At 37.6% G+C, this 382,354-nt stretch carries 347 protein-coding genes, 7 tRNA genes and 1 pseudogene (1 of these 355 only partly in view); 129 read left to right on the plus strand and 226 right to left on the minus strand.

The window, feature by feature from the left end:
* The 5 genes from rsmE to BTO11_RS14275 form a co-directional block, all read left to right on the plus strand.
* Window positions 1-207 carry the final stretch of a 16S rRNA (uracil(1498)-N(3))-methyltransferase gene (rsmE, locus tag BTO11_RS14255; protein ID WP_105053223.1) on the plus strand. It extends 525 nt beyond the left edge of the window, so only the last 207 of its 732 coding nucleotides appear in the window; the start codon falls outside the window, past its left edge; its stop codon occupies window positions 205-207.
* 46 nt (window positions 208-253) lie between these two features.
* Window positions 254-1,237 carry a glutathione synthase gene (gene gshB / locus BTO11_RS14260; protein WP_105053224.1) on the plus strand — a complete coding sequence of 328 codons (984 nt, stop codon included), beginning with the start codon at window positions 254-256 and terminating at the stop codon, window positions 1,235-1,237.
* 60 nt (window positions 1,238-1,297) lie between these two features.
* Window positions 1,298-1,870, plus strand: a complete 573-nt coding sequence (locus BTO11_RS14265; RefSeq protein WP_105053782.1) for a YqgE/AlgH family protein — start codon at window positions 1,298-1,300, stop codon at window positions 1,868-1,870.
* 32 nt (window positions 1,871-1,902) lie between these two features.
* On the plus strand, window positions 1,903-2,322 hold the full coding sequence (gene ruvX, locus BTO11_RS14270) for a Holliday junction resolvase RuvX (RefSeq protein ID WP_105053225.1): 420 nt from the start codon (window positions 1,903-1,905) through the stop codon (window positions 2,320-2,322).
* A 181-nt stretch (window positions 2,323-2,503) separates the two neighbouring features.
* On the plus strand, window positions 2,504-3,196 hold the full coding sequence (locus BTO11_RS14275; RefSeq protein ID WP_105053226.1) for an NAD(P)H-binding protein: 693 nt from the start codon (window positions 2,504-2,506) through the stop codon (window positions 3,194-3,196).
* A gap of 2 nt (window positions 3,197-3,198) precedes the next feature.
* On the opposite strand, the gene BTO11_RS14280 is transcribed toward BTO11_RS14275, so the two are convergent.
* On the minus strand, window positions 3,199-3,561 hold the full coding sequence (locus BTO11_RS14280) for a hypothetical protein (RefSeq protein ID WP_105053227.1): 363 nt from the start codon (window positions 3,559-3,561) through the stop codon (window positions 3,199-3,201).
* A gap of 124 nt (window positions 3,562-3,685) precedes the next feature.
* On the minus strand, window positions 3,686-4,147 hold the full coding sequence (locus tag BTO11_RS14285) for a cyclic nucleotide-binding domain-containing protein (protein WP_105053228.1): 462 nt from the start codon (window positions 4,145-4,147) through the stop codon (window positions 3,686-3,688).
* Between the two features lie 178 nt (window positions 4,148-4,325).
* On the opposite strand from BTO11_RS14285, the gene BTO11_RS14290 reads away from it, so the two are divergent.
* A complete protein-coding gene (locus tag BTO11_RS14290; RefSeq protein ID WP_229793282.1) occupies window positions 4,326-6,065 on the plus strand; it encodes an acetolactate synthase 3 large subunit in 1,740 nt (579 codons plus the stop codon).
* Window positions 6,065-6,562 carry an acetolactate synthase small subunit gene (gene ilvN / locus BTO11_RS14295; protein ID WP_105053229.1) on the plus strand — a complete coding sequence of 166 codons (498 nt, stop codon included), beginning with the start codon at window positions 6,065-6,067 and terminating at the stop codon, window positions 6,560-6,562. The genes BTO11_RS14290 and ilvN overlap by 1 nt, the downstream gene beginning before the upstream one ends.
* A gap of 267 nt (window positions 6,563-6,829) precedes the next feature.
* Here ilvN and BTO11_RS14300 read toward each other — a convergent pair whose 3' ends face one another.
* From BTO11_RS14300 to ccmA, 10 genes are all read right to left on the minus strand, one after another.
* The gene (locus BTO11_RS14300) at window positions 6,830-7,609 is read right to left on the minus strand and encodes an MlaA family lipoprotein (protein WP_105053230.1); all 780 of its coding nucleotides are present in this window, start codon (window positions 7,607-7,609) and stop codon (window positions 6,830-6,832) included.
* Window positions 7,609-8,850, minus strand: a complete 1,242-nt coding sequence (gene ccmI, locus BTO11_RS14305; RefSeq protein WP_105053231.1) for a c-type cytochrome biogenesis protein CcmI — start codon at window positions 8,848-8,850, stop codon at window positions 7,609-7,611. Before ccmI ends, BTO11_RS14300 begins: the two co-directional genes overlap by 1 nt.
* Window positions 8,847-9,452 carry a cytochrome c-type biogenesis protein gene (locus tag BTO11_RS14310; protein WP_105053232.1) on the minus strand — a complete coding sequence of 202 codons (606 nt, stop codon included), beginning with the start codon at window positions 9,450-9,452 and terminating at the stop codon, window positions 8,847-8,849. The genes ccmI and BTO11_RS14310 overlap by 4 nt, the downstream gene beginning before the upstream one ends.
* A complete protein-coding gene (locus BTO11_RS14315) occupies window positions 9,449-10,027 on the minus strand; it encodes a DsbE family thiol:disulfide interchange protein (RefSeq protein ID WP_105053233.1) in 579 nt (192 codons plus the stop codon). The genes BTO11_RS14310 and BTO11_RS14315 overlap by 4 nt, the downstream gene beginning before the upstream one ends.
* Window positions 10,028-10,036: 9 nt before the next feature.
* Complete coding sequence (locus tag BTO11_RS14320; RefSeq protein WP_105053234.1) at window positions 10,037-11,971, minus strand: heme lyase CcmF/NrfE family subunit; 1,935 nt, start codon at window positions 11,969-11,971, stop codon at window positions 10,037-10,039.
* A gap of 107 nt (window positions 11,972-12,078) precedes the next feature.
* Window positions 12,079-12,651 carry a cytochrome c maturation protein CcmE gene (gene ccmE / locus BTO11_RS14325; protein WP_105053235.1) on the minus strand — a complete coding sequence of 191 codons (573 nt, stop codon included), beginning with the start codon at window positions 12,649-12,651 and terminating at the stop codon, window positions 12,079-12,081.
* 82 nt (window positions 12,652-12,733) lie between these two features.
* Complete coding sequence (ccmD, locus tag BTO11_RS14330; protein ID WP_105053236.1) at window positions 12,734-12,955, minus strand: heme exporter protein CcmD; 222 nt, start codon at window positions 12,953-12,955, stop codon at window positions 12,734-12,736.
* Window positions 12,945-13,727, minus strand: coding sequence for a heme ABC transporter permease (locus tag BTO11_RS14335; RefSeq protein WP_105053237.1), 783 nt, complete (start codon window positions 13,725-13,727; stop codon window positions 12,945-12,947). The genes ccmD and BTO11_RS14335 overlap by 11 nt, the downstream gene beginning before the upstream one ends.
* A gap of 3 nt (window positions 13,728-13,730) precedes the next feature.
* Complete coding sequence (ccmB, locus tag BTO11_RS14340) at window positions 13,731-14,432, minus strand: heme exporter protein CcmB (RefSeq protein ID WP_105053238.1); 702 nt, start codon at window positions 14,430-14,432, stop codon at window positions 13,731-13,733.
* On the minus strand, window positions 14,429-15,076 hold the full coding sequence (gene ccmA, locus BTO11_RS14345; RefSeq protein ID WP_105053239.1) for a cytochrome c biogenesis heme-transporting ATPase CcmA: 648 nt from the start codon (window positions 15,074-15,076) through the stop codon (window positions 14,429-14,431). The genes ccmB and ccmA overlap by 4 nt, the downstream gene beginning before the upstream one ends.
* 148 nt (window positions 15,077-15,224) lie before the next feature.
* Here ccmA and BTO11_RS14350 point away from each other — a divergent pair, with 148 nt between their 5' ends.
* From BTO11_RS14350 to argA, 7 genes are all read left to right on the plus strand, one after another.
* Window positions 15,225-15,920, plus strand: a complete 696-nt coding sequence (locus tag BTO11_RS14350; RefSeq protein WP_105053240.1) for a hypothetical protein — start codon at window positions 15,225-15,227, stop codon at window positions 15,918-15,920.
* 138 nt (window positions 15,921-16,058) lie between these two features.
* Window positions 16,059-17,123, plus strand: coding sequence for an N-acetyl-gamma-glutamyl-phosphate reductase (gene argC / locus BTO11_RS14355; protein WP_105053241.1), 1,065 nt, complete (start codon window positions 16,059-16,061; stop codon window positions 17,121-17,123).
* A 2-nt stretch (window positions 17,124-17,125) separates the two neighbouring features.
* Window positions 17,126-17,908 (plus strand): acetylglutamate kinase, encoded by a 783-nt coding sequence (gene argB, locus BTO11_RS14360; RefSeq protein WP_105053242.1) that lies wholly within the window; start codon window positions 17,126-17,128, stop codon window positions 17,906-17,908.
* 34 nt (window positions 17,909-17,942) lie between these two features.
* Entirely contained in the window at window positions 17,943-18,863 is a 921-nt protein-coding gene (locus BTO11_RS14365) for an ornithine carbamoyltransferase (RefSeq protein WP_105053243.1), read from the plus strand.
* Between the two features lie 85 nt (window positions 18,864-18,948).
* Complete coding sequence (locus tag BTO11_RS14370) at window positions 18,949-20,172, plus strand: argininosuccinate synthase (protein ID WP_105053244.1); 1,224 nt, start codon at window positions 18,949-18,951, stop codon at window positions 20,170-20,172.
* Between the two features lie 74 nt (window positions 20,173-20,246).
* A complete protein-coding gene (argH, locus tag BTO11_RS14375) occupies window positions 20,247-22,181 on the plus strand; it encodes an argininosuccinate lyase (RefSeq protein WP_105053245.1) in 1,935 nt (644 codons plus the stop codon).
* 20 nt (window positions 22,182-22,201) lie between these two features.
* Entirely contained in the window at window positions 22,202-23,530 is a 1,329-nt protein-coding gene (gene argA / locus BTO11_RS14380) for an amino-acid N-acetyltransferase (RefSeq protein WP_105053246.1), read from the plus strand.
* 102 nt (window positions 23,531-23,632) lie between these two features.
* Here argA and BTO11_RS14385 read toward each other — a convergent pair whose 3' ends face one another.
* The gene (locus tag BTO11_RS14385; RefSeq protein ID WP_105053247.1) at window positions 23,633-23,893 is read right to left on the minus strand and encodes a DUF1289 domain-containing protein; all 261 of its coding nucleotides are present in this window, start codon (window positions 23,891-23,893) and stop codon (window positions 23,633-23,635) included.
* A gap of 133 nt (window positions 23,894-24,026) precedes the next feature.
* Window positions 24,027-24,740 (minus strand): fatty acid metabolism transcriptional regulator FadR, encoded by a 714-nt coding sequence (gene fadR, locus BTO11_RS14390; protein ID WP_105053248.1) that lies wholly within the window; start codon window positions 24,738-24,740, stop codon window positions 24,027-24,029.
* 202 nt (window positions 24,741-24,942) lie between these two features.
* Here fadR and nhaB point away from each other — a divergent pair, with 202 nt between their 5' ends.
* The 4 genes from nhaB to BTO11_RS14410 all read left to right on the plus strand — a co-directional run bounded on the left by nhaB (window position 24,943) and on the right by BTO11_RS14410 (window position 31,960).
* Window positions 24,943-26,526 carry a sodium/proton antiporter NhaB gene (gene nhaB, locus BTO11_RS14395; protein WP_105053249.1) on the plus strand — a complete coding sequence of 528 codons (1,584 nt, stop codon included), beginning with the start codon at window positions 24,943-24,945 and terminating at the stop codon, window positions 26,524-26,526.
* 4 nt (window positions 26,527-26,530) lie between these two features.
* Window positions 26,531-27,061, plus strand: a complete 531-nt coding sequence (gene dsbB / locus BTO11_RS14400; RefSeq protein WP_181135922.1) for a disulfide bond formation protein DsbB — start codon at window positions 26,531-26,533, stop codon at window positions 27,059-27,061.
* 352 nt (window positions 27,062-27,413) lie between these two features.
* Window positions 27,414-27,863, plus strand: coding sequence for a hypothetical protein (locus BTO11_RS14405; RefSeq protein WP_105053251.1), 450 nt, complete (start codon window positions 27,414-27,416; stop codon window positions 27,861-27,863).
* A 182-nt stretch (window positions 27,864-28,045) separates the two neighbouring features.
* Entirely contained in the window at window positions 28,046-31,960 is a 3,915-nt protein-coding gene (locus BTO11_RS14410) for an EAL domain-containing protein (protein WP_105053252.1), read from the plus strand.
* Between the two features lie 163 nt (window positions 31,961-32,123).
* Here the strand turns inward: BTO11_RS14410 and rraB are convergent, their stop codons facing one another.
* The 5 genes from rraB to BTO11_RS14435 all read right to left on the minus strand — a co-directional run bounded on the left by rraB (window position 32,124) and on the right by BTO11_RS14435 (window position 38,485).
* Window positions 32,124-32,471, minus strand: a complete 348-nt coding sequence (rraB, locus tag BTO11_RS14415) for a ribonuclease E inhibitor RraB (RefSeq protein WP_105053253.1) — start codon at window positions 32,469-32,471, stop codon at window positions 32,124-32,126.
* A 24-nt stretch (window positions 32,472-32,495) separates the two neighbouring features.
* Window positions 32,496-33,230, minus strand: coding sequence for a 1-acylglycerol-3-phosphate O-acyltransferase (locus tag BTO11_RS14420; protein ID WP_105053784.1), 735 nt, complete (start codon window positions 33,228-33,230; stop codon window positions 32,496-32,498).
* A 177-nt stretch (window positions 33,231-33,407) separates the two neighbouring features.
* Window positions 33,408-35,723, minus strand: a complete 2,316-nt coding sequence (gene parC, locus BTO11_RS14425) for a DNA topoisomerase IV subunit A (RefSeq protein WP_105053254.1) — start codon at window positions 35,721-35,723, stop codon at window positions 33,408-33,410.
* A 30-nt stretch (window positions 35,724-35,753) separates the two neighbouring features.
* A complete protein-coding gene (locus BTO11_RS14430) occupies window positions 35,754-38,012 on the minus strand; it encodes a GGDEF domain-containing protein (protein ID WP_105053255.1) in 2,259 nt (752 codons plus the stop codon).
* 224 nt (window positions 38,013-38,236) lie between these two features.
* On the minus strand, window positions 38,237-38,485 hold the full coding sequence (locus tag BTO11_RS14435; protein WP_105053256.1) for a GIY-YIG nuclease family protein: 249 nt from the start codon (window positions 38,483-38,485) through the stop codon (window positions 38,237-38,239).
* Window positions 38,486-38,751: 266 nt separating this feature from the next.
* On the opposite strand from BTO11_RS14435, the gene BTO11_RS14440 reads away from it, so the two are divergent.
* From BTO11_RS14440 to galU, 5 genes are all read left to right on the plus strand, one after another.
* Entirely contained in the window at window positions 38,752-40,164 is a 1,413-nt protein-coding gene (locus BTO11_RS14440; RefSeq protein WP_105053257.1) for a DEAD/DEAH box helicase, read from the plus strand.
* 309 nt (window positions 40,165-40,473) lie between these two features.
* Complete coding sequence (locus tag BTO11_RS14445) at window positions 40,474-42,144, plus strand: monovalent cation:proton antiporter-2 (CPA2) family protein (protein WP_105053258.1); 1,671 nt, start codon at window positions 40,474-40,476, stop codon at window positions 42,142-42,144.
* A 248-nt stretch (window positions 42,145-42,392) separates the two neighbouring features.
* Window positions 42,393-44,366: a hypothetical protein gene (locus tag BTO11_RS14450; RefSeq protein WP_105053259.1), complete on the plus strand. Its 1,974-nt coding sequence runs from the start codon at window positions 42,393-42,395 to the stop codon at window positions 44,364-44,366.
* Window positions 44,367-44,412: 46 nt separating this feature from the next.
* Complete coding sequence (locus BTO11_RS14455; RefSeq protein ID WP_105053260.1) at window positions 44,413-45,108, plus strand: lysoplasmalogenase; 696 nt, start codon at window positions 44,413-44,415, stop codon at window positions 45,106-45,108.
* A 175-nt stretch (window positions 45,109-45,283) separates the two neighbouring features.
* Entirely contained in the window at window positions 45,284-46,180 is an 897-nt protein-coding gene (gene galU, locus BTO11_RS14460; RefSeq protein ID WP_105053261.1) for a UTP--glucose-1-phosphate uridylyltransferase GalU, read from the plus strand.
* Window positions 46,181-46,269: 89 nt separating this feature from the next.
* On the opposite strand, the gene BTO11_RS14465 is transcribed toward galU, so the two are convergent.
* From BTO11_RS14465 to BTO11_RS14590, 27 genes and pseudogenes are all read right to left on the minus strand, one after another.
* A complete protein-coding gene (locus BTO11_RS14465; RefSeq protein WP_105053262.1) occupies window positions 46,270-47,439 on the minus strand; it encodes a nucleotide sugar dehydrogenase in 1,170 nt (389 codons plus the stop codon).
* A gap of 98 nt (window positions 47,440-47,537) precedes the next feature.
* Window positions 47,538-48,569 (minus strand): UDP-glucose 4-epimerase GalE, encoded by a 1,032-nt coding sequence (gene galE / locus BTO11_RS14470; RefSeq protein ID WP_105053263.1) that lies wholly within the window; start codon window positions 48,567-48,569, stop codon window positions 47,538-47,540.
* A gap of 93 nt (window positions 48,570-48,662) precedes the next feature.
* Complete coding sequence (locus tag BTO11_RS14475) at window positions 48,663-49,625, minus strand: DHHA1 domain-containing protein (RefSeq protein WP_105053264.1); 963 nt, start codon at window positions 49,623-49,625, stop codon at window positions 48,663-48,665.
* 73 nt (window positions 49,626-49,698) lie between these two features.
* Window positions 49,699-50,310, minus strand: a complete 612-nt coding sequence (gene cysC / locus BTO11_RS14480; protein ID WP_105053265.1) for an adenylyl-sulfate kinase — start codon at window positions 50,308-50,310, stop codon at window positions 49,699-49,701.
* A gap of 102 nt (window positions 50,311-50,412) precedes the next feature.
* Window positions 50,413-50,700 carry a four helix bundle protein gene (locus BTO11_RS14485; RefSeq protein ID WP_105053266.1) on the minus strand — a complete coding sequence of 96 codons (288 nt, stop codon included), beginning with the start codon at window positions 50,698-50,700 and terminating at the stop codon, window positions 50,413-50,415.
* A gap of 152 nt (window positions 50,701-50,852) precedes the next feature.
* Entirely contained in the window at window positions 50,853-52,553 is a 1,701-nt protein-coding gene (locus BTO11_RS14490) for an SLC13 family permease (RefSeq protein ID WP_308428108.1), read from the minus strand.
* 157 nt (window positions 52,554-52,710) lie between these two features.
* Window positions 52,711-54,129, minus strand: a complete 1,419-nt coding sequence (cysN, locus tag BTO11_RS14495; protein WP_373295163.1) for a sulfate adenylyltransferase subunit CysN — start codon at window positions 54,127-54,129, stop codon at window positions 52,711-52,713.
* Window positions 54,130-54,174: 45 nt separating this feature from the next.
* Window positions 54,175-54,504 (minus strand): annotated as a pseudogene (locus tag BTO11_RS16645) (four helix bundle protein); the annotation flags it as partial.
* Window positions 54,505-54,606: 102 nt separating this feature from the next.
* Window positions 54,607-55,515, minus strand: a complete 909-nt coding sequence (gene cysD, locus BTO11_RS14500; protein ID WP_105053268.1) for a sulfate adenylyltransferase subunit CysD — start codon at window positions 55,513-55,515, stop codon at window positions 54,607-54,609.
* A gap of 190 nt (window positions 55,516-55,705) precedes the next feature.
* The gene (gene rfbD / locus BTO11_RS14505; RefSeq protein WP_105053269.1) at window positions 55,706-56,563 is read right to left on the minus strand and encodes a dTDP-4-dehydrorhamnose reductase; all 858 of its coding nucleotides are present in this window, start codon (window positions 56,561-56,563) and stop codon (window positions 55,706-55,708) included.
* Between the two features lies 1 nt (window position 56,564).
* Window positions 56,565-57,629 carry a dTDP-glucose 4,6-dehydratase gene (gene rfbB, locus BTO11_RS14510; RefSeq protein WP_105053270.1) on the minus strand — a complete coding sequence of 355 codons (1,065 nt, stop codon included), beginning with the start codon at window positions 57,627-57,629 and terminating at the stop codon, window positions 56,565-56,567.
* Between the two features lie 15 nt (window positions 57,630-57,644).
* Window positions 57,645-58,190: a dTDP-4-dehydrorhamnose 3,5-epimerase gene (rfbC, locus tag BTO11_RS14515; protein ID WP_105053271.1), complete on the minus strand. Its 546-nt coding sequence runs from the start codon at window positions 58,188-58,190 to the stop codon at window positions 57,645-57,647.
* On the minus strand, window positions 58,190-59,068 hold the full coding sequence (gene rfbA, locus BTO11_RS14520; protein ID WP_105053272.1) for a glucose-1-phosphate thymidylyltransferase RfbA: 879 nt from the start codon (window positions 59,066-59,068) through the stop codon (window positions 58,190-58,192). The genes rfbC and rfbA overlap by 1 nt, the downstream gene beginning before the upstream one ends.
* Window positions 59,069-59,370: 302 nt before the next feature.
* Window positions 59,371-60,555 carry a glycosyltransferase family 4 protein gene (locus BTO11_RS14525; RefSeq protein ID WP_105053273.1) on the minus strand — a complete coding sequence of 395 codons (1,185 nt, stop codon included), beginning with the start codon at window positions 60,553-60,555 and terminating at the stop codon, window positions 59,371-59,373.
* A complete protein-coding gene (wecB, locus tag BTO11_RS14530; protein ID WP_105053274.1) occupies window positions 60,552-61,682 on the minus strand; it encodes a non-hydrolyzing UDP-N-acetylglucosamine 2-epimerase in 1,131 nt (376 codons plus the stop codon). The genes BTO11_RS14525 and wecB overlap by 4 nt, the downstream gene beginning before the upstream one ends.
* A complete protein-coding gene (locus BTO11_RS14535; RefSeq protein ID WP_105053275.1) occupies window positions 61,679-62,557 on the minus strand; it encodes a dTDP-4-dehydrorhamnose reductase family protein in 879 nt (292 codons plus the stop codon). Before BTO11_RS14535 ends, wecB begins: the two co-directional genes overlap by 4 nt.
* Entirely contained in the window at window positions 62,558-63,592 is a 1,035-nt protein-coding gene (locus tag BTO11_RS14540) for a polysaccharide biosynthesis protein (protein WP_105053276.1), read from the minus strand.
* A gap of 6 nt (window positions 63,593-63,598) precedes the next feature.
* Complete coding sequence (locus BTO11_RS14545; RefSeq protein WP_105053277.1) at window positions 63,599-64,771, minus strand: glycosyltransferase family 4 protein; 1,173 nt, start codon at window positions 64,769-64,771, stop codon at window positions 63,599-63,601.
* A gap of 74 nt (window positions 64,772-64,845) precedes the next feature.
* Window positions 64,846-65,772, minus strand: coding sequence for a glycosyltransferase family 2 protein (locus tag BTO11_RS14550; protein ID WP_105053278.1), 927 nt, complete (start codon window positions 65,770-65,772; stop codon window positions 64,846-64,848).
* A complete protein-coding gene (locus BTO11_RS14555; RefSeq protein ID WP_105053279.1) occupies window positions 65,769-66,794 on the minus strand; it encodes an EpsG family protein in 1,026 nt (341 codons plus the stop codon). Before BTO11_RS14555 ends, BTO11_RS14550 begins: the two co-directional genes overlap by 4 nt.
* Window positions 66,794-67,675 carry a GT-D fold domain-containing glycosyltransferase gene (locus BTO11_RS14560; protein WP_105053280.1) on the minus strand — a complete coding sequence of 294 codons (882 nt, stop codon included), beginning with the start codon at window positions 67,673-67,675 and terminating at the stop codon, window positions 66,794-66,796. Before BTO11_RS14560 ends, BTO11_RS14555 begins: the two co-directional genes overlap by 1 nt.
* Before the next feature lie 47 nt (window positions 67,676-67,722).
* Window positions 67,723-69,057 (minus strand): lipopolysaccharide biosynthesis protein, encoded by a 1,335-nt coding sequence (locus tag BTO11_RS14565; protein ID WP_181135924.1) that lies wholly within the window; start codon window positions 69,055-69,057, stop codon window positions 67,723-67,725.
* 410 nt (window positions 69,058-69,467) lie between these two features.
* Window positions 69,468-70,493, minus strand: a complete 1,026-nt coding sequence (locus BTO11_RS14570) for an NAD-dependent epimerase/dehydratase family protein (RefSeq protein ID WP_105053282.1) — start codon at window positions 70,491-70,493, stop codon at window positions 69,468-69,470.
* Between the two features lie 76 nt (window positions 70,494-70,569).
* Entirely contained in the window at window positions 70,570-71,850 is a 1,281-nt protein-coding gene (gene tviB, locus BTO11_RS14575; RefSeq protein ID WP_105053283.1) for a Vi polysaccharide biosynthesis UDP-N-acetylglucosamine C-6 dehydrogenase TviB, read from the minus strand.
* 148 nt (window positions 71,851-71,998) lie between these two features.
* Entirely contained in the window at window positions 71,999-73,060 is a 1,062-nt protein-coding gene (wecA, locus tag BTO11_RS14580) for a UDP-N-acetylglucosamine--undecaprenyl-phosphate N-acetylglucosaminephosphotransferase (protein WP_105053284.1), read from the minus strand.
* 28 nt (window positions 73,061-73,088) lie between these two features.
* On the minus strand, window positions 73,089-74,072 hold the full coding sequence (locus BTO11_RS14585; protein ID WP_105053285.1) for a Wzz/FepE/Etk N-terminal domain-containing protein: 984 nt from the start codon (window positions 74,070-74,072) through the stop codon (window positions 73,089-73,091).
* 38 nt (window positions 74,073-74,110) lie between these two features.
* Window positions 74,111-76,828 carry an SLBB domain-containing protein gene (locus tag BTO11_RS14590; protein WP_181135925.1) on the minus strand — a complete coding sequence of 906 codons (2,718 nt, stop codon included), beginning with the start codon at window positions 76,826-76,828 and terminating at the stop codon, window positions 74,111-74,113.
* 373 nt (window positions 76,829-77,201) lie between these two features.
* On the opposite strand from BTO11_RS14590, the gene BTO11_RS14595 reads away from it, so the two are divergent.
* Complete coding sequence (locus BTO11_RS14595) at window positions 77,202-77,717, plus strand: hypothetical protein (RefSeq protein WP_105053287.1); 516 nt, start codon at window positions 77,202-77,204, stop codon at window positions 77,715-77,717.
* A gap of 78 nt (window positions 77,718-77,795) precedes the next feature.
* On the opposite strand, the gene miaE is transcribed toward BTO11_RS14595, so the two are convergent.
* Window positions 77,796-78,554, minus strand: coding sequence for a tRNA isopentenyl-2-thiomethyl-A-37 hydroxylase MiaE (miaE, locus tag BTO11_RS14600; protein WP_105053288.1), 759 nt, complete (start codon window positions 78,552-78,554; stop codon window positions 77,796-77,798).
* Between the two features lie 144 nt (window positions 78,555-78,698).
* Window positions 78,699-80,213 carry a hypothetical protein gene (locus BTO11_RS14605; protein WP_105053289.1) on the minus strand — a complete coding sequence of 505 codons (1,515 nt, stop codon included), beginning with the start codon at window positions 80,211-80,213 and terminating at the stop codon, window positions 78,699-78,701.
* A gap of 463 nt (window positions 80,214-80,676) precedes the next feature.
* On the opposite strand from BTO11_RS14605, the gene BTO11_RS14610 reads away from it, so the two are divergent.
* Window positions 80,677-81,276 (plus strand): Yip1 family protein, encoded by a 600-nt coding sequence (locus tag BTO11_RS14610; protein ID WP_105053290.1) that lies wholly within the window; start codon window positions 80,677-80,679, stop codon window positions 81,274-81,276.
* Window positions 81,277-81,387: 111 nt separating this feature from the next.
* Here BTO11_RS14610 and cysS read toward each other — a convergent pair whose 3' ends face one another.
* Window positions 81,388-82,767 (minus strand): cysteine--tRNA ligase, encoded by a 1,380-nt coding sequence (cysS, locus tag BTO11_RS14615; protein WP_105053291.1) that lies wholly within the window; start codon window positions 82,765-82,767, stop codon window positions 81,388-81,390.
* A gap of 132 nt (window positions 82,768-82,899) precedes the next feature.
* Window positions 82,900-84,039 carry a phosphoserine phosphatase SerB gene (gene serB, locus BTO11_RS14620; RefSeq protein ID WP_229793281.1) on the minus strand — a complete coding sequence of 380 codons (1,140 nt, stop codon included), beginning with the start codon at window positions 84,037-84,039 and terminating at the stop codon, window positions 82,900-82,902.
* A 139-nt stretch (window positions 84,040-84,178) separates the two neighbouring features.
* Here serB and BTO11_RS14625 point away from each other — a divergent pair, with 139 nt between their 5' ends.
* The gene (locus BTO11_RS14625; protein WP_105053292.1) at window positions 84,179-84,781 is read left to right on the plus strand and encodes an AhpA/YtjB family protein; all 603 of its coding nucleotides are present in this window, start codon (window positions 84,179-84,181) and stop codon (window positions 84,779-84,781) included.
* 96 nt (window positions 84,782-84,877) lie between these two features.
* On the opposite strand, the gene BTO11_RS14630 is transcribed toward BTO11_RS14625, so the two are convergent.
* Together BTO11_RS14630 and pdxH are read right to left on the minus strand one after the other, a co-directional pair.
* Window positions 84,878-85,681, minus strand: a complete 804-nt coding sequence (locus BTO11_RS14630; RefSeq protein WP_105053293.1) for a TatD family hydrolase — start codon at window positions 85,679-85,681, stop codon at window positions 84,878-84,880.
* A 307-nt stretch (window positions 85,682-85,988) separates the two neighbouring features.
* Window positions 85,989-86,633, minus strand: coding sequence for a pyridoxamine 5'-phosphate oxidase (pdxH, locus tag BTO11_RS14640; RefSeq protein WP_105053295.1), 645 nt, complete (start codon window positions 86,631-86,633; stop codon window positions 85,989-85,991).
* A 182-nt stretch (window positions 86,634-86,815) separates the two neighbouring features.
* Between pdxH and BTO11_RS14645 the strand changes: the two genes are divergently transcribed.
* Window positions 86,816-87,340 (plus strand): gamma carbonic anhydrase family protein, encoded by a 525-nt coding sequence (locus BTO11_RS14645; RefSeq protein WP_105053296.1) that lies wholly within the window; start codon window positions 86,816-86,818, stop codon window positions 87,338-87,340.
* A 58-nt stretch (window positions 87,341-87,398) separates the two neighbouring features.
* Here the strand turns inward: BTO11_RS14645 and BTO11_RS14650 are convergent, their stop codons facing one another.
* Window positions 87,399-88,196, minus strand: coding sequence for a thioesterase family protein (locus BTO11_RS14650; RefSeq protein WP_105053297.1), 798 nt, complete (start codon window positions 88,194-88,196; stop codon window positions 87,399-87,401).
* Between the two features lie 212 nt (window positions 88,197-88,408).
* Between BTO11_RS14650 and BTO11_RS14655 the strand changes: the two genes are divergently transcribed.
* A complete protein-coding gene (locus tag BTO11_RS14655; protein ID WP_105053298.1) occupies window positions 88,409-89,491 on the plus strand; it encodes a methyl-accepting chemotaxis protein in 1,083 nt (360 codons plus the stop codon).
* Between the two features lie 99 nt (window positions 89,492-89,590).
* Here the strand turns inward: BTO11_RS14655 and BTO11_RS14660 are convergent, their stop codons facing one another.
* The 3 genes from BTO11_RS14660 to BTO11_RS14670 form a co-directional block, all read right to left on the minus strand.
* Window positions 89,591-90,628, minus strand: coding sequence for an AI-2E family transporter (locus BTO11_RS14660; RefSeq protein ID WP_229793280.1), 1,038 nt, complete (start codon window positions 90,626-90,628; stop codon window positions 89,591-89,593).
* A gap of 619 nt (window positions 90,629-91,247) precedes the next feature.
* Window positions 91,248-91,339, minus strand: a tRNA-Ser gene (locus BTO11_RS14665).
* A 45-nt stretch (window positions 91,340-91,384) separates the two neighbouring features.
* Window positions 91,385-91,476, minus strand: a tRNA-Ser gene (locus BTO11_RS14670).
* A gap of 316 nt (window positions 91,477-91,792) precedes the next feature.
* Here BTO11_RS14670 and BTO11_RS14675 point away from each other — a divergent pair.
* The 6 genes from BTO11_RS14675 (at window position 91,793) to trxC (ending at window position 94,592) form a co-directional block, all read left to right on the plus strand.
* Window positions 91,793-92,458 carry a Bax inhibitor-1/YccA family protein gene (locus BTO11_RS14675; RefSeq protein WP_105053299.1) on the plus strand — a complete coding sequence of 222 codons (666 nt, stop codon included), beginning with the start codon at window positions 91,793-91,795 and terminating at the stop codon, window positions 92,456-92,458.
* A gap of 180 nt (window positions 92,459-92,638) precedes the next feature.
* A complete protein-coding gene (gene tusD, locus BTO11_RS14680) occupies window positions 92,639-92,998 on the plus strand; it encodes a sulfurtransferase complex subunit TusD (RefSeq protein ID WP_105053300.1) in 360 nt (119 codons plus the stop codon).
* Between the two features lie 14 nt (window positions 92,999-93,012).
* The gene (gene tusC / locus BTO11_RS14685) at window positions 93,013-93,369 is read left to right on the plus strand and encodes a sulfurtransferase complex subunit TusC (RefSeq protein WP_181135926.1); all 357 of its coding nucleotides are present in this window, start codon (window positions 93,013-93,015) and stop codon (window positions 93,367-93,369) included.
* 10 nt (window positions 93,370-93,379) lie between these two features.
* Window positions 93,380-93,646 (plus strand): sulfurtransferase complex subunit TusB, encoded by a 267-nt coding sequence (gene tusB, locus BTO11_RS14690; RefSeq protein WP_105053302.1) that lies wholly within the window; start codon window positions 93,380-93,382, stop codon window positions 93,644-93,646.
* A 104-nt stretch (window positions 93,647-93,750) separates the two neighbouring features.
* Window positions 93,751-94,080, plus strand: coding sequence for a TusE/DsrC/DsvC family sulfur relay protein (locus BTO11_RS14695; protein WP_105053303.1), 330 nt, complete (start codon window positions 93,751-93,753; stop codon window positions 94,078-94,080).
* A 77-nt stretch (window positions 94,081-94,157) separates the two neighbouring features.
* Window positions 94,158-94,592, plus strand: a complete 435-nt coding sequence (gene trxC / locus BTO11_RS14700; protein WP_105053304.1) for a thioredoxin TrxC — start codon at window positions 94,158-94,160, stop codon at window positions 94,590-94,592.
* Between the two features lie 98 nt (window positions 94,593-94,690).
* Here the strand turns inward: trxC and BTO11_RS14705 are convergent, their stop codons facing one another.
* A complete protein-coding gene (locus BTO11_RS14705; RefSeq protein ID WP_105053305.1) occupies window positions 94,691-95,044 on the minus strand; it encodes a VOC family protein in 354 nt (117 codons plus the stop codon).
* A 101-nt stretch (window positions 95,045-95,145) separates the two neighbouring features.
* Here BTO11_RS14705 and add point away from each other — a divergent pair, with 101 nt between their 5' ends.
* Complete coding sequence (gene add, locus BTO11_RS14710) at window positions 95,146-96,144, plus strand: adenosine deaminase (protein ID WP_105053306.1); 999 nt, start codon at window positions 95,146-95,148, stop codon at window positions 96,142-96,144.
* Window positions 96,145-96,388: 244 nt separating this feature from the next.
* Here the strand turns inward: add and BTO11_RS14715 are convergent, their stop codons facing one another.
* From BTO11_RS14715 to prmB, 5 genes are all read right to left on the minus strand, one after another.
* Window positions 96,389-96,673, minus strand: a complete 285-nt coding sequence (locus BTO11_RS14715) for a YfcL family protein (protein ID WP_105053307.1) — start codon at window positions 96,671-96,673, stop codon at window positions 96,389-96,391.
* A gap of 67 nt (window positions 96,674-96,740) precedes the next feature.
* On the minus strand, window positions 96,741-97,934 hold the full coding sequence (locus tag BTO11_RS14720) for an ATP-NAD kinase family protein (protein WP_105053308.1): 1,194 nt from the start codon (window positions 97,932-97,934) through the stop codon (window positions 96,741-96,743).
* Window positions 97,925-98,527 carry an elongation factor P hydroxylase gene (locus BTO11_RS14725; protein ID WP_105053309.1) on the minus strand — a complete coding sequence of 201 codons (603 nt, stop codon included), beginning with the start codon at window positions 98,525-98,527 and terminating at the stop codon, window positions 97,925-97,927. Before BTO11_RS14725 ends, BTO11_RS14720 begins: the two co-directional genes overlap by 10 nt.
* 188 nt (window positions 98,528-98,715) lie before the next feature.
* Window positions 98,716-99,813 (minus strand): chorismate synthase, encoded by a 1,098-nt coding sequence (aroC, locus tag BTO11_RS14730; RefSeq protein WP_105053310.1) that lies wholly within the window; start codon window positions 99,811-99,813, stop codon window positions 98,716-98,718.
* A 105-nt stretch (window positions 99,814-99,918) separates the two neighbouring features.
* Entirely contained in the window at window positions 99,919-100,854 is a 936-nt protein-coding gene (prmB, locus tag BTO11_RS14735) for a 50S ribosomal protein L3 N(5)-glutamine methyltransferase (protein ID WP_105053311.1), read from the minus strand.
* A 192-nt stretch (window positions 100,855-101,046) separates the two neighbouring features.
* Here prmB and smrB point away from each other — a divergent pair, with 192 nt between their 5' ends.
* Window positions 101,047-101,637, plus strand: a complete 591-nt coding sequence (smrB, locus tag BTO11_RS14740) for an endonuclease SmrB (protein WP_105053312.1) — start codon at window positions 101,047-101,049, stop codon at window positions 101,635-101,637.
* 17 nt (window positions 101,638-101,654) lie between these two features.
* Here smrB and sixA read toward each other — a convergent pair whose 3' ends face one another.
* On the minus strand, window positions 101,655-102,137 hold the full coding sequence (gene sixA / locus BTO11_RS14745; protein ID WP_105053313.1) for a phosphohistidine phosphatase SixA: 483 nt from the start codon (window positions 102,135-102,137) through the stop codon (window positions 101,655-101,657).
* Window positions 102,138-102,660: 523 nt separating this feature from the next.
* On the opposite strand from sixA, the gene BTO11_RS14750 reads away from it, so the two are divergent.
* Both BTO11_RS14750 and BTO11_RS14755 read left to right on the plus strand, forming a co-directional pair.
* Complete coding sequence (locus tag BTO11_RS14750) at window positions 102,661-105,378, plus strand: insulinase family protein (RefSeq protein ID WP_105053314.1); 2,718 nt, start codon at window positions 102,661-102,663, stop codon at window positions 105,376-105,378.
* 347 nt (window positions 105,379-105,725) lie between these two features.
* Entirely contained in the window at window positions 105,726-107,771 is a 2,046-nt protein-coding gene (locus BTO11_RS14755; RefSeq protein ID WP_105053788.1) for a sensor domain-containing protein, read from the plus strand.
* Window positions 107,772-107,805: 34 nt separating this feature from the next.
* On the opposite strand, the gene BTO11_RS14760 is transcribed toward BTO11_RS14755, so the two are convergent.
* Window positions 107,806-108,009 (minus strand): hypothetical protein, encoded by a 204-nt coding sequence (locus tag BTO11_RS14760; RefSeq protein WP_105053315.1) that lies wholly within the window; start codon window positions 108,007-108,009, stop codon window positions 107,806-107,808.
* 164 nt (window positions 108,010-108,173) lie between these two features.
* Complete coding sequence (locus BTO11_RS14765) at window positions 108,174-108,503, minus strand: hypothetical protein (protein WP_105053316.1); 330 nt, start codon at window positions 108,501-108,503, stop codon at window positions 108,174-108,176.
* Window positions 108,504-108,807: 304 nt separating this feature from the next.
* On the opposite strand from BTO11_RS14765, the gene msrA reads away from it, so the two are divergent.
* From msrA to BTO11_RS14780, 3 genes are all read left to right on the plus strand, one after another.
* Window positions 108,808-109,350 (plus strand): peptide-methionine (S)-S-oxide reductase MsrA, encoded by a 543-nt coding sequence (msrA, locus tag BTO11_RS14770; RefSeq protein WP_105053317.1) that lies wholly within the window; start codon window positions 108,808-108,810, stop codon window positions 109,348-109,350.
* Between the two features lie 61 nt (window positions 109,351-109,411).
* Window positions 109,412-109,792: a VanZ family protein gene (locus BTO11_RS14775; protein WP_105053318.1), complete on the plus strand. Its 381-nt coding sequence runs from the start codon at window positions 109,412-109,414 to the stop codon at window positions 109,790-109,792.
* Window positions 109,789-110,691 carry a ketopantoate reductase family protein gene (locus BTO11_RS14780; RefSeq protein WP_105053319.1) on the plus strand — a complete coding sequence of 301 codons (903 nt, stop codon included), beginning with the start codon at window positions 109,789-109,791 and terminating at the stop codon, window positions 110,689-110,691. Before BTO11_RS14775 ends, BTO11_RS14780 begins: the two co-directional genes overlap by 4 nt.
* Before the next feature lie 62 nt (window positions 110,692-110,753).
* Here the strand turns inward: BTO11_RS14780 and BTO11_RS14785 are convergent, their stop codons facing one another.
* Window positions 110,754-115,763: a PAS domain S-box protein gene (locus tag BTO11_RS14785; RefSeq protein ID WP_105053320.1), complete on the minus strand. Its 5,010-nt coding sequence runs from the start codon at window positions 115,761-115,763 to the stop codon at window positions 110,754-110,756.
* Between the two features lie 183 nt (window positions 115,764-115,946).
* Here BTO11_RS14785 and BTO11_RS14790 point away from each other — a divergent pair, with 183 nt between their 5' ends.
* A complete protein-coding gene (locus BTO11_RS14790) occupies window positions 115,947-116,408 on the plus strand; it encodes a Fur family transcriptional regulator (RefSeq protein ID WP_229793279.1) in 462 nt (153 codons plus the stop codon).
* 116 nt (window positions 116,409-116,524) lie between these two features.
* Here BTO11_RS14790 and fadJ read toward each other — a convergent pair whose 3' ends face one another.
* Both fadJ and fadI read right to left on the minus strand, forming a co-directional pair.
* A complete protein-coding gene (gene fadJ / locus BTO11_RS14795) occupies window positions 116,525-118,696 on the minus strand; it encodes a fatty acid oxidation complex subunit alpha FadJ (protein WP_105053322.1) in 2,172 nt (723 codons plus the stop codon).
* 77 nt (window positions 118,697-118,773) lie between these two features.
* A complete protein-coding gene (gene fadI, locus BTO11_RS14800; RefSeq protein ID WP_105053323.1) occupies window positions 118,774-120,084 on the minus strand; it encodes an acetyl-CoA C-acyltransferase FadI in 1,311 nt (436 codons plus the stop codon).
* Window positions 120,085-120,502: 418 nt separating this feature from the next.
* Here fadI and BTO11_RS14805 point away from each other — a divergent pair, with 418 nt between their 5' ends.
* From BTO11_RS14805 to BTO11_RS14840, 8 genes are all read left to right on the plus strand, one after another.
* Window positions 120,503-121,459, plus strand: a complete 957-nt coding sequence (locus BTO11_RS14805) for an AAA family ATPase (RefSeq protein WP_105053324.1) — start codon at window positions 120,503-120,505, stop codon at window positions 121,457-121,459.
* Between the two features lie 30 nt (window positions 121,460-121,489).
* Complete coding sequence (locus BTO11_RS14810; RefSeq protein WP_229793278.1) at window positions 121,490-122,461, plus strand: DUF58 domain-containing protein; 972 nt, start codon at window positions 121,490-121,492, stop codon at window positions 122,459-122,461.
* A gap of 2 nt (window positions 122,462-122,463) precedes the next feature.
* Window positions 122,464-122,952, plus strand: a complete 489-nt coding sequence (locus BTO11_RS14815) for a DUF4381 domain-containing protein (RefSeq protein WP_105053325.1) — start codon at window positions 122,464-122,466, stop codon at window positions 122,950-122,952.
* A complete protein-coding gene (locus tag BTO11_RS14820; RefSeq protein ID WP_105053326.1) occupies window positions 122,945-123,967 on the plus strand; it encodes a vWA domain-containing protein in 1,023 nt (340 codons plus the stop codon). The genes BTO11_RS14815 and BTO11_RS14820 overlap by 8 nt, the downstream gene beginning before the upstream one ends.
* Window positions 123,968-123,973: 6 nt before the next feature.
* Complete coding sequence (locus BTO11_RS14825; protein ID WP_105053327.1) at window positions 123,974-126,037, plus strand: vWA domain-containing protein; 2,064 nt, start codon at window positions 123,974-123,976, stop codon at window positions 126,035-126,037.
* Window positions 126,038-126,078: 41 nt separating this feature from the next.
* Window positions 126,079-127,836, plus strand: coding sequence for a BatD family protein (locus BTO11_RS14830; protein WP_181135927.1), 1,758 nt, complete (start codon window positions 126,079-126,081; stop codon window positions 127,834-127,836).
* Window positions 127,837-127,857: 21 nt separating this feature from the next.
* Complete coding sequence (locus tag BTO11_RS14835) at window positions 127,858-128,463, plus strand: GNAT family N-acetyltransferase (RefSeq protein ID WP_229793277.1); 606 nt, start codon at window positions 127,858-127,860, stop codon at window positions 128,461-128,463.
* A gap of 288 nt (window positions 128,464-128,751) precedes the next feature.
* Entirely contained in the window at window positions 128,752-129,915 is a 1,164-nt protein-coding gene (locus BTO11_RS14840; RefSeq protein ID WP_105053329.1) for a chorismate mutase, read from the plus strand.
* Between the two features lie 146 nt (window positions 129,916-130,061).
* On the opposite strand, the gene BTO11_RS14845 is transcribed toward BTO11_RS14840, so the two are convergent.
* Together BTO11_RS14845 and BTO11_RS14850 are read right to left on the minus strand one after the other, a co-directional pair.
* The gene (locus BTO11_RS14845; RefSeq protein WP_105053330.1) at window positions 130,062-130,787 is read right to left on the minus strand and encodes a 1-acyl-sn-glycerol-3-phosphate acyltransferase; all 726 of its coding nucleotides are present in this window, start codon (window positions 130,785-130,787) and stop codon (window positions 130,062-130,064) included.
* A gap of 43 nt (window positions 130,788-130,830) precedes the next feature.
* On the minus strand, window positions 130,831-132,666 hold the full coding sequence (locus tag BTO11_RS14850) for a bifunctional lysophospholipid acyltransferase family protein/GNAT family N-acetyltransferase (protein ID WP_105053331.1): 1,836 nt from the start codon (window positions 132,664-132,666) through the stop codon (window positions 130,831-130,833).
* A 97-nt stretch (window positions 132,667-132,763) separates the two neighbouring features.
* On the opposite strand from BTO11_RS14850, the gene BTO11_RS14855 reads away from it, so the two are divergent.
* From BTO11_RS14855 to BTO11_RS14870, 4 genes are all read left to right on the plus strand, one after another.
* The gene (locus BTO11_RS14855; protein ID WP_244904495.1) at window positions 132,764-133,279 is read left to right on the plus strand and encodes a sigma-70 family RNA polymerase sigma factor; all 516 of its coding nucleotides are present in this window, start codon (window positions 132,764-132,766) and stop codon (window positions 133,277-133,279) included.
* Complete coding sequence (locus BTO11_RS14860; RefSeq protein ID WP_105053333.1) at window positions 133,272-133,982, plus strand: DUF3379 family protein; 711 nt, start codon at window positions 133,272-133,274, stop codon at window positions 133,980-133,982. The genes BTO11_RS14855 and BTO11_RS14860 overlap by 8 nt, the downstream gene beginning before the upstream one ends.
* Window positions 133,983-134,132: 150 nt before the next feature.
* On the plus strand, window positions 134,133-134,591 hold the full coding sequence (locus tag BTO11_RS14865; RefSeq protein WP_105053334.1) for an Lrp/AsnC family transcriptional regulator: 459 nt from the start codon (window positions 134,133-134,135) through the stop codon (window positions 134,589-134,591).
* A 153-nt stretch (window positions 134,592-134,744) separates the two neighbouring features.
* Window positions 134,745-136,280 (plus strand): aminotransferase class V-fold PLP-dependent enzyme, encoded by a 1,536-nt coding sequence (locus BTO11_RS14870; RefSeq protein WP_181135928.1) that lies wholly within the window; start codon window positions 134,745-134,747, stop codon window positions 136,278-136,280.
* Between the two features lie 135 nt (window positions 136,281-136,415).
* On the opposite strand, the gene bamJ is transcribed toward BTO11_RS14870, so the two are convergent.
* The 3 genes from bamJ to BTO11_RS14885 form a co-directional block, all read right to left on the minus strand.
* Window positions 136,416-137,030 (minus strand): BamJ family beta-barrel-assembly machinery protein, encoded by a 615-nt coding sequence (bamJ, locus tag BTO11_RS14875; RefSeq protein ID WP_105053336.1) that lies wholly within the window; start codon window positions 137,028-137,030, stop codon window positions 136,416-136,418.
* 148 nt (window positions 137,031-137,178) lie between these two features.
* On the minus strand, window positions 137,179-137,982 hold the full coding sequence (locus BTO11_RS14880) for a response regulator (protein ID WP_105053337.1): 804 nt from the start codon (window positions 137,980-137,982) through the stop codon (window positions 137,179-137,181).
* A 25-nt stretch (window positions 137,983-138,007) separates the two neighbouring features.
* Window positions 138,008-138,352, minus strand: coding sequence for an SUI1 family translation initiation factor (locus BTO11_RS14885; protein WP_105053338.1), 345 nt, complete (start codon window positions 138,350-138,352; stop codon window positions 138,008-138,010).
* A gap of 198 nt (window positions 138,353-138,550) precedes the next feature.
* On the opposite strand from BTO11_RS14885, the gene BTO11_RS14890 reads away from it, so the two are divergent.
* From BTO11_RS14890 to BTO11_RS14905, 4 genes are all read left to right on the plus strand, one after another.
* Window positions 138,551-138,856 (plus strand): STAS domain-containing protein, encoded by a 306-nt coding sequence (locus BTO11_RS14890; RefSeq protein WP_105053339.1) that lies wholly within the window; start codon window positions 138,551-138,553, stop codon window positions 138,854-138,856.
* A gap of 2 nt (window positions 138,857-138,858) precedes the next feature.
* Window positions 138,859-140,529 carry an ATP-binding SpoIIE family protein phosphatase gene (locus tag BTO11_RS14895; RefSeq protein WP_268245071.1) on the plus strand — a complete coding sequence of 557 codons (1,671 nt, stop codon included), beginning with the start codon at window positions 138,859-138,861 and terminating at the stop codon, window positions 140,527-140,529.
* 272 nt (window positions 140,530-140,801) lie between these two features.
* Window positions 140,802-141,440 carry a GAF domain-containing protein gene (locus BTO11_RS14900; protein WP_146105496.1) on the plus strand — a complete coding sequence of 213 codons (639 nt, stop codon included), beginning with the start codon at window positions 140,802-140,804 and terminating at the stop codon, window positions 141,438-141,440.
* A gap of 17 nt (window positions 141,441-141,457) precedes the next feature.
* Window positions 141,458-142,651 (plus strand): amino acid aminotransferase, encoded by a 1,194-nt coding sequence (locus BTO11_RS14905; RefSeq protein WP_105053341.1) that lies wholly within the window; start codon window positions 141,458-141,460, stop codon window positions 142,649-142,651.
* 116 nt (window positions 142,652-142,767) lie between these two features.
* Here BTO11_RS14905 and BTO11_RS14910 read toward each other — a convergent pair whose 3' ends face one another.
* The gene (locus tag BTO11_RS14910) at window positions 142,768-144,132 is read right to left on the minus strand and encodes a Na+/H+ antiporter NhaC family protein (protein ID WP_105053342.1); all 1,365 of its coding nucleotides are present in this window, start codon (window positions 144,130-144,132) and stop codon (window positions 142,768-142,770) included.
* A 105-nt stretch (window positions 144,133-144,237) separates the two neighbouring features.
* Entirely contained in the window at window positions 144,238-145,254 is a 1,017-nt protein-coding gene (hemH, locus tag BTO11_RS14915; RefSeq protein WP_105053343.1) for a ferrochelatase, read from the minus strand.
* A gap of 120 nt (window positions 145,255-145,374) precedes the next feature.
* Here hemH and BTO11_RS14920 point away from each other — a divergent pair, with 120 nt between their 5' ends.
* Entirely contained in the window at window positions 145,375-146,349 is a 975-nt protein-coding gene (locus BTO11_RS14920) for a DUF3530 family protein (protein ID WP_105053344.1), read from the plus strand.
* A gap of 4 nt (window positions 146,350-146,353) precedes the next feature.
* On the opposite strand, the gene djlA is transcribed toward BTO11_RS14920, so the two are convergent.
* The gene (gene djlA / locus BTO11_RS14925; RefSeq protein ID WP_229793276.1) at window positions 146,354-147,247 is read right to left on the minus strand and encodes a co-chaperone DjlA; all 894 of its coding nucleotides are present in this window, start codon (window positions 147,245-147,247) and stop codon (window positions 146,354-146,356) included.
* Window positions 147,248-147,505: 258 nt separating this feature from the next.
* Here djlA and BTO11_RS14930 point away from each other — a divergent pair, with 258 nt between their 5' ends.
* The 7 genes from BTO11_RS14930 to BTO11_RS14960 all read left to right on the plus strand — a co-directional run bounded on the left by BTO11_RS14930 (window position 147,506) and on the right by BTO11_RS14960 (window position 156,342).
* Window positions 147,506-149,764, plus strand: a complete 2,259-nt coding sequence (locus BTO11_RS14930; protein ID WP_146105497.1) for an LPS-assembly protein LptD — start codon at window positions 147,506-147,508, stop codon at window positions 149,762-149,764.
* 19 nt (window positions 149,765-149,783) lie between these two features.
* Window positions 149,784-151,073 carry a peptidylprolyl isomerase SurA gene (gene surA / locus BTO11_RS14935; RefSeq protein WP_105053346.1) on the plus strand — a complete coding sequence of 430 codons (1,290 nt, stop codon included), beginning with the start codon at window positions 149,784-149,786 and terminating at the stop codon, window positions 151,071-151,073.
* Window position 151,074: 1 nt separating this feature from the next.
* On the plus strand, window positions 151,075-152,073 hold the full coding sequence (pdxA, locus tag BTO11_RS14940) for a 4-hydroxythreonine-4-phosphate dehydrogenase PdxA (RefSeq protein WP_105053347.1): 999 nt from the start codon (window positions 151,075-151,077) through the stop codon (window positions 152,071-152,073).
* On the plus strand, window positions 152,070-152,933 hold the full coding sequence (gene rsmA, locus BTO11_RS14945; RefSeq protein ID WP_105053348.1) for a 16S rRNA (adenine(1518)-N(6)/adenine(1519)-N(6))-dimethyltransferase RsmA: 864 nt from the start codon (window positions 152,070-152,072) through the stop codon (window positions 152,931-152,933). The genes pdxA and rsmA overlap by 4 nt, the downstream gene beginning before the upstream one ends.
* Entirely contained in the window at window positions 152,923-153,288 is a 366-nt protein-coding gene (apaG, locus tag BTO11_RS14950) for a Co2+/Mg2+ efflux protein ApaG (protein ID WP_105053349.1), read from the plus strand. The genes rsmA and apaG overlap by 11 nt, the downstream gene beginning before the upstream one ends.
* A gap of 22 nt (window positions 153,289-153,310) precedes the next feature.
* Window positions 153,311-154,129: a symmetrical bis(5'-nucleosyl)-tetraphosphatase gene (locus BTO11_RS14955; RefSeq protein WP_105053350.1), complete on the plus strand. Its 819-nt coding sequence runs from the start codon at window positions 153,311-153,313 to the stop codon at window positions 154,127-154,129.
* A 197-nt stretch (window positions 154,130-154,326) separates the two neighbouring features.
* Entirely contained in the window at window positions 154,327-156,342 is a 2,016-nt protein-coding gene (locus BTO11_RS14960; protein WP_105053351.1) for a methyl-accepting chemotaxis protein, read from the plus strand.
* A 148-nt stretch (window positions 156,343-156,490) separates the two neighbouring features.
* On the opposite strand, the gene BTO11_RS14965 is transcribed toward BTO11_RS14960, so the two are convergent.
* The 3 genes from BTO11_RS14965 to BTO11_RS14975 all read right to left on the minus strand — a co-directional run bounded on the left by BTO11_RS14965 (window position 156,491) and on the right by BTO11_RS14975 (window position 159,697).
* Window positions 156,491-157,150, minus strand: a complete 660-nt coding sequence (locus tag BTO11_RS14965) for an NADPH-dependent FMN reductase (RefSeq protein WP_105053352.1) — start codon at window positions 157,148-157,150, stop codon at window positions 156,491-156,493.
* A 340-nt stretch (window positions 157,151-157,490) separates the two neighbouring features.
* Window positions 157,491-157,970, minus strand: a complete 480-nt coding sequence (locus BTO11_RS14970) for a glutathione peroxidase (RefSeq protein WP_105053353.1) — start codon at window positions 157,968-157,970, stop codon at window positions 157,491-157,493.
* Between the two features lie 191 nt (window positions 157,971-158,161).
* Window positions 158,162-159,697, minus strand: coding sequence for a methyl-accepting chemotaxis protein (locus tag BTO11_RS14975; RefSeq protein ID WP_105053354.1), 1,536 nt, complete (start codon window positions 159,695-159,697; stop codon window positions 158,162-158,164).
* A 322-nt stretch (window positions 159,698-160,019) separates the two neighbouring features.
* On the opposite strand from BTO11_RS14975, the gene BTO11_RS14980 reads away from it, so the two are divergent.
* Window positions 160,020-160,244 (plus strand): DUF2798 domain-containing protein, encoded by a 225-nt coding sequence (locus BTO11_RS14980; protein ID WP_105053355.1) that lies wholly within the window; start codon window positions 160,020-160,022, stop codon window positions 160,242-160,244.
* Between the two features lie 49 nt (window positions 160,245-160,293).
* On the opposite strand, the gene BTO11_RS14985 is transcribed toward BTO11_RS14980, so the two are convergent.
* The 9 genes from BTO11_RS14985 to hisS form a co-directional block, all read right to left on the minus strand.
* On the minus strand, window positions 160,294-160,803 hold the full coding sequence (locus BTO11_RS14985; RefSeq protein ID WP_146105498.1) for a hypothetical protein: 510 nt from the start codon (window positions 160,801-160,803) through the stop codon (window positions 160,294-160,296).
* A gap of 101 nt (window positions 160,804-160,904) precedes the next feature.
* Entirely contained in the window at window positions 160,905-161,606 is a 702-nt protein-coding gene (locus BTO11_RS14990) for a VC0807 family protein (protein WP_105053357.1), read from the minus strand.
* A 123-nt stretch (window positions 161,607-161,729) separates the two neighbouring features.
* Entirely contained in the window at window positions 161,730-162,944 is a 1,215-nt protein-coding gene (locus tag BTO11_RS14995) for a GGDEF domain-containing protein (protein ID WP_229793275.1), read from the minus strand.
* Complete coding sequence (locus BTO11_RS15000) at window positions 162,941-164,161, minus strand: anhydro-N-acetylmuramic acid kinase (protein WP_105053358.1); 1,221 nt, start codon at window positions 164,159-164,161, stop codon at window positions 162,941-162,943. The genes BTO11_RS14995 and BTO11_RS15000 overlap by 4 nt, the downstream gene beginning before the upstream one ends.
* 24 nt (window positions 164,162-164,185) lie before the next feature.
* A complete protein-coding gene (locus tag BTO11_RS15005; protein WP_105053359.1) occupies window positions 164,186-165,502 on the minus strand; it encodes a peptidoglycan DD-metalloendopeptidase family protein in 1,317 nt (438 codons plus the stop codon).
* 164 nt (window positions 165,503-165,666) lie between these two features.
* Window positions 165,667-167,184 (minus strand): ribosome biogenesis GTPase Der, encoded by a 1,518-nt coding sequence (gene der / locus BTO11_RS15010; protein ID WP_105053360.1) that lies wholly within the window; start codon window positions 167,182-167,184, stop codon window positions 165,667-165,669.
* A gap of 179 nt (window positions 167,185-167,363) precedes the next feature.
* Window positions 167,364-168,617 carry an outer membrane protein assembly factor BamB gene (bamB, locus tag BTO11_RS15015; RefSeq protein ID WP_105053361.1) on the minus strand — a complete coding sequence of 418 codons (1,254 nt, stop codon included), beginning with the start codon at window positions 168,615-168,617 and terminating at the stop codon, window positions 167,364-167,366.
* 16 nt (window positions 168,618-168,633) lie between these two features.
* A complete protein-coding gene (locus tag BTO11_RS15020; protein ID WP_105053362.1) occupies window positions 168,634-169,281 on the minus strand; it encodes a YfgM family protein in 648 nt (215 codons plus the stop codon).
* Window positions 169,282-169,338: 57 nt separating this feature from the next.
* Window positions 169,339-170,616 (minus strand): histidine--tRNA ligase, encoded by a 1,278-nt coding sequence (gene hisS, locus BTO11_RS15025; protein ID WP_105053363.1) that lies wholly within the window; start codon window positions 170,614-170,616, stop codon window positions 169,339-169,341.
* 323 nt (window positions 170,617-170,939) lie between these two features.
* On the opposite strand from hisS, the gene BTO11_RS15030 reads away from it, so the two are divergent.
* The 3 genes from BTO11_RS15030 (at window position 170,940) to BTO11_RS15040 (ending at window position 173,729) form a co-directional block, all read left to right on the plus strand.
* The gene (locus BTO11_RS15030; RefSeq protein WP_181135929.1) at window positions 170,940-172,112 is read left to right on the plus strand and encodes an HD-GYP domain-containing protein; all 1,173 of its coding nucleotides are present in this window, start codon (window positions 170,940-170,942) and stop codon (window positions 172,110-172,112) included.
* A gap of 93 nt (window positions 172,113-172,205) precedes the next feature.
* Window positions 172,206-172,832: a TetR/AcrR family transcriptional regulator gene (locus BTO11_RS15035; RefSeq protein WP_105053365.1), complete on the plus strand. Its 627-nt coding sequence runs from the start codon at window positions 172,206-172,208 to the stop codon at window positions 172,830-172,832.
* A gap of 339 nt (window positions 172,833-173,171) precedes the next feature.
* On the plus strand, window positions 173,172-173,729 hold the full coding sequence (locus tag BTO11_RS15040; RefSeq protein ID WP_105053366.1) for a carboxymuconolactone decarboxylase family protein: 558 nt from the start codon (window positions 173,172-173,174) through the stop codon (window positions 173,727-173,729).
* Window positions 173,730-173,831: 102 nt separating this feature from the next.
* Here the strand turns inward: BTO11_RS15040 and BTO11_RS15045 are convergent, their stop codons facing one another.
* Together BTO11_RS15045 and BTO11_RS15050 are read right to left on the minus strand one after the other, a co-directional pair.
* Window positions 173,832-174,737 carry a general secretion pathway protein GspB gene (locus BTO11_RS15045; RefSeq protein ID WP_105053367.1) on the minus strand — a complete coding sequence of 302 codons (906 nt, stop codon included), beginning with the start codon at window positions 174,735-174,737 and terminating at the stop codon, window positions 173,832-173,834.
* Window positions 174,738-174,802: 65 nt separating this feature from the next.
* Window positions 174,803-175,723, minus strand: coding sequence for an ExeA family protein (locus BTO11_RS15050; RefSeq protein ID WP_105053368.1), 921 nt, complete (start codon window positions 175,721-175,723; stop codon window positions 174,803-174,805).
* Between the two features lie 122 nt (window positions 175,724-175,845).
* Here BTO11_RS15050 and BTO11_RS15055 point away from each other — a divergent pair, with 122 nt between their 5' ends.
* Window positions 175,846-177,111: a multifunctional CCA addition/repair protein gene (locus tag BTO11_RS15055; RefSeq protein ID WP_105053369.1), complete on the plus strand. Its 1,266-nt coding sequence runs from the start codon at window positions 175,846-175,848 to the stop codon at window positions 177,109-177,111.
* Window positions 177,112-177,162: 51 nt separating this feature from the next.
* On the opposite strand, the gene BTO11_RS15060 is transcribed toward BTO11_RS15055, so the two are convergent.
* Window positions 177,163-177,957 (minus strand): undecaprenyl-diphosphate phosphatase, encoded by a 795-nt coding sequence (locus BTO11_RS15060; RefSeq protein WP_105053370.1) that lies wholly within the window; start codon window positions 177,955-177,957, stop codon window positions 177,163-177,165.
* A 101-nt stretch (window positions 177,958-178,058) separates the two neighbouring features.
* The gene (folB, locus tag BTO11_RS15065) at window positions 178,059-178,424 is read right to left on the minus strand and encodes a dihydroneopterin aldolase (RefSeq protein ID WP_105053371.1); all 366 of its coding nucleotides are present in this window, start codon (window positions 178,422-178,424) and stop codon (window positions 178,059-178,061) included.
* A 167-nt stretch (window positions 178,425-178,591) separates the two neighbouring features.
* Here folB and plsY point away from each other — a divergent pair, with 167 nt between their 5' ends.
* Entirely contained in the window at window positions 178,592-179,179 is a 588-nt protein-coding gene (gene plsY, locus BTO11_RS15070) for a glycerol-3-phosphate 1-O-acyltransferase PlsY (protein WP_105053372.1), read from the plus strand.
* Between the two features lie 16 nt (window positions 179,180-179,195).
* Here the strand turns inward: plsY and tsaD are convergent, their stop codons facing one another.
* Window positions 179,196-180,257 carry a tRNA (adenosine(37)-N6)-threonylcarbamoyltransferase complex transferase subunit TsaD gene (gene tsaD, locus BTO11_RS15075; protein ID WP_105053373.1) on the minus strand — a complete coding sequence of 354 codons (1,062 nt, stop codon included), beginning with the start codon at window positions 180,255-180,257 and terminating at the stop codon, window positions 179,196-179,198.
* 253 nt (window positions 180,258-180,510) lie between these two features.
* On the opposite strand from tsaD, the gene rpsU reads away from it, so the two are divergent.
* From rpsU to rpoD, 4 genes are all read left to right on the plus strand, one after another.
* Complete coding sequence (rpsU, locus tag BTO11_RS15080) at window positions 180,511-180,726, plus strand: 30S ribosomal protein S21 (protein WP_105053374.1); 216 nt, start codon at window positions 180,511-180,513, stop codon at window positions 180,724-180,726.
* A gap of 30 nt (window positions 180,727-180,756) precedes the next feature.
* Entirely contained in the window at window positions 180,757-181,203 is a 447-nt protein-coding gene (locus BTO11_RS15085; protein WP_105053375.1) for a GatB/YqeY domain-containing protein, read from the plus strand.
* 163 nt (window positions 181,204-181,366) lie between these two features.
* Window positions 181,367-183,118 carry a DNA primase gene (dnaG, locus tag BTO11_RS15090; RefSeq protein ID WP_105053376.1) on the plus strand — a complete coding sequence of 584 codons (1,752 nt, stop codon included), beginning with the start codon at window positions 181,367-181,369 and terminating at the stop codon, window positions 183,116-183,118.
* A gap of 197 nt (window positions 183,119-183,315) precedes the next feature.
* Complete coding sequence (rpoD, locus tag BTO11_RS15095; RefSeq protein WP_105053377.1) at window positions 183,316-185,148, plus strand: RNA polymerase sigma factor RpoD; 1,833 nt, start codon at window positions 183,316-183,318, stop codon at window positions 185,146-185,148.
* A gap of 215 nt (window positions 185,149-185,363) precedes the next feature.
* Here rpoD and BTO11_RS15100 read toward each other — a convergent pair whose 3' ends face one another.
* The 7 genes from BTO11_RS15100 to BTO11_RS15130 form a co-directional block, all read right to left on the minus strand.
* Window positions 185,364-186,929 carry a SulP family inorganic anion transporter gene (locus BTO11_RS15100; RefSeq protein WP_105053378.1) on the minus strand — a complete coding sequence of 522 codons (1,566 nt, stop codon included), beginning with the start codon at window positions 186,927-186,929 and terminating at the stop codon, window positions 185,364-185,366.
* A 214-nt stretch (window positions 186,930-187,143) separates the two neighbouring features.
* Window positions 187,144-188,628 carry a flagellar hook protein FlgE gene (gene flgE, locus BTO11_RS15105; protein WP_105053379.1) on the minus strand — a complete coding sequence of 495 codons (1,485 nt, stop codon included), beginning with the start codon at window positions 188,626-188,628 and terminating at the stop codon, window positions 187,144-187,146.
* Window positions 188,629-188,702: 74 nt separating this feature from the next.
* The gene (locus tag BTO11_RS15110) at window positions 188,703-189,386 is read right to left on the minus strand and encodes a flagellar hook assembly protein FlgD (RefSeq protein WP_105053380.1); all 684 of its coding nucleotides are present in this window, start codon (window positions 189,384-189,386) and stop codon (window positions 188,703-188,705) included.
* Window positions 189,387-189,397: 11 nt separating this feature from the next.
* Window positions 189,398-189,811 (minus strand): flagellar basal body rod protein FlgC, encoded by a 414-nt coding sequence (flgC, locus tag BTO11_RS15115; protein WP_105053381.1) that lies wholly within the window; start codon window positions 189,809-189,811, stop codon window positions 189,398-189,400.
* Between the two features lie 2 nt (window positions 189,812-189,813).
* The gene (gene flgB, locus BTO11_RS15120) at window positions 189,814-190,212 is read right to left on the minus strand and encodes a flagellar basal body rod protein FlgB (RefSeq protein WP_105053382.1); all 399 of its coding nucleotides are present in this window, start codon (window positions 190,210-190,212) and stop codon (window positions 189,814-189,816) included.
* 229 nt (window positions 190,213-190,441) lie between these two features.
* Window positions 190,442-191,269 carry a CheR family methyltransferase gene (locus BTO11_RS15125; protein WP_105053383.1) on the minus strand — a complete coding sequence of 276 codons (828 nt, stop codon included), beginning with the start codon at window positions 191,267-191,269 and terminating at the stop codon, window positions 190,442-190,444.
* A 32-nt stretch (window positions 191,270-191,301) separates the two neighbouring features.
* Complete coding sequence (locus BTO11_RS15130) at window positions 191,302-192,228, minus strand: chemotaxis protein CheV (RefSeq protein WP_105053384.1); 927 nt, start codon at window positions 192,226-192,228, stop codon at window positions 191,302-191,304.
* A 162-nt stretch (window positions 192,229-192,390) separates the two neighbouring features.
* On the opposite strand from BTO11_RS15130, the gene flgA reads away from it, so the two are divergent.
* The 3 genes from flgA (at window position 192,391) to BTO11_RS15145 (ending at window position 193,942) form a co-directional block, all read left to right on the plus strand.
* A complete protein-coding gene (gene flgA / locus BTO11_RS15135) occupies window positions 192,391-193,101 on the plus strand; it encodes a flagellar basal body P-ring formation chaperone FlgA (protein WP_181135930.1) in 711 nt (236 codons plus the stop codon).
* A 71-nt stretch (window positions 193,102-193,172) separates the two neighbouring features.
* Window positions 193,173-193,496, plus strand: coding sequence for a flagellar biosynthesis anti-sigma factor FlgM (flgM, locus tag BTO11_RS15140; RefSeq protein ID WP_181135931.1), 324 nt, complete (start codon window positions 193,173-193,175; stop codon window positions 193,494-193,496).
* 2 nt (window positions 193,497-193,498) lie between these two features.
* Window positions 193,499-193,942, plus strand: coding sequence for a flagellar export chaperone FlgN (locus BTO11_RS15145; protein ID WP_105053387.1), 444 nt, complete (start codon window positions 193,499-193,501; stop codon window positions 193,940-193,942).
* A gap of 95 nt (window positions 193,943-194,037) precedes the next feature.
* Here the strand turns inward: BTO11_RS15145 and zipA are convergent, their stop codons facing one another.
* Both zipA and smc read right to left on the minus strand, forming a co-directional pair.
* The gene (zipA, locus tag BTO11_RS15150; protein WP_219846476.1) at window positions 194,038-195,123 is read right to left on the minus strand and encodes a cell division protein ZipA; all 1,086 of its coding nucleotides are present in this window, start codon (window positions 195,121-195,123) and stop codon (window positions 194,038-194,040) included.
* A 51-nt stretch (window positions 195,124-195,174) separates the two neighbouring features.
* Window positions 195,175-198,642, minus strand: coding sequence for a chromosome segregation protein SMC (smc, locus tag BTO11_RS15155; protein ID WP_105053388.1), 3,468 nt, complete (start codon window positions 198,640-198,642; stop codon window positions 195,175-195,177).
* A 179-nt stretch (window positions 198,643-198,821) separates the two neighbouring features.
* Here smc and cysZ point away from each other — a divergent pair, with 179 nt between their 5' ends.
* Window positions 198,822-199,559, plus strand: coding sequence for a sulfate transporter CysZ (cysZ, locus tag BTO11_RS15160; RefSeq protein WP_105053389.1), 738 nt, complete (start codon window positions 198,822-198,824; stop codon window positions 199,557-199,559).
* A gap of 108 nt (window positions 199,560-199,667) precedes the next feature.
* A complete protein-coding gene (locus BTO11_RS15165) occupies window positions 199,668-201,317 on the plus strand; it encodes a flagellar assembly protein A (RefSeq protein ID WP_105053390.1) in 1,650 nt (549 codons plus the stop codon).
* Window positions 201,318-201,422: 105 nt separating this feature from the next.
* Here BTO11_RS15165 and BTO11_RS15170 read toward each other — a convergent pair whose 3' ends face one another.
* Window positions 201,423-203,552 carry a lipoxygenase family protein gene (locus BTO11_RS15170; protein ID WP_181135932.1) on the minus strand — a complete coding sequence of 710 codons (2,130 nt, stop codon included), beginning with the start codon at window positions 203,550-203,552 and terminating at the stop codon, window positions 201,423-201,425.
* Between the two features lie 300 nt (window positions 203,553-203,852).
* Between BTO11_RS15170 and moeA the strand changes: the two genes are divergently transcribed.
* Both moeA and BTO11_RS15180 read left to right on the plus strand, forming a co-directional pair.
* A complete protein-coding gene (gene moeA / locus BTO11_RS15175; RefSeq protein ID WP_105053392.1) occupies window positions 203,853-205,145 on the plus strand; it encodes a molybdopterin molybdotransferase MoeA in 1,293 nt (430 codons plus the stop codon).
* Window positions 205,146-205,397: 252 nt separating this feature from the next.
* Window positions 205,398-206,285: a patatin-like phospholipase family protein gene (locus BTO11_RS15180; RefSeq protein ID WP_105053393.1), complete on the plus strand. Its 888-nt coding sequence runs from the start codon at window positions 205,398-205,400 to the stop codon at window positions 206,283-206,285.
* 106 nt (window positions 206,286-206,391) lie between these two features.
* Here the strand turns inward: BTO11_RS15180 and pntB are convergent, their stop codons facing one another.
* The 4 genes from pntB to BTO11_RS15200 all read right to left on the minus strand — a co-directional run bounded on the left by pntB (window position 206,392) and on the right by BTO11_RS15200 (window position 212,027).
* A complete protein-coding gene (pntB, locus tag BTO11_RS15185) occupies window positions 206,392-207,789 on the minus strand; it encodes a Re/Si-specific NAD(P)(+) transhydrogenase subunit beta (RefSeq protein ID WP_219846498.1) in 1,398 nt (465 codons plus the stop codon).
* A 10-nt stretch (window positions 207,790-207,799) separates the two neighbouring features.
* Window positions 207,800-209,335, minus strand: coding sequence for a Re/Si-specific NAD(P)(+) transhydrogenase subunit alpha (locus tag BTO11_RS15190; protein WP_105053395.1), 1,536 nt, complete (start codon window positions 209,333-209,335; stop codon window positions 207,800-207,802).
* Window positions 209,336-209,483: 148 nt separating this feature from the next.
* On the minus strand, window positions 209,484-210,503 hold the full coding sequence (adhP, locus tag BTO11_RS15195; RefSeq protein ID WP_219846499.1) for an alcohol dehydrogenase AdhP: 1,020 nt from the start codon (window positions 210,501-210,503) through the stop codon (window positions 209,484-209,486).
* Window positions 210,504-210,635: 132 nt separating this feature from the next.
* Window positions 210,636-212,027, minus strand: coding sequence for an NAD-dependent succinate-semialdehyde dehydrogenase (locus BTO11_RS15200; RefSeq protein ID WP_105053397.1), 1,392 nt, complete (start codon window positions 212,025-212,027; stop codon window positions 210,636-210,638).
* Between the two features lie 708 nt (window positions 212,028-212,735).
* Here BTO11_RS15200 and BTO11_RS15205 point away from each other — a divergent pair.
* The gene (locus BTO11_RS15205; RefSeq protein ID WP_105053794.1) at window positions 212,736-215,039 is read left to right on the plus strand and encodes a PAS domain S-box protein; all 2,304 of its coding nucleotides are present in this window, start codon (window positions 212,736-212,738) and stop codon (window positions 215,037-215,039) included.
* Entirely contained in the window at window positions 215,029-215,643 is a 615-nt protein-coding gene (locus tag BTO11_RS15210) for a response regulator transcription factor (protein ID WP_105053398.1), read from the plus strand. Before BTO11_RS15205 ends, BTO11_RS15210 begins: the two co-directional genes overlap by 11 nt.
* An 86-nt stretch (window positions 215,644-215,729) precedes the next feature.
* Here the strand turns inward: BTO11_RS15210 and BTO11_RS15215 are convergent.
* The 14 genes from BTO11_RS15215 to ruvA form a co-directional block, all read right to left on the minus strand.
* Window positions 215,730-215,819 (minus strand) — tRNA-Ser (locus tag BTO11_RS15215).
* A gap of 172 nt (window positions 215,820-215,991) precedes the next feature.
* On the minus strand, window positions 215,992-217,047 hold the full coding sequence (gene nadA / locus BTO11_RS15220; protein WP_105053399.1) for a quinolinate synthase NadA: 1,056 nt from the start codon (window positions 217,045-217,047) through the stop codon (window positions 215,992-215,994).
* A gap of 122 nt (window positions 217,048-217,169) precedes the next feature.
* Window positions 217,170-217,245: transfer RNA gene (locus BTO11_RS15225), tRNA-Lys, on the minus strand.
* A gap of 38 nt (window positions 217,246-217,283) precedes the next feature.
* Window positions 217,284-217,359 (minus strand) — tRNA-Lys (locus tag BTO11_RS15230).
* A gap of 16 nt (window positions 217,360-217,375) precedes the next feature.
* Window positions 217,376-217,451, minus strand: a tRNA-Lys gene (locus BTO11_RS15235).
* Window positions 217,452-217,611: 160 nt separating this feature from the next.
* A complete protein-coding gene (ybgF, locus tag BTO11_RS15240) occupies window positions 217,612-218,343 on the minus strand; it encodes a tol-pal system protein YbgF (RefSeq protein WP_105053400.1) in 732 nt (243 codons plus the stop codon).
* A 19-nt stretch (window positions 218,344-218,362) separates the two neighbouring features.
* Window positions 218,363-218,929, minus strand: coding sequence for a peptidoglycan-associated lipoprotein Pal (gene pal / locus BTO11_RS15245; protein ID WP_105053401.1), 567 nt, complete (start codon window positions 218,927-218,929; stop codon window positions 218,363-218,365).
* Window positions 218,930-218,954: 25 nt separating this feature from the next.
* Window positions 218,955-220,289: a Tol-Pal system beta propeller repeat protein TolB gene (tolB, locus tag BTO11_RS15250; RefSeq protein WP_373295162.1), complete on the minus strand. Its 1,335-nt coding sequence runs from the start codon at window positions 220,287-220,289 to the stop codon at window positions 218,955-218,957.
* A 19-nt stretch (window positions 220,290-220,308) separates the two neighbouring features.
* A complete protein-coding gene (gene tolA, locus BTO11_RS15255; RefSeq protein ID WP_105053403.1) occupies window positions 220,309-221,325 on the minus strand; it encodes a cell envelope integrity protein TolA in 1,017 nt (338 codons plus the stop codon).
* Entirely contained in the window at window positions 221,325-221,750 is a 426-nt protein-coding gene (tolR, locus tag BTO11_RS15260; RefSeq protein WP_105053404.1) for a protein TolR, read from the minus strand. The genes tolA and tolR overlap by 1 nt, the downstream gene beginning before the upstream one ends.
* 5 nt (window positions 221,751-221,755) lie before the next feature.
* Window positions 221,756-222,439 carry a protein TolQ gene (gene tolQ / locus BTO11_RS15265; RefSeq protein ID WP_105053405.1) on the minus strand — a complete coding sequence of 228 codons (684 nt, stop codon included), beginning with the start codon at window positions 222,437-222,439 and terminating at the stop codon, window positions 221,756-221,758.
* Window positions 222,429-222,830, minus strand: a complete 402-nt coding sequence (ybgC, locus tag BTO11_RS15270) for a tol-pal system-associated acyl-CoA thioesterase (RefSeq protein ID WP_308428107.1) — start codon at window positions 222,828-222,830, stop codon at window positions 222,429-222,431. Before ybgC ends, tolQ begins: the two co-directional genes overlap by 11 nt.
* 473 nt (window positions 222,831-223,303) lie before the next feature.
* Window positions 223,304-224,323, minus strand: coding sequence for a Holliday junction branch migration DNA helicase RuvB (gene ruvB, locus BTO11_RS15275; protein ID WP_105053407.1), 1,020 nt, complete (start codon window positions 224,321-224,323; stop codon window positions 223,304-223,306).
* Between the two features lie 27 nt (window positions 224,324-224,350).
* Entirely contained in the window at window positions 224,351-224,959 is a 609-nt protein-coding gene (ruvA, locus tag BTO11_RS15280; protein ID WP_105053408.1) for a Holliday junction branch migration protein RuvA, read from the minus strand.
* 224 nt (window positions 224,960-225,183) lie between these two features.
* Between ruvA and BTO11_RS15285 the strand changes: the two genes are divergently transcribed.
* On the plus strand, window positions 225,184-225,600 hold the full coding sequence (locus BTO11_RS15285) for a hypothetical protein (protein WP_105053409.1): 417 nt from the start codon (window positions 225,184-225,186) through the stop codon (window positions 225,598-225,600).
* Between the two features lie 89 nt (window positions 225,601-225,689).
* On the opposite strand, the gene BTO11_RS15290 is transcribed toward BTO11_RS15285, so the two are convergent.
* The 3 genes from BTO11_RS15290 to aspS all read right to left on the minus strand — a co-directional run bounded on the left by BTO11_RS15290 (window position 225,690) and on the right by aspS (window position 229,676).
* Entirely contained in the window at window positions 225,690-226,829 is a 1,140-nt protein-coding gene (locus BTO11_RS15290; protein WP_105053410.1) for an NAD/NADP octopine/nopaline dehydrogenase family protein, read from the minus strand.
* 387 nt (window positions 226,830-227,216) lie between these two features.
* A complete protein-coding gene (ruvC, locus tag BTO11_RS15295; RefSeq protein WP_105053411.1) occupies window positions 227,217-227,741 on the minus strand; it encodes a crossover junction endodeoxyribonuclease RuvC in 525 nt (174 codons plus the stop codon).
* A 171-nt stretch (window positions 227,742-227,912) separates the two neighbouring features.
* The gene (gene aspS, locus BTO11_RS15300) at window positions 227,913-229,676 is read right to left on the minus strand and encodes an aspartate--tRNA ligase (RefSeq protein ID WP_105053412.1); all 1,764 of its coding nucleotides are present in this window, start codon (window positions 229,674-229,676) and stop codon (window positions 227,913-227,915) included.
* A gap of 324 nt (window positions 229,677-230,000) precedes the next feature.
* On the opposite strand from aspS, the gene cmoA reads away from it, so the two are divergent.
* From cmoA to BTO11_RS15330, 6 genes are all read left to right on the plus strand, one after another.
* Window positions 230,001-230,729 (plus strand): carboxy-S-adenosyl-L-methionine synthase CmoA, encoded by a 729-nt coding sequence (gene cmoA, locus BTO11_RS15305; RefSeq protein WP_105053413.1) that lies wholly within the window; start codon window positions 230,001-230,003, stop codon window positions 230,727-230,729.
* A gap of 22 nt (window positions 230,730-230,751) precedes the next feature.
* Window positions 230,752-231,720 carry a tRNA 5-methoxyuridine(34)/uridine 5-oxyacetic acid(34) synthase CmoB gene (gene cmoB, locus BTO11_RS15310; protein ID WP_105053414.1) on the plus strand — a complete coding sequence of 323 codons (969 nt, stop codon included), beginning with the start codon at window positions 230,752-230,754 and terminating at the stop codon, window positions 231,718-231,720.
* 2 nt (window positions 231,721-231,722) lie between these two features.
* Entirely contained in the window at window positions 231,723-232,610 is an 888-nt protein-coding gene (locus tag BTO11_RS15315) for a LysR family transcriptional regulator (protein ID WP_105053415.1), read from the plus strand.
* 123 nt (window positions 232,611-232,733) lie between these two features.
* Window positions 232,734-233,777 (plus strand): phosphoribosylformylglycinamidine cyclo-ligase, encoded by a 1,044-nt coding sequence (gene purM / locus BTO11_RS15320; protein ID WP_105053416.1) that lies wholly within the window; start codon window positions 232,734-232,736, stop codon window positions 233,775-233,777.
* Between the two features lie 75 nt (window positions 233,778-233,852).
* Entirely contained in the window at window positions 233,853-234,497 is a 645-nt protein-coding gene (gene purN, locus BTO11_RS15325; protein ID WP_219846500.1) for a phosphoribosylglycinamide formyltransferase, read from the plus strand.
* The gene (locus BTO11_RS15330; RefSeq protein WP_181135934.1) at window positions 234,490-235,221 is read left to right on the plus strand and encodes a DUF3108 domain-containing protein; all 732 of its coding nucleotides are present in this window, start codon (window positions 234,490-234,492) and stop codon (window positions 235,219-235,221) included. The genes purN and BTO11_RS15330 overlap by 8 nt, the downstream gene beginning before the upstream one ends.
* A 42-nt stretch (window positions 235,222-235,263) precedes the next feature.
* On the opposite strand, the gene BTO11_RS15335 is transcribed toward BTO11_RS15330, so the two are convergent.
* Complete coding sequence (locus tag BTO11_RS15335) at window positions 235,264-236,031, minus strand: class II glutamine amidotransferase (protein ID WP_105053419.1); 768 nt, start codon at window positions 236,029-236,031, stop codon at window positions 235,264-235,266.
* 144 nt (window positions 236,032-236,175) lie between these two features.
* Between BTO11_RS15335 and BTO11_RS15340 the strand changes: the two genes are divergently transcribed.
* The 5 genes from BTO11_RS15340 (at window position 236,176) to BTO11_RS15360 (ending at window position 240,470) form a co-directional block, all read left to right on the plus strand.
* Window positions 236,176-236,790: a 5-formyltetrahydrofolate cyclo-ligase gene (locus tag BTO11_RS15340; RefSeq protein WP_229793273.1), complete on the plus strand. Its 615-nt coding sequence runs from the start codon at window positions 236,176-236,178 to the stop codon at window positions 236,788-236,790.
* Window positions 236,791-236,902: 112 nt separating this feature from the next.
* Window positions 236,903-237,559 carry a ribose-5-phosphate isomerase RpiA gene (gene rpiA / locus BTO11_RS15345; protein ID WP_105053420.1) on the plus strand — a complete coding sequence of 219 codons (657 nt, stop codon included), beginning with the start codon at window positions 236,903-236,905 and terminating at the stop codon, window positions 237,557-237,559.
* 265 nt (window positions 237,560-237,824) lie between these two features.
* Window positions 237,825-239,054: a phosphoglycerate dehydrogenase gene (serA, locus tag BTO11_RS15350; RefSeq protein WP_105053421.1), complete on the plus strand. Its 1,230-nt coding sequence runs from the start codon at window positions 237,825-237,827 to the stop codon at window positions 239,052-239,054.
* 182 nt (window positions 239,055-239,236) lie between these two features.
* Window positions 239,237-239,680 (plus strand): YebG family protein, encoded by a 444-nt coding sequence (locus BTO11_RS15355; RefSeq protein WP_105053422.1) that lies wholly within the window; start codon window positions 239,237-239,239, stop codon window positions 239,678-239,680.
* Between the two features lie 79 nt (window positions 239,681-239,759).
* The gene (locus BTO11_RS15360; RefSeq protein ID WP_105053423.1) at window positions 239,760-240,470 is read left to right on the plus strand and encodes a DUF445 domain-containing protein; all 711 of its coding nucleotides are present in this window, start codon (window positions 239,760-239,762) and stop codon (window positions 240,468-240,470) included.
* Window positions 240,471-240,542: 72 nt separating this feature from the next.
* Here BTO11_RS15360 and BTO11_RS15365 read toward each other — a convergent pair whose 3' ends face one another.
* From BTO11_RS15365 to pomA, 5 genes are all read right to left on the minus strand, one after another.
* Window positions 240,543-241,130, minus strand: a complete 588-nt coding sequence (locus tag BTO11_RS15365) for an acyl carrier protein phosphodiesterase (RefSeq protein ID WP_105053424.1) — start codon at window positions 241,128-241,130, stop codon at window positions 240,543-240,545.
* 42 nt (window positions 241,131-241,172) lie between these two features.
* Window positions 241,173-241,484, minus strand: a complete 312-nt coding sequence (locus tag BTO11_RS15370) for a 4a-hydroxytetrahydrobiopterin dehydratase (RefSeq protein ID WP_105053796.1) — start codon at window positions 241,482-241,484, stop codon at window positions 241,173-241,175.
* A 228-nt stretch (window positions 241,485-241,712) separates the two neighbouring features.
* On the minus strand, window positions 241,713-243,167 hold the full coding sequence (thiI, locus tag BTO11_RS15375) for a tRNA uracil 4-sulfurtransferase ThiI (protein WP_105053425.1): 1,455 nt from the start codon (window positions 243,165-243,167) through the stop codon (window positions 241,713-241,715).
* Between the two features lie 152 nt (window positions 243,168-243,319).
* Window positions 243,320-244,264 (minus strand): flagellar motor protein MotB, encoded by a 945-nt coding sequence (locus tag BTO11_RS15380; RefSeq protein ID WP_105053426.1) that lies wholly within the window; start codon window positions 244,262-244,264, stop codon window positions 243,320-243,322.
* Between the two features lie 55 nt (window positions 244,265-244,319).
* Window positions 244,320-245,081: a flagellar motor protein PomA gene (pomA, locus tag BTO11_RS15385; RefSeq protein WP_105053427.1), complete on the minus strand. Its 762-nt coding sequence runs from the start codon at window positions 245,079-245,081 to the stop codon at window positions 244,320-244,322.
* Between the two features lie 263 nt (window positions 245,082-245,344).
* Here pomA and BTO11_RS15390 point away from each other — a divergent pair, with 263 nt between their 5' ends.
* The 3 genes from BTO11_RS15390 to dxs are packed head-to-tail and all read left to right on the plus strand — an operon-like array spanning window position 245,345 to window position 248,471.
* Window positions 245,345-245,596, plus strand: a complete 252-nt coding sequence (locus BTO11_RS15390; protein ID WP_105053428.1) for an exodeoxyribonuclease VII small subunit — start codon at window positions 245,345-245,347, stop codon at window positions 245,594-245,596.
* 2 nt (window positions 245,597-245,598) lie between these two features.
* Window positions 245,599-246,570, plus strand: coding sequence for a polyprenyl synthetase family protein (locus tag BTO11_RS15395; protein WP_105053429.1), 972 nt, complete (start codon window positions 245,599-245,601; stop codon window positions 246,568-246,570).
* 8 nt (window positions 246,571-246,578) lie between these two features.
* Window positions 246,579-248,471, plus strand: a complete 1,893-nt coding sequence (gene dxs / locus BTO11_RS15400; protein ID WP_105053430.1) for a 1-deoxy-D-xylulose-5-phosphate synthase — start codon at window positions 246,579-246,581, stop codon at window positions 248,469-248,471.
* Between the two features lie 200 nt (window positions 248,472-248,671).
* Here the strand turns inward: dxs and BTO11_RS15405 are convergent, their stop codons facing one another.
* From BTO11_RS15405 to ahpC, 6 genes are all read right to left on the minus strand, one after another.
* The gene (locus BTO11_RS15405; RefSeq protein ID WP_105053431.1) at window positions 248,672-250,054 is read right to left on the minus strand and encodes a glycosyl hydrolase family 28 protein; all 1,383 of its coding nucleotides are present in this window, start codon (window positions 250,052-250,054) and stop codon (window positions 248,672-248,674) included.
* A 220-nt stretch (window positions 250,055-250,274) separates the two neighbouring features.
* The gene (gene argS, locus BTO11_RS15410; RefSeq protein WP_105053432.1) at window positions 250,275-252,011 is read right to left on the minus strand and encodes an arginine--tRNA ligase; all 1,737 of its coding nucleotides are present in this window, start codon (window positions 252,009-252,011) and stop codon (window positions 250,275-250,277) included.
* Window positions 252,012-252,361: 350 nt separating this feature from the next.
* Window positions 252,362-253,951 carry a peptide chain release factor 3 gene (gene prfC, locus BTO11_RS15415; protein WP_105053433.1) on the minus strand — a complete coding sequence of 530 codons (1,590 nt, stop codon included), beginning with the start codon at window positions 253,949-253,951 and terminating at the stop codon, window positions 252,362-252,364.
* A gap of 248 nt (window positions 253,952-254,199) precedes the next feature.
* Window positions 254,200-255,039 carry a substrate-binding periplasmic protein gene (locus tag BTO11_RS15420; protein WP_105053434.1) on the minus strand — a complete coding sequence of 280 codons (840 nt, stop codon included), beginning with the start codon at window positions 255,037-255,039 and terminating at the stop codon, window positions 254,200-254,202.
* A gap of 283 nt (window positions 255,040-255,322) precedes the next feature.
* Complete coding sequence (gene ahpF, locus BTO11_RS15425) at window positions 255,323-256,876, minus strand: alkyl hydroperoxide reductase subunit F (RefSeq protein ID WP_105053435.1); 1,554 nt, start codon at window positions 256,874-256,876, stop codon at window positions 255,323-255,325.
* A gap of 147 nt (window positions 256,877-257,023) precedes the next feature.
* Window positions 257,024-257,587, minus strand: a complete 564-nt coding sequence (gene ahpC / locus BTO11_RS15430) for an alkyl hydroperoxide reductase subunit C (RefSeq protein ID WP_219846477.1) — start codon at window positions 257,585-257,587, stop codon at window positions 257,024-257,026.
* A gap of 197 nt (window positions 257,588-257,784) precedes the next feature.
* Between ahpC and BTO11_RS15435 the strand changes: the two genes are divergently transcribed.
* From BTO11_RS15435 to BTO11_RS15440, 3 genes are all read left to right on the plus strand, one after another.
* The gene (locus BTO11_RS15435; protein ID WP_105053437.1) at window positions 257,785-258,714 is read left to right on the plus strand and encodes a hydrogen peroxide-inducible genes activator; all 930 of its coding nucleotides are present in this window, start codon (window positions 257,785-257,787) and stop codon (window positions 258,712-258,714) included.
* A gap of 309 nt (window positions 258,715-259,023) precedes the next feature.
* Complete coding sequence (locus tag BTO11_RS16530; protein ID WP_181135935.1) at window positions 259,024-259,191, plus strand: hypothetical protein; 168 nt, start codon at window positions 259,024-259,026, stop codon at window positions 259,189-259,191.
* A gap of 13 nt (window positions 259,192-259,204) precedes the next feature.
* Complete coding sequence (locus BTO11_RS15440) at window positions 259,205-259,405, plus strand: DUF2061 domain-containing protein (protein WP_105053438.1); 201 nt, start codon at window positions 259,205-259,207, stop codon at window positions 259,403-259,405.
* Between the two features lie 28 nt (window positions 259,406-259,433).
* On the opposite strand, the gene rimI is transcribed toward BTO11_RS15440, so the two are convergent.
* The 14 genes from rimI to BTO11_RS15505 form a co-directional block, all read right to left on the minus strand.
* Window positions 259,434-259,889, minus strand: a complete 456-nt coding sequence (gene rimI, locus BTO11_RS15445; RefSeq protein ID WP_181135936.1) for a ribosomal protein S18-alanine N-acetyltransferase — start codon at window positions 259,887-259,889, stop codon at window positions 259,434-259,436.
* Window positions 259,890-259,893: 4 nt separating this feature from the next.
* Window positions 259,894-260,550, minus strand: coding sequence for a hypothetical protein (locus tag BTO11_RS16535; protein WP_181135937.1), 657 nt, complete (start codon window positions 260,548-260,550; stop codon window positions 259,894-259,896).
* 334 nt (window positions 260,551-260,884) lie between these two features.
* Window positions 260,885-261,349 carry a YHS domain-containing (seleno)protein gene (locus BTO11_RS15450; protein WP_105053440.1) on the minus strand — a complete coding sequence of 155 codons (465 nt, stop codon included), beginning with the start codon at window positions 261,347-261,349 and terminating at the stop codon, window positions 260,885-260,887.
* Window positions 261,350-261,496: 147 nt separating this feature from the next.
* On the minus strand, window positions 261,497-261,670 hold the full coding sequence (locus tag BTO11_RS15455) for a DUF6435 family protein (RefSeq protein ID WP_105053441.1): 174 nt from the start codon (window positions 261,668-261,670) through the stop codon (window positions 261,497-261,499).
* 281 nt (window positions 261,671-261,951) lie between these two features.
* Window positions 261,952-262,143, minus strand: a complete 192-nt coding sequence (locus BTO11_RS15460; RefSeq protein WP_105053442.1) for a DUF3185 family protein — start codon at window positions 262,141-262,143, stop codon at window positions 261,952-261,954.
* A gap of 176 nt (window positions 262,144-262,319) precedes the next feature.
* Window positions 262,320-263,498, minus strand: a complete 1,179-nt coding sequence (locus BTO11_RS15465; RefSeq protein WP_105053443.1) for a pyroglutamyl-peptidase I — start codon at window positions 263,496-263,498, stop codon at window positions 262,320-262,322.
* 211 nt (window positions 263,499-263,709) lie between these two features.
* Window positions 263,710-263,967 carry a type II toxin-antitoxin system RelE/ParE family toxin gene (locus BTO11_RS15470; protein ID WP_219846478.1) on the minus strand — a complete coding sequence of 86 codons (258 nt, stop codon included), beginning with the start codon at window positions 263,965-263,967 and terminating at the stop codon, window positions 263,710-263,712.
* Window positions 263,954-264,211, minus strand: coding sequence for a type II toxin-antitoxin system ParD family antitoxin (locus tag BTO11_RS15475; RefSeq protein ID WP_105053444.1), 258 nt, complete (start codon window positions 264,209-264,211; stop codon window positions 263,954-263,956). Before BTO11_RS15475 ends, BTO11_RS15470 begins: the two co-directional genes overlap by 14 nt.
* A gap of 135 nt (window positions 264,212-264,346) precedes the next feature.
* The gene (locus BTO11_RS15480) at window positions 264,347-264,577 is read right to left on the minus strand and encodes a hypothetical protein (RefSeq protein WP_146105501.1); all 231 of its coding nucleotides are present in this window, start codon (window positions 264,575-264,577) and stop codon (window positions 264,347-264,349) included.
* A gap of 176 nt (window positions 264,578-264,753) precedes the next feature.
* Window positions 264,754-264,987 (minus strand): hypothetical protein, encoded by a 234-nt coding sequence (locus BTO11_RS15485; RefSeq protein ID WP_105053446.1) that lies wholly within the window; start codon window positions 264,985-264,987, stop codon window positions 264,754-264,756.
* Window positions 264,988-265,044: 57 nt separating this feature from the next.
* Window positions 265,045-265,506, minus strand: a complete 462-nt coding sequence (locus tag BTO11_RS15490; RefSeq protein ID WP_146105502.1) for a hypothetical protein — start codon at window positions 265,504-265,506, stop codon at window positions 265,045-265,047.
* A 356-nt stretch (window positions 265,507-265,862) separates the two neighbouring features.
* The gene (locus tag BTO11_RS15495; protein WP_146105503.1) at window positions 265,863-266,258 is read right to left on the minus strand and encodes a hypothetical protein; all 396 of its coding nucleotides are present in this window, start codon (window positions 266,256-266,258) and stop codon (window positions 265,863-265,865) included.
* A gap of 305 nt (window positions 266,259-266,563) precedes the next feature.
* A complete protein-coding gene (locus tag BTO11_RS15500) occupies window positions 266,564-267,571 on the minus strand; it encodes a DUF3800 domain-containing protein (RefSeq protein ID WP_105053449.1) in 1,008 nt (335 codons plus the stop codon).
* Between the two features lie 655 nt (window positions 267,572-268,226).
* Window positions 268,227-268,303: transfer RNA gene (locus BTO11_RS15505), tRNA-Trp, on the minus strand.
* A gap of 166 nt (window positions 268,304-268,469) precedes the next feature.
* On the opposite strand from BTO11_RS15505, the gene BTO11_RS15510 reads away from it, so the two are divergent.
* From BTO11_RS15510 to BTO11_RS15520, 3 genes are all read left to right on the plus strand, one after another.
* Window positions 268,470-269,282, plus strand: coding sequence for a putative RNA methyltransferase (locus BTO11_RS15510; protein WP_105053450.1), 813 nt, complete (start codon window positions 268,470-268,472; stop codon window positions 269,280-269,282).
* Window positions 269,283-269,443: 161 nt separating this feature from the next.
* The gene (locus BTO11_RS15515) at window positions 269,444-269,956 is read left to right on the plus strand and encodes a peroxiredoxin (protein WP_105053797.1); all 513 of its coding nucleotides are present in this window, start codon (window positions 269,444-269,446) and stop codon (window positions 269,954-269,956) included.
* Window positions 269,957-270,061: 105 nt separating this feature from the next.
* A complete protein-coding gene (locus tag BTO11_RS15520; protein WP_146105504.1) occupies window positions 270,062-270,796 on the plus strand; it encodes a hypothetical protein in 735 nt (244 codons plus the stop codon).
* 34 nt (window positions 270,797-270,830) lie between these two features.
* On the opposite strand, the gene BTO11_RS15525 is transcribed toward BTO11_RS15520, so the two are convergent.
* The 14 genes from BTO11_RS15525 to BTO11_RS15590 form a co-directional block, all read right to left on the minus strand.
* On the minus strand, window positions 270,831-271,343 hold the full coding sequence (locus BTO11_RS15525) for a GNAT family N-acetyltransferase (protein ID WP_105053452.1): 513 nt from the start codon (window positions 271,341-271,343) through the stop codon (window positions 270,831-270,833).
* A gap of 55 nt (window positions 271,344-271,398) precedes the next feature.
* Window positions 271,399-271,821, minus strand: coding sequence for a DUF1801 domain-containing protein (locus BTO11_RS15530; protein ID WP_105053453.1), 423 nt, complete (start codon window positions 271,819-271,821; stop codon window positions 271,399-271,401).
* 40 nt (window positions 271,822-271,861) lie between these two features.
* Window positions 271,862-272,335, minus strand: coding sequence for an NYN domain-containing protein (locus BTO11_RS15535; protein ID WP_105053798.1), 474 nt, complete (start codon window positions 272,333-272,335; stop codon window positions 271,862-271,864).
* 117 nt (window positions 272,336-272,452) lie between these two features.
* On the minus strand, window positions 272,453-272,848 hold the full coding sequence (locus BTO11_RS15540; RefSeq protein WP_105053454.1) for a DUF2750 domain-containing protein: 396 nt from the start codon (window positions 272,846-272,848) through the stop codon (window positions 272,453-272,455).
* A gap of 9 nt (window positions 272,849-272,857) precedes the next feature.
* Complete coding sequence (gene fdx / locus BTO11_RS15545) at window positions 272,858-273,196, minus strand: ISC system 2Fe-2S type ferredoxin (RefSeq protein ID WP_105053455.1); 339 nt, start codon at window positions 273,194-273,196, stop codon at window positions 272,858-272,860.
* A gap of 68 nt (window positions 273,197-273,264) precedes the next feature.
* Window positions 273,265-275,139, minus strand: coding sequence for a Fe-S protein assembly chaperone HscA (gene hscA, locus BTO11_RS15550; protein ID WP_105053456.1), 1,875 nt, complete (start codon window positions 275,137-275,139; stop codon window positions 273,265-273,267).
* A gap of 50 nt (window positions 275,140-275,189) precedes the next feature.
* Window positions 275,190-275,708, minus strand: a complete 519-nt coding sequence (gene hscB, locus BTO11_RS15555; protein ID WP_105053457.1) for a co-chaperone HscB — start codon at window positions 275,706-275,708, stop codon at window positions 275,190-275,192.
* Window positions 275,709-275,841: 133 nt separating this feature from the next.
* Window positions 275,842-276,165, minus strand: coding sequence for an iron-sulfur cluster assembly protein IscA (gene iscA, locus BTO11_RS15560; protein WP_105053458.1), 324 nt, complete (start codon window positions 276,163-276,165; stop codon window positions 275,842-275,844).
* 34 nt (window positions 276,166-276,199) lie between these two features.
* Window positions 276,200-276,577 carry a Fe-S cluster assembly scaffold IscU gene (gene iscU / locus BTO11_RS15565; RefSeq protein ID WP_105053459.1) on the minus strand — a complete coding sequence of 126 codons (378 nt, stop codon included), beginning with the start codon at window positions 276,575-276,577 and terminating at the stop codon, window positions 276,200-276,202.
* An 87-nt stretch (window positions 276,578-276,664) separates the two neighbouring features.
* On the minus strand, window positions 276,665-277,879 hold the full coding sequence (locus BTO11_RS15570; protein ID WP_105053460.1) for an IscS subfamily cysteine desulfurase: 1,215 nt from the start codon (window positions 277,877-277,879) through the stop codon (window positions 276,665-276,667).
* A 63-nt stretch (window positions 277,880-277,942) separates the two neighbouring features.
* Window positions 277,943-278,416, minus strand: coding sequence for a Fe-S cluster assembly transcriptional regulator IscR (iscR, locus tag BTO11_RS15575; protein ID WP_105053461.1), 474 nt, complete (start codon window positions 278,414-278,416; stop codon window positions 277,943-277,945).
* A gap of 145 nt (window positions 278,417-278,561) precedes the next feature.
* Window positions 278,562-279,377, minus strand: coding sequence for a serine O-acetyltransferase (cysE, locus tag BTO11_RS15580; protein ID WP_105053462.1), 816 nt, complete (start codon window positions 279,375-279,377; stop codon window positions 278,562-278,564).
* Window positions 279,378-279,388: 11 nt separating this feature from the next.
* Window positions 279,389-280,108 (minus strand): tRNA (cytosine(32)/uridine(32)-2'-O)-methyltransferase TrmJ, encoded by a 720-nt coding sequence (gene trmJ / locus BTO11_RS15585; protein WP_105053463.1) that lies wholly within the window; start codon window positions 280,106-280,108, stop codon window positions 279,389-279,391.
* Window positions 280,109-280,268: 160 nt separating this feature from the next.
* Window positions 280,269-281,759, minus strand: a complete 1,491-nt coding sequence (locus tag BTO11_RS15590) for a serine hydrolase domain-containing protein (RefSeq protein ID WP_105053464.1) — start codon at window positions 281,757-281,759, stop codon at window positions 280,269-280,271.
* Between the two features lie 353 nt (window positions 281,760-282,112).
* On the opposite strand from BTO11_RS15590, the gene BTO11_RS15595 reads away from it, so the two are divergent.
* Together BTO11_RS15595 and BTO11_RS15600 are read left to right on the plus strand one after the other, a co-directional pair.
* A complete protein-coding gene (locus BTO11_RS15595; RefSeq protein WP_105053465.1) occupies window positions 282,113-284,584 on the plus strand; it encodes a M1 family metallopeptidase in 2,472 nt (823 codons plus the stop codon).
* Window positions 284,585-284,684: 100 nt separating this feature from the next.
* Window positions 284,685-285,230 (plus strand): DUF6702 family protein, encoded by a 546-nt coding sequence (locus BTO11_RS15600; RefSeq protein WP_219846479.1) that lies wholly within the window; start codon window positions 284,685-284,687, stop codon window positions 285,228-285,230.
* Between the two features lie 38 nt (window positions 285,231-285,268).
* Here the strand turns inward: BTO11_RS15600 and BTO11_RS15605 are convergent, their stop codons facing one another.
* A complete protein-coding gene (locus tag BTO11_RS15605) occupies window positions 285,269-285,628 on the minus strand; it encodes a MerC domain-containing protein (RefSeq protein WP_105053466.1) in 360 nt (119 codons plus the stop codon).
* Window positions 285,629-285,828: 200 nt separating this feature from the next.
* Between BTO11_RS15605 and BTO11_RS15610 the strand changes: the two genes are divergently transcribed.
* A complete protein-coding gene (locus BTO11_RS15610; protein WP_105053467.1) occupies window positions 285,829-286,635 on the plus strand; it encodes a peroxiredoxin family protein in 807 nt (268 codons plus the stop codon).
* A gap of 115 nt (window positions 286,636-286,750) precedes the next feature.
* On the opposite strand, the gene BTO11_RS15615 is transcribed toward BTO11_RS15610, so the two are convergent.
* The 3 genes from BTO11_RS15615 to BTO11_RS15625 all read right to left on the minus strand — a co-directional run bounded on the left by BTO11_RS15615 (window position 286,751) and on the right by BTO11_RS15625 (window position 291,108).
* Window positions 286,751-287,014 (minus strand): hypothetical protein, encoded by a 264-nt coding sequence (locus BTO11_RS15615; RefSeq protein WP_105053468.1) that lies wholly within the window; start codon window positions 287,012-287,014, stop codon window positions 286,751-286,753.
* A gap of 49 nt (window positions 287,015-287,063) precedes the next feature.
* Window positions 287,064-288,026 (minus strand): zinc transporter ZntB, encoded by a 963-nt coding sequence (locus BTO11_RS15620; protein ID WP_105053469.1) that lies wholly within the window; start codon window positions 288,024-288,026, stop codon window positions 287,064-287,066.
* A 67-nt stretch (window positions 288,027-288,093) separates the two neighbouring features.
* Complete coding sequence (locus tag BTO11_RS15625; RefSeq protein ID WP_105053470.1) at window positions 288,094-291,108, minus strand: DUF748 domain-containing protein; 3,015 nt, start codon at window positions 291,106-291,108, stop codon at window positions 288,094-288,096.
* Window positions 291,109-291,416: 308 nt separating this feature from the next.
* Between BTO11_RS15625 and BTO11_RS15630 the strand changes: the two genes are divergently transcribed.
* Window positions 291,417-292,307 (plus strand): FAD:protein FMN transferase, encoded by an 891-nt coding sequence (locus tag BTO11_RS15630; protein ID WP_105053471.1) that lies wholly within the window; start codon window positions 291,417-291,419, stop codon window positions 292,305-292,307.
* 85 nt (window positions 292,308-292,392) lie between these two features.
* Here BTO11_RS15630 and dnaJ read toward each other — a convergent pair whose 3' ends face one another.
* Window positions 292,393-293,535 (minus strand): molecular chaperone DnaJ, encoded by a 1,143-nt coding sequence (gene dnaJ / locus BTO11_RS15635; protein ID WP_105053472.1) that lies wholly within the window; start codon window positions 293,533-293,535, stop codon window positions 292,393-292,395.
* A 184-nt stretch (window positions 293,536-293,719) separates the two neighbouring features.
* Window positions 293,720-295,648, minus strand: coding sequence for a molecular chaperone DnaK (gene dnaK / locus BTO11_RS15640; RefSeq protein ID WP_105053473.1), 1,929 nt, complete (start codon window positions 295,646-295,648; stop codon window positions 293,720-293,722).
* 386 nt (window positions 295,649-296,034) lie between these two features.
* Here dnaK and BTO11_RS15645 point away from each other — a divergent pair, with 386 nt between their 5' ends.
* Window positions 296,035-297,216, plus strand: coding sequence for a GGDEF domain-containing protein (locus BTO11_RS15645; RefSeq protein WP_146105506.1), 1,182 nt, complete (start codon window positions 296,035-296,037; stop codon window positions 297,214-297,216).
* Here the strand turns inward: BTO11_RS15645 and glnE are convergent.
* Complete coding sequence (glnE, locus tag BTO11_RS15650) at window positions 297,213-300,047, minus strand: bifunctional [glutamate--ammonia ligase]-adenylyl-L-tyrosine phosphorylase/[glutamate--ammonia-ligase] adenylyltransferase (RefSeq protein ID WP_105053475.1); 2,835 nt, start codon at window positions 300,045-300,047, stop codon at window positions 297,213-297,215. The genes BTO11_RS15645 and glnE overlap by 4 nt on opposite strands.
* 40 nt (window positions 300,048-300,087) lie before the next feature.
* Window positions 300,088-301,647, minus strand: coding sequence for a CYTH domain-containing protein (locus BTO11_RS15655; protein ID WP_105053476.1), 1,560 nt, complete (start codon window positions 301,645-301,647; stop codon window positions 300,088-300,090).
* 239 nt (window positions 301,648-301,886) lie between these two features.
* On the opposite strand from BTO11_RS15655, the gene BTO11_RS15660 reads away from it, so the two are divergent.
* Window positions 301,887-302,621: a TIGR04211 family SH3 domain-containing protein gene (locus tag BTO11_RS15660; protein WP_105053477.1), complete on the plus strand. Its 735-nt coding sequence runs from the start codon at window positions 301,887-301,889 to the stop codon at window positions 302,619-302,621.
* A gap of 92 nt (window positions 302,622-302,713) precedes the next feature.
* On the opposite strand, the gene BTO11_RS15665 is transcribed toward BTO11_RS15660, so the two are convergent.
* Entirely contained in the window at window positions 302,714-303,691 is a 978-nt protein-coding gene (locus BTO11_RS15665; protein ID WP_105053478.1) for a sensor domain-containing diguanylate cyclase, read from the minus strand.
* Between the two features lie 2 nt (window positions 303,692-303,693).
* Window positions 303,694-304,698, minus strand: a complete 1,005-nt coding sequence (locus tag BTO11_RS15670; protein ID WP_105053479.1) for a response regulator — start codon at window positions 304,696-304,698, stop codon at window positions 303,694-303,696.
* Between the two features lie 156 nt (window positions 304,699-304,854).
* On the opposite strand from BTO11_RS15670, the gene tpx reads away from it, so the two are divergent.
* Window positions 304,855-305,487, plus strand: a complete 633-nt coding sequence (tpx, locus tag BTO11_RS15675) for a thiol peroxidase (RefSeq protein WP_105053480.1) — start codon at window positions 304,855-304,857, stop codon at window positions 305,485-305,487.
* A 75-nt stretch (window positions 305,488-305,562) separates the two neighbouring features.
* On the opposite strand, the gene BTO11_RS15680 is transcribed toward tpx, so the two are convergent.
* Window positions 305,563-305,901 carry a P-II family nitrogen regulator gene (locus BTO11_RS15680; protein ID WP_105053481.1) on the minus strand — a complete coding sequence of 113 codons (339 nt, stop codon included), beginning with the start codon at window positions 305,899-305,901 and terminating at the stop codon, window positions 305,563-305,565.
* 87 nt (window positions 305,902-305,988) lie between these two features.
* On the opposite strand from BTO11_RS15680, the gene nadE reads away from it, so the two are divergent.
* Window positions 305,989-306,822 carry an ammonia-dependent NAD(+) synthetase gene (nadE, locus tag BTO11_RS15685; protein ID WP_105053482.1) on the plus strand — a complete coding sequence of 278 codons (834 nt, stop codon included), beginning with the start codon at window positions 305,989-305,991 and terminating at the stop codon, window positions 306,820-306,822.
* A gap of 93 nt (window positions 306,823-306,915) precedes the next feature.
* Here nadE and BTO11_RS15690 read toward each other — a convergent pair whose 3' ends face one another.
* From BTO11_RS15690 to BTO11_RS15745, 12 genes are all read right to left on the minus strand, one after another.
* Window positions 306,916-307,758 (minus strand): HDOD domain-containing protein, encoded by an 843-nt coding sequence (locus tag BTO11_RS15690; RefSeq protein WP_105053483.1) that lies wholly within the window; start codon window positions 307,756-307,758, stop codon window positions 306,916-306,918.
* 152 nt (window positions 307,759-307,910) lie between these two features.
* Window positions 307,911-309,029, minus strand: coding sequence for a bifunctional chorismate mutase/prephenate dehydrogenase (tyrA, locus tag BTO11_RS15695; protein WP_105053484.1), 1,119 nt, complete (start codon window positions 309,027-309,029; stop codon window positions 307,911-307,913).
* Window positions 309,030-309,040: 11 nt separating this feature from the next.
* Window positions 309,041-310,126 (minus strand): 3-deoxy-7-phosphoheptulonate synthase, encoded by a 1,086-nt coding sequence (locus BTO11_RS15700; RefSeq protein WP_105053485.1) that lies wholly within the window; start codon window positions 310,124-310,126, stop codon window positions 309,041-309,043.
* 242 nt (window positions 310,127-310,368) lie between these two features.
* Window positions 310,369-310,737 (minus strand): 50S ribosomal protein L19, encoded by a 369-nt coding sequence (gene rplS / locus BTO11_RS15705; RefSeq protein ID WP_105053486.1) that lies wholly within the window; start codon window positions 310,735-310,737, stop codon window positions 310,369-310,371.
* A gap of 47 nt (window positions 310,738-310,784) precedes the next feature.
* Window positions 310,785-311,540 carry a tRNA (guanosine(37)-N1)-methyltransferase TrmD gene (gene trmD / locus BTO11_RS15710; protein ID WP_268245068.1) on the minus strand — a complete coding sequence of 252 codons (756 nt, stop codon included), beginning with the start codon at window positions 311,538-311,540 and terminating at the stop codon, window positions 310,785-310,787.
* Between the two features lie 19 nt (window positions 311,541-311,559).
* Window positions 311,560-312,099: a ribosome maturation factor RimM gene (rimM, locus tag BTO11_RS15715; RefSeq protein ID WP_105053487.1), complete on the minus strand. Its 540-nt coding sequence runs from the start codon at window positions 312,097-312,099 to the stop codon at window positions 311,560-311,562.
* Between the two features lie 26 nt (window positions 312,100-312,125).
* Complete coding sequence (gene rpsP / locus BTO11_RS15720) at window positions 312,126-312,374, minus strand: 30S ribosomal protein S16 (protein WP_105053488.1); 249 nt, start codon at window positions 312,372-312,374, stop codon at window positions 312,126-312,128.
* A 185-nt stretch (window positions 312,375-312,559) separates the two neighbouring features.
* Complete coding sequence (locus BTO11_RS15725) at window positions 312,560-314,041, minus strand: formylglycine-generating enzyme family protein (protein ID WP_181135938.1); 1,482 nt, start codon at window positions 314,039-314,041, stop codon at window positions 312,560-312,562.
* 16 nt (window positions 314,042-314,057) lie between these two features.
* Window positions 314,058-314,633, minus strand: a complete 576-nt coding sequence (locus tag BTO11_RS15730; RefSeq protein WP_219846480.1) for an LPP20 family lipoprotein — start codon at window positions 314,631-314,633, stop codon at window positions 314,058-314,060.
* A 193-nt stretch (window positions 314,634-314,826) separates the two neighbouring features.
* Window positions 314,827-317,427: a bifunctional aconitate hydratase 2/2-methylisocitrate dehydratase gene (gene acnB / locus BTO11_RS15735; protein WP_105053491.1), complete on the minus strand. Its 2,601-nt coding sequence runs from the start codon at window positions 317,425-317,427 to the stop codon at window positions 314,827-314,829.
* A gap of 660 nt (window positions 317,428-318,087) precedes the next feature.
* Complete coding sequence (locus BTO11_RS15740; protein WP_105053492.1) at window positions 318,088-320,892, minus strand: bifunctional aconitate hydratase 2/2-methylisocitrate dehydratase; 2,805 nt, start codon at window positions 320,890-320,892, stop codon at window positions 318,088-318,090.
* A 228-nt stretch (window positions 320,893-321,120) separates the two neighbouring features.
* Entirely contained in the window at window positions 321,121-321,486 is a 366-nt protein-coding gene (locus BTO11_RS15745; protein ID WP_105053493.1) for an HvfA family oxazolone/thioamide-modified RiPP metallophore, read from the minus strand.
* A gap of 253 nt (window positions 321,487-321,739) precedes the next feature.
* Between BTO11_RS15745 and BTO11_RS15750 the strand changes: the two genes are divergently transcribed.
* On the plus strand, window positions 321,740-322,237 hold the full coding sequence (locus BTO11_RS15750; protein WP_105053494.1) for a diguanylate cyclase: 498 nt from the start codon (window positions 321,740-321,742) through the stop codon (window positions 322,235-322,237).
* Window positions 322,238-322,355: 118 nt separating this feature from the next.
* Here BTO11_RS15750 and tyrS read toward each other — a convergent pair whose 3' ends face one another.
* The 3 genes from tyrS to dgt all read right to left on the minus strand — a co-directional run bounded on the left by tyrS (window position 322,356) and on the right by dgt (window position 326,898).
* A complete protein-coding gene (gene tyrS, locus BTO11_RS15755; RefSeq protein ID WP_105053495.1) occupies window positions 322,356-323,555 on the minus strand; it encodes a tyrosine--tRNA ligase in 1,200 nt (399 codons plus the stop codon).
* A gap of 221 nt (window positions 323,556-323,776) precedes the next feature.
* Window positions 323,777-325,294: a S10 family peptidase gene (locus tag BTO11_RS15760; RefSeq protein WP_105053496.1), complete on the minus strand. Its 1,518-nt coding sequence runs from the start codon at window positions 325,292-325,294 to the stop codon at window positions 323,777-323,779.
* Window positions 325,295-325,449: 155 nt separating this feature from the next.
* Complete coding sequence (dgt, locus tag BTO11_RS15765; protein ID WP_105053497.1) at window positions 325,450-326,898, minus strand: dGTPase; 1,449 nt, start codon at window positions 326,896-326,898, stop codon at window positions 325,450-325,452.
* A 159-nt stretch (window positions 326,899-327,057) separates the two neighbouring features.
* Here dgt and BTO11_RS15770 point away from each other — a divergent pair, with 159 nt between their 5' ends.
* The 6 genes from BTO11_RS15770 to arsJ all read left to right on the plus strand — a co-directional run bounded on the left by BTO11_RS15770 (window position 327,058) and on the right by arsJ (window position 333,281).
* Window positions 327,058-327,672, plus strand: coding sequence for a YigZ family protein (locus tag BTO11_RS15770; protein ID WP_105053498.1), 615 nt, complete (start codon window positions 327,058-327,060; stop codon window positions 327,670-327,672).
* 134 nt (window positions 327,673-327,806) lie between these two features.
* Window positions 327,807-328,826 (plus strand): hypothetical protein, encoded by a 1,020-nt coding sequence (locus BTO11_RS15775; RefSeq protein WP_105053499.1) that lies wholly within the window; start codon window positions 327,807-327,809, stop codon window positions 328,824-328,826.
* Between the two features lie 83 nt (window positions 328,827-328,909).
* Complete coding sequence (locus BTO11_RS15780) at window positions 328,910-329,740, plus strand: ion transporter (protein ID WP_105053500.1); 831 nt, start codon at window positions 328,910-328,912, stop codon at window positions 329,738-329,740.
* A 276-nt stretch (window positions 329,741-330,016) separates the two neighbouring features.
* Complete coding sequence (locus tag BTO11_RS15785; protein WP_105053501.1) at window positions 330,017-330,871, plus strand: metalloregulator ArsR/SmtB family transcription factor; 855 nt, start codon at window positions 330,017-330,019, stop codon at window positions 330,869-330,871.
* Window positions 330,872-330,912: 41 nt separating this feature from the next.
* The gene (locus BTO11_RS15790; RefSeq protein ID WP_105053502.1) at window positions 330,913-331,953 is read left to right on the plus strand and encodes an ArsJ-associated glyceraldehyde-3-phosphate dehydrogenase; all 1,041 of its coding nucleotides are present in this window, start codon (window positions 330,913-330,915) and stop codon (window positions 331,951-331,953) included.
* Window positions 331,954-332,000: 47 nt separating this feature from the next.
* Window positions 332,001-333,281 carry an organoarsenical effux MFS transporter ArsJ gene (gene arsJ, locus BTO11_RS15795; protein ID WP_146105508.1) on the plus strand — a complete coding sequence of 427 codons (1,281 nt, stop codon included), beginning with the start codon at window positions 332,001-332,003 and terminating at the stop codon, window positions 333,279-333,281.
* A gap of 402 nt (window positions 333,282-333,683) precedes the next feature.
* Here arsJ and BTO11_RS15800 read toward each other — a convergent pair whose 3' ends face one another.
* Complete coding sequence (locus tag BTO11_RS15800) at window positions 333,684-334,211, minus strand: DUF2058 domain-containing protein (RefSeq protein WP_105053504.1); 528 nt, start codon at window positions 334,209-334,211, stop codon at window positions 333,684-333,686.
* Between the two features lie 151 nt (window positions 334,212-334,362).
* On the opposite strand from BTO11_RS15800, the gene BTO11_RS15805 reads away from it, so the two are divergent.
* Window positions 334,363-336,291: a M14 family metallopeptidase gene (locus BTO11_RS15805; RefSeq protein WP_181135940.1), complete on the plus strand. Its 1,929-nt coding sequence runs from the start codon at window positions 334,363-334,365 to the stop codon at window positions 336,289-336,291.
* 146 nt (window positions 336,292-336,437) lie between these two features.
* Here the strand turns inward: BTO11_RS15805 and BTO11_RS15810 are convergent, their stop codons facing one another.
* From BTO11_RS15810 to BTO11_RS15835, 6 genes are all read right to left on the minus strand, one after another.
* Window positions 336,438-336,722: a type II toxin-antitoxin system RelE/ParE family toxin gene (locus BTO11_RS15810; protein ID WP_105053506.1), complete on the minus strand. Its 285-nt coding sequence runs from the start codon at window positions 336,720-336,722 to the stop codon at window positions 336,438-336,440.
* Window positions 336,719-337,000, minus strand: coding sequence for a type II toxin-antitoxin system Phd/YefM family antitoxin (locus BTO11_RS15815; RefSeq protein ID WP_105053801.1), 282 nt, complete (start codon window positions 336,998-337,000; stop codon window positions 336,719-336,721). The genes BTO11_RS15810 and BTO11_RS15815 overlap by 4 nt, the downstream gene beginning before the upstream one ends.
* A gap of 143 nt (window positions 337,001-337,143) precedes the next feature.
* On the minus strand, window positions 337,144-337,620 hold the full coding sequence (locus tag BTO11_RS15820) for a CreA family protein (protein ID WP_105053507.1): 477 nt from the start codon (window positions 337,618-337,620) through the stop codon (window positions 337,144-337,146).
* 134 nt (window positions 337,621-337,754) lie between these two features.
* Entirely contained in the window at window positions 337,755-338,117 is a 363-nt protein-coding gene (locus BTO11_RS15825; RefSeq protein ID WP_105053508.1) for a hypothetical protein, read from the minus strand.
* A gap of 66 nt (window positions 338,118-338,183) precedes the next feature.
* Window positions 338,184-338,978, minus strand: coding sequence for a hypothetical protein (locus tag BTO11_RS15830; RefSeq protein ID WP_105053509.1), 795 nt, complete (start codon window positions 338,976-338,978; stop codon window positions 338,184-338,186).
* A gap of 765 nt (window positions 338,979-339,743) precedes the next feature.
* On the minus strand, window positions 339,744-340,004 hold the full coding sequence (locus tag BTO11_RS15835) for a type II toxin-antitoxin system PemK/MazF family toxin (protein ID WP_105053510.1): 261 nt from the start codon (window positions 340,002-340,004) through the stop codon (window positions 339,744-339,746).
* Window positions 340,005-340,214: 210 nt separating this feature from the next.
* On the opposite strand from BTO11_RS15835, the gene BTO11_RS15840 reads away from it, so the two are divergent.
* The 4 genes from BTO11_RS15840 (at window position 340,215) to BTO11_RS15855 (ending at window position 344,575) form a co-directional block, all read left to right on the plus strand.
* Entirely contained in the window at window positions 340,215-340,976 is a 762-nt protein-coding gene (locus BTO11_RS15840; protein ID WP_105053511.1) for a hypothetical protein, read from the plus strand.
* Window positions 340,977-341,154: 178 nt separating this feature from the next.
* The gene (locus BTO11_RS15845; RefSeq protein WP_105053512.1) at window positions 341,155-341,895 is read left to right on the plus strand and encodes a hypothetical protein; all 741 of its coding nucleotides are present in this window, start codon (window positions 341,155-341,157) and stop codon (window positions 341,893-341,895) included.
* A gap of 176 nt (window positions 341,896-342,071) precedes the next feature.
* Window positions 342,072-342,803: a hypothetical protein gene (locus BTO11_RS15850; RefSeq protein WP_105053513.1), complete on the plus strand. Its 732-nt coding sequence runs from the start codon at window positions 342,072-342,074 to the stop codon at window positions 342,801-342,803.
* Window positions 342,804-342,967: 164 nt separating this feature from the next.
* Window positions 342,968-344,575, plus strand: a complete 1,608-nt coding sequence (locus tag BTO11_RS15855) for a M28 family metallopeptidase (RefSeq protein ID WP_105053802.1) — start codon at window positions 342,968-342,970, stop codon at window positions 344,573-344,575.
* A 320-nt stretch (window positions 344,576-344,895) separates the two neighbouring features.
* On the opposite strand, the gene paeA is transcribed toward BTO11_RS15855, so the two are convergent.
* The 5 genes from paeA to BTO11_RS15880 form a co-directional block, all read right to left on the minus strand.
* Window positions 344,896-346,215, minus strand: a complete 1,320-nt coding sequence (gene paeA / locus BTO11_RS15860) for a polyamine export protein PaeA (protein WP_105053514.1) — start codon at window positions 346,213-346,215, stop codon at window positions 344,896-344,898.
* 356 nt (window positions 346,216-346,571) lie between these two features.
* The gene (locus tag BTO11_RS15865) at window positions 346,572-348,632 is read right to left on the minus strand and encodes a TonB-dependent receptor plug domain-containing protein (RefSeq protein WP_105053515.1); all 2,061 of its coding nucleotides are present in this window, start codon (window positions 348,630-348,632) and stop codon (window positions 346,572-346,574) included.
* A 131-nt stretch (window positions 348,633-348,763) separates the two neighbouring features.
* Window positions 348,764-349,129: a hypothetical protein gene (locus tag BTO11_RS15870; protein ID WP_146105509.1), complete on the minus strand. Its 366-nt coding sequence runs from the start codon at window positions 349,127-349,129 to the stop codon at window positions 348,764-348,766.
* Between the two features lie 281 nt (window positions 349,130-349,410).
* Window positions 349,411-350,052 (minus strand): hypothetical protein, encoded by a 642-nt coding sequence (locus tag BTO11_RS15875; RefSeq protein ID WP_105053517.1) that lies wholly within the window; start codon window positions 350,050-350,052, stop codon window positions 349,411-349,413.
* A 290-nt stretch (window positions 350,053-350,342) separates the two neighbouring features.
* A complete protein-coding gene (locus BTO11_RS15880; protein WP_105053518.1) occupies window positions 350,343-351,158 on the minus strand; it encodes a DUF5694 domain-containing protein in 816 nt (271 codons plus the stop codon).
* Between the two features lie 614 nt (window positions 351,159-351,772).
* On the opposite strand from BTO11_RS15880, the gene BTO11_RS15885 reads away from it, so the two are divergent.
* Complete coding sequence (locus tag BTO11_RS15885) at window positions 351,773-354,166, plus strand: tetratricopeptide repeat-containing diguanylate cyclase (RefSeq protein WP_244904497.1); 2,394 nt, start codon at window positions 351,773-351,775, stop codon at window positions 354,164-354,166.
* Window positions 354,167-354,237: 71 nt separating this feature from the next.
* On the opposite strand, the gene BTO11_RS15890 is transcribed toward BTO11_RS15885, so the two are convergent.
* From BTO11_RS15890 to BTO11_RS15900, 3 genes are all read right to left on the minus strand, one after another.
* The gene (locus tag BTO11_RS15890; protein ID WP_105053519.1) at window positions 354,238-354,744 is read right to left on the minus strand and encodes a hypothetical protein; all 507 of its coding nucleotides are present in this window, start codon (window positions 354,742-354,744) and stop codon (window positions 354,238-354,240) included.
* 318 nt (window positions 354,745-355,062) lie between these two features.
* The gene (locus BTO11_RS15895; RefSeq protein WP_105053520.1) at window positions 355,063-358,161 is read right to left on the minus strand and encodes an efflux RND transporter permease subunit; all 3,099 of its coding nucleotides are present in this window, start codon (window positions 358,159-358,161) and stop codon (window positions 355,063-355,065) included.
* A 3-nt stretch (window positions 358,162-358,164) separates the two neighbouring features.
* Window positions 358,165-359,235, minus strand: coding sequence for an efflux RND transporter periplasmic adaptor subunit (locus BTO11_RS15900; RefSeq protein ID WP_105053521.1), 1,071 nt, complete (start codon window positions 359,233-359,235; stop codon window positions 358,165-358,167).
* A gap of 238 nt (window positions 359,236-359,473) precedes the next feature.
* On the opposite strand from BTO11_RS15900, the gene BTO11_RS15905 reads away from it, so the two are divergent.
* Complete coding sequence (locus tag BTO11_RS15905) at window positions 359,474-360,373, plus strand: aspartoacylase (protein ID WP_105053522.1); 900 nt, start codon at window positions 359,474-359,476, stop codon at window positions 360,371-360,373.
* Window positions 360,374-360,528: 155 nt separating this feature from the next.
* Here the strand turns inward: BTO11_RS15905 and BTO11_RS15910 are convergent, their stop codons facing one another.
* The 11 genes from BTO11_RS15910 to murJ form a co-directional block, all read right to left on the minus strand.
* Window positions 360,529-361,167, minus strand: coding sequence for a GspH/FimT family pseudopilin (locus tag BTO11_RS15910; protein ID WP_181135941.1), 639 nt, complete (start codon window positions 361,165-361,167; stop codon window positions 360,529-360,531).
* A complete protein-coding gene (locus tag BTO11_RS15915) occupies window positions 361,112-361,579 on the minus strand; it encodes a type IV pilin protein (protein WP_105053524.1) in 468 nt (155 codons plus the stop codon). Before BTO11_RS15915 ends, BTO11_RS15910 begins: the two co-directional genes overlap by 56 nt.
* 12 nt (window positions 361,580-361,591) lie before the next feature.
* Complete coding sequence (locus tag BTO11_RS15920) at window positions 361,592-362,254, minus strand: hypothetical protein (RefSeq protein ID WP_105053525.1); 663 nt, start codon at window positions 362,252-362,254, stop codon at window positions 361,592-361,594.
* Window positions 362,251-363,099 carry a PilW family protein gene (locus BTO11_RS15925; RefSeq protein WP_105053526.1) on the minus strand — a complete coding sequence of 283 codons (849 nt, stop codon included), beginning with the start codon at window positions 363,097-363,099 and terminating at the stop codon, window positions 362,251-362,253. The genes BTO11_RS15920 and BTO11_RS15925 overlap by 4 nt, the downstream gene beginning before the upstream one ends.
* On the minus strand, window positions 363,089-363,814 hold the full coding sequence (gene pilV, locus BTO11_RS15930) for a type IV pilus modification protein PilV (protein WP_105053527.1): 726 nt from the start codon (window positions 363,812-363,814) through the stop codon (window positions 363,089-363,091). Before pilV ends, BTO11_RS15925 begins: the two co-directional genes overlap by 11 nt.
* 80 nt (window positions 363,815-363,894) lie before the next feature.
* Window positions 363,895-364,848, minus strand: a complete 954-nt coding sequence (gene ispH, locus BTO11_RS15935) for a 4-hydroxy-3-methylbut-2-enyl diphosphate reductase (RefSeq protein WP_105053528.1) — start codon at window positions 364,846-364,848, stop codon at window positions 363,895-363,897.
* Between the two features lie 9 nt (window positions 364,849-364,857).
* Window positions 364,858-365,328: an FKBP-type peptidyl-prolyl cis-trans isomerase gene (gene fkpB, locus BTO11_RS15940; RefSeq protein WP_105053529.1), complete on the minus strand. Its 471-nt coding sequence runs from the start codon at window positions 365,326-365,328 to the stop codon at window positions 364,858-364,860.
* A gap of 8 nt (window positions 365,329-365,336) precedes the next feature.
* Window positions 365,337-365,861: a signal peptidase II gene (lspA, locus tag BTO11_RS15945; protein ID WP_105053530.1), complete on the minus strand. Its 525-nt coding sequence runs from the start codon at window positions 365,859-365,861 to the stop codon at window positions 365,337-365,339.
* Complete coding sequence (ileS, locus tag BTO11_RS15950) at window positions 365,861-368,701, minus strand: isoleucine--tRNA ligase (RefSeq protein WP_105053531.1); 2,841 nt, start codon at window positions 368,699-368,701, stop codon at window positions 365,861-365,863. The genes lspA and ileS overlap by 1 nt, the downstream gene beginning before the upstream one ends.
* Before the next feature lie 50 nt (window positions 368,702-368,751).
* The gene (gene ribF, locus BTO11_RS15955) at window positions 368,752-369,675 is read right to left on the minus strand and encodes a bifunctional riboflavin kinase/FAD synthetase (RefSeq protein ID WP_105053532.1); all 924 of its coding nucleotides are present in this window, start codon (window positions 369,673-369,675) and stop codon (window positions 368,752-368,754) included.
* A gap of 150 nt (window positions 369,676-369,825) precedes the next feature.
* Window positions 369,826-371,382: a murein biosynthesis integral membrane protein MurJ gene (murJ, locus tag BTO11_RS15960; RefSeq protein WP_105053533.1), complete on the minus strand. Its 1,557-nt coding sequence runs from the start codon at window positions 371,380-371,382 to the stop codon at window positions 369,826-369,828.
* Between the two features lie 212 nt (window positions 371,383-371,594).
* Here murJ and rpsT point away from each other — a divergent pair, with 212 nt between their 5' ends.
* Complete coding sequence (gene rpsT, locus BTO11_RS15965; RefSeq protein WP_105053534.1) at window positions 371,595-371,855, plus strand: 30S ribosomal protein S20; 261 nt, start codon at window positions 371,595-371,597, stop codon at window positions 371,853-371,855.
* Window positions 371,856-372,210: 355 nt separating this feature from the next.
* Here the strand turns inward: rpsT and BTO11_RS15970 are convergent, their stop codons facing one another.
* From BTO11_RS15970 to BTO11_RS16015, 10 genes are all read right to left on the minus strand, one after another.
* The gene (locus tag BTO11_RS15970; RefSeq protein ID WP_105053535.1) at window positions 372,211-372,597 is read right to left on the minus strand and encodes an MAPEG family protein; all 387 of its coding nucleotides are present in this window, start codon (window positions 372,595-372,597) and stop codon (window positions 372,211-372,213) included.
* A 93-nt stretch (window positions 372,598-372,690) separates the two neighbouring features.
* On the minus strand, window positions 372,691-373,335 hold the full coding sequence (gene adk / locus BTO11_RS15975; protein ID WP_105053536.1) for an adenylate kinase: 645 nt from the start codon (window positions 373,333-373,335) through the stop codon (window positions 372,691-372,693).
* Between the two features lie 180 nt (window positions 373,336-373,515).
* Window positions 373,516-375,444, minus strand: coding sequence for a molecular chaperone HtpG (htpG, locus tag BTO11_RS15980; RefSeq protein ID WP_105053537.1), 1,929 nt, complete (start codon window positions 375,442-375,444; stop codon window positions 373,516-373,518).
* A 176-nt stretch (window positions 375,445-375,620) separates the two neighbouring features.
* Entirely contained in the window at window positions 375,621-376,217 is a 597-nt protein-coding gene (gene recR, locus BTO11_RS15985) for a recombination mediator RecR (protein WP_105053538.1), read from the minus strand.
* A gap of 12 nt (window positions 376,218-376,229) precedes the next feature.
* The gene (locus BTO11_RS15990; protein WP_105053539.1) at window positions 376,230-376,556 is read right to left on the minus strand and encodes a YbaB/EbfC family nucleoid-associated protein; all 327 of its coding nucleotides are present in this window, start codon (window positions 376,554-376,556) and stop codon (window positions 376,230-376,232) included.
* An 81-nt stretch (window positions 376,557-376,637) separates the two neighbouring features.
* On the minus strand, window positions 376,638-378,968 hold the full coding sequence (gene dnaX, locus BTO11_RS15995; protein WP_105053540.1) for a DNA polymerase III subunit gamma/tau: 2,331 nt from the start codon (window positions 378,966-378,968) through the stop codon (window positions 376,638-376,640).
* An 18-nt stretch (window positions 378,969-378,986) separates the two neighbouring features.
* Entirely contained in the window at window positions 378,987-379,520 is a 534-nt protein-coding gene (gene apt, locus BTO11_RS16000) for an adenine phosphoribosyltransferase (RefSeq protein ID WP_105053541.1), read from the minus strand.
* A 99-nt stretch (window positions 379,521-379,619) separates the two neighbouring features.
* On the minus strand, window positions 379,620-380,375 hold the full coding sequence (locus tag BTO11_RS16005; protein WP_105053542.1) for an HvfC family RiPP maturation protein: 756 nt from the start codon (window positions 380,373-380,375) through the stop codon (window positions 379,620-379,622).
* On the minus strand, window positions 380,375-381,223 hold the full coding sequence (locus BTO11_RS16010; protein ID WP_105053543.1) for an HvfB family MNIO-type RiPP peptide maturase: 849 nt from the start codon (window positions 381,221-381,223) through the stop codon (window positions 380,375-380,377). Before BTO11_RS16010 ends, BTO11_RS16005 begins: the two co-directional genes overlap by 1 nt.
* A 273-nt stretch (window positions 381,224-381,496) precedes the next feature.
* The coding region (locus BTO11_RS16015; RefSeq protein ID WP_105053544.1) for an IS3 family transposase at window positions 381,497-382,354 on the minus strand (858 nt) is incomplete at its 5' end.

Consider the following 382,354-nt stretch of genomic DNA (forward strand, 5'->3'; position numbering starts at 1 on the left):
TCCACTACAGTAAAAGGTCTGGTTGTTCCTGATGCAGGAGTCCGATTTATTATTGGTCCTGAAGGCGGATTAAATGACGCTGAGATTGAACAAGCGCTTAACGCAGGTTACCAAGAAATTTTATTAGGCCCACGAATTTTACGCACAGAAACGGCAGCATTAACTTTATTATCAGCCTTGCAGTTACAGTTTGGCGACTTAGCCTAGCTTTAAACTTATATAGATTTAGCATATTACTTATTAGGAATAAATCATGACCATTAAACTTGGTATTGTAATGGACCCAATTGCGGACATTAATATTAAAAAAGACTCTAGTTTTGCCATGTTACTTGAGGCGCAATCTAGAGGTTATGAACTTTATTACCTAGAAATGGGTGATCTATTTTTATTAGGTGGTCGTGCATTTGGTAATGCTAAACCATTGTCAGTAAAAGATGATGCCAATGATTTTTATAAATTGGGCGACGAGCAAACGATGCCATTGTCTGATTTAAACGTTATTTTAATGCGTAAAGATCCTCCATTTGATACTGAGTTTGTTTATTCAACTTATATGTTAGAACGTGCGGAAGACGAAGGTTCATTAATCGTCAACAAACCACAAAGCTTGCGTGATGCTAACGAGAAGCTATTTACTAGCTGGTTCTCAGAGTTTACACCACCAACATTGGTCACACGTTCAGACAAACAAATTAGAGCGTTTTACGCTGAGCATAAAGACATCATACTTAAGCCATTAGATGGTATGGGTGGTTCGTCTATCTTCAGAGTAAAACCACAAGATCCAAACCTAGGCGTTATTATCGAAACCTTAACCAACTTAGGGACCAATTACGCTATGGTTCAAGCTTTTATCCCTGATATTTCAAACGGTGATAAACGCATATTAATTGTAGATGGCGAACCTATGCCATATTGCTTAGCTCGTATTCCAGCCAAAGGCGAAACCCGTGGTAACTTAGCCGCAGGTGGCCGAGGTGAAGCAAGACCATTGAGTGACTCTGACTGGAAAATAGCGCGCGCGATTGGCCCTAAATTAAAAGAAAAAGGTCTTATCTTTGTTGGTTTAGATGTTATTGGTGAAGGCGTTACAGAAATCAATGTTACTAGCCCAACCTGTATTAAAGAGATTGAAGCCGCTTACGACATCAGTATTACTGGTCATTTATTTGATGCCATTGAACGCCGCTTATATGCGAAGCTAGATGCAAAGCTAGATGCAGCCAAAGCATAAGCTCGCTTAAAGCAAAAAAGAACAAACAAAGGAAGTAGTATGCCAAATAAACATTCATCAATGACCAGTTTAGCCAATCAGTTTTTGGTTGCTATGCCAGCATTAGACGACTCATATTTTGGTCGAAGTGTTATTTATATTTGTGAGCATGACGACGAAGGCGCAATGGGCTTAGTGATCAATAAGAGCACAGAGATTGCCGTTAATACCGTTTTGTTGGAGATGCATATTACAGATGAAGATGTTGATACTGAAGCTACCGTTGCATTAGACGACATCAATGTGATGTCTGGCGGCCCAGTACACACAGACCGTGGATTTATACTGCACAACGGTGACAAAAAATGGTCTTCAAGCTTAAAGTTAGATGATCAGATTAATGTTACTACTTCCAAAGATATTCTAGAAAACCTGGCAACTAAAGCCGGCCCAGAAAAATATCTGATGACCTTAGGTTACGCAGGTTGGACAGCGGGACAATTGGAGCAAGAGTTAGCGGATAACACTTGGTTAACCATTGATGCAGACCCTGACCTGATATTTGATACCCCTATTGAAGATCGTTGGGAAAAAGCGGTACAAAAATTAGGTATTAATGTTGAGCAGTTAACCGCTTTTTCTGGTCACGCTTAAGCTTATTTTTCATAACCGGTGGTAAAAATTTAATGGATGTTAAAACGGTAATTGGAGTCGACTTTGGTACAGGCTCCATTGGTTTTGCTATAGGCCAAATGCTAACGGGCACCGCATCTCCTATGAAAGCGTTTAAAGCGAAAGACGGCGTACCTAATTGGGATGACATCGGTAAGTTATTAACTGAATGGCAACCTGACTTAGTGGTGGTTGGTTTACCGTTAAATATGGATGGAACGGATCAAGAGATCACCGTCAGAGCTCGTAAATTTGCTAACCGTTTACATGGTCGTTTTGGTGTTCAAGTCACCACACATGACGAACGCCTAACGACGGTAGACGCCAAAGCCACTTTGTTTGAACGTGGTGGCTACAAAAATTTGAAAAAGGGTAATATTGACGCTCAGTCTGCCGCTGTAATTTTAGAAAGTTGGTTTGAGAGTCAATACTAATCTTAGTCATAAGAGCCGTTTACAAGAGCGGACTAGAGAATCGGCTCACCAAAGCGCTTCACAAAAACTCTTTATAAAATTTCTTTACAAAGATACAGCACAAGAATGACGCAATAAACTGACATATAACAAACATGCGCTAGAATGACATGATAAAAACATTGGTTAAGGATTAATTAAAATGAGTAAAACTGCGTTAATTATTGGAGCCACTGGCTTAGTCGGCCAACAGCTAACGGAACAGTTATTACTTGATGATAATTACCAAGCTGTGCATGTATTTGTGCGTAATTTAATTGCCCTTCCTGACAATGCCGACCCAAAAAATAAACTCACACAACATATTGTTGATTTTAATAATATGAGCAGCTGGCAATCCAAACTTGTTGGTGATGAATTATTCTGCTGTATTGGCACCACATTAAAACAAGCGGGCAGTAAGTTACTACAAACTAAAATCGACTTGAAAATCCCAACTGAAATTGCACGTTATGCTCGTCACAATGACGTAACTAAATTCATATTAATCAGCTCAGCAAACGCGAATCCAGAGTCATCTTCATTTTATTTGCAGCTTAAAGGTAAATTAGAACAAAATCTTATAGAGCAGAATTGGCCACAATTAATTATTGTTCGCCCTTCTTTTTTAGCCGGAAAACGTAATGAATTTAGAGTGGGTGAAAAAGTCGCAATTGGGTTATTTTCGTTTTTACAATTTGTGCCGTTTATCAAACGATATAGACCAATAACCGGGAAACAACTCGCCACAAAGATGCGTTTTCTCGCGGCTGAAGGTAGCCAAACTGATCTACAAAAAACAGCTCAACAACAAATGGATAAAGTAGTCATTAAAGAGTTAGACCAGCTATTTTAGCTTTAATTAATTTGAGCGGGTTTAGTATGCACTTTTTGATAGCCCATTTTTTTCTCTCGGGCAATAAAAATCACCAATGTATGAATGCACTTACCTTCACTATCAATAGTTGATTTAGCATCGTCGGCTAGATTATTTAACATCATGGCTGCACCATAAAGGCAGGTTTCACTTAAGTGAGGACGATAAAGTTTTAACTCCTCGATAGTGGTAGTCACAGCCTTAGGCGCTTTTGACATATCGATAGGGGCGTCTGGGTCTACCTCTTCTTCAAAAAAAGTATCCAACTCTACGGCTTGTAATGCAAACATAGTTGCGCCAATTAGCACTAGCGCACCTGCAACATATAACCACTTTTTCTTCATAACTACTTCAATTCATTGATAATAAGCTCAGGAACTATACATATAACCATTAGACGTGCCAAGTGTTTACTTTTTATACTTTGTTATTCCTCCTCATGGTAAGCCTATGTCTATGAATGATTTTTTATAAAATAAACTTTTCTAGCTTAGAATTTAGCTCTTCTACTCTATGTACCAAGCCGCCAATCAGTTTGTCTTTAATTTTATCTCTGAGTGTGACGGGCATTAATTTTAAGGTTTTATGATCGATTAACATAACCACAACATCTTCACTGGCAACAACTGATGCACTTCGTTTTTCATTCAAAATAAACGCAACTTCACCGAATACTTGTCCTGGTTCTAACTCCGCGACTGTTTTTCCACTAGAGGTTTTAACATCTAACATTCCGGTCATTAACATGAAAAACTCATCACCATGCTCGCCGTACTCAATTAGATATTCGTCTTTACGATAACTTCTTACTTTAATTAACTGCTTTTCAACTAAATTCTCTCTGTCTTTAAGATCTAGACATCGAAAAAAGTCTAAGCGGTTCATCAATTGTTTTAATTTAGCGGCGGATAAATGTTTAATTTCTTTCATCGATTTTACTTTCAATTAGCTATGCTTAATTAATAAGCATTTAGTAAATCATATTTTTTCATTTTGCGTCTAAGTTATTTAGAAAAAATGCTTAATTAGGGGTGTATTTTCATACTAAATTAGAGTAAAAACGTAAGCAGCTACGATCAACAATAAAATAATAAGAGAGTTTGTAAATATGAATAACGAAGAAAGGCCAATGTTAACTGGCGCCCAAATGGTGGTTAAATCTTTAGAAGATCTGGGTGTTAAGTATCTATTTGGTTACCCAGGTGGCGCAGTTTTAGATATTTATGACGCCCTCTTTGAGCACCAATCAATAGAACATATTCTTGTTCGTCATGAACAAGCTGCTGTACACGCGGCAGATGGCTATGCACGATCGACTGGAGATGTCGGTTCTGTACTCGTTACTTCAGGTCCAGGCGCAACCAATACCATTACCGGTATTGCCACCGCTTATATGGACTCAATACCTCTTGTTGTTTTATCTGGTCAAGTACCTACTACGGTTATCGGTGAAGATGCATTTCAAGAAACCGATATGGTTGGTTGTTCACGCCCTATTGTTAAGCACAGCTTTTTAGTTAAACGTGCTGAAGACATTCCAGAAGCAATTGCCAAAGCCTATTACATTGCTCGAACAGGCCGCCCGGGACCCGTTGTTGTCGACTTACCAAAAGACATAGTAAGCCCGCTAATTAAAGCTCCTTATTATTTACCGAAAGACATTAATATTCGCTCTTATAAACCTTCTTCCAAAGGTCATCCACGCCAAATTAAAAAAGCAGTGGAAATATTATGCAAAGCGAAACGCCCAGTTTTATATACTGGCGGCGGCATAATCTCAGCAGAAGCATCTACCGAATTAACTAAGTTAGCTGAAAAGCTAAATGCACCGGTTACTAATACACTTATGGGATTAGGCGGTATATCTGGCGTTCACCCTCAGTTTGTCGGTATGTTAGGTATGCATGGAACTTATGAAGCCAATAAAACCATGCACAATGCCGATGTAATATTTGCTGTGGGCGCTCGCTTTGATGACCGTGTTACCAACAATGTTACAAAATTCTGCCCTAATGCCACGATTGTTCATGTAGACGTTGATCCAACCTCTATCTCAAAAACAATTCAAGCACATGTGCCTGTAGTTGGTGAAGCAAAACGTGTGCTACAGCAAGTTCTAGAGTTGATGGAGCATGAAAATGTAACCAACGACAAAGAGGAAATGGCCAGATGGTGGAATCAAATTGACCAATGGCGCGAAGTAGACAGTTTGGGTTATCAAAAGTCTGCAGATAAAATAATGCCTCAAGAAGTTATCGAATGTTTGTATGAAGTCACTAATGGTGATGCTTATGTAACGTCCGATGTTGGGCAGCATCAAATGTTTGCCGCCATGTATTATCCGTTTAAAAAACCAAGACAATGGATTAACTCTGGTGGTTTAGGCACCATGGGATTTGGTTTACCTGCTGCTATGGGCGTTAAATTAGCGTTCCCTGACAGCTACGTTGCTTGTGTTACTGGCGATGGCTCGATTCAAATGAATATTCAAGAGCTCGCTACCTGTATGCAATATGGCATCCCAGTTAAAATTATAAATATTAACAACAGTTCTTTGGGTATGGTTAAGCAGTGGCAATCAATGTTTTATGATGGCCGTCACTCTCATTCTTATATGGACTCGTTACCTGACTTTGTAAAATTAGCAGAAGCTTATGGACACGTTGGTATGCGAGTGTCTAAACCTTCTGAATTAAAAGAAGTAATGGAAAAAGCATTTGCCATGAAAGATAAGTTAGTTTTCTTAGACATTAATGTTGACCCATCTGCACACGTATATCCTATGCAAGTTAAAGGTGGCACGATTGACGATATGGTATTGGCTTCTAAAGATGGGGAGAACAAATAATGCGTCGTATTTTATCTATCCTATTAGAAAATGAACCGGGTGCTCTATCTAGAATTGTTGGCTTATTTTCGCAACGTGGTTATAACATCGACAGCTTAACCGTCGCTAAAACTGATGATGAGTCTCTGTCTCGTATAACAATTAGCACAAGAGGCGACCAGCGCGTACTAGAGCAAATTACTAAGCAAGTTAATAAGCTAGTTGATGTGTTGAAGGTACGTGAGCTTACTGAGCGTCCTAACGTTGAACGCGAAGTTGTCCTGATGAAGATGCTGGCTGAAAATAATGAGCAACGTGAAGAGATTAAACGTTGTTCTGATATCTTCCGAGGTCAAATCATTGATGTTACCGCTAAAATCTATACCGTGCAGTTACTTGGTACGTCAGAAAAAGTGGAAGCCTTTATTGATGTAATGCGTGAAAACGGCAACATTATAGAAACCGTACGTTCTGGTGTTGTGGGAATTGGCCGTGGTGATAAAGCTCTAAAGCCTTAAAGCTGTAATGCTGTAATGCTGTAAAGTAATAGAAGCAGGAGAGCTGGAATGCTGGAATGCTGGAATGCTGGAAAGTAATAGAAACAGGAGAGCTGTAAAGCTGGAAGCTGGAAAGTAATAGAAGTTGTAACGCTGGGAAGTAATAGAAGCTGCGCTTATCGCCTTATAGCCCTATAGCCTTATCGCCTAAAGCTCATAAAAAAAGCCATTTAATATTAATTAAATGGCTTTTTTGTTGTGTTTAGAAACTTTGAGAGTTAATAGAGATTAATCAATTTCATCTAAAAACGCATCATCAAATTCAACTTCTTTTTTAAGCGGTGGGTTGCCGTCATGAATTTTAAAGTTTTGATTTTGGAAATACACTTCTTTAACAAAAATATAACTGTCGGTTGAGCTATTGATCATACTTTCTTGCTGAAGTAGGTCAGCACGAGTGTAGATAGCTTTCACACCGAGTTTAATTATCGACTCTGGGACGGATAACAAATACAAAGGGAAGATCATGCCATCAACAAAATCACCTGATAAATCACGAGCGGTTGTAGGCCCGTAACCCGGTATCATTGCATAAGGTCCATTGCCAATTCCGGCAACGGCCATTGTTTGACCAAAATCTTCTTTGTGTTGATCTAATCCCATATGTTTGGCCACATCAAAAATACCAAGAATACCGACAGTAGTATTAATTGCAAAACGCCCTACGGCCTTGCCTGATTTTTTAAGCTTACCTTGAAACAAACTATTTAATGCATAACCTGGCTCTTCTAGGTTAGTTACAAAGTTTCTAACACCTGTTTGAGCCGGTCTTGGTAGGTATTCAGAGTAACCAACCGCTAATGGACGTAACAAATATTTATCTAATATATTCCAGTTAAAATCCCATAACTCACGGTTGACGGTTTCAAATGGGTCTCTAGGATCTGAAAAATCTTCGATTACAGCACCATTAGTGGCAGCCGCTTGTTGTTGCTTAGAATTACTAGTACATGCTGTTGTGAGCAGAATTAATAACATTAACAAAACAATTCGATTAAAAGACGACATTATTTATATTCCTCATTGATGATAACTGTATTGATAACGTCTGAATTTGAGGTATCAATATTAATTTGTTTACCTTGCCAATCACCTAGTTCAAACGGTGCATTATCATCGACAGACAAGCGAGCAAAGACACTAACCGTTTTATAATCAGATAGTTTTTGCCCAGGGATCATCATATCAGTGTCTGATAAAGTAACTATAACGGGCATAGTTGAAATAGGAAGTTTTTTAACGGCAATCGGCATCGGCATGCTATCTATTTTAGCGAACAAAAATAAATAATGGAAACCAGCCATTTTATTCTTAAGCTCAGCAGATATATTAACTGAAACCTGAATGAAAGGTGTGGTCACAACAGGCTTAGGTTCCAGATTCTTATTTATAAAATCTAATCTATCTTGAATAGCACCAATTCGAGGGTCGTTTTTGTCTAACATTTGTAATGCAAAATCAAACCCTTTTTTAGCTGCCTCGTAGTGCTCTAACATCAGGTTACCTTCACCAAACAAAATAATAGCAAGTTCGTTATTTGGCTTTAAAGTTAACGCTTCTTGTAATAAAGATAACGAGCGCTTTATTTCAAACTCTTCGCCTTTCATCTGAAGCGCTTGAGCGAAACTCACGGTATTTGATACATTATTGCGCTGCATATTATACGACTTTTCAAACGACGATATAGCGCCGTCTACATCTTGTAACGACATCAACACTCGGCCTAATAACATCCAACCTATGTGATCTTCTTTTGTTGCTAACTTAGTACGTAAACCTAAAGCAAATTCTCTTAACTCAACTTCTGACACTTGTGAGTCTAAGTTCTGAATCACTTTTTTACTGAGTTCAGGCATTTTTGCTAATGTTTGCTGCCAATCATCAACTTGTTGATAAAGGCCTTTGTTAATATAAAACACAGAAACAATGACAAATAAGCCAGCAACGGCGGTAAACAAATATGGTTTATATACAAGGCTATCCACCACCGTATTTGTATTGTCGGTTTGTACTGTTGTCAGCTCGTCTTTTGTCGTTAACTTCAATTCAGTTAACGCTTCTTGATATTCTTGCTCTGTGTATTTTCCAGCAGCGTATTCTTTTGCAAGCTCTTGCTCACGAGCATGAAACCAATTGGAGGTTTGCCCTGCTTTAGATACTTTATTTTTATAAGAAATAAGTGGAACAAATACAAAAATAGAGGCTATTAACAGCATCACTAATGCGGCTAACCAAAAAGAAGTCATCATTGTTTATTGTCCTTGTTACTGTCATCTACGGCGTTGCTGTTTTGAGAGTCGTTATTATTAGAGTTGTTATCTTTAACCGAGGGGCTATTTTTAACCAAGAGGTTATCTTCAACATCCGCTTCTTTCTCTAGCAGTTGCTCAAGTTCACGGTCTAATTTATCTAGTGCCACTTTAGCTTCGGTTAAATCTGGCTCTGGGGTGTCAACATTGTATTTTGGTTTACTACGCTTCACCTGAACAAAAATAGCAAATAAGATAAACCCGATTGGCATTAGCCATAACAAACTAGTTGCCACATTCAACGGCGGTTGGTAATGAGCAAATTGCCCATAACGGTTAACCATATATTGAATAACTTGCTGTTTATCTTGGCCTTGATCTAACAATTCCTTAACTTTAACTCGCATATCTTTTGCGACTACCGCATTTGAGTCTGCGATGTTTTGGTTTTGACACTTAGGGCAGCGTAATTCGGCTGTTACTTCTTGGTAAATCAACTTTTGCTGTTCTGACGTAAAGATTATTTGATCTTCTGTTCCTTGTGCTACACAAGAGAGCAGCAGCACTGTTAATAACCCTAAACTGCTAATGAATATTCTCATTGATTTATCTCATTCCAAATAGGGGCAAGTTTTTCACGCCAGATACGCTCGTTTACATCACCCATGTGATGCATTCTGACAATCCCCTTACCATCAACAATAAAGGTCTCTGGCGCACCGGTTACACCTAAATTAAGTGACAAACTGCGGTCTAAATCTAAAATGTTGTACTGGTATGGATTACCTAACCGAGCCAACATCTCTTTAACTTCAATTCTAATAGCTGGAATATCTGCATACTGACCAAATTCGGGGGCATGATTTTGATCGTAATATAATCCAACAATTTTAACGTCGTACTCTTTTGCTAATTTAGCTAAATACGGCAGTTCATATTTACAAGTAATACACCAAGTCCCCCAAACATTAATGAGTACAGGCTCGTTTACTAAGGTTTGTTCTGTATGTATTTGGCTATCAGAGTTTAAGTCTGGTAGTTGAAATTGTGGGAATGGCTTGCCGATTAAGGCCGAATCCCGTTCGTTAGGGTCGCTGAATAAACCTTTTAATAAAAAGGCCAATAACAATACAAATAAAACTAATGGTAAAAATCTAAAACTTACTTTTTTAGTCATAGTATTAACCTACCCTTGCTTAGCGTTTTTTCTAGTGCGGTAACGACGGTCAAACAAAGTCAATAAACCAGCAAATGCAACGATAATACCGCCTAACCAAATCCAACGGATATAAGGTTTAACATAAATTCTTAATGCCCAAGCGCCATCAGGTAAACGTTCACCTAAAGAAATATAAATATCTCGGAAAAAACCAGCATCAATTGCAGCTTCTGTCATGGTATTACGTTGTACCGCATAAAAACGTTTTTCCGCTAACAATTTAGTAACAAATTCATCTTGTTTTGTAATCGTGATAACTGCAGCCCAGCCATCGTAATTTGGCCCATCAATATTTTCAACGTGGTTGAATTTAAACTCATAGCCTTTCAGCTCAGCTGAGTCGCCCGTATTCATTTTTACATCACGTTCTACTGAATATTGTGAGGTTAATGCAACACCGGCAATTAAAAATGCCACACCTATATGGCCTAACACCATGGAAAAATGACTTAACGGTAATTTGCTAAATGACACTTTACTTAAGGTTTGTTTTAATTCCAGCGCAGTAAATAACATAATCCATATAAATAATGTCACACCTAATAAAGCAAGCGCTTTAATCTCAGGGAATTCAACAACCAACCAAATTAAGCTTAAGGTGATGCTAGTTGCGATAACGATTAACGGTTTGGTTATAAAGTTAGCTAACTTATCTTGCTTCCAACGCACTAAAGGCGCAATACCAAGTAATAAGGCAAACGGAACAATCAAGTAAGTAAACATTTGGTTAAAGAAAGGTTCGCCAATTGAGATAGTACCAAGGCCAATTTGTTTATGTACCAAAGGTAATAAAGTGCCCATCAAAACCACTATGGTTGCGGCTACTAGCAATATATTATTCCCCCACAACATAGACTCGCGCGAGAACATAGAGAACTTACCAAAGCTCTTAATATTGCCCGCTTTTAAGCTGTAAAGTAATAAGCTACCACCAATAACTAAGGCCAATAGTATTAAGATAAAGACCCCTCGTTCAGGATCAGTCGCAAATGCATGTACAGATACAATGACGCCAGAACGGACTAAAAATGTTCCCAGTAAACTTAATGAAAATGCGGCTATGGCTAAGAATACCGTCCAGCTTTTAAAGGCGTTACGCTTTTCTGATACCGCTAATGAATGTAATAATGCTGTTGCCACTAACCAAGGCATAAATGCGGCGTTTTCAACTGGATCCCAAAACCACCAGCCACCCCAGCCAAGTTCTGAATAAGCCCACCAGGAACCGATTGTTAAACCTAATGTTAAGAATGCCCAAGCTGCTGCAGTCCAAGGACGAGACCATTTAGCCCAAGTTGAGTCTAAGTTTCCACTTAATAATGCGGCAATAGCAAAAGCAAAACTAATAGAAAGCCCCACGTATCCCATATATAACAAAGGCGGATGTATGATCATGCCAATGTCTTGCAGCAATGGATTTAAGTCGCGTCCATCAATTGGAAAGTAAGGTAAAGTACGTTCAAACGGATTAGAAGATATGATGATATAAGCGTAAAAACCAACGCTTATCCAGCCTAATACAGTTAATACGCGAGTTCGCATATCAACAGGCAAACCTTTTGAAAACAGAGCAACGGCAAACGACCAACCAGACTGCATTAACAACCAAAGTAAAAATGAACCTTCGTGGCTACCAAAACTGGCAGCAAATTTGTATTGGTCGGGCAGTGCTGAGTTCGAGTTTTGTGCAACATTAACCACAGTAAAGTCGTCGGTTAAAAATGCATAAACCAAACAACCAAAAGAAAATAATGTAAAGACGAACAAACCGATAGACAGGTTTGGCGCCATAGCCATCAAACGCGCATTATTTTGTTTTAATCCTATAGCCGGAAAAATCGACAATAAAATACTTAATGTAAAGGCGATATATAAAGCAAAATTACCAAGTTCTGGGATCATATTATTTTCTTGTTATTTAATTGGTTAACTCTAAAAAGAGAATGGACAGATAAACCTTAATTCACCTGACTTAACATTGTTGTGAATGTTGAGTTTATTTCTCTTATCTAATACTTCGATTCGTTCGTATTGTTATCATAAGACTTGTTATACTTAGCCTTGTTATACTCAGCTTTGTCGCTTTCAGACTTGTCACCCTCAAGCTTTTCGTACTGTGGCTTGACGTGTTTTATACCTTTCATTTTTTCAGCCAGTTCGGATGGCATATATTCTTCATCATGTTTAGCCAAGACTTCACTAGCTTCAATAGTATCAAAGCTCACTAAAACACCTTGAGCAACGATGCCTTGTCCTTCACGGAATAAGTCCGGCAAAATTCCGTTGTATTTTATGGTTACCATAGGTCCAGTGTCAGTTAACTTAAATGACACATCTAAGTTTTCCTCACTACGAACCACACTTCCCTCAACGACCATGCCGCCAATTCTAAGACGTTGGCCTATTTGCGGTTTTGCACCAATTTTTCCATTACCGAGCTCTTTACCTTCTAAGATCTCAGTTGGCGTATAAAATAAATCTATATTTTGTTGTAACGCATATAGCATGGAGCCAATGGCTGCGCCTACCAGAACAACTAAAGAAACAATGATAAATAGTCTTTTTTTTCTACGAGGATTCATTATTTTCAATCTTATTTTATTAATTGGTTTATATTAAATTGGTTTTACTAAGCTAATATTTACTAAGCTATTTTTTATCAAGCTACCTTTTATCAAATAAGGCTTGAGCATTGGCTACTTTAGCTTGAGATATTTTCTCTGCTCGTTCTTGCTCTATACGTAACAAACGCAACGTTCGATTTTTTGCAGTGCAAGAATGTACAATTAACATCAGCAAAACTGCAAACACAATAGCGACCGACGACCAAACGTATGCGCCATAGCCGCCCATGGCTAATACTTCAGAAAAAGAATTAAACTGCATTATGTTTCCCCTTCACTGATGAAGTCGACTCAGTAGACGATTGTTCTACTAGCGCTTTCACCCAAGGTCTGCGGGCATCGTTAATAAGAATTTGATTCGCAAGTCTTAAACAAACAATGGCAGCAAATATAAATAAGAAACCTGCAATATTAAGTAACAGTGGCCACAACATATCAGGTGAGATTGATGGTTTATCAAATTTAGTAATTGATGCACCTTGATGCAGTGTATTCCACCACTCTACCGAGTAATGAATAATAGGCACATTAACAACGCCGACAATCGCCAAAATAGATGCCGCTCTTGCTGCCGTTCGTTTGTCTTCAAACGAGTTATAAAGCGCAATTACGCCTAAGTATAAAAACAATAAGATTAACTCTGATGTTAATCTTGCATCCCATACCCACCATGCGCCCCACATAGGTTTACCCCAAACAGCCCCTGTGACTAAGGCTAGAAACGTAAAGGCTGCGCCAACTGGAGCCATAGCGTATACCGCTAATTCAGCATTTTTTATCTGCCAAACAATACCAATTAGTCCACAAATCGCCATTGAGGTATAAGCCCCCATTGACCAAATAGCCGTAGGCACATGAAAATAAATAATACGAAAACTATCACCTTGCTGATAATCAGAGGGTGCATACAGTAAGCCCCAAATAGAACCGGCTATTAAAGTGATTGCAGCCAACCACGAGAAGTAAGGCAATAAGCGATAACATAAATTATATGCTGTCTCAGCTTTTGCGTATGGATGTAACCATTTCCACATAAATCAATTCACCGTATTCTTTAAAGCGGCTGCGATGGCAACCGGTGCGAAAAAACAACTCACTAATAACATACTAATTAAAATTGCCAATTGTCCTGAATAATCCATATTAAAACTGGCAGCTTCAATTAACGAGGTAGCAAAAATCAATACCGGTATATATAGCGGTAAAACTAATAAACTCAATAGCACGCCTCCTTGATTTAAACTGACCGTTAACGCATTACCTATCGCGCCAACAAACAATAAAATAGGAGTGCCTATTAATAAACTCAACATTAACGCTGGAATAACTTGGCTTTCTACGTTCATCAATAAAGCTAAAACTGGTGATATTAATAGAAGTACCGAGCATGAGATAAACCATGCGGCTAACAATTTAGCACCAACTAACAAAGACATAGGCACAGTAGACAACAACCAAGCTTCAATAGTTCCCTCTTGGTAATCTTGTCTAAATAAACGGTCAACAACTAACATAATCGCTAATAACGCGGCAATCCAAATAACGCCAGGGCCTATCATTTGTAATGTCTTTGGTGCTGGCGAAATGCCAAGTGGGAACAAAGTCACCACGATAAGAAAAAACACCATAGGTTGTATAATTTGCGAAGGCTTTTGCCAAGCAAGTTTTAACTCACGGACAAAAATTGCTTTAAATGCTATCCAGTATGATAACTGAGCTTGCGGTAGGTTGGAATTCATTCCGCATCCCCTACTGTGCTGTGGCCAATCGTGCTATTACCTAATGTTAATTTCGTCAGTTGTTCAAAGTTTTGAGATAAATCTTGATGTGTCGTGATTAATATCATGCCACCGTTTTGTAAGTGCTGGTCAAAACGTTGTTGCAATAACTGAACGCCACTTTTATCAATTGCCGTAAAAGGTTCGTCTAGTATCCAAAGTTTAGTATTTGTTAACCAAAGGCGAGCTAATGCAACACGTCGGTGCTGCCCAGCTGATAATGAATGACATGGAATATGCTCAAGACCAGTTAAACCAACCAATCCCAATGCAGTAGTAAAGTCTAAGTTTGATGTTGGGTTTAGCACAGCCCAAAATTCTAAATTTTGCCAAGGAGTTAAATCAGAATTAATCGCAAACTTATGACCTAAAAAGAAAACTTGCTGTAAAAATAATTCAGCTTGCTGTGTGGTTGACTCGCCATCCCAAAGGATCTTACCTTCATCCGGTCGAAACAAGCCTAAAATAGCTCGTAATAAAGTCGATTTACCTGCGCCATTTGGCCCTTCGATTTGGCAGATTTGGTGATCTGACAAAACAAAATTAAGCTCTGCAAACAAACAGCGATTTTGACGAAAACAGGTTAAACCTTGAACTTCAAGCAAAACAACAACTTACTTTATATGTAAAATTACCAAATTGTAACACAGGGTATTAGTCGCTTTATAGTTCTTAATACGTTAATTTAATGATCTAGAACAATCCTGGTCACTGCTCAATGCAGGTTATTATATTATCTGATGGAAGGTATTCATGTTTAAAAACGCAAACACTGATGACACTAATAAGCACAAGGCTGCTAAGTCTTATTTAACGAGCTCTTCAACTAGCTATTTAGCTGGCTCTTTATATAGCTCCTTAGCTAAGTCCCGTAAGCTCTTACAGTCACTCGTCCTATTATCGTCGATTTTTATGATTACGGCATGTGTCACCCAAGCTGACAAAACAATATTAAAAGTTAGCTCTACCAAAGATATTCCAGATATAAATAAAAGATACGAGACACAATTAGCACAATTAAAAGTCGGCATGACAAAAAGCCAAGTCATTGGATTATTTCCAGGAATGGAAAGAGAGTGCTTTGAGTCAGGTGTTTGTTACTTTACCGTTTTTGATGAACGCTTTGTTCAAATTGATCACCGAGTGGCTGATCTCAATTTACTCACCTCCTCATTAGTCACCTTATTAGGCCTTACTTGTATTTTAAGCACAGATGATTGTAATGAAGCTATCGTTGCCGCAATCAACGTGGCTATCGCATCGGCAGTAAAAAACAAACAAATTCATACAACGTCAGAAGGCGGCAGAGTATTAACGCTACTACAGTGGATTAATATAGAATTTGTCGATAATAGCGTAACTCAGTGGGCGGTTAACGAGCCTTTACCTCAATTTATTCCTAAATCTTTTGAGAATAAACTCCCTAATTTAGAAGATGCGCTAAAGTAATAAAGAGACCAAGTTAATAAAACTGCAACCTATGAATATTAATTCACTTTAATTGCATTTTTATTGTTTACATCTACACTATTATCTGTGATTATTCAGTCAAATATGATTAATAAAAGATTTACAGTAGTAACTTAAATGGTAAACACAAAAAAAATACCTTGCGTTGTTTTTGGAGCAAGCGGCTATGCCGGTGTTGAATTGGCAAAAATGATTGTCAGTCATCCTATATTTACGTTAGAAGCATTATTTGTTTCTGAACATAGTAGTGATGCCAATAAGTTATTATCAGACCTTTATCCTAAGTATAAAGGTCTACTCGATTTCCCCCTTGTTCCTGGTGGAAAGACCAACCTTGAGGCCCTAACATCATCTTTAAGTAGTGTTGACAAGGGGCTTGTTTTTTTAGCCACCCCTCATGAATTCAGCCATGATATTGCCTATTCTTTATCGGCAAAAAACATAACTGTATTGGACCTATCTGGTGGCTTCCGCTTACAAGACCCTGAGCTGTATCCGCAATATTATGGTTTCTCACATAAATATGCAGATAAGTTAAACACTATTCCATATGGGTTACCTGAATGGAATGCTCATAATTTAAAAGACCAAGCTCTTATTTCATTACCAGGCTGTTACCCAACAGCCTCGCAAATGGCCATTAAACCGTTAGTTAAACATAATTTGTTAACTGAAAATTGCGTGCCGGTTATTAATGCAATTAGTGGCGTTAGTGGCGCAGGTAGAAAAGCCGCACTAGGTACTAGCTTTTGCGAATTAAGTTTAAAGCCTTACAATTTATTTGTGCATCGTCATGCACCAGAGATTTGCCAAGAAGTTGGTAGGAAAGTCATATTCACGCCTCATGTGGCCAACTTTGAGCGCGGCATACTTGCCACTATTGTCATGCAAGTAAAAGACGGTGTAACGCTAGAGCAAATTACTACTGCATTTGAGTCACAATACGCAGACAAACCATTTATACGTTTACGTTCTGAGCCACCACATATTAATGATGTAGCTTATACCCCTTTTTGTGATCTTTACTGGCAACTTGATGGCACTGATTTAATCGTGATCAGTGCGATAGACAATGTCCTTAAAGGTGCATCATCACAAGCTATTCAGTGCGCCAATATTATTTGTGATTTACACGAAGGCCTTGGCTTATTACCAAGTGCTCAAACACAAGGGGCTGTATAAACATGAACGGAATAAGCCCTATCGTTTTTAAGCTTGGCGGTGAAGCACTTACCGATAAAGCAGCCTTGTCAGAGTTTTTACAACAAATTGGCAAAATTAGAAAAAATCGTCCCGTTGTGATTGTTCATGGTGGCGGACCTCAAGTTGAAGACATGATGTCGGCTGCAAAATTAACAACAACCAAAGTAGATGGTGTACGTGCAACGCCTCTTAGCCATTTACCATTTGTCGTGGGTGCGTTAGCAGGTGTCGCAAGCCAACAACTTTTAGCTGCTTGTAAAACACAAAAAGTTAATGCGGTAGCGTTAAGCTTATCCGATGCTGACTTATTTAATGCCCACGTTAAATCTGAAGTTTTAGGTGCGGTTGGTCAAATAAGTCCAAATAACCCAACTGCAATTCAAGCCTTATTAGAAAGCGGCTTTGTAGTATTAATTAATTCTATTGGCTGTGATCCACAAGGCCAAACTCTAAATATTAATGCAGACGACGCTGCCGTTGCGACGGCACAACTGTTACGAGCTGACCTATGCTTGTTAAGTAATGTGCCCGGCGTATTGAATGCAAATAAACAATTAATCAATTCCCTCGATAAAGAGTCCATCGAAAGCCTTATCAACTCAGGAGTAATTCGTGACGGTATGGTAGTGAAAGTAAACGCTGCCTTTGAAGCCTCACGATTGTTACGACGACCTGTACATATTGGCAGTTGGCAAGACTCTAGCGCGTTAAACAAGTTGCATTTGTCTGAACAAATTCAGCTTGGCACTCAAATTAACGCGTAAATAATAAAATATAATAAAAATACAGGTTTCAAAAATGACTCAAAATAACCAGTCAGTGTTAGGCGATTTAGATCTTTCTCCTTCACAAGTACAAGACATATTAACATTAGCTATCGACATGAAAGCAACACCAGAAAAATACGCTGATGCATTAAAAGGTAAGTCGATTGCCACACTATATGAGAAACCATCATTAAGAACTCGCGTTAGTTTTGATGTAGGTATTAATAAATTAGGCGGACATGCGGTTTATTTAGACTTACAAAACGGCGCGATGGGCAAACGTGAAGATGTTGCAGATTTTGGCGCTAATTTATCTTGTTGGTGTGACGCCATTGTTGCACGTGTTATGTCGCATTCAACATTAACCACGTTAAAAGGCGCAGCCTCAGTGCCAGTTGTAAACTCATTGTGTGATTTATATCACCCTTGCCAGGCATTGGCTGATTACATGACCTTACAAGAATTGTTTGGCGAGTTAAAAGGATTAACATTAGCTTATATTGGAGATGGCAATAACGTCACTCATTCACTAATGTTAACTGGTGCTCAGTTAGGCGTTAATCTAGTTGTATTAACACCAGAAGGTTATGGCGTTGATGCAGATGTTGTGCAACAAGCAACTAACATTGCCAATGACAACGATTGCACATTAACCATAACTACGGATGTGAACGCTTTAGGACAAGTGGATGCAATTTATGCAGATACTTGGATATCTATGGGTGACGGTAAAAGTTTAGAGCAGATTATAAATACCTTTAAACCGTTCCAAATCACCAAAGATTTAATGCAGTCGGCTAACGCTAAATACTTTATGCATTGCCAACCAGCGCACAGAGATGAAGAAGTGACCGCTGAGGTTTTAGATTCAGAGCAATCTGTCATTCTAAGACAAGCAGAAAATCGAATGTGGGCTCAAAACGCCCTACTTCACACTCTACTAGTTAAATGAAGCAATTAAATGAAACTTATTATAAAGCTAGCGAAATAAAAGTTAGCTAAAACCAATTTAGAATTTAAAGATTAAGAGAACAATAATGGCTATTGCACAAAACAAAGAAATTAAAAAAATCGTTCTAGCGTACTCAGGTGGCTTAGATACTTCTGCAATCATTCCTTGGTTAAAAGAACAATATGGCGAAAGCGTAGAAATAATCGCTTTTGCTGCCAATGTTGGTCAAGGCGACGATGAACTTGAAGGCATTGAAGCAAAAGCTATCGCATCTGGAGCGAGTGAATGTCACGTTTTAGATTTACAAGAAGAGTTTGTAAACGACATCATATTCCCTACATTAAAAACTGGCGCAATTTACGAAAGTGAATACTTGTTAGGTACCTCTTTAGCGCGTCCGGTTATTGCAAAAGCTCAAGTTGAACTTGCATTAAAACTAGGTGCTGACGCGGTATGTCACGGTTGTACTGGTAAAGGTAATGACCAAGTTCGTTTTGAAAGTACCTTTGCTGCATTAGCTCCGCACTTAACGGTTATTGCACCTTGGCGTGAATGGGACATGGAAAGCCGTGAAGACTTATTAGCTTACTTAGCTGAAAAGAATGTGCCTACCACAGCAAGTGCAACAAAAATTTATAGCCGTGATGCCAACCTTTGGCATATCTCTCACGAAGGTGGCGAGTTAGAAGATCCGTGGCAAGAGCCGACAGAGCAAGTTTGGACTTGGACTAAATCTCCTGAACAAGCACCTGATAAAGCTGAATACGTTGAGCTTAGCTTCTTAAACGGAGAATTAACCACAGTAAATGGTAAAAAGCTTTCTGGTGTTGATGCTATCACTACACTAAATAATATTGGTGCAGAGCACGGTATTGGCCGTATTGATATCGTAGAAAACCGTTTAGTAGGTATGAAGTCTCGTGGTTGTTATGAAACCCCAGGTGGCACAATATTATTCAAAGCGTATAAAGGTCTAGAAACATTAATTCTAGATAAAATGACATTAAAATATCGTGAAGAGCTAGGTCATGAGTTCTCACATTTGTTATACGATGGTCGTTGGTTTACGCCTTTATGTGGTGCTATATTGGCTGGTGCAAACGCATTAGCGCAAGACGTTACCGGTGATGTCGTTCTTAAGCTTTATAAAGGTACAGCGTCTGTTGTTAAAAGACGTTCACCAAACAGCTTATATTCAGAAGACTTTGCGACCTTTGGTGCAGATGATGTTTATAATCAAAAACACGCTGAAGGCTTCATTCGTTTATTCAGCTTATCAAGCAGAATCAAAGCGTTAACTAAGAAGTAATTTAAGAATTTAGCAGTTTAATTAAAACAACTCAGGTTCGCCTGAGTTTTCCCATTTTTATGGCGGAGTAATTTATGAGTTTATGGGGCGGTCGTTTTAAAGAAAAAGCGAGCTTACAATTTAAAAAGTTTAATGATTCACTGCCTGTGGATTACCGTATGGCTGTACAAGATATTGTAGGTTCTATTTCTTGGGCTCGAGCTTTAAACACAGTCGGCGTATTGTCCAACGACGAAGTGATTCGACTAACTCAAGCGTTAGAAGAATTAAAAGAGTCAGTAGAAAACAATCCACAACAAATTCTTGAGGCTGACTCAGAAGACATTCATAGTTGGGTTGAAATTCAACTTATTGAAAAAACCGGTGACCTTGGTAAAAAACTTCACACAGGCCGTTCTCGTAACGACCAAGTTGCTACCGACTTAAAACTTTGGTGTAAAGAAAAAGGCGATGAAATATATGTCGCTTTAGTTAACTTACAACAATCAATGTTAGATTTAGCAGAACGTGAACGTAACACTGTATTACCGGGTTACACTCATTTACAACGCGCACAACCTGTGACATTTGGTCATTGGTGTTTAGCTTATGTTGAGATGTTCAATCGTGATATAGGCCGTTTAAAAGACGCATTGTATCGTTTAGATACCTCTCCTTTAGGTTCTGGTGCTTTGGCGGGAACCGCTTACCCGATAGACCGTGAAGATCTTGCGCATCACTTGGGTTTTAGAACGGCAACATTAAACAGTCTAGATGCGGTTTCTGACCGTGATCACGTGATTGAATTATTATCGACAGCCAGTATCTCAATGATCCATTTATCTCGTTTTGCTGAAGATCTTATCTTTTACAATTCGGGTGAAGCGGGTTTTGTAGAAATGAGTGACTTAGTAAGCTCAGGCTCATCATTAATGCCGCAAAAGAAAAACCCGGACGCTTGCGAACTTATTCGTGGTAAATCTGGCCGTGTAACTGGTTCGTTAACCGCTATGTTAATGACCATGAAAGCTTTACCTCTTGCCTACAACAAAGACATGCAAGAAGACAAAGAAGGCTTATTTGACGGTTTAGACACGTGGCAAGAATGTATGGAAATGGCAACCTTAGTTGCTGAGGGGTTAACGGTAAACCGCAAACGTACATTAGCCGCTGCCCAACAAGGTTATGCTAATGCCACAGAATTAGCGGACTATCTAGTAAGTAAAGACATACCATTTAGAGAAGCTCACCATATTGTTGGTGAAGTTGTGTTAGATGCGATTGATAAAGAAGTGCCACTTGAAGAGCTAACACTTGAGCAATTACAAAAATTTAGTGACCGCATTGGTGACGATGTTTATCAACACTTATCAATAGAGTCGACACTAGACAAGCGCGAAGCTTTAGGCGGAACGTCGCGTCAGCAAGTGGAAAAAGCACTAGCAGATGTACAAACGGGTCAAAAGTCGATCCTGAATGCTCAAGTGGTTGGAGCTCCAGGTAAGTCCCGTATTAACAGTGCACTAAAACAAGTTCAACAGCGTTTGAATGCAACAAAAGCGGCAGTGACATCGGTTCGTCGTGCACGTATGTCAGACTCAACGGCTATTTTTGAATTGGTAAATTACTGGGCTAATAAAGGTGAAATACTACCTAGAAGCCAAGATAATATTATTCACGATATTCAAAACTTTGTAGTGGCTGAAGTGGGCGGCAAAGTAGTTGGTTGTGCCTCTTTGTACATATACGAAAAATGCCTAGCAGAAATACGTTCAATTGTTGTTGAGGAAGATGCTCATCAACAAGGACAAGGCGTTGCACTGGTTCAATACCTGTTAGAGTTTGCCCATCAAATGGAACTTAAAGACATTATTGTTTTAACTTACATTCCAACGTATTTTGAAAAACTGGGCTTTGGTATTATTGAGAAAAGCAGCTTAGCTGACAATATTATCGAAGACAGTGAGCCTACTGAGCTAAAAGATCCTAATAGCGAAGTAGCAATGAAATATACCCTCGGTCAGGTTTAATTTGCGATTAATAATGGTTAATAATGGTTAATAATAAAAATTTCGTAAAATGGTTTAGAAACTCAGCGCCTTATATTAATGCGCACAGAGATAAAACTGTCGTATTAATGCTCTCTGGTGAGGCTGTGCAACATCCAAATTTTGCCAATATCATTCACGATATTGCCTTAATGCATAGTTTAGGAATGAAGTTAGTTGTTGTGCATGGCGCTAGACCACAAATTGAAGAGCGTATTGCCCAACGTGGGCTTGAATGTAAGATTGAGAACAATGTTCGGGTCACTGATGCTGAGACTCTAGTTGCAGTAAAAGACGCAACTGGCTCACTGCGTCTGCACATTGAAGCGCTATTAACCATGGGACTGCTGAATTCACCTATGCACGGCTCAAAAATTCGAGTCAGCACAGGCAACTTTATTATTGCCAAACCTATCGGTGTAAAAGATGGAATTGATTTTAAATACACAGGATGTGTGCGCAGGGTTGATGAAGTCGGTATAAATACTCAATTAGGCTTTGGTTCGATTGTCTTACTCTCGCCTATTGGTTATTCGACCACAGGCGAAGTATTTAACCTAGCGCTTGAAGACGTTGCGACACAAACTGCCATTGCTCTTAATGCCGATAAGCTAATTACCTTCAGTAAAGATGAAGGGCTTATTGATTCAACTGGTGAGTTAGTTCGTAGCTGTAGTATCCGTACGGTAAAAGCTCTGGCCAGTGAACAACTGCATGAGCAAGAGAAGCACTTAGATCAATTACTCTTATTAAACGCTATTATTAAAGCCGGCGAAAACGGGGTTGAACGTTGTCATTGTGTTAGTTATCAAAGTGATACTGCATTACTACAAGAGTTATTTACCCCCGATGGTGCAGGTACTTTAATTGCGAAAGATCACCGCGAACAAATGACCACAGCAACGATTGATGATGTGGTTGGTATATTGGAGTTAATCCAACCTTTAGAGCAAGAAGGCATTTTAGTTAAACGTTCTAGAGAGTTGTTAGAAAATGAAATCAATCGTTTTGTTGTGCTAAAAAAAGAAGAAATGATCATCGCCTGCGCGGCTTTGTATTTGTATCCACAAGACAAGTCGGCTGAATTAGCCTGCGTTGTTATTCATCCAGATTACCGAAAAGGCAATAGAGGACAGCGTCTTATCAAAGCGGTTTCTGAAATAGCCAAAGAGCAAAAAATTGAAACGATATTTGTGCTAACAACGGTAAGTGGGATGTGGTTTCAAGAACAAGGCTTTATTGAAAGTACAATAGACGCCCTGCCTGAAGGTAAAAAGCAACTTTACAACTTCCAGCGGAATTCAAAAATACTCGTTAAATCGATTGATTAGCTAAGCTTAGTCAGTCGCTAGACAGATACAAAAATGAGCACTTAATGTGCTCATTTTTATTTTCTGATATTGCTTTATCACGATTAATAATCGTTATAGCGTTTATAAGTCACCAAATAAGTCATCGGTAGGATCATCTTCCACTGGTGTTTGTAATATTTTGATATCGATTTGTTTTTTCATCCAGCGATGTTTTCTGGATTTACACAGTCTTATCACATAACGTTTTTCTTCATCACTAAACTGCATCCATTCAAACCTTTCATCACGACTACGAAAACACCCCTGACAAAAGCCATTGGTACCGTTTAAGCAGATCCCTTTACAGGGACTTGGGATATGAAATAGTTCTAATTGTGGCATATAAGAAGTTTAAGTCAGAGTCTATGTTGTTGCAATTAAACGCGATAACGTACGATTGAGTAGTGTATATAAAAAAACCTGCAACATGCAGGTTTTTTAATTAGTTAAGGACTTTATCTTTGCCAGACCTTATCTATTCAACTAAAGCTACAGGTAAGTCAGCTCTGACTTTTTCCCATATTTTCGCTGAAGCTATACCAAACTTACGAATTAAAATAATAGATTCGTCGTGCTTGCCTGCTTTAGTCAGTTGCTCAAGTTCTTCGTAATATTTACGAGATAACTCACGCGCTTCTTCATGTGAGAAGTAATATTGTGCGATTTTAGACCATAAGCCTTTAAAGCCATTTAGCACTAAAACAAACACTATATTGCCTGAACTATCAGCCAACTCATGGTTTAAATTATAATCAAAGTCCGCAAATTCTTGTGGATCGTTTGATACAGATAACGCCTGTTGAGTTAACTCAATAACACGCTCTGGTGAATTCTTTATTGCCGCTCTAATATAGATAGCACTAAAATTAGTACGAGCAGACAATAGTTGGTCGATTAAATCACCTACACCATCGGCATCTAACTTGGCCAATGTTGGTAAAATATTTAACCCACATGTATCCCAATAATTATTTACCTTAGTTGGCTTGCCATGTTTGATTGTTAACCAACCATCACGCGCTAACCTTTGTAATACTTCACGTAGCGTTGTACGAGTTACCCCGATTAACTCTGACAACTCACGTTCTGCTGGTAAAATTGAACCTGGAGGAAAACGATTATTCCAAATAGAATCCACAATATATTCTTCAGCAAATCCTGCTGGGCTTTGCGCCTTTATTATTTTCATTAATACTGTTTACCTTATTTCATCTGGACTGATTGTACCAGAAGGTGAGTCGAGTACAACAAATGGTTTTTTTACCCTAATTATCTAAAAACTCTAATAAAACGACTCTTTTAAGTAGGATTAAACTAATATCTTTAGTACATTACTAAAGTGTAAAAGTAGGCGTATGCCTAAAAACAATTAAAAGGAAGGTTTTAAACGTATGCAGCAGAATTCTCTGAGCGCTTTTTATAAAAATTTCTTAGGACACTCTCCTGAATGGTACAAGCTCACTATTATTGCTTGTTTGGTTGTCAACCCAATCTTATTTAATATAGACCCGTATATTGCGGGATGGGCACTTGTACTAGAGTTTATTTTCACTTTAGCAATGGCGTTGAAGTGTTATCCACTTTTACCAGGAGGCTTACTTGCCTTTGAAGCTATAATTATTGGCATGACCACCCCTGGGCATGTCGAACATGAAATATCACAAAACTTAAGCGTAATTTTATTATTAGTGTTTATGGTTGCCGGTATTTATTTTATGAAAGATTTACTTATGTACTCTTTCACTAAACTCCTTATTAAAGTTAAGTCTAAAGTTGCTCTATCCGTTGCATTTGCTGCGGCCTCAGCTTTCTTATCTGCTTTTTTAGATGCTTTAACGGTTGTCGCCGTTATCATCACAGTAACAACTGGTTTTTATACTATTTATCACAAAGTTGCGTCAGGTAAACATAACCATGCTACTGATCATGACCATACCGATGATGAACACTTAGATGTACCAACACGTTCAGACTTGGAAGAGTTTAGAGCGTTCATGCGTAATATCATGATGCATGCTGGTGTAGGTACTGCATTAGGTGGTGTTTGTACTTTAGTAGGTGAACCACAAAATCTTGTTATTGCTGAACGTGCAGGTTGGAGTTTTCTTGAATTTGCATTACGTATGTCACCAGTCACCATTCCAGTATTAGTGTTTGGTTTATTAACTACGGTTTTATTAGAGAAATTTAAGATATTTAACTACGGTGCTAAATTACCTGATTCAGTACGTAAAATATTAGTTGATTATGATACAGAAAATGACGGTCGCCGTACAAAACGTGACAAAGTTATTTTATGGGCACAAGCTGGAATTGCTATTTGGCTAATCATTGGTTTAGCATTGCATTTAGCCGCTGTTGGCCTAATTGGTTTATCCGTTATTATCTTAGCAACCTCTATTGCCGGTATTACCGACGAACATTCCATAGGTAAAGCCTTTGAAGAGGCCCTACCGTTTACCGCTTTATTGTGTGTATTCTTTGCTGTTGTTGCGGTAATTATCGACCAAGGTTTATTTGCTCCTGTAATTCAATGGGTATTAACCTTTGAAGGTAAGATGCAATTGGTTATGTTCTTCATTGCCAACGGTCTGCTCTCTATGGTTAGTGACAATGTGTTTGTAGGTACGGTTTATATCAATGAAGTAGCTGCAGCATTACAACGTGGCATCATTACACGTGATGAGTTTGACCTTTTAGCTGTAGCAATTAATACAGGTACTAACTTACCAAGTGTTGCAACGCCAAATGGACAAGCTGCATTCCTATTCTTATTAACATCTGCATTAGCACCGTTAATTAGATTGTCATACGGTAAAATGGTTTACATGGCACTGCCATATACCATTGTATTATCGATTGTAGGTTTACTTGCAACTTACTACGGATTAGCTGATTTAACTCAGTTCTTGTATGACCACAACTTAATTGAGCATCATGCGACAATTGGTCAATCTAATATAACTGGACACTAGTCAAGTGTTTAGCTTACCTGCAATATCGACTTGGCCAGCACTCCGCTGGCCTTGGTTTTTAGTCGCTGCTATCGCCTTAATATTAGAATCTATCGCCTTGTATTTTCAATACGGTATGGGTTTAGAACCTTGTATTATGTGTATCTATCAAAGAGTCGCTGTATTTGGCATAGTGCTAAGTGCCCTGCCTGCTCTGGTGAATCCGCACAATATGATCGTTCGCTTGATAAGTATTAGTGGTTTGTTGGTGTCTTGTATTTGGGGTTTAGTAATCGCGTTAGAACACGTAGAAATGCAGAATCCTGATAACTTTATGCTGGCCTTAAGTTGTGATCTTTATCCTAACTTTCCAGATTGGCTACAACTTCATACATTAATACCAAGCCTATTTGAAGCAAGAGGGACTTGTGGAGATATAGATTGGTCATTATTTGGTTTTAGCATGCCTCAAATTATGGTGTTTATATTCAGTTGTTTTACTATATGTTTAACATCGGTGTTAGCCATACGTTTATTAAAGCTTAAAACAATTTAAGCTTAGCTTTTATGACAGGTATGGCTATGTCATGCCTGTCCTTATGCCCTACTCTTTCATCTTACTGACTTTACCTACAAAGCCTTACTATTAAATCGACTTGAAGTTAGCGTCGACTTACTTATAAGTAATACCTCACTTAAATCAATAGCGGCAACGATTGCCATAGTTATTAAAAAAATCATTTAATAATACCTAAAGAAATACCTCACCTTAATCCATATACGCCATAGAACCATTACATTTAAAGGCTTGTTAAATAAAAAGCTCGGATTAAATTCGTTTAGTTTTATTTGGTATTAAATTTGCTTCGATAAAAGTTCACTAATAATAATAAAATGGACATAGTCAAATGCTTAACAAAATATTCAACCGTACAAAAAAAACGCTTTTATTATCAACTGTTGCTATTTTTACCTTGTTTGCGGTATCTAACATTTATGCTTCACCATCAAATGAAACTACCTATATGTTACAAGGCGCCAGTAAAACAACAATGACTGACCTTGTTGAACAAGTGGGTGGAGAAGTAATACACGACTTTTCAATTATTAATGCAATCTCTGTTTCATTAACAGAGGAGCAAGCTACTGAATTAAATAAGATGAATCCATTGGTTCGTTTATCAAGCAAATCTAAGACAATAGAAACCGCTGGTTTTGTTTGGCCTATTCGTACAAAACAAGGTGGAACTAAAGTTGCTGGTTTTGTTTGGCCTATCCGTACTAAACAAGGTGGGACTAAAGTTGCAGGTTTTGTTTGGCCGATTCGTACTAAGCAAGGCGGAACTAAGTACGCTTAGTTTTTAATGAACAAACTTAATCAAAGCTCTTATTATAAGAGCTTTTTTTATAGCTAAATGTTAAACGAATATTTATCTACCAACACTCGCTCAGCTGCATCATTCAGTGACACTTAATTACCATTATGTTATAAACTTACACAGCGGTTGACCCCAAAATAAAAACAAAAAATGGTTATCTAATGTTGTTGTGTATTTCTTTTATTAAACGCCCAATCAAAGCACTTTTTACTTCTTTATTATTTCTGATTTATTCAACTAATACCTTTGCAAATATCTCGTTAAATGATGCGAATAGCACCATTCATTTTAATAATATTAATGCATTAAACGGTCTCCCCCACCAATCAATTAATTCAATTGTACAAGATAAAATGGGATTTATTTGGGTTGCGACGCAAGATGGGTTAACACGCTATGATGGTAAAAATTTCAAAACTTATTCTCATTCACCAGGAGTAAATAATAGCTTAAGCAACAATTGGATATGGGACTTATTTATAGACTCTGAAGGTCGTTTATGGGTAGCCAGCAGTGGTGGATTTCATCTTTATCTTCCAGAGGTAGACGGGTTCACTAATTTTAGTGTCGATGAAAACATTAACGGTATTGATGGCTCTAGTTATGTATCTATAACTGAAGCGCCTAACGGCAATATATTATTTGCTAGCCAATTCTCAGGATATACCGAATTTGATATAAGTTCTGCGACATTTAAAACACACTTAAATGAACAGTCAGGTCTAATACTTCAATCTAACCCTCTTTCAGATCTTATCTACGATAAAGTTGGAAATTTATGGATAGCCTCGCCAAGAGGTGGACTCAGACTAAAACGAGTTTCCAGTACTAACTTTCAAGTAATAAACGTAAACTCAAAACAGTCTATTCCAAGTGATAAATTAAGAAGATTATTTGTTGATAGTAATAACTTACTTTGGGTTGGCACTGAAGATTCTGGTGTATTCGTATTAAATCAAGCATTAGAGCTAATACATCATTTTCAATTTTCACCAGATAACAACTCTAGCTTTTGTGCTAATTACGTCAATGATATTATGCAAGATCACAAAGGTAATATGTGGTTTGCCACTGAAAATGGCTTGTGCAAATTAAATCCAGACAGTAAAACATTCACCCGAACGTTACATCAAACATCACGCAACACGAGCCTAATTAACAATAGAACATCAAAATTAATGCAAGACAATGGCGGTGTCATTTGGGTAGGTACTCAATCTGGTATAAGTCGTTGGAATGCATCGTTAAACTATTTCCCTCATATCAGTAAAGGCGGAAAATATAGTAGCTTAACAAGTAACTCAATCATGGCGTTTGCGACTGACAGCGAAGATCATTTATATTTAGGAACATGGAATGGTGGAGTTAATATTCTATCAAATCAAAACAATAAAATTTCCACGATAAGATCCAATCAACTACGTACCGATACCTTACAAGAAGACAATATAATGAGTCTTTTGGTTGATAGCGATGATAACTTATGGATAGGGACATTACGTAACGGACTGCACTTTAAAGAAAAAGGTTCTACTACATTTAAAGTCTACTCACACGATGAAAACAATCCAGAATCGATAAGTGATAATGCGATAAGTAAAATCCTTCAATTATCTAATGGACAGTTAGCTATAGCCACTTATGGTGGTGGATTAAACTTATTTAACAAAAAAAACAATAACTTCTCATTAGTCAATTTACCGTCTTCCGTGAAGAATTCCCCTCTTAGTATTTATATTGTTGATTTAGCTGAAGATGAACAAGGTAACGTTTGGTTAGCCACTACAGATGGCGGTTTAATAAAATATAATATGAGTAGTCAAAAGAGCACTCAATTTTTATCTAAATCAAATAGCCCAAAACCATTATTAAGTGACAATATATTTGGTGTATTAAACACTAAAGATTACATTTGGGTTGCTACCAAAGACGCGGGTATTGCTCGACTAAATAAAACGAGCTTAGAGCAAGACGCCCCTATTTTTACACATATAGGTAGTCAACACGGTTTAGCCAGTAATTTCACTTATGGTTTATTGGAAGATAACAAAGGCTTTATTTGGGTAAGCCATGCAAAAGGCTTATCACGTATTGATGCTAAAACATTTGACGTCATTAATTTCAATACTACTCACGGCTTACAAGGTTCAGACTTTAACAGCAGCGCTTTGTACAAAGATAAAACTGGAAAAATGTATTTTGGTGGCGCTAATGGGTTTAATGCTTTTAAGCCAGAAAATGTTCCAATTAATCAGCATCAACCAGTATTAAGGTTAACTCAGTACAGTCAATCAAATGTAGTAATTCCTATCCATCAGCAATTTAGAGAAGATGGCGTATTAGCTCTCGATTACAATCAAACTATTATCGATTTTGAATTTGCGGCTTTAGATTATACAAAACCAGAAAATAATAAATACCAATATAAAATGGAAGGTTTAAGTGATGCTTGGATAAATTTAGGCACCAATAACAAAGTGTCTTTTTCTTATCTCGACGATGGTGATTACACCTTAAAAGTCAGAGGCAGTAACAACGATAACGTATGGAGTGATGAGATTGTCATCCCTATTGAAGTCCACCCTCCTTTTTGGCGCAACCTTTACGCATATTTTATATACTTTTTTCTTATTATTAGTGTTGTTTATGTACTGTTAAAACACAAAAAAGAAAAGTTACAACGTCAGTTAAACCATGAGAAGCGTTTACATCGATTAGCCTATTATGACTCCCTAACGGGTTTACCAAACCGCCAAAGTTTCTATGAAAGCTTGGAGCAATTTTTACAATTAGCTCAACGGGAAAAATATAAAGCCGCGATTCTATTTATCGACCTAGACAGATTTAAGCGCATTAATGATACCTTAGGACATGAATATGGTGATCTTGTATTAAAAGAAGTAGCTAAGCGTTTAACTCGATGCATCCGCACGCCAGATATGATTGCCAGATGCCCAAAACCATCTAACCCCGAAAGTAAAATAGCTCGTTTAGGTGGGGATGAATTTTCGCTCTTTTTAAACCAAGTAAAAGACCAACAAGATATTGCAATTGTTGCTCAAACCGTAATCGATATTATCTCCCAACCTATAAAAATCGACAATTATGAAGTCATGCTCACACCAAGTATTGGTATCGCCATCTATCCTGACAATGGCTTACTTGCAAACCAATTAATGAAACATGCAGACATTGCTATGTATAAAGCAAAAGAGGCTGGCAGACGAACTTATACTTTTTATGCGAACTCGCTAAATGAAAGAAGTTTAGAACGATTAAAGCTCGAAGAATATCTTAGAACGGGCATAGAAAAACAAGAGTTTGAATTACAATTCCAACCTCAAATTGACTTAAAAAATAATTGCGTGAATAAAGCTGAGGCCTTAGTAAGATGGCATCATCCTGAATTAGGGTTGATTTCACCACTTGAATTTATACCATTAGCCGAAGAGTCAGGCTTAATTATTGAGTTGGGTGAATGGATACTTCGCGAAGCTTGTTTGCAGGCTAAACGTTGGTTAGATGACGGTATGAAATGCAGAATATCGGTTAATGTTTCAAGTGTTCAATTTAAACAGTCAGATTTAATTGGCAAAGTAAAACGAGCACTTTCTGATTCACAACTACCGCCAGAACTATTGGAGCTAGAACTTACCGAAAGCGCAATCATGTCAGATGTAGAAGATAATATAATCCGCCTACAAAACTTGAAAGACATGGGGGTTAGTATCGCGGTGGATGACTTTGGTACTGGCTACTCGTCCCTTAGTTACTTAAAGAAATTTCCAATTGATACATTAAAAATAGACCGTTCATTCATTGAAGATATCGCCGACAATGAGAATGACGAAGCTATCGTAAAAGCAATTATGGCGTTGGCAGAGTCGATGAATTTAAACGTTGTTGCCGAAGGCATAGAAAGTATTGAGCAATTAAAAATATTGCACACATTTAACTGCGGATTAATTCAAGGCTTTTATTTTAGTGAACCGTTAACTAACGACGAATTTATTTACTTTGTAAAAACAAAGTTTGATCAATCATTATCGACTTGGGCACTCGACCTTATCGGCTAACCTAATAATTCGCCCTGTAAGTTAATTTACAGGCAATAAAAAAGGCGAGTATCAAATACTCGCCTTTCTCATTTTATTTACTTATGTTGCTCTTAGCTTTCATTTTAGCCGTTTATATCGTTATAAACTGACAACCAATGCTTTGCTCTTCGAAGTGCGTGAATTACTCTTCGAAATGAGTGCCCCAGCCTTCATAGACAAGTTTATTTTTATCAGCAAACTCGACCATTAGTACAACTTCTTCACCAATGATCTCTTCTTCCAATGGACACTCAGTTTCAACGTCAAAACAAAATACGATTTGTCCGTCTTCTTCTTCCATTTGCTCTAGCTCAGAAATATCCCAGCCATTTAAAAAACCTTGCTGCATCGCTAAGTCAGCTTCTTCTGCAGTAGTTGCTACAAAATGATGCTCGATACCATACATAGCTTCTTCATTAGAACCATCGTCTAACAACTGCTCTACGATGTCGTTAGTGAATTCTTGCCAATCTGTTGATGTACTATCCATTATTCTTCCTACGTGATCTTTACACTATTTATTCGTGAAACCATTAACTTCGGCTAATTCTTTATCTAATTCTGCTAGTTTATTTTTCATTAGCTCATGCGCCGCATCAGCAACTTTTCTAACTTCTGCTTTATCGTCACTATCAACCGCCATTTCAGGTAAATACTCAATGATATATTTTCCGTTATTCCAACGGTTAAGCTTAACTTGATTATGCGTGGTACTGATCACAACAGGAACAAGTGGAACACCAGCCATATTCGCCGTATAAAAAGCACCTAACTTAAACTTTAATAAACCACGACCGTTTGAACGAGTACCTTCTGGGAATAACCAAACTGATATTTTTTTCTGTTTAATTTTGGCAGCAGCCTGGCCAATTGTGCCGTGAGCTTTAGTTCGGTTGCCTCTATCAATCAGTATGTTGCCCGACAACCAATATACTTGACCAAAAAATGGTGCCCATTTAAGACTTTTTTTACCCATGCTTACTGTATTTTTACGCACTGCATTTGAAACGGTAAAAATATCGTAAGTATTTTGATGATTACCTATATAAACAACTGGGTGATCTTTAACGTTTTCAAGACCTCTAACTTCATAGCTCAGTCCTAAGAATCGGCAAAACCAACCATATGTATTAGCCACAACTTTTACATTATTACGACGAAATGGTCGAATGATTAAATACGTTAATAAATACACAGTCGACAATATAAAAAATATTGCCATTATAAATAATCTAATTATTCCTAACACAAATGAAGCTCCCAATAATTTAAGGCCGCATTGTAACAAACTCATGCTACAGCGGTAATCTTTATTAGCAATTTAATGTGATTGGCATTAAAAATGGCTAATGAAATTCTAAGTAATAAAAAAGCCCTTATCAAATATAAGAGCTTTAAATAATGTTAATCAAGGTTCATAACTAAACTATTCACTCAAAGGTGGATTAGGTTCGTTAACCACTTCTGTTGACTCAGAAGCTGAATTTTTAAACTCAATTTCAACCAAATCAACGCGCTGTAAGCCTCTAGGCAATTTACTGCCTCGACGTCCACGATCACCTTGGTAATGTTCTAAATCTTTTTGTGTCAGTGTTAACTTACGTTTACCGGCATGTAATACAACCATCCCATCTTCTGGCACAACAATTATCTGTTTTACATACTCTTCACGACTTGCCGCACGAGCAGATGGAACATTAATGATTTTGTTGCCTTTGCCTTTGGCTAACATAGGTAAGTCTTTTAATGGGAAGACCAACATACGCCCTTCGTTGGAAATAGCCAAACATAGGTCTGTATCAATATTTAATACTTTTTGCGGCTCAGCCAGTTTTGCGCCCGTAGGCAATCTAACCAATGCTTTACCCGCTTTTTGACGAGTTAACATGTCTGAGAAAGTACAAATAAAGCCATAACCTGCATCAGAAGCGATTAAGTACTTCTGATCTTCTTTAGACATAATTGTATGTTCTATCGTCTCACCAGCAACAATACTAAAGCGACCACTTAATGGTTCACCTTGGCTTCTGGCAGACGGTAATGTGTGTGCGTCGGTGCTAAAGCTACGCCCTGAACTATCAATGAAGACAACCGGCTGATTACTCTTACCTTTAGCTGAAGACTTATAACCATCGCCAGATTTATAACTTAAGTTGTCTACGTCTATATCATGCCCTTTGGCACAACGAGCCCAACCATTATCAGAAACAACAACCGTTACTGACTCACTTGGAACTAAGTCTTTCGCTGAAATTGCTTTTGCTTCGTTTCTTACCACTAATGGAGAACGTCTATCGTCACCATATTTTTCAGCGTCTGCAGTAATTTCTTTTTTCAACAAGTTGTTCATTTTAACGCGTGAGCCTAACAAGCTCTCTAGCTGTTCACGTTCTTTTTCTAATTCGTCTTGCTCACCACGAATTTTCATTTCTTCTAATTTAGCTAATTGACGTAACTTTAATTCAAGAATAGATTCAGCTTGAACTTCAGTAATGCCAAACCGTTCCATCAATACAGGTTTTGGTTTGTCATTCGCACGAATTATTTCAATCACTTCATCTATGTTTAAGAATGCGACTAATAACCCAGCTAAAATATGTAAGCGTGATAACACTTTTTCTAAACGGAAGTTTAAACGACGTGTTACTACGTCACGACGGTATTCTAACCACTCAGTTAAAATGGTTTTTAACCCTTTCACTTTCGGTAAACCGTCTAAACCAAGCATGTTTAAATTAACACGGTAGTTTTTCTCTAAATCGGTTGATGCAAATAAATGCTGCATAACTGGCGCAATATCAACACGATTTGAACGAGGAATTATCACAATACGCGTTGGATTTTCGTGGTCTGACTCGTCACGTAAATCCGTTACCATAGGTAACTTTTTCGCCGTCATTTGAGCCGCAATTTGTTCTAATACTTTACCGCCAGAAACCTGATGAGGTAAGGCTGTAATAACAATATCGCCATTTTCTTCTACGTAGGTAGCGCGCATTTTAATGCTGCCTTTACCGGTTTCGTAAATTCTAGCGATATCGGCTGATGGCGTAATAATTTCCGCTTCAGTTGGATAATCTGGACCTTTTACATACACCATTAAATCTTCTAACGACGCACTAGGATCTTTTAATAAGTGAATACACGCTTCAGCAACTTCTCTCGTATTATGAGGCGGAACATCCGTTGCCATACCAACCGCAATACCGGTGATACCATTTAATAGTATATGAGGTAAACGTGCTGGAAGGATTTTAGGTTCATCCATAGTGCCATCAAAGTTTGGTACCCAGTCACTGGTGCCTTGATTAATTTCTGATAACAGTAATTCACTAAATTTGGATAAACGAGCTTCGGTATAACGCATGGCAGCAAATGACTTAGGATCATCCGCCGCACCCCAGTTACCTTGACCGTCTACTAAAGGATAACGATATGAAAAAGGCTGAGCCATTAACACCATAGCTTCGTAACAAGCACTATCACCATGCGGATGATACTTACCTAATACGTCACCAACGGTACGAGCTGATTTTTTATACTTAGCATTTGCAGATAAACCTAATTCTGACATTGCATAAATAATTCGGCGTTGAACAGGTTTTAATCCGTCACCTATATGCGGTAACGCTCGGTCCATAATGACGTACATCGAGTAATTTAAATATGCATCCTCGGTGAACTTCCTTAATGGCAGCTGTTCTATTCCATCACTACTTATTGTCGTAGTTGCCTCTGTCATTACCTAAACCTTTTCTTTCTTAAATTATTATTAACAAAAATCCATTGCTTGGGTGATATTACCACCTTTGGCTTTTGCCTTATCTAACGCGTTTTTCACATCATCTTTTATTGCATCTATATTTTTATTACTATAACAATAACTTACACCGAATGATGCGGACAAATTAATACCTAAATTGTCTATGTAAAACTTATTGCTATTTAACTCTTTTCGTAACACTTCTGCCAGTGAAAATGCTTGTTTTAAGCTAAAATCTTTGGCTATTACGATAAACTTATCACCTGATAACCTAACTAAAAACTTATTACTGCCTAAACGAGAGTCTAATCTGGCAACCACTAAAGCTAATAATTTATCGCCTAATTCAAAGCCTAACTTGTCATTTACCTTACGCATATTGTCGATATCAAACATGATAAGACTAAAAGGCGTGTTATTTTGCATCAGCAATTTAACATGTTTAATAAAGTAATTATGATTGTTAGCGCCACTTACCGGGTCTAAAAATATACGTTTTGATTTTCTCGGTCTAAACAATCTTAATATAAGGTAGACGAAAGCAAACAACAGAATAACACTAACGGCCAATAATTCTTTGTTGTTATACAAAGAATTTATAAAGTCTTCTTTTGGTTGACTCAACTTATCATTTTGTTTTTTATATTCAAGTAGTTGCTTTTGAACTTCCGCTAACTCTTCTTTAGCTTGAGCCACATCATACTTATAATTAGCCATGAGAAAATCTAATTTAATCGTCGTGCTGGTTTCTTGTTGTGCCAATTTGCTATCTAACGACTTCTTAAACAACTGGATGCCAGATTGCTTTTTGCCATTTAATACTAACCAATTCGACTTTAGATCCAATAACTTAATAGCTAAATCTTGTTTCGCTTTTTCGTCCTCAATATCGCTCATATCTAGATTGTCTAAAATATTTAACGCTTGTTTATATTGAGAGGTGCCAGCTAATACTTGAGCTTTGGCTAACTGGTAATCGCGTTTGTCTTTCACTGTGGTGAGGAAACGTTCTAAACGTTTTGCCGCTTTCAATAATGGCTTAGCATTATTGAATTTATTTTGTACCGCATAAGTATCAATCAAACGAACAATGGCAACCATTTGCTGTTCTTGATTTCGCGATTTAACCGCTAACTTATAGGCTCTTTCTAATTCTTGTTCCGCGTTTACGTATTGCTCAGCGGTTTTAAAATTCTCACTTAAGCGCAATCGCAGACTGGCTTCGACACTGTAATATTTTTTCTCTGCGACTAAGTCGACCACATTAATAAGTGTTCTTGTTGCATTTAAGTGCTGACCTATATCTTGCTGCTGTTTGGCTAACATAATCGAGGCTTCAATTAACAAGCCTAAGTCATCTTGGGCAGCTAAAAGATCTCGTGCTTCATGTTGCCAATATAGGATTTTATCTTTGTCTGACAAAGTTACATAAATCTCTGACAATTGTAATGCACTGAGTATTGATTGGCGGCTTAAATCGTTAGTCACCGCCAGTTTGTTACCCTCGGTTAAATACCTAACCGCATTAAAGAAATCATTTTTCTGACTTAATATTTGCGCTTTTTTCTCAAGTACCGTGATTTTTTGAACTATGTCCAAGTCCGATAATGGTAACGTTTCTAACTGAGCTAACGCAGTATCTAGCTCAGATAAAGCAAGGTGTACTTCAGATAACGCAAGGCTAAATTGGAATTTTTGCTCAGGGCTAATATTAACGTCGGGAGCAATACTAACGTCAGGCATAACACTAAGGTTAGGAATCGCACTAAGGTCAGGTATAACATCAAGCTTAGGAATAACGGTAACGTCTGGAATAGTATTAATCTGGGGAATAGTATTAAGCTGTGGACCAGAACTATCCTCCTGGCTGTCTTTAGTATCTATATTTAAAGCAAGGGGGTCATTTTTATCAAGCGTATCACGAGCGGTAAGATCTAGATTGATATTAAAATCTGTATTTGGATCTAGCTTGTTAGTTGTTTCGTCATTTGGGCTAGGGAAGTGATTTATTTGAAACTGTTTAAACGCATTAAGTACATCTTCCGGTTCAGTGGCTAAAAATTCATCTTTATAAGCTAGCAACTCATCGAGTGTCGCAAAACGAGGAATTATTCCACCTTCAGATACATTCTCTATAACCTGCTCTTGTTTTTGAGCACTTAACGAGGTGACTTTTACTTTCTTTTTTTCAGCCGATTGACTGTCACATGCCACTGCCAAAGCAGACAAACAAATAACAACAATAGATAACGTTCGTAAATTAACCATCAAATAAATACCGAGGTGAAAACCAAGTCCAATAAAACCAAAGACGTGATAAGTCTAACATAGGAATTATTCTGCAAGTAACTGCTATTTTTTAACTCATTAAAATCTTTCTACCGCAAATCCCCACAGGGCCAATATAGATAAAGTTTGTTACTACAAACTTTTTATTTTGTCATTTAATCTACTTTTCAGATGAAACTAGGATTTGTCTAGCTTCGCTCATCTTATTGATCCGTTTGAATAAGTTGTAGTTTTTTTATTCGGGATAGCTTTTTAATTGCCATTTCGCGCTTAGTGGCTGCACTTCTATCTGGCGAATCTTCGCTGTAAACCATCTCTACCGGGATACGAACCCGAGTGTACTTTGCTGCGGTACCTTTATTATGCTCGGCTAAGCGTCTTGCTTTATCTGTTGTGATCCCAGTATACAAAGTGTCATCTGCACAACGTAACACATATACAAACCAACTCATTTAATCCAATCCATTCAAAGTACCTTAAGATAACGATTGGCTGGGATTAACTTCCACCAGCGTAAAGCTCAACACTGTAATTGATGGATTATAATTTGTCTCAAGAAATTTAAGTTAACATCCTTTTAGCCTAGGTATAGGGGTTGCCCTATTTTTATCCAACTTAGTACTAAAGCTGCCATTGAAAGATTGCCTTTATCGCTTTATTACTGTACCTTTCATCGCCTTTTGGCCTCCCGTCAAATTAATTACAATAGTGAGAATATATGCTTTTTTCTGAATTAGGTCTAAATCCAAAAATCTTAACAGCTGTTAGTGAAAAGGGTTACGACACACCAACACCTATTCAGCAACAAGCGATTCCGGCAGTATTAAGTGGCAAAGACGTTATGGCTGCCGCCCAAACCGGTACAGGTAAAACCGCTGGTTTCACTCTACCTCTATTGCATTTATTGTCTCAAGGCGAGAAAGCCAAACCGAATCACGTAAGAGCTTTAGTGCTAACACCAACACGTGAATTAGCAGCTCAGGTTGCAGAAAGTGTTGAAATGTACGGTAAAGACTTACCTTTACGTTCACATGTAGTTTTTGGTGGTGTGAAAATAAACCCTCAACTTATGGCGCTTAGAAAAGGCGTTGATATTTTGGTGGCAACTCCTGGTCGTTTAATTGATTTGTTTAATCAAAACGCGATTAAATTTAATGACCTAGAAGTACTTATTTTAGATGAAGCTGACCGTATGTTAGATATGGGCTTTATCCATGACATTAAACGTATCTTAAAAGTACTACCTAAAAAACGTCAAAATCTTATGTTCTCTGCGACCTTCTCTGACGATATTCGTGACTTGGCAAAGGGTCTAATTAACGATCCTGTTGAAATTTCAGTAACACCAAGAAACGAAACAGCTAAAACGGTTGAGCAGTGGATAATTCCTGTAGACCAAAGTAAAAAATCTAAATTACTGATCAAACTTATTAAACAAAACGATTGGCAACAAGTGTTAGTTTTCTCAAGAACCAAACATGGTGCGAACCGTTTAACTAAAGTACTAGAAAGTAAGAATATTAGTGCTGCTGCCATTCATGGTAATAAAAGCCAAGGTGCAAGAACTAAAGCATTAGCCGGATTTAAAGATAAATCAGTTAGAGTACTGGTTGCCACTGACATTGCAGCACGTGGTATTGATATTGACCAATTACCTCAAGTTGTGAACTTTGACTTACCTCAAGTGGCTGAAGATTATGTTCACCGTATTGGACGTACAGGTCGAGCTGGCGCAAACGGTAAAGCGGTTTCTTTAGTTTCTCTTGATGAAAGTAAAAACCTAAATGATATTGAGCAATTAATTCAACAACACATTAAACGTGTTGATGATGAAGAATTTGCTCCAAGTAATCCGTTACCTGCATCTAGAGAGATCAGAGCGCCTAAAAAGAAAAGCCCAAGAAGACAAACGTCTAGCAACTCATCTTCTGAGCCATCTAATAATCGTTCTAACAATCGTAACTCTAATAGCCGTGGCGACTCTAGAAATTCAAATTCTAGAAGTTCGAACTCAGGAGCTAGAAACTCAAACTCTAGTTCACGCAGCTCAGATTCTCGTAGCTCGGGTTCTAATACCTCTTCATCGGTTGGCAATCGCAGAAACTCAGCTGCTAGAAGTAATAACGACTAAATCGTCTTATTCTAGTTAGCGTTAGCTAATAATTATATTAAAGCCCGTTAATCTGAATTAGATTAACGGGCTTTTTTGTTTTCCCCATCCGTCTTTCATTCTTTAAATTTCCTCTAACACCTCTTTTACAGCGAGCTTCTGGTCAATGAGCATGTGTATTTTCTGTTTTATTACGAGACACTTATTACAAGACATTAAGGTAGTATTTTACTCTTGTATCAAAACTCTGTTGTTTTACATCAATGCAAATAGTTGTGATTTAACTTATTATCTTTATTCTTACTAAATTTAACGACAACAGGTGTTACTTTGCAATCTGACTTTTTACTAGAGATCATCTTTTTACTATCGGCCGCCGTTATTGCCGTGCCTATTTGTCAGGCGTTAAAACTAGGCGCAGTGCCAGGTTTTTTAATTGCAGGTGTGGTGGTTGGCCCTTTCAGTTTGGGGCTTATTCATGATGTTGAACATATCACTCATATTTCTGAATTTGGCGTTGTGTTACTCCTTTTTGTTATTGGGATGGAATTAAAGCCGTCTTTTCTTTGGCAAATAAGACGTATGGTATTTGGCTTAGGAAGCCTACAGGTTGTTTTATCTGGCGCGGTAATAACGGCTATTTGTTATTACGTGTTTCAATTACCGTTACCTGCGTCCATTATTATTGGCCCTGCACTTGCGTTATCTTCAACTGCCTTCGTATTACAACTACTTACCGACCAAAAAGCATTGAGCACTGAATATGGTCGCTCAAGTGTGGCCATTTTGTTATTGCAAGATTTAGCTGTGGTGCCTTTGTTGGCGTTAGTTCCTTTATTATCAACACAAGCAGCTACTGACACCCATCTTGGCTGGGCGTTTGCTCGTTCAATTTCGATTCTAATTGCCGTGGTTTTAGCAGGCCGTTATTTATTAAACCCTATTTTACATAAAGTGGCGGCCTCGGCTAATTCAGAAGTGTTTACCGCCTCGGCGGTATTAATTGTTATTGGTACCGCTTATCTTGCAGAGCTTGCTGGTTTATCCATGGCCATGGGCGCATTTTTAGCGGGAATGTTAATTTCTGACTCAGCTTACCGCCATCAAATTAGAGCTGAAATACAACCATTTAGAGGCATACTGCTAGGCATGTTTTTTATGTCGATGGGCATGTTATTAAATTTAGAAAAATTAGTTGAACAACCTTTATTGGTGGCCGGCTTAGTTATCGCCCTACTCACCATTAAAATTACTATTTTGTATCCGCTTTCAAGACTCTTTAGTTTAGATTCTACGCGTAGCTTAGCGGTGGCATTTATTTTGGCACAAAGCGGAGAGTTCGCTTTAGTGTTATTCGCCTTGGCAGAAAAAGCTCAGATATTTGATACCCACACATTTGATATTTTATTACTGGTTGTCTTAATAAGCATGTTGGTAACACCTGTGCTTGGCTATTTAGCGGAACGTTTTAATAAGCTTAGTAAAACCGTTAGTAACTCAACTGAGATTCCAGATGAAGTCGGTGTCATTATTGCCGGATATGGCCGTGTAGGCCGTAGAATTGGCGACATACTGACCATTGCCAACCAACCATTCATCGCTATTGATGATAACGCTGCGACTGTCGCTCATTATCATAAATTAGGTGTGCCAATTTATTTTGGTGATGTGACTAAACCAGTTGTCTTAAAATCTGCTGGAATTAAACACGCTAAATACATGATAGTGACGGTTAATGAAGCTGAAACCGCTAAAACCTTAGTAGAGACAATTCACAGTAAATTACCTGACTTAACCATTTATGCTAGAGGACACGACATTCATACTTGTCACGAGTTAATGAATTTAGGCGCAACAGGCACAGTGTCAGAAAACTTAGAAGCGAGCCTAGAGTTATCTAGGTTAGTGTTAAACCACTTTGAAATAGACAAAGACGACATGACACTTGAGCAGCTGGATCTTATTTTAAAAGACTATAAAACTAACTACTACAAACAATAGAAAAGACGTCTAAAAACGCGTGCTGGTTTAACGGTAATGACCGCACGCTATGTTTTATTTTATGATTTTAAAGATATGATTTTTTAAGCCGATAACATTTTATCAAGGCCTGACAAATGAAGGCCTATAATTTACAGGTTTTATTCAGCTATACATCGCAGCCTAAAACCTACCAATAAATGTTATCTACTTCCCTAACGTCGAATGAAGTATTTAACATAAATCATATTTAAAACAGTTGTTACTATATGTTCAAACCTGACTTACACATTGCCAAATTAATCTTATTTATCAGCGTCTTTCTATTGTCATCTTGCTCAAGTGATGATGACGATAGCGATAGTTCTGACCAAACTTTTTCAGTTGCGCTGAGTACTGAGTCATTTGAAGTTGAAGTGGGCGAGCAATTTGAGATTGAGTTAACCATTACCAAAGATTCTGATGTGAATGTTTCTTATCAACTTAACGAGCTTCCAGATTCAGGTATCGTGGTAGTTAACAGCGAGTTAACCCTGGTCATTTATGTTGCAGATGAAACCTTAGGCAACGGTTCATTTGAGATGCTGTTTGAAAGTGACACTATGTCACTCACCAAAACAATTAATTACATTGTTATTGCAAACCAAGACACAACAACGGATATCGACATTCCCACAATCCCAGCACCAACTGGGAGCAGCGATGATTACACCATACGTTTTCCATCCGATTACCTTACTATTTTTGAAAATGAATCCATCACTTTCGACATAAAACGTAACTACGAACAAAATGACAATATTGAAGAGACATTTTACTTTAATGCCTACAATGTAACAGGCCGTGTATCTGCAGATAAAAGCCAAATAACATTAAAAGCCTTAGACGGTAATGAAGACACTTATGGTGAAGTAACCGCAGTCACTAATGCCCTAGGTGAACGCCATGAGTCAAAAATGTATATTATCTATTTCAATAAAAATAGAGACTTAACAACCAATGAATCACCGCTTATTGCATTGTTAGATACTGATATAACCATATCGCCTTACTCTTCAACTAAAAAAGTTTTTGATATTTACGACCCAGACAGTGATCGTATTTCTTACCGAATATTGTCCGCGCCTAATTATATCGGGACCCACATAAATAAAACATCAACAGGTTTTGATTTAACAATTAATACCATAGACGATATCGACGCAACCGATAACGAATTAGTGTTAGAAGTAAGTGATGCCTATAACACAGATACTTATACCTTTAGCTTAGTAGAAACAACCACAACAACGGATACCACTGAGTTATCAACGAATACCCCACCAGACGTATTCATTGAAAAAAATGTTGCGATTAGTTTAATCAAGAAAATGGATGGAACGGAAACCGGCATTGTTGCTGAACTGGCTTTTGCCACGTTAGATGCTGAGGATGACAACCTGGACGTATCGGTGTCGTCTTCCAATGAAGATTATACGTTTAGAGTTGAAGCACCATATATTTATGTCTCAGCCGATGACCTCTCAGATTTACAGCACGACCAAATAACGATTACGGCAAGTGACGAACAATTTGATTCTAAATTAACTTACCATTTATACATAAGCGATAACTATGCTGAGTTTTTAGGTGGCAATCCTAACACGGCACCATTTACTGATTTGCCAACGAGCATTGATTTATTAGAAGGTAAAACCGTTGAAATCGATTTTACAGCTGAAGATTTTGAGTCACATTCTTTTGAACTTGGTGTTTATGATATTAATGGTGAAAGTAGCGCGTCGATTACCGGTACAAGTCCTGATACAAGCTCAAGCCCAATAACCGGTTTATTCACCGACCTAGCACTAACTATCGCAGCCTCTAGTCCGAGCGTTGCTCTAACGACACAAGTAACCGTATGGTTAGAAGATATATTTGAAAGCCGCCGTGAACACGTTATTGACGTTAATATTTATAAAAATTCAGCGCCAACGTTAACACTGGAAAGTGACGACATAACCTTTGACGAAGATGAAAATGTTGACTTAACGTTAACCGTTGACGACTTTGATGAGCCAAATTTGCAACCTACTTTTACTTATGACACCTCTAAATTGAATGTCGTGTATTCAAATGGTGTGTTAACTATTTCATCTGAGGATTTAACGGCTAATTACACAGGTGGAATAGATATTTATGTAGTAGACGAGTTTGGTGAGTCAGACACAGTAACCATTTCTGTATTGGTGAATTTTATCTAGCCTTTTTACCTAAGTAATAACAGATCACTAGAGTAGCTGAGACTCCATGACAAAAAAGACAACATACCTTTACCTTTTATTAGCAACCTTATATTGCTTATTGACGCTACTAAAGCCTTACCCTTTTGCATGGCTTGTTAAAATCTTGCCTATGCTCGTTTTATTATACACAGTGTCGTTAGAGGTGATTGTTAAGTCAACACTGCCAAAAATTGCCAATAACCAAACATCAAATCAAAACGGAAAAACCGTCACTATGTTATTAATGGCGTTGCTATGCTCAACCTGTGGCGATATTTTGTTAGCAATGCAAGGCGAACACTTCTTCATTTCTGGATTAACCAGCTTTCTAATTGCTCATCTATTTTTCCTTATAAGCTTTAAACCACTTATAAAGCAGAACCTAATTTACATACCTATTTATGCTGGCGTCGCAGTAGCAGTTTTCAGTTTAATGGCTAACAAGCTAAATGAATTATTTATCCCAGTATTTGTTTACATCTTGGTATTACTAGCAATGGCCGTAGGTACGTTATTAAGTAGTAAGAGTAATAAATGGATGGTTATTGGCGGAGTCTTTTTTGTCGTTTCAGATTCGTTAATTGGTTTAACTAAGTTTTATATCGAGATACCACAATCGCAATTATGGATAATGATCACATACTACGCAGCCCAGTATTGTTTGGTAAATGGGTTATTAGCTGCGAGTACGCGAGTGGCGAGCTACGAGGGCGGCGAGTAGAAGAGTAAGCGATCGACGAGAATAGATCACAACTCGATTCTCGGTGCTCGTAGCTGTTTCCCTGCCCCCTCGCAACTCTCTTCACCCCATGCTATTCTCAACCTCCGTTGTGAAGAACTGACTTCAGCGGAATAACAAAAAAAACTATTTTCAAGCGGACAAAATTGGAAAATAAATGAAAAAATCAAAAATACTAAAAGCGGTTATCCCTGTAGCTGGACTAGGCACTAGAATGCTACCAGCATCAAAAGCAATCCCAAAAGAAATGTTAGCGGTAGCTGACAAACCTATTATTCAATACGTAGTAAACGAGATTATTGCTGCGGGTATTAAAGAAATAATATTAGTTACGCATTCTTCTAAAAACAGTATTGAAAACCATTTCGATAAAAGTTTTGAACTTGAATCTATTCTTGAACAACGTGTTAAACGTCAGATACTAGATGAAGTTCAGGCTATTTGTCCTAAAGACGTCACCATCATGCATGTTAGACAAGGTACTGCGAAAGGATTAGGGCATGCAATTGCTTGTGCAAGACCCGTAATTGGCAATCATCCATTTGCCGTTGTTTTACCTGATGTGATTATTAACGACTACGACTCAGATTTATCTACCGACAATCTAGCTGAGATGGTTGGCTTATTCAATGAAACCAAAGCAAGCCAGGTTATGGTTGATGCGGTTCCTCAAAAAGATGTTTCAAAATATGGTATTGCGGACATTGGCGGAGATACATTAATCCGAGGCGAATCAAAGGCCATGAAAGGTATGGTTGAAAAACCTAACTTACAAGATGCACCTTCAAATTTAGCGGTTGTAGGACGATATGTATTATCTGCTGAAATCTGGGATATTTTAGAAAAGACCCCAATCGGTGCAGGTGATGAAATTCAATTAACTGATGCTATCGCAACATTAATGAGTTGGGAGCAGGTTAATGCCTATCACATGAAGGGCAGCTATCATGACTGTGGTGATAAACTTGGTTACATGCAAGCCTTCGTTGAATATTCAAAACGCCACCCAATTTTAGGCGATGCTTTTAAAGAATATTTAGACACCAAAGCTTAGTGACTCGAGCTACGAGTTTCGAGTGATGAGCTTCGAGTTAAACTCGCAGCTCATAACTTTCTCTCGAAACTCGCTGCTCGTAGCTGCTCTTAAGCATCCCCACCAAATAAGTCTCTGGTATATACTTTATCAGTAACATCCATTATTTCATCAACCATACGGTTAGCAACAATAACATCTGAGATATTTTTAAATTCTTCAAGGCTTTTTATCACTCTTGAGTTAAAAAACTCAGCCTCTTCTATAACAGGTTCATAAACCACAACTTCGATTCCTTTGGCTTTTATACGTTTCATTATTCCTTGAATAGACGATGCTCTAAAGTTATCGGAACCTGACTTCATAATCAGTCTATGTATACCAACCACCTTTGGGTTTTTAGCTATAATAGAAGCAGCTATAAAATCTTTTCGGGTTGTATTAGAATCGACAATCGCCTTAATTAACGTCTGCGGAACATCTTGATAATTCGCTAATAATTGCTTGGTATCTTTAGGTAAACAATAACCGCCATAACCAAAGGATGGGTTATTATAGTGATTACCAATCCGTGGATCTAAACTTACGCCTTGGATGATTTGTTGTGAATTTAATCCATGAATTTCGGCATAACTGTCTAGTTCATTAAAGTAAGATACACGCATAGCTAAGTAGGTATTTGAGAATAACTTAACCGCTTCAGCTTCTGTGGATTTAGTAAATAAAACTTCGATATTCTGCTTTATTGCACCTTGTTTTAACAAGTTAGCAAATATTTCAGCACGTTCCGAGCACTCACCTACAATGATCCTAGATGGATATAAATTATCGTGTAACGCATTGCCCTCTCGTAAGAACTCAGGGCTAAATATAAGGTTGTCTGTACCTAACTCATTGCTGATTCGAGATGTATAACCTACAGGAACGGTAGACTTTAATATCATAACGGCATTAGGGTTAATTAACAGTACATCTTTAATAACCGACTCTACCGATGAAGTATTAAAATAATTGGTTTCTGGATCATAATCTGTAGGAGTTGCAATAATAACGATATCCGCACCTTTGTAAGCTAGGTTTTTATCAAGAGTAGCTAAGAAGTTTAACGGTTTATTTGCTAGAAAATTTTCTATATCACTATCAACAATTGGTGATATTTTATTATTTAACAGAGTGACTTTTTCTGGGACTATATCTACAGCTATTACTTCATTATATTGAGATAACAACATAGCGTTTGATAAACCTACATAACCAGTTCCTGCAATAGCTATTTTCATTTGGCCTCCTAAATTTTCATTTAGATTGCCAATAAACTATGTCGTTTATATTGAAGTTTTAAGTAAATATGATGACAACTGGAAATTAAGAGATCTAATTATTTTTTATTTGTATATCCGTCGGGATTATTTAACTGCCAATACCAAGTGTCTCTCATCATATCTTCAAGAGATTTATTAGCTGTCCAATTTAATTCTATTTTAGCTTTATCCGCATTAGCCCAAAACGCGGCTAAATCGCCTTCTCGCTTAGGTGCATATTCATAAGGGATATTTACACCTGTGACTTGTGAAAACTTATTTACCATCTCTAACACTGACAACGGATTTCCAGTGCCTAAATTAAAAGCCTCACATATACCACCAGACTGTTTATCTAACCACTCTAGTGCTTTAACATGACCATGAGCTAAGTCAACCACATGCAAATAATCACGTTCACAGGTTCCGTCATTAGTTGGATAATCATTACCAAATATAAATAATTTATCTCTTTTTCCTACAGCAACCTGTGCCACAAATGGCATTAGATTGTTAGGTATACCGTTGGGATCTTCTCCAATCCTGCCACTTTCATGGGCACCTATTGGATTAAAATACCTCAAACAAACAACTTTAAATGACGAGTCACTTTTAACTAAATCTGACAATACTTGCTCAATCATTAGCTTTGATTTGCCATAAGCACTAGAAGGAACACCCGTTTTTAATGTCTCTATATAAGGAGCGGGAGCATCCTCACCATATACGGTTGCTGATGAGCTAAATACAAAATTTGCTATTTTGGCTTTTTGTAGCGCTTCTAAAAGAGTAACCGTACCATGTACATTATTTTGATAGTACTTGAGAGGGATTTGAGTGGACTCGCCGACAGCTTTTAATGCCGCAAAATGCATAGTCGCACTAATATCGGGATGTTTTGCTAGCACGTCACTTATTTTATCACCGTCGCAGATATCAACTTGATAAAATGCAATCGTTTTTTTTGCTAATAACTCTACTCGTTTTAGCGACTCTAGAGAGGAGTTACATAAATTATCAATTACGACAACATCATGGCCTATATTTAATAACTCTAATACAGCGTGTGAGCCTATATATCCGGCTCCGCCAGTTACTAATACTTTCATAATTATCCATAAAAACGTTAAGACAATGAAGTATATAAACTTTATTAAGCAGGCACAAACATAGAGTTAATTAAAATGACAACAACTGCTACTTTAACCGTAAAACTTACCAACTAAGTTAAACAACATATTAAGCTCAGCTTGTGGAAGATTATTAATACCTGCTGCGGCTGCTCGACCACCACCAGTTTCAAACTGGCTGCAAATATCACCAGCACCTTGTTTATTATTAATTGGCGCACGTAAACTGACTCGATAATTACCGTCATTATTTTTAGTCATGATCAATATGGCTTTATTGGGATTATCATTAGCTAATTGATTACCGTAAACGCCACTAATGCGCCTAGCCCAGGGGGCGTCAGCAAGCTCTAAAGCTAACAGTGTGTCGTCATCATTAAGTACAAGGGCGGTTTGAGCTTTATTTAAATCTGATTTATAGGCTTTTTTTAATAAATGAAATGGCGATTGTTGATCGTTAATACAATCAAAAGGTGAAGGATATTCAAGTAACTTGTTAAATAACTGCGCAGGCTCAAAATGAAGGTCGTTTAACGACTCACCGTAACCATTATAATTAACGAGTGTACCTAGCTCTTTAAGCTGTTCAGCTTGTGACTCAGACAAATTAGCGGTTTGTGCAAGCCCATCTGCAACCGATATTAAATTATCACCATACGCTGCGGCTATTGCCCAATCATGCTTAGCACCATTAAGTAGCTTATCAACAATCAAAGCCGTACAGGTATTAGCGTCCAAGTCGATATTAGCGTTTAAATTTACGTGTTCTGGAATATCACCAGAACGATGATGATCCGCATACGTGATTACAGCCCCAGTACTTAATTGAGCTTGTAATGCTTGAGCGTTTTTTTCCATAGACACATCAAGCACTGTGATTGATTTGTCATTGTCATCAACAGGCACCTGTTTTAACAAGTCAATATCACGCTTAACACCTGTGATTAAAACGGATTGTCTAGGTTGAACTTGACGCAATTGAACAAGAGATAAAATCCCATCAGCGTCACCATTAAATACATCGTAAAAAGTCATGTCTTTAGCTCCGAGTAGCGAGAAGCGAGCTGCGAGTTGAGCTTTTAACTCGTTACTCGTAACTCTAAACTCGTTACTTTATAATCCCTTTCTCTTTCAAATACCCAACAACCACATCCACACATTGCTCAATGCTTTGCTCGGCAGTTTTAAGGTGTACTTCTGCTTGTGTTGGTGCTTCGTAAGTTGAGTCTATGCCAGTAAAGTTTTTAATTTCACCTGAACGGGCTTTTTTATATAAGCCTTTTGGATCACGTTGTTCACATACTTCAATTGGGGTATCAACAAACACTTCAATAAATTGATTGTTAGACACTAAGTCTCTGGCCATATCCCGGTCTGATTGGAATGGAGAGATAAAGGCAGTGGAAACTACTAATCCAGCTTCAACAAACAGTTTTGAAACTTCACCAATACGACGAATATTTTCAACTCTGTCTTTATCGGTAAATGTTAAGTCACCATTTAAACCATGACGAACATTGTCACCGTCTAACAAATAAGTATGAACACCTAACTCAAATAATTTTTTATCTACGGCATTAGCAATGGTCGATTTCCCCGAGCCACTAAGTCCTGTATACCAAAGCACACAAGCCTTATGACCTTTATGTTCTTCTCTTTGTTGTGTGGTAACAGCTTGATTATGCCAAACCACATTATCTGTTTTTTGTTTTTGAGACATAGAATTTTCCAGTTTCGAGTTTCGAGTTTCGAGTTTCGAGTTTCGAGTTAATTTTTTAATTTATTTCATCAAATCGCCAAGCATTTTGGAAAATTATTCTGCTTAACCTATCGTAATATCGGTATCACCTTTAGCTAGGTAACCAATTTCTTTTGCCAGCATTAGCTGAGTTTTTAATTCGCCACAAGAGCCTTTAGCTATCGATAAAAATCTAAACTTTTCTTTATCTGAATACCTTTCCCATCCCTCTGCTATATTACTAGGTACGGAAACAGCTGAACGACATATCTGATCTTTAAATCCATAGTCATTATTTATTCTAAAAAGCTTATATACCTTCATAGCTAACTTAAACGAGCGCTGCCAAACAGCTAAGTTTTCATATGTCATATAAAACCCCATAAATAGTAAATCCGATTTTTCTATCCATTCTAATCTCTTGTTTACTAGTTTACTCGCTTCTCGAAACTCGAAGCTGTTGCCCTCGCAACTTAATCTTCTTTTCTTCTGTCACTCGTTTACTCGCATCTCGAAACTCGTCGCTATATCTCTACAACCGGATAAAACAAATAAATGGCGTACAGCACAGATGCTGAAAATGTTATTGATACCGGAACACCAGCTCTTACAAAGTCCATCAACTTATAATGCCCAGCGTTAAACACCATTAAGTTTGTTTGATAGCCATAAGGGCTAATAAAGCTTGAGCTCGCGGCAAAGGCAACGGCCAATATAAATGGCATTGGCTCTATGCCGTAAAACAGCGGAATACTATAAGCAAGCGGGAACATTAATGCGGCAGCGGCGTTATTGGTCACTAATTCGGTTAAGACTAACGTTACTAGATAAAGGCCAACCAAAAACATAAAGGCGTTGTCTAAGGTTAACTCTAAGCTAATAAGTGATGTGACATAAGACAACACACCTGTATTGCCAAGTCCGTGCGATAGCGCGATTGCAGAGCCTACTATTAGCCAAATATTAAATGGCAAGCGCTGTTTAATATCTTGAAAACATAAACAGCCTGTAAACATTAACAAACCAAACAACACCACTAAGGCTTTAAATAAACTTACTACACCAATAGCTGACAATAAAATTGCCGTTAAAAAACCGCCTATCGCAAGGGTTTGTTTTTTGCCTGTAAGTTTATGATTTGGCTCTACCCCACTTAAGGTTATAAAATTCTTTTTCACATTTTGACGTTTGGCAAAATCATGCCCAGTGACAAGTACTAAATAGTCTCCGGCATTTATTTTAATTTCACCTAATTTGCCACTTAACGCTGCACCATCTCGTTTAAACGCGATAACGGCAGCATTAAATTTAGAACGAAAATCTGCTTGTTTTAGCGTTTTATTAAGTAAGTCACTATCTGGCCGCACTACAACTTCTGTCATGTTCTCTATCGAGACTGAGCTTGAATCCACAACAATCTCAACACCATCAAATTGCTTAATTTGCGAAACCTGACGCACATCACCACTGAATACTAACCTGTCATTGGCTTTTACTAATTCGTTAGGAGAAATAGGAGAAATTACTTTATTTTGGCGGCTTATCTCCACCAAAAACAGTGAATCCAAATGTCTTAACCCAGCGTCAGTAACTGACTTTCCTATCAAACTTGAATGTTCCAATACCTTGGCGTTTAACAGATAACATTGAAAGTCTTGTTTAGTGGCTTTTATTGTCGGTAATCTTGTTGATACGAAGTAGATAACAAAGCTAGTAATAACAAACGCAAACAAGCCAACTAAGGTAAAACTAAAGAAATGAAAACCTTGATGCCCCGACTCCGTCAACATACTGTTAACAATCAAGTTTGTGGAAGTACCAATTAAGGTTAACGTACCGCCTAAAATGGCCGCGTATGACAAAGGTAATAATAATTTACTAGCAGGAATAGTAGAGTTGTTACGCACCGGCGAGATCATGGTTGAAACCACAGCGGTATTATTTAAAAATGCAGAGCCAATAGCGGTAGACAAAAACAGTTTTAACCAGGTAATAAAATACGAACGCCCTTCTATTTTACCCGTGATCCAGCGGATTAAAGATGTCTTTTCAATCGCCACTGAGCAGGTCATTAACAATATTAATATCAACAAACCTTGATTAGAAAAACTCTCAACCACTTGTTGATCAGTAATGTTACTTGTTAAATAAGTCGCAACAAAAGCAACACCAAAAATCAAACCCGACTTTTGTTGGTATTTTATTAATGTGAAAATGGTACCCACAAAAATGAGTACCATTATTATCATGTCAAGATTCAAGATTTATCCTAGGTTCGAGTAACGAGGTTCGAGCAACGAGCAACGAGCAACGAGTATCACACCGCTGTTATTTTCTTGCAACTCCTAGCTCATAACTCGCCACTCGTAACTCGCTTCTGTTTTACTTAAACAACCCACTAATATCTTTTGCTTCCCAATGTGGGAAGTGCTTACGAACTAGAGCATTAAACTCAATTTCGAACTCAGATATATTACCACCGGAAACTTTGGCGGCGGTTGCGCCTTTTTTAACTATCATACCAGCACCAACGGTTACGTTAGTTAATCTGTCTATAATAATAAAAGAACCTGTGCCTTTTACTTTTTTATAGTTATCAAACGCAATTTGATTGTTCAAACTTAACTGACAACGAGCAATCTCATTTAATTTTAAATGTACAGCTTCACCGTGTGCCATGGTATTTACGTCAAGCGTATAATCTATATTTGAAAATGCACCAGGTGTAGTTTTACTAGCAAATTTAAAGTCATACTGCTTGTTTGGCGTCATAGCTTGTTCTGCCATCCAAATAACATTAACTTCTAAATCACTCGCCACTTCTGCTTGGTTATTAGAATGAACCAAAACATCACCACGGCTAATATCAATTTCATCTTCAAGTGTTAAAGTAACGGACATTGCAGCATGCGCTTCTGGAATATTTCCATCGTAAGTAACAATCTCTTTTACTTTAGACGATTGGCCTGACGGCAATACCGTTAACTCGTCACCAACACGAACTATGCCTGCAGCAATAGTGCCAGCAAAACCTCTAAAATCTAGATTAGGACGATTCACATACTGAACAGGAAGTCTGAAGTCTTCGTAATTAAATGACTCAGCAATTGGCGTATTTTCCAACATTTCCATTAAGGTTTCACCGTGGTACCAAGGTGATTGTTCACTACGGGTAACAACGTTGTCGCCTTTTAAAGCAGAGATTGGCGCAAACTGAATATTCTTAAGTTCTAAGCTTTCAGCTAACGACATGTATTGCTTTTTAATGTCTTCAAAAACGTCTTCTGAGAAGTCCATTAAATCCATTTTATTAATCGCAACAATAACATTACTTAAACCAAGTAAAGAGGCAATGAAACTGTGACGACGCGTTTGAGTTTGTACTCCATAACGCGCATCAATCAATATAATTGCTAAGTCAGCAGTAGATGCACCGGTTGCCATGTTACGAGTGTATTGCTCATGCCCAGGCGTGTCCGCAATAATAAACTTACGTTTATCGGTAGCAAAATAACGATACGCAACATCAATAGTAATGCCCTGCTCACGTTCCGACTGCAAACCATCAACCAACAAAGCTAAATCAATTTCTCCGTCTGTGGTATTAAAACGTTTTGAGTCATTTTTTATGGCTGCTAACTGATCTTCAAAGATCATTTTAGAGTCATGCAACAAACGTCCAATCAAAGTACTCTTACCGTCATCCACAGATCCACAGGTAATAAAACGCAACAACTCTTTGTTTTCATGCTGCTTCAAATATTCTTCTATATCTGCTTTTAATAATTCGTTTTCAATCATAACATTCCAGTTTCGAGTTTCGAGTTTCGAGTTTCGAGTTTTAACCTTTTTCATTAGTCCACCTAGCATTTTCGATATTTCTTCAGCTTTACTAATAGCTGCTTGCCCAACGCTAGAACCTATATATTCAATTTCAACTGCAATCATCAATTGTGTTTTTAACTCACCGCATGAACCTTTAGCGATACTTAAAAACCTAAACTTCTCTTGTTGTGAATATCTTTCCCAACCTTCAGCTATATTGCTTGGTACAGAAACTGCCGAGCGACACAATTGATCTTTAAAACCATAATCTTTGCAGTACTTGAGGTAACGATAGGAGTCTGTCGCTAGTTTAAATGCCCGTTGCCAAACATCTAGTTGTTCATATTTCATATATAAGTTCCTTTTATTAAAACAAATATAAATATAGAACAATATTAGCTTTTGACTCGACTCTCGTAACTCGTCCCTCGCCGCTGTATTCTTAGGCTCCGCCTAAAAATACCCCTCCATCTTCTTCTTCTCCATACTGCCAGATGAGTCATGATCTATCATGCGGCCTTGGCGTTCTGAGGTCTTAGTAAGGAGCATTTCCTGGATGATTTCAGGTAAAGTTTCAGCAGTAGATTCAACTGCACCGGTTAACGGATAACAACCTAATGTACGGAAACGAACTGATTTCATTTCGATTTTTTCATCTTTACCAATGGGCATACGGTCATCATCAACCATGATCAAGGTGCCATCACGCTCAACAACTGGACGTTTTTCAGCTAAGTACAGAGGTACAATTTCAATATTTTCTAAATAGATATATTGCCAAATATCTAATTCAGTCCAGTTAGACAATGGGAAAACACGGATGCTCTCTCCTTTCTCAACTTTGCTGTTGTAGGTATCCCACAATTCAGGACGTTGTTTCTTTGGATCCCAAGCATGGTTTTTATCACGGAAAGAATAAACACGTTCTTTAGCACGAGACTTTTCTTCATCACGACGCGCGCCACCAAAAGCAGCATCGTAACCGCCAGCATTTAATGCTTGTTTTAAACCTTGAGTTTTCATTATGTCGGTATGTTTAGCACTACCGTGAGTGAACGGGCTAATACCAGCGTCAATGCCTTCTTGGTTTTTATGTACCAAAAGTTCAAAGCCATACTTTTCAGCCATTTGATCACGAAACTCGATCATTTCCTTAAATTTCCAAGTCGTATCGACATGCAATAAAGGAAAAGGGATTTTTGCAGGGTAAAAGGCTTTACGAGCCAAATGAAGCATAACAGCAGAGTCTTTACCAACTGAATACAACATAACAGGATTGTCGAACTCAGCCGCCACTTCACGCATAATGTGAATAGACTCAGCTTCTAGTTTTTTTAAATGAGTAAGATTTTTGTGCGACACAAGCATTCCTAACAAAATGATTTGATTCATTATGACTAAGTTAAGAATGTTGTGAAAGGTAAATTAGAGGATTTAAGTTATAAAAAAATACTAATTAATAACCAATTTGAATAAGTAGGTTTATTTCAGTGCATTTATCTGTAATTTATTAGTACTTAAACTATAAAAATTGCTTTGCCAAAATAATGAATTATCTCAATTCTCTAAGACATTCAATCAAGTTTTTCCCCCAGTGATCACCACACATGATAGATTGAGAGTCTTTGACATCTAACAAACTAAAATGTGGCCTAGTCGCTGGGGTCGGGTACTGCTCTGACTTAATTGGTGTAATTGGAATAGATCTACTTAAAATATCATTATCAATTGCGATTCGTTGTATCTCAACAGCGAAATCATACCAACTTGCCACTCCTAGATCTGTCCAGTTATAAACGTGTTCAACCTTATCTAAACAGCACAATTGCCAAATAAATTCAGCTAACCCTCTGGCATAAGTTGGGCAACCGATTTGATCACCAACAACTGATAGCTCATCTTTCTCAGACATTAAACGAAGCATAGTCTTTACAAAATTGCTACCGTGAGATGAATAAACCCAAGAAGTTCTAACTATCGTTGAATTTTCAGGATAGATATCTTTAATCGCCAACTCGCCGGCGAGTTTAGAAGCACCATAAACACTTACAGGGTTTGTCAGATCATTTACTTTGTATGCCGTATTCTTGGTTCCATCAAAAATAAAGTCTGTCGATATATGAATTAAACGAGCATTTAACTCTTTTGCGACTACTGCAATATTATTCACGGCGTCTCTGTTAATGGTGTAAGCCGCATCAATATCTGACTCTGCTTTATCTACTGCTGTATAAGCCGAAGCATTAATTATTACATTAGGTTGAAAAGCTTCTACTTTAGCTCGTAAATCATTTAGATCAATGATATTTACGTCACTACTTCCAAGAACCAATGCTTCAGTATTAGCTGGTAAGGTATGCTGTAATTCCCAGGCAACTTGGCCATTACGACCGATAACAACCGCTTTCATATTATGAATTACCTAAACGATCGCGCTGATAAGAGCCATCTTGAACATTCTTACACCATTGTGAATTAGCCAAAAACCACTCAACTGTCTTCTTGATACCAGATTCAAAAGTTTCTTCTGGCTTCCATCCAAGTTCTTTGTTTATTTTGCTTGCATCAATTGCATAACGAACATCATGTCCAGGTCTGTCTGTAACATAAGTGATTAACTGATTAAAGTCAGTTATCCCGTCTGGCTTATTAACTACGAGTTCATTTAAGTGATCACAAATGGTATTGACGACTTCAATGTTTTGTTTTTCATTAAATCCACCAATATTATAAGTCTCACCAATAGTCCCCTCTGACACTACTTTATATAGTGCTCTGGCATGATCTTCTACAAACAACCAATCTCTAATTTGTTTTCCGTCACCGTAGATAGGTAAAGCTTTGCCTTCTAATGCATTTAAAATAATTAAAGGGATTAGCTTTTCTGGGAAATGGAATGGACCATAGTTATTTGAGCAATTTGTTACCACTACAGGTAAGCCAAAAGTACGGTACCAAGCTCTAACTAAATGGTCAGATGCCGCTTTACTAGCTGAATAAGGAGAGCTTGGCTCATAAGGAGTGTCTTCGGTAAATAATCCAGTTTCACCTAAATCGCCATAAACTTCATCTGTCGAAATATGGTGGAAGCGAAATAGTGATTTCTTATCTGAAGAAAGAGACTGGTAGTAATTTTTAGCCGCATCTAACAACTCATAGGTACCAACAATATTGGTTTGAATAAACTCACCTGGACCATCAATTGAACGGTCTACATGGCTTTCAGCAGCTAAGTGCATTATGTAATCTGGCTTAAACGTATTAAGGGTATCAACCATTTTAGCTTTGTCACATATATCAGCTTGCACAAAATTATAACGTTCTGAGTCTGCAACTTCTGTTAATGATTCTAAATTACCTGCGTAAGTTAATTTATCAATATTAACAACTGTATGTTGGGTTTCATTAATCAAGTATCGTACTAAAGCTGAGCCTATAAAACCGGCTCCGCCAGTTACTAATATAGTTTTATTCATTTTTGTAATAACCGTTTAAAATTTAGTTGCATTAGCAAACAAAGAGCCTGCTAAATCTTTTGCTGAAAGCTGAGGAAGTTCGTTATTAATTAGAGGCCAAGGGATCATCAATGTAGGGTCATCAAATTTCACCGATACTTCAGACTCTGGGTGATAATAGTCAGTACATTTATAAACAAATTCAGCACTTTCAGAAGTAACATAAAAACCATGAGCAAAACCTGCAGGCACCCATAATTGCTTACCATTGCTCGATGAAAGATATTCGCCAACCCATTGACCTAATGTAGGTGAATCTTCTCTCATATCAACGGCAACATCATAGACTTCGCCTTGTGTTACGCGTACAAGCTTACCTTGGGTCTGCTGTAACTGGTAATGCAATCCGCGTAAAATACCTTGGCTAGATTTTGAGTGATTGTCTTGTACAAAAGTTACATCTGCAACATGTTCAGTAAACCAATCATCTCTGAACGTTTCCATGAAAAAACCACGTTCGTCACCAAATATTTTAGGCTGGATAATTTTAACGTCTGGAATAAGAGTCTGAATAACTTCCATTAATATATTTTCTCTGTAACTAATTTCACTAAATATTCACCATAACCACTTTTAATTAACGGCTTAGCTATCTCTAATAACTTTTCTTCTGATAACCAACCATTTCTATAAGCAACTTCTTCAGGACAATTAACTTTCAAACCTTGGCGCTTGTCAATAGTGGATATGAATTGTGCAGCGGCTAATAAGTCATCGTGAGTGCCGGTATCTAACCAAGCTGTTCCGCGGCCCATAATTTCAACTTGTAAATCCCCAGCATCTAGGTACTGTTCAATCACGTCAGTTATTTCTAATTCACCACGAGGGGAAGGTTTAACATTCTTTGCAAATTCAACCACACGCTCATCGAAAAAGTATAATCCAGGAATAGCATAATTAGACTTTGGTTCAACAGGCTTTTCTTCTATCGAGATAGCTTTGCCTGATTCATTAAATTCAACAACACCATACGCTTTAGGATTAGCGACGTGATAACCAAAAATAGTACCACCGGCTTGTTGCTGATTAGCATTTTTAAGCGATTTGACTAAATCATGACCATAAAACATATTATCGCCAAGTACTAATGCCGCGGCAGCTCCATTAAGGAAATCTTCGGCCAATAAGAAAGCTTGAGCTAAACCATCTGGACTTTCTTGTACTTGATACTGAAGCTTCACCCCAAAATTATCACCATTACCTAATAAATCTTCAAATCGGCCTATTTCTTGAGGTGTAGATATAATTAAAATTTCTTGTATCCCAGCTTGCATTAAAGTAGCAAGTGGATAATAAATCATAGGCTTGTCATAAACAGGCATTAACTGTTTACTAACTACCTTTGTTAAAGGGTATAAACGAGTACCACTGCCACCGGCTAATATAATTCCTTTACGCATTACGTAAACCTCTTATCAATTTCAATAAATATCAAGAACATTCTCCATTCACACCTGAAAATAGCTACATGAAAAGTTACCATTCATACCTCTATTTTATCTAATAAAAATAGAACCTATAAGTATTAATTCTGTAGCTCTTTAATAATACCATCTATAACAACTTATAATGAGCTAGCTCCTATCATTATTTACTTTAATAAATGATAAAGTAAATGAATGAATATCAAAAATTATTTGATTCTAAATCTAGCTACTAAGCAAAAAACATATTTTATATTAGAATAAAACTTATAATGTACTTATCTTATAGAGGCAATTTTTAACGCTGCAGTTCTAACTGAGAACTCATTTTTTAAAATAGCAGATGCATTTTTCACTACTAAGATTCTATTATTAAGCTCTAGTAATTTAATTGCATTTTTCAGTAAAATATCATCATCACCATTTACGGTTAAATAACCACCAGAGTATTTATCAAACAGATCAATAATATCATTACCTTGATTAACACTGCCCAAAACCGCTTTATTTTGTTGTATGTAAGCTAATATTTTACCGGGGAAGTTATGACTAGTATGATTTTGGCTTAAAGTGAACATCCCAATATCACATGCTGATAAAATCTCAAGAAATTCAACTTGATTTACAGATGGAAGTATTAAAGCATTCGTTAGCCCTAATTCATTTATTGAGTTTTGCATCATTAAGACTTCATCGCCAGCCCCAACAAATAAGAAAAATGCATTCTCATACTTTTTCATAGAATGAGCCAGACGAACAAGATTCATCATATCTTGGGCCGTCCCCATATTGCCACCGTAAAAATAAATAATCTTGTCATGCAGATTATAAATGTCACGTATATTATTATTTGATGGTAAGGGTTCAACTAACTCGGCCCAATTATACAAGCACTCAGTTTTATATTTCCCTAAAAAACGGCTGTCAAACATTTCTTTATTCTTGTTTGATTGTAAACCTATAACGCTGGCAGCCTCATAATTTTTAATTTCAAAAAAAGAAAAAAAGCGATGGATTATACTTCCTTCTTTTATATGACCCTGCTCTACCGCCCAACTAGGAAATATATCTCTCAATATAAGATATGAATCACACTGCCAAAGTACTTTTAAGCGTCTAACAAGCTCACCAAAAAAAATTGATGGAGAATAGTAAATGATTAAATCTTGTGGATTAGCTTTGAAAAATACTTTTAAACGAAACCATGCAGTATAAGATAAAGTGAACTCATTAATTGCTCTCTTTATTTTATTCGGATGTTTTACTTCGCCATTTTTAAAAAAAACAACGTTAACTCCATCAATGATAGATTCAACTTTTCCCTGTTTAATTTTAGAGCTCGGTACAAAAACAGTTACGTTATGTCCTTGTACCAAATACTCTCTTGCAAGATCACTGATCATTTTAGCGGCTACTTTTGTACTTTCCGGTAAATAATCATCTACAAATATAGCTATTTTCAAACTGCTTTCCAAACAAATTTATTAACGTAATCAGTGTAACTTGTTATTGTACGAACGACTTTATCAGAAACATTTGGAGCTATATAATCTTTCACTATATTAATATTTCGTTCTGCACCAGTTTTTTGATCTTCCAGAATTTCAATTGCTTGTAAAATACGTTCAATTTCCATCCCTGTAAACATCACTGCACCCTCTTCAAAACCTTCAGGTCTTTCATGTGCTTCTCGAATATTTAATGCTGAAAAATTCATTATAGAAGACTCTTCCGTGATCGTACCACTATCACTTAATACTAGCTTGGCATCACACTGTAAACGAATATAATCAGAAAAGCCCAGAGGGCTCATCAGTTTAACTAATGGATCAAACTGTAAGTTTAGTAACTCAATTTTTTTCCTAGTACGTGGATGTGTTGATACTATGATTGGATAGTCATATTTTTTAGCTAAAGTATTTAAAACATTAACATATTTGTGGATATTCTTATCGGAATCGACATTTTCTTCACGATGAACACTAACAACAAAGTACTTACCGTGAATTAAATCTAATCTAGAAACTATATCTGATGCTTCAATCTTATCACTGTAATAAGTTAACACCTCGTCCATAGGGCTACCTGTTTTAATTATAAATTCGGGTTTTAACCCTTCATTTAGAAGATACTCACGAGCAATGTCTGTGTAAGGCATATTAATATCGGCTATATGATCTATAATTTTTCTATTAATTTCTTCCGGAACTCTTAAATCAAAACAGCGGTTACCAGCTTCCATATGGAAGATAGGGATTTTTCGTCTCTTTGCAGAAATAGCAGATAGTGCGCTATTTGTATCCCCTAAAATTAAAAGAGCATCTGGTTTAACTTCAGAAAACATATCATCAGATTTGGCAATAACTTGAGCAATTGTATCTGCTGAACTTTTTCCTGCACACTCTAAAAATACATCAGGAGAGCGAATACTCAAATCATCAAAAAATATTTGATTTAATTCATAATCATAATTTTGACCAGTATGTACTAAAATATGCTCACAATATTTATCCAATTTTTCAATTGTTCTCGATAAGCGAATAATTTCAGGGCGTGTACCTACTATTGTAACTACTTTTAATTTTTTCATGTGAGTCCTTGGTACCTTTTCTTATAATCGCTATACATATCAATAATAAGCGAATCCCATGTTGGTACTTTTAAATTAATAGTTTTGCGTAAACGGTCAGAGTTAAGAGATCTATCGATTACAAGTTCCATTGATTCTTCTATTACTACTTTATGATCATAAATACTAGCGACCAATTTTAATAAAGAATATTTATCTATTGGATCAACACTTAATTGATATAAACCATTTAAATTCATATTAGGAAGAATACTTTCGGCTAAAATTTTTGCTATAGAACAAGTTGGTAATCCTGAAAATATAGCTTTAGAGAAACCTTTAGTGGTCGATTGTTGTGATAAAAACCAATCGATTAAACTAACACTCGAAGATAGCTCATGCCCGATAATAGATGTCCTTAATGTCAAGTGAGGTGCATAATCTACTTCACCTAAACATTTACTTTTCCCGTATAAATCTTGAGCATCAGGGATATCAGTTTCTAAATACCCACCTTTATTACCAGTAAATACACAATCCGTTGAAAAATGTATCAACTTTGCTCCCATTCGATCACAAATAGATGCTAATTTATGCGGTAAGAGGGAGTTTATAGTAATCGCATCAACATACTGTTTAGACAGGTCATGTTGTTTAATTAACCCAATACAGTTAATAACAACATTAGGCTTTATAGTCTCCATGGCTAACTCAAGCTCATTAGGGTTTGTAACATCAACATCAGTAATTATTTTATCGGTTTTGTTGATATAAAAACTTTCTTTGCCTTTTAAACTTCTTGCCGTTCCGTAGACATCTAGCTGTTCATACTCACTTAAATTACTAAACAAGCTATAACCCAACATTCCTGTCGCGCCAACAATTAAAACTCTCACTTATACACCTTCAGGGACGATTAAGTTACCTTTCTCAATCTCTCTCATAAAATCTAATTTTAATAAAAGAGTTTTCATACTTTCAACGTTCAGCCTTTCAGTATTGTGTGAGTTATAATCAGCTACCTTGGAAAGGTCTTTTTCACCTTCTTCAAAATATTTTGAATAATTTAAATCACGATTGTCAGCAGGTATTCGATAGTAACTGCCTTGATCTTCTGCTACAAACATCTCTTCACGACTGCATAAAACCTCAAATAACTTTTCACCATGACGAGTACCTATAATGTTTACTTGATGCTCAGGTTTATTCATTAAACTAAATATTGCTTTAGTCAGTATATCAATTGTGGCAGCCGGAGCTTTTTGTACAAAAATATCACCGTTGTTACCGTTTTTGAATGCATGAATAACTAAATCTACAGCATCATCCAAAGTCATCATGAATCTAGTCATGCTAGGGTCTGTGATTGTTATAGGGGTATTTTCTATTATTTGACGAACAAACAATGGAATAACGGACCCTCTCGATGCCATTACATTGCCATAGCGAGTAGTCGATATTGTCATTCCTTCAGGGACATTACGTGATTTAGCAACAATAACTTTCTCCATCATTGCTTTAGAAGTACCCATAGCATTAATTGGATACACCGCTTTATCAGTACTCAGACATACAACCTTTTTAACGTTGTGAGCTATTGCGGCCTCAAGTACATTTTCAGTTCCTAATACATTCGTTTTAACCGCTTCAAGAGGATAAAATTCACAAGATGGGACTTGCTTTAATGCTGCCGCATGGAAAATAAAATCGACACCGCGCATAGCATTACTTACACTTTGGTAATCTCTTACATCTCCAATATAAAATTTCAATTTATCGGAATTAAACTTTTTACGCATATCATCTTGTTTTTTTTCATCACGAGAAAATATTCGAACTTCCTTAATATCTGAATTTAAAAAGCGACGTAAAACCGCGTTACCAAAGGAGCCTGTGCCTCCAGTAATCAATAAAGTGTTATTTTTAAACATATGTTTTCATTCTACCTTTGTATTAAAAAGAGTCCGATTCATCTCGACCGCATTATTATCTTGAAATATTTCTTTTGCAAATTTAACAATTGTATTTTTCTGAGTTAAACGCTCATTAGTATCAATACTAGCAAAAGAGTTAATCGCCTCAATGTATGGACTCATACTATCTAAACTTAAATCCCAACCTAAATTCTTACTCATTAAATCTTTCCATGGAGTCTGATCGCTAATTAAGACTGGCAAACCACATGAAAGAGCTTCATATATGACATGTCCATAGTTCTCACCCAGCGTAGGCAAAAAATATAAATCACCATTAGAAAAAATAGTTTGAACTTCATTGTGTGGAACTGGACCACAATATTTAACATTTATATTCATCGGTAAATTTTTTATTAGGTGCTCACACTTAGACCAATAATCTATATCTTCCTTTGTACCGTAAATAGAAAACTCAACATTAACCGTCACTTTATTTAAGACTTCGAGAGCAAAAGTTAAATTTTTCATTGGTGATATTCTAGAAAGGAAAATAATTTTTAATGGTTTATTTTCATCTATTTTATTTACATATTCATCAGTAAATTCTATACCAGAGAAGTAACTCGGTAAATTTGGAGCTACTAATACTTTACTCTTACGGCCCATAACATTAATAATATCTTGAGACTCATACTCACTAGAGGCCTGCCACGTTATATTTTTATATAGGCGCATCATTTTAGCTAAACCAATATAACATTTTTTCCTAAACGATTTTATGGATAATGCACCTACCGAAAACTCGCCTCTGGGGGCTAATATAAAACGACCTTTAGATTTCAGAAAAAGTTGAAATATTAAAATTTGATATATAGAAAAATTTGAACTAAAAAAACTATTCACATACAAAATATCATATTTTGTATGTGATAATAACTCTCTCATTTTAGTAAACGACATATTATCAGGGGATAAGTAAAATACATCGTTACCGTCAATTTTATTCCACTGATTTATACTAATGTCGTCATAACATTCTACAGAGTTGATATCACGGTCTGAAGTAATAATCTTAAAATTAAATTCATCACTTAAATGTGAAACTAAATTACTTATACTACGAATAGGACCTCCGGCCCTATAACCTGGAAGGTAATATGGTAAAAAAACAAGAACTGTACATTTATCATTCATAACTTAAACCTAGATAAAGAAGAAGCGTAATTAAAGAAACTCATGTATTGCTGTAATCTAGATAAACTACTAACTTAGTCATCTTTCTTATAACCTTTACTCTTCACAAAAAAAGCATCGAATAGCCCTTTAAATATTTTTTTACTAATTACTCCTCGTTTTTTTAACAAATGAGAAAGTATACTTTTTGTATATATAAGAACTTGTAAAAATGGAAATATAAATTTATTTATACCGTTTAAGTTTTTGCTATAAGCCATAAAAATATTTCGAGTTCCATAAAACCATATAAGCTGATTTTCAGATATAGGGTCTATTTTCCTTAATATCTTAGCTTGAGGGTTGTGAATTTCACAAACAGTCCACCCTTGACTTATAGCCCTCAAACAAATGTCTTGTTCTTCTGCGTACATAAAAAAACTTTCATCAAACAAACCTATATTATCTAAACAAGTACTTCTAAAAAGCAGAGCACAACCGCATACACTTCTTTTATTTGAATAAGTCGTTGCCCCATCAAAATATATAGGACTAGTGTCAATTTTCAGTAACTTGTTAAGTACCTTATCAATATTGGTTTCTGAAGGTAACAACATCCCAGTATCATAATTATGAATATCAAAACCTAAAACACCGATATTTGGATCAAATTCTAAGACATTGATAGCAGTATCTAGCATTTGATTAAATTTTATAAATTCCAAATCATTATTTAGAATAAAAACATAATCGCAACCGTTGCTTAAAGCTTCTTTAATTCCGAAGTTATTACCATACGTATAGCCACCATTGTAACCTGTATTAAAAAAATTTACTTTATCACCATATTCTTCGAATAGTTTTATACTACTTCCATCGGTAGAGTTATTGTCTATTAAGAATATTTCTAAATTATACTCGGATTCATTTCTTGATGAAATTAACCCTTCAACACACAACTGTGAATCTGAATAATTGTTCCAGTTTAATACAACTACACCTATTTTTTTTTGGTACTTCATAAATATTCACCAACAAGCTCAAAGTTGAGTAACCCGTTAACATAGTTAATTTTATAAGCGACTAACAAATACAAATAAAATATAAACACAAAAAATATTCCTTTTGAATTTGCACTAAACATCCCAATCATTTTTATTACCATGAAGATACTAACAATCCCATATAAGTACAAAATCCGAACACTCAAGGTTGGAAAAAAAGAACAAACCAAAGATATTGCAATTCCAATACCTAATACTTTCAACATTACGACTTCTCGAACCTGAAGTTTCTCAGCTTTAAGTAAAGTCACGAAGAATATAGAGATCAAAATAATCGAAAATGAATTAATTACATTAAATTCGGCATAATCCTTATACACTAAATATTGTTGTAGTTTGGTTTCAATATAAGTTGGTAAAAACACCAAATTATTAACTAATAAGCTAATAAGTCCTGATGAAAAAAATGAAAATATAAACGAAAATATAATAAGTAATAGATAAAACTTTTTGTTTAATGTTTTTGTCGATAAAAAGTAGAGCGGTAATATGAGCACCGCAGAGTAATGAAACATAGTTGCAATTATCGTTTTAAAAAGAAATGATAAAAAACGTTTATCTACAATATCTTTAATTGATAGCCCAAATATCGCACATGCAATACCAAAACGAATTTGAGTCAATGTTAACAATGGGTAAAAAAGAAGAAAGTAAGCCAATAGACTTACAAACTTTGCGTTTGAATACTTATGAATAATCAAGGATATAATTGAAATATTCAATACCGAATAAATTAAAATGGTTATCCGCTCAGGATTACCAGGGGAAATTAAGTAGCTCAACTTTGAAATTAATATAAAAGTTGGCTCAATAGCTAACTTCCCATTTACGGCTAAATTAACTAGAGTAGCATAGCCTAAAGAGTCCTTATCGAATCCAAAAGGTCGAAAGCCAGCAATTAATATTAGTAGGAAAGCTAGGCTATAAAATAAAAAACTATCAATACTTTTATTACTAATTGACTTAGATTGATTGATCATTAACTATTTAATTCTTCTATAAAGGAATTTAAATAATCATTAGTTATTCCTGATTTTTTCACCCATGCCCAAGTATTTCTACCATGAAATAAGTCAATCACACTCCCCATGTCAAATAGAAATACCTTCTTATTTTTATCTAAATGTAATCTCTTTATCAAAGCTTTAGCAGTAGAGCCACATGAGAGTACAACTACATCAAAATCCTTATTACGAATTTCAATTTCCTTGACAATCGCACTTTCGATTCGATCTATGTCTTGATAACTATTCCGATGAGGTGTTTGAATAAATGCCCCAGACCCCAAAACATTGGCTATAACAGATACATCATTTTTTTCACTTCCAACAAAAATAGGATTAGAAGATTTTAAAATACGAAATAATTTTAATGCGAGATCTTTATTATAAACAATCTGATAATGCATCGCTACAGGAGAGAAAATCTGACAACCTATAAAAAACTCGTAACTTTTTAAAGCAAATTTTTCAGCCTCCCAATTAGGCCTCTCATGAATACCAGGCTCCATATGCTCATCCATTCCAAATTTTTCAGAGTGAATAGCTAACGATTTCATAACCCCACTACCACTGAGACTGATTGCTTGCTTTAGCTCTACAGATAAACTTTCATTAAATTTTTGATTACGCGCCTCTCCCATATTTTTTAATATGAATAAATCACCATCGCCAAACCTTAAATAAGCTCCTTTCTTCTTGTTTTCCAAAAGCATAATTAGGGTATTCACAGTCTCTTCAGTGCTAACAATTCTTGTTGATTCATTAAAAGTGTTATAAGCAAACCTATACTTAATATTTAACAATAATCGAACTTTATTAATAAAAGTAATAGATACTATTTTCTTAATAATTTTTTTCATTTTTAAACGTTACCTTAACTATACTGACACAATACAATAAATAATTATTATCTAAGAAACTTGATACTTTTATCATTAATATTTGAATGAACAGAGTTTTTATGTTTTTTGGCTACAAAGAATACTAAACTAATTGTTAGTATAAATTGAATCATACCTGCAAGGCTATAAAACCCAATTGAATATTCAGCCTGATTAAAAAAGAAATAACCTGAAAATAGAGCTATAACTTTTAATAATATACTTACAATCTCGATCATTAAATGTTCTTTTTGTAAGCTTAAAATCGGCATTGCTAGAGAACTTACTCTACTAATAAATGCAAAATAAAAGTAAATTGATAACCACCTAGTATAAACACCAGATTCTACCCAATCAGCACCAAAAACAAAACCAAAAATATACGGAGAAAAAATCATCAACAGCAGGAATGGAACAGCTCCAGTTATCAATAATGTTAATGTAGACTTATATATTAGTGTGTAAGTACATTCACCATTTCTATAAGCTTCAGTAATTCGGGGATATAAGACATCACCAATCCCCTTACCTATTAGTTGAGATGGTATACTAACAACCATTCTGGCAAGCATAAAATACCCGACACTTGCGGGGCCAAAAAGAGGTGCAAGTATAAATATAGGTAAGTTTTGAGCGAAACTACTAAGTAAATCCTTAGGTGACCTGAAAATTGGAAAATCAGAGTATTTTTTAGCAATAAATTTCATTCTACTGAAATCAAATAGTACGTTCTTTAATTCTTTAATTTTTCGATAACTCTTTAAAAGCATCGCGGTATACAAGAAATTACTAAACACACTAATAGCAATAAGAATAACTGCGGATGGGCTTAGCCCCCCCAATCCTACTTTGAGTATATTTAAAATAAAAGCTTGAATTACACCTACTCTAGCAAGCCTAGGAAATGATTTTTTTCTTATTAACCAATGTTGAAGTATTTGAAATAAAGCGAAAGAAAATACTGAGAGAGGCGCTAACATAATATAGGGGGCTATTGTCTCAGCATTCATTAATTCCAGGATGCTTTTAGAAAAAAAGTAGAGTAAGACAAATGTAAGAATTGATGTAATTAGGGATATATAAAAAGATATCCCCATTAATGCCTGAGCATTTTTATCTTGGACTGGTAATATTATAGCAATAGGGTAAGTTAGAGCTGAAATAGGAGTTATGATGGACACTAACCCTATAAATATGCCTAACAGACCAAGTACTTCTGGTCCGTAAATCCTAGTAATAATAGGATAGAAAAGCATATTAATAGCTTGAGCACCTAAAACTCCAGCGCAAACTATCAAAATATTTTTAACTACAGCACTGCTTAGAGCTCGATTTAAAAAAGCATTTACCTTAAAATTCAACCTAATCCTCATTACTACACTTTTACTTAAACGATAATATTATAATAGTTTTAAGCATTACTGTCTAAATGATACTTTCAAATGAGTTATCGTCGTCTGATTTATTACAAAGAAAAACAAATATATAGGTACAAAACACGGGGGATTGTTCCTGACTAAACTAAATACTTACATCAATGTAAGCAAGTTCATGAATAATATATAACAAAGCTCTAATGCCGTTCACTTAAGCGAACATCAATAAATTAAGGGCTACAGCATAATTGTGATAGATCATACTCTAGCCCTTTTTGTATCTACGCTTCGTTTTGATTCTAGGTGTATTTCTGTCTAGCTAAAATCTTGGATAAAAATGAATGATTTTTCAAAACAAGTGACTAACTGATCGGTAGTATAACAAAGTTATGTTTTTATTTTTTCATAAAATTAATATACCAAGGCATCGCTTTATCAATACCTTTTTGAATTTTAAACTCAGGTTCAAAACCTAATAAATCTTTAGCTTTAGAAATATCCGCTTGGGAGTGTAAAACATCCCCTCCCCTAAAGTCTTGATGAATTGCTGATTTATCATAGTTTAAGCCATTTTCTTTTAATGCAACTTTTAAGCTATCGAATAAAGTACTTAAGCTTGTTCTATCGCCTAAAGCTACATTATAAACTTGGTTCTTACCTGCACAATCTGCTGTAGCAGCTAATATATTTGCTTGTACTGCATTTTCAACAAAACAAAAATCACGGCTCGTTTCACCATCACCATTGATATATAAGTCTTGGTTGTTGATCATAGCAGCAGTCCATTTCGGGATCACTGCTGCATATGCTCCATCGGGGTCTTGACGTTTGCCGAATACATTAAAGTAACGTAAACCGGTTGCATTCAAACCATAGGTCTTGTTAAACACGTGAGCATATAGCTCGTTTACATACTTTGTTACTGCGTAGGGTGATAATGGCTTACCTATATTTTCTTCTACTTTAGGTAATGCAGGATGATCACCGTAAGTGGAACTTGAAGCGGCGTAAACAAAAGTACTGACTTGCTCTTCTTTTGCTGCGGTTAACATATTAACAAAGCCCGTAATATTAGCAGAGTTGGTTAATATTGGATCTGCAATTGATCGTGGTACTGAACCTAAAGCTGCTTGATGAAGTATATAGTCAACACCAGAAACAGCTTTTTGACAGTCATCGAAATTACGAATATCACCTTTGATAAAGGTAAAGTTTTCCCATTGCTCAGATGAAACCAGAGACTGAACTTCATCTAAATTATGCTGGTGGCCCGTTGCAAAGTTATCTAAACCAATTATTTTTTGACCCAATGATAATAATTGCTCAAGTAAGTTAGAGCCTATAAATCCCGCGACACCTGTAATTAACCAAGTTTTAGGCTCTAGTTCTAAATTGTTTTTTATTTCTTGATATTTAGTCATCAATTTTTTTAACTCTTTCTGTATATTCAAGGGACATGATATTATTGATTAACCATATGGAAGTAACATTTTCGCACTATAAGCGCATATCGACTTGTTCTTTAGGAAGAATGTACTTTAAGTCATAAATCACATGATTTTCTTTCCCCAGTGCTTTAATTTTCTCAGCTCCTAGCGCTTTAAACTCATCATGCGATACTGCCAAAATAACCGCATCATAATGCGCTTGCTTAGGCTCATCTATCAGCTTTAAATTATATTCTTGTTCAGCTTCAGCACTTGAGCACCAAGGATCCACAATATCTGTATTTATATTATATTCTTTTAGTTCACTTACAATATCTACAATTTTAGTATTGCGAAGATCAGGACAATTTTCTTTAAAAGTAAGCCCCATCAACAATACATTGGCACCATCTACTTGAATACGTTTTTTCAGCATTTTTTTTACTAATTCAGATACAACATGCTTAGCCATTCCATCATTTAAACGACGACCAGCTAATATCATTTCAGGGTGATAGCCGACGGTTTGAGCTTTATGAGTAAGATAATATGGGTCAACACCAATACAATGTCCTCCAACTAGCCCAGGACGAAATGGTAAAAAATTCCATTTAGTACCAGCTGCCTCCAAAACTTCTAAGGTGTCAACCCCTAACTTATTAAATATAATTGAGAGCTCATTAATTAAAGCGATGTTTACATCACGCTGAGTATTCTCAATTACCTTAGCTGCTTCAGCAACTTTGATTGAACTAGCTTTATGGGTTCCTGCAGTTATAACTGACTTGTAAAGCTGATCTATTTTTTCAGCTATTTCAGGTGTAGAACCGGAAGTTACTTTTAAAATATTAGTAACCCGGTGAGTCTTATCACCTGGATTAATTCGTTCAGGTGAATACCCCGCGAAAAAGTCTATATTAAAAATCAAACCTGAAATGCGTTCGACTTCTGGTATACAAACTTCTTCTGTAGCCCCAGGATATACAGTTGATTCATATATAATTATATCACCTTTATTTACGACACTACCCAACATTTGACTTGCTTTCACTAAAGGTGTTAAATCGGGCTGTTTGTGTTTATCGATCGGAGTCGGCACAGTCACAATATAAATATCACAAATTTTTAAATCATCAACTGCACTACTATACTTAAGTTTTTCAGCTAATTTTAATTCGTTTTCTGAGCACTCTAAAGTTGAGTCTTGATAATTACCTAGTTCTTCAATTCGTGATTTGTTTATATCAAAACCAATCGTGTTATATTTTTTACCAAATTCAACAGCTAATGGAAGACCTACATAGCCTAATCCTATAATTCCTATAGTGGGATTATCTAATGTGACATTCATATACTACAACCTTAAAATTATTTTTATTTTAAATACTTTCGACTTTAATTATTACTTAATCGAGGTGCCTTACATCTACTTTAATATATTTTTCTATCTGTTGACTTAGCAAGTATCAAACACCAGACTTGCTAAGTAAAAGTTTTCATTACTTTTTATTAACTTTTAATAACTTTATGAAACGCCAAGCATGCTGGATTACATATTGGTAGCCAATATATGTAACTATAAAAAATAACAAACCAATAAAACTAATCAAGTAAGTATTGATGAAAATACCTATAATTAATAATAATGACGATAAAAGTAATAATATTAGTAAACTCTGCCTAGTAGAGAAACCTGATCGCATTAAAATATGATGCATATGGTCTCTATCTGGTTTAAATGGCGACTGCCCTTTTCTTTTACGTCTGACAATAATTGCAGCCATATCAATTAAAGGGAGACCTACAATAAATAGAGCTAGTACGGCTGAAAAACTCTCTTGCCCATATACTGTCGGTTGAGAACCTATAATTAACATCCAAATAACATAAAGACCAATAAGCATTGAACCTGCATCGCCCATAAAAACTTTATACTTACGATGTTTTTGATTCATCATGTTAAATACTAGATAAGCTAATACAGCGCCTATAATAATCAAGGAGTTAACGGCAAAAATTTCATTACCAGCGTTGTTAAATAAATAAGCTAACCCAATAAACGATATTATTGACATTCCGCCCAGCAAACCATCTATACCATCTATCATGTTATAAGCATTAATTGCTGCAATCACTGCAATGTAAGTAAAAGGAATACCTAGGACTCCAAGTTCAATATCACCGAAAGTAAATAAATCACCTAAGTTTTCAATATACCCACCTAATCCCGAACATAGTAAAGCAGCAACTAGTAACTGCCCTAATATTCTAAACCTTACAGGTAGGTCGTATTTATCATCAAGCATGCCAATAAAAACAATGAATGCACCAGCAAGTAAAACAATTTTTGTTGGTTCATCAATTAAACCAAATAATTGAAATGTAATTGCCGTACCTAAATAAATGGCAATACCACCAATTAAGGGTATATGGCCATCATGGGTTTTTCTTTCATTAGGCTTATCAACAAGATTAAATTTATTAGCTAACGGCCTTAATATTAGTATCAAGATAACTGTAATTATAAATACAGTTATCATAGGTTGTAACATCTCTAACATAAAACAGGTTCCAAATTGATAATTTAAATCAACCTTTATTTTTAAAGTGGCGTATTAAAACAATTAACACCGAGAGTAGACCACCCAACATAAAGCCTAAAACACATATTAATGAACGTTTAGGCCCTGACTTCAATTCAGGAACTAATGCTGGATCTATTGTTTTTAATACATATTCTTCTCTTACATTAGCAAACATGATAGTTTTAGTTTGTTCTTCAATTAACTGGTAAAGGATCTCTTGAAGACCCGATATTCTTGTTGTTTCCAACTGTTCATTTAAATAAGTTATTGAATTATTTGCTTCTAACAAATCTCGACCTTTCATTTCCTCATTAATAGCATAAATTAACCTATTAACCCATTGTTGCGCTACATAAGGTGAATAATGCTCAACAGATATTGTTACCATTGAATTTATTTTATCTTGCTCTACCGTAATTACTTGTTGGAACTGCTTATAAGCTTCTTGTAGTGATGGTTTCGCTTTTAATGGTGCTTTTACTTTACGCAACCATTTATTAGTAACCGAATCATAAACCTTTTCATTATATATTAGTTTATTTGATGCAAGGTCCCAATTCTTTACAGCCATTAAATCCGGTGTAATATCGTACTTTTCAATAAATTTAAATACAAAAGCTCTAGATTTTATAATTTCTAAAGCTAAAGCTGTTTTATCAGTTTCCCCACCACCTAAATTAATGCCGGCTAAACTAGCTAAGCCGCCCAACTGCGAAGCCATTGCATCTAATCCTGCACCTTGTTCTTCTGCAGGTGCCAATAAAGCTTCGGATACATACATATTAGGCAAACGTAGGGCATAAAACACTGAAGAAACAGAAAAAACAAACGTTACTAAAGCAATTAATAACTTTCCTTGCCAAATAGCACGCCATAATTCGAGCAAGTCTATTTCATCACCTTGATCTTTAACTATACTTTCACACTTAACCAACTTAGATTTTAGCTCAGCTAATTCTTGCTTATCACTTTGGTTTTGGTTTTCCATAAATACTATTTACCTATCTACTATTAAGTGTAATTTACTTAAAAACTATTAAGTGCAGCTAAACTAACTGTTAACTGATAGAAAATTGATGTTGCTTTTTCCCATAAGGTTAATTGGTCTACATAACCGGCATCCAGAGGAACTACGATTGTATCTCCAGGACCAATTTTTAATTCACTTCTTGAACTAAACCAACCTGTATCAGGTGCATCAACTAACCCATTTGAGCGAACAATGTATATTCTGTCTTCGTCCGACTGAGCTCCGAGGCCGCCACTAGATTTTATATAGTCGTACATATCCCATTTTTCAGTATATAGGTGAGATGTTGCAACTTGAACTTCGCCCATGACATTAACTTCGTTTCTAACTGACGGTATTATTAACTCATCACCATCTTCTACCACTACGTCAAATGACTTGTCGTTAATGATTTTAGGTAAATCTATAATTAGTCGACCAACGCCTTCAATTATCGTCAGTTGGCTCACTAAGGCTTGTACTTCACCAATATTAACGGAGCTGACTGAACTTGAAGATATTGACTTAAGTGCTAACTCTTTACTTAAAGAACGTGCGGTATCACGCGCTTGTTTCTTTTCTAATTCTCGCAGTGACTCACGAGTAAAAAAGGCTGATTTAACATCTGCTAAACCAGTTATTCCACCAGCTCGGATTAGCACTTCTGATAATTTTTCACCTTGATTTACTGTATATTCACCAGGGTATTTTACTTCACCGGAAATTTTAACTTTACGGTTTTCGTTCCAGTTTGCTTGTCGGAATACATTTATCACGTCTTTTGGTTTAACTATTAAATCTTTACCTTCTACACCAGACAATGCAGCCATCAGATCAAAATTAATATGTCTTACACTCAGTACTTTTCTGTCATCAGCAATAACTCGAGAGATCTCACCTTTCACCATATTGGCAGACTCTTTTAAACCGCCACCAGCTAAGACTATATCGACCAGTGTTGTATTATCAGAGATTGGATATATACCAGGGAAGCGTACTTGTCCGGTTAGGGATATAATTGGCACCATTTGGCCTGAATTAGAACTATTAGATAATAATTTAACTATTGGTTTTATTAACGCGTCTCTACTTAAGAGTTTAGTAGCCAGTAGAGCGCTTTGTTTTTCAAATAAGGTACCATTTTGAATTTTATAAATGTAGTTAAACTCTTTGAGCCCCTCTAAGGATTTTAATTCATCCAAAGCTTTAAGATTATCTTCATCTTTGATTTTTTTGTATTCTCTTAATTCTTCTAATTCTTTTTTCTCTTTATCACTAAGGTCAGAGTCGTTATTGGATGAGAATCTTTGACTATTTTCAGTTCCTTGGTTTTGATCATCATTAGTTGAACCATTTAAAAAAGTTTTATCATCGTATCTGCTTAAGAATACGACTAGGTCTCCTGGGTTAAGTACTTGAGCTTTACCTTTTAAAACATCTTTTGGTTTAAACTGAGTGACCTTATAATTGCCAGTTTTTGCTTGGGATAAAATAAGCCCGTAATTTAGATCTGTTATTTCCATTAGATCATTTTTATTCACAACCAAATCAGATAACGTAATACCTTCTGACCAGCCATAAGTACTCGGGCGAGAAACTGCACCGGCTATATTTACTACTTGCCCTAAACGCTCAGACACAGGCAATACGGTTAAAACATCACCATTTTTTAGTTTTTGATTTGTTATTTTTTTATCGTTTAAATTTATTCTTTGTATATCTCGTTGGTAATTTTCACCAAAGCGAGCAAGTACCGCATATTTAGGATATGCATTTACATTCAACCCACCGGCCATTTCAACAAGTTCTGCAAGTGTTTCATTAGGAAATACCTCATATATTGCAGGTCGACGAATCTCACCATTAATTGAGACTTGTTGGTCAATTGCATTTACAAAAACAACATCCCCCTGCTGAAGCCTTGAATCTTGACTGATATCACCATTAGAAAACATCTTATACAAGTCTAATGTAGCAATATTTTTTCCAGCTCGACGCAGTTGAATATTTCTTAGCGAGCCTACTTCGTTAGGGCCTCCACTAATAAATAAAGCATTGGTTATAGTTGATAGACTAGATAAATAATATGCACCTGGTTTTTTTACATCACCAACAACATATACTTGAATTCCTCTTAAATTTGCTAACGTTACTGCAGACTTAATACCAATCATTTTAGTTTGTACAGTATTGGCTATAAAAAGCTTTAACTCTGAATATTGCAAACCACCGACATTTAATGGGTCTAGGCCTGGAATAATTATCTCACCATCATTATTTATAGTAACTATATGTTCAGAAGATTCTTTGCCGAAAAAAGATACTGTGAATGAATCGCCAGGGCCAACTATATAGTCACTAGGGATTGGAATACTGCCTTCAGGTAAGAAAGCATCTTGCAGACGCTCAAACATTTCATAACCGAATGGTTTTAATACATTTGGATCCGACCAATAGTCAGAACCAGAAAATTCATTAAAGGTGTTTGAGTTGTCAGCATCATTAAAATTATTTGAATTGGGTAAGTATTGTTCTTCAGGTCTTACAGTCTCAAATTCTTGAGTATTAGTACCACCAAAACCGCCCTGGATAGCATCCACATCTATACCAAACTGCTTTGCGAGTGCAGCCTGTTGGGCCTTTGGTAAACTTTGAAATTGTTTAAGCTGAGCAGCAGTTGGTGTAGATGCGACTTGCGCTACACTAAAGAAGCTAATTAAAGAGAGTAGAGTCAAAAATAATACAGTTAAATTAGTATTCTTGCGGCAATTAAACATGGTGATATAAGTCCCTGAATTTTTCATTATCTCAATAGATAAAAAAACGAATCAAGAATTGTAGTCTAATTCCTACTAAGATGGCACCCATTATTTTACTGAAAGATAAATTTACTATTTAACTGACTAAATTATCATCTAAACCGATTATGTAAGCGGTTACATACTTTGTATATAAAAACACTTTCATTCGAATTTACTTATAGTTACCCCTTAAAGCTGTATGGGTCCACGCTATTGCATGTGTAAAAAAATCCACAATAAATTTGCAAATAATAAATACCTTTCTACAATTTCCTTATAACGGTACTTTACTATTCAAGGAGTGAGTATGAACATTCATGAACCAACAGCTACTTCTGCATTATTTAACAAGCGTTTATTGACTGGGTTAACAATACAACCAGATGAATATTACTGGTTTTGTTCAAACATATTTGAGTGTGATAAATCAGAACTTACCTATGATGATGTTAAGGGGTTATCAGCTGATGATATCCCTCCAAATACATTTATCTATTTTCCTATTTCAATATCCAATTACATTTATTGTAATACCATAAGTATTGGTCGCTCACATGAACAATTACACTTTCGTTTTGCGATTTCATTCAATAAAGAAGTATGGGATGAAAATTTAAACTTACGTGGATTTTTTGAATTACTGCACGACGATATTCAACAAAGTAGAGCCTTTAAAGTTTCTGACTGCTATCACGACTATTTTGATTATTTACTTGAAGTAGAGTTTAAAGGCGAGTTAACTAAAAACATTGATGAACAAGTGCAATCTGCACTTAATGAAATAAAACTGTTTCATGACTTCAATGTTAAGAATGTAATTTAGTCGCAACTTTAACTCAAAGGTATGAAGTACCTGGTTTACTAGCTCGACCAAGCACTCTACTTTACAAAGCTATCTAATTTATTTTGGTGTTCCACTATGAAACTTAAAGTCATCATCTAACGCTAAAATGAGTTCAGCCTCTACATTGCCAAAGTAATCTATGCGTTCTTGTATATCTCTACCCGCTATATCTTCAGCTAACGTTAAATAATCTTGATAGTGTCTAGCCTCTGAACGTAATAATGACAAATAAAAATCACCTAAATTCTTATCTACCAGCTTTGCTAATTTAGCAAATCGTTCACAAGAACGAGCTTCTATGTATGCCCCACAAATAAGTTTATCAATTAAGGTTTCAGGTTCATGAGTAGTAACATGTTTTAACATACCCTTTGCGTATCGCCCTGGTGTTATATGTTTATACGCAATGTCATACTTATCCATCATTTCCAGTACTTGGTAAAAATGATGTAGTTCTTCTTTGATCAATAGAACCATTTTATCGATTAATTCTTGCCCATAAGGTGAGTTAGATTTTGGAATAATCGATTTTGATAGTTTATTTTTAGCCGTTAAGTCTTGCCAATTGCCTTCTTTTATATAAATGAATTGCTCAAAAGGCTTTAGCCATTCTAGCAAGGCATCTCCACTTTCTTTGTCTACCGCATATTTACGAATTAAGAACATTGCTGATTGTGCTGCTTTTAATTCGCATACTAAATGATCAATTAATAACACTGGTAAATTGTCTTTTTTGATTGCTTCTGAAATCCACAAGTCAGGTGTTTCACACTTTAAGAAATTTGAAATAGGTTCTAATAGTTTTTCGGTAGGCATAAATTGAAATTGTTCGCAGAGTCAGTCATAAGTATTAAATTGATTTTATCATAGCTTCTTGCATTAATGTCTCAGTATATTGTTCCCTTAAAACAAATAGCAAAAAGGCCTCATTTAGAGGCCTTTTTTTAACTTTTGTTTTTACTAACCTGCTTGATTAGCAAATACCATTTTATAACCCGTGGCAGAGCTATCGTCTTTTTGTAATATCAAGAACTGGTCTTGGCTACTTTCACCTAGGACAAGTTCAGTTGACGACAAAATAACATCACTACTTTCCAATTGCCCAATTACATAGACTTCATAAGTATTATTCAACAATTGAACTGACGCTGGGGTTGCAAATACAGCACCTACAGACTGTCCAGCTGTGGATATAGTTTCATCACTTAATACAAAGTAAACTTTAATATTTGAGAAATCATCGCTAATTTCATCTTCATCAATTAGGTTAATTATATTAACTTGATGACTATAGATGCTTTCACTTTGGCTGTTATTTACCACAAGTGAATTTACAGATATTTCATATTCATCAACAATGCCATCACCATTTTCATCTACATCATTGTCGCCATCTTCATCTACAGCTTCTTCTAAAAGATAGAAAAACACAGTGGTATCAGTATTTTCAGTTAACGATAACAAATGATTCTTAACAATCGTGGTATCAGCAACTGGTGCAACTAAGCTCATGCTAAAATCCCCTGAAGTAGAAACAATTGACTCACTGAACTCACCGAATGCAAGTGAAGATACTTCAGCAGTTGCATCAATACCGTCTAGATAAAAATCGAACACTCCTAGATAGTCTGGTAATAAAACATTTTCAACAATGCCATTGTATACACGATACTCAGCTTCAGCGTTGGTATCTGAGTATTCAGTTGAAGAAGAGGTAGATAAGATATCAAGTATAAATGGTGATGTTCCTGAACCGGTATTCTCTCTCACTACCATTATATATTCAGCTGCATATGAAAATGATATATCTTGAGACTCAAACAAGACGTCATCGCTATCAGCTAAAGTGATATAAAAAATCAAGTCATCTTGTGCAAGCTTTTGATTTTGAGACATTTCAGCATAAGCGGCCTGGTTTACTAAAACCGCTTCATTAAAGCTTTCATCTGACTCTGAATAATAAAGTTGAACACTACCAACATCTTCAGCCATATTTAATAGACGGACATTAAATACTTCATCATCGCTATCGTCTTCTATCTCATCTTCATCTCTAATAGAAAATTCGTAATCAATTACTTCTGGTGTTCTAACATCACCGGTAAGAACAACAAACTTAACAATATCTTCACTAACAACGAGCTGTTCTTCATAGATATTCTCTAAATCACTACTGTTGTATTCATCTTGCCATGCGAGTTCTATATCATAAGTGTCAGACTCATACTCAAGGCGACTGGTTATTCCTGTAAAAGAGATACCCGAATATGTTGTATCGTCATAATCATCGTCATCATATTGATCAACGGTTAGATAAATATCAGGTGCTGTGGATGACAAATTATATAATTGTATATAGCCAGTACCTGAAGATGAGTCACTATCGCAACCAAATAATGTAAGCGATAAACTCGTTACTAGAATGAGAGGTAATCTGCGTTTAATTTTACTAAAAACACCACGACTTAAGTTCATTAATTTTTCCTGTTATTAACATAAGATTAGTACTCTTTAGTTCACTCTGATTCGAATTAGTTCAAAGTATTTAATTAGTACTTAAATTTGCAGTAAGCAAAACTAACAACCAAATGTGCAAATACAATGCATGAAATGTGCAAAGAGTAAGGATGCGGGAGTGAATGAAAAGTTCTAAAACATGGTGCAAAAATATAAATTGAATTAATTTAGATTACGCAAAAATATTGTTAAAAACAAAAATGTTAATATATTAAACACCTACACATCGCATATACCAAGGCATTAGCGTTTTCACTTCTTACATCATAGTTACAAATACGTCATCTAAACCTACCTTCCCATACATATTAAAACAGCTAAATACTTGACGTATGCCAATTTATTGGTCATAACATAACCATATCGTTGAGTTTATAAACAATGCATTCATTGGTACATTTAGCAGTTGAAGGAAATAATTATGATACTAAACCACCTATGGGGCTTATACGCACATCCAGTAGAAGAGTGGCATTCTATTGATAACAGGCACGAAAGTTTTAAATATTCGTTGTCACACATAATGATCATAGCGCTTATTCCAGCCATTAGTGCTTACTTTTCATTAACAGCTATAGGCTGGAGCGTTGGCGTTGGTGAGCGTTTATTTTTATCGGTAGATAACGCCTTGATTCTATCAGTTGGGATGTACTTCGCACTTATTGCCGGTGTATTTATCTTAGGTTATTTAGCACATTGGATGGCGCATACTTTTGGTTCTGAACCAACTTATACACAAACGTTAGAACTTGCGGCTTATACAGCGACGCCATTATTTACTGCTGGTCTAGCGGCCTTCTATCCAGAAATATGGTTTGTTATGTTAGTTGGGTTTGGGGCTTTGGCTTATTCTGTTTACCTACTTTACGCTGGAGTGCCTATTTTAATGCATATTCCAGAGGAACGCGGTTTTATTTATTCGAGCTCTGTTGTCACCTGTGGTCTAATTTTACTCGTGTGTATTATGACGTCATTCGCTATATTTTGGAGCTCTGGTTACGCGCCAGCATTTAATCATTAGCTTTTAACAACAAGCTTCATACATAAAAAAAGAGCATCAACTGATGCTCTTTTTTTTATTGGCTTTATAACTAAATAGCCGAGAGTAAAACGTTAGATTTAACGCCCTGCTCTAAATCTTACGCCAAGTGGTTTTACCTTCACTATCTTCCAAGGTAATTCCCATAGCCGTTAACGCATCACGAGCTTCATCTGCTGCGCCCCAGTTTTTATCTGTACGAGCTTGATTACGCTTTGCAATTAACCCTTCTATCTCTTCTACTTCATCGACTTGACCGCTTTGGAAAAACTGCTCTGCTGGTGTTTGTAATATACCTAACACAGCTCCAAGCTTAACTAATACGCCAGCTAGGTCTGATGCCTTACTTGCATCAATTAACTTTTCTTTATTTAACTCTTTGGCTAATTCAAACATGACCGACAAAGCTTCTGGCGTATTAAAGTCATCGTCCATTGCAGCGTTAAAGCGTTTTACTTGTGCAAAGCTAGCTAATTCAACATCTAAGTTAACATCAACATCGCGTAGTGCCGTGTATAAACGTTCTAAACTAGCTTTAGCTTGTTTTAAATTATCATCTGAATAATTTAGCTGGCTACGGTAATGACCATTGATTAAAAAGTAACGAACTGATTCAGCATCGTATTGCTTTAATACTTCTCTTACAGTGAAAAAATTATCTAATGATTTAGACATTTTTTCATTATCAACTTGAACCATACCTGTGTGTAACCAGTAATTAACGTATGGTGTATCAAATGCACAGCATGACTGGGCAATTTCATTTTCATGATGTGGGAAAGTTAAATCTGAACCACCACCGTGAATATCAAAATGACTGCCTAAGTGTTTATGGTTCATCGCTGAACATTCAATGTGCCAACCTGGACGCCCCTTACCCCAAGGTGAGTCCCAATTAGGTTCTTCTGGTTTAGCTAGTTTCCATAAAACAAAATCCATAGGACTGCGTTTTGCACTGTCAACATCGACTCTGGCACCTGAAATAAGTTGTGATAAATCTTGTTTACCTAACTTACCATAATCAGCATACGAAGAGACTTCAAACATTACGTCGCCGTTAGATGCAACATACGCATGTTCTTTGTCGATTAAGCGTTGAATAATATCGACGATCTCTGGCATATGAGTCGATACTTTTGGTTCAATATCTACGGGTAAGATTTTTAATGCAGCAAAATCTTCATGCATCATCTTGATTGTACGTTCGGTTAACTGCTCAAAAGTCTCATTATTTTGTTGAGCACGTTTAATAATTTTGTCATCTACATCTGTAATATTACGCACATAAGTAACGTCATAACCTAGATATTTAAAATATCTGTGCATAATGTCAAAAGACACATAAGTACGCCCATGTCCCATGTGTAACAAGTCATAAACAGTTATGCCACACACATACATGCCAACCTTACCTGCAACTAACGGCTTAAATTCTTCTTTTTGGCGGCTCAATGTATTGTATATACGTAACATTTATATTCCTGATCTTTTAACAAAGGTTTAACAAAGTAATATTAAATATGGTCGCGCATTCTAACAAAGTTGCGCGTAAATTCATGTGATTTTTATGGTAAATAGCGTAATTAAATTAGCAACACAAAAAAGCTACAATAAATACAGTAACTGATCTAACCCGCCTTTTTTCACGCTAACATCTGCTTGTTTACGAACTAATGGTTTAGCATGAAAGGCAACGCCTAATTGAGCGGCTGCCATCATCACTAAATCATTAGCGCCATCGCCCATAGCAATGGTTTGAGATAGTTCGATATTGTATTGTTTCGCTAACGACACAACCGTTTCAGCTTTCACGTTCGCATCGACAATTCGTCCAAGTACTTTTCCGGTTAACTTACCGTCTTTCATTTCTAACTGATTAGCAACCGTTGCATCTAAATTTAACTGACGTTTTAATACATCCGTCATATAAGTAAAGCCACCAGATGCGATAACCAACTTCCAGCCGAATGACTGTAGGTGTGTTACTAAGTTTTCTAAGCCTGGCATTAAAGGTAAGTTATCAGCCACTTGGTCAATAATTGAAACTGGCGCATCGGTTAACGTGGCAACTCTTGCATGTAAGCTTTCGGCAAAGTCTAATTCACCGCGCATAGCAGCGGCAGTTACTTCTGACACTTGCTCGCCAACACCTGCCAACTTGGCAATTTCATCAATACACTCAATCTCAATGGCGGTTGAGTCCATATCCATTACTAACAGACCAGGCTGATTAATAGTTGGAGCATTATCTAAACAACATAATTCAACATTCTGGTTTTCAGCCCACTCATTTAATAGCAACTTAGTTTGGCTATTAATCGGGGCATTTACGTTAAAGCTTATTGCCCCATCTAAAGGATCAGTTGGTTTAACTAATTGACATAAACCTAAGCTAACCGCATTGGCACGGCAAAACTGCATAAAATCAAACAACACCTTCCAGGTGACGCCATTAAATAAAACCACCTTGGATTTATTGCTAACATTATTAGTCTTAGTATCAGTTGCTTTAGGATCGGTTGTTTTAAGATCAGTTGTTTTAAGATCTGGATTTTCCGAGTCGGAGGCGTCAGTTATGAACGTTACTTGTGTGCAATCATTAAAAGTAGGATCAATTAATTCTGTTAACGAACCATCTGCTTGCCACTCAAGTTTAAAAAGCGGAGTGTTTTTTAATTGCTGCTGAACCTGATAAAAAGAAATATCAGATATTAAAAATACGTTAGATAACTCATTGACAATCATTTTTTTACATTCCGACTTTAGGTTTTTGTCTATTATTTAATCAAATATAGAAATGAGGTTATAGAATATAGTAAAGTACATTGCTTTTTAATCCAGAAATGCGCAATATTTAAAACTATCTCATATAAATAAGAATCTGATGAGTAAAAAACTTACTTATATTAAAACTTCATCGTTAAATCGAAAGTTCACACAATTGGTCACAGCCTTTGTTTTATTAATCGTTACTATTAGTCTTTGGCTAAATGTTAGTAGCTTAGGTAAAGCTATGCTTGAAGAAAATTCAATAGTATTGGCTGAAAACATATTACTGCAAACATCCAACAGCGCTCGTACTTATATTTCGCAAGATGATATTAGCTCATTAGATGACTTAACCGACTCGGCACTTAAGTCTGACTACATCTTAGAAATGGTTATTTATGACGACAAAGGACTTGTGTTAAGTCAAAGCGATAATGCTTTCACCACCAAAGAACGTTTTATTACTGAATTAAATAAAGATGTTGAGATTTTATTGCCAACACCATTTGTTAAAGAAGTTCGTAATGAAGACAATGAGTTACTTGGTTTTGTTCGAATTACCGTTTTAAAGAAAAACTTACAACAAAGTGGCAATTTGTTTATTCATAGAATTAGCCAACAAATTATATTACTCGCGTGTATTGCCGGCTTAATTGGGTATTTGTTCACTATCGGCTTACGTCCATTCTCTTCACACTCATACTTTGTAAAAGAGTAAGCTTTCTTTACTGACAATTAACTTTACCCGGTAGTAGCTTTGCTCGTACTGGGTAGAGTCGACAATCTTTATATATCTAGCCTTTATACATCTAGCCTAAATGCCAAATACCTCTTTGGTATTTGCGCTAGTGATCTCCGCAACCTCTTCAACCGAGCATGAAAATAACTCAGCAACCGCTTCTGCAACCTTAAGAATATTCTGTGGTTCATTGCGCTTACCTTGTTGGCCAAACAAAGGCATATCTGGAGAGTCGGTTTCCAATAAAATATTGGATAATCCCACATTTAAAACACTTGCCCGTGTTTTACTGGCTCTTTCATAGGTGATCCCGCCACCAATTCCTAACTTAAAGCCTAAATCAATATACTTTTGAGCATCATTAACATTGCCAGAAAACGCATGTATAACACCGCCGAATTCTGGTTTTAATTGCTTAAAGCATTGTTGAATTAAATGATGGGTTTTTCTGTGATGAATAATTAATGGCTTATTAAAACGGTTTGCTAACTCTACTTGCGCCATAAAGACTTGTTGCTGTAATGGCATATTGTCAATTGTCGCATCTAATCCACATTCACCAACGGCAATGACAGATTTTGATTGCAACAAACTTTCAAGTTGAGTTAAGTCGATTAATGTCTTTTGATCTGAAACCTTAGAGTCTGAAATATTAGCATCTGATACTTGAGTATCTAGAAACCAAGGATGTATACCAACCGCGCAATAAACATTATCAAAAGCTTGAGCCAGTTTAAGCTGTTTACCCCAACGTTTACTACTTACCCCAGGTATAATAAATGAAGTCACACCTTGGAGCTTAGCGCGATTTATCACAGAACTTAAATCACTTTCAAACTCAGAAAAATCAAGGTGACAATGGCTATCAATCAATTGCATTTTATTCGACTCATTATTTATTGATACCTAAGGCTTTAAGGCGGAAAGGCGATAGGGCTGTAAGGCTGTAAGCTGTAAGCTGAAAGCTGTAAGGTTTTAAAGCTAGTTACTCGTACCTCGAAACTGCTTTTCCCTGCTTTTCCCTGCTTTTCCCTGCCTTTCCTCGCAACTCGAACCTCGTCCCTCGAAACTGCTCTAACCCGCTTTACCCTGCCTTTCCTCGTAACTCGAAGCTCGTCCCTCGAAACTACTTCCCCTGCTTTACTCTGCGTTTCCTCGTAACTCGCCACTCGAAGCTGCTCTTAATTCATGGCGCCAAACGTTGCTTATCCCAAGTTGTGTTATCAAGGTTATTACGGCTATACATAATTCGGTCGTGCAGTCTAAATTCGCCACCTTGCCAAAACTCAACTTTATTTGGTTTTACTCTAAATCCGCCCCAAAAATCAGGAGTTGGCATTTCACCTTGGCTAAACTTATGCTTCATCCGTTCAAATGTTTCCATCAACATGGTACGAGAACTAATTGGGTGAGATTGCTTTGATGCCCAAGCCGCTAACTGGCTCTCTTTTGGACGAGAAATAAAATAAGCCATATTTTTTTTCGTACTTAACGGCTCAACCTCGCCATACACTATCACTTGTCTTTCAAGTGCATGCCAAGGGAAGTGCAAAGATATTTTTTTGTTATGCTTTAATTCTTGTGCTTTACGGCTACCTAAATTGGTAAAAAAAACAAAGCCATCTTCATTACTGTCTTTTAGCAAAACAATACGCTGAGATGGTTGTCCCTCTTCATCTACCGTTGCAACAACCATAGCGGTTGGATCTGGTAGATTGGCATCTATTGCCTGCTTTAACCAAGTGTCAAACTGAGTCATAGGATGAGCAGCAACATCTTGTTCGCTTAATTCACCCTGACAATATTCACGTCTTAAATCCGACAACTTCATTAAATACTCCAAACTTTTATTATCTGTAGTTCTGTTTAAATTATGGCGATTGCGCATAACAAACAATATAAATTGAGTATATGTTAAGTTAATAATTCAAGACAGACGTTTAATACAATTGGTATCAAATTATGCTAATTTACTAGGGGCTGTTTATCTTTAACAACAGGAGATCATCCCCTATGCTTTATCAAATAAACGGGAAAAAGCCAGAGTCTAAAACTGAAAGTTACTTTATTGCTAATAGCGCTGATGTTATTGGTGAGGTTAACCTTGGTGATCAATCCAGTATTTGGTTTCAATGTGTTTTAAGAGCCGATAATGCGGCCATAAATATAGGCGACAACACCAATATTCAAGATGGCTGTGTACTGCACGTAGACGCTGACTTTCCAATAAACATAGGTACGAATGTAACCGTTGGTCATAAGGTTATGTTGCATGGCTGTCGTGTTGGTAATAACAGTTTAATTGGTATGGGTGCCACAATATTAAATGGCGCAGTTATTGGTGACAACTGTATTATTGGGGCTGGAAGTTTAATCACTGAAAATAAAAACATTCCAGATAATTCTTTAGTAATGGGAGTTCCGGGCAAAGTAGTAAAGCAAATAAGTCCAGACCAAGCTAAGTTACTGACTCAGTCTGCACTGCATTATGTCGAAAAGGCCAAGCTCTACGATGAGCAATTACAGCCTTTACGTTAATCCAACTCCAGTGCCATAAACGGCAAAGAGCAATACAACGGCAAGTAAGCCGACCTATTTATGCGAATACGGTGACTACTTGTCTAGATAAAGCTAATAAATTGCCGTCTTGATCCCAAAACTTAGCTTCTTCATGACCATAACCATCTTGGATATGCTGAGCTTCAGTTTCGCTGGCAAACCAGGCTGCTGGGTCTAACGGTAATTTAGGGTTAATAAATTCAATATCCCAAGACATGGTACTGGCAGGCGCTGGCAACCTTAACATTTGTAACATGGTTGGAGGCCACGCATCCATTAATGCAATAAAATAAGCCATACGCATTGTTTTTGGCGCTTTTGAATAACGACTCCAACCATGTAAAGCGGCCTCTTCACTTTTACCTAATCCAAAACTACCTTTGTGTAATGACAAATTATAATGCTGAATAAAAGCAGGAACTAACTTAGGGATATTAGGAATATAGTTGCCTTTTTTAGGCACATCCATTACATGTTTATCTGTGGCTTTACTTAATAACTTAGAATCGCGACTCATCCCAAAACATATTTGAGCCATCACGCCAACTTGGCCATTTTGACAAACCTTAGCTAACAATTGAGTAACATTTCTACCGGTACGAAGTACCTCAGCCGATACCACAACTGGCTCATCCCAATTTAACGGTCCAACAAAGTTACAATGCAAAGATCGTAATGCCCTGTCATCATCAATTAAATTCTCAGCGGCTTGATATGCTAACGCCGTTGTTATTCCGCCAAACAAGGTTCTACCTTGTCCCCACGCTTTTGGAACGTTAATAATGTACTCTGTTTTTACTTCATCAAACGCTTCAAAAATAGAATCGATACTCATAGTCAAATCCCCAATGTTAATTAGTTACTGCCCTGTTTAATTATTATAAATACAGAGTTCTGGTATGACCACGAGTTTACCTAACTTTTAAAATATTAGTAGTCATAAAACGGTACTGTATCGATAAATAATTCCGCCTTAACTTGTGTTTTTGGGATTCTTAAACGATAACTTTAACTACCATTGATCATTAAGAATGAGAATCCGCAAGAATGTTTGTATCACAAAAAAGGTTTGATAGTGTTGCTTCTGAAAACGCTCAATTAAAGTCACAAATAGAGCAACTACTTCAGCAGGTTCAAAATTCCGAACAGTTAATATCTGAACAGCAAGATAACGCAAATAAACAAATTACCGGTAATGATGATTTTAACAATGATATTTTAGAGTGTGCGATTGACTCTATCGAACAAGTCCAGGGCGTAAGAGAAACCGTTTTTGATTCATTTCAACAAATTAAACAAGAAAGTGAATCAATTAGCGATATTAATGAGCTCTTTGAAACATCATCCAATACATTAAAAACTATCGTCAGTGGCATGAATGGATTAAGCACTCAAATGGGCTCTATGACATCAAATATATCAGGCTTATCCGAAATGGCGGATAAGATTAATACGTTTGTTTCAACCATAGCCAAAATTTCCGACCAAACAAACTTACTAGCATTAAATGCAGCAATAGAAGCCGCTAGAGCGGGTGATGCGGGCCGAGGATTTAGTGTTGTTGCCGATGAAGTTCGTGCATTAGCGAGTAATACGAGTGAGTCAGCTAATGAAGTCTCAGAACTTGTAAGTGAAATAATTCGCTCAACCAGTGAAACGGTCACTTCAGTCGACTCTATTCAAAAAACCAACGACGAATTAACATCCGGAGTTAACACTTTAGACTGTGATTACGCTCAGCTTATTCAATATTCCAATACGATGAAAGATACGATCACCGTCGCGAGCATTCAAAGTTTTATTCAAACGGTAAAACTCGATCACGTAGTATGGAAAGGTGATATTTATGCAGTAGCCGCAGGATTTAGCGCTAAGTCAGTAAACGATTTTGCAGATCATAATAGTTGCAGACTTGGTTTATGGTATACCTCTGAAGGCAAAGATATGTTTGTTAACAACCAAGCATTTAATCAATTAAGTGAGCCACACAAACAAGTACATGAGTTTGGCGTAGCAGCACTAAAGTCCTTTAGCTCTGGAGATAAAATCAAAAGTATAGAGCTTTTAAAACAAATGGAAGTGGCTAGTAAAAAAGTGATGAATTTATTAGATGCGTTAGGAAAAAGTTAAACGCTTTACTTTTTGTAATGTAAAACGTGAAGTAATAAACAATACTCCACGTTTTTAATTCTAGCGAGTTACCAAGTTGTAAATGAGCTAACTTTAGCCTTACAGCTCTTTAGAGCTACTATCACCAAGTAATACAGCTAACCATTTACTGTCGTCGTTAGCCTCAAGAGCAATTTTAACTATCATAGTTAAAGGAACCGATAACAACATTCCAACAGTCCCGAGTAACCATCCCCAAAATATTAATGATAAAAATACCACAAGCGTAGATAAGCCTAATCCACGTCCCATATATCTAGGTTCAATTAAGTTACCCATCACCATATTTATCGAGACGTAACCTAAAGCGACTAATCCAGCAATACCAGGACCTTGTAATACTAAGGTTAATAACACAGCAGGTACTGCGGCTATAATAGAACCAATATTAGGAATAAAGTTAAACAGGAATGAAAGAACGGCCCATAACAACACATACTCGACGTCTAATATCCAAAGTAAAATCGCCACACAAATACCCGTGGCTAAACTTACCAAAGTTTTAATTGCCAAGTACTTGTTAACAGAATCTAAAAATCGGTCAACGTGCTGCATTTTCATTGTTGGATCAGCTAACGCTATATGAACTTTTTTAGTCACATCTGGAGCTTCAAACAGCATAAAAATAACCGTTAAAAGAATTAAGAATAGATTTGCCATCACGCCACCAAAACCACTTAACAAGTTGCCAACCATAGACATAGCAACGCCAGGGTTAAAGTATTCAGTGAATTGCTCTTTATTAACATCAATATCAAACAAGGCCAGTTTACTCACCAACCAAACTAGTTGAGCCGATAACTTTTCTTGGTACATAGGCATTGAATTTGAGAAGTCATTAAACGATTGGCCAACGACGCCAGCTAAAGATAAGCCAACAATCACCAGCAAAGAAAGAATAAATAACACAGCGACTGAACGCGGAATTCGATAACTAACAAATTTATTAACGAGTGGGTTAGTAATAATAGCTATTACTAAAGCCAACAAAAACGGTATTAATATTGGAGTCGCTGCTTTAATACCCGCTAACATCACGACTAGACATGCCATAACAAATAAAAATTTTGTCGCGAGGTTCATCTCTAACTTGGCCATTTATATCCCTTTTACCTTAATCTGAATAAACACATGCACACTAAAAGATGCGTGGGCAATACTCAAGTAAAAGTTGGCGGGAGTTGCGAGCTTCGAGTTAACGAGTTTCGAGTTTCGAGTTGCGAGAAAAGCAGGAACAGTTTCGAGAAAAGCAGGGACAGTCATGAGTTGCGAGCTACGAGCCTCGAGTTGCGAGAAAAGCAGGGACAGTTTCGAGCTTCGAGTGGCGAGGAATTCAGTTGCGAGCTACGAGCTTCGAGTAGCGAGTTTCGAGAAAAGCAGGAGCTATTTCGAGAGCTTTTAGCTCGCATCTCGTAGCTCGGCTCTCGTAACTCGTAGCTCGTAGCTCGTATCTCGATTCTGGCTCTTAGAGCCTAAACGAAAAAACCCGATACTCGTGAGAGTATCGGGTTATCCGTGTATGGCGGAAAGCGAGGTGTGATTATGAAATACGTCCTTGTATTTCACCGCTTCGCGGCCGCGCTAAAGCGCGTTCTAATTTGTTCCAGACAAATTTAGTCGAACCCTGCGGGGCTTCTCACCCTCGCTAACTTCTATTTTATTAAGGCTTTAGAACGAAAAAACCCGATACTCGTGAAAGTATCGGGTTATCCGTGTATGGCGGAAAGCGAGGGATTCGAACCCCCGGAAGGTTTAACCCTTCGTCTGATTTCAAATCAGGTGCAATCGACCGAGCTCTGCCAGCTTTCCTATGGTCTTTAAATATCAACAAATACTTGTCGATACTTTTAATAGTGGCGGAGAGCGAGGGATTCGAACCCCCGGAAGGTTTAACCCTTCGTCTGATTTCAAATCAGGTGCATTCGACCGAACTCTGCCAGCTCTCCACTGTGGGGCGCATAATAATGACCTATTAGCCTCCTGTAAAGTCTAAATTCAATATTTTCTAGTTTTTATTGTTTATATGGTCACTTTTAAAACAAAATGGCTTTTTGATAAGCTAATTAGCAAAATAAATGAACAAAACAGCTAATTGATTGTCTTTATAAACTGGACCATATAGTTAAAACGCAATTATTTAGATAGATAATTTAAATAATATGGCTTGAAACAATTAAATTTGACTATATCTATTGACCAAGGCAACCGTTTAATGAAAACTAGCCTTAGATAAAAAAATGTTAAATTAACAGGAGTTCTTAAATGAACAACAGAACAGCATACCAAAGTGAATCTACTTCAGTACTGCAAACAAATAAAGTACTTAGAAGTACTTATACTCTATTAGCAATGACATTAGCATTTGCAGCAGCAGTTGCTGGCGCAGCAATGGCATTTAACTTACCTCACCCAGGTTTAATCATAACCTTAGTGGGTTTTTACGGTTTACTTTTCCTAGTTCATAAAACAGCAAACAGCTCAACTGGTCTACTTTCAGTTTTTGCTTTCACTGGTTTCCTTGGCTATACACTAGGACCTATATTAAATATGGTCATAGGTAATGGCGGTGGCGACATCGTTATGCTTGCACTTGGTGGCACAGCATTAACTTTCTTTGGTGTTTCTGCTTACGCATTAACAACTAAACGTGATTTATCTTTTTTAAACGGCATGATGATGGCTGGTTTTTGGGTATTAATTGTTGCAATAATTGCTAACATGTTTTTACAAATACCTGCGTTGTCATTAGCAATTAGTTCAATATTCATTTTGTTCTCATCTGGCGCTATTTTGTTACAAACAAAATCAATAGTTGATGGTGGCGAAAGAAACTATATTTTAGCAACGGTTACTTTATTCGTTTCTATCTATAATATTTTCTTAAGTCTTATCCACATACTTACAGCTCTAGGTGGTAATGACGATTAATCGTCATTCACTTAGAATAGAAAGGCTTAGTATTTACTAAGCCTTTTTTATTGCCTAAAATTTACCTTCCAAAGTAACCTGCCCTATTCATATATCAATCCAGCACAATAAATAGATTCGCCTAACCGTTAAAATCACATACAATAGCCACAATTTAATTGATTGAATAAACTTTCTGTTATGGCAAATTATTTACTGATGCTGCATGGAACACCTTGGTCAAACCAAACTGTATTAAGCGCTTGTCAATTTGCACAAGCCGCACTTGAATCTGGCCACACAATTAGCGCTATATTTCTGTACCAAGATGCGGTGTTAAATGCCATCAACACCCTTGATATTCCGTCTGACGAACTTAACGGTCAATCGCATTTATTACAGCTCAAGAATGAACACGACATTAAACTTATGTTGTGCGTTACTGCAGCTGAAAAACGTGGGTTAACAGATAAAAACATTCATTCTGAGTTTACTATTTCAGGCCTTGCCGAATTTGCCGAGTTAACAACTCAGGCAGACAAAGTCATTCAATTTAAGTGAGGTGTATTGTGCCTGTGAAAAATATTCTTATCATACACACTCAGTCCAGTTTAAATGACTTACAGGGCAAAGAAGCCCTTGATTTAAGTTTGATTTTTGGTGCTTATGAGCAAGAAGTTTCTGTGTTGTTCTATCAAGATGGCGTGACTCAGACCTTAGCCAAACAAACACCAGAATTGATTGACCAGAAAGATTACTTATCCACCATCAAAGCACTTGGTATTTACGACATTGATCACGTTTTTGCCTGTGATAACAGCTTAAATGATCTCGGTTTATCTCAAAATGAATTGATAGCTGGAATCGAAAAAATATCACTGCCAGACATTCAGCAGTTAAAGTCTAACGCCGATCATATTTTTGTGATTTAAGGGCTATACAATGACAAAAAAAACATTACATTTAATATTCTCCCTTGATGGTTGGCAAAAAGCGAAGCCTTTGCTCGACAGTGACGATAAGGTGTTATTTTTGCAAGATGCGGTTTATCAGTTACAAGCCAACTTAGCGATTGAGACAACGAGCCTATACGCACGTGAAATTGATGTTAGTGCAAGAAATATAAACCCTGCAGATAACATCACCATAATTGATGATGCAACATGGGTTGAATTAACCACCGCGGCACACAATGTAATTAGTTGGTAGTTAGCACTATCATTAACTTAATACTTACCAGGTAAGTAACTGATTAACTAACTAGCTAACTAATTGACAACATAAGCCATACGAGAACCAGCAGAGTAGTAAATATGATTGAATTTAACGGCCAAGAGTTTGCAACAGACAAACATGAATATTTAGTAAACTTGTCTGATTGGAGTGAAGAACTGGCTTTGCATATTGCTGAATTAGAAAATATAACCATGACGGACAATCATTGGGAAGTGGTTAACTTTGTTCGTGATTTTTATAAAGAGTTTAAAACCAGCCCTGCCATTCGTATGCTAGTAAAAGCCATGGCAAAACAGCTTGGAGCTGATAAAGGAAATAGTATTTACTTGTATAAACTTTTCCCTAAAGGGCCAGCCAAGCAGGCTACTCGTATAGCAGGACTGCCGAAACCGGCTAAATGTATTTAATCACGGTTTATATATAACGATATTCTGGTATAAAAGTCCGTGCCATAAAAATAAACAACCGAAGTGAGAGTAAGTAAATGAGTGAACCTGTCCATATAACCTGTAGTCATTGCATGGCAAAAAATCGTTTGCCTGTTGAAAAAATAAATCAGGAACCGACATGTGGTAAATGTAAGAAATCGATTCTGGTTGACGCTCCAATTGCATTGACGGATCAAAATTTTCAGCGTTTCATTCAAAATAACGACTTACCGGTTATTGTCGATTTTTGGGCAACTTGGTGTGGACCATGTCAAATGATGGCACCTTTGTATGCTCAAGTATCTAGCAATATGAAAAGCCAAGCCCGTTTTGCTAAAGTCGACACTGAACAAGCTCAACAAGTGGCGGCTAATTTTAATATAAGAAGCATTCCTACTCTTATCGTTTATAAAGCAGGAAAAGAAGTTGCTCGACAAGCAGGCGCTATGGATAAAACGTCGTTGACTAATTGGGTAATTTCGCAGCTGTAAGAAGCAAGGCTCGAGTAACGAGCGCGGGAGGCACGAGTAACGAGCTTCGAGAAGCGAGCGCGAGTTTCTAACTTATCCTTATCCCAAGTTCATTCTATCTACTTGTCGGACCAAACTGCATATTCGTTACCGGTAGTATCGGTAAAGTGAAAACGACGTCCTCCTGGGAATTCAAAGATAGGTTTAATGATCTTACCTTGATGGCGTTCAATATTGTCCGCTATTTTGGTTAAATCATCACTATAAAACACCACCAATGCAGAGCCATTATCAATAGAACAATGCTGCTCTGATAAATAAAAACCACCGTCTATACCTACATCTTTAGAAAATGAACAATATTCAGGGCCGTAATCTACAAATTCCCAGCCAAACACGTCACTAAAAAATTGCTTGGTTTTGGTTATATTTTTAGATGGTATCTCTAAATAATTTATTTTTTCATTACTCATGCGCTTTCACTCTCTAGTTTTGCTGTTACGATGTTATACTTTTTTAGCAACACCTTTTAACAACGCCTTTTAACAACACCATAGCATAGAGTTTAAATTAGATGATTGACCAATATTTACCACTTGTAGACTTACACCGTCATTTAGACGGCAATATCAACCCAGCAACTATCTGGGACTTGGCGCAAGAGCATAATATTAAACTCCCAGGTAATACTGTTGAAGAATTCACCCCTCATGCTCAAATCCAAGATCAAACTTCTGACTTGTTAGCATTTTTGAAAAAATTAGATTATGGCGTCTCGGTTTTAGCTAACCTTGATGCGGTTTATCGTGTTGCTTATGAAAATGTAAAAGACGCAAAACAACAAGGTTTAGATTACACAGAGTTACGATTTTCGCCATATTATATGGCTGAAGCGTTCAAACTAAACATAGCTGAAGTGGTTAATGTTGTTGCAGATGCAGTATCTACTGCAAGTAAAGAATTTAACGTTAAGACTAATTTAATTGGTATTTTAAGCCGCACTTATGGCGCTGATATTTGTAAACAAGAGCTGCAAGGGATCTTGGCCCATAAAGACAAGATCACAGCACTTGATTTAGCCGGTGACGAATTAAACTACCCTGCCCACATGTTTGTTGATCATTTTAAACAAGCTCGTGATGCCGGTTTAAAAATCACTGTCCATGCGGGTGAAGCAGCTGGTCCTGAGAGTATTTGGAATGCGATTAACTTATTAGGCGCAACACGTATTGGTCACGGTGTGGCAGCGACACAAGATATGAAGCTAATGGATTATTTACGTGATAACAACATTGCCATTGAGTCCTGTCCGACTTCCAACTATCAAACGGCTACAGTACAAGATTTAACAAAACACCCACTTAAAACCTTTTTAGACCATGGCATCATAGTTTGTTTAAATACTGACGATCCTGGTGTATCAAACATAACGCTTGAGCATGAATATAATCTTGCTACGAACACGTTAGGCTTAACACAAGCTGAATTAAAGCAGGTACAAATCAATGGCGTGCATGCAGCCTTTTTATCCGAGCAAGAAAAGCAGGCATTGATGACAATCAAGAAAGGTTAAAGTTGCGAGGACTTTAGTGTCGAGTGTCGAGTGTCGAGTGTCGAGTGTCGAGTTTCGAGTTTCGAGTGTCGAGTGTCGAGTGTCGAGTGTCGAGTGTCGAGTGTCGAGTGTCGAGTGGCGAGTTTCGAGTTGCGAGTTGCGAGTTGCGAGAAACAGTATTGAATTATTGCTGCTTGTGCAACTCGTATTTTCTATTGGATATAGCTAGTAAGTATCTCTAGTTTTAAATAGTTAAAATATAAATTTATTTGGATACATGAACTAACAAAGAATTTAAAACTGTATTTACTGCTTTAATATCGTCTTGTTCTAACTCGCCATTTCTTATTGCTTTGTTAACACTACTAGTGATGTTTTCAACCACTTCATCTAATGTTAATTCTGTATGTTCTAACATAGCAGTACCGACGACTAGGTCTACATGACCTCTTAAATAACCACTTGCGAACAACTCGTCGTCTGTTCCATTTACAACAAACCCATCAAAATATTCTTGAGCTGTGTCACTAAGTTGTTCTAGATTTAACATTCTTTAACCTTATTCATATTCGCTGATTTAAACGAGCTGTTTATCGTTTTGGATTTATAAATTGTTGCTATAACTCTTCGTATCCAACTGGATACAATACTTGGTCGTGATAACCGGTGATCACTTTTATATGGCCTGATAACGATTTATCTAATGCCAAATCACCAGTATCCACTATTAATGGACGACCATTTAATGCTTTTAGTTTTGTTTTAGTGGCAATCACTAATATGTTTTCTTTGCCTATTTTTTTGAGAACTTCTGGGCTTAACTGCTGATTTCCGCGACCAAATATATGACCTTGCCCACCAATTAAAGTAATAACTAGTTTTGTGTTCTCATCAATTATGCTTAACAATTCACGTGCAATAACATCTTGTTTTAACAAACCCTGATCTTGAATAACATCGACACCTAACAAGGTATTATCTAAACCTAACTCTTCCATCACATACGCAACTGTACTGCCTGAGCCCATAATGTAGGTTTGTTCGGGTTCCATTAATTCTATTACGTGAGCAGCAATATCAGCTAATACTAATTCGTCACTTTCTTTGCCGCCCATTTTTACATTTTGAATAAAACGTAACTCGCTTGGCACAGAGAGTTCACCGTAACGGCGTGCTTTTACAATGCCTTGGCGGAACTTTTCTTCATCAATGTCCATCACATCGGCATCAGACACAGTTACCAACTCACCGGATACCAACATTTGTAATACACGCCCTGCCGCTTTTGGGGTAATTGCGTAAACACCTGAGTGGATTTTACAGCCAGCTGGAATACCTAATACCGTTGTATGCTCCTCAATACCTGACGCTTCAACTGCCGCGCAAATATTACGAGCCGTGCCGTCACCACCGGCAAATAAAATAAGATCTAAATTCAGCTCAGCCATGGCTTTAGCTGCGTTTTCGGTATCTTCATAAGTGGTTACTTTTGAGCCTGGCGTATAAACAACAGAATGAGCAAAACCTAGCTGCTGACAAAGCGTTTGTCCCATATCGCCAGCGACGGTAAATATATCAACTGAGTTGATATGCTCAGACAACATGGACAAGGCAATAGACGCTCTAGCATTGGCTTTTTCCTCTGCTCCTAAGGACTTAGCGAGTTCTGCCGTATTTTCCCCGTCAGAGCCTTTTAAGCCAACGCTGCCACCAACACCAGCAATTGGATTAATGATCAGACCGAGTTTAAAGTTAACTTTACCTTTGTGAGTTGTAGGCGTTTCGATTTGTATATCTGAGGTTATTGGCATGAGACTTCCTTTTGAAAGGATGGAATAAATTGAGTTATCGATGTTGGAATCGCTTTTTGATAACGAACGGCCAGTTTAGTCATTAGCAATTGAGCTCTTGCTGGAAAGCCATGTTCAAGATAGTGACTAATTTGCTGCAGTATTTTTTGTTCAAACGCTTTGCTATCTGGCTGATTGCCAAACTCGTCGCCGGATAAATTATCGCAACTAACATTAAATTTAAAACCTGCAGATAAACACAAGGCCCATTCAATCGACTGAGGCTTTATTTCTGCTTGTTGAAATGCTTTTTGCTGGTCCGCAGTTCTACCGTCAGGGCAATACCAATAACCAAAGTCAATTTGTGTACGCCTTTGCTCTCCCGCTAAGCACCAATGAGAAATTTCGTGTAATGCACTGGCGTAATAACCGTGCGCAAAGACAACTTGAGCATAATCTTGTGCAGGAATATTAATATCGGTTTTGCCAGCAGGAAGGTAAATTGGTTCATCGTTGCCTTTAACTAACTTAGTATTAAACGACTCAAAAAAGCAGTCATCAAACAAGTCAATGATGTCTTGAATATGATGTTGTTGCTCGGCTAAGTCAGCCATTGAATTTTCAATTATTTGATAACAGTCAGGCACGAGAATATAGACACAGTTCGTAATTAATTTTTGTAGCGGCATTATACCTAAGCAAAACACGCTGAACCAATATAAATGTGTATTTTGGATAACCGTCTCATATTTTAACCTTTGTGTTAAAACACTAAGTCAGTTATCCAACTATACAGTTTGGCTTATTTACTTGCTGGAATAACCGGTGTATCTACAACCACATCGGCGTTTTGTGCACGGTTACGTAAGAAGTGATCCATTAACGTTATCGCTAACATAGCTTCCGCAATTGGAACCGCTCTAATACCAACACAAGGGTCGTGACGACCTTTGGTTATAAGTGTTTGGCTTTGTCCATTCACATCAATAGTTTCGCCTTCAACACTAATACTAGACGTTGGTTTTAATGCAATGTGCGCAACTATGTCCTGCCCGCTTGAAATACCACCTAAAATGCCACCAGCATGATTAGACTTAAAACCTTCAGGCGTTAGTTCGTCTCTGTGCTGTGAACCATTTTGTTCTACAACGTCAAAGCCATCACCAATTTCGACACCTTTAACCGCGTTAATACCCATAAGAGCTTTGGCAATGTCAGCATCAAGTCTGTCAAAAACAGGCTCACCTAAACCAACAGGTACGTTCTTAGCCACAACCGTGATTTTAGCGCCGACAGAGTCACCTTGTTTTTTAAGGTCACGCATGTATTCGTCCCACTTTTCTATTGCATTGGCATCAGGACAAAAGAATGGATTGCTTTCAATAATTGATGTATCAACCGTTTCAATCGCAATTGGACCTAGTTGGCTCATATAACCAAAAATTTCTAAACCTAATTTGTTTTTCAACCAGGCTTTCGCAAACGAACCTGCGGCAACTCGCATGGCGGTTTCACGTGCTGAAGAACGACCACCACCACGATAATCGCGGTTTCCGTATTTGTGATGATAAGTATAATCGGCATGACCAGGACGAAACTTGTCTTTAATATCTGAGTAATCTTTTGAACGTTGATCGGTATTTTCAATGACTAAACCAATAGACGTGCCCGTTGTTTTACCTTCAAATACACCACTTAAGATTTTAACTTCGTCGGCTTCTCGGCGTTGCGTTGTAAAACGTGAAGTACCAGGTTTACGTCTATCTAAGTCTACTTGAATGATAGCTTCATCAATTTCTAATCCCGGAGGACAGCCATCGATAATACAACCTAAACCTAGCCCATGACTTTCGCCAAAGGTGGTAACCTTAAATACTTCTCCAATGGTATTTCCAGCCATTTTCAGCCCTTTTAAATTAATCTATTTTTTATAATAAGTGTTCTGATTTACAAAGTCGTGTTTTGCTTCTGCTTCTGCTTCTACTTCTAGTTACTTGATTAATGATTAGTCATTAGTAAATAACGATTTATGCTCAACAAGCTGTGCTTTAGTGAGTGAAAACACACCTAAGCCACCATGTTCAAATTCAATCCAGTTAAATGCAACTTGTGGGAATTCAGCTTGTAGGTGGATCATTGAATTGCCCACTTCTACAATTAATACACCGTCATCGGTTAAATGATCGGCAGCTTGTGCCAATATAGTACGCGTAATGTCTAATCCATCATTGCCACTGGCTAAACCAATTTCTGGCTCATGATGAAATTCTTCTGGCATATCATCAATGTCTTCAGCATCCACATAAGGTGGGTTGGAAACAATTAAGTCATACTGCTGGCCACTTACGCCTGAAAAGACATCTGACATAATAGGAACAACTCTATCCGCTACATCTAATCTATGAATGTTTTCATCGGCAATCGACAGTGCTTCTGGACTAATATCTAATGCGTCAACTTGAGCCTCTGGGAATGCATAAGCACACGCGATGGCGATACAAGCGGAACCTGTGCACAAGTCCATAATACGATTTGGCGCATGATTAATTAAACCATCAAACTGATTTCTAATTAATTCACCTATTGGTGAGCGCGGCACTAATACACTTTCATTTACGTAAAATGGTAAATCGACAAAGTAAGCAAGATTAGTTAAATACGCCGCTGGTTTTTTGGTGCTGATACGTTGGCAAATTAAATCTACAATAGAACCACGTTCTGACAGGGTTAAATTAGAGCCTAATATTTCAGCATTTAATTGCGGTGGCATATTTAGCGCAAAGCTCACTAAAGACAAACATTCATCCCAAGGATTATCGGTTCCGTGACCATAATATATGTCTGAGGCATTAAAACGGCTTACACCCCAACGTAAAAAGTCGTGTACTGTTTTTAATTCTTCAATTGCTTCTTGTGCCAAAACTTCTAAATTTGATTCCATCTTTTACCTAACTAATTTACATAACCGACTGGTTTTATTTACTATATTCTACTGAATTTATGGTACTTATACCGAATGCATACACATGTTTGTAACAAACAGGCGTATTTTATATTGGCTGATGCCCCACCTTAACTTACAATAACAAACCTATGATTCTCATATCGCTAATAAACTGACTAAGGTGTTCGCATGTCTAAATTTGAAGATGAACATCATCATCAACTTGATGAAGATTATTTTACAAATGCCATGCAAGGGATTAAGCCTCTTAAGCAAGACAAAATACACTTTGGCAAAGACAACAGCAAGCAAAACAAAGTGCTACAAGTAAACAAATATGAAGATGATAGAACCAGCGATAATAAGCCAAACCTTAAAAATCCAGCGGTCTTTCATTTTTCTGACCAATATGAGCCGTTAATCTCATCTAATAAGACGCTAAGTTATATAGAGGATGGCTTTCCAGCCTATTATACTAAATTGTTAAGACGCGGCGATGTTCGTCCAGAAATGATCTTAGATTTACATGGCTACACCAAAGAACAAGCAAAGTTTGATCTCGCGGCCATGATCAAAGAATGTAAAATTAAACATATCTGCTGTGCTTGTGTGGTTCATGGAGTGGGTGGTGGCATTCTTAAGGCAAAACTGCCTCATTATTTAGTGCAGCACCCTGATGTTATTGCATTACATCAAGCACCTTTAGAATGGGGTGGACAAGGTGCGATTGTATTTATGATTAATATTGGGGAAGAGTTGGAATATATATTAAATAGATAAATGGAAACTATCTAAGCTTAAAGCATTTGCTCTGGCGCTAATAAGGTTTGTAATAACCCCGACCATTTATCTAAATCAATTTTTATTTTAGCCACACCAGCTGTCGCCATAATCGGTGTATATCCTGTCAGCTCACCAATACAATAACTCACTAATGGCATATGAGAAACACAGATAATATTGGTATCTTTACCGTCTGCCTCTTCTATCTTTGCTAATACATAATCAGTCACACGTTTAGCATCGCCTTCTGGCGTTAACTCAGTGATCACTTCTTCACGTGCACACGGGATGCCTTGTGACAAAATAATATCTTTAGTTTGTTGCGCTCTAATGTATGGGCTGGCATAGACACAGTCGAAATTCGCAACCTGAGTTTTTAACCACAAAGCAGTACGTTTAGCTTCCCATTTACCGTGCTCAGTTAACTCACGTAACTCATCGGCTTTGGTCATAGGTTCGGCTTCGCCATGTCTTACAATATAAAGATAAATACCCATAAAAATTCCGACAAATATAGGGGCTGTTTATCTTTCATTTTAAACAACGTTGAGTGGAAAATTATTCCCAATCAAGGCATAAACATCATTCTTAAATGCAGTGATTAATGGATTAAATAAGTATGTTTATAACAAAGAGTGGGGATAATTTAACCTCAACCCGAAGGGCTGGGTCTATTTATCACCCCAACTTCGTTCTTGTTATTTTAGCCAGACACTTAAATAGAACCACTATTTGCGAGTCTTCTGCCTAGCTGGATGCAACAAATAGCCGCCAGCGTTGCTTAAAATGAAAGATAAACAGCCCCTAGTTAAAAGTAGCTAATAAAAATCTAGGCTGCAATATAGTCAATTCAGCTTTAATACGCCACCGTTATATTAAAATATAGCGTACATTTTATTAGGGGTTGTGTCCTTTAGACTTTATGCTAATGGAAAGCTAAATAGCCTCTAGTATTTTTCGGTAAATACGCTAGGATATTTTAACTCTAATACGTATTTAATCATCCCCTAAGGCAAGGCATTGAGAATTAGTCCAAACGACACTAAAACCTATCACAGTTTTACCATGTTAAATGGTATTAAAGTGTTAATTATACATTCTCCAGAGGCCCATAAAAGTGCTTGTTCGTTAGTGGTAAACACAGGTAGTTTTGATGATCCAACCGATCGCCCAGGCTTTGCCCATTTTGTTGAGCATTTGTTGTTTAACGGAAATAAGAAACATCCGCAACCTGCTCAATTAAATGATTTCATTGCTAAACATGGCGGCCATACTAATGCATGGACGGCGACCGAACACAGTAGCTATCATTTTGATGTTCAAACAGAGATGTTTCAACCAGCATTAGATTACTTTTCCAATATGTTTATTGAGCCTTTATTTACCGATGAAGCGATTAAAAAAGAACAAAATGCAATTCATGAAGAGTACAAACTTAAATTAAAAGATGACAGCCGTCGAATTCAACAAGTACATAAAGAGACTTGTAATCCACAACACCCATTTCATAAATTTACCGTTGGTAATAAACACACACTAGCGGATTTACCACAACGTCCGGTAAAAGATGAATTAGTGCAGTTTTGGCAAACACATTACCAAAGCCAATTTATGACCTTATGCCTTGTTAGTTCATTACCCATTGATGAATTAAAAAATACAGTCACTGAATTATTTTCAGAAATAAAAACCATAGATGCGACCAAGGCTAAACCGCCGCTTGATACTGATTTATATCGCCTACAAGATGTTGCTCAGTTTATTGCAATTGAACCGGTAAAAGAGCTACATAAATTAAATATTACTTTTCCGTTACCAGGCATAGATCAATTTTATAAGAGCAAAATCATCAGTTTTATTGCTCATTTAATTGGTGATGAAGGTGAAGGCTCGTTATTTGAAAGATTAAAAGAGTTAGGACTGATAAATGCGTTAGCCGCCGGCAATGGTATTTCAGGCAGTAATTTCAAAGATTTTAATATTTCGTTGGAGCTTACTCACGCAGGTGAAGATGATTTAGAAGTGGTACTCAACGAAGTTTTTGCTTATTTGAATTGGATAGCCAAGCAAACGGCTCCAAGCTACTTATATAATGAACAAAAAAAACTCACTGAAATAGGCTTCCAATACAAAGAAGATATTAAACCATTAGCTCTGGCAAATAATATTGTCATGAACATGCAGCATTACGAGGTAGATAATTATATCTACGGTGATTATTGCATGGAAGGATATTCAACAGCGCAGTGGCAAGAGTTCTTTAATTACATAACCGCTAACAATATGCGATTAACCTTAGTTAGCCAAAATATACAAACGGATAAACAAGCACAGTGGTATCACACACCTTACTATGTTGAAGCTTTATCGAGTGAGCAAATAGCCCAACTCAATTCTCAAACCTGTTCTGAAAGCCAGTACCATTTTCCAGTTAAAAATCCTTATTTAACCAAAAACATAAAGCTAGAGTCACCAGACTTTGATAGTCAAACACCTTTAAGTATTGATACTGAACTGGGCTGGCAAGCTTGGTTTAAACAAGATGTTAGTTTCCGTGTACCAAAAGGCACAATCTATCTCGGCCTGGACTTGCCGTTTGGTACTCAGTCAAAGCCTCATCAAGCCATGATGCGCTTTTATTGTGATCTATTTATGGATACCGTTTCAGAGCAACATTACCAAGCTGAAATGGCGGGTTTGCATTACAATTTATATGCCCATAATGCCGGTATGACCTTATACACATCTGGATTAAGTAGTAATCAAGATAACTTAATACTGACCTTGTTAGATAACATGCTAACGATAAAATTCACCAAGATGCGCTTTAAAGAAGTTAAACGACAACTGATCAAACATTGGCGAAATGCAGAAACCAATAAACCTATCAGCCAATTATTTTCATTATTAAACTCTAAGTTAATGCCTAGTACAGCCTCATCAAGTGAACTGGCTATTGAATTAACTAACGTCACCTTTGAGCAGTTTGAAACGTTCTGTACTGAATTATTCTCTAAAATGTTTGCAGAAATATTGCTGTATGGCAATTGGACAACCGCCCAAGCTAAAAGTATTAATAAAAAGCTAAAATCACGCCTTAAGTCTTACCAGAAAGTGATTGAACTACCACGTTCGATTACCGCATTACCCGATGCAGAACGACTCTACTTTGATAAGCCTATTAAACATAATGACAACGCTGCTCTGTTATATATTCAAGGGACGAATAAAGTCGACAATATAAAATATGATTACATGGAGAAAGCGGCTTTTATATTAATTAGTCAGATACTTTCACCATTTTCGTTTGATTATTTACGCACCGAAAAACAATTGGGCTACCTAGCAGGTAGTGGTTATATGCCACTGTGTAATACCCCTGGACTTGTCATATACATTCAATCTCATGACTATGCCAGTGACATATTAAACAGTAACATCAACGATTGTTTAGCCACTTTTGTTAAAGAGATTGAGGCAATGGACATTGATGATTTAGAGCAACATAAGCAAGCGGTTATCCATCAGTACAATGAATTAGCAACGAACTTGAATCAAAAGTCTCAGCAATTGTGGGTATCTATAGGAAACCAAGACTACAGTTTTATGCAAAAACAGATAATTGCGATGGAGATATCAACCATTACTAAGCCCCAATTAATCCAGTGGTGCAAAAATAAATTAAACAAAGATAACGTACAAGGGATCCAACTAGGCTCGGTAAGTTCGGCTAACTAGCGGCTACTTACCATAAAACGTACGTTTTCTTGTTAAAAATTAACCGATTAATCTAGCTTCTATCAGTGTTTTTAATCTGTCACGTTATTATTTTGACATTCAACATAGTTATAAGTTAGATTCAGATACAGTATTAATTTTTTGTTGTAATAATATTGATATTCCCACTTAATAAAAATTATAAATTTGTGGCTGCATTATTGACTTTAAGCTTTAGTTCTCTCACCCAAGCCCGAGCACAAGAAGAAGGTACACCTGTACTTTTGTCTAATTTTCTCGACATCCCAGTTTTATCAATATTCATCATATCTTCCGTTGTTATTGTTGTTTTCTTACTTTATAACCTAATGCATTTTAGGCGCTACCAATCCAATATTACCGCCAGCGAAGAAAGGCTAAAGCTTTCTCTTTGGGCTAGTGGTGACGAGATGTGGGATTGGAATATTACAGATGGCACCTTATACAGAACCAATGCAAATGGTGTTTACACTTTACCATCCGTTGACTTAGATACATTCCCGCCAAATCAAGACCTTATTCACCCAGCTGATTTATCCCGAGTCGTCAAAACATTACAACAACACTTAAATGGTGAAACTGAATCATTTGAATGTGCTTACCGATTAAAATCTGATAATGATTCATGGAACTGGGTATTGGATAAAGGCAAAGTTGTCAGCTTTGACGATGACCGCCCTAGTCGAATGACGGGAACGTTTAAAGATATTCATCAACTTAAAAAAATTGAAAACGATCTTAAAATTTTTGCTCAAAGTATCGAAAGTATTGCTGAAGGCGTGATCATTTTTGACGCACAGTTAACGGTTATCCACATAAACCCTGGCTATGAAAATATTACCGGTTTGTCAGCGAGTAAAATTGAAGGTTCAAAATTAAAGTTCAAAAAAGTCACCATGACTTTAGCACAAGAAATAAAATCTGAAGTGGATAGATGTGGTAACTGGCAAGGCGATATCTCTGGACACGCTAAGTCTGGCGGTTCTTATATGGCTTATGTCACAGCTAATTGTATTAAAGATGAAGAAGGTAAGATAACTAATTACGTCGCTATCATTTCAGATACAACAAAAAGAAAGCGTACCGAAGCTAAACTCGTGAAAATGGCAAAAACTGACACCTTAACTGGTTTGCCTAACAGAAATGCCTTTTTTAATAACCTGCAAAAACAAGTATCTAAAAACGCCCCTACCGCTGTATTAGTTTTTGACTTAGATAACTTTAAAAAAATTAATGACTCAGTTGGTCATCAACTGGGTGATGAATTACTTAAAAAAATTGGTAATCGGATAAAGCCACTTTCTGGCGATGACAATACGCTATACCGCTTAGGTGGTGATGAATTTGCATTTGTCATGGAAGGTACAAACGATATTCATAAGGTTACCTTAATAGCTAAGCAGATATTAACTTTGCTATCGACCGCCTACAGAATTAGCCAACATGAATTTGTTATTGCTGGCAGCATAGGTATCGTCTTGTACCCTGATGATGGATTAAAGCCTGAGACATTGCTTAGAAATGCCGATACAGCCATGTACCACGCTAAAGCCGAGGGCAACAAATACCTATTTTTTAATAATGAAATGAACAAACAAGCGGTTAAACGACTGCAAATAGAGAACTTGATCCGTCATGGCTTAAAAGAAGATTATTTTGAAGTCTATTATCAGCCTAAGACCAGTTTAAAGTCAGATCAGCTTGTCGGAATGGAAGCTTTAGTTCGTTTTATCACCCCAAAAAAAGGCTTAATAAGCCCTAATGTCTTTATCCCAATTGCAGAAGAAACGGGCCAAATAATTGATATTGGTGATGTTGTATTGCGTAAAGCATGTATTGATATGAAAAAGTGGATTGATAAAGGTGTGATCAAAGGTCGTGTTGCGGTTAATTTATCAGCCCGCCAATTTACTCTGCCTGACTTAACCGAAAGGATTGATAATATCCTGTTAGAAACTGGCTTATCGCCACATAACTTAGAATTAGAGATCACCGAAGGTACGGTTATGGATAATCCTAAACACGCCATAACTATTATGCATCAGTTAAGAGAACGTGGCATTCATTTGGCTTTGGATGATTTTGGTACTGGCTATTCTTCTTTGTCGTATTTACGCAAATTCCCTCTCAATACATTAAAAATTGATAAAGCATTTGTTGACGACTGTGGAACCAATATAGGTAAAGCTATGATTGATACTATAGTGACTATCGCGCGGAATTTAAGTTTGTCGACGGTTGCAGAAGGCGTTGAGACCCAAGAGCAGAAAGATCTAATGACATCAATGAAATGTGACTCTATTCAAGGCTATTTATATTCAAAACCGTTATCAGCAAAAGAATTCTCTCGTTTTGCTAATAAACAAAATAAATAGTCTCGACTTACCAATCTAACCACAGTTGATGTGGTTAGGCGTTAAATCTTACAGAATCTATTTCAGTGTATTTCAACAATGCCATTTTACGTTTAACGTTAAACATAGGCCAAATTATCGGGCCGAAACACATACCAGCAATAAACCAGTTTTTTTCTGACATACCATTCTTCATTGCTTCAATCGCAACATAAATAGAAAAGCAAAAAACAATTAACATAATTAATAAGATTAACATTCACACCACCATTACAAATTATACTAACTGTATTATAAAGGTTAGCTAAAAAGATAAAATCGGGGATGTCCCTATAGTGAACATTAAGTTTGGACTGTAATACTGAATTTTAGATATAAAAAAAGCCAGTAAACTGGCTTTTCTTTAGAACAACAATTGTTATATTAAATATAACTTTGTTGATGCACTCTAATGAACAATGGACTATCCGGTTTTGAATAATCTACTTTATATTCTTTTCCATTTAGACATTGTACAAACAATAAGGTTTTTGGCTCACCAAAAGAATCCGGAGACGAAATATTAACAACTTCACAATACGCATCTTTTGCTTCACGTCTGTTCCTAGGAACAATACCATCGTAAATGGCTAAACCGTTTTGAGTCACTTTAACTACCGGCAGCCCAACTTCACTTACCAGTAATAAATCTAATTTTCTTATTTTGTGAATGACGGTATTACGTCCACTTATGATATAGGCAACTTCAGACATACTATTTTCTCTACGCTTTCTACTTTTTGATAAATAATCTTCACCAACTCTAGTCTTATAAACTAGATTGATCAAGCCTACGATTTAACTTCTCGTTTAATTTCTCTATAGTTTAGAGGGTTTTACTAAACTGTTATCGATTAAAATGGCTTAAATACATAATAAATCGACAAACAAATAACACACCAGACTATTATAGCTCGAAATCGGTTACAAATAGGACAACTAGTTTTAAATAATTTCATTTATCTACTTTGATTAATACATTAAAGTGGTAACAGTTAAATAATTAGGGATACGGTATATGGCTAACATTAAATTAGCAACACTAGGTGGCGGATGTTTTTGGTGTATTGAAGCCGCTCTTAATTCAGTTGAAGGTGTGCTTAAAGCAATCTCTGGCTACTCAGGTGGCGCAATAGAAAACCCGACGTATCAACAGATATGTCAGGGTGATTCCGGTCATGCTGAAGTCATACAAGTTGAATTTGACCAAGACATCATTAGCTTTGAACAATTACTGATGTTTTTTTTCCAATTACATGACCCAACTCAGTTAAACCGACAAGGCAATGATATTGGCACTCAGTATCGCTCGGTTATTTACTACCACGATAATGAGCAGCGATTGGAAGCAATGAAACAAATTTCAGAGATGAACAATCTAAAAATTTGGCCAAGTCCTGTTGTGACTGAAATATCACCAGCATCGACCTTTTATCCAGCTGAGGATTATCATCAAAACTACGCCAATGAAAATACCGAGCAGCCGTATTGTACTTTTATTGTGGCACCTAAATTAGAAAAGTTTAAATATCAATTTAAAAGCTACCTGAAAAACACATAATTTTGCTAGAATTACCTTAATAAAAATAAATTACTCAAACTGACGGCTCACCATTTATACAATGACAAAATCCAATTTTAAAAAAACGACTTTATTAAAGGTAACATTTGTTCTTTCCGTCATTTTTGCTTCGTTTTTATTTTTAAAACAAGGCGGTCACTCGGGGATCACTTTTGAACATGCGGATAAAATAGCTCATTTCTTAATATTTTTTTCTTTAACCTTATTGCTCGACCTGTCGTTTAAATTATCGGTTAATAAAATCTTGTTAATACTGTCAGCTTATGGCGTTACAATTGAAGTGTTACAAAGCTTTTTACCGTACAGATCAGCATCATTAGGTGATATTTTGGCAGATATATTAGGGGTTGTGGTTTATATATTCCTATTACGAACGTTTTTCCGCAAATATCTTAAATTCATCACGACAGAACCTTCATGATTAACAGAGTGACTAGTAAACATTGGTTTATCGCAGGGCAAGGTTCTATTGGGAGTTTTGTCGCGTATAACGCTTTATTATCTGGTATAAAGTGCGATCAAATAGTACGTAATGTTAATCACTCAAAACAAACTTGGTTCCACCCTATTGGCAAGCAACCTACCGCATTGCCAACACCAATAACATCCGTTGACATAACACCTAACTCAATACATTACTTAATCGTGCCACTGAAAGCCTACGACATAGTGCCATTTTTACAACAAGCCATGCCCTATTTAGCTGATGATGCTGCCATTATTCTATGCCACAACGGGCTAGGTACCATAGAGTTAGTCAATGATTTATTGACCCCAAATATGAATTTATTTTTTTGTACAACCAGTAATGGATTATACAAAAACAAAGATGGCATATTTCAAGCGGGATTAGGCGGATCTCAATGGAGTCATGTCGCTGGTAATAACCCAGATAAATTGAATAATGACGACCTAGTACCTTTATTTGTTCGTATAACTCAAGTCGATAATCTACAAAAAATTCTGTGGCAAAAGTTAATTGTAAACTGCGTTATCAATCCATTAACTGCGTTACATAACGTGAAAAATGGAGCTTTGGCACAACTGGTGTTCGCAGAAGACATTGAGAGTATTATTAAGGAGACATTGTTAATTGCTAATAAGCTAGGTGTTTCTTTAGAGCTTAGCGCTATGTTAAAGGCCGTAAACCAGGTCATTGCTAACACAGCCGAGAATTATTCATCAATGAATCAAGATGTAAAATCTCATAAACAAACCGAAATTGATTTTATTAGCGGCTATGTCGTCAAAGAGGGATTAAAACTAAATATCCCAACACCTATCAGCCTATCTTTATATAACCAAATTAAAGCTCTGTAAAAGTAAAACTCTAGAAAATTAAAGTTCTAGGAAGAGAAAGCCTCACAGCTTTTGCTATTTATTTAAAACAAATACTCTTCTAATATTTTTTTAAGTTTAGCCAATTGAATCGGTTTACTCAGGTAGTCATCCATTCCTGCGGCAAGACATTTTTCTTTATCCCCTTCCATCGCATTTGCGGTCAAAGCTATGATAGGTATAGTTTGATTCAGTTTACCTGCATTATCCTCTCTTACATGCCTGGTGGCTTGGTAACCATCCATTTCAGGCATTTGGCAGTCCATTAATATCAAATCAAAATGATCTTGCTTATTACTTAAGATAGTAACCGCTTCTAAACCGTTTTCAGCTAACTCAAACTCATAGCCAAGTTTAGTTAACATAAAATCAGCCACTTGTTGATTCACTTTATTATCTTCAACCAACAATATTTTATACTTATTAACACTTTTAATTTTATCGCTTTGAGTGTCTTCAACCTGTGATAGGTTCGACTCGAGTGGAATGCTTGCCTTAGTCGTTTTAATATCGGATTTGGTGTTGCTCAATCTGGTTGCTTGATTTAGTGATGGAGTCGCTAAATCACCACATTGCAATATAAAAGATAAAGTCGAGATGAGATCATTTGCAATTATTGGCTTAGTGAAATAACCACTAAACCCTAAAGAAGAAACATAATTAGCATCATCTTTAGTGCCTAAGTTTGTCATAATAGCTAAAGGTATATTTTTGCTATTTTGTTTCGAGCGTAATAACTCACCTAATTCGACGCCATTTATATCGGCCAGTTGTTTATTGATCAAAGCAATATCAAAAGCTTTACCTTGCTTTTTAGCATGTTTCTCATCGCATAAGCTCAATGCTTGTTCAGATGATAAGGCTGTATATACAATCGCTCCCCACTTCTCTAATTGTCGCTGTAATACAGAACAACTACTCTTATTATTTTCAACAATTAGTACTTCCACTCCAGACAACTCTAAACTCGGTAAAGGTTGAGTTACTATGTCACTTTGAATAAGTTGTAAATCAATCGAGAATATACTTCCCTGCCCCTCAACACTGCTTACGGTTATAGTCCCATCCATCAAGGTGATGATTTTGTGACAAATAGCCAGACCTAAACCTGACCCACCAAAACGACGAGTGGTAGAAGCATCAACTTGCGTGAAAGGTTCAAATAACTGTTCTTGCTTTAACCGTGGTATTCCAATTCCGCTATCACTTACTTCGATATGAATTCCAGTCATGTTTTCATTTTTATCCGGCTGCTTTTGGCCGGTATTGTTTTGACTGAGATTGGATGTACTAACAGTGACTTTTATTTCACCTGACTCAGTAAACTTAATCGCATTGCCTAATAAGTTAGTCAGTATCTGGCGTAATTTAGCTGGATCGCCTTTTACCATACAGTCATTAATTTGGCTTAAATCTAATACTAACTCCAAGCCTTTTTCTTGAGCCATAAAGGCGACGGCTAATGAGGTATCACCAACTAATGCACTTAAATCAAAATCTATTGATTCTAATTCCATCTTACCTGCATCTAGCCTAGAGAAGTCTAGAATTTCATTAATGAGTCCTAAGAGAGAATGAGCCGATGATTTAGCAACTTGTGCTTTTCGCAATTGCTCTTTAGTTAAGCCATCTTCCTCAAGAAGTTCCAACATACCTAAAACACCATTCATAGGTGTGCGAATTTCATGACTCATGGTGGCTAAAAACTCAGACTTAGCCGCTACAGCAGCCTCAGCCTCATCTTTGGCAATCAGGAGTTTACTTTCCGCTATACGTCTTTGCTCTGCAGAAAATATACTGCTTGTTAACGTTGAAATTGACATGATGAACCTTTGCTCATGTTCGTTCCAATGCCTCGCATCCCCTACTTGCTCAACCGATAAAACGCCAAACATGCCATCACCTATTGAAAATATACCGTCTATTAAAGAACTAATATTTAATGGCGTTAAATAAGCCTCCGAGCAGTCTCTTGTGGCTGGATGTGTATGAGCATCATCTATCGATATTAATGCTTCGCTAGATATAGCAGCAAAGTACTCAGGGAAGTCTTTCTTAGTCAACAACGCACCTTCACTGAATGCATCTTTGGATTTTTCGTATAGGGATAAACACTCCAGCGCTTCTAGTTCTGGTTTATAAACCCATAAAGATACACGTTCGGCATCTAAGACATTGGCCACTGATTGTATTATTGTATTTTTTGATAGTGCAACATCACCACTTAACACAGCATCATTAACATTTAACTGCGCTAATACTTTATTTTGGTTGGCTTCTTCTAAAGCTGTGATCTCTGCTAATTTTCGGTCATTAATATCTTGAAATGAACCAAATAACCGAACACATACACCATCGACAATACTGGACTCACCATGAGCTAGCACCCAAACTTCACGGCCTTTAGCTGTAATAATTTGTAACTCTTCACGCCAAACCATCTGAGTAGACATGCTTTGTTCCACGACTTTTATAATTTTATCTCGACTATCACCTTCTTTATAAAAATTAATGGCACCACTAAGTTCTGGTGCATAATCGTTGTCAACTTCGTGGATCATTCTCGTCATAGGCGACCAGTATATTGACCCTTCTATTAAATTGGCTTCCCAAGCACCGATTTTGGCTTGTTCACTCATATTTTCTAATAAGCGTTTTTGTAAGCGCACCTTATCTTCAATTTCTTTTTTAGCGGTAACGTCAACTTCCAGCGCCATAAAACCAGTTACTTCATTACGATCATCAATAATGGGTTTACAGCTAATAGAAATCCAATATGGGCGGCCATTTTTGTGATAGTTAATTAAGGTTTCTTCAAATGGCTGTTGTAACTCAAGAGCTAAACGCATACGTTCTATCGTCGCCTTATCGGACAACTCACCTTGCAAAATATGACCTGGCGATTGTCCAATAACATCGGATAAGCTATAACCTGTGATTATGGTAAAGGCATCATTAACCCATTCCGTTTTACCCGCTATGTCAGTAAGAACAACAGCATTATCTGTTTGTGCGGCTATTTGGGATAACTTAGCCATTTCTTTTTGAGATTCTTTTCGTTGTGTTATATCAACGATAAACCCTTCAAGGTATAGAATATTACCTTCAGAGTCATAAACGGCATTACCCTTTTCAGACAACCAACGTGACTCTTTAAAACGAGTCTCAATTTTATATTCTACAGTCCATGGCAATCCAGATTTAATCGCATTAAGAATAATGTCTTCGACATGCTTTTGATAATCTGAAGCAATGAGTTCCGCAAATGTTAACTCGTTATTATTAAGCAATTGTTCCACTGTGTAACCCGTAATCGCAACACACTGTTCACTCATAAATAACATTGTCCAATCATTATCGTACAAGCAACGGTAAGTTATTCCAGGCATATTCTTGATCAATGATTCATGCTGTTCTTTACTTTGAACTAATGCGTTTTGATTTGATTTATTTTCAGTTACATCGGTTCTAATCGCTATATAGCGGGTAACTAAGTTTTCATCATTCAAAAAAGGCACTATGGTGGTATTTACCCAATAAAAGCTACCGTCTTTAGCTTTATTGCGTATCTCACCGTGCCAAATTTTGCCTGCGGTAATAACCTTATACATATCAACAAAAAAAGATTTACCGTGGTAGCCTGAATTCAAAATCTTATGAGTGTTCCCCAATAATTCAGTTTCAGAGTAACCACTAATTTCAGTAAACTTATCGTTTACATATTCAATAACACCAGCTTGGTTTGTGATAGTGACAATGCAGTGTTGATCAATGGCAAACTGCTGATGCTCAAAAATTCTAAGGGTATTAATAGTTTCAGATTGGCTTTTAATTAGTAAGGACTCATGCTTTCTCTGAGCGATTAACATGTCGTTAAAAGAATTCGCCAGTAAACTAATTTCATACTTAGCGTCAATATTTACCTCAGTAACATTTTTTCCTTTTGCGACTAATTTAGAATATTCCACTAACTGTAAAATAGGTTTAATAAAAGCACTGGATTTTCTATTGGCTAAATAGGTCACTAAAAACGTGCCAATAACTAACAATATAAGACTGTAATACAACAACTGACTGGCGTTATTTAGTGCATCAGCACGCTTTATTTCTGTTACGTACAGCCAAGTTACATTAGCGATGTTAAGTGGTGTGGCATAACCAATAACAGGTTCACCTAAGTTATTAAGATAATGTTTATTGCTTTGTGCGCTAACATTTGAGCTATTGTTAAATTGAGTGAATAAATCAGAGGCTGGTAATTCTGTTAAAATATCATCTTCAAGATTTTGGGTTAAACTACTTCTTAATTTACCGTCGGTACCTAAAATGTATTGCTGAAGTGAAGGTTTCTTTTTATTAAGTGCTTTTATATGTAGATACAGAGCATCAAGTTTAACTTGAGACGCTAATACCCCATGCACTTCGCCTTTACTAAAAATAGGCGTGGCTATAAAAGCAGTTAACATACCTTCCGATGGTGTATAACGCTCAATGTCTGAAAAAACTATAGCACCAGTGTCCAAAGCCAACTTCACTGCATCAGCAAATAAACTATCTTGATATTCACCTGTAGCTAAACTTGTACCCAAGTCAGCCTCCTGTGCCATGCTGAATAAAACATTACCTTTTTTATCAATGATATATGTGTCATCAATATAATCATGATTTAAATTGGCTAGGGCTAATTCATCGGCTGTGTAGATATTAGTTTGTTGCCAAAGACTTGATTTGACAAACGCTTCAACATTTCCATCAAATTGTTGTAATTGCTGTTCTAGAGTTGTTAATAAACGCGAGGTAACTGGGGTGTTGGCAAGTTGATTTAAGTTATCAATCCGAGATTGAAACCAATTATTGAAATAATTTTTGCGGCTTTCACCTGCGATGTAAGCTTCTTCAATCGCAAATTGTTCAAGGTTAGACTTTACCTGATAGTAATTGACCGTTGTTATGATTAGTAAAGGTAAAATGGATAAGATTAAAAACCACTTTAACAAGTCCCGGTAAAGAGGAGATTGGTAAATTGACGCTAACTTAGGTTCTTTTTGAACCATTACGATTCTCCACTATTCATCATATATTAACAGCCCTGTCTAAATTCTTGATAAGTGTAGCTTATATATTGACTTAATATCCTACGAACTGAAAACTAATTATTAAATCTGTTGATACTTTAACATTTACCTCTCCCCGACTATTCACTACAATGAGGTTCTTGTAAATTTATTGGAATGTTTGTGGTTAAAGACATAATGCTCGACGATATAATAAAACACGCTCATCAAATTTGTAGTGAAAGCGGTGTTAAATTAACGACAAAACGTGAACATGTGTTATCGGCGCTCATACAAGCTAGCGAAGCAATGTCGGCTTATGAGTTAGCTGAAAGATACAGAGAAATATTCGAACAGAGTATTCCTGCTATGTCGGTTTATCGTATTTTAGATTTTTTAGCTGAACATTCACTGGTGCATAAATTAACCTCGGCGAATAAATATATCGCCTGTTCCCACATAACCTGTTCGCATACTCATAACGTTCCTCAGTTTTTAATTTGTGAGTTATGTAATTCAGTGTCAGAGATCAGTGTGAAAAAAACAGTGATGAATGAGTTAACTGCAAGTGTGGAAAAAACAGGATTTAAATTAAGCACCCATCAATTAGAACTCAAAGGTATTTGCCAAGACTGCCAAGAGTAGTTATTAATGGTTGTCATTTATGAGTAACACCAAGAGTTAATTGTCTGGTAAATTTCAGCTATAAAAAAACGCACTAATTAGTGCGTTTTTTATTTATGGTATTTAGTTAGGGCTGTTTAATAAAACGTTTTACCGTCTTTCGCCATCTTCACTAATACGTCTGCTGGTTCAAAACGATCGCCGTGGATAGCTTTGTAACCATTTAAGATCTCAACTAAGTTGTCAATACCTAAACTGTCCATATAACGGAACGGGCCGCCTTGGAACGGAGGATAACCAGTACCAAAGATCATACCGATATCACCGTCTCTTGCACTACGAACAATACCAGCGTCTAAACAACGAGCTGCTTCATTCAATAATTGTACAACACAACGTTCTGAGATTTGCTCAGGTTTTAATTTGCTCTTAGGCGATACACCTAAAACAGAATAAACCGACTCATCGACTTGTTTACCTTTATTAGCAAAGGTCAATTTGTCGATAAAACTGCGTTTTGCTGTTTTGCCATATTTGTAAAAACCTTTTTGGTTTTTCTTACCTTTACGACCGTCAGCAATTAACTTTTCCATTGCAGAAGGAACCGTAAAACGTTCACCAAAGGCATCAAACAAAATTGCCGATACTTTAGAGCCAACATCAATACCTACCTCATCTAACAAGGTCATTGGCCCAACTGGAAAACCAAATTTAGTTAAGGCTTTGTCTATCTTGTTGACTGGTTCACCTTCCATTGCAATTTGAGCTGCTTCATTCATATATAAACCTAAGATACGGTTTACAAAGAAGCCAGCTTCATCTTTAACAACAATTGGTGTTTTACCTTGTCGACGTGCAAATTCAACCGTAGTTGAAATCGTTTCGTCAGATGTTTTATCGGTGGCGATTACTTCAACTAATGGCATTTTATCCACTGGTGAAAAGTAATGTAAGCCGATAACATTTTCTGGACGCGCTGCTTTAGCCGCAATATCACGAATTGGTAGTGATGATGTGTTAGAAGCAAAAACTGTTTTTTCATTACAATTTGCTTCTATATCAGCAACCATATTTTGTTTTAATGATAAATCTTCAAATACCGCTTCAACAATAATATCCATATCTTTAAAACCAACAAAGTCAGTTCCAGCCGATAACATAGATAATTGTTTTTGCATTTGTGAATGTTGCATAAAACGACGTTTTACTTTTTTGTTTAAAATGTCAAAACTGTATTTAAATGCGTTGCGAATACCTTCATGCGCAATATCTTTAATACGTGCAGGCACGCCCGCTTTTGTCGTTGTAACAAATGCAATTCCGCCGCCCATTAAACCACCACCTAAGATGCCGGCTTTTTTAACTTTAATAGGGTCAACGCCCGCTACGCCATTTTCTTTTTTCATTGCTGTGGTAGCAAAAAACAAACCACGCAATGCTTTAGATTCTGGAGTCATGCAAAGTTCAGAGAAACGTTGAGCTTCAATTTCAAGCCCTTTTTTGGTTCCTTTTTCTACGCCTGTACGAATACATTCAATGATTTTAAACGGTGCTGGGTAGTTACCTTTAGTTAAACGCATAACTTGTTTGCCAGCTTGGTCAAATAACACTTTACGACCAAACGGATTGTTTTCTAACAAGCGAGTTACCAGAGGTTGTTTTTTCTTTTTAATAACGGGCTTGCCTTTTAACGCCATTTCTATTGCTGTTTTTAGCAAGATACTATTTGGCACTATGTCATTAGCTAAGCCAGCTTTAACCGCTTGCTTACCACGTAGTTGTTTACCAGCAAGCATCATGTCTAATGCTTTTTGCAAGCCAACTAATTTAGGTAAGCGTTGAGTCCCGCCTGAGCCTGGTAACAAACCAAGTTGAACTTCTGGTAAACCTAGAACTGTTTTTTCACTGTCAGATACAACACGACCATGACATGCCATTGCCAATTCAAGTCCGCCGCCTAATGCAGGGCCATTGATTGCAGCAATCACGGGAATCGTCATCGCTTCAATTCGGTTAAATAAGTTTTGACCTAGTTGTGCAATTTCTTTCACTTGTTCTGCCGTTTCACAGCTATCTAACATAGCAACATCAGCACCAGCAACAAACGAGTTGTCTTTACCAGAAACCAGTACTAAGCCAACAATATCTTTATTGGCTTCTACTTGGTCTAACACTTCAGTTACTTGCTCTGCAAATTCTGCTTTTAAAACGTTCATTGATTCATCAGCAACATCTATGCTGATCACGCCAATGCCATTTTCTTTTATTTCTAAACTAAACGCCGATGCGTTTTTAATACTTTTAGTCATTTGAGTTTCCTTGCGGCTCTCTAAAAATTAGACTTACTTAACTATAATAATTATTATTTTTCAGTTGCGTCTACAAATTAACCGTCAACTTCTACAATCATGGAAGCACCTAGACCACCAGCAGCACACGCTGTTGTTAGACCAACACCACCACCACGACGACGTAATTCATTAATTGTTTGCGTAATTAAACGTGTTCCAGTCGCTGCAAATGGATGACCATAAGCTAGTGAACCACCGTTAACGTTAAATTTAGCCATATCAATTTCGCCAATGGCTTTATCTTGACCCAATTGCTCTTGAGCAAATTTCTTACTGCTAAACATTTTCATATTCGCTAATGTTTGAGCCGCAAATGCTTCATGCATTTCAATTAGGTCTAAATCAGCTAGATTCATGCCGGCACGTTTTAATGCGATTGGTGTCGCGTACGACGGTCCCATCAACATGTCTTCCCAAACATCAATCGCGGCAAAACCAAAGCTTCTTATATAGCCTAGAGGTTCATAACCTAATGCTTTTGCTTTGCTCTCACTCATTAATAATATGGCTGAAGCACCATCTGTTAATGCTGTAGAGTTAGCTGCGGTAACCGTACCATGTTTACGGTCAAATACTGGACGTAATTTACTGTAACCATCGGCAGTTGAATTAGTACGAACTGTGTTGTCCATAGAAATAAAGTCTTTAAACGGTTCAGGGTGTGCTGTCATTACTTCATCTTTAAAGATGCCACTTTCCCATGCTTTAGTCGCCAATGTATGAGAACGATGCGCTAGTGCATCTTGATCTTCACGACTAATATTATGCGTTTTTGCCATTTGCTCTGCTGTCTGACCCATGCTTAAGTTAGTTGAGTATTCAGCAACGGCAGGAGGAACTGGCATTAAGTCTCTTAAACCTAATTTTCTAAGAATTTGAAAACGTTGACCTAATGTTCTAGCTTTATTTAAATCAACTAACGCTCTACCTAATTTTTTACTTACACCAATTGGTAATACTGAAGAAGAGTCGGCACCACCAGACACACCCACAGAAATGTGACCAGCCATAATAGATTCGCAAATATTAACGGTAGATTGGAAACTTGTTGCACATGCTCTTGATACTGAATATGCATCGGTACGAACATTCATACCTGTACCTAATACGATTTCACGTGCAATGTTTGGCGCAGCAGGAGATTGTACAACTTGACCATAAACTAATTGTTCGATTTCTAACGGGTCTAATTCTGAACGTTGTAACATTTCAGAAACAACCATTTTGCCTAAATCAAGAGCTGGAACTCCGTGATAGGCTGTTGCTTGTTTAGCAAAAGGAGTACGTAGCCCGGCAACAACCGCGATACGATCTCCATTTCTTGTTTGAAGTTTATTAGTAGTCATTATTTCACCCTGTATGAATTTATTTTTGTCAAAGTGTAGTTGCTATCAAAACAGATGTTACCACCTAACCTGACAAATTATCACAGACACTTCTGGTCTGACCTGATATTAACCTCTCGATAATAACCATATCTATATAGAATTAAAACCAATATTTAATATAAGCTAGCGGAAAGATTTAATATTTTTACTTTCTGCACAATAAGTGGATACTATGCCCTAGTAACAGATATATTGTCGCAGCTAAATTTCATCTTAATTATTGTTAAATCAGACTCAACTGCTCAAATTGTAACCGATTGATTTTTAATCACTTGTTTTTCCTGTAGGGAACCTTATATAAGTTTAATTATCATAGGTATCGATTGAGTGACAATTTATCGTTTAGTCACAAACATATAGCTCAGGAATGTAAAACATGTCAGTAACTCGTTTTAACCAATTAAAACAATATTTAGACTCACAAGTTATAGGTCAACCGGATTTTACCAAAGGCATTTTAGTCGCCCTACTCGCAGACGGACACTTATTAGTTGAAGGTCCTCCAGGTCTAGCTAAGACTCGTGCAATCAATGCATTAGCCAATGGTTTGGAAGGCGACTTTCACCGAGTTCAGTTTACGCCTGATTTACTCCCTGCAGATTTAACCGGTACCGATATATACCGTCCAGAGACGGGTGAGTTTAAATTTGAAAGCGGCCCGTTATTTCATAACTTAGTATTAGCAGATGAAATAAACCGTGCCCCAGCAAAAGTACAATCGGCATTACTAGAAGCAATGGCAGAAAGACAAGTCACTGTTGGTAAAACCACTTATCAGTTACCTGAATTATTTTTAGTAATGGCCACACAGAACCCGCTTGAACAAGAAGGTACTTATCCATTACCTGAAGCCCAGCTTGACCGATTCTTAATGCATTTAAATGTAGATTACCCAGGCGCTGAAACAGAAATTGAAATCTTGCGTTTAACTCGTGGTGAAGCATTACAACAACCGGTTGTGCAACCAGAGCCGCTAACTCAACAAGATATATTCAAAGCTCGTAAAGATATTCTTTCAATTCATCTGTCATTAGAATTAGAACAATACCTAGTGCAATTGATCATCGCGACTCGTCAGCCTGAACTGTATGATGCCGATCTTAAAAAACACATTTCATTTGGTGCCTCCCCTCGTGCCACTATTGCCCTAGATAAATGTGCAAGAGCGACCGCATGGCTAGACGGACGTGACTTTGTTACACCAGATGATATTCAAACTGTTTACTTTAACTGCTTACGCCATCGTATTTTATTAAGTTATGAAGCTGAAGCTGCAGGCATAACTGCAGATCAAATACTTAGCCGTATTTTAGAATTAGTTGCCGTACCGTAATAGACAGTAAAACAGGATATTAAATACGTTATGACTGACTCTGCTGCGATACAGCGACAAACAGGCATGGACTGGCTTAACAGCCACCAAATCTCAGGTATTTCGATTAGTTTCGACGAATTGCTCATGTACAGAAACTTTACTCATTTGTTATCAAACAAACCAAACAGTAAAGTGAAGCATCAAATGTCTGGGCAATATCTGGCTAAAACGAAAGGTCGAGGCATGGAGTTCGATGAAGCTCGCCATTACCAACCAGGTGATGACGTACGCACAATCGACTGGCGTGTAACAGCACGTACTGGTAAAACCCATACAAAAATATTCAGAGAAGAAAAAGACCGACCGGTTTTTGTCTTTTGTGATTTATTACCGTCAATGCGATTTGGTAGTCAATTACTATTTAAATCCGTACAAGCTTGTCATTTAAGCGCATTAATCGCTTGGGCTGCGAAAAAACGTGGCGATAAAATTGGAGGGTTAATTTTATCAGAGCAAGATTTATACGAAGTAAAACCAAGAAGCAGCCAACAAGCTGTTTTACATTGGTTAACCGCGCTTAAAAACAACAATAATGCATTACCAATGCAGCAAAATATATCCGTTAATGAAGTTGATAAACAAACCCAAGAGCAAAAGTTCATTGAAGCCTGTGCTCATTTAAGACGCGTAGCGCATCCGGGAAGTTTGGTTTATATCATTAGCGATTTACAGCATTTGACCAATGACGCTTTGCAGCATTTATATCAACTGCAAAAGCATTGCGAAGTCGTTGCTTGTTGGATCAACGATCCGATAGAGCAAACCTTACCAAAAGCAATGTCTGGTTTAATGCCTGTCACTAACGGCAATCAAACCAAAGTCGTTAATAACACAGCTCAATTAACTGACTATAAACTAAAAGCTCAACAGCATTTTTTAACGAAAAAAAATACTCTAAAGGATCACAATATTAAATGGCTATCCATCTCAGCGGGTCAGCCTTTAAGTGAGCAACTTTAACTATGCAACCTGATTTACTTTCACAATTAAAAGATATTCAAACACCACAAAGTATTGGTAATTGGCCTTTAGCTTGGGGATGGTGGGTTATTATTGTTGTATGTTGCGTGTTAATAGCGATAGCAATAGTTGCAACCATCCTATTTCTACAAAAGCGTAAAGCAAAAAAACAAGCCTTAAAATTATTAAACGCATTAGACCCAGAGCAAAATCCAATTCACACAGTACAGAGCATCAATAGCATATTAAAACGTGTTGTATTGGCTTACGGTGAACGTGAACAAGTTGCCAACCTCAATGGTGACAAATGGGCAACCTGGTTAAATAACAATAGCCATGACGATGTAACAATAGCACCGGAGTTTATGCTGCTAGCGTATCAAGCTAATTGTAGCTCGGTAGAAGCCGCTGAATACTTAAAACAGAGTAAAGCTTGGATAGATAAAAATTTACCGCTAAATGAGCGAAACAAAGGAGAACAAAATGTTTAGTTTTGCTTGGCCTTGGTTATTGCCGCTATTATTTGTGCCTTTTTTGATCCGTTTATTACCTGCAGTAAAAAAACAAGAATCGACGGCTCTTTTCCTACCTACCTTTGATTTTATTGGAACGCCAACTGAAACAAAAATACAAAGAGGATTCCCCTGGTTCGCCTTTCTTATTTGGGTTTCTCTGGTGGTTGCCGTGGCAAGGCCACAATGGCTAGGCCAACCAATAACTATTCCACAAGAAGGTCGTGAGCTTATGCTGGCAGTGGATTTGTCTGGTTCTATGCAATATGAAGACATGATGATTGGCGACCACAGAGTAAATCGTCTGGTCATGCTTAAATATGTATTAAATGACTTTATTGATCGCCGTGTTGGCGACCGTTTAGGCTTGATCTTATTTGCCGATACCGCGTATGTGCAAACGCCACTTACCTATGACCGAAAAACCGTACGTCAAATGTTAGACGAAGCGACACTTGGATTAGTTGGTGAAAAAACCGCAATTGGCGATGCTCTTGGTTTAGCCGCAAAACGTTTTAATGAGAAAAAAGACTCAAACCGAATCCTTATATTACTTACCGACGGCCAAAATACAGCCGGAAATATCCAACCTAAAGAAGCGTTAGAAATTGCGGTTGCAGCCGGTGTTAAAGTTTACACTATAGGTGTTGGAGCGGATGAGATGTTTGTACGTAGCTTTTTTGGCAACCGTAAAGTAAACCCATCAGCCGACTTAGATGAAGCCTTGTTAACTGACATAGCTACCCAAACTGGTGGCAAATACTTTAGAGCAAGAGATACCCAAAGTTTACAACAAATTTATCAAATACTAGACGAGCTAGAACCAATTGAAGACTCGCCTATTCAACTTCGCCCTATGCAATCATTATTTTTCTGGCCGTTGAGTTTAGCGTTACTCTTGTCTGTATTCGCTATTTTGTTTCCGCTTATTCAACGTGTTTTTGAGTCTAGTGGTTTACAGCAAAAACTTACTTCACCAAGACGTAGGAGTTAATTGACCATGACTGATTTTTTAGCTCAGTTTTCACAATTTCATTTTTTAAGACCCAATTGGTTTTGGGTCATTATTCCTTTGCTTATAATTTGGTTGTTAAAGCTAAAGATGGTCAAAACAACACAATGGCATCAAGTGATCCCACCTCATTTAGCCAATGCGATGTTAGGCAGTAATAAAGAAAATACGGTGAAACAAAAAACCTTATTATTACCATTAATTTGGCTATTAACTATTTTCACTTTAGCCGGCCCTACCTGGCAGAAAATAGAAAAACCAGTATTTCAAATAAAACGGGCAAGTGTCATCGTACTAGATATGTCTATGTCTATGCGTGCGACCGATATCAAACCGAATCGACTATCAAAAGCACGATATAAAGCCATGGATTTAGCAAATGCCATTACCGACGGTGAAGTCGCACTTGTTGCGTATGCTGGTGCGGCCTTTACTATTTCACCATTAACACCCGACACTCGAAATATAACGGCGTTAATTCCAAGTTTGAAACCAGAGATAATGCCAGTCCAAGGTAGTTATCCGCTGGAAGGTTTAAATAAAGCAACCGACCTTCTGAAACAAGCAGGTTACCTAACCGGTGATATATATTGGATCACCGACGGTGTTGAAAAAACTGACCTATCTGACTTAACAACATTTTCACAGAAAACACCTTATCGAATAAATATAATGACCGTTGGTACTCCACAAGGTGCACCAATTAAAATGTTGGATAATAGTTTATTAAAAGATCATTTAGGCAGCATAGTGATCCCACAACTTAATAACCGAGATTTAATGACTTTCAGTAATATAAGTAATGGTGTTTTTGTTAATACCACGGCCACAGATGCTGACATTAAAACCTTATTAGCGGCTAACGTTACTCGCCCTAGAGAACAAGCGGATACTGAAGAAGGCGAAAGCCAAGACAGTAACTCGTTAACCGGTGATGACTGGCAAGAATTTGGGCCTTATATTTTGTTATTTATTTTACCTCTAGTGTTAGTGTTTTTCCGCAAAGGCGCGACTATCTTAATGATGTTGGTTTTACCATTTTGTTTCACACCTAAAAACGTAATGGCCGCTGATGCTCAACCAACTGACCAAGCTCAAGCTGAACAGTCACAACAACAAAATACAGCGCCATCTTGGTCTGATTATGTGTTTAAAACTAAAGACCAGGTAGGTGCTGAGCATTTTGCTAATGAAGAATACGAACAAGCGTTGACGTCTTTTGAGAGTTCACAATGGAAAGGCTCGTCGGCATACAAAGCCGGTGATTTTGAAACTGCATTGAACAACTTTCAGCTAGACAACTCAGCGTTAGGTTTATATAACCAAGGTAATGCATTAGCTAATTTAGGCAAATTAGATGAAGCCATTGAAGCTTATGACAAGTCCCTTAAAATTGAACCAGACAATCAAAATACGATTGCCAACAAGGCGCTTTTAGAGCAGATGAAGCAGCAACAAGATCAGCAAAAGCAAGATGATGGCGACAAGCAAGATCAAGACAGCGAAAAAGATAAGAGTAAACAGGATAGCGAGCAAGAAGGCGAACAAGAATCTGAGCAAGAAAAGCAAGACAGCTCTGAAAAAGATGACTCTGATCAGGACAGCTCGAAATCAGATAGCTCTGATAAAAATAGCTCTGATAAAAATAGCTCTGATAAAAATAGCTCTGATAAAGACAGCTCAGATTCAAAAGAGTCTCAATCCGATAATCAATCAGAGCCTCAACCGTCTGACTCAGAAAATCAGAAAACGCCAGAACAGCAGTCAGAGCAAAAATCTCCTGAACAAGATGCTGCAGAGCAAGAAAGCAAAGCCAGTGAAGCTCAAGCCCAAAGCGAAAAAAATCAAGATGATACATCAGAAGAAAAACTAAGTGCTGCCCAGTTAAATCAGCAAGAAATTGACGAACAAGAACAACAGCAAAAAATTGAGCAACTGTTACGAAAAGTATCTGATGATCCAGCAACCTTATTAAGAAATAAAATGATCTTAGAAAGCAGAAAACGCGAACATTCTTCACGTCCACCAGCAGGAGCAACTAAATCATGGTAGTTCCTTTTCAATCAAAAATAACAAACAAGCCAAGAACCAGTATGCAATTGACAAGAACGCAGATCTTCACCCGTTTTTCAGCCACTATTTTGCTATTGATATCTTCTGTTGTGCAAGCCACAACAGAGGTTAAAGTTAGCGTTGATAGAAACCCAGTAATGATCAATGAATCCTTTGTACTAGAGATAGTTGCAAACGACTCTTTAGACCCTAGCGCTTTCGATTTATCACAACTTAGTCAAACAGGCTTAGTTATTGGCCGTACGGCAACTAGTTCACAAACAAAAATCATCAACGGCAACATTGCAAAAACCACGCGTTGGAATGTGGTGTTATTAGCCCGAAAAACGGGTTCATTCAAAATTCCGTCATTGAGAATAGACAGTATCTACAGTAAACCGTTAACGGTATCAGTGGTCGAGTCTAATACTGGCGCTGCATCAAACAGCAAAACAATATTTGTTAAAAATAACATTGAACAAACTAATTTATATTTACAGCAAACGGTAAAATTAGTAACAAAGTTGTATTTAGCTCCTAGTGTCGATTTACAAAATGGTAGTTTAAGTGACCCAACGTTAGAGGGGGCTTATATAAAACAACACGGTAAAGACAAAGACGCCAGTGAAATAATCATGGGGGTACGTTACCGGGTTATTGAGCGTATTTATTCGGTAACGCCACAATCTAGCGGCACTTTCACCATTACATCGCCCGCCTTTAATGGTGAGATAGGAACGGGACAACGCCGTTCTAGTTTTAGTAATTTTGGCGGTACTAAGCCGGTAACAAGCGTCGGTAATGACATTAAAATAAAGGTCACCTCTATTCCAGAAAAGTACTCAGGACCTTGGTTACCAAGCGACCTTGTGATGCTTAACGAAGAGTGGCAACCAGAACAAGACACCTATGAAATAGGCGAGCCAATTACCAGAACATTTACTTTACTGGCTCTGAACGTTAATGAAGAACAATTACCAGAAGTGGTAGGCAATTACCCAGATTCATTTAAAACCTACCCAGACCAGTCTGAGTCACATTCTGAAGTACGTTCTAACGCCATTGTGTCGCAAAGAGTTAGCACTGAGGCAATAGTGGCTACAAAAGTAGGAACATTCGAACTGCCTGCGGTTACTGTAAATTGGTTTAATACCAAAACAAAACGTCAAGATGTAGCAACTATCCCAGCGAAGAAAATCACTATAGTACCGTCAAGCAATTCACAGTCGTCTGCCCCTATGACCAATTTACAAATGCCAATTCTTGAGTCATCAAGTCTGAATGATCAAAACTGCGTGGCATCAAATAGCCAAGATGATCCTAATGACACAACGCAAGATGGTAATAATAGTTACTCATCACCGTTAATGTGGGCGGGCTGGATTTTATGGATACTAACCAGTTTGGCTTGGTTCATCGTTAATAAACGCTCTGGTAAATCAACAGGCGGAATGAATAAGCAAACTAAGCTAAATACTAAATTGCATAAAAGTAACGAACAAAGCACGTTTAATAAGTCAGTGTTAAAACAAGCTTGTATTAACAATGATGCACATCTTGTACGCGACGAGTTACTAAAATGGGCTAAAGCTGAATTTACTCAACCAGTATTGACCTTAACAGCGTTAATTCCGTTGGTGAATTTAGAGTTACAACAACAAATTTCGTTGTTAAATAGCAGCCAATATTCACAACAAAGTGCATCCTGGGCTGGTAAAGAACTATGGAATGCATTCAAGCTATTTCATTCCAGCAGTAACACAACCACGTCAAATGACTTACCACCATTGAATGGATAAACTTGGTTATAAATGAGCTTTATGATGAATAGCAAAAATAATAACTGGCTAGTTGAAACGACATTAACCAGCGAATTAGTTGACTTAATACCTTTGCGTAAAGATCACGCAAAGGCATTAGTTGCTGCTGCATCGGATGGCGAATTATGGAATTTATGGTTTACTGGTGTCCCAAGTGCTGAAACGGTTGATGCTTATATTGAAAAAGCATTACAGCAACAACAAGAAGGCAGCTCTTTACCTTTTGTGGTGTTAGATAAAGCAACTAAAACCATACTAGGTTGCACTCGTATTTGTAATGCAGACTCACAGCATAAACGAGTTGAAATTGGCTATACATGGTACGCCAAGCGGGTACAAAGAACCACAGTTAACAGTCAATGTAAGTTGTTGTTATTACAGTTTGCATTTGAACAATTAGGTTGTATTGCGGTGGAATTTAGAACGCACTGGCATAACATGAAATCAAGAGCCGCTATCGCACGTCTAGGCGCTAAGCAAGATGCGGTCTTACGTAATCATCAAATTGGTTTAGATGGCACAATTAGAGACACAGTTGTATTCTCAATTATTCAATCCGAATGGCCTGCAGTAAAACAGTCTTTATCATTTATAATCAAAGATTAACCTAACAAAACCAGCCTATCTCTATTTTTACCATTATGCTTTTTATGCTGGTTTTATGCATTTAAATTAGATTCTTTACTCAAATAAGTGATTGACTTTAAATCCAAACAAAAATAGATTAGGTCGCATGAAACCGATTAAATTCTTTTTAACTTTTACATTTATGCACTTTTCTCTATTTACGTCATGTGAATAGGAAGGTGGATTTGGTGTGCTAAAAAGAAACCAATTCTAAAACCTTCCATACGGAAGGTTTTTTTATGCAAGTTAAATGACTAAGGCTAACAAGTGATTGAATTATCAGAATTAAGACAAGATATAAATGAAATAGACAGCGAGCTAATGGCTTTACTAGCAAAGCGTCGTCGTATTTCTCACTTAGTAGCAGAAACAAAAATAAAACAAAATAAACCCGTTAGAGATATAAAACGCGAAGAGCAAATGTTGGTTGAATTAATCAACAAAGGTAAACCGCTTAATTTAGATGGTTATTATATAAAACAAGTTTTCCAAACCATCATTGAAGACTCGGTTTTACATCAGCAAGCATTATTGCAAAGACACACAAATGCAGCTTCTAGTCAGCTGCCGATTAATCGTGTTGCCTATCTTGGAAGTCAAGGTTCGTATAGCGACCTGGCAACGCAAAAATATTTCTCTAGACACCAATCTGAATTAAAACAACTTGGCTGCACTAGCTTTGATGAAATAATTGATACTGTAGAGCAAGGTAAAGCCGACCACGGCATTTTACCTATTGAGAATACATCATCGGGCAGCATCAACGAAGTTTACGACCTGTTGCAGCATACGAGCTTATCTATCGTTGGAGAACTGACTCATCCGGTTAATCATTGTATGGTTGCAGCGGTTGATACTAAACCAGAGAAGATCAAAAAGTTATTTGCTCACCCACAAGTTTATGCACAATGTAGTAATTACTTGAATCAATTCCATGATGTGGAAATTGAATATTGTGAAGCGTCTTCTGCCGCATTTGAACAAGTTAAAAATGATACCACAGGTGAACTAGCTGCTTTAGGAAGTGGCGAAGGCGCGAGACTTTACGGTTTGCACGTTATTGCTGAAGCACTTGCTAATCAAAAAGAGAATTACAGTCGCTTCATCGTATTAGCACCAAAAGAAGTGTCAGTTTCTACTCAAATTCCAGCAAAAACCACCTGGATCATGTCCACAGAACAAAAACCTGGCGCATTGGTTGATGCTTTAATCGTATTAAAACAACACGATGTAAATATGTGTAAATTAGAATCTCGTCCAATTACCGGTAATCCTTGGGAAGAAATGTTTTATGTCGATGTGCATGCCAACTTACAAGATGAAAACCTTGGAAACGCCATCGCTGACTTACGAGCGTTAACCCCTTACTTAAAAGTATTAGGTTGTTACCCTAGTGAAGATGTTCAAGCCGCAAGAGTCAATATTGATTAAAAGCGCACGGCCTAATTACTCGTTTTATTAAAAACTAGTACTATACATTTTAAAATACAGCGAATAAAAAACAAAAAGGCTTATCGTTTAGATAAGCCTTTTTTACATCAATTACATACATCTAGGTAAAGCTTCTGCGCTTTTAGCTACTTATCTTTGTTGTAAGGTTGATTTTCACAATAAGGTGTTAATTCGTCTAATCTACTTTGGATATCTCGGACAAATGCCACTTTTCGGTTTCTAACTTCAGGGTGATATAAAGCATCTTTATAGTCATCAACACTAACAATTTCCATATGCGTTTTAATTTTCTTAAATAACTTCGGGAATCGCTGCCCTGGCACTTGGACATGATGTAAACCACCGCTATACACAAATAAAATATCGCCCGTTTTGATCTGTTCAATAATATCAGCAACCCCTGCCCTAACTGACATAGGCTTGCCGTGTTTATCAAAACCGTCGTGTCGGCGCATTCGCCCTTCTGGCAAAATAGCGACAATAGAGTCTTCGTTTATTTGTTCTAAAAAGTTATTCCATGAAGCGTCACGTTTACGACTAATAGGCACAACACCTGGCACTAAGGCATGAAAGAACATACCCACTAATGGTCTTTTAGTTGTGACATCGGCAACGGGCACCATCATATTGCGCGCTATGCGCCATAAGAAAGAAAATGGCGCTAAACGCACAAATAAAGCTTCGTACAAACTAGTGTGATTTAACAATACAACTAACTTCACGTTATCTAATTGTTTTATTTTTTTGTCACTTAACCACTTAACTTCAAATCGATAAAAGATAAGTGTTAATGATTTAATAAAACACATAACTAGAAAACTGAATACTTGGGCAAAACGATTAGCTCGCATTAACCTACCTTTAAAATTTTATTGTAAAATTTGAGCGGCGTATTTAACCTTGCTCAGCTTTTTTTTGCAAATAAGAATATTCTAAATAAGAATCCTTACCTTCTGCTAAATATTGTTTTAATGCCTTATCAGGTGCCTTAGGTAAATCGACACTTAACAATAATCCAGGCGTATCGTTAAAACTTTTATCAATACCGACGCAATAAAAACGAGCCCCCATTCTTTGATAATGTTTCATTAACACGGGCACATCTTTACCGTCTTGCTCAATTCCCATGATCAGGGACGATAAATTAGACGCAGGCACAGCACCTTTTGTATATTCTGACTGGATATAATCCGCTAATTCTGGATTGTGCTTATGTTCAAATGGAGACTTTGCCGCCACTTTATCACTTGGTGTAACCGCCAACTGATTTATACAATGAACGCTTAATGGCGAATACAGCTTACTCAAGGAAACCGTACCGTATAAAGTTCGGTACTGCGGATGCCTTACTACAAATTCACCAATACCTCGCCATAATAAAAATAAACCATAAAAGGTTTTTTGATGTTCTGGCACTAAAAACGAACGACCCATTTCAAGACAAGGTTGCTGTTGGTTAATAAAGTCAGGAGAAAATTCAAACATTTTTGCTAAATACAATTTGTTAATATCACCATCTTTTAATAACACGTCTGACTGACCCATGCGGTAAGCACCTATTATTTCACCGTCGGCTTGGTTATAAATAAACAGGTGTAAATAGGTATCATCAAATTCATCGGTATCGCATTCTTCACCAGAGCCTTCATCGTATTGACGAAATACTAACTCGCGTAATCGAGTGATCTCTTGAACCACTAAAGGCATTTGCTCTCGTTTACCGTAATAGACAGAGAAGGTTTTATAATCCACCAAATGTTGATTAACTGGCAATGCCTCTATTTCTAATTTAAGTTGTGCTTTGTCAACTTGCGGCATTATCTCTGCCATAGCGGTTTGTGGTATATCTGCTTTAGTTTTTTTAGCCTCTGATGCTTCTAAACTAATAGCTGCAGCGTCTTGCCAACCTTGTTTATAATTTGGATCTAATAAGTAGGTTTGTACCCGTAGATATTCATTCAAATGTGAGACATTTTCAAACTTTGCCAATAATTTATTTGGCAGTACATGACCTAAGTGTAAGTTTATTGGCTTACCTTTATGTTTAAGCATTTCCCTAAACAACATGATGAGTTTAAAACGATAATAAATTCGTCCTAAGTTAATAAACAACTGACTATTGTGACCTTCAATGAAAATTGGCAATACAGGTGACTTTGTTGATTTGGCAAGATTAGCAGGGAGTCGATTCCAAACATCATCGCAAATACGTTGTTTTTCAGGTCGGAAATAACTGACTTTTCCCGCTGGGAAAATAAGTAAAACGCCACCTAAATCTAAATGTTGTTTACACTGTCTTATGGCTTTAGCATTTTCAGGATTAGATGAAGACAGAGGATTTATAAATATAAAATATTCACTGATTTCAGTGAACATAGATAATGCATTATTGGCCAATACTTTTACGTCCGGTCTAACTTGCTTTAATTTTTGGGCAAGCGCCACCCCTTCCACGCATCCAAAAGGATGGTTGGCAACCACAATTAAACTTCCTTGACTGGGTACTTTTTCAGCTAAATTGTCAATGCCAGAAATATTTATTTCTAAATTTTTAAAAAATTGTTGAGAAAATTCTTCTGCTGATCTTCCATATAACTGCCCATTTTCATAAAATTCTTTTACTTTATGTACGCCCATAATTTTATCAATTACCGGCACAAGCCTTTTAAATAAAGGGTTCTTAGGTTTTAACACATTGGCTAAACTGATGTGAGATTTTATTTTTGTCATTTTGCCTTACGTATAAGCTATTCTAGATACCTGTCTAATCTAACGTTTGATTTAAGTTATGGGAAATTTTTTTCGACCTGCTCGGGTCTCTTTAAGCATGAAAACAAAACAAATAAAATATGAAGCATTAGTTCGAGCATATAGCGATGACTTATATCGTTATGGAGTTTGGCTGTGCCGAGATCCGAACATTGCAGAGGATTTAGTGCAAGAAACTTTTTTGCGAGCTTGGCGGTCTTTAGAATCATTAAAAGACCAAGGCGCGGCGAAGGCATGGTTGATCACTATTTTGCGTAGAGAGAATGCTCGTCGATTTGAACGAAAGCAATTTGACCTTGTAGATATTGAAGACTCTTATGTGCCGGATACCATTTCAGTGGGGTCGGAACAAGAAGTTGAAAATTATTTACTACGACGCAAAATTAACGAACTTGAACCTGAATATAGAGAGCCCCTGATGTTACAAGTAATTGGTGGTTTTTCAGGTGAAGAGATATCAGGCATTCTTGAATTAAATAAAAATACGGTTATGACTCGACTATTTAGAGCACGAAATCAATTGAAAGAAGCATTAGAACCACAAGAACAATACAGGGGGATCGAAAATGGATGATTTAACTTTTCGAAAACGCATTTATGCCAATCCACATGATAACGCTCAAGATATTATTGATGCCTGTAATGATGATAAGGCAAAAGCAAAATTCAAATGTGAAATGAAACAGTTTGATGCAAAACTAAATAATGCATTGAATATTAAAGTTCCAGACAATTTTGCAGAAAGAATATTACTGTCGCAGTCAATGGCGCCTCAAAGAGTCGCAAATAAGCGTACTAAAGTATATTTAGCGCTTGCGGCCTCTATCTTATTTTGTGTTGGGGTTGTCTCCACTAGAATGGGCTTAGGGAATAGTTTTGACACGGTCGGTGAATATGCATTAGCTCACAATGAAGCTGAAATAATACATGTACACGATGATAACAATTATACCCTTCAACAAATTAATACTAAGTTATCGGGTTATGGCGCTGAATTTATTAACGACTACCCGCAGGTATCATTTGCTGGCACTTGTTATTTTGCCCGTATAAAAAGTTTACATATGGTTATTCAAGGTGATAAATATCCAGTAACTGTGTTTCTTATCCCTAAAGAGTCTGGGTTAGAGGAAACGAAACACTTTTCTGACCAAAATTATAATGGGGAGTCAATTACAGTGAATAATAATCAGTTATTAATTATTACTCATAAAGATGATCCTAATAAAAATTGGTCAAAAGAGTTAAGCAAATCCATTAAGTGGAAAACCGTTTAACTCCTCCGTTACATTTTAATTAACAGCCCACCAATGTTTTAATTAACATTGGTGGCTTGTTCTTCTACACTAGCATCACTATTTAGAAAATATTACTAATTAAAAACTTTTATTAGATATATATTCGCAGTTATGAATTAGGAATATCCAATGGATAATTTTGATAAACATATTTTATCTTTATTACAACAAGACAGCTCTCTTTCGTTAGCTGAGATTTCTGAGCATGTTGGTTTAAGCCAAACCCCTTGCTGGCGTCGTATTCAGCATTTAGAAAAAAGCGGCGTTATTCGTAAGCGTGTTGCCTTACTTGACTCTAAACAACTAAATGTCGGGTTAACTGTCTTTGTTAATTTAAAAACTAATCAGCATAATCCTGAATGGGTAGATTCTGTTAATCATTTTGCCAGCGGCTCACCTGAAGTGACTGAGTTTTATCGTATGAGTGGTGATACAGACTATTTGTTAAAAGTGTTAGTGCCTGACATGGCCGCTTACGATGAGTTTTACAAAAAACTAATCAGCCAAGCCGGTTTCTCTGATGTAAGCTCAAGCTTTGCAATGGAACAAATGAAATATTCGACAGAAATCCCATTAACCCACTGTTAAATCTATTTGGATATAAAAATAAGAAAAATTTAACCACTTAATTAATAATATGTAGTTAAATTTTTCACCCACATCAAATCTAATTTATATTACGCAAAATAATTCCCTAAAAAATCGACATAATCTCTCTATCGAATTCTTTAGGTAATAAACATGTTAGAACGTTATTTTTCAACTTTCCGTAAACACATCATCGGCCAAGATTTATCCCACTCTATTAATGGCGTGTCACAAAAAATAATTTATGCCGATTGGACTGCTAGTGGTCGTTTATACCAACCTATTGAAGATTTTTTAACAAACCAGCTAGGTCCTTATGTCGCTAATACTCATACCGAAACAAATCTAACCGGTAGCACTATGACGCAGGCCTATCATGATGCTCAACAGATCATCAAGCAACACGTCAATGCCGATAGTAATGACGCATTAATCTGCTCAGGTTCAGGTATGACAACCGTAGTTAACAAATTACAGCGCATGCTGGGATTACGAGTACCTGAGCAATTCCATAAACAATGCGACTTAGCAGAAGACCTTAAACCTGTGGTTTTTATCACTCACATGGAGCATCACTCAAACCAAACCACTTGGAATGCTTGTAATGTTACGGTTGTGGTTATAAACAAGGGCCTCAATGGCAAACCTTGTGAAGATAATTTAAAACAGCGCTTAGTCGAATATGCAACTAGACCAATGAAAATAGCCTCTTTTACCGCTTGCAGTAATGTAACTGGAATAAAAACAGACTATCACGCGTTAGCCAAAATAATGCATCAACATGGTGGTATTTGTTTTGTCGACTTTGCTTGCTCAGCGCCGTATGTCGACATTGATATGCACCCTGACGATCCTGATAAAAAATTAGATGCGATCTTTTTTTCTCCACATAAATTTTTAGGCGGCCCTGGTAGCTCTGGTGTTTTGATTTTTGATAAAACCTTATATGTGAATAAAGTCCCTGATCAGCCCGGTGGTGGTACAGTAAGTTGGACTAACCCTTGGGGTGAGCAAGGCTTCTTTGATGATATAGAAACTCGTGAAGATGGTGGTACACCAGGTTTTCTACAAACCATTAAAGTTGGCTTAGCAATCAAACTAAAAGACAAGATGGGCACCGAGAATATCCAAGGCAGAGAAAGTGAACTGACCAATATATTGATGTCAGGGATAAATAGTATTCCTGGTGTTGAGGTGCTAGAAAAAGACATAAAAGAACGTTTATGCATAGTGTCTTTTTATGCGCCCAGTTTACATTACAATTTAATCGTCAGATTACTCAATGATAAATTTGGTATTCAATCACGTGGGGGTTGTAGTTGTGCTGGAACATATGGACATATATTACTAAATGTCGACAAAGGTATGTCAGGCTCAATTACGAATAAGATTGATAACGGAGACTTAACCGATAAACCGGGTTGGGTAAGATTGTCTTTGCACCCAACAACAACAAACGCCGAAGCACAGTATGTTGTGGACTCACTGAGACAAGTTATCACCCATGCACAAGAGTGGGCCTGCGAGTATCAATTTGACTTACTGTCAGGCGATTACAAGCCAAACTCACAAACCACTCGCTTTGTTACCTTAGCTGACTTTGACCCTATGCAAGAAAGTAACGCAGGGAATTTAGGACTTGAGTTATCTGACACAGCAAGTCCTTGGTGGAAAAGGTTTTTGATTTAATTAGCTGCTATATATTACTGACTTACTGTGAAAACCATGTTTTTACTATCTGAGTGAACTAGCGTTCATTATTTATCAGTCACAAAAAAAGGAGCCTAAGCTCCTTTTTGATTATCAGTTAAATATAACTGAAAACTAAAGAATTTCTAATAATTCAACATCAAATACTAATGTTTGGAATGGACCGATTGCGCCGCCAGCCCCTTGCTCGCCATATGCTAATTCATATGGAATAGCTAAACGCCATTTTGAACCAACTGTCATAAGTTGTAGAGCTTCAGTCCAGCCAGCAATAACGCCACTGATTGGGAATTCTGCAGGTTGACCACGGTCATATGAGCTATCAAAAACAGTACCGTCGATTAATGTACCGTGGTAATGCGTTTTTACTGTGCTCGCTGCTGTTGGTTTTTCGCCGTCGCCAGTTGTTAATACTTCGTATTGTAAACCAGACTCAGTTACTGTTACTTCAGCACGTTTTGCATTTTCATCTAAGAATTTTTGACCTTCAGCAGATGCTAATTTTGCTTTTTCAGCACCTTCAGCTTGCATTTTTTCGTTGATAACACCAAATGCTGCACGTAGATCTTCAACGTCTACTGCATACTCAGTACCGTTTAGCGCGTCCATTACACCTTGTGCAACTGCGTTTGCGTCTAAACCTTCGAAAGGGTTGCTGGCTACTTGATCGCCGATTTGACGGCCAATACCGTAACTAGCTTGTTGTTCAACAGTAGTAAACTGAGACATAAATACTCACTCTTCATTTTGATGGGATATAAAATAAGGCCGCGATATTAACATAGATAAAACCAGATTTGGCGGCTTTATTACTATTCAGAAACAAAAACAGGAGCAAAAGCTCCTGTTGATATTACTAAATTAACGCGTGTGAAAACTAATCTTCACCTTCAAATAAACGATATAAGATACGTCTTACGTTTTCAGGCTCAAATGGCTTATCACACATAGCATTAACGCCTGACTGTTCAATGTTAGATAAATGCGCTTCATTAGACTCTGAACTTACCATTAATACTGGAATATGAGATTGCTCACTTTCATTACGAATGTATTCAGTCAATTCTTTGCCGTTAACTTCTGGCATGTTGTAGTCGGTAACCACAAGATCAAATGTATTCTCTTTTATGATCTCTATCGCCTCAGCGCCATCTGCAGCTTCAGTTAAGCGTTCAATTCCCAAACTACGTAGTACACGAGATACAAAGTTACGAGCCATTTTACTATCATCAACCACTAACGCCCTAATTGAAGTGACATCGAAATATTCAAGTTCAAGCTCAGTTTCTGATAATAATGCCAATGTAGAATTAATAGCTTTAGCTAAATGATTATGGGTAAAAGGCTTAGGCAATATAGCGACAACACCAGATTGCCTAAATTCTTCTAACTGCTCCTTTCTATGTTCGCTCGACACTAACATAAATGGGACGTCTTCAGTCATTGGATCATTTTTGAGTGATTTAACTAAATCTAATGCGGTACCATCGGTAAAGTGCATTGCACTTGCAACAAGATCGGGAGCGCTTAATTTAATAGCGGCAATTGCACTCTCAACATTATCAGCCAACCTAATGTTGGTCACGTTTTCAGTGTTAAGAAGATTTACAATAATTTTTTGTTGCGTTGTGGAAGGCTCTACTAACAAAATAGACAAATCCGCAGGAGTCAATTCTGACATCTAATCATTCCTTTTCATGAGCTAACTAACCGCCAGCTAATTTACAAACATATCCCAATGATTCAAGCACACTTTTCACTTTTTCGCGATCATCACCTTGGATTTCTATGGTATTTTCTTTTACCGCACCGCCTGTCCCGCATTTCTTTTTAATCTTTTGAGCCATTTGTTTAAATTCATTTGTAGGCAAAACTATGCCTTCAATAATAACAACGCCCTTTCCTTTACGTCCTTTAGTCTGACGAGTTAGTTTGATAACACCGTCTTTGAACCCTTCGCCTAATGTGGTTGGGGCCTCAGGTTTATTATCAATCTTCCCACCATCGGTAGAGTAAACTAATGTACTCAATTTATCTTGCCAATTAGACATAACTCAATTCTTATTTCCTATCAATAAGGCACAAATTTACCAAACAGTAATGCATTTTTCTAGAATATCTGTTAAATAACTATAATTAAACTGGATTTTTCATCGATCGGGCATTAACCTTTCCTTGGAATAATAAATTGAATACGAAATATTTTGTACTAAACATTTTATTTTTCAATATAAACTAGGAGATACTTAATGAGCTTAAAAACCTCTACGTCTGCGGACGGACAAACAGTTACAATAGAAGTTAAAGGTAAATTTGACTTTAATTTTGTACAAGACTTCAGAAGTGCTTATTCCGCGATAGAAGGCAGTATAGATACTATTATTGTTGATCTACGTGAAACTGAATACATGGACAGCTCAGCATTAGGCATGTTGCTCAACATGCAAAAAACATTAGCTGGCCGAGTAAACAATATTAAAATATCAAACTGTAAGCCTCAGATTAAAAAAATTCTGCAAATATCTCGTTTTGATAAAAAGTTTGATATCGATTAACGTTGAAACCTACATTTAAAGTTCTAATCGTTGACGACCTAGAACTAAATCGGCATTTATTACAGCATATGTTAAAGCATGATGGCTTTGACGTTGTGCTTGCCAACAATGGCTTAGAAGCCCTTGATGTATACAAAAAAGAAAAACCTGATCTGGTTCTTCTAGACGTTGTCATGCCTCATTTAGATGGCTATGAAACAGCGCCTATGCTCAAAGAGCTCGCGGGTGAAGTCTACCTGCCTATCATATTTATCACTGCCTTAGAGGATCAAGATAGCCTAACGCGTTGTTTAGACGTAGGCGGTGATGACTTTCTTAGTAAGCCTTTTGAACGAGTTATTTTGCATGCCAAAATCAAAGCTCATGCTCGAATTAGAGATTTAAGTCAAAAAGCCTTTGAGCAAAAAAAGGAACTCGACTTTTACCGTCTAAAAACTGAACGCGAACATCAAATAGTTGAGCATATTTTTCAGCGAGCATTTGAAGGTAATTACAAAGTTCCGCACTTGTTAGATTTCCATCTATCTCCAGCGTCTATGTTTAATGGCGACATTATGTTGGTAGAATTAGGCCCAACAGGAAACCTCTACATTATGATGGGGGATTTTACTGGTCACGGCCTTGCCGCAGCTGTTGGTACCCTCCCGGTTTCAAGTAGCTTTTATTCTATGGTGCAAAAAGGTCTATCTGTTGGTGATATAGCGATACAAATTAATGATATTTTATTAAAGCTACTTCCTGATGATATGTTTTGTGCCGCCAGTATTATTGAGCTAAATAATATGGGTAAAAGTCTTTCAGTATGGACAGGTGGTACGCCTGACATGTACTTAATTGACAATCAAAATGATCAATTTAAAACCATTGAATCGCAACATATGGCGCTTGGAATATTAGAGTCCGACGAATTTGATGCTGCATCAATGAATTACTCAGTATCTAAACAGGAACAATTAATTGTATTTACTGACGGTTTAGTAGAAATAATGGATGAAAATGGTGAGATGTTTGGTTATGAACGTTTAACTGAATTAGTTAAACAACCTCATTATCAAGAAATCCCCAATATTATTGATGAATTAAACTATTTCTCTGGCGGAGTTGAACAAGATGATGATATTTCAATATTGTCTTTACGTTGTGATGAAGTTAATTCTAATTTAGATCAAAACCAATATAGCTACTCAAAGTTAGCCCACTCATTTTCATTAACTGTTGATGCAGAAGCAATTAGATCGTCCGATCCTGTATTAGAAGTGATTGATATGGTGACATTAATAAAAGGCGCTAAAGAGCACAGATCAACTTTGTATTTGTTGCTATCAGAAGCTTACAATAATGCACTTGAGCATGGTTTGTTAGAGTTGTCCTCTAGCATCAAAGACTCAGATGATGGTTTTCTTGATTATTATATGCAAAGAGACAGTTTATTAAATGAATTAACATCTGGTCATATAATTATTGACGTTAACTATGTCCCTGAACAGACTTCACTTTATTTCACGGTTACTGACAGTGGCAAAGGCTTTAATGTCGATGCAAAGAAATCAGAACTAGATAATGAAGATGCCCACGGTAGAGGATTTGTTCTATTGCAAGAAATTGCATCCTCTGTTGAATATAATGATATTGGTAATCAGGTAAAAGTAGGTTATCAATTGAACGAGGCTTAACCTAGCTAGTCTTTCAGTAACTACTTTTTAACCAGTACAACCTTCCTTACGTACACAAGTTAGCAAAATCACCAGCAACTACAGCTATTTACTACGTTATATTCCCTAAGCCTCATTGCCACGTTTCACTGTTGATTTTTCTTTCTAAAAAGCCAATACCATTTGGCTTTTAGTCGGTTGTACTTTTATTTCAGTAAAATCAAAATAAAGTATTTACATCTGTATTTAATAACAATAGCATTAGGGACGTTTAGATGGCTAAAGGTGTTAAATTGAAATTATCCGAATCACTTTATAATGAATTAACCGACTGGTGCTTACAAAAGCAACCTGAGCTTAGGTTAGAGTTCTCTGTTCCTGTATTAGGCGAAGGTGGCACTTGTTCACTATTTGGTGAACTAGACCCCGTTCCGTTTAATTTATCGCAAACGCTATCACAGGCTCAATTAGCCCTATTACCTATGTTGCAGAATGTAACCGATTGGGTATTACACAATACTAATGTTGACTGGTTTGGTATTTACTTAAAAAGAATCAATAATGAAGGTGACGCAATTCTCACTAAAATGAGTTATTTTGGCGTTCCAAGTCGTGCAGAATTTCCTTTATCAGAAGAGTTCTCAACCTTAAGTAACAATTCTTATGTTGGACTTTATGGCGAAAAGCGCACAATCAACAATGTGGAACAATATCGCCAAGCTGGCGGAGAATATTATACCTGTGATCCCAAAGTAAAAAGTGAGTTATGCTGGCCAATTATTTCTAATAAAAATAATACAAGCTCTGATCCACAAGAGGAAATACTTGGTATCATAGACGCAGAATGTTTTGAGAATGACCGTTTTGATGAAAAAACGCAGGCAATATTTGAAGCCGCTTGCCAATTTCTATCTGAAAAATTAACCCACTAATAGTGAAGAGACAACTCATGTTTAATCAATTACAGCCAGTACCTACCGATCCGATCTTAGGCCTAATGACGGAATATAAAGCCGATACAAATCCTAAAAAAGTCGATTTAAGTGTTGGAGTTTATAAAAATGAAGTAGGTAATACTCCAGTTTTAGCGGCAGTAAAAAAAGCGGAAGAGTACAGATTTAACAACGAACAATCTAAAGCTTATTTAGGTATGGCTGGTGATGTTAAATTTAATGAGTTGATGACTAACTTACTATTTGGTGAAAGTGACGCGGTAAATTCAGGTCGCGTAAAGACAGCTCAAACACCTGGTGGCACTGGCGCATTACGAGTTGCAGCTGAGTTTATTGCTCGTTGTAACCCAAGTGCTAAAATTTGGGTAACAAACCCTACATGGGCAAATCATATAAGTATTTTTAACGCAGCAGGTCTGCAAGTTGAAGAATTCCCATACTTTGATTTTGAAACTATGGGCCTTAAATTTGACCAAACGATTGAAGCGTTAAATAAAGTCCCAAGTGGCGATATCGTATTACTACACGCTTGTTGTCACAATCCAAGCGGTATGGATTTAAATATACAACAATGGCAGACCGTTGCTGATATTGCTAAGAAACAAGGCTTCACTATTTTAGTTGACTCTGCTTACCAAGGTTTTGGTCATGGACTTAATGAAGATGCTGCCGGTTTACGTTTATTAGCGTCTCAAGTTGATGAAATGATAGTTTGTTCTTCTTGTTCAAAAAACTTTGGTTTATATCGAGATCGTGTTGGTGCTATCAGCATATTGGGCACAAGCTCTGCAAAAGCAGAAGTTGCCTTTAGTGTGATTCTAAATGTTGTTCGTGCTATCTACTCTATGCCGCCAGCACATGGCGCTGACATAGTTGCAACGATCCTAAGCAGCAAAGAATTAACCGCTTTATGGCACACAGAGTTAGATGAAATGCGTACTCGTATTAATGGCCTACGTAGCTTTGTTGTGAATAAATTTAAAGAAAAGAACGTACCTGGTAATTTTGATTTTATTGCCAATCAAAATGGTATGTTTTCATTTTTGGGAATAGATAAAGAATATATCACCACACTAAAGAATGATTACAGCATCTACATTGTAGGCTCTAGTCGAGTGAGTATTGCTGGTGTGAATGACAGTAACGCAGATTATCTTGCAGAGTCATTAGCTAAAGTGCTTAATAAATAAGTATTTAAATAAATGAGATGGTTAATCGCCATAAACAAAAAAGCCGCTAATTAGCGGCTTTTTTATGAGTGTTTTTTATAAGATCATATTTCATCTACATCACTTTATATGAACTTTTATATCTCTTCTGCATTATTATTTTCTTTACGACTATGCCTAAATGCCACAACTCCAATAGAAACAACGGCTAAAATCATGCAGTACCAAACATTCATCACCACTTCTAACGGCGAAATACTAAATGTCGCGGCCACTAGCAGAGCTTGAGCTCCGTATGGTACTAATCCTTGGGCAATACAGCTAAATACATCCAATAAACTTGCGCTGCGCTTTGGACTAATATGTCCTTCTTCAGCTAGCTCTTTTGCCGTATCTCCCGTCACTATGATAGCAACTGTATTATTGGCTACCGCTAAGTTAGTGGTAAAGGCTAAACTAGCAATCGCGATTTGATTAGTGGCTGATGACGGCGTTTTACTAAAGAAATGTACAATCGCATTAATTTTATCAACAAGATAACCCAAACCGCCCTGTCGCTTCATTAGCTCACTTAAGCCACCAATGAGCATGCTTAGTAGAAAAATTTCCTGCATATTACTAAAGCCCGTATAAATATCTTTCCCTATTAGTGATATTTGGTAATCACCAAGCAATGCGCCTGTAACCGCTGAAAGTAAAATACCGAGTAATAAAACCAGAAAAACATTCATCCCCATAATCGCAAGAATGATAACGAGTAAGTAAGGTAAGCCAAGCCAGATGTTGTTCACTTCTGTCGCATTTACTTGTGCAGGATTATTAAATCCAATATACGCATATACCGCCACACAGATAAGCGCAGCCGGTATAGCAAAGATTAAGTTTTCATAGAATTTATCTTTTAACTCAGCACCTTGAGTTTTAGTCGAAGCAATAGTGGTATCTGAAATCAAACTTAAGTTATCGCCAAATATTGCACCACCAACAACGGCTCCTGCAATAACGGCCGGATCAATATCCACGTTTCCGACAATACCCACGGCGATAGGTGCGATTGCCCCAATAGTGCCCATTGATGTGCCCATTGCTGTAGCAACTACAGCCGAAACTAAAAACAAACCAGCAATAACCAAAGGAGCTGGTACAAATTGCAATCCAACATTAACCATAACATCAACACCACCTGTAGCTTGAGCTACAGAAGAGAATGCTCCAGCTAATAAGTATATTAGGCACATGGTAATGACTTTATCATTCCCCATGCCCTGAATAAGCGTGGTTAAGCTGTTATCTAATGTAATAGGATTGCTAGCCAGATGTTTGTCTAACATTAGAGCTAAAATTATGGCTGGAATAATAGCAACAGGTGCGGGTAACTGATAGAACGCAAAATCTACGCCTTGTAAATGTAGCCAGATACCCGTGCCTAAAAATATAAAAACGAATAGCAGCAAAGGCGCAATAGCTAACCCGGATGACTTAGGGTGACTTGACTCAAGCATTAGCTAAAGCTCCAAAAGAATAAAATTAAAAAAAGAATGTAGCATAAAGACTTATAAACATCTAGACGTCTACAATTCATTTTTTGATAGATGAAGAATGTAAACTTACCAACCTTTGGTATTGTCTAAAATCAACTGAGACATCATATCGACATGACTGTCATCATCATTTAAACACGTAATGTATTCAAATTTTTCACCACCGGCTTCAATAAAGTATTCTTTATTTTCTTCTGCAATTTCTTCTAACGTTTCCAAACAATCAACAGCAAAACCAGGACAAACAACTTGAATCGATTTAGTCCCTTGTGCCGCTAATGCCTTTAGTGTTCCCTCAGTGTAAGGTTGGATCCACTGAGCTTTACCAAAGCGAGATTGAAACGTAGTTACAATCTGATCTTGAGATAACTCTAACTGCTCGGCAACTAAGCGTGACGTTTTAAAACATTCACAAGCATAAGGGTCACCTTTATCCCAGTTTCTTTGAGGTATACCATGAAACGACAGCATTAATTTTTCAGCTTTTCCATGCATATACCAATGATCTTTAACTTTATTCACTAAGGCTTTAACGTAATCTTCATTGTCATGATAGTGACTGATGAAACGAATATCAGGTATACGACGTTGTTGTTGATAATAATCACCAACCACATCAAAAATAGATGCTGTGGTAGTAGCAGAGTATTGTGGATACAAAGGAATGACTAATAACTTACTTAGTCCTTGTTGTTCAAAGGCTTTCAGTTTTTTAGCTATGTTATCGCTACCATAACGCATAGCGTAATCGACCATAATATTTTCATGATCAACAGCTAGTTTCAGCCCTACTTTCTCAGCTAAATTTTTGGTATTGATTAATAATGGTGAGCCCTCTTTTTGCCAAATAGATTGATAAGCCGCTGCTGAGCGTTTACTGCGAAACGGTAAAATAATTAAATTTAAAATAAACCACCAAATTATTTTAGGTATTTCTACTACGCGAGAGTCCGACAAGAACTCTTTCAAATATACCCTTACAGCTGAAGCGGTTGGTTCAGTCGGAGTGCCTAGATTAACTAACAATACGCCAATTTTTTGAGGCTTTTTATGATCAAAGTGAGTGTTGTCTGGTGTTTTCATAAAATTACATTCAATACCTAAGTTTACGCTTATAACTATTAAATAAGCGGTCTATTTGTTTCAGTTATATCAATACTTGCCGATAATAAAGATATTCCTTTTAATCCACCAGAGTTTTATATGAAACATCATATTTTGCTATTGATGATCAGTTTAAGTAACACTGCTACTTTTGCCGCATCGGTGGACCATACACCACCTATCGATTTATCTGAGCTACAAGCAATTGACATTAAACATTATGTGCAAGACAGAGAGATCAATGTATTAACGTTAGATGAGTCAGAATATTTAACCTTAATGAAAGAAGAAACAACCGGCTTTCCTCGAGGAATAGCTTTTATCGTACCTGAAATTAATCAATCCATTATTCAACAGCCTGCAATAAAGATGTTGTATGACAACTTAACGGAATACGGTTGGCGCAGTTTGTTACTTACAATGCCAAATATAGAGCAAACAAATGGGAGTTTTAATAATGTACAGAAAACAGATAATCAAAGTGCATCAAGTGCGTCTGAAAACGACCAACAGCAAGAGGCAGATTCAAGCCTTCAATCAAACACAGGATCAAACTCTAGTTCAGAGAATGATAGTGAAACAGTTAGAGAACCTAACCTTAGGTTAAAGGCGTATCATCAAGACGATATTTTCTCCAGCAAAACAAATGCAGAAATTGAAGAGCAAATTCTAAAACGAGTTGAGTCGGCCTGGCAATATGCCGAACAATTTCCAGGCTACTTTATTTTCATTTGTCAGGGCAAAAGTTGTGCTTGGCTAACGAGTTTATTTCAACAACAGAAATTAATGCAGCCAGATGCACTGATCATGTTAAGTGCACATATGCCACAACAAGATTTAAACGATCAGTTTGCTCAGCAATTAAGTGAAACTGAATTTCCTGTGTTGGAGTTATTTAAACAAATAGATAATCGATGGGTTTCAAGCTCAATTCAATATCGAAGAAAGCTTGCAAGAAAACACTACAAGACCGATTACCGACAACGAAAACTTAATAGTCATATCGCCTTTGGTAATAACAACATGCGTACCGTTAAAGAAATTTACGGGTTTCTCACTGCTGTTGGCATGTAAGCGGTTAAAAACCTCGTTCTTTTTTAATGAGTTCGTAAGCAGATTGTATATCTTGAGTTTTCTGTTTTGCCACTTCCATCATTTCTGGTGGTAAGCCTTTGGATACTAATTTATCTGGATGGTTTTTCGACATTAAACGTTTATAAGCCCGCTTAATCTCTTGTACTGATTCTTTATCGGTTATACCCAACAAGGCATAAGCATCTAATATGCTTGGTGACTCTGAAGCCGAGTGATGATGATTTTGCTGACGGCCTTGTTGTTGACTTTGGTTATTATTACTGCCAGTACGGCGACGCTCGTAACGTCTATTTTTTTGCTGTTGATCTCTTTTATAATTTTGAAATCTAAGCTCAGCTTCCCAAATTACAATCAATTGCCCTAAATGTCGTTTGGTAAAACCTAGTTGGTTTGCAATGTTAAGCAAGAGTTCATATTCAGCAGGCTCTAATATTGAATCTGAATAAGCCGTTTGAATTTGAATCTCAATAAAAAACTGACATAAATCTTGGCGTTTACCAAAGTACTGTTTAAACAAATTAATTTTTTTCTTAATTGGAAAGCCTAAGGACTTCCCTTCATTAAACGCCTCTTTTGCTTCATTAACTTGTTCACCAGATAAATGCATTTGAGTCATAAACTCATTCGCGGTTTGAATATCTTCAGCCGTAACATTACCACTGGCTTTGGCTACGTGTCCCATAACAGAAAAAGTAGTGTAGAAAAATATTGCTTGCTTAGAGTCGTCGCTCGTTAACCATTCTTGTACATTTTGTTTGTTGGTCAGGCGCTTTATTGCCGTATCAAACAAATGGCCAATATATAAACCAATTAGCGCTCCTATGATGTTTCTTAATAATAAGAAACCAAAAAATGCCCCTGCTATTTTCCCAGTCAAAACAACTCTCTTTGTTTACTTTAAAATAATCACATAAGTGAATATGGGTTCAAATTCGCAATTTTCAATTTGCGCTGGTAGAAAAGGTTAAAAAATACACCTTAAAAATCATTAAATTGTAGAGCGCGCGTAGTATAGCGCAAAAAAATCATATAGAATTCCAAGGTTGGGGATATCGTATATCATTATCATCCTTTCTTTATTTCTTATCTTTAAATTTTAGAGGTTAAATTGTCGTCTACCCTTTTAGCAAAAATATTGCCCAGACTAACCTTTGTTATTCGCTATTCTAGTTTTGCTGCAGCCTCATTTTTATTTTTAAGTTCTGCGGCTAAGGCTGAGCCTGCCTGTGCAGCACCGTCATTAAAATCGGAAAGAAATTCAGACTTTAATAATTTCACTTATAAACCCGATGAAGTGATAGTCACCAGTGAAAGTGCCGATTTACTGCAAGGAAAATACACCGAATTTAATGGTAATGTCACCATTTTTCAACAAAATCAAACCATTAAAGCTGATAATGCTATTTATGATGAAGTCTCCAGTCAATTTTCAGCCACTGGTAATATAGAATTAATATCGGATGCAGCCAAAGTGTCCGGTTTATCTGTTTTTTTAGACGAAGCAAACCAAGACCTAGAGCTGTTAGGAACTAAATATCAATTTGGTTTCAATGCAGGTAGAGGTGAAGCGGAAGTATTTTCAGTTACAAATAGCAATAAGCTCAAACTAGAAGGCGCAACCTTCACCACTTGCCCTGGAGATGACCCAAGCTGGTTATTTTCAGCTGACCGTATTCAAATAGATCAAGATAAAGGATGGGGCGAAGCTTGGAATACAGTATTTAAAATTGCTGACATCCCCGTTATTTATGTGCCATATGTCACCTTTCCTATATCAGATAAAAGAAAGAGCGGTTTATTATTTCCAGAGCTAGGTAACTCCACACGTTATGGAACTTATATAGCGCAACCTATTTATTTCAATTTAGCTGAAAACTACGACTTTACTCTAACACCTAAATATATGTCTGAGCGTGGGTTATTATTACAATCCAACTTCCGTCATTTATCGCAAAACTCTGCCAATATTTTACAAATGGAGTATTTAAATGAAGATAAAGATGATGTTGAGTTGGGCGAGAGACATTTAGCTTATTGGCAGCATGAGTCCAATTGGCAAGAAAGATGGAATGTTCAATTACAGTGGACAGATTTGAGTGATGACAATTACATCAGTGATTTCAGTAGTGATTATCATCATCAATCTGATACCAATTTAAATAACTTCGCCATGCTCACTTATTATGGTGAGGATATAGATATTTCTTGGTTGTCACAGAATATGTATGAACTTGGCCCACACACACCTTCATACGACTTGCCAATTCAAATGACAATTGACTGGAACGCGAATTCAGTCGGCGACTCTCTACAGTTTTTAGTTAATAGCCAATATAGTTTATTTCAAAATGAGTACAAAGATGTAAATGAAGTTCAGCGACTTCACTTTGCGCCAGAACTTACATACCAATTAAATACTCCGGCATTTCAGCTATTAGCTAGTACCAGCTACCTATCTACTTATTACAATCAAAAAAATAGAATTCTAGATGAAGAACAAGAAATAAGTCGAAATTTAGCAAAAGCACGTATCCTGGCAGGCTTAACATTTGAAAAACAAACCACGTATTTTAAACAAGATGTACGTCAAACTTTAGAGCCTAAAATTCAATACTTATATGTAGAAGATGTTGATCAATCAGGTATTGGCTTATATGACTCGCAGTTATTAAAAGAAGATTATTTCTCTTTATTCAGGGATAATAACTATTCAGGCATCGATAATATTTCAGCCGCAAACCAAATAACCATCGGATTCAGTACCAGCATATACAATAACGTTAATAAAGAGTTATTTCGATTTGGTCTTGGTAAAATATATAAATTAAATAATGATGTCAGTGGAACTAATGATGAGTTAGTGAACTCAAAGCAAGCGGTTGCCCTTGAATGGTTTGGACAACTTACTGACAATTGGCAATTAGATGGTGGTATCTTATACAACCAAGAATCTAAAGAAGTTGAAACTGGCTTTGTGTCACTGGATTATTGGTTAGCAAAAGATAAGAACTTTCAATTTAACCATAGATATGCGACTGATGTTGCTGGCATAAAAATAAATCAGGCCGGTATTTTTGCCAGTTATCAGATTAATCCAACATGGGCAGTTGCAGCAAGTTACCACCAGGACTTAGAATCTAATGTCAATATGGATGCATTAATTGGCTTTGAATACCGTTCTTGTTGTTGGAGTATACAATTAGCTGCCAAACGACAGATTGTCGTCGATTTAAATGACGCCCAAATCGATTCTAATGTTGATGTCGAATATGACAATGGTATTAGTTTCAATTTTAAAATTAGTGGATTAGGTGGCGATTTATCGTCAAGCATTGCAAATTTATTCTCAGAAAGTATTTTTGCTTACCGTCGACCTTATTTAATTACAAATTAAAAAATAAAAGAGAAGAATAATGATAAACAAATCAATTATAAGTTTAACTTTATTGTGTAGTCTGTTTGTCTCAGCCGCAATACAAGCTGAACCAAAAGAAATTGACCATGTTACTGTAATTGTCAATGACGGCGTTATATTAGAGAGTGAAATCCAGGCAATTATCTCTGAAGTTAAAAAATCGGCTTCACAAAATAATCAATCCCTTCCTTCTGATAAAGCGCTTCGAGCACAAGCTATTGACCGTTTAATTATAAACAGTGTTCAAGTTCAAATGGCAGATAATATGGGGATACAAATAAGTGATGCTCACCTTGATTCTGTATTACAAAATATAGCTCAAGGTCAAAACATGTCAGTTGAACAAGTTCGCTTAGAGGTAGTAAAAAGTGGTGAAAGTTATGAACGTTATAGAGAGAAACTAAGAGAAGAAGTCGCTCTTAATGAAGTGCGCCGTGGAAATGTACATAGACGTGTTAATATCTCGCTACAAGAAATAAATACACTTATTACCCTAATGGACGAAAACTCTAGTAAAGAAGAGTATCAAATCGGTCATATATTAGTGTCAGTGCCAAATAAAGCAGCGCAATCTGAAGTCGATGCAAAAAAAGATATAGCTGATAAAGTAGTTAAATTACTGAAAGACGGCAGTGACTTCAAAAAAATCGCAATAGCATCATCCTCTGGTGCAAAAGCATTGGAAGGCGGTGATTGGGGTTATATGGGTATTAACGAAATGCCTTCACTATTTTCAGAAAGCGTACGCGGTAAAAAAGCAGGCTCGTTAATTGGACCTCTTCGTTCAGGCGCGGGTTTTCACATAGTAAAAGTATTAGATGTTAGAGGTCGTCAAACGGTTGAAGTTAAAGAAGTATTAGCTCGTCATATCTTAATTAAACCATCTATTATTTTAAGTGAAGAAAAAGCAAAAAGTATGCTAAATAAATTCTTAGCAGAAGTAGCCGATGGGTCGGCCGATTTTGGCAAGTTAGCCAAGAAACATTCTGAAGATCCAGGGTCTGCATTAAAAAATGGTGAATTAGGTTGGGCAAATCCTGATATTTACGCACCGAAATTTAAAGAACAATTAGCTGATTTAAAAGTTGGTGAATACAGTAAACCATTTCGCTCTCAATTTGGTTGGCACGTTGTGCAACTAATGGAAGAAAGAACCGCTGATGCAACAGAGAAGAGCAAACAAGATCAAGCGTATCAAATTTTATATAAACGTAAATTTGCTGAAGAAACTGAAAATTGGTTAAGAGAAATCCGTGACCAAGCTTATATTGAGGTAATTGCTGAATAATATGCTTAGTAAAATAGCAATAACTCCGGGTGAACCAGGCGGTATTGGCCCAGATATCACAATACAAGTTGCTCAACTAGAATGGGATGCTCAGCTTATCATTATTGCCGACAAAAGCATGATGTTAGACCGAGCTAAAACATTAAACTTGCCATTAATTTTAGTTGATTTTGACGACACTAAACCGTCAGTTCAGCATGTGCCTGGGCAACTCTTCATTATTGATGTATCAATGGCTGAGCCTGCTAAAGCCGGTCAATTGAATGAAGCTAATGGTCGATATGTAGTGGAGACTTTAACCGTTGCCAGCCAAGGTAACTTAGACGATGTCTACGACGCTATTGTTACAGGCCCGGTACAAAAAGGAATTATCAATCAAGCGGGTATTCCTTTTAGTGGCCATACTGAGTTTTTTGCAGGACATTCAAATACCTCTGATGTGGTTATGTTATTAGCCACTGATGGTCTAAGAGTGGCATTAGTGACTACTCACATTCCTTTACAATATGTATCAAAAGCCATAACACCTGAACGTTTACACAAGGTGATCAGTATTTTACATAGTGAATTACAAGTGAAGTTTGGTATTAAAAATCCAGCTATCTTTGTTTGTGGATTAAATCCACATGCTGGTGAAGGTGGACATTTAGGCCGTGAAGAAATAGAAGTTATAGAGCCTACTTTAGATGTATTAAGAGCTGAAGGGATTAATTTAATTGGCCCCTTACCTGCCGACACTTTATTCCAGGAAAAGTATTTACAAGATGCTGATGCCGTATTAGCTATGTATCACGATCAAGGTTTACCGGTATTAAAATATAAAGGTTTTGGTAATGCCGTTAACATCACTTTAGGCTTACCTTATATAAGAACGTCTGTTGATCATGGTACCGCGCTAGATTTAGCAGGAACCGGTAACGCAGATATTGGCAGTATGAAAGTTGCCATTACCCATGCTATTAAAATGGCAAAAGAAAAATTAACGAGAGCCCCTAAATGAGCAAACATAGACCATCAAAAAAAGTCACCAATGCAAAAAAGGGGATCCATCAAGGACATAAAGCTAAAAAACGTTTTGGCCAAAACTTTTTAAATGATCCAGATATTATTGACCGAATCGTTCGCGCGATTTCACCTAAAGTTGGTGATAACCTTTTAGAAATCGGTCCAGGCTTAGGGGCTATTACAGAACCTGTTGCAGAATTAACTGACAAACTAAATGTGGTTGAACTCGACAGAGATCTAGCTGACAGACTTAAAACACACCCTTTTTACGGTAGTAAATTAAACATATATCAAGGTGATGCATTACAGTTTGATTTTAGTGAAATAATAAAACCGGGTGAGAAGTTTAAGATATTTGGTAACTTACCATATAACATTTCAACGCCATTGTTATTCCATCTTTATAACTACCTAGACTGCATTGAAAACATGCATTTTATGTTACAAAAAGAAGTGGTTAATCGTATGTGTGCAGCGCCAAATTGTAAAGCATTTGGCCGCCTTAGTGTGATGACGCAGTATTACTGTAAAACAATTCCAGTGGCTGACGTACCGCCAAGTGCATTTGTGCCACCACCGAAGGTTGATTCAGCGGTAATACGTTTAATACCAAAACCACATGCTGAACGCAATCAAGTTAACCCGGCGACGCTTAATACCGTCTGTTTGGAAGCTTTTAACCAACGTAGAAAAACATTACGTAATAGTTTAAGCAACATAGTGAGCCAGGATGTATTAGCTGAATTAGGCGTTGATGCTAATTTACGCGCTGAAAACCTGACATTAAATCAGTTTATAGAAATTGCTCAATGGCTAGATAAAAATAAAGAAGAACAGAGCAATAATGACGATTAATATTAGCGTTCAAACTAAGCATATTGAAGAACAATCCGATGAAGAAAATCATCGGTTTGTATTTGCATATACTGTCACCATTGCCAATGACGGCGACAGCGACTCAAAATTACTTAATCGGTATTGGTTGATCACTGATGCCAATGGTAAAAAAATTGAAGTTCAAGGTGCTGGAGTTGTAGGTGAGCAACCAGTTATTAAACCAGGTCAAAGTTACACTTATACAAGTGGTTGTATTATTGAAACACCGGTTGGCACAATGGAAGGATATTATGAAATGTTAGACAATGCTCAAAACAAGCATAAAGCCTCTATCCCTGTGTTTCGCCTTTGTGTTCCGAACATAGTCCACTAAGTTAACTGGACTACGAAGCTAAATGGCAGATTATTTTGTTGGCGATTTACAAGGTTGTTTTGATGGTCTGCAGCAAGCGTTAGCTGAAGTAGAGTTCAACTCTAGCAAAGACACCCTTTGGTTAACTGGCGACCTGATTGCTCGTGGTGAGCAATCATTGCAAACACTTGAATTTTTATATAAAAATCAAGATTCTGTAAAAACAGTACTCGGCAACCATGACTTACACTTTTTATCTGTTGCCAATAAAATAAAAAAAGAAAACCCAAAAGATTTATTAACTCCCCTATTACAAAGCCCTAAACTAACTCGTTATATTGATTGGCTTAGGTTACAGCCTTTGGTGTTAGCTTTACCCGATAACTCGGGATTTATGAGTCACGCAGGCTTAGCTCCGCACTGGCAAGCAGAAGACGCTGTATATTGGTCTGAACAAGTACAATCCATTTTAATGGCAAAAGACTACACCGACTTCCTGCCTTCTATGTATGGAAAAAAGCCGACCAAATGGCATCAAGACTTATCTGAACTCGACAAAATAAAATACGCAATAAATGCATTAACCAGAATGCGTTACTGTTCATTGGATGGTGAGTTAGAATTCGACAGCAAGTGTGCACCGCAGGATTTAGCCGACAAAAACCTCCAACCTTGGTTTGAATACGATAAGCAAAGATTTATACAAAACAAATGGATATTTGGCCATTGGGCTTCATTAATGGGTGAAACCAAAAATAAAAACATTCTTGCGTTAGATACGGGTTATGTTTGGGGGCAATATTTAACTATCTATGAATTAAAAAAGGATAGTTATATAAAAATTCGAGCAATTGATAAATAATGAACCATTATTAGTCTAACAAGTTTCGTCATCTACCCACAAAACTTGGTTGTCTGTCCACAAAAGCCAGTTGTCTAACCACAAAAGCGTAATTACATGATAGAATTTACAATTATCGCTAAATTAATTTAAGTTATTGCCGATAGCTTTTAGAGAAATAAAAAAACTTATAATGTTTTCAAAATATTGGAGCTAGTATGAACTTAACCATTGCTATGAGAGTAATTGGCGGATTTGCAATCACGTCCACCTTGTTGTTATTCCTTGGCATTAACTCAGTCTCTGTTTTAAACGGGATATCCGAGTCAACAACTCAAGTTAATCAAGTTTCTGTTCCAGCATTGGATGCCAGCGCTAAACTTCAACAAAACTTCCTGCAAATGAGTAAAACGGCATTATTAGAATACTATGCAACCGACTTTCAAATTATAGAAGAGTCAATTGCTAAATTTGAAACTCAATCATCCGAGTTTGATACCGACTTTGCTCTTTTAACTGAAATCGTTTCCCAGGACGAACTGCTTCTTCAAGCTTTACCTAGAGTAAAGAACAGCTACGACGCATTTAAAGAAAAAGCTGACTTGTTATCTCACTCTAAAGAAAGAACGCTAAAACTAGCAGACGCGATTGCCACTACATTTGATGATACTGAAATGGCTGCTGATGATGCATCAGTTTACTTATTAGATTTTATTGATTTAAATAATTTGAGCGTCACAAAACCTGCTGCACGAGAATTAGCCGCAAAAATAGAAAGCAGCATGGTTAGTGTTATCAGTGCCGTTACTGATATTAAAAAAGAAAATAAGAAATTAACCGTTGCAGTCATCATTAAAGAATTAGCTTATACCCAAGACAGTATCAATGAGTCTCTGGCAGAACTAATCACTGTAGTTGGCAATTCAGATGTTGAAGGCTTTGATGATGTTGTAGAACAGGTTGGCATTCTAAACGACCTGTTAACCAATGAAGTCTCAATACAAAAACTAAAAGTAGACTGGATAAATCAACGAGAAACAACAAACCGCTTATTAGAAGAAACCAATTTAGAGATTAGTAACGGTTTAGCTGCGCTAGAGAGCTTAGCTAAAGTGGTTAAAGAACAGTTAGCTATTATGAAAACGGAGCTAAGTGAAGACGTTAGTGACGGTGTAATGAGCAACTGGTTTGTTATGGTGATCTCTATCATCTTATCTGTATTTATCGCATTTATTACGGTTATTCGAGTTACTCGCCCTCTAGCTGAAGTGAATCGTGTACTAACTATAGTATCTACTGGTGATTTAACGACTAAGTTAGATGATTCAGGTACAGATGAGTTTGGCATTTTAGCTAAAAATTGTAACTTATTAATTGAAAATCTGCGTAACCTAATTAACGGTATCGTTAACCGCTCAAATCAATTAGCTACCGCTGCAGAAGAAACCTCTATGGTCGTTAAAGAATCGACTATTGCGATAAACGATCAACGTTCACAAGTTGAGCAAGCAGCAACAGCGACTTCAGAAATGGCCAGTACCTCTGAGTCAGTAATGGAAAGAGCAAACGAAGCTTTATCTGACATAAAACATGCAGATGAAGAAGCTGAAAAAGTTAAACTGATTTCAAATACCAATAAAGAAACAATCCTGCGCTTAGCGAGTGAGATTGAACAAGCATCTGGTGTAATAAACGAAGTAAATCAACACAGTGCCGCTATAGGCGGAATACTAGACGTTATTCGTGGCGTAGCTGACCAAACTAACTTATTAGCATTAAATGCCGCTATTGAAGCTGCACGAGCTGGTGAGCATGGTCGAGGTTTTGCCGTTGTTGCCGATGAAGTTCGTACTCTAGCAAGTAAAACGCAGCAGTCTACTGAAGAAATTCAAAGCATGATTGAACAATTACAAAATGGTTCAACATCAGCGGTTGCCGTTATGAACAACAGTAAAGAGCAAGCTGAAAGATGTGTTGAACAATCAGAGCAAGCAACGGTTGCTTTAGATGGGATTACCGATTCAGTACATCAAGCTAATGATATGAGTGAACAAATCGTATCTGCAGCAAGAGAACAAAATCAAGTAAGCTCAGAGATAAGTGAACGTTTAGAGTCGATTGTAACTATTGCAGAACAAACTGCATTAGGTGCTGAACAAACGGAACTATCTTCTCAAGAAGTGGCTAAACTGGCAGAAGAGTTACGCCAGTCTGTAGACCAATTTAGATTGTAACCTTTATTTAGGTTTATTTTATCTTGTTAAAAAACGCCAATTTATATTGGCGTTTTTTTATTGCCTTAAAACATTTCATTTTGATTTTGTGTTCTGTATTTCCCAATAAAAAGCACACAAAATTCAAGCTGTATCTCTTTATAATGCTTTAAGGAGCATTTCTCTGTTCTGGGCTGACGTTAAAGTCTTTAACCATAGTGTGTGGATTTACGGCGGCTCTATGATTGCTTGTCGCTTGAGCCCACCATTCTAGCTGACTAAACGTTCGTCCGAAGTAACCAAACCAGGATGCTTGATCTTCTCCCTCTTGTACTAAACCATCTTCTGTAAACACATCTTGTGCTTTAGGTACGTGGATCATGGCAGATACCGACAAACAACCTAGCTCGGATAGGAAGGTTCTCATATTAACCGCAGCACGCATTCCTCCCCACTGTCCGGCTGAGTAAGTCACGATTGCACTTGGTTTGTAAGAAAATAAAGAACTGCCAAAGTGATTTAGTAAATTGGTTAAAGCCGGACTCATACAATGATTATATTCAGGACTGATCATGACAAAACCATCAGCGGCTTCTATTTTTTCAGCTAATACGTCTAGTGCCTCTGGCGCTTGCCCTTTTGCGTAGGCAAACTGTGGCTTGAATACCGCTTCCAATGGATAGTCTAACGCGTCGATTAATTCGAATTCATGTTCAGGAAATTGACTGTTTAAACAGGCAATAGAGGCTTTTGATACTCGTACGCCAAGTCGAGCAGGTCTCGGTGGTGTGCTGTTTCTTACGGTACCTAAGAAAATAAGAAATTTCATATATAAACTCCATTGGATAAATTACGATATTAAGCTGGTCGTTTTTTTGGGTTTCAGATCTAAGCTAACTAACAAGCTTACTCACTAAGATCTCAGCCATTATTCCAAGGCCCAATAAAACTAACGCACACATGATACCAATATTAAAATGAACAAATATTGAGCTGCGTTAAGAAAACATAACATAATTTTTTGCAAAGATGATTTTGTGAGTTTATTTTTAGGTGGGATGAATTAAATGAATTGCTGGTTTGTATGAGGGACTAAATGTTTGGTTTAACCAATTCAATGATTAAACCAAACGAAACTTTACTGATGGTTATAGCTAAAATCAGAGCAATTAAAGTAACTTTTCAATTGTTCCCACTAGTTTTTGTGGTTTAGTGGTTGAGCCAAAACGTTTAACGACTTCCCCCTGCTTGCTCACTAAAAACTTAGTGAAATTCCATTTGATTTTTTTACTACCTAAAAAGCCAGGTTTTTGTTGCTTTAAGTAAGTGTAAATTGGATGTTCATTTTCACCATTAACATCAATTTTTTCAAACATCTGGAAATCAACGCCGTAGTTAATTTGACAAAATTCAGTTATTTCGTCAGAGCTGCCCTTCTCTTGCTCACCAAACTGGTTGCAAGGGAATCCAAGAATAACGAAACCTTGATCTTTATACTTGGTATACAAGTCCTGTAAGCCTTCATACTGGTATGTGAAACCACATTTACTTGCTGTATTAACAATAAGCACAACTTTGTCTTTGTATTCAGACATATTGATAACTTGCCCTTGTAGGCTAGTTGCACTTAACGTGTAAAAATCACTCATTATTTATCCTTAATCTTTGATCTCTTTAATAAGTCTGAGAATAACGCTTAAATTTGATCAATGATAATTAATTTTTATTTGAAATTATAATATGAGGCTTTAATTTCAAATCGTAGAAAATTGGCAAAAAAAAGCTGGGAAATAGTATTAATCCCCAGCGAGCATTCATTATTGTTTATATCAACTAGATGTTAATTAAACGACAAACCTAATGATTTTAACCTTGCAGTGCGTCGGCTAATTGCGTCAGTCTCAGACTGTACCGTCTCAGCTTGATTTAAGTTATCCTGTGAAGCGTCACTTATATTAACTATGTTTTTACTGATCTCCAATGACACCGCATTTTGCTCTTCTGCTGCCGTTGATATCTGCATAGTTAAGTCTGCGATATCAGTGATCGCATCATAAACCGCAGTAACGACACCTTGAGTTTCTTCGGTATCCGCGACACAAACCTCTGCAGCTTCTTTCCCTTTTGCCATGGTATCAGACCAAGCATGTAGTGTACTTTGAATCTCATTAATAGATTTATGGATTTGCTCGGTAGCACCGTGAGTACGACTAGATAACGCCCTAACTTCATCAGCAACGACCGAAAAGCCTCGACCATGTTCACCAGCTCGTGCGGCTTCAATGGCAGCGTTTAACGCAAGTAGGTTAGTTTGGTCAGCAATACCTTGAATTTCTTGCATGATAGTGCCAATTTTCTCAGCTTCTTCTGCTAATTCATGAGCTGATGTTGATGACTGAGCAACATCCTTTGCTAATGAAGAAACTTGAGTCATAGTTCTTGTCATCGACTCCGTCGCAGTTTCACAATCACTATGAGCTTGATGAACCTTTTCTGATGTACTCGTAGTATTTTGAGCAACTTCAGAGATAGTCGCGACCATTTCTTCAACTGCCGTAGAAACTTGATGTAATTCATGAGTTTGTTTTTCAACACCGACTTTGGCGTGACTAGACGCACTATTTAACTCTACGACACCATTTTCCATCACATTAGCAATATCCACGACGCGGCCTAATATAGTTCTAACTTTACCTTGTTGAACTTTAATATGAAAATCAGCAACACTATAAGATTTTGTGCCAGAAAACACCCAACGAGAAGCACTGTCATACTCGCTTTTTAATTGTTTGAAATAAGCTGGTGTTTTCACCAGTTCATCCGCATAAAATACAAACGGTAATATAGGTAACAAAAAGGCAAATAGGTTAGATACCAAGATGGTGCCAGCCAACGTTGCAGCACTAAATAACGTAAACAACACATGACGACTGTTTAACTGTGAATACCAACCTTCAATATTTTTACCTTGATTTAACGCTTTGTAAGCTTTTACTGCAGAGCTTTTATCTTTTTCACTTAGTTTAGCTCTAACCGACTGATAGCCAATTAATTGGCCATTCTCAAAGATTGGACAAACATAAGCATCAACCCAATAATAACGTCCGTCTTTACAACGATTTTTAACCGCTCCACGCCAGTTCTCACCATTTTGTAACTTTGCCCACATGTCTTTAAAAGCAGCCTTAGGCATGTCTGGATGGCGAACCATATTATGATTATTACCAACCAGTTCATCTAACTCATAACCAGCAACTCGGCAGAAGATACTATTTGCATAAGTGATCACGCCACGTAAATCTGTGGTTGAAACAAGTTCTTCACCCTCATTAAACGTTACTTCTTCATCTACAACTGACTGGTTCCGTTTAGACATATGGTTCTCTCTCGTAAATGCTATTCGTTTAATTTCTAAAAATTTCCACAGCGACAATGAAAATAAAAAATGACTGCGGATTATAGAGTATCTATCGGCAAATATGCATTTAACTTTATGATATAAATCAATAAATTTTTATTTATTAACGATATACCTGCACTACCCTGCTATGTGAGGTGTTTAAAAGTAATAAGAGCTTAGTTGAATAGGTAAAATCGCGTCAAGTTGTATACCATAGACACCTTTTTAAAGTGGGTTTATACTCTGCAATCTTTTTAGTAACCGCTTTAGTTGCAACTTATCATTGGGGAAATAATTAATGATTTCAGAAAAACACCAGCACTTAGTATTTGCTTTTTTTATGGCATTGTTAATGTCATGCCTGATGTCATTTGTGATCACCGTATTTAACATAGGGTTTGCAGATAACTTATTAAGTTTGTGGTTACAGGCTTGGAGCTTTGCTTTTGTTGTTGCCTTCCCTGCTGTTGTTACCGTGGCACCTTTAGTGAAAAAATTAACCGCCGCGGTTGTTAAAAAATAGAGTATTAATCTAATAGTTATTTTGAAATATAGGTGAGCCTAACGTTAACTTAATTAGGCTTTCTTATATAAACCCCTTTTTTAGCGGGAATATCATCTTCCAAACTAACTAACATCCACTGGTATTGGTTTTCGTTTACCCATTTCCATGTTTCAGTATAAATTTCAATTTCACCGTCCAATGTAATTGATTTATAAATAAACTCTAACGAACCATTTTCAACATTGCCAAAATACTCCAATAATTCAGGAGCTTTGCCCTTTTTCTGAAAAGTGGAAATACCTTTAATTGAGAAACTATCTGGCGAGTAATAAAAAAAACCCTCGCTTACGATATATTCGTTTCCAGCCTCAATCATGAAGTGTTTCATTTTAATCTGCGTACGACCTAAGCCCCACTCAAATACTTTGTAGCTGTCCGTTCCTAGCCACCATTTTCCGCCTATGACATTAGACATCAAATTCAAATGTACTTGTTCTTCCTGGGAGGTCTCTGAATGAATGTATGGGGAACTACAAAACAAGGTAATAGAAAGCAGTAAGCAGTAAATTTTTTTCATATTCATCCAAAATTATCTTTGAAGTAACAAACACTACGTTTGTCACTTCGAGGGATTTAGCATGATATAAAAGTATTCTACAAATACCATTTACGCAAATTTTAGCCTTGGTTATTAAATAACTTATCAAGCGGTAAGCTCGTTAACTTCTCCATTGTTTTTACCACATAAAACAAAATAGCAATTAGCATAATAAATGATGGTATCGCAATAATTGGATAACTCAGCATTGTCATTTCACCAAGTTCTTGATTAAATTCAACCGTACCCGTCGGGCTGGTTACTATCCATTTTGCTAACCAATAATTCATCGCAGCTGAAAAGACAAAAGTAATGGATAAGTAATGATTAGCACGGTTTATTTTGGACTTAAATTGAGCGGTATTATTAGATTTAGCCAGGGCGTCATAAATAAGGTTTAAATTAAATATCATCGGGTTTAATAACATTTTAGCAATGATTGGTTTATTGCTAAATCCAGATAAGAACACAACAAAACCAATTGCAGAAGGGATTGCAGCTTCTTTAACAGCCAACCATTGTACGTCAAGTTCAAATAAGCCTATGCCACCAGTTAACAAGGTACTTAAGAAACCTAACAAGGAGATAAAGTTAAATGACTTATTTTTTATTAAGTCATAGAGCCCGTAAACAAATGGAAATAATAAAGCGAGTACTAACGCGTTAACGCTTCCTAAAGACTCATTATCCGATAACTTCATTAATATTAACGAAGGAACAACAACATTTATGATCAGTTCTAGGAAGACATTAGGTTTACGCTGTGGATCGGTTTGGGTCATATTACTCTCTAATTATATTAATATGGCAACGGCAACCAATCGCCATAGTGTTACCAGTCATTTTGCTTATTTACGTTAACTTAAAATAATGAAATCATTAACTGATCAATAAGGTTAATGAATTTACTCTGCTAAACAGTTTCGCCCTGATTTTTTAGCACGATATAAAGCTTCGTCTGCTTGTTTCATTACTTCGTCAAACTCTTTTAACTCGCCTTCTCTTTCTGCCACACCAATGCTGACACTGACATGAACCGTTTTACTGCGGCTTTGAGCTTTAGAACGCTGTGCTTTACCGGTTTTACGATTGTCTGGACGGTCGTTATTATCACGTATTGTCATAGCGTAACTCGCAATCGCTTCACGAACTTGCTCTAGGTAAGGGATAGCGTAGTGAACAGACTTGTTCGGAAATACAATCGTAAACTCTTCACCGCCGTAACGATAAGCTTTACCACCGCCTTTAACATCATCAATTTTACTTGCCACTAATCTCAACACTTGGTCGCCGACATCATGCCCGTACGTATCATTAAACTTTTTAAAATGATCTATATCTAGCATAGCAACAGTATATTTTTTACCTAACGAAAGAGACGATTGTAATAATGCTCGTCGTGCTGACAACCCGGTTAGTTCATCCGAGAATGCCATTTGATAAGAGTCGGTTAATACACCTTGAATGAGTAACAAGCCAAATACGGAGAACGCCACTAAATGCGTAAGTACAGCAGCATCAATGAGTCGGAAGTAAACAAGGAAAAAGGTAATAATCCAAATACTTAAAATGGATTTACTCGGACTAGAAATGTACTTTACCGCTAACATTAATAGAGCTAACACTGACAGGATCAATTCTATTTGTGTCATACCACCGAGCTTTAAGCCGGTAACTAATTCGGTATTTAATAATTCATGTAAGGTAATTGAATGATTGAAGCGGTAATTGGCCATAATGATGGCTAAGATAATCACGGCTCTGAAAAAGCCATGACGACCAAAAATGGTTTTATTTTGATCAAAACTAAAGCACACCAAAATCAACAACTGACTTAAAAACCACAATGATGGGCTAAACTTCAAATACTTAAAATGTTCAATCTCAACAAATAGCGCCCAGCTTAATAACAAGAACAGTAATATATAAACAACTCGACTTTGTTTGAATTTAAGCGCTACCACAATGGCACCGATGAATAAAAACATAGGCGCTTGTTTTAACAGCGCTTGCCAAGGTCTTAAATCCAACATGCCATTTTGTATCACAAAAAACAGAGCGAATATTAAGATTACCGGTATATAAACCGCTTTAATAAAATTTGTGACTAAGTAATTCAATTATCAACCCTATCTGTTTTAGCACTATACCAACTACCCATTACAATATTTTTTCGGGCACCAGTAACTGAGGGTGAGTTTGCACTAATTAAATTAATACGACAATAGGCTAACCATGCAAAAGCCATTGCTTCCAGTGCATCACTGTTAATACCTAACTCATCAGTCGCTTGAATAGTATATAAAGGTAACTGTTTTTGTAGCTGTTCAATCAAAAATTGGTTATGAACACCACCACCACAAATAAATAATCGTTTGCTGTGCGTAAATGTTTTGATTTGATCTGCAGCGCTTACGACCGTTAACTGTAGTAAGGTTCTTTGAATATCTTCGGCCAATAAATCTTGAGGTACAGGATTGTTACCCGTTATATCTGCAGCAACTTTAACTGCATATAGCTCAAGTTGTTTACTTAGCCAAGCAAGGTTAAATAACTCTTTACCTGTGCTCTTAGGCCAAGGCAACGAAAAATAACGGTCTGCCAACATGATGTCTAACAAAGTTTGATTAACAACACCTGATGCGGCCCACAAGCCTTGGCTGTCATATGATTTCCCAGTGTGTTTTTCACACCAAGTATCTAATAAAGTATTAGCAGGTCCAGTATCGTAACCAATCACGTCTGCATTTGGGTTTAATACCGTTATATTAGCAATCCCACCTAAATTAAGCAGTATGCAAGCTTCACTTTCATCATCTAACGGTTGGTCTATCTCTGTATTAGATTTTTGCGTAAAAAGAGCTTGATGAAATGCAGGAACTAAAGGAGCCCCTTGGCCACCAACAGCAACATCCATATTTCTAAAGTCACTAACCACATCAATACCGGTTAATTGAGCCAGTAAATTAGCATCCGTTATTTGCATACTGAAGGGAAATTCATCGTTCGGTTGATGACGTATAGTTAAACCGTGGCTACCAATGGCGACTATTTGTGACTTATCAATCTGTTGTTGGCTAATTAAGTCATTAACAGCATCTGCAAATAACTGAGCTAGCTGTATTCCAGTATGCCCTAATATCTGCATATTAACGTTTTGTTCAAAGGACAAATGTATGAGATTAGATTTGATTAATTTGGGTAAGGAGACACTATGAAACGCTACGAGTGAGATTTTATCGTAAGAGTTAATTGACTGTATTTCAACAATAGCAACGTCGATAGCATCTAAGCTAGTTCCCGACATTAAACCGACAAAATAACTCTTACTATTCATCGAACTCCATCTATCAACTTTTAATTAACGGATAGCTAGAAGTAGCTGTTTATTATGCTCTAACAAGCCTAAACGCTCTTCGGCAAAAGCAACAAACTGTGTTTTGTTTTTACCTTTCAATGGATTTGCTTTAGGTAAAGATACCGTGCGAGGATTACGATGAACGCCATTTACCAAAAATTCATAATGTAAATGAGGGCCGGCAGCTAAGCCAGTTGAACCGACTAAACCGATCACTTGTCCTTGCTTAACTTTTTGACCACGACGTACTTTACGCTTTGAGAAATGGATATATTTAGTTGTAATACCGCCGCCATGTTCGATAAACACATGATGACCGTTAAATCTGTCGTATCCTGCTTTTATAACTTTACCATCACCAGCCGCAAACACAGGAGTTCCCGTATTAGCTGCATAGTCCACACCTCTGTGCGCTTTCATTCTTTTTTGTACAGGGTGAAAACGTCTATTGCTAAAGTTAGAGCTTATATATTTAAAGTTTACTGGTGAGCGTAAAAAGGTTTTACGCATACTGTCACCATCTGGCGTGTAATAACGGCCATCGTCATAACGAACTGCGGTAAACTTTTCATCTTGATTAATAAATTCGGCAGCCACGATATCACCGTGACCAATAAATTCACCATCAATATAAATCTGTTCTACTAATGCAGAGAAGCTATCACCAGCTCTAATATCTAAAGCAAAATCGACGTCCCAGGCAAAAATATTTGCTAGGTTCATGATCATATTATCGTTTAAGCCAGAAGCAACGCCTGCATTCCAGAAGTTACTATCAATTTTACCTTCGTAGTAAACCGACTTTATCGTTCTAGACTTTTCTTCGAATGAAGATGAATATGATTTGTCTTCTGCTAATTTAGCAACAACGGTTGTTAATTGGTCTTGCTCATAACTTAATGAGACAACCTCTTTGTCTTTATTTAATTCAAATTCTAAAAACTTACCTGGGATCAAACGTGTAAAGGTTTTCGATGCATCGCCTGAGCTTGCAATCGCTAACATGGTTTTTTGAGGTTGTTTTATTCGAGTAAAGATAGTTGCTAATGAATCACCGCTGCGTATTTTAACTTTAAACAAATCGGTGAATTCAACTTCTGTGTTTACTTCGCTGAAATCTAAAGGCACTGGATAGTCTTGACCAACAGAGAGTGCTGCATAATTAGCAACAATGGCATTAGAGACGGTAACTGGGTTGCTCGTCATTCTTGATGCTTTAGCAGATTCACTAGGTAATGCGATCAACAAAGCCAATACCATAGATGCTATTAGGGCTGTTACTCTGTGTTGTTTTGGAAAATTGTCTACTAAATTTTTCATATCTCTTCTTGTAATAATTTATACAATTACTAAATCATTTGTATTCATTGAATACTACTTCAACGAGATTAGCATTCTGACTTTATAAATCCAAGCAGGAAAACCCCTAAACTACAGGAGTTTAGTACAAAAAAGTGCCTTACTGTACAACTATCCATCAAAAACTAGCCTGGTCGTCTGTGTCTTTTAATAAATCCACCAGCTTGTCTTTGTTGAGACAAGGTCATATTTTTTGATTTATTGTCTTCAAATGGGTTAGCACCCTCTCTGAATTCTATCTTAATTGGCGTACCCATTACGTCTAATGCCTTACGGTAATAGTTCATCAAGTAACGCTTGTACGAGTCAGGTAAATCTTTCACCTGATTACCATGGATTACAATTCTAGGAGGATTATAACCACCAGCATGAGCGTATTTTAATTTAACTCGACGACCACGGATCATAGGCGGTTGATGATCATCTTGTGCCATTTTCATGATACGTGTAACCATAGACGTTGAAATACGTTTGGTCGCTGAACGGTATGCTTCATCAATAGATTCAAACAAATGTCCTACGCCAGTACCATGTAAAGCCGAGATGAAATGTAAACGAGCAAAATCAATAAAGCCTAAACGTCTATCTAATTCACGCTTAACATCATTTTTAACATCTTGGTCTAATCCATCCCACTTATTAACCGCTATAACAATTGAACGTCCGGCATTAAGGGCAAAACCTAATAAACTCAAATCTTGATCTGAAATACCTTCCGTAGCATCCAACATCAATAATACAACATTGGCATCTTCAATTGCTTGCAGAGTTTTAACTACCGAGAACTTTTCAACAGTTTGGCGAATTCGGCCACGACGACGAACACCTGCAGTATCAATAATCACATAATCTTGATCATTACGAGACATAGGGATGTAGATTGAGTCTCGAGTGGTACCAGGCAAGTCATATACTACAACACGTTCTTCACCTAACATTCTGTTAGTTAACGTTGACTTACCAACATTAGGACGGCCAATTAAAGCAAATTTAATTGGCACATCGGCAAATGGGACATGCTCAGGTTCTTCAACCTCGATGATGTCACCATTTTCATCAAATTCTGGTTCTGCAATTTCGAAATCTATTTCAGCATCACCGTTTTCAATCGACAACGCCGCCATTTCTAATTCAAACTGCTCTGACAACTGTTCAATAACTGGCATTAATGCTTGGTCTAACAATAATGAAACACCACGACCATGTGCAGCAGCTATCTGATGAACTTCTCCCATTGCTAAATTGTAAAATTCAGCCGTTGTAGAGTCGCCATCTATACCGTCAACTTTATTTGCTACGATAAACGTGGTTTTATTTAATTTTCTTAAATGTTCCGCAATAGCATAATCTGATGCAGTAAGACCTTCACGAGCATCAACTAAAAACAACACAATATCAGCTTCATCAATGGCTAATAATGACTGTTCTGCCATTTCAACTTCAATGCCTTCTTCAGTACCATCGATACCACCAGTATCGACCACAATAAAATTGTGTTCGGCATGTGTTGCTTGTCCGTACTTTCTATCTCTAGTAAGTCCAGGAAAGTCCGCTACTAGCGCGTCTCTTGTACGTGTTAATCGATTAAAAAGAGTCGATTTGCCAACATTAGGACGACCAACTAAAGCAACCACAGGAAGCATGAATTCACCTCAAACATACACTCATATTTATAGAGTAATGTATTTAAATTTTACTAAAAGGCCTAAATATCAGATTTGATAGTTAGGTTGTTGCCACATCTTTCATATTGAAGCTGTGACATAAAAAAGGCTTTGGGTCTTTTATCAAAGACACAAAGCCTAAACTAAAGGGCTAATGTTTACGGTAGACGTAAAGCGCTAACTTTTCCATCACGCGTTTGTATAATCAACATATCACCAGCAACAACTGGTTGAGCGTATGCGCCCTCTTCGTCAAAGTTGAACCAGTTAACAAACCACCAAAAAACAGAACGGTCATAATCTGCGAATTTAAAACGCGAAACAATTTGCCCCGTAGTTTTATCAAAAAAGTGGAAGTAACCTTCATAATCACCAACAACGATTGTATCTTTATATACAACAGGTTGTGTTAAACGACGATTATACAATTCAGATGAAGTCCACTTTTCAATACCGCTAGCGGCATCAACCGCAATAACATTACCTTTTGCGTCAGTTAAGTATAGTACACCTGAATCCATAGCTAGATTGCGGTAAGACGAGTATTCACGTTTCCATAACACTCGACCAGACATCATATCTAAAGCAGCAAGGTTGCCATTATAAGCGATGCTATAAACAGTGGTGCCATTGATAACTGGCTTACTATCTGCGTCGATTAACTTCTCTAACTCTGTTGAACCTTGAACGGTACCAATAGCTTGTTCCCAAGCTGGAATACCACGTTCTAAAATTATAACTGATAATTTACCAGTTGCAGTACCAACAAGAACACCACCTCCTGCGATGGTTGGTGATGAAGTACCGCGTAAAGATAGAGCTGGTACATCCGTCGCTATTTGCCAGCGTATTTCACCAGTATCTGGGTGTAAAGCCGCAACATAACCTGCAGCTGTAGTAACTGCTATCCAGCCTTCACCAGCTGATGGGGCAGCAACAACTTCACCTTTAACTTCGGTACGCCATAACACTTCACCCGTTTCTTGTGACAAAGCTAGTACATCGCCGTTTTCAGTGCCTATGTATAAATTTTTATAAGCCGCGGTAATACCACCGCTTAATTTTTCAGGTTTTACCGTAGTAAAAGTTAATGCATCCCATAAAGTAGGAGGATTGACTCTTACATCAGTTGACCAAATTTCATCGCCACTGTTTTCGTCAAATGCAACAACTTCACCATCACGATTTGCAGCAAAAACAACGTTATCAATCGCCGCTGGCGTTAAATTTGAAAAGTAGTTATCAACACCAGCACCCGCAGTTTCACGCCAAACAAGTTCAACTTCTTTCGTTGAATTTAATGGTTTAATTTCTGCTATACGGAATTCTTCTTTTATTTCATTACTTTCACATCCGGCTAAACCGAATACTAATGCAAGTGTAATTGCCGTGAACTTAGCTTGTTTTAACATTCAACAGGGCCTTAAATTAGCTAGTTGTTTTTGAAGATAAAGCTAAATCATCTAACTTCATTTTAAGTAGGTTATTGCCTTCTAAGCCGTCATTGTCTGCTGCTAACTGATAAGACATACGAGCTTTATCTTTATCACCTTGAGCTAAATGTACATCACCCACCAATTCAGCAACACGTGCCACATAACCATCGCTGTTAATCGTACCTAATGTTTGTAAGGCAACATCATATTGTTCCAATTGAATTTGGATACGAGCAAGACGCAAAGAAACTAATTCTTTTAAACTCACAGAGTCTGTCAATGTTAAAGCCGATGTTAAGTTATTTGCAGCAACATCAAATTTGCCATCAGCAACCGCTTGTTTTGCAGCAAGCAACTGGACAAATACACCATAACCAGATTCACCATAGGTAGTGGTAAATGCTTTTAATTCTGTTTCTACCGACTCAGATGAAGCCGTATCAGCCTGGCTGACTTTTACAAACTCTTCGTACTGTACTGAAGCGGCTTCTTGTGTTGCAGCTTCTTTATCAACGTACCAATTCCAAGCGCCAAATCCGCCTAAACCTAGGACAACACCGACAACGATTTGACTACCGTTTTCTTTCCAAAAACTCTTTATTGCTTCAACTTGTTGTTCTTCAGTAGAATAAACTTCCATTATAACCTCTATATCTGTACTGCATCAGTTGGGATTGATTACCCTACCGATATCTATTTAAGCAAAGATCGTATTGATACGTTCTTCCAATTCTGACCAACTAACCACTTCTTGCTCTACATTTTCACGTAGGTATTTAAGTGTAATTTGCTGATTTGTAATTTCGTCGTCTCCCAAGATTAAGGCAATTGATGCTCCAACCTTGTCAGCTCTTTTCATTTGTTTCTTAAAGTTGCCACCACCACAGTGGTTAACAACTCTAACTTGCGGTGCAGCTTGTCTTAAAATTTCAGCTATTTCAACCGCTTTTATTTCTGCTTGTTCACCAGCTGCGACCATATAGACATCAGCCGTCGACGTTGGTTCCTTTAAAATTTCTAAGGTTTGCAATAATAAGACTAATCTTTCGATGCCCATAGCAAAACCAACGGCAGGTGTAGGCTTACCACCAAGTTGTTCAACTAAGCCGTCGTAACGACCACCCGCTAAAACGGTTCCTTGAGAACCTAAGCTAGTTGTAACCCATTCAAACACAGTTCTGTTGTAGTAATCTAATCCACGAACTAACCGTTCGTTTACTACATATTCAATCCCAGCAGCGTCTAAGCGTAAACGCAACTGTTTGAAATGCTCAACCGACTCATCATCTAAATAGTCAGACAATTTGGGCGCATTTTCTAATAAACTTTGCACATCTGGATTTTTACTATCTAAGATACGCAAAGGATTTGTTGTTAATCTACGTTTTGAATCTTCATCTAATTTGTCTTCATGTTGTGACAAATATTCAACTAATGCTGCACTGTAATCTGTACGCGACTCATTTGAACCTAATGAATTAATTTCTAAGGTTAAATGCTCAGAAATATTAAATGCTTTCCAAAGACGAGCTGATAATAAAATAACTTCCGCGTCCATATCTGGTCCTGCAAAGCCATAAGACTCAACACCAAACTGATGGAACTGACGATAACGACCTTTTTGAGGACGTTCATGGCGGAACATAGGTCCGGTATACCATAGGCGTTGTTGTTGATTATATAACAAAGCCCCTTGATTTGCGGCTCTAACGCAAACAGCTGTACCTTCAGGACGTAATGATAAAGAGTCACCATTACGGTCTTCAAATGTGTACATTTCTTTTTCAACAATGTCGGTTACTTCACCAACTGAACGTTTAAACAGATCGGTAAATTCGACGATAGGAAAGCGAATTTCTGAATATCCATAACTGGCGACAGTTTGACGGATAACCGATTCAACTTGCTGCCACTGGGCAGTTTCCGCTGGTAAACAGTCATTCATTCCACGAATTGCTTGAATTGGCTTAGACACTGATGATCCATTCTCTGGTTGAGTTAAAAATTAGCGGCGTATTATAGAGCTAATCAGCCTCAAGGTAAATTGATAACGCTAATTTGCTAAATAAAAATTTTAATGGTGTATGAATTTAGCGAGTAATTTACCGAAAACTAATCAACAACTGACTTTTCTCCACTTTATTTTTATACGAAACACACATAACCCTTGCGGTATTTAGCATAATAAGTATAAATAAAGTTTACGCCACCTGCGTATGAACAGAATGACTATTCTCAAACTTTTTACTTTGTTGGATATAACCAACATTGCAGAATATGAAAGGTAAACCGCTCCAAATGCCAACATTTGTAAAATGCCCAATCACCCATCTAACAGTAGGCCAATATGTTGCTGACATATCTCAGCAAGTAGGCCGTATAAAAGTATCTACCGCTGGTTGGATATCCAATAAATCAATCATTAGCGAGCTCGCGGCAAAAGGTGTGGTTGAAGTTATTGTTGATGTTGAAAAACAATTAAGTGACACCTTAAAGGCAACTCAACTGTCGGTTAAATCCGAGTTTCAAGATGTTCCGTTTGAAGATGAACTCCCTCGGGCTAAAAAAGTCGTCAATAAACTGTTAACCGACTTACAAAATGCGTTTAGCCAAATAAGAGATAAAGATATTTTTGACCTAAGTCACTTACATTTGGCAACGATGGCCTTTATTGCATCGGCCTACCGTAATCCGTCTGCCATATTATGTATTGTACGAGCCACTCAATTTGATGATTATCAATTAGGTCACGCGGTAAGAACTGCCGCCTATTATTGTAAGACCTTCAGGGTAATGCAGTGGCCTTCTGAGTCTATACAAAACTGGGTAGTCGGTGCTTTTTTACATGACATTGGTAAGTTGCATATGAAACAAAGTATTCAACAACCCCATTTATTGGACATCAGTGAATCGACAAGAGAAAAAGACAATTTTATAGTGCCTGCACACATAGAAGAAGGTGTGTCTATTGCCAAAGAAACGGGTGGCTTTGCAGAAGAAACCATTGAAGTGATTCAAATGCATCACGAACGGCTTGATGGCTCCGGCTATCCTACAGGCCAAGGCTTAACAGATATAAATGATGCCATGCGGATATTTACCATCATTGATGAATTAGACCGCTTGATGCATGTACCAGTCAAAGGAAAGTATTTAAACGCAATTGCGGCTTATCAAAAATTACTAAAAATGGAAAAGGAATTTGATTTTGAGTTTATACAACAAATAATAAAATCAATCGGCATTTACCCTCCTGGTTCATTGGTTATCTTAAAAAGTCGCAGAGTTGGAATTGTATTAGGCAACCATGGCTCTACGGTAAAACCAGATATTAAGCTTATTTATGACGACAGGCTCAGCCAACATATAAACGTCACAACCTTGTCATTAAGTAAAACGAAAGAAACCGACGAAATTGCAGATTTTTATGACACTAGCATGTTCCCAGATTTAGCTGAACGCTATTTATAATGTGTAAAATTAATTTTTATCAAAACAATATTTGATTGATTCATACCATTAGGTACAATAGGGGCTAATTATTATATTGTAAGCGAGAATTGTATGGCTAGTGGCAGAAAAAAATCATTTAAAGAAAGTGAAGCGCTAGTGGCTGCAATGGAAGTATTTTGGGCTAAAGGTTATGTTGGCGCATCTTTGTCCGATTTAACTCATAGCATGGGGATTAATAAACCCAGCATGTATAGTACTTTTGGCAATAAAGAAGCCTTGTTTATTCAAACGACTCAACTGTATATAAAAAATAGTGAACAGAGACATTCAGCGTTTTTGTTCGAAGAAAACCTCCCGCTAGCTCAGCGGATTAAAAATCACATGGCTTCTATAGTATTAACTCAATGTGAGACAGGCCATCCAAAAGGATGTTACTTAGTACTTTGCCAATCAGAATTAGTGGGTGGTGGGATCCCTGAAGCTGCAAGCGAAGTTTTGAACAAGGCAAGAGTAGATAGCCAAAAGCAATTAACTGAGTTTTTTCAAACTGATCCTGAGTCTATTAAATTAGGATTAAATAAATGTGCGGCACAAAGCGCGCTGTGTATTATTACCACGTTAAGAGGCACTGCGACTATGGCTCGTGCGGGCTCTAGTTATACCGAGCTTGAGTTTGTTATTGATAATAGCTTACGAGGTATTGGCTTACTTCCAAACAATGACCAAAATATTCATTAATGGCATTCATTTAAAAATAGATAGCTAAAATAGAGTAAAGAAAAGGACTTCATGGACACTTAGGCCCAGTGCAGATTATTTCAGTAGCCTTTATTTCATTGTCTTTATTTCAACATATCTCTTATGTCGCTCCTTCTATTTCGACATCTTTTATATTTTACATCGCTTTTTTTTAAATAATTCAATCATCAAATTACATTAAAACAAGGCGTTGAAAATTAATTAAGCGTTAACTGCGACTCTATTTAAATTTTTATTGTCATTCAGTGTTGACTTTTTATTACCGCTCGGTACAATATCGACAAATCATACCCATTGGTACAAAAAAGAGAGATATAAATGACTACTTTAACAATCCATACAATTGAATCAGCTCCAGAAGCAAGCAAACCATTATTAGAGCAATCTCTAAAAACAAATGGCATGTTACCAAACCTTCACGGTACGCTTGCTAGTTCACCAAATCTTTTTGAAGCATACCAAACACTACATAACTTATTTGCTAGCTCTTCATTCACAGCCGAAGAACTTACTGTTGTATGGCAAGGTATTAATGTTGAGCATGGTTGTACTTACTGTGTTCCAGCTCATACTGCAATTGCTCATTCGATGAAAGTTGATGCTGCGCTAATTGAAGCATTAAGAGATGAAAAGCCAATGCCTACGCCAAAATTACAAGCATTGTTAGATATGACATTAACGCTAGTACGTAATCGTGGCCATGTAACAGATGCTGAGCTAGAAAGCTTTTACGCTGCGGGTTACGGAGAACGTCAAGTGCTTGACATTATTCTTGGTATTTCACAAAAAGTGATCAGTAACTACACAAATCATGTTGCTAATACACCTGTAGATGCACCATTCCAACCATTTGCTTGGACAAAAAAAGCTAAGTAATAGCGGTTAAAAACAAAAGACGATGTACTTAGTACATCGTCTTTTTTTGTGCATAAATTTCATTAACCCGTTTTGCGCTAAAGCATTATCAATTAATTATATTCACTGAACAAAATCAACTAAAGCTAGCTGCCCTACTTTCCTATTGTTAAAGCGCCAAACAATCATATCTTGCCTAATCTCCAATAAAGTTAAACCAGACTGCAACTCTTGACCTTCATATAATACTTTATCGTTTATTTTTACCCAGCGTTCGCTAACATCAGAAGAAAAGATATGCATCTGATAAATAATATTCGGCAAAAGCGCGGTTTGATAAACCGTTAAATCGTCGAGTAATAATACATCACTACTCGATGACAAGTTCATTTCAAAGTTATCTTCAAAGGCTTCTGGTATTTCTGTCGCCTTTATTGCTTCAGCAAATGATGCTTTTAAAGTATTTGGTACGCCAGTTAAATCGACGTCATCAGTCACTTTCTGTGATGAAGCATCGGTTACTGCAGGTGTTTGTTTTGGAGTGTTAGTAACTTTTGAAACAACTTTACCTTCCGAGTTCACAGCCACTTCGATCGTTGGATCTGCTTTAGGCTGTTCTTCTTTTGTAATGACATCTAACTGATTAGCTTTTGGATTAGCTTTAGTATTAACCGCATCTTCTGTCAGCTTTGTAACAATAGGTGTTGGAGTATTAACCTCCGCATTATTCGACCACATAAAATTGCCATAAATATACCCAACTAATAAGCCGACAATTAATAATAAACTGGCAATAAAAATCCAAATAAACCAAGGTAAATGACTTTGTCCGTGACTGTTTTGCCCGTAACCAGAATGAGACCCAGCAAATTGCTGAGACTGATACGAACCGGATGTCGCCACCGTAGGTTGGCTAGTTAATAAATCAGAGTGCTTGGCTGTATTCTGTTGTGCGATCTGATTTTTATTTTCACTAACAACAGGCTTGTTCTGATTGTTTTTTAATAAGGCTTGGTATAACAAACTCATTTAATTCATTCCATTTTGATCGTTATCTAAAGCGGTTTTCTAAAGTGGTTAAGTAAAGCTAACGACTAAAGAGAACCACTAAAAAAGTAACCCGCTAACATTAGGCTAAACGTCATGACAACAAGTATGGCCGCAGCATAAATAGCTAACTTTTTATTCCTTTGAGGTCGAGCTTGCAATTGTCCTCCGAGTACTTCAGCTACGGCTTGTTTGGTGGTTTTATTATCCACAAAAAATTGACCTTTAGCATAAGCTCCCATTAACGCTCTATCCGCTAATAAGTTAATTAACCTAGGTGTGCCTTTCGCTTGCTGAAAAATAATCGTCATCGATTTTTTATCAAATAACGGACGACTGCCACCAACCGCAATAACTCTATGATTTATATATGCAAACGTTTCATCTTTGGTTAACGGCAATAAATGATACCTTGCGGTTATACGCTGCGCTAACTGTCTAAGTTCTCTAGTATTTAATTTTTCTTGTAACTCAGGTTGGCCAATTAAAATAATCTGCAGTAATTTTTTATCATTGGTTTCTAAGTTAGTAAATAAACGCAATTGTTCTAATGCTTGCGTGGATAAATGCTGCGCTTCATCAATCACCAGTAAACTCGACTTCCCTAGTTTGTCCTGTTCAATCAAGAAAAGTTGCAATGCATCTGATAAAACTTTGTGATCATCTTTATGCTCAACTGGGATTTCAAACGACTCACAAACGGTTTGTAACAATTGAATATTATTTAACGTGGGATTTAAAATATACGCGACGTTAAACGTGTCGGGTAAATCACCAAGAACAGCGCGACTAACCATGGTCTTTCCCGTGCCAACCTCACCGGTCAACATCACAAAACCACCACTACCACGTAAACCATAACGTAAGTAACCAATCGCTTCTTTATGACGGCTGCTCGGATACATCAAGTTAGGATTCGGCGCTATATTAAACGGTTCTTGTTTTAACTGAAAATACTCTAAGTACATTATGGTTACTTCAAATTAACAGGTTGTTGAATTATATTTAAGGCGATTCGCAGTAGTAGCGACTTTCGAATAATAACAGAATATACTAACGGTATAAGTAAAAGTTAGTTTAAGGTTTTTGAGTGCAAATATATCTAGTCGGTGGTGCAGTACGAGATTCGCTTTTGCAGTATCCCATAAAAGATAAAGACTACTTAGTGACGGGGGCCACAATCCAGCAAATGCTCGATTTAGGCTACCAACAAGTTGGCAGATCATTCCCTGTTTTTTTACATCCTGAGACTCATCAAGAATATGCGCTAGCACGCACCGAAAAAAAATCAGGTAGTGGTTACACAGGCTTTGTTTGTGACTTTTCTACCGACATTACCGTCGAGCAAGATTTATTACGTCGTGACTTAACTATTAATGCCATGGCGATGATTGAAGACAGCTCGACGGCAAAAAAAACCATCATTGACCCTTATAACGGCCAACAAGACTTAAACGATAGAATTTTGCGCCATGTATCAGACGCATTTAGTGAAGATCCGTTACGTGTTTTAAGAGTCGCTCGTTTTGCCGCTAGGTATCATCACTTAGGCTTTACCATAGCCGACGAAACACTTGCCTTAATGACACGTATATCTGAGTCGGGTGAGCTGTTAGCTTTAACGCCAGAGCGTGTGTGGCAAGAAATGGAGTCGTCATTGGCTGAGCGATCTGCCCATGTATTTTTTGAAGTATTACGTTCCGTTGGCGCTTTGGCAGTATTATTACCTGAGCTAAATTCTCTTTGGGGCGTACCTAATCCTCCCAAATGGCATCCAGAGATAGATACTGGCTTGCATACTATGATGGCGCTAAAACAAGCCTGTCTGTTAACTGATTCGGTGGAAATACGTTTTGCGGTTTTATGCCATGATTTTGGCAAAGGCTTAAGCCCTGTAGATAATTTACCTCATCATCATGGTCATGAAAAATCTGGCGTAGAATTAGTAAAACAAGTTTGTCAGCGCTTTAAGATACCAAATAACTTTAAAGACTTAGCATCTATAACCTGTGAGTTTCATAGTCATATACATAGGGTATTTAATTTAACGGCCGAACCAATCTTAAGCTTGTTCGATAAGGCCGATGCATGGCGAAAACCAGAACGTTTTAATCAGCTTTTACTCGCATGCAAAGCGGATTTAAAAGGTAGAACGGGGTTTGAAGATAAAGAATACCCACAAGGCCAATTTGTGGTTAAATTATTAGATACGGCAAATAAAGTTGCGGTGCAGGATGTTATTCAGTCTGGCTTTAATGGGCCTGATATTAGAGCCGAATTATCGCGAAGAAGAATTGAGAAAATACAAGAGTGTATTGATATATCTGTTGATATAAAACCAACAGAGCCTAATTAATGATCAGGCTCTGTTTTAATATGATACTGTAACTTATCTACTCTATCTAGGTTAGATAAAGAAGGCTATCAAAATGCCACCAAGAGCTAAGCGGTAGATCACAAATGGCATCATGCCAATCTTCTCGACTAAGATCAGGAAGTAGTGAATACAAGCATAAGCACTAATAAAAGATAACAAGGTCCCCAGTCCAATTGCCGTCCAATCAACTGGAATGATTTGCTGACTTAGCTCTATCGTTTTATATCCACCGGCTGCAAATATTAGTGGTATTGACAATAAAAATGAAAAACGCGCTGCGGCTTTAGCGGTTAAGCCTAAAATTAATCCAGCCGTTATTGTTATACCGCTGCGTGACGTACCTGGGATTAATGCCAATACTTGCGCAAAACCAATAACTAATACTTCCTTCACTGTTATTTCATATTCACCTTTGGTTTGTTTGGCATTTTTATCTGCCCACCAAAGTAATAAACCAAATAAAATAGTCGTGATTGAAATAACCGTTACATTTCTTAAGTTGCCTTCAATAAAGTCATTAAAGATTAAACCGGCTAATCCAGCAGGTATCGTCCCTAAGATAATCAACCAAGCCAGTTTACTTTCTGAGTCATGTTTACCAAATAACGAGGCAAACCAACTGACCGCCATACGGCCTACTTCTTTACGAAAGTACAATACAACGGCGAATAAACTCCCCGCATGCACAGCAACATCAAATGCTAAACCTTGGTCTTGCCAACCAAAAACGTGTGATGGCAAAATTAAATGCGCCGAACTTGAAATTGGCAAAAACTCAGTCAATCCCTGTAATATTGCCAACACGATAATTTCAATTAATCCCACAACACTTCCTTATTTAATTTTTATAATTATTAAGTCTCGTTTTTTAACCGAGTTTTAATACCGTTTAATGTGTTTTATTAGTACTTTTATTAATTCTTTTATTAATACAAAGGCTTAGTACGTTCGATAATGACACCAACACTTGCCGTGTTTGGAACCGCACCTAATTTACGTAGTGTGATCTTAACGCTACTTACTTGATAATCAGCAAGAATTAATTCAGCAACTTTTTCCGCAACCGTTTCTATTAATTCCGCTTGATTCTGCTTAGCTAGATTAACAACATCCTCTGCTACAACCGAATAATCAACGGTTTTAGATAAGTCATCTATTTGAGCTGCGGCTTTAATGTCAGTGCGCATTTCAATATCAAACTGTAATGTTTGCTCAATCTTCTTTTCCCAATCGTATACACCTATGACTGTGTCTACTTTTAACGCTTCTATAAAAACAATATCGTGGATCATTTATTATTCCTGAGTAAGATAGAATTGAGTTAACTATTCTGGTCGGATACCATTTAGCTCAGTAACTCGTTATAGTGATGCCTTAATTGAGGCGTAAATACCAAAAAGTATTTGGCACAATCACAAAGAACACGAATTCTATCCCAAAAAACTAAATTGAGAAACTGATGCCGGTAGACTTTTTGTTAGTATTAATTATTTCCTACGCAATAGGATCAATTAACTCTGCAATTATTTTTAGTAAAATACGCCATTTACCCGACCCTAGAACTGTGGGTTCTAACAATCCGGGGGCGACTAACGTATACCGTACTGCTGGTAAAATGACAGCCGTAGCTGTGTTATTGTTTGATGTATTAAAAGGAATTGTCGCAACTTGGGGGAGTTATTATATTGGTTTAACACCAATAGAAATTGGTTTTGCTGGACTGTTCTGTTGTCTGGGCCATATGTACCCAATATTTTTTGGTTTTAAAGGCGGAAAAGCGGTTGCCACGGGTTTTGGTTGTTTATTACCAGTTGGGCTGTCTTTAGGCATTAGCGTATTAGTTGTTTGGTATTTAGTGTTTAGAAAAACGGGGTATTCTTCTATTGCGGCAATCGTATCAGTTTCATTGTCGCCATTTGTCACCTTCTATATTGATGATAAATACGTCATCCCAGTGACTATGATTGCTTGTCTCATTATTTTACGACATATCCCTAATGTAATGCGCCTCATTAATGGTACCGAACCAAAAACGAGACGTAGCTAACTCGACAAACCTAACGTTAAATAGCGGGTAACTCTTCAATTGACCATCTAGGTCGCGCTTTTATTAGTAAATCACGGTCACCATATTTTTGTAAACGTTGTGCGCCTGCATAGGCGATCATAGCGCCATTGTCGGTACAAAACTCATGACGAGGGTAATAAACTTGCCCTTTATGTTTCTCCATTAACTTAGCTAATTTATTACGTAACTCTGTATTTGCGCTCACACCACCGGCGATCACTAAGGTTTTAATACCGGTTTGTTCTACTGCTCTTCTGCATTTAATCGCAATCGTATCTACAACTGCTTCTTGGAATGCATAAGCGATGTCAGCTTTAATTTGTTCTACATTTTCTGGTGCATCTTCGTTTTGTGTAGACTTACTGCCCGCTAATATTATTCCTTCTGAACGAATAACATTGGCCGCCGCCGTTTTTAAACCACTAAAAGAAAAGTCCAATCCTGGTCTATCCGTCATTGGACGAGGAAATTTATATACGCCTGGCGTACCAGATTCCGCTAATTTAGCTAACATAGGGCCACCTGGATAATCTAAACCAAGTAACTTAGCTGTTTTATCAAAGGCTTCGCCTGCGGCATCGTCAATGGATTCACCCAGTATTTGATAATCACCAATGGCTTTTACTTCAACCAGCTGTGTATGCCCGCCTGACACTAATAAAGCGATAAATGGAAATGCTGGTGTGTCATCCTCTAACATAGGCGCTAATAGGTGCCCTTCCATGTGATGTACTGGTACTGCAGGAATATCCCAAGCAAATGCTAATGAACGGCCAATACAAGCACCAACCATTAACGCCCCCACTAAACCTGGGCCAGATGTATAAGCAATACCATCAATGTCATCTTTAGCTATATTAGCGTCAGCCATCACCTTTTTAATTAAAGGTATGGTTTTACGCACATGATCTCGAGATGCTAATTCAGGGACGACACCACCATAATCAGCGTGTACATCAATTTGGCTATATAGCTCATGCGCTAATAAACCTTTGTTAGTATCAAACAGAGCAATACCTGTTTCATCACATGAAGATTCGATACCTAAAATTAACATCTAGTGAAACCTTTCTATTAATTGTAAAATAACTGAAACCATTACTGGCCAGTTAACAGCCGACCATTTACTAACCAAGAAGTAACGTCAGAGCCTTTTAAGATGGCGGCATTCTACCCATTCTTTAATTATTCCTCCAGTATTTAAATTAGGACTTTACATTTAGTATTAGATGGCATTAAAATGCCGCACTATTTTTATTAGTCTTGGTTAATATTTAACCATATATCCAAATACTGAGGTGAATTTTTAAATGCCAGTAATTAAAGTTAAAGAGAACGAACCGTTTGATGTTGCTCTACGTCGTTTCAAGCGTTCATGTGAAAAAGCAGGTATCCTTTCAGAAGTGCGTCGTCGCGAACATTTCGAAAAACCAACTTGGGCACGTAAGCGTAAGAAAGCAGCAGCTGTTAAACGTCACTTGAAAAAAGTTTCACGTGAGAACGCTCGTCGCATCAAGCTTTACTAATATTGGTTTACTTTCTCTAAAGGATTTTCCATGAATTTGAAAGATCAGCTTAAAGAAGCTATGAAAGATGCAATGCGTGCTAAAGCTAAACTTAGCTTAACCACAATTCGCATGGTAATGGCTGCTATAAAGCAAAGAGAAGTTGACGAAAGAATTGAACTGGTCGATGAAGACGTGATTGCTATTTTAACCAAAATGGTTAAACAGCGCCGCGATTCTCAAGCACAATTTGAAAGTGCTGATCGACCAGAGTTAGCTGAAAAAGAAGCGGCTGAGATAGTGGTTATCGAAGCATTTTTACCTCAACCTCTTACCGAGGAAGAAGTAACGTCACTTGTAGCGCAAGCTATCACATCTTCTGGTGCCTCTGGCATGCAGGATATGGGTAAAGTGATGGCTGAGTTAAAACCAACTATTACCGGTCGTGCTGACATGGGTAAAGTAAGTGGATTAGTAAGAGCTCAACTTAACAGTTAGTTTTAATCTGCAACAGCCCGAGTAAAAGTTTGAATCAAAACCGTGCATTTTCGAATGTGCGGTTTTGTTGTTTTTACACTAGATATTATTTTCTATTGTTTCCAGAACGACGCTATTCTGCAATAATCCCCTATTCATTTTAAATTTTTATATAAGAGGTTTTGTGTCCGGACGTATTCCAAAACAATTTATCGATGATTTAATTGAACGTACCGACGTTGTCGATTTAATTGATGCAAAAGTTCCTCTCAAAAAAGCAGGTAAAAATTACCAAGCTTGCTGCCCTTTTCATAATGAAAAATCGCCATCTTTTAGTGTAAGCCCAGATAAACAGTTTTATCATTGTTTTGGTTGTGGTGCCCATGGCAACGTTATTGGTTTCTTAATGGAATATGAACAACTTGAGTTTGTTGAAGCCATTGAAGAACTCGCCCGTTTACATGCTTTGGATATTCCACGAGAAGATGTAAAAGGCAAAACTCAAAAATATGAATCCGTTAGTCGAGAGCAAAAACTCTCTGATTATGAGTTATTAGAGACCGCCAGTAAGTTTTTTCAACACCAGTTAAAACACGATGAAAACTCAAAGAAAGTTATTGAGTATTTAAAATCTCGTTCATTAAGTGGCGAAATAGCCCAGCAATATGGCATAGGTTACGCACCTGAGTCTTGGGATAAAGCGTTAAAGTCTTTATCCAAAACGCCAGAACAGCAGCAACAGTTAGTTGACTTAAAAGTTCTAACCCAGAATGACAAAGGCAGAACCTACGACTTTTTCCGTAATCGCGTTATGTTTCCAATTCGAGATAAACGTGGCCGTGTAGTAGGCTTTGGTGGCCGAGTTATAGATGACTCGATGCCGAAATACCTTAATTCACCAGAAACTCGCGTGTTTCATAAAGGTCGAGAGTTATATGGTTTTTATCAGGCAAAAGTTGCAAATCCAAAACTAGAAAAAGTATTAATTGTTGAAGGTTATATGGATGTTGTTTCCTTAGCCCAACAAGGTATTAATTATGCCGTTGCATCACTCGGTACTGCTACAACCGCCGATCATATGCAAATGTTGTTCAGAGCAACACGCCAAGTTATTTGTTGCTATGACGGCGACCGAGCAGGTCGTGACGCAGCTTGGCGTGCATTAGAAAATGCATTGCCACATTTGAAAGATGGCATTGATCTCAGATTCTCATTTTTACCAGACGGTGAAGATCCAGATACTATGGTGCAAAAAGAGGGCAAAGACGCTTTTGAACAACGCCTTAGTCAATCAACACCTCTGCTTAGTTATTTTTACGAACATTTTCTAGTGGATTTAGACATTACTACTGACGCTGGTAAGTCAGCTTTAGTCGCTGCGGCCAAGCCATTAATTGAAATGGTTCCGAGTGATTATTATAAAGAAGCACTAATGGCCAAACTCGCCGATTTAATTGGCAAGTCAGTTGATAAATTAGTTGGCTTTAATCGCTCTCCAATCGCTCAAATCAGGCAAAAACAAACCGAGTTACAAGTAACTCCTATGCGCCGTGCCATTGCATTATTGTTACAGCATCCCCATTTAGCTAAGGTAGTACCTTTTATTCCAGCATTAAGCCAAGCTGACTTACCTGGTTTTAACGTACTAATTAACATTCAAAAAACAATTTTGGAACAGCCTGAGATTAAATCTCATATTTTGCTAGAACGTTTTAGGGAAAGTAAAGAGTACTCATTTTTGTCGCGTTTATTTGCTTGGGAACACCATATTACCGAAGAAAATTTAGCGCCAGAGTTTTCCACTACCTTTAAGTTTTTACAGGATAACTACCTAAAGAAACGCTTAGAGCAATTGGAAATAAAAGGCAAAACCAATCAGCTAAACAAAGAAGAATGGAAAGAATACAGTGCGCTATTAATGGCACTAAAAGGTTAATTACGGCTATCGTTTTACAGGTCTTTTTTGAACTTAATTCAAATTGGGCTTACTAAATAATAACCAGTAATTTATAGCCAGAATTTAATTCTAATGTTATAATCGCAAGTTCGCTTTTTTAGCCATAACTCTTAATGAGTATGGGAAAATAAGCAATACGATTTTGATGTTCAATAACTAGGTGGAAGATAATCTGTATGGAGCAAACTCCTCAGTCTCAATTAAAACTTCTTATTCTTAAAGGTCGCGAGCAAGGGTACTTAACCTTTGCTGAAGTAAACGATCACCTTCCACAGGATATGATCGATGCGGAGCAAGTCGAAGACATAATTCAAATGATCAACGACATGGGCATAAAAGTGTGTGAAACACCGCCTGATGCTGATGAATTATTAATGCAAGAGCAAACCAGTGACGACGAAGTTGTTGAAGCTGCAGCTGCTGCGCTTGCTACTGTTGAAAAAGAAATAGGCCGAACAACTGATCCAGTGCGTATGTATATGCGTGAAATGGGTACGGTTGAATTACTGACTCGTGAAGGCGAGATTGTAATTGCAAAAAGAATTGAAGAAGGTATTTATACCGTTCAAAAATCGGTTGCTGAATATCCTCAAGCTATCAGCTATTTATTGGACCAATGGGACCAATTTGAAGCTGAAGAAATTCGTTTAAGTGACATCATTGTTGGCTTCTTAGATCCAAACGAACAAGACGTAGCTCCGGCTGCCACTCACGTTGGTTCAGAACTTAGCAAAGAACAGTTATCTGAAGACGAAGAAAGCGATTCAGATGATGAAGACGAAGAAGAAATTGATACTGGTCCAGATCCAGAAGAAGCTCGTGAACATTTTGAAGAATTACGTCGTTTGTACGAAGAGTCAACTTTATCAATTGAAAAGTTAGGCCGCGCACATCCTGATACTCAAGAAAAAATTAAAGCACTTAGCGAACATTTCAGATTATTTAAGTTAATCCCTAAACAATTTGATCGTCTAGTTCGTAATATGCGTGAAATGATGGACCGCGTTCGTGTTCAAGAACGTTTAATCATGAAACATTGTTGTGGTTACGCTAAATTACCTAAGAAAGATTTCATTAAAATCTTCCCTGGTAACGAAACGAAAACATCATGGTTTGATTTACTACAAGCCGGTGGTGATTTAACAGCGAGTCGCTTAAAAGATGTAAATACTGAAGTTCGTCGTAGCATCCAAAAGTTAAAAGAAATTGAAATTGACACTCGATTAAATATTGAATCGATAAAAGATATCAATCGTCGTATGTCAATTGGTGAAGCTAAAGCTCGACGTGCTAAAAAAGAAATGGTTGAAGCCAACTTACGTTTGGTAATTTCAATTGCTAAAAAATACACAAACCGTGGTTTACAATTCTTAGATTTAATCCAAGAAGGTAACATTGGTTTGATGAAGGCTGTTGATAAGTTTGAATATCGCCGTGGTTATAAGTTCTCAACTTATGCAACTTGGTGGATACGTCAGGCAATTACACGTTCTATCGCCGACCAAGCGCGTACAATCCGTATTCCGGTACACATGATTGAGACGATTAATAAGTTAAATCGTATTTCTCGTCAAATGTTACAAGAAATGGGTCGTGAGCCAACTCCAGAAGAGTTAGCTGAACGTATGATCATGCCAGAAGATAAGATCCGCAAAGTGCTTAAAATTGCGAAAGAGCCTATCTCGATGGAAACGCCAATTGGTGATGATGAAGACTCTCACTTAGGTGACTTCATTGAAGATACAACTATCTCATCTCCGGTTGACACAACGACAGCTGAAGGCTTACAAGACGCCACTCGTGACGTACTGTCTGGTTTAACAGCTCGTGAAGCTAAAGTTCTACGTATGCGTTTTGGTATCGATATGAATACTGACCACACGTTAGAAGAAGTTGGTAAACAGTTTGATGTAACACGTGAACGTATTCGTCAGATTGAAGCTAAAGCGTTACGTAAATTACGTCACCCTTCTCGCTCAGAACCACTTAAAACATTCTTAGATGATTAATATTTAAGAATAAGAAAAAACCCACTTAATGTGGGTTTTTTTATGCCTATAATCCTCTTACCAAGCTCCCGACATTAATTAGCTCACCTACGCATAGATTGGTTAACTCGTGCCATTAGAATGAGCCTCACCTCCTTAGCTGTAAGGTATAAAAGCATCAGATACAAAAATGCCGCTAAAGATAGCGGCATTTTACTTTTAAACATCTGAGCTAATTAAGCAAGTTTGTCTGCGACCACATGGTAACGAGGATCTTCGTTAATGTTCATCTCGACGTACTTCTGAGCTTTAACTAACAACTCTCGACACTCTGGGCTAATATGACGAATATGAAGTTTTTTACCTATCGCTTCATACTTATCAGCCAGTCCATCAATCGCATCGATACCTGAGCTATCCCAGATACGTGAGTTTTTAAATTCAATCACTACGTCTTGTGGATCATTTTCTAAGTCAAATAACTCTTTAAAATTACCTACAGAGCCAAAGAACAAAGGGCCTTCTAGTTCGTAAACCTTCCAGTTCTCTTCATCTATATGAGTGCGTGCAAAAATATTTGAAGCATGTTTCCAGGCGAATACCAAGGCAGACACAATCACACCAACAATAACGGCAATGGCTAAATCGGCAGCTACCGTTACACCCGTTACGAGTAGTAAAACAAATGCATCTTCTTTATTTGCACCTCTAAGTATTTTGAATGAAGCCCATTCAAATGTACCTAGAACCACCATAAACATAACACCAACAAGTGCCGCTAATGGGATCATTTCAATCCATTGAGCGAAGAATAAGATAAAGGCTAACAAGACAACGGCAGCGGTAATACCAGATAAACGACCACGTCCACCAGAGTTAATGTTAATCATAGATTGACCTATCATGGCACAACCACCCATACCACCAAAGAAGCCAGTTACTGTGTTTGCAACACCTTGACCAACACATTCTTTGTTACTGCGTCCGCGTGTATTGGTTAGTTCATCAATTAGGGTAAGTGTTAGTAACGATTCAATTAGACCAATCAAGGCAATAATAACAGCCGTTGGTAATATGATGTATAGAGTCTCTAGAGTGAACGGGATCATTGGAATATTAAACGATGGTAATTCACCAGCTAACGTAGCAGTTGCTTTTTCAGCTTCAGGCAACATATCACGTACAAAGTCGATAACAGTACGCGCTTCTAAATCTAGACCGTGTACCGCGAATGTAACCGCCAATATCGCAACTAACGAAGACGGAACCGCAGTTGTTAATTTAGGTAAAAAATGAATGATGGACATAGTGAGTAAAACAAGTCCGAGCATTACATACATCTGACTACCTGTCATCCAATGCGCAATTCCTAATGTATCAAATACTTTAAACTGTCCCATTTGAGCAAGGAAGATCACGATAGCTAAACCATTTACAAAACCTAACATAACTGGGTAAGGGACAAGTCTAATAAACTTCCCTAATTTGAACACGCCAAAGAGTATTTGTATTAATCCGGCTAAAATCACAGCGGCAAATAGATATTGCACACCATACTGGGCAACCAAGGCAACCATAACAACGGCTGTAGCTCCTGTCGCACCTGAAATCATTCCAGGACGGCCACCAATTGCCGATGTAATAAGCCCCATCATAAATGCAGCATAAAGTCCGATCATAGGATCTACACCTGCAACGAAGGCAAACGCTACGGCTTCTGGCACTAATGCTAGTGCAACAGTAATACCGGATAACACGTCATTTTTTACATTTGAATCACTTTTAGTGATCAGATTAAACATGACAACTCCAAATTATTTAGCTGGAAATTTAAATTGGTAAACTGGATATATTTTATCCAGTCGGAAAGGTCGGCGATAATAGCAAATTAAACACTCAAATTCACTACATTAAGTATTTCAGCTTAGTGAAATTATTTCATGACAGGTTAAATATTTAACATAAAAAAAGCCAGTCTATGACTGGCTTTTCTTTGTTACTCTAACTTAACACTAACTATCTAATTTGTAAGATTGTTTGAGTAATGGTTGAGTTAACCTCTAACGCACGTGAACTAGCCTGATAGTTACGCTGTGCAGTGATTAAGTCAACTAACTCATTAGTTAAGTTGGTATTAGATTGCTCTAACGTCCCTGAACTAATTTGACCAAATGTTCCGGTATCAGCTTCACCAGCTAATGCTTGACCAGATGTTTGGCTTTCTTCCCAACTCGTATTGCCGATTTGAGTCAAACCTTGTTCATTGGCAAAACGCGCTAACATGATTTTAGCAATAGGAACTGAATCACCATTTGAATACTTGCCTTCAATTAAGCCTTCATCATCAATAGTAACTCCGCTTAGTCGACCCACCGTTGAACCATCTTGATCTAATGCGTAAAGTTCATAACTTCCTGAGTACTGAGTTAATTCAGACATCATTATAGTAATGACTTGATCTGGGTCACCACCATTAGTTACCGCACCTGCACCTAAATATGGTGCAACAGGAGCTGGTACAATATTCGTTGGATCTGTCGTTGCACCTAAACGTTCACCGACAGGTACTGGAAACGTATCGGTTACTGCAGCACCAGCTGAGTCAAACTGTAATAACATACCACGTTGACCGAGCGAACTTTCAAACACAACACCTGTACCACCAAGAATTGGGTCGTCCTGTAAGTCAACAACTTGAGGGTTACCATCGTCATCCGTTACCGTAGTATACATAATCCAACTACTCGAGTTACCTTGCTCTGCAGCAGGGACTGCAGCTATACCACCAACAAAACCATCTGTTGGTGAGACAGCTGAGGCCGCAGATGCAGCTTCAAGTGACGTAGGGTCTGTTGTTTTAACAAAATACATTTCTTGAATACGGCTGTTACCCAATGAATCATAGATAACCGTTGAAGTTGAATAGTTATACGTATCCGTATCCGCTGGGTCGAAAGCTAGAGGGTCTAAATTATCATCGCTACTGTTTAAATTAAATTCTATATTAATTTCAGAGGTTCGTGTTGGAGCTCCAGCAGTATCTGGAATTTGAATCGACTCAACTGCACTCAAACTTACTGAGCTTGCAGTACCATCATCATTAACAGGATAGCCTTGCAAATAACCGCCATTTGAGTTTACTACATAGCCGTCAGAATCTAATTTAAATGCACCAGCTCGTGTATATGAAAGGTCGGTAGTACTTACGTCATTCACGTCGTTCACTATACCAAAGAAGCCACCGCCTGAAATAGCCAAGTCAAGTGAGTTTTCAGTGAATAACAAACTACCTTGAGTAAATTGTTGCGCAACGTCATTAACTAAAACACCGTCACCATTTGCTGTTTTTGCATTTGTAAAAATTGATGATGAATATACATCGGCAAATTCTGCACGCGACTCTTTAAAGCCGTACGTATTTACGTTAGCTATATTATTCGCCGTTACGTCCAGATCTTTCTGAGCTGCTTTCAGACCAGTTAACGCTATATTAAAAGACATAGAAATTTCCTATACATTGCGGCTACTTGAAGTCGCGTTCAAAATAATTATCAAAGATTAAACAGTTTTACTGGTTAATCTCCAACGGCCAATACATCTGTTAATGTGATTGAGCCTAATCCTTGTAAGTTCAATTCAAGTCCCGTGCCATTTACACCAAGAGTTACTGAACTTACATTTCCGTACGTTAATACCGTTAAACTTTCTGACTGACCAGAAACAAGACCAGTGAATTCGACTGAATATTGCCCTGCTGGCAAAGGATTGCCGTCATCATCAGTGCCATCCCATTCAAAATCCATCATACCGGCACTTTTATCGCCTAACGATTCAGTCTTAATTAAATTACCAGACTCATCCATTATTCGCATATTGACAGTTTGAGCCGCAGAAGGTATCGCCACTTGTCCACTAACACCAGTACCGTCAGAATATGACAATGAGCTATTAACCAGAACATTACGCCCGACTAATGAAGACGCTTCAAGAGCTTGATTCGATGTCATAGATACAGAAAATGCATCAAACTTATCGCCTAAGTCACTGATCCCTTCTGACATAGTGAACTGTGTCATTTGTGAGATCATATCTTCATTGGTTGTTGGGTTTAGAGGGTCTTGCATTGACAACTGTGTTGTTAACAATGCAAAAAAATCAGCTTGCCCCATTTGACCATTGACTTCATTAGTACCAATTTCTTCGTCTTGCCATGTAATGGCATCTATAGCTGCATTGGATACATTATTTGTTATCGCCATAACTATTTACCTTATCTTTGGCCCATTGTAAGTGTCTTACTTAGCATTGTTTTTGCAGCATCGGCAATCTGCACATTAGTTTGGTATGCACGAGATGCCGAAATCATATTTGCCATTTCTTCAACAACATTTACATTAGGCTTGTAGATATAACCGTCTTTATCAGCCATTGGATGATTAGGGTTATGTTCCATCGTTAAAGGAGCATCACTCTCAACAATACCCAATACACTTACACCGGTAGCTTGAGATGACATTGCTTTAGTCATTTCTGCCGCAAATACTGGATGTCGAGCTCGATAAGTTTCATCTACGCTGCTAGATACTGAGGTAGCATTAGCGATATTACTTGCCGTGGTATTTAAACGTATTGACTGGGCACTCATCCCTGTTCCTGATACGTCAAAAACATTATATAAACTCATTATTAATTACCTCCGGTAAGTGCTTTATTCATAGATTTAATTTTTCCATTTAGAAATTCCAAACTAGTTTGATATTCCATCGAGTTTTGCATAAATATATTACGCTCAACTTGAACATCAACAGTATTGCCATCACCAGTATCTGGTTGATTTGGATTTCTATATTTTTGACTTGTGTCAATTTCAACGGATAAATCAAAATGCTTGTCGTGGGTTTTGGACATACGATAGGTATTATTTTTTTGTGCATTAGCTAATGCACTAGCAAAATCCATATCCTTCGCTTTATATCCAGGAGTATCGGCATTAGCAATGTTGCTGGACAGAAGCTCTGCTCGGTCTGAGCGAACTAATAATGCATTCTGATGTATGCCAAACACCTTATCTAAACTAATTGCCATAATTCCTCCACGACTTATTGTTGTGAATTCAAAATGCAATATAAAGGCCAGAAATATATTATTGGGGAATATTTTAATTATTATGATGTTTTTTAGGGGGATAACTTAGATAAAGTAAAGTGTGTAGCCTTTCGCTATACACCTTACTTTTTTATGACTTCAATTTTTAACGTGTTAATACTTGTATGACGGCAACAAACGTTTGCCGTTAGCCGCACCGCTTTCCATACTATTTTTTCTGGTAAACAATACCAGGATTACATCTGATCATATTAAAAGCATCACTTAAGCCAGACATAGACTCAGAAGCTCCTAATACTAGGTAACCATTGGGATTTAACTGCTCTGCAAATTTATTAATAATTTGAGACTTAATATCGGCTGAAAAGTAAATAAGCACATTACGACAGAAAATAATGTCGAACTTGCCTAACAAGTGATAATTATCCAGTAAATTTAAATGTCTAAAATTAACCATTCGTTTCACATCAGCATTAATTTGCATCATGCCATGGCCAGAGTCGGCAAAAAATTTACTTTTACGGTCTGCTGACAAACCTCTAGATAATGCTAACGCATCATATTCACCATTTTTACAGATATCTAACATAGTATTAGAAATATCCGTGCCGACAATTGAGAACATACTGCGGCTATTTACACTGACTTGATTTTTATATTCTTGAATAGTCATGGCAATAGAATAAGGTTCTTGGCCAGAAGAGCTCGCGGCTGACCATATTTTTAATGGTTTCCCCTTATCTAACTCAGGTAATAATTTATTTTTAAGTAACTCATACGGGTATACATCACGAAACCATAAGGTTTCATTTGTGGTCATCGCATCAATAACCGCGGCACGTAATTGACGTTCCGACTGACGCATTGTTTTGTTAACTAAGTCCGTTATTGTCTCGATTTCAAACCGAGCCATTAACGGAGATAAGCGACTTTTAACTAAATACTGTTTATTGGTCCCTAAAACTATACCGCACTGCTGCTCCAAAAAATCACAAAAAACACCATAATCATTATCACTTAAGGTTTTATTACTCACTATATATTCTCTTTACCTGTCAATATACGTTATTACTCATGAAGCCATTTTTGAACAGCGCCTGCTAATTCATCGGGATTAAATTTAGCAATAAAATCGTCAGCACCCACTTTTTCAACCATGGCATGATTAAATACACCACTTAATGAAGTATGCAGAATAACATGTAATCCAGCTAACTTCGGTCTTGATTTCACTTCAGCGGTTAATGTATATCCATCCATTACTGGCATTTCCACATCAGAAACCATTAAACCAATTTTTTCGGTAATAGAATGCTCGCACTGCTCTCCAATCTCTACTAGATAGTCTAGCCCTTCTTTACCATTTTTCTTCGCTACTATTGGAAGACCTACGCCCTCCAAGGCTCTTTTTACTTGATTACGAGCAACAGAAGAGTCATCCACAATTAATATAATACGGTCACCAAGATCTTGAATAATTTCGTCATCAGAAATAACCCCTTTCGACACTCTCGTATCTGAAGGTGCAATTTCCTCTAGAATTTTTTCAACATCCAAAATCTCAACAAGTTCTTTATCAATTTCAGTAACAGCTGTTAAGTAATTAGCTCGACCTGAACCGCTTGGCGGCGGCATAACATCTCCCCAATTCAAATTCACGATACGTTCCACTGAATCGACCAAGAAACCTTGAATTGTACGGTTATATTCAGTAATGATAATAAAACCATCTTCTACGTTTTTGATTGGTCTGCCACCTGTAGCAAGGCCCATATCAATAACAGAGATGGTTTGGCCCCGAATATGAGCAATCCCTTTAACGAAAGAGTTTAATTTAGGCATCGACGTTAATGGTGGGCATTGTAAAACTTCACGAACTTTAAATACATTGATCCCATATCGCTGACGACCATTTAACTTGAACAACAACAACTCTAATCTATTCTGACCGACTAACTGGGTTCTCTGATTCACCGAGTCTAAAATACCCGCCATAAACCTTCTCCATTAAACTAGGAATGATATTTGCTACCATCAATATATCGATGATAACTGTCTAATAAAATCTGACGATTCGCCAGTATTTTGACATTGCTAAGCTTCAAAGCATAGCGCGAACTTAACTATATGATAAAGCATAGTAAAAAGGTGACAAATATGTGGAAAAATATCACAATAATTTACATTATACTCTTTACCACATTAATACTATCAGTTGATGTATCGGCTAGAGGCTATAATTCTTTAGCACATGACGAATTACTAAAAGATGTTATTTCTTACGTAGAACAAGAGTTTAATCCCAATAATGATAAGAATTTAAGAGTGGTAGCTCATCCATTAGACAGCAGAATAGTGGTAAAAAAATGCGAACAACCTTTATCCTTTAGCGTTGCAAGTACACGATCTTTTTCGCGACAATTTCCAGTTAAGGTAATGTGTAATAGAGAAAAAAATCCATGGAAGCTATTTGTGCAAGTTTCAACTTCAGAAATGATTGAAGCTTTAGTTATAAATCAGACTATAGCAAAAGGCACTGTTGTCGATATAGACATGATAGAAATGAAACTGGTAGAAATAAACCGAGTCAGAGATAAAAGCTCTACAGATTTAACCTCTATTCTTGGAGGAAGAGCGTTAAGAAATTTACAACGAGGACATCAAGTTGCTCAAACTGATGTATGTCTGGTTTGTAAAGGTGACGACGTTTCTATCATAGCGAAAAACAGCACCATGATGATTAAAACCTCAGGTACCGCAATTGAAAGTGGTTCAAAAGGTGAGTCAATTAAAGTCAAAAACAACTCATCTAGTAGGATTGTTAAAGGTGTTATTGGTGATTTAAGAGAAATATACGTAAACTTGTAAATAAAATGCTAAAGTTTACGTAACCAGAGCCGATATATCTGGTGAGATAAAATAAAACTATGGGTGTAGTTATGGTAAACAATATAAAAAACAATGGTTTTAATAGCGCTAACAGTGCTGTGTACCAACAAAAAGATCAGCAACTTGAGCAAACTAAGTTAGAGTCTGCTAAACAATCTAGTCAAACTGATTCAATGAAATCTGTTAATAAAGACTCTGTGGCATTAACACCACAGGCTAATCAACTTAAAGAGTTGCAAAAGCGCATTGGCGATACTGATGCATTTGACAGCAAAAAAGTTAATGATATTAAACAGGCTCTTTCAGATGGCCAGTATTCTATTAATTATGATCGTCTAGCATCAAAACTAGCGGCGTTTGAATTCGAGTTATAAAAATGACTGAACAAAATGATTTGTTGACCCAAGTCACTAAACAATTTAACACTCAAAAATTGCGTTTGGAACAAATGCAAAATATATTGGATGAAGAATTGGAAGCGGTGAAAAATAGAGACGGCAACCTCATTTTAGAGATTTCAAAAAAGAAAGAACTTCATTTGGAAGCGATAACCAATGCTGACAAATTATTGAATAATGAAAAATACGTAGAAATTATTAATACTACACCGGAGTTTTTTTCTACGCTTAAAAATGAAATAAATGATTTATTATTGAAATGTAAGCATACAAATGAAGTTATCTATCTAACAGCAACACAGAATCAAATAACCCTATCGAAGGTAAAACAATTACTTATCGGTGGTTCTAAAAACCCTACGTACAATGCTTATGGCCAGAAAAATACAAACTCTTCTATTGGTCCTAGCCTCAAAGCCTAATTGTTAATATTAGGCTTTCAGTTATAACAAAACTTAATCATCATAAATCTAGTTTTTCTAGAGACTAATCCCACACATGAAAGTTAAATTACAGCTCAGAATCTTCTGATACGCTCTACGTAACTTCTCACAATCGCCACATCTAATGGACGCCTTTGATCATCTAAAACTTTAGCTGAGAATTCATCCGCTATTTTTTTAGCCGCATTATGCATCATATTGAAGGTAGGAAGAGGCTCAGCGCTATTAGGCAAGGTCATAAATATAGTTAGCCCTCTTGTCGTTACTTGTTCCATATTATCAATATCGAAGGTTCCAGGGTTGTACATATTAGCTAAGCTAAATAAAATATCACCACGGCCGGTATTATCTTGGTGACGATGGAATAAATCCATTTCGCCATATTTAAATCCTAACGTTACCAACAGAGGTAATAATTTAGCTCCGTCAATTGGCATGCCCTCAGATTTATCGATGAATAACATAAAGACTTCTTGTTTTATGTCTTCCTGTACTTTTTCTTCGACTTTTTCAACTTCAGCTTTTTTAGCTTCAACTCGGCTCGGTTGAGTATCCATATTCTGTTGCTGAGGCTCATCAGTATATTTTTTAACTTCAGGCGCTTCTTTTAGCGTTTCAGGCGTATCAACTAAAATTGATGCAGGTCTGTGTTCAAAGCGTGGCTGTTGTTGCGTCTCTTCTTCATCAAACATATCTGTTGAGATAATAGACGGACCATAATCCTCACTAGCGTCATCTGCTTCATATTTATTGGTGAATGAGTCTTCTGTATCCACACTACTAATATCAATCATCTGTTGCTGCTGCGGCGTATTTTCCAAATCCATTTCATGTTCTTCTACATCTTCAGCAAAGCTTGGCTTTTGCTCATTATGATAGATGGAGTCTAAATTCATTTTTTTAACTGGAATACTGTCAGAAGCTTGTTCATTTTTACGTAACTGCAATTCGCTAAAATTCATTTCCATTTGTTTTAGTTTTAACTTTTGCATTTCTTGTTCTTCAAGTGCAATTACAGGTTCCGCTTCTTCAGCTTCAATTTTTGCATTTTTACGTTCTTCACTGACCGTTCGACGAACAGTCCAGATCCCATGTAAAATCACACTTCCTATTGCTAGCGTACCCAATAAAATCAGCGCTAATCTTAGTTCTTCAGCCATTGCTATTACTTACCTTTGTAATTACTTTACCGTTGCTCTTACATACTATCATTATAAGGCATCTGCCATTTTAACAGCGTCTTGAATATCCACCGCAACTAAACGAGAAACACCAGGTTCTTGCATAGTCACACCTGTTAAATGCGTCGCCATTTCCATCGCTACTTTATTATGACTAATAAAAATAAACTGTACTGTGTCTGACATTTCTTTAACTAATTTACAGAAACGCCCGACATTTGCATCATCCAATGGTGCATCCACTTCATCTAACATACAAAATGGTGCTGGATTTAGTCTAAATATGGAAAATACCAATGATAAAGCGGTTAGCGCTTTTTCTCCACCACTTAACAGGTGAATTGTTGAATTTTTCTTACCTGGAGGTCTAGCCATAATAGTGACACCTGCCTCAAGCATATCATCGGCAGTTAGCGCTAAATAAGCCGAACCGCCGCCAAATACCTTTGGAAATAGATATTGTAGTCCTTCATTTACTTTATCGTAAGTTTCTTTGAATCTCGCTCTTGATTCTCTATCTATTTTTCGAATAGCATTTTCTAAAGTATCTAACGCATTAAATAAGTCATTATGTTGCTCATCTAAGTACCCTTTCCTTTCAGCCTGAACGTCATACTCTTCAATTGCCGCTAAGTTAATAGCTCCCAAACGAGAAATAGCGAGTGTGGTCTTTTCTAGTTCAGCTTGCCATTCCTCTTCATTGGCTTCAGCAGGCATTGATTCCAAAATAGGTTTTAGAGGTTGTTCAATATCTTTTAACGTCTCTAGCATATTTTGTGCTCGTATCCGTGCGCCTTCGCTGTCTAACTTAATTGATTCAATTTCAGATCGCATCGAATCTAATTTTTTATGAATGCCAGACTGACCTTGTTCTAACTGAGAAATTTTCTCGGCAACCAATGCCAATTCATTCTGCTTGTCTAACAAACGCTCTTCGCTTTCCAATCTAAGCAGCAAATACTCTTCAAGCTCTGCTTTTAAGTCTTCAACTGGATTACTACTTGAGTCCAGAGACTCGGTAATTTGTTGCAGCTTAGTTTTCACTTGTTTCTGATGTTGCGTCGCTCTATTAATATTTTGTTGCACTGACTCGTATTGTGAGTCTAACGTTTGTGCTTTCAATGCATATTGATGAGACTGATTTTTTAACACATCTAGCGATTGTTTGGCATTATTTAGCTGATTAACTTTATGCTGTTTTTCCTGCTCTAACTGGTCAAGTTGCGACTGAAGCTCCAACTCTTGATCTTGTTGTACTTCCAATTGCAGCTCTAGTTCTAATATCTTCTCTTGCTCAAGCTCTATCTGCAGAGTCTGTTGCTCGGCATCTTGCGTTAGCTTATCCAGAGAGGTTTGAGCTTGTTGAAATTGTTGTTTAAGTAACCTAGCTTCAGTCTCTAGATTAAGCAGTGCCGATTTAGCATCAGTCACTTGCTGTTTAAATTGGTTCAAGGTCGCTAAGGTTTGCTTCTTCACAGCTAAAGCATCTTCAACTTGCTGAGACATTTGCAGTTTCAATTGTTCAGATTCATCTAACTGAGATTGTAATTGGTTTATTTCATCCAAACGCTGTAAGACATTCACATCACCGCTATTGTTAATCGAGCCAGCACTTTGCCAATTAAGGCCACACCAAACACCTGACTTAGTGATCACACTACTCCAACGTTTAGTTTGCAGTAATACTTTTGCATCCGCTTCCGTCTCTGCGATCGCAACTTGATTCAACCAATCCGGATATACACCCGACTTAATAACTGCAGCGGCAGAATCTACCGGCGCTTTTTCGGTTGACTGAGAAACAAAATGCCCAGACGTGCCTATAGGTAGCTTATTGGTAACATTACTTTGCCCGTGATGGCTCAACAACGTCTCAATAGCAAATTGCCACTGAGGTTGCACATTCAATTGTGTTAACAAATCACCAACTAATTCAATACCTTGACTATTTAAGTCAGCATCATCAACTTGTCCGGCATTCGACTCATACTCTTGTTGCCACTGGCGTAAGCTCTGTAATTTAATCGATAAGTTATTGCTGGTTTGCGTGATCTCTTGCTGTTGATCACTAACTTGTAAAAAGTCATTTTCTGCTTGCTGATAAATACCATTTTGTTCAGCTTCTTTTTGCTCAAGTTGAGCTAAATCAGTTTGGCTGATGGTTATTTTTTGGCTGTTTTGCTCCAACAGTTTTTCAAGTTCAAGCACATCCATTGACTGGATTTCTGCACTGATGTTTAACAATCGCTGTTTAAAACCAGAGATATTTTGCTCTATTGCTTGCAACTTAGTTTGAATTACCTGGCTTGATTGACTGGAATTAGCCGCACGACGCTGCTGAGCTTGCCAGCCTGCTTGCCATTTTTCGTACTCTTCTTCACTTTGCAGTAACGTTTCTGTTGCTTGTTCAATTTGCTCAGCCACCAACTCAACCTCTGGAGCAAAGGTTTCTTTTTGCTCTAAAAGCTCTTCAAGTCGTTCTTGTTCAAATCCTGAATGGGTTTCAGATTGTTCTAAGTTATCTTGTAGTTGTTGTAATTCATCTTGCTGAGAAAGTAATTTCTCTTGAGTGAAAACAATTTGTTGTTCTACTCGAGTAATTTGATTACCAACTTGATACATAGACTGTTGATTAGCTTGTACCTGATCTGATAGCTCTTGATGTTGCTCTTTCAGCTGCAACATTCCTAACTCACCGCCTCGTTGCTCAGCGATAAAAGCTTCTAGTTCTGTTTCTTTTTCTAATCTATCTTTTTCAAACCGGTTTAATTGTTCATTATATTTATGCCATTTAAGCGCATATAACTCACCTTTGTACTGTCTTTCTTTGGCTTTTAATTGTTTAAAACGTTTTGCTGTAGCGGCCTGGCGCTGCAACTTGTCAATCTGTACCGACAGCTCTTGCCTAACATCTTCTAAGCGTAATAAGTTTTCTCTGGTATGTTTTATCCGAGTTTCTGTCTCTCGACGACGTTCTTTGTACTTTGAAATACCTGCAGCTTCTTCAATAAAAATACGAAGCTCTTGTGGCTTAGACTCTATCAGTCTGGAGATCATACCTTGTTCTATAATGGCATAACTTCTAGGACCAAGACCTGTCCCTAAGAAAATATCTGTAATATCACGTCTGCGACATTTAGTGCCATTTAAAAAGTAACTCGACTGCGCGTCTTTAGTAACCTGACGTTTTATTGAAATTTCATTACGACTGGCAAAATTGCCTTGTAATTTGCCATCCGAGTTATCAAATACCAATTCTACACTGGCCAAAGAAACGGGTTTCCGATTGGTAGACCCATTAAAAATGACATCCGTCATTGAGTCACCACGTAAGTTTTTGGCTGAGCTTTCACCCAACACCCATCTTACCGCGTCAATTACGTTTGATTTGCCACAACCATTTGGCCCGACAATAGCCGTCATTTGATCTGGAAATGGCACCGTAGTGACATCCACAAATGATTTAAAGCCAGCAAGTTTTATTAGTTTTAGGCGCATGAGAAAAATATAGAAATATGAATGAGTTATTATTGTTAATTACATTTTAAATAACGATGTAATTAACCCAATTTAGTTGTGCAGACTGTAACAGATAATGTTGTAATTTGTAACATTCTAATTATTGCATCGACGTATACCTGCCTTATACTACAACAAATTCACTTGGATACATCATCATGACATTTACTGACGGCGTTAAGTTTTTTCTATCAGGCTTCAGTCTGATCCAAACTAAAGGATTAAAACGTTTTGTTTTAGTGCCTTTGATTGTTAACTTTATTCTTTTTAGTTTCGCTATAGGTTACTTATTATCTGAACTAGGTTTGCATATTGATGAGATGATCAGCTACTTACCAAATTGGTTGAGTTGGTTAGGCACACTTATTTATCCTGTTGCTTTGTTTATATTATTATTTCTTTTTAGTTTCTTTTTTACCACAGCCGCAAACTGGTTAGCCGCGCCATTTAATGGTGTATTGGCAGAAAGAGTCGAACAACATCTCAGTGGACAAAAGCCAGACAGCGATAACTTTGTTGCCATTGTTAAAGCGATTCCGCACACGCTGTCACGTGAATGGCAGAAATTGATTTATTTTATCCCTCGTTTTATTGGTTATTTTCTAGTGGGGTTAATCCTGCCTGGGATAGGTCAAATAATTTGGTTTCTGTTTATAGCCTGGGTATTAGCCATTCAATACTGTGACTATGCATTTGATAATAATAAATACAGCTTTGAATATATGCGTCATGTATTACGTCAAAATAAGGCCGCATGCTTTGGCTTTGGCTCTATGATCTCGCTCTTTACTATGGTGCCTATTTTAAATTTACTGGTAATGCCAGTGGCAATTTGCGGAGCAACCGCCATGTGGGTTGAACATTTAAAACAACAAGTGGAACAAAAAAATGGATAAACTTGTTATTTATAATATATTTATATTAATGAGGGCTTTACATTAGTTAGCTATAAGATTTATGTTAAACACTATAAAGCTTGTTACGTCTTACTATTAAGGTGTCAATTGCAAAATTCTGAATATAAATTCAATGACAAACAACTCACTCTAATCATTACTCTAACTAAAGACTCAGAGGCATTGGAAGAGTCCGTTATTGTTAAACAAATACAACACTCTGAGTATTCATCTTTAAGCATATTGCATGAGCATATAAAAAGCTTTGTGCAAACAGCTAATACAAAGCTCGCTGGCATAAAAAAAGATAAGCTAGCTGACACCAAAGTCAATGCGGTAGTGGCCAAGGCAATTGATGCAAAAATAAACATATTACTCGCTGAAGATAAAATGTCTGTTACCGCCCACGTGGTAACTGGAGTTGGTGGCAAATTGTTAGATTTAGAAACCATTAAACAGTCTTGCCTCGACGCCGGTGTCCGATACGGTTTGAAATCCTCTTTAATTGATGAATTACTCTTACAGTGTAAAAATTCAGTACCTGGTTCATCCATCGAATATACCATTGTTAAAGGCATGCCCGTCGTTCATGGCCAAGACGCTTATTTAAAACCTAGAGTTGAATTATTCTCAGAAGCTTGTCGTACTCCCAAAGTAGACTCTGAGGGGCGAGCTGACTTAAAAGACTTAGGTAATATAGAAACCGTTGCGGTGAATCAAGCCGTGTTAGAAAAAGTACCACTAACAACGGGTAAAGAAGGCATTGATATTTATGGTGACAAAATTCCAGCCACATCTGGTAACGATGTCAAATTCTCTATTAATGACAGTGTAAGAATTAGTCCCAAGAACCCCAATATTTTACTTGCCACCAAAAGTGGCTTAGTGCGCTTTGACGGTAAAGATTTGATTATTGATGATGTTTTCACCCTACCTGAACTTAACCCTAAAAAAGGTCATATTAAATTTAAAGGTAGTGTGATCATTCAAGGCGATGTGTCACCGGACATGCACCTGACTGCCACTGGCGATGTATTTATTGGTGGGTTTGTAGAGTCTGCAGTTATTAAGTGTGGTGGTGAATTAACTATAATATCTGGTGCATCAGGTCGACTTATTGAAGGTTCAAAGAATGAACATCACTATACTTGTGTTCTACAATCTGGCGGACAAATTAATTTAACGTTTGCCAATCAATGTGAAATTACAGCAAAAACGATTGTTAGTGTAAAAAAACAATTAAGCCACTGTAACGTTGAAGCAAATAGTGTTGTGGTTGGTCAAGGTGATAGACCGAGTGGATTGATCACGGGCTGTAGATTCTTCCTGTGTAAAACATTAGAAGCGGGTGTTATAGGCACGGAATCTGATGTGCACACCGACATTAGTATGAATCGTACTTATGATATTTTTATTAATAAAGAAATCGAACTTGCCGATTGGATCCACGAGATGATTTCTCGCTTAGAAGGTGTAGAAAATGATTACAACAATACACTCGATCCCGATAAAAAGCATAAACTAGAAAACGCATTAACCAAACTACAGTCAAAAGTAGAAAAGTATACTGGATACCGTAACGCTTTAATTGGCAAACGCCGTGAATATATGGAGATGGTATCGGTAACTGCTAACTCTAAACTTTATCCAAAAGTCTCTGTTGTTATTGCCGAACACTCCCTTATTACTAAAGTAGAAAAAGGGCCATCCGTGATCAAAATAGAAGATCATGAATTTAAAGTGCAACCTAAAACCTAGTTTTAAAAACTTAAAATTAAAAGCCCCAAATAAAAAAACGTAAGCCACTTATGTAGCTTACGTTTTTGACTTATATGCCCACAAATCTATATAACGATAGACCGATTAAATACTAATGCTATTTGGTATTTGTGATGGTAACTGGAATGGATATTCCATCGGCCTACTTCTATTTCTACGAGTGATCGTCACTTCAATTTCAGCTAATTCTTCTTGAAACTTACTTAAGGCAAACGTTAATCGTCGGTCTTTAAAATAAGGAATTTTAGGATCTTCAGAATAATGACCGAACGTATCGTATTGAACCCCACTTAAAAGATACTCAAACAAGAAGGTATACATAGAGACGTCTAACGGCGGGTACCAAGCTAAACAATCCTGCTCAGACGCTAAAGCCGTATTCTTACCTGGAGCCGGTTGATAAATAGTTCCGGCAACACTTGGCATATAAGACATCAGTGGATATTGGGCATAGTTAACAGATGCATGTTGTGGTCCAGCAATATAAATGATTTGCGCGATGATCTTAACCAAATAATCTTTGTCGTCAATTACATAAGGTTGCTTTGGATTGCCGGTTGCTTTTAATCCTCGCATCCCTGTTACCTTGGCATAATTTGGCGAAACTAATTCATTAACCCATGCCTGTAATTCGTTATCTTGTAACATATCGTCTTGGCTTGGATAATAAAGAGAAATATAACTTTCAACCCATTTATTAACGGTTTGCCAAAGAAGCTTTGTATCGTCTCTAAAAGGAAAGTTTGGAATATCCGCCACTCCACGGATATCAAATATACAGTCTGGATTATTGTCATCAAACTGCCAAGCCAAATGTGCTTGGCGAACCAACTCCCAAGTATCTTCTATTTTAGGACCAACATTGGTTGCCACCACCCCACCAGGAATGATCAAACTGTGCAAAGCACTGTTGTTGATATTAATGGTAAATCTAAAATGAGGCTTAAGTAAGATCATAAGTGGATGATTGTCAGAAAGCTTTCGATTAGTCGCAACAACCATAGGGTCTAACGTTAAATGGCAATCGCCTAAATGAGCTACAGATTCATGCTGAATTGCACAAGATACATTGACAAAATACTTAGCGATACGCCATTTATAGTGATGTTGATCATCGGCATTAGCTGAGTCGGTTGGTGTAAATATTGGAGCGGTAACTTCATCAAATTTTTGTTGTAACTGAATAGCAACCGGTTGCATTACACCGTGGTCTTCTGCCGGAGGATAACCCGCAGGCGAATCATTATTTAAGTAAAACAATGCAATTGGTGCTGACAAATAACGTTCTTCACCATGTACTGGTGTGGTTTCGGTACCATCTAACATAGCGTAATCCACAACAAATAACCGCTTTTGCTCAGCAGCTTGCTGCAAGGTTACATTAGCGATTCCAGTTTCTTGTTGTAAAATGGCGTCAGTTACTGGCATTTTTGCCAATAAACTAGATAATTCTACAATTTCAGTACCTGCAGGTTTGGTTAACTGAACACCACGTAAGTTGGTTGTATTAAATCCTGCGATTTGTAAGTAACCAAAAAACCAATCTTGCATACAAGGTTTTTCATCTCCGACCATCCAGTCTTGCTGAGGTATCGTTAGCATCTCAGGCAACGAAAGTGTTTCAAATAAGTCTTCATAATCTTGTATAGATTGCGCTTGCAAATAATCTCGGCCGCTTTCAGTACTCAACACGTTAAATAGTGTGTTTTTTAATATTTCAGTCGGGCCTTTTTCTATTGCATCTTCGGCTAAGTCTTTTAATCCATTTAATGCTTTCTCTAAATCTTGAGGTAAATGACTAAGGCTTTTAAATGCCTCAGGTAAGTCGCCAAGAACACTAAATATAGATTTAATTGCTTTTATATCTTCACCTATATGGCGAATATCAATACCGTCACTAAGCTCATCAATAGCTTGTTTCAATTCATCCATGCGCTTAGTGGATATGTCGTCTGTTATTTGTTTTCTAAATAAACGCTCAGTCACCACAATTAAATTTTCTACCATGTTTTTAAACACTGGGAGTAATTTAATTGCATAAGCTGTACTAAATTTTTCCTGCTCTGGTAAGTCGGCAGAAATTGGAACACCTTCCATATACGAGGTCATATAGTTATAAGTTGTATGCGCCATTGAGAGTTGGAACTCTCTTTTTGTTCTTTGCTCTGCATCATCATGCTGCGGTAAGCTTGGTATTGTAGACTTGGTGCTCATTAACATTTCCTTATAGGTGAGTGCTCAAAAGTGAGAATTTAAAACTGTGCATACTATTTAGTTTTTGCTAAATGCTAATTACCAACATTAAATCAATAAGATGAATAAATAATGTACTGAACGTGTGCATATTACAATCACTATGTTTGGTTTTAATGACATCCTCAATATTCATATCGTGTACCAATAAAGCAGATTGGGATATGATGAAATTTCAGCAAGTAAAATTAAACTAAGTAAAGCCCAATAATAATTACAATCCGTTACTTAAAACCGTATTTAAACCTAAAAGGGAACACCATGAACGACTGTTACAATGTACCTAACTTGATGCCTTTTGAATTAGCAAAAAGTACATTATTAACTAACGTAAATATGATCACAGAAACTGAGTTTATTGCTATTCAAGATGCCGACCAGCGTATCCTTGCTAAGCCAGTTACTTCCCCAATCCAAGTCCCAGCCCACAATAATTCAGCAATGGACGGTTATGCGATAAGAGATGACTCTTTGCAGGCAGGTTTAACAGGAAACTCAACACCATTAAAGCAATTCAAACTTGTCGGTATATCTATGGCTGGCAGCCCTTACAAAAGTAAATTAGGTGGTACTGAATTAAATAACGGTGAATGCATTCGAATTATGACAGGCGCTGTCGTGCCAAATTCTGCTAATGCGGTCATTATGCAGGAGAATGTTAGCAGTCAAATCAATCCCGAAACTAAAGATAAACAAATCACCCTACTGCACCCAACAAAATACCAAGCTCATATACGTTTTGCTGGGGAAGATATTCAACAAGGACATGTATTATTTGATACGGGATATTGTCTTAAAGCGGTTGATATCGGTTTATTATCTTCATTAGGATTAAGTCAAATTGAAGTATTTAGGAAATTAAAAGTTGCGGTGTTATCTACAGGCGACGAACTTAAAATGCCAGGCCAACCTTTACAAGAAGGTGATATTTACGAAAGCAACAGTCAAATATTAATTGCCATGTTACAACGCCTAAATATGTCAGTTATTCCTCTTGGTATTATAAAAGACGACAAAACAGCCATAACCAATGCGTTTATCAAAGCAGACCAAGAAGCTGATGTCGTTATTAGTTCAGGTGGAGTCTCGGTTGGTGATGCAGATTATACCAAAGAAGTGTTAAGTGAAATTGGTACTGTCGACTTTTGGAAAGTTGCGATTAAACCTGGAAAACCATTTGCCTTTGGCAAACTAGATAACAGTGTATTTTTTGGCTTACCAGGTAACCCAGTATCAGCGGCGGTTACCTTCCACCAGCTTGCGGTTCCTGCATTAAGATATATGGCGGGGGCTAATGCGACAGCAAACACTCAGTTAAATGCCACCACAACCAGTAAAATCAATAAAAAAGCTGGAAGGATGGATTTCCAACGAGGCGTAATGTCGGTTAGCGAACAAGGTAATTTACAGGTAACGCCTTTACCCGCACAAGGTTCAGGTATTTTATCGTCTATAAGTCGGGCTAATTGTTACATTATACTTGCGCAAGAAAACCAAGGACATCAAGCTGGAGATACAGTCACTATAGAGTTGTTTGATTCTATTATTGGCTAATTGTGGGGCATAGTTTATTGGAGCTTAATCTATTAGCCTTAATCTATTAGCCTTTATCTATTAGCCATAGTTTATTAAAACCAAATGAATTAAATAATAAGGCCGTATGTTAATCATTCTATTTTTTTGAATATTAACTTCACCTCTTTCAAATAGCTTTAACATCACGGCCATATTATTATCTTTGTGCCGTAATTAATCGGCATTATTCATACATTATTATTCATACATCAATAAGCGTTACGAGATTTCATGAAATTAGTACAGGACATACAGCTTAATCACACAACCCCCATCCATGGACTAGGTTTAGTTGCTGAAGGTGGTGGACAACGTGGCGCTTTTACAGCCGGTATTTTAGATTACTTACAGATAGCTAACTTTAACCCATTTGAAATTCTTATTGGAACCTCAGCGGGGGCACAAAATGTAGCAAGCTTTGTGAGTAAACAAAAAGGTTATGCTTACAGTTTAATCCATGATTTAACCCGTAATGATAACTTCTTTAACCCATGGCGTTTTTTCAGTAATAACAACATCATGGATCTCGACTGGTATTTTAAGCAAATTGAAAAGAAAAGTTATCAATTTGATTCAGCCCAAGCGAATAACAATGCACAAAACCGCAAAGTGCGTTTTACCGCAGCTCGCTCATCCAGACTAACCACTAAGTTAATAAACCCGGTAGAAGATGGCTGGTTAAATTCATTAAAATATTCAAGCTCAATACCTTACTTGTATGACGGAGGCAGTTTTTTAGATGGTGGCGTAAGCGCTCCAATCCCAGTCAATGAAGCCTACAAACTTGGTGCTAAAAAAATACTGGTGATCAGAACTACAGATGGCTCTGAAGATGTTATTCCAAAACAGATCAAGCAATTTAAGCCTTTACTGTGTACCAATAATCGGTGCCCAAGGTTTATCAAAATATTATATAAGTACGAAAGCGCTTATCAACGAGCTGAGCGGTTTATTAAAACACCTCCTAGCGACGTTGAAATAATAACGCTAAGACCGCTTAGACCATTGGCAACCAAAGTATTAGGTAGCACAGAACAAGACATAGTTAATGATTACAAATATGGATTGGAAATAGGTAAAGCGTTTATCGAAAACCAAGCCAATAGCTTGGTGCTATAAACGGCATTCACGGTTAAATGTAAACAAAAAAGCCGTGAAGTTATTCACGGCTTTATCAAATGCTATTTTTAAACGTTTTCTTTTATAAGCTTGTTTTTATAAAAGTTTAAAGAGCGGCAACAACCGCACTCAATGTGTCTTTAGCGTCACCAAATAACATTTGTGTATTGTCTTTAAAAAACAAAGGGTTTTGCACGCCTGCGTAACCAGTTGCCATACTGCGTTTTAATACTATCGATGTTTTACCATTCCAACATTCAAGTACTGGCATCCCAGCTATTGGGCTGTTTGGCTCATCAAGTGCGGATGGATTTACAATATCGTTAGCGCCAATGATCAAGGAAACATCAACGTTATCAAAGTCATCGTTAACTTCATCCATTTCAAAAACAATATCGTAAGGTACCTTGGCTTCTGCCAGCAACACATTCATTTGGCCAGGCATTCGTCCTGCAACTGGGTGTATTGCAAAACGAACATTAATACCTTTATCACGTAATTTCCCAGTGAGCTCGGACACAACTTGCTGCGCTTTAGCCACAGCCATTCCGTAACCTGGAATGATCATTACTTGTTTCGCATTATTAAGTAGATCAGCGGTTTCAATTGCCGTAGTTGTTATTACTTCACCTTGCTCTTGCTCTCCTGCTGACGATGCTTTTGTGCTCGCGCCAGCACCAAAACCACCAGCAATAACAGATAAGAAGTTCCTATTCATTGCTTTACACATAATGTAACTCAAAATAGCACCGCTTGAGCCAACAAGCGCACCAATAACGATTAACAGATCATTGTTCAACATAAAGCCTGTAGCGGCTGCAGCCCAACCTGAATAACTATTTAACATAGAGATAACCACTGGCATATCAGCACCGCCAATCGCCATAACCATATGAATACCAAAAACTAGCGCAATAGCTATCATAATGATCAGAGGTAACAGACCACCACCAACTGCAGACTCAGCCACAAATTGTTGACCAAACCAAACCACGGCAACCAATAATGCGAGGTTAAATATATGACGTCCTGGTAAAGTTAATGGCTTGCTACCTATACGGCCGGAAAGCTTACCGTAAGCAGTGACTGAGCCTGAAAAGGTAACAGCACCTATGAGTACACCAACATACGTTTCTATGTCATGAATGGTTAAATCAATTCCAGTAAAACTAGATGAGGCATCGGCAAAGTTAGCATAACCCACCATAATAGCGGCCAACCCAATTAAACTGTGCAAAATAGCAATCAGCTCTGGAATTTCGGTCATTTGTACGCGCCTAGCTACTAACATTCCGATGCTACCGCCAATTAACAATGCCACGAACAACTCAATATAGTTATGGCTAACCACGCCCAAAACGGTAGCTAAGAGCGCTATAACCATTCCAGAAATGCCATACCAATTGCCCTTACGAGCAGTTTCCTGATTAGATAACCCGCTTAAAGCGAGAATAAAAAGAACCATCGCAGCAATATACGCCACGGTTACAATACCTGTACTAATCATGACAACCTCACTTACGGAACATTTTGAGTATGCGGTGTGTTACAGCAAACCCACCAACAATATTAATGCTGGCAATCAACACAGTAAAAACGGCAAACCACTTAATTGTCTCGTCCGTCGAACTTATCTGAATCAAGGCACCAATAACTATAATGCTTGAGATAGCATTAGTTACGCTCATTAAGGGCGTATGTAATGCCGGAGAAACACTCCAAATCACCATATATCCCACAAAACAAGCAAGTACAAAAACCGTAAAATGCGACATAAAACTAGCTGGAGCAACGGCTCCAAGTCCAAGTAATGCTAAAGCACCAACCGTCGCACCAATAATAGGGCCCAATATTGATTTCTTTTTCTCAACAACAACCGGCGTTACTGTTTTTGTGGTTGGTTTTTTGGGCGCAACAGAGAGTGTAGGCGCTGGTGGCGGCCACGTTGTTTTTCCTTCAAGACAAATGGTTGCACCTAACACGACATCATTTGTCATGTCGATAACCAGGTTTCCATCTTTGTCAGGTGTCATCTCAGCTAACAAGTTGTGTAAGTTGTTGCTATAAAGTTGGCTAGACTGTGCCGCTAAACGACTAGGCAAGTCGGTATACCCAATGATAGAAACACCCTCTACTACCGCTACTTCGCCTGGTACGGTTAACTCACAGTTTCCGCCCTGCTCAGCCGCAAGATCAACAATTACGCTGCCGTGTTTCATCGAGGCAACCATGTCGCTGGTGATCAGTTTAGGTGCTGGTTTTCCAGGAATGAGAGCCGTAGTTACAATAATATCAACGTCTTTAGCTTGTGCTGCAAACAATGCCATTTCCGCTTTAGTGAATTCATCACTCATTACTTTGGCATAACCGCCTTCACCAGAGCCATCTTCGTCTTTAAAGTCGAGCATTAGAAACTCGGCGTCCATACTTTCAATTTGCTCTTTAACTTCCGCTCGGCTATCAAATGAGCGAACGATTGCGCCCATACTTTTTGCCGCACCAATAGCGGCTAAGCCAGCAACACCAGCGCCAATAACCAAAACTTTAGCTGGGGCTACTTTTCCTGCCGCTGTTATTTGCCCGGTAAAAAAGCGCCCAAAGTGTTGTGCAGCTTCTACTATTGCTCGATAGCCAGATATATTAGCCATGGAACTACGTGCATCCATTTTTTGTGCACGAGATATACGAGGGATGCTATCAATCGCGATTGCTGTTACACCACGTTCGGTTAATTCTTTTAACATTTTTGGATTTTGTGCAGGCCATAAAAAACAGATCAAGGTTTGTCCGCTTTTTAATAAAGCACTTTCTTCCGCTTCTGGCGCTTGTACTTTGAGTACAATATCAGACTGCTGCCATAACGCTTTTGCTGAGTTCACTATTTCACAGCCAGCATCAATATATGCATCATCTGTGTAATTAGCGGCTTCTCCTGCACAGGTTTCAATGGCAACATCAAAACCGAGTTTTGTTAATTTTTTCACCACATCTGGAGTGGTAGCAACTCGTCGTTCACCTTTGAGAATTTCTTTTGGAACACCGATTTTCATTTAATAGCCTCCGATTTTAACGACTGGGGGGATCTAGAGATTTTTGCTGGTTTTATACTAAAAAAAGGAATGAAAGATACGATGGCATTGTTTCTATAAGCTTATAAGCCGCTTAATAAAATCAAATATCCATCGTATCTATTACAAATTAAAGCGTGAAATCAATAACAACACGAGACGGCACTTTACCATTCTCAAGTCTTTCAAAAATGTCATTGATAGCGGTTAGAGGTTGTAACTCAACATCAGCTTTAACTTTACCTTGCGCAGCAAAATCAAGAGCTTCAGCCATATCTTTACGGTTACCAACAAACGAACCTTTAATAGTGATGCAATTTGCTACTACATCAAACAATGGTGTAGGGAATTCACCAGGAGGCAAACCGACTAAAGCACAAGTTCCGTGTTTGCGGGTCATATTAACGCCTTGCTCAAATGCTGGTAACGAAGGCGCTGTAATAAGTACACCATGTGCGCCACCGCCAGTTATTTCTTTAACGGCTTCAGCTGCATTTTGTGTTTTAGCGTTAACCACCGCATCTGCGCCAACTTCTGTCGCATGCTTAAGTTTGCCTTCATCAATATCAACCGCGCAGACTTTAAGTCCCATCGCTTTAGCATATTGAATAGCTAAGTGACCAAGACCACCACAGCCTGAAATAGCAATCCATTGACCTGGTTTAGCTTCAGTTTCTTTAATGCCTTTGTACGTTGTAATACCAGCACAAATAATTGGTGCCGCTTGTATTGCTGATAAACCAGCAGGCACATGCGCAACATAATTTGGATCTGCAATAATATATTCAGCAAAACCACCGTCTTTAGTGTAACCACCAAATTCAGCATCAGGACATACTGGCTCATAAGCACTTAAACAAAACTCACAATGACCGCATGCTGAATAAAGCCAAGGAACACCTACTCTATCGCCAACTTTTACACTGGTAACACCTTCACCAATTTCAGTCACAAGTCCAATACCTTCATGACCTGGAGTAAATGGTGGTGTTGGTTTTAATGGCCAATCACCATTTGCAGCGTGTAGGTCGGTGTGGCATACACCACAAGCTTCTGTTTTAACTAATATTTGTCCAGCACCTGGTGATGGAATATCTAATTCACGTATTTCTAAAGGTTTGCCAAATTCTACGACAACAGCGGCTTTCATCTTCTTAGTCATAATCATTCCTATAATATTTTCAATTGTCTGTTATTTAATAGCAGTGCTTTTAATCGCGACGTTTAATAACTCGATTTGATGGGCTGCGAATTAATAAACTGCAGCCCAAAGTACGGTTAGTTAAAATGGCGCATCAATATCAACAACGTCAATTAATTTATGGTTAACAAACTCTTTAATACCTAACCCGATTAGCTCTCGTCCATAACCAGAGTGACGAACACCACCAAATGGTAAATCGGCTTTCACCATAGTTGGGTGATTTACAAATACCATTCCAGTCGATATTTGTTTAGCAACCTCTAAGCCATGCTTCGGATTTGAGGTAAACACTGAGCCACCTAAACCAAATGGAGAGTCATTGGCAATTCTAATCGCGTCAGCTTCATCTTTAGCACGAAATAGCATAGATACAGGGCCAAAAAACTCCCAATTGCGAGCCGGATTTTCTTCACTAATATTAGTTAAGATTGTTGGTTGTACAAAAGCTCCTTGGCTAGGAACTTTAGGGCCAACTTCAGTTGCCGTTGCACCAAGCTTAATCGCTTCTTTAATTTTAACTTTTAGTTCATCTGCTGCACTTTGTGATGACAATGGCGCTAATGTAGTTGCTGGATCAAACGGGTCGCCCGCTTGTAACTTAGCGACTCCAGCTGTGTACTGCTCAACAAAGTCATCATAAACTTCATCAGCGATAATCATACGTTTAGACGATACACATACTTGGCCACCATTCCAGTGACGTCCGAACACAGCCCAATTAACGGTTTTTTCCATATCGGCATCAGCAAGCACAACAAATGCATCTGCTCCGCCAAGTTCCAATGTGGATTTTTTAAGTGCTTTACCTGCAGCGGCCGCAACGATGGCACCAGCCCCTTCAGAGCCAGTAAGTGCAACACCACGAACTAACGGATGACTAATGATCATTTCTGTTTGAGAGTGAGCGGCATAAAGGTTTTGGAAAACCCCTTTTGGCAAACCTGCGTCTAACATCAATTTTTCAAATGCAGCTGCGCTTTGCGGAACAATACCAGCATGTTTAAGTAACATAGTGTTACCCGCTGATAACTGTGGAGCAATAATACGAGCTACCTGGTAATACGGGAAGTTCCAAGGCTCAACAGCAAGCAAAACACCGAGAGGTTCATGAACAACGACGGCTTCACCTTCAGCAGGGTCGGCAACTGGCAACTTTTGCGATGCAAGTAAAGCTTCGGCATTGTTAGCGTAATACTCTAAAATAGCAGCTGACAATTCAACTTCAGCTTTTGCTTCTGATGTTATCTTGCCCATTTCTAGGGTTAATAATTTGGCATAACCCGCTAAGTCATTTCGTAATAAATCAGCCGCTTTTTGCATTACTTTAGCTCGAGAAGCAAAAGAGGTTTCTTTCCAAGATGAAAATGCTTTGTTTGCATCTTCTATTGCTTGAACAATTTCAGCATCTGTAGCATCTGGAAAAGTTTTTACTACTTCTCCTGTATATGGATTGGTTGTTGCGTAGCCCATGATAATTTCCTCAGTTAACGAATTAAGACTGTTAAAGCTCTCAATATTAAAATAAATAACGCTTAGAAGTGCGTGTGTCATTATCCTAGATCAGCTACTGAATCGAGACTATTCGTGATGTCACGTAAGTACATGTGGAAACCCACAACTTGAAATGATAAGTGATTGATTTAAATCAAATTTAACCACTTTAAAATATGCATTAAAATATGAATTAATGAGTAATTTAAACCAAATATTAGTTATTCCTGATAATCGTGTTAGTAAGACTTAAATTCCCCCTCATTAAGCCATTAACTTAAATCTTTAATTAATGTTTTTAATTAACAGCCAAATACCTCAGTTAGGCCTTGACGCAGGCATGATAGATAGAAGATAGTAACCCATTAAATAAAACGATAAATCCATGTATTTATCGCTCTGTATTAAGACGCTAAACTCGATAGTTAAACTTAACTAAAACATAATGTTAGGTTATATTCTCATATTAACTTTCATGTTAATTGTTATATAAATAAGTAAGATAATTCATCTAGCCATAAAACGCCTACGGCTAAGTTTAAACAGAGCGTAATCGTTAATTAACTACACAGGTGCTAGCTTTAACCCAATATGACTTTTAGTGATAAAAAAACAAAACTCTCTTTTTCATCCCCGCTCGCTATCTTATGGTACGCAATAACAGCTGGATTATTGGCCTCCAGCTTCATGGCGTTCATAGTATTTAATATCGACTCTGAAGAACGTCTGCACATTGAACGCGTGACACAAAGTACAGCCGACACCATTAAAGTGTTACTTGAAGACGACTTAAAAAAACGAATAATATTTCTTGCAGAATTATCTAAGCTGCCACCGGCGTCCAGTCACTTGCCAAGTGAGAACTGGGGAACTATTAGTAAAACGTTATATGACTCACAATACGGTTATCAAGCGATTGGCTGGATTGATAACTCGTTCCACATCCGAAAAATAATTCCCGAGGAAGGCAACGAGATAGCCATTGGCTTTGACTTAGCACAACAACCAGAAGCATTATCAGCGGCCAAAAAAGCGCAAAAAACACAACGAGTGATAATTACGTCCCCTCTCCAGTCTATTCATGGCAGTGAAGGATTAGGAATATACTCGCCAGTCTTTACGGGAATTAAAAATAAAAAACAACTGCATGGTTTTATCGCAGGCATACTTCTTTTTGATCCATACATTAAATCTGTAATACCGGCAGCCTTACTGAAGGAGCATAACTTCAGTTTATTAATTGATGGGCACCTTGTTTATTCAAATCAAAACGACCCATTAACTATTGAAAATTCGTGGAATAAAAAGGCCTCGTACAAATTGCAAGCTCACCAGTGGCAAATTAATATTTCGCCTAATAATGAATTTTTATATGTTGTTCATTACAAGGTAATGGGTGTAATAATCACACTAGGTATTTTTATTGCCATTTTAATTGTGTTGGCGGCTTATACCTATTTAATCGCTCGTAATAAAAGCGTAGAAATAAAAGATGGTCTTAATAAAGTTGAACATTTGCTAAAAAATCTTCCAGGCATGGCCTACCAGTCTTTTGATACCCAAAGCTGGCCGATGATGCGAGTGAGTGATGGTTGTGAAACCTTAACGGGTTACTCCAGGGAAGAATTTAAAAATAACCGAATGCTTTGGCAAGATGTAATACATTCAGATGATTACCAAGGTGTAAAAGAAGCAATAAACACAGCGATTAAAAACCGCAGCAGCTTTGAAGTTGAATATAGAATTAAAACCAAAAACAACGGTATTAAGCTAGTTTGGGAAAAAGGCGGAGCGGTGGACTCCATTTATAATGATGATGTTGTCATTGAAGGCTTTGTTTATGACATTACGTCTATTAAGAAGGCCGAAGCCGACCTTATTAGCAGTTATGCTTTTTCTGATGCTGTGGTCAACGCCATGATTGACGCGGTTATTACCATAGATCAATATGGCCTTATAAAAAGCTTTAACCGCGCAGCACAAACCATATTTGGATACACGGACGATGAAGTACTAGACAAAAATATATCCATTTTAATGCCTGCACCATTTAGTGATCATCATGATCAGTATTTAGCTCAATACTTAACAAGCAAACAACCTCATATTATTGGCATTGGACGAGAGCTTGTGGCTAAACACAAAGATGGCACCACATTCCCTATTCATTTATCCGTCAGTGAAATTGATAACCCTGAAAATAAAATGTTTGTCGGTTTAATTAGAAATATCACTCAGCAAAGAGCATTAGAAGATCAAGCGAAATTGCATACCGAACAATTAGCTCATACAGAAAGAGTTAATGCCCTTGGCGAAATGGCGGCAGGTATTGCACATGAAATTAATCAGCCACTAACGGCAATCTCACTTTTCTCCCAAACCGCTAAAAACTTTTGCGAAAGTGGTAAGTTTGACAGACTTCCAGCCTTATTTGAAAAGCTAAGTCTGCATTCTCTACGAGCAAGCGCGGTTATTGCTCGGATGCAAAAAATGACCAAAAAAGGCAATAGAACCAAAGAAGTTGTAGATTGTGACCTGATGATCACTGAAGCTTGTAAACTGGCAGAGTCTGAAGCTCGTCTACATAAAATAGCCATTAATATTATTACCAGTAAACAATCTCTTAATGTGTATGTTGATCGAGTCCAAATACAACAAGTTGTGCTTAATTTACTGCGTAATGGAATGGAAGCCATGCAGTCAATTGAGAACGACCGAGCAATAGAGGTCAAAATACAATTAAATATGGATAACTACGTTGAGATATCAGTAACAGATACGGGCGCTGGCTTACCTGAGAAGATGAGAGATACATTATTTAAACCGTTTTCCTCAACCAAGCAAAATGGCACAGGCATAGGCTTGTCTATTTCAAAAAGCATAGTGGAAGAGCATGGTGGGCATATTCACTTTCATGACAATACACCAACAGGAGCCGTTTTTATGTTTACCTTACCAATACATGATAGAGGAACCGTTTATGACAAATAAACAAACCGTTTTTATAATTGATGACGATGAAGGTATTCGTGAAGGATTAGAGCTGCTGTTTGAATCTATCAATCTAAATGCTCAGAGCTTTAGCTCAGGCGCTGATTTTTTAACGGTATATCATCAAGATATGACAGGCTGCTTAGTATTAGACATACGCATGCCGAAAATGAGCGGCCTAGAGCTTCAGCAAAAACTCAACGACCTACATTGCCTATTGCCTATCATATTCATTACCGGCCACGGCGATATTCCAATGGCGGTAGAAGCGATGCGTCTAGGTGCAATTGATTTCATAAAGAAACCATTTAATGAACAGCACTTAATAGACCGTATTAATGAAGCACTTATCCTTGATGATAAACAGCATAAACAACATATTAATAAACATAAAATCAAAACCGAGATTGAGTCGCTATCAAGCCGAGAGCTTGAAGTATTTGAAAGAGTGACCGATGGCATGATGAACAAAGTTATCGCTTCAGATCTTAATATCAGCGAGCGCACAGTGGAAGTACACCGCTCCCACGTAATGATGAAACTAGGGGCAAAAACACTGGCGCAGTTAGTCCGCAGTAAAATTATGTATGAGCAATTGAATTAAACGACTAGATCTTAGATTAAGATCTTTATGATTATTGATAGCCAAAATGCAAAAAACCAGTCTAAAGACTGGTTTTTCTAATTTAATGGCGGAGAGAGAGGGATTCGAACCCTCGTTAGGTTTGACCCTAAACACACTTTCCAGGCGTGCGCCTTCAGCCACTCAGCCACCTCTCCGCAATGCTTATTAATAGGATTTAACAAGCGGCGCCATAATATTGAATTACGACGCCAATAACAAGAAGAAATCCAACCAGCCTAAACAACTGGTTATATTTCACGCTAACTGAACTGTATCGTCGTAGCTCATTACTCGACACTACATACTCGCAGCTCGTAGCTTTATACCTTACGCATTACCTTTTACTTTCACTTTAGCGTCAGCCGCAAAGTTAAGCATTTTCGTTAATGGTTTCATAGCCTGCTCAGCTAATGCTTCATCAACAAAGACTTCGTGCCCTGTTGCGTCCATTAAAGCCTCTTCTATCGCTTTTAAGCCGTTCATTGCCATCCAAGGACAATGAGCACAACTTTTACATGTTGCACCGTTACCTGCCGTTGGAGCTTCAATAAAGGTTTTGCCTGGATTAGCTTGTTGCATCTTATAAAAGATGCCTCGGTCCGTAGCGACAATAAAAGTATCGTTGTCCATAGTTGTGGCTGCTGAGATCAATTGTGACGTCGAACCAACGGCATCGGCTAAATCAACTACGGAAGCTGGAGATTCAGGATGAACTAGAATAGCTGCGTTTGGATAAACGTTTTTAAGGTCTTTTAACGCTTTGGCTGAGAATTCATCATGAACGATACATTCACCGTTCCATAACAACATATCTGCGCCAGTTTGTTTATTGATGTAACCACCTAAGTGACGGTCAGGACCCCAAATGATTTTTTTACCTTCAGCATCAATGTGATCAATAACGTCTAATGCAATGCTTGACGTAACCACCCAATCAGCACGAGCTTTAACGGCCGCTGAGGTGTTCGCGTAAACAACAACCGTATGGTCAGGGTGTTGGTCACAAAATGCAGAGAACGCATCTACAGGGCAACCTAAGTCTAAAGAGCAAGTTGCTTCAAGCGTTGGCATTAAAACTGTTTTTTGTGGTGTTAATATTTTCGCGGTTTCACCCATGAATTTAACACCAGCAACTATTAAGGTATCTGCATCGTGCTGATTGCCAAAACGAGCCATCTCTAATGAGTCGGCCACACAACCGCCAGTTTCTTCGGCTAATGCTTGAATTTCAGGGTCAGTATAATAATGCGCGACTAACACAGCATTTTTTTCTTTTAGCAAAGATTTAATACGCTGCTTGTACTCTTGTTTTTCAACATCAGTGAGCGCGATTGGTTTAGCTGGAAAAGGATATTCTTGTTGCACAATTTCTATAGGATTCATGGCGTGTAAATGCTTATGGATTTTGCGGGATTATACCGAGTATTTAATGATATGTCACACGTGATTATAAACTTGATGATTTGAGTTATAACTAATTGGAATGTACTGAGGGATAACATTAATGGTGGGTCATGATGGATTCGAACCATCGACCAATTGATTAAAAGTCAACTGCTCTACCAACTGAGCTAATGACCCACTTTAATGTTTTGTTACTTGTTACTCTTTCTGTCTGATGGTGGGTCATGATGGATTCGAACCATCGACCAATTGATTAAAAGTCAACTGCTCTACCAACTGAGCTAATGACCCATATCAGGACAAAGAGTGGTGGGTCATGATGGATTCGAACCATCGACCAATTGATTAAAAGTCAACTGCTCTACCAACTGAGCTAATGACCCACTCTATCCGCTACAATTTAGAAGACGAATCTTCCTGTTGCTGCGGGCGCATATAATACTTATTTTAATTTTCTGTGCAAGCTATTTTAGCAAATATTTTAATTATCGGCCTTTTAGCCTTATTTTTAAACAAACTGCTTAAAAAATACAATTATCTATTTTATAAAGCGCTTAATCTAGATTTTGCTAATGATGCTGATGTTGAATCAGGATATTCACTTATTACTTGTTCAAAAAGTGCTTTAGCTGCATTTTTGTCACCTAACTTTTGCATAACAGTTGCCTGCTTAAGCATTGAATCACTACGTTTAGTCGATTCTGGGTGATTGCGAATAACTTGATCAAAGTGAGTCTTAGCATCTGCGAACAATGATTTATTGAACAGCAATTGTCCTAACCAATAATGCGCGTTAGCAATGTAGACTGATTTTGGAAAACTTTTGATAAAGTTTTTAAACTCTGGAATAGCTTCATCATAACGACGATCTTTTAAAATTAAGTTTACAGCTTGGTCATAAGCTTCACTTTCGCTTAATGATGTACTGTAAGTCGTTTCAGAAGAAGGTGCTGTAGTTGCTACTGGAGTTTGAGTTGGGGCTTGTATATTGGTTAAGCGACGTTCAATCTCAATATATAGGTCTCTTTGTCGTTCGACAATTTGATCTAATTTATGAGCTTGGTTCTCTGACTCACCTTTTAACTCGCGAAGTTCATCTTGCACTTCAACTAATTGCTGTTGCAAATTAATTTGAGCAGCGCCACGAGCTTGCATTAAACGTTTTAATTGGTTTAATTGCTCAGCTATAGCTGCAGATGAAGAAGCGTTATCGATTGGTGCAGCGGAATACGCTGCACCACTCACTACAAGTAAAGAAATTAAAGAGAATTTCATATTGTGTAGTTTTAACCTATTAATATACTAAAACAGCGCGACGATTCTTAGAGAAACCTTCTTCTGTACGAGACAAATCAACAGGTTTTTCTTCACCGTAAGATACAGTAGTCATTTGGTCAGCTGTAACACCTAAGCTTTGTAGGTATTGAACGATTGCTTTAGCACGACGCTCACCTAACGCGATGTTGTACTCAGGAGTACCACGTTCGTCAGAATGACCTTCAACCATTACTTTACCAGCAGGGTTTTTAATTAAGTAGTCAGCATGCGCTTCTAATAATTCTGCAAACTCGCTGCTTACTGTTGATTTATCATAATCAAAGTAAATAGTTTGTTGTTGACGTAATTCGTCATACTTTTCTTGCATAATTTCTTCAGCTGTTTTAGCAACTTCTACTGCTTCAGCTTCAACAGCTTCAATAGTATCAGTTTGAACATCCATAGCTTCAGTTTGAGCTTGCTCAACTGCAGTGTTAGTTGTTTTTGACTCGCCTTCTGATGAATCAGATGTAGCGCCACAGGCTGTTAGTAATAAAGCCGGAATAGCGATTAATAAACCTTTAGTGATTGCATTTACTTGCATTGTATATACCCTTATAGAAACAATGTTAATTTAAAAATGGTGACCAAGCAGGCGATTTAACTTGCCCTTTTGAAGCCGGTAATCTTGCTTTAAAGCGACCGTCTAATGAAACTAATGCTAATACTTGACCGCTACCGTGCATAGTACTGTATATAATCATTGATCCATTTGGCGCTATACTAGGACTTTCATCAAGCCTAGTTGTGGTCAGTACTTGGAAGTTTCCTGACTCTAATTCTTTTTTGGCAATATGGTACTTGCCACGAGTTCTGTTAACCATTACCAGATGTTTACCATCCGGTGTGATTGAGCCGCCTAAATTCATATCTCCATCATAAGTCAGGCGTTTTACTCGCTTACTTGCTAAATCTACGCTATAAAGTTGCGCTTTACCACCCCGTTCTGAACTGAAAATAACAAAACTTCCATCAGGTGACCAACTTGGTTCGGTATCTATAGCACGATGATTCGTCAATCTTGTCAATCTTTTATTGCTAAGTTCCAGTAAATATAGGTCTGGATTACCATCTTTTGATAAAACAAGAGCTAGTCTTTTACCATCAGGACTCCACTGAGGAGCCCCGTTAATACCTTTATAAGAAGTAACTAATTCTCTTTTACCGGTATAAATATCTTGGGTGTAAACTTGAGAACGATTATTTTCAAAAGTGACATACGCCAATTTTTTACCATCAGGTGACCATGACGGAGACATTAATGGCTCTGGCGATTTAACTAATTCTATTTCATTAGCGCCATCGTAATCAGCAACAACTAGTTTATATGGGTAAACATCTTCATATTCAATAGTTATATAGGCTACTTTTGTTAAAAAAGCACCACGTTCGCCAGTTAATTGTTCATAAACAATATCGCTGATCCTGTGACTGTAGTATCTAAACTGAGTCGAGGCGATTATTGCCTTACGTTCAAACATAATATGATCTTTAGTTTCAACCAAACGACCATCTTTTAATGTTTGTACTGTACCGCCGGTAATTTGGCCTCGTAAAACATCAATTAATTCAAAACTTACCGTAAATTTACCTGGTTCATTATCTTCTATCGTGCCCACAAGTATTGCTTCAACACCTGTAGAAACCCAAGATGAATAATCAACATCTTTATCTGTCTGTGGTTGTTGTGGCATGTCCGTCAATTTTATTGGACTAAACTTGCCACTTCGCATTAAATCCGCAGCAATAATTTCTGACAAATTAAATGGTAATTTTGCAGTGCCATTGTATTTAAAAGGCACAATTGCAATCGGGCGGGCAGTATTTACCCCTTCCGTGATCACGATTTCTAATTTTGCTAATGATGGTTGAGACCATATTAAACAGATAATTGATACAAACATTAAACCGATACGATTCATATTAAAACTTTGGCTCCACTTTAAGACTGATGTCTTTTAATTCTTGATATACGTCTGACTCTTTCGATACAGGTAATGTTTCTGCTTTTAAAACAGCACGTTCTGCCGCCTTACAAACTTTATTATCACCAGAAATTATCGTCACATTAGTCACTAAACCACTAAATGCAAGTTTTATGTTTAAACTACATGACTGGCCTTTCATAGAATCATCAACAATTAAGTATTGTTGAATACGTCCCATAATCAGCGCAGTGTACTTTTCTATTTCAGTTAATACATATTTTTGACGAATTTTATTACGTGCAGTTTGCTCTTGTGCCAACTGCTCTTGGATCATTTTTTCTCTAATGGCTTGCTCAGCTGCTTCTCTAGCTTCACGTTCTTGTTTCACTTTAGCCGCTTTAATTTCACGTTCTTTCTGTTCCTTAGCTTCTTGCTCTTGCTTGATGCGTTTATCTTCAGCTTCTTTAAACGCTTTTTGCTCAGCTTCTTTTTTCTTTTTAGCATCTTCTGCTGCTTTTTCTTCAGCTTCTTTCTTTTTCTTCGCCTCTAATGCATCTTTTTTTGCTTTCGCTGCTTCTTCTTCACGTTTAATACGTTCTTTTTTAGCATCATCCGCTTTTTTCTTTTCAGCTAGCGCTTTTTCTTTTTCTTCTAGAGCCTTTTTCTTTTCAACTATGGCTTTCTTTTTAGCATCTTCAGCGGCTCGTTCACTTTTTGATTTTTGTGACTCTAGAGATTTTAAATTGTTTTTAGCATTTCTAGCTCTGTCTTCTAAATCTTTCACCCGCTTTTCTTCGGCGGCTTTAACATCTGCTTTTTTCTGCTTTATCTTTTCAATTTGTTTATCTAAAGATTTTTGGTCGATTACCACAGCATCTAACGCTGTAATTTCAGGCTGGACTTTGTCTTTCTCAGGTGTTGTAAAGTTAAAACTTAATACAAATAAAACCGCAAAGAAAATATGAACACCAAATGATTTGATTATATGAATAAAACCGTCCGCTTTTTCCATTATTGTTTTGGCTCCGTCATTAAGCCTACAGAAGGTGCACCTGCTCGTTGTAACAATGTCATTAATTCAATTACATAATTATACTCAATCGAACGGTCAGCTTTAACAATAACAGGCGTATCAGGATCAAGTTGTAAGCGAGCAGCAACGACGGTTGCAAGGTCGGTTACAGACATTGGGTCACCATTTTCACTTCCGGTGGCAAGGAAATATTCACCCTTAGCATTTATAGAAGCAATAATAGGTGGCTTAGAGTCTTGATCTAACGGCTCAGCACTTGCCTGTGGCAAGTCAACTTTAACGCCTTGGGTAACTAATGGTGCTGTGACCATAAATATGATCAAAAGCACCAACATGACATCTATGTATGGCACAACGTTAATTTCGGCCACAGGTTTACGTTTAACTCGATTAATTTGCATCATATATTTTATACCGGAACGCTTGCGGTAACTTCTCTATGTAACAGATTTGAAAATTCTTCGATAAAGTTAATATAACTTGTTTCTAGCATTTCAACTCGACGGGCAAAGCTGTTGTAGGCTAATACTGATGGGATAGCTGCAAATAATCCCATTGCCGTTGCAATTAGGGCTTCTGCAATACCTGGTGCAACCATGCTTAACGTTGCTTGCTGAACTTGACCAAGAGCTAGGAATGCATTCATGATCCCCCAAACGGTTCCAAACAAACCAATATATGGACTAATTGAACCAACTGTCGCCAAAAAGCTTAAGTTACTTTCTAATTCTTCAGTTTCTTTAGATAGACGAACACGCATTGCTCTGTGTGTGCCTTCCATATAAACCTGAACGCCACCAACACTGTTTTTCTTTAATCTGGCAAACTCTTTGAAGCCATCTTTAAATAAGGCTTCTAATCCTTCTGTGCTTAGCTTAGCGGTTATTTCTGTATATAAATGACCTAAGTCAACGCCAGACCAAAAACGTTGTTCAAACGCTTTTGTTTCTTTCTCTGCTTTTATTAATATACTTCTGCGTTGAAAAATAATTGCCCAAGATGCGATAGACAAACCTAACAAGGTCAACATAACCAGTTTTACAATAAAACTAGCTTCCCAAAATAACCCAAAAAAACTTATATCAGCTTGCACTTTGTAAAACCTCTAAAATATCTTTCGGTATGGCCTGCGGCTTCATTTCCGAAGAATTAATACATGCGACTTGTACTTTTGCAGTAAACACAAGTTGCTCATTTTCATTAACTATTTTCTGTAAAAACTCAACACTAACACGTTTTACACGAACTATGCTTGTCTCTACTGTGATCATGTCATTAAATCTTGCAGCGTAACAAAAGTCAATTTCCATCGACTTAACAACAAAGGCTATATTTTGCTTAAGATAGCCGTCTTGTTCAATACCTAAATGTCTTAAATATTCTGTACGTGCCCTTTCGCAAAAATTTAAGTAGTTAGCATGATACACAATACCGCCCGCGTCGGTATCTTCATAATACACTCTTATGGGAAATTTAAAGCTCAAGATACCTCCTACTTAGTGATATTTATTGAATACTTATTCAGTTACAAACCATTCCACTGAATAACCATTCAATACAGTCACAAAAAACCACAAAACAAAAACATCATTAATTAGTATTACTAACGCGTTCAATTATTAACCACAAAGGCAAAGGCACCGTAAATAGTAACTCATAGGTGATTATTATTCCTATATAACGTAAATAACAACGGTAAAATAAAATCATTCATTAGTTTTTGTAATGCTAAAAAACAATTATTCTAGTTTGAAGTATTTACTCTAGTCCCTATAATGCTCGCATCTTCTGAGGGGCCTAGCCACTCAGAATTGAAGTAACTAATTTATGTAATTAATTTAACTACTTCTCCTATTCATGTTCCCTGGAATTTATTCCTTTTGGCCCATTCGTTTGAATGGGTTTTTTTTTGCCAAAATATTAACGAGTATCAACAAGTTAATATTTTAGCTAATGATTATTTATCATTTTCTCTATCTGGTAAATCAAAACCAAGATGTGTATACGCTCTTGGTGATGCAATTCTGCCTCTTGGTGTTCTTTGCAAATAACCTTGCTGTATCAAATAAGGTTCAATGACATCTTCAATGGTGTCACGTTCTTCACCGATAGCTGCTGCAATATTGTCTAAGCCAACTGGGCCGCCATCAAATTTTTCTATCATGGTTTGCAATAGTTTTTTATCCATGTAATCAAAACCTTGGCTATCTACATTTACCATTTCAAGTGCGTTTTTGGCAATTTCAACCGACACGACACCTTCATTTTTTACATCGGCAAAGTCCCTAACACGCCTTAGTAGACGGTTTGCAATACGAGGAGTTCCCCTGGCACGCATGGCAATTTCTAATGCCGATACTTCACACATTTCCATGTTAAGTACTTTGGCAGAACGCATTATGATATTGGCTAAGTCTTCAACCTTATAAAACTCAAGACGCTGAACAATACCAAAACGGTCTCTAAGCGGTGATGTTAGTGCTCCTGCACGTGTTGTAGCACCTATAAGTGTAAAAGGAGGGAGATCTAATTTAATGGAACGAGCTGCAGGGCCTTCACCTATCATGATGTCGAGTTGATAGTCTTCCATCGCTGGATATAAAATTTCTTCAACGACTGGACTTAATCGGTGTATTTCGTCGATAAACAAAACATCGTTTTCATCTAAGTTAGTTAATAGCGCAGCTAAATCCCCTGCTTTTTCTAAAACAGGGCCAGAGGTAGTTTTAATACTGACACCAAGTTCATTGGCAACAATATTCGCTAGTGTCGTTTTACCTAAACCCGGAGGGCCAAAAATTAGCAGGTGATCAAGGGCTTCACCACGTTTTGTTGCAGCTTCAATGAATATAGACATTTGATCTTTAACATGAGGTTGGCCTTGATAGTCCTCTAATAATTTAGGGCGTATGGCTCTGTCGATAACCTCATCTTCGCGGACTTCTCCAGCACTAACTAATCTATCTGCATCAATCATTAAAAACCTTTACTTCAATTAAATGGATCACAACATATTCTTAAGCGCTTTACGGATTAACATTTCACTGTCTTCACCTTCAACATAAACAGATTTTACCGCTTTATGAGCTTGTTGCGAACTATACCCTAATGAGCTTAGAGCAGAAACAGCATCTTCAAATTCTGAGTGATTTGTTTTCAGTAATGAAGACTCCATCGACATTTTAGGCATAAACTCAGGAGAAACATCTAACGCTTTAATACGGTCACGCATTTCAATTAATAAACGTTCTGCGGTTTTTTTACCAACCCCAGGCAATTTTACTAATGTGGTGACATCATCATGCTCAACACAAGTCACAAACTGCTCTGCGCTTAGCCCTGACAAAATGGTAAGACCTAATTTAGGACCAACGCCGTTGGCTTTAATAAGTAATCTAAATAGGCTACGTTCCTGCTTTGATGCGAAGCCATACAATAGTTGTGCGTCTTCTCGTACAACAAAATGGGTATATATCGTTGCTTGTTGACCTTTTTCCGGAAGTTCATAAAAGCTAGTTAAAGGCATTTGCACTTCATAGCCCACACCATTCACATCTATTAAAAGATCTGGTGCTTGTTTTTCAGCAACTTCGCCAGTTAATCGTCCAATCATAGGTTTAATTCTTTATTTATTTTAATTACTGTAAATATACACAGTCATGGATTAAGTTGAAAGTGTAAATTTAGGCTTATATCTTACTCGTCATTATTTAGTTGCGTCGTAATGTCATTTCTGTTTTAAATTTGTTACAAATTCACTGTTCTTATTGTGCGTTTTATAAGTACAATGACTTTTAATGTTAAACCGTAATATAGATTATATATTCGTTGGTATTCATGTCAGAACTTTCGTATAAAAATCAATTTGGTAGTATAAAGATGACGATTCACGAGAATATTTTAATCTCTGAATTTGAAGGTGCGGTATCCGTTAGTATTGTTGAATTCTTTATTAAGGCAGCTAAAACGCTAATAAAAAAAATAAACGCTGAAAAATGGGGTTATATTAGTTGTTCCAAGCAAGCTGAAGCTGCGACACCTGACGCTGAAAAGTTATTGATTCAATCAGCACACCTATTTTACGACATGGGCTGTGTACAATCAGCTTATGTACTAACTTCACCAATTGCTATTTCCCAGGTACAAAAGTTAAGAGCATCTATTGGCATTGATGAACCATTAAAAAATATTTTATTTGATGACCTACAGCAAGCCAAAGACTTTATATTAAATACTCTTCAGAGTTATGAATAGACTGGCTTATATGCGAATAAAAATACCGCCTTACTTGGCGGTATTTTTATTTATTAGCTTAGTTTATTAGTAAAGTTTAAAACAAAACGTTAATTTACATAATCTAGTAATTGCTCTTTTGTTAGTTGTCCTAAACCTAAAGAAGCTAGCGTCCTGCCTTCTTGATAAAAGTCTCTAGATAATATTCCTCCAGACATCTCAATCAAACGGTTACATTCGGGGGTTTTAATATTCAATTTATCGCCTAATGACGACATTAAGACTAACCCCATAGGTACATCTTCCGTCACGTATCTATTATTAAAACTGTAAGGACCCGGTGGAGAAGATATTTTATAACTTTCAAACACTTCTCTAGCATCTTGTTTTTGATCTTGCTCATTTCTATATAAACAAGCATCTAAATACGGGATTGGTTCGCTACCTAATGCAGCTAATATTGCCATTTTTTCTGCATCAAGTTTATCTATCATCAGCCACGCTAGCTCAGTAGAAAGTGCATCTCTGTACATATAAGGCACTTCATCTGGGTGGTGTTTTTCACAATACTCAAGCATTGGGTACATAACGTATAACCCGACGGTATGCACAATGATATTAGGATTATGCAAAGCGGATTCAAAAATATGTTTACGTCTATTTTTCTTTTCAAGATCGTAAGCGGGAAAGAGTCGAGACGCTATTTCCATCCCCTCATCTCCCCTGATAGCTGGAAAAAATGACAAAGCATTTCTAGCATTTTTAAATAACACTTTTACCGTGCCAGGCTCATCTATCCTTGCATCATTTGGCGTTGATTCACCTTCTGCAAAAATAGGACTGTTATCACAATATTTCCTATAAAAAATACTTCCTGCATAGCCAGGTATCAACATAACTAATTGATCATCAACAAAATATTTTGCAATTCTTTTTGCTAATGCTTCATGGTAAGTGGTTTGAATAAATATCATCACGACTTCTGCGCCAGTTATAGCGACTTCAGGATCTCGTGTAATTAACTCTAGGGGTTGAAAAGATTTTTCTGCATCATCTGCGCTGTCGGTGAATTGTCCATTTTTCGTATTGTCGATACAATATATGCCTTTATTCTTAACCATAGTTTCAAAGTGATCATCATGAGTTATACGATTAGATGTCTTTAACAAAGTTACGATATGTCCTGCTTCGGCAGCCATAAAAGCACATGCGGAGCCTGCGTTACCAGCTCCAATGATTGTAATTTTCATTTATTTTCCTGTTGTTATCCCCATTGCACAAATGAATAATTCATTAATAAAATGGGCATTATTCCTGCGGAAATTCAAAATATGACAAATCATTTTTGAATATGTGAGCGGTGAAAATATGAAAGATTTAAATATGAAAACTGTGGGTACTTGGAAGCTGGGGGCTCTGATTTTAGAAAAGGCTAAAACGCAAATTAACTTTGAAAATAGTTTAGATCTATTAAGTTAACATGGAACTCTTATTAAACTCTTACAAAAAACAAGGGTTCTTGATTGCGCGCACTATAACCTATCTAGCAGCTGGCGTCTTAAATGATTAAAACGTGACAACCAAAACGCTTGAAAAAATAAACACGAACCGCTGATTTGTATTAATTTGAAGTCAGGCTACTTACGTAAACGCCCTCTTACGGTTTTACGTGCTACACCAGCCATAGCGAGTAAACTCTGATTAGTATTTCCATGACAAATAGCCACAGCGAGCGCATCTGCCGCATCCGCTTGTGGTTTACCATCGAGTTTTAAAATCTGCTGGACCATATGCTGAACTTGGCTTTTATCTGCCGCCCCACTTCCTACAACCGCTTGTTTTATTTGTCTGGCTGAGTATTCAAATACAGGAAGTAAACCTTGAGTAGCAGCGACAATTGCGCTACCTCGAGCTTGACCTAACTTTAATGCGGAGTCTGGATTATGAGCCATAAATACTTGTTCAATGGCAAAAGTGTCAGGTGTGTATTGCTTAATGATTTCAGATACACCAGCAAAAATGGTATCTAATTTTATCGACAAGTCACCATTAGGCGTTCTGATACAGCCACTACCTACGTAATGGAACTTAGAGCCTTGCTGCTTAACTATGCCATACCCGGTAATACGAGAGCCGGGATCTATGCCTAAAATTATTGTCATTATTACCTTAAATTCGCCATGCATCTACACTATTTAAATACACAATTTAGACCAATTACATACTAACTTTTGTAAAATTAACTTATCACTTAGTTAAAAACAACAAAGCCAGTTATATCTAAATAACTGGCTTTGTATTATACCAATTGAATTAATTATGTAATTAAACAGTTAGTCTGCTTTTTTAACTACATCAATGCCAAGGTCAGCTAATGCCGCAGGATTAGCAAAACCAGGTGCTGATGTTAACGGACAAGCCGCGGTTGATGTTTTAGGGAATGCCATAACATCACGGATTGACTCTGCACCAACCATTAACATAAGCATACGGTCTAAACCAAACGCTAAACCAGCATGCGGTGGAGCACCATATTGTAATGCTTCTAATAAGAAACCAAATTTTTCTTCAGCTTCTTCATCGCTAATACCTAAAGTTTTAAATACTTGCGCTTGCATGTCTTGTTTATGGATACGAACTGAACCACCACCAAGCTCACAACCGTTTAATACCATGTCATAGGCATCAGATAATGCCGTTGCAGGGTTAGCTGCTAGCTCTTCTGGTGTCATATTACTTGGTGCAGTAAACGGATGATGAAGCGGTGTTAATGCACCGCCTTCTAATTCTTCAAACATTGGGAAGTCAACAACCCATAATGGTGCCCATTTATCCGCAACTAAATTGAAGTCTTCACCCAATTTAATACGTAATGCACCTAACGAGTCAGTGACAACATTATACGTATCAGAACCAAACAATAAGATGTCGCCATCTTGAGCGCCCGTTCTTTCAACAATTGCTTTAGCCACATCTTCTGTTAAAAATTTAAGGATTGGCGACTGTAAACCTTCAAGACCGTTGTCTGCTTGATTAACTTTAATCCAAGCTAAACCTTTAGCGCCGTATTTCCCAGCGTATGCTGCATAGTCATCAATTTGCTTACGAGACAAAGAAGCACCAGTTGGTACTTTAATTACCGCAACACGACCTTTTTCATCGTTAGCAGGACCACTAAATACTTTAAAGTCTACGTCTTTTAATAAATCAGCAACGTCAGTTAATTCTAACGGGTTACGTAAATCTGGTTTGTCAGAACCAAAACGCGTCATGGCTTCTAAATAAGTCATTGACGGGAATTCACCCAAATCAACATCTAACAATTCTTTAAATACCGACTTAACCATACCTTCAGTCATGCCCATTACTTCTTTGCCAGACATAAAGGTAGTTTCAATATCTATTTGAGTAAATTCAGGCTGACGGTCAGCACGTAAATCTTCATCACGGAAACATTTAACTATTTGGTAATAACGGTCAAAACCAGCAACCATTAACAACTGTTTAAATAACTGAGGTGATTGCGGTAACGCAAAAAACTGACCTTTGTGAGTACGGCTTGGTACTAAGTAGTCACGTGCGCCTTCTGGCGTGGCTTTCGTTAGTATTGGCGTTTCAATATCCAAAAATCCGTGACTGTCCATATAACGACGAACCGCGCTGGTTACTTTTGAACGGAACTGTAAACGCTCGTTCATAACAGGACGACGTAAGTCTAAGTAACGGTATTTTAAACGTTGCTCTTCAGAGTTATCTTGATTGAAATCTAAAGGAACAGGCGCTGAGGCATTTAAGATTTCTAAATCTTTTACGTACAATTCAATTTCACCCGTTGCCATATCTTTATTAGCTTGGCTACCTGGACGAGCACGAACGATACCGGTTAATTTAATACAAAACTCGTTACGCAGTTTATTTGCAGGTTCAAAAATTGCTTTTTCATCTGGGTCGATAACCGCTTGCACAATACCTTCACGGTCACGTAAATCTATAAATATTAAACCACCTAAATCACGGCGTTTATTCACCCAACCACACAAAGTAACTTCTTGACCTTCTAAGCTTTTATTAAGCTGACCACAATAATGAGAACGCATTTATCTACCTATGCTGTTATTAATCTGTACAAATGATGCCAACATTTTTGATGTTAACATCCTATAAATGGCGCTTATTATAAAGACTTGAACGACAAAGTCACCGCCTAAAGTAGAACTATTTACTGCTTATTTACTTTATATTTCTAAATAAACCAACCCAAAGCCCCTGCATGATCCACTTAGTAAGTCTCTTAGTAAGGTATTAAGTTAGTAATAAAGGCAAAATCATCAGTCAGCAAAAGAAACTCAATATATTAATAGCCAGTTCTTAACCATTTAAGATAAAATGGCCAACTAATTTTAAGTTTGAAATAAAAGACCCTGCGCATGCGTGATGAAATTTACTCACAACCACATACCCAAGTGGACGACTTCACTTTTGACAATTCAGTTGTGGAAGTATTCCCAGATATGATCCAACGCAGTGTGCCGGGTTACGCTACCATCGTCAGCACTATCGGTAAATTATGTGAGCAATTTCATCAAGCCAATAGTAATATTTATGACTTAGGTTGCTCATTAGGCGCAGCCACTTTATCGATGCGAAAGTCGGTAACGAAAGAAAATTGTAAAATTATCGGTATCGACAATTCTCAAGCGATGATCGACCGCTGTCGTTTACACATAAAAGCGTATATGTCTGATGTTCCCGTATCTATTGAACTTGGAGACATCCAAACCCATTCATTAGAAAACGCGTCTGTGGTGGTGATGAATTTCACTATGCAATTTATTGAACCTGAACACCGCGCACAATTAGTTAAAAAGATTTACGACAGTTTGCTCCCAGGTGGCATTTTAATTGTCTCTGAGAAAATCCGCTGGCAAGACAGTAAAATTAACGATGCGATTAACAACCTACATTTAGACTTTAAACGCGCCAATGGTTACAGTGAATTAGAAATTAGCCAAAAACGCAGTGCCATTGAAAACGTAATGAAAATAGACACAGAACAAATGCATATAGAACGCTTAGCGGCAGCTGGATTCAAACAGCATTCTATTTGGTTTCAGTGTTTTAACTTTGCTTCATTTATTGCCATTAAATAATACTAGAGATATAAGATTACGTATGACCCACTTTTTTAATTCGTTTTACAGTGCCATCGCCAATAACAAACTAGCCCATTGGTTAGACGTTTTACCAAATCAGTTAAACTCTTGGTATCGCGATTCGCTGCATGGCGAATTTAAAGACTGGGTTAAAAACATAGAATTATTACCGCACGTTGAACCAACAGACATAAATATAGAAACCTCAGTTTCTGTTGGCAACATGGACACTATGAGCCCAGGGTTACAGAAAAAAACCACTCATCATTTAATGCAAATGAAACCATGGCGCAAAGGCCCGTATCACTTACACGGCATTCATGTAGACACAGAATGGCGTTCAGATTTTAAATGGGACCGTTTACTACCGCATATTTCAGATTTAACCAACAGATACGTATTAGATGTCGGTTGCGGCAGCGGTTATCACTTATGGCGTATGCAAGGTGCTGGCGCTAAATTTGTAGTGGGCATTGACCCAACACAATTATTCTTAGCGCAATTTTGGGCGGTGCAACATTTTATGCAAAACCCAAATGTAAACTTACTGCCTTTAGGCATTGATGATTTACCTGAGCTAAAAACCTTCGATACTGTCTTTTCTATGGGCGTGTTGTATCACCGTAAATCGCCGATGGATTTTTTGCAGCAGCTAAAAAGACAACTAGCACCAGGTGGCGAATTAGTATTAGAAACCCTCATTATTGAAGGTGACGAAAACACCGTTTTAGTGCCACAAGATAGATACGCAAAAATGCGTAACATTTGGTTTATTCCAAGTGGCAAAGCACTGACAAAATGGTTAGAAAAGGTTGGTTTTAAAAACGTGCGTTTAGTGAATATTGACCAAACCACTTCAGATGAACAGCGAAAAACTGACTGGATAGATACTGAGTCGTTGGAAGATTTCTTAGATCCTAACGACCCGAGCAAAACGATTGAAGGTTACCCAGCTCCATTACGTGCCATATTCATCGCGAATAACTAATCATGGCAACCTATCGTCCAAAAACGACAATTGAACAATGGCGAATATTACAAGCAGTTGTTGATTTTGGAGGATATGCCCAAGCGGCTAATGCATTAAATAAAAGTCAGTCGAGCCTGAATCATGCCGTCACTAAATTACAATCCACTTTAGGTGTGCAGTTATTGGAAGTAAAAGGCCGCAAAGCTTTTTTAACCGACGCTGGTAACTTAATGTTAAGACGGTCGCGAACTCTAACCCAGCACATAGAAGACATGGAACAACTTGCCGACAATATGACGACAGGTTGGGAAACTGAAATAAGAGTCACCACTGAAATAATTTATCCAAAACAAAAACTGTACAGCGCGTTAGAACAGTTTTATCCACAAAGCCGTGGCACACGAGTACGTATAACCGACCAAGTGATCACCGGCACCAATGACAGTATCTTAAATAAAACCGCAGACTTGGTGATAAGCGCTATCCCACCAAACGATTATTATGGTGATCGCTTAGAACAGGTCAATTTTGTATGTTATTGCGGTAAAGGTCATAAACTGGCAAGTAAAAAACAAGTGTCGTTAAACGAACTTGAACGTGAATTACAAATAGTCATCAGCGATACCGGGAAAAATCCACAAGCAGAGTCGGGTTGGTTAAAAGCAGAACAACGTTGGACGGTAACCAATTTTTATCATGCCATTGATATTTTAAAACGTAATCAAGGCTTCTGTTGGATACCAAGTCATTTTATCGATGCGACTAATGCCCACCAAGAATTAGTTGAAGTACCATTAAATACGCAAAAAACACGCTCAATTATCACCCAACTCATCATTCCCGATCCTATAAAGTTAGGCCCTGGGGCGACTTTATTAAAAAATTTAATTTTAGAGCAATATAAATAACAATTCTTGGTTATATATTGCTCCAAATTGTTATAAAATGCCGCCCGTTTAGTCTATATATCTAATTTGCCCAAAAAACGTAGGCAGAAGTTAGGTATCACCCCCACATTTGAGGAAATAACGTTGAGCGATAATCAATCTTTAAGCTACAAAGACGCTGGTGTAGACATTGACGCAGGTAACCTGTTAGTCGAAAAAATTAAAGGTGCAGTAAAACGCACCACTCGTCCAGAAGTAATGGGCGGACTTGGCGGCTTTGGTGGATTATGCCAAATCCCTAAAGGTTACGACGAGCCACTATTGGTAGCGGGTAATGACGGTGTTGGTACTAAATTACGTTTAGCTATTGATTTGAAAAGACACGATACCGTGGGCATCGACTTAGTTGCCATGTGTGTTAATGACCTTATTGTTCAAGGTGCTGAGCCATTATTCTTTTTAGACTATTATGCAACAGGCAAGTTAAACGTAGATGTAGCCGCTGATGTTGTTAGTGGTATTGCCGACGGTTGTGTGATGTCAAATTGCGCTTTAATTGGCGGTGAAACTGCTGAAATGCCAGGTATGTATGAAGGTGATGATTACGACCTAGCTGGATTCTGTGTTGGTGTAGTAGAAAAAGCAAAAGTAATCGACGGCACTAAAGTTAAACCAGGTGATCAATTAATCGCTCTAGGTTCATCAGGCCCTCACTCAAATGGCTATTCACTTATCCGTAAAGTGATTGAAGTTTCAGGTGCCGACTTATCTGCTGAATATGAAGGTAAAGTATTAGCTGATCAGTTAATGGAACCAACTAAAATATACGTTAAACCAGTATTAGAACTGCTTAAAACTGTTGACGTACATGCCCTGTCTCATATCACAGGTGGTGGTTTCTGGGAAAATATCCCTCGTGTATTACCGGCCAATACTAAAGCAGTTTGTAATGGTAACTCTTGGCAGTGGCCTGCGGTATTTAACTGGTTACAAGAAAATGGCAACATTAAAACCCATGAAATGTACCGTACATTTAATTGTGGTGTAGGTATGGTGATTGTCGTTGATAGTGCTGATTTAGAATCAAGTATTCAAATTCTTAAAGACGCAGGCGAAAATGCTTGGCACATTGGAGAAATCCAAAAAGCGGCTGACGGTGAAGAGCAAGTCGAAATATCTGGAGTTTAATCAGTGACTCAACTTGTTAACACTCTTTCTTCTGAGAACGGAGACGCTAACGCGTCTTCTGCCTCTAAAGCATCTATCGTTGTTTTAATCTCTGGTAGTGGCACCAATTTACAAGCCATTATCGATGCCTGTATCGCTAATAAAATTAACGGCCAAGTCTGTGCGGTTATTTCTAATAAAGCGGGTGTTTACGGTTTGGAACGTGCTAATAATGCAAATATTGCAACGCACGTCTTAAACCATAAAGATTTTGATACACGTGAAAACTACGACAAATCATTAGTTGATATTATCGACAAGTACCAACCTAAAGTTGTAGTACTTGCTGGTTTTATGCGTATTTTAACTGCTGGGTTTGTGTCTCACTACGCTGGTAAATTAATTAACGTTCATCCATCTTTGTTGCCTAAATATCAAGGTTTAGATACCCATCAACGTGCAATTGACGCTAAAGATCAAGAACACGGTTGTAGCGTACACTTTGTAACTGAAGAGTTAGACGGTGGCCCGGTTATTTTACAAGCCAAAGTGCCAGTATTTGAAGATGACGATATTGACTCGTTATCGCAACGTGTTCACTATCAAGAACATCAAATTTACCCTATGGTGGTAAAATGGATGTGCGAAGATAGATTGACCATGACGCAAAAATCGAATACGTTCTCTGCATTACTTGATAACGTTATACTACCCGAACAAGGATATGCCAACGATGATTAATCGTCTGAGTGCTTTTATACTAAGTGTTGCCCTTTTACTGACTTGTTCAATAACAAACGCTTCTGAACAAAGCTTTGTTATCAAACCTTTTGATGCGGTTTACGATATGTACCGCCAAGGTGACAAATTAGGTTCAGGCAAAAGAAGCTTAAAAGCATTAGGCAATAATCAATTTTCGTTATCCTTAGACAGTGATATTGAATGGCTGATCTTTTCTGATGAAAGAAAAGAAGTCAGCCGTTTTTCCTATACCCAAGGTAAGATAATCCCGTCGTTTTATCTTTATAGACGCGAAGGCACAGGTAAAGATAAAGAACTCGATATTATGTTTAACCTAGATCACTCTTTGATCATAAAGCCTAAGCATGAAGAGTCGCCAGATAAATGGCAAGATGGTTGGTTAGATGAAATGAGTTTGCATATGCAAATTCAAGCTGACCTGATCGACGGCAAAACAAGGTTTGAATATACGGTTATTGGTAACTCAGGTAAGTTAAAAGATTATGAATTTGAAGTGATTGGTCATGAATTGATCAGCACAGGTTTAGGTCGATTTAACGCTACAAAAGTAGCAAGAGTTTATCCTAAAGGTAAATTCTATGCGCAGCATGCCTGGTTTATTCCAGAACTTAACCACACGTTAGCGCGTTTGTGGCGCATGAAAAAAGGCGTTGAACAGTACGACTTAGTGATTAGTTCATACCAAGAAGCACAAGCTAAGTAATCAACAACCCTCTCTCGTTAAACTAAACCGCATTCATTGCTTTTAGTTTAGTTTAACGCCTAACCTAAACAGCACCCATTGTTTAGGTTCTAACTTCACCCAAGATTCATTATCCGTTAACGGTCTTGTTGCTATTACAGTAACTATGTCGTTATCCGTTGTTTCTTCACTGAAATTAACAGTCACGTCTTTGTCTATTAAACTTGCGGGGCCAAACGGGGCTTTTCTTGTGATCCAAGTCAGGTTATTACTACAATAAGCCAATACATGTACGCCATCGGATATTAACGCATTAAACACACCTAACTCATCAAGCTGTTTGCAAAGTTTGGCTGTGTATCTAAATACACTCTGCCAATTTTTAGGCTTAGTTGGATACTTTTGTTTTAACTTTCCCATAATCCAACAAAATGCATACTCACTGTCGGTTTCACCAATCGGCATAAAGTCAAAAAGGGCTAATAACTTGTAGCCAGATAACTGACCATTATGAGCAAAGGTAATATTACGCCCCCAAAACTCACGAACAAAAGGATGGGTATTTTCTAGTTTTATGCCACCACGATTGGCTTGTCTAATATGAGAAATAACCGAACAACTTTTTATTGGGTATTCCATCACTAAGTTAGCAATTTTTGAGTTTGAACTTGGCGCAGGATCTTTAAACGTGCGACAGCCTTTACCTTCGTAGAAAGTGATACCCCAACCGTCTTTGTGCGGCCCTGTAGTGCCGCCTCTTTGTACTAACCCCGTGAAGCTGAATATTATGTCAGTCGGAACATTTGCCGACATGCCGAGAAGTTCACACATTAGAGTATTTTCTACCTACAATAATTAACCAGTTGAATAATACCCATTGCATAATCTTAACTAGTTAGTTTTCTTTTAGAATTAATTATATAGAATAGCTTTCAATCTACCTACGGCCTTTTTTATAACGCAGAAGTTTTTAAAATGCAAAAGCAACAAAGTCTAATGAATCGAGCTGAAATACGACAAATTATCAGACAAAAACGCAATGCGCTTTCGCTAGAGCAACAATCTAATGCTGCCAAGCTAATAAGCGACAAGATCATTGAATTGGTTACTCCAAAAGACGTTGTGGCTTTGTATTTAGCAAACGACGGGGAGATCTCGCCAAATCAGACAATACGTCACTTACAACACAATGAAGTGACCACCCTGCTACCGGTTATGCATTCGTTTCATAAAGGATATTTGAATTTCCAATCCTACCTCTGCACAAAAAATACCGACAACACAATCATGGTTAAAAATAACTTTGCCATTTTAGAGCCAAAATTAAACGCTCTGCAAACTTATCCTTTATCACAAATCCATTATATATTTATGCCTCTTGTCGCATTTGATGCGAACGGTAATCGGCTTGGCATGGGCGGTGGATTTTACGACAGAACATTATCCAAACTAGCTGAACTTGAGTCTAGGCCTAAACTCATTGGGTTAGCTCACGACTGCCAGCAAGTGGATGAATTACCTAAACAAGCTTGGGACATTCCACTGGATTTGATCATCACTCCAAACAAGATCATTGTTCCTGATCAATAAGTCGATAAGCATTAACATACAGACCTAAAGAAAGGTGTATACTCGCTAAGATAAGGTCTTCATTCACTCACTATTAATTAACTCACAACAGATTAATTTCAACGGAAAAATAATGACTCAAGACGAAATGAAAAAAGCAGTCGGCTACGCTGCGTTAGAATATGTAAAACCAGATGCTATCGTCGGTGTTGGTACAGGCTCTACCGTCAGTTATTTTATTGAAGCACTTGGTACTATTAAACATACCATTCAAGGTGCAGTGTCGAGTTCAGACGACTCAACCCAAAAGCTAAAAGCACTTGGCATTGAAGTTTTTGATTTAAATAGCGTCCCATATTTAGATGTTTACGTTGATGGCGCGGATGAAATTAATTCCGACAAAGTCATGATCAAAGGCGGTGGCGCAGCATTAACCCGAGAGAAAATTATTGCCGCGGTTGCCAAGCAATTTGTATGTATTGTTGATAGTTCTAAACAAGTTAAATTCTTAGGCGAATTTCCGTTACCTGTGGAAGTGATTCCTATGGCCAGAAGTTATGTTGCTCGCGAAATTGTAAAATTAGGCGGCGATCCCGTTTATCGTGATGGTGTAGTGACCGACAACGGTAATGTAATTTTAGACATATTTGGTATGCAAATCGCCCAACCTAGAAAATTAGAAGAGCAACTTAATGCCATCGTGGGTGTAGTGACAAATGGTTTATTTGCACATAGAGCTGCAGATATCGTCATTGTTGGCTCTAATGACGGAATTAGCGTCCTAAAATAAAGTTATCCTACTTACAGCCAAGGTTATTCAAATGATTTTGGCTGCAAGTCCTATTATATCTAGCTTTGCACCCTATTAGTGCGCATTGTCTCTGCTACAAAGCTTTTCCCCTGCTAACGTATTGTAAAAAATGGATTAGATATATTAATTCGATTCAATAATTACCTTTATTATTTAGCCAAAATAGAGTATTAATTCTAACTCAAACCTAGGTGGACTCTAACGTTCCATTAATGAAAGCAATTAAAGAAAGGCAAACACAACAATGAGTAAGGTGTCATTAGCAAAAGATAAAATTAAAATTCTATTTCTTGAAGGTCTTCATCAAAGTTCGGTTGATACTTTAGTCGCTCAGGGCTATACCAACATTGAATTTTTAACGACATCGTTACCTGAAGAAGAGTTAATTGAGAAGATCAAAGGCGTGCATTTCATTGGTATTCGTTCGCGCTCACAATTAACTGAAAAAGTATTTGCTAACGCCAATAAACTTATTGCTGTAGGTTGTTTTTGTATAGGTACAAACCAGGTTGACCTGGATGCCGCTAAAGAAAAAGGTATTGTGGTATTTAATGCCCCTTACTCAAATACTCGTTCGGTTGCCGAATTAGTTCTTGGTGAAATATTATTACTCATTCGTGGTGTGCCAGAAAAGAGTGCAAAAGCGCATAAAGGTATTTGGAACAAGTCTGCGACTGGTTCTTTTGAAGCTCGTGGTAAAACGCTTGGTATTATTGGTTACGGTCATATTGGAACTCAGCTAGGAATTTTGGCTGAAACATTAGGTATGACAGTTAATTTTTACGACATAGAAACTAAGTTAACTTTAGGTAACGCATCTCAAGTTGCCACTATGGATGAATTGTTAGCGACAAGTGATGTTATCACTTTGCACGTTCCTGAAAATGCAGGAACACAAGACATGATAGGTGCAAATCAGTTCGCTCAAATGAAACAAGGTGCTATTTTCATTAACGCCTCACGTGGTACGGTTGTCGATATTGACGCGCTAGCCAAAGCCCTAGAAAGTAAAAAGCTTGCTGGTGCTGCCATTGATGTATTCCCAGTAGAGCCAAAATCAAACAATGAAGAATTTGTATCACCATTACGTGGCTTTGATAACGTAATATTAACGCCTCATGTTGGTGGGTCTACACAAGAAGCACAAAAGAACATAGGTATTGAAGTATCTGGCAAATTAGCTAAGTACTCTGACAATGGTTCTACGTTAAGTGCGGTAAACTTCCCAGAAGCATCGTTACCTGAATTTGGTGGCCGTAGTCGTTTATTACATATCCATGCTAATCAACCAGGTGTGTTAACCAAAATCAATGAATCGTTTGCCAAACATAACATCAATATTGCGGCTCAGTATTTACAAACTGACGACAAATTAGGTTACGTTGTAATCGATGTAGAAACTGATGATTCAAAACTAGCATTAAAGGAATTAAAATTAATTCCGGGTACAATTAAAGCTAGATTATTGCACTAATATTTGTTTATTTTATTTAAAAAGGAAGCTTAGGCTTCCTTTTTTTATGCTCAAAAAACACAAATTCCTCATTTAATTCAATACTATAAACCATAAAAATATAAAAACTTTACACATTGAATTTTTACTGTATATTTACACAGTCTTTTGTTTTTGACCAAGTTAGAAATTAGGAGTTAATTATGGCTGTTGAAACCAGATATGTAGTTATACGTTCAAATAGAGATAATGAGGAGAAAGAAGTTATGACGTTCACTGATAAGCGTTCGGCTGACGACTATGACAAAATGTTAGACATGGCTGATGCTATGTTTGAAGTCCTTCATAATTCCGAAATTGACTTACCTGAACAGCAATGTGAAGAGTTAAGTGTGTTTTTAGCAAAACAACGCGAAGAAGTATTAGTTGCGTTACAAGCGAAAAAAAAACCAAGTCCACCGAATAAAAAAGCATCAAAAAACAAAAATGACAAACAAACAGATTTGTTAGACCGCACTGAAGATAGCTCTGAAATTTCAGAAAAATCATTATCGGCGACACTGTTAGAAGATGTAAATGCCAAAGCAGAATCGAAAGAAGACAGTAAATTAGTAGATTTTGTTATTGAAAAGGACGATGCCGCTTGAACTCCTGAAATAATCCCTTATAAAGGTCGCAATGAATTTAATAATGTTGTTGTATTAAATGCGACCGATTAGGAGTTTTATGTTTAACAAGAGTTTTATCACTAACCTTATTGCTGTAATAGCCTGTGTTTTAGGCTGGTTATTAAAAGTAGATTGGTTATTAGCAATGGCATTGTTTGCACTATCTGGTGCGCTTACCAACTGGATAGCAATCCACATGTTATTTGAAAAAGTCCCAGGACTGTACGGTTCTGGGATCATTCAAATCAAATTTGAGCAATTTAAAGCCGGTATTAAAACCTTAATCATGGAACAGTTTTTTACTGTTGAAAACTTTAACAAGTTTTTATCCGAGAAAAGCGGCCAAGCTCATCAGTTCAATTTAAAACCAATTATCGCCGATACCGATATGTCCCCCGCGTTTGATTCTTTAGTTGCCACCATTAAGCAAAGCTCGTTTGGCAGCATGTTAGAAATGTTTGGTGGCGATGCTGCATTGGTTCCACTAAAAGAACCATTTATTGAGAAACTGAAAAGCTCAGTTATTGAAATCACAGAGTCTGAGCAATTTGCCGAAAAACTAAAAGCCAGTGTTAGTTCAGAGCAAAACATCACAGATATGATGAATAAAGTCGAATTGTTAGTTGAGCAACGTTTAGAAGAATTAACCCCCGCTATGGTCAAAGACATTATTCAACAGATGATCAAAAGTCATTTAGGTTGGTTAGTAGTTTGGGGCGGTATATTTGGTGGTTTAATCGGCCTGTTAGCCCACGTATTAAACTTTTAACTGCTTTAGCTAAGTTAGGTGACTTGTTAAAAATATCGGCTTATAAGCTTAACACGTCGCCTAAATCATAATTTAACGATTAGATGCTGCAGTTTTAACTGCGTAATCAATCAAGTCGTTATAAAACTCTGGAAAGTCTTGCTCAATTGCCGCTTGATTTTCTAGGTACCAATCAAGACTCTCAGTTAACTCTACCGGCTTTTTTAAACGCCGACTTATTCCTGTAAGTGCGCGCTCTATATTATCCATATCACCATAACCAGATAGCCAATCCATTTGTTTCATGGCGCTAACGGTAGTTATATATTTGTCGGGTAAATGTTTAATATTAGTATCAAGCTGAATGTAACAATCTTGAGCAAAGACAGGCAAAGAATTGTGGTGAAAGTTAGCAAAGTTTATAGCTAATTGATGGTCGTACAATACATCGATAATAATACCGCCATAACGGCGTAGGCTGCCTAACTCCCGCGTCAGTGACTTAGTATATAAGTGTGAGTCAGTAAAGGTGTCAATTGAGCGATGTAACTGAATGCCTTGTTTTATTTTGTCATTATAATTTAGTCCACTGACTTGCCCTTTTACAAAATCCCCTAACAAATTTCCCGTTGGGGAAGTGTCCGTCATGGCTGCTAAATGTAAGTGGGCAAGGTAATTCATAGTTATCCTCAAATTAAAAGGTAGATTCAAGTAGAGGGTTAGTTATTTTTCTAACAGCTTTTCCATACGTTTGATCAACTTAAAGTCTAGGTCAGATAAACCACCAACATCATGGGTAATTAATGTCACATCGACTTTATTCCAAACATTAAACCATTCTGGATGATGAATTAACTTTTCTGCATGCATCGCAACTTGTGTCATCCAACCAAATGCGTGGATAAAGTTTTTAAATACAAACTGCTTTTTTAATTTACCGTCGATAATTGACCATAGCTGATCTTGAGCCAATAAATCGTTTACTTCAGCCAGTTGCTCTATAATTTGTTGCTCTGTTAATTTTGTTGCTGCCATAATACCCATCCAATGCTTATCTATTATTTATCTATCATGCCAATTGATCAGCATAATTAACACTTTCTATTTGTTGTGCTCAAATCCACATTGCCAACAAATGTACACTTCTAACTACAGTGTGTATTTGGTTTTAATCTATTTTCTCTCTAGTTCTAATATAGTTGTGATATTAAATTCTAGGCATTAAAAAAGCGGCTTTACGCCGCTTTAGTTAACAATATATGCTTATTTACGGTAAACCTTCACTTCTTTGTAACCATGTTCGTGTAACAACAAAGCTTGCAAACGGCTCATTACGCCACGGTCACAATATAAGAAATAAGGTTTAGCTTGGTCTAAGTCGCCAAACTGAGTTGCGATTCTAAAGAATGGAATTTCAATCACTTCAACACCATCTAAAACTAATGGTGAATCATCCATTTCTTCTGGGCTACGCACGTCGATAACAACAGCATCAGCAGGTAATTCAGTCACTTGTTCTAATTCTTGAACTTCCTCAGCCGCTTGTTTAGCGATATCACGGATATCCATAACATCAGCATTGTTAACGGCATCGTCCAAAATACTCATATCAAAATGCGATTCAGCTTCAATGATTTGAGATAACACGGCACGAGTGGTCGGCTTTTTAGAGATCACACCACAATATTCAGGCATAGCAGCGGCAAAATCATGAGTACCAATTTTACGTGATGTGTCGATGATCTCAGCTTTATCCAAATGAATAAGCGGACGTAGAATAAGGGTTTCAGTTACTCGGTCGATAACATTTAAGTTTGTTAGCGTTTGGCTAGAAACCTGACCCAAACTCTCGCCAGTTACTAATGCTTTTATGTTTAAGCGCTCAGCAACTTGCGATGCAGCACGCATCATCATACGTTTAAGCACAACTCCCATTAAACCATTATCAATTTTGGTTAAAATCTCAGCCACAACGGGATCAAAATCTACTGCGATAAACTTAGTTTTATGTGAGCTGCTATAACGCTTCCAAATTTCGTAAGATACTTGTTTAACGCCAATCTCATGTTCTTTACCACCTAAGTTAAAGAAGCAGAAATGGGTGCGAGCACCACGGCGCATTAAGTGGTAAGTCGCAACACCTGAATCAAAACCGCCTGATATTAATGACAATACATCTTCTTGTGATGGGATTGGCATTCCGCCTAATCCTCTATGATGTGTTTTAACTACTTGGAAACGATCTCCACGTAACTCAGCTTTAACGGTTATATCTGGTTTTCTTAATGATACTTTTGCTGATTCAACCGCTTGGTTTAATCCACCACCAATATAACGCTCTAATTCCGAAGAGGTGAAATCATGTTTACCTGAACGTTTAACACGTACACAGAACGATTTACCTTCCAATTCACCTTGCCAATGACGAGCTACATCGTTAAATGCAGTATCAAAGTCGATAAATGGATATTCGATTACTTCATTAAACTGATCAACACCAGGAATACGGGAAAGCGCATCAATAATTTCTAATTCAGTTTCACGAGGTAGTTCCGTTGTTTCAATCAGTAAGTCACTCCAACGAGAGATAACATGAGCTGATTCAAAAATACGTTTTATTATTGAACGAACATTAGATTCTAATAACTTACTGAAACGTCTACGAACTGAGCGACTTTTGATGTTTATTTCTGGGTGGTATTTTACGATTAATCTCATAACTTCTCATTGGGGTTGTCACTGAAATATTAAATATGGCGATATTCAGTTGATATAAAGCGGCTTAGCCTAAAAATTGGGCGAGATTATACCCTTGATTGGCACTACGTAAAAGAGCCATAGAAATTAATACAGTAATTGATTTACACCAATTACTGTTCTTCTATGTCTCCAACGCGGATTGGTTCAGACTCTTTAGCTTTACCTTGCATGATTGAGATTTCAACACGGCGGTTTCTTTTACGATTTTCTTCTGAGTCGTTTGGCACTAAAGGACGAGTATCCGCATGACCCGTTATGATCAGGCGACCTTCATCAAAGCCAGGAGCAGTGAGCATTTCAACGGCAACAGCCACCGCTCGTTTTGAAGATAATTCCCAATTACTAGAAAATAACTCGTTAGTTACATCAACATCATCTGAATGACCAGAGACGGTTACTTCACCTGGTACGTCATTTAACAACAAAGCTATTTTTCTGATAATAGGTTTAAATTGAGTTTGTAAATAGGCAGAACCAGATGGGAAGGCGCCATTTTCACGGATGCGGATAATAATTTGTTGTCCCAACGACTCTAATTCAATAGCGCCGTCCATTATTTCTTTTTCCATTTGCTGAGCTACTTTTTTCATTAGCTCATTAACTTGGTCTTGTTCAGCCGCTGCTTCAGAAGCCGACTCAGACTCTGCATCAGAGGTTGCAGAGCTCATCCCGCCACGTAATTCAGCCGTTTGTTCTTGGCGTCCGCCAGCGGATTCATCCTCACCCTCTTCAAATTCTAAAACTTGTTGAGTGATCTCTATTGTTTGTTGCTGCAAAATAGGAATTGGTGTTGGATCTGGGCGTCCCGGACGAAACTCTTGCGCAATGACCGAGGTCCCTTTTGGAATATCTTTAACTTCTAGTTTGTTCTGAACACCAAAAGCAAACTTCATTGAGCCTGCTATTTGTTTAAACTTAAGCACGTCCATTTCAGCAAATGACAATAACAATACAAAGAAACACATCAATAATGACATCAAATCGGCAAACGTTCCCATCCATGCAGGCAGGCCTTCAGGAGGACATTTAGGACATTCTTCTTCTTCTTCAATCATTTAATTCTCAGTACAGTTTATCAAGGTCGCGCTATTCAATGGTTTATAAAAACACTTACTCTTCTGTATTTATTTCACGCTTTGATGCCGGTAAATAGTTACGTAAAACACCTTCAATTACTTTCGGGTTTTGGCCGTCTTGAATGCCTAAAACACCGTCCATAATTAAACTTTGATTTATTTTCTCTTCGTCTTTACGCAAGTTCAATTTATTCGCCATCGGCAAGGCAATTACGTTTGCCAAAAATGCACCATATAATGTTGTTAACAAGGCAACCGCCATTGCAGGCCCGATTGATTTTGGATCATCCATGTTTGACAGCATGGCAACTAGACCAACTAGAGTACCAATCATTCCCATTGCAGGGCCTATATCACCTAGGGTTTTAAATATGCCAGCACCTAAATCGTGGCGCTCGGTAGTAAGAGAAATATCTTTGGATAAAGTAGCTCGAACAACGTCTCCGTCGTGGCCGTCAACTAATAGGTCAACGCCCTTCTGTAAAAATTCATTACTGATTTCAGCTTCTTCTAATGCTAAAAAGCCACCTTTTCTGGCGGCGTCGGCAAGTTCAACTATTTTTTCAATAAGCTCATCAGGTGCTTCAATCTTAAAAGAAAATGCTTTACCGGCTATTTTACCCGCGCTGATAAACTGAGGAAGAGTGTAGTTAGCCAACAAAACAAAGGTTGAGCCACCAAAAACAATCGCAACTGAAGGAACGTCAATAAACATTCCCAAACCACCACCCATTACCATTGCCATGACAATGAAACCTGTGGCGCCGATCATTCCAACAATCGTTGCTATATCCACTTTAAACTCCTAGTTGTTGGGTAATGTAATACCGATGAGGCTCAAGCCTACAAATAAAAAAACGTATTGCCAAGAAAATACTATAACACTTAATTATCGACAGTATTTCCGGCAACTTAAATATATTCAAACGCTTATCTTGTTAACTGGTTAAAGTTTATACCATCCACACCAATATTAATGGATTCTGATTGAATAAACACCCCTTGTGCTGTAATTTACAATGCTGATTTTCTACAGGCGACAATTGAATTAAGGTTAACATGGCGACCACAAAATCCGTTTCTTTTGAAACTGCAATTAGTGAACTAGAAAGCATAGTCTCACAATTAGAATCTGGCGATCTTGAATTAGAACAATCTCTTACATTATTTGAGCGTGGCATCGAATTAACTCGCCTTAGTCAGTCAAAATTACAAGAAGCCGAACAAAAAGTACAAGTATTAATGGCAAAACAAGACCAATTAGAGTTACAGCCATTTGCTGCCAATGAACAATCCCATGGTGAAAGTTAAGCATGGCTTCAACAGAACATGTTTCATCTGATACTTCATTAGCTGGCTCAATCAATGAATACAAAGGCCGAATAGAACGCTTTTTAACTAACGAGTTAAAAGACGCCAGTATTGACGAGCCTGTGTTAAAAAGCGCAATGGAGTATTCATTACTGCTTGGCGGAAAACGTCTACGTCCTTTTTTAGTGTATGCCACAGGCGAGCTATTTAATGCTAAGTCACAAGATTTAGATGCACCAGCAGCGGCTTTAGAAGCAATACACAGTTACAGCTTAATTCATGACGATCTTCCAGCTATGGACGACGACGAGCTTAGGCGCGGCAGTCCAACTTGTCATATCAAATTTGATGAAGCCACCGCTATTTTAGCCGGCGACACATTACAGTCATTTGCGTTTAATGTATTGGCCAAACATAACTATATCGATGTATCGGCAACGCAAGTGGTGCAGATGTTTACCTTGTTAACACAAGCCGCAACCGACATGTGCGCAGGACAAAGTATCGATTTGCAACAAACTAATACTTTGCAACAAAGCAGCAGTTTACAACAAACCAATAACACGCCGGTTTCCAACTTAAACAAAGACGCATTGTTGACCAGTTTACAAGAAATGCATCGTTTAAAAACTGGCGCATTAATTAAAGCTTCCGTGCTAATGGGCGCTATTTGTGGCTCGGCCACAGAGCTAGAGACCAAAATACTAAGTCAATATGCAGATGCAATTGGACTGGCATTTCAAGTTTGGGATGATGTATTAGACATTACCTCGGACACTGAAACCTTAGGTAAACCACAAGGTTCAGATGTTGCAGCGAACAAAACCACCTATCCAGCTATTTTGGGACTTGATGGCGCAAAACAAAAAGCGACAAATTTAATTACACAAGCAGTACACGCTTTACAACAATTACCGTACAATACGCTGCAATTAGAGCAACTAGCTTATTACATCATTGAACGAGACCATTAAGTTCACTTATGACAGTAGATATTTCAAAATACCCAAATTTACAAAAAGCGTTAACGCCTCCGCAGTTACGCCAGATCCCACAAGAGCAATTAGGATTTGTGTGTAAAGAGTTACGCCAATATTTATTAAGTTCTGTTAGCAAAAGCTCAGGCCATTTTGCTTCGGGACTTGGTACGGTAGAATTAACGGTTGCTTTACATTATGTGTATAACACACCTTACGACCGTTTAATTTGGGATGTGGGTCATCAAGCCTATCCGCATAAAATTATTACAGGCCGTGCTGATCAAATTCATAGCATTCGTCAAAAAGACGGGCTTCACCCATTTCCTTGGCGCGAAGAAAGTGAATACGACACATTAAGTGTGGGTCATTCATCTACTTCAATTAGTGCTGCATTAGGTATGGCTGTTGGTGCGCAAGCTGAACATAAAGCCAATCCAAGCCAAGAAAGTAGAAAAGTGTGTGCGGTTATTGGTGATGGTGCAATGACAGCAGGTATGGCATTTGAAGCCATGAACCACGCCGGTGATATTAAGCCAGACATGTTAGTTGTACTTAATGATAACGACATGTCTATTTCTGAAAACGTAGGTGCGTTAAATAGCCATATGGCTAAGCTGCTATCTGGTAGCCTTTACACTACGTTAAGAGAAGGCAGTAAAAAATTATTAAGCGGTATTCCACCAATCAAAGAATTGGCTGGCCGCGCAGAAGAACACTTAAAAGGTATGGTTGTTCCTAGCACCATATTTGAAGAACTTGGTTTTAATTATATTGGACCAATTGACGGACACGACATAAATGGTTTGGTTAACACCTTACGTAATATGCGTAATTTATCGGGTCCTCAGTTTTTACATATTATTACCAAAAAAGGCAAAGGTTATGAACCTGCCGAACAAGACCCTATTAAATACCATGCCGTGCCAAAATTTGATCCCGCGTTAACTTCGTTACCGTCGTCAAAAAACAGCAAACCAACCTATTCTAAAATATTTGGTCAATGGTTATGCGACATGGCAAGCCAAGATCCAAAACTAATGGCGGTAACACCGGCCATGCGTGAAGGTTCTGGTATGGTTGAATTTTCTAAACAATTCCCTGAGCAATATTTTGATACCGCGATTGCCGAGCAACATGCAGTTACGTTTGCCGCAGGACTTGCTTGTGAAGGTTTTAATCCAATCGTTGCAATCTACTCAAGCTTTTTACAACGAGCCTATGACCAATTAATTCACGATGTTGCCATTATGAATTTACCTGTGTTATTTGCCATTGACCGCGCTGGCATAGTCGGAGCCGATGGCCCAACTCACCAAGGCACGTTTGATTTAAGCTTTTTACGTTGTGTACCAAATTTAGTGATTATGGCACCGAGTGACGAAAACGAATGTCGTCAAATGTTGTACACAGGTCATAAGTTAAATAAACCATCTGCGGTTCGTTACCCTAGAGGTGTTGGCCGTGGAATTGAAGCACAGCAAACCATGCTTGAGTTGGAAATTGGCAAAGCTAATGTCATCACAGAAACCAAACAAGACGATTTAGTTATTTTAAACTTTGGTACTTTTTTAGCAGAAGCTGAAATTGCAGCAAAAGCATTAAATGCCTCTGTCGTTGATATGCGCTTTGTGAAACCAATGGACTTAGCTTTATTAGATAAGGTTGCAGCTCAATACAAAACGATTGTGACCATTGAAGACAACGCTATTGCAGGCGGTGCTGGTTCTGGTGTTAATGAATACCTAAACGCCAAACGTTTTAATAATTCAGTATTAAATATTGGTTTACCGGATCAGTTTATTAAACACGGTACTCAAGAAGAGATTTACCAAGAGCTTATGCTCGACGCCAAAGGCTTACAGCAACAAATAGAGACGTTTTTAGCGATTAGTTAAATGCTCTTGTAGTAAATGCGTTAAGCAAATAGCGCAAATAAAAAAAACAGCTCAAATGAGCTGTTTTTTTGTTTTACCTAATACCAATTACATTAATTATCCATCTCAAACTAACTTGTTAATTTACGGGTATGAAGTTTCAGCAAGCTTTAACTTGATTAAATTAACTAGCAAGCTCTTTCATTTTATTAATTAGTATTTCAATCTAATTGCTCTGCGTATGCATTCCATAATTCAGCTGCCGATGTGTCGATATTATTACCAAATAAACTGCTAGATACACTTTCACCTTGGATTGAAAAGTAACGGTCTGAATAATCAAACATTGCAGGCCAACCCCATTGTTCTGTTGCCCCCATCATTTTTACAGCTAAGGAAGTTACTACATAAACATTACCTGTCACAGTACGATACCTTGATCCCCAGTCTGCATTTAAAAAGTTAGCAGTTCCATCCCAGTAACGAATGCCCCATTCAGGTAAACCTATATCTGCACTTGTGTAATCTATTTGATCTTCATCATCATCAGCAACCGTACGGTCTATCTCAGTTTGGCTTACATAAAAAGTTTGTTGGTCTTCTGAAAACAACAAATTATTACCATTTTCAGCATCTGCTGCGGCTAACATGCCAGAATGATTTAATACCAGTCCAGCAATTAGCAAAGGTAATTTACGCCCTTGATTGTGTCCGCCACTGTTATACCAATAATAACCTCCTTTACCGTCTATTGGCCCATTGCCTAATACACCATAAATATCAATGCCATATTGAACCATGGCAACTAAAGCATCTTGTTTTTCAGCATCGGTATAATCAAGCTGTAATTGCAAACCAATAATGCCAGTTAACTTGCCAAGTTCACGGCCATAAAGAGGCATTGATGATTCTGGATGAATCTCTCGTTGTGTCCACTCTGTATTATGATCTAACCAAACCCCTTCAATATATGGGACATAATCACTGATATCAGGCGTGGTTTCTAAGCGAGCATATTTACCTAATACGTTAAAGTCCAAGTCCGTTAATGTAGCAAGGATACTTTTATCTGTACCTACATAAGCAGGTCGAAATGAGTTATCTGGTGGCGTTTCGCTGAGAATTGTTAATATCGCAGCTTGAGTAATAAATGGACGTTGCGTATTTTCTTGTTTAGAAATCGCTTTAATTACTGAATTTCCAGCGGCTAAAATTAAAGATTCGCCCGTGTTCCCAGGATCTACATTTTTACTTGAGTCATAGGCCATATCGGTATTAGTGACATCTAAGTCTCTAAGAGCGTCAAACCCTTGAGTACTTTCGTTAAGTGGATTGATTTCAGCGCCGTTACGTACTCGGCCATTGTCATCAAATGAGTCTGGAGTAATAGAGGTGATCTCTACATTTCCACCATTATTATGAACCCACCACTGACCATCTAAAAACTGGCCAGTTTCATATTCTTCAGCAAAATAAAAAGTAATATCACCCGATGTCACCAAACTGGCGACAGTATCAAATTCATCAGGAAACTGTTCTTTTGAATCATCGGAGCTACAACTGCTCAGGCTTAATAGCACTAACAAAATAATACTGTGTTTCATATAAGCTCCCTTGTTTTTATCTGGTTAATTAATACACGGCTGATATTAACCTTATTTAATTAACGTTACCAATCGGTTTACTTAATTCCATTTTTAATACTTAGCTCCTTTTAAAACAAAAAAAAACGAAACCTTTTGGCTTCGCTTTTCTTATGAAGATCATATTTTAAATATAGATCGTCTTTTTATTATAAATCGTACTCTTTACATTGTGCGAAAATTACATTTTTTCCATTGTTTCTATACCTAACAGGTCCAAGCCTTTTTGCAGCGTATTCGCCACTAACAAACTTAATGCCAAACGGCTGTTTTTAGTCTCTTCTGGAATACCGTCTTTTAACATAGGGCATGCTTCGTAGAACGTCATAAACAAGCTTGAAAGTTCATACAGGTATGAACATAACAAATGCGGTGTTAAGTTTGCGCTTACGCCGTTAATGGCTTCAACAAACTGTAATAACTTAACCGCCAATGCTTTTTCTTGAGCCGCTTCAATGATAACAGTCGCGTTAAAGTCACTTGCGTCCAATCCAGCTTTACGGAAAATACTTTTAATACGCGTATAAGCATATTGTAAATATGGTGCGGTATCGCCTTCAAAGCTGAGCATAGTGTCCCAGTTGAAAATGTAATCAGTCGTACGGTTTTTACTTAAATCCGCATACTTGATTGCACCAATACCAACTTTACGAGCAATTTCTTTTTGCTCTTGTGCCGTTAAACCAGAGTCACGTTCTGCTAATAACTTTTCAGCACGTTCAACAGCTTCATCTAATAACTCAACTAGCTTAACAGTGCCGCCAGTACGTGTTTTAAATGGCTTACCGTCTTTACCTAACATCATGCCAAACGGGCCATGTTCGTAAGTCGTCGACTCTTTAATTAATCCGCCTTTACGACCCACTAATTCAGCTTGTTTAAAGTGATACGCTTGACGAGCATCCGTGAAAATAATAATACGGTCAGCGCCTAGTTCAAAAGAACGATACTTCATTGCGGCTAAATCCGTTGTGGAATATAAAAAACCACCGCCAGATTTTTCAACAATAAACACTGAAGGCTCACCGTCTTTATTGGCTAACTCTTGTAAAAATACAGCTTGAGCACCTTGCGATTCAACCACAATACCTTGTTGTTTAAGGTCGGCAACCACATCAGCTAACATTGGGTTGTAAGCACTTTCGCCCATAATGTCTTCGTGTTTTAAGTTTACGTTTAGTTTTTTGTAAACTTCTTCACTGTGTAAAATAGACACGTCGATAAACTGCTGCCAAAGCTTTTTACATTCAGCGTCACCGCCTTGTAACTTAACAACGTAAGCTCTTGCTCTGTCGGCAAAACCTTCTTCTTCGTCAAAACGAACTTTAGCCTGACGGTAAAAATCTTCTAAATCTGACAATGCCGTGGTGGCGACTTCTGACGCTTGTAACTTATCTTGTAAATGCGCAATCAACATACCAAATTGCGTGCCCCAATCACCCATGTGATTTTGACGAATAACGTTATGGCCAAGAAAATCAATAACGTTAGCAACCGCATCACCAATAATGGTCGAGCGTAAATGACCAACGTGCATTTCTTTAGCTAGGTTTGGTGCTGACAAATCAACAACAACCGTTTTAGCGGGTTCTTTTTCAACAGATAAACGTGCATCAGACAGCGCAGTTTCTACTTGTTTGGCTAACCACTGTGGTTTTAACTTAACATTAATAAAACCAGGACCTGCAATTTCTAAGCTTTCAGCTACGTCGTCCAATTCAACTACATCTAATATTTGTTGTGCAATTTGACGAGGGTTTTGTTTAAGCATTTTAGCCAGTGCCATCGCACCATTAAATTGATATTCACCAAATTCAGGGCGGTTACTTCGCGCTAAAGGCGCAGGTGCATTTTCAGCCCCTTCAATTTTGGCTAACGCTTGTTTAAATCTATCTTGTACTAGCTGAAAAACATTCATTCTTTTTTACCTTGCTGAGTCTTATTTTTACTCGGTCTAACTGTATTAATTAAAAATACAAGCTGTAAGCTGTAAGCTGTAAGCTGTAAGCTGTAAGCTGTAAGCTGTAAGCTGTAAGCTGTAAGCTGTAAGCTGTAAAAGCGTAACTTAATATTAGTTCAATCAAACTCTTTTATATTGAAGCTATTTTGTTCGAGGTCTAGGACAAAAGAACAATAATAAAATCAGTTTCTTTTGATTCTAATTGCAGATGAATCGTTCGAGGTTGAGTAAGAAGCGCGCAATGTATGCCAATACATGAGCACTTCGAACGATAAGATCGGACGATTCAGCAAATATTAGTTCAAAAGCTAGTGTTCACGAGTTTCTGTGAACATTACCTCTGGATATCGCTCTTTGGACAAGTTCAGATTAACCCTTGTTGGTGCGATATACGTTAAGTTGTTACCACCATCTAGTGCTAAATTGATTGAACACTTACGTCTAAATTCGTCGAATTTCTTCTCGTCTTCGCAGCTTACCCAACGTGCTGTCGCTACGTTAATGGCTTCGTAAATAGCTTCTACGTTGTATTCAGATTTTAAACGTTGTACTACAACGTCAAACTGTAGAATACCGACGGCGCCTACGATTAAATCGTTGTTATCTAGTGGTCTAAATAACTGCACTGCACCTTCTTCCGAAAGCTGAATAAGACCTTTTAACAATTGTTTTTGTTTTAATGGATCTTTTAAGCGAATACGGCGGAATAGCTCTGGTGCAAAGTTTGGAATACCTGCAAATTTAAAGTCTTCACCTTGGCTGAATGTATCGCCAATTTGAATGGTGCCGTGGTTATGTAAACCAATAATGTCGCCTGGGTAAGCTTCTTCTACCGCTGAACGGTCGCCGGCAACAAAGGTTAATGCGTCTGAAATACGAACATCTTTACCAAGACGAACATGTTTCATCTTCATGCCCTTTTCGTATTTGCCTGACACAATACGCATGAAAGCAACACGGTCACGATGTTTTGGGTCCATGTTTGCTTGAATTTTAAATATGAAACCTGAAAAGTTCTCTTCGTTTGCTACCACTTCGCGCACGGATGTTTGACGTGGCATAGGTGTTGGTGCCCACTCGGTTAATCCATCTAACATGTGATCAACACCAAAGTTACCTAATGCAGTACCAAAAAATACAGGCGTTAATTCACCAGCTAAAAACAAGTCACGGTCAAATTCATTAGACGCACCAATAACAAGTTCTAACTCTTCACGCATTTGTATGGCTAAGTCCTCACCTATGGCGGTATCAATGTCTGGGTTGTTTAAGCCTTTAATGGTTCTCACTTCTTGAACCGTAGCGCCTTGACCCGTTTGATACAAAATAACTTCGTCACGGTGAATATGGTAAACACCTTTAAATAATTTACCGCAACCAATTGGCCAAGTAATTGGCGCACAAGCGATTTTCAATTCGTCTTCAACTTCGTCCAATACTTCCATTGGGTCACGAATATCACGGTCGACTTTGTTCATAAACGTAATGATTGGCGTGTCACGTAAACGCGTAACTTCCATTAATTTACGAGTACGGTCTTCTACACCTTTAGCCGCGTCGATTACCATTAAACATGAATCCACAGCGGTAAGCGTACGGTAAGTATCTTCCGAGAAGTCTTCGTGTCCTGGGGTATCCAATAAGTTAACTAAGCTGCCTTTGTAAGGAAATTGCATAACAGATGTGGTGATAGAAATACCACGGTCTTTTTCCATTTCCATCCAGTCAGACTTGGCGTGTTGGTTTGACCCACGACCTTTTACCGTACCGGCTTTTTGCAAATGGTTCCCATACAGTAATACTTTTTCTGTAATGGTGGTTTTACCGGCATCTGGATGCGAGATAATCGCAAACGTGCGTCGGCACTCTATTTCTTTGTTTAACTGAACATCTGTCATTTATATTTTCTTTTATCGGGGTGCTAACGGGAACACTAAAACCGGCACTAAAAATCGCTCTAATAAATATCGTGCTTAGTGTGCTTTTAACTGTCGTTAGTTGGAAAAATTTTAATGGCGCGATTATACATAAGAGTAAGGGAATTGAGTAGTAATCCATCACGGCAAATGTAATTAATTACGCAATAACCTATGAGATTTGGAATAAGGTTAACCTGAGGTGCTTTTTCAGCGGTTAGCGACTGACTTTAATAACTAGAAGAGTATTTTTTTATTATCTGTTTGATCGTCAAATCACTGTCTTTAATGGCTTGATTAAATACATCTAACTGAGCGTCAGACATAAGTTCAAGCCGTAACATATAATAAATGGAGTCAAAATTAACGACCATTTTTGTATTGATAATATCATTGGAATAATTTTTATAGGCTAACAGATAAATTCCAGTTAACTCATCTTCTACAACGTAATCTATCCTATCTTTTTTCAGTAAATCAAAACGTTGTCTGGCTAGCCTTGTGTTAATAATACTGCCTTTGTAACGCCCTAAAAACTTATTAAAGTTATCTCCATAAACACTGCCTTGGTTGATCGCTATAATATTATTTTTGACGTTTAGCTGCTGTAAATATTCTTGGTTGTCGATAATACTGGGATGCAGTGATGTTTTTTCCTGAGCAAAAATCACCATTTTTTCATATCGGTAAGAGGTGCTGAATTGTGAAAACAGTTTTCTGTCTGGATGAAAACTCGCGCCGATAAGCATATCTACGCGTTTATTTTTTAATTCTTCAAACCCTCGACTTGATGAGGGCATTTCAACAAACTCTCGGCAAAATGGTGTTTTACTTAATATAGAATCTAAGATTTCTATTTCCACACCAACCAATTTACCATTAGATTTAAAAATATAAGGAGGCCATTGATAACTACTGGCTACTTTGATCAGCAATTCACAACTGGTAGCAGAGAAACTAAACATCAAAGCTAAACACACTGCAATACGGCAAATAGCTATGCGCCAAACCGAACTTTGTTCATAAACGTAATGAATGGCAGCAGGTTTCATTTTTACTTTATCTATCAATATATCCCCTCCCCTCAAGCATTAACCTTACAGAGCACCTAGCTTTTTCACTTAGCTTTTTTTATTTATTTTTAGTTAGCTTTATTTAACTTGAAAAAACAGTGTCTGTTTTTTACTATCGGCCAAATTGCACTTAGCCTTAACCTTAATCATAGAATGTAATACCACACATACAAAAAATGCCGCTTAGTAAATAACTAAGCGGCATTAAATATCTGTGAACTCTGCCTTCAAATCAACTTATTAACTCAATCAATTTGTAACAAAGGATGAATTATAATAATTAACTTTCTCTAATAATATAATCAAAAGCTGACAGTGAGGCTTTAGCGCCCTCGCCCATGGCGATAACAATTTGTTTGTAAGGCACCGTAGTGACATCACCACAAGCAAAAATACCAGGCTCAGACGTTTGACTCTTAGCATCAATGATTATTTCACCATGTTTGGTAAGATCCACGACTCCATCAACAAAGCCGCTGTTTGGTACTAAACCTATTTGCACAAATATTCCAGCTAAAGCTTGCCTATGTTGCTCGCCTGTTACTCTGTCTGTGTAATCAAGGGCAGTTACTTTGCCATTTTCAGCAATCACTTCTTTGCTTGCTACATTTTTGAGAATAGTGATCTTTGGGTTACTTTGAGCTTTGTCTATTAACACTTGGTCAGCTTTTAAATCTGGCATAAATTCAAATACTGTCACATGATTTACCATACCAGCTAAATCTAATGCAGCTTCAATACCTGAGTTACCGCCACCCACAACAGCAACATCTTTGCCTTTGAAAAATGGCCCATCACAATGTGGACAGTAAGCTACGCCGTTACCAATATTTTCTTTTTCCCCAGGGACTCCTAGTTCACGCCATTTAGCCCCTGTGGCTAAAATAATGGTTTTGCTTTCAATTACTTCGCCCGTTGATAGGTGTAGTTTCTTGATGGTTCCCTTTTCTATACGGTCAACGCGTAAATGCTCTTTAATTGTGATGTCGTAATCGTCTAAATGACTTTGCATATTGCCGGTTAATTCTGTTCCTGTGGTTTTTGGAACCGAGATCAAGTTTTCAATACCAACCGTGTCTTTTACCTGACCACCAATTCGGTCAGCGATAAGGGTGACTTTTAAGCCTTTTCTGGCGCTATAAATAGCGGCAGCAACCCCTGCAGGCCCACCACCAATTACCGTCACATCTTGTTGCGGTAAGGCTTCTTGTTTGATGTTATTAAGAATTTCTGGGTCTACGGTTAATAACTTATCGACCAATTTCCCTGTGTCTATTTGGCCATTGGCAAATATTTCACCATTTAAGTAAACACTTGGAACACCTTGAATATTACGCTCTGCTATTAATTCAGGATATAAACCACCGTCAATCATTTCAGTTGTAATGTTTGGGTTTAATAAAGCAAACTGATTGAGCGACTGAACAACGTCTGGACAGTTATGACAACTAAGGCTGATAAAGACTTCAAATTTTAACTTTTTGCTTACGCCTTTAATTAACGATTGGATAGACTCATCCAATTTTAATGTTGTGCCTGACGAGTGCAAAATAGCTAACACTAATGAGCTGAATTCATGGCCACCGGGAATACCTGAAAAAAAGATGCCGTTAAATTTTCCATCCACTTCCAAACCAAAACTAATTGGGCTGCGAAGCTCTGGGGATTGTTTTTCAACTAAGTTTAAATTGTCAGACACTGACACAACTTGAGTTAAGAATTGTTTTAGTTCATCACGTTTTGGATGGTCACCTGTATTCAAGACTAAGGTAACAGCATGTTGCATATTAGCAGTGTAAGTTTTAAGTGCGTTTATTAATTCGTTATTTAACATTGATATAACCCTTATCCGATACAGTTTGTCTAAGAAAAATACAGACAAAAAAATGAGAGAAAAAGAAAGGCGGTGGGAGTGAGAAACTCCCTTGCTACTAGCTTGTAGCCCGCCTATTTAGATTTGTTTTTTTAGCTTTTAGCTAATTTAGATCTTGCCTACAAGATCAAGACTTGGTGTTAATGTCGCTTCGCCTTGTTCCCATGCTGCAGGACAAACTTCACCGTCGTTTTCACGAACATATTGTGCTGCTTTTACTTTGCGAACCATGTCTTTCGCGCTACGACCAATGCCACCAGCATGAATTTCTGCGACTTGGATAACACCGTCTGGGTCTACCAAGAATGTGCCACGGTGTGCCATGTGATCTTCTTCAATCATTACGTCAAAACCTCGAGTAATGTGGCCTGTTTGGTCGCCAAGCATTGGGAATTTTATTTTGCCAATCGCGTCTGACGAGTCATGCCATGCTTTATGCGAGAAATGTGTGTCAGTTGATACTGAGTAAACTTCTACGCCTAAACCTTGTAGCTCTTCGTACTGGTTTGCCATGTCTTCTAATTCTGTAGGACATACAAATGTGAAATCTGCAGGGTAGAACAAGAATATTGCCCAACCTGTTTTAACGCTGTCAGACGTTACTTCTGTGAACTCACCATTGTGGAATGCTTGAGCTGTGAAATCTGGGATAGTTTTGCCTATTTGAGCCATGATAATTTTCCTATTTTTTAGTTATTTACTTTTAATTATTAATTACTGATTTAGTTAAAGCGAAAGCTCGCTTGCTTTCGATGGAGTGATATTAGGGGATAACCATGATTTAGAAAATTTAATAAAATAGAAGTTGATGTTCAGTATTTTTGAACATAAAGTGTGGACATAGGTTCATCTTCAAAAGAATAGAATTCATGATCTCGTTAAAACAACTCACTTACGCTCTTGCCGTTGAGCAGACTTTACATTTTAAAAAAGCCTCTGAGCTTTGTAACGTATCGCAGTCAGCATTAAGCACTGCAATCACCGAGTTAGAAAAACAATTAGACTTACAAATATTTGAACGTAATAACAAGAAAGTGATCATTACTGCCGAGGGCTTATTGGTATTAAACAAAGCAAAGCAGATAAAAATTGAAATTGATGAGTTATATCAATTATCACAAATCAATAAATCTGCACTCACCTCACCTATGACCATGGGGTTAATACCAACCATTGGCCCGTATTTATTACCAAAAGTATTGCCAGAAGTTAGACAACAATACCCAAACTTTAAGTTATCTATTGTGGAAGAGCAGTCACATAACTTAATTGACATGGTCAGAAATGGCGATATTGACGTTGCCGTTTTAGCCCTGCCGTTTCCTATTGATGGTCTAATGGCTTTTGAATTTTGGCAGGAAGATTTTTATTGGGTAAGTCATAAAGATGAATGCCCATCTCAAATGAAAGAGATCACTAGTGATGAGCTTGAACTGGAAAAGCTGATGTTATTAAAAGAAGGTCATTGTCTAAAAGATCATGCACTCGCAGCTTGTAGCCTCCCAATCAATAGCAGTAGTAACAGTAACAAGGGGAATAAAGGTAACGCCAGCTTCAACTCCACCAGCTTACATACGCTAATTCAAATGGTGGCAGGTAAATTGGGCACAACCTTAGTGCCTCAAATGGCGCTTGACCAATTAATTCATACTGAGTCAGAACTTACGGCGGTGCATTTAAACGAACCAGGTCCGCACAGACGTTTGGCTTTTGTAGTACGCCCTAACTATGTAAAAACAAAAGACATTGAACTGTTAAAACAAATCTTTACCAATCAGCTGGAACAGCATTGTGGTTAAGTGGCGAGTTTCGAGTGGCGAGTTCCGAGTTGTGAGTTGTGAGTGGCGAGTGGCGAGAAAAAGATAGAGCTGTTGCTCGAAGCTCGATTCTCGGCGCTCGTTGATTGTTGCTCGAAGCTCGAAGCTCGAGACTCGGCGCTCGTTGCTCGTTGCTCGTTGCTCGTTGCTCGTTGCTCGTTGCTCGTTGCTCGTTGCTCGTTGCTTAAGACTATGTTCTAAAAAAGTGAACATGAACATGTACTTTTCAAAATATACAGATTATAAAAATTCATAGATACTTATTCCATCAACCAAGAGAAGGAATAAAACATGATTTTTTTAATCGACATTATTGAACAGTATTTAAACAAGTACATTTTGAACACTAACGTAAACCAACAAGCACAAGTGTGTAATTACCAAGATAATTATTATGGTGATCAACTTTGTCTTTTTGTTGAGAGCTCTTTTATTGATAGATCTTTTGTGAAAAAGTAGCTGGGGAAACACAATGGCAAAAACAACAACCTTTGCAATTACTCACTTTTCAGTGGCATTTGGCGTTACTTACGCATTAACCGGTGACATTATAATGGGCGGATTAATCGCAATAGTGGAACCAGCTGTAAATACAGTGGCTTATTATTTTCATGAAAAAGTGTGGAATAAAATAGGCAGTAAAAATAACATTACACTGCCCCAACATTGTTAATACTTAAAAAGTTTTTGATGAGCGCAAGCTAAACAAAAGACCTTTTCATTAACAGCGCAGTTTCTCTGGCGGTAGAATTAGGAACAGAGTAATACTCTTTCCTTTTTCCTGTTACTTCAAATTGGTAAGACTCATACAAGCTAATCGCTTTGTTATTTGACTCTCTTACTTCTAAAAACATATTCTCTGTATTTAGCGACTTTGCATGTTCTATAAGGTGTGTCATTAGCTTTTTAGCTAAGCCTTTTCCTTGATGTTCTGGCGCAATACAGATGTTTTCTAATGTCATATCGCCAACCACAAACTCAGCAAAATAATATCCCAAAATTTCACAATCTTTTTGCATATAAAAATTATGGCTGCGGGCGTTAAAACTAGACTCAAATATTTTTTGTGACCAGGGTGACAAATGGCTGCGCTCATCTATTTCTACCAACAAAGGGATATGCGCTTGGTTTAATTCCAGTATTTCAATTTTAGCCACTAGGTTAGTTTTCTTGAATTGTTTGAGCTGACTGAGTTGCATAAGATTGTAACAATAACCATAACTCTTTTTTCTGTGCAGGACTAAGCTCATGAGGTAAAGGCGAGGTGATAACCGTGTCTTGCCCAATACTTTCCAATTGAACATATTGCGCGACAAACTTAGACGCAATTTTCCAATATACTTTTTTATCGCCTTGTTCTTGTATTAAAGCAACCATAGCGTCAAAGGCCAAAACCGATAAGGTTATCTGTGGAAATACCACTTTAATATCCGCAATAAACTTATCTGAGCAATTAAGCCAATGATTTTCCATAGGGGCTTTGGGTGTAGCTACCGTTTCAGATAAAGGCGCCGTTGTTGGTAAATTTGACGTTTGAGACAAAGATGCAGACTGATTTAACCTTGTCGATTCAGAAGTATCAACTGCTGATGTAGCAGCTGTAACCGGTTCTGAATGAGCTTGAACAGGCTTTGGTCTCAACAGCCTAGTTTGCGTCCCAGAGCTTGATGAATTAGGTTCTGGTTTAAGCTCGCCTAATCCAATACTAGCGTGTTCAGAGCCAACGACTGGCTCTGCTGGCGTTTTGTATTTATCGTTAAGATCAAAAGGTGTGATACCTAACTCAACTAAACATTGCTGTTGTAATGACGAATACAAAATAACGCTCTCAATATGAAAAATTAATACTTAAACAGTAAAGAAATGATAGTAAATGAATTTGGGTTTTAATGGAATTGAAAGTTAAACGAGAGGCTAATATTGACGATTGGTAGAAATGCTTTTGTGGTTACATTTTTGCTGATTTTTCTTGCTAATTATTTTGCTAAATAGGCAAATAAAGTGGCAGTAAAGAGGTTTAAATGATCAAGTAATGCCTTGATATGAAAATCTAAGTTTCACTTTAAACGAGCTTGTTTAAAGTGAAACGACTTTCAACCAAAGAGGTGGTGAAAGGTTTACTAAAGTAATTTATCAATTACTTTATATCTTACTACTTATATTTTTTAACGTTTGTCACTTCTGGGTAAAACTTGTCAGCAGAGATAATGTCACTTTCTATTTTTTCAAACCATTCAGCTTGCACGTTTTTGTTATAGTTTAAATATAACTTTCCATCTTCAATGTGCCAAACTTCAGGATCGGTTCCAGCTGTTTTACCACCAGACATAGCCCAAGCACAGTAACCGCCATATTGAGCTGCGTATTTAGTTGGAGCCTGTTTAAATAGCGTTAAGTTTTCTTGGCTAGAGAATTTCCAGGTCGCATCACGCCATACCGTTTGAAACTTATCATTACCTTCAACCGGTTTACTTTCAGTGAAATACGCAACCGTGTCATAACCGCTAATAGCCACACTGTTGAATAGCCCAGTGCTAACCGCATCTTCCTCGGCAAAAGCTGAGAAAGTAAATAATGTAGAAATCAGTAATAGTGTACGTGTTATAAATTTAGTCATAGGTTGCTCCGGTGCTCTCATATGTTTTAATTAGTGTCTGTTTAATTAAACCGTTTATTTACGGAAAAAATTTCACCCTGTTGGAATTATTTAATTCACAATAACAGTGTAGACCATTCAAAATGGCACAGAGGCACAAGTTAATAACTAAGCCTTTTTTTCTAACTCAACAACCTTATCCCAGATAGCTTCTGCTTCAGCGGTGATCATAGCGTAACCTTTTATATTGCCATTTCGCTGGGCATGCATAGCTTCTTCTAACTTACGGTCGTATTGTTTTTTTAATTTCTTGGTTGGATCTTTTTTGAAAAATGAAAACATAATAATTATCTTCTATTAATTGGATGCTAGATAAGTATATACGCAGGAATGACAGTTTTAGATTTGTTTTGGCATAGCTTTAAATGTAATTAGTAGTTTATGACATCCAGCCCTTAGCTTAATGCCTCATATTTCAAAAACTTATTTTATAAACAAGTTATATTTAAGTAGAGATATGAAGCAGAACTAAAGCAAAAGCCTATTCGATAACGCGAACAGGCTTTTAAATTGATACTTAAACTCCGTAAATAGGACAGAGGTAATTCAACTGAGCTTCAAAATTATTTTAACTTTCTAAGACCAATAAAAATAGCAATAACACCACCTGCCATTCCAGCCCAAGCTTCAATAGGTGTATCACCACTTAATGCTCTGGTAACTTGAGAGGTAGCTGCATCAAAAATATTGTATCCCCAAGAAGCTAAAGCAATACCTAAAACCACAAGTACGATACCGATAAGTTTATTATTCATTTTTACTCCAGATTTTTATAATTGTATTTGTTTAAATTAACAGAGACATTTAGCCAAGTTACAAAAACTATAAGTGCACGTCCACGTTATTCTACCGTCGGCGTTTAACTACGCCTTAGTCTTTGTACTTTAATATGTTTGTATATTCGTATTTCTGGCTTAGTGCTGTGTCTAACCTAAATGGCTTCTAACGCTAGCTCTAACATAGTGCGAATTTGTTTTACTATTTTCTGTTCGATCTCAGGTTCAAATTGTTGAATTCTAGGTGTATGAATATGACCCGTTGGAATAGTAGAGTGAAGTTGGTCTCTTAACCTTATACTGCGATACGATATTTCATTGGATAAATAACCGCCCCCAGAACCACTCACTGCTATATGGCCATTAAGCTGAGACAAAGTGTGAGGCTCAATGTCTTTTGGTTTCTGTGAGCCAACTATACTGGTGACTTTATGATTATCAATCACTTTATAAGGCCCTTTAGCCAGTTGCATTTGCTTTATAGGCAAACTAAAAAGCACAAACTCGTCACCCGGTAAGGGAGCATTGTGGAGTTTAGAAATAATAGGCGTTTGTTTAGTACCACCTGAGAGAACATTCACATTATCTGGCGCAGTCACACTTCTACGCTTTCCAGGAAAACGCTCTAAATCAAACTCTGTACGCCCCATGCTAACCGTGACAACCATATCAACATTATTTAATGCGTAGTAAGGCGCAAGTAGCGATTCAATCATACCATCATCAAAATCTTTATAACGAACCGGGATCATAACCGTATTTATTTCAGCTGTAATTCCGTTATAGGTAATAACCTGCCCATCAAGCTTTAACGCCGCGATACCAGATGGGTTACTTTGATTAATATTTCTATCTAATAAAAAAGGGTCAAATCCAGTTAACAATATTTTCTTATCTGTTTTTTGCGTATATTCGAGATCCATCTTCCCTCTAGAGCCTTCCTCAAGCATGGTTAACAAAGCTTGTGTTTGTAGCTCTGAAAGTGCGAATGCTGGTTTAACTGAACGAATCGTTTTACTCGCCAAAAGCCTAGCCCAATATAAAGGACGATCATCAAGTAACGCAGAAGATTGCAGTTTATTCTTAGCGTCTAACCACAACTTTTGAGAGTGCAATATTGTGATGTTTTTTGCTTCTTGGTAACTGCCAGCGCCTTGCCATGCTTGTTTAAACGCATCAATATTACTGGTAAAAGCATTAAGCACTTCTGGCATTTTTACCGCAGCACTTTCAATACGTAATTCTTCAACGGTTAATTCACTTGCATAAGCAAGATTACTAAACATTAACCCCGTTATGGTTATTAATAATTTTTTATTTAACTTATTAAACATATGAGCCAAGCCTCTAAAAAGTGATCCGATTATTTACTAAGTGATAATTTACTAGGTGCAGTTAATTATATGTAACTACTGAGTAGCACTATAAAACAAAAAAACGCCTTACGGCGTTTTTTTATAATCAATTCAATTTGGTAGATAAATCTTAAAGGGCGTGAATTGTTATTCAGGGGTTACTTAAATGCGTTGAGTATATTTTGATTCTTTAATATCCGCATAATATCAATACCACTTTCACTGACACGATAATAAATAGCATGACGGCCATAAACACTGCGTCTATACCCTCCCTTATGTCATTAACAGATTGATACTGTAATGGAGCTTCAGCCAACTGCAAAAAACGTATTGTCATACCATCAATGTAATTTGAAGCCACTGATAATCCAAAATTATCGATTCCAAACTCAAATATTTGGCTGATATCTTCTGCAGCTAATTCACTAAGCTTATAATTCGACATCTGCTTGTTTACGCTTAATGACATCTTGCATTATTTCTTCTGGTGTTTTATCCGTAAAACCGCGACCTTCTGCTTTTATTAACTCATTACGAATACTTTCTATTTGTGTATTACGCATTTGCTCTTTACGTATAAGGTCTCGCAGAACCTCGCTATCACTTGCGTAATTACCCGTCGCCATTTGAGCTTGTATCCACTGTTCTTGTTGGTCGGTAACTGTAATACTTTTTTTGATCATAGCCATAATCAGACACTCTCATTTAACTTAGTACTAATGAGCTTAAGAGTAAGCCCTCGTCATACTTTATGCTACCACAGTAAGCTAAAATTTAAATCTGATTAATAGTAAAGTGTGTTCATATAACGGTTGAACCTAGGGCTACACCAAGATCCCGTTTAAGATAAGTGCAGGCATAAAAAATATACCAGCATAAATAAACGAGCCTGTGACTAATACCGCCACAACACTGAACACAGTTTGCAGAGCAAATACTTTGGGTTGATACAGCGCACTAGACTTAAACGCCGCACGAGCAATAGCCACCTCGGTTTTTAATTGTTCAAACACCATTTGGACTTTGGTAAGAATAGGCTTGAAATACAACGCCAAGAAAGTAAAGACCAACTCCACACCACCTGCATCAGCAAGGAATACAAGCTCAGGCAGCTACTTGTTCAATAAAGACGGGCACAACCAAAGATATTACAACAACAAACAACACCTTCTGAAAGGTACTTAACTTTTCCCACATATCTAATTTCCTTGTGTTTAAACTTAACGTCTATTTATTTACTTTGGTGATTGGCATTAATATCAACCAATACATTTTTAATAAAATGACTACATGCTACAACTGTAGAAATAGGTGCAATATAAAGCGCTAAATTACTTAGTTGAGCATCACCAGAGAAATATACAATTAACTGAATAAATACAATCGGTACCATTGCCATAAAAATAGCAAACCCCAGGTGTTTTTTAACAACACTCTTTATTTCAGCTTCTGTTATAACATTCATTTAAAAACCCATGATAAAATTGAAAGAAACAACATTACCAGTCACTTTTTTAGGTAACTATTTCACCCGACTGTAAGTATAATGATTTCCGGATACTAAGCTTTCATAAACTAACTCATCCGGTTTGAAACTTATTATTTTATATGAATCGTAGTTGTATACATCTGTAGGATCTGATGGAACTAGTTCATCATTTTCAATCCAGCCTTTAAACATTGTAAAATAAATGCCACCAGATACGCCCCAGAAACCAAATTCTTTGCTTTCTATTTTAAGCTTCGAAGATGAGTCCAATACTTTAAACTCGTTAACATAACGTCCATCACGCATCATGTTTTTTATGGTTATATTTGTACCGCCATTCTTATTTGGTTGTTCTGAACGCCATTTACCAACAAAGCCATCTCTGAGTACTTGTTGTTCTGCTGTCATTAGAGGTTTATATTCTGTAACTACATTCTTATCGGTAGAAGCACATCCAGATAAAATAACGAGACATATTCCTATAGTAATTTTCAAATTCATAAACAAACTTTCCTAGTTTTATAGACATAATGACTCCCCACGAAAGAGCAGCTCTCTATGTAATCGTGAGGAAGCTAAAAGCCAGACCCATAATAGTTAATGTTAAATAAACAAAATCTGAGGTTAGTATGAATAAACATAACATACTTTTTATTGGCTTGGACACTCTCTAAAATCTTGTTGAAGCGGCTTACATTTAAGATCAACCTGGAGCGAAACCACTCCCTTTGTCTGAATGTAAAAATCCAAATCAAGTGTTCTGACCCTATAAATTAGTGAAATTGAAGTGGGTGACCTTGTTATAACCTGTGACCACAATACACTGTCGGAGTTTTGGCGCTTGTATGTGTTTATATTGCAAGTAACTCTGGACTGTTTAACAACTCATGAGCCATTTGCCTTAATGCCACAAGGTGAGCATCTTGAATGTCAGTTTTGGATTCTTTACCATTAACCTTATAAACCAACGTACCTACTGCGCCCTCTTTGGCTAACCCAGCGTAATCAGGGCTTAGCTTATTGTCGACATGCGCTCCGCCATCTTTGTTTGCTGCGGCTAGAACAATACTTTTACGAGTTAGTTTGGTTTTAGGATTAAGTACAAATACAACTTGATCCCACCATTTAGAAACTGGCACATATCTTTTTTCAGGTCCCTCGTCTAACGATGGATAGTAGGAGCTACTTCCATCTGAACTTATTGTCCTTTGCCCCATGCCATGAAACATGACTGCCTGAGGAGACATATCGATACATGTTGTAAGTAAATTGATTGTTGTTGCATTTAAATGTTTCAGCAACGAGGTGGATGCTTTCGTATTGTGGAGCAATACCCTAAGTACAGTTGCAATCCTAATAGCTTCGTCGTGGTGGCCTGCATCGTAGCTATCGCAGGACCTCTGAAGGAATCCGATTTGTTTTTTTAAGTGAACGTTAAAATTCATGACTCTCCGGTGTTTTAGACATAACGCCGTGCTCATTTTCAGGCAAAAATGGCGTGATTTTTGGAACAAAAGTCGTGACTCTTTTGACTGTCAAATGCAGCAGCTTGTTAACTCTTATACATTAACTTCCTACATTGATGAATCATACGCGATACATTTTTAGCTGTAAGTTTATCTAGCGCTGACTCATCACCAAAGGATATCAAATTAATTGGTGATTTATTCCCTTTTTGCTGAACCATAAGCGATCCTAATAGGTCAGATGCTTTCTGATTATTTTCAAATCCTCCTTTCAAACAACGCCTAACCCCAGATACCAAGAGATCAACCACTTGCACTCCTTCATAAGCCTTTGAATCGACAAATTGAATGTCGTCACGAACTATCTTTTTAATATCATAGCCTTCAGCATTTTCTAATTCCGGAAACTCATCTATCAAGTACTGAGGGAGATCCCCTTTTTCGTACATAAATTTGTTCATAGGCCTGTAATCACACCAATCCAGCCTTGCCATTGGCTTATCAATTGACCATGTTTGCAATAAATCTAGCCCTAACTTCTGCAACAAGTCTTCGAAGTCATTATTCTTTTCGTCGACTCGCCACCTGAAAAATTTTAGTGAGTTTGGGTATCGTTGTATAAAAAATGGGATTCCACGCTCAATTATTGAATGTAACAAGTCTATTTGGCAGCACAGCTGCATATACAAGACATTTGATAAGTTAGTTATCTGATCTACTTGATAGGTAACGGCATCCTTACCGCCTTGAAACTTCATTCTTGGGTAATTAGCCATAATAGTTTTGGCTTGAGTTAGCTTATGAGTCTCTACTTCCTCTTGCGAGTTGAGACTTGCGTCCGTCGCTGTAGCGAATAATATTGAATTGAAGCAAGCGAGGTTTTCTAAGAACTGAAAGTAATCGGCCTCCTTAAGCTTTCCGAGTTTCACTTCTTCTGTGAATTTATAACCTGATTGAACTTTTAGATTATTAAGGCAATCAGCTATTTTTCTTTTCTCTGCCTCTGGAACAACATAGGCAGCCACTACATTCCATGAGCCGTAAGATGCACCTTTTGACGTAAATGATCCTGACTCATCTATGAATATATACACCCGACTTCCTATTTGACCTGAGAGTTAACATGTTTATAGCGAGCGAATTGCGCGTTTTTCTACCGAGTCATAGCTCACTTTTCTGATTAACTTATTTTTAGCAAAGTTGTTAACCGATTGCCAGTAAAGTAATTTAAATAAACAGTTTAATAAGTACTATGACATAAACGCCCCAACGGGGCGTTTTCCTGACTATGGGAGAAACTTGCATATAAATCTCTAGTCTTTTGCTTTTGCTTTTGCTTTTGCTTTTGCTTTTGCTTTTGCTTTTGCTTTTAAGTCTCCATCCAATATTCCTGAAATAAAATAAGTTTTCCAAAATATGAGACAGGACGTCGAATAAGGGATGGTGTTCAGGGACGAATGTACATCCCGTTTTTGAAGATAAAACTTACTTTTATAGAGGAGCAGAATATTGTTGGAAGCGGCTTTTTTCGGTTACATTTTTGAGCTGTTGCAAAAAGGTAACTCGCCGAGGGGCGAAACCTTAAAGTACATATAAATACGATTATAAATTTAATACTTATAAAACGTATTATGAGCACAATGCAGCTTTTCTAGATAAAAATATTTTATAGAGAATTATAAATTGAAGTTATTAAATTTTAGCTTTGAGAATGAAATTTAAGAAATATGATATATAGAAGAGATAACTTGGCAGGGGCGGAGAGACTCGAACTCCCAACCATCGGTTTTGGAGACCGCTGTTCTACCAATTGGAACTACGCCCCTGCATCGAAGTTGCGCCAATTATACTTAGCAACGCCACAAGGTAAAGCTCAATTTTAAATAATTTTGCATTTTGTGCATTGAACGCTGTTTTATTAGCCAAAAATACGCCCTAACGGAGTTTTGATGCGGTATACTGCCAACAAATACAGCCTTTAAAACCTATCTCATGATCAAAACACCTGAATACAGTTGCCCCATTTGCCTTAATCCTTTGCATAAATCAGCCAATAGCTTGAGTTGTACACAAAATCACATGTTTGATTTTGCCAAAGAAGGTTATATAAATTTATTACCTGTGCAATTAAAAAACTCATTACAACCTGGTGATGATAAAAATATGGTGTTGGCGCGTCGTGAGTTCTTGTTATTAGGCCATTATGATTTTTTACGTCAGGCGTTAGTCAAAACCTTATTGTCATTACCGCATAACAATATTATTGATTTGGGTTGTGGTGAAGGTTACTACACGGACTTTATTCAGAGCCAAACACCTGAGACTAATGTATACGGTGTAGATATTTCTAAGTCAGCGGTTAAGTACGCAGCCAAACGTAATAAGCAAGTGCATTACTGCGTTGCCACTAACTCACATGTCCCTTTTGCCGATAACTTTTCAGATATTATTGTTAATGTATTTGCCCCTTTAATTGGTAAAGAATGCCAGCGTGTATTAAACGACAAAGGTCGTATTTTGTCTGTATCTCCGGGAGCTCAGCATTTAATAGAATTAAAACAATGCATTTACGACACGCCTGAATTACATGACGCGGCCAAACCACCTGAAGGTTTTGCACTGGCAGACAAACAAGATATAGAGCAACAGGTGATATTGAACAATCCAACTGATGTTGAAAACTTGTTAACTATGACACCGTTTGGTTGGAAAATATCTGAGCAGAATAAACAAAGTTTGTTATCACAACTGCCGTTCCAATTAACCTTAAGTTTTACCTTAAACCAATTTACACTGACTAAATAGTGTCCATTGTGAAAATACACAATGCACGATACACAATAAAGAGTAACTTGGTCTGTCAGTATTATTTGTGAACCAAATTAACAATTAGAACGTATATAAGCTAATACCTAAATTTTCTAGCTAAACTTACTAGCTAGGAACCTACAAATATGGATCAATACATGAACAAATTAATCACTTCATTTATTACTATTACATTATTGTTATTAAGTAACTTAGCTGCTGCCGAGCTTTCCGTTGGCGATCAGGCACCAGACTTTAAACTGCAAGCCAGTGATGGTAAAACCTATCAACTATCTGACTTTAAAGGTCAAAAAGCGATTGTATTAGCCTGGTTCCCAAGAGCATTTACCAATGGTTGCACCATTGAATGTAAATCACTGGCTGACAATGGACATTTATTAAAAGACTTTAACGCTCAATACTTTATGGCAAGTACTGACGAGTTATCTAAAAATAAAGAATTTGCGCAAGAAACTAAAGCTGACTTTCCGTTATTAAGCGACCCTACCGCTGAAACGGCAGATGCTTATGGTGTTAGCTTTATGGGTTACGCTAAACGTCATACTTTTTATATTGATAAGACTGGCAAAATAGTGATGATTGACCGTAACGTACGTCCGGCAACATCAGCAGAAGATATGGCGAAACACATGAGTCGATTAGACTTTTAGACCTGACATCATTTATGATAAAGCGGCTTTAGGGCCGCTTACTTTTAAGGCTGTATTGAGTTCAAGCCCTAAGCAATGGATTTGTATCACCAGGTGTAAATGGATATGTTAGCCATAGATAAATATATAAAAGTCCCTAATAGCTATATTAAAGCAACAGCAATACTCATCATGGTGTTTTGCCTTAATGCTTGCGCGGGGAAAACTGTATATTTGTTTAATACCGGTTATTCGCAAGACGCTATCAATCAAGTGTCCGAACAACTGGTGTTGTTAGGTTATAAGGTTGAAGCGGTTGATGCTGAAATTCCACCTGAGTTTACTGATACCGCAATTGCCACCCATCCTGTTTTCTCAGCGCCTAATGATCTTACACTCATTGAAGACATATTAAGCAAAGCGACATTCCCCTTGCCTAAGTATTATCAATTTGCCCAAGGAAACCACTTCTATGGTGTTGATAATATTGGACTGTATTTACGCAATGGTGAGCAAACAAAAATGCCTCCGGTAATGAGTGAGAAGTCTTGTAAAAAAGATGGTAAAGAGATTGATGCTACTTTTGAGTTTTTTAAAACAGGTGATGTGAGAATTGAACTTGAGATTTATATAAATCGTGAGTTTGTACAAGGTACTAATCAAGTATTTAGTGGCAAATACAAATTAATAAAGGACAGTATTCAATTTGAGTTCCCCAAATTTAATACCGATTATTTATCAATTAGAGAAGTGACAGTGCAAACTCATTTTGGCGAACGACAAGCTGATCATCTTGTTTTCCATTCCAAACAAAATAATACGTTAATTGAAAACTGTTTGTTTGAAGCTATTTACGACTAAGCCGTTACTACTAGCTATTTTATAATAAAAGCGTTTACGATGAAGCGACCTTAGCCAATAAATGCTCATCAAAGTACTGTTTAACACCTGTGCGGGCATCAACTTTAAATGAAGCATTTTTTAATACCCCTTCTAAGCTAAATCCGTTTTTCTCTAATACTCGTATCGACGCTTTATTTTGTGCCACCACAGATACAAACAATCTATTTAGCTTGTTTGTACTAAACAATGACTCAGAAAACTGCTTAACGGCTTCTGTGGTGATACCTAAATTCCAAAATTGCTTGCCAATCCAATAACCTAACTCAGCACTATTGTTATATTCAAACTGCCCTACTGTTGCTGAAATACAGCCGACAAACTGTCCTTGGTATTCAATTGCCTTTATGTGATCCGTTTGATTAGCGTGTTCAATCCACCACAATGCGTCGTCTACAGTATAAGGGCTTGGAATCGCTCCAGTTATATATTGAGTGACGTCTGGCGTGTTTAGATAGGTGACTAAGAGTTCAGCATCTGAGGTTTGAAATTGTCTGAGGGTGATCATCACACTTACTCTTATATTTGAGTTACGAGTTACGAGCAAAATATTAAAACATGATTTATGCACCAAGCAAAGGTAGGTGTTTTACTTTTTGGTAGGTTAATGCCAGTTGAATGCAATGTTTAACCGCAGTGTTAACCGTTGCCTGTTCAGCCTGACTTAAGTCAACATTTAACACGATTGCCCTATTGCCTTGAAACTCTAATACATCACCATACAGTTCTCTAAAGGTATCTACTAATTTGGTTTGGCAGTTAAAGAACAGGTAGTAGTTATCTGGTGTAGCCGCTTTCCAGTCCATTCTGATTGGACTGCCGGTTTTTACTTTAAAGCTAGGCTCTCCCCACTTTACACTTTCTTCAATAGCACCAAGCTCTAGTTCAATAACGAGTGAGTAAATTAGCTGACGTAATGCATTTAATGAAGGTTTGACGCTCTCAGGGTATTGTTCAAGCTTATTTTGAATATCCGTGTTTGTCATAGCGTCCCTTTATACATTACTCGTTTGGTTATTCAGGCTTTTACTTTAATAGCCCTGACTCTATTGGGGTAAACTGATCGACGCTTTTGATTAGTGATTGTGCTGTTAATTGCTGTACACCAATGACTTGAGTTTTCACTTGGTATTTTTCTTTGATTTTATGCATTAATAAATCAAAGTCGCCGTCGCCGGATAATAAAATTATATGGTCAAGCTGTTCAGCAGCTTCCATAATATCAACGGTGATTCCCACATCCCAATCGCCTTTGGCGCTACCATCACTGCGTTGGATAAAGGGTTTCAATTTGATATCAAAACCTATATGTCTTAACGCATCCTGGAATTTACGTTGGCCGTCATTATTGCTGGCGATTGCGTAGGCATTGGCAATTTCAATATTGCCTAAATAGCTAATATCCTGCCAAAACTGACGGTAATTAAACTGGCGGTTAAACGCCTGTTTAGTGGTGTAATAGATGTTTTGAATATCAACGAAAATGCCAATTTTTGGCAAGTTCTTTTGCTTTTCCTGTTCAGCCAAAAGTGCTTGCGCTTTTTTGTCTGCCGCGGCTTTTTCTAATTCAGCTGCTGTTGGCTCTTTATACTCAAATGGTGCATCTAAGTCTTCCACTTATTTAGCCTTGTTCGCAATTTGTTGAATTTCTTCGTCTAACTCTGTTGGATAAAAAACAGCGCCTTCGTCATCTGGTAATGGAAATACCACAACTGATAATTCGTCTTCTTCAAGGCCCGTTGTCCACTTCTTGTGCCACTCAGCTAACGGAATAGATTTAGGTTCAAATCCTTCCCACTCGTTAGTCGCCCACATTTGTGCAAACTCTTCATTTGGCCAAACAGGAATGCAGTCTTCTTCATCCGTTGTCACCATAACAGAGCCGTGCTCATCCGTTAATATCCATACTTCTTGGTTAGCAACCACTTGCTTTAACAAGTATTTGCATCTTTGCTCTGCATCAAAATTAAGTATTTCTGTTTTACGGCTTTGTTCTAATGGTTGATTGCTCATGAACTTATCCTAGTGATTTTCTTTGGCGTGATTAACCGTATATTTTGGAATTTCTACCACTAAGTCTTCATCTTTAATAATGACTTGGCAGCTCAAACGTGACTCAGGCTCTAAGCCCCATGCACGGTCTAACATGTCATCTTCTAGTTCATCACTTTCATCCAATGAATCAAATCCTTCACGAATGATCATATGACAGGTTGTACAAGCACATACTTTTTCACAAGCATGTTCAACGTCAATATCGCTTCGTAAGGCAACGTCTAAAACGGTTTCGCCTTTTTTAGCTTCTACAACTGCGCCGTCTGGGCAAAGATCTTCGTTTGGTAAAAATATAATTTGTGGCATGTTATTAATTCTCTATAAATCGTTAATCTGTTTTACTTATTCGTATTCTGCTAACACAAGGTAAGTGACTAAACTGCATCCACCGAATGACCGGTAAGTGCTACTTTAATGCTGTTTTCCATGCGTCTTGCGGCAAATGGCTGACTGGTATCGTCTAAAAATTTAATCGCATGTTTAATCGCCTGGCCGTCTGTGCCTTGGGTCGTTAATTTTAACTTACCAATCGCTTGTTCAATCGCTAGTTTATCATCTTCAGATAAAAGCTCTGGAGACTCTGACATTGCAGCGTCTAATGCTTCCATCATACGAATAGCATCAACTTGCTGCTCACGTAACATACGCGCTTGAATATCTTCTTTGGCGTTAGTCATTGATGCTTTGATCATATCTGCAATTTCAAATTGCTCTAAACCATAAGACGGTTTTACTTGGATAGATGACTCAACACCTGTAGATTTTTCAAGTGCGGTCACACTTAATAAACCGTCGGCATCAATATTAAACGTTACTCGTATAACGGCAATCCCCGCGGTTAGTGGAGGAATGTCTTTTAATACAAATCTAGCCAATGAGCGACAGTCGTCGACCAATTCACGTTCACCTTGTAACACATGAATCGCCATCATAGTTTGGCCATCTTTATAGGTGGTAAACTCTTGCGCTCTCGCCACTGGAATTGTGGTATTTCTTGGAATGACTTTTTCAACCAATCCGCCCATGGTTTCTAACCCTAGCGACAATGGCGTGACATCTAGTAACAGCATGTCAGAATCTGGTTTGTTACCCGCTAATAAATCAGCTTGAATTGACGCGCCTATTGCGACAACTTGGTCTGGGTCTATTGACGTTAGTGGTTCTCTAGCAAAAAATGCTTTTACTTGCTCACGCACGTAAGGAACTCGTGTAGAGCCACCAACCATAACAACTTCTAGGACTTGTTCTTTCTCTACATCGGCATCTTTTAATGCACGACGACAACTGCGTAATGTGCTTTTTACTAAATCGGCAATTGAGTTTTCAAAATCTTGTTTGCTAAAGCTACCACTAATCTTTTGCGGTGTAGTTTGAGATTCAATTTCAATCTCATAATCAACACTATCGGTGTCGGATAATTGCTCTTTTATCTTGCAACCTAAATCCGCTAATTTACGCAAACTTTTGGCTGATAGTTCAGTGTCTATTCCGGCTTTTGCTAAAATAGACTCAACAATTTTACTATCAAAATCATCACCACCAAGTGCGGTATCGCCACCAGTTGATAACACTTCAAACACACCTTTGTTTAAACGTAAGATAGAGATATCGAATGTGCCGCCACCTAGGTCATAAATAGCAACTATGCCTTCTTGGCCTGAGTCTAAACCATAAGCAACTGCCGCAGCAGTTGGCTCATTGATCAGTCTTAATACGTTTATGCCGGCCAATTGTGCAGCGTCTTTTGTACCTTGACGTTGGGCATCATCAAAGTGCGCAGGAACCGTAATAACCGCCCCCACTAAATCACCACCTAATGTGTTTTCTGCTTGTTGCTTTAATACATATAAAATTTCAGCAGACACTTCAATTGGGTTTTTCTCACCTTGGGAGGTAAGCAAGCTTAACTTGTTTTGTTTTTCTACAAAGATATACGGTAATTTGCCATAAGTAGAGTTAATGTCGGCGAGTCCACGGCCTAAAAAACGCTTAACCGATACTATGGTATTTTCTGGGTCATTCTCTGCATTTGCTTTGGCTGCAAAGCCAACATTGACAGTACGGTCTGCGCCATAATGCACAACAGAAGGTAAGCTAAATCGACCTTGAGAGTCTGGTAATACTTTTGCTTCACCACTTCTTACCGAGGCAACTAATGAGTTGGTTGTGCCTAAGTCTATGCCTATAGCTAGTTTGTGTTCATGGGGATTGGTACTTTGGCCCGGTTCTGCTATTTGTAATAATGCCATGTGTATTTCACCTGTATTTCTTATTTTTGCTCTTATAACGAACAGTCAAATTAAAAGTCGAGAAGTTTTTCTTCTAGCTGTTGTGCTTCGTCTTTTAGTTTGTAGATAAATCTTAATTTTCGCACTGCATCGGCAGCTGACTCGTAAGAGGCTTGCTTAAATTCAGATTCAAATTTTTCTGTGAATTCATCCATTAACTTTTTGATGTCAGCATAAAAACGGTCAAATGCCGCTTCGACATCTGAGGCTGACTCTATTTCTTCTAACTCTTCACGTAATTCCATTTGCTGCATCAAGAACATACCATCACGAATAGTGTGTTGTTCATGACGGACGTCAAAACCATGTTCTGACACCATATACTCTGCACGATTTAATGGTTTTTTTAGTGTTTCGTAAGCATCGTTTACTTCTGCGGCTCTTTGTACCGACAATAACTTTTCGTTTTCTGAAGCGTTAGCGTGGTTATCTGGATGCACTTTTTTTTGAATTTCGCGGTATCGCTCCAGCAGCAAGTCGTTATCAATTTGAAAGCTAACTGGTAATTCAAACAAGTCAAAAAATCGCATTTATAGTCCTTTGAATTTGGTCTATCAGAAACAGATAAGGCCACGAATAGTTCATGGCCTTAACAAAATAGTAATTTAACCTAGTCCGAAGACTTTGGTCGAAAAACGATGCGCTTATACAGTGAAGCTTTATTTAAACAGTAAAGCTTTCACCACAACCGCATTCGTCTTTTTGATTTGGATTAGTAAATTCAAACCCTTCGTTTAAGCCATTTTTAACAAAATCGAGTTGAGTGCCGTCTAAATAAACCAGACTTTTAGCATCAACAATCACTTTAACGTCTTGATGCTCAAACACGCTATCGCCTTCTTCTAGTTCATCAACGAACTCAAGAACATAGGCTAAGCCAGAGCAACCTGTGGTTTTCACCCCAAGTCTTAACCCTAAACCTTTACCACGATTTTCTATAAACGTTCTAACGCGATTTGCTGCCGCGTCAGTTAAACTGATGGCCATCTACAACTACTCCCAAACCAAACTAGTCAGTTAATTACTTTTTTGATTTATAATCTTCAATCGCTGCTTTAATGGCGTCTTCTGCCAAAATAGAACAGTGAATTTTTACTGGTGGTAACGCTAACTCTTCTGCGATTAAAGTATTACTTAACTTTTGCGCTTCTTCGATTGACTTACCTTTCACCCACTCAGTTACAAGCGATGAAGAAGCGATGGCAGAGCCACAACCGTAAGTTTTAAATTTAGCGTCTTCAATTATGCCACTTTCGTTGATCTTTAATTGAAGTTTCATAACGTCACCACATGCTGGCGCGCCAACCATACCGGTTGCAATTGTTGGGTCATTCTTATCAAAAGAACCAACGTTACGAGGGTTTTCGTAATGATCTATTACTTTTTCACTATAAGCCATTTGAAGCTCCTTAACCGTTTATCGGTTAGTATAAATGTACAGGCTTGCAGCGTACTTATGTAGCGCTGCATACTATTATCTTGTGTACTAGTGGGCTTCCCACTCAATCGTACTTAGGTCAACACCGTCTTTAAACATTTCCCATAAAGGAGACATTTCACGAAGTTTATCTATTGAATTATTTACTTGACCAATTACGTGATCAATTTCTTCTTCCGTTGTAAAACGACCTATGCTGAAACGGATTGAACTATGAGCTAGTTCATCAGTTAAGCCTAATGCGCGTAATACATAAGATGGCTCTAAGCTAGCTGATGTACATGCAGAACCAGACGATACTGCCATGTCTTTTAATGCCATTATCAAGCTTTCGCCTTCAACAAAGTTAAAGCTAACGTTAAAGATACCTGGTACACGATGTTCCATGTCACCATTTATATAAGTTTCTTCAATGTGTTTTACGCCTTCCCATAGACGAGCGCGTAATGCTTCAATGTGCTTAGTATCTTTTGCCATGTCTTCTTTTGCGATACGGAATGCTTCACCCATACCAACAATTTGATGTACTGGAAGTGTACCAGAACGGAAACCACGTTCATGACCGCCACCGTGCATTTGTGCTTCTAAACGAATGCGAGGCTTACGGCTTACATATAATGCGCCGATACCTTTAGGACCATAAATTTTATGAGCAGAGAAAGACATTAAGTCTACTTTTAACTCTCTAAGGTCAATTGGTGTTTTACCTGCACTTTGCGCTGCATCTACATGGAATACAATTTTACGTGCACGACACAATTCACCGATTTTAGCGATATCTTGGATAACACCAATTTCGTTATTAACATGCATGATGCTAACTAACACTGTGTCATCACGCATTGCTGCTTCTAATACGTTTAAGTCAACAAGACCATTTGGTAACACGTTCAAATACGTTACTTCAAAACCTTGACGTTCTAATTCACGACAAGTATCTAAAACCGCTTTATGCTCAGTTTGAGCCGTGATGATGTGCTTACCTTTTTTAGAATAAAAGTTTGCAGCGCCTTTTATTGCTAGGTTATTTGATTCAGTTGCACCAGATGTAAATACGATTTCACGAGGGTCAGCATTAACTAATTCGGCAATGTTGTTACGAGCTATATCAATTAGCTCTTCTGCTTGCCAACCGTAACGGTGAGAACGAGAAGCCGGATTACCAAACGTGCCATCCATAGTCAGACACTTCATCATTTCCTCAGCTACACGAGGGTCAACAGGCGTTGTTGCCGCGTAATCTAGGTAAATTGGTAATTTCATTAATTTCTCCACGTATAATAATTGCGCTCAAATTTTATCAAGCGAAACAAATTCTTTAAATATTTATATGTTATTCACGGTTAACTGTTCATTAGTCGAACAGATTTTATCTTGTCGTTTGGCGATGTCTTGAACGTTATTACGCTCAACCAATTCGCCCAAACTAATCTCGCTTAAAAAGCTTTCAATACGTTCACTTAAATCAGTCCATAAATGGTGAGTTAAACACGTAGTACCGTTTTGACAATTTCCCTTGCCTTGACACTTAGTTGCGTCAACACTTTCATCAACGGCAGCGATAACTGCTCGGATTGAAATTTCGTTTGCATCTCTAGCTAAAAAGTATCCACCACCTGGGCCACGTACACTACTTACTAATTCGTGTTTACGTAATTTGGCAAACAACTGTTCTAAATAAGAAAGTGAAATACCTTGGCGCTCTGAAATATCGGTTAATGGAACTGGACCTGCATCTGTATGCAAAGATACATCTAACATTGCAGTTACTGCATATCGACCTTTAGATGTTAGTTTCATTACCAGACCTCATGTAAAATGGGTGAATTAAATGGAAGTAGTTAGATACAAATATCTTATGTCGGGCATTTTACAATCCTGACTAAATTAGTCAAGTAATAATACCCGAGTAAATTAGTCGGGTATGTGTTTTTTAGCACAACTTTTATATTTCAGGGTCGAACGAAGTCATATTTGCAACACGTTTTTTAGCTGCCTTTTTACCCGCAGCTACAAACTCTTCTTCCTCAATTCCAATATCTGGTAAATTTTTTCGACAAATGTCTGAACCCATCTTGTTCATTTCTGAACAAACGGTACTTAATTTTTCGTCCATTATAGAAATATGATCTAACATTCTGCCGATGGCATTAGCCACAGGATCTGGATTATCGTACGACACAGCGTAAGCATCAAAACCATATTTTTTGGCTATTTCAGTACGTTTATCGCTGGTTTCTTTGTCTTGTTTATTAACCACGACACGACCTGGAATACCGATAACCGTTGCATTTTCTGGCACTTCTTTGACGACGACAGAATTTGAACCAATTCTGGAGTTCGCGCCAATTAAGATAGGCCCTAGAATTTGAGCGCCGGCACCAACGACAACACCGTTAGCTAATGTTGGGTGACGTTTACCGCCATTCCAACTTGTGCCACCTAAAGTAACACCATGATAAAGAGTAACGTCATCACCGATTTCGGCGGTTTCACCAATTACAACGCCCATACCGTGGTCGATAAAAAATCGACGACCGATTGTCGCGCCCGGATGTATTTCTACTCCAGTTAACCAACGTGTAATAGTAGAAATAAAGCGAGCGGTAGATTTCCAATTTTTAAGCCAAAGCTTATGTGCTAAACGCTGAAACCAAATTGCATGAAGACCTGGGTAATTAAGAAAAATCTCAATATTGCCACGGGCTGCAGGGTCACGACTGTAAACACTCGCTATGTCTTCTTTTATACGTTCAAACATTCGTACTAACTCTATTTATTGGTTTTGGTAATTGAAGTTAATATGCCACGTAAGATATTCAGTTCGTGTGAATCTGGACGAGCACGATTAAATAAACGACGTAACTTAGGTATTACTTGGCCTGGATGCTGTTTGATCATAAAGCCAGTATGCATTAAGGACTCTTCTAAATGAGTATAAAACCCTTCTAACTGTTCGCCAGTTGGGTAGTCCGTTTCAATGACTTCATCTTTTTTATCTTGTTGTTCCAAGAACTGCATGCGCACTTCATAACTTAACGTTTGAACCGCCATAGCAAGATTTAACGAAGAATAATCTGGATTTGCTGGAATATGTACGTGGAACTGGCACTGTTGTAATTCTTCATTGGTTAGTCCTGAATTTTCACGACCAAACACTAAAGCAACTTTATGTTTTTTGCCTTCACTTACCACTTTTGCGCCACATTCTCTTGGGTCAACCATAGGCCAAGATAACGTACGAGAACGCGCACTTGCGGCGATTGATAATTCACAATCCGCAATGGCTTCTGCCAAGGTAGATACAATCTTAGCATTGCCTAAAATATCAGTTGCCCCAGCAGCTAATGCTGAAGAATGACTATCTGGTGGTTGCACTGGATCAACTAGGACTAAATTAGACAAGCCCATTGTTTTCATTGCTCTGGCAGCAGAGCCGATATTTCCAGTGTGTGAGGTATTAACTAGTACAATTTTTACGTTTTCTAACATTTTTAGATTTCTTGCCACAAAATTTGGCAAGATATTAGCACAAACACTAATACGTATTAAGGAATATTCCGTTTGTTGCTAATACAAAATTGAATAATTCCCTACCTTTAAATATAAGCAGCATGGGAATTATAAAAATATGGACAACAGAAACAGTAAATTAATGGGTGATATCTAACAAAGCGCTGTAGTTACTTGCCATTGGGTAATCGCCAGCAGTCCAACCTAAACGTACAAATACTAAGTTGGAAGATGGAATGATCATGACCGATTGTTGACGATTTCCCAGCATGGCATAAGCATCACTTGGTAATTCTGGCCAACGTAATTTATTGTTGGTATTAGTCGTATTACCAGCCGAGTTAAGCCAAAACTGATAACCATAACGTTTGTCGTTGTTACTTGAGTTAACCGTTGTTGCCCTTTGTACCCAATCTTTACTTAATAAGCGCTGACCATTAATTTCACCTTGGTTCAACATTAACAGGCCAAGTCTTGCCCAGTCACGACCAGATGAATAAACGTATGAACTGCCAACAAACACTCCGGTTGAGTCCGCTTCAAATACGCTATTAGCCATGCCTAACGGTTTGAATATTTCTTCAAATAAATAGTCAACGCTTAGTTGAGTATCATTGCCCAGGGTTTCGTGAGTAAAACGAGATAATAAGTTGGCCGTTCCTGACGAATAAGAAAATACAGTTCCCGGTTTGTGAGCTAACGGGCTAACTATCGCAATATCAGAGGCACTTGGTGCGGTAAATAACATGCGAGTTGCATCGCTGCCGGGGGCATAAGTTTCATCAAACTCTAACCCTGAACTCATTTGCATTAATTGTTGTAAGGTTAATTTTGACCTGCCATCATTTTGCCATTGGCTGAATAAGTTTGTTGGGTTACGTTCAGTTACTTTGGTGTATTCTAAATGACCTAAGATAATAGCAGTTAAACTTTTCGCCATTGACCAACCCAATAACGGTGTATCTTTTGTCACATGAGGGCCATACGACTCAGCTAATAAATGTCCATCCTTTACCACTATCATAGCGCGAGTATTGTAGCCTCTTTCATTGTCGGCTCGAACCATACTGTCTAACGTTTCTTGGATTAACGGCGCGTCATAACTTGATTGATCACCTAATGGCCATTCTTCAAATTCTGAGTGATTTATATCTTCGACAATAATGTTATCTAATTTAGCCGTTGTTTCGGTGTCAATGGTACAACCTAAACCCTCACGGTAAGTTGCTGACGTTTTAGCTATGCCAAATAAGTCGGCAGTAACACGTTTCAGTGACACTTGCTCTGATGGTTCTTCAGTAGATTCATCGTCTAACGATTTGTTTTGTGATTTGTAGTGTAGAGATCCATAAGAATTAAATTGGTATGGGTTTACTTCATCACGCTTAGCAGTACCTTCGTATTGCATATTGACCATATTGACCACAGGTGAGTATGAAGCTAAATCGGTTATTGTTTGCTCTTTACTAAAGCCAGAAATAAAGTAGCTTGAACAGCCCAATTTAGCACTAAGTGCCGTGCTTACACTTATCGCGTGACCTATATTTAATAACGAAAATCCAAGTATTGATGGTGCCGCAGCAAACAGGAGTACGGTTAAAACCACAACCGTATACAGTATTTTTTTCATATTTAAAAAACCTAATCAATATTTAATTAACACAATTTAAAACAATTAAACGCACGTTAAACGAAGTAAACAACAAACTAAACAAAAACAATAATTTATGCAAATTTTCTAACATTAACCAGTTTATTAATTAAGCAATAACTGATGATGTTCCCTCAAAACTTAAACTGCACCAATTTAGCTCTTACATTGTCAGTGTTTCAATACGATGAATGACTTTATATATACGACAAAGAATTACCATTCAAACACTTTATTTGATAGTCTATTGAGTTAAAATTGGTATGAATACAAGGACTTTAATTCATATTAATTTACACACCCATAATTATAAAATAGCTTGGAACATGTCTATGAAAAACCATAACCTTCGACGCTTGCTGACATTAGTATTTGCAATGGCCGTAAGTGCGACTGCAAATGCGAGTGCAGTAAAACAAACTAAAGGTGACTTTGAAGATAAATTCCGTCAATTAGACGAAATCCTTCCTACACCAAATGTATATAGAAATGCAGCTGGTGAGCCAGGTGAGAATTATTGGCAGCAACAAGTCGATTACAAAATCAAAGTAAAACTTGATGAAAAGAAACGTCGACTAGATGCATCGCAAACAATTGATTATAAAAATAACTCTCCTCACACTCTTAAATACCTTTGGTTACAGTTAGAACAAAATAAATATCACGCTGACTCAATTGCTGAAGCGGGTAATTCTTTTGGTGGTATCGGTCGTCGTGGTCCTGCAGCATCTGCGGGGGGTAATGGCAAACCAGCTAAATTAAGCTTAGGTGAGTTACGTCGTCAACAATTCCTAGAAGATAACGAACTAGGTTATGACGTACTAACAGTAAAAGATGATAGTGGTAGAACATTAAAATCAACTGTAGTAGGCACTAACTTACGTATAGATTTAAATACGCCATTAAAACCAGGTAAATCGGTTACTTTCAACATGAAGTTTGGTTTTAACATTGTTGAAGAAGATGCAGTATCAGCTCGTTCTGGTTATGAGCATTTTCCTGATGATGCGCGCAAAGGTGGCAACGACATCTTCTTATTAGCTCAGTGGTTCCCGCGTTTACACGCTTATACTGACTATGAAGGTTGGCATAACAAAGAATTTCTTGGTCGTGGTGAATTCACATTAGAATTTGGTGATTACAACGTTGAAATTACCGTTCCAGCAGATCACATTGTTTCTGCAACTGGTGAATTGGATAACCCTAAAGATGTACTAACAAGTACACAGCGTAAACGCTTAGAAAAAGCAGAAAGTGCTAAACGTCCTGTATTTGTTGTAACGCCTGAAGAAGCGTTAGAAAAAGAAAAAACAGCGACAACAAAACTTAAAACGTGGAAATTTGAAGCGAAAAACGTACGTGACTTTGCTTGGGCTTCATCTCGTAAATTTGCATGGGATGCAAAAGGTTACAAGCAAGGTGGAAAAGATAGACCATTCGTAATGGCTATGTCTTTCTACCCTAAAGAAGGTGGTGAGTTATGGGAGAAATACTCTACTGAAGCAATCGTTCACACTATGGAAGTTTACTCTCGTTATTCTTTTGATTACCCATACCCAACTGCACAGTCTGTAAATGGACCTGTAGGCGGCATGGAATATCCAATGATCACCTTTAACGGCCCAAGAACAAAACTGCAAGATGACGGTACTCGTACTTATACTCAAGCTGAAAAAATATTCTTAATTGGTGTTGTTATTCACGAAGTGGGTCACATTTATTTCCCAATGACAGTTAACTCTGATGAGCGTCAATGGACTTGGATGGATGAAGGCTTAAACAGCTTCCTAGACGCAATTGCATGTCGTGAGTGGGATGAAACTATTCCTTGGGGTGTTGAACCACGTTATATCACTGATTACATGAAAGGTAACGTTCAGGTTCCTATCATGACTCAGTCTGACAGCGTATTAAAACTAGGTCCTAACGCTTACTCAAAACCAGCTAGCGCATTAAATATTCTTCGTGAAGTTGTTCTTGGTCGTGAATTATTCGACTTTGCATTTAAAGAATATGCACAACGTTGGAAATTTAAACGCCCTACTCCATCTGATTTCTTCCGTACAATGGAAGAAGCATCTGGTGTTGACTTAGATTGGTTCTGGCATGGCTGGTTCTACACAACCGATCACGTTGATATTTCTGTAGATGCAGTTCATAAAATGGAATTAGATTCTAAAAATCCTGATATCGACTTCCCTCGTTTCCGTGATATCGAAAACGACAAGCCTATGCCTGCTTTTGTTTCTCAAAACAAAGCTGAAGGTAAAAAGTCTTGGGTTGAATCTAACAAAGATGTAACTGACTTTTATGACGAAAACGACCGTTTCACGGTTACAAATAAAGACAGAAACTCTTACAACAAATTCCTTAAAGGTCTTAAGCCTTGGGAAAAACGTGTATTTGAACGCGCTATTGAAGAAAACAAAAATTACTACGTAATTGATTTCTCAAACAAAGGTGGCTTGGTTATGCCTATCCTTCTGCAACTTACTTATGCAGACGGAACAGTGGAAGACCAATATATCCCTGCTGAAATCTGGCGTCGTACTCCTAAAGCCGTTAAGCGTTTAGTTGTGACAGAGAAAGAGCTTGTAAGCGTTGTTGTTGACCCTACGTGGGAAACGGCTGATGTAGACAACGAAAATAATATCTACCCTCGTCGTATTATTCCTTCACGTGTTGAAGCGTATAAAGCAAAACGTAGTTCAGGCAAAAATAGTACTCGTCGTGACATCATGCATGAGATCACTACTAAGCTAAAAACTGACGAAGACAAAAAAGATGACAAGAAAGAAGATTAATCTAAATAAGATCAACAAATCTTAATTAGTACTTCTTTTCGTTATTGATTTTAAATAAAATGCCCGAGCTAATTCGGGCATTTTTTATATGAGAACACTTATGTTTAATCGACTATGTTTTATTTCACTGTTAGTACTAACGGCTATTTTTAGCTGTCCTACTTTCAGCCAGCAAGCCACTACTAAACAACAAAGTGCCCATAAATTAAAAACAGCGTTTACTGTTATTTTATTTAATGAACGTACTAAGAACCTAGAAGTTATGCATAGATTTTATCTGCATGATGCGGAAGAAGCTGTGTGGGAAATATTTGATAAAAAAGCCGATATTATTGCAAATCCTGAAACACAAAAAGAATTTGCCACTTATGTCACTCAACGCTTTGCTTTAAAAGACCAAAACGGTAAAGACATAGAGCTAGATTTAGTGGGATTTCAAAATGACGCAGGTTACTTTTGGGTATACCAAGAGATAAAGCAACCTGAAGGTTTAACTCAATTACACATACGTGACGATTCACTACGTGATATATGGACTGAACAGTTTAATGTAGTAAACATTGAAGGGCTAAATGAAGTAATTACGTTAAGCTTTTCAGGTTCTGATTCTTGGTTATCTACTGAATTAAACCAGGCGGCTGAATAATACAGCGCGAATGTTTAGAACCTGAATATTAAAAGGGTTTAAGCTGACTTTAATTTTTTACGATTAATTAAATGCGCACTGATGACAAAAACACTACCGATAATCGTTAATACCGTTTCTGTTGTATCGCCAATTGAGATAGCAATAGTTAAAGTAATAACACCTAGAACGGCTAATATTGCTGGATTACGATTATGGTGTGCTTTGTATGCCTTAGGCAAGCTATACGCTAGAATTAAAATAATAGGCGTTAACAACGCAGCATGCATCCACTCTTCATGGATAGACTCAGCAAAATGACTCAATCCTAAGCTTGCGCCAAATGCCAATAATAATATAGGTAAAAAACAGTGGATCATACATAAGACTGATAGCCATGCACCCAATACATCACGCATTATAGTTCCAACTCAAAAATGAAGAATTGATATAATATAACATTACATTTTTAAGCGCTACTTTTTAATTATGTAAAAGTAAGTAAATTCATAAATAACCATCGCCAAGCTGCACCATATAATAATTCCTATTAAATCCATTGACTTTAACTTATCAATCGATACAATTCTTACCAATCGGTATAAAAAGGTTAACAAATATGATCTATTCAACTATTGGCTTCTTAATTTTGGTTGTGGCATTGGTCCACTACTTTTCTAAGCTAAAGCAAAATCAAACACCTAAAAACCCAATATTGCTAAAAAGTGCAATGCTTGTAGGTTCGGCACTATCTATTTGGTCTTTGGTAACGCTCCACTATCAGTTAGATCTAAACACAATATTAGTTTTGCTTTTTACAATTAATACCTTATCAACATCAGCCATCTTTGCTTATTTTTTAGCAACTAAAGCGACTCCAATTGGCGACATAAAAGTCAAAGTGGGAGATACATTCATTCCTTTTAAAACCAATGAATTTGATTCTGAGTCATTAATTGGCAAGCGTACTTTATTGAAATTCTACCGAGGTTCTTGGTGTCCATACTGCTCGGCAGAGTTAGCTATGTTTGAAGCATTAAAGCCTAAGTTAAATGAATACGGCGTACAGATCATTGCTTTGTCGAATGATTCGACTGAAGAGCAAAAGCTTCATTTAGAACGCGATAATATAAGCCACACACTAATATCAGATCCTGAGCTAGCCATTATCAAACAGTATGGTGTAGAACATCATAAAGGCCTTGGCGCAACAGCGGCTGATACGATTAGTATTTGTGGTATCGCAATGCCATTACCTTGGAAAATGCGCTTTAAAGCGATGGCAATTCCAACATCAATACTGATTGATAAAAATGGTAAAATTGTGTGGATAGATCAATCAGATGATTACCGTTTAAGAGCAAGCGAAGAAGCGATAATGGGTGCGGTTGTATCACACTTTAACAAAACCGATGCACCTGAATAAATACATCGCCTTTATGCAACAAGATAGTTAAAACCTGACTGATTTAGCTATTTCATTGTTTGACCTTAGATAAAAAAGCCAACTTATGTTGGCTTTTTTGTGTTCTTTTTAACTATTAGTCTCCGCCGCCTCCAGCAGACGAATAACCTTCACCATTACTTAACGATGAACCTTTTTTCTTTCTAGCTAATGGACGATCTTGGCTACGATGGAATTGCCATATTCCAATTCCGGCAATGACAGGAATTAACCAAACTATAAATATTTGAGCTCCTTTTTGGAAAGGTTCCAAATCATTTCTTGTTAATAAGAAGATAGTCACAATTAAATTCATCAAAACAATACCTGCCACGACGGCATACCAAATTTTAAATTCCATAAAATGCCTTTATTTACTAATCAAATACAGGGTTAAAATTTAATTTATGTTAAAACCATTTATTCTTTTTAAACACCCAAACTTGCAGTGAAACGACCACGACGAGCATAAAGCTGAACAGGCCAAAAGCATAGGGGTTGTCTGAGCCAGGTATTCCGCCAACATTTACCCCTAACAAGCCGGTAAAGAAGCCAAGCGGTAAGAATATGGCAGCTACGATGGATAACACGTACATGCGGCCATTCATTTGCTCTGCTAAGCGATTACTTAATTCTTCTTGGCTTACGGTCGCTCTGTCTTTGATTGAGTCTAAATCTTCAATAAATCTGATCAGGTGATCCGTTGCTTCCCTTAACTGAATTCTTTCGTCTGTACTGAACAGGGTTACTTTTTCACTTAGCAGCTGCTGCATAGCTTCACGTTGCGGCGATAGGTAACGACGCAGTGAGATAATTTGGCGGCGACAATCAGACAGTTCATTACGCAAGCCATAATTGCTAGACATTAAAATTGACTCTTCAATTTCAGAGACTTTATCTTCAATCTCTTCAATCGTCTCGGCCATTCTAATGATTAGTCGCCCGGTTAAAATACTGACAAATTGAGCTGGTGTGGCAGGCCCTTCCCCAGCATCAAAGTCTGCGGCTATATCTCTAACCGACAATAAGGTTCTGTGGCGAGTACTGATCACCCTATCTTTACCAAACCATAGACGAATAGAAACCATATCTTCTGGATTGCTGTTAGCCGCTAAGTTAACACCACGTAACGAGATAAGGATACCATCATGAAACACAGATGCTCTTGGGCGAGTTTCATCATGTAATAACGCGTCTATAACGACTTGGTTTAATCCACTTTTCTCATTTAACCAAATGTCCGTTGCTTCAAGTTCATAATCAAAATGAAGCCAATAAGGTTTGTCGGTATTTAATTCGTCTAGTTCGGTAACACGATTACTTGATGGTTCTTCATCAAAATAATAACCATGTACAAATTTTTTAGGCTGCATCAGCTTTGCTCCTGAGAAATAGCAGGTGTCACAGATAAACCTTATAAAATTGGTTTACCTGCGCTTATTAATTGGAAAAAGTTAATCTAGGCTTTGCGCCTTTGTCGTTGTCGACTCTTGGTGCACACAATAACAACCTGGAACTTTTAATCTTATGTTCATCAACCATTAAGTCTTTAAAGTTTTTCATTCTTTTCAATGACAACTGATTCAATTTATCTAATTGGTTTACGGTTAACTTCTGCGTACTTTCAATACCAATGTCAGATTTAGTGGACAAGGCGCATACGGTAATTTGAGTGTCTTCTTTGTCTAGCATTAAAGCTGAAAATTCGTTTAGAAACTCGCTAGCAGATTCTGGTATTTCGTCTTCGCCAGTGGTTAATATCAGGTCTTGAAATCTAACTTTAAGAATAAACTCCCCTGCTTGCATGCCAATTTGAATAATACTGGCGTAAGGCACAAAGGCATTCATTAAGTATTCTTTGGTGGCAGACATAGTGGCGCGTTGAACCAATAACGACATAAAGCCGCTTAGTCTAAAGTCTGGCGAATTTAAGTCGCCATCAATCGGTACGTCTAATTCAATATTACCGTCGCCGTCTTTTAACATAGACAAAGCAACGTTCACAGGAATAAAAGAGTCCACCATTGTCGAACTGTCATAATCAAACGATTCGGTTAACTCAACACGTGATAAGTTAAGACGCGCGTTACCATTGATGTGTTCACCGTTGATCACAAAGTTACTAACGGTGCTTAAATGACCACTTTCAATTGCCATAAACTGTTGTACGTACGCCGTCGTTGTCGATAAATCAAACTCGCTCACGGTAATATCCGCTTTAACGTATTTATCTTTTTTAAATGGCTCTACATCAGCATTAATACTAAATCTTGAGTATTGGTCAAACGCTCCAGCGACCTTCACTTTTGTGGTTACACTTGGCTTTTCGCTATCAATTGGCTCTAATGTAAAAGTCGAGACTCTAATGTGATTGCTATAACTTGGTGATACTGAACGATCCGTTACCGCTAAAATCAAATCATCTGACAAACTTATTTTGCCAACATAAAAGCGAAATGGATTTTCTTGCTCGCTGGTTTTATCTTCTAGGCTCTTATCCTGTTTTGTATCGGTTGACGTCACCTTTGTGTTGGCTTTAGCTGCTGGTGAATTTTTTGTCGCATCGCTTGCTGCACCTTGAGACGTTTCATTTGTTTTAGGCGCAGGTGAAAGTAATGCATTTAGCTGAACCACAGAGCCATTGGCCTGTTTATTAATGGCCGAGTTCACTTTGTTAATGTCCACACTGGCTACTAACACACCATTATCGGTTATTTGTATATCCGCAACGCTAATTTTGGCTATTTCTAATAAAGGTGAAAACTTAGGGTCTTCCGATTCTTTCGCTTGCTCTGCTTTGTTATGCTCAGTTTTATTATTATCGACTTGATTATTTTCGGCTTGATTGTTGCCAGTTGTGTTGTTAACAAGCTCGGCATCTTTGTCATTAACCAGTACTACGTTGTGAAACTCAATTAAATCGCTTTGAATAAAGTTTTCACCATTTTCTATTACCGTACTGATATCTGGAATATTAAGTTTTGCCAGTTTAAATAACTCGGTAATTTTGTCGTTTCCACGGTCACTTTTTTCAGCTTTTTTATCTTCGCTTTGCTCAGTTGTTACTTGCTGAGCACTTGTTTGTTCAGTTCTGGTTTGCTGAGCTCTGGTTTGTTCAAGGACTAAATCCGTTTGTTCAAAGGCAATATTTGAACGTAAGCTCAGGCCTTGTTGCAAACTGGCGACCGTTTGTTCTGTTTGATTTAATAACGACAACAGTGAATGTGGCGTTGATAACTCAATAGCACCATCTTTAAATTGTAAGTCAGCTATAGCAACCTTGCGATTTTCTATACCTATTTGCATTAATGCAAAGTCAGTTAACTGTAATTTAATACCTTGTACTTGAGATGATATTTCAGAGTCGTCAAATACAACTTCTTGTTGTAATTGCAATGATAGCAAGCCGGTAATGTCATTAAACTCGTTGTTAATAGGTGCTGTTATTGGTGCAGCGTCTATTTGTGCTGTATTTGCTTCAGCTGTGCTGGTTTGACCCGTATTAGTTTCATCCGTCTTAACCGATGCATTTACAGGCTGAGCTGTATTAGTCTCAGAGGTAACAGCAGTAATTGTACTAGCTTCAGGTGCATTAAGCGGGGTGAGTAATGCTGATTTAAAACGCTGTAAGTCCAGCTCAGTCAGATTAACTCCGTACTCAAATTTACCAATACCCTCATTCAGTTTCAGCTTTGCATGTAACTCAAATACAGCTTTGTTTATAAGCAAAGTGATATCAGCAGACGCAGATTGTTGCAGTTGGGAAAATGCTAAGTCAGAGATAACTAAACTGTTAAGCTCAATACTCTGTTTATCTTCTACCAGAGTGAATAACAGGGTAGCGTTTTTGATCGACAGTTTTGGTAGTTCAAGTACCGCAGTACTAAGCCAGCTTTTGTCGTCTTCGTCTTCAACCTTTGCGTCTTTTCCAGTTTCATCCTTTGCTGTAGATGATTCTGTTGTAGATGGCTCTGCTGTCGATGATGCAACAGCCTGCTCAGTTGCTTTTGTCGGTGAAGTTGGCTCTGTCGGTGTAGTTGGCTCTGTCGATGTAGTTGCTTGGGTGGAAGATGTTTCTTCTTGAGCTAATAATTCAAGTTGAGTTAGGATTTTATCTACATCTGCTTGCAAGCCATCTATTTCTAACTTTTCAATTACAACTCTATTCGCCAATAATTTAAACAAACCAACTTCAATAGTCCCTGACGGTATTGACATTAAGCTGTTATTTTCACTCGCTTGTATCTCTGAAATTTCTAACTGACTAATATGGAGCTCAGAAATAAAAGGGTTATAACGAATATTGGTTTCTTCACTCAGTTGCAAATTTTTATTCGCTAAGAATTCAGACAAATAATGATCTATTAACACTGGAGATAATCCCCAGATAGCGCCATTAATAACAAGATAACTGATAAGAACTACTTTAATAATACGGGAATATATTTTCGACATGACTCAGCTTTTTTTAATTCAAATTTCAGTCTTAATACGACTGCGATCGCAAACAATGCGTTAGGAATAACCAAACCTTCAACAACAAATATTAAGGTTAAGTATTTGTTGTTAATCATAAGGTGATTATTTTTGGATTACCATGTTTAAAGTATTAATTTTAACCTTATATTTTGCCAACTTAATTATTCACCTTTTTCACCTAGTTTCTGGTGTCTCACCGAATTAGTATCTATAGTTAACGAAAAGTTGTGTGAATGTTTTAAACACAACAAAATAATTTAGCTTTAAGGATGTACTCCTAGTCTATGACTAATCAAATATCGGTAACTCAGCAAGAGGGATATATACAAGTCGCTTTTACGGCGATGGCCTCTCCTTGTTATTTATTAATTGAAGGTGATGATGTAACCCAGCACCAAAAATTAATAAAACATACAATTAAAGAAGTACAAAGGCTGGAGCAAAAACTATCACGTTATGTACTAGATAGTGTTTGTACTCAAATAAATGTATCCAACGGTAATCCTGTAAAAATTGATACTGAAACCTACAATTTATTTAAATATGCCCAAGAACTCTATGACGTATCCGATGGGTTATTTGATATTACCTCAGGTGCATTAAGCCAAGTGTGGACGTTTGATGAAAATTTAGTAACACCAACACAAGAAGCCATAGACCGAGTTTTACCTTATGTTGGCTGGACAAAAATGACCGTTAAACCAGACTCAATTACTTTACCGCAAGGGATGGAAATTGATTTTGGCGCTATGGGTAAAGAATATGCAGTTAGTTGTATCGCTAAAGCTGGTCGTGAACTTGCCCCTAAACATTCTATATTGATCAACATAGGTGGTGATATTGAGATCAGCCAAAAAAGAAGTGATGGCGAAAAGTGGACCGTTGACATAGAAAGGCATAATCAAGAACCACTTAGAGTTAAATTTGATAGAGGCGCAATGGCAACGACTGGCGACTTACATCGTTTTGTAATGATAGACGGTGAACGCTACAGCCATATTCTAAACCCGAAAACCGGTTGGCCAATTAAGCAAAGTGTTTCAACCGTGACGGTTACGGCACAAACCTGTATTCAAGCGGGGTCGATAGCGACATTAGCACTGTTAAAAGGTGACGATACGGAAAGCTTTTTAGAAAAACAAACAGGTATCAAATACGTTGTAAATCACTATTGATTGCTAAGGACTGAAATTCGCTTTTACACAATTAAAAAAACCGACATGATGTCGGTTTTTTTGATTTTATCTATGAAAGCTTAGTTTAACTGGTTAAGTCATCAAAAAACTTTTTAACGCCGTCAAAGAAACCTTGTTCTTTTGGACGATTTTTTGATGTTTTACCCGACATAGTTTCTTCAAATTGATTTAATAAATCTTTTTGTTTGTCGTTTAAGTTAACTGGCGTTTCAATAATAACCTTACATAGCAAGTCACCAACTGGGCCACCACGAACAGACTTAACACCTTTACCACGTAAACGGAACGTTCTGCCTGATTGGGTTTCAGAAGGAATTTTTAACTTAGCTCTGCCGCCTAACGTTGGCACTTCAATCTCGCCACCTAAAGCTGCAGTGGTAAAGCCGATAGGAACGTCACAGTATAAATTGGTACCATCACGGTCAAAGATTTTATGATCTTTAACGTGCACTTGTACAAATAAGTCACCTGTACCAGCACCATTTAATCCTGCTTCACCTTCACCGGCTAGTCTGATCCTGTCGCCAGTATCAACACCCGCTGGGATTTTAACTGATAAGGTTTTAGTCTTTTCAACACGACCTTCGCCATAACATGATTTACAAGGATCTGAAATTATCTGACCTTTGCCTTTACATGTTGGACAGGTTTGCTGAACAGCAAAGAAACCTTGACGCATTTGTACTTGGCCTTGGCCATGACAAGTGTGACATGTTTTAGCTTTAGAACCTTTATTAGCACCTGAACCAGTACAAGGTTCACAAGTTACCCAGGTAGGAACTTTGATTTCAAGTTCTTTACCACGGACTGCATCTTCTAAGGTCATTTCTAAGCTGTAACGTAAATCAGATCCACGTTGCTGACGTTGACCGCCACCACCGCGACGACCTCCACCACCAAAGATATCGCCAAATACATCGCCAAAAACATCGCCATAGTCAGCGCCGCCGCCAAATCCACCATGACCACCGCCGTGACCGTGCTCAAATGCAGCGTGTCCGTGTTGATCATATTTATGACGAGTATCTTCGTCAGACAATATTTCGTAAGCTTCTTTGACTTCTTTAAATTTAACTTCTAAGTCTTTATCACCCTTAGTGCGGTCAGGGTGAAATTTCATCGCCAAGCGCTTATATGCTTTTTTAATCTCTCGTTCTGTTGCGCTTTTTTCAACACCCAGAACTTCGTAATAATCGCGTTTAGACATACTAAAATTAACTCTTTTTTTAAAACAAATAAAGGCGTACTAATGTACGCCAGTATAAAATCTTTATTTTTTAATCACTTAATGTGAACCAAAATAAATTTAATAGGTTTTGTGCCGTGAAGCAGACACGCAGTGTGGTTTACCACATGAGTATCTGCGACAAAGGCACAGAGCCTAGAAAATTCTATTTTTTATCATCTTCATTAACTTCTTCAAACTCAGCATCTACTACATCATCATCTTGTGCAGATTGAGCTTGTTCACCGTCCATATCAGGACCAGCTTGTTGTGCACCAGATTTTGCTTGTGCAATTTCAGCTAGTTTTTGAGACGCTTCCATTAGAGCTTTAGACTTAGCTTCGATGTCATCTGTTGAACCAGACTTAGATGCGTCTTTAAGTTCAGAGATAGCTTTTTCGATAACTTCTTTGTCTTCAACTGGTAAGTCATCACCGGCTTCTGTGATTTGTTTCTCAGTAGCATGTGCTAGAGCGTCAGCTTGGTTACGAGCTTGCGCTAGTACTTCAAACTTTTTGTCTTCTTCAGCATTTGCTTCTGCATCACGGATCATAGCTTCAACTTCTTCATCAGATAAACCTGAAGATGCTTGGATAGTGATTTTCTGTTCTTTACCTGTATCTTTATCTTTTGCAGATACATGTAAGATACCGTCGGCATCAACATCGAATGTTACTTCGATTTGTGGCGTACCACGTTGTGCTGCACGTATACCTTCTAAGTTGAACTGACCAAGTGACTTATTGTTTGCCGCTTGCTTACGCTCACCTTGTAGTACGTGAATCGTTACCGCTGCTTGGTTATCTTCTGCAGTTGAGAACGTTTGTGACTGTTTTGTAGGAATCGTCGTGTTTTTCTCGATTACTGCAGTCATTACGCCACCCATAGTCTCGATACCTAGAGATAATGGACTAACATCTAATAACAATACATCTTTAACGTCACCAGAAAGAACACCAGCTTGAATCGCTGCGCCAACCGCTACCGCTTCATCAGGGTTAACATCTTTACGAGGCTCTTTACCGAAGAATTCAGTAACAGCTTCTTGTACCTTAGGCATACGTGTTTGACCACCAACTAAGATGATGTCATTTATATCACTTACTGATAAGTCTGCATCTTTAAGAGCCATTTTTAATGGTTCTAATGTTGCTTGGATCATATCTTCAACAAGAGACTCTAGTTTTGAACGAGTGATCTTGATGTTCATGTGTTTAGGACCAGAAGCATCCGCCGTTACGTAAGGTAAGTTAACTTCTGTTGTTTGTGCAGATGAAAGTTCGATTTTAGCTTTTTCTGCAGCTTCTTTAACACGTTGCATTGCAAGAGGGTCATTTTTAAGATTAACGCCTTGCTCTTTATTAAATTCTTCAACTAAGTAGTTGATAACACGGTTATCGAAATCTTCACCACCTAAGTGAGTATCACCGTTAGTCGCTAATACTTCGAAAGTTTGCTCGCCATCTACTTCATCTATTTCGATGATAGAGATATCGAATGTACCACCACCAAGGTCATAAACAGCAACTACATTGTCGCTACCTTTTTTACCAAGACCGTATGCTAGTGCAGCGGCTGTTGGTTCGTTGATAATACGTTTTACGTCTAGTCCAGCAATACGACCAGCATCTTTAGTTGCTTGACGTTGTGAATCGTTGAAGTAAGCAGGAACCGTGATTACTGCAGACGTTACTGCTTCACCAAGATAATCTTCAGCTGTTTTCTTCATTTTCTTAAGAACTTCAGCAGAGATTTGTGGCGGAGCCATTTTCTCGCCTTTCGCTTCAACCCATGCATCGCCATTGTCAGCTTTAACAATTTTAAAAGGCATGATGTCGATGTCACGTTGAATTTCTTTATCTTCCCAACGACGACCAATTAAACGCTTGATTGCGAATAATGTATTTGTTGGATTTGTTACTGCTTGACGTTTAGCTGGTTGACCAACTAATGTTTCACCGTCTTCTGTATATGCGATGATAGATGGCGTTGTACGATCGCCCTCTGCGTTCTCGATTACACGAGGCTTATCGCCGTCTAAAACTGCTACACAAGAGTTAGTTGTACCTAAATCTATACCGATCATTCTACCCATGGGATGTTCTCCAAAATTCTGTTATTAGGGGTTTAAATTTGCTTGCTAACTAAGTGGGGTTGGCTAAATGGTTTTCAACTCAAAATGTGAAGTTTTTTCATAAAAACATTAAATTAGTGTGGTTATATCGTTTTTTTTATGATTTTCACCAAATCCGTAGCCAATTTAGGTAAATAAATATGTAGTTTTACGACTAAGATAAACCGCTAATAAAAATATCTTGGTTATGAGCCTCTGATTGCGGGGTTAACAATAGACAAGTTAGTCACAATACAGTTAAAATTGCCTATCGCTGATGGCTAAGATGTATTTTTAATTAAAGATTTGCGCCAGTATCAAACATTTATTCTATATTATTGAAGAATATAGCTTTTAAGGCACTTTAATTGAATACCCTTTTTACATCGCAACTCACTTACGTCTCTGTCATTATTTTATTATGCTTGATAGCCTCTGGTTTTTACTTTTTAAGTCCACTTAAAAAAGTGAAACACAATATCCGCTCTGAAAGATATCTATCTCTTTTCTACTTAATCTCAGCAGCATCCTTTACCGCATTTATTTTTTCGTTATATCAGACAAATGCATTTTCGACCTTTATGAACGACTTTTTATATATACTGGCGGTTGTCTATTTAAAATCAGCCTTTATAAGTCGCCATAGCGATAAGTCAGCAAATATACTATTAGATAAAATCTCATTATCGTTACTTGTGCTTACCATTGGTGTTAACCAGTATTTATTCTACTTTATTGATAGCTCGCAACTTGCCCGAGTGTTTATTTTAAACATCTCTATCATTCTAATTACTTTATCTATTATTAAACATGTACCGCTTGATAAAAACAGGCCGTCATTTGGTGAGAAGCTAGCCACCTTAGCGCTTAAGTTGTCTATCCTATTAATAAGCATGTTATTCGTTACATTATCATTCACGTCTGACCCGTTTAATTTTCTTTCTGCGTTAACCGTTGTGGTTGCGGTAAACACCCTATTGCTATTTGGCTCTACGCTAACTATGTTCTTGTCAGAAATATCAGACATGTACCACAAAGAGTCCAGTGTCGACTTTTTAACTGGGTTATTAAACAGACGTCAGTTTTACGACAGTTCAGAAACCATCATTAATTTGGCAAAACGACAGAATTTTGAAATATCATTAATGATGTGTGACCTGGATAACTTTAAATTTATTAACGATACGTTCGGCCATGATGTAGGCGACCAGGTTATTAAAGACTGTGCATCTATTATTAAAGACGCAACTAGAGACACGGACATTACCGCTAGATTCGGTGGTGAAGAATTTTGTTTAGTCTTACCTTATACCGACATAAAAGGTGCAGGTGAGTTAGCGGAGCGCATTAGAAGCAGAATATCTGAGTCATTATTGAAAACTCATATATGTGACGTTAGGTATACTGCCAGCTTTGGCTTATCGACATTGAACTTAGAGCAACCGTTAAACACAGCGATTATCGAGTCTGATGTCGCCCTTTACTATGCCAAAGAAGCTGGTAGAAATCGCGTTATTCAATATTCTACCGACATGAAGTTGGATAATTAAAACAGCGTTTGCCAAATAGCCAGTACTTGGTCTCGGCTTTCGGTTATCTCTTTAAGTTCCGACAATTTCTCATCGCCATTTAACGACGCTGTGTGATAAAGGCGTCGATATAAAATATACGCATCCACCAGCTCTTTATTATCAGACTCTGAAATTAAATTAAGTTTAGAGGCTTGTTGTAAAATTCTTATATTATCTGGTAACTCAGCAAGTTCAGGATATTGATTACTTTTCGACAAGACTAAAAGCTGACTAATAAATTCGATATCAGCAATCCCCCCTCTTGACTGTTTTAAGTCAAAAAAACCTTCTTTTTCTTTATTTAAATTATCAAACATTTTAATTCGCATCGACGCGATTTCTTGTTTAAGTAAATCAGCATCTCTTTGCTTGGTTAAAATATTATGACGAATTTGATTAAATCTTTGGCCTAAATGTTCATCTCCGAGAATAAAGCGAGAACGTACTAACGCTTGATGCTCCCAGGTCCAGGCTTCGGTCTGTTGATACTCGGCAAAGGTTTCAATATTAATCGCTAATAAGCCAGATGCACCAGATGGACGTAAACGAGTATCGATTTCATATAACTCGCCCGATAAAGTGCGAGTGGTAAAAATATGCATAACTCGCTGTGACAGTTTTAAATAAAACTGCCTAGAATCAATTGGCTTTTTACCGTCTGTTGGCTGTGAGCTATCACAGTTATGCACAAACACGATATCCAAGTCCGAGCCATAACCAAGCTCATAACCACCTAATTTGCCATAACCAATAACACCAAAGTTTTTGTTCTCAAATGTGCTGCCAACCGGATAACCATATTTAGCAACCATTTGCCCCCATGCAATTTCAACCGAAAAATGTAAACAAACACTGGCTAATTCAGTTAAGTGATCGCTTACTTGCATCAGGTTCATAACACCTTGAACGTCACAAGCGGCGATGGCTAATTGCGTTGATAGTTTAAATTGGCGCAACACTTCCATTTGCAGTTCTAAGTCGTCTGGTTCAACACGTAATAGGTTACGTCTTAAGTCAGAATAATAACTGCTTAGTTCTGCCGGAGAATAAAGTAGTTTAGGGTCAATTAGTAAGTCGAGGAGTAATGGGAACTTGGTTAATTCTGTTCCTATAAAATGGCAAGACGTAACGAGTTTCACCAGTTGCGTTCTGGCACCTTGGTTTTCATCTAACAATTCTAAATAGGTGGTTCTGGATGCAATCTTCTTAACCAGATTAAATACCGCAGTCGCTTGCTGTAATTCTATATTTTGCGACTCGCATTCGGCAAATAACAAAGGCATTAACAAGTCCAGCTTATCTTGGCCACGACTGCCACTGACCGAGTTTGCTAAGTCTTTTCTCAATTGCTTAACAAGTAGTATATCGGGTTCATCGTCAGACTTTTCATCGCTGTGAAGCCAAATATCACGCCACTTACTAATTAAATGATCTTCTTGCTGATCAGAGTCCTGCGGTGTTTCACCAATAACATTGATAAAGATATGATTTATCTTTTGGCTATGCAGTTTAAATGCATCCAAAAATGCCGACCAAGAGTCCAATTGAAATAACGTGATTAACGTGAGTTGCTTTAATTCATCCTGTGGCAAGGTTTGAGTTTGCTCATCGGCAAAGGCTTGTAAGTACTGTTCACATTGGCGTAACCACAAATAACTGGTTTTAAGCTGCTCAGATTCTTCTACCGTAAAAACAGATAACGCGACTAGCTCAGGTAAGGTTTTTAATAGGCTTTGTTTTTGTAACTGTGCATCTTTGCCACCACGTAACATTTGCAACGCTTGGACGATAAATTCAGCTTCCCTAATTCCGCCCTCGCCCAATTTAATATTAAGCTTTAGGTTTCTACGTTTCACTTCTTGCTGAATTTGCAGCTTCATCTTTCTAAGTGCATCTATCACGCTGTAATCAATATAGCGACGATAGACAAAAGGTTTTAACACTTGCAATAATAATTGCTGCTGTGTCTGCTCAGTTTCTGTAATTGCAGAACTTAAGCCTAAAGGTCTAGCCTTTAATAATGCATAACGCTCCCACTCACGACCTTGATCTTGATAATAGTCTTCAAGTGCATCAAAGCTACTCACTAAAGGGCCACTGTCGCCAAACGGACGTAAACGCATGTCGACTCTAAATACTCGGCCATCGGCGGTAACAGAGTCGAGCAGTTGAATTATTTTTTGAGCCATTTTGGTGAAGTAAATTTGGAAATCTTCGCTGCGACGACCTGTGCTGGTTTCGCCTTTTTCAGCATAACCAAAAATCAGATCAATATCGGAAGAGAAGTTGAGTTCACCTCCGCCTAATTTCCCCATACCTAGAGCAATTAAAGATATTTCATTGCCCTGCGGATCAAGAGCTAACCCGGAACGAGCTGACATTTGTAGCTTCACCCACTCTCTCACTAACAGATAAAACTGGTCTGCCAGATTAGATAGGTTGGTCATTGTGGATTCAATAGTTTGTAACTTAAGAAAGTCTCTGGCGGCGTACACGGCCATAACAAAATGACGAAAGCTTCTGAGTTTTTGTAGAAAGCTCACTTCATCTAGCTGTAAAGACGCTTGGTCTATAAAAGCAATCTCAGCTAATAACTCGCTCTGGTTATTCAGCGTTAGAAAGTACTCAGCGACATTTTGATAACGTTGACAGGTTTGAAAGATAAAGTCGCTTAAGCCAAATAAGGTTAATGCAACCTGCTCGCCTACCTGGCTAGTTTTAACATCTGGCCATTTTTCTAATACGCTTTGTAGGCGTAATTCAGCTTGCGACGCTAACTCTTGTGGCAACATATCCGTTACTTCCATCATCTAAATCAATCGTTAAATTAACCCCAATGGGATCTGCATTTTACCAATATGGTTTAAGTTTAGTTGTGGCAATGACCGACGCATCCAAAGCCATTTGTAAGCTTTGTTGTTTTGATTGCAACCACTTAATCGCCGCTTTTTCGTCAGTATCGTTTTTAGTATTGGCTAACAATATCTGCTCTGATTTTTGCAATAAAATGGTTTCTTCAAAACCAACCATTAGATTTAATAAATGACTACGAAAGTGTTTACGTTCTTCACAAACAAATAATCCGTCAACACAAATACCGGTTAACAACACTCTTGTTAACGGTACAAACGTTGATTCTATCCCTGATGTATCAGCCTGTTTAGGTAACGCTGACAATGCCTCTTTTAAGGTAAGCCAATAATAATCCAACCAAGTCTCAGACACTTCAGCCATAGGAATAGTTAATTGATTTAACGCATCCAGAGGCATTTCATTACGCCACTGCTTTTTATTGATCCACTGAATAAACCCTAAGAACAAATGGTTATATTCTGTTGAGCTAAATTTACTGAGGGATTTTGCAATTTTATCGTCCGGCATTTTTATAGACGCTAATGTAGAACGTAAATATTCACTTTTATCAATGTCTTTTCGATACGGACTTTTTCGTCCGGTCAGTTGTTCTAACTGATAAAATGCTTCAATCCAGCTGTGGTCGCCGCGGCATTGCTTAAATAGCTCTATGTACCTTTGGCACTGGCTATTGGGTAAATACTTAGAAAACAATTGTAAAATATGAATGATCAGCGAGAAACCATCGAGCACTCGACGTAACGACTTTAATGTTTTCATCTGAGCAAACACAACTTCATGATGCTGAATAAAGTTTATTGCGTAAGTGAGTAATTGAACAAAGGCTGGTTCTATCTGGCAATCGCCAGCAAATTTACTTGGTTCCAGGTTTTTACTTTCTAGCGCGGTATCTTGCGCTAACATGTAGCCTCTAGCGGCTTTACTTAGGTAACCCAACTTAGCGTTTACTTTTGTGGTTAAATAGGTGGCGATTTCAATCAGATCGGCAACATCACCACTGACAATTTCTAATTCGAATTCTGAAATCTCTTGCTGACGCATCTCGCCTTTTTGATTAGCTTCTACATATCCTTTGTCTAGGACACATTCAACCACGGCACCATTGGCCGTTGTAATTAACCATATTTGTCTAACAAAATTAGTTTCGAATATTTTGGTTAACCGAGATTGAACGTCTTGGGCTGAAAAGCCTGATGGCCAAATAGATGAAGAGAATAAAGTTAAATCAGCAAACACAGACTGAGTATTGGTATTTTTTAACGCTTCTGTGTATTCAGGTCGTTGTTGTAACCCACCAATATCTTTACCCGCTAACTTAATAGTCTGTTCCATGCTGCAACTACCGCTGTCGGTTTCGCTACGGCGCGTTCGTAAACCAAAATCCCACTGACGTAATGTATTGTCAGGCGTATCGTAATAGGCGTTTGATAATGTAAGAGTAGGCTTATGATCAATCTGATATTGGCTATCGTCTAACGCTTTAGATAATAATGAGCTATCGTTGCTTGATACTAAAAACTTTAATTCAATTTCCATTTAAGTGGCTTTGTCTTTTGGTGGGAAAAGTTAACTTAGATGCAGGTTACCTAACCATTACACTAAACTCAATATTTTCCAAAACTCTCATCTGCAGTTACCAATCAACTTCCCCCACAAACACCTTAATAACTGTTGGATAAACAACCTCTGAACAATAAGTACTTGAACTCCCCTGCGTAAAAACCTAACATCAAGCATAGATAAATTTTGTCGAATAAAATATAAGAACACTTTCCATGGAAAATAAAAGAATAAAGCTAACTATCGCCATGCTACTTTGTGGTTTAACGCTATCAAACTCTGTATTTGCCGAGCCAGAAGTAGAACCAACAAATCCTGCTGCTAAAGTGGTAAACGCTGATGAAAATGCAGAAGCGACAACAACACCAGTAACAGAAGTTGCTCCTGTTGCAGCCGTGGTAGAGAAAAAGAGCCCAATTGTTGAAGTACAACCGTACCAAATGTATGTATCTGATGAACTATTTGTATTCCTTCATTCAGGCAGCAGCAGCCGTTACCGTATTATTGGCCGCGTTGCAGCTAGCGAAAAAGTTACAGTTATCACAAAAAATGTGAATACAGGTTGGTTTGAGATAAAACTAAGTGATAATAAAACAGGTTGGATTGATTCAACGTTGTTAGTAGATACCGCTGGTGTTAAAGCTAAATTAGCGACCGCCAATGCTACGATTAAAGACTTAAACGTTAGAATATCTAAACTAGGTACGGTATCGACTGATGATTTAAAAGTTTTAGAAAATGAAATAGCAGAGTTAACTAATACTAATGCAGCATTATCTAAGCAATTGTCAACGGCGACGACTGAAAATGAAACATTACGTGCTTCTGTTGAACAAATAGATGAAACAAAACGTATTTTAGCTAAGTTGTATGATGTTGGTGCGGTATTACTTGGTGTGTTTGTTGGTTGGTTATTAACGCGTCGTAATAAACAAAAACAGTGGAGCTAAGTTTCTCTTAGTACTGTGTTGTTTTAAAAAAATATCCAAATAACAAAAAAGCTCAGTTTATACTGAGCTTTTTTATTATCTAATTATCTACTTTATTCATCGAGTTGAGGCTGGGTATATATCTCAACTTTATTCCTACCTGACATTTTCGCTTTATATAATGCCGAGTCTGTAACTTCTATCCAATTCTGATGTGAATTCAATTCACCAGTAAATTCAGCAATCCCCAAACTTATCGTAAATTGGAATTCAAACTCATTATAAGAAACAACAGATTCTTCAACCATAATCCTTAAACGTTCTGCAAATATGTAGGCTTCTTTGGCTGTGGTTTCCGTTAGAATAACGCCATACTCTTCGCCGCCATAACGTCCACCAATATCAGTTTCTCTTAAATTCTTCTTCAATATTTTAGCCAGATGTAAAATAGCTTCATCACCACCGGCATGACCGTATGCATCATTCACTTTTTTAAAGTGGTCAATATCAAATATTAATAAACTACTTACACCATGATTACGGCGTTGACGTAAAAATTCTTTTTGTAAACACTCTTCCCAATAACCACGATTATTTAAGTTAGTTAACCTGTCGGTTTGGCTTAATCGTTGTAATTCGTTATTCGCTTCTTGTAACTCTATTTTTGAAATAGCGACATCGGTCACATCATAAATAATGATACATAAATGAGTTACATCACCCGTGATATTAGTCAGCGGTATGAAGGTTGCGTTTTGATACATAAATGGAGCAACACTAGTTATAGGGCGATAATTTTTAAATTTAAAAATATGCGCGTGTTGTTCCCAAATGGTAAATGCTCTATTTTTTAATACAAAAACAGGGTCTATTTTTTGTAATAACCATTCTTTGTCCAACATAGGAAAGGCATCAAATAATACTTTATCCCTTACTTCATAAGGTAATAAACCACTATGGTTTTCCATAAAGCCATTCCAGACCTGAATTTTGTAATCTCGGTCTAATACAACCAATCCAACATCTACGGATTGGAACATATCCATCATCCAATGGATTTCTGATATCTCTACTGTCGCTTTTTCACTCATAATTAAACATCAAATAAAAAGTTAAGTTTGTTTTTTAACGTTGGTATTGAATCTTCAGTGATTAACAATAACAAGTCGCAATGAATATCGTAGTCTTCAATACCGTAACTGATCTCTACGGTTAATGATTTTTTCCAATGAGTTGAGTTGCTATAAATTAAGTCAGATACATTACAATGCTGGCCCAATACAACTGGGTGGCCTTGGCTAAAGTTAAGATCTAATTGCTCAGAAAGTCCCTTTAACACTGAACCTATAAGAATATTAGAAATATCCATTAAGAGTTCAAGTTCAACACCATCATCAATTTTTTTGTTGTAATTTAATAAGCGAGCTATATCAACAAAGCTGGAGTCATTAAGGATTAATAATGCTTCACCAGCAACGCCGCCACTAATAAAGCCTTGGCACACACCAGAGGTGGAGTCACTACTTTCAACGGAATGCAATGCCATTGAAAGTTCACTTACTTCTAATAAGTTAACATTTGGGATTGGCAATTTAACAAACACTTTTAAAACGCTCGCCAACAAGCTACCAGCCTGACCTATTGCAACATTGGTTATCTCTTGCAATATGTCACGGGTTTCAGGGTCTAATAACTCTTCAACTTCTGGGGCTAATGCTTCAAGCTTACTGGGCTCAGTAATACCGTGCTTGTTTAATAGTTCTTGAAGTTTATTCTTATCAATTGGTTTTTTAATGAAGTCTAATGCGCCTAATGCTTTTACACGAGCATGGGCTTCAGCTTGAATATCACCTGAGACGACAATAGTCGTCACGGGTATGTTTTCAGTCTTGAGTCTTTCTAGTACTCCATAACCGTCTAGCACAGGCATATTTAAGTCTAAAAATAAAATCGTTGGCTTATGCTGATGGATCTTATCCATGCCATCTTCGCCATTGTTGGCAAAGATCACTTCAATGTCCCAATCCTCAGGGAGAGAACGAGCCATCTGTTTGCGTGCCAAATTTGAATCGTCACATATTATTACTGGAATTTGCATACCGCTTTTATCGACCGTAATTGGATTGAGTTGAATTATATTTAATTATAAATTACTTCACCCGAAGGTATATTTATTATTGCTTTCAAAACTATAGCACTTAGTAGACAATACGCCCTATTCTTTGAAAGAAAAATATAGGCTCTATTTTCAACTATGAAATATTCAATACTAATACTACTAACTTTTTTAAGTACGTTTTCAAATGCTTATGATATTCAAAAAGGTCTTCCGGTGCACTTTGATCTTGTTAAAGCCGGTGATAAACCCGTTGCTTTATTAGGCACTCAGGTAAACCTGGGACAATCAGCACCAAACTTTAAAGTGGTTGATAATAAATTCAGTGTTAAAACATTAGCTGACTTTGCCGGTAAACCTTTACTGATAAGCGTAGTATCAAGCTTAGATACGGGTATTTGCAGCATACAAACAAAACGATTTAATGATGAGTTTGCAAACTTGCCACAAGATATCGTGATGTTAACCATAAGTACCGACTTACCATTTGCACAAAAACGTTTTTGCCAAACGGAAAATATAGATAAGATGCAAACCTTGTCTGATTCAGTATGGCGTGACTTTGGTATGAATTATGGTTTGTTAATTAAAGATATGGGGTTATTAGCCCGCGCTATATTTGTGATTTCGCCTGAAGGCAACATAGCTTATAAAGAAATAGTGAATCGATTATCAGGTCAGCCTGATTACGATGCAGCTTTGGCCGCGATTAACGCAGTGTCAGAACAAACTGAGCCAACTGATGTTGAAGAGCCTACAGCTAAAAAATAAATAACAACTTAGCTGGTTATCATGGTTATGAAACCGGAAGTATTTACTTCCGGTTTTTTTATTTGAGCTTAACAATTAAATAGCTTGGTCGTTTTCTTCGCCCGTTCTAATTCTTATAACTCTTTCAATGTTTTCTACGAAAATCTTACCATCGCCGATTTTTCCAGTTTGAGCTGTCGCTAAAATACTTTCTACAACTTGCTCCAATAATTCATCAGTGATGATCAATTCCAATTTAACTTTTGGTAAGAAATCCACCATATACTCAGCACCACGATAAAGTTCTGTGTGTCCCTTTTGGCGTCCAAACCCTTTCACCTCAGTCACTGTCATACCCGTAATGCCTAATTCAGATAAGGATTCTCTTACATCATCCAGTTTAAATGGTTTGATAATAGCGGTTACTTTTTTCATATTTCCCTCACTAAACTTAGTGCTAGTTCAATTATTAATTTTGGAATAGAATAACCACTCTAGATTAACAATAGAAGTGTTAAGTTTATGAATGCAGAACAAATAATAAAAGAAATGCGAGTTCAACCAAGTATTAACGTGGAACAAGAGGTGTCCAGACGTGTTGAGTTCATAAAATCAAGATTAACCAATTCAAATTTAACTTCTTTAGTTCTAGGTATTAGTGGCGGTATCGATTCAACCACATGTGGAAAGTTAGCTCAATTAGCCATAGATGAACTGAATAAAGAGCATAACACCGACAAGTATTCATTTGCTGCCGTCAGATTGCCTTATAACGTTCAAGCTGACGAAGACGAAGCGCAACTAGCCGTTGATTTTATAAAGCCAACTCATGCTTTAACGGTTAATGTGAAAGACGGGGTAGAAGGTATACATCAGCAGGTTATTGGTTGTCTTCCTGACTCGTTAAAGTCAACACTTGCAGATACTAGTATCGACTTTGTTAAAGGCAACGTAAAAGCTCGTATGCGTATGGTTGCTCAATATGAAGTGGCAGGCCTACTTAACGGTTTAGTACTCGGTACAGACCACTCAGCTGAGAACATCACTGGCTTTTTCACTAAGTTTGGCGATGGTGCTTGCGACTTAATTCCATTATTTGGTTTAAATAAAAGACAAGTTCGCTCACTTGCTAGTTATTTAGGTGCACCACAAGTTTTAGTGACTAAAGCCCCAACGGCGGATCTTGAAGAACTTTCCCCTGGTTTGGAAGATGAACACGCATTGGGTCTAACCTATGACCAAATTGATGACTTCCTAGAAGGTAAAGATATTGGCCAAGAAGCGAGTGACAAACTAGTTGGTATATTTAACCGTACTCAACACAAGCGTGAAGCAATTCCGAGCATCTACGACTAATTAGCTCTGGCTGATTAAGATCTATAAACACAAAAAAGCGAGTCATCAATGACTCGCTTTTTTATTTTTTTAATTTATTCAACCTAATTCACGTTAGGCAAAAACACTCTTCACATCATTTAACGCTTCAATAAACTCATCATTTCCTAAGAAATCTAAGTCAGGCAAAATGCCTTTTTTAATATATACCGATAACAATTCATTCTTGTCTGCGTTCTTACCAATCACATCCGTATAAATTGCCCCGATACGAACAAAGTCGATATAACTAACTTGTTCCGTTTGAAACTCTAAATCATTCCAATTTTCTGTCACTTCAACAAATTCACCGGTAAATTCCCAAGAACGCATAATCGCGCCACCAAGCTTACCTGCCATACGTTGGATTGCCACATCTAAAAATCTAGGGTTAGCAAATACTTCTTCATGGCGCTCCGCTTCAATCAAAATTGGTAACACGCCAATACTGTGTACAAGTGCCACTAACGTTAAGGTGTCGATATTTAGTGATGTACGTTTATTCTCTTTCAACCAAATTTGTAACGTCGCCATAGCAACACAAGCGACATTGACTGTTTTTTGCCATGACTCATTCATGTATTCACGGACTAACTCATTTTTTGAAACAAACAATTGTTCCATTGCGATAGCGGTCGCAATATTTTTAATCTGGCGTAAGCCAATACGAGTCACTGCTTGGTTAAGAGTTTCAACTTTTACTGAACGTCCCATAAATGCACTATTGGCAACTCTAACCATACGAGCTGAAAGCGCAGGATCTTGGCCGATAACATGCGCCATCGCGGTTAAATTAACGTCTGGATCATCAGCAGTTTCACGAATTTTAATGGCTATTTCTGGCAAGGTTGGTAATACGATAGAATCATTCTTTATTTTTTCAATCAGAATGGTCAATAAGGCATTTTCTGTAGACATATGAGTTCCTTCAACTATACATTGGACATAAAGTCTTTATTTATAATAATCATTAAGCTAAATAAACTTAGCTAAACAAATGATTAAACAACAACTTTTTATTAGATTTACATCAATCTTAGTCGGGAATTCACTCAATTGTTAAATTTTATTTACTTTAAAATTCGAGAGTCTTGTGCTGACTTTAATAAACTTCGGCTATCAGCTAGGAATTCATTGGACTTACCACCAAACCATTGGGCAACTACATGAAAACTTTGCTTAAAACTTTCTTTATCATTATTTTGCAAAAGCGTAATTGCCTCATCTAGTTCTTGCCTAAATCGAATGGCAAGTTCGAGCGCATTTTTAGCACCAAAAATAATATCTGCATATAAGTTAGGATCTTGTGCGAATAAACGACCTGTCATAGCAAGCTCCAAACGATAAATAGGAGAGCTTAAACGCAACAGTTGATCCAAATCCGGCTTTTCATTTGACAAAAACTGACCGTAAACAAACGTAGTAAAATGGCGCATAGCTTGAATAAGCTCCATACTAGTGTCGTGCTCTGCAGCATCATCCACTTGTAACATAGCGCCCCAAATCTTTATTTGGTCTAACAGCCATTGGTATTGTTCAGGGAAACGCCCCTCACATACCACAAACACTTGTTTAACAAAGTTTGGTACATCTGGACCAAACATCGGGTGCAAGCCAACAACAGGGCCTGTATGTTTGTCTAACATAGCATTTAACGGTGCATGCTTAAGTGAAGTTAAATCCGCTAAAACACAGTCACTTGCTAACTCAGGAAGTTTAGCAATAACCTGTTCGGTAATTTTAATTGGTACTGTGATCAATACCAATTTAGCGTCTTTAATTTTTGAGTCGATATGTGGCCAGTCATCTTGCTCTATCACTTCCACAAGATAATTAGAACGTGTAAACATGTCACAAAAACGAGAGCCTAACGCCCCCTTTCCACCAACAATCACGACTTTACTTTTTTCTGGTAACACACAAAGATACGACACATGCTGGCTCTGATACGATTCACGCATAATCCGGCGTAATAAATCTTCAATTAAGTCAGGCTCTACATTTAATGATGCAGCTAAATCTCGGCGCTTAGAGATGAGCTCAGCTTCACGCTGAGGATCGTAAATAGGTTTCCCCACTTCCTGTTTATATTTGCCAACAGCGGTTGTGATCGCTTGTCGTTTAGCAAGTAACTCAACAAGTTGAGTATCTAACTTATCAATTTCATCTCTAAGGTTATTTAACGCCAAACCGAACTCCGTTACGCTGCTGTATTTAATTGTTTTGCTTTAATCACTGTATCTAATCGCTGAGCAAACTCTAGTACTAAAGACTCTGTTGAGGCCCAGTCAATACAAGCGTCTGTTACCGACACGCCATATTTTAACGTGCGTATGTCATCAACTAGTTTTTGGTTACCTTCGTTGATATTACTTTCTATCATAATTCCGACAATAGAACGGTTACCCTGCTCAAGTTGAGTCAGTATGTCTTTAGCAACAATAGGTTGTCTAGTGTAATCTTTGTCTGTATTGGCATGTGAACAGTCAACAATAATAGCCGCGTTGTAACCCGCTTTTTCAATATCCGCTTCTGCAGCATCAACAAACTCAGCTTGGTAATTTGGTGATTGACTACCACCACGAAGTATCAAATGAGCGTCAGGATTGCCCTTTGTTTGAATAATCGCTACCTGGCCTTTATCACTAATGCCAATAAAGTTATGCTCGCTCTCTGCAGATCCTATGGCGTTAACTGCAATACCAACATTGCCGTCTGTTCCATTTTTGAAACCCACCGGCATAGACAAGCCACTGGCCATTTCACGGTGAGTTTGAGATTCAGTTGTACGAGCACCAATTGCTGACCAACTAATTAAGTCTGACAAATACTGAGGAGAAATTGGGTCAAGTGCTTCAGTCGCAATTGGAATTTCTTGGTCGGTTAACCACAATAATAATTCACGAGCATTTAACAAGCCGGTTTCAATATCGAATGAACCATCTAAATGTGGGTCATTGATCAATCCTTTCCAGCCAACCGTTGTTCTAGGTTTTTCAAAATAAACACGCATTACAAGGTATACAGTATCAGCGCATTGTTCCTGAAGGGCTTTCAGCTTTAATGCATATTCTTTTGCCGCTTTAATATCATGTATGGAACATGGCCCTGTAATTATTAACGTTCTGTGATCTTTTTTATGCACTATATTGGAGATAGTGTGACGAGCGTTGGCAATAAACGTTTTATTTTCTTCACTTAACGGCAACGCCGATTTTAACGCACTAGGCATAACCAAAAGCTTTTCAGCTTTAACGTTCACATTATTCAAACTGTCTTTATTCATATTAACCTCAAATTATTTAGCGAGGAATTATGTAAAATTAAGTTTACACCCCGTACACCTTTAGTTACACATTATTAAAAACAACAACCAGTGTCAACGTCTAATCTGATATATGAAATGATTTTTTTGCAATGTTAAGTTTCACCAAACACATAAAGCCATTAACAATTAAGCTTTGTTGAATTTCAGGCACAAAAAAAGGAGCAACAAATGTGCTCCTTTTTGGCATCAAGTAAAAAAGTCTACTTTTTATAGTCCAACTTTTCTTTGATACGTGCTGACTTACCAGAACGTTCACGCATGTAATAAAGTTTAGCGCGACGTACATCACCACGACGTTTAACTTCGATGCTGTCGATAACAGGGCTGTGCGTTTGGAATGTACGCTCAACACCTTCACCGTTAGAAATTTTACGTACTACGAATGCAGAGTGTAATCCACGATTTCTTTTCGCTAGAACGAAACCTTCAAATGCTTGAAGACGTGTTTTTTCACCTTCGATTACGCGTACTTTTACAACTACTGTATCACCCGGGCCAAATGCCGGAAGATCAGTTTTCATTTGCTCGTCTTCTAGAGCCTTAATGATGTTTTGACTTACTTTGCTCATTATATTCTCACTTTTCTAGATTTCACTGAAATGCAAAACGTCAAATACTAGTTTGTATCCTGTTCCGCGAGGAACGAATCAAGCAGTACTTTCTGTTCGTCAGTCAGAGCTAGATTATTAATTAAATCAGGTCTTCGTAACCAGGTTCTGCCAAGCGATTGCTTTAATCGCCATTGTCGGATTTTTTCATGATTACCGCTAAGTAATACATCTGGTACCCGCTGACCAGCCAAAACTTCAGGTCTTGTATAATGTGGACAATCTAACAAACCGTCTGAAAAAGAATCTTGTTCTGCTGAAAGCTTATGCCCCAACACTCCAGGAATCATTCTCGACACTGCATCAATCAGTGTCATAGCCGGTAGTTCACCGCCACTTAGAACAAAATCACCAATCGACCATTCTTCATCGACTTCCGATTGAATCACTCGTTCATCTATTCCTTCATATCGACCCGCAACCAACACAATTTTTTTGTGTTGTGATAAATGTTTAACTCCAGCTTGATCTAACTTTCTACCCTGAGGTGAAAGATAAATAACCTTTGCTCCTTCACCAGCCGCTTCTTTCGCAGTACGAATAGCATCTGTTAAAGGTTGAACCATCATCAACATTCCTGGACCACCGCCGTAAGGTCGGTCATCAACAGTATTGTGCCTATCGTGTGTAAACGCTCGGGGATTCCAAGTGTTAAACTCGATAGTACCTTTTTGAATAGCTCGGCCAATTACACCATGTTGGGTAATTGCATCAAACATTTCTGGAAAAAGTGTAATAACACCAATCCATAACTGACAATTCACGATTTTACGTTCATAAGTGTCAGAATCCCGGATCCCAGTCCACCGTAATGGTGTTTTCGTCCTTGTTAACTGAAATAATTACATCGTCCTGAATAAATGGGATAAGTCGTTCTGTTTTGCCAAATGCATCATTTCTTTTTGCATCAACAACCAGTACGTCATTTGAACCCGTTTCCATTAGGCCTGAAACAATACCTAAGTCATAACCGTTGACTGCTTTTACTGCCATGCCGTTAAGGTCACGCCAATAAAACTCATCGCCTGCCAAATCTGGCAATTGATTCGCTGCAACAAAAATTTCGCCATGAAGCCAAGCTTCTGCGTCATTTCTGGTTTCAACATTATCAAACTTAGCTATTAAGCCTTTGTTGTGTCGGCGGCCATTGGCAACCTTCACTTGGTGTTGCTGTCCATTTAAGGTTATAAACCATGGACTGTAATCAAAAATCCCTTCCGAGATTTCAGTGTAAGCATTTATCTTAAACCAGCCTTTAATACCGTAAGGGGCACCAATTTTTCCAACCAAGATTAATTCTTCTGTCGAATTAGACTGACTCATAAAACACCTTCACTTATGCTTTTCATTTAAGCAGCTTTTTGAGCTTCTTTAATGATTTTAGCAACACGGTCAGAAAGTTGTGCACCAACACCAACCCAATGTTCGATACGGTCTAAGTCGACACGAATCTTTTCTTCTTTACCATTTGCAATCGGGTTGAAGAAACCTAGTTTCTCAATAAAACGACCATCGCGTGAACGACGGCTGTCTGCAACAACGATTGAGTAGAATGGACGTTTTTTCGCGCCACCGCGAGCTAAACGAATAGAAACCATAATTACCTCAATTATTACTTAAGTTTACGGTGATAATATTAAACCACCGGCCTCTCTTGGACACCCCAAAAAAGGTCGCGCAATTGTACGGATCTGAGCGGAAATTTCAAGCTGTATTTAGCTTAATGTGATTAGATTGGGGTAAATTTGTTGGTTTATTGGTTGTTTTTAATACGTTGAGGGGGTTAGTCGCTATAAACCAGGCGAAATCCGAGGGTATCTAAGCGTGTGTTTTTTGCCCTAGCCTTACGACTTGCACTGCGTAAATAGAAGCCTTGGTCATACCAAGAACCGCCTCTGACAGTACCACGATTACAGCTCATTGGCGCTTTGCCATACAAGTGCCAACAGGTGCTGGTCCACTCGGAAACATTGCCTAATATATCAAATAAACCAAATTCATTTGGTTGGAATTGTTTCACTTCGGCTACTTTTTTTACATGACCGTCATCACAACGATTTTGGTCTATTCTCGCTTCGCCAGCATTAGCATAAGTGCATAATTCATTTACATTATCACCAAAAAAGTAGTCACTTTCACTGTCTGCACGAGCGGCATATTCCCACTCGACTTCAGTCGGAAGTCGATAATCCCGCCCTGTTTTTAGTGATAACCAAGGTAAAAAATCTTGCTGAATATCGTACCAACTAACATCCGCTTGCGGCTGATTTTTCTCTTGTGTACTTAGTTCACTACCTAGCTTTCCTTTACAGATTTTGGATTGAATGCATAGGTCGTATAGTGCTTTAGTGACTTCCGTTTCAGACATATAAAAAGCAGTTACATTTTTTATCTGTACAGGCCTTTCATTAGATTCACCACGGTCAGAACCCATTTGATATTGCCCGCTTGGAATTTTAATCATAACAAGATTAACGCGTTCAATCGTTTCCACATAACGTTCGCGTTTATTGGCGGTAATGTCATGCAGTATTGAATTAGCTGACAAATAAGATTCAAATCTTTCTTTATGTTTATCAAGTATTTGTTGATACAGACTTTCATTTCTTTTAGCAGAAACATGCACCTGTATTTTGATAAACCATAAGCGTTGATACTCGGTTGAACCATGCTTTTGATGGGACTCAAGTATGTCGTAAGAGATAATATTCGCGAACGAGCGCATATTGGTTTGTTCTTTAAATTCAGAACTGTTTGCTATCCCGCTACTGGCTTCTGTTCTTACCGTTGTGATGTCGGTAGTGGAATTAATGATAATGGAACTGCCTTGTTTACCGGCCTTATTTAATACTTCAACACGGGCTTTTTCTTCACACTGTCGTCGGCTCGACATACGGTCACATTGATGAAGATAATCCACCTCAAACTTACGTTCGGCTAAGTATTGTTTGTAATCTAATTCGGCTTCTTTTTTTATTAGGCGGTCAAATACAATTAACTCTTCCGTTCGGGCGCGTTCGTATTGCTGACGTAAATGACTTATCAGGCTATCTTGCTCATTTTGCAGTGTGTTTGTATTAGATTCAGAGGCGGTATCTAAGGCTTGCTGTAATAGCAGCCACTTGCTTGTAGTGTCATTGGCATAACTTTTTAACTGTTCTAAATTCACCTCGTTTTCTACCGTAGAATAAACTTGCACAGAAAAGCACAAGAGAACCATAAGCAGAGGTAATTTAGCGATAGTATTAAGGTTAATGCACACCATATTTAGTATTAATTCTTTATTCTTTGTTATTAATAGATTCTTTGTTTGTTTGTTCAGTAATAGCAGTTGGCGTTGGCCCATTACTTTGTTTAAATTGTTCAAACAACTCAGTCTCTAATTCTGGTTCTAGTTTTTTATCAGTCGCTTTAACAATAAGCTCAAATGTATGTTTGGTTTTAGTCGGGTCTAACGTTGCTAAGGCGCAATAATATTCATTACCTGAAATAGTTACTATCTCAGTTTTTACAATTCTTGATCCGCCAAGTACTTGTTTTGTGAATTGTTTTGATACTGAACTGAATTTTGTAGAAAGAATAATATCATCTTGATCTGAATGTCGTGAATCGTAGGTTTCATCTAAACTTTCTACGTTTATTTCAATTTGTTGAGCCAGTGCAATTCGAGCATTTGCTGAGGAAAGTTTAGAAGCACTAGACCAGTTGCCCGAGAACTTCACACAGTCGACCGCGGCTAAGCCATCTTTTATTGTCGGGTTGTATATCCAATCTGGAACGGTAGATGCAATTACATTAGCAGTACAAAAGCACATTGATAATACTATCGCTATGTTAATTTTTTTCTTCATCCACATAAAACTACACCCTTTTAAAATACTAGATAACAAATTAAAGCTTACATTATCACTAAAGTTAGCACTATACATGCCAATAACCAGACATAAAACTGACTCTTGAAAATCTTTATTATTATCAAGCTGTTCTAATAAACTTTCGATACAAAAAAGGCGCTCAATGAGCGCCTTTGCTTAATAAAGTGGCATCAAACTACACAGCTTGCTGAACAATAACCTTGTCCGCCTTTTTCGTATACTGTTCCATCTTATGGAAATTTAAGTAACGATAGGTATCTGCCGCGGTTGTATTAATTTCATTCGCATAAACCATATATTCCGCAGGTGTAGGTAGCTTACCCATAATTGCACCAGCTGCAGCAAGTTCCGCTGACGTCAAATATACGTTTGCACCTTTACCTAAACGGTTCGGGAAATTTCGGGTAGAAGTAGAAAGTACCGTCGCATTGTCTGCAACACGCGCTTGGTTACCCATACATAAAGAACAACCTGGCGTTTCAATACGCACTCCTGCTTTACCGTATATTGAGTAATACCCTTCTTCCGTTAACTGATCTCTGTCCATCTTAGTTGGAGGAGCAATCCAAGTGCGGGTAGGTAAACTCCCACCGAACTTTTCAATCAATTTACCCGCAGCTCTAAAGTGTCCAATATTGGTCATACAAGAACCAATGAATACTTCATCAATTTTTGTCCCTGCCACTTCTGATAATAACTTCGCATCATCAGGATCATTTGGGCAACATACAATTGGCTCTTTAACGTCGGCTAAGTCGATTTCTAATATATGTGCATACTCAGCATCTGAATCTGCTTCCATTAGCTTAGGATCAGCTAACCATGCTTCCATTGCGTTAATACGGCGTTCTATAGTGCGGACATCGCCATAACCTTCACTGATCATCCATTTAAGCATAACGACGTTAGATGATAAATATTCGGCAACTGCGCTTTCTTCAACCTTAATCGCGCAACCTGCGGCGGAACGTTCAGCGGATGCATCCGACAACTCAAACATTTGCTCAACCGTCAGTCCTTTTAAACCTTCAATTTCTAATATACGCCCGGAGAACTCGTTAATTTTTCCGGCTTTAGCAACCGTTAACAACCCTTGCTTGATACCAAAATAAGGAATGGCATGAACTAAATCACGTAATGTTATACCCGGTTCCATTTCACCTTTAAAGCGAACCAAAATAGACTCTGGCATATCAAGAGGCATAACCCCCGTTGCCGCAGCAAATGCAACTAAACCAGATCCAGCTGGAAAAGAAATACCTAAAGGAAAACGTGTATGTGAATCCCCCCCAGTACCTACGGTGTCAGGCAATAACATGCGGTTTAACCAAGAATGGATAATACCGTCACCTGGACGTAATGAAACACCGCCGCGATTCATTATAAAATCAGGCAGGGTATGGTGAGTGTTTACATCAATCGGCTTAGGGTAAGCCGATGTATGACAAAATGACTGCATGGTTAAATCAGCAGAGAAACCTAAACACGCTAAGTCTTTTAATTCATCACGAGTCATAGGCCCAGTTGTATCTTGCGAACCAACCGTTGTCATTTTAGGTTCACAGTATTGGCCACCGCGAACACCGTCAACGCCACACGCTTTACCAACCATCTTCTGAGCTAAAGTAAAACCTTTGGTTGATGCAATTGGATCAACTGGTTTAGCGAATAAGTCGGTTTCATCAAGTCCTAGCGCTTCACGAGCACGAATAGTTAAACCACGACCGATAATGAGAGGGATACGGCCACCCGCTTGAACTTCATCTAATAAAACAGGGCTTAGTTCAAATGTTGCTATAACCTCATCACCATTTTCACCTCGCGCTTTAACAACACCTTCATATGGATAAATGTCGATAACATCACCCATATTCATTTTTTGTACATCTAGCTCAATTGGTAATGCGCCGGAATCTTCCATGGTGTTGTAAAATATTGGCGCGATTTTCCCGCCTAAACAAACCCCTCCGCCTTTTTTATTTGGCACATGTGGGATGTCATCGCCCATAAACCAAAGCACTGAGTTAGTGGCAGATTTACGTGAAGATCCAGTACCAACAACGTCACCAACATAAGCCAGTGGAATTCCATCTTTTTGTAAGTCTTCAATTTGTGTAATTGGGCCAACAACGCCATCTTCGTCTGGCGTAATGCCTTCACGGGCAATTTTCAACATGGCTTTGGCGTGTAATGGAATATCAGGACGAGACCAAGCATCAGGGGCTGGTGATAAGTCATCGGTGTTGGTTTCACCCGTCACTTTAAATACTTTTACTGTTATTTTCTCAGCAACTTTATCGCGGTTAGTAAACCATTCTCCGTTTGCCCAAGACTCCATTACTGATTTTGCAGCTTGATTACCAGCGTCGGCTTTTTCTTTAACATCAAAAAAGGCATCAAACATTAATAAGGTTTTCTTTAAACCTGTGGCAGCCGTATCAGCTAATTCAGGATCATCCAATAAATGGATCATAGGCTGGATGTTATAACCACCTAACATAGTCCCCAACAATTCTGTCGCTTTATCCGCTGACAAAATTGATGACGCGACTTCGCCTTTAGAAAGTGCGGCTAAAAAGCCCGCTTTAACGTAAGCGGCATCATCAACACCTGGAGGAACTCGGTTCGTGATTAAGTCTAAAAGAAACTCTTCTTCACCAGCAGGCGGATTTTTAATTAGTTCAATTAAAGCAGCCACTTGAGCTGCGTCTAATGGCTTTGGAACGATACCTTCTGCAGCACGTTCTTCAACATGTTTACGATATTCTTGAAGCACAATATTCACCTTTTAGTTATACCAATACATTTACTTAATGTAATTCCGTTTCCATATTTACCAGAGACTAGAGTTTGATTAAGTATTTGTTATAAAAAAGCACCCACACTTGAATGTTACTTGAATTAAATAATACTTATTTTAACCAGTGGAACAATAATACTTTAGGCTTAGATGGGGATAAAAGTACAGCCTAGCTGCAGCTATAAGTAGGAAATTTGAGTACACCAAGCTTTACGCTCCTGTCCATCGGGTGTTGGTCCATCCATTAACGTTGAGCTACAAGTTTGTACCTTTAGTACACCCTCCTTGGACATCTCGGCTTTGGCATCCTGCGTCGCTCTACCTCCTAAATCCATTTAGTCGCAATCCATCGGGTGTTGGTCCATCCATTTAACGTTGAGCTACAAGTTTGTACCTTTAGTACACCCTCCTTGGACATCTCGGCTTTGGCATCCTGCGTCGCTCTACCTCCTAAATCCATTTAGTCGCAATCCATCGGGTGTTGGTCCATCCATTTAAGGTTGAGCTACAAGTTTGTACCTTTAGTACACCCTCCTTGGACACCCTGTCCATCGGGTGTTGGTCCATCCATGGACCAAAAAAAAAGGCCACTCATTTGAGTGGCCTTTGGTTATTCTTTGTTAACTTTTACAAAAGTTATACTCTTTTCACTGGTAACGCACCAGCACTAAATTTAGTGCTCATATCTACCGTTGGAGGTATAAAGTCAGTAAGAGTAATACCTTCTACTGCAGCCTTGTACTCTTCAATTGAAGGGAAACGACCTAATACAGCTGAAAGTACAACTAAAGGTGTTGAACCAAGTAATGACTCACCTTTTTTCTCTGCTGAGTCAGCTACTACACGGCCTTGGAACAAGCGTGTTGACGTTGCTATAACAGTGTCACCAGGTTCAGCTTTTTCTTGGTTACCCATACATAAATTACAACCAGGGCGTTCAAGGTACATGATGTTTTCGTACTTAGTACGAGCTACACCTTTAGGGTGTACATCATCAAATTCGAAACCTGAGTATTTCTGTAGAATTTCCCAGTCACCTTCAGCTTTAAGCTCATCAACAATATTGTATGTTGGTGGCGCAATAACTAAAGGCGCTTTAAATGATACGCTGCCAGTTTGCTTTTCAATGTTACGTAACATTTGAGCAACAATTTGCATGTCACCTTTGTGAACCATACAAGAACCAACAAATGCTAAATCAACAGGTTTACCTTTGTAAAATGATACTGGACGAATAACATCATGCGTATAACGCTTAGATACATCGGCATTGTTTACATCAGGGTCAGCAACCATAGGCTCATCAATAGCGTCTAAGTCTACAACTACTTCTGCAAAGTACTTAGCATTATCGTCTGGCTTCAATGCTGGAACAGCACCAGATGTAATTTCTTTAATACGCTTGTCAGCTAGAGCGATCAAACCGTTAAGAGTTTGCGCTTCATTGTCCATACCCTTGTCGATCATTATTTGGATACGGCTCTTAGCAAGTTCTAGAGACTTAACTAACGTTTCATCATTTGAAATACAGATTGAAGCTTTAGCTTTCATTTCTGCAGTCCAGTCAGTGAACGTAAATGCTTGGTCAGCCATTAACGTACCAATATGCACTTCAATTACTCGGCCTTGGAAAACGTTATCGCCAAACTGCTTAAGCATTTGAGATTGAGTTGCGTGTACTACGTCACGGAAATCCATATATGGTTTCATGTGACCTTTAAAAACAACTTTTACTGACTCAGGGATTGGCATAGTAGCTTCACCTGTAGCAAGTGCTAATGCAACCGTACCAGAGTCGGCACCGAATGCTACGCCTTTAGACATACGAGTATGAGAGTCACCACCGATGATAATAGCTTGGTCATCAACAGTAAGGTCATTCAATACTTTATGAATAACGTCAGTCATTGCAAGGTAAACACCTTTAGGGTCACGTGCAGTGATAAGACCAAACTTATTCATGAAGCTCATTAATTTAGGAATATTAGCTTGTGCTTTACTATCCCAAACTGAAGCTGTGTGACAACCAGATTGGTAAGCACCATCAACAATAGGAGATATAACCATGGCGGCCATAGACTCTAATTCTTGAGACGTCATTAAGCCCGTTGTATCTTGAGAACCAACAATATTAACGGTTACTCGAACATCCGAACCTGCATGAAGAGCTTCTTCAGATGCAACACCAACAGAGTTTTTATTAAATATTTTTTCAACAGCTGTAAGACCTTGGTCTGGAATTGAAATTTCTTTAGAAGGAGCAAATACTGGCTCCAATGCTACGCCAAGAGTTTCAGCTGCAAAGCTTTGTAGTTTTTTACCAAAGACGATAGCGTAAGAGCCACCCGCTTTCATAAATTCAACAGATTGTGGAGTGAAAGCTGAAGATACGTCAACAAGTTCTTTGTCGCCGTTATATAGCTTTTTCTCTTTAGTATTAATAGTAAGTACTGTGCCTGTTTCTACAGAATATACTTGCTCAAGTACTGGGTCACCACTGTCGTTAAGAACCGTCTTACCGTTTGCATCAACTTTCTTAACCCAGTTTTTAAGGTCAAGACCAATACCGCCAGTTACGCCAACCGTTGTTAAAAAGATTGGTGAAATACCGTTAGTACCAGCAACAACTGGTGCAAAGTTAACGAATGGAATATAAGGACTCGCTTGCTCACCTGCCCATAATGCAACGTTATTAACGCCTGACATACGAGATGAACCAACGCCCATAGTGCCTTTTTCAGCGATTAACATCACTTTTTTGCCTGGGTATTGTTTTTGAAGATCTTGGATTTCTGTTTGCGCTTCAGGAGAAATCAAGCACTTACCATGTAATTCACGGTCTGAACGAGAGTGCGCTTGATTACCTGGAGATAATAAATCGGTAGAGATATCGCCTTCACCAGCAATATAAGTAACAACATCGATTTTTTCAGGAATTTCAGGAAGCTTGGTAAAGAACTCAGCTTTTGCATAACTTTCAAGAATAGCTTTAGCAATAACATTGCCAGCTTTATAAGCAGCTTCAAGACGGTCAGTGTCAGCTTCGTATAAAAATACTTGAGTCTCTAATACCTCAGCAGCAGGTTTTGCTACCGCTTCATTATCAGATAACGCTAAATCTAGAAGAACCTTAATTGAAGGTCCGCCTTTCATATGAGATAACAATTCAAAAGCAAACGTTGGAGTAATTTCTGCAACAACAGATTCCCCAAGAATGATTTCTTTTAAGAACTCTGCTTTAACACCAGCAGCGCTAGTTGTACCTGGAAGCGTGTTGTATATGAAGAACTTTAATGAGTCTTCACGATATTGGTTTCCAGTTTCTTTGATCTGGGCAATAATTTCAGATAATAACTCTGCGTTATCAATTGGCATAGGCGCCAATCCCAGGTCATTTTTACGACTTTCAATTTCCGCTAAATATTCTAAATACAGGCTCATTCGATACTCTCTATGATCATAAAGTGCTATTGATAAAGGCATTACCATAGTCAATTGGGACACTATTATAGATGCCACATCGAATAAAAGGAATGGCTTGCAGTATAAATATTATAAACCGCGTGAATAGGTGATATTCACACGGCTTATAATTCAGATTTTATAGGTGTTGCGTACAACATTTCAAAGCTTATTCCATTTAATTAAATGAAATTTATAAAAGAGTACTTACTTTGAAGTACCACATTTACCTTCGCCACATTTAGCTTCTTTCTTAGCTTTATCGCCAGTTTTCGCTTTTTTGTCTGCGCCACATTTGCCTTCGCCACACTTAGCTTCTTTTTTAGCTTTCTTGTCTGCGCCGCATTTACCTTCACCACATTTAGCTTCTTTTTTAGCTTTTTTGTCTGCGCCGCATTTGCCTTCGCCACACTTAGCTTCTTTCTCTGCTTTGTCCGTTTCTGGCTCAGAAACTTCATAACCAGATGATAATTCTTGGTACTGGAATTGAGCAGCTTGAACACTTGTGATTGATGCTACGCCGATTGCTGCTATACCCATTGCTACTAAAGTTGTTTTCTTTAATGTTTTCATATTATTTTCTACCCTTGTTTTATATAAGTTATTACAGTCCCTAATTAGACCTTGAACACTCAAAATAAATTTCACTTTTAATTAATACCTGTTTTATTAATGAATTGGTACTTAATTAATAAGCTAAAATTTATTTAAAAAATCGAAGTAGCTGGCTTTATTACTTTCAATTATTAATCAGCTAAATTAACTATAGTCAAAATTTTAAAACTTTGTCTATACTCAAAAATGAAAGAAGAACAGGAGTTCACTTATGATTTTTGACAGCTTAAATACGTCATTTAGAGACAGCATGTCTGGCTTATATAACGAAGAATATTTCACTGAAGTATTTCAACGAGAATGGCATCGGATGCTAAGAGAAAGCGATACTTTATCTATCATCATGGTTCACCCTCATTTAGATATTGATGATCCTAACGACCAAGCATCATTTAAATTAATATCTGAAATTGTAGAGTCGTCTATAAAGCGAGCTTCTGATATTGCTTGTCGTTTTCAATCAAACCAAATTGCAATTGGCTTGTTCAATCTAGATCCACAGGGGACAGAAAAAATCATTAAAAGGATCATTGATTCTTTAGACCCACAATCATCTGCACTTTTTGAACATGTGAATATCTCCATTGGCGCAGTTAATGTTTTACCTAACAGCCAACTGCATATAGATAAAATTTTTCAACGCACTGAAATATTAGCCGACATGGCCCAATTAAAAGGTAAAAACACTTACCAATGTGAATCGCTTTAAGACTCGTCCAAAACACAAACTAACTATTTCAAATAACAAAAAAGCCGATAACTAGCATCTAGTTATCGGCTTTTTATTTAACAATTAATTGCTAATGTAAATCGGGTATAAAAATAGATTAAACCAGTTTGATTTTGCCAAACTTACGTTTACCTACCTGATAAATATCTTCACTGCCTAATTCAATAATTAATTTAGTGTCTTCAATTTTATCTTTACCGTTTAACTTAACCGCACCTTGTTTGATCATACGGTTAGCTTCTGAGGTACTCGCAACTAAACCAGCTTCTTTTAACAAATTAGTTAATGGCATTGGCTCACCAGCGGTCACGGTGAATTCTGGAATTTCATCTGGCAATGCATTCTTTTGGAAACGCTTAATGAAATCTTGATGAGCTTGTTCAGCATCATCATCACTGTGAAAACGTGCAATTAACTCTTTAGCAAGGTCAATTTTAAAGTCTCTTGGATTTGCGCCCGCTTCAGCTTTGGCTTTTAACTCTGCAATTTCAGTTAATGGACGGAAGCTTAGTAATTCATAATAACGCCACATCAACTCGTCAGAGATAGACATAACTTTACCAAACATATCGTTTGGTGCATCAGTAATACCAATATAGTTATTCAGTGACTTAGACATTTTCTGAACGCCATCAAGGCCTTCTAAAAGTGGCATCATCAATACAGTTTGTTGACGTTGGCCTTCTTCTTTTTGTAGTTCACGACCCATTAACAAGTTAAAACGTTGGTCCGTTCCACCAAGCTCTACATCCGCTTTAAGTGCCACAGAATCCCAACCTTGAACTAACGGATATAAAAATTCGTGAATCGCAATTGGCTGTCCACCAGCATAACGTTTTTTAAAGTCATCACGCTCAAGCATACGTGCAACGGTTTGACGAGCAGCAAGCTTGATCATATCTGCAGCACTAAATTGGTCAAACCAAGTTGAGTTAAACGCCACTGTGGTTTTAGCAGGATCTAATATTTTAAACACTTGTTCTTTATAAGTTTCAGCATTTTTAAGTACGTCTTCTTTTGACAAAGGCTTACGTGTCACGTTTTTACCCGTTGGATCGCCAATTAGTCCGGTGAAGTCACCAATCAAAAATATAACTTCATGACCTAGGTCTTGAAAGGTTTTTAATTTATTGATTAATACCGTGTGACCTAAATGCAGATCGGGAGCTGTTGGATCAAAGCCTGCTTTGATTTTAAGAGGTTTACCCTCTTTCAATTTGGCGATTAAATCGTCTTCTGGCAAGATCTGGTCTGAACCACGTTTAATTTCTGCTAATGCTTGAGTTATATCTGTCATCTTCTACTACAAAGGCACTTGGCCAATAAATTCATGTGAGGTAATGCCAGAAGTTTACTGGATATTAGCCAATAAAGTAACCTAGCTAGATTAAAAATTTGAATTAAAATGACAGAATAAAAAAAGCTAGTTACATGAACTAGCTTAGTTTGGTTTAGTTTAATTTAGTGTCTATTTACCTTTGGGGTTTAACGGCAAGGTTAACCAAAGGTAAATCCTTATTAATATTTAGCGGGTTGGTTTTTAGCCGGTAGTGAGTTTAAGATAAATTCACGTACATCTTGGTTAGACTTTTCTAAGTCTTCATAACGTAAATACATCATGTGACCACTGCGGTAACCTTTAAATGATAAACGGTCTTTCATGATAGAGCTTCTGTCTAACTGCCACATTGTATATTTTGCATCAAAGTAGTTAGTCGCACCATCATAATAACCAGATTGGATCATGACATTTAAGTATGGATTTTGCGCCATTGCTTGACGTAAATTTTCACCCGTTTTGTTACGGCTTCTATCCCAAGGATGAACAGGACCAAACATGTTGTATTTCAAATCCGTTTTGTAATTTAACTCTTCTGATAAGTAATGGTTCATCGCTGGCGTAAAGCTGTGTAACCAAGACGTTAGCTCAGCATTATAATCTGGACGAGAACCTGTGGCTTTTTCATCAATGCCCAAATAACGCGAATCTAAACGACCAACCGTTTGATTACGGCTTCTTAATAGCTCTTTCCAAAAGTAAGAGGTATCTATATCTAAGTTACTGCGTAGAACTTCATCTACCGATAAACCAGAATAATAGGAAACTTTCTCAGCTATTTTTTGTTTCTCGTCAGCATCAATAAATCCACCGCGAGCCAATGCTGGCAGGTATTCATTTAGCGTAAACTGCTCAACTTCTGGTAATAACTGATCTAAATCTTTGTTCTGTAATTCACTTGTTAATGCTTTGTGATACCAAGCGGTGGCTGCAAAATAAGGTAAGCGGTTTGCTTGCTCAACAACACCTTCACGCATAATACCTAACTCAGTAGGAGAGACTAAAATAACACCGTTAACATACATCCACTGTTGTTTTTGTAGCTCTAGCGCTAAACCTGAAACACGAGTAGTCCCATAGCTTTCACCAATTAAAAACTTAGGCGAACGCCAGCGCTCATTTCTACTAACAAAGCTATTTACCCACTCGGCTAAATATTTAATGTCGGCGTTAACACCAAAAAACATTTTCTTCTGTTTGTCTTTTGAAGGTAACTTGCCGTCTTTATCTTTAAGTACACGTGAATAACCGGTATTTACCGGATTTACATAAACAATGTCGGCTACATCTAAGATAGAGAATTCGTTAGTTTTTACTCCGTAAGGTTGTAAAGGATAACCTTCAGAGTCAACGTTCAATACTCTAGGTCCGGTATAAGCAATATGCATCCATACCGATGCAGAACCAGGCCCGCCATTAAACGAGATAACCAATGGACGAGTGCTCTTATCTTTTACATCAGAGCGTTGGTAATAAGTATAAAATAAGCTGGCCGTTGCATTACCTTCCTCATCCCATACAGGTTGAGTGCCGGTCGTTGCGGTATACCCCACTTTTTTGCCGTTGATTTTAATGCTGTGTTTAGTAACAACAGAATCATCCGCTTTGATAACACGTGCATTTTCATCTATTGCTAGCGCGTGTGATAAAGGTGATGTAAGCAAAAATAAGCTAACAATAACAAGTATCTTTTTCATGTTTTGTCCATAAGTTAATTATTTGAAGCTGTGTATTTACAAAGTCTTTTGCAACGCACATTTATAACCTGTATTTACAAGCAGAACTTATAACGAATAAGCAATAAATTCGCGTTTATACGTTGATTAGCATTATTCCAACGGTCAATTACATTTTAACTTATGTATAAGTTTTGAAACTCTTCTAACGCAAACTGATCTGTCATGCCGCTGATATTGTCTTGTATTAACCGACTGCGGTAATAAAACTCATGGACTTTAAAGTCAGGTTTATTGTGTAAAGGCAACAAGGCTTGTTGATAAGCTTTCAAGTGTTTCTTAGGCAGACGTTTGTATAATCTAGCTTCAATTAAACCGCCCTTGTCTTCACCGGAAACCATTTTAGTAAAGGCTTCTGTTTGCATTAACAACAAAGGTTCGTACGCATCTAACAATCCAGTGATTATTCGGTAACCTTGTAACTCTTTGGTTTCCACTTCATTGGTACTAAAAATATGGGTGATGGCAACTTCTTTAAACGTGCTGATCATATGATGGAATAAACTGCCATCTTCTAACAAGGCACGGTTTAGTTCGCCGTCGTACACCTGTTGAATATTATCAATAAAACTAGACGCAGCATGTTCAACTAAGGCATGTATTAATTGAACTCGTAACCAAACAAAAAACTCATGGGTTTTATTAATCGGTTCTTTATCCGCACGAGATAATGCGTAATCAACCGCTTGTTGAAAGCTTTTACCGCGTAAAAATGCTGTGTCTGCCTGGTTATCACTTACACGTGTAAAAGTAGTAATTAGGTGTTCAGCTAATTGTTTACAGTTTAATAAGCCTTTTTCTACTCCATCTTCGATATCCGCTAGACAATAACTAATGTCATCTGCCGCTTCCATTAAATAAGCCAGAGGAAAACGATGCCCTGGTTTTATTTCAAGATGTTCACTCAACAAGGTAATGTCTTCTAATTCAGAATAATAAAAGCCTACTTTTTTCTTTAAATACGACAGCGGCTTTTCTTTGTCTGGACGCATATCCAAACCACAACGTGTGTATTTTAAAATACTGGCAGCTTGAGAGTATGTAAGGTTTAGTTTTAGTAAACTGAAGATGATGCGAAAAGCTTGAGCGTTACCCTCAAAGCTTTTTAATTCTTGTTTTATTTGCAGCGACAACATTTTATTGTCCGCTTGGCTGAACAACACATGTTTATCTAAATGTTTAGTGAACCAATGATTAATTGCAGCTTCGCCAAAATGGCCAAAAGGCGGATTGCCAATATCATGCATCAAACAAGACATTTCCACTAAGCTTTCAATTTCTCTTTCTAGCTCAGACAAACCATATTTTTTGGCGTCATCACCTAGCTTTTTAAATATAGTTCTGACGATATGGCGACCCGTTTGTTGTACTTCCAACGAATGCGTTAAACGGCTGCGTACCGCTGAGTTACGCTCTAGGGGAAATACTTGAGTCTTTTGCTGCAAACGTCTAATAGCAGCAGATTGAATAATGCGACCGCGATCACTTTCAAATTGATCAGATACATTCGCATTCGAATTGTTGTTGTATCGGCGTGTTGCGTTTATTTTCTTAGAAAAATCCATAGTTCAAACTGCTGTTATTTTGTAATAAAGGCAGTCTACCCGCAAACCATGTGATTGAATAGTGGTTAAAAATCCGAGTTCAAATCTAACCGCAAAACATGCGATACTAGCCTCACTTGTCATAAATGAATTTCATTTCAATTTTAAATAGAGCTTTATATGACCCGCTTCACTTTAGATAAGGTATGTAAAAACACCTTAGAGATCAAAAAGAGTCAGTTTATTACCTGGTTAATTCCTATCAATGATCAACAAAGTAATAAACAAGAAGTGAAGGATTATATTCAACAAGCAAAAAATGAATATCCAGATGCTCGCCACCATTGCTGGGCTTATATTATGGGCGCGAATCCAAACTCAATGACCGCAGCCATGTCTGACGACGGAGAGCCTTCCGGCACCGCTGGCAAACCTATGTTAAATGTTCTGCAACATAAGCCGGTGGATAATATCCTAGCCATTGTCATTCGTTATTTTGGCGGTATAAAATTGGGCGCAGGCGGATTAGTCAGAGCGTATTCGCAAGCGGTAGAGCAATGTTTCTCTATTGCCGATTTAGTGCCTGTCATTGAAAAACACACATTAACTGTTCAGGTGCCATTTTCTGATGAACAGTGGCTCAGACATCATGTAGAAAAAAATGAGGGTGACATAATAAACACTCAATATTCAGATTTAGTGACCATAGAAATAAGCCTACCGAAAAGTAATTTTAATGTCATAAAAGAGTCATTGAACAGTCGCAGTTATGTATATAAACTCGCGGACGATTAGCCTGTTCAATTAGTATTTTGGCTTAATATTAAGAGCAGTTAGTTATATTAATTAAAAATTAAATAAAAAATTTGAAAAGTGATCTAAGATCATCCGGTCTCGTATAATTAGTATTAAAATTAAATGGTTTGTTTATGAAGTATCTTAATTTATTGCCAGGTGAGGTTGCATTGCAAAATGCTCCGTATTACCAAATGAAAAACAATCAGCAGTGTATTCCTCAACACTACTTAAAATACGATCATAATCTTGCCAGTGTAGAAAACCTGATAATAGATATAGAGTACAGTGATCTGTACCCTATTTTTGTATCTGAAGATGTGGGCGGTATTTACCTGCAAGTGGGCATTATTGGCTATGACAATTACCGAGTGCAAACCGGCCAACCAAAATCTAAAATTGTATACGGTAGAAAATGGCGTGTTGAGCCTCAGCTACCAACCTCTGAAATTATTCAAACTGCGTTATTGGCAATAAAAGTAGCAAGAGAGCATGAGATAAGAGAATTGTTTAGAATGTCAGTGGAAGATAAGTCGACCACGCCATTTAACAATCATCATGACTTGCCTTTATTAAGTCAAAACCAAGCCTATTTGACCGAGCCAAAGCAAACTCACTCATGGGGTGAGCTACAACAATGCCTTGACGGTATCACTTATGACAGAGCCAGCTTTTTTATTAATAATATACAGCCTCTGTCGTCAGAAAATTACTTAATAGAGCTTGAAGTACTGTCGTCAGAAAAAACCAAATTACCTGAATTGTTAACGCAAAAGTACATCAGCTTAATCATCAAAGAAAACAATAAAAACGAATTACTGTTTGAATTAATGACACAGCTTATTCAGTTAAGTAATAGACATGTTGAAGAAAACTTTTCTTATGCTGGCGTTGCTCGCTTTAGCCGTAACATTCAGGTTGAACGTATTGCAGAGTTGTCGGTAAACACTCGTCAACTGCATAAAAACAATGCCTTGAAAAAAAACAATGAACTTGATGAATTTACCCAACAATGGCAAAACGCCAATTACGAAACCGACTTAACCCGTGTACCAGAAGTAAAGTCACAGGCTTTGGCTAATAAAATCAAAGCCCGTTTAGCGCACTTCCACCCACTTGATGGTGTGCTACCTAAATTCAACGTTTCAAGTTAATTAAGAACATATTCAACTCTTTGTTTGTACAGAATTTAATGTAAACTAGGCCTTTATTAAATTCTGTTTCAAAATAACGACCTATGAAATTATCTAGCGCTACAAACCTCTTTGTTAAAATCCGTAGTAACAAATTATTCGAACTGTTTGTTATCTCAGTCATTATTGCCTCTGCATTATTAGTCGGTGTTAAAACCTACGACGTTTCATCCACAATGCACATGGTCACTAATTACCTAGACATTTTTATCACTGTATTTTTTATCTGTGAAATCTCTATTAGATGGTTATCAGAAACTAAAAAGCTCAATTTCTTTAAAGACTTCTGGAATGTGTTCGACACCATTATCGTCATTGTCAGTATTATTCCAATTGAAAATAGTGACATGGCCCTTATTGCACGTCTGGTTCGTGTATTTAGAGTGTTAAGGATGATCTCCTTTATTCCAGAGTTGCGTATTTTATTAACCTCATTAATTAAAGCCATGCCGCAACTTGGTTATGTCATGTTGTTAATGTTTATTATCTTTTATATGTATGCCGCCGTTGGTAGCACCTTATTTGAAGACATTAATCCGGATTTATGGGGCGATATCACAATCTCCTTATTAACACTTTTCAGAGTCATGACCTTTGAAGATTGGACCGACGTAATGTATGAAACTATGGTCGTGTATCCAATGAGTTGGATATTCTACTTAACCTTTATTTTCTTCACAGCCTTCGCCTTTTTAAATATGGTTATTGGTATTGTGGTTAATGTAATGGAAGAAGAACACGCAAAAGCCCGTGAAGAACAACAAAAAGAAATACAAGATGAAGTGGTTGCCGAGCAAGACGAAAAGCTCAACAACATACTCAACGAGATCAAAAAGCTACAGCAGCAAATAACGCAAAGTACTAAGCAGCTCTAAGTAATAAGCAGATCCAAGTAATAAGCAGCTCAAAAGAATAAATAGATCCTAAAAATAAATAGTGCCTGTTAATACAGGCACATAAAATTACCAAGCACCAAGCACCAAGCACCAAGCACCTAGTATAAATCAAATCAAATCCCCCACTGTTTAAAACAGGCGTTAACTTTTAATTAACACCTGTTTTAAACAAATAAAATCTTTACATACTATTTTTCATATATACAATAATTCACATATTCAATTAACGGTTTTTCATAAAAGTTTATATAACCAATGGCAAATTTGAATCATAAACAAAGTGTGCTTTTTCTATGTACCGGCAACTCAGCCCGCTCACAAATGGCAGAAGCCTTATTGAGACATAAAGCAGGTGAACAGTTTGATGTGTATAGTGCTGGCACTCAGCCTGAACAGATTGACTCTAGAACGCTTTCAGCCCTTAAAAAGTTTGGCTTAGATACAGCTTCATTAATATCAAATCATGTTGATGACTTTACCAATCGCACTTTTGATTATGTGATCACCCTTTGTGACAAGGCCAATAAAGAATGCAGAAGTTATAAAGGCGCGCAAAAGCAATTAGCCTGGGACTTTCCAGATCCAAAAAACCGAGATGGCCTCGACCCTTTTGCCTCAACACTTAACGAAATAAACAATCGTTTGTCTATGTTTCTGCTAGTAGAGAGTAAATTCTTGGCTGTAGAAGAAAACAAGACAGCCAACCACACACAGTCAAATCCGTTACAAAACTCAAATTCTCAAATACAACAAACACTAAACATTGACCCTATTTCGTTTTTCAAATGTTTAACTGACGACATTCGCTTAAAAGTATTACTACTCACCAACTACTACGGCGAATTGTGTGTATGTGAGTTAATGGAAGGATTAACACAAGACAGCCAGCCTAAAGTATCGCGTAATTTAGCGGTATTAAAAAAGGCCAACATATTGTTAGACCGCAAACACAGCCAATGGGTGTTTTATCAAATTAACCCAGCCTTACCTTTGTGGGTAAAAAATACAATTTCACAAACATCTGAAAGTAATATCGAGCTAGTTACGGATGCAATTGACCGAATATCAAACATGAAAAACCGTCCAAACAAAGACAGTTTTTGTAAATAAACGCTTTATATCCGAACATAAAAATTTATTGAGGGAATATTATGACAATCAAAATAGGTATTAACGGTTTTGGCCGTATGGGTCGTTTATCAATGCGCGCGGCGTATGACTGGGACGACATAGAAATAGTACAAATTAACGATCCCGCAGGCGATGCAGCCACTTTAGCGCACTTAATGATGTTTGATTCTGTACACGGTAAATGGCATCACGAAGTTAATGCAGAAAACGCTGAAGGCTCCGGCAGAAACAACAATATTATTATTAATGGTCATTCTATTCCTTGTACTCAAAATAAAACTATCGCTGAGACTGACTGGTCACAATGCGACGTTGTCATTGAAGCCTCTGGCAAAATGAAAACCAAAGCTTTACTACAAGGCTATTTAGATCAAGGCGTTAAACGTGTTGTGGTTACCGCTCCAGTAAAAGAAGATGGCGTGTTAAACATAGTAATGGGTGTTAACCATGACCTGTACAATAAAGACCAACATCCAATTGTCACCGCCGCATCTTGTACCACTAATTGCTTGGCACCTGTGGTTAAAGTTATCCATGAAAACTTGGGCATTAAACACGGTTCAATGACAACCATTCATGACATTACTAATACACAAACTATTATTGATGCACCGCACAAAGACTTACGCCGCGCGCGTTCTTGTGGCACGAGTTTAATTCCAACAACAACAGGCTCTGCAACTGCCATTACACATATATTTCCAGAACTTGCTGGCAAATTAAACGGCCATGCTATTCGTGTTCCGTTAACCAATGCGTCAATCACTGACTGCGTATTTGAGCTAGAGAAAAAGACCACAGTTGAAGAAGTGAATGCCCTGTTACAAAAAGCCGCACAAGGTGAGCTAAAAGACATATTAGGATATGAAGAACGTCCGCTGGTATCTGTTGATTATAAAACCGATCCACGCTCAGGCATTATCGACGCATTATCCACTATGGTGATCAATGACACTCAGTTAAAACTATATGTTTGGTATGACAATGAATGGGGTTACGCAAACCGCACTGCAGAGCTTGCTCGTATGGTTGGGCTCTCTGACATGGCTGATAAAAGCTAATTAGAAGCAGATAACTCTTAATAAGAATCGCTAATAGAAAGAATGGAATGATGCTGGGATTAAACTTTTTAACCTCTTTGCCTACGCAGATTAAACAATACTTGATCATCACAGGTAATTACTGGGCGTTTACCTTAACCGACGGTGCACTGCGCATGTTGGTGGTATTGTACTTTCATGACTTAGGTTACGATCCACTTAGCATTGCCATGCTGTTTGTGTTTTACGAGATATTTGGCGTAATAACAAATTTAGTCGGTGGTTGGTTGGGCGCTAAGTTAGGTTTAAACAAAACCATGAACATAGGGCTGGGATTGCAAATTATTGCGCTCGCCATGTTAACGCTTGATGCCACTTGGCTCACGGTTATTTATGTTATGGCGGCACAGGCATTGTCTGGTATTGCCAAAGACTTAAATAAAATGAGCGCAAAAAGTGCGATTAAGTTGTTAGTACCAGAAGACGCTCAAGGCAAGCTATATAAGTGGGTGGCTATTTTAACGGGCTCTAAAAATGCCCTTAAAGGTGTCGGTTTTTTCCTAGGCGGTTTGTTATTAACCTTGTTTGAATTCCGTGGTGCTGTGCTGATTTTAATGAGCTTACTGGTTGTGGTGTGGTTATTCAGTTTAGTAACACTTAAACAAGACTTGGGCAAAGCCAAATACAAACCGAAATTCAAAGACATCTTGTCAAAAAGCAAAGCGATAAATGTGTTATCCGCGGCTCGTTTGTTTTTATTTGGCGCACGCGATGTCTGGTTTGTGGTCGCCCTTCCAGTTTATTTAGCGGTGACTTTTAATTGGGATCATTGGTGGGTTGGCGGATTTATGGCGTGCTGGGTAATTGGTTACGGCATAGTGCAGTCTATTGCACCTTCTATTACTAGCAGAGTTGCTATTACTAATAGAGGTGCTGATACTAATAGAGGTGCTACTAGATCTGAAGATAGGAAAGCAAATACACCTGCAAAATTAGCATTCTTTTGGGCAAGTTTATTAGCCATATTGCCAGCGTTTATAGCATTGGCACTTCACTTTGATTTTTACATTCAAACATCGCTTATTGTTGGCTTGTTAATATTTGGCGCAGTGTTTGCGATTAACTCGTCATTGCACAGTTATCTAATTGTCAGCTTTGCCAACAAAGATGCCGTATCGTTAGATGTTGGTTTTTATTATATGGCCAATGCCATGGGCAGATTAATTGGCACGGTATTATCTGGCTGGGTTTATCAAAATTACGGCTTGGAAGCGTGTTTATGGATATCTTGTGGGTTTGTAATATTAGCAGCTTTATTGTCGCGGGGGTTGGAGGAAAAGCAGTTTTAAGTTGCGAGTTAGCGAGTTAGCGAGTTAGCAATTCACATCATTTAGCAGGAAATACAAGCTTTTGCTCTGCTTTTACTTCCGCTTCAAAGCATCTGTAGTAAATATAACTTTTCTCAAATCAAGCGGGCATGGATGCCCGATTGAGGAAAATGTTCAGGGACGAATGTTTTTCCGTATTTGACGAGTAAAGTTATTATTTAATGCAAATAGATGTTTTGGTACGGACGGCGCACTGTTTCATTATAAAGAACGCCTACCTTTTTTGGCTGTTGAAAAAAGGTATGGTCGCCGAGGGGCGAAATAAATGGTGAAAATAAACACCAATCTTAATCTAGAAAATAAAGTTTAAGTATAAACTGAGGACAAATAAAAAAGGGCCACTCAGGCCCCTCTGAGAAAAACTTACCACATTAAGTCATCAGGAATGACGTAATCTGCATACGGGTCGTCTTCTTCAACTTCTTGGATTTCGTTTTGTGATACTAAAACAGAGTCATCACGCATCGCTATTTTCCCTGCAACCACGCTTGGAATTACCGCGTAATCGTCAGCGCCAGTTTCACCAAAACGTACAATACTTAACAAACCATTGGCTAATTGACGTTGAATATCACCAGGTACGGTTAGCTTTTTAACTGCGGTTCCGTCGGTAAAATTATACGTAACATTGCCTCTAGAAACATCCAACATGTTCATTTCTATTAACTGTTTAATTTGTGCTTGTACGGCTTTAGCCAAAGCTTGCTGTTTTATCTGCTCGTTCAGCTCTTTGTCTTTAGCTAGTTGCGATGTGCGCTTTTCTTCTGTTGCCGCTTTAACTTCACGTTTCATATCACGTGTTTTTTTACTGGCTTTTTTTGCACGTTTCGCTTTTTTTTCGTTTGTAAGACCAGCTTGTAAAAGTTGTTCTTGTAATGACATCTGAGCCATAGGAATACCTGAAGTGTGTATATTTATGCGTGTATTATCGTTTAGTTATAAATAATTTCAACAACTCTCTTTTGCTATATAAAAACAATCTCAGTTAAGGTAACGTTTAGCGCAAATATTTGAGCAATTTATCTGAATGGAATTTCCTATAATGAAAAACAAATGGTTAGTTTTTAGTCTGTTATCACTTTCTTTTGTAATTGCGGTTAACAATAACCAAGCAATAGCAGATGACGCCCTTCTTCCGCCAATAAAACAATTCCAAGGAAAAAGCTTACAGTTAGTTAAAGATAAGTCAGATAAGTGGCAAACTGGTTTTGAAAAGTCAAACATGCAGTCCACCTCAAATTATCAAAACAGCATTAAATACATAACCGAACTGGCCAACTCTGACCAACAATTCAATATAGTGTCTATTGGTAAAAGCCCACAAAATCGTGATATTTGGATGTTAATCGCCTCCAAAGACGGTGCTAAAACGCCAGAGCAATTACGCAACAATAAAAAACCAACCTTGTTTATTCAAGCCGGTATTCATGCAGGCGAAATTGACGGTAAAGACGCAAGCTTTATGTTGTTGCGCGACATAAGCAAAAACAATAAAGGTCACTTGTTAGATAAAGTTAACTTGTTGTTTATTCCTATTCTTAATGTAGACGGACACGAACGTTCAAGCCCACATAACCGTGTAAACCAACGTGGTCCAACTAATATGGGTTGGCGTACAACCGCACAAAACCTTAATTTAAACCGTGACTATGCAAAAGCTGACACACCAGAAATGCAAGCGCTTATTAACACCATAAACCTATGGAAACCAGCCTTGTATTTAGATATTCATGTTACTGACGGCGAAGATTACCAATACGATATTACCTACGGCTTTAACGGTACACATGGTTATTCACCAAATATTAGTAAATGGTTAGACACGCAATTAAAACCGACGATAAACGCTGAGCTTATTAAAAACGGTCATTTAGGCGGACCACTTACCTTTGGTATCGACAATAAGGATTTTGCTAAAGGCTTATTTGGTTGGACTGCAAGTCCAAGATACAGCAACGGCTGGGGCGACGCCCGCCACTTACCAACCATATTAGTGGAAAATCATTCTTTAAAACCGTATCACCAACGAGTATTGGGCACTTATGTTTTCTTAGAAACCATAATCAATAAATTAGCCAAAAGTGGTCACGAACTAATTACGGCCACACAAAAAGACATTAACCGCAAAAGTAAAACACTGGCATTGTCGTGGTCTGCAGATTCAGACAATCCTGAATATATGGACTTCCAAGGCATGGAATACCAACAAGCTATTGATGAGTTAACCGGAATCCAATATATAAAATGGACAGGTAAAGCGAAAACCTACAACAAGCTACCAATCTTTTGGGCCAGAAAACCCAATGACGTTGTTGACGTTCCTAATGCTTATTACCTCCCTGCGCAGCATTTAGAGGTAATTAAACGTTTACGAAACCAAGGTATTCTTTTGGAAGTGTTAACTCAACCTGAGTCTGTTGAAGTCACTGTATTAACCGCAACAGATTATAGCTTTGGCAAAACACCGTTTGAAGGTCACTTAACTGCAGACGCAAAATTCAGCTCAAAAACGTTAACTAAAGTGCTGCCAATAGGAACGGTAAAAGTTTCAACCAAACAAAAGCTAGGAACACTAGCCGTTGTGCTACTAGACCCAAGAGCGCCAGACTCTTATTTTAAATGGGGCTTCTTTAATCAGATGTTCCAACAAACAGAATACATAGAAAGCTACGCTATGGTGCCACTGGCTCACAAAATGTTAAAAGCCGATCCCGAGCTTAAAAAAGAATTTATTGAAAAATTTGGTGAAGCTGAAAGTAAAGAAGTTGCTGCGGGCATAAGCTCTAACGAAAAAGCCTCTAACGAAAAAATCTCTAAAGAGAATGCCTCTAAAAAAGCAGCCTCACTAGAAGAGTTATTCGCAGGCTCTTCTGATAACCAGTCTGTCGAGAAAATGAAATGGTTATATCAACGTTCGGTTTATTACGACAACCAGCATTTGAAGTATCCCGTTTTACTTGAAATGGAATAGCTTGAAAGTTAAATAGTTTAAAATGCAAAAAGCCTAGTTGTTAGAGTTATAACATCTAGGCTTTTTTGGAATTAATGTTGCTAACTATTAAAAGAAGTAACTCTCATCAATACTAACTTTATTTATACATTCTAAGATTCTCATTTCTAAGAGCCTAAATCTAACAACTGACGACTATTACGGATAGTTAGTATTATTATGTCGATTTCAATTTTATAAATAATCCGATAGTTACCAAATATAATTTCGCAGTAATTTGAGCGTAACAATTCTGGAACTTCACGTCCTAATTCAGGTTGGGAGGAAAGCATATCAATGCGATCAAATACTTCATCAACCCACTTTTCGGCTGCAGACGGTTTATCTAGAGCTATGTATTTGGCACTAGCTTCTAACTTGTCTAGTGCCAAAGGTGACCAAATTACTTTCAAGCCTTAAGAGCTGTTAAAACTTGCGCACGTGCATCTAGGTTGCTGACTCCTAAACCTGATGCAATTTGAGCTTCTGCTTTTTGTACTTCTTCAAGTAGTTCTATTTTTTCTTGCATAGACTCATACTCAGCAACGTCAACGACAACAGCCACGCCCTTTCCTCTTTGAGTGATCACGATTGGTCTTCTTGTTTCATTAATTTGTTTAATAAAAGAAGCAGCTCCCGCTCTAAAATCTGATAATGGTTGAATATCTTGGTCAAAACGAAGTCGAGTCATAAATGCACCGTTAGTTGTACTAAATTCAGTACCAAATATAGTTAAATTTAAAGGTTGAGGCAAGAGATAAATTATCTAGTTGAGGAAACCTGTCATCAATACATGAGGCTTATATTGATGACAGCTTAGAATTAACACTCTACTTAGTTTTTAGCATTAGTTTTTAACGTTTCAGCCCAATGCCAGGCTTCTGTTTTGTACAAAGGAACGGTAGACAATGCATGATGGTGACTACCATTGGTTTCTTTGGTTGAATAAGACAAATACATTAACGTGTTAGTTTTCTTATCAAAGATACGACGTACTTTTAAACTTTTTAATAAGATGCTTTTAGACTCACGAAAGATCACTTCACCGTTATTTGATAAATCAATACCATCAAGATGCTCTGGTAAAATAGGCCCAGTTTGACGACAAGCAATAGACATATCTGACGGATCAGAAAAATCCAAGTCCGCTTCAATGTGACTAATATGACAAGTAACCCCCGGTATTTTAGGATCTTGCTCTGCCTTGATGATCACATCTTTAGTAGTAAACAGCCCCAAACTCACCTTCCCCGCATCTTCAGTACAAGCAGTAAGCGCAACAGCTAATACCAATGTCACTAACAGTTTCATATTTGTTCCTTTGTTTTTATATGGTGGATTTATATCAGGAGTGTAATGAGTTTTTGTAATTAAGACCACTTGCAAAGTGAGCTTATGTTTATCAGGCGTATTTATTGAGATGTGGCTGGGCTAGAATTAGCGCATCATGTGTTTGTGTTATTAGCACGATGAATAATTACAATTAAAACCAAGCCCAATAATGTTGCAATTACATCATTATAATCAAAAACTCTAGATGTCCAATACTGCTCAAATTCGTAAATTAAAGCACCACAAGTAAGAGCAAACCAACTTTTTTGAAATGAACTGAATTCTATATTTTTATAAAAGATTGGGATTGCTGATATTAAGCCAAATAAATATAAAAAGCTGGGTGCAGAACCTAAAAACATATCTATAGGTAGGTTTATACCATAGAGACTTTCACGAAAAAACTTAACCAATAATGCCAAAAACAAGCAAATAGAAAAACTATAAATGTAGAACGTCTTACTTTTAAATTGCATTATTTCTTCAACTCGCAAGGTATTATGTTAATGAATATTTCGTTAAAGACACCCTACCAATAATTACTAATTTGGGTTATCTACTGAAGAGCTGGTATCCAATAACTTAACAACCTTTCCTTTCCCCTTAGTTGTCAATTTATAGGTGTAACTACTAACTTTACGGTTCCAATCTTTTAATAAATAAACTCTATCTAATAAGCATTCTACTGAATATTGAATTTTAACTGACTCATAGGGGAGCTGATTTATAAAATCAACCATGAATAATTCATCTTTTTCTTTAAAAAGGAGTAAAGCTGATTGTTCAGCATCCGTTAGCTGTTCTTCATCTTGCTCTTCATCAAATAAAAGCACTTGTTTGGGCTCTTCATTTTTGTCCTCACTTAATAGTTCATTCAAATTTAGAATCTGTTCTTTTAAATTTTGGACTTCATCATTTTTAGTTTTAAGTTGGTTATAAAAAGCTTTTTCTAAAGCTAAATGAGCCAATCTTAATTTCTGAGCTTCTTTCTCTGGCAGTGGTGTTTCGCCCTCAATTTCTAGTTTTAACTTCTTTAACTTAATTTGTGCTTTCTCCCAGAAGGAGTATGTCCAATAGGACAAGAATGGATATATTAAAATGAACAAAAATGCAGAAATCAAAGGAAAAATAACAATTGTTCCCCAAAATTCATAACTATCAGCATATAGTTTTTTGTCTATGTAATAAATTTTTTCTGAAACTTTAGTTGATGAAAATACATATAAAACTGTTTTCCAATTCCAAATTAGCCAAGATGATAAAAAAGCGCCTGCTAACGGGCTTGATATCCTTTCGTATAAAACAGCTTTAATTGAGTTTATTGTATCTTGAAACATTATTAATCCATTAAAAGTATGAGCAATTTACATTCAATCTTATTATTCAATTACTTTCAAGCCAATAAAATTCAGACATAAAATAATAACGGAGACATCGAACTAAATCACACCAATTTCAACTATACACTTTACAGCAAATCGCTAGATTCGCCTTTATCTTTTCGTTCTTGATCTTGATTTTCCCCTCCATCCAAATATTCCTGAAATAAAATAAGTTTTCCAAAGTATGAGACATTAATCCATGGATGGATTTAATTAGAACAACGCAGGACGCAGTTGTCGAGGACGTCGAATAAGGGCTTGTTTTTCAAATCATGGAGATGGGATGTCATCAATACAGGGATGTATTATTGATGACCGACGAAGGTAAACCTGATCGTTAATTAAAAATTGGTCATTAAAAACGACAAAGGCACCCATAAGGTGCCTTAATTCATACCACTAGAGACTTGTCATCGTTATTCCAGCGGTAGCTACAAGTTAATGCAGTCTCAAAAGCCCGATACAGAAGTAGAGCGGGAACCAAGTAATTATAGTTTTTTTTATTTAAAACTCAATAACTGATTAAAACTATTCTTTGGTTAGCTCAATATACTTCTATTATTTCAGTAAATATCCTGCCCCAATACTATGTATTACACCTTCAGTGATACAAGCTAATAATTCAGAAGGAATAAGTTCATTGTAATATTTTCTGTCTTTTGATTTTCCTATCCTGATCAAATCTAGCCTACGAAAAGCAACTCTATAAATCATATCGCATTACACCCAACATTGATTATTATGCCCTTGAAAGAAAGGGCTAAGAGGTAAGTATCGAGAGTCAATTTTCACATGGTGTTTTTCGATAAATACTGGTTCTTTAGTGCTTATAGGAACGACTGTACATAAACCACTTTGCCTTCTTGAGCGAGGTGATACCACAATAACAGGTCTTTTCTTTACCATTTCAGGTGGTTTGAAAGCATCTGTAAAATCACACATCAACATTGCTCCTCTTTGAGGATGAAACTTGATAGCCATATTTTAATCCATTAAAAATTGTTTAAACCATACTACAAATAATATTAGCAATTAAATTCACTTATGGTGCAGTTCTAGTTGACGGTTCAAAATATAGTTTAGTGACCCCTCTCTATACCACTAATTAATAAAGTTTTTATTTAACCAGCCGATGTATAAATTAACAGCACATTTTTAATTATGTTTCTGCTTGAATAAATGGAATTTAATATGGAAATCACTCATAACGCATTAAAAGAAACCGCAACTGCACAAGCTCAAAGACAATCAAAGCAGGTTGAGGTTAGCAAGTCATCCACCAGTAACTTAAATGATGCAGTAAGCAGAGTGCAAACTCTTGCTAATGATATTTATACTGCAAGTGAGCACATCCCTTCTGTTACTTACGATAGACCTTTAACCGTCACGGAAAGAGATCCTGCCGCAAACTTACTTTTAGATAAAATGGCTCAAACAATTGACTCTGGTGGTGAACTACCCACTAAGTTAGCTTCTGTAAAACCTAAGTATGAAAAAATGATGGGAGAAATTGCAGTTGAACAACCGTCTTTAGCCAATAAATATTGGGGTTTCTCGGTTGATGAAAATGACAAATTAGTCGTATCTGGTGATATCACAGAAGATGAACGCATTTACCTTGAAGATAAATTAAATAGTAATGATGACATTGTCCGTTTAACTAAAGACATTCCTGAGATTTTTATGAAAGGCCAAGAGTATGACCGTGGTTACTATGAAAATGAGCAAGGAAAATATTGGGGGAAATATGATGTTACCCAAGAAAACTTTAAAGACATTGTGGATATAAAAGCCTTATTAGAAAGTGGTAACGGCCCAATGGCACAGGGAACATGGAATGATTTTGATGGTTTTGCTTATATGAATGAATTAAGAACTCAATTAGCTCGCAACGCAGATATTATTCCGAGCAAAAGTTTGAAAGTGACCTATGAACTTAATGGAGGGAAATAATTAACCTTTAGTCCCCTAGTTTGTATCTTTTGGGATTAGTACCTTTTGGAATTAGTGCAGTTTAAACTAGATTAATAGGTATAAAGTTTTGCATTATTACACCGATATACTTATTAACAGTCTAGAATTTTAAATAAATTAAACAAAAGCAGTGTTCAATATTTAGAAGGAATTTAATATGGAAATCACTCATAACGTATTAAAAGAAACCGCAGCTGCACAAGCTCAAAGACAATCAAAGCCTACTGAGGTTAGTACGTCATCAACCGGCAACTTAAATGACGCAGTAAGTAAAGTGCAGTCTCAGACATTGGCTGATGATATTTATACCGCAAGTGAGCACATCCCTTCTGTTACTTACGATAAACCTTTAACCGTCACGGAAAGAGATCCTGCCGCAAACTTACTTTTAGATAAAATGACTAATACAATCAGTTTTGGTGAGTTACCCAAAAAATTGATTTATGTAAAGCCAATGTATGAAAAGATGATGGGAGAAATTGCAATTGAGCAACCATCTTTAGCCAATAAAGATTGGGGTTTTTCTGTTGATGAAAATGACAAATTAGTCGTATCTGGCGATGTAACTGAAGATGAAAAAGCTTATCTTGAAGAAAAATTAAATAGTAATGATGACATTGTCCGTTTAACTAAAGACATTCCTGAAATTTTTATGAAAGGTCAAGAGTATGACCGTGGTTATTTTGAGAATGAGCAAGGAAGATTTTGGGGCAAGTATGATGTTACCAAAGAAAATTTTAAAGACATTGTGGATATAAAAGCCTTACTAGAAAGTCGGGCACAAGCTACTGATCCATTTTCATTTGCAGATGATTTCATGGCTCAATTAGCCCGCAACGCAGATATTATTCCGAGCAAAAGTTTGAAAGTGACCTATGAACTTAATGGAGGGAAATAATTAACCTTTAGTCCCCTAGTTTGTATCTTTTGGGATTAGTACCTTTTGGAATTAGTGCAGTTTAAACTAGATTAATAGGTATAAAGTTTTGCATTATTACACCGATATACTTATTAACAGTCTAGAATTTTAAATAAATTAAACAAAAGCTGTGTTCAATATAGAAGGAATTTAATATGGACGTCACTCACAACACATTAAAAGAAACCGCAGCTGCACAAGCTCAAAGACAATCAAAGCCTGTTGAGGTAAGCAATTCATTAACAAGCAAGTCATCAACCAGTAACTTAAATGACGCAGTAAGTAAAGTGCAGTCCCAAACATTGACTGATGATATTTATACTAAAGCTGAACATATTCCTAAAGTTACTTACGATAGACCGCTAGAATTCACTACTGTTTTAGCTGATGATCCTGAATTACTAGATAAAATGACCAACACTATTAGTCATGGGGAATTACCAGCCAGGGTAAAACAGATACAGCCGATATACCAAGACTTCATGCTAGAATTACGAACAAACTCACCGACTTTAGCACAAAAAGATTGGGGCTTTTCTGTTGATGAAAATGACAAATTAGTGGTATCTGGTGATATTACCGAAGATGAACGCATTTACCTTGAAGAAAAATTAAATGAAAATGAAGATCTTGTCCGTTTAGCCAAAGACATCCCAGATATTTTAATTAAGGGCATGGAATATGACCGTGGTAATGATGGCAAAGGACAATACTATGGTAAGTACGATGTTACCGTTGAGAACTTTAAAGACATTATTGATGTAAAAGAATTATTAGATGCATCTGCAACTTATATTTCTACAGGTCTTCTCCACTTCAACCCTGATTACCAAGACAACCTTGGAGCTCAGCTAGCTTGGAGAGCTGAGGTTAAATACGCTTATTGATAACCATCCTCAAGTATAAAAGATTATAAAACGCCCCATCACCTCTATTGCCCTTATTATTCAAGGCTCAAGTTAAACAATATTTTATATCTCAATAAATTTAATCCCATAAAGTACTTAGGTGCTTTATAGTATTAACAATTTTTAACAATATGAGCTTTATGATGAATAAAATATACATACGCTTAACTTTTATCGCTTCAGCACTTTTCATATCTGCATGTGGAAAAAATACAGTTCCGCAGCATGAACAGAGCGTGAGCCTTGATAATGTACATCAACATATCAAAGTACTAGCTTCTGATAAATTTGCAGGCAGAGGTCCATTAACTGAAGGTGAAAGCCTTACGATTAATTACTTAGCTGACGAATACAAAAAAATAGGCTTAGTTGGTGCCGTTGATGGGGAATTCTTCCAACCAGTTCCTATGGCCAAACTCACACCTAATCCGGATATGGTGTTAAAAATAGGAAAGCTTGAATTTCAAGCAGGTAAAGACTTTACCGCTCGTACAGAACAAATAAACCAAACTATCGACCTTGTTGAATCTGATATCGTGTTTGTAGGTTACGGTATAAACGCACCTGAATACCAATGGAATGATTATCAAGATATTGATGTTACTGGTAAAACCGTCATTGTATTAGTTAACGATCCGGGTTTTGCGACTCAAGATGATGCTTTATTTACAGGTAACGCAATGACTTATTATGGTCGTTGGACTTACAAATATGAAGAAGCGGCAAGACAAGGTGCCAAAGCCGTGCTTATTGTACATGAAACTGCACCAGCAGCTTACCCTTGGGGTGTAGTAGAGAGCTCAAATACAGGTAGTAAATACACTCTGATTGATGAAGAAAATAATCGTAGTAAATTACCTATTATGGGTTGGATACAATACGAGGCAACTAAAAAGCTAATGACGGCAGCTGGTTTAGATTATGCTGACTTGAAAAAACAAGCATTAATGCCAAGTTTTAAAGCAACGCCTTTAAACTTAACTGCAAATCTACAGTTAAAAACTAGCATTGAACATGCTGAGTCAAACAATGTTGTTGCCTTGCTTGAGGGGACGTCTAGAGCGGATGAATATATTGTTGTTAGTGCTCATTGGGATCACTTTGGTACTAAACAAACTGCAACAGGACCAAAAATTTATAATGGTGCAGTCGATAATGCCACTGGTACAGCAGCAACTATAGAAATTGCTCGAATTCTTAAAAAGCAGCATCAAGATAAACCTTTTGAACGTTCTATTTTGTTTGTGAACTTTACAGCTGAAGAAACTGGCTTAATTGGCTCTGAACTATTTGCCAGAGGCGATCTGATACCAACTAAAAATATGGTTGCTTTGTTAAACATTGATGGCATGAATGTATTAGATGCTGTGGATTACACATTACAATATGGTAAAGACATGTCTGAAATGGAAGATTACTTGGTAAAAGCAGCGGCGAAGCAACAACGCCATGTAAAGCTTGATCCTAGACCTCAAAATGGTTTGTTTTTCCGTTCAGATCACTTCTCTTTCGCAAAACAAGGTGTACCAAGTTTATTGTTTATGAGCCTTGGCGATACAGATCCTGATTACATCACACATAAATATCACAAAGAACAAGACGATTACTCTAACACCTGGTCTTTAGGTGGCGTTGAGCAAGATATTTCATTGATTGTTGATATTACTAGTGAGCTTGCAACAAATGAAGATTGGCCTAAATGGAAGGCTGAGTCTGATTTTAAAAAACGCAGACTACAAGATAGAAAATAAATACATACATAAAACAGTATTAGAAACATCTATCTAAGTTTTATTTAGGTCAAATGTCCCGTCCTAAAATAAGTTTAAGGCGAACCATAAGGTTCGCCTTTTTTTGTTTTTACTCTGCTGTTTTTAATTTGCAGCTCTTGCTCTGAAAAACATCTGGATTAACATCTATTACTAAAATAAATATTTTCTCAAATTAGTTGAGCATAGCGGTAGTAGCTTGCCTTAATTAGATGGGCTAAAACTAACAAGCTACTCCATCAAGTGAAACGTTAAAGTTCAAAAACATACAATGCCGACCTTGAGCTACAAGTCTCAAGAACTTAAGACACCAGCTTGGTATCATCTGTGGTTACTACTGTAACTTCGTTTAAGCGTGTGACTAAAAGCTGCTCGACTCTTATCCCATCAACGTCTATGGCTTCAAATTTATAACCGTCGTGGACCACGTAATCTGTACGTTTTGGTAAGCGCTTCAACGTATAAATAAGGAATCCCGCGAGGGTTTCATACTGGTTATCGTTGGGAAATACGTCAACGTCTAGTAGCTTCATTAGGTCGACAATTGGCGTCACGCCATCGACTAACCAAGAATTTGCATCACGCTGGACGATTTGTTCCTCGCCATGAATTGTCACTAGGTCGCCCATAAAACTACTCATTAAGTCTTTTAACGTCACAAGACCTACTATCATAGCGTATTCGTTAACCACTATCGCAAAAGGCTGCATTGCCGTTTTAAACTCGTTAAGGGCTTCCGACAGCGTTAAGGTTTCTGGTAAGTAAAACAGTTCAGTTTGGATCATGCTGTCTTTCAAATGTGCGGATTCGCCTTTAAGCAATTGGCGTAATATTTGTTTTGACTCAACTGAGCCAACTACTCTGTCCAAATGCCCGTCACACACTAAGAAATTATTATGAGGGTGCTCTAGGATCTTCGCGCTAATGGTTTCGCTATCGTCTTTGATATCAAAATAGACAATGGCATCGCGTGTGGTCATCGCGGTAGGCAAGGTGCGGCCTTCTAGTTCAAACACATTGCCTAGCAGTTGATATTCCTGTTGTTGCAATGAACCGTGCTCGGCTCCCGCGTCCATCATGGCGACGATGTCTTCGGTCGTCACTACGTCTTCTCGTACCATTGGCATTTTAAAAATACGTAACACCAGATTAGTGATGCTATTAAAAAACATAACAAGCGGTGTTAATGCATAGGTGATGATATTCATCAGCCCGACGACTTTTGCAGCAACGGCTTCTGGCATGATCATAGCGATGCGTTTTGGCAATAAGTCGGCGAATAATATAAATAACGATGTGATGGCTAAGAAAGACAGCAAGAAGCTAATTTGCTCTGCCATAGGGCCAGAATACACAAGCGCGACTAACTTAGATGTATAAGGTGTTAGGGTTTGTTCGCCAATGATACCGCCTAATATAGCGATAGCATTAAGGGCTATTTGGATCATAGCGAAGAAGCTGCCTGGTTGCTCTTGCAAACGTAGTACGGCGGCGGCTTTGGTATCCCCTTCGTCGGCCATGACTCTTAACTTAATCTTCCGCGAAGCTGCGATGGAAATCTCCGACATAGCAAACAAGGCGCCAAATAATATCAAGATGCCAATGCCTAATAAGTCAATCATGTTTTACTCCAGTTCACGGGGTTGAGCGAGCGCTACCCATCGTCTTGCTTCACTAAAAAAGCGCGCAATTATTATTCAATATTAGCTAGACAGCAACAACTTTGTTATTAAGATTGTAAAATAAAATTATCACAATTAAATCAATAAGTTAGATTGCATTTCTTGAGGTTTTTGTAAGTTCATGTAATAACGAGGGCGTTTTTAGTGCTTTATGATGTTCACGCTAGCTCACTTTGAAGTAAAAATGGATTAACACAGAAATGGGTTAACCCATACACAGCTTGCTACTTATTATTTGAGCTAATTGTATGGCAAAGCGAACCGCTAGGTTCGCTTTTATCTTCTAAATAAAAAAACTATTCTCCAAACTTAACCCTAAACCCAGCATTAACCGTGAAGCCGTCGTTTCTTGACCAGATATCTGTGGTCCATCGACCACTTGCTGATTGTGTAGGTAGAACCAAAGAATAATCTCTCGTTTGTCTTACATTCAACAGGTTTTCAGCGTTAAGAAAGTAACTGATCTTGCCTATGGTAATTTGCCCTAACAAGCCTAAATGCCAATATGGTTTACTCTTACTTAAGTAAGGATTATTTTCTAACTGCTGAGTGCCCGTGTAATAAGCCTCAAATCCCACCATATGACTGCCATGCTCTTCCCACATAACAACCGCTCCAGCTGAATGTTTTGGCGTAAGCGCTAAAGGAGTATGGTTAAAGCCAGTTTCATCGGCTTTTGTGGCGTCTGTATATAAGTAACTACCGGTAAATTTAATGTCCTGCCAGCGATAGCGTAATAACAACTCAACGCCTCTTATTTGGCTTTCTCCTGCGGCATTCACAATACGAACTTGTTTATCTGATGTGGGGTCTAAACTGTCGATAACCTCAAGATCTGTGGCGTTTTCAACATCTGAGGCGAACAATGTCATGCTAGTTTCCATGCTACCTAGCACATAACTAATATCCATAGATGCGGTTGAAGCGGTTTCCGCGTCTATATTTTCTAGCGGTGCAAGGCGCGATAAACCAGCTTCATCTATATCTTCAATAAATGGGCTCGGAGCAAAAAAGCCTTGTCCGTAGGAACCTCGTACCGTCCAGTCACCGGGTTTATATAACATTGAGATACGTGGACTAACTTGAGTACCATATTCACTATGCCAATCTGCACGAGTGCTCAGTGATAATGAAACCTCATCGTTGGCATCAAAGTCTACTTGTGTAAACACACCAGGTACTTGATAAGAATAATCATGTATTGGAAAGGTTTCTGAGCTGTATTCTTCTGACTGAAAAGCGACACCAACTACCCATGCTGCTTTTTCTGTATAGCCTGACAGACTAGTTTCAATGAGTTGACTTTGATGGCTGTCATCTTCAAACACAGTGCCGTATTCATGTTCATGGTCTTGGTTCATTGCTGAGCCACGAACATTAACATTCATCATCTCACCTACTGGTTTATCATAAATAAAACCAATATCGGTTCTTAACGAGTCTTGTGTTTGCGCAAATGGATTACCGTCTGGCAGATTTGAATTTGCAACTGTGCCTCCCGTTCTTTGCTCCGTCATTGCCCCCAAAGTTAAATATAAGTTAGCCCCGGTATCATCTTGCCAATAAAAACGAGGACGAACACTGGCCCTTTTGTAACCGGCCATATCTATCCAGCCATCATTATCCAAGTCTTGTTGTTCTTGGTGATGAACGCCTGCAGTAACAGATGCACTCGTCGACTCTGAAATTGGCGATGAAAAATATGAGGTAATATCTTGGCCGTTTTTAGAAGTGACATTAACTAACACCTCACCTTCTGGCTCGTCATTAGGCGTTCTTGAGATTAAATTGATCACACCACCAAGAGCCGAACCTCCATACAGTGAAGACGCTGAGCCTTTAATGATTTCAACATTAGCAAGGTCCGTTGGTGGGATTTGTAACAAACCGATTGAAGCGGTTTGGCCACCATATAATGGCAGGCCATCACTTAACAACTGAGTGTAACGCCCAAACATGCCTTGTAATCTAATATTGGCACTGCCTAAAGCGGGCGATGTGGTTTGCACCCTAACACCACCCGTTTCAGCCACCAGCATAGAGATATTGCCGGGACGCATTAAGGCTTTTTCTTGAATTTCTTCACCATCAATCACTTCAGTACGTGTGGCTGATTCTGTAACTATACGACCTAAGCGTGATGCGTTAACTTGAATTTTCTCAATTGTGCTGTCGTTTTTTTCATGGTGAGCGTGTTCATGGTGATTTTTTTCATGGAGGGCATGTTCATGAGATTTTTTTTCATGAAGATCATGTTCATCCTGCGCTTTATTCTGGTGCTCATCTTTATCATTAGCTTGTGCTAATGCAGGAACTAACAGTGCGATCACTGCTAATTTTTTATAATTTGTTTGCATATTTTACCTCGGGCAATGTTTAGTATTAGCTCAATACAATAAGGCTGATACTTTGATTCTGTTGTTTTTGTTCAGATTGTGTTTGGTCAGATAAAATAAAGCACACGAATACGGTTATGCTGTGCAATATTTTATGAGGTAAAAATGGGAGGCCGATACCGCGAGGTGGCAATAGATTTAGGTTGAGCAAAAGATTGTAAATACGGTGATTCGCTCAATAACATAGATGTTGCTGGAATCAGTTCAACATTTAAAGACATTGCAGATGTACAGCCATTAGCAATACAAACACACGCACCATCACAACATTCATCGGTGCAGCAGTCGACTTGGCTTTTTACATGCTCCGAGCTTTCCACCTTAGTAGAGCTTAGAGTGTTATCTAGACTAGTTTTGAAATCATTATGAACAGAAGCGGTTACATTAGAGACGATTAAATTAGAGCTGCCTAGATTAGAAGAGCTTACCCCTCTACTTTCTTCACAAGAATTAAACATGTTATAGCCCACAGCCTGCCCGATAAAAGCAGTAAAAAGAACGGTTAAAACTAAGACTTGGGATAATTTAGGGAGCATGTTTATTCCGAATATTAATACGCACACTATGTTACTCGGTTAGCATGATAATGTGAATAATTACTGCGGAATTGATCAGTTAAGTTTGAGTAGGTTATCAACCTAGCCTTGGTTTTTGAGATTTAGTTACTGAAATTTAGTTACTTGGGTATTAGTGGTTTAGATTTGTCGGCTCAGGTATAGACTCTTGGGTTTTATAACCGTTAACCACTAATACTTTTATATAAATGACCATAGGTAGACTTGTGTTGGTTAAATAGAAATTCACGCAGTACCTCGCGCGATACCCCTTCTGCATTTATTTTAACGGCCATAACGCCATTTTCCGTACGTACCTCTTCATACACCATATCAAGCTGGGTGCCATTGGGTAAAATGAGCTGTCTTTTACGATCCCCTTCATGAGCTTTATTATGCTCAAATTCTTGTGGCGCTTTAATAGTCATGCCCGAACTAGATAATGACAAAACCTCTATGTCTTTTTGGGTAAGCTTATCAACTACCCGAACACCTTTTAGTTCCTCCAGTCGCCAACTTCGCTCTACACCACGTATATCAATAACTTCTGGCGTGCCTAATGTAGGTGATAATACACCGAGGGCATCTGTTTTTAACATTAACGGAAAGAAAAGGCGGTAATGACTAATTTCAGCCAACAAGGTTAACTTGGAATTACCAAGAATATGAGCCAACACTTGTGGTATTTCTGTTTCTACACTTAGTGAGTGGTCTGGTAATGAGCCATCAGAGTTGTCATTCCCTAAATGTTCACTTTCCGAACTCCCATTACCTAGAGAGAATGCATTGCTAAAATAAGCAAGCTCTTCATCTGTTAAAACCGACATAGCTATTTCCTTTTTGGTTATTATTCATAACCAACATCTCGCGTTAAATTGAAAATCTCCCGCTAAGCTGAAAAATAGTAGTCCATATAATAATTTTTAACATAAATCAGAGCGTTACAAAGATAGTACAGGAAAGCATTGTGAAATTTTATTGCAGGGTATTGCACGCATGTTTTTGAATATGGATATTATGTTCTTGGCATAAAAAAGGGCGTAATTATCGCCCTTTTGTTCTATCTCTTGTTTCTCTTTTTAAGGCATTAGCTTTCAACTAATGCCAGCCGAGTCCTTTATAAATAAAGGTTTATATCCACAGCATCTCTATCTTGATCATCATTCAAAAAGTCGTTCAAAATAGAAGTGTGTCCTTGTCCAGCTATCACTAATACTTTTTCGCCAGGCTGTGCTGCCTTTTGAACATTTGCGTACATTCTAAAGTTTCTGTGCCACCAGCTAGCTGAGGCGTCTGCACCTTCAAAACCAGAACCTGCGCCAACTTCATTAGTGGTTATGTACAATGATTTGTTTTTACGGTTCAATTTAGGGTCGTTGTACTTAACCAAAATTTGTTGCAAAGATAAGCTACTGTGCATTTTGTTAGACATGTCAGTAAACTCTTTAATTTGCATTTCAAAACGTTTTTGCACTGGCGCATTTTCTGGCATCACTTTCATCATACCTTCTGCTTGCCATTGTACTTCACGCTCATCAAAACAAGTAACCGACTTTGCATTTGCTTTTTTTGCGACTCTAAAACCAATTTGGTAGCTCTCATTTATCGGCAGTGTAAAGTTACCTTGTAAGTACTCTGCATATTCTTTATCTATTTTACCTTGTTCATTACGAGCGCATTCGAGCAAGACTTGTGTTGGCGTAAACTGTTCACCAATTTTAGTTGTGAGCCGTTCTAAGTAAGCTTGGCTTTCCTGCGTAGATACATCCATTTGTTTTGTTTTGATTGTATCTAAACCGGGATTAGAAAAATGAAACGAACCTAACATTGAAACTTGAGCTTTTGGAAGCTCGCTTTTCGAGTTATCAACTTGTGCATATAAATTAGAAGATGTTAGTAATAACGCAGATAGTAAGTAAATTGTGTTTTTCATGTTTTGTCCTTATGAGTGTATTTGCTACATTCTTATTTATTTTTATATTCTCTACTCCACTTAATTTGCAAAAACACAGCCAAAAACCTAAAGTATTGAATTAATTGACAAAGTTACAATTTCATCACTAAAAACGAGTTGCATTAATTTACAAAAAACTAACTTTTGGTTGATATAACCATATTTTAGTTTTACCAGATAACAACTTTCAGAATAAATGATAAACGTAATATTAAAATAACTAAAAAGCCGCAATACTCATGTATTGCGGCTTTAATATTTCAATGAGTTTGAATAGTGTAAAACTAACCTTAATTATAATCCGCTACATAATACAAATGCAGAGATCTCTTAAGGGTTAGTTATCAATAGTTGCAGTTACCCTTTAAAATATAATCGACAGCTACTTTTTGAGGAAAAAGTTTTGATAATAATATATACTTCAGCCATGTAAGATTTCTGTTTACTCTCGGAGTACGGATACATTTAGGTAATAATATATGCAGTTGCACTCTACTTTATACCAATGGTATTCAGTAATTTCTTCTTGTCACAAGGCTTTCCTCGATATTAAAATGACACAGCCATCTCCCAAGCGAGTAACTAACAAGTTTATGCAAATACTTATTTTTAGTATTTATACGCTTTTTTTTACAGCAGCTCATGCACAAGAAAATACTCTACAAGCCTCACAAGCTAGTATTAAAATAGCTGAGTTGTCTGAATCTGAACTGTTAAAACAAGCAAAATCACTTAAATATAGCGACATACCTCTAAGCATAGAATTGGCTAATAAAGCACTTAAGTTATCAAACGATAATAATAATCTTAATAAAAGTGCACAAGCTCATACTCTGTTAGGCAAATTAACTGAAAAAAACAATAATATTACTCAGTCAATTAAGCACTTTTACCAAGCATCGCTAATTTATAAACGTTTAGGTGATCAGCGTGAACAGATAAAATCTTCACTTTATTATGCCAATGTCTTTTTTACTGCAAAGCGCTATGACGAAGCTAATAAAATTATTGATGAGTTACTGCTAGTAGCACAGGAATATGGCGATGAATTATATATAGCAAAAACCTTAGTCATCAAAGGCAACGGTTATTACCAGCAAGAACATTATAACGATGCCATTGTGCAATTCAGTAATGCAATGACCTACCTTTCAGGTGAGAGTAAAGCAACAAAGAAACAGCTTGCCCAAACGTATAAAAAAATAGCTCAGTCATATAAACGCTTAAAAGATAAAAAACAAACCGTCTCTTTTTATAAAAAAACATTAGCGATATATACTGAATTGGACGATAAAAAATCCATAGCTAATAACTTACATAACCTTTCCACGGCTGAGCGTAATCAAGGGAATTATGTAATAGCACTTGATTACTCAATGCGCGCTTTAGAAATACACGAACAAATAGACGACCCTGAAGGACGTGCCAAAGCATTATTGGGCACCGGGATAATTTATCGCCATATAGGTCGGTACGAAAAATCACTTAACTATGTACACGAAGCTCACCTGTATTATAAAGCGGTGAATAACATCAGTGCTATGCTCAATACGTCTAATCAAATGGGCTTTGTTTATACACGTTTAAAAAAATTCCAACAGGCCAGATCATTTTACCAACTCACCATCGACTTACCTGAAGAAAAAGTAGAGCCTAAAGATCTTGCGACCGCATTAAGAGAAATGGCGGTTATTGACTTGAATTCTGGTAATTATGCATCGGCCATGATGATGGCAAAAAAATCTCATAATATATATAAAGAGTTAAATGAAAAATCAAAGTGTTCTATAACAGCACGGATCATTGGCAATATTTATTATGCTCAAGACAATGAGACGCAAGATCGCGCGACTCAAAATGGTCGTACACAAAAGGGCCTTACTCAACATAATCTTGATCAGAATAACCATGCCCGTGCTATAGCTTACTATGAGGAGTCTTTAGCGCTTGCTACCGAGATTGGCCATAAAACATATCAGGCAAAAGCGTTAACTTATCTAGGTCGCGCCTTTCTGACCGACAATATCGACAAAGCCGTAGAGTTATTAAAAAAATCGTTAAAATTATCCACTGAAATTGATTATAAATCACAGAAATTAGATGCCTATAATTTACTTCGCAAGGCAGAGAAAATACGAGGCAATGTTAGTGAATCACTACGTTATGCTGAAAAAGAGATCTCATTAACTAGAGTGATCCAAAGAGAACGAGAAAATGATGAGCTGATCCTAGCCAAGGCTAATTTACATTCTTACAAAATAGAAATGGAATTGGAATCATTAAAAGAAAAAGCCAAACTCGACCAACTTGAGCTGACCAAAAAGAACAGTGAAATTGCTATTGCAGAACAAGCCGGGTTAATTGCTGAATTAGAGCTTACCAAAAATCAATATGCCAGTATTGCATTGGCCTCATTGTTAGCGATATGTCTATCCGCCGTCGTATTTATTTATCGAAAATTTTCGAACTCCAAAAAACGCAATAAAGAACTTAACTATTTAGCTGCTCGCGACCCACTGACAAACTGTTACAACCGTAGGATCTTGTTTGATTTTATCAATCGTGACTTTGCAAATCCAGAAAGGCTCGGCGAGTATTGCATTATTCTGGTCGATATAGACCACTTTAAAGCCGTTAATGATACATACGGACATAGTATGGGAGACTCTGTACTTAGAGAAGTAGCAGCAATCCTACAAGCGAGTGTTCGTAAGAATGACATTGTAGCGCGCTTTGGTGGTGAAGAGTTTTGTATCGTTTTACCGAGTGCGTCGCAAGACCAGGCTATGCGTATTGCAGAGGCTATGCGTTTAGAAGTTGAAAATAGCCAATTTGACGACATTAAGACAACATGTAGCTTTGGTGTATCTTCTATTAAATTTAATGCTAAAGATCCGACAGAGTTAATAGACCAAGCTGATATAGCCCTATTTAAATCAAAATCTAGTGGCCGTAACTTAGTCACCTTGTGGGATAAAACACTCTAAGATAAAGTTTACGACTCACAATATTTATGTGAGTCGTAACACTCTGCACTCTTTCACTTTTAATAAAAAAGCTAGCTGCCAAGACCTAATGACGTTCCTCTGCCAGAATGACATTTTCCAAATAACTCACCTTGTATATAATTTGTTACCGAGTCATATTGGAGGTAAATCGTCATGCCGGACACTTTATCTTCGCGGTACGATTTAGCGTCGTTAAAAAGCCAAACCTCTTCCATTGCACTGTCATCACTTCTTACAATACGAGACTCAATAAACTTATCTTTCCCATAACCACAACGCTGTTTAATGTTGTTAAACGCCATTGTTTGATACCGCTCACTAATGCCACTTTCGCCAGCAACACCGGCCCACACTTCAATTAATTCTATCGCGCCTTTATCAGAGCTATCTTTTATTAAACGAACAGGCGATTTGCTTTTTATCAGTATTTCATTCCATTGCTCTTGGGTCATATTACTGACATTGGCACTGCTGCTATCGCTGCTAGTATTTGAATTTGTACTAGCGCAACCTGTAACCCAAAAAACACTTAAAATAATAATTGTTAATTTATTCATAACTAATCCTTTGCATAGAGTCTCTGCTATTTTTATATAGCCTTACTCATTATGCTTTTCTTCGACAACAGCCGATGGTATCTGATAAAAAATACAGTTTAACAGCTAAATACATGAAACATAGAATCAATGGCGCCTAAATCAATGGCACGTAAATCAATGACACAGAAAATTTCTCTAGCCCCTTATAATAAAGTAGGTCTCTTTTAGACGCTTAACAAAAACATAAATCTAGAGCGTGGTTTTTATTCTTTTTTAGTCATAAAAAAAGGGAGCTTATTCGCTCCCTCAAATTCACTTATAAATTAAAACTATTCGTTAAGCTTCTGGCTTATCACCCGCTAACTGATGTTCTATTTCGTTAGTTATTGCCATTGGCGAGCCTGTGTTTTTAGCAATCCAATAATATGCCATTGGAATAACGTACAAAGTTAATATGGTAGAAAATGCCACACCAAAGAAGATAACAACACCAATTACCGAACGACTCTCTGCGCCTGCACCAGACGCTATCATTAACGGAATAGCACTCATTACCGTTGAGAATGATGTCATGACGATAGGACGCAATCGTTGTTTTGATGCTTGTAACAAGGACGCTTTAAAGTCACCACCTTTATCTCGTAACTGATTAGTAAACTCTACAATCAAGATGCCGTTTTTAGCGGCTAGGCCAATCAACATCACCAGTCCAATTTGACTATAAATATTCAATGTCATGCCTGTTAACTTTAAGCCCATTAATGCGCCAAGTGCGGCTAACGGCACAGCCAACATAATAACTAAAGGATGCACAAAGCTTTCAAACTGCGCGGCTAATACTAAGTAAGTAACCACCATCGCCATTAACATAACAAAGCCAATTGAACCGCCCGACTCTTTGTATAATGCCGACTGCCCTTTGTAATCAACGTTAACGCTACCGGTAATATTGTCGGTAACCACCTGATTTAAAAAGTCTAATGCTTGTCCTAAGGTATAACCGTCGGCTAAGTTTGCATCAATCGTAATTGAGCGCATACGGTTATAACGATTCAAACGACTTGCCGTTGCTTGCTCGTTCACTTCAACCAAATTAGATAATGGGATTAATTGTTGAGTGGTAGCAGAGCGTACATATAATCCATCTAGATCCGAAGGACTATTAAACTCTTCATCGCGGCCTTCAAGTAATACATTATATTCTTCACCACGTTCAATATAAGTTGTGGCGCGGCGCTGACCTAACATCGCTTCTAATGTGCCACCAATATCGGCCACCGACACACCCAAGTCAGACGCACGTTCTGTATTAATCTCCACCAGCAATTGCGGTAAGGTTTCTTTAAAGTCACTGTCGAGTCTAAGTAATTTAGGATTCTTACGCGCCTCAGCCAAGATAATATCTCGCCAGCTCGCCAGTTCTTCATAAGTGTCGCCTTGAATAACAAACTGCACAGGATTGCCAACACCTCGGCCACCAATACCACCTCTCATTACTGCGAATGCGCGAATGTCGGTTAACTCTTGTAACTCTTTTGAGATCTCGTCCATCACTTGATTGGTGGATTTAGTTCTGGTTTCCCAGTCAGGCATACCGATAACTGCAACACCTGAGCTGCCACCAAACCCCGGCGTTCTAACCAGTACTCTGCTAAGATCACCACGTTCATAATAAGGTAACAAACGCTTTTCTACTTGTTCGGTATTGTTAACGCTATTTGTATAACTTGCTCCCTCAGCACCTTTAATAAGGACAAAGAAATTACCTCTGTCTTCTTTTGGGGCTAATTCTTGAGGAATGGTTTGAAACAAGCCAACCATAGTTGCTAAGGCCAATACCATAATAATAACTAAGCCAATTTTGTTATTAACTGCAGTTTTAAGTTGGTTTTCATAGCTATTTTCTAACTTGTTAAAGCTATTATCTAACCACTTACCAAATTTAGATTCGCGTTCCTGGTGTTTCAATATTTTTGAACACAACATAGGCGATAAGGTTAATGCCGTGATACTTGAGAAAACAACGGCTGTGGCGACGGTGACGGCAAATTCGACAAACAAGCGCCCTACATTGCCCTCAAGAAACACCAAAGGAATAAACACAGACACCAAGACAAGCGTGGTAGCGATAACGGCAAAACCAACTTCTCTAGCGCCGTTATAGGCCGCCATGAGTGATGATTCACCTTCTTCGATACGACGGTAAATATTTTCCAACACCACAATGGAGTCGTCGACTACCAAACCTATGGCCAATACTAACGCTAACAAGGTTAATAAATTGATAGAAAAGTCTAACATTAGCAATACACTGAACGTGGCAACTAAAGCCACAGGCACTGTGATAGCAGGAATGAATGTTGCTCTAACATTACCCAAAAATAGATATATAACGAATATAACCAAAGCAATGGCGATGGCTAACGTGCTATAAACTTCTTCAATTGATTTTGCGATAAACACAGAAGAGTCATAAGAGTCTGAAATCTCAGTTCCCTCTGGCAAGGTTTCTTGTAGTTTTGCTAATTCAGCTCTGGCACTACGCACAACGTCTAAAGTATTAGCTTTAGACTGTTTGATGATACCGAGGCCAACCATGTTTTTACCGTTACCACGGAATGAGTTTTCTTCATCTTCAGCAGCTAATTCAACTTCACTAACATCACCAAGGCGAATTAAGTAACCATCTTCACCTTTACCAACAACTAATGACTTATATTGCTCAGGGGTTTTATAGGCACGTTCTATACGTACATTAAAAATTCGTTCTGTTGACTTAACTTCACCAGCCGGAAGTTCTACGTTTTCTCTGCGTAACGTATTTTCAATATCGGCAACGGTAACGTTTCTTGCTGCCATTGCGTCTCGGTCTAACCAGACTTTCATTGAATAATCACGACCACCGCCCAAACGCACACGAGCAACCCCATCTACCACGGCAAAACGGTCAACAATATAACGTTTGGCATAGTCGGTTAATTCAAGGCTGTTCATGGTGGTTGAGTTCATAACAAACCAAGCGATAACGTCTTCATCATCACCGGCTTTAAATACTTCCGGTGGCAACGCTTGTTCTGGTAAGTTGTTTAACGCTCTTGATACACGCTCACGAACATCATTGGCAGCAGAGTCAATATCACGAGTAGTTTTAAACTCTACTGTAATTTGAGAGCGGCCATTGCTAGAGCTGGAATTAATATTTTTAATCCCTTCTATACCGGAAATTCGCCCTTCCAATAACTGAGTAATTTTACTTTCAACAATTTCAGCCGACGCGCCTGGGTAACTAGTGCTAACTGACACAATTGGTGGATCAATATCTGGGTATTGACGTAACGACAACATGAAAAAAGCAACAATACCAAAAGTAACAAGCAACATATTAACTACGGTTGCAAATACAGGACGTTTAACGGAGATATCAGATAACAACATAACTTACTCCTTGGCTGCAGCAGTATCAGCGGCCATCATTTCAGGTGTCGTTATCATTGAGCCTTCACGCACTTTAATGACACCTTGGCTCACGACTATGTCACCTTCAACCAAACCAGATACAATTTCTACAAGACCAGGCTTGCGTCGCCCTGTTACCACTTGCACACGGTGAACTTTGTTATCAATTACTTGGTAAACATAATGCTCTGCGTTAATTGGGATAATTGCCGTTTCTGGTACCGTTAACACTTCAACCGATTTAGTTTCAACAATCAATTGTAACAACATGCCAGCTCTTAACTTCAGCTGTTTGTTCGGGAAAATAGCACGGACTTTAAATGAACGAGTCGCTTTGTCTAACCGTGAGGCGATACTAGTAATTTTACCGTTAAACTCCAGAGGGTAAGCGATGTTTTTAGCCGATACAGATTGACCAAAACTAACACGGTTTAGAAATTTCTCTGGTAATTCAAACTCTACTTTGATTTGAGATAAATCATCTAACGTAGTGATTTCAGTGTTACTTGTTAGTAACTGACCTTGGCTTATTTGACGTAAACCTAATTTGCCAGCAAACGGCGCGTACACAAATTTTTCTGACAATCGGATTTTAGCTACTGACAATTGAGCTTGAGTTGTTTCCATTAAGCTCTTTTGGCTGTCTATCGCACTTTCTGCCGGAGCACTGGTTTTATTTATATCTAATAGGCGCTGTAGTTGTCTTTGTTGTTCTGCGAATTTTATCTCTAATTCTTTTACCTCGGCCTGCTCTTGTGCATGTTCAAGTGCAATGATCAATTGTCCTTTTTTAACATTATCACTGTCATCAAAATGAACGGACTTAACACGGTCAGTACTTTGGGCCGTTAAAAGAATAGATTCATTTGCTTGAGTTGTGCCTAAAGCGGTAATTTCATCTTTCAAAAACTGTTTTTTTACAGTTTGAGTTTCAACTAAAGTAGGTTTATTACTGCCTTTCTTCGCGGTTAAAGTATCTGCTGCAGGCCAAAAGACATACGTCAGCATACAAATTAATAATAATACAATCCAAGTAACTGGTTTTTTAAACATTTATTTATACCCATATTGGTTGAAAGAGTGAGTAGTATTAGAGCCTCACGTTATTGTCGGCGATAATATCAACATTAGCCTCGGCGTCACAGGCGATTAACCTTAGCAAATTGACGACTTAACGCTTATAAAAAGAATATATTTTTATTTATAACTAAAAATAAATTAATATTGTGGCTTAACACTAGTTCCTGATAGGGTTGAATGATATTCACATTCAAAAGTTGAAAGTTGAAACATGAACAATACAATTAATAACGTAGCAATCGTAGGTGGTACTCACGGTAATGAGTTGGCAGGTGTTTATCTTGTCAATTATTGGCGTAATACTGAACCTCAGTTTATTACTAGGGCGTCTTTTTCAACCGAAACGCTATTAGCCAATACCAAAGCTATTGGTCTTAATAAGCGTTATTTTGATAGTGACTTAAATAGACAATTCTCGGCTGAGTCTTTAGCCAATATGAATTTGAGTAATTACGAGCAATCACGAGCCAAAGTGATCAATCAACAATTAGGGCCTAAAGGCAATCCTAAATCTGATTTGATCATAGATTTACACAACACTACATCAAATATGGGCCCTTCATTACTTATTCCACAACAAGGTGAGTTTTACGACTTGTTGGCTATTTATGTTAGAGAAATGATGCCAGAAGCCGTTGTGTTGTTGGATGAAGATCATATCGCAAATCAAGATCATCATTTGCTATCTACCATAGCGAAACGTGGCGTTATCGTGGAAGTTGGTCCTGTGCCACAAGGTGTATTAAAACACGAAGTAAATGAACAAATGGCAAAAATGACAGGGATTATTTTAGACTTTGTTGAGTTATACAACTTAGATAATTTGCCGCAACTACCAAGTTCAACTGACGCTTTCCGTTATTTGGAGTCTTTAACTCTACCAGTTAACGATAAAAATGAACGTATGGGCATGGTACATAAAAATATAGAGGGCAATGACTTTCAACCAGTTAAATCTGGCGACCCTATATTTGCGTTGTTTGACGGCACTGAAATCAATTATCAAGGTGATAAAACGGTTTATCCTGCCTTTATAAATGAAGCCGCTTATTACGACAATAACTTAGCCATGAGCCTTTGTGAAAAAGTTGTTATTAACAACCCTCGTTAATACGGCTTAAATCAATAACGGTAATAAGTTCACAGCAGAACCAAGTATTTGGTTCTGCTGATTAACAATACGCTAACTTGATATATGTTCAGCCGTTTTTCACCGTCCTTTCTCCCACTACCTTTTCCTTTTCCTTTTCCTTTTCCTACGTCATTTTAATCACAATTAACTTTGTCTTTATCTAGCTCTAAACGTATTCGTCCCACATTAGAAATAACCAGTGCCTGTTTAACTTGCTCATTAATACATAAAGCGATTGTTGCTGTGGTTGTCATTGTTGTGTTGATTGGTGCAAATCTAACTTCATCTCTGTTGGCGTAAACCTTTACTGGTAAAGATACTTTGTAAGAACTTAAAATTTTATCTGTTGAGTCAACAAATCCATTATTATTTTGATCGGTAAAAGTAATAATTTCATCCTGCCAATTACCAGTGCAGTTTATTCTATCTTGAGTTGGGCAAGTCATTACATAGGTAAATTGACTCGCCGCAATTGATTTGGCTAATTGTAAATGCGAACTAAATTGGTTTACTTCACTGGTCAGTTTATTACGTTGAAAGAAGGCAGATAACGATGGACTCACAACCATAGACAAGGTTGCAATAAGTGCGACCACCAGCATCATTTCAATTAATGTGAATCCCTGTTGCTCATCATGTTTGGCTGGCGAATTAACCGCGTTTTTTACCCTCAGATTTTCTGCGTCAGCACTGACTACTTGAAGAATACTATTCACATCAACAATCCCAACAGAGTTCATCGCTGGCAAACTCACCATCTTTGTTTTTGTCATAGCCTCGCCTACCATCAAAGTAGTAAATTAAAGCGCCGTAACGGTTTTTATCTTTGTCGTTAATTGCAGTTGCCGTTATTTGATATTCAAGACCATTAACGCTAACAAATGAAATAACCAGACTAAAAATGGCATCTTGTTCTAGCTTATTTGCAGGCGAATACGCCTGAAATATCCAAGGGTTGCCTGTATTGGTAACTGAGTTTTCAGAGCCTGCGGCACCGAGGTAATTTCCATTAAACAACTTATACTGCTCTAACTTGCTCGCAAGCATGAGTAAGTCTGACTGTGCTTGGATTAATTTAGTTTTGTCTATGTGACGGACATAACTCTGTACGCCTAACGTTAACAAACTAAATAAAATCGACAAGACCACGAGTAACTCTATTAAACTAAATCCTTTTGGTTTCATGTTTATCCCCTGCTATTTTTCTATAAACTGAATATCTCTTTCGGTTGAAACAAGTGAAATTTGAAATTCATGGCCATCTGCATTGCCTATCACTGGCATACCTTCGCTGTCATCTGAGTCGTCATTTACGGTTACAGACTCTCTGGTGATTATTGAGGTTTCCGTCACAGCTAAATTTGAATGTAATAGCTCGACACATTGCTTGATAATTAAAGTCTCTAGTCGTTGATTAGGGTCTACCTCATCGAGCTCAACGGACAGTACAGCGAGGTGATTTACCGCAGTCGCTAACATTCTGGCTTGGTTAAGTTGAATGCCCTGTGATGGATAAAGTAACATCCAATTACTTTTCGCAGCTTCTCCACAATTGGGGAGCTCGCTGTGCGCTAACTTGCCATTAATTGCTAACACACTGCTAAGCTGTAAAATTGCAGATGAGTATTCTGACGTTGATAATTGATTGAAAATAAGCTGTTTATTATTTGTTAACCATAATCTAGCTTGTTGATATACCGCTTGGTTGTTAAGCATGACAGTTTGTGTGCTTGAAGACAAAATGGACGACACCGACAATAAAGTCATTATTAATAAAAAAATAAGCACCAGAACCAATACGACACCTTGCTGTGTTTTATAACTCCGCCTTAGATGACCTTTTCTGCCAACAAATTTCATAACGAGTTACTTGCCATTTGGTTATTATCTAAAGTGATGATTGTTGAAAACTGGCGAACTAAGATATTTTCTGGTGCTTCATAACTGTCATTTGACAACAGACGTACTTGCCTATGCTTTTGTAGTTTTGTTAAAACTGGACTGCCAATTAATACAGCAAGGTTAACGGCTACTATTTCAGTGCCAGCGGATAAATATGTAGAGAGTAGATTGGCGTTAACCCAAACAAAACGTTCATTGTTGCTACTATTTCCGTCATTAACTGCATGCACTTTTATCAGATACTGTATTTGTAAGTCGTACACATCCTCTAATATAGACACCGAATAATTATAGCTACCGTTGGACTTTAAACCTCGTAGATAACGGCCATCGAAACTTTTACAGCGTAATGTAGTTTCCTCTAAGTAATATTGATTAACCACATGGAATAGCTCCCCATCGTTAAAATCAAAATTAGATCCGGTACAGCTTTTGTCGGCACTTGTATTAATCGTGATTTGGTCGGGAGCGTCGCCCCCGTCTAGACTTGCTATTAAAGGGTATAAACTGAAAGTTAACTCTGTTGCTATTGGATAAGCCGTTATAAAGCTAGCTTCTTGGTTAATATCAACCTGTGTATTTAAATTGGCAGAATACACATTGCTATAACCCGCCAGTTGAATACTCGAATGTAATAACGGGATTATGTATTGGCCGTCATAGAAAACGTTTTCTAACGCTTTATTAGTTAAAAATAATTGATGATTAGCGTTATAAACACGCAGAACCAAAGACGAAATAACACTGCCAATGGTTAAGGCGATTAATAACTCCAACAAAGAAAATCCGCCATTAACTTTCATGGCGGCTATCTACTAAGATCAGTTGTTGCGAATAGCATTGGTAGAGCTGATTTGAGCCTAGTGTTGCCTGTTCACAGCTAGACTGACTGGGATAACTTGGCTTATTCTTAGTTTGGCTAGGCCAGAGTATATTGATATCCAACAACAGAATGTCATTGCCATCTATTCCACCAATACCATCCATATTTGAATAAATAATGACTTTTGCCTCATTTGATAACTTCGCTAACATGCAGCTAACTTCATAAGTATCGAACTGAACTAACTGTGTGCTATTACAAAAAGTTAACGAGCTTTGATCATTATCTCTGCAAGTTTGAATAACACTGGGGACTTGTTGGCAAAAACAAACATAGTTTGAATTGTCACAGCTAGAAAAAGAGGAAAAGTCGTACGAGTTGGAAGAAAAATAAGGTGTATTTACGCCAACGGATAAAGCGTTAAAAACACTCACTTTATTAACGGACACGCGACTTGCTAGGTTATTTGCTATCAGTGAGGCTTGAATGAAACTTTGATTGGTTTGATTAGCTTTAGTCGCTATAAGTTGTAGGCCAACAATGCCTAGCACACCAATAGAAAGAACGATTAAGGCAACCAGAACTTCTATTAAACTAGCGCCTTTTGAATACGTTATTGAATAGCCGCTTGGATAAGATCTTGAAAGGGCTTTTAAATGAGAGGCTGCAGTTAAGTCCGTTTTACTGTTTATCATGTCACTAAGCTTATTTAACAAAATACGTTAAATAAGCTTAGAACATAATTTTTATTCTGTTTCTTTTTTAGGTAATTATTTTAGAGGCATTTTTTTTTAGGTGCTTCTTGCAATTCCGCTGGAACGGCAAAAACAATATTTTCTTCTTTGCCTGGATTTTCTATTACAGTAGAAGCACCGAGTTCTTTTAATCTATCGATAACACCTTTTACCAAAACATCAGGCGCTGAAGCTCCAGCGGTAACACCAACATTCGGTTTTGATGCTAACCATGCAGTATCGATATTACTGGCATCATCAATTAAATAAGCTTTAGTGCCTACTTTTTCAGATAACTCACGTAATCGATTTGAATTAGAGCTATTGGCTGCGCCAACCACCAACATCAAGTCAACTTTATTGGCCAAATCTCGTACCGCATCTTGTCTGTTTTGCGTGGCATAACAGATGTCATCTTTACGAGGTCCTTTTATCTCAGGATATTTAGCTCTTAACGCGTCAATTACATCGGCCGTATCATCAACCGACAAAGTAGTCTGTGAGCAATAGTATAAAGCTGATGGATTTTTTACATTTAATGTTTTTACATCGTCCGGCGACTCAACTAAATAAATCCCACCTTCAGGGTTATTGTATTGCCCCATAGTCCCTTCAACTTCAGGATGACCTTGGTGACCAATCAATACACATTCAATGCCTTTCTTTGATGCTCTCGTTACTTCCATATGCACTTTAGTTACTAATGGACAGGTCGCATCAAATACTTTTAAACCACGGGAGTTAGCTTCTTTACGAACCGCTTGAGAAACACCATGAGCACTAAAAATAACAATACTGTCATCTGGCACTTCACTTAGTTCATCAACAAAAACCGCACCACGGTCTTTTAATCCATTGACCACAAACTTGTTATGCACTACTTCATGGCGGACATAAATTGGTGGTTGAAATATCTCTAAGGCACGCTCAACAATTGATATAGCACGGTCAACACCGGCACAAAAGCCTCTTGGATTGGCTAACAATATTTCCATGATATACCTCTAAACTGCTGCGTTCTTGACGTTGACGTCATTTGTTGCAGTGCTATTTACTTCAATAATTTCAACATCAAAGGTTAAAACTTGGCCGGCCAACGGATGATTAAAGTCAACCGTTACAGACTGCCCAACCACATCACGAATAACACCAGGCAACTCAGTACCATCAGGTTGAGTAAAGGCAACAATTGCGCCCTCTTCAGCAGGAACATCGGCACCAAATTTGTCTTTATCAACAAAATAAATATTGTCAGGATTTGGCTGACCAAATGCTTGTTCAGGCTCTAAGGTAAAAGATGCTTCTTTACCCGCTTCCAATCCCATTAAACAGGCTTCAAACCCTGGTGTTAAACTGCCATCACCAATGGTTAGCTTGGCTGGTTTGCCATTTACTTTTGTGCTGTCGGCTACTGACCCATCAGATAATTTGATAGAAAAATGAAAAACAACTTCGCTGCCGTTTTGAATACTCATATTTATTATTACTTAACCTGTTCTGATGAATCGTTTTCAGTTGAATTTTCTTTTTTATGCTCAAAAATAGCATCTAATATTAATAATGCGGCGCCTATGCTAATTGCCATATCGGCAACATTGAAAGCAGGAAAGTGCCAATTTTGATAATAGAAGTGCAGAAAATCAACTACGTAACCATAGTTCATTCTATCCATAACATTACCGAGTGCACCGCTTAATATCAGGGCATACGAGGATAGTAGCAAAGGCTTATTTGATGGCGTTTTATACATCCAATAAACCAATAACACACTGATCACAAGCGCAATACTAGTAAAGAAGTAATGTTGCCAGCCACCAGCATCACTTAAAAAACTAAACGCGGCACCATAATTACGAACATAAGTAAGGTCGAAAATTGGCAACACATTAACATCTTCATACAACACAAAGTTATTGAGGATCCAAAGTTTAGTAAATTGGTCTGCAATGATTAATAACAGGCTTAAAGCTAAAAACTTTAAACCTGTATTTTTAAATATAGCTAACATTAAGCGAACTTCCTTGACTCACCTTCACCATCGACATTGTCTACACAACGGCCACAAAGGTCGTCATGTTCAGCATTTTTACCAACATCGTCAGTGTAATGCCAACATCTTTCACACTTAGTACCTTCACTTGTTGTGATAGCAACATATACACCTTCTAACTCTGAGTTAGTTACTGTATCTGGTTTATTACTAAGTGAGTCAACTTTAGCGGCTGATGTGATCAATACAAAACGTAGCTCGTCTTCTAGCGACTCTAACTTTTGCTTAATCTCGTCATTTACATATAAAGTAACTTCCGCTTCTAACGATGCGCCAATCAACTTATCTTTTTTAGCTACTTCTAACGTGCGGTTTACTTCGTCTTTAATCGCTAAGATTGCAGACCAGTAATCATCGCCCATATCTACGTCTTTGGCATATTGTTCAATGTCTGAATACCAAACACCGGTGAATACGAATTCGCCACGTTTGCCAGCGGCAGTTTCAGCTGGAAGTGCTTGCCAGATCTCTTGTGCCGTAAATGATAATACTGGCGCCATCCAACATGTCATCGCTTCTGCTATATGATACAAGGCAGTTTGACATGAACGACGTGCTACAGAGTCAGCTTTAGCTGTGTATTGTCTGTCTTTGATAACGTCTAAATAGAAGCTACCTAAGTCAACTGAACAGAAGTTCATTAGTTTTTGCATAACAACGTGGAACTGATATTTGTCGTACGCTTCAATGATTTCAGTTTGTAAACGAGCTGCTTTGCCGACAATCCAACGATCAAGAGCAACCATTTCACTTTCAGCAACTGTGTCTGTGATTGGGTTAAAGCCGTTTAAGTTAGCCAATAAGAATCGTGACGTATTACGAATACGACGGTAAGTATCAGCAGAACGTTTGAATATTTCGTCAGCTACTGTCATTTCGCCAGTGTAGTCTGTAGAAGCTACCCATAAACGTAAAATGTCAGCGCCGTATTTGCCCGTTACATCTTTAGGAGAAACTACATTTCCTAATGACTTAGACATCTTGTGACCTTTTTGGTCAACGGTAAAACCATGTGTTAGTACTTGGTCGTACGGGGCTTTATCATTCATTGCCACTGATGTCATCAATGATGACATAAACCAACCACGGTGTTGATCTGAACCTTCTAAGTACAAGTTAGCTGACTTAGTAAATTCTTTACGAGCGTCAATTACAAAATGGTGTGTTACACCTGAGTCGAACCATACATCTAATGTGTCTTGTACTTTGCGGTAGTTATCAGAATCTGCACCAAGCAGCTCAGCTTGATCTAAATCCCACCAAGCTTGAATGCCTTTTTCTTCAACCGCTAACGCAACTTTCTCTAATAATTCTTGAGTATTAGGGTGAAGCTCGTCAGTTTCATTGTGGATAAACAATGCAATTGGAACACCCCAAGTACGTTGGCGTGAAATACACCAATCTGGACGGCTTTCAACCATGCCAGCTATACGGCTTTGGCCCCACTCTGGTAACCATTCAACTTGTTTGATTTTCTCTAATGATTTTGTACGCAAACCGGCTTTGTCCATGCTTATAAACCACTGCGGCGTAGCACGGAAAATGATTGGCGTTTTATGGCGCCAGCAATGCGGGTAACTATGGGTAATATCAACGTGTTTCATTAATGCGTTATGTTCTTGTAACACTTCAATGATATTTTGATTGGCTTTAAATACGTGTTGACCGGCAAAAAGGTTAGTACCTTCAACAAATACACCATTTGGTCCAACAGGGTTAGCAACTTCTAATCCGTATTTTAAACCAACCGTGAAATCTTCTTGACCGTGTCCTGGAGCGGTATGTACACAACCTGTACCTGCGTCAGTTGTTACATGCTCACCTAAAATAACGGGTACTGTAAAATCTTCATACGGATGTTTTACTTGAAGATTTTCAAATAACTCACCTTTGGCATAACCAAGTGCTTTGAATTCAGTGATACCGTAACGTACCATTACATCATCTAATAACGTAGCAGCAACGATTAATCTAAATGGTACGTCAGCTTCAATTTGTACTAATACATATTCAACATCTGCAGCAAGTGCAATTGCACGGTTAGCTGGCATAGTCCAAGGCGTTGTCGTCCAAATAACAAAGGATACGTCGCCTGCTCCTTGGTTACCGTCGATTAGCCCAAATTTGCTCGTTACATCTGCAGCGTCAACCGCGGTAAATTTAACGTCGATTGCTGGCGATACTTTATCTTGGTATTCAACTTCAGCTTCAGCAAGCGCTGAACCACAATCTGTACACCAATGAACAGGTTTTGAGCCTTTTTGTAAATGGTCGTTCTCGATGATTTTACCTAACGCACGGATGATGTTAGCTTCTGAGCTAAAATCCATTGTTTTGTATGGGTTTTCCCAATCACCTAATATTCCTAAACGAACAAAACCGTCTAATTGCCCAGTAATTTGACGTTCAGCGTATTCACGACATTTTTGTCTAAACTCGGCAGCGGTAACTTTCTTACCTGGCTTACCGACTTTTTTCTCAACCATTAATTCAATTGGTAATCCGTGACAATCCCAACCAGGCACGTACGGAGAATCAAAATCAGACAAGGTCTTAGACTTAATGATCACGTCTTTTAATATTTTATTTACCGAGTGACCTAAATGAATGTCACCGTTGGCATACGGAGGACCGTCGTGAAGAATAAAACTCTTTTTGCCTTTTTTAGCATCACGAATTTGTTTATATAATTCTTTTTGCTGCCATTCTTTGATCATGACAGGTTCACGTTGAGCTAAGTTACCACGCATTGGAAATGCAGTTTCTGGCAAGTTAAGAGTATGTTTATAATCACTCATATTTGACTGGGTCCGTAATTTTATAATTTAAGATTTAATACTTAAATAATTTATTTAAATAGTTCAGCTTTTGCAGTTTTTACATCTGCGTGGATCTGCTGGATTAATTCATCTACCGAGTTGAATTTCTTCTCATCTCGGATTTTAAACAAAGGTTCAATACTTAACCTTTGGCCATAAATACTTTCATTGAAGTCAAATAAATGCACTTCCAATACAGGTTTAACCCCGTTTAACGTAGGCTTATTGCCTATGTTAGCGACACCAAAGAAGCTTTGTTCTTGCCATTGTACTTGCACAGCAAATACACCTTTAATTGGCAGAACCTTTCTTTTTACCGCGATATTAGCGGTTGGAAAACCAAACTTACGACCATTTTTTTCACCATGGATCACTTTGCCATGGAACTTAAACGGTTCACCTAATAATGCGGTTGCCACTTCAAAGTTAGACTCATCTAAACTGTGCCTAACCTCTGTACTGCTCGCTCTTTTGTTGGAGTATTCAAACGTTTTACTGTCGTCTACATTAAAGTCGAATTTGGCAGAATATTGTTTTAACAACTCAAGGTTGCCAATACGTTTTTGACCAAATCGGAAATCGTCACCAACGATTAGATGTTTAACACCTAATTTATCAATCAATAAATTTTCAATAAACTGCTCTGCACTCATAGCCGCAAAAGCCGGATTGAAACGAATGCAAATAAGTCGGTCGACGCCCATCGCTTTTAACTTTTCGAATTTCTCACGAAAGGTTAATACTCGAGCCGCCGCTTTATCTTTTAAAAACACTTCTTGTGGTTGTGGCTCAAATAACATTACCACAGCTGGCACTTGATATTTTTGTGCAACTTGTTTTAATTTTTGTAGTACATACTGATGACCTATATGCACACCATCAAAGTTACCGATAGTTAACACACAGTTTTTATGTTTTTCAGTAATATTAACTAAACCGCGAACTAACTCCATCACCACTACTTTTAAAGATAAAAAAACGGTCAAATTATAACGGTAAACGAGGGGGAATTACTAGCACACAAGTATGCTTATTCTGTTGAATCAAAGGAATATAATCAATTTAAACATCCATTAGTTTAAATTGATTAATTTATCTGCAAATTAAAAGTTGGATTTTAGATCTCTGAGCCTAAAACCTAAACTAAACAGTAAGACGAAATAAGACAACATAGCCAAAAATATCAAACCAAATAGCTTAACAAGTAAATGTGAAAAGTTAGTCATTTCCATTGGCCAATTTACATGAGCCATCCAAACGATATAAGACATGAATGCGGTAGCCAACAATAATTTAACTATCCAAATCACCGATTGACGAGATATTTTGTAAACACCTTGTTGATGTAAACCTCTGTACAACAGAACCGCATTTAAGGTTCCAGACATAGCCGTTGCAATTGCTAAACCGACAAAACCAAAAAATGGCGCTAACATAAAGTTAAAAACGATATTAGCTAACATTGAAATAATACCAATTTTAACCGGCGTCTTAGTGTCCTGTCTGGCAAAATAACCCGGCGCCAATACTTTCACCGCCATGTAACTCATTAACCCTGAACAATAAGCCATAAGCGCCCATTGAACATGCATTGCATCATCAGGGGTAAACTTGCCATGTAAATACAGGACTTCAATAATCAATGGGCCTAAAAGCATAAGACCTGCCATAGCAGGAAAGGCTAGCATCAATACAAATCGCAATGCCCAGTCGATTGTGTGTTGAAATGCCATTGGATTGTCGTTTGAATGTAGTTTAGACAAACTAGGTAAAATAACCGTTGCAATACCGATACCAAATAACCCTAACGGAAATTCAATTAGTCTATCGGCGTAATACAGCCAACTGATTGAGCCTGTGACCAAAAACGAGGCAATGACAGTATCAACTAAAGCATTAAGTTGATGAACTGATACACCTAAGATTGCAGGTAACATCAGCAAACGAATTCGTTTTACATATTCGTCATTCCATCCCCACTTAGGTAAAACTAATAAACCGGCTTTTGCTAGAAAAGGAATTTGGAATAAGAACTGGATTAAACCACCAACAAATACGCCGGTAGCTAATGCATAGGCAGGCTCAGAAAAAGAATCGCGAAAGACAATAGCGCAGACAATAATCGCAATATTTAAAAATACGGGAGTAAATGCCGCTACGGCAAATTTATTGTAGGTATTTAATACCGCGCCAGATAAGGCAACAAAGGTAATAAAAAATAAATAAGGGAATGTTATTTTCAATAAAGATGCGGCCAATACAAACTTACCCGCATCTGGGCCACCTGACATCCAATCTAAAAACCAACCAGTACCAAACACCATAACGATGACTGGAGAGGCAATAACAGCCAGCAAAGTAACAAAGGTAACTATTACGCCCAAAGTCCCCGCAACCTTGGCGACTAACTCTCTGACTTCGTCGTCACCGTGTTTTTCTTTTACTTCGGTCAATACAGGCACAAAGGCTTGTGCAAACGCGCCTTCGGCAAATAAACGTCTTAAAAAGTTGGGAATACGATTAGCAAAGAAATAAACATCGGCATTTACACCGGCACCAACAAGGGTAGCTACAACTACATCGCGTACTAAACCTAAAACTCGAGAGATCAGCGTCATAAACGAAACAATTAAACCAGAACGCAACAGAGCCAAATGAATTACCTTTTTAAATGAGTTAGCTAAAACTGACAGGGGTTATTATATTAGAGTGCCAGATCTTAATCTTTTTTTATAGTTAAAGCATTTATCAGGACTATTAATTATATTATCTTGCATAGATTGCTTAAAGGGTTTGACAACAGCGTTGAATCAAGGCAAAATTCGCGGCCTTAAAAACACGTTATTTTGAATTATTATTTTAGGAGTCAGCCTTGGCTAACATAAAGTCTGCTAAGAAACGCGTTATAACTTCTGAACAGAGCCGTCGTCACAACGCAAGCCGTCGCTCTATGATGCGTACTTACATGAAGAAAGTAGTTGCAGCAATTGCTGCTGGTCAAAAAACTGAAGCACAAGAAGCATTCGTTGCTTTGGTTCCAGTTCTAGATCGTTATGCTACTAAAGGTCTTATTCACAAAAATAAAGCAGCTCGTCATAAGAGCCGTTTTAATGCACAAATCAAAGCTCTTTAATTTAAGAACTTTAGTTTAGGCTAGTGGTAAGATTTATTAAAAACCGAAATGGTTCGCTATTTCGGTTTTTTTGTATCTAAAATTCAGCAAATAGATATTTGAACTGCGCATTTATAACCTACTGTACTGATATTCGATTTATATTGTATTGCGTTAAGATGAATTGAATTTGATTGAGTCTGCGTGGGATTTATAAGTGAAATTAAAATGGAGTGCGGTAAGAGTTGAGCTAAGAGCAACTAAGCAAAGCCACAGATAACCAACAAAGTGCTTACAAAGATCAGCTTTATAAAAGCTAATCTATGTAAACAAGCCATCATTGATGAACAACAAATGTTAAATAACCGACGAGTGTTTAATAAACAACAAGGATATTTAATACCGCAGCAACCAACATCATTACAAATGTTAATAAACCACCAAGTAATCTAGGCATAGAAGTGCCTGCTGTTTTACCAAGCCCCATACTATGTAAAATGCGACCAATAAACAGCATAGAACCAAGCGCATGTAACACCCACATTTGAGTGCCATTTAGCTCAAGCAATAACAACATAAATAAAGCCATAGGCACATATTCGGCAAAGTTACCGTGTACACGGATAGCACGATGTAATTCGCGGTCTTCACCATGTCCAATCCCTATTTGAAACTTACGACGAAAGCGTATTACTCTAAATGATAGAGCCACATAAAATAGACCTAATATGCCAGCGTAAAACGCGGTAAATTCAACATTCATTCTTGTTACCTTTCTAATTATTAACCACTACAACAGTGGGTTTTGAAACAAAAAAGCCCACGTTAATGTGGGCTTTTCAAATGCATTAATTTATTAACCTAAGATAGTAGCTAATTTTGCACTAATATCTTCAACTGGCAGAGTGCCTTCAATCGTTGTAAAGCTTGTATTTCCAGCCTCTGCTTCAGCTTTATAATACGCCACTAAAGGTTGAGTTTGTTCGTGATAAACGCCTAAACGTTTACGTACTGTCTCTTCTTTATCATCATCACGGATCATTAAGTCTTCACCAGTTACATCGTCTTTACCTTCCACTTTTGGTGGGTTGTAAACAAGATGATATACACGGCCTGAACCAGGATGAACACGACGTCCAGACATACGACCTACAATAACTTCATCAGGAACATCAAATTCCAAACAATGATCAACGGTAATACCATTTTCTTTCATTGCATCTGCTTGAGGGATAGTACGAGGGAAACCGTCTAACAAGAAACCATTTTCACAATCGGCTTTAGTTATACGTTCTTTTACTAATCCAATAATGAGCTCGTCAGAAACTAGTTGACCAGCATCCATTACTTTTTTAGCTTCTATTCCTAAAGGGGTTCCCTCTTTAATAGCAGCACGTAACATGTCACCTGTTGATATTTGTGGGATCCCATATTTATTCATTAAGAATTGGGCTTGTGTCCCCTTACCTGCGCCCGGTGCGCCTAGTAAAATTATCCGCATGGATATGTCCTCAGATTGATAGTTTTTAGAAATCTTTATATTGTCGCGAATATTGTCATATTACAAAAGCGATGACAACTAGAGTTAGGTTGGAACCGACTAAAGTCTAATGATTTTCAAAAAATAAATGAAAAAAAAGGGAGCTATTTGCTCCCTTTTCTTAATTACGTTATCAGTTGTTTATTTAGTAAGCGATAACATTAAGTCATTCATGCGTTTTATAAACGAACCTGGATCTGTCATAGTTCCACGTTCTGCCAATGTTGCTTGGTCTAATAAAACTTCAACCCATTGTTTATATTGTTCTTCATCTTGCACTTGATCAATATGTTTCACTAGAGCGTGTTCCATATTTACTTCAAATACAGGTTTAACATCTGGAACTGGTTGTCCCATTTGCTTCATCATCTCAATCATTTGTGAACTCATGTCTGAGCTATCAGTCACAATACACGCTGGAGAATCAGTTAAACGGTGTGACACTTTTACGTCTTTTACGTCAGCTGAAAGAACTTCTTTCATTCTAGCGACTGAAGATTCAAATGTTTTGTCTGCATCTTCTTGTGCTTTCTTAGTTTCTTCGTCATCCAAGTCACCAAGGTCTAAGTCACCACGAGTAACCGATACTAACGATTTACCGTCAAAGTCATTCAGATGTGATAATAACCACTCATCGATACGGTCAAACATAAGTACAACTTCAATGCCTTTTTTGCGGAATATCTCAAGTGATGGATTATTCTTAGCCGCTTCATATGAGTCAGCAACAATATAATAAATCTTATCTTGGCCTTCTTTCATACGCTCAACGTAGTCAGCAAAACCAACTGATTGAGTTGCGTTATCTGTATGTGTTGAAGCAAAACGTAATAATTTAGCGATAGCTTCTTTATTTACCATATCTTCTGCTGGACCTTCTTTTAGCACTTGGCCAAATTCATCCCAGAATACTTGGTAATTTTCTTTATCGTTTTTACCCATACGGTCTAACATCTTCAATACGCGAGATGTACAACCTTTACGTAACGTTTGCGTTATCTTGTTGTCTTGTAAGATTTCACGAGATACGTTTAACGGTAAGTCGTTTGAGTCAACTAAACCTTTAACAAAGCGTAAATAGGTTGGCATAAATTGTTCAGCGTCATCCATGATGAATACACGTTGTACATATAATTTAAGACCACGTTGCTTATCACGGTTCCATAAGTCAAAAGGTGCTTTTTTAGGAATATATAACAATGATGTATATTCACTTTTGCCTTCAACCTTGTTGTGTGCCCAAGTCATTGGGTCGTCAAAGTCATGGCTGATGTGCTTATAGAATTCTTGGTAATCTTTGTCTTCTAGCTCAGACTTATCTAACGTCCAAAGTGCGTCAGCTTTATTGATAACTTCCCATTCACCTGGGATAGCAGCGATTTTTTCGCCGTCTTCGCCTTCACTTTCTGGAATTTCATTTTTCCACATTTCTACTGGTGTAGAGATATGGTCTGAGTATTTTTTGATTATTTCGCGAAGTTTCCAATCGTTGGCAAATTCTTTTTCTTCTTCTGATAAGAATAAAGTAATTTCAGTACCACGATTTTCTTTGGTAATAGTTTCTAGAGTGAAATCGCCTTCACCTTCACTTGTCCATTCAACACCCGCTGATGCATCAGCACCGGCTTTACGTGAACGTACAACGACTTTTTTAGCAACGATAAATGCTGAGTAAAAACCAACACCAAATTGACCAATTAGCTGTGAATCTTTAGCGTTGTCGCCAGATAGATTTTGGAAGAAGTCTGCAGTACCCGATTTAGCAATAGTACCTAAATGCTCAGCAGCTTCTTCTTGCGTCATACCAATACCATTATCATCAATTGTGATGGTATTTTTTTCTTCGTCAAAGCTAACGCGTACACGTAAGTTTCCGTCGCCTTCGTATAAATCATTATTAGACAAAGCTTCAAAACGTAATTTATCTGATGCATCCGCCGCGTTTGAAATAAGTTCGCGTAAGAAGATCTCTTTGTTTGAATACAAAGAGTGGATCATCAGTTGTAATAATTGTTTAACTTCGGTTTGAAAGCCGTGAGTTTGTTTACCTTGAGTAGCTGATTCAGCCATCTGTAAATCTCCTGTGTTTGATGTGTATTAAATTCAGTTAACAAATTGAGATAACTGTTAAAACGTTGGTAACTTAATAGGAGCGTATATTTGAAAATCAAGGGAGGGAGTAAAGATAAGGTGGTTATTTTTATAATATAACCACCTTATAACTTTAAATTTGGAACACGACTCAGTTAAAACTGTTTACGTCCCATTAATGCATGGGTAATTGTTGAACTATCAACCATTTCTAGTTCGCCGCCAACAGGAATTCCATGAGCTATTCGAGTAATAGAGATATTGTGGGATTTACAAATATCAGCAATGTAGTGTGATGTTGCTTCACCTTCTACACTCGGGTTTAATGCAAGAATAACTTCACTAACGTGACCATTTTCTAACATTTGTTCTAACTGAAATAAGCCAATCTCACTCGGTCCAACACCATCAATTGGTGATAAACAACCATGTAAAACAAAGTATCGACCACTAAACTGGGCACTTTGCTCTACGGCGGCTAAGTCAGATGCACTTTCGACAATACATAAAGTACCGTCGATGGCTCGTTTGGCATTTTGGCAAATACCGCACAATTCTAACTCAGTGTAGTTTCTACACTCAGAACATTGACCAATGTTATCCATAGCTTCATTTAATACTACCGATAGCTCTTTACCAGCTTGGCGTTTACGTTGTAATAAATGAAACGCCATACGCTGTGCCGTTTTTGGCCCAACGCCTGGTAAACATTGCAATTGCTCTATCAGGTTTTCTAATAATGATTGGCTCATATAATTAGCTGATTAGAACGGTAGTTTCATACCTGGAGGCATGCCCATGCCACCAGTTACTTTTGACATTTGTTCTTTGTTATTTTCTTCAACACGACGAACTGCATCGTTTATTGCCGCAGCAACTAAGTCTTCTAACATGTCTTTGTCGTCTTCCATTAAAGACTCGTCAATATCAACACGTTTAACGCTGTGACTGCCCAACATAGTTACTTTTACAAGACCAGCGCCAGATTCACCAACGACTTCCATTTTAGCTAAGTCTTCTTGAACTTTAGCCATTTTGTCTTGCATTGCTTGGGCTTGCTTCATGATGTTGCCCATTCCGCCTTTAAACATAATCTTTCCTCAATTTTTTTTAATACTAATAAGGTAACTGCCAATTTATATGGGCGGTTCGTTAAATTACAAGTTCAGCCATTATAATGGTTTAATTGAACCTGTGACTATTGTTCCATCAAATTCTTGTAACAGAGTTTGTACCATAGGATCGCTATTGATGCTTTCCTCGGCTCTTTGCTGACGATTCTGATTAATATCTTTTTGAATTTCAGCGGGAGCTGCTTCCACCGATGCCGATCTGTTTATAACAAATTCACATTGTGGTGCTAAGTTTAATACAACGTCGTTTAGTTCAGCTTCTGTTTTCTCATTCAACAAATGCATAAACTCTTGTTTAACGAGCATTTCGATACGGGTTTCAGTAACCTCTACACTGGCATTTAACGCTAACTGTCTTGCTCTACCAGCTAAATTAGAACGTTCTATTAATGATGCCCACGAATCGACTTCATGTGCATACCTGACTTCTTCATGCTCTAACGGCATAAGCTCGGCTTCAGGTTGTAGAATTACCTCTTCTACAATTTTTACTGGCTCAGTGACTACAGCTTGGTTACTTTCAACATCTTTGCTTTCTACTTTCAATTCGGCTGAAGCAACTTTAGATGGGCCTTGATTTAACTCGGTGTTTGACAAGCCATCAAAACCACGAGCGGCAAGAATAGCCATCACAGGATTATCTAATCCACCCGAGTCCATTACTGGTTCAAAACTTTGTGTTAAAGATGTAGTCGCTTCTTGTGTCTTTTGTTCTTCAGTAACCTGTGCAGGTTCAGCTTGGCTATCAATTTTGTCACTTTCAAAGGTTGTAGCTTCAAAGGTGTTAGCTTCAAAGGTGTTAGCTTCAAAGCCTGAGTTTTCAAACCCACTAGTGTCTACATTCTCGCCTGCAAAACCTTGGCTCTGTGCCATGTCCTGATAAAAATTTTGTTGTGCTAATAATTCGCTTTCGGTGATTTCATTGTTGCCAGTGACTTGAATTTCATCCTCCACTTTTGCAGCAGAATTCATGGCAGCCTGAGAAGAGTTGCCGTTATTAACCGCTTTGTGTTCGAAAGGACTATCTACTGGTAATTTTTCTGCTAACAAAGTATCTGCTACAAGCGCTTGAGTTAACGCTGGAGTAACTGGTGTAGTTTCCTGTATAGCAGGTTTATTTGCTAATACAGGCTCAACAAGAGTAATAGGTTGAGCTTTTAATTCAGTTGGTGATTCAGTTTCAACCTTACGTTCTAATACCTTTAGTGACGGATCAGAACCTGCTATTTCAACTCTTGGTATATTTATTTCAGAGTTTTTTTTTAAAGGTAACTCTGAAAAGTCAGTAACCGGTTTAAACGCTAGCATTCTTAAACATATCATTTCAAAACTAGCATAAGGGTCTGAACTTATTTTTAAGTCTCGTTTACCTTGTAGCAAGATTTGATAATAAACTTGTACTTCTTGTGGTGTTAATTTTGTCGCTACTGTCTTAATAAACTCACTAATATTGTAATTAAGTTGTGCAGCATTTGGCATAATTTGGGTTAATGCTATTTGGTGACAAACACTAAGTAAGTCATCTAATACTTTTTCGATGTCTGGATTTTGTTTGGTTAAACGAGAAAACTCACTCACTAAACCGTCTGCATCGTTATTTAATATTGCAGCCAATATGTTTTGGCTCCAACTAATATCAACGGTACCCATCATCTGCTGAACAACATCTAACGTAACGTTTTGTCCAGACTGAGCAATAGCTTGGTCTGTCAAACTTAAACCGTCACGCATACTGCCTTTGGCATACTTAGCTAAAAGCTCAAGTGCTTCCTGTTCAAATGGCAATTGTTCTGCTTGCATAATTCTTACAAGTTGGTCAGATATTTGTTTTATCGACAAAGCTTGTAAATTAAATTGTAAACAACGGGATAAAATAGTGACGGGGAGTTTTTGAGGATCAGTTGTCGCTAGTAAAAACTTAACATGCTCAGGTGGCTCTTCTAAGGTTTTTAACAAGGCGTTAAAACTATGCCTAGATAGCATGTGTACTTCATCTATCAGATAGACTTTATAACGGCCTCTAGTCGGCGCGTATTGAACATTATCAAGAATTTCTCTGGTATCGCCTACTTTAGTTCTAGAGGCGGCATCGATTTCGATTAAATCGACAAAACGACCCGCATCTACATCTAAACAAGTTCCGCACTGACCACAAGGTTCGGCAGAAATACCCGTTTCGCAATTTAAGCTTTTGGCAAAAATACGAGCAATTGTTGTTTTACCAACACCGCGGGTTCCCGTAAACAAATACGCATGATGCAGTCTTTGATTAGTTAAGCCATTAATTAACGCGGCTTTAACATGCTCTTGACCAACTAACTCAGCGAATTTTGCCGGACGCCATTTACGTGCGAGAACTTGATAACTCATTTAAATTAACCTTTTAAGCTATTCGCCATCAAACTCAGTTAATGAATAACTTTTGATATCCAATTTATTCAATCTTTGTTCACCACCTAGTGCAGGCAAGTTAACGACAAAACATGCGTCGTTTACTGTGGCGCCTAATTGGCGGATCAAAGATGTAGTCGCTTCAATCGTGCCACCAGTTGCTAATAAGTCATCAACCATAAGTACTTTGTCTTTAGCGGTTAATGCATCGGTATGGATCTGCATAGTGTCAGTTCCATATTCCAACTGGTAATCTTGAGATATTACGGCACGAGGTAACTTACCTGGTTTTCTAACCGGAATAAATGGAACGCCCATTTTTAATGCTAACGGCGCTCCAAAGATAAACCCTCTTGCTTCTGTCCCAACGATAGCTGTAATACCTTGATCTTTATATTTGGTTTCAAATAATTCGATAGTCTTGGCAAATGCTTTTGGGTCTTGCATTAATGAAGTTACATCACGAAACATAATGCCTGGTTTCGGATAATCTGGAATTGTTTTTATACTGTCTTTTATTAAATCTAACATGTTTTACCTAAATACTAATTTTCGGTTCTAGTATGACAGATTGGCTGCAAGGGAAAAACCTTTCTCATGATTTATTTAACAATTCCGAGGATCTAACTCCTACGATGTTTTTAGTGGTCCAGTAACTAAATTGAGTTCGATAAACTTAGGCAACGCATTGTCTAAAAAACCTAGCATTTGTAACTGGGTAAAGCTTTCGTTTAAGCCCATCAGTTCAGTAGCTAACTCGGCTTTATTAATGTCGTTATTTTGTTGTAGTAACTGCAACATAATAACCGTCAGCTGATCGACCAAAATAAACTTAACGTTAAAATCTGTATTTCTATATACCACTAACGCAGTTAATTCAGGAGCTATGGTTGTGAAGTTATCAACTGAGATGGTATGAACCGGATAGTTATACAATAAAGGGCTGCAGGTGTTAGATAGTGTTAATGGTGAATCATTGTCAATTGTATTAATATCTAACTCGAAATGACTCTGATCAAACTTTACCGCCAAATCTAGCTCTACCCATTCATAATGCGCAAGTTCAGCTAAAAATGGTAATGGCTCAAAATCAGTTTGATTCTCGATTACGTAAGATAAAAACTGTTGAGAAATTTCAATAAAATGAGGCGTTTCACAGCTAGACTCTACAAAGAACTTCCTGACAAGTTGTAACCATGGTTCTTCACCTAAAATACTTTTAACAACTGGAAATGCAGTACTACAGAACCCTTCAATATTATTAAAGAATAACTCTTGGTAAATTTTTACTCTGCGAGTCTCTATACCATCCAGCCCGCCTTCACCTGTACGGATACACTGAGTTAGTTCAAGTTGAGTTTGTTTGAGTGACTTAAGATGACTCATTAGTAAAGTCCTTTAGTAGAACGATTTCCTACACTAGCTTGTAGCTTTTTTATCATGTTAACTTCATCAAATAGCTCATCTAAAGCCGGAATATTAAAATCTCGTTCTAACAATGTAGGGAATACACCATGCTGTTCATAAGCGTGTTCCAGTAATTGCCAGACCGGTTGAATAACATCACTACCGTGAGTATCAATTTTTAAATCATCAGCTTCGTCGTAATGACCTGCAATATGGCCATACAAGATCCGTTCAGAAGGCAACCCATCAATAAATTTTTTGCCATCATATTTATGATTAATAGAATTAACATATACATTGTTAACGTCTAACAACAAATGGCAATCAGCCTCAGCTAATATTGCATTGGTAAATTCTAATTCTGTTAATTCACTAGATTGGCTTAAATAAGCTGAGACATTTTCAATCGCTATTTTCTGCTCTAAAATATCTTGTACTTGCCTTATACGTGCAGCCACATAGTGCACAGCTTCTTCCGTGAAAGGAATAGGCATTAGGTCATACATATGGCCGTCTGCAGAGCAATAACTTAAATGTTCGCTGTAGTGTTTGATTTTGTATTTTTTTAGGAACTGGCCGACTTCTTTTACGAAGTCTATATCTAAAGGATCTGGGCTACCTAAAGACAGTGATAAACCATGAGTAAGCATATTATGACTTGCTGCAACTTGCTCAAATAAGTGCTGATACTTACCACCAAGACGCATCCAATTCTCAGGTGCAACTTCTAAAAAGTCGACTTTATCTGCTGTTATCAAATCGAGATCTGACTCCATCTCACGACGAAAACCAAGTCCAGCGCCACTCACTAATGCATTGTTATTCATTATTGTTGTCATTCACTTTAAATAAAACTAACTGTGTTGAATTATAGTAATAAGAACAGACAATACGGTAAAAACTTTCGGAAGAATATATTAATAAAAGAATTTATAACTAAAAGATAGATGATTTTACATTACTCGCATCTGACAATCGGTAACTTTATAAGCTGTAAGCTGTAAGCTGTAAGCTGTAAGCTGTAAGCTGTAAGTTTTAAGTTTTAAGCGGTAAGAGTGTAATAAAAAGTGTGATGTGACCTCGTAAAAGTAGACACGGGGTTAATTTAATTCTTCATATTGCATGGGACTCATATACCCTAGAGTGCCATGCCTTCTTACTGAGTTGTAATATTTTTCAATATAAAAACGACTTTGTACAGTCATTTCATTTCGACTCAATTGAGTTAAGTTATGCATCCATTCTTTTTTATATTGGGCAAAGAAGCTTTCTGAGCATGCATTATCCCAACAATTTCCTTTTCTAGACATGCTAATTGTCACGCCTCTCTTATTCAGCCAGCGGATTGTATCTTTTGCCCTGTACTGACATCCTTGGTCTGAATGAAACAATAAATTATCGCCATCTGGCTTACGAGCTTCCCATGCTTTCTTTAACGTCTTAATAACTAAAGAGGCATTGTTTATTCTACTCGTTGCCCAACCTACCACTTTACGTGAGTACAAGTCGAGAATGACACACAAGTACTGCCAGCCTTCATTACAACGAACTTGAGTGATGTCTGAAGCCCACACCTTGTTTGCTTCTTTCACATCAAACTGGCGTTGTAGTATATGAGTCGTCGGAATAAATGTTGACTCTTTAGCTGCCTTATTCATTCTGTGTTTTCCCGCGACTGAGCGATAACCCATACACTGTAGCAAGCGTTGTACTTTGCCTTGACTGCAATCAAAACCATGAGATACAGCTGCATCCCATAGTTTTCTATAACCTGGAATGCAATGCTCTTTATCACTAACGCGCTTTAGAAAGTCCCTCAGTAATGTGTTTTTATCTGCATGTTTACTGGGTGTTTGTTGGCACCATTTATAATATCCAGCTCTGGAAACACCCAGCCATTTACACATTTTATTAACGGGCTGTTTTGTATTCGCGTGTTTATTTATATACGCGAACCT

The sequence above is a fragment of the Psychrosphaera saromensis genome, from assembly GCF_002954545.1.
GTDB lineage: Bacteria > Pseudomonadota > Gammaproteobacteria > Enterobacterales > Alteromonadaceae > Psychrosphaera > Psychrosphaera saromensis.

Excerpts from the sequence above, each read along its gene's own strand:
- tusB (WP_105053302.1), top strand. The coding sequence starts at position 93,380 with ATGACAAAAAAAACATTACATTTAATATTCTCCCTTGATGGTTGGCAA.
- BTO11_RS15170 (WP_181135932.1), bottom strand. The coding sequence starts at position 203,552 with ATGAGCACCAAGTCTACAATACCAAGCTTACCGCAGCATGATGATGCA.
- BTO11_RS14450 (WP_105053259.1), top strand. The coding sequence starts at position 42,393 with ATGTTCAAACCTGACTTACACATTGCCAAATTAATCTTATTTATCAGC.
- BTO11_RS15620 (WP_105053469.1), bottom strand. The coding sequence starts at position 288,026 with ATGCAGCCTAAAAAATTTGTACATGGTTATTATTTTGATGAAGAACCA.
- BTO11_RS15085 (WP_105053375.1), top strand. The coding sequence starts at position 180,757 with ATGAATTTGAAAGATCAGCTTAAAGAAGCTATGAAAGATGCAATGCGT.
- fadJ (WP_105053322.1), bottom strand. The coding sequence starts at position 118,696 with ATGACTAAAAGTATTAAAAACGCATCGGCGTTTAGTTTAGAAATAAAA.
- tpx (WP_105053480.1), top strand. The coding sequence starts at position 304,855 with ATGAAATATTCAATACTAATACTACTAACTTTTTTAAGTACGTTTTCA.
- recR (WP_105053538.1), bottom strand. The coding sequence starts at position 376,217 with ATGAGCCAATCATTATTAGAAAACCTGATAGAGCAATTGCAATGTTTA.
- BTO11_RS14560 (WP_105053280.1), bottom strand. The coding sequence starts at position 67,675 with ATGAAAAAAATTATTAAGAAAATAGTATCTATTACTTTTATTAATAAA.
- BTO11_RS15610 (WP_105053467.1), top strand. The coding sequence starts at position 285,829 with ATGATCTATTCAACTATTGGCTTCTTAATTTTGGTTGTGGCATTGGTC.
- BTO11_RS15390 (WP_105053428.1), top strand. The coding sequence starts at position 245,345 with ATGGCGACCACAAAATCCGTTTCTTTTGAAACTGCAATTAGTGAACTA.
- BTO11_RS15615 (WP_105053468.1), bottom strand. The coding sequence starts at position 287,014 with ATGGAATTTAAAATTTGGTATGCCGTCGTGGCAGGTATTGTTTTGATG.
- BTO11_RS14880 (WP_105053337.1), bottom strand. The coding sequence starts at position 137,982 with ATGTCAGAATTGACTCCTGCGGATTTGTCTATTTTGTTAGTAGAGCCT.
- BTO11_RS15880 (WP_105053518.1), bottom strand. The coding sequence starts at position 351,158 with ATGAAAAACACAATTTACTTACTATCTGCGTTATTACTAACATCTTCT.
- BTO11_RS14335 (WP_105053237.1), bottom strand. The coding sequence starts at position 13,727 with ATGTGGAAATGGTTACATCCATACGCAAAAGCTGAGACAGCATATAAT.
- BTO11_RS14605 (WP_105053289.1), bottom strand. The coding sequence starts at position 80,213 with ATGAACTTAAGTCGTGGTGTTTTTAGTAAAATTAAACGCAGATTACCT.
- BTO11_RS15040 (WP_105053366.1), top strand. The coding sequence starts at position 173,172 with ATGACTACTTTAACAATCCATACAATTGAATCAGCTCCAGAAGCAAGC.
- BTO11_RS14485 (WP_105053266.1), bottom strand. The coding sequence starts at position 50,700 with ATGACATATGAAAACTTAGCTGTTTGGCAGCGCTCGTTTAAGTTAGCT.
- pdxA (WP_105053347.1), top strand. The coding sequence starts at position 151,075 with ATGCTTAGTAAAATAGCAATAACTCCGGGTGAACCAGGCGGTATTGGC.
- BTO11_RS14860 (WP_105053333.1), top strand. The coding sequence starts at position 133,272 with ATGGATGATTTAACTTTTCGAAAACGCATTTATGCCAATCCACATGAT.
- BTO11_RS15100 (WP_105053378.1), bottom strand. The coding sequence starts at position 186,929 with ATGTTTAATCTGATCACTAAAAGTGATTCAAATGTAAAAAATGACGTG.
- BTO11_RS15440 (WP_105053438.1), top strand. The coding sequence starts at position 259,205 with ATGGCAAAAACAACAACCTTTGCAATTACTCACTTTTCAGTGGCATTT.
- BTO11_RS14595 (WP_105053287.1), top strand. The coding sequence starts at position 77,202 with ATGAACATTCATGAACCAACAGCTACTTCTGCATTATTTAACAAGCGT.
- ccmE (WP_105053235.1), bottom strand. The coding sequence starts at position 12,651 with ATGAATCCTCGTAGAAAAAAAAGACTATTTATCATTGTTTCTTTAGTT.
- smrB (WP_105053312.1), top strand. The coding sequence starts at position 101,047 with ATGTCTAAATTTGAAGATGAACATCATCATCAACTTGATGAAGATTAT.
- BTO11_RS15680 (WP_105053481.1), bottom strand. The coding sequence starts at position 305,901 with ATGAAAAAAGTAACCGCTATTATCAAACCATTTAAACTGGATGATGTA.
- BTO11_RS15785 (WP_105053501.1), top strand. The coding sequence starts at position 330,017 with ATGGCAAATTTGAATCATAAACAAAGTGTGCTTTTTCTATGTACCGGC.
- nhaB (WP_105053249.1), top strand. The coding sequence starts at position 24,943 with ATGCAGCAGAATTCTCTGAGCGCTTTTTATAAAAATTTCTTAGGACAC.
- BTO11_RS14435 (WP_105053256.1), bottom strand. The coding sequence starts at position 38,485 with ATGAGTTGGTTTGTATATGTGTTACGTTGTGCAGATGACACTTTGTAT.
- BTO11_RS15485 (WP_105053446.1), bottom strand. The coding sequence starts at position 264,987 with ATGAATGTTATAACAGAAGCTGAAATAAAGAGTGTTGTTAAAAAACAC.
- parC (WP_105053254.1), bottom strand. The coding sequence starts at position 35,723 with ATGACAGAGGCAACTACGACAATAAGTAGTGATGGAATAGAACAGCTG.
- BTO11_RS14980 (WP_105053355.1), top strand. The coding sequence starts at position 160,020 with ATGATTTCAGAAAAACACCAGCACTTAGTATTTGCTTTTTTTATGGCA.
- BTO11_RS15670 (WP_105053479.1), bottom strand. The coding sequence starts at position 304,698 with ATGCAAATTCCAGTAATAATATGTGACGATTCAAATTTGGCACGCAAA.
- tolR (WP_105053404.1), bottom strand. The coding sequence starts at position 221,750 with ATGATGCAAATTAATCGAGTTAAACGTAAACCTGTGGCCGAAATTAAC.
- flgE (WP_105053379.1), bottom strand. The coding sequence starts at position 188,628 with ATGTCTTTTAATATAGCGTTAACTGGTCTGAAAGCAGCTCAGAAAGAT.
- BTO11_RS14890 (WP_105053339.1), top strand. The coding sequence starts at position 138,551 with ATGAGCTTAAAAACCTCTACGTCTGCGGACGGACAAACAGTTACAATA.
- BTO11_RS15845 (WP_105053512.1), top strand. The coding sequence starts at position 341,155 with ATGGAAATCACTCATAACGTATTAAAAGAAACCGCAGCTGCACAAGCT.
- rfbD (WP_105053269.1), bottom strand. The coding sequence starts at position 56,563 with ATGAAAGCGGTTGTTATCGGTCGTAATGGCCAAGTTGCCTGGGAATTA.
- BTO11_RS14350 (WP_105053240.1), top strand. The coding sequence starts at position 15,225 with ATGTTTAAAAACGCAAACACTGATGACACTAATAAGCACAAGGCTGCT.
- BTO11_RS14650 (WP_105053297.1), bottom strand. The coding sequence starts at position 88,196 with ATGAGTATCGATTCTATTTTTGAAGCGTTTGATGAAGTAAAAACAGAG.
- prmB (WP_105053311.1), bottom strand. The coding sequence starts at position 100,854 with ATGGAATCAAATTTAGAAGTTTTGGCACAAGAAGCAATTGAAGAATTA.
- BTO11_RS15770 (WP_105053498.1), top strand. The coding sequence starts at position 327,058 with ATGACCCGCTTCACTTTAGATAAGGTATGTAAAAACACCTTAGAGATC.
- tviB (WP_105053283.1), bottom strand. The coding sequence starts at position 71,850 with ATGAATGTCACATTAGATAATCCCACTATAGGAATTATAGGATTAGGC.
- BTO11_RS15200 (WP_105053397.1), bottom strand. The coding sequence starts at position 212,027 with ATGGGCTACGCAACAACCAATCCATATACAGGAGAAGTAGTAAAAACT.
- BTO11_RS14545 (WP_105053277.1), bottom strand. The coding sequence starts at position 64,771 with ATGAATGATAAATGTACAGTTCTTGTTTTTTTACCATATTACCTTCCA.
- flgC (WP_105053381.1), bottom strand. The coding sequence starts at position 189,811 with ATGAGTTTATATAATGTTTTTGACGTATCAGGAACAGGGATGAGTGCC.
- BTO11_RS14405 (WP_105053251.1), top strand. The coding sequence starts at position 27,414 with ATGCTTAACAAAATATTCAACCGTACAAAAAAAACGCTTTTATTATCA.
- BTO11_RS15600 (WP_219846479.1), top strand. The coding sequence starts at position 284,685 with ATGTTTAATCGACTATGTTTTATTTCACTGTTAGTACTAACGGCTATT.
- BTO11_RS14370 (WP_105053244.1), top strand. The coding sequence starts at position 18,949 with ATGGCTATTGCACAAAACAAAGAAATTAAAAAAATCGTTCTAGCGTAC.
- moeA (WP_105053392.1), top strand. The coding sequence starts at position 203,853 with ATGAACGACTGTTACAATGTACCTAACTTGATGCCTTTTGAATTAGCA.
- BTO11_RS14715 (WP_105053307.1), bottom strand. The coding sequence starts at position 96,673 with ATGTTAAATCTAGAACAACTTAGTGACACAGCTCAAGAATATTTTGAT.
- BTO11_RS14475 (WP_105053264.1), bottom strand. The coding sequence starts at position 49,625 with ATGACTTTTTACGATGTATTTAATGGTGACGCTGATGGGATTTTATCT.
- BTO11_RS15915 (WP_105053524.1), bottom strand. The coding sequence starts at position 361,579 with ATGAAACCAAAAGGATTTAGTTTAATAGAGTTACTCGTGGTCTTGTCG.
- BTO11_RS15180 (WP_105053393.1), top strand. The coding sequence starts at position 205,398 with ATGAAATTAGTACAGGACATACAGCTTAATCACACAACCCCCATCCAT.
- BTO11_RS14830 (WP_181135927.1), top strand. The coding sequence starts at position 126,079 with ATGCAATTGACAAGAACGCAGATCTTCACCCGTTTTTCAGCCACTATT.
- argH (WP_105053245.1), top strand. The coding sequence starts at position 20,247 with ATGAGTTTATGGGGCGGTCGTTTTAAAGAAAAAGCGAGCTTACAATTT.
- gshB (WP_105053224.1), top strand. The coding sequence starts at position 254 with ATGACCATTAAACTTGGTATTGTAATGGACCCAATTGCGGACATTAAT.
- BTO11_RS15625 (WP_105053470.1), bottom strand. The coding sequence starts at position 291,108 with ATGTCGAAAATATATTCCCGTATTATTAAAGTAGTTCTTATCAGTTAT.
- BTO11_RS14540 (WP_105053276.1), bottom strand. The coding sequence starts at position 63,592 with ATGTTTAAAAATAACACTTTATTGATTACTGGAGGCACAGGCTCCTTT.
- ruvC (WP_105053411.1), bottom strand. The coding sequence starts at position 227,741 with ATGACAATAATTTTAGGCATAGATCCCGGCTCTCGTATTACCGGGTAT.
- BTO11_RS15865 (WP_105053515.1), bottom strand. The coding sequence starts at position 348,632 with ATGCAAACAAATTATAAAAAATTAGCAGTGATCGCACTGTTAGTTCCT.
- tsaD (WP_105053373.1), bottom strand. The coding sequence starts at position 180,257 with ATGTTAATTTTAGGTATCGAATCTTCATGTGATGAAACAGGTATTGCT.
- zipA (WP_219846476.1), bottom strand. The coding sequence starts at position 195,123 with ATGGCTGAAGAACTAAGATTAGCGCTGATTTTATTGGGTACGCTAGCA.
- BTO11_RS15355 (WP_105053422.1), top strand. The coding sequence starts at position 239,237 with ATGGCTGTTGAAACCAGATATGTAGTTATACGTTCAAATAGAGATAAT.
- BTO11_RS15835 (WP_105053510.1), bottom strand. The coding sequence starts at position 340,004 with ATGGCTATCAAGTTTCATCCTCAAAGAGGAGCAATGTTGATGTGTGAT.
- rpiA (WP_105053420.1), top strand. The coding sequence starts at position 236,903 with ATGACTCAAGACGAAATGAAAAAAGCAGTCGGCTACGCTGCGTTAGAA.
- prfC (WP_105053433.1), bottom strand. The coding sequence starts at position 253,951 with ATGACAGATGTTCAGTTAAACAAAGAAATAGAGTGCCGACGCACGTTT.
- BTO11_RS14920 (WP_105053344.1), top strand. The coding sequence starts at position 145,375 with ATGAAACATCATATTTTGCTATTGATGATCAGTTTAAGTAACACTGCT.
- BTO11_RS15000 (WP_105053358.1), bottom strand. The coding sequence starts at position 164,161 with ATGAATAGTAAGAGTTATTTTGTCGGTTTAATGTCGGGAACTAGCTTA.
- BTO11_RS14290 (WP_229793282.1), top strand. The coding sequence starts at position 4,326 with ATGAATAACGAAGAAAGGCCAATGTTAACTGGCGCCCAAATGGTGGTT.
- rpsP (WP_105053488.1), bottom strand. The coding sequence starts at position 312,374 with ATGGTTTCTATTCGTTTAGCTCGCGGTGGCGCGAAAAAACGTCCATTC.
- BTO11_RS14855 (WP_244904495.1), top strand. The coding sequence starts at position 132,764 with ATGAAAACAAAACAAATAAAATATGAAGCATTAGTTCGAGCATATAGC.
- argC (WP_105053241.1), top strand. The coding sequence starts at position 16,059 with ATGGTAAACACAAAAAAAATACCTTGCGTTGTTTTTGGAGCAAGCGGC.
- BTO11_RS15595 (WP_105053465.1), top strand. The coding sequence starts at position 282,113 with ATGAAAAACCATAACCTTCGACGCTTGCTGACATTAGTATTTGCAATG.
- ruvX (WP_105053225.1), top strand. The coding sequence starts at position 1,903 with ATGGATGTTAAAACGGTAATTGGAGTCGACTTTGGTACAGGCTCCATT.
- BTO11_RS15840 (WP_105053511.1), top strand. The coding sequence starts at position 340,215 with ATGGAAATCACTCATAACGCATTAAAAGAAACCGCAACTGCACAAGCT.
- pal (WP_105053401.1), bottom strand. The coding sequence starts at position 218,929 with ATGCAAGTAAATGCAATCACTAAAGGTTTATTAATCGCTATTCCGGCT.
- tyrS (WP_105053495.1), bottom strand. The coding sequence starts at position 323,555 with ATGACAGATATAACTCAAGCATTAGCAGAAATTAAACGTGGTTCAGAC.
- BTO11_RS14820 (WP_105053326.1), top strand. The coding sequence starts at position 122,945 with ATGTTTAGTTTTGCTTGGCCTTGGTTATTGCCGCTATTATTTGTGCCT.
- fadR (WP_105053248.1), bottom strand. The coding sequence starts at position 24,740 with ATGAAAATAATAAAGGCGCAAAGCCCAGCAGGATTTGCTGAAGAATAT.
- BTO11_RS14970 (WP_105053353.1), bottom strand. The coding sequence starts at position 157,970 with ATGAGTGATTTTTACACGTTAAGTGCAACTAGCCTACAAGGGCAAGTT.
- rpsU (WP_105053374.1), top strand. The coding sequence starts at position 180,511 with ATGCCAGTAATTAAAGTTAAAGAGAACGAACCGTTTGATGTTGCTCTA.
- fkpB (WP_105053529.1), bottom strand. The coding sequence starts at position 365,328 with ATGAGTATTCAAAACGGCAGCGAAGTTGTTTTTCATTTTTCTATCAAA.
- dnaK (WP_105053473.1), bottom strand. The coding sequence starts at position 295,648 with ATGGGTAGAATGATCGGTATAGATTTAGGTACAACTAACTCTTGTGTA.
- BTO11_RS14645 (WP_105053296.1), top strand. The coding sequence starts at position 86,816 with ATGCTTTATCAAATAAACGGGAAAAAGCCAGAGTCTAAAACTGAAAGT.
- glnE (WP_105053475.1), bottom strand. The coding sequence starts at position 300,047 with ATGATGGAAGTAACGGATATGTTGCCACAAGAGTTAGCGTCGCAAGCT.
- BTO11_RS15780 (WP_105053500.1), top strand. The coding sequence starts at position 328,910 with ATGAAATTATCTAGCGCTACAAACCTCTTTGTTAAAATCCGTAGTAAC.
- argB (WP_105053242.1), top strand. The coding sequence starts at position 17,126 with ATGAACGGAATAAGCCCTATCGTTTTTAAGCTTGGCGGTGAAGCACTT.
- rfbA (WP_105053272.1), bottom strand. The coding sequence starts at position 59,068 with ATGCGTAAAGGAATTATATTAGCCGGTGGCAGTGGTACTCGTTTATAC.
- BTO11_RS14825 (WP_105053327.1), top strand. The coding sequence starts at position 123,974 with ATGACTGATTTTTTAGCTCAGTTTTCACAATTTCATTTTTTAAGACCC.
- folB (WP_105053371.1), bottom strand. The coding sequence starts at position 178,424 with ATGATCCACGATATTGTTTTTATAGAAGCGTTAAAAGTAGACACAGTC.
- BTO11_RS14265 (WP_105053782.1), top strand. The coding sequence starts at position 1,298 with ATGACCAGTTTAGCCAATCAGTTTTTGGTTGCTATGCCAGCATTAGAC.
- BTO11_RS14320 (WP_105053234.1), bottom strand. The coding sequence starts at position 11,971 with ATGATCCCAGAACTTGGTAATTTTGCTTTATATATCGCCTTTACATTA.
- ahpF (WP_105053435.1), bottom strand. The coding sequence starts at position 256,876 with ATGTTAAATAACGAATTAATAAACGCACTTAAAACTTACACTGCTAAT.
- adhP (WP_219846499.1), bottom strand. The coding sequence starts at position 210,503 with ATGAAAGCCGCTGTTGTCGTAGAATTTGGCAAACCTTTAGAAATACGT.
- fadI (WP_105053323.1), bottom strand. The coding sequence starts at position 120,084 with ATGACTACTAATAAACTTCAAACAAGAAATGGAGATCGTATCGCGGTT.
- BTO11_RS15970 (WP_105053535.1), bottom strand. The coding sequence starts at position 372,597 with ATGAATGTTGAATTTACCGCGTTTTACGCTGGCATATTAGGTCTATTT.
- cysN (WP_373295163.1), bottom strand. The coding sequence starts at position 54,129 with ATGATTGAAAACGAATTATTAAAAGCAGATATAGAAGAATATTTGAAG.
- BTO11_RS14625 (WP_105053292.1), top strand. The coding sequence starts at position 84,179 with ATGAGTAAAAAACTTACTTATATTAAAACTTCATCGTTAAATCGAAAG.
- flgA (WP_181135930.1), top strand. The coding sequence starts at position 192,391 with ATGTGGAAAAATATCACAATAATTTACATTATACTCTTTACCACATTA.
- nadA (WP_105053399.1), bottom strand. The coding sequence starts at position 217,047 with ATGAATCCTATAGAAATTGTGCAACAAGAATATCCTTTTCCAGCTAAA.
- BTO11_RS15470 (WP_219846478.1), bottom strand. The coding sequence starts at position 263,967 with ATGTCGAATTATAAGCTTAGTGAATTAGCTGCAGAAGATATCAGCCAA.
- iscR (WP_105053461.1), bottom strand. The coding sequence starts at position 278,416 with ATGAAACTAACATCTAAAGGTCGATATGCAGTAACTGCAATGTTAGAT.
- argS (WP_105053432.1), bottom strand. The coding sequence starts at position 252,011 with ATGAATGTTTTTCAGCTAGTACAAGATAGATTTAAACAAGCGTTAGCC.
- cysE (WP_105053462.1), bottom strand. The coding sequence starts at position 279,377 with ATGTTTGAACGTATAAAAGAAGACATAGCGAGTGTTTACAGTCGTGAC.
- htpG (WP_105053537.1), bottom strand. The coding sequence starts at position 375,444 with ATGGCTGAATCAGCTACTCAAGGTAAACAAACTCACGGCTTTCAAACC.
- aroC (WP_105053310.1), bottom strand. The coding sequence starts at position 99,813 with ATGGCTGGAAATACCATTGGAGAAGTATTTAAGGTTACCACCTTTGGC.
- BTO11_RS14955 (WP_105053350.1), top strand. The coding sequence starts at position 153,311 with ATGGCAGATTATTTTGTTGGCGATTTACAAGGTTGTTTTGATGGTCTG.
- hemH (WP_105053343.1), bottom strand. The coding sequence starts at position 145,254 with ATGAAAACACCAGACAACACTCACTTTGATCATAAAAAGCCTCAAAAA.
- BTO11_RS14310 (WP_105053232.1), bottom strand. The coding sequence starts at position 9,452 with ATGAGAATATTCATTAGCAGTTTAGGGTTATTAACAGTGCTGCTGCTC.
- BTO11_RS14385 (WP_105053247.1), bottom strand. The coding sequence starts at position 23,893 with ATGCCACAATTAGAACTATTTCATATCCCAAGTCCCTGTAAAGGGATC.
- dxs (WP_105053430.1), top strand. The coding sequence starts at position 246,579 with ATGACAGTAGATATTTCAAAATACCCAAATTTACAAAAAGCGTTAACG.
- BTO11_RS15820 (WP_105053507.1), bottom strand. The coding sequence starts at position 337,620 with ATGAAACTGTTAGTGACATTGGTATTAGCTGTTGCGCTTACTGCTTGT.
- BTO11_RS15700 (WP_105053485.1), bottom strand. The coding sequence starts at position 310,126 with ATGAATAAAGACAGTTTGAATAATGTGAACGTTAAAGCTGAAAAGCTT.
- dnaX (WP_105053540.1), bottom strand. The coding sequence starts at position 378,968 with ATGAGTTATCAAGTTCTCGCACGTAAATGGCGTCCGGCAAAATTCGCT.
- BTO11_RS14865 (WP_105053334.1), top strand. The coding sequence starts at position 134,133 with ATGGATAATTTTGATAAACATATTTTATCTTTATTACAACAAGACAGC.
- BTO11_RS15925 (WP_105053526.1), bottom strand. The coding sequence starts at position 363,099 with ATGAAAGTTAATGGCGGATTTTCTTTGTTGGAGTTATTAATCGCCTTA.
- BTO11_RS15130 (WP_105053384.1), bottom strand. The coding sequence starts at position 192,228 with ATGGCGGGTATTTTAGACTCGGTGAATCAGAGAACCCAGTTAGTCGGT.
- BTO11_RS15005 (WP_105053359.1), bottom strand. The coding sequence starts at position 165,502 with ATGAAAAATTTAGTAGACAATTTTCCAAAACAACACAGAGTAACAGCC.
- BTO11_RS15030 (WP_181135929.1), top strand. The coding sequence starts at position 170,940 with ATGCCAACATTTGTAAAATGCCCAATCACCCATCTAACAGTAGGCCAA.
- BTO11_RS16530 (WP_181135935.1), top strand. The coding sequence starts at position 259,024 with ATGATTTTTTTAATCGACATTATTGAACAGTATTTAAACAAGTACATT.
- lspA (WP_105053530.1), bottom strand. The coding sequence starts at position 365,861 with ATGTTAGCTATATTTAAAAATACAGGTTTAAAGTTTTTAGCTTTAAGC.
- rfbC (WP_105053271.1), bottom strand. The coding sequence starts at position 58,190 with ATGGAAGTTATTCAGACTCTTATTCCAGACGTTAAAATTATCCAGCCT.
- BTO11_RS15905 (WP_105053522.1), top strand. The coding sequence starts at position 359,474 with ATGAACAATACAATTAATAACGTAGCAATCGTAGGTGGTACTCACGGT.
- fdx (WP_105053455.1), bottom strand. The coding sequence starts at position 273,196 with ATGCCACAAATTATATTTTTACCAAACGAAGATCTTTGCCCAGACGGC.
- BTO11_RS15465 (WP_105053443.1), bottom strand. The coding sequence starts at position 263,498 with ATGTTTAATAAGTTAAATAAAAAATTATTAATAACCATAACGGGGTTA.
- paeA (WP_105053514.1), bottom strand. The coding sequence starts at position 346,215 with ATGATTGACTTATTAGGCATTGGCATCTTGATATTATTTGGCGCCTTG.
- BTO11_RS14775 (WP_105053318.1), top strand. The coding sequence starts at position 109,412 with ATGACAAAATCCAATTTTAAAAAAACGACTTTATTAAAGGTAACATTT.
- trxC (WP_105053304.1), top strand. The coding sequence starts at position 94,158 with ATGAGTGAACCTGTCCATATAACCTGTAGTCATTGCATGGCAAAAAAT.
- BTO11_RS15190 (WP_105053395.1), bottom strand. The coding sequence starts at position 209,335 with ATGAAAATCGGTGTTCCAAAAGAAATTCTCAAAGGTGAACGACGAGTT.
- tolA (WP_105053403.1), bottom strand. The coding sequence starts at position 221,325 with ATGGAAAAAGCGGACGGTTTTATTCATATAATCAAATCATTTGGTGTT.
- BTO11_RS15455 (WP_105053441.1), bottom strand. The coding sequence starts at position 261,670 with ATGTTTTCATTTTTCAAAAAAGATCCAACCAAGAAATTAAAAAAACAA.
- BTO11_RS15660 (WP_105053477.1), top strand. The coding sequence starts at position 301,887 with ATGGAAAATAAAAGAATAAAGCTAACTATCGCCATGCTACTTTGTGGT.
- BTO11_RS14695 (WP_105053303.1), top strand. The coding sequence starts at position 93,751 with ATGATTGAATTTAACGGCCAAGAGTTTGCAACAGACAAACATGAATAT.
- BTO11_RS15340 (WP_229793273.1), top strand. The coding sequence starts at position 236,176 with ATGCAAAAGCAACAAAGTCTAATGAATCGAGCTGAAATACGACAAATT.
- BTO11_RS16005 (WP_105053542.1), bottom strand. The coding sequence starts at position 380,375 with ATGAGTCATCTTAAGTCACTCAAACAAACTCAACTTGAACTAACTCAG.
- BTO11_RS14465 (WP_105053262.1), bottom strand. The coding sequence starts at position 47,439 with ATGAAAATAGCTATTGCAGGAACTGGTTATGTAGGTTTATCAAACGCT.
- BTO11_RS15035 (WP_105053365.1), top strand. The coding sequence starts at position 172,206 with ATGGCTAGTGGCAGAAAAAAATCATTTAAAGAAAGTGAAGCGCTAGTG.
- hscA (WP_105053456.1), bottom strand. The coding sequence starts at position 275,139 with ATGGCATTATTACAAATAGCAGAACCGGGCCAAAGTACCAATCCCCAT.
- flgB (WP_105053382.1), bottom strand. The coding sequence starts at position 190,212 with ATGGCAATTAGTTTAGATAAGGTGTTTGGCATACATCAGAATGCATTA.
- tolB (WP_373295162.1), bottom strand. The coding sequence starts at position 220,289 with ATGTTTGTATCAATTATCTGTTTAATATGGTCTCAACCATCATTAGCA.
- BTO11_RS14585 (WP_105053285.1), bottom strand. The coding sequence starts at position 74,072 with ATGGAAAACCAAAACCAAAGTGATAAGCAAGAATTAGCTGAGCTAAAA.
- BTO11_RS15875 (WP_105053517.1), bottom strand. The coding sequence starts at position 350,052 with ATGTCGGTTTTAACAGATGAAGAGCTTGCTTATTTTAGCAATGCATTC.
- BTO11_RS15475 (WP_105053444.1), bottom strand. The coding sequence starts at position 264,211 with ATGGCTATGATCAAAAAAAGTATTACAGTTACCGACCAACAAGAACAG.
- BTO11_RS15290 (WP_105053410.1), bottom strand. The coding sequence starts at position 226,829 with ATGAAAATTACAATCATTGGAGCTGGTAACGCAGGCTCCGCATGTGCT.
- ruvA (WP_105053408.1), bottom strand. The coding sequence starts at position 224,959 with ATGATTGGACGATTAACTGGCGAAGTTGCTGAAAAACAAGCACCAGAT.
- rimM (WP_105053487.1), bottom strand. The coding sequence starts at position 312,099 with ATGAGTCAGTCTAATTCGACAGAAGAATTAATCTTGGTTGGAAAAATT.
- BTO11_RS14845 (WP_105053330.1), bottom strand. The coding sequence starts at position 130,787 with ATGCGAGCTAATCGTTTTGCCCAAGTATTCAGTTTTCTAGTTATGTGT.
- BTO11_RS14630 (WP_105053293.1), bottom strand. The coding sequence starts at position 85,681 with ATGCAATTGATTGATAGCCATTGTCACCTTGATTTTTCTGAGTTTGAA.
- BTO11_RS15205 (WP_105053794.1), top strand. The coding sequence starts at position 212,736 with ATGGCGTTCATAGTATTTAATATCGACTCTGAAGAACGTCTGCACATT.
- BTO11_RS14455 (WP_105053260.1), top strand. The coding sequence starts at position 44,413 with ATGACAAAAAAGACAACATACCTTTACCTTTTATTAGCAACCTTATAT.
- BTO11_RS15330 (WP_181135934.1), top strand. The coding sequence starts at position 234,490 with ATGATTAATCGTCTGAGTGCTTTTATACTAAGTGTTGCCCTTTTACTG.
- arsJ (WP_146105508.1), top strand. The coding sequence starts at position 332,001 with ATGATGCTGGGATTAAACTTTTTAACCTCTTTGCCTACGCAGATTAAA.
- BTO11_RS15360 (WP_105053423.1), top strand. The coding sequence starts at position 239,760 with ATGTTTAACAAGAGTTTTATCACTAACCTTATTGCTGTAATAGCCTGT.
- plsY (WP_105053372.1), top strand. The coding sequence starts at position 178,592 with ATGCCGGTAGACTTTTTGTTAGTATTAATTATTTCCTACGCAATAGGA.
- ccmI (WP_105053231.1), bottom strand. The coding sequence starts at position 8,850 with ATGATGACTTCTTTTTGGTTAGCCGCATTAGTGATGCTGTTAATAGCC.
- BTO11_RS14910 (WP_105053342.1), bottom strand. The coding sequence starts at position 144,132 with ATGCTTGAGTCAAGTCACCCTAAGTCATCCGGGTTAGCTATTGCGCCT.
- cmoB (WP_105053414.1), top strand. The coding sequence starts at position 230,752 with ATGACCCACTTTTTTAATTCGTTTTACAGTGCCATCGCCAATAACAAA.
- BTO11_RS15570 (WP_105053460.1), bottom strand. The coding sequence starts at position 277,879 with ATGAAATTACCAATTTACCTAGATTACGCGGCAACAACGCCTGTTGAC.
- bamB (WP_105053361.1), bottom strand. The coding sequence starts at position 168,617 with ATGTTAAAACAAGCTAAGTTCACGGCAATTACACTTGCATTAGTATTC.
- BTO11_RS14870 (WP_181135928.1), top strand. The coding sequence starts at position 134,745 with ATGTTAGAACGTTATTTTTCAACTTTCCGTAAACACATCATCGGCCAA.
- BTO11_RS14300 (WP_105053230.1), bottom strand. The coding sequence starts at position 7,609 with ATGTCGTCTTTTAATCGAATTGTTTTGTTAATGTTATTAATTCTGCTC.
- BTO11_RS14725 (WP_105053309.1), bottom strand. The coding sequence starts at position 98,527 with ATGGCTGACTTAGCCGAGCAACAACATCATATTCAAGACATCATTGAC.
- BTO11_RS14885 (WP_105053338.1), bottom strand. The coding sequence starts at position 138,352 with ATGTCTAATTGGCAAGATAAATTGAGTACATTAGTTTACTCTACCGAT.
- BTO11_RS15050 (WP_105053368.1), bottom strand. The coding sequence starts at position 175,723 with ATGTACTTAGAGTATTTTCAGTTAAAACAAGAACCGTTTAATATAGCG.
- BTO11_RS14660 (WP_229793280.1), bottom strand. The coding sequence starts at position 90,628 with ATGGCCAAGTTAGAGATGAACCTCGCGACAAAATTTTTATTTGTTATG.
- BTO11_RS14975 (WP_105053354.1), bottom strand. The coding sequence starts at position 159,697 with ATGTCTAAACGGAACCAGTCAGTTGTAGATGAAGAAGTAACGTTTAAT.
- surA (WP_105053346.1), top strand. The coding sequence starts at position 149,784 with ATGATAAACAAATCAATTATAAGTTTAACTTTATTGTGTAGTCTGTTT.
- ileS (WP_105053531.1), bottom strand. The coding sequence starts at position 368,701 with ATGAGTGATTATAAACATACTCTTAACTTGCCAGAAACTGCATTTCCA.
- trmJ (WP_105053463.1), bottom strand. The coding sequence starts at position 280,108 with ATGTTAGAAAACGTAAAAATTGTACTAGTTAATACCTCACACACTGGA.
- pilV (WP_105053527.1), bottom strand. The coding sequence starts at position 363,814 with ATGATAAACAGTAAAACGGACTTAACTGCAGCCTCTCATTTAAAAGCC.
- BTO11_RS15830 (WP_105053509.1), bottom strand. The coding sequence starts at position 338,978 with ATGTTTCAAGATACAATAAACTCAATTAAAGCTGTTTTATACGAAAGG.
- BTO11_RS14655 (WP_105053298.1), top strand. The coding sequence starts at position 88,409 with ATGTTTGTATCACAAAAAAGGTTTGATAGTGTTGCTTCTGAAAACGCT.
- BTO11_RS14570 (WP_105053282.1), bottom strand. The coding sequence starts at position 70,493 with ATGACTAAATATCAAGAAATAAAAAACAATTTAGAACTAGAGCCTAAA.
- BTO11_RS14365 (WP_105053243.1), top strand. The coding sequence starts at position 17,943 with ATGACTCAAAATAACCAGTCAGTGTTAGGCGATTTAGATCTTTCTCCT.
- BTO11_RS14850 (WP_105053331.1), bottom strand. The coding sequence starts at position 132,666 with ATGACAAAAATAAAATCTCACATCAGTTTAGCCAATGTGTTAAAACCT.
- ahpC (WP_219846477.1), bottom strand. The coding sequence starts at position 257,587 with ATGGCTCAAATAGGCAAAACTATCCCAGATTTCACAGCTCAAGCATTC.
- BTO11_RS15520 (WP_146105504.1), top strand. The coding sequence starts at position 270,062 with ATGTTAGCCATAGATAAATATATAAAAGTCCCTAATAGCTATATTAAA.
- aspS (WP_105053412.1), bottom strand. The coding sequence starts at position 229,676 with ATGCGTTCTCATTATTGTGGTCAGCTTAATAAAAGCTTAGAAGGTCAA.
- BTO11_RS15210 (WP_105053398.1), top strand. The coding sequence starts at position 215,029 with ATGACAAATAAACAAACCGTTTTTATAATTGATGACGATGAAGGTATT.
- BTO11_RS15825 (WP_105053508.1), bottom strand. The coding sequence starts at position 338,117 with ATGCAATTTAAAAGTAAGACGTTCTACATTTATAGTTTTTCTATTTGC.
- ybgF (WP_105053400.1), bottom strand. The coding sequence starts at position 218,343 with ATGAAATTCTCTTTAATTTCTTTACTTGTAGTGAGTGGTGCAGCGTAT.
- BTO11_RS14675 (WP_105053299.1), top strand. The coding sequence starts at position 91,793 with ATGAACAACAGAACAGCATACCAAAGTGAATCTACTTCAGTACTGCAA.
- BTO11_RS14765 (WP_105053316.1), bottom strand. The coding sequence starts at position 108,503 with ATGTCTGAAGTTGCCTATATCATAAGTGGACGTAATACCGTCATTCAC.
- BTO11_RS14815 (WP_105053325.1), top strand. The coding sequence starts at position 122,464 with ATGCAACCTGATTTACTTTCACAATTAAAAGATATTCAAACACCACAA.
- BTO11_RS14555 (WP_105053279.1), bottom strand. The coding sequence starts at position 66,794 with ATGATCAATCAATCTAAGTCAATTAGTAATAAAAGTATTGATAGTTTT.
- bamJ (WP_105053336.1), bottom strand. The coding sequence starts at position 137,030 with ATGTCTCAGTTTACTACTGTTGAACAACAAGCTAGTTACGGTATTGGC.
- flgM (WP_181135931.1), top strand. The coding sequence starts at position 193,173 with ATGGTAAACAATATAAAAAACAATGGTTTTAATAGCGCTAACAGTGCT.
- BTO11_RS15750 (WP_105053494.1), top strand. The coding sequence starts at position 321,740 with ATGATTTTTGACAGCTTAAATACGTCATTTAGAGACAGCATGTCTGGC.
- BTO11_RS14280 (WP_105053227.1), bottom strand. The coding sequence starts at position 3,561 with ATGAAGAAAAAGTGGTTATATGTTGCAGGTGCGCTAGTGCTAATTGGC.
- BTO11_RS15665 (WP_105053478.1), bottom strand. The coding sequence starts at position 303,691 with ATGAGTGAAAAAGCGACAGTAGAGATATCAGAAATCCATTGGATGATG.
- BTO11_RS15740 (WP_105053492.1), bottom strand. The coding sequence starts at position 320,892 with ATGAGCCTGTATTTAGAATATTTAGCGGAAATTGAAAGTCGTAAAAAT.
- BTO11_RS15450 (WP_105053440.1), bottom strand. The coding sequence starts at position 261,349 with ATGACTAAATTTATAACACGTACACTATTACTGATTTCTACATTATTT.
- BTO11_RS15775 (WP_105053499.1), top strand. The coding sequence starts at position 327,807 with ATGAAGTATCTTAATTTATTGCCAGGTGAGGTTGCATTGCAAAATGCT.
- miaE (WP_105053288.1), bottom strand. The coding sequence starts at position 78,554 with ATGCCTACCGAAAAACTATTAGAACCTATTTCAAATTTCTTAAAGTGT.
- rsmA (WP_105053348.1), top strand. The coding sequence starts at position 152,070 with ATGAGCAAACATAGACCATCAAAAAAAGTCACCAATGCAAAAAAGGGG.
- BTO11_RS15435 (WP_105053437.1), top strand. The coding sequence starts at position 257,785 with ATGATCTCGTTAAAACAACTCACTTACGCTCTTGCCGTTGAGCAGACT.
- BTO11_RS15655 (WP_105053476.1), bottom strand. The coding sequence starts at position 301,647 with ATGGAAATTGAATTAAAGTTTTTAGTATCAAGCAACGATAGCTCATTA.
- BTO11_RS14805 (WP_105053324.1), top strand. The coding sequence starts at position 120,503 with ATGTCAGTAACTCGTTTTAACCAATTAAAACAATATTTAGACTCACAA.
- smc (WP_105053388.1), bottom strand. The coding sequence starts at position 198,642 with ATGCGCCTAAAACTAATAAAACTTGCTGGCTTTAAATCATTTGTGGAT.
- BTO11_RS15315 (WP_105053415.1), top strand. The coding sequence starts at position 231,723 with ATGGCAACCTATCGTCCAAAAACGACAATTGAACAATGGCGAATATTA.
- BTO11_RS14440 (WP_105053257.1), top strand. The coding sequence starts at position 38,752 with ATGCTTTTTTCTGAATTAGGTCTAAATCCAAAAATCTTAACAGCTGTT.
- BTO11_RS15790 (WP_105053502.1), top strand. The coding sequence starts at position 330,913 with ATGACAATCAAAATAGGTATTAACGGTTTTGGCCGTATGGGTCGTTTA.
- adk (WP_105053536.1), bottom strand. The coding sequence starts at position 373,335 with ATGCGGATAATTTTACTAGGCGCACCGGGCGCAGGTAAGGGGACACAA.
- iscA (WP_105053458.1), bottom strand. The coding sequence starts at position 276,165 with ATGGCCATCAGTTTAACTGACGCGGCAGCAAATCGCGTTAGAACGTTT.
- BTO11_RS15690 (WP_105053483.1), bottom strand. The coding sequence starts at position 307,758 with ATGTCTACAGAAAATGCCTTATTGACCATTCTGATTGAAAAAATAAAG.
- BTO11_RS15885 (WP_244904497.1), top strand. The coding sequence starts at position 351,773 with ATGCAAATACTTATTTTTAGTATTTATACGCTTTTTTTTACAGCAGCT.
- BTO11_RS14985 (WP_146105498.1), bottom strand. The coding sequence starts at position 160,803 with ATGAAAAAAATTTACTGCTTACTGCTTTCTATTACCTTGTTTTGTAGT.
- BTO11_RS15370 (WP_105053796.1), bottom strand. The coding sequence starts at position 241,484 with ATGGCAGCAACAAAATTAACAGAGCAACAAATTATAGAGCAACTGGCT.
- rpoD (WP_105053377.1), top strand. The coding sequence starts at position 183,316 with ATGGAGCAAACTCCTCAGTCTCAATTAAAACTTCTTATTCTTAAAGGT.
- pdxH (WP_105053295.1), bottom strand. The coding sequence starts at position 86,633 with ATGAAGTTGTCGGATTTAAGACGTGAATATTGTCAGGGTGAATTAAGC.
- serA (WP_105053421.1), top strand. The coding sequence starts at position 237,825 with ATGAGTAAGGTGTCATTAGCAAAAGATAAAATTAAAATTCTATTTCTT.
- BTO11_RS15380 (WP_105053426.1), bottom strand. The coding sequence starts at position 244,264 with ATGATTGAAGAAGAAGAAGAATGTCCTAAATGTCCTCCTGAAGGCCTG.
- BTO11_RS15800 (WP_105053504.1), bottom strand. The coding sequence starts at position 334,211 with ATGGCTCAGATGTCATTACAAGAACAACTTTTACAAGCTGGTCTTACA.
- BTO11_RS15525 (WP_105053452.1), bottom strand. The coding sequence starts at position 271,343 with ATGATCACCCTCAGACAATTTCAAACCTCAGATGCTGAACTCTTAGTC.
- BTO11_RS15870 (WP_146105509.1), bottom strand. The coding sequence starts at position 349,129 with ATGTTTAATTCTTGTGAAGAAAGTAGAGGGGTAAGCTCTTCTAATCTA.
- serB (WP_229793281.1), bottom strand. The coding sequence starts at position 84,039 with ATGATTGTCAATGAGTTATCTAACGTATTTTTAATATCTGATATTTCT.
- BTO11_RS14960 (WP_105053351.1), top strand. The coding sequence starts at position 154,327 with ATGAACTTAACCATTGCTATGAGAGTAATTGGCGGATTTGCAATCACG.
- BTO11_RS14285 (WP_105053228.1), bottom strand. The coding sequence starts at position 4,147 with ATGAAAGAAATTAAACATTTATCCGCCGCTAAATTAAAACAATTGATG.
- rplS (WP_105053486.1), bottom strand. The coding sequence starts at position 310,737 with ATGAGCAAAGTAAGTCAAAACATCATTAAGGCTCTAGAAGACGAGCAA.
- BTO11_RS14990 (WP_105053357.1), bottom strand. The coding sequence starts at position 161,606 with ATGACCCAAACCGATCCACAGCGTAAACCTAATGTCTTCCTAGAACTG.
- BTO11_RS14720 (WP_105053308.1), bottom strand. The coding sequence starts at position 97,934 with ATGCCAATAACCTCAGATATACAAATCGAAACGCCTACAACTCACAAA.
- BTO11_RS15540 (WP_105053454.1), bottom strand. The coding sequence starts at position 272,848 with ATGAGCAATCAACCATTAGAACAAAGCCGTAAAACAGAAATACTTAAT.
- BTO11_RS14785 (WP_105053320.1), bottom strand. The coding sequence starts at position 115,763 with ATGGTTCAAAAAGAACCTAAGTTAGCGTCAATTTACCAATCTCCTCTT.
- BTO11_RS14275 (WP_105053226.1), top strand. The coding sequence starts at position 2,504 with ATGAGTAAAACTGCGTTAATTATTGGAGCCACTGGCTTAGTCGGCCAA.
- BTO11_RS14755 (WP_105053788.1), top strand. The coding sequence starts at position 105,726 with ATGCATTTTAGGCGCTACCAATCCAATATTACCGCCAGCGAAGAAAGG.
- BTO11_RS15365 (WP_105053424.1), bottom strand. The coding sequence starts at position 241,130 with ATGAATTACCTTGCCCACTTACATTTAGCAGCCATGACGGACACTTCC.
- BTO11_RS14835 (WP_229793277.1), top strand. The coding sequence starts at position 127,858 with ATGATGAATAGCAAAAATAATAACTGGCTAGTTGAAACGACATTAACC.
- BTO11_RS16010 (WP_105053543.1), bottom strand. The coding sequence starts at position 381,223 with ATGAATAACAATGCATTAGTGAGTGGCGCTGGACTTGGTTTTCGTCGT.
- BTO11_RS14810 (WP_229793278.1), top strand. The coding sequence starts at position 121,490 with ATGACTGACTCTGCTGCGATACAGCGACAAACAGGCATGGACTGGCTT.
- ilvN (WP_105053229.1), top strand. The coding sequence starts at position 6,065 with ATGCGTCGTATTTTATCTATCCTATTAGAAAATGAACCGGGTGCTCTA.
- BTO11_RS15760 (WP_105053496.1), bottom strand. The coding sequence starts at position 325,294 with ATGAAAAAGATACTTGTTATTGTTAGCTTATTTTTGCTTACATCACCT.
- ccmB (WP_105053238.1), bottom strand. The coding sequence starts at position 14,432 with ATGAATTCCAACCTACCGCAAGCTCAGTTATCATACTGGATAGCATTT.
- BTO11_RS15910 (WP_181135941.1), bottom strand. The coding sequence starts at position 361,167 with ATGACAAAAACAAAGATGGTGAGTTTGCCAGCGATGAACTCTGTTGGG.
- BTO11_RS15045 (WP_105053367.1), bottom strand. The coding sequence starts at position 174,737 with ATGAGTTTGTTATACCAAGCCTTATTAAAAAACAATCAGAACAAGCCT.
- BTO11_RS15495 (WP_146105503.1), bottom strand. The coding sequence starts at position 266,258 with ATGTCTCCTCAGGCAGTCATGTTTCATGGCATGGGGCAAAGGACAATA.
- BTO11_RS15145 (WP_105053387.1), top strand. The coding sequence starts at position 193,499 with ATGACTGAACAAAATGATTTGTTGACCCAAGTCACTAAACAATTTAAC.
- thiI (WP_105053425.1), bottom strand. The coding sequence starts at position 243,167 with ATGAGATTAATCGTAAAATACCACCCAGAAATAAACATCAAAAGTCGC.
- cysC (WP_105053265.1), bottom strand. The coding sequence starts at position 50,310 with ATGTCTCAAAAACAAAAAACAGATAATGTGGTTTGGCATAATCAAGCT.
- cysZ (WP_105053389.1), top strand. The coding sequence starts at position 198,822 with ATGACATTTACTGACGGCGTTAAGTTTTTTCTATCAGGCTTCAGTCTG.
- BTO11_RS15815 (WP_105053801.1), bottom strand. The coding sequence starts at position 337,000 with ATGACTCGACTTCGTTTTGACCAAGATATTCAACCATTATCAGATTTT.
- tusD (WP_105053300.1), top strand. The coding sequence starts at position 92,639 with ATGGCAAATTATTTACTGATGCTGCATGGAACACCTTGGTCAAACCAA.
- apaG (WP_105053349.1), top strand. The coding sequence starts at position 152,923 with ATGACGATTAATATTAGCGTTCAAACTAAGCATATTGAAGAACAATCC.
- BTO11_RS15850 (WP_105053513.1), top strand. The coding sequence starts at position 342,072 with ATGGACGTCACTCACAACACATTAAAAGAAACCGCAGCTGCACAAGCT.
- BTO11_RS14760 (WP_105053315.1), bottom strand. The coding sequence starts at position 108,009 with ATGTTAATCTTATTAATTATGTTAATTGTTTTTTGCTTTTCTATTTAT.
- hscB (WP_105053457.1), bottom strand. The coding sequence starts at position 275,708 with ATGCGATTTTTTGACTTGTTTGAATTACCAGTTAGCTTTCAAATTGAT.
- BTO11_RS15020 (WP_105053362.1), bottom strand. The coding sequence starts at position 169,281 with ATGGAAGTTTATTCTACTGAAGAACAACAAGTTGAAGCAATAAAGAGT.
- BTO11_RS15285 (WP_105053409.1), top strand. The coding sequence starts at position 225,184 with ATGTCAGAACTTTCGTATAAAAATCAATTTGGTAGTATAAAGATGACG.
- wecA (WP_105053284.1), bottom strand. The coding sequence starts at position 73,060 with ATGTTAGAGATGTTACAACCTATGATAACTGTATTTATAATTACAGTT.
- ispH (WP_105053528.1), bottom strand. The coding sequence starts at position 364,848 with ATGGAAATATTGTTAGCCAATCCAAGAGGCTTTTGTGCCGGTGTTGAC.
- rraB (WP_105053253.1), bottom strand. The coding sequence starts at position 32,471 with ATGGATAGTACATCAACAGATTGGCAAGAATTCACTAACGACATCGTA.
- der (WP_105053360.1), bottom strand. The coding sequence starts at position 167,184 with ATGCTTCCTGTGGTTGCTTTAGTTGGTCGTCCTAATGTTGGCAAATCG.
- rfbB (WP_105053270.1), bottom strand. The coding sequence starts at position 57,629 with ATGAATAAAACTATATTAGTAACTGGCGGAGCCGGTTTTATAGGCTCA.
- BTO11_RS15805 (WP_181135940.1), top strand. The coding sequence starts at position 334,363 with ATGAAAAACAAATGGTTAGTTTTTAGTCTGTTATCACTTTCTTTTGTA.
- wecB (WP_105053274.1), bottom strand. The coding sequence starts at position 61,682 with ATGAAAAAATTAAAAGTAGTTACAATAGTAGGTACACGCCCTGAAATT.
- ruvB (WP_105053407.1), bottom strand. The coding sequence starts at position 224,323 with ATGATTGATGCAGATAGATTAGTTAGTGCTGGAGAAGTCCGCGAAGAT.
- BTO11_RS14905 (WP_105053341.1), top strand. The coding sequence starts at position 141,458 with ATGTTTAATCAATTACAGCCAGTACCTACCGATCCGATCTTAGGCCTA.
- msrA (WP_105053317.1), top strand. The coding sequence starts at position 108,808 with ATGGCTAACATTAAATTAGCAACACTAGGTGGCGGATGTTTTTGGTGT.
- apt (WP_105053541.1), bottom strand. The coding sequence starts at position 379,520 with ATGTTAGATTTAATAAAAGACAGTATAAAAACAATTCCAGATTATCCG.
- BTO11_RS15395 (WP_105053429.1), top strand. The coding sequence starts at position 245,599 with ATGGCTTCAACAGAACATGTTTCATCTGATACTTCATTAGCTGGCTCA.
- BTO11_RS14610 (WP_105053290.1), top strand. The coding sequence starts at position 80,677 with ATGATACTAAACCACCTATGGGGCTTATACGCACATCCAGTAGAAGAG.
- dgt (WP_105053497.1), bottom strand. The coding sequence starts at position 326,898 with ATGGATTTTTCTAAGAAAATAAACGCAACACGCCGATACAACAACAAT.
- BTO11_RS15515 (WP_105053797.1), top strand. The coding sequence starts at position 269,444 with ATGAACAAATTAATCACTTCATTTATTACTATTACATTATTGTTATTA.
- BTO11_RS14315 (WP_105053233.1), bottom strand. The coding sequence starts at position 10,027 with ATGACTAAAAAAGTAAGTTTTAGATTTTTACCATTAGTTTTATTTGTA.
- BTO11_RS15530 (WP_105053453.1), bottom strand. The coding sequence starts at position 271,821 with ATGACAAACACGGATATTCAAAATAAGCTTGAACAATACCCTGAGAGC.
- dnaJ (WP_105053472.1), bottom strand. The coding sequence starts at position 293,535 with ATGTCTAAACGCGATTATTACGAAGTTCTGGGTGTTGAAAAAAGCGCA.
- nadE (WP_105053482.1), top strand. The coding sequence starts at position 305,989 with ATGAATGCAGAACAAATAATAAAAGAAATGCGAGTTCAACCAAGTATT.
- BTO11_RS15895 (WP_105053520.1), bottom strand. The coding sequence starts at position 358,161 with ATGTTGTTATCTGATATCTCCGTTAAACGTCCTGTATTTGCAACCGTA.
- BTO11_RS14705 (WP_105053305.1), bottom strand. The coding sequence starts at position 95,044 with ATGAGTAATGAAAAAATAAATTATTTAGAGATACCATCTAAAAATATA.
- ccmD (WP_105053236.1), bottom strand. The coding sequence starts at position 12,955 with ATGCAGTTTAATTCTTTTTCTGAAGTATTAGCCATGGGCGGCTATGGC.
- BTO11_RS15510 (WP_105053450.1), top strand. The coding sequence starts at position 268,470 with ATGATCAAAACACCTGAATACAGTTGCCCCATTTGCCTTAATCCTTTG.
- BTO11_RS15920 (WP_105053525.1), bottom strand. The coding sequence starts at position 362,254 with ATGAAATTTGTTGGCAGAAAAGGTCATCTAAGGCGGAGTTATAAAACA.
- BTO11_RS15730 (WP_219846480.1), bottom strand. The coding sequence starts at position 314,633 with ATGTGGATGAAGAAAAAAATTAACATAGCGATAGTATTATCAATGTGC.
- BTO11_RS15405 (WP_105053431.1), bottom strand. The coding sequence starts at position 250,054 with ATGAAACACAGTATTATTTTGTTAGTGCTATTAAGCCTGAGCAGTTGT.
- BTO11_RS15745 (WP_105053493.1), bottom strand. The coding sequence starts at position 321,486 with ATGAAAACATTAAAGAAAACAACTTTAGTAGCAATGGGTATAGCAGCA.
- BTO11_RS15725 (WP_181135938.1), bottom strand. The coding sequence starts at position 314,041 with ATGGTGTGCATTAACCTTAATACTATCGCTAAATTACCTCTGCTTATG.
- BTO11_RS15110 (WP_105053380.1), bottom strand. The coding sequence starts at position 189,386 with ATGGCGATAACAAATAATGTATCCAATGCAGCTATAGATGCCATTACA.
- BTO11_RS14780 (WP_105053319.1), top strand. The coding sequence starts at position 109,789 with ATGATTAACAGAGTGACTAGTAAACATTGGTTTATCGCAGGGCAAGGT.
- BTO11_RS15335 (WP_105053419.1), bottom strand. The coding sequence starts at position 236,031 with ATGTGTGAACTTCTCGGCATGTCGGCAAATGTTCCGACTGACATAATA.
- BTO11_RS15990 (WP_105053539.1), bottom strand. The coding sequence starts at position 376,556 with ATGTTTAAAGGCGGAATGGGCAACATCATGAAGCAAGCCCAAGCAATG.
- BTO11_RS15900 (WP_105053521.1), bottom strand. The coding sequence starts at position 359,235 with ATGTTTAAAAAACCAGTTACTTGGATTGTATTATTATTAATTTGTATG.
- BTO11_RS14410 (WP_105053252.1), top strand. The coding sequence starts at position 28,046 with ATGTTGTTGTGTATTTCTTTTATTAAACGCCCAATCAAAGCACTTTTT.
- galU (WP_105053261.1), top strand. The coding sequence starts at position 45,284 with ATGAAAAAATCAAAAATACTAAAAGCGGTTATCCCTGTAGCTGGACTA.
- BTO11_RS14965 (WP_105053352.1), bottom strand. The coding sequence starts at position 157,150 with ATGAAATTTCTTATTTTCTTAGGTACCGTAAGAAACAGCACACCACCG.
- BTO11_RS14430 (WP_105053255.1), bottom strand. The coding sequence starts at position 38,012 with ATGGTTAATTTACGAACGTTATCTATTGTTGTTATTTGTTTGTCTGCT.
- add (WP_105053306.1), top strand. The coding sequence starts at position 95,146 with ATGATTGACCAATATTTACCACTTGTAGACTTACACCGTCATTTAGAC.
- ribF (WP_105053532.1), bottom strand. The coding sequence starts at position 369,675 with ATGGAGTTAGTTCGCGGTTTAGTTAATATTACTGAAAAACATAAAAAC.
- BTO11_RS14550 (WP_105053278.1), bottom strand. The coding sequence starts at position 65,772 with ATGAAGTACCAAAAAAAAATAGGTGTAGTTGTATTAAACTGGAACAAT.
- BTO11_RS15630 (WP_105053471.1), top strand. The coding sequence starts at position 291,417 with ATGACTAATCAAATATCGGTAACTCAGCAAGAGGGATATATACAAGTC.
- BTO11_RS15855 (WP_105053802.1), top strand. The coding sequence starts at position 342,968 with ATGAATAAAATATACATACGCTTAACTTTTATCGCTTCAGCACTTTTC.
- galE (WP_105053263.1), bottom strand. The coding sequence starts at position 48,569 with ATGAAAGTATTAGTAACTGGCGGAGCCGGATATATAGGCTCACACGCT.
- sixA (WP_105053313.1), bottom strand. The coding sequence starts at position 102,137 with ATGGGTATTTATCTTTATATTGTAAGACATGGCGAAGCCGAACCTATG.
- BTO11_RS15605 (WP_105053466.1), bottom strand. The coding sequence starts at position 285,628 with ATGCGTGATGTATTGGGTGCATGGCTATCAGTCTTATGTATGATCCAC.
- BTO11_RS15590 (WP_105053464.1), bottom strand. The coding sequence starts at position 281,759 with ATGAAAAAAATACTGTATACGGTTGTGGTTTTAACCGTACTCCTGTTT.
- cysS (WP_105053291.1), bottom strand. The coding sequence starts at position 82,767 with ATGTTACGTATATACAATACATTGAGCCGCCAAAAAGAAGAATTTAAG.
- BTO11_RS15460 (WP_105053442.1), bottom strand. The coding sequence starts at position 262,143 with ATGAATAATAAACTTATCGGTATCGTACTTGTGGTTTTAGGTATTGCT.
- iscU (WP_105053459.1), bottom strand. The coding sequence starts at position 276,577 with ATGGCTTATAGTGAAAAAGTAATAGATCATTACGAAAACCCTCGTAAC.
- BTO11_RS15890 (WP_105053519.1), bottom strand. The coding sequence starts at position 354,744 with ATGAATAAATTAACAATTATTATTTTAAGTGTTTTTTGGGTTACAGGT.